Source organism: Thermoleptolyngbya sp. PKUAC-SCTB121 (assembly GCF_016919485.1).
Lineage (GTDB): Bacteria > Cyanobacteriota > Cyanobacteriia > Elainellales > Elainellaceae > Thermoleptolyngbya > Thermoleptolyngbya sichuanensis.
Map to the genome: position 1 here is coordinate 690,006 of NZ_CP070366.1, position 461,373 is coordinate 1,151,378.

Genomic DNA, 461,373 nt, shown 5'->3' on the forward strand with positions numbered 1-461,373 from the left:
GTCTGAGAGAGCGGTTGAAAGGGAGAAGAGGATGCCATGTTCAAAAATCCCCCTTTGTGCGGGGGCCATGATGCCAGAGTGGAGTCGAAGGAACGGTCGGGTTTGGGCCTGATTTCAGCCTAAATCAGGCCAGTTGTGATTAGAATTTAGGGGTCGGGTGCGTCGGAGGGGGCTTGATGGGAGGTCTGAATCCAGCAAGCGTCTAGCGATTAACGGGCAGTAAACTGGCAATAGGCTGTCGTATAGGCTGGCGATTTGTTGACGATTTATTCAGTTTATTCAAGCTATTCAAGACAAGAGTGGACGCGGATTTGAGTGAGGGAAGCCCAAAACCATGCTGATGGCGGTGGTGGTGCTTAATTTTAGCCTGGCCCTGTTTGGGTTGTATGCGGCCGGGTGGGTGTGGCGACTGGGGCGGGGGCTGCGACAGGTGGCTGATACGCTGACTCGTGCCGAGCGCCAGACCTATCGGACGTTGCAGGGCGCACCCGTAGCGATCGCCCAGGGACAGACCCACATTGAACAACTGCGGCAGCAACTTCAGCAGGTTGGCCCCCAGGTGCAGCGGCTGCGACAGGCGATCGCCCTGGTCAGCTTAGCGCAATCCCGCTGGTTTGGCGGCTGGGGGTTTGGGACCCGGAGACGCGCGAAAGCAAAGGCAGCGCCTAAACAGGCGCGACAATCCCAGTCCTATCGGGGACGCGGCAAATCCAGGGATTGAATGGGCGTTGCCCGTTGTGCGGTTGGGTCAGATGTCATTCTGGATTGAGCGGTCAGACTTGGAGTAGAGTAGCGAACTGAACCGCTCAACAGGGCGACGGCAAGGCTTTGGTACAGCAGAGCTTCAGCGCAGGGCTTGAGCTAGGTTTTCTAGGAGAACAGGCAGGAGTAAAGAGACATGGCAGACAATCGGTCGGGTTCGGCAGGAACCTTCTTGGCAGGGGCGATCGTGGGTGTGGCAATCGGCGCGGTGACGGGGCTGCTGCTGGCTCCGCGCACTGGACGTGAGACGCGCCGCCTACTGAAAAAATCCGCCGATGCGCTGCCCGAAATTGCCGAAGACATTTCCAGCAGTGTGCAAATTCAGGCCGATCGCCTGTCGGGGTCGGCGCTGAAAAATTGGGACGGTACGCTGTCTCGACTGAAGGAGGCGATCGCCGTCGGCATCGAGGCCAGCCAGCGCGATCGTCAGGCTACGGCTCAAAAAGACCCGCGTCCCGCCCCCGACCCGCGCCCCCCGGCCCGCGATTCTAGCTTGACGTGAGCAGAGGTTAGTACAAATCTGCCGTGTCTGATCCCCTGTTTTGGCTGGCATTGTCCCTGCTGCTGGTGGCCGTCTCGCTGACGGCTGTGCTGGTGGCGCTGCTGCCTGCGGTTCGAGAACTGTCGCGGGCCGCCCGCAGTGCTGAGAAGCTGTTCGACACGCTGAACCGAGATTTACCGCCTACGCTGGACGCGATTCGCCGGACGGGGCTGGAGCTAACTGATCTGACCGATGACGTGAGCGAAGGCCTGCAGAGTGCGGGTCGCATGGTCAAGCAGGTCGATCAGAGCCTTTTGGGGGTGCAGCAGCAGGCAAAAAAAGCCCAGCGCGTGACGCGCAGCCTAGCCGTGGGGTTTCGTGCGGCCTGGCAAACCCTGTTGAAGCCTGCGCCACCGCCTGCTAGACCCACCCGCCGCGCCGTGCCGCCGGACTGGGAGGGCGATCGCCCCGATCGATACCCCGACGCATTGCCGAAGCGGTACGATGCCCAAGACGATTGGGAGGATTCGGGCGGCCCGCCTCGCGCCTATGGGGCTGAGAAGTATACCGAGGAGTATGCTGCCCACAGCCCAGAGACCCACAACCCAGAGACCGACTTTGACAGCGCCCGCGATCCCGATAGCTATGTGCCCAGGGTCTATAGCTCGGAGCAGTATGACGAGCCGAACTGTTGGGAGGATGCCCCTGCGTCTGAGCCTGCTAGACCCGATGCAGCAGCGCCATTGCTGAGTCGGCGATCGCCCACGTCCACTCGACCTCTGGAAGGCGAAGCCCGCGACGGTTTTGAACAGGATCTTTGGGAAGAAGACCTCCCACCGCTGGAAAATCGACCCTAAAGCCCCCCTCTCATCCCTCTCAGTAAACGCCACAGCGCTCGTTGACAGGCGTTTACTCCCTGCCTCGTGCTTGCTCGCGATCCCCGCAATCGTCCGCGCCACTTCTCGACCGTCGGCGCGGACGTTTCCGTGTCTACACTTGTTTACACCTGCGGAATGCAGCGCTTCACGAAAAGCTGACGACCATCAGGAAGCCTATTGGTGGGGTTGAGCGAACGTTCAGTCCTTATCCCTGCTATATTAGACTAAGGTAAAGAATCGTAAACAATTGCGGCTATCGCTTAAGCTTTGCCACAAGTTGGGATTCTAGTCATCTCTACACGCTGATAAAGCTGATAAGTTTGCCCATGCTGCGGTCATTGTTTTCTCGGTTGAGTCTTGGTTTGTGGGTCACGCTGCTGATGCTTTCGACTTGGGCGATCGCCCCGACCGCCTATGCCTACGACAACCCAGACCTGCTGCCCGATCGGCCGACCAACATCATCGATCTGGCAAACGCCCTCACCGACACCCAGCAAGACCAGCTGGATCAGCATTTGCAAGATTTTGAAGCCGAAACGGGCTGGAAACTGCGCGTCCTCACCCAGTTCGACCGCACCCCCGGTCGCGCCGTCAAAGACTTCTGGGGACTCGACGACAAGAGCGTTATGCTCGTCGCTGACCCGCGCGGCGGCAATCTGCTCAACTTCAGCGTCGGCGACGCGCTATACGATCTTCTCCCCCGCACCTTCTGGATCGAGCTACAGACCCGCTATGGAAACCAGTTCTTCGTTCGCGACAACGGTGAGGATAGCTCGATCATCCAGGCGCTCCAGTCGATTGAAACCTGCCTGCGCCAGGGCGGCTGTAACGTTGTGCCTGGTCTGCCCCGAGAACAGTGGATTTTGACGTTAATTACCTCGGTGCTGGGGGGCATCATTTGCGGTTTTGCGGCTCATCCGCGCAAGCCCGGTCAGGTGATTGCATGGCAGTGGGCGCTCATCTTCTCGCCGCTCTGGGGCATTTTGTTCATTGCGTTTGGCATTGCCCCAGTGATTACCCGCACCGCCGACTGGCTGCCCCTGCTGCGGAACGTGGCGGGCTTTGCAATGGGCGCTCTGGTAGCGTTCTTGTCGCCCATGTTCAATGGCTCCACGCCCTCTGAAACTTGAGGCTTGGTCGGTTGGGGGCACTTCTGCGGGCGGCGGAATGAGCCTTCCCGACGCGAACCGAATCTGGTCAGAACCTTCCCTCTTTGCTCTATGAAAATCTCCCTGAAATGGTGAGGCAGCTTCGTGAAGGCGGCTTTTTCCCACAAGTTCTGCGAAGTGCAGGGCAATGGCGGGATGGAAATGTGCCACTATTGAATGTCAGTTAGCACCCTGAGGAACTGGGCGCATGGAGTGGCATATTACCGATGCTCAAAGCCTGAGAATCATCGATCGGGAAATAGGCAATCACGCCTTTTCGCCTGCGGAATATGAAATTGTGCGGCGAGTTATTTACGCAACGGCCGACTTTGAGTATCGGGATCTGATTCGCTTTTCGGAGCAGGCGTTGCAAGCGGGAGCCGCAGCCCTCGCAGCCCGCAGCACGATTATTGTAGATGTGCCAATGGTGCAGGTCGGCATTGTGCCGATTATTCAGGCGACATTTGCCAATCCGGTCTATTGCAGCATGGACGCTCTGACTCGCCCGCAGCGCGAGAAAACCCGCGTGTCCTGGGGTATCGAAACGCTGGCTCGTCGCTATCCAGAGGGCATTTTTGTCGTTGGGCAGGCCCAAACCGCCCTCTCTGGATTAGTCGATCTGATTGAAAAAGAAGAAATTAAGCCTGCGCTGGTGATTGGCACGCCAGCCGGATTCATTGGCATGGAGTCGGCGGTGGAGCGGCTGAAAGATTCTCTAGTCCCCCATATCCGTATTGAAGGGCGCAAGGGCAATGCGGTGGTTGCAGCGGCAATTGTCAGCGGGCTGGTGGATCTGTCGTGGCAGGCCTACGGAAAGGAAAACGAGTGAAGCTAGAGAGCCACAGAGCCACGAGATAGGCGGCAGGGAACTTGGGGCAAACCGTGAGAGACTGGTTTACTTGGGCTGACCAGCTTTGGGATGGTTCCAACCCATGCTTCTCTGACTGGATCGAGTGCCCGATCGGTTACTATCGGGGTTGCAAGGTTTCGGATTTTGCACGGTTTCTCAATCTCTTCTAAGGCCTATGCTACAAAAGTCCTTCATCAGCCGTCTCCGCTGGAAGTCGCTGATTTATCCCTGGCAGGATGTGGATTGGACGCTGCTGCTGCTGACGGTGGCGCTGACTTTGTTGGGGGGGCTGGCGATTCGGAGTGCAGAGCTAACGCTGCAACTGACGGATTGGATTCAGCATTGGATTACAGGCGGGGTGGGGCTGGTGCTGGCGCTGGCGATCGCCCGCTGGCGCTACGACAACCTGGTGAACTGGCACTGGCTGATTTATGCCATTACCAACGTATCGCTGATCATTGTGATTCTGATTGGCACAACGGCAAACGGGGCCCAGAGCTGGGTGACGATTGGCAACTTCAACGTGCAGCCGTCAGAGTTTGCCAAGGTCGGCGTGATTATCTCCCTGGCGGCGATTTTGCACGAGCGGACGGCTTCGACGATTCCAGCCATGCTCCAGGCGATCGCCATCACGGGGCTGCCCTGGCTGCTCATCATGCTGCAACCCGACCTGGGCACGGGTCTGGTGTTTGGCGCAATTACCCTAGGGATGCTGTATTGGGCGAACGCCAACCCCGGCTGGCTGCTGCTGCTGCTGTCGCCGCTGGTGTCGGCTATTTTGTTTAGCGTCTATTTGCCGGCCTGGTTGGCCTGGACGGCGCTGATGATTTTTTTGGGATGGCGCACCCTGCCTTGGCCGCTGCCGGGGGCAATTGGCGCAGCAACCATCAACCTGGTGGCCGGCGGCATGGGCAAAATTCTCTGGGGAATGCTGAAGCAATATCAGCGCGATCGCTTGACGCTGTTCCTCGATCCTGATAAAGACCCCCTCAACGGTGGCTATCACCTGATTCAGTCGCGCATTGCCATCGGTGCTGGGGGACTGTTTGGTCGGGGGCTGAATCAGGGCACTCAGACGCAGTTGAATTTCATTCCTGAGCAGCACACCGATTTTATTTTTTCTGCGATCGGTGAAGAGTTGGGCTTTGTCGGCTGTGTGGCAGTGCTGATTTGCTTTTGGCTGGTTTGCTTCCGGCTAGTCATCATCGCGCAAAACGCCAAAGACAACTTTGGTTCGCTACTGGCGATTGGCGTGCTGGCGATGATTGTGTTTCAGGTATTGGTCAACATCGGCATGACAATCGGCCTGGCACCGATTACTGGCATTCCGCTGCCTTGGCTGAGTTATGGACGATCGGCTCTGCTCACCAATTTCGTCGCGATTGGGCTGGTGGAGTCAGTCCACAATTTCCGGCAGCGATTGCGCTTTTAGCCTGGGTAGACCGAGCCTTTTGTCAGGCTTCGAGGGCAGGCACTTCGAGGGCAGGCATAAGATTAAGCGGGCTGGATTAAGCGGGTTGATGGCAAACCGCCTCGATGCGATACCCATCGGGGTCTAGCACGAAGGCGGCGTAGTAGTTGGGATGATAGTGGGGACGGAGTCCGGGTGGGCCGTCGTCGGTGGCTCCGTGGGCGATCGCCGCTTTGTAGAATTCATCTACGGCCTGACGGCTTTCGGCTTGGAAGGCAAGATGGAAGCCAATGGCGGGCTGGGGCGGGGTTGAGAATTCTGCTTTGTGCGCGATCCAAAACATTGGGCGCTGGCCCGGGCCGTAGGCAGCCATGTGCGGCAGGGCAAAGCATCGAGTAAAGCTCAGCGGCGCGAGGATGGCATCGTAGAAGGCAAGGCTGCGCGACAGGTCAGCAACACCCAGCGAAAGATGGTCGAACATGGTTGGGGCAGGTGCAAGTATCCAGCCCTAACGTACCACAGACAACTCATCGACAACGTGGACATGGCCGCGGCACACCGCACGGAGAACCCGGTTGATGGCGTAGCGTTCCTCTTCGCTCAATGAATCTTCTAGGATTGCGGCGAGAAGACCGTAGCGATCTGCCAGCGTCAGCACGCCCGTTACACTGGCTTGGGCAAAGAGTTCAGCGATCGCACCGGGAAGTAGGCTCATAGACGGAAGCATGGTTAGTGAGAGTCTCTAAGGAAAAGTGACGTTTTCAGGAACGTAAAGCGATTCAGGATGTCTTAAATATCGGGGATTTCTCGGATTTGGGAAGTGATAGAGCGGGGGGCGATCGCGTGATTCTACCCGTAAGATGAAGTGACCCATCCGGTCGCCAAACGTGACCAAACTGGGGCGATCGCGTGATGGAGATCACAGGAGGAACGGCGAAATGGCGCGCACCCTTGTCCAAAAACTCGGCATCAAACCCAGCACTCGCTTTCGCCCCATAGAAGAGGTGGGGACGTGAGGGAGGCAGGCTGACTTGCGGCGGGAGTAGAGGTTACGAAACGTCCCCATTCCCCCGATCCGTCGCCTGCCTAAATCGAATTGGCCCCCTAGCGGTCTGTGGGTCAACGGGGATGCCCTTCTGAGTGACGACAATCGCCCCAGATTTCGCCAAGTCTGCTCCGACCTCGCGCACCAGCGGCATCAGCGATCGCCAGGTTTCGCCACCGAGCGATCGCGCCACTTCCGACGGGCAAATGCTCTTGTCGAGCCCGCGCTGTTGTACTTGTTTCAGGATGCACTCGCGAATCATGTCAGAATTCATGCCATCCCTCGTAATTACTAAACTAACCCTCTATGGAAATTGACCCTGAGCTGCTGGAACCGTCGCTGCGCTATAAGCTGCTAATCGGCAGCGTCGTGCCCCGCCCGATCGCCTTTGTTTCCAGCCTATCGCCCCAGGGCGTGGCCAATCTTGCGCCGTTTTCCTATTTCAACGCGGTGGGACACATTCCCCTGGCGCTGATGTTTAGCGTTAGCCTGAAGCCCGACGGCAGCGAGAAGGATACCCTGCGGAACGTGCGCCCGCCCAGCGAAGGCGGCACCGGAGAATACGTCATCAACTTGGCGATCGAATCCTACGCGCATCAGGTGGCGGAATGCGCCGAGCCGCTGCCCTATGGCGAGTCGGAGTTTGACTATGTGAATCTGTCGCCTGCACCCAGCAAAGTGGTGAAGCCGCCCCGCGTGGCGGAGTCGCCCGTGGCGTTTGAATGCCGCACGCTGCAAATCGTTCCGGTGGGCCAGTTTCATGTGGTGATCGGGCAGGTGGTGCATCTGTTTGTGCGAGACGACGTGCTGGGGGATCGCAACCGGATTGACTCCGATAAGCTGGGCGCGATCGGGCGGATGGCGGGCTACGAGTATTGCCGTACGGGCGATCGCTTCGAGATTCCCAACGGCTTTCCCAAACCAGCCGAAAGCTAGCAAAAGGGTGGGATGATGGGGGACGTATCGATTCGGTGTGATCAGGAGTGACCGAAATGAGTGCTGTCAGTGAGCAGGATTTGGTGCTATTGCGGCGGGCGATCGCCCTGTCCCATAGCGCCCGCGAGCATGGCAACCGTCCCTTTGGCGCAGTGCTGGCGGATGCGTCGGGTCACATCCTGGCGGAGGGCGAAAACACCCAGGTCACCGACCAAGACTGCACCGGGCACGCTGAAACCAACCTGCTGCGGCAAATGGACAAAAGCCTCAGCCTAGACATGCTGGCACAATGCACCCTCTATGCCAGCACCGAACCCTGCCCGATGTGCGCCGGAGCCGTGTTTTGGAGCGGTGTAGGGCGGCTGGTGTATGCTCTCAGCAGCGATCGCCTCTACAAAACCCAGGGCGAGTCGCCCTACCAACTACCGCTCAGCGCCGAAGCAGTGCTGAGGCATGGCAAGCGCCCGGTCGAAGTGATTGGCCCGGTGCTGGAAGAGGAAGCTCTGAAAGCGTTCTCGGACTTTTTCTTAGTTGGCAAATCGGCTCAGAGCTAAATGCTGGCTTATGGGCTTCAGGCGCTCGACGGCTTTTGCTTGATGCATTAGTCGTCAAAAAATCGTCAAAAGTCAAAGATCGCCAAAAGTCAAAGGTCACCAAAATATTCGGGAGTGAAGCTGCCGTGTAGCCCGTAGGGAACGTGATGCCCTAGCCGCAGCGTGGCGATCGCCCCCCGGCCCAAATCCCGCCCATCCAGAATCACCAGTTCCGACTTTTGCCGCTCGGCATTGTAGATCAGCACCAGCACCCAGCCGTCATCCTCTGCGGTGGCCCCAGGCCGCGGCACAAAGATGGGTTCGCTGCCATAGCCGTAGGGCGCAGCGCTCCAAAGCTGGCGATCGCCCGTCTGCAAATCCACCTTCAGCACCCCTTGCAGCGGCGCATTGCCCGTCGGTTCGTGAGCTGCCCCGACAAACAAATAGCGATAGTCGCGTCCCACCCGGTCGGGATGCACCACCGGAAACTCGACACAGCGTTCGTCGAGCTTTTGCTGAGCCACAGAACCCGATGCCAGGTCGAAGCGAAAGCGCCAGAGTTGCCCCGGAGCCAGCGCGTCAAAATCCACCTCGCGATAGTCCTGTCCCGGTTCTAGCGTCGGCAGCGAATCGTAGCTGATGGAGTCCACCACCAGGGTTTTGCCCGCTTCAAAGGCATTCACATGGTGAAACACAAATCCTGAATTGACCGAAATCACCCGCTTCTCATGGTCGCCCCGGCGGGAAATGATCACTGCCTGCGTCGGCTTTTCGGGATGAAACTGGACGCACTCGCCCGCCCCCTTCTGCCCCAGCACAAACGGCAGCGGGTTAAACGACACGGCATTCTGGAAGAAGATGCAGTAGTGGGGCGTAATCACAAAATCGTGGATAAACGCGAAACCGGGGACTGAGTGGCTATAGCGGCGCACCACGTCGCCTGCCGGGTTGAGTTCGTAGACCGTGATTCGCGTCGAGAGTCCGGGGCTAATGGAAAAATTCACCAGGCAGGGTTCGCCGCCGTCCAGTTCGCTAGCGGGGTCAACCCAGGGATGCGCCGCGAACGCTTCACCAGGCTTTAGCCCGCCCTTCAGGTCGTCGGGGCCCAGCGTTTCCAGGGTGCGCGGGTCGAGGCGATAGGGTTCGGCTGCTTCCCACAATGCCAGCAGCTTGCCGCCCCAGTAAATCACGTTGGTATTGGCAATATTTTTGCGGCGCAGATCGAAGGCGTTTGACAGCACGCCGCCCGGTTTCTGTGTGCCAAATACGCCGCGATAGAGAATCTTCTGCGCCTGCTGCTCTGCGACAAATCCCTCGGTGCGGACAAAGCGATTGCGAAAATGGGCGCGACCGTTGCGGAGGGCGATCGCACACACCATCCCGTCTCCATCAAACGGATGCCGATAGCGCTGCCCCCCCAGTTCCAGCCGTCCTGGCCCATTGCGAAACAGCGTCCCCTCTAGCTCTGGCGGAATTTCACCTGCAACATCCTCGATGGCGTAATCAAGCTCTTGCTCCAAGGAGCGATAGCCTGTCTGCCAATCTTTGCGGCTATAGGGGCGAGTGGTAGAGAGCGGTTGGGTTTGCATGTCAGATTTTGAGGGTTTGGCGATTGGAGCGGGTGTTGGGCGACTGAGTGCTGAGCAGAAGCAATGAGCGATTTTGGAGGTTGATTTGGAGGTCGAAACTTTTCGAGTTTCCAGCAGTGTTTTAAGTGTCCATTGCAAGGGTCAATTTCGAGGGTTCATTGCGAGGGTCATTTGTCAATCCGCTGTCAATCCGCCTGTCAATTCGTCTGCCAATCTGTCTGTCAATCTGTCACTCCGCTACGCCGACCCCTTCGCCAATCTCTACGACGGGCTGCGTTGCTCGCGGAGTGGGGGTGTAGATTTCCAGTGTTTCATCCTCTTTGCCAGGGAGCCAGCCCAGGAAAGGCAGCGGTAGCAGGGTGCTGAGATTGGTGATGATGACCAATAGCCACAGGTTTGAGAAGTTGTCTTCGGTTACGCCGAGCCAGTGCATCAGCCCTGCGCCCAGTTCGTAGGACACCAGCGCAGCCAGGTTGGTGATGGACATCAGCAGGGCGAAGAGCGTCGCTTCTACACCGGGCGGGCAGAGGCGGGCGGCCAAAATCAGCACGGGCATATAGGCGATCTGTCCCATGACGGTCAGGATCAGGCTGTCGCCCAGGCTAAACCAGTGGTCATCAATGCCGATCGCCCGGTTTGCGTGGGTTACCAGCAGCAGCATGGTCATGCCCAGCAGCGTAGAAATCACAATCGTCCAGCCAAAGAAGGTGCGGAAGGGGACGGTGCGAAAGAACCGCTGGAAGAGCCAGATGCCCAGCAGCGAGGCCAGGCTGGTGACCAGACGGACGCGGCCCAGAAACTCTGGGGTAAAGCCGAGGTCGTTGGTGGTGAAAAAGAAAAAGGCGGATTCGGCGGTGGGTGTGGCCTGCCAGAGGAAGAGGAAGGCCGTGGGGAGCCAGATGGACTTTTGCGAAATAGCAGCCCACAAATCCTTCACCTGCGACCGAATGGCTGACCAGTCGGCAGGCTGCATGACGGGGGATTCGTCGATTAGCCCTGCCACCAGCGACACGATCAGCGGGAAGGTGGCTGTAATGGCAAACACGGTCTGCACCGAAAACCGCTCCAGCAAGAAGCCGCTGAGGTAGGCCGTTATCAGCCCGCCCAGGGCCGACGCGCCCCAGCAAATCGATTGCAGCGAACCAGACGTTTTGCTGGATTCCAGGCGGGCCCGCTCAACGACTAGCGAGTCCACAATCACATCGCTGACGGCGATCGCCAATGAACTCAGCGCGATCGCCAGCGTTGCAGCCCAGGCACTATGGACGACTGTAGACATAGCCACCCAGGCGATCGCCCCCAGTACGCCCGACAAGATCAGGTACGGACGGCGACGATAGCCAAAAATCGGCAGCCCGTCAGACATAAAGCCAAACAGCGGCTTAATCATCCAGGGAATGGCAGCCACGCCCAGCAGCGCCGACACCTGCGCCGGACTCAGCGCCAGGTCATCCTTCAGGAAAAAGCTGACCGCCAGCCGTGCCAGACCCAAAATGCCCTGCACAAAGTAGACCAGCAGAATCGCAACCAGTTCAGGCGTTGGGCGATTGCCAAATAGCACCTTCTCAGTGATGAATTCCGTGAGGTTTGCCTTGGCCTGCCCCAAGCCAGCGGAGGACTCAACCATCCAGTGTTAAGAAATATCAACAATGCCTTCTATCATAACCCCAATCTCTAGGCAGAGGTTGTCAGCTGGAGGGTAGATAGCAGACCAAGAGGGTTTACTCGGCAGGTCTAAACAATCAAGAAGCTGAGGGCGCTGAGGTTGGTGGGGCTGCTGAACGTGATGAATGCACCGCTGCTGCCAGAGGAGCCAAAGCCGCTGCTGCTGCCGTTGGTGTTGAGAAACAGCGTGCGCGACCCGGTGCTGTAGACAATGCGGGCGCTGCTGCTGGCGGCCAGGCGATTGTTGGCTACGACGGCAAATTCGCTGTCTTGGCTAAACCCAAAGCCTCGACTGCTGCGGAGTCCGAAGGTGCGCCGCGATAAGACGATGTTGTCTGTGCCTCGGAAATCGGTAATGGTGTCGCGCCCAAAGTCGCTGGTTCTAAAGCTGCGATCGCTCCGGTAGTAGAACAAATCGCGCCCCTCGCCCCCGGTCAGCGTGTCGTTGCCGCGACCGCCTGTGAGGTCGTCGTCGCCCTGGCCGCCGCTGAGGGTGTCGTTGCCGTCGTTGCCCAGCAGTCGATCTGCGCCCGCGCCGCCGACGAGGGTGTTGTCGTTGCGGTTGCCCGTCAGCGCGTTGTTGAGCCGATTGCCCACGCAGAGCCGCGCCTCGCCCCGTAGGTTGCAGTTCTCCAGCCCCCGCACCAGGAAATAGTCCACCGAAGACTCGACCGTATCAATGCCGCGTCCTGCGCCCAAAATGCGATCGCCCGGACTGTCGATTACAAAGGTGTTGTTGCCTGCGTTGCCCACCAGGATATCGTTGCCCGTACCACCATCCAGCAGGTCGTTTCCGCCTGGCCCACCAGAGATGCGGTCGTCTCCTGCCAGCCCCCGCAGCACGTTGCTGCCGCGATTGCCCACCAGGACGTTATCCCCGTTGTTGCCTGTGCCGTTGATGTCGGCATTGCCCAACAACACGAGGTTTTGAAAACCCGCCGACAGCCCCAGAGAACCAAGGTTAAAGGTAATGAAAGAGCGGATGGTTGTGGTGGTTTGGTTGTTGCTTTGAACGATGCGATCGCCCGGTGCGTCAATGACGTAAGTGTTGTTCCCGGCTCCCCCGGTGAGCGTGTCGCTGCCTGCGCCGCCATCAAGCGTATCGTCACCGGCACCGCCATCAAGCTGGTCATTTCCCTCGCCGCCGCTCAAAAAGTCACTGCCAATTCCACCGTCTAAGCGATCGTCTCCTGCTTCGCCAAACAGCCGATCATCGCCGCCTAAACCCAACAGCGTATCGTTCCCAGCACCGCCAAAAATGATGTCATTACCAGAAGTGCCTTCTAAACGGTTGTTTTGAGAATCGCCTGTAATCGGAGTTGCCATTCAAACATCCTTGGGGTGCGTGAAAACGGGCCGTAACGCCTTAACAAAGTGCTGATTAACGCTGATTAACAAAGTGCTGACCTGAGCAGCCAGGTAGATGCTGGGCGCATCCCAGCTATGCAAGCCTGCTCTCATCCCCCAGCCCCTTCTCCCCAAAAGGGAGAAAGGGAGCCGAATTGGAAGTCCCTCTCCTAAAGCAGGAGAGGGATTTAGGGTGAGGGTTACAAAAGTGGGATACACCCTAGATGCTGATTAAAAGCCCATTGATTGATGGTCAAAAAATGAGGCAGAAATTTGCTTGAGAGCGTTTTCGCCTATTGACTATAGCGCCATTTTCCCAGGGCGGATCAACTTTCATTCAGCTTGACCTGGCGTACTTAGATGGCACTTTTTCTAGCAGTTTGAAGGGGGGCGATCGCCCTTTTCAAAACCTTTGGACTTTTGGCAACTGGGGGCTGAGAAAGTTTGGCGCTGAGACATCCTAGTGCTAAAAAAATTGATCAGATCTGCGGCTGTGACTTTGCGAAAAGTGTCTAGGGCTGGGATTTTCCTGCTGCTGGGAGCGAACAAAATTAAAATATCGAAAGCGATAGCAACCGCTTGGATCGCTTGTGCTTGTATAGCTTGTATGGATTCCTGGATAGAACGCGCTATGACACAATCTCTGCGATCGCCCTTCCCGCACAACCGTTCTGCAAGCCGCCCCTGGCAGCGTGTGGCGCTCCTGCTGGCCAGCCTGCCCATTCTGGCAATTAGCGGCTGCGAAACGCCCACTTCCACCCAGTATCAGGCCACCGCCACGACAACCTACACCTGGCTGGTGGAATACGAGGGCGCAAACCGACCAGGCGAACGGCCGCCCCGAATCGAAGAATTTGCCTCCACCTCGCTAGAAAATCGCAACGGTCAGAAACCAGAGGGCGCAGTCACCGGCCCCGACGACAAGGGACTCTGGTGGCCCGCCCTGCCCCCCAAGCCGACGATTGATGACATTGAAGCCCGCCAGCAGCGCCAAGAGCGACCTGGCACACCGCGACTCAACAAAACCGTTAACTACACCATCACGTTCCGTCGTCCCGGCGAAGACAACCGCACGCTGCCCACGCGCTACGAGGTCTATCGCCAGGTCGTCAAAGCCTACGAAGACCGCATTCCGCTAGAATTTACCCTCGACCCTGCCGAGCGCACGGTGCTTAAGGCAACGCCTTAGTTAATTAGGACTTACACAGTTGGACAATTTCTCGCTGGCTGCGCCCGCGAGAAATTGTCCAAAATCTAGAAAGCTTATCGCAAGTGCGTGAGTTTTGGTCAATTTTGGATTTTTAGATTGGCAATTTTGGATAGCTAGGCCAGGAATGTGTAGGGAGTCTAGCAGTTTCCTCTGTGGCTCTATTTCTGTGGCTCTATTTTAAGAGGGCAGGAAAGACGGATATTAGGGCACAGACATTACAAAATCTCGATGCCGTCCAGTCGGCGCAGGTCGCGATCGACCTCAAACCAGAGGGCGCGATTGCGCGGGTCGGTGCGGAGGGCCTTGTTGAGATAGGTGCGGGCTTTTTCGGGCTGCTTCAGGTCAACCAGGTGGCGGCCCCAGCGCTGATAGGCGATCGCCAGCCATTGGCGCACCTCTAGGTCGTTGGGCAACCGCTGGGCCAGCCCTTCAACCAGCGCAACGGCGCGGGGATAGCGCTGCTGCCGCAACAACTGCTGGAGGCGGCTATAGACATGCTCTTTGAGCTGATGATCCGTCGGCGAGGCATCCGGGTTGCGCTGGATCGGCGGGCGCTTGCGAATGCCAGAGCTGGACTGTGCGGTGGGACTCCGCTGGGTTTGGGCTTTTTGGGCGGAGGAGGGCGATGTGGCTTTTGGCGAGGCGGCTGATGGGGAAGCATCGGCTGCGCTTGGTGCGGGTCGCGGCGGGGCAGGGGAAGGCAGAGGGCGATCGCCCATGCTCGCTGGTCGCACCAACTCCATCAGCCGCCGATAGGCCGCATTCACCTGGATAAACTGCTCTGCCTGCTGAGCGCTGCCCGGATTCAGGTCGGGATGATATCGCCGCGCCAGCCGCCGATAGGAAGATTTGATCTCCTCGTAGGTGGCGCTGCTTCTCAGTCCCAAAATCCGATAGCACTCAGCAAGGTTCATCAACAAGGCTCATCAACCGGGCGATCGCCTCAAGCGTTCCACGTTAGCGTTCCACACTCAGGGTTTCACACTGGGCGTTTCACACTTAGCGTTCCAAGTGTAATCGTTCGCTCCTAGAAATTTCAATTTGAATAATTGAAAGAATGATTGAAATCTCAACTTTGGGCGTTCGCATCCGTAATCACTCGGTCAATCAAGCCGTATTCCACCGCCTCCTGCGCTGACATGAAATAGTCGCGATCGGTGTCTTTCTCAATCTGCTCCACCGTCTTGCCCGTGTGCAGCGCCATCATCTCATTGAGTTCCTGGCGCACCCGCAAGATTTGCCGCGCTTCGATGTCGATGTCGGTGGCCTGGCGACGACCCGTTCCGCCTAGCGGCTGGTGAATCATGATCCGCGCATGGGGCAGCGCCAGTCGCTTTCCTTTTGCGCCCGCCGTCAGCAAAAATGCGCCCATCGAGGCCGCCAGCCCCACGCAGATCGTCACCACTTCCGACTTGATGTGCTGCATGGTGTCGTAGATTGCCATGCCTGCTGTCACCGAGCCGCCCGGCGAATTGATATAAAGATAAATTGGCTTCGTGTTGTCGTCCGAATCGAGATAAAGCATATAGGCGACAATTGCATTCGCAATGCCGTCATCTACTTCTTCTGCTAGAAAAATAATCCGCTCCCGAAACAGCCGCTCGTAGATGCTGATCCACTGCTCAAAGGAACTGCCAGGGAGGCGATAGGGGACGCTAGGAATTCCAATCGGCATAGGTCTTTGAAGGGGTGAAAGGGTATGTAATGGGGATTTGGAGGAGGGGGGTGTTGGAACTGGGGAAGGATTCGGTAGAGAGCCTTATGAAACCCCTAGCGCCCAACTCCTGCTCCTGCCAGCTTCGGGCTTTCTAGTACCAAGTCAATCAGCCCATACTCTTTTGCCTGAGTCGGCGTGAGATAAAACATCCGATCCATATCTTGATGGATGCGCTCAGCGGGCTGTCCGGTGGTTTCCGAGAGTAGCTCTATAATCGTGCGCTGCTTGCTCAACACTTCTTTTGCATTAATCTCGATGTCAGTTGCCTGACCGCGAGAGCCGCTCTGGGGATGGGCCAGAGCAATCATGGTATGCGGCAGGCTGGCTCGTTTGCCCTTCGTGCCCGCCGACAGCAGCACCGTCGCCATTCCAAAACACTGGCCCATACAAATCGTCAGAATCGGCGACTTGATGTGCTGCATCGTGTCGTAGATGGCCAGGCCAGCATTGATCGACATCATGCCAATCGCCATCGACCCCATGCCCGCCATCAGCGGATCGCCCAGCGAGTTGATGTAAAAGTAAATCGGTTTGCTCTGATCCTGCGAGTCCAGATACAGCAGTGCTGAGATGATGGAATTGGCAAACCCGTCGGTAATGGGCTGGTTGAGAAAAATAATCCGCTCCTGGCTCATGCGGGTGTAGATGTTGATCCACTGCCAGTAAGGACTACCGGGAATGTTGTAGGGAACGCGGAGGACGGGATCTACAGACATGGGCAAGACTGTGAGTGGGAGGGGTGCGAGAATGGCAGACGGAGCGATGGGAGTAGGGAAGTCCTGGAATATCAGCAATTCCCATCCTCACCGCATCGCCTGATCATCTTGTTAATGCAGCTAGCGAATGCAGCTAGGTCAGTGCCGGAACTTGCTTTGGCAATTCCTTGGCGCTTTCGAGGACGCGATCGATTAGCCCGTATTCCTTGGCTTCGTAGGGATTCATATAGAAGATGCGATCGGTGTCCTTGGCGATTTTCTCGATGGGCTGACCTGTGTTGCGAGAAAGAATTTCCAGAGTGGACTGCTTGTTGATTAGCACTTCGCGGGCGCGAATCTGGATGTCGGTTGCCTGGGCCTGGCCCATGCCCGTGCGGGGCTGGTTTAGCACGATGGTGGCGTGGGGCAGGCTGGCGCGGAAGCCCTTCGTGCCTGCTGAGAGAATCATGGCAGCCGTGCCCATTGCCTGGCCAATGCAGATGGTGTGGACAGGGGGTTTAACGTAGGCAATGGTGTCGCAGATGGCGAAGGCTTCGGTTTCGTAGCCGATCGCATCGTTGGTATACCAGGAGGTGCCTGTGGAGTTGATGTAAAAGTAAATGGGCTTTTCGGGATCGTCGAACTGGAGGTAGAGGAGTTGCGCGATGATTAGCTTGGTCACATCGACCCCTAACTGGCGCTTGAGGTCGTCTGACGAAACCAGCGGCAGCCCCAGGTAAATGATGCGCTCTTTGAGCAGCAGCGAGGGCAGATCGGGCGGGGGTGTGCGATAGGCAGCATCCCCGTAGTAATAATTGGACTGAACGGCCTTAATCGATGAACTCATAGGATCAAACTCGCCTGGACGCTTGCCGAAACAGTTGGCGTGTGAACTTGCGGGAGGACTTACGCCTGAATTAGCGTATGAACTGCGCTGTTTCTACGAACGCCGCTTTTAACATAGTAGCGTGCGGGGCATCGCAGCGGTCGAGAAGACTGGCCCATCAGGGATTTGGGAAAAGCGTGAGAAGATTGGAGCAGTTTGCGGAATTGGGAACTGGGGCCTTGGAGTATTGAAGAGGCAGAAAATCGAAATATAGCGTTTTTGAAGTGAGTGAGGTTTGCGGGAGATTCCGATCCCTTCGTCTGGTTCGGGCAGTGTGGACTTCACTCCGTCAGGAAATGCCGCCTGTTTTCAACATATTACATTCTCTTTAGACTGGAGCCTGGGGCTATGAAAGTGGGTCTGCAAGCGTCGCTGAGTGATGCCAATTTGGATGTAGCGCAGGTGAGCAGTCAGCGGCAGTTGGCAATTTCGATGTCGGCGATCGCCGCTTCAGCAGGTCGCACGGCACCCCTCAACCTGTGCCTGATTTTGGATCACAGCGGCTCGATGAACGGTCGCCCAATGGAAACCGTCAAACAGGCGGCGCTGAAAATCGTGGATAGCCTGTCGCCGGGCGATCGCCTCTCGGTGGTGGTGTTTGACCACAAGGCCAAAGTGCTGGTGCCCAACCAGGTGATTGACAATCCCGCCGGACTCAAGAACGAGATCAGTCGCCTCAAAACCAGCGGCGGCACCTGCATCGACGAAGGGATGCGGTTGGGCATTGAAGAACTGGCCAAGGCAAAAAAAGACACGATTTCCCAGGCGTTTTTGCTGACGGATGGCGAAAACGAGCATGGCGACAACGATCGCTGCCTGAAGCTGGCCCATCTGGCGGCGGAATATAACCTGACGCTGAATACGCTGGGCTTTGGCGACCACTGGAACCAGGACATTTTGGAACAGATTGCCGATGCAGGCGGCGGTGCATTGACCTATATCCAAACGCCGGAAGATGCGCTGCTGGAGTTTACGCGCTTGTTTAGCCGGGTGCAGTCTGTCGGACTGACGAATGCCTATCTGCTGCTGAGAATGATGCCCGGTGTACGGCTGGCGGAACTCAAGCCCGTGGCGCAAGTCGTGCCCGAAACGGTGGAATTGCAGCCGATTCAGGAGGCGGGGCAGGTGTCGGTGCGCCTGGGCGACTTGATGGTGGACTCGCCACGGGTGGTGTTGGCAAACCTCTATGCCTCTCAGCTTCCGGTGGGGCGGCATCCGCTGGTGCAGGTGCAGGTGCGCTATGACGACCCGGCGCAGAATTTGGAGAGCGTGCTGAGTGACCCGGTGATTGTTGAAGCGAACGTTGTGACCACGTTCCAGCCAGCGCCCGACCCGCAGGTGCAGCAGCATGTGCTGGCGCTGGGCAAATATCGCCAAACCCAAATTGCCGAGCAAAAGCTGCAACAGGGCGATCGCGCTGGGGCGGCTACCATGCTGCAATCTGCTGCCAAGACTGCGCTGCAAATGGGCGACCAGACGGCTGCCACCGTGCTGCAAGAAAACGCCACCCGCCTGCAAGAGGGTGAGGAACTGTCGGAGAGCGATCGCAAAAAGACCCGCATCGTCTCCAAAACGACGTTGCAGTAGCGATAATGGGAGGCAACCTGGGGATACCCAGTGGGCTGCTTCTAGTGAATTACGAACTTTGCTGCATGATGGAAAATCTGGCGGGCGATCGCCCTACGGCTGAACCCAACCCCGCCGCTGGCGCAACAGCAGTCGTGGCACCCTCGCCAAGCGCCACGGTTCAGATTCGCAACCTCAATTATTTCTTTGGTCAGGGCGAACTCCAGAAGCAGGTGCTTTACAACATCAACCTCGACCTGCTGCCGGGGCAAATTGTCATCATGACCGGCCCATCCGGCTCCGGCAAAACCACGCTGCTGACGCTGATTGGCGCACTGCGAACTGTGCAAGACGGCAGCCTCAGGGTGCTGGGGCGCGAGCTGGTGGGCATGGGCCGGGGGCAGCTTGTGGAGGTGCGGCGCAACATCGGCTTTATCTTTCAGGCCCACAACCTGTTTGACTCGCTCACTGCGTCCCAAAACGTGGAAATGGCCGTGGAGCTAATGCCCAACTGGCGCACCAAGCGAGAGCAATCCGTTGCCATGCTAACCCAACTGGGATTGGGGGAACGGGTCGATTACAAGCCCCGCGCCCTCTCTGGCGGGCAAAAACAGCGCGTGGCGATCGCCCGTGCCCTAGTCAACCAGCCAACCCTGATCCTGGCGGACGAACCCACCGCCGCCCTCGACAAAAAAAGCGGACGAGAAGTTGTAGAACTGATGCAGCGGTTGGCCAAGGAACAGAACTGCACAATATTGATGGTGACCCACGACAACCGCATCCTCGACATTGCCGATCGCATTGTCAGCCTGGTCGATGGGCGGCTCGAAAGCGACGAAGACCTGACGCACTTCATGGAAAGTCATGATCCCCGGACGCTCGATCGACGGATGTTCATGACGCTTTAGCGACTGGGGTTCAGGAGTTTGGGATAGAAATCGTCCAACTGCGTCAGTCCTAACGCAAGATTGGGCACAAAAAAGCCCCCCAGCAGGAGGGCGCAGGTGATCTGGCTCAAATCGTGCGTTGCAACGAAACTCAGAGGCGTGGGTAGGCGTGTCAGAGAGCGATCGCTCCATTCGACCTTGGCGGCACAGTGAGGAGAGACACTGCAACCAGCGGCAAGCCCGATCAGCCTCCCAAACCCTTATCTAACCTCTGATCCCCAGGTAACCGGGAACTCGCGTGCTGTAGTCCACTTCCGTCGCAGTAATGGAGGCGGCAAGCTGCTCGAAGGACTCAGAATTCCAGTTGCGCTCGTGAATTGGCTTGGACTGTTCGCCCCGGAAGTAGGCCTGAGTTCCAATGACTGAAGCGGCGACCCAGGCGATTACAAACAGTGCAATGAGAAGCGTCATAACAGCCTCCTGTCTTGGTTTGTTTCAATATGTAAATAAATATAACAAAATGTTTCAAAACATTGCAATTTCTCCGCGAGTGCGGATAGCCGTACTCTAAGAGCTAATTTATGAAGCAAATCTTAAGAAGCCTGAAACTCTTGGCATGTGTGGCTTTGAGGTCATGTTTGCCCAGGAAAAGCGGTTTCTCGGAAATCCTTGATTAACAAGGCTTTCAGGCTCCTTTACAAATTAGCTCTAAGGGCCGTCATTGAAATCCGTCATTGGAACCCGGCCCCAGCGGGTAAACCCAAAAACTTTCGGGTGTAAACCCGATTGGTATACCGCTTTGCAGTAAAATGACCTTCGGTCTGTGGAAAACTTTGTTCTGCTCCGGCGCACTGCGAACCGGCCCGGCTTTTTCCCGTCCAAAGATTCTGGGGTTCTTGGGGCGATCGCCCATGACGGGTTCAATACCAGAGCAACTTGCCTGTTGAGGAGCGTGAACCTGCGTCTAAACTGCGCCTGGGCTTCGTCTGAACGCCTCATTCGGTTGCCTTCACACCTCAGCGCTTCATACCCTTAGTGCGGGTTTCGGTTTCGCGTTTGCTTTTGACTCGTCTTTCAAACTGTCCAACTGTCTAAGCTGTCTGTCTAAACTGTTCTCTCAACCTGTCAGCCCATCATCATGTCTAAGGTTCTTGTTTCCGACCCAATTGACCAAATCGGAATTGACATCCTCTCGCAGGTTGCTCAGGTCGATGTGAAAACCGGGCTGTCTCCTGACCAACTGGTACAGATTATTCCCGACTACGACGCGCTGATGATTCGTTCCGGTACGCGCGTTACTCAGGAAATCATCGAAGCAGGCACTCAGCTCAAAATCATTGGCCGTGCGGGCGTGGGTGTGGATAATGTCGATGTGCCTGCGGCGACCCGTCGCGGCATCCTCGTGGTCAACTCGCCCGAAGGCAACACCATCGCCGCAGCAGAACACGCCCTGGCGATGATGCTGGCCCTGTCGCGTCATATCCCCGCTGCCAATCAATCGGTGAAGGCGGGCGAGTGGGATCGCAAGAGCTTCACAGGGGTCGAGGTCTACAAGAAGACGCTGGGGATCGTTGGGCTGGGCAAGATCGGCTCCCATGTGGCGAAAGTGGCGCGGGCAATGGAGATGCGCCTGCTTGCCTACGACCCATTCCTTTCCAGCGAACGCGCCGAGCAGATGGGCTGCCACTTGGTGGATCTGGATCTGCTGCTGCGCGAGTCGGACTATATTACGCTGCACCTGCCCAAAACGCCAGAAACGCAGCACATGATCAATGCTGAGTCGCTAGCCAAGATGAAGCCCACGGCTCGTATTATCAACTGTGCGCGGGGTGGAATCATTGACGAAGAAGCCTTGGCGATCGCCCTCAAGGAAGGTAAAATCGCCGGAGCCGCCCTAGATGTATACGAATCAGAGCCGTTGGGTGAGTCACCCCTGCGGGCCCTAGGCAAAGAAGCCATCCTCACGCCCCACCTCGGCGCATCCACCGAAGAAGCCCAGGTCAACGTGGCGATCGATGTAGCCGAGCAGATCCGCGATGTGCTGCTGGGGCTGCCTGCCCGCTCGGCGGTCAATATTCCTGGTCTGCGGCCCGACCTGCTGGAAAAACTGCGCCCCTACCTGCAACTGGCAGAAATTTTGGGCAACCTGATTAGCCAGCTCACGGGTGGCCGCGTCGAGTCGCTGAATGTGCGGCTCCAGGGCGAACTTGCTAGCAACGAGAGCCAGCCCGTCGTGGTGGCGGCGCTGAAGGGTCTGCTGTCTACTGCCTTGCAAGAGCGGGTTAACTACGTCAACGCCAGCATCGAAGCCAAGGAGCGAGGCATTCGCGTGGTGGAAACCCGCGACGCGGCGGTGATTGACTACACGGGTTCTCTGCGCCTGTCGGCCAGCGGCCCCAACGGCGAACACACCGTCACAGGTGCGCTCTTGGGCGACAACGAAATCCGCATCACCAATATCGACGACTTCCCCATTAACGTGCCGCCCAGTCGCCACATGCTGTTCACCCTGCACCGCGACATGCCGGGGATCATTGGTAAACTGGGTTCCCTGCTAGGCAGCTTGAATGTCAACATTGCCAGTATGCAGGTCGGCCGCAAGATTGTGCGGGGCGACGCGGTAATGGTGCTAAGCCTGGACGATCCCCTGCCAGACGGCATTCTCAACGAAATCACCCAGGTTCCCGGCATCCGCGATGCCTATACGGTGACGCTGCCCACCTCTTAGTGCTGGTTTGCAGGGTTGATTGGTTTGTGCGCGTCGCGTAAAAGGTGACCGTTCAGCTATTGGCGATGCTTTGATCCCCTCTAACCCCCCTTAGACAAGGGGGGAACTGAACCCGGAGTGACCCGAAGCAGGGGAAACTGGATCGAAAGTCTGCTTATTGGCGATGCTTTGATCCCCCCTTAACCCCCCTTAGACAAGGGGGGAACTGAACCCGGAGTGGCCCGAAGCAGGGAAAACTGGATCGAAAGTCTGCTTATTGGCGATGCTTTGATCCCCCCTAACCCCCCTTAGACAAGGGGGGAACTGAACCCGGAGTGACCCGAAGCAGGGAAAACTGGATCGAAAATCCCCCTTATTAAGGGGGATTTTAGGGGGATCTTTCAGAGCCTGACGCAAAAAACCGAGATGTGTGCACTGGACTGGAGTCCTTCAAGTTCTTAAGTGCGTAACGTGCGTCATTCCTGCCAGCTTTAACAACACACCCCAACCTCTTATGTCCACCTGGTGGGAAATACAGGCGTTGTGCGATCCGGCGGCAGAAGACTTGGTGTCTTGGCGGCTGGAGGAGTTTGGCTGTAAAGGCACGGCGAGCGAACGCAAGGAGTTTGGCGTGCTGGTGCGCGGTTACTTGCCACAGACTCAAGCTGAGCTGCTGGATCTGTCGGCGCTGGCGCTGCGGCTCAAGCAGGATGCCCTGTGCGCGGGGGTGGCGGTGCCCGGGGTGCAGTGGCAGATGATTGACGAAGAAGACTGGTCGAGTAGCTGGAAGCAGTATTGGCATCCGCAGGAAGTAGGCGATCGCCTCTTGATTAACCCTGCTTGGCTGCCTGTCCCCGCACAGGGCGATCGCATTGTGCTGCAACTCGACCCTGGGGTTGCTTTTGGCACAGGGGCCCACGCCACAACGCAGCTTTGTCTGGAGGCGCTGGAAATGCGGATTGAGGGGCCGTCGGATATCACCATTGCCGATATTGGCTGTGGTTCTGGCATTCTCTCTATCGCGGCGCTGCTGCTGGGGGCAAAGCAAGCCTACGCGGTGGATACGGACCCGTTGACGATTGACTCCACCAATGCCAGCCGAGAGCTAAACGGCCTTGCGCCAGAGCGCCTGATCGTCAAACTGGGCAGCCTGGATCATCTAACCCAAATATTGCCTGCGCCCGTCGATGGGTTTGTGTGCAATATCCTGGCAGAGGTGATTCTTGACTTGATCCCTGGCTTTGGGGCGATCGCCAAGCCCAGCACCTGGGGCGTTCTCAGCGGCATCTTGCTGGATCAGGTGAAGCCCATTGCCGACTCGCTCGAAGCCAATGGCTGGGTTGTTGCTACGCTCTGGCGCAGGCAGGACTGGTGCTGCTTGAATATTCGGCGATCGTGAGGGCTGCGGGCGTTGGGCAATGGGGGATGGGGGGATCACAGGGTGCGAACCAGATAGGCACGGCGGGTATCAGGCTTCCTGTAGGGCGCTACGAATGGGATGGCTGGAAGCCTCGCGGATGCTCGACCGGCCAAAATCGCAAATCCAAAATCGAGAATCAATCTGAGTCGATATGTCGATATGGCTGAGCGAATTCAGAAAATTTTGTCTCAATATGGCATTGCTTCGCGCCGTCAGGCAGAGCAGATGATTCGAGCGGGGCGGGTGCGGCTGAATGGGCAGGTGGCGACGCTGGGGCAGGTGGCGGATTTGGCGGGCGATCGCCTCGAAGTAGACGGCAACCTGCTAAATGCCCAGGCGCGTCCAGACTTGCTCTACCTGCTGCTGCACAAGCCGACCGGCGTGGTTTCCACCTGCCACGATCCGCAGCAACGGCGCACCGTGCTAGACCTGTTGCCAGCGCATCTGCGCCAGAGCAGTGGGCTACATCCGGTTGGCCGCCTAGATACCAACTCCACCGGGGCGCTGCTGCTGACCAACGACGGTTCCCTGACCTTTCCCCTCACCCATCCGTCTCACCACATTCCCAAGGTGTACGAAGTGTGGGTTGCTGGCTGCCCCAGCGCAGAGACCCTACGGCAGTGGCAAGGCGGCGTGCTGTTAGACGATCGCCCAACCCTGCCTGCCGAAGTCACGCTCCTCGATGATCGAGCGAACAAAACCCTGCTGAAAATTGTCTTGTATGAAGGGCGAAATCGACAGATCCGCCGCGTCGCTGAGCAGTTGGGGCATCCCGTAATGTCGCTCCATCGAGTAGCGATCGGGCCGATTTTGCTGGGAGATTTGTCTCCCGGACGCTATCGAAACCTGACCTCCAAGGAGCTGGATTTTCTCCGAGCGCAGGCTGGTAACTTCGCCAAAACCCCTTCAGACCCGTAGGATTTTGAAGTAATATGCTCTTATCCGTGTCGCCCTCTTTTGGGGGTTTAGAGTCTGGCTTTTTGAGGATGATGCCGAGCTTGTGCGGCCGACCGAATCATCAGAATCATGTCTCACCAAGTCATGTCGTCTCAACAGGTCACGTCACAGTGAGGAGCATAAGGTGCTGGATGCTATGAGTAAGGGTCTTTCTCCACTAGAGCAAGAGCAAATCCTGAAGCTAGAAGAGTTGGGCTATGAACTGCACCAGCTTCGGGAGCAGCAGATGCTCTCGATTGACCAGGTTTCTGCCCGGACGATGATTCAGCCGCGAGTGATTCGGGCGATCGAGTCTGGAAATTTCAAAGAGCTTCCCGAAGGAGTCTATATTCGGGGCTTTTTGCGCCGCTATGCGGATGCGCTTGGGCTAGACGGACACGCCCTGGCAAATGAGTTTCCACTGGAGCCGCAAAACGCGGAAATTCAACCCTCCTGGCAAGAAACCCCGGAGGCGCAACTGCGCCCGCTGCATTTGTACTTTGCCTATTTGGGGCTGATTGCAGCGGCGATCGCCGGGCTGTCTTACGTCTGGAGCCGTTCTACCACGCCGATTACGGCGAACCAGCCCTCTCCTGTCCCCTCGCTCATCGCCTCGCCCTCGCCGACTGCCGCCAGCCCCGCCGCCCAGCCTGGACAATCGCCCACCACACAGGCGATCGCCGCCAGTCCCTCTCCCAGCCCGTCGCCTGCTGTACCTGCCAAGCCCGTGCGTGTAGAAATCACGCTGCGGGAACAATCCTGGCTGCGGGTGACGGTGGACGGACGTACCGATTTTGAAGGCATGATGCAGGCAGGTACGCAGCGCAGTTGGGCAGCCGACCGCGAAGTTCGTATTCGCGCTGGCAACGCGGGTGGCGTGCTGGTGTCCTACAACGAGCAGGAAGCAAAGCCCATCGGTCAACCTGGAGCCGTGCAGTCTGTCGTGTTTCCGCCGCCGCCAGAGCAGGACAGTACTCAAGCCTCTGCGAATGCTCAGACCAACTGAGAGTTCTGCGTTCCAAATCGCCCTTATCCCCCAGCCGCTTCTCCCGACCTGAGAGAAGGGGCGCCAGAGAGGCTTGAAGTTCCTCTCCCGCGCTGGAAGAGGGCTCAAATAAAGCCTTCGGCACACTAGAAAAGGTTGATGGGGATCGGCAAAGTTGCATATCCCGTTTTAACTAGCTCAGGACTTACGCACTTGCGATAAGCTTTTTGGATTTTGTCCAATTTCTCGCGGCGCAGCCCGCGAGAAATTGGACAGATGCGTAAGTCCTACAGCTAGTGATGGTCGTGATGGCCAGGCTCGATGTCGGGCAGGGGTTCTCGTTCCTGCTTGGAGGGAGGCTTGGGAGCGCGGCCGTAGAGTTCCACGAGTGCTAGGAGGCGATCGCCCAGTTCCTCCGTTAAAACTTCGGCCCCATAGCGCCAGCCCCAGTTGCCATCGGGCTTGCCGGGATAGTTCATGCGGGACTCGGTGCCCAGTCCTAGCAGGTCTTGCAGCGGGAAAATGGCCTGGTTAGCCACCGAGGCCATGCCCAGCCGAATTAGATCCCAGTGGATACCCGCTTCGGACGTGCAGCCCAAGTAGCGAATCAGGCGATCGCGCTCGTATTCGGGCAGTTCGCTAAACCAGCCCTGGGTAGTGTCGTTGTCATGAGTGCCTGTGTAAACGACGCAGTTACGCTCAAAATTGAACGGCAGAAACGGATTATCCGCGCCGCCGCCAAAGGCAAATTGCAGGATTTTCATGCCGGGAAACTCGAAGCGATCGCGCAGGTCTTCTACATCCGGCGTAATCACGCCCAGGTCTTCTGCCAAAATCGGCAAATGCCCCAGTTCCGTTTCCAGGGTTTCAAAGAATGCAGTGCCCGGTGCATCAATCCATTCCCCATTCATTGCAGTTTCTTCGCCCTGGGGCACGGCCCAGTAGGCGCAAAAGCCCCGAAAATGGTCGATGCGGACGATATCTACATAGTCCAGCGTGGCGCGAAACCGCTGGAGCCACCAGCCAAAGCCTGCTTTTTCTAGCGCTTCCCAGTGATAAATCGGGTTGCCCCAGAGTTGCCCTGTTTCACTGAAGTAATCGGGCGGCACGCCGGCCATCAGCGAGGGTTCACCCGTTTCTGGGTCGAGATGGAAGAATTCGGGAAATGCCCACACGTCCACGCTATCGTGTGCCACGTAGATGGGGATGTCGCCAATGATGCGGATGCCCAGATCATTGGCGTAGTTGCGCAGCGTAGACCACTGGCGGAAAAACTCGAACTGCAAATACTTGTGCTGAAAGATTTCTTCGCTGAGCTTGAGCCGCCACTCGGCCAGGGCTTCTGAGTCTCGACTGGCGATCGCCTCATCCCACTGGTGCCAGCTCATACCGCCCTGGGCTTGCTTCAGCGCAATGAACAGCGCATAGTCATTCAGCCAGAAGGCGCGGCTGGCGCAAAACGCATCGAACTCCATGCGCTGCTCCACCGTGGCGTGTTCCTTGAAGCGCTGGGCTGCCTTCAGCAACAGCGGCATCTTGGTTTCAATCACCCGGTCATACTCGACTCGCTCGGCGGGAAAATCGGGCAAACTTGCCAGGTCTTCATCCGTCAGCCAGCCCTCGTGATAGAGGCGATCGGGGCTGATCAGCAGCGGATTGCCCGCCATCGACGAAAAGCACATATAGGGCGAGTTGCCATGCCCCGTCGGCCCCAGCGGCAACACCTGCCAAAACTGCTGCCCGCTGCGCTGCAAAAATTCGACAAACCGATAGGCGCTGTCTCCCAAATCCCCAATTCCATAGCGGCTGGGAAACGACGTGGGGTGCAGCAAAATACCACTAGAACGGGGAAACGGCATGGTTGACCAAAAGCTCCCAAACCCAAGGGCTTCAAACCGCGCATTGTCAGCGCTTGTGATGCTTAGACTGTAGCACGGGCGATCGCCCAGAACTGTTCTCAATGCTCTGTCTCAGGGCTAAATTTTGGCGCTTTGCAAGACGGATTGAGGCCAGAGACTATATCAATTCTCGATTTTGGATTGCCCGTCAATCAAGTCGTTCAATCAAGTCCAGGACTTAGGCACTTGCGATAAGCTCTTTGGGTTTTGGACAATTTCTCGCAGGCGCAGCCCGCGAGAAATTGTCCAACTGATAAGTCCTACAAGTCGTTAAATCAAGCTAAAAATCCGTCACCAGGGCTAGTGTTTTACTCCAATCCGGTTTAGTATATTTGTACTAAATTTTGTGAGGCGACATGGCACGACGACCCCAATACCCGCCCGATTTTGCTCAGATGGACTTGCTGTGGAATTTGACAGCTGATTCGGAACGGGCTGACTCGAACCAATGGATCGAAACAGAAATCGACATGCCCGAAGACCCGGTACTGCTACAAAACCTGGAGCTAGAAGCGATGAAACTGGAAGAGATGGAGCTAGACCTGATGGAAGAATGGACGACCGAAACGGCCGATGCTTGGGTCGAAGAAACGCGCCAGTTGTTTGAGCATGAAGGGTCTGATGAGGCACTGTACGAGCGCGTGGTGCAGGCGATTTACGTGCTGTGCGATCGCATTCGGAGAGAAGATGCTGATCTTTAGTAGACCTCTTGCACAAATGCTTTTCTAAGAGCGTGAATCGCTGGGCAGCACCGCCGCCCAACGATTCACACAAAGGAATCGGCAAAGCTGCACATTGTGTTAATCAGGAAGTGTTAATCAGGAAACGCAAAGCCCTGCCTGGGGTCGCGGATAAACAACCCCAGCGTCAGTGTATTCATGACCACGTCCCAAACGGGCGTGAGCCGCTCGGCATCGTCTACCCAATAGTCGAAGGTGATTAGGCACTGCACCCCTGACCCCAGCCCAATGCAGGTACGCGAGTAGGCTTCGCGATTTTCCTGCGAATCGAGAAACTTGAACTCTGTCCAGACGATCCGGGCGGTTTGTCGTTTGAGGCTGACAATCTCGCCCTTTTCTAAAATGTTGCGTTCGTCTTTTTCGACTAGTTCCTTCATCACGCTGACCAGCGGAAACAGCGTCCAGTCGCCCTCTGGCAGCAGGTTATAGGACACCTCCAGGCGGCAGTTGTCGTTGGGCGGCTTGCCGTCAAAAAACTTGAAGGATTTTTCATCTGGCTCGAAGATCCAATCTTCGGGAACGTCGAATCGAACCGCACCGCGTCCAGCTACGAAAATGTTGTAGCCATCTTGCGATTTCCAGTTGTGGTTTTCGGGCAGGCTGAGGGTTTCTTTCACCCATTTCAGATCATGCTTTGGTTTCTTTGCCATGAAGACCTTTGGGAGCGTTTTTCTGAAGAGCGATATTTTCTAGGCATTTTCTAGGCACTGTCTAGGCTACTTCTTGGGCTGCGTTTGCAAGACGCGCCAGCAAACCAGCAGCGCCAGGGAGATATAGCCAAGGACGGCGAACCAATCTAGCCAGGTCGAGTCAAGCAAGGTCGAGGGGGGTAGGGGATGGAAAATGTGAGAATTTGGGAATGTGAGAATTTGGGGCGATCGCAGGATAGCGCAAAAAGCTCGAAAATATCACTAAAAAATATCACTAAGTTTTGCGATAGGTTTTGCTATTTAGGGCGATTGGGTTGAGAATGGAGGTTTAAGGATGGAGGGCGATCGTCCGATTCCAGGCTTCCTCTATGCCCATCTCAACCCTTTGCAGCCTAGCCCCCAACCCCTTTTACGCCCCGCATGGTCATATAGACTGCCAGGGCAATCAAGAAGGATTTGAACAGCCGATTCACGGTTTGATCGGACAGCTTGGGCAGAAGGCGCGTGCCGACCTGAGCGCCGACAATGCCGCCCAGCCCCAGACAAACCCCCGCAATCCACAGCACGTTGCTGTTATAGGCGTGCTGCGCTAGTCCTGAAATGGCAATTGGTACGATCGCCCCCAGGCTGGTTCGCACCGCAGACTTGATTGTTTCGCCCAGAAACAGCGTTTGCAGCGGCACCATGACTACGCCACCCCCCACCCCAAAGAGGCCAGAGAGAATTCCGGCGAGGAGGCCGATTCCAGCGATGGGCGGGAGCGCATTGGCAGGGGGCGAAACGGGTGCTGAAACTGTTTCGGGGGCTGGAATTTGCAGTTGGCGCTCTTTTTGGGCGAGCTTGCGGCGGAGATCCATGAGGTAGATCGTGACCAGCAGCAGCACGGCGAAGGCAAGCGATAGGGAGGCATCGGGAAGGCGATCGCCCAGCCACGCCCCAACCTGCGCCGTCGCCATGCCAAACACCGCCAGCAGCAGAGAAACGTGCCAGTTCAGCGCACCCGTCCGCAGGTTTTGGTAGCTCCCTGACAAAGCACTCAGCAGCACACCAACCAGACTCGTCGCTGTTGCTTGCACCAGCGGCAGCCCAAAAAACGTGAGAATCGGCACCATAATCAGCCCGCCGCCAATGCCCAGTAGCCCCGACAGGGTGCCCGTCATTGTGCCCACTAAAAACAAAACCAACCAGCCGACGGGAGTATCTAACATAGCGCTCGATGGATTGCAGCGGCGAATCAGCTCCAAGTAGCCGCAAATTGACAACTGATTCTGCGCCATTCTCCTATTTCGCGCTGCTAGACGCAAACGTTTTGGTTCAATGTTCAATCTTGGTTCTATCGCCCCCTTGGTTCCCCAAAACAAAAACGGCGACACTTTCTGCCGCCGTCTTTCTTGAGCGATGCAAGGTAGGTTCGATTTAGCGTTCAGAGAAGGGCGATCGCCAGTTCCCCGCTTTTCTCAAAATGCCTTAGGACTTATGCAGTCGGATAACTTCTCACTGGCGCAGCCCGCGAGAAATTATCCAAAATCCAGAAAGCCTATCGCAAGTACGTAAGTCCTGTGCCTACAGCCTCAAAATGCCTGAACGATGTGCTGAACTAGGCGCTGCTGAACTAGGCGCTGATGGTTGCCGCAGGCTTATAGGACATTTCCTCGCGCACCGCCACCATTGCAGCCACCAGGCGATCCATTTCCTCGCGGGTGTGCAGCGCGTTGGCCGTGATCCGCAGTCGGGGCTTGGCAATGTACCAGATGGGCGAAACCCAGATGCCGTGATTGGCCACGAGCAATCGCGCAAAGTCCTTCGGATTCAGATCCGGCGGCAGCAGGACGGGCAGCACGTTGGTTTCACCAATTGCCAGGAAATCATTCTCTGCCAGACGATTCCGCAGATAGCGCGTATTGTCGTGCAGACGTTGCACCAGTTCGGGATGCTGGCGCACCTGGCGCACGGCTTCCAGCGCGGCTGCCGTCAGCGGGGGAGCCAAAGAGCAGGTGCCAATCGAAGAGGGCGACACGTTGAGAAGCGGCTTCAGTTCTGCCACGGGGCTACTGATGGCGGCACCCACCGACGCGCCAAACTTCGAGAAGGTGGTCATGATCAGCGGCGTTACGCCCTTATCCAGCGCATCTTGCGGCAAAATTCCAAAGTGTTCGTAGATGCCGCGACCCGTCGCGCCGATCGACCCGCTAGCGTGGGCTTCGTCCATGACCAGGGTGGTGTCTTCATACTTCGACATAATATCGATCATGTCGGGCAGGGGCGCGATGTCGCCATCCATCGAGAACACCGCGTCGGAGACGACCAAAATGCGATCGCCCGGCTTGGCATAGCGCTTCAGCTTGCGGGCAAAGTCTTCCATGTCGCAGTGGCGATAGGCTCGCACGCGCACCGCAGGGCTGTGGCCAAACAGCTTGCCTGACCGAGTGCCCGCATTGGCGATCGCCGACACGATGCAGCCGTGATTCAGCACATCGGTCATGATCAGCGTCTCGCGGGTGTTCTGGAACCCTGGCACCGGAATTGCCTGATGGCAAAACGCATCCATCAGCGCTTGCATGGCCATCCACGCATTTAAAAACAGTTGCGTATGACCCAGATGCTTAAAGGCAGAGATTTCATCTTCAAGCTGGCGGTGCAGGTCGATTCGTCCGCTCAGCACCGAGGTCGAACTGTTCGACGTGCCAAATTGCAGAATCGCGTCGATGGCTGCCTGCTTGACTGCGGGGCTTTGCACCAGACCCAGCACATCGTTTGTGCAGAAGGTCAGCACCATGCGGCGGCGGCCCGTATCGGCCTCTTCAATTTCTACCAGGTTGCCCTGCTTGCGATGGCAGATATATTCATCCGGGTCTAGCCCGCTCTCATACCAGCGCTGAACGTATTCCTTGATAACTTGCACAGTAAACTCCCCTCACCTAACTTAATTGAGTAGCGTATCTCCTCTAGCCCCTCGGATGATTAGACTTGGCTTAACTCATTGCTGCTGAATACATGCTGCTAAGTTCATGCTGCTAAGTCCATTGGCGCTATATCGACACTCGTGAAACCTGGTTGAGCTTTTGGGTGAATTCTCGACCTCTGGCGCTGCTCCGGCGGCGCTTTTTGATAATTACAATAAGAGTTTTCCTTTACTCTGCCAGAAGGAGATTAATCTATGTCTTGAGATTGTTACAGTTCACCCCTCCCATTGGAAGTGTCCACCGAACGCCTTGCCGAGTCTGCCAAAACAGGCTCAGGCTGCGGTATTTCTCCTTCACTACTGGTTGCTACATCTGCTTGGGCGATCGCTCCAGAAAACGACTCAGAGAATCCCTGAGACTGTTGCAGAAACTGCTCATACTGCCGCAAAAAGACGCGCTGGAGCGCAATGATCGCTGGATTGATTTCCACGTAGCGTCGCTTGGGATCTGACGTGAAAACCCGCTGCTCGCTCTCCATCATCTCCACATCTTGCAGGAGAAATTTCATAAACACAAACCGCCGCACGAACAGCATCAGCGGCTTGCGGATGGGACGCACCAACCACTGCGGCAGGGGCAGCTTGAGGAACAGGATCGAGAAGGAGCGAGTTTCCTTAGGCCCCACGGGCAACCGATTGAGGTAGAGCGAGGACACGCCCTCCAGCGAACTGGTGTAGTGCGGATATTGGTAATGAACCGAGACGATGCGAGTGGTTTTGCCGCCGTCTTCGCTCAGCCCCAGTGCTTTGGTCATCCAGCCGTCATAGTTCACCTCATACTCTGCCAGAACGGAATTGGGCGACTCCTTTAGCTTGAGCAATTTCGGGTCGTACCAGCCCTGGAGGTTTTCGTGCAGATAGCCGTGAAACACATCCATCGTGTTCTCGTTGCAAATCGAGAAATGGGCGTGGAAATGTCCCGGAATGGGGATTTGAAAATAGGCAGGGTCGTCGTATTCCGGCATATGGGGCATGGCGACCTGTTCCGCTAGGGACGGAGCACCCGGAAACACCCAGAGAATGCCATAGCGCTCTCGCGTTGGGTAGCTGCGGGCTTGGGCGCAGGGCAGTTTTTGATTGGGCGGCAGATAGGGAATATGGGCACATTGCCCGTCTGAGTTGAATTCCCAGCCGTGATAGGGGCACACCAGGCGATCGCCCTTGACCTTGCCCTTGTGTAGCTCTACCCCTTTGTGAGGGCAGGCATCCTCCATCGCGTAGACCTGTCCATCGGGGGTGCGGTAGAGGGCGATCGCCTGCTGCCAGACCACCACTTGCGCCACCTGACCCGGCTGCAAATCTTCAGCCCAGTAAACGGGATACCAGTAGTTGGGGTTGATGCCGACCTCACGCACCGCGTTGTGGACGGTATGCCCCCTCAGTGTTGTTGCTAATTCCATCGAGCTTTCTGATACGTGAATCGAACTCGAACGCGCTTCCAAAGAGGTCGTTGTTTCTAGTGATCCAGCCATTGCTGCTGGAATTTCGGAAAGCCTCAGAACCCTGCGCCAGACTCTACGCACCGGAACTGTGAAACCCGCCACGCCGCCCAAAAAGATCTGAGCAGATCGTGGAATGTAAACATACTTACCTAAATGTAAACATACTTATTTATCCTTGGTTGGAATGTGTAAGTCAATCCATTTGTACAAGATTGACCCAAACGGGTGAACCGCCGACCAAGAAATCGACTAAGAAATCGACCAAGAAAACGCTGAGCGACGCTGAACCGGGATGCATCAGGTGAAGATAGCCCTTATGACGCGATCGCCCTAGATCAGGTTCCATCCAGCCTCCACAATAAGTCCCTTGCTGCTCTGCAAAGAAACGAATCGCGAGAGCATATTAAAGTGGCTCGAAACCCTTGTCTCGAGCCGCAGAGATGAATAAAACGAGCGGAAACCAAGTGAAAACTGTACTAGCCATGTAGCGTGTGGTGCTATGGCAGGTTGTGCAATGTGTCCCGCTCGGACCACTATCGGTCAACCGAACCCATAATCACGTCGATGCTGCCCAAAATGGCCACCACGTCTGCCACCTTCACGCCCTTCAGCAGGTGAGGCAGGATTTGCAGATTGTTGAAGTCGGCGGCGCGAATCTTGAACCGCCAGGGAAACACATTGTCATCGCCGATCACGTAGATGCCGATTTCGCCTTTGCCGCTTTCAATGCGGACGTAGTTTTCACCCCTGGGAATCTTGAACGTTGGCGCAACTTTTTTGCCGATGAACTGATAGTCAAAGCTGTTCCACTCCGACTTTGGGCCAGCATTCATCCGCTGGGCTTCCAGGTTTTCGTAGGGGCCACCCGGCAAGCCTGCCAGGGCCTGGCGAATGATCTTGACCGACTCGCGCATTTCGCGAATCCGCACCAGGTAACGCGCCAGACAGTCTCCCGCGGTTTCCCAATGAATTTCCCAGTCAAAGTCGTCGTAGGACTCGTAGTGATCGACCTTGCGGAGATCCCACTTGACCCCCGAAGCTCGCAGCATTGGGCCAGACAACCCCCAGTTAATCGCATCTTCGCGGGTGATGGTGCCAATACCCTCGACGCGGCGGCGGAAGATCGGGTTATTGGTAATCAGCTTCTCGTATTCATCGACCTTTGGCAGGAAGTAGTCGCAAAAGTCGGCGCACTTGTCCACCCAGCCGTAGGGCAGGTCAGCCGCAATGCCGCCAATTCGCCAGTAGTTGTTGTTCACCATGCGGTAGCCGGTCGCAGCTTCCCACAGGTCATAGATCATTTCCCGTTCGCGGAAAATATAGAAGAAGGGCGTTTGGGCCCCCACGTCTGCCAGGAAGGGGCCAAGCCACAGCAGGTGGTTGGCGATGCGGTTTAGCTCCAGCATGATGACGCGGATGTAGCTGGCTCGCTTGGGCACGGGCACGTCAGCCAGCTTTTCGATGGCATTGACGACAACCGCTTCGTTGAACATGCCCGCTGCGTAGTCCCATCGGCTGACGTAGGGCACGTACATCACAGGCGTGCGGCTTTCGGCAATTTTTTCCATGCCGCGATGCAGATAGCCAATCACAGGTTCACAGTCCACCACGTCTTCCCCGTCCAGAGTGACGATGAGCCGCAACACCCCGTGCATCGAGGGGTGATGGGGACCCATGTTGAGCACCATGGGTTCGGTTTTGGTTTCGATCATGGCCATAGGCGAACCGTCTCCTGAACTCGGTTAGGGGCTAATCGCGGCGATCGCCGCACTTGTACAAACACCAGACTGTTGCGTTCTCTTAAGATTATGCGGGATTTTCTAGATTTCTGCGATACGGGTTTTTGATGGAAGGTTAAGCCAGAGGTAATCGAACCAGATCTCGGGCCAGATCAGCTAGAAATTCCGCCGTTAGAGCTTAATTGTCGCACCTTGAAGCGTGTGGCATGGTTTGAGAGGAGCTTTGCCAGATCAGTTCGGATGGGTTTCAGCCTCATACTTCAGGATGTCTTTGTCACACTTAGCACTTCAGGATGTTCTCAGCACACTCAGATTGTTCTCAGCTATTTGTGGGAATGTACGGTTTGAGTAGTTCGCCTGAGCAATTCGCTTGAGCAATTCGCTTGAGTAATTTGCTTGAGCGATCGGTTTGGGTTCTCGGTTTCAGTAGATTATGGGCAATCATAAGGGGTGCTTCGTCAAGAACGCTGCGGGAACTCGGCGTTATCTGTACGGCGTTACCCATGCAACAGTTAGCGAGACAACAGTTAGCGAAAGGGCTGGCTGATATACCTATGGCTTACCTATAGGGTTTACCGATATCGCTTACCTGGGCGATCGCGCTGGATTAGGCATTGGGATAGACCGAGAACGTGGGAGAAGACTGACGGCCTGGAGATTTCTGAGCCATTCTCAAATCCTTTTTGGTCTTGGATTCGTATCTAATGGGGACAGTGTACTGCTTTACACTTGGCTGAGCAAAGCTTGTAACGCTTGGCACGTTAGGACATTGGGTTTGGAATAGCGGTTTTGCTTAATCGCCGATGTCAGATTGAGGACTCATCTTCTATGACTACTTCTGAAATTCGTCGTCAGCAGGTGTCCCGATCCAGACCTGCGCCGATGCGTCCGCAGTTGACGACGCTGATTTTGCTGAGCGTGGTGGCGATCGCCTTTGTGATTGTGGCGCTCTGGTTTGCGGGCCAGGGCACGATTAGCAAAATCTTCGCCCAGATCAACGCGATTCAGCAGAATCCCCCGCTGTGGCTAGAAGTGCCGATGGTGACGGGGCAATACCTGCTAGTGCCCACCGTGGCGCTGTTTCTGCTGGTGATGGGGGTGATGGCGCTGTCCCCCCGTCCGCGTCCCTGGTCGCGAACCGTGGTGGTGACGATTTTGCTGGTGCTGACGGTGCGCTATGTGCTGTGGCGAGTGGCCAGCACGCTAAACCTGAATACGCCGCTAAATGGGGTGTTTAGCCTGGGGCTGCTGTTTTTGGAACTATTGATGCTGAGCAGCGCGATTATCCAACTGACGCTGATGCTGAAGGTGCGCGATCGCCGTTCCGAAGCCGATGCCCTTTCCCAAGCCGTGCAAACCGGCCAGTACACGCCAACCGTCGATATTTTCATCCCCACCTACAACGAACCCGCCTTTATCCTCAAGCGCACGGTCATCGGCTGTCAGGCGATCGACTATCCGGCTAAAACGGTTTATTTGCTAGACGACACGCGCCGTCCCGAAATCCAGGCGCTAGCGGCGGATCTGGGCTGCGAATATATCACCCGCCCCGACAATCGCCACGCCAAAGCAGGCAACCTAAACAACGCCCTGCCCCGCACCACTGGGGAACTGATTGTGGTCTTCGATGCGGACTTTGTGCCCACGCGCAATTTCCTGATCCGCACGGTCGGTTTTTTCCAAGATCCGCAGGTGGCACTAGTGCAAACACCGCAGACCTTTTACAACACCGACCCGATTGCCTACAACCTGGGGCTGGAAGACGTACTCACGCCTGAAGAAGAGGTGTTTTATCGCCAGATTCAGCCAATTCGCGACGGGGCGGGTAGCGTTATCTGTTCGGGTACATCCTTCGTGGTGCGGCGCAGCGTGCTGGATGAAATCGGCGGCTTTGTCACCGATTCCCTCAGTGAAGATTATTTCACGGGCATTCGCATTTCGGCTCAGGGCTATCGTCTGGTGTATCTGGACGAAAAGCTGAGTGCTGGTCTGGCAGCAGAAAATATAGCCTCCCACGCGCTCCAACGGCTGCGCTGGGCCCAGGGCACGCTGCAAGCCTTTTTCATTCAGGCGAATCCGCTGACGATTCGGGGGCTGCGGCCGTTGCAGCGGCTGGCGCACTTGGAGGGGCTGCTGCACTGGTTTACCAGCATTTCCCGCGTTGGCTATTTGCTGATGCCGCTGGCCTATTCGTTTTTGGGCGTGATTCCGCTACGGGCGACGGCGGCGGAGCTGATGTATTTCTTTTTGCCCTACTATCTGGTGCAGCTTGCGGTGTTTTCCTGGCTGAACTATCGATCGCGCTCGGCAGTGCTGTCGGACATTTACTCGCTGGCGCTGGCTGTGCCCCTGGCAGCGACGGTTGTAAAGGTGATGCTGAATCCGTTTTCCAAGGGGTTCAAGGTCACGCCAAAGGGCACTGCGAGCGATCGCTTTACGTTTAACTGGAACCTGGCCGCGCCGATTCTGATTTTCTTTGTGCTGACGGCCATTAGCCTATGGGTGAATCTGGGCATGTGCATGATCAAGGGCGCATGGCAACAGACTGTTACGCCAGAAGAGGCGATGGTGGTGAAAGGCATCGGGCTGGGCTGGCTGTGGAGCCTGTATAACCTGATGATGCTGGGGATTGCGCTGCTGATTTTGCTGGATGCGCCGCGCCCCAGTCCCTATGAATGGTTTGACCTGCGCCGGACGGTGCGCCTGCAAGTGGGCGATCGCTCGTTTTACGGCATTACCACCATGATTTCTGAAGTGGGCGCAGAGGTCGCCCTTACACAAGCAGGCTTTCCGCCCCCGTCGCCGGATTTGCCGCCCGTGCAGATCGAGCTATTGGAAGAAAGCCTGACGCTCTGGGGATTGGTGGAACGGACGGGCACAAGCGACGAATTTCCCACCGTGCGGATTCTGTTTGAAGAAATGAGCCTGGAACAGCAGCGCCGCTTGGTGGAAGTCTTGTTCTGCCGTCCGGGGCAGTGGAAAACGCGGCAGTCGCCTGGCGAGTTTCAGTCGCTCTGGCTGCTGCTGCGTGCGTTGCTGAAGCCGAGGGTGTTGTTTGGGCGAAATGCAGACGTGAGTCCGGTGCCTGTGGCAAAAGTCTGAGGGATTAACGACCCAAGGCGGATAGCGCAAACCCTGCACACAGCAGCAGGCTACTCCAAAAATGCAGCGAGACGGCGATGAACTTGCAGTTGCTGACGCGGGCGGGTTTGTCGTGGTTGGCGAGGACGTGACGGCAGAGATGGAGCGCGGGCGGCAGGCTGGCAAAGATGAGCAGCGTCCAGATGGGAAATAGCCCTGTGATGACAAATAGCACCGTTAGCCCGTAGAGGCTGCCGCAGAGCCACGGGAGCAACTGCGCCGAACGACGAGTGCCCAGGCGCACGATGGGCGATCGCTTTCCGGCGGCGGCATCGTCTGCGACCTGGTGAAAGTGGGAGCAGAACAAAATCAGGCTGGTGCTGATGCCCAAAATGATGGATGCGGCCAGGCTTGTCCATGACCCCGACTGGCTCTGGCTATAGTAGGCGGCGGACACGCCCAGCGGCCCAAAGGCGAAGAAGCAGAGGATTTCGCCCAGCCCTTGATAGCCCAGGCGGAAGGGTGGACCCTGATAGACATAACCCAGTCCGCAGCAGAGCAAGACGAGACCCAGAACCGTAGGATCTTGCTGAATCCAGGAAATAGAAATGATGCCTGAAATTCCCAGGATTAAACAAACATTGGCGATCGCAAAAATCAGAGACTTATTTTTCGTTAGATTCACCAAAGAATGATGCTTGTTCTGATCGATTCCGGTTTCCGAATCAAACACATCGTTGCTTAGATTTTCCCAGATCAAAATTAAAATTGCGGCCGCTAAAAATGTGATCAAAATATCCCATTGAAGCGATCGCTTTTCAAAATAGGCGATCGCCGTTCCCAGCGCAATCGGCATAATCGCAACGCTATACATGGGTGGCTTCAGGGCTGCCATCCAGAGCTTTTTGGCAGGCGGCTTGGCGAGCTGCTCTGGGTGGGGGCCGACCGCAGACCCAGCGCTGAGTGTCGGTTCTAGGGAGTGAAGGTTTGTGGAGGGAGTGTGTCGGGTCGGTTTGGTCGTCATTGCCGGCGGGTAACTGCTGGAAGCCTCATTATTCTACGATTTTCCGCCTCTCCGATTGGTCGTGGCGACCTGTTGGAACTGTAAAGAGTTGTGACTGATGTTGCGGGCGATCGCCCCTTGCCCAAACGCTTGATGGGCCTTGGCTTTGTCGGAGACAATCGTCGGCTTCATTAGATCTTATGGGCCGGTGGCTAGACTTTGCCCAAGTATGTTACCTGTAGTAGACAGGCTGCGCCCGCCATTGCTGTTTTACTGCTCACCTTTATCGAACCGTTTTACCATTGACTCATGCCAGTCGCACCCCGACCGATTGAACCTGTTCAAGATTGCAAAAGTTTATATAAACTCCTTTTCCAATGCCAGAAGCATATCAAACAAGTCCTAGATTCTGAGCATCAATCTGGTTGCAATTGGGTCAGCATTTCTCAGGAGATTGAGGCGGTTGATCCACTGCTGGCTCTACATCAATTTAATCTCTCTGATCAGCCCCATTTCTACTTTGAAAAACCCTACGAAGGCGAGGCCGTAGCGGCTTTCGGGAAAACTTTGTCGCTCAGCACGGGGGGCGATCGCCGCTTTTTAAGAACTCAGCAATTTCTCAAGCACAGCTTAATTGGGATGCCTCGTTTCATGGCAACTCATGGGGTGGAAACTGCGCCAATGGGCATCACTTCCCCAGCGGATCTTCGCTGTTTTTGTAGTTACACCTTTTTTGATGAGCCTAGATCACTTCATTCACCATTTGCCTCTGCCATGATCTTGCTGCCAGAGTGGCAGATTTTGCGCCAGCCAGATCGCTGTTTGGCAACCGCAAATATAGCGCTGGATGCTGATACTAATGTGACCATGCTAACCGATGCACTCTGGCGCAAGTTTCAAAAAATTCAGCAGGCAAACTATTCCTTATTAAACTTTGCGGGCAGTGAGGCGATCGCCCCCCCATCCTGGGAATTTTTAGAAATTAATGATTTCCAAAAAACGGTTGAAAAAGCACTCCGCTCGATTCATCAAAATCGCCTGCAAAAACTGGTGCTGTCTCACGCGGTTGACGTGATTTCTCGCCGTCCATTCGACTGGCTTTTTTCCCTGCATCATCTGCGGCAGCTTTATCCCGATTGCTATATCTTTTCGGTGAACCAGGGCGGCAGCAAGACCTTTATCGGAGCCAGCCCCGAACGACTGGTCAGTGTGCGGAATCAGCGCCTCACGACTGATGCGCTGGCGGGGTCTGCGCCGCGAGGCCGCACAGCAGACGAAGATGCGAGGCTGGGATACACCCTGCTGAACACGCCCAAAGAGCGGCACGAACATCAGGTGGTGGTGGACTTTTTGCGCGATCGCCTGCTCTGTCTTGGGCTATCCCCCCAGATGCCCGCCGCCCCCGACCTGCTGCGCTTGTCGAATATTCAGCATTTGCACACGCCCATTCATGCCCACCTGCCTGCCCGACTGCACCCGCTGGAACTGGTGGACGCGCTGCACCCCACGCCCGCCGTGGCTGGGCTGCCCCGCGATATCGCCTGTGAGGAAATTCGCCGTTCTGAGGGCTTTGGGCGATCGCTCTACGCCGCACCCCTGGGCTGGGTCGATGCGGCGGGCAATGCGGAATTTATCGTCGGCATCCGTTCGGCCTTGCTAGAGGGCGATCGCGCTCGGCTGTATGCAGGTGCAGGCATCGTCGCCGGATCGGACCCTGCCCGCGAACTGGCTGAAGTTAAGCTAAAGCTGCAAGCGCTGCTCAAGGCACTGGTCTAGATGTTCTGTTCTAAAGCGCGATGTGCAACTTTCAATCTGCCCTCATCCCCCAACCCCTTCTCCCAAGTCGGGAGAAGGGGAGCAAGAAAGACGCTTTGGGAAATATATTGCCGTATTGCTCACTAGCCTTCTCCCAAGTCGGGAGAAGGGGAGCAAGAAAGGCTTGAAGTCTCTCTCCCGCTCTGGGAGAAGGATTTAGGGTGAGGGGGATCGGCAAAGTTGCACATCCCTTGGTTTAAAGTTGGATATAAGCGTTGCCCTAGTTTCTGCTGCAAGCCCCCAACTCGCCTTGAGAGAGCCTTTTATGGTGACAGTGCCAGTTGCCAAGCCAATTAGCCAAATGCACCTGGCACCGGGCAGTGTAGTCAGCATTTCTGGCCTGTCCTGGGAAGAGTTTGAATGTCTTTTGGAAGAGCTAGGCACACGGCGGGCTGCCCGAATTGCCTACAGCAATGGCACGCTGGAGATTATGGTTCCTTTGCCCGAACATGAACGACCAACCGAGCTAATCTCAGATCTGGTCAAGCAACTGCTGAGCGCGACTGGGCAGGATTACGAACCCTTTGGGTCAACGACATTCAAACGAGAAGGCATCGCTGGGGTTGAGCCAGATGCTTGTTTTTACATTCAGCACGCGCCGCAAATGCGGGGTCGGCGGCGGCTGCAACCGGGCGATCCGCCGCCCGATTTGGCAATTGAATATGTGCATTACGTGACAGATATAACTTCCGTGATGACGCTAGCGGCTTATGAGGCGATCGCCGTTCCAGAACTGTGGGTTTATGCCAATGGAAACCTGACCTTTTACATCCTGCATGATGGGCATTATGTGGAATCTGAATATAGCCCAACGTTTCCTGAGCTTCCAGTTAAGCAGATGATTCTAGAGGCTGTGGCGCAGGTGTGGACAGTCGGCACGCCTGCGGCGCTCCAGGCGTTTCAGATGGCGCTGAGAGCGTGGCTGCAAAAAAGCGACCGATCAGAAGTCTAGCTCCTCAAACAGTTCCGCGACCGCGAGGGAAAACCCCGGCACAACCGATTCGCCCTCCAGCGAGTCTTGGAGCCGCAGCAGGCGATCGGGGCTGGGGCTGTGGTAGACCAGCACGTACTGCTCATCCGGGTGAATCACCCATACTAGGCGAGTTTCGTTTTCAAAATATTCGACGATTTTTTCGTGAATTTCTTCGACCGTGTTGCTGGGCGACAAGACTTCCACTGCCAGATCTGGCGCACCCTGAAAGAAGCCCTTGGGCAGCCGCCGCAGCCCTTGCAGCCGATCTTTAGCCACGAAGGACACATCGGGCGATCGCCGATTGCCGTTTTTCATCGCAAAGGCGGTGCTAGAGTCACAAACTCGGCCCAATTTGTGCGTGCGAACATACAGCGATAGGCTACCTCCCAAAAAGCTGCCAATTTCGCCATGTTCCATTCCTGAGTTGCCCATATCAATGAGTTCTCCGTTCACCAGTTCGTAGCGGTGGCCGTCCTGCGGCAGCGCCATAAATTCTGCATCGGTCCAGACCTTGGGTTCAGAGGCGGGCTGGATCGATAGACCGGATTCCGCTTTGGGTTCGTTTTTGGGTTCGTTTTTGGGTTCGTTGGATGCGAGGGTCATCGGGGAGGCCTCCATTCACGGTTGGGATGGCGCTAGACTTCCTGGGGCGTTTCGCTCCAAAGCTGTGTGGTTTGGCGCAGGCTGATGAAGTCGCCATTGCCTAAGATTAGATGATCCAGCAGCGGGATGCCCAAGACCTGTGCGCCTTGCAGCAGTTGGCGGGTGAGGGCGATGTCTTCTGGGCTGGGTTCCAGGTTTCCCGATGGATGGTTGTGGGCGATGATGGCGCGGGTTGCGCCCCGGCGAATCACTTCGCGGAAGATTTCGCGGGGATGGGCGAGGGTTTCTGTGGCCGTGCCAATGCTGATCAGTTGGGTTCCCAGCAGGCGGTGCTTGATATCCAGCAGCACGACGGCAAAGCGCTCTTGGGGTTGCCACATGAGGTCCTGGCTGAGGACGGCGGCCGCCACGGCGGGGTCGTCTACGATGGTGCGATCGCCCGGTCGGGACTGAAACACCCGCTTGCCCAGTTCGATCGCCGCCAAAATGGTCGTTGCCTTTGCTTCGCCGACTCCGTTGATCTGCATCAACTCCTGAGGCGCAACATGCTGCAAGGCGGCCAGTCCGTTGCCGTGGCTCTCTTCCAGGGTTTTTAGAATCAGATTGCCCAGGCCCACGGCCGACAGTTTGCCCGGCCCCTGGCCGGTTCCCAGCAGGATGGCAAGTAGCTCCGGGGCGGAAAGTTGCTTCGCTCCATAGGCTAGCAGCCGCTCGCGGGGACGTTCGCTTTGCGGCAGGTCGGCGATCCGTAGGCTGTAGGTCATGCACTTTAGTTTGGACTAATGGTGAAGAGGAAGGCAGTCAATGAGAAGCACCGACTGCCGTAAGGTCAATGAAGTACAACCAACATTGACCCCATGATTTTCAACGAACTTCAGCAATTTCGCCAAACGTTGTATGCCAGCTTGGGAAACGCCAGAGATGCCCTGTTTGATCTGATGGATGCCGTGTTAGTGAGTGCGTGCATCGTGTCGTTTGTGAGGCTATCGCAGAGTCCTGTCTTTCGTCGCCAGTGGTCGAGCCCCTATGAAGCGTTGCGCGATAGCCGCCTACCCCGATCAAAGGTGCTGAAGCTGTTGGTGCAGCAGATACCGACTCAGCAGCAACCGTTGTTGGCAGGTGATGCGAGTCGGTGGAACCGTCCTGCTGCCAGGCGTTTGAAAGACCGCACCTTATCAGGCAGAACAGGACATGCCCCGATAGCCGGACAAAACTACAGTACCTTAGCCTGGATTGCTGAAGACAGGGGCAGTTGGGCATTACCATTGCGGCATGAGCGCATCACCAGCTTTGAAACACCCGCCAGTAAAGCGGCATTCCAACTCAAACAAGTGACTCGGCAGTTAGCGGTGCGTCCGTTGGCGATCTACGACCGAGGGTACGGCAATGCCAGTTTTGTCAACCAAACGGCAGGGATTGAGGCAGACTTGCTGCTGCGGGTTACATCCAATCGATGTGTCTATGGCGCGCCCCCAGCGTATCGAGGGCGAGGCGCACCTGCCAAGCATGGACATAAGATGAAACTCAATGACCCTGACACTTGGAGTGTCCCGGTCGAAACCGTTGAAGTCGATGATCCCAACTGGGGACGAGTGCGGGTCAGTCGTTGGAGTGCATACCATTTCCGCAAATCCCCTAAACGGGCAATGGAAGTGTTGCGCGTGGAGGTGCTGGAGACACAGAGCAGCACGCGACGCTTGGCTCCTTTGTGGTTAGTTTGGCTGGGTGAGCAGATGCCTCCGTTAGAAACCCTGTGGTTGCACTACCTCCGTCGCTTTGCCATTGAACACTGGTATCGCTTTGCCAAGCAGAGGCTATATTGGACACATCCCCAGTTCAGTTCTGTATCGGCAACCGAACAGTGGAGCAGCCTGATGCCGTTGCTCAGTTGGCAGTTGTGGTTAGCGCGAAAGGACTGTACTGACCACCCCTTGCCCTGGCAGGCACCGCAAGAAACGTTGACTCCGGGTCGGGTCGCACAAGCGTTTGCAGGCATTTTGGCAGCGATTGGCACCCCTGCTCCTGCGCCTAAACCTCGTGGTAAATCGCCAGGACGAGGCAAGGGGCACAAGCCAACTCCTCGTCCCTGCTATCCGATGGTCAAAAAACGAGCCTCGAAACGCAAGACATCCGAACAATCCCTGAACAGTCCGGTTGCAACAGCAGCTTAACTGCGAGCAGGATTGTATCCAATTCCTTAAGTTCAACTGTTATGAACGGTTGAGCAGATTCTTTATGGCATCCTGTTGAGCATTATTGTGATGCCAGTTAGTCCAAACTAAAGTCATGCAGGTGGGTGCGGGTAGATGCAGAGAGCGGAGGGGCGATCGCCTGCAGCAGTTGCGGGTCTTCTCCGCAGGCGACCGATTTTCCTGATTCTCCTAGTCTTCCCTTAATTTCCTCGTCCTAGTCAAAGGGACGATGGCTTTAATTCAGGGGGCGATCGCGCTGGAGATAGCGCAACACATCCCCCGCATCGGAATGCAGGACAATGCCGCCCTCAGAAATCTGCACCACGCGGCTCCATTCAAAGCGCTCGGCATAGTGCAGGAGATGCAGGCGGTCGATCTCGTGCTGGGTGTCGGCGGGAGACCCGACCAGGTAAAGGCGCAGACGGCGGCGGCTCGGCTGTGGGGGCAGCAGCGGCGGCAGCGAAGCAGGGAGCGAAACCGAGGCCGCCTCCGGGTTGGAAGCCGCCGAAAAGTATTGAATTTGAAGCATTTGGGGTTTCCTCTTGAAATGGGAATGAAGGAAACCCCGAAAAACTGCCGCCCGAAAGACATAGAGCGAATTTCAAGGCGGCTAAAATAAGCAAAGCCCTGAGACAGCGTACTCTGTCAATGGGTCAGGTGCTGGTTGGTGCGGCTAACACCTGCCAGCGCCGTAAACGACTAGCGGCAAATTTTTCGGGGACGCTGCGTCGATAGGGTATCTTTCACAGCTTGATGGACGATTGTAGTAGATGCGATCTCCGATGGCAAGGAAATTTTAGATTTTGAGCTTGGGGATTGATCGACCATTTTGCGGCGGCAAAGGCTCCAAGCTAAACCCCAAAATCCAAAATCCAAAACCCAAAACCCACAGGACTTATGCACTTGCGATAAGCTCTTTGGGCTTTGGACAATTTCTCGCAGGCGCAGCCTGCGAGAAATTGTCCAACTGCGTAAGTCCCAACCCAAAATCCAAAATCTCACAATAGCTCTAGCTCATCCGGACGGAAGGCATAGATGGCCTGTAGCCCAGCCGAATCGACGTAAATCTGCTGCGTATCGAGATCGTACAGGTAAAGCACAATTTCTGCGGGGGACGACGGGGGCGATGCATCCTCCGACCAAACAATCCCGGCAATGATCCCATAGCTGTAGGTACGTTCGCTGTTTGGCTCGGGGCTAAACGGTTGCCGCAGGCGCACGAGGTCGCCTATATCCATCGCAATCTTGAGAAATCTGCCTTAAATGATCATTAACCTTACCTTAACCTGAACATCGAACACAATCTTGACTTTTATAGCGCGATCGCCCTTATCCAGTTAAACGTTAAGATGAGAATTATTAAGAAATGTAATGCAGATATCACAGGGCTGGCGATCGCTAGCCGGAGTAAGGCGTATGGCTCCTCGTGTGGTGGTAGTTGGGGCGGGCATTGGCGGGCTGACGGCGGCGGCGCTGCTGGCGCGGCGGGGCTATGCGGTGCGGGTGTTTGAGCAGGCGATCGCGCCAGGGGGCTGTGCCTCTACGTTTCGGCGGCGCGGCTTTACCTTCGACGTGGGCGCGACCCAGGTGGCCGGGCTAGAACCGGGCGGCATTCACCACCGCATTTTCTCAGAATTGGGCATCGAGCCACCCGCTGCCACGCCCTGCGACCCTGCCTGCGCCGTCTATCTGCCAGGAGAAGCGGAGCCGATCCGCGTGTGGCGCGATCCGCAGCGCTGGCAGCAAGAGCGGCAGCGCCAGTTTCCGGGAAGCGAACCCTTCTGGCAATTGCTCAAGGACTTGTTTCAGGCAAGCTGGGCGTTTCAGAGCCGAGATCCGGTGCTGCCGCCGCGCAATGGGTGGGATGTTTGGCAACTGGTGCAGGCGGTGCGGCCGGGAACGCTGACCACGCTGCCGCATACGTTTTCTACGGTAGGGCAGGTGTTGCGCTGGTATGGGCTGGGGCAGGATCATCGGCTGCGGCGGTTTCTAGACTTGCAGCTGAAGCTCTATTCCCAGGTGGACGCGGAGGAAACGGCGCTGCTCTACGCGGCCACGGCGCTGGCGGTGCCGCAATCGCCCCAGGGCTTGTTTCACCTCCAGGGCAGTATGCAGGCCCTGAGCGATCGCCTGGTGGAAGCCCTGGAACGCGACGGCGGGACGCTGCACCTGCGCCACTCGGTAGACGGCATCCTCACGGAACAGGGTTGCGCCGTCGGCGTGCGTGTTTGCAACTCCAAAACGGGCGAAACCTGGACAGAACCCGCCGATCACGTCGTCGCCAACGTAACGGTGCAAAATCTGGTGAAACTGTTGGGCGAGGCCGCGCCCAGGGGTTATCGCCAGCGCGTAGACAAGCTGCCCGACGGCTCCGGCGCGTTTGTGGTGTATCTGGGGGTCAAGCAGGACGCGATTCCGGCTGACTGCCCGCCGCACCTGCAATTTCTCTACGACTTTGACGGGCCCATCGCCGAGAATAATTCCCTGTTTGTTTCCGTCAGCCATCCCGACGACGGCCGCGCCCCAGACGGCTGCGCCACGGTGATTGCGTCGTCTTTTACTGACCCGCGCATCTGGCAAGGCGACGACGACCGCTACGCTGCGCTGAAGCAGCACTACACCGAAATGGCGATCGCTCGCCTGGGGCAATTCTTCCACCTGACACCTGAGACGATAGTGCATACCGAAGCCGCCACGCCCCGCACCTTTGCCTACTACACCGCGCGCGATCGCGGCATCGTTGGCGGCATCGGCCAGCGCGTCTCCACCTTCGGCCCCTTCGGCTTTGCCAACCGCACGCCGATTCCTCGCCTGTGGCTGGTGGGCGACTCGACTCATCCCGGCGAGGGCACAGCGGGCGTAAGCTATAGCGCGTGGACCGTGGCGCGGCAGATCGAGGCAGCGGGGGAGGGACGGAAGAAATGAAGAACGAAAAATGAAAAATGAAGAACGAAAAACGAACCCTCTTCGCTCTTCGTTCTTCGCTCTTCGTTCTTCCCTTTTCCCTCTTCCCTACGAGGTCAGGTATGTATACCGACTGAGCGATCGCTCGTAGTTTTGCAATAGCAGTTGCGCTTCTTGCAGGGTGATGCGTCGCTCTTGCAGGGCGGCTTCGCTCTGGCGGCGGATGCTCTCGATCAGGTCTTCCGAGTCGTATTGCACATAGCCTAGCACCTCGGTCATGGTGTCGCCCTTGACGACGTGTTCGATTTGGTAGCCCTTGGGCGTGAGCTGGATATGTACTGTATTTGTGTCGCCAAACAGGTTGTGCAGGTTGCCCATGATTTCCTGATACGCGCCCCCCAGAAATAGCCCCAAGTAATACGGCTCCGTTGTCTGGGGTTCAGAATTCGTGTCTGATCCCTGCCCCCTGACTAGGGGATGCAGTTCCAGCACCGACTTGACATCACGCAGGTCGATGAATTGGTCAATTTTGCCGTCGCTGTCGCAGGTGAGGTCGGCCAGGGTGCCCCGGCAGGTGGGTTCCTCGTCGAGGCGGTGGATCGGCATGATGGGGAACAACTGGTCGATGGCCCAGCTATCGGGGGCGGATTGGAAGACGGACAGGTTGACGTAGTAGATCGATGCCATGATCTTTTCTAGGTCTTCCAGATCGTCGGGCACATAGTCCTGCTGGCGGGCGATTTCCAGAATCTTGGCGCAGCAGGCCCAGTAGAGCCGCTCGGCCCGCGATCGCTCTACCAGGCTGAGATAGCCAAACCCAAACAGGCTGATGGCTTCGTCTTTGAACTGGGTCGCGTCGTGATAGGCCTCTTGATACGTGTCGGCGCTGATGGACTGCCAGGTTTCGTAGAGGTTTCGCAGAATCAGATGGTCGTCGTCGGTGGTGGGTTCGGGTTCCTCGGCGATGACATCGCTGGTGCCCAGCACGTCGAACACGAGAACGGACTGATGGGAGGCGATCGCCCGGCCGCTTTCGCTAATCAGCGTGGGCATGGGTACGTCGCGTTCTTCGCAGGCTTCCTTCACCTCTGCTACCACGTCGTAGGCGTAGTTCTGCATGTTGTAGTTTTTGGAGGCGTAGAAGTTGGTCTTGGAGCCGTCGTAGTCTACGCCCAGTCCGCCGCCCACGTCCAGATAGCGCATATTCGCGCCCAGTTGCGCCAGTTCTACAAAAATCTGGCTGGCTTCCCGAATTGCGTCTTTGATTACATTGATGGCAGGAATTTGGGAGCCGATGTGATAGTGCAATAGCTGCAAGCAACTCAGCATGTCGGCGGCGCGGAGCTTTTCTACGGCTTGGATGATTTCAGGCACGGTGAGGCCGAACTTAGCGCGATCGCCCGCCGATCCGCCCCAGCGCCCGATGCCCTTGGCGCTCAGCTTGGCCCGCACGCCCACAATCGGCATGATTCCCAGCTTGCGGCTCTCGGCAATCACCAGGTCTACTTCTTCCACCTGCTCCAGCACGACGATTACCGTCTTGCCCAACTGCTTTGCCAGGATTGCCGTTTCGATATATTCCTGATCTTTATAGCCGTTGCAGATCAGCAGCGACCCCGGCGTGTCGAGCAGCGCCAGGGCAATCATCAGTTCTGGCTTTGACCCCGCCTCTAGCCCAAACTGGTAGGGCTTGCCGAAACGCACCAGGTCTTCGATCAGATGCCGCTGTTGGTTGCATTTCACCGGAAACACGCCGCGATAAACGCCTTGGTAGTTGTAGCGGGCGATCGCCTTGGCAAAGGCAGCATTGAGCCGCTGAATCCGGTCTTCCAAAATATCTGAAAAGCGAATCAGCAGCGGCAGTCCCAAATTTCGCTGCTTCAGCGCTCGCACTAATTCGTATAGATCTAGCGAACCGCCGCGATCGCCCTGCGGAGAGACGGTGACGTGTCCTGCCGCGTTGATCGAAAAATACGGATCGCCCCAGCCCTTGATGCGGTACAGTTCCTCGCTGTCTTCAATCGTCCAGCCCGACTTCACACGTCCCGTCTCTGGAGTCGGCAACTTGGTGATGCGTCGGTCTCGCGGCGTTTCTGCGAGCTTTCCCCCTCCGGGTTCTTCCACATCGCTGGCAAAGAGTTTGGGTTTTACTTCCATCAAGTTTTTCCTCTAGAACATGAGCTAAATCACAAGCGGTGAGCCGCAAAAGCAGTGTCCCAGGTTTTTCCAGTTTTTTCCAACAGTTTGGGGTGTCGCACGACGCACGACACCCCATCCAGGTCGGCATTTCTTAAGCTCAGCTTAAGTCTAGCGTATTTCCCTAAGAAAGCTCTGTATCCTTTGTCGCGCAAGGCTTTAGTTAAGCTTCGATTAAGCTTTGAGAGGAAGCCCCGATGACCATTGCCCCCGACTCTTTACAAAAGGCCATCTTTTTCTGAGCATAGAGAAGGCTTGCAAGGGTTCTGCCTGGAATTCCCTACCTGGAATTCCCTGCTTGGAATTTCCCAGTTGGAATGTCCTGATTGGAACCCCCCGCTCGGAATGCAGTTAGGAGTTATTTGGAGTATTTGGAGTAACTATTGTGGAACGCACCTTTATCGCAATTAAACCCGACGGCGTGCAGCGCGGGCTGGCCGGCGAAATCATCCGCCGCTTTGAGACGAAAGGCTTTACCCTGGTGGGGCTGAAGTTTTTGCAGCCCAGCCGCGAACTGGCGGAGCAGCACTACGCGGTTCACAAGGAGCGCCCCTTTTTCGCAGGTCTGGTGGACTTTATCACTTCGGGCCCGGTGGTGGCGATGGTGTGGGAAGGTGACGGCGTGATTGCCTCGGCCCGCAAGCTGATCGGCGCAACCAACCCGCTGAATGCCGAACCGGGCACGATTCGCGGCGATCTGGGTGCAAACATTGGCCGCAATATCATCCACGGTTCCGACGCACCAGAAACGGCGGAGTATGAAATCGGCCTCTGGTTTAAGCCGGAGGAATTGGTGAACTGGACTCCGACAATCATACCCTGGGTGCATGAGTAGGGCGATCGCCCGTTTTTGCCCGTTTGGTTAATGGTTGGATGGGTTGAAGCGACTGGCGAACCAGCAATCCTTGGGGGAAGCCTTCCCCCAAACCCCCTGCTTGGGGGACGAAGCGCGTCCCCCAAACCCCCTCCGACCTCGGTATCGGCGGTGTCCGGTAACATTCTGTCCGTCTGCAATTCGGTCGGCATATTGCCAGGCGGCTCTGGGCGGATGTGTACTGGAAAAGCCTACGAAAAGAACGCTGCGTGATTCTCTCAGGAAGACGCTGCGCGATCGCCCTTATCACCCCTGCAATGCGAAGCGACCTTTCACTCTCACCGACAAGCCCTTAGGAGGGGGTGCGGGGGACGCTTCGTCCCATGCAAAAGGGGGTTTGGGGGATATCCCCCAAGGCTGTTTGGCTCGCCAGTCGCCTCAATCACACACCTGCGTCCAAAGGATCGCAGATCCTAACGTCGCCAGAGCTTAATCGTGCGATCGCGGCTTCCCGAAATCAAAATCTGGCTATCGGTCGTAAAGGCGATCGCATTCACTTCGCGGGTATGCCCCGCCAGCGTGTGGCAGAGTTTGCCGTCGGGCAGGCTCCACAGCTTTACCGTGTGGTCGCTGCTGCCGCTGGCGAGGAGGGTTCCGTCGGGGCTGAGGGCGATCGCCTTGATCCAGTCGTGGTGTCCGTTGAGCATCTGCACCTTGCGCGTCTCAAAGTTCCACAGGCGGATGCTGTGGTCGCTGCTGGCGCTGACCAAGATCGACCCATCTGCACTAAAGGCGATCGCATTCACATCGCGGCTGTGTCCTTCCAGCGTTTTCAGAAGTTCCCCCGTGTACAGGTTCCACAGGCGAATCGTATTGCCGCTGCTGCCGCTGGCCAGCAGGCGACCGTCGGGGCTGATGGCGACACAGGTGACTGCACGGGGTTCTTCTAGCGTGCGGACGAGCCGCCCCGTCGCCAAGTGCCACAGCCGAATGGTGTGTTGGTCGCTGCCGCTGACTACCGTTTGCCCATCGGGACTGACCGCTACCGCCAGCGACACGATCGAATCCGACGGGTCGTTTAGCGTCCGCAGCAGTTCGCCGTTCTCCGGATTCCACACCCGCAGCGTATCATCCAGGCTGCCGCTGATGAGCCGCTGCCCGTCGGGGCTAAACGCTAGCGACACCACAGGTTCCGTATGCCCCAGCAGAATGCCGGTAGATTTGTCGGTTTTCACGTCCCACAGCCGAATCGAGCCGTCAAAGCTGGCGCTGGCAAACTGCTGATTGCGCGGGTTGAGGGCGATCGCCGCCACGGCCTGTTTATGCTCACACAGCGTCCGCATACAGCGCCAGGGCGATCGCTGGGGCGGAACCGTAGCGGCGGGGTTCATCGGCGCAGACGGACGATAGGGCAGGGCGAAAGACACCTGCGCGGGTTCCAGATCGTGCAAAACGGCGCTGGCGGCGGCGTATCGGCGGCTGATGGTCGGCTCGATCATCCGGTCGATCACCAGAGCCAGGTCATCGCTGACGGATTGCATCAGGTGGTCGCGCCACAGCCAGCGCCCTTCGACAAAACAGTACAAGTCGATGGGCGGCACCTCGGTCATCAGGTGAATGCAGGTAACTCCGAGGCTATAGAGGTCGCTGGCGAAGGTGGCTTTGCCTGCGACTTGTTCCGGTGCAGAATAGCCCGCACTGCCGATGACTGTCCCCGTTTTGCTGAGGCTGGAAGCCGTTGTCATTTTCGATGCGCCAAAGTCCACTAGGGTCAGCGTTTCCGTGTGGCGATCGCGAATAATATTGTCGGGTTTAATGTCGCGGTGGATCACCTGATGATCGTGGACAAACTGCACCACGGGCAGCAGACCCCGCAGCAGATGCCGGATCTGGTCTTCGTCAAACGCGCCCGCTTGCAGCAGTTCTCGCGTCAGGGGATGCCCGTCTACATAGGTCTGGATCAGATACGGGTAGCCGTTATGAATAAAGTGCGCCAGCAGTTTGGGAATTTGCGGGTGCTGCCCCAGTTCGTCGAGCCGCTCGGCCTCCCGCTGAAACAATTCCTCCGCTTTGGCGGTGTGGCGGGTTCCCGGCTTGGGTGGAAAGAGCTGCTTGATGACGCAGCGTGGCCGCGAGGGCAGGTATTCATCCACTGCCAAAAACGTCCGCCCAAACCCGCCCGCCCCCAGCGGTTCCAGCGCCCGATAGCGATCGCCCAGCACCAGTTCCATCCCGCAACTCTGGCAAAAGGGGCGATCGCCCACATTGCGGGGATTGGCACAGTTCGGGTTGAGGCAATAGCTCACGGAGAGTTGCAGGGAGAGGTGAATGGGGTTAGGGAGGGGGGTTTGGATTTTGGATTTTGGGGTGGGGCGGAGGGGCTGCGGGGGCCCCATGCAGAATGGGCTAGTGAGACTAGAAAGGGGACTGGACAGTAATCAGCAAATTGTGAATGTTCTACGACAATTTTCCATCGCGTGGGATTAGAATCGCCACATCTCGCTATTGAATGTCACGTCACGTCTGTCCTATCCCACCCCAACTCGCTGCCGATGCTGGAATTCACTGACTGCGTTGTGCTGCATGGCCCAGAGCTAGAGCCGCACTGGTGCGATCGCCTCACCGTCTCCGCCGACACCATCACCCGCCTGAAACTGCGCCCCCCCTGCCTTAGCCTGGATCGGGGGACGCAGGTCATCGTGCCCGCGTTTTACAATAGCCACACCCACATGGGCGACTCCTGCCTGCCCGACGGCGCAACGGGCATGACGCTGGAGCAGGGCTTCTTTCGTCCCCACGGCTATAAATATCGCGAGCTGGCGAAACAGACCCCAGCCGAACACCTGGGTCACATCACTGCCCATCTGCGCTACATGGCCCGCACGGGCACAATTGGCCACATCGACTTTCGGGAGCAGGGCGTGTATGGCAGCGAGCTATTGCGTCGTGCCTCGGCAGAAACGGGGGTTCGCTCGGTGGTGTTGGGTCAGTTTAACGAGTTGCCCTTCACCGCCGCCCAACTTCAGGAAAATCAGGCGGCGTTGCCAGAGGAGTCCTTGGCGGAACTGGCGGCCGTGCTGGCGATCGCCGACGGCTTTTCCGAAAGCACCATGAACGACCTCACCGATGCCGCCTGGGTGCAGATTCGCGACATCACCGAGGCCCAGGGCAAGCTGAGGGCGATCCACTGTCTGGAAAACGACGGCTATCGGGAGGTGAGCCTGGCCGTCACGGGGCGCGGCGACCTGGAGCGGGCGCTGGATCTGTATCAGCCGCATCTGGTGATCCACGCCACCGTCGCCAACGATGCCGAAATCGCCCTGATGAGCCAGCACCGTGTCAACATTGCCCTGAATCCCCGCGCCAATGCCAACCTGGGGCTGCCGCTGCCGCCCATCGCTAAATTGTTGGAAAGCAACGCCAATCTGCTGCTGGGCACGGACAACGGCCTGCTCAACAGCCCCAATCTGTTTGCCGAACTGGATTTCACCTATAAAGTCGCCAAGAGCCAGTATGGGGATGCCATCCGCCCTGATCCCAGAGCGATTCTAAAAATGGTGACGACCAACGTGCGATCGCTCCTCGGCGGCGACACCTACGGCTATCTAGAACAGGGGCTTCCTGCGGATTTCGTCGTGCTGGACTTTACCCAACCGCATCTCCGCGCTAGTCGCCACATTCCTGCCAGTATCGTTACTCGCGTCACGCCGGCCGACGTGTTGGCTACGGTTCGTCAGGGTAAGGTGTTGTTTGGAGAGTGAAGAGGGAAGAGGGAAGAGGGAAGAGGGAAGAGGGAAGAGGGGTTGGATTTTGGAGAAGTTTGCATGATGGGAGATGGGTATGGCGGAGTTTCCAGCGAAAGCTACGCTCTATGACCAAGATTTTTGCCTCTGGATAGACGAAACTGCGGCTCATCTGCGGGCAGGCGAGTTTGGCACTGTGGACTGGGAGCATTTGATTGAGGAGGTTGAGGCCTTGGCCAAGCGCGATCGCCGCGAGCTAGAAAGCCGCCTGCGAGTGCTGTTGAGTCATTTGCTGAAGCGGGTTTATGTTAAATCTCCAGAGGATTATCGGGGTTGGGAAAACCCGATCAAAGAACAGCGCAGCGAAATCCAACTGCTGCTCAAAGATTCGCCTAGCCTCAAGGGGTATCTCACCGAGATTTTTGAAGCGTCTTGGCGCTATGCTGCTGGACAGGTGAAGGACGACTATCCTGATGTTGCCCTGCCTGCCCATTGTCCGTTTCCCCCAGAGCTTGAACCCCTTCTGATGCAAAAGTTCTGGCTGGCTAATCCGCCTGGGCAAAACGCGGGAGACTAAAGATAAACCCTAGATAAACCAGATAAACCCTAGATAAACCCTGCATCTCTCCTTGCAAAATGCTTTCTCCCGACCTGCTGCATGTTTTTGTCTACGGTACGCTGAAACCCGGCGAATATTTCTATCCGCGCTACTGTGAGGGCAAAGTGGTGGCCAGCGTAGAGGCGATCGCCCTGGGCACGCTCTATGACTTGCCGATGGGATATCCGGCGCTCACGCCTGGGGAAGATCCCGTTTATGGCTATGTGCTGTCCTTTGCGGATTTTGGCGTGCTGGCGGCGCTGGATGAACTGGAAGGCTATGATCCCGACGGCTCGCCGCTGCTAAACGAATACGAGCGATCGCTGGCAACGGTGTATGACCTGAACCGGGAACCGCTGGGCCAGGCCTGGCTCTACTGGATGGCGACGAAACAGGCAGAACAGCTTGGCGGCTCGCGCCTAGCCCACGGCCGCTGGACGGGACGGAATCTGCCGCAAGAAGTTTCGCAATAGCTGTTTGCCTTGGTCGGTCAAAATGCTTTCGGGATGAAACTGCACGCCCTGGAGGTGCGGAAACTCTCGATGGCGCACGCCCATAATCGTGCCGTCTTCCACCCAGGCGGTGACTTCTAGCACGTCGGGGCAGGTTTCCCGATCCACCACTAGGCTGTGGTAGCGCGTCGCCGTCATGGGGCTGGGGATGCCCTCAAACACGCCCACGCCCGTATGCTCGATGGCGGATGTTTTGCCGTGCATTAGCTCTGCTGCCGAAGTCACCTGGCCACCAAACACCTGCCCAATCCCCTGATGCCCCAGGCACACGCCCAGCAGCGGCAGTTCCGGCCCCAGTTCTGCAATCACCTGCGGCGAGATGCCCGCATCCTCCGGCCGACCGGGCCCTGGCGAGATGACGATGCCGTCGGGCTGCAATTGCCGAATCTCTTCGACCGTAATCTCGTCGTTGCGATAGACCCGGATATCGGCCGCGACGGGCAGTTCTTCCCCCAGTTCCCCCAGATATTGCACTAGGTTATAGGTAAAGCTGTCGTAGTTGTCGATGACCAAGATCATGAGGAATGAAGGGTTGGAAAGTGGGGATCGTGTGCAGTTAAACCAGCCCTAGCACCGCTAGCAGCGGGGGCAGCAGCAGTGAACCAGCGACTAACAGAGCGGCGATCGCCGAAATCAGCACGGCCCCAGCGGCGCAGTCTTTGGCGGTTTTGGCGAGTTCGTGATAAGTCTGCTTGACGGTGAGATCAACGACGGACTCTAACGCGGTGTTCAGCAGTTCCATCGTCAGCACCAGCCCGCTCGTGAGACCGATAATCGCAATTTCAACCCGGCTCAGTTGGAGCCAGAGGCTCAGACCAATGGCAATTGTGCCCACCAAGAGATGAATCCGAAAGTTTCGCTGCGTAAAAAAGGCGTAGGTCAGCCCCGCCCAGGCGTATCGAAAGCTAACAAACAGGCTGGATGCCACTTTCCAGGACAACTCCCGATTGGGCTTGCTAGGAAAGGGAATCGGGGGGGACGGTGGAACAACCTGAAAGTTTTCGGTGGAGAGTGGCTGAGGCATAGGAACCGTTGCGACTTGAATAGGGATAAGACAGAAATCTAGGCATTGACTAGTAGGCGATCGCTGAGTAACGTCAGATAAAAAATCGGACTAGTGTCGAGACAAGCGCTCAAGCGGCGGCAGAGGCTAGATCGGCGACGATAGCCCTGCGGGTCGCTCATCGTCTCGCTCCGTCAATCGTTCAGAAATCATTCAACAGCGATCATTCAGACTTCGCCAATCATCAGGATGCCCAGTTCCAAATGGCAATGGACATGTTGGCAAGAGACACCTCTCCCTGGTTAATCATACTGAACCTCTAGTGCAACAGTTTGTAGCAGATTAACTTGTTGCTGCAACATTTTTTGGAGGTGGGCCTCGTCGGGATGATCCCATCCCAGCAGGTGCAGCAGTCCGTGGGTCGCCAGCCAAGCTAGTTCTTCGGTCAGCGTGTGGTGGCGCTGTTGGGCCTGGGCAGCGGCGGTATCCAGCGAGATGATGATGTCGCCCAGAGGGAAGGGTTCTTCGGCAAGCAGTCCGGCAGGCAGCGTCACGCCAGACTCCGTTGCGGAAAACGACAGCACATCTGTTGGGCGATCGATCTGGCGGTATTGAGCATTGAGCTGGTGAATCTCGGCATCGGTGGTCAGCCGCAGACTCAGCTCATACGCGCCAATGGGAGAGAGATCGGGCGCGAGTGCCGTAAGCCAGGTTTGGAACCAGGTGATCCAGGTATCTTGGGGAACGGGAGAGGCGATCGCCCCCTCCTCCTGCACGTCCACCTCAACTGAGATTTCCCGTAAGATTTCCCCTGAGGTTTCCTGAACAGACTGGGCTTCAGGGACTCCAGTCCATACTTCAGCAGCCGAACGCGCCACTCCGGAGGCTTCTGGGATATCGGCTCGACCCGGAAATTCTGGAATCATCGCCTCTTCACCGCGTTAGGTAGGCCAGCCCCACCAGCAGCCCCAACAGTCCCACAGTGGTCAAAGCAAAATGCTTGAGCGACGTGCCCCGCTTGCGAACCATGTTCCGCATGGCCAGTTTCACATAGCTGGGCGGCGGCTCCGATGGCGCAGCCTGTGCAGGATTGGGAGCATCGGCAACACCAGCAAGCGCTTCCTCCGACGAGGCGGGTTGCGAACGTTCACTCATAAACTAAAGCCCCTGGCTCAACGCATAGAATTCGCGTACCAGAATAACTCTAAACCATCCCCTAATGTGACGAACTGTGGACTTAATGTTAAATCTCTGTTAAACCTTTCAACGCTGAAGCCTTTCAGAAGCTTCCCATCATTTGCCACCTTCAGCGTTGACTCTCGCGGTTCCAGCTTTCTCGTCTTGGCGAACCGCGCACACGCTTTGGCCCTTTGTTCGCCCAGCCACTTGCTCGCCCAGCGACACAGGAACCCGGTCGGCTGCTCGATGCTGTTTTTAATCGCGCACCGGATCTTCAACATTCAAAATCGCCGAACGCTGAATAGGCTTAGGCGCTTCTTCGATCGTCAGCACGCGGCACTGATCTGGCGGGAAGCTCAACTGCACCAGTTGCCCAGCGGCAAACGCTTCTGCCTGACCTGTCGGCACATCCACATTCAAATAAAACTCGCCCACCAGCACCGACAGTCGCACCGCTGAGCCAAGGAAGGTTCGACCTGTAATCAACCCGCTCAGCAGATTGGTATTGGGCGGGGCGGTTTGCTCTGGCGGCTGGGCGGCGATGCTCTCTGGACGCACCAGCACCACCACTCGGCTGCCATCGGGCAGGTTTGTCGGCTGCGTCTGCAAAAACTCGTCGGGCAGGCTGGTGTTGGGGTGGGTGTCGATGCGGACTTTGCCGTCTACCCAAAAGCCAGGGATCTGGTTCATTGCGCCAATGAAGGAGGCGGTAAACGCAGTGCTAGGGGTAAGGTAAATCTCCTCTGGTGTGCCCAGTTGCTCAATTTTCCCTTGGGACATGACCACGACGCGATCGCTCACACACAGCGCCTCTTCTTGGTCATGGGTGACAAACAGCGTGGTGATGCCCAACTGCTGCTGAATCCGGCGAATTTCGTTGCGGAGCTGCACGCGCACCTTGGCATCCAGCGCCGACAGGGGTTCGTCGAGCAGCAACACCTGCGGCGAGATGGCCAGCGCCCGCGCCAGGGCCACCCGCTGCTGCTGTCCGCCCGAAAGCTGATGGGGAAAGCGATCGCCCATACTGCCCAGCCCCACCAGTTCCAGCATTTCCTCCACGCGCCGCTGCTGCTCTCCCCGGTTCATTTTCCGCAGGCCCAGCCCAAAGGCAACATTCTGCGCCGCCGTCATGTGGGGAAACAGGCTGTAGGACTGAAACACCATGCCCATGTCTCGCCGATTTGCCGGAATCCGCGTGATATCCTGCCCGTTTAGCAGGATTGTGCCGCTGGTTGGTTTCTCAAACCCCGCAATCATCCGCAAAATCGTCGTCTTGCCGCAGCCCGACGGCCCCAGCAGCGACACAAACTCGCCCGACTGAACCTGCAAATCGACCCCGCGAACTGCCAGAGTGGTGCCGCCGTAGGACTTGGAGAGTTGGTTGAGGGAGAGGTGCATGGGAAAAGGGAAAGATGAAGAACGAAGAACGAAGAGGGAAGAACGAAAAATGAACAGGGGGATGGGGGGCGATCGCGCTCTTTTTGGGACTCGGTTTTCAATGCTGCTTTCAATACTGCAATTATCACGGCTGCAACTATCGCGGCCCGCCTAATTGGCCGCTGCTGCCGCGGCCCAGCAGTTGCACGATGCCGATCGCGCCCCAAGTTAGGGCAAAGCTAACGACGGCAAGGGCAGAGGGTTCGTAGACTTTGCTGCTGGCGAGCAGGTTCATGTAGGGGCCGAAGGCGGGCTGGGCCAGCAGAGCGGCGATGGTGAACTCGCCCATCACGATGGCAAAGGTGATGAAGGCTCCGTTCAGCAGGGCGACGCGCAGGTTAGGGAAGATGACGCGCAGGATGACCGCAGGCCAGCTTGCGCCGAGGCTTTGGGCGGCTTCGGTGAGGGTCTGGACATTGATGGCTCGCATCCCGGTGTCTACGGCGCGATACATATAGGGAAAAGAGAGGACGACGTAGGCGACGGTGAGCAAGATCCAGCCGCCCGTGCGCGTGTTGAGCAGCGTGGTGCTGTAGGTGCGGATCAGACCAAAGACCAGCACCACGGCGGGAACGACAAAAGGCAGCAGCGTGATTAGCTCCATGACCGGGCGCATCCGGGGGAGTCGAAGCTGCACCCAGTAGGCCGTGGGAACGATCAGCAGCCAACTGAGGGCGATCGCCGCCAGCGCCGTCAGCGCTGAAAAGGTAAAGCTTTCAAAAAACTTGGGATCATTAAAGATGTTGCTGTAGGCGGCGAGGCTGAGGGTGTCTCGCTGGGCCCGCAGCGAAAAGTCAATGGTGGCGATCAGCGGGATAGCAAAATACAGCGTGCCAATCGCCATCCATAGCCACGCCCAAAAATTGCCCCGCTTGGTCGAATCCATCATCCCCTCCTCATCATCGCACCCACCTCGACGTGCGCCGCTGTAGCCAGGAATAGAGGGCGATCGACACAGCCATAATAAACACCATGCCCAGCGCCAGAGCATTGCCCAGACCCGGATTTTGCAGCGCGTCGCCCCGAATCTGCGCGTCGATTAGGATGGTGACCAGATTGATCTGTCCACCCGTCAGCGCGTAAGCCGTGGCGTGGGCCCCAAAGGCATTGCCAAATAGCAGAATCATTGTGCCCAGCAGCGACGGCATGAGAATTGGCAGCGCCACCTGCCGCCAATAGTCCCAGGAACTCGCGCCCAGGTTTTCCGCTGCCTCCCGCCATTCCCGCCGCAGCCCGTCGAAGGCTGGCACCAGGATCAGCACCGTTAGCGGAATCTGGAAATACAGATAGGTGAGCATCAATCCCCAAAACGTGTACAGATTGAAGCCCTGGGCGTAGAGATCTAGCCCAAGATTTTTCAGCCAGCCAGTCATCAGGCCCAGCCGCCCCAGCGTTGCGATGAAGGCAAAGGCCAGGGGAACCCCTGCAAAGTTGGATGCTACACCGGAGAAGGTGACCAGGGGCGATCGCACTTTTTCGGGCAAGCCACCCGCCGTCACCGCGTAGGCCATCAGCGCCCCCAGCAGACCGCCAATTAGCGCCGTCACAATGCTGAGGCGAATGCTCACGGCATAAGCGGACATAATGCTTGGCTGGCGCAAGTCCAGAATGTTTTGCAGCGTAAACTGTCCTGTATTGTCCTGAAAGCTGCGAACGGCGATCGACAGAGCTGGCAAGATCAAAAAGGCAAAGGCGAATGCGAAGAAGGGCACTAGACCGAGCCAGTCCCAGCGGCGATCGCCCTTTGCAGCCGATTGAATTGATTCCAGCGGTTGAACAAGCGTCATGGTTTATGCAACAAAAGCCGCTATCTGACGACACAGCTTGGCGAACGGTCTAACCCAGTGCTTTGATCGAAATAGCCTGACCGAGCCAACCTCATCAAACAGGCAGCCAGATAGCGGCAGAACCCTACTTCACATCCGCGCCGACCACGCTATCCCAGTTCTTGGTGATTTTGTCGTTGGCGGGAGTGATTTGCGCTGCCGTCGGGAATGCAGCCTTTTCGTAAATCGCAGCATCGGGCAGCTTCGCCTTCAGGTCTGCCGGAATCACGTCGCGCTTGTTCAGGTCGTCGAAGCGTACTGGACGAGAATAGCCCTTTAGCCAAATTAACTGCCCTTCGTCGGAATAGAGATGCTCCATCCACAGGCGAGCCGCGTAGGGGCGGGGCGCAAAGGCATTAATCGCCTGCACATAAACACCCGCCAGCAGTCCTGTTTTCGGCAGAATCACCGCAATTTCAGGGTTGCCGCCCGTCGCGTCGCGGTTGGCCAGTGCGTTATAGTCCCACCGCAGGGCGATCGGGGTTTCACCCTTGGCAATCGTTGCAGGCTTGGCGATTACAGGCAGGAAGTTGCCCGCGGCATTCATCTTTTTGAAATACTCCAGACCCGGGCCTGGATCTTCCAGAGACCCCCCGTTGCCCAGTGCGGCCGCCCATACAGCGTTGATGGCTTGACCCGACTTGCGCGGATCGCCCGCCAGCGCCACCTTCCCCCGATATTCCGGCTTCAGCAGGTCGCTCCAGTCTTCTGGCAGCGTCTTCACTACGTCGGTATTCACCTCGAAGGACATCACGCCGTAATAATCCCCAAACCAGAAGCCTTCGGGATCTTTCAGTGCCGCTGGGATCGTATCCCAGGTTGCCACTTTATAGGGCTGGAGGAGTCCTTCTTGCTTTGCCTCTTCGCCAAACTTGAAGGCCACGTCAATCACATCAGGGTTCTGGGGACCGCTGTTGCCTCGGTTGGCCTTGATGGCTTCAATTTCATCAGCAGAGCTTGCATCTGGGTTCAGGTCATTTAGCTTGATGAAGGGATACTTCTGCAAAAAGCTAGACTTCATTTCCTTGTAGTTTGCCCAGTCGTCGGGTAGGGCGATTACGGAAAGCTCACCCTCGGCCTTGGCCCGCTCAATGATGGCCTCTAGCCCACCCGCTTCGGCCGCAGTCAACGGTAGTCCACCTGCCGCAGGGCTGGCTGCTGGAGAAGCACCCGCAGGGCTGGCAGCCGGAGAAGCCGCCGGAGTAGTGGTCGATTGGGTGCAGGATGCCAGAATCGCGCTACCAAACCCGGCGGCGCTCCAGCCCAGAAACGAGCGGCGGGAAACGCGCAGGGGAGATCTGGAGTGGGGGTCTTGACTCATGGGAAAGTTCTCTCAGTGCCGAAAGGTTCAAAATCATGCTCATGCTAAGTACATCATCAGGAGTTAAAGCAGCGATTACTGTCAGGCTAAGAACTGGTTAAAGCTGGCGTGTAGAATTATCAATGTCTGACAGATACTCCGTTACAATCCGCTAATTTCCAGTCTGTGGCTAATCTATGACCCACCTCTGCCCCACCTGTGACTATCCTGCGGCCTCTGCTATAGCATGGGGAGGTTCTCGTTTCAGGTTCTATGGTGATGACCGAAAACCTTGCCCTCACGCCCCAGGCTGACCAAGAAGCCGAGCAGCTTGACCAGGAGGCGACTGCGCCCGGCCTCAGTGATGAGCAGTATCGCCGCAAGATGCAGCGCCGGAAGGAGGTTCAGGAACAGCGGCTAGCAGAGCGATCGCTCACAAAAGGCCTCATCATCGTCCACACGGGCAATGGCAAGGGCAAGACGACTGCGGCCCTGGGTATGGTGCTGCGATCGCTCGGTCACGGGCATCGGGTCGCCATTGTGCAGTTCATCAAAGGCGCATGGGAACCTGCTGAAAAGACCGTGCTGCATCCCTGGACAGCGGGCGATCCGCCGCAGTTGGTCTTTCACGCAATGGGCGAGGGCTTTACCTGGGAAACGCAAGACCGCGATCGCGACATTCAAAAAGCGCACGAAGCCTGGGAGACTGCCTTGACCTATATTCAAGATCCCGATGTCAAGCTGGTGCTGCTTGATGAAGTCAACGTTGCGCTAAAACTGGGCTATCTGGCTGTGGATAGCGTGCTGGCCGGGCTAGCGCAAAAGCCAGAGGAGTCTCATGTCATCCTCACCGGGCGCGGCGCACCGCAGGCGCTGATTGACCGGGCGGATTTGGTGACAGAGATGACGCTGGTGAAGCATCCGTTTCGGGAGCAGGGCGTGAAGGCACAGCCGGGAATTGAGTTTTAGGGCGATCGCCCACCAGTGCCCATGAATTCCTAATTTTTGTAGCAAAAGCTACCGTTTGTTGTGGGCGATGCTATTCTGAAGAAAGTATTTCTCTATTACCTTCATCAGAATTGCAAATGTTGGGACTTAACAGAAAAAATCGGGTTTCTCGCGAACAGGTTGCTCAGATGCACCACGACAACCTGCGCCAAAATATTCAGCGTCGTCTGGAAGCTGCTCGCGCCAAGGGCGATGAGGCGCTAGTGCGTCAGCTTGAAGCTGAAGCCGACTATATTGGCTAAGTCTGAGTGGGGCTAAGCCTAGGTAGGGCTAAGGCTGAGTAGGGCTAGGTCTCAGTAGCGTACAAGCTGGATCGGGGCCAGGTAAAAGGATTCACAGGATTTGCGCGGCTAGTTCCGGCTGCTGGTTTCGACAGATCCAACCGACCTCTGATCAACGTTTTCCTATTTGGCAGATTACATAAATGGCGATCGCCTCTATCCCCAGGGCGATCGCCATTTTTTGTGTCTTATCTCACTGATCGCATCGCCCCAGTGTTACAAACGCTCTCATAATTGCCCCAAAACTCTATTCAGGCTTTCTTTAAGCTTTTTTTGCGTATTCCACCAAAGCCATACTGATGAATCTTTATAAGAAGTTCAGAGCGATGTGATTTTTGTCAAGTCCTCAAGATGTTCAATCCGAACTTTTTTACATTTCTTCACTTGCTAAAAGTAACTCCAACTTGGCTGCACTTCGGCCGCCAGGAATGATCCATCAACCGGAGGATGGCGATCGCCCGACACACTGCACACACCTTGATGGACAAGCCAGCAGGAACCTTGACCAAGAATCGATTCAAAGATCTTGCCTAAGATTTCAAAGACTTACCCACGGGGGGACTGTGCATTTTGTCAAACGATTGTTATCTTTTTTAATAGAAAGGTGGAGGCATGGAGCCTGTTTTAGGGAACCCTACGAGGAACCTATCCAGCTAGCTTCCCAAGGAAGCTCGAATCCAACCATGTTCGACTTCTGACGTTGTTTACCTCAGTCAAGGAGAATTCCAATGAACGAACGAATTGAACTCTCTCTGGAACAGCAGTTCAGCCTGCGGTCTTTTGAAACCCAGGTCGAAAACATGAGCCGAGAACAGGCCCAGCACTTCCTGGTCAAGCTCTACGAGCAGATGATGCTGAAGGATGCCACCTACAAGAGCCTGCTAAAGCATCAGTGGGGCATCGAAGGCGGGGCGCAGTTCTAGTCTGCTAGAGTCGCAGTAGGCGACCTCCCTCTCTTGCTCGATTCCTGGCCTGTTGGGAAAGGAGCTGGGGATGCTGGGGCGTCCGCTCGATCTCAAGCAATCTCAAAAGCCTGATTGCCTTCTCCCGTCTCTGCTGATTAGCACTAAGTCGTTGCAAATCCTCTAAACATTCCAGACGTTTTCTTGGCCCTGGCTCCTGTCAATCTTTTCAGGTTTTGCGTTTAAGCGGCGTACCGACAGTGACCCTGTGCCAGTCCTTTGATGATTTTGCTGAGTAGCTGACCAGGAACCTACAGTCCAGTGGCGTTTCACCCTGGTTTCCCCTGCCTAACGAAAGCCCTGATGCCTGTCTAACGTTTCGATAGAGTAGTTTCAGGGGAAAAGGGTTCGAGTTTTTCGCGTTGAGATGGTAGGGTTGGGTAGAGTTTTGCCGCGCCAATCGGCAGCCGTAACTTGCTAGGCAACTCTCACCATGCAGTTAATAGCGCCCCCTTCATCGCGTATGTTCAAGCGTGCTTTGATTTGCACCGACTTTAAGGACGGTCTCTATCGCTTCGCCCGCTTTGTCCCCAGCCTCTCGGCATCCGGGCTACAGCAGATTACGTTTTTACACACGGTTCCAGTTCTGGAGGGGCAAATCCCTCGCGAATCTGACAAGCCATTTGTGGAGGCGCGAGAGCGTTTTGCAAAGCTGCTGGGTGATGTACCTGCTGGGGTTGATGTGCAAGTTGAGGTGGCTTGGGGCAAGCCCGTCGAGCATATTCTTTCAGCCCGCAAGAAATATCAAAGCGATGTCGTCTTTATTGGAACTGCGGGAGATGGACTGCTGAAGGAAAAGCTGTTTGGCAGCACGCCTGTCTCTCTCTGTCAGCAGGGAAACGTAGCACTCTTGATTCTACGTCCCCAGTTGGTTTCTGCCTTCACCGAAGAGGAGCTAGACCTGCGGGCCCGTCACCTTTTCCGCTACTTGCTCTTGCCCTATGATGGCAGCGAAGCCGGACAGGCGATGCTCCGCCAGGTGAAGCAACTGGCCGCCGATCGCCCCTCTGGCACTTTAGAGAAAGCCTTGCTGTTCACGTCTATTGAAGAGGTGGCTCGTAGCTCTGTGCTGCGGGATGCAAAGCGCGAAGAGGCAGCGAAGAACTTGGAAGCGGCAAAGCGAGAGCTAGAGGCGCTAGGCGTGAAAACGGATACGATGGTGGCGCATGGCAATGCGGTGACGCAAGCGCTGGAAACGGCAATTGATATCGACATTACGGCGATCGCCACGTCGTCCAAAAGCATTGGGCGATTGGTAGAACTGTCGGTTCCCAGCTTTACGGGCGATCTGCTGCGCCGAAGCTGGCACCCGATTCTGTTTTTCCCGCCGTCCTAGTGATTTGCCCCGATTCATTCACCCCTTCCTAACGCCTCGGCCCAGGCCTTTATTCAGCCCCCGCTCGCTCCGCTATGCCGGACTTTTATCCGCCCAAGCTGTCGCCGCCGCTGGTGTGGGCGGTTCAGCGTGCGTCGCCGCTCGTAGCTCGCTACTATCACAAAATGCGGCTAGAGGTGCAGCCAAGTTGCCTAGAGACGCTCCGCACGCTCCAGCCCCATCGTCTGCTGCTGCTGCCCAACCACCCCACCCACCATGACTGGATTGCGCTGTTTCTGCTGTCGGCGCGGTGGGGACAGCCGTTTCACTATCTGGCGGCGCACGAGCGGTTTGGCGGCGCAACGGACTGGTTTCTTCAGCGGATGGGGGCGTATTCGCTGCGGCGGGGACTGGGCGATCGCCCCAGCATTGCAAAAACGATGGAGTTACTCTCCCAGCCCCGCTGTCGGCTGGTGGTGTTTCCGGAGGGCGGCTTCTCTTTTCAAAATGACACGGTGATGCCGTTTCGGGTGGGCGCAGTGCAACTGGCGATGCAGACAATGCAGCGACAGGTGAGGCAGGGCACACCCGTTGAGGCACTGGAGGATTTGTATGCTGTGCCGATTGCGCTGAAATATCGCTATCACGGCGATATGGCTCCGGTTATTGAACAAACCCTAAACCAGTTAGAAAAAGCGCTATGGGTGTTTCCCAGCAGCACCGACTGGTATGAGCGGCTGCTGGTGATTGGCGAGCAGGTGTTGCTGGGGTTCGAGCGCGACTATGGGCTGCCGATTGTAGAAACCGTGTGGCGATCGCGCCCTGACCGCATTCAGCGGGTCAAAGACCACATTTTGAACTATTGCGAACGCACGCTGAAGATTGCGCCGAATCTCCACGAACCGCTGCGGGAGCGGGTCTATCGCATCCAGCGCAGCCTAGAGGCACAGGCAGAAACCCTGGATCTGCGAACCCAAGAGGCGATCGCCCGCGCTGCTGCCCAGTTGCTCAATTTCAACGCCATCTCCGACGGCTATGTGGCCGCCAACCCCACCCCAGAGCGATTTCTCGATACGCTCATTCGCCTAGAGCGGGCCGTGTTTGGCATCGACCAGCCGCCCCCCAAGGGCGATCGCACGGTCATTCTCCGCGTCGGCGAACCCGTAAACCTGACGCAACACCTAGACGACTATACCCAAGACCGAACTCAGACCGTCGAGCAGCTAACCGAAAAGCTCCGCAGCACCGTCCAGACCAACTTGGATCTCATGTAGGTCAAGCAACTAGATCCAGCAATCCTAATCGCTCCAAGCCCTTAGTCTTCCTAAAGAGGGACTGACCCCCAAACCCACCCTGCGATAGCATTGCGAAACGCGCCCTGATAGGACTTACCAACCTGAAGCCTCTGGGACTCCTCGCCCCCCCTAACAAGGGGGGAACCGAGCCTGATCCCCCCTCGCCCCCCTTGTTAAGGGGGGAACCGAGCCTGATCCCCCCTCGCCCCCCTTGTTAAGGGGGGAACCGAGCCTGATCCCCCCTCCCCCCCTTAACAAGGGGGGGAACCGAGCCAGTTCAGAAGGGCCCTTATTTTCAGGGAAGCGGCCCGTCAGCACAGAGACTCCGAAGGATCTAACCGCAGCCCCCCCATTCCTTGCCCAATTCCCTCTTCGTTCTTCGTTCTTCGTTCTTCCCCATGCCTCGCTACCCCCTCATCCTCCAGCACAGCCGCGAAGACTGTGGCGTAGCATGTCTGGCCTCGATCGCCAAGCACTATGGACGCACCGTATCCTTTACCCGCATCCGCGAAGCCATCGGCACGGGGCAGCTGGGCACGACGATGCTGGGGTTGCGACGGGGAGCCGAGTCGCTGGGGTTTCGGGCCCAGTCGGTGGTCGCGTCGGACGAGGTGCTGGAGGCGCTTGACCGGATGCCACTGCCTGCGATTTTGCACTGGCAGGGCAATCACTGGGTGGTGCTATATGGACAGAGGGGCGATGCGCGAAACGATCCCTACGGGAATCGCCCCCAGGATGGCTTTGTGATTGCCGATCCGGCGGTGGGGCTGCGCTTCTTGTCGGGGGCGGAACTGCTGGCAGGCTGGGCAAACGGCGTGATTCTGCTGCTGGAACCTGATCCAGAGCGCTTTTTTAGCCAGCCCAATGATCCGACAGTAACACTCGCCCAGCTTTGGCAGCGAATTCGCCCCTACCGCTGGGTGCTGCTGCAAGTGATGATCTGCGCCAGCCTAATCGGGCTACTGTCGCTGGCATCGCCTATGTTTCTGCAAATTTTGACGGACGAGGTGCTGCTGCCTGCTGAGGAAACGGGAGCCTTGCCCGAACAGCGGCGGATGCTTTTGGGCATTGTGGCGGCGGTGATGCTGCTCTACCTATTGCGGAGCGGACTGTCGCTGGCAGCGGATTTGCTGATTGCGCGGTTTGCCCAGCGGCTAGAGTTGGGCTTTGTGCTGGAGTTTGGGCAGCAGGTGCTGCGGCTGCCGCTGACCTACTACGAAACGCGGCGCAGTGGCGAGGTGGTCAGCCGTCTGCGCGACATCGAGGAGATTAACCGCCTGGTGTCGGATGCGGTGGTGAGCCTGCCCAGTACGCTGCTAGTGGCGGTGGTGTCCTTTGGACTGATGCTGTTTTATAGCTGGCGGCTGACGCTGGTGGCGGTGCTGGTGGCGATCGCCATGACCCTTTCCACCATCTGGTTTCAGCCTGTGCTGCGGCAAAAGACGCGGGCGGCGATGGTGTTGGAAACCGAAAACCAGGGCGTGCTGGTGGAAACCTTTAAGGGAGCGCTGACGCTGAAGGTGCTGGATGCGCGATCGCCCTTTTGGGAAGAACTTCAGCAGCGGTTTCGCAGGCTGGCGGCACTGCTGCTGGAGACCATGCAAATCGGCATTATCAACAGCAACTTCAGTGCGCTGATGTCAGATCTGGGCAATGCGCTGCTGCTGGGCATCGGCGGGCTGCTGGTGTTTAGCCAGGATTTATCGGTGGGGCAATTGCTGGCGTTTACCACGCTAAACCGCAACGGAGTGGCGCTGGTGGACTTGCTGGTGAACTATGTAGACGACGGGGCGCGGGTGCAAACGGCAAACGCCCGCCTGCATGAGGTGATCGCCGCCACGCCCGAAGCCGAGCGCCTAGACAAACCCTGGAAGACGCTGGCCGACGATGCGGCGATCGCCTGTGATGGAGTCAGCTTCTTCTATCCCGGTCGGGTCGAGTTGCTGAAGGACTTCTCCCTGACGATTCCCGGCGGCCAGGCGATCGCCCTGATCGGCCGCACGGGCTGTGGCAAAAGCACCCTAGCTAAGGTCATCGCCGGACTGCACTCACCCCAGTCGGGCACGGTTCGCATTGGCAACGATGCGCTACAAGACCTATCCCTCGCCTGCGTGCGACGGCAGGTTATCCTCGTGCCCCAGGATTCATTTTTCTGGAGCCGCTCGATTGTGGAAAACTTTCGCCTCGCCCAGCCCCAGGTTACACAGTCAGACATTCAAACCGCCTGCCAGATGACGGGCGCAGACGACTTTATTCAAAAGCTGCCAGACCGCTACCAGACGATTTTGGGCGAATTTGGCTCCACCCTCTCCGGCGGCCAGCGCCAGCGGCTGGCGATCGCCCGCGCCCTGCTTGCCGACCCGCCGATTTTGATCCTGGATGAATCGACCAGCGGTCTCGATCCGGTCAGCGAATCTGAACTATTGGACAAACTGCTGTGGCAGCGTCGGGGCAAGACGACAATCCTGATCAGCCATCGCCCCAACGTCATTGCGCTGGCGGATTGGGTCGTGTTTCTGGAAGAGGGACGCTTGAAGCTTGCAGGGACGATGGAGGACGTGCGATCGCAGGCAGGCGACCACCTCAACTTCCTGACCGTTTAATTGCAACGGACCTACGCACTTACAACAAGCTCTCTGGGTTTTGGACGATTTCGTCGCCAGCGCCGCAGCCAGTGCGCGTCACCCACGGGTCAAAATGCACAGCAAAAGCGCTACAGCACCTTCTCCAAAAACTGCTGCGCCCGGGCGCTCTTGGGCGTAGAGAAAAACACGTCCGGCGGCGCGTCTTCTGCAATCTTGCCGCCTTCCAAAAACAGCACCCGATCCGCCACGTCTCGCGCAAAGCCCATTTCGTGCGTCACAATCGCCATCGTGATGCCCGTCTGCGCCAGAGACTTCATCACGTCCAGCACTTCTTTCACCATTTCTGGGTCGAGCGCCGAGGTCGGCTCGTCAAACAGCATATACTCCGGCTCCATCGCTAGCGCCCGCACGATTGCCACCCGCTGTTTTTGCCCGCCAGATAGCCGGGAGGGATAAACGCTGGCCTTTTCTGCCAGCCCCACGCGCTCCAGCAATTCCATTCCTTTCTCCTCTGCCTGTGCTTTGGATACGCCTTTCACCTTGCGTGGCGCGTAGGTGAGATTTTCCAGCACCGTCATGTGGGGAAACAGATTGAAATGCTGAAATACCATGCCCACATTCTGCCGCACTTTTTGAATGTCACATTTTGGATCAGTGACTTCGACATTGTTGATGTAAATGCGGCCGCGAGTTGGCGTTTCCAGCAAATTCAAGCATCTTAAAAAAGTCGATTTTCCAGAACCGGAGGGGCCAATGACGGCCACCACTTCGCCATCTTTAATCTCAGTGGAAATGTCTTTCAACACATCCAGCTTGCCAAAGGATTTTGTCAAAAACTCAACTCTAATCACTTCTCCGCATCCTCCGTTCAAATCGTCGTGCAAACAGTGTCAGCCCCATCACCAAAACATAGTAAATAACACCCGCCAATAGCAATGGCTCAAAGTAGATAAACTTTTCTGCGGCCACTATCTGCGCTCGCCGCATCACGTCCAACGCCCCTACTGTAGACACCAGCGCCGAGTCCTTCAAAAGCGCAATACTGTCGTTTACTAGCGCAGGCAAAATATTCTTAAACGCCTGAGGCAAGATGATGTCTTTCATCATCATGGGATAGCCCACGCCCAGGGTTTGTGCTGCTTCTCGCTGCCCCTTGTCCACGGCCAAAATGCCGCCCCGAATGGTTTCCGAACTATAAGCAGCCGAATTTAGCGCAAAGGTAATCACGCCGGCCTGTAGACCCGAAATTGGATACCCCGTCAGCTGCGGCGTTGCGAAGTAGATTAAAGCCAACTGCAAAATCAGCGGCGTGCCGCGAAAGACTGAAGTATAAACATCGGCAAACCAGCGCAGCGGCTTAAACGTGGAAACCTTGAAAAAAGAAAGGACAATGGCTAATGCAAAGCCAAACAAAGCAGATAGGAGTGTAAATAGAAGTGTGACCTGAATGCCTCCCAGGATATAGGGAATATTGGGCGCAATCTTGCCAAAGTCAAGGTTGAGTTGTCCCAGCAAGGGTGGGGATAATTCTAATATGAACGTACTGCAATCCATGCCGTTTGAATTCCTCAGGTTTTCTGATCGCGCCAGATCATGACAAGAACCTCAATCGTCTCGCAGATATCTGACAAAGCCACTGGGGCAGCTTGAGTTGGGCTTAACGACCTATCCCAATGGGGGGGGTAACGCTAACACCAACTGCTGAAAAGAATGCTCTTTTCTAAAGTCTCAAAGAACTCTAAGAAACACAAGTTTCAGCTTTGCGATGCCACAGGTGGTCAAGCTCCTGTGTAGGTTATACAGTTTGATGCTCGGAGCGCCAAAACTCAAAGCAACAGCATACTATGGCTTTTGCGCTGAAATAGTACGGAGGGAGACAGTCAAAAAAAGTTTGAAATGCTTATTTTGCGGTGATCTCTAACTTTCTCGTCGAAACGGCAAAATTCTGGCAGGGCTGGCCCTGTCGGGGTGATTTGGGCGGATCGCCCTGCAAATTTCACAGCCCAAAGCATGGTCTTGCTGAAGCGTTTGGTGCGCTTCAGACCGTTCCAAAACTCATCTTTGTGTTCAGCATGACTTAAGATTTTGCAACCCGATTGAGCCATGAGATTGAGCGATTCAATCGGGATGCCGAATTTTGCAAGCCGATTCATTGGCAAGAGTTTGCCTATGGATGTCCTAGCTGCAATGGGCTATTGGCCTGCTTGACTGACAAAACAGGTTAAAGCTGGAACGAAAGCCATGCGGGAAGCAGAGCATGATTTAGGCTGAGAAGTAACCACACAAACCAGTCAAATCAATGTCACCGACTTCCCGTCTTTATGATGCGTTGAATGATTTTCTGCGTCAATGCGACATTCAGTGGCAGGATGCTCGCCATCTGCAAACACTGTGCTGGATGATCATTGGCATGATTGGAAGCCAAAACGTTCATCTCAATGGATTTGGGGTGTATGTGAGGAGTCGCGCTCAAATGGCTCAATCCCACCAACGCCGGTTTCGCCGCTGGTTGTCGAATCGGCGGATCAATGTCGCGTCCGCTCATCATGCGCTGATTGGGCAGGCTCTGTCCAACTGGCAGACCCAACGACTCTACTTAAGCCTCGATACAACGGTCGTATGGAATTGTTTCTGCATCGTCTGGGTCGCAGTGGTGTACCGAGGAAGAACGGTTCCGGTCGCTTGGAAAGTGGTGGCGCAATCAAGCAGCACCGTCAGGTTGTGGACGATTCAACGGGTACTGCGGCAAGCGCAACGGCTGATGCCCGAAGGTGTCGCGATTGTCCTTTTGGCAGACCGAGGGTTTGCCGATGGCAAGTTGATGAAATACCTCCGGGAGAATCTGGGTTGGCATTTCCGCATCCGCATCAAACGCTCCTTCCAATTTCAGCACCAAGGGCAGTGGCGCCAGGTATCGTCGGTTCAATTGCAACCAGGACAAGCTTACTTTACGCCTGCAGTGTCGGTGGGTAGAACAAAGCCCTACGACAATGTTTACCTTGCCTTTGCCCACGACAAACTCAGCAGCGAGAATTGGACAATTGTGAGTGATGAGCCGACGAACTTGCAGACGTTTGCCCAATATCGACTGAGATTTCAGGTGGAGGAGTCGTTTTTGGATTTGAAGTCCAACGGGTTTAATCTCGAAGCCTCCAGACTCAGAGACAAGGTTGCCCTTTCCCAGTTGTGTGGGGTAATCGCCTTGACGATGCTGTTCTTAGTTCTCCAAGGGGTGCAAGTGGTCGCATCCGGCAAGCGTCGCCAAGTCGATGCTCACTGGAAGCGCGGCATGAGTTATCTCAAGCTGGGCTGGAATTGGATTCGGCTGGCTATCACTCACCAGTGGAAGATTCACGTTTATCAGTTCCTCTCCTGTTCACCTGACCCTCAACCTGCCATCGCATCAAGGCGACAACACGATGACTCCCTAAAGCGTGAATTCACTGTCCTCAGCCGTATTCCAGCTTCTTAGTTTTGTCAGTCAAGCAGGGCTATTGGCTAAAAGCGTCGGATGTGCGTTATCCCCAGTAGCCTGTTGGCCCATCCGCAGGCAGATCCGCCAGCAGATCCCAAAGGTCGTTCTGGTGCTGGAGTTGCCACCATTCGGCATCTAGCAGGCTCAGTTCTTCTGCGTCGATCCAAGGATCAAACAGGGGCATAGATGCTTCTAACCCGATGGGTTCCTCGAACAGGGGTTCTGGCGGGGCGATTCCCGCACGGATCGCTTCACGAATCGCTACACAGGGCGCAGATGGCGGTTGCCATCGCAGAAGATCCTGGGTCGCTAGGGGCGCTAGGGGGGCGATCGCCCGGTCGAGGACTTCGGGTGGCGCGATTCCCGCAGGGATCGCTTCGCGATTCGCGGCGAGCGGCTGGGGCAGAGGGGCGATTTCCGCACGGATCACTTCGCGAATCGCCAGAGGATCAGCAAATTCCACTGGCGCGACGGGTGCCGCCATCACTGCTCCTGCCGAGTCTGCCCATTCTTCCAGACCCATCGCCGCAACCTCTGGCGGGGCAATCGTGGCGTAGACGGAGACCATCGCCTGCAAGAGATCCTGGGGTGCGGCCAGCCCAACCAGCATCGGCGGCGCGTCGATTTGCAGCGATTGGGCGATCGCCGCCTGGGGTGCATCTTGGGCGGCCAGCGCCGCTAACGTGTAAACCGCAACATGGGAAAGCGCCTTAGCCATGAGTCTCAGGGAGGGGGTGAGGAGAGAAACAGCAACCGGGTCGCCTGCCTACATCGTTGCCGCATTGCCTAAGCTGGTCTGCGCCAAAAGAATCCAAACGAGGGCAGCGTCCCTCACTTAATACATACGTGCCAACGGTGACGAATCAGGACAGGCAATCTGCTGACTGAGCAATTTTCTCAGGCGGTTGCGTGTCTTGATGTTTTGAGACTTCAGTAAACCTATTGCATCAATGCTTTTCTGGAAACGTGCATCGTTGGGCAGCACCGTCGCCCAACGATTCACGCAAGAGGTCTAGTGTGAAACCTCAGAGAGTGGGACGTGACGTTGAGATAGGTAATAGGGACGCTATTTCCCGTACCAAGCTTTGCGCCAGGCCTGCATTTGCTCAATTTCCTGCTTTTGGGAAGCGTAGATTTCTTCTGCCATCTGGCGGAGTTCAGGGCGATCGCTCTTTTCCAGCGCCTCCTGCGCCATCACCAATGCCCCTTCGTGATGCGGAATCATCGCCTCGATAAACCGCAGATCGAACTGGTCATCCGCCGCGCCAAGGTCGCCCGCCATCCTCATCGCGTCGCGCATTTCTGGGGTCATAGGCATCATGTGGTTCATGCTGTCGTGCCACATCACGGGCTGATCGCCTGCATTGGGATACCACGCCTTGCGCCAGGCCTGAAGCTGGCTGATTTCCTGTTCCTGGACACGGAGAATGGCTTCGGCGAGGGTGCGAATTTCAGGACGGCTGGACTTTTCCAGCGCTTCTTGCGCCATCAGCACTGCGCCTTCGTGGTGGGGGATCATGCCGTCGATAAACCGCAGGTCGAAGGAGTCGTCCTTGGGCCCCAAGCTCATGCTGCTGTGATCCATGCCGCCCATATTGTGACCCATTGTTGCGGGAGCGGTGGACTGGCTGTTCTGGTGGCCAGAGTCGTGGCTACAGGCAGCTAAGCCCAGGCTTCCAGCAAAAACGACCGCGAGGAGGGTCTTTTGGATATTTGCTTTGACGTTCGCTTTTTTGAGGTTCATCGGTCAATGTGAATCTAAAGTCTACAAGTTGAGATCAGAGACGTTATTCCACTCTAGATTCTCCAGTTTGCTGGAGAGTCAAGCCCGGTGTGGAAGGCGGGACGGAAACATGGGGTGGGCGATCGCTCAAATCCCACACCACACAGCTCTTGGTCCTCCCAGGAAGAGGACTTCGAGCGGTCAAACCTCATCTGGGTCAACGCCCATAGCCCGCAGTCGCTCCGCCAGTCTGTCTGCCCGCTGGCGTTCGGCTTCTGCCCGCTGGCGTTCGGCTTCTGCCCGCTGGCGTTCGGCTTCTGCCCGCTGGCGTTCGGCGTTTTGTCCCTCTGCTCCAGTCCAAATCACTTGCCCTTGAGCATCGCACCAGCGCAACCACAGTCCGCTTACTCCTTCAAATTCGCCCTCCCAGAGCGTCAACCCCAACCCCACCGCTTCTAACCAGATGGGCGGCTGCAAGAGGTGATATCGTCCCTCCCTCAAAGCCCAAGCTTGCAGCAGCGATCCATCCATCTCTTCTGGAGCCTGAAGCTGTTCCAGAGGATCAAACACAGCGTAGTAGGGCACCCCAATGCGGGCATAGAGGTCTTTCTTGCTCAGGGTTTTGCCCTTTTGCTGAGATTTACGGCTCAGCGCTAGCTCATCTCCTTCTCGGTTGGAGACAATTTCAATGCACACATCCGGCACTTTGCCAAACTCCCAGACAAAGTAGGAGCGGTTTTGCTTCTGGCTCCAATCTGTTGGCATTTCCAGCCCCAAGCTCAGCATCGCATCGGGAACAATCGGATCTTGCTTGAGGGCATAGAACACCCCCACATTGGCGGCGGCAATAAATGGGATTCCTGGTGACCAGGAGCTATACAGCGGTTCCACCAGGAGTCGTTGCTGTTTTTCGGATTGAAAATTGTCCACTGGTGTGTCGTCCTCGGTAACCAGATGGCTGATGTCCAGTTCCGTCACGATTGCGTCGTCGCTGAGCAGGTTGTGTGCCATAGGGATGATCCAACCCGATACTGCAATACCGTTTATTCTAGTCAAGCGAGTCTGGTCAAGCGAGTCTAGTCAAGTGAGTCGGAACTTCCTTCTGCTCACGTCCTTGAGCGACTGCTGATTCCTGGCAGTTTGCTAAACCCCGCTTTACCGGCGATCGCCCAGACTGAGATCGCACATTGAAGCCTTTCGCCGGGGCTGCCTGTAATTGGCGATCGCCAGCGTGTAGTCTTGAAACATAGCGGCTGGCCTGCTCCCAAATCCTCCTCCTTTCCCGGTCTGCCGTCTTCCATGCGCGGGAGCTTTCTACCATGATGCAGTCCGTCTTCAATCAGCCTGCCTACCTGCTTTGGCTGGTGGGAGGAATGTGTTGCCTTTTTTTGAATTTGCTGGTGTTTGAGCCAACCATCACAGCGCTGGGCATTGCGGCCATTATTACCTCAATCGCCGCCCTCAGCCTGCCCAGCGTCGGCCTTCAGATGATGCTGTGGGGCATTTTGTCGGTGGCGCTGGCGATTGTCATGCGCGGGCTAGTGCCCCAATCGTCCAAAGATCTGGCGGCTCCGAGCGAGGCACAGGTTTCTGTGACGATTCCACGCGGCGGGGTTGGGGAGGTGACCTATGAAGGCACGATTTGGTCAGCCCGCAGCCAGGTTTCGGACGTGGCGATCGCCGTTGGGCAGACGGTTCACGTCGTCGGTCGCCAGGGGAACACGCTAATCGTTCTCCCCGCAGGGTTTGTGCAAGATCGCCCAGTTTGAGGATTCGCCCAGTTTGAGGATTCATTGAGTATTAATTTGAATATTTGGGCGAACTCCCCCATCGTCCCACCGCCCCAATTCCCTGTCACCGCAAACCCTCCCCTAACCCGTGATTCGGATATAGCATAGAGTCAGTGCAATTATTCAAACCCTGATGGCCTCATCTCCTGCGGAAACTCCTGAGTTGCAAATTCGACCGCTGCTTCGCCGCGACCTGGAAGTCGTGGAGCGGTTGATGCTGGATGCACTAGAAACGGACACTGAGAGCAACCGTCTGGAGGTGACGCAGCGAGTGCAGCAGCTCCGACGCTGGTACGGGCTGCTCAAGGGGTTGAGTTTGTTCCCCAATCCGCTGCAACATCTGCTTTCAACCTACGTTGCTGAGCAAGACGATCAGGTGCGCGGGGTGATTCAGGTTTCACCGTTCAACCGCACACGCAGCACTTGGCGGATTGAGCAAATTGCGGTCGGGCAATATTCTCCCGGCGAATTCAGACAAACCTCGCTGATGGACGTGGGTTCCCAACTCCTGCGCTACTGCCTGCAAGCCATTTGGGAAGCCCGTACCTGGCTGATTGAAGTGGATGTCAACGACAACTCAGTGATTGGGCTATGTCGCAAAACAGGCTTTCAACCGCTGGCGCAGATGACCTACTGGGCGATCGCCCCTGATCTGTGGCAAGCCCTAGCCGAGCGACAGCCCGATTTGCCCAACCTGCTGCCTGTGGGCAACGCCGACGCAGGGCTGCTGTGCCAACTGGACACGGCCTCGATGCCGCCCCACGTCCGTCAAGTGTTCGATCGCCACATCACCGATTTCAAGACTGGTCTGCTGGGCAGCGTCACGGACGGGGTGGGAAGTTGGCTAACTCCGGTGCAGGTGGTTAGCGGCTACGTGTTCGAGCCGCAGCGCAAAGCAGCGATTGGCTATTTTCGGCTGCAACTTTGTAAAGACGGCAGCCACCCCCACGAAGCCAAGCTAACGGTTCACCCGGCCTACACTTGGCTCTATCCAGAGCTATTTTGCCAGATGGCGCAGGTGGTGCGGGGCTATCCGGAGCAGGCGCTCATTGTTGATTCGGCCGACTATCAGCCGGAGCGGGAAGACTTTTTGCAACAACTGGGTGCAGAGCAAACCCACCATACGCTGATGATGTCGCGCTCGGTGTGGCACAAGCTGCGGGAAGCCAAGCCGCTAGAGGGGCTGCAACTAACCGACGTGCTGCAAAATCTCCAGCCCGTGCGAAAGCCAGTGCCCAGTCGCTTCTCGCTGGAGTCGGGCAACGGCAACGGTAAGTCCGACACCAAGCCGCCGGGGCTGTCTAAAGATTCCAACTAAAGCTCCCAACTGAATCTCAACCAAGATTCGCACTGAATCTCAACCAGATCTCAACTAGCTCTCAACTCACTGATCTCAACTAAGTTTTACAGCATGACGCGGATCTCGGCGCTGGGGCTGGATGTGGGCAGGAAGCGCATCGGCGTAGCGGGCTGCGACGGCACGGGGCTGATTGCCACGGGTCTAGAGACGATCGAGCGGCGATCCTTTGCCGAAGATGTGGCGCGGCTGCGGAAGCTGGTCGAGGCGCGGCGGGCAACGGTGCTGGTGGTGGGAATGCCCTACAAGCTGGATGGCGAAGTGGGGGCGCAGGCGCGGCAGGTGCAGCGGTTTGCTGAGCGGCTGGGAGCGGCGCTGAATCTACCTGTGGAATATGTAGACGAGCGATTGACCTCCTATGCCGCTGAGGAATTAATCCATGCGGAGGGGCGATCGCCCTCCCACAACAAGGCGCTGATCGACCGCAAAGCCGCCGCCATTATCTTGCAACAGTGGCTAGACGGGCGATCGCCCACTCAGACCTAGCCTGCGACCCGATCCGAGGGGCTACAAATCCAAGACTCAGAATCCAAAATCCAAAACCCAAAACCCAAAATCCAAAGCTGCTCCTGTTTTCTATCCGCCGAAGAGTCCACCAGAATCCACCTTTTCATCAATTGCGGCGCAGCGATGCGGTAAAGTTTTCAGTAGCAATGCGCTTGTGAACTCTTGCTGGAGAAGTTTTTTTAAGGATATTGGCATGGCAAAGGTCGGGAAAAATAATGATGACTTTGAGACAAACCAGGGCGATTTGGAAGAGGAGTTGCCTACCGTCAGCCTGACAGACGAGGCCGGGCGATCGCTCGTTTGTTATGTGGAGCATTCGGTTGAAGTAGACGGACAAGCCTACCTGCTGCTGCTGCCAGTCGATTCGCCGATTGAAATCTTTGCCTGGGAAGACGACGAAGACGAAGATGCAGAGACGCTTGTTGACCTGGCCGATACTCAGATTGAAGAGATTTTTGAAACCGCTCGGGCTGTGCTAGCAGAACAAGATTTGACCCTCAAGCGCACGGCCTATACGCTGACGGCGGTGGGCGACCTGCCCGATGTTTCCGAAGAAGACGTAATCACGATTGACGTGGGCGAAGAAGGCGGCCTGGTGGATTCTGAGCAGTTTCAGCGGCTGACCTCCTTCTATCACGAAGAGCAGGAATACGACGTTTGCACGCCCCTTGATCCGCTCATGTTCTTTGCCCGCGTCAACGCTAGCGGTGAACCTGAATTGCTCTCTCCAGAAGAGTTTCAGGCAATCCGCCCGCAGCTAGAGGAGCAGTTGTTTGACTCGTTTGAGTAATTTGGGGTGCGTAATCCTTGGATGAGTTCTTTGTTCTTTGGAGAGGCGTTAGCTGATTTGGTGAACTGATTTGGTTAATCCGTTAACGTGTGCGATCGCCCCACAAAAAGCCTAGCGGTGGAACCCGCCGGCCGTCTTATCAGTCAGCTCGTTATCAGTTCGTTAATCGATCGGGAGGCGGATCGTAGGGCTGCCGCCGTTAGACTCGTAGACTCTCGCTAGACTAGGGTTTAGACTGCGTTCCGGTGCTTAATGTAGAAACCCGCAGGGCGATCGCCCCAACACTCTGGGTTCAGCAGCTCTGGGTTTGGAGAAAACAACAATGTCGGTCAAACAATTTTCTGGATGGTCTAAGGGGGTAATCCTGCTGGCGCTGGTGCTGGTGGCGCTGCTGCTGGGCGGCTGGCAGGGCTGGCGCTGGTGGCTGGGGGCGATCGCCCCGGCAACTCAGGCGACCCATAGTGGCAACCCTCCAGAAGACGCAGCCGTGCAGGTCGAAATTCCCGAAGGCAGCACCGCCCAGCAAATTGGCGAAACCCTAAAAGACAAAGGCATCATCCGTTCAACTGAGGCATGGAACCTGTGGACGCGCTGGCAAACGTTGCAAAACCGGCCGGGTAGCTTTCAAGCAGGAACCTACGCCCTCTCGCCCGCTGAGCCGTTGCCCGCGATTGCCGATCAGATCTGGCGGGGCGAAGTCGTGCAAAACAGCTTCACCATTCCCGAAGGCTGGACGATTCGCCAAATGGCGGAGTATTTCGAGGAGCAGGGCTACTTCCCCGCTGAGGAATTCATGGCCGCCACACAAGACATCCCACGCGATCGCTTTCCGTGGCTACCCGAAAATCTGCCCATGCTGGAGGGCTTTCTGTTTCCCGATACCTACCAGTTTGCGGGAGAGCTTACGCCTGAGTTGGCAATTGACCAAATGCTTCGCCGATTTGAGCAAGTCGCCCTGCCGATTTATGACGAAGGGCGATCGCCCTATAGCTTCATGGAATGGGTGACGCTGGCTAGCATTGTTGAAAAAGAAGCCGTCGTCCAGGACGAGCGTCCCACCATCGCCAGCGTGTTTGCGCGGCGGCTGCGCGAGGGTATTCCTCTGGCTGCGGACCCCACGGTAGAATATGGGCTGGGCATCCGGCAAACCGTTGAGCAGCCGCTGACCTACGCCCAGGTGCGCCAGCCCTCGCCCTACAACACCTACATCAACCCTGGCCTCACGCCAACGCCCATCGCCGCACCGGGTTTGGCCAGTCTGGAAGCCTCGCTGAATCCTGGCGATACGGAATATCTGTTTTTCATGGCGCGATACGACGGTACGCATATCTTTAGCCGGACGCTCGCCGAACACGAAGCCGCCAAGCGAGCAGTCGATGCGGAACTAACTCGGCAAAACTAACTTGGCAAAACTAATTCGGCAAAACTAACTCGGAAAAACTAAAGTTCCAACGTCACGGAAAATCATCCAACGGCACCAGATCTACCAGGTAGAATTTAGGCTGGGTTGTTAGCCAAGCAATCGCAATATCAATTCTCCTGAGCGGAGCGACGAGTGAAACTGCTAGAAGCTTTGCAACTGCTTGACTAGCCATCCCAAATCGCGAATCCAAAATTGAGAATCGGTATCGCGCCCCAATTCGCCCTTACGCAAAAACAATGTCCTGGGGAAAACTCTTACAACCTGACCTGGTGTTGGGCAGCAGCATCTTGGCGCTGACCCCAGCGTTATTGCAGCAATACAACCTGCGGGGGCTAGTGCTGGATGTGGACGAAACGCTGGTGCCGATTCGGGTGGCTCAAACCTCTGGAGAACTGCGCGAGTGGGTGGCGCAACTGCGTCCCACAACTGCGATCTGGCTGGTGAGCAACAATATCAGCAAATCGCGCATCAGCAGCATTGCCAACTCGCTTGATCTGCCCTACTTGCTGGGCGCAGGCAAACCCTCGCGGCGCAAACTGCGGCAGGCCGTGGAGGCAATGGGCATTCCAATTGAACAGGTGGCGATGGTGGGCGATCGCCTGTTTACCGATGTGCTAGCGGGCAATCGCCTGGGCATGTTCACCATCCTAGTGGAGCCAATGGCAGACCCCGCCGTAGAGATACGCCGCAGCCCCGTTCGCAACTTTGAAGTGTGGGTGTCGCAGGCCTTGGGGGCATCGCTCACGCCCCGGCAGTAGAACGGCGGTGTGGATTTTGGATTGGTGATTTTGGATTGCCGCCCCCTGGATTGACGATTTTGGATTGGCAAATCTAGCAGGCGGCAAATTTATTGCGAAATGTTGCGCTGTCGGGGTGATAGTGTTACATTACTTTACAGAGATTTCTGCAAAGCGATCGCACTGACGACTTCGGCTGTTCATTCAGGCAGTCTGCCAGTGACTTCGTTCTCCTAGCATCACATCTCTTTCCAACACAGCGAACCCGGCCAGCCTGCTTTAGGGCTGGCTATTTTTTGTTTTTTATGCACGTTTGACGGCTTATGTAGCAATTGTCGATGCTGCCAGTGCGATCGCCAGCAGCCCTGCAAACGCTCATCTGGCCAAAAATCGTAAATCCAAAGAAAACCCAAAATCGGCAATCCAAAATCGGATCACCAACCGTCAGGGCGATCGCCCCCCTGCCAGATTTCCAAATCTAGATCGTTCAGGTCGATCAGGGCGCTTTGAATGTTCTGGGCGGGGCCGCGCAGCTCTAGGTCAAACCAGCCGTCATCGCGGGCATTTGCCCCCAGCAGCGCCGCCAAAATATTCACCGTCAGCCCGTGCTTGGAAACTAGCCGGGAAATGACGGGTTCTTCATGATATTGCTTGGGAATGCGGACGCGGATGCGGGTCTGGGTGGGGCGATCGCCTCCGTCGGCAAGGCTATCCCCATCAAAATGGGCGATCGAGGTCGTGGGTACAGTCATGGCTAAATCTCCTATAGTTCGATGAGGTCTGACGAGCAGCGGATTCAAAACCACAGAGCGAGACTGTTCAGCGCTATTCGGCAGCACAGGTGCTACTCCTCAACGTCTTTAATGCGCGTCTTGCGCTCCACAATTTCCTTTAACACCAGCGTGATCACGGCCAAAAACGCCAGCAAGACGGCTGCGGAATAGGCTTCAGGCGTTTTGTACTGCTTATAGGCCTCTTCCACATAGAGCGGCAGGGTTTGGGTTTTGCCGATGATATTCCCCGACACCACCGACACCGCGCCAAACTCGCCCATCGCCCGCGCATTGGTGAGGATCAAGCCATACAGCAAGCCCCAGCGGATATTAGGCAGCGTTACCCGCCAAAAGGTCTGCCAGTTGCTTGCGCCCAGGGTTTTCGCTGCCTCTTCCTGATCGGTGCCCGCTTCCTCCAGCACCGGAATCACCTCCCGCGCCACAAACGGCATCGTTACAAACATCGTCGCCAGCACCATCCCCGGCACGGCGAAGATAATCCGCAGATCGTTGGCTTGCAGCCACGGGCCAAACCAGCCGTTTCGCCCATACAGCAGCACAATCATCAGACCCGCCACCACAGGCGAGATGGCAAAGGGAATGTCGATGATGCTGAGCAGCAGCGTGCGGCCGGGAAACTGATGACGGGCGATCGCCCAGGCCGCGCAAAGTCCAAAAATTGTGTTGATGGGGAGGGCGATCGCCGCGATCAGCAGCGTCAGCTTCACCGCATTCAAAAACGGCTGCGACACTAGGTTGGAAAAGAACGGCCCCAGTCCATTGCGAAACGCCTGCACAAACACATTCAGCGCCGGAATAAACAAAATCAGCGTCAGATACAGCACCGCAATGCCGATCAGCACCCACTTCACCCACGCCCCCTGGCTGCGAGGGGCAACCCTGCGGCCCGATGAAGCGTCCGGCGTGTTAAACAGTTCCGCATCAGTCCGCATAGCGCCTCCCCCAGGCTTGCAGCAAATTGATCACCAGTAGCATCAGCAGTGAAATCAGCAGCAGCACCGTGCCAATCACCGTTGCTCCGGCATAGTCATACTGTTCTAGCCGCTGAAACACCAGCACGGGCGCAATCAAGTCCTGAAACGGCACGTTGCCCGCCACAATGACCGTGGAACCGTATTCGCCCACCGCCCGCGAAAAGCCCAGCGCCACCCCCGTCAGAATGGCCGGCAGCAGCGGCGGCAGCAGCACGCGCCAAAAGGTCTGCCAAGACGACGCGCCTAAACACCAGGCCGCCTCTTCGACTTCTTTTTCCATTTCTTGCAGCACGGGCTGGAGCGTCCGCACCACAAACGGCAGCGAGATGAACACCATCGCCACAAACACGCCCAGACGTGTAAAGGCAATTTTGATGCCGAAGGGTTCAAAGAAGGAGCCGATCCAGCCGTTATTGCTATAGACCGTGGCCAGCGTCAGACCTGCCACTGAGGTCGGCAGGGCAAAAGGCAAGTCCACTGCCGCATCAATCATTCGCTTACCGGGAAATTCATAGCGCACAAACACCCAGGCAATAAGCGTGCCAAAGACGCCGTTGAGCAGGGCGGCGGCCAGGGACGTGCCAAAGGTGACGCTGTAGGTGGAAAGGGCGATATCAGTGGTAGCAATGCGCCAAAACTCTGCCGGGCCGACCGTGCTGGCGCTGAGCAGCATGGCAGTCACGGGCAAAAACAGCATGAATGATAGATAAACCCACGTGACGCGCCAGGGCCAGGACAAATGGGTGAGGCGATACCAAAAAGAGCGATCGCCCTTAACGGGTCTAGGATTTGTAGGAGAGGCAGTCATGATACAGCGTTGATTTAAGAAAAGCCGGAGATCCCAGGGGCAAACAGACGGTCAGTGGCAATTACACGGCGGGAGCAGCTTAAGCCAGTCGCGCAGCAAATGAATGTAATTAACTTTGCTAAAAGTGCCTGTATCACTCGAAAGAATCTCCGGCGCATACAGGCACCTGACAACGCTACACCTATTTGCCCAGCTTGGCCTGAATCTGGTCAAACACTGCTCCATCCGCGAAGAACTTGGCCTGAATATCGTCCCAGCCGCCAAAATCAGCTACGGTAAATAGATTATCGACTTTGCCAAACTGGTCAGCAAACTTCTCTGCAACTGCTGGATCAGATGGACGGAACCCGACCTTGGCAAACTCTTCCTGCGCCTCAGGCGTAAACAAGAACTGCGTAAAGGCTTCTGCCACTTCCCGCGTGCCGCGCTTATCGACAATGGCGTCTACAACGGTAACGGGATTGTCAATCGAAATGTTGGTTGTAGGCACTACGTAAGGCAGTTCTTCTCCCTTAATCTTGGCCAGCAGCACTTCGTTTTCGTAGTTAATCAGCACATCACCCTGGCCTTGGTTGAAGAAGATGTCGGTCGATTCGCGAGCATCCTTCGCCAAAATCGGCGTGTTTTGGAAGAGCTTGGTGGTCAACTCCAGCGCTTGCTCATCCGTACCGCCGTTCTGCGTTACGGAACCCCACGCGCCGAGGAAATTCCAGCGGGCACCGCCAGAAGTTTTGGGGTTGGCAGTCACAATTTGAATGCCGTCTTTGGCCAAGTCGCTCCAGTCCTGGATGTTTTTGGGGTTGCCTTCACGAGTCACTAGCACTGCGACCGATTTGTGAACAATAGAGTCATTGGGCAGCTCTTTTTCCCAGCCTTCGTTGATCAGACCAGCTTCTTCAATTTTCTGGATGTCGAGGGCGAGAGCGAGGGCAACCACGTCTGCTTCCAGACCGTCAATCACGGCGCGAGCTTGGGTTCCAGAGCCAGCATAGCTTTGGTTAATTACGAGATCTTGCCCCTTTTCCGCTTTCCATTTGGCGACGAATTGAGGAATGATGTTTTCGTAGGCAGCCTGGGTAACGGCGTAGCTGACCAGCGTGATCTCAACTTTTGCAGGGGCGGCGGCGGCGGGGGTGCTTTCCCCTGCGGCGGGGCTGCTGGCGGTGTCTGTGCTGCTGGGGGTGCAAGCGGCGATCGCCATGCTGAGGCTAAGTCCTGTTGCGGCTAGGGCCAGAAGTTTCTTGGGCGATCGCAGTTTAAAGTTTGCAACCATTAGGTTCTCCTTAGAAGTAATGACGGTCTTGTGAAGGGATGAATAGCGCCTTGGCAATTAATCCACGGTTCATCGCTCGGGATACTGACTTATCCTTATGAAAAGTCATCATACAACAGAATCCAAGTTTTAATCTACGGTTTTCCAGTCAAGATACGAGGTTTTTCGGAAGCCTGGAAATCTAACGGAGGCTGCCTAAAAAACACAAAACCAGCAGTTGAATGGCCGTCTGGCCGCTGCTGGTTTCGCGCTGGATTCGTCGATTTTTTGATTGGGAAATGAGTTTGCTAGAAAGTTTGGCTTACTTGCCAAAGCCGCGGCCGCGAGCAACCGTCGGCAGGCAGACACAGGCTTTGATCTGCTCTAGCAGCGTTTCGCGATCCAGACCTTGCCCAATCAGCACGATCTGGTTTTTGGGTGTGCCTTTCCACTCGCTGTCGTCGAGGGTAAAGCGCTTGCCGCTGAGGTGGAAGATATGGCGCTTGGGGCTTTCGTCAAACCAGAGGATGCCCTTGGCGCGGAAGACGTTGGCGGGCATTTGGTTGTCGAGGAAATGTTGGAACCGCTTGATGGCGAAAGGGCGATCGCTCTGGAAAGACACCGAGGTAAATCCATCAACCTCCAGATGATTGGAATGGTGGTGATGATGGTCATGATCATGATCGTGGACACAGTGGCCGTGATCATGGTCGCAAGCGGAATGGTCGTGATCATGCCCGTGATCGGAATGCGCGTGATCATGATGATCGTGATGATGCGTGTGGTCATGCGCGTGATCATGACTGGAGGCGTGGGAATGCTCGTCATTCTCCGGCTTGAAATATTGGGACGACTCGAACAGGCCCACGCTAAGGATCAGCGGCAGCGGCACCTGCGAATTGGTCGTCCGGAGAATCCGTGCGCCTTCCTTGACATCACGAATTTTAATCTCTAGTGCGTCCAAATCGGCTTCGTCCACTAGATCACATTTGTTGAGCAAGATGATATCGCCGTAGGCAATTTGGTTATGGGCGGCATCGCTGTTGAACAGATCCAGGCTGTAGTTGGCCGCGTCTACCACGGTCACAATCGAGTCGAGGCGGGTCAGGTCGCGCAGTTCTGTTCCCAAAAAGGTGAGGGCGACGGGCAGCGGGTCAGCCAGTCCAGTGGTTTCCACGACTAGATAGTCTACTTTTTCGGGGCGTTCCAGGATTTTATAAACGGCTTCTAGCAGGTCGTTGTTAATCGTGCAGCAGATGCAGCCGTTGCTCAGTTCCACCATGCTGTCGTCACCGTCGGTGGCAACAATCAGCTCGTTGTCGATGCCAATTTCGCCAAATTCGTTGACCAGCACGGCGGTTTTTAGCCCCTGCTGATTGGTCAGAATGTGGTTCAGGAGGGTGGTTTTGCCGCTACCCAAAAAGCCCGTGATGATAGTGACTGGAAGACCCTGCTTGGTGTCGTCCATGTGGGCGATCGCTTGCGGCGTGTCAACAGTTTGCATAGCGTGATGGGGAGAGGGGGAACGAGGATGGGTCAGAAATGGAGAAATGTCGCTCGAAAAATGTCGCTCGAAAGGAATATCGCTCTAACCCTAGAGCCTGCCGTATGCTGCTAGATTGAGCAGGGTCTCAGCGAGAGACAATTTCCCGTCTCACATATTCCAATTGTGGAAGCTGTTGCGCGGTGTTTTAGGGCGCATTGCAAACTATATTATTGCCGATTTCTCCACAATTCGACTGCGCCATGGATAGGGAGGGTGGGACTGCCGTGAATCGGGACGATCAGCCAATGCAGACGCTGTGGTCGCAGTTGAACAATGCTAAGCTGCTGCGCTATTTGCTGCTGCTGTTGCTGGGTTGGGCGATCGCCCAGGTGCTTGCCTATTTTTCCTCGGTAATTGTCATCTTCACCTTTGCGGCAATCCTGGCATTTTTGCTTAGCTATCCCATGCGGTGGCTCCAGCGCTGGCTGCCTCGTCCAGCGGCAGCGGTGGCCGTGTTTTTGCTGAGTCTCTTGCTGCTGGCGGGGTTTGTGTTTACGATTGGCTCGGCCATGCTGTCGCAGGGGCAGGCGCTTCTGGCTCAGGCTCCCGGCATTGCGGCAGTGCTGCTGAACTCGTTGGAGCAGGTGGAAGAGTTTTTGCAGCGGTTCAATCTCCAGGCAGATTTTTCAGCCCTGGAGAATTTGCTGCAATCCCAAACAATCGAGGCAGCGAAAACGTCCCTCATTGGGCTGCAAGTGCTGCTGCAACGATTGCTGGATTTGTTGCTGATTGGCATTGTCAGCTTTTTTATGCTGCTGGATGGCGATCGCCTCTGGCGCTGGATTGTGTGTCGGTTTCCGGCCTCGCTCCAGCCCCGCCTGACGGATGCCGTGCAGCAAAACCTGCTGGGCTTTTTTTGGGGACGGTTTTTGCTGTCGCTGTTTTTTGCGCTGTCGTGTCTGGTGATTTTTCTGCTAGTGAATGCGCCCTATGCGCTGCTGCTGGCGGCGATCGCCGGCTTTTTTGACCTGATCCCCGGCATCGGCGCAACCCTGGGCATTAGCCTCATCTGCCTCATCCTTTTGCCCCAAGGCATCTGGCTCAGCCTGCTGATCCTAGTCTGCTGCGTGCTGCTGCAACAGGTGGAGGAAAATGTGCTGATGCCCAAAATCATGCAGGGGTCGATCAATATGAACCCGGTGGTGATGTTTCTGGCACTGCTGGTGGGGGTGCGAGTGGCGGGGCTGTTGGGGCTATTTCTGGCGATTCCGGTGGCGGGCGTGCTGATCAGCCTGTTCGACGTGGAGGCTCTGCGGGCCAAGCACTAGAGAACTCTGAACAACTAAGCAGGCACTTCCACGCGCTCTGTACCCGCCAGTCCGAAGGCCGCGTGAACGGCTTGCAGAGCGCGGATGCCATCTTCTTCTGGCACTACGCAGCTAATCTTGATCTCCGATGTGGCGATCATCTGGATGTTGATCTGCTCCTGAGCCAGTGCCTCAAACATGCGAGCCGCGATGCCGGGGCGGCCGACCATGCCCATACCAACGATGCTAACTTTGGCGATCGCCTGATTCACCACTATCTCCCCACAGCCCAAGTCGGGGGCGGCTGCTTCTAGGGCCGCTTTGGCTGCATCTACGTCGCCCTTCGCCACAGTAAAGGCGATATCCCGCGTCACCATGCCGTTGACCAGGCGGCAGCGCTGGGACTGAATGATCATATCTACGCTGATGTTGTGATCGGCCAGCAGGCGAAACAGACGAGCGGCCATGCCGGGGCGATCGGGCACATGGCGGATGGCAAGCTGGGCCTGGTTGCGGTCGAGGGCGGCCCCGCGCACGGGCGGCGCATCGGCATAGGCGAGGGATTTTTGGGCCTGGTTGACGGGCGAAGAGGTGACCTCGAAGGCGCTGCACAGGGCGGCCAGAGCGCGATCGCAGTCTTCGGCACGAATGGCGCAGCTCACCTGCACCTCGGAGGTGGAAATCATTTCAATATTCACACCCGCCGTCGCCAGCGTTTCAAACATCTGTGCTGCCACGCCGGGGCGACCGATCATGCCTGCGCCAGAGATGCTGACCTTGGCCATGTCCCGTTCCACCATCACTTCTGCTTCGCCGGAGGTGGGCGATGGGTCGTAGCGCAGGGCCGGGGCGATCGCCGCTGCAACGGCCTCTGCCCGATTTAGCGAGTTGCGGGTGACGGTGAAGGCAATGTCGTTGCTGTTGCCCTCGTGGATGGACTGGATAATCAAGTCTACATCCAGCGCTTGGGAGGCGATTTCGCCAAACAAACGAGCAGCAATGCCGGGGCGATCGGGCACGCGCAAGAGGGCGACCTTGGCCTGATCCGTGTCAAACTCGACCGCATCAACGGGATGGGCGATTTCTAACCCATCGAGCGATCGCGGCTGGGGCAGAGGCGACATCACGCGAGTACCCGGATCATCCGTCCAGCTAGAGCGCACCACCAGCATCACGCCGTAGTTGCGAGCAATCTCCACCGAGCGGGGATGCAGCACCTTTGCGCCCAGGCTGGCCAGTTCCAGCATTTCGTCGCTGGTGATTTCGTCCATTAACTGGGCATCGGGTACAAGCCGTGGGTCAGCAGTCAAAATCCCTGGCACGTCGGTATAAATTTCACAGGCATCGGCCCGCAGCGCTGCCGCTAGGGCCACGGCCGAAGTGTCGGAGCCGCCGCGCCCCAGCGTGGTGATTTCCAAATCTACCGAATCAGTGATGCCCTGAAAACCCGCTACGACGACGACCTCGCCCTTTTGCAAATGCCGCTCTAGGCGATCGGTTTCGATTCGCAAAATGCGGGCGCGGGAGTGAATCGACTCGGTAACGATGCCGACCTGTGCGCCTGTGAGGGAGATGGCAGGTTGGCCGAGTTCCTGAAGCGCCATGCTCAGGAGGGCGATGGATACTTGTTCACCTGTGGATAGCAGCATGTCCATTTCGCGGCGGTTGGGGTTGCTGGAGATTTCCGATGCCAGCTTGACCAGTCCGTCGGTGGTTTTGCCCATTGCAGACACCACTACTGCGACCGAGTTCCCCGCTTGGACAGTCTGCATGACGCGCTGGGCGACTGCCTGAATCCGCTCAACCGTGCCGACCGATGTCCCGCCGTATTTCTGAACAATTAACGCCATAGCCCTCGCTGCACCGCCCGCTTCGTGATCTCCGGCGCGGATGAAGCTGATCGTCCAGAAATCACAAATGGCGCAAAATCATTTACCCCATCAAGGTATCAGACCAGAGGGACAACGGGTAAGGGGAAACTGGGATTGAGGGGCGGGCTTGTTATCAAACTTTGGAATTTCTCTCAGGAATAGCGCTGGTTTTGCGGGGGTTCTGAGTTCCGAGCTAACAGCCTTGGGGGATTAGGCTGGTTTTGCGGGGTTCTGAGTTCCGAGCTAACAGCCTTGGGGGATTAGGCTGGTTTTGCGGGGGTTCTGAGTTCCGAGCCAACAGCCTTGGGGGATATCTCCCAAACCCCCTTTTGCAGGGGACGAAGCGTCCCCCACACCCCCTCCTAAGGACGTTTTGGTGAGTCCGAAGGCCGCTTCGCATGGCATGGGCTTCAGTTGGCGATTGCGTTGAGCGACGGTGCGGAAAGATCCTCTTGGCGCTGCTAGTTAACGCTATGTACAACTTTGCCGATCCCCCTTCACCTTTTTTGGTATGCCGAGAGCGTTGAGCTCTCTCCCAGTCTGGTAGAGGGACTTCAAGCCTCTCCTCCTCCCCTTCTACCAGTTCGGGAGAAGGGGTTGGGGGATGGGGGCAGATTGTAAAGTTACACATCCCGTCTAGTTAGGGAACGGGAATGCTGGCAGCTTGGTCGAGGAGCCACCAGAGTTCGCCTGCGGGCTGAATCAGGCGGGCGGGGTAGGTGTCTGCATCGCCTTCGGGGGCGAAGATTTGGGTCAGGGCGGGGCGCTTGTTGGCTCCGGCGACGAGGAAGATGACGCAGCGAGCGTGGTTGATCAGCGGCGCGGTGAAGGTGATGCGGGGCTGGTCGTCTTTGTTGCCGACGGTGATCAGGCGATCGCCCACGGTCAGCGCCTTCGTGTGGGGAAATAGGGAGGCGGTGTGCCCATCGTCGCCAATGCCCAGCAGCACCACGTCCAGCGATGGAAAGTCCCCAGGTGCAAGCTGAAAGACCTGCTGCAAATGCTGCTCATACAAATCAGCCGCAACTGTCGGGTCGGCAGGGGTCGTGTCCATTGGATGGATATTGGCAGCGGGAATAGGCACATGGTCGAGCCACGCGCGGCGGGCCATGCCTTCGTTGCTGTCGGGATGATCGGGCGGGACGTAGCGCTCGTCACCCCAAAAGACCTGGATTTTGTCCCAGGGAAGGGGCTGCTGGGCGATCGCCTCGTATAGCGGCTTGGGCGTGCTGCCTCCCGACAGCGCAATCGAGAAGGTTCCCCGCTGGGCGATCGCCGCTTCGGCCCGCTCCAAAATTAGCGCCAGCGCCCGATTCACAATGCCTGCCACATCCGGCAATACTTCAACCTGTCGAGTCATGCGTTCCCTCGCTTACACCACAATGTCACCACTCCGACAAGCGTATCGGTACAAGCTGAAAAGCACGATAGAACCGCTATTTTTTTTCAGACTTGCATCCTGTTTGGTGTTTAATTGACCGATGGGCACCTGTGCAAAAGCATCTCATTTTTCCCAAGGCTTCGCTTTCCCAAGCTTTGACAAAGCTCGCTCCTCAAGCGCGATCGCGCTCGTCCAACGCCGTCTCTGTAAATAACTGCAAATAACTGCCGTTTCCAACGGGTCGCTGTCTCTGAGCAACGCAATCAACCTTGTCTCTGAAAGTCGCTGAATATCGCTATCCCTAAAGATTCCGAGAATGACCAGTCTGAGAATGGCAAACGCGAAATTGCAACGGCTGATTTACCTGTGTCTTGTATGAACCGACCTGTATGAACCGACCCGTAAAATTCACCTGTGAGACTCACCTGTAAAACCGACCAATGAAACCGACCTGTGAACCCTCACGATAGGCTGATGCGGGCAGGTTGGTTTTTGTTCACCCCTAATCTTGTGAATCCCAACAAATCGAAATTACCGTTATGACATCGATTAAACCTGCTGGCCGCATTACTGCTCCACTGGCTTCCCGCATTCTGAAAACAGTCGGAATCATCATCACGCTCTCTGCGCTGATTGACTTCTTTATTCTGCCGATTCCCTATCGACTGCTCGATCGCCAATGGCAGCTTGCCTTTACGACCCAGTTTGTCGATCGGGGCATCGTGCCGTTGGTGGGGCTGGCGCTGCTGTTTGCAGGGTACTGGATTGACCATGCCACCGGGGCGATCGAGGAGCGACGATCAGGGCGGAATCGGGATCTGCGATTTTGGGCGCTGCTGTTGGCCAGCCTGCTGGGGCTGATCTATGTGCTGCTGTTCCCGCTGCATCTCAACAATCTGCGGCTCAACAATGCAGCCGCCCAAGAGCAGATCAACCAGGAAGCCGAGCAGGCCGAAGGACGACTCGATCAAAGTCTGGCGACGGCATTACAGCAGCAGCGGGCCCAGATTGCTCAACTGCTCAATGCTAGCGACGAGCAAATCAATCAGGCGGTGCAGGCAAACCAGATCAACCAGGAGCAGGCAAATCAAATTCGGGAGTTTAAGCAAAATCCAGAGCGGCTGGAGCCGTTTTTGCAGGAGCGGGTGCAGGAACTCCGCTCGCGGGGACAGACTGAAATCCGCACTCGCAAGGAAGATGCCCAGGCGACGGCTCGCACCGAATCCATCAAGTCGGGTCTGCGAATTGGGCTGGGTAGTTTGGTGCTGGCAGTAGGCTACATCATTATTGGCTGGACAGGGCTAAAATCGCTGGATTAGCGGTTTGGCAGCAAAGCGTCTCGATGTTTTCGATTTATATCCTCACCTACAACGAAGAGATCGACATCGCGGACTGCCTGGAGTCGGCGCTGCTGTCGGACGACGTGGTGGTGGTGGATTCCTGTAGTGGCGATCGCACGCTGGAAATCGCCGCCCAGTTTGCCGAGCGCCATCCGGTTCGGATTGTCCAGCACGCCTTCGAGAGCCACGGCAAGCAGCGCACCTGGATGCTGGAGTCCATTCCGCCCAAGCACCCCTGGATTTATATCCTAGAGGCGGACGAGCGGATGACTCCGGCGCTGTTTCAAGAGTGCTGCCGTGTGATCCAGTCTGAGGAGCGGGTGGGCTACTATGTCGCCGAGCGGGTGATGTTTATGAACCGCTGGATTCGTCGCAGCACGCAGTATCCCCGCTATCAGCTCCGGCTGCTGCGCCACGGCAAGGTCTGGTTTGAGGACTACGGTCACGCCGAGCGTGAGGTCTGCAACGGGCCCACCGGCTTTTTGCAGGAAACCTATCCGCATTACACTTGTAGCAAGGGTTTTAGCCGCTGGATCGACAAGCACAATCGCTATTCCTCCGATGAAGCGGCGGAAACCCTGCGGCAGTTACAGCAGGGAACCGTGAACTGGCGATCGCTCTTTTGGGGAGCTTCGGAGGTGGAGCGTCGCCGCGCCCTAAAAGACCTATCCCACCGCCTGCCCGGTCGGCCGCTGCTGCGGTTTCTCTACATGTACTTTGGGCTAGGGGGATGGCGGGATGGCGGGCCGGGGTTTACCTGGTGCGTTCTGCAAGCCTTTTACGAATACCTGATTTTGCTCAAGGTCTGGGAGTTGCAGCAGGCGACGACCCACCCGCAGGTTGCCTCTCCACCAGTAGAGTCGGGATTCGCCAAATCTGGCCTGGATACGACCGTGCAACAGGCAGAGGCCGCTGAGTCGGGCGATCGCCCTTCGCCAACCGCATAAGCTGAAAACATTCTCAAAAGCATCTCCTGAGAAGCGGAGAATGTATCCCCGAAACTTGAAATAATTCTTTACAAACCGTACAAATAAAGTAACGTGCTAGCTGAGAACGGCAGTCCTCGCATAACAGGCTTCTCTAAAGCAGCACTGATAACCCTGCCTTAACCTGCTAGATTGTAGATTCAGATACTTTTTTACAAACGCTTTTTACGGCCGCTTCCTACAACTGCTTTTCACAGCCGCTTTTTCACTCGCTTTGTTCACCTTCGGCTTATCTATCTCGGTTTGTTTATCCTCGGCTTGTTTATTAGGGAGATACTGGGTTGTCCGTTCTTCAACGCTTCAAGCAGGATTTGAAAAACGACCTGATCGCAGGTCTGCTGGTGGTGATTCCGCTGGCTACGACGATCTGGCTGTCGTTTACGATCGCAAGCTGGGCGATCGCCTTTTTGACGCGCATCCCCAAGCAGATCAACCCGTTTAACGATTTTCCGCCGATTTTGGGTGATTTTCTCAACCTGGTAGTTGGCTTCACCGTGCCGCTGGCGCTAATCCTGCTCATTGGGCTGATGGCTCGCAACATTGCCGGACGCTGGCTGCTGGATGTGGGGGAGCGTCTGCTGCAAGCCATTCCGCTGGCAGGATCGGTCTACAAAACCCTGAAGCAACTGCTGGAAACGCTGCTGCGCGACACGAACGACCGTTTTCGGCGAGTCGTGCTGGTGGAATATCCCCGACGCGGCGTGTGGGCGATCGCCTTCGTCACCAGTGCATTCACCGCCGATATCGCCGGCCCCTTGTCGGGCAAGATGCTGAGCCTGTTTATTCCCACTACCCCCAACCCCACGACGGGCTGGTATGCCGTCGTACCCGAAACCGAAGTCATCAACCTGGCAATGTCGGTAGAAGATGCGTTTAAGGTGGTCGTCTCTGGCGGCATTGTCGGCCCCAACCTGGCCAGTGCGCTGCCCGCAGGCGGACTGCCGCCCGGAAACCCGCCTGCGGGAACCCTTGCGACGGGCGGGCTGAACCCTGCTAACGTAGGAACGAGCAGCTATGGCGATCGCCCTGCGGCGGCCAAGGACACCCGTCCCCTCGATCTGGTTTTGGATGAACCACTGATGGAGTCGCCGTTTGAAAACGCCTCCCCCGAAGCCAAGCGTCAGTCCGTGCCGCTGCCATCCGACCTAGTTTGAGCGTTTCCGCCAGCCTGCCCTCTGTTTCCACTTGAATTTTTTAAGGATTGAGAACCCGACATGCAAGCTCGACGCATTGCGCGAGAACTGGCGTTGCTGAGCGTGAGCCAGCTTCCATCCAAGCCCGAAAAACTGGAGGCTCAACAGCTTCAGTCCGTCGCCCTAGCCGCCGTGCGGACGCTGACGGGCGAAGTTCACGACATGCTGGAAACCGCCGCCGCCGAGGTGGAGCGGGGGAGCGATCGCCTATTGGCCAGTGAAACCAAAGCCCAGGATCTCGACAGCGCCCGCGTTATGGTGAAAGAAGCGCTGGAACTGGCTCAAGCAGCCATCAACCGGATTGGCACCGCCGTCGAACTGCCGGAAATACTGCAACTCGCCAATCATCAGGAAGTGCGCGACTACACTCTGGCGCTGCTGCAAACCGTCAGCATCCGCCGCGCCGAAATCGATCAGATTATTTCCGCCGCAATGGTAGACTGGCAGCTTCATCGGCTTCCCCAGATCGACCGCGATATTCTGCGGCTGGCTGTGGCGGAGTTTCAATACATGGGCATTCCTGACAAAGTGGCGATTAACGAAGCCGTTGAGCTAGCCAAACGCTATAGCGACGACGATGGGCATCGCTTTATCAACGGCGTGCTGCGGCGGGTGGTCGAGAAGCCCGAAGACAGGCCCGAAGACAGGCCCGAAGATAAGCTCGAAAAAGCCTGAAGACCCCTTAGATGACCCGCAGCCCAAGCGTTCTAATTCTAAACCAAGGCTTTATCAGACTTTCCCCGGCCGCCGTTCCGATGGGCCGCACTTCCAGCCTTGCCCTGTTCCGGGTTGGCGGAAATCTCTTCACTAGGAAAAACGCAAGCACTATAAGCTAGCTTATAGATGAAGCGGAAATCTGGATGCAGCGGCTCCAGGCGCTCTTGGGCGTTTGCTCCTGATCCAGAGCAATGTCCCTAACCCCTGACCCTCCCTATGTCGTCGTTTAATTGGTTCAACCGTCAATACGAAAACCAGCCCGCTGAGGCAGAGCCAGATCCACAGAAAGGCGCTGCCCCAGCGCCAAAGTCGAAAGCGCCTGCCGATGCTGCTGCGGGTGAAGCGGCGATCGCCCAAGACTATCTCGCCTGGGCAAAGTCTGCCTACAAAAATATTCAAAAGCGCCAGCAGGAAACCGCTGAGTCCACCACGCCCGAAACCGTTACAGAACTCGCTACGACGGACGAAGCCGCGTCAGGGGCGATCGCCGATTCATCTGCGGCTGAAAAAACCGCATCGAACCCCTCTGAAGCAGTAGCGCCCAGCGAACTATCAACGGCTGCCGCGCCAGAAACCGCGCCAGAAACTGCACCAGAAACTGCGCCAGAGACGGCTGCGGCTCCGCTCCCCTTTTGGGCCCAGGCCGAGGCCGAGCGGCAGGCCCGCCTGGAGCAACTCAAAGCAGAAGCGGCCCAAGAAGCAGCAGCGGAAGCTGAAAAACTGGCTACTGAATCAGCCAGCCCAACGGACTCCGCCCCAGAACCGGATCTTCCCCTGGATGAGAGCTTCCTTTGGTCGGCGCAGGTGCTAGCCTCCCAGGGCCGCCGGGCCGACCAAGTAGATCTGGAGGAAATTACCTGGCTCAAGCGCCTGCGCCAGGGACTCGACAAGACGCGACGCAGCCTGGTGAACCAACTGCGGGCGATCGTCGGTCAGGGGCCGCTCAACCAAGATGCGGTGATGGAGATCGAGTCGCTGCTGCTCCAGGCAGACGTGGGCGTGGAGGCGACGGATCGGATCATCGAGCGCTTGCAGGACAAACTGCGCCAGGAATCTCTGCCCCCCGAAGCGGCGATCGCCTATCTTAAAGAAATCCTGCGAGACATGCTCGACAACCCCGGCGGCAAGCCTGTTAGTCCCACCTTTGCTCCCGAAAAGGACACCCTCAACATCTGGCTGATGACGGGGGTTAATGGCGCGGGCAAAACCACGACCATCGGTAAAATTGCCCACATCGCCCAAAAATCGGGCTACAAAACCCTGATTGGCGCAGCCGACACCTTCCGAGCCGCTGCCGTGCAGCAGGTGAAAGTGTGGGGCGATCGCAGCAACGTAGAAGTCATCGCCAACCCTGGCAAAAACACCGACCCCGCCGCCGTCGTATTCGACGCAATCACAGCGGCCCAGGCGCGGGGAACCGAACTGCTGCTCATCGACACGGCAGGCCGGCTGCAAAACAAGAAAAACCTAATGGATGAACTCGCCAAAGTTCGCCGCATCATCGACAAAAAAGCACCAGATGCCCGTATCGAGTCGCTGCTGGTGTTAGACTCCACTCTGGGGCAAAATGGCTTGCGCCAAGCTGAGGTGTTCTCCGAAGCCGCCCAGCTAAGCGGAGTTGTGCTAACCAAGCTAGATGGCACAGCCAAAGGCGGCATCGCGCTGGCCGTCGTGCAGCAGTTGGGGTTGCCCATCCGCTTCATCGGCGCAGGGGAAGGAATTGAAGATTTGCGCCCCTTCTCTAGCTATGAGTTTGTGGAAGCGCTGTTGAGCGGCTAGGCTGGACTGTATGCTCTGGACGGTATGCTTTGGCCTCATGCTTTAGCCTCGGCTATGGGCTAGTCTAATCTCCCCCCAATCCTGACTCATGCCCCCTCAACCCTCAACCTCCGAGGAAGCGCACCTGCTGGCCCGCATCGCCCAGCAGGATCAATCTGCCCTATCCCTCCTGTACGACCGCTATGCGCGAGTGCTGTATTCCCTGGCATTTCGGATTTTGGGGTCGGTCGAAGAGGCAGAAGAAATTGTGCTGGACGTGTTTAGCCAGGTGTGGAAGCTGGCAGGGCGCTATGATCCCCAGCGTGGACGGGTAGACGCATGGCTATTCATGCTCACCCGCAGCCGCTCGCTCGACCGACTGCGATCGCTCCAGCGCGTCAGCAAAGCTGTCGAGTCTTCTACCGAAGCCGCAAAAACAGTCCCCCAAGCACAGATCTCAGATCCGACAGAAGACGTATTAATAAATGAACGGCGCGATCGCCTGTTGGCAGCAATGCAGCGACTGCCCGTAGAACAGCGCGAGGTGCTTGAGCTAGCTTACTACGAAGGATTGACCCATGTAGAAATCGCAACCAAGACCGGAAAATCTCTGGGAACGGTGAAAACGCGCATCCGTCTGGGTTTGAACAAACTCCGACAGGTGCTTGATGCACTCGACTTGTTAGATTGAGGACTTGTTAGAGTAAGGAGTCTTTTGGGCCCCCCGAAACTCGGAAGAACGCTGAAAAGATTGGACGCTGCATACATTAGAGCTAATTTATGAAGCAAATCTTAAGAAGCCTGAAACTCTTGGCATGTGTGGCTTTGAGGTCATGCTTGCCCAGGAAAAGCGGTTTCTCGGAAATCCTTGATTAACAAGGCTTTCAGGCTCCTTTACAAATTAGCTCTAAGGAGCCTTTTGGTCCCCCCGAAACTCGGAAGAACGCTGAAAAGATTGGACGCTGCATACATTAGATAGATGCTGCATACACTTACACTTGCATACACTATAGAGTGCGGATGCAACACAAGTAGATAGAAACACAGAATCCAAAAAGCAGAACCCAAAAATATGATGATGCAACTATCGTGCAGCTATTTCACAGCCATAGCGCAACGGCAATGCTGCTGAACGGTGCTATTAGCCCAACACGGCTTGCACTAGTCAACAGGGTCGCAGCATAGCAGCATAGCCGTCCTACGTTGTGAGGTGGTATTCCGGCCCGACATGGCTTGCACCTGCAACAAGCGGCGACAGATGCATCATAGCCAGCAGCGCAGCTATAGGCATCAGCACGAAGCATAGACGCAGAGCATAGATGCAAAGCGCAGAGATCCAAAGATATTGAGATGTATTGAGATAAACATGGGTCAGTATAGAAAAACGCTTGGTCAATCGTTTAGCACCGTCAGAACGCTTACCAAATCCACAAGCTAGGATGAAGAAATAATGACAGCAGTAACTATGGATCACGCCCCCTGCTTGTGTGACTTGGCTGCACTGTACGCCCTTGGGCTGCTAGACGATGCAGGGCTTCAGCAGATTAACGACTATCTAGAGGAATGTCCAGAATTGGCCACTGAAATGGCCGAACTGGAAGAAACCGTGGCGATGCTGCCCTATAGTTTGGAGTTGGTGTCGCCTGCTGCCGATCTGAAGGATCGACTGTTTCAGCGGATTTATCAAGACACGGTTCAGCCCGCTGGCTCAGTCCCGTCCGAATCCGCCTCTCCGCCGGTCGCAGAACCGCTCGCCTCCTTTTCATTCCGCCAGGTACGCGAGGCTGTTGCTGCCGCACGGGTATTGATGCGCCAGTTTTCTAGCGGCAACCGACTGACCGTGCGCGGTCGCGACCTTGACTGGCAGCCCTATCGGGTTCCTGGTGTTTCCGTCGCTCCGCTCTACGTAGATCTGGCAAAGCGAGAAGTAACCGCGCTGCTCAAGGCGGAGCCGGGTGCAGTCTATCCGATTCATCGTCATGCGGCTCCCGAAGAGATTTACATGCTCGATGGTGATCTGAGAATTGACGGTGAGGTGTATGGCGCAGGGGACTACATTCGCTCTCGCCAGGGAACGGTGCATGAGCCATCTGAAACGGTGGGCGGCTGCATGTTCTTGGTGCGAACTTCGCTAGACGATGAGTATTTTCAGCTTCAAGCGCACTAGGTGATTAATTAGGTGATTAATATTCAAGCACGGTTAATATTCGAGCACGAGCGCTAATCCTGCTAACCCCAACTCCTGCTGCATCCTCTGTGTCCCAGTTTCAGCGGCTTACCATTGCGCCTGACCAGATCAGTGGGTCGTATATCCGACTGACACCAGAGCAGCAGCACTACTTGTGGCGAGTGTTGCGGCTTCAGGCGGGCGATCGCCTATTGGCAATGGATGGTCTGGGGCAGTGCTGGCTGGTTGCCGTCGAGCCGCCCGACCAGATGCAAATTCTAGAGGAACAGATCCCAATTGCACCCACAGAACTGCCGCGCCCTGTTGTGCTGCTGATTGCCATGCCCAAGGGGCAGGGCATGGACGACATTGTTCGCCAGGCAACGGAACTGGGCGCAGCGCAGATTATGCCGATTTTGAGCGATCGCACGCTACTCAACCCCAGTCCCCAAAAGCTCGATCGCTGGCGGCGCATTGCCCAAGAGGCTGCGGAACAATCCGAACGGCAGTTCGTGCCCACGATCGGTGAGCCCCAGTCCTGGAGCGACGCGCTCACGGTCTGGAATGCGGAGACTTGCGATGCTTATCTGTGCGAGGCGCGGGGCGATCGCCCTCATCTGCTCCAAAAACTCTTGCCAACTCGTGGAGCCTCCCCATCGACCAAACCAGTGGCAATCGCCATTGGCCCCGAAGGCGGCTGGACCGATGCCGAAATCGACGGGGCGATCGCCGCAGGCTATCGAGTTGTCTCGCTGGGGCGGCGCGTGCTGCGAGCCATCACCGCACCTGCGGCCGCGCTGTCAATCCTTGCAGCCGCCTTGGAGCAAGACATGCCTTCCAGCTAATTTTATTGGCAAGTTGATACAAGTAGAACTTACGCATCTGCGTGATTGCTCAGGAGGTGTGCCCGCTAGAACCCCAAAAACTTGCTACAAGACCAAATTTCAAATCCAAATCCAAAAAGCTGCCGTTGAACCCTTCAACAGCAGCTCTCAAGCTAGCCAAATTTCAATCTAGCCAAGAACCTAAATCTAGCCAAAAAATCAGCCAAGACCAAAGGCAAAAGGGGAACTAGGCCAAACCGCTCCGGCAGCTCCCCTTTTTAAGGGAGATTTAGGAGGATCGACTCAGGGCAATCAACGACCTGGAAAGCTTTAAAGCACTGACTTAGCCCTGGGATCTGACCTGACGCGCCATGTCTAGAAACGGATTGAGGCTGGGGCCAGGGCGACGACGACCGCTCCGGCTGCTGCTCAACACCACAAAATTCGGCGCAAAGGTTTGATCAGCCGCAGGCGAAGCCTCAGGTGTAGGCTTGGCAGCCGGAGCCGGGGACGGAGCCGCAGCCGCAGGAGCCTTGCCATTCGACGTAACATCCGTTGCAGGAGGCGCAACCGTAGCCACAGCCGCCGCAGGGGCAGGGGCAGCCACGGGCGCTTCAGTCGTCGCAGGGGCAGCCTCAGCAACCGGAGCCGCAGGCGCAGCACTACTAGAAGGCTCAGCCTCTAGAAAATATTCTGAAGACTTGCCCAAGCCCAGCAGCTTGCCCAGCCCACCCAAAAACGAGAACAGTCCCCCAATTAGTTTCTTAATTAAACCCATTGTTGCGATCGCTCCAAGAAATGCGTCTGTGTGTTCAATGCGTCTATGTGGTCGCAAAAGCTTTTTTCGTCAAGAAAACGCAGGAGAATCCCTAAATTTTCTCGCTCGTCATCTAATCTTTTGGCTGAACGTGCTGCTCCGGTCGCTTAGCATATCAGCTTTGGGTAAAAATACTTAGAGCCTTCTCTGGAAGCCAGACTGAGCAAGATTTCAGCTACCCCTATTATCCCTGTCAATGGACATTCAGAGATGCGTTGTTGACCAAGTTGATCAAAAAATTTTAGACACCGTGGATCAGTGGTAACGCCCCAGTTCCTCTCTAGGCCTGGAGTTGATCTGCCAGACTCACTCGCTGCCACCAGCGATTCAGTGGGTAATAAAGCGCTGGTGCCCAGAGGCTACTGAGAATGGCAGAGCAGAGGGCAATTTGCTGGTGATAGTTCCAAATCTCTGAAAGCGTGCGGGAGGAAAGGCGATCGGGTACTCGTAGATCTTGAAGCATGAATTGAAACGCCGTCACGGTTTCCGCAATCACCGCCATGCCAAACACAATCAGCGCCACCGAAATAAAGTCTTCTTGGATATAGCGCTGCTTTTGAATCAATGCTGTAAGCAACCCCACCAGCGCGAGACTCAGTGTATGAGTTGGGTTGGCCGCCGTCATGCCGTCTTGCAGCAGCCCCAGCACAACTCCGGCGATCGCACCCTGCCAGGGCGATCGCTTGACACTCCAGGCCACAACCCAGATCAGCAGCCAGTTTGGCCCCACCCCCAACAGTTCCATCCCTACAAACCGGGTTGGCAAAACCAGCAAACAGGCCAAGACTGAGCCAGCCGTTACCAGTGCATTTAGCGCCTGCCTCAAATAAGGACTCAGAAGCAGCAAATCATTCATAGCACTTAGGCAGGATCATCAGGGCAAGGTCGAGTCTGGTGGCGGCGGGGGCGGCGGGGGCGGTTCAGTAGCAGCAGGTTTTGGATTGGGCGCAACCAGCACCCAGTCCAATGTGCTAATCGGGGCCGATAGCTCGACAATGGCCTCTGGGGCAGGGCTTTTGCTAAAGTCTACTGACTCAATGCGCCCCACAGGCAGCCCTGGCGGAAACAGCTGGCTAAACGACGACGTAGACACGACATCCCCCGGTTTCACATCCGGCACCTTTTCAAAAAACTCCATCACTGCCCGATTGCCCGACTGCCCCCGCATGTAGCCCATAAAGCGAGAGCGGCTAACCGTCACGCCGATACGACTGGTGGGATCACTCACCAACAGCACACGGCTTGTATTCGCCGTCACTTGTACCACTCGCCCCACCAGTCCGCCCGTTCCCGAGACAATAGAACCAACTTCTACCCCGTCTCTCCTTCCCCGTCCCAAGGTCACCTGCTGCCACCAGTGGTCAGCGCTGCGCCCAATAATCGGAGCCGCAATCCCCGGTTGTGGCTGCGTCGTATTGTAGTTCAACAATTCTTGGAGTCGGCGGTTTTGGCTTTCTAGCTCAATTAAGCGCTGCTGCAACTCTTGAACCTGGGCGTTATTCAGGATTTCGGCGCGAGTCGGGCCTTTAGCCTGAAACGGGGCGCTGATCGCTCGATATAGCTCTAGCACAAATGCACCCTGGGTTTGCCTGAGCATCCACGCAGTGCTAAGAGCCAGCACTGCTAGCCCCAGCCGCAACCCATTCTTCCCCCACCATCGACGCAGTACGTACATTAGCCGCGCTCAATCCTCATCGCCAGCGCTTCACACAAGTCCTGAAATGCTTGATACGAATCCTGAGAGGAATCCCCACGAAAACTGGAAATACTTGCTCAGAACACCAATTCAGAATACCGGTAAGCTATACAGCCTTACGCTACATATTGCGAGAGTGTCCGCTAAAGACCCGCTCAAGCTGCTTGAAGTTTTCTAGCACACGCCCAGTGCCCAGCACTACGCAACTCAGTGGGTCGGCTGCAACGTGAACCACAATTCCTGTCTCATGGCTGATCAGGGTATCTAGCCCACGCAGCAAGGCTCCGCCCCCTGCCAGCATGATCCCCCGATCGATGATGTCTGCCGCCAGTTCAGGAGGGGTGCGCTCCAGCGTGCGCTTAACAGCTTCGATGATGACCGACAGAGGTTCTGCCATCGCTTCACGGATCTCTGGCGCTTTCACCGAAACGGTGCGGGGCAGCCCCGACAGTAGGTGCAGCCCTCGAACATCCATAATGATGTCGTCATGGTTGTCCGTTGGATAGGCGGAGCCGACCGTGATTTTGATTTCCTCTGCTGTACGTTCCCCAATCACCAGGTTGTGAACCTTTTTCATATATTGGGAAATGGCCTCGCTTAGCTCGTCGCCAGCAACCCGCACCGATTCGCTCAGCACAGTGCCCTGCAAGCTTAGCACTGCGACCTCGGTGGTGCCACCGCCGATGTCGATAATCATGTTTCCAGTCGGCTCTGCCACAGGCAAGCCAGCCCCAATGGCTGCGGCCACAGGTTCATCAATCAAATAAACATCTCGGGCTCCCGCCTGGGATGCAGCTTCCATCACAGCCCGACGCTCAACGCCCGTCACGCCACTGGGAATGCCAATCACGATACGAGGGGAAACGAGCGTCCGACCTTCATGGACGCGGCGGATGAAGTGCTTGAGCATTAGCTCAGCCGTGTCAAAATCTGCAATCACCCCATCACGCAGGGGGCGCAGTGCCATCACGTTTCCGGGAGTCCGTCCCAGCATCTTCTTGGCATCTTCGCCAACGGCTAGGGGTACTTTCTCGTTTTGGTCGATGGCTACCACTGATGGTTCTTGAAGCACAATGCCCCGACCCGAAACGTAGACCAGGGTGTTTGCTGTGCCCAGGTCGATACCCATGTCGCGTGACAACGAGAAGCGGTTAAAAAGTCCCACTAGCCTAACAAGCTCCTAGTTACAAAAACACTACTGCGATCGCTCTAAACGCCCCGATAACTCAGGTAAAATCCTTGGCTGGCACCTGGTTAACGATTCTGAGGTGATGACGATGCTCAGGGGTAAACTTGCAGATGCTGCCCGATGAACCGGACTTCCCTTTTCAGAGAGCCGCCTTGCTTTTGAAAAGCAGCTTTGCTGCTGATGCTGCACAGATTCGTCATGCCTTGAACTCAACTCTACCTGCACAACGCTGCTAAGCCAATGCCTTCAAAATTTAGTGTTTCCAGATTTAGTGTTTCCAGAATTAGTGTCTCCAAACAATACCTCAGGGTTCCAACCCAGCTCCAAGAATTTAACGCATGAGTATGGAAGAGATTCAAGTACAACAGTCTAACTCCGTCGATGGGATTGTATTACGATTTTTGTCAACCGTCTAGTCGGAATATGCCTAAGAGCTAATTTATGAAGCAAATCTTAAGAAGCCTGAAACTCTTGGCATGTGTGGCTTTGAGGTCATGTTTGCCCAGGAAAAGCGGTTTCTCGGAAATCCTTGATTAACAAGGCTTTCAGGCTCCTTTACAAATTAGCTCTAAGATGCTGATCGGGTTTGGGCTGACTGAGTGAATGAGGACGATTGCCCACACTTGAAGGCCAGCCGCCAACATCTTGTTGCTAGTTCCCGGCTCGATCTGGTCATTAGATCCTGACGGATTGCACCCCGCTCACGATACCGCAAAACTGATCCCTGTGGCGCAAGATACCAGGAAGATTATGGAAGGTGGATGGATGGGGGCGATCGCGCAGTTGGCGATCGCCAACCGATGCCAATTTGACGATGTTTCCGGCGCTTGCTAAAGCGAAAAAATTTGGACAAAACAGTCTGGCAATCATCCGGCAATCAAGGGAGCAACCGCTTCAAAATCCGGCTAGATCCTGTTAAAATAGGACAGGCATACTACACAAGGCGATATGCAATTCTAATCATTCCTCTGATTTTTTTAGGAATTAATTTTGAAAGGATTGATCGACTCAGATTTTCTTCGTCTTTGGCTTTAGTTGCTGTTTCCAAAGTTTTGATTTTAGGTTTGGGGAATATCCTATGAGCTTGAACGTCGTTACCTTGGTGGGTCGGGCGGGTCGTGATCCGGATGTAAAGTATTTCGAGTCGGGTAGCGTGGTCTGCAAGTTTACGCTGGCAGTGAACCGCCGCACGCGCAACAGCGACGAGCCAGACTGGTTCAACCTGGAGATGTGGGGCAAGACGGCTGAAGTAGCTGCAAACTATGTCCGAAAAGGCAGCCTGATTGGAGTCAGCGGCTCTCTCAAGTTTGAATACTGGAAAGATCGAGCCACTGGAGCCGATCGCTCTGCGCCTGTGATTCGGGTTGACCGAATGGAATTGCTGGGATCTAAGCGTGACAATGAGGCGGCGGCAGCCTCTGGTGGCTATGCCGATGATGAGTTCTAGACAGTGCGGCCTGAGTTTTAGCAAGGGGCGATCGCCCATCGGACAAAAGCTCGCCTAAGGTTCGGCATATTCTCACGGTTGCTTCAGTTTCCTCACAAAAGGGTTCTGGGGCACTCAGTGCTGTTTCAGGTTCCCCTCAGCCAGAGCCGCCAAGATGTGAGTTATCTCGGAAAGGACTCCCAAGCCTTGCCAATAGCAGGCCGGAACCTTCTACGGATTGACTAACATCAAGGAGGTTTGCGATGAAACGAATTGTTCTCGTGGCGCTGTTTGCGCTGGTGCTGTCTACAGCCGTTGCTCCAGTGGCGCTTGCTCGAAGAGGAACTAGTACCTGTCCTCTGGACGGAACCCGCTGCGTTGGATCGGGGGGCGGCGGCGATTAGGATTGGGCGATCGCACTATGAAATCGCCCTGTAAGATTGCCCAGTCAAATCGCGCTGTGAAATCGCGCTGTGAGATTACACTGCGAAATCGCCCTGTGATGTAGACGATAAAAGACCCTGGCAGAAGATGGGAATCTTGCCAGGGTTTCTGATGAAGCTACCAGGTCTTTTCAACTTTTATGCCTGAAGAATGCTGCGGGTAGCGATTTCAGCCGTCTCTACTGCGCCATTCATATAGCCCTGGGATTCTAGAGAGCAGTGTTCCCCTGCGAACCAGAGATTGCCCACCCGCTCGATTTCGGCTCCGGCGATCGCCGTCCACTGCCCGGGCCGATAGCAGGAATAAGACCCCAGCGCGTGGGGTTCGGCCGCCCAAATTGCGCGGAGCGATCGCCCTTTTTGCACTTCAGCAATGCCTGGAAAGATCTGGTCTAGATCAGCGGCGAGCGCCTTGGCGTGGGTGGCGGGGCTATCGGCCGCCAGCAATACGCCCTGTCGTCCCGCCCGTAGGTCTGTCACCCAGGCGCTCGGCCCCGGCGAGTAGCGGGCGCTTTCCCAGGTATTTTGAAAATCCAGGTCAGTGTAGACGCTGATGGTGGAGCCGTAGCGGGTGCGCCAGATACGCTCCTGGAAGGGGACGGCCAGCTTGCTGCTGGTGCCATAGCCCAACTCGGCGATCGCCTTTTGCTTGACGGGCGGCAGGTCTATCGCGAGTTCCACCTGTCGCAGCACCGAAAACGGAATGGTCAGCAGCACCTTTTCGTAGCTGCGCTCGATGCTCTTGCCGTCTTGTCGCAGGCTGACGCGATAGCGCCCATCGGGGGCGAGGCGAATCGATTCCAGAGCGGTGTTGAGGGCGATCGCCCCCGCAACCCGTTGTGCCAGCGCTTCAGGAATCGACTGGTTGCCGCCGACCACATGCCAACGCTCGTCGCTGTCGCCGTAGGTGCTCCACTGCCCCACCTCTGTCCCAATCAGATAGAGCATGTTCAAGCAGGACATATCTTCTGCGTCTCGTCCAAATTCGGTGATGTAGGCTACCCGCACCAGTTGGTGAATCACCGGGTCAATCTCTGCCGCATCCAGATATTCTGCCAGCGACAGCCGATCGAGCTGGGCGGCGTGGTCATTATGCTGGCGATAGGTGATGCCTCGCCCCATCGCCAGCAAGTCCTGCGTGATTCGCTTGGCGAGGGGGGCAAACCGCTCCACCACTGCCTCATGGCTCACCTTTTGTCCCTGGAAATACAGCACCTCCGGCTCTAGCCCCGCATCAGCCGCCCGCAGGTCAGACAATTCCAGTCCCAATTCTGCGGCCAGAGCGCGGACGTGGGTATGGCGCGTGTCGATAAATTCGCCACCCAGTTCCACTGTCCCCGGCAGTCCATCCGGGTTTCGCACAGTCCGCAGCCGACCGCCGATGCGGGCACTGGCTTCGACTAGCTCAAACGGCATACCTGCCTGCTGGAGCCGATAGGCAGCCGTTAATCCTGCCACACCCGCTCCCACAATCAGCACGGGCGATGAGTTTTCGCCAGAGCGAGTGGGCTGCCCCGATGGATAAGAGCGATCGTCCCCCACCGAGTCTTTCATTCCCAAACTGCCCATCCCCAGCGTGCCACCCAGCACTGCGCCTGCCTGCAACACGCGCCGCCGCGACAGGTTTGCATCCAGCCACCCCGACGCTTCGGGCAGGGACATTTGTGTTTGCTCAGACCATTGCGAAATTCGATAAGCTCGGCGAAAAAGCGTAATTAATCGACTTCTAGACATACAAAACGAAAAACTAAGAAAGACTGGGAATAGATCCCCGGCTCAAAAGCCAGCCGTTATCTAACGTGACATCTCAAGGTGACATCTCAAGGTGATGACATCTAAGGTGACAGTAGCGGCTTCTCACGGGCGCTACGCTTTGCCATCCTGTATCCCCAATCGCCACGCTAGCGCTTTTTTTAGCGAACGGGTGTAAACCTGATGGGCGATCGCCCATCCACAGCGCCCCTGCACAGAAGCGCCCACCATCCCAAAAAGACCAGCCTAAAAGTCCCAGCCTAATCAGACACGACCCCACCCTGGGGCGCAGCCTGGCTATCGGGCTGGGTTTTATTGAAATACGTTTCCAGCACTTGCTTCACCATCGGCGCAGCCACCTTGCCGCCGCCTCCCTCAGGGGAATTCTCGATAAACGCTACCACGACAATTTCTGGATTATCCAGCGGAGCATAGCCGCCATACCAGGCGTGGGATTTGCGCGGTGGATCTTCGGCAGTACCCGTTTTGCCCGCGTTGGGCGGCAGGCTGGGCGTATTCATCACTGTGCCCGTGCCGCTGCTGACCACCCGACGTAGCCCATCTTGCAAAATTCTCAGTGTCGTAGGACTCAGACCAATAGGAGTGCGCCACGAGCGGGCTGCCTCCTGGTCTTTTAGCAAATGGGGACGCACCAAATCACCGCCATTCGCGGGCACTGCAAACATCACCGCCACCTGGAGCGGCGAGGCCTGCATATAGCCCTGACCGATGGACATATTGATGGTGTCGCCGATAAACCATTCCTCATCCAGGTTTTCGCGCTTCCAGACCGGATCGGGCACCAGCCCCGCCGATTCTTCAGCCGCCAGTTCAATGCCCGTTTTCCGTCCAAAGCCGTAGCGCCGCGTCCACTCAATCAGCGGTTCATGGCCCATGCCCATCGCGGTTTGGTAGAAAAACGTATCGCTGCTCCAGGCCATGGCTCCGCGAAAATCCAGCGGCCCAAAGCCTGCATTGTTCCAGTCCCAAAACTTGATACCGCCGACTTCGATGTAGGGTCGAGTCCGAAGAACGGTGCTGGGGGAATAGCGCCCCGACTCAATCGCCGCTGTCGTGGTGACAATCTTAAAGGTGCTGGCCGGCGGATAGCCCTGGAGGGCCCGGTTGACAAACGGATAGGACTTGCTTTGCAACTCCTGCCACTGGGCATCCGTAATGTGGGTAGAAAAAAGATTGGGGTCAAAGGCTGGACGGCTGACGAGCGCCAGTACGGCTCCGTTGCGCGGATCGAGGGCAACGATCGCCCCTTTGCGATCGCCCAACACCGTTTCCGCCGCCTTTTGCAAATCTAGATCCAGCGTCAGCGTCACGGTATTGCCCGCCCGTGCCGACTTTTCGCCCAGCACTCGCAGCACATGGCCCATGCCGTCCACCTCGACCTGCTGCCCGCCCCACTGCCCCCGGAGTTGCCGTTCAAACGCCGCCTCCACGCCCATCTGCCCGACCACATCCCCCAAGCGATAGCCTTCAGACTGCCGCCGTTCCAAGTCTTCGTCTGACATTTCGCCCGTATAGCCCAGCACATGGGCCGCCAGATCCCCGTGGGGATAGTAGCGCACCGCCTCTGCCTGCACCTGCACCCCCGGCATCTGCTGGCTAAACTCGGCCAGCGCTGTTACCTGGGCGGGGCTGATGCCACGAGCGATGCGGAGTAGTTCTGGAGAGCTATAGCCAGCCTGATCTAGCCGCTTCTGGATAGTCTCTTCAGGAATATTGAGGATCGTGGATAGCCGCTTGACAATGGGCCGCCAGTTGGCCTGGCGATTGGCAATCGGCCAGAGAAACACCGCATAGGAAAGGCGGCTCCCTGCCAGCGTCCGCCCTTTGCGGTCGAGGATTCGCCCCCGCTCTGGCGGTCGAGGAATCAGCCGCACCCGGTTGTCGTCTGCCAATTGCCGATTGTATTGCCCTTCGACCAGTTGCAGGTAGGCCAGGCGAGTGCCGATGCCTCCTAGCAGAGCGACGGTGACGGTGAGCATCACCACCAGCGATTGGTAGGACTTGCCCACGGTGCGGCCCGTTTGTTGCCGCACGGTTGGCGGATTTTGCGTCAGCGTCATAAATAAAAACGCGCCCTCTGACAGAACCTCTGAAACCCAGTGCGGGTTGGAGAAACGTTAAATGTTTAGTAAATCATTAAGGTAAATCAATTCACATAGTTTACCGCCATTGATCCCAGTGTTGATCCCCGGTAGTGTCGGATTCAGCTACCTGTATTTTGGACTGTATCTTGGACTGTATCTTGGTATATGGCGATCGCCCCTACATCCCAAACTCGCCATAGCTAGTGCCGAAATCACTCAGCCCAGATTGCCAAACGGTATACCAAACAACCGTTGATTACCCTGGCTTCTTTGAAGATGAAGGGAAAGTTAGCCGGATGGAATGTTTGTTATGCAACATCTGTCCTGCAATGTTTGTTATGGCGTGTCGGCGGCCGTCTGCGTAGATCCAGCTTGAAAAGCGCATAGCGATAGTCGTGACCCCGTCGCGGGCAAACTGACTTACAAGCTGAGTCGCTGTCCCGGAATTGCGAAATGTCCCGGCATTCGAGCATTTCCATCTTGCGAATTTCAAATCCAGCAATTTCAAATCCAAACAGTTTCAAATCCAGCAATTTCACGAGTCTACAGGCTTCATCCCTTAGGATATTTACAAGTCATCAAAGTACGAGTCATAAAATCACATAGGATCAGGCGTTTGTCTGCCCCCTCGTCGCCCATAGGGACTCACATACTCAGCACAAAGACTTAACTGCTAAAATCTCAGACCTAAGCCTTGACCACTGCCCCGTTCTAGCAGAATCTCTACAGGGAATTTGCCACATGGCACAGACCATCACCCCAAATCAGTCCACGGTAGAAACCGAAACCCAATATGATGTCGAACTCCGCAGAGTATTCAAGGTCTTCGATGGCTATACAGCGGTTCGCGGTATCGACTTGAACGTGCGGCAAGGGGAGTTCTTCAGCATTCTTGGCCCTTCCGGCTGCGGCAAAACCACAACGCTGCGCCTGGTGGCGGGGTTCGACGAGCCAACGGCAGGTGAGGTGTTACTCCAAGGCAGGTCAATGGTGGGCGTGCCGCCCTATCGCCGCCCGGTGAATACAGTGTTTCAGAGCTACGCGCTGTTCGGACACATGACCGTGTGGGACAATGTGGCGTTTGGGCTGCGGCTAAAAAATAAGAGCAAGGCAGAGGTTCAAAAAGCAGTTGGAGAAGCGCTGCAACTGGTCAAGATGGAGTCTTTTTCCCGACGCTATCCGGCTCAGCTCTCTGGCGGACAGCAGCAGCGGGTCGCGCTGGCGCGGGCGCTGGCAAACCAGCCAACCGTCGTGCTGCTTGACGAGCCATTGGGAGCGCTAGATCTGAAGCTGCGGAAAGAAATGCAGGTGGAGCTTTCAACGCTGCATCGAGAACTGGGTGTCACATTCATCATGGTGACCCATGATCAGGAAGAAGCCCTCAGCCTGTCCGATCGGATTGCCGTGATGAATGAGGGGCGGGTAGAGCAAATTGGCACGCCCAGCGAGATTTACGAGTTTCCAGCTACGCCCTTTGTGGCCGACTTCATTGGCGAGACGAATCTATTCCAAGGGTATATGGCTGCCGCAGACCCGATGTTGATAAAAGTGGAAACCGAGCGCGGACTCCAGATGGTGGTGAAGCCGACGGAGGCTTGCCCCGGCGCGGCAGCGGAGCCTGTTGTGGTCAGCATTCGCCCCGAAAAGGTGCGGCTGTCGCTAGAGCCTCCTGGTAGCGAAACGAACTGTTTTGAAGGACGACTCCGGCACACTATGTACCTGGGCACCCATGTCCACTATGTGGTCGATTTGCCGACGGGGGATATGGTGACGGTGATGCGCCCAAATCGCCCAGAGTCGATGCTCCAGGTTGATATGCCTGTGTACGTATCCTGGTCGGCGGCAGATGCACTTCCCCTTGCAATTCAGCCTGGAGCCTAGAGCCTGGAAGCTAGAGCTTGGAGCCTAGAGCCTGGAACCCAGGGCCAAGGACGAAGGCGTTGGGAGTCAAGATTGGATGCACTCCTTGGAATTACTGCCCTCAAAGGGGGCGGTTATTCTTCGCATGGACACCGCAGTTTTAGGAGATTTGCTATGCCTCCCTATCGATTTTCTGGTCGTTCCAATTCTGAATCCTCGCTGAGGCGGAATCCTGGCGGTGGGCGATCGCCCTATTCCTCCGCCTCCCGCGCCAGCCGTCGCCGCTTTTTGCAGTTGTCGAGTGCAGCTTTCTCTGGCGTGCTGTTGAGCAATTGCGCCCGAAACATTGGTACAACGGGCAGTTCTGCCGCCACAGACACTTCCGCCGCCTCACCGCCCAGCAGCGGAGATAATACCCTCCACGTCTACACTTGGTCAGCCTACATCGATGAAGACCTGCTGAAGGGCTTTGAGCAAGACACCGGGATTAAGGTCATTGCCGATGTCTATGACTCCAACGAAACCATGCTGGCTCGAATGCAGGCCGGTGGCGGCAGCCAGTACAGCATCGTCTATCCTTCCGACTACATGGTAGAACTCATGATCGAGGAAGAGATGCTGCTCGAAATCGACCAAGACCGCGTTCCTGGCTATGCCGATCTTCTGGAGCAGTGGCAAGATCCTCCCTACGACCCTGGCAATCGACACAGCGTGCCCTATACCTGGGGCACAACAGGGCTGGTCTACAACAAAGAATTGGTGAAGAAGCCCATTACCGACTGGTCTGACCTGTGGGAACGAAAGTCTGAGCTATCTCGAAGAATGACCTTGCTCAACGACGTGCGTGAGGTTATGGGCATGGCCCTAAAGATGCTGGGCTTTTCCAACAGCACCCAAGATCCCAAAGAAATTGAAGCTGCCTACAAAAAGCTGCAAGAACTCAAGCCCGCGATCAATGCCTTTACAACTGACGGTTGGCGAGATCAGATGGCGGTGGGCGACCTGGCCGTGGCCCATGCCTACTCGGTGGATGGCATCGATATGGTGCTGGAAAATCCCCAGCTAGAATACGTAGTGCCGTCCAGTGGCGCAACGGTTTGGACGGACACCATCGCCATTCCTAAAACGGCTCCCAACGTGGATGCCGCCTATAAATGGATTGAGTATTCGGTAGAACCGCAGACGGCAGCAAAGAATCTAGGACGGCTCAAACTGCCCACGCCCAACCAGAAAACGCTGACGCTATTGCCGAAGGAGCTGGTCGAAAACCCAGATCTCTTCCCCCCCGAAGAAATTCTGGCAAAGTGTGAGGTTCTTGCCAATGTAGGCGAAGCGGTCGATATTTATGATCGGTACTGGACGCAGTTGACTAGCGCCTAACCCTGTTTTTGAGCGATCGCTCTCAATATTTTTTCCACTATGGCAACCTCCGCTCCGCTCTCCCCGACTCCAGAAGTCGAACCCCAGCGCCCTGCCAGCAAGGGACTCAAGCAGCAGCTGATGGGTTTGATTCAGCCCTTTGTCTTGCTGGGGCCGCCAGGGCTTTGGCTGCTGTTGCTGCTGGTCGTGCCGACGCTGATGATCCTGGAGCTGAGCCTGATTCCAGGATTCCGTCCTGGCAGCCAGCCCGCACCCTACGGTCTGGGCAACTATGCCAAAATCTTTGAGCTAATTGACGGTCAGGCGATTTATCTGTGGGTGATTGGGCGATCAGTGTTTTTTGCGATCGCCAGTACGCTCCTTTGCCTCTTGCTGGGGTTTCCCGTCGCCTACTGGATTGCGGTGATGGCTCCTGCCCGCTGGCGCAACCTGCTGTTGGTCAGCTTTGTGCTGCCCCTGTGGACATCCTCTCTGCTGCGCTCCTACGCCTGGATCACCATTCTGCGGCCGACGGGCGTGCTGAACTTGCTGCTGAGTACCCTCCGCTTGCCAACGCTGGATATTCTGAACACCCAGACTGCCGTGATGATCGGGTTGGCCTATAACTTTTTGCCCTATATGGTGCTGATCCTCTACGCTTCGCTGGAGCGGCTTGATAAGCGGCTGCTAGAGGCGGCGGCTGATCTGGGGGCAACTCCCCAGCAGGGCTTTTGGAAAGTCACCGTGCCCCAGACGCTCCCTGGCATCGCTGCCGCCTGCCTGCTGGTATTTATTACCAGCCTGGGGGATTTTGTGGTGCCTGAACTGCTGGGCGGAGCATCCAGTATGACTATGGCCCGCCTCATTTACAACCAGTTCCTTGGCGCGACTCGCAACTGGGGCTTTGGCTCTGCCCTCAGCATGGTGCTGATTGGCGCGATGGGGCTGGGCATTGTGCTGCTGCTGAAGTATGGCGATCGCAAGCTAGAGAATTATTAATATTCCCCCGTTTTCCCCGGTTTCCCACTATGACCGCAACCCTCGATCTGCCCAAAACCGTTGCCGCCAAACGCCGCCTCTCCTGGCAGTTTCTCTTTACGCTGGTGATGTTTGCGTTCATGTACATCCCGGTGCTGGTGCTGGCGTTTTTTAGCTTCAACGCATCGCCCTTTAGTGCAGGCTGGAGCGGCTTTTCGTTGCAGTGGTATCAGCGCATGTTCAACGACACGCGGATTCTATCAGCACTGGCGGATAGCTTGTCGGTGGCGCTGCTGGCCGTGGGCATTGCGGCCGTGCTGGGCACGCTGATGGCGGTGGGGCTAGCCCGCTACACCTTTCCCGGCAAGCAGTTGTATCAGGGCATTTCCTACCTGCCGCTGATTATTCCTGATATTGCGATCGCCGTTGCAACACTCGTATTTCTGGCTTCGCTGGCAATTCCCCTGAGCCTGTGGACAGTCGTGGCGGCACACATTGTCTTTTGCCTCGCCTATATTGCGGTCGTCGTCTCGACGCGGCTCACGGGCATGAATCCTCACCTAGAAGAAGCGGCGCTGGATCTGGGCGCAACTCCGTTCCAAGCATTTATTAAGGTGCTGCTGCCCCAGCTTATGCCTGCAATTCTCTCCGGCTGTCTGTTGGCGTTTGTGCTAAGCATGGATGATCTGCTGATTTCCAGCTTCACCGCAGGCGGCGGCACCACGACGTTGCCAATGGAGATTTTTAGCCGCGTCCGCACAGGCGTAAAGCCCGACATTAACGCACTGAGCGTCGTGCTAATTCTGGCATCCGGCACCCTGGCCTTTGCGGCGGAGCTCATTCGCTATCGCAGCGAACAACAGCGGCTAGATGGGTAAGCCTAAGAAGACTGTTCTAAAACATATTCTAAAACATAAAGGTTCATTAAAAGAAAGTCCATAATATCCAAATATCCACAATAAAAGTCCTATGCAAAGCCCAGCCAAGAGCGAATCGAGGCTGGGCTTTGGAAATGGTTTAGCAAAGCAACGGCTTAGCCAAGTAGCGCCTTAGCACGGCTCAGCACATTGTCTACCGTGAAGCCAAACTTCTCCATGCAAACGCCGCCAGGAGCCGACGCGCCAAAGGTGTCAATACCGAGAATATCTCCTTCGCTACCTGCATACTTATGCCAGCCGAAGGTCGTCCCTGCTTCCACGACCAAGCGCTTGGTCACCGCTTTGGGCAACATCGACTCTTTGTAAGCAGCGTCCTGCGCTTCAAACAATTCGGTAGACGGCATAGAAACCACGCGAACTTTCTTACCTTCTGCGGCCAGTTGTTCTGCGGCCTTGACACAGAGATTCACTTCCGAACCCGTGCCAATCAAGATTAGATCCGGCGTGCCGTCGCACCCGATCACCGTGTAGCCGCCTTTGCCCACGCCTTCGATCGAGCTACCTGCCAGATTGGGCAGACCTTGGCGCGACAGGGCCAACAGCGTCGGGCGGTTCTTCCGAGCGTTTTCGATCGCCACTTTATAAGCACCAGAGGTTTCCGTACCGTCCGCAGGGCGAATCACCGTCAGGTCAGGGATAGCCCGCAGCGAGGCGATGGTTTCCACAGGCTGGTGGGTCGGGCCGTCTTCGCCCAGGGCCACGGAATCGTGCGTCATCACCCAGATCACGCCGCACTCCGCCAGCGCCGACAGGCGAATTGCGCCACGCATGTAGTCGGTAAACACCAGGAAGGTTGCGCCGTAGGGAATTAGCCCGGAACCATGCAGCGCAATGCCGTTGCAAATTGCGCCCATGCCGTGTTCGCGCACGCCAAAGTGGATATTGCGGTTTTCGTAAGCGCCTTTCTGGAAATTGCCGCTGATTTCTAGCTCCGTCAGGTTGGAGTGGGTCAGGTCGGCCGAGCCGCCAATGAGTTCTGGCAATACCGGAGCCAGCGCGTTAAGGCAGATTTCCGAGTGCTTGCGGCTGGCTAGCGCCTTATCTTCAGGCTTGTAGGTGGGCAGCACTTTGTCCCAACCCTCAGGCAGCTTGCCGCTCAGCAGGCGATCAAACTCCGCCGCTTCCTGAGGATACTTGGTCTTGTATTGTGCCCAGGTTTCCTGCCACTCGGCTTCGTAGCTAGCACCGCGCTCGATGGCTTTGCGAGTGTGGGCCAGGGCTTCGTCAGGAACGACAAAAGGATCGTAGGTCCAGCCCAGGTTTTCGCGAGTCAGCTTGATTTCGGCTTCGCCCAGTGCTGCGCCGTGAACGCCAGCGGTGTTGGCTTTGTTGGGAGAGCCATAGCCGATGGTGGTGGTGACTTTAATAAGCGTTGGCTTGTCGGTAACGGACTTGGCTTCGGCGATCGCCCTGGCAATTCCCTCCAAATCCGTGTTGCCGTCCTGCACATGCAGCACATGCCAGCCGTAGGCTTCAAAGCGCTTAGACACGTCTTCCGTGAAAGCAATGTCCGTGGAGCCGTCAATCGAAATGTGGTTGTCGTCGTAGAGCGCGATCAGCTTGCCCAGCCCCAGGTGACCCGCCAGCGAGCAGGCTTCGCCGGAAATCCCTTCCATGTTGCAGCCGTCGCCCAGGATGACGTAGGTGTAGTGATCTACCAGGGTCAGGTCGGGCTTGTTGAACTTGGCAGCGAGGTGCGCTTCGGCGATCGCCAGACCAACCGCATTGGCAATGCCCTGGCCGAGCGGCCCGGTCGTGACCTCAATGCCAGGAGTCTCAAAGTTTTCGGGGTGGCCAGGCGTTTTTGAACCCCACTGACGGAAGTTCTTGATTTCGTCCAGCGTGACGCTATCGTAGCCTGCCAGATACATCAGGGCGTACTGCAACATACAGCCGTGCCCAGCCGACAGCACAAAGCGATCGCGGTTAAACCACTTGGGGTTTTTGGGATTAAACCGCATGAACTGATCCCACAGCACAAACGCCATCGGCGCAGCACCCATCGGCAAGCCAGGGTGTCCAGACTTTGCCTTTTCAACAGCATCGATCGCCAAAAACCGGATGGAATTAATACAGAGTTGTTCGAGGGTTAGGGTCGCAACAGCCATTGTCTTCTTTCTACTCAACGACGGGTGACAGGCGCTCACAAACACGCCAAAACAGGCAAGCAGGGCGGATAGGCAAACAGAAGAATCCTGAATCACCAAAGGCATCTTCCCCATCATCCCACTACAGGGGATCACAGGTGAAAGATTTCTTGGGCGATCGCACTAGGCAAATATACTCAATAAAATTAGCTTAACGGTTTATGGAAAACTGGACAAGGGTTAATCACAGCTTTCTGTAAAGCCGAATACTGTATAGGCTACAGGCAACTTGATAGGCAACTGGGCAGCTTAGAGGTTAGTTTCGCTACTTTGGTTAGCTTCGCTACTTTGGGGCACTGCTTCAGAGTCTTGACTCTCAGAGTTTTGACTGACCGACTTCCCATCGGATGCAGGAAAAATCGCAAGAAATCCAGACTTTAACCCTGATATTTGCGGAAAGCCAGCGTCACGTTGTGGCCGCCAAAGCCAAAAGAGTTAGACAGCGCTGCATCGACCGTCTGGCTACGGCTCTCGTTTGCCACGTAGTCCAGGTCGCAGGCGGGGTCTGGGTTTTCTAGATTAATCGTGGGAGGTACACGGTTGTTAGCCACGGCCATCACAGTCGCCACAGCCTCAATGCCGCCCGATCCGCCCAACAGGTGGCCTGTCATGGACTTAGTGGAACTGACAGTGAGCTTGTACGCTTGATCGCCCAAGGCAGTTTTAATGGCCGCCGTCTCAGTAGAGTCATTAGCAGGCGTGCTAGTGCCGTGGGCATTGATGTAGTGAATCTCTTCAGGACGCAAGCCTGCGTCTTTCATTGCAAGCTGCATTGCACGGGCAGCCCCTGCGCCACCGGGAACAGGCGAGGTAATGTGATAGGCATCGCAGGTCATGCCATAGCCGACAATCTCGGCATAGATCCGCGCCCCCCGGCTGAGGGCATGTTCCAGTTCTTCCAGAATGAGAATGCCAGCGCCCTCGCCCATCACAAATCCATCGCGATCCTTGTCGAACGGGCGGCAGGCATGTAGCGGATCATCATTGCGGGTGGATAGGGCTTTGGCCGAAGCAAAGCCCGCTACAGACAAAGGCGTGACGGCCGCCTCTGTGCCGCCGCAAATCATTGCCTGAGCAAATCCCCGCTGCAAAATGCGAAACGCATCGCCAATGGCATTTGACCCAGCCGCACAGGCTGTCACTGTGCAGTTGTTGGGCCCCTTTGCCCCCACTTGAATCGCCGTCAGCCCGGCCGCCATGTTGGCAATCATCATCGGCACAGTGAACGGGCTACAGCGATCGGGGCCGCGCGTTAGAAACACTTCCTGCTGGTCTTCCATGACCTTAAGTCCGCCAATGCCTGTGCCGATGAGCGTGCCGACCTGTTCAGCATTCAGATCGTTAATGACAAAATTGGCATCGGCGAGGGCTTGCTTGCTGGCAGACACCGCAAATTGGGCAAAGCGATCCATGCGCTTCGCTTCTTTACGATCCATGTAAAGCTGTGGGTCAAAGTTTTTGACCTCGCCCGCAATGCGGCAGTCGTGGCGAGACGCATCGAACAGCGTAATCGGGCCAATGCCGTTACGACCGCTCATTAAACCGTCCCAGTATTCCGCCAGGGTGTTGCCAATGGGCGTAATGGCACCCAGACCCGTAACCACGACGCGCTTTAATCCAGAATCCAAAGTTGTCATGACAGCAAATTCGTGGGCTTTTGCCCAAACCACAGGATAGCCGAGACCTATAGATAGCCAGGGCAGAGAACAGCAGGAGGTTGGAGAAGGCGTGGAAGCTTGCGTCCAGTCCTACGCAGCGACCTTTTGCTTGATGTAGTCCACAGCAGCTTGAACCGTTGCGATGCCTTCGGCGGCTTCGTCAGGAATTTCGATGTCGAATTCTTCCTCTAGCGCCATCACCAGTTCAACCGTGTCTAGAGAGTCTGCGCCCAAGTCGTTGGCAAAGTTAGACTCAGGGTTGACTTCACTCTCTTCGACGCTCAGTTGCTCGGATACGATCTTTTTGACCTTTGTGAGAATCTCGTCGCTCATAGCTTTTATGTTCCTACCCAACGCGGATGCAAGTTGAGAAATTCAAAGAAATTCAATCTGTTGTGCAAGTCTAGCCGAATCCAAACTTGAAACTCGACAGAACTGGACACTGCCTGTCTCTGTCCGCAAGGCTTGCGATGTGCCGGGAACCGACGATGCGCTTGACCTAGTGAGAAATTAGGCATTCCTTCATATTATCTGAAAGCGTGACGAGCTAAAACGGAGGGTAGAAAAACTAGAAAACTAGGGATTAGGAGTGATTGCTCCGCAACGCTAGCGCTGGGGAACTGGACAAAGATATGAAAAGAGCAAAAAAAAGGGGGCGATCGCCCCTCCATTCACAAAACTTGGTTTTTCTCAGAATTTCGGTCGAAATTAAACCAGGATAAAACCCTAGACCGACGTAGACGACAGTGCAGCTTCTACCGCAGGGGTGGCGCTCCGAACCGCTTCGATCGCCCTCAACGTGGCTTCTGGCGTAGCGGGTGCGGCCAGTTCCACCACGGCGGCATTGCCAAAGGCGGCCACGGCTGCTCGAATTGCCTCGCGGACGGACATCGCCAGCATAAACGGCGGCTCACCCACCGCTTTGCTGCCGTAGATCGTGCCGTCCTGGCTGCCTCGCTCGATCAGATGCACCTGGAAATGTTCTGGGATTTCGCTGATGGTGGGAATTTTATAAGTGCTGGGGGCAAAGGTGCGGAGGCGGCCCTGCTCATCCCAGACCAGTTCTTCCATCGTCAGCCAGCCCATGCCCTGCACAAAGCCGCCCTCAATCTGCCCTTGATCCACCAGCGGATTCAGCGACTCGCCCACGTCATGCACAATATCCACCTGGCGTAATTTGAACGTGCCCGTGAAGCCGTCTACTTCCACCTCGCTCACCGCTGCGCCATAGGCAAAGTAATAGAAGGGGCGACCCGTCGCGGTCACCGGGTCCCAGTGGATCATCGGCGTGCGGTAGTATCCCGTGGCAGAGAGACTGATGCGATCGCCATAGGCCTGCTGCACTACCGCATCAAAGGACACCCGCGCTGTCGGGTAGGTGCGGCAATAGACCTCGTTATTTTCAAACACCATCTCCTCGGCCGCGTCAAAATCCAGCAGCCTGGCCGCCACCGGGGCCAGCCGCGACTTCAGGATTTCGCAGGCGTTTTTCACCGCTTGCCCGTTCAGGTCGGCTCCGCTAGAGGCGGCCGTGGCCGAGGTGTTGGGCACTTTGTCGGTGCTGGTGGGCATCATGCGGATGCGGTCGAGCGTCACCCCTAGCGCCCGCGTCGCCACCTGCTGCATCTTGGTGTGTAGGCCCTGCCCCATCTCCGTGCCGCCGTGGTTCAGTTGGATGCTGCCGTCAGTGTAGATATGCACCAGCGCTCCCGCCTGGTTATATTGCACCTTATTGAAGGAAATGCCAAACTTTACCGAGGTAATCGCCAGCCCCCGCTTTTTGTAGCGGTTTTGCTGATTAAACTCTGTAACAGCGGCGGCCCGTTCGGCAAAGTGGGCCCGCTCCTTCGCTTCATGCCAGACCCGGGCGATGCGGTTATCGACGATCACCTGGCCATAGTGGGTGGTGGTGCTGTCGCCTTCGCCGTGGTAGAAATTTCGCTCGCGCACCACATCCGGCGGCAGGTTCAAATGCCGCGCCACTCGATCTACCACGTCTTCGATCACCAGCATTCCCTGGGGCCCGCCAAAGCCGCGATAGGCAGTATTAGACACGCGATGAGTCTTCACGATCAGCCCGCGCACGAGCATATTGGGGATGTAGTAAGCGTTATCGACGTGCAGCATGGCCCGCATCAGCACCGGGGGCGACAGATCCAGGCTCCAGCCGCCCTCGGCATAGAGCGCCACATCCAGCGCCAGGATCTTGCCGTCGGGATCAAAACCGACCCTGTATTGCCCCAAAAAACCGTGGCGCTTGCCCGTCAGGATCATGTCATGGTGGCGCTCCAACTTCACGCGCACCGGGCGACCCGTCTTGTGCGCTGCGACGGCCGCTGCGGCCGCCATCGGGTTTGCCTGGGACTCCTTGCCGCCAAAGCCGCCGCCCATTCGTAGACAGGTACAGACGACGCGATTCACAGGAATCCCCAACACCCGCGCCACAATGGTTTGGGTTTCGCTGGGGTGCTGGGTGGACGAGTAAACTTGGTAGTTACCTTCAGGATCAGGAATGACCCAGCTTGTGTGGGTCTCCAGGTAGAAGTGATCCTGCCCGTTCATCTCCAGTTCGCCTTCGAGGGTGTGGGCGGCTGTGGCCATGGCCTGATCCACTTCGCCCCGGCGGATGAACTGCGGATCGTTGTGGTAGCTATGGGCGGCGACCGCCCCTTTAATCGTCAGCACCGCCTCCAGAGGTTCGTATTCCGCCGTGACCTGGGCCGCTCCCCGCCGCGCTGCGTCTTCCGTTTCGCCTACCACCCAGGCGATCGCCTGCCCCCAGTAGCTCACTTCATCGGTGGGAAACAGTGGCTCATCTTGACGAATCACGCCCGTATCGTTGGTTCCGGGCACATCCGCTGCCGTTAGCACTGTCACCACGCCCTCCACCTCCAGCGCCGGAGCCGTGTCGATGCTGAGAATCCTGGCATGGGCGTGGGGCGATAGAACCGGATAAATCGACAACATCCCACTCGGCATCCGCTGGTCATCGGTATACACCGCCTTGCCGCTAACGTGACCTTCGGCGCTCTCATGGCTCTTGCGTTGACCGACCATGCTCATACTTCTACCCCCGCCGCTGCTGCAAACTCCACAAAGAACTTTTCAAACAAATTGGCCACCAGCATCTTGCGATAGTCGGCGCTGCCCCGCAGATCCGTCAACGGGGTAAAAGCGCTGTAGAGCATAGGTTTGGCTTGTTGCACCGTGTCCATGCTCCAGGGTTTGCCTACCAGAAACTCTTCCACCGCCGTCGCCCGAATCGGGGTCGCCGCCACGCCGCCATAGCCCAGCCTCGCATGAACCACTCGCTTCTCACTGTCCAAATCCACCACGTAGGCCGCCGCCACAATGCTGATGTCGTCCGTACCGCGCTTACCGATCTTGTAAGATTGGCTGAGGCGCTGCGCTGCGCCCGGTGTAATGCCCTTAGGAATCCACACCGATTGAATCACTTCACCAGGTTGCAAGTCGGTTTGGCGATAGCCCTGGAAAAATCGCGACAGGGACATGACCCGCTCCCCCTCCAGACTCGCCAGCTTCAGCTCCGCATCCAGCGCCAGCAGCACGGGTGGCAAATCGCCAATGGGTGAGGCCGTACCAATATTTCCCCCCAGCGTGGCGCGGTTCCGCACCTGCCGTGCCGCAAACCAGTGAATCATCTCATCCATGCAGGGAAACACGCCGTGAAGCTGTGTCTCGATGTGGCTTAGGGGAATCGCCGCGCCAATTTCTACAAACTCGTCGGTTTGCACCAGCGTCTTCAGTTCCGCCACCGCTTCTAGGGAAATCAGCACCGGAAACTCGCGCCGCTGAAGCTCTAGCCCCAGGTCGGTCGCGCCTGCCACCAGCGTTGCATCGGGATGGTCGCGCAGCAGTTCCAGCACCTCCTGAAGCCTCGTCGGGCGATAGAACTGTCCGTGTTCCGTGAAGCAGTAGGGCATCAGCTCGGCATCTGCCTCGGCCAGATGCTCGCTGAAATGGTCGCAGGGCGTTTCGGCAGCCGCAGCCTGGGCCGCCCGGCGAATCGGCAGATAGCCTGTGCAGCGACAGAGATTGCCCTCCACCGCCACATCGTCCAGCTTGCCGTCGTAGTAGGCGGCGAACATGCTCATGATGAAACCCGGCGTGCAATAGCCACACTGGGAGCCACCCAGCTTCACCATTGCGTCTTGAACAGGATGCAGCTTGCCGTTGGCCACGCCTTCTACCGTGATCACTTCGCGCCCCACCACCGAACCCAGCGGAATCAGGCAGCTATTTACCGCCTGGTAATGGGGCTTGCCATCTGCGCCCACGCCGACCACGGCCACGGTGCAGGCTCCGCAATCCCCATCGCCGCAGCCTTCCTTCGTGCCCACACGCCCAATAAGCCGGAGAAAATCCAGCAGCGTGGTGGTGAGGGGAACGTCTTTGATACGAACGCGATCGCCATTGATAGTAATCGCTAGTTGGGTTTCGAGTTGCTGTGTCACAGGAGCGTCAGGAGTAGCGTCTGAGGGATGGCGTTTGATGGATATCTAGATGGATATCTCTAGATGGATATCTCTAGATGGATATCTAACGGTTTATTGAATAAGTAGATGAATCCGGATCTCGCTTAGGGACAAAAGATTAGGGTGATTCTATGACGGGAACCTGGGCGATCGCCCAAAGCTTCCAAAATTTTGCAGAATGCGCCTCTTCAAAGATCTGCTTAAAAAGAGCGGCTTAAAAAGCTACTTAACACCCTAGTCAGGGCTTTGTGCCGACTAACGTAAAATCATCTAGCCTAGAACTAACGCAAATCCAGCAGCGAGATTGTGCAACCCGATACATCCCCGGTTCTACTGCTTGTTTCACCGTCCTTTCCCCGCCACGACACTGTTCACGACATTGTTTTAGGACTTATGCAGTTGGACAATTTCTCACAGGCGCAGCCCACGAGAAATTGTCCAAAATCCAGAAAGCTTATCGCAAGTGCGTAAGTTTTGTGTTTATGGCGTTTATGGCAAAGGATTCGGCTCTCTCCCTCTAGGAGTTGGGTTTTCCTCTATCGGCAGATAGAGTATCCGCGATCTCACAACGCAGTATGCTTTCCTTTGCTGGAAACTAGACCTGGAAACTAGAAGCAGTCGAAACTGGAACTGATCATTTCAGTGGATTGATCAATCAACTGAATCAATCGACTGAATCAATCGTTAAGATTCAGCTCCTCAAAACGACTGATTTTCTACCCCCAATTCCCTGCGCTCTATCCCTCAATCCCAAACTCATGTTTAATCTGCAAACCGAGCAGCCCGTCCATGCCAGCTTGGTTGTTGAACATACTGTGCCACGCGGCAAAGGCATTGCTTTTCGCCGATGGCACGCCAAACTCACCCGCACGGCCTGGCGTTTCAAGGGCTATATCCGCACCGACCTGCTGCCGCCTGTCAAAGGCAAAAGCCAGCTCAAGTGGTATTCCATCGTTCACTTTGACTCGCCAGAGAATCTCAACGCCTGGCTGAAGTCGAAAGACCGGGAAGCCGTGATCAATGCCGAAGATCATCCCGTTGAGTCCTACCAGTTCAAGTCCTTCACCACCGGGCTAGAGGGCTGGTTTTCGCCCAAAATCGGCGGTGAGCAACTGGGATTGGGGCCGCCCGCCTGGAAGCAAAACCTAGCAGTCGTGCTGGGGCTATATCCGACGCTAATGATTCAGTCGGTGCTGCTGGGCGCATTGGGCTTTATGAAAAACCTGCCCCACCCCAGCGCCATGCTGCTCGACAATTTCATTTCCTGCTCCATCCTGACCTGGCTGGTGATGCCGTGGGTCACACGCACGCTGTCCTTTTGGTTGCAACCCGCCGCCCAGCCGCTACCCCAAAAACTCAACGCGCTGGGAACGATTGCGGTGATCGGGGTGCTGGGTGGGCTGCTGATGCTGTTTAGCGAGTTGCGGATATGACCCACAAACGCTTCATCATCGAAATGGGCATGGGCATTGACCAGCATGGACAAGACCCTACGGTTGCCGCAGCGCGGGCTGTGCGAAATGCGATCGCCCACAATGCCCTTCCCGGCATCTGGGAAGTCGCCGGCCTCAACCACCCCGATGAAATGCTCGTCGAAGTGCAAGTCGGCGTGCCCTATCCAGAGCTAGTGCGGCAGGCAGAAGTGCTGGCAGTGCTTCCCTTCGGGCAAAAACGCCTGATCGTGGAATCTGGCGGCATGGTGGTTCAGGGACGAGCCATCCCGGAACTAGACGACAAAAACGACGAAATGCTAATTGCCGTGGCCGCCGTCACCGTTTGGGTATAGCTCCTGAAGACCCAGCCGAAGCAATCCAAAGTCGGGCTGACACGCTTTATCTCATCCCCAAACCTTAAAGCGTCGTCGCCTCAAACGTATTGCACTGATTCACGTCGCCCGTCTTGATTCCCTGGGTAAACCAGCGGACGCGCTGTGCTGAGGTGCCATGGGTGACAGGAATCGGGAACAGCATAGCCCTGGGCTTGCTTCTGGAGGCGATCGTCACCAATGGCAGCAGCAGCATTGAGCGCTTCTTCCACATCGCCCTTCTCCAAGATCTGCTGAGCCTGGTGGGTGCGATTTGCCCATACGCCTGCGAAACAATCCGCCTGAAGCTCCAGCCGAACCGAAAGCTGATTGGCCTGGGTTTTGCTGACGCGACGCTGCATCGACTGCACCTGGTCGGAAATCCCCAGCAGGTTTTGTACATGGTGCCCGACCTCATGGGCAATCACATAGGCGTAGGCAAAGTCGCCCCCTGCCCCCAGCCGACGCTGCATGTCGTTATAAAAGCTCATGTCCAAGTAGACTTTTTGATCCAGCGGGCAGTAGAAGGGGCCCATTGAGGCTTGTGCCGTGCCGCAGCCCGAATTTACAACACCCGAAAACAGCACCAGCTTTGGCTCAACGTACTTTGAGCCTTTTTCGCGGAAGATCTGCGACCAGGTATCTTCGGTATAGCCCAAAACCGTCGAAACGAAGGCAGCCGCCTGGTCGTCTTGGGGAGGGGCCGGAGCGACTTGGGCGGGGCTGTCGTATACGGGAGACTGGTTCAGCACCATTGACGGGTCGCCCCCCAGCAGCGCCACCAGCAGCGCCAACAGCAAAGCCCCCAGCCCGCCGCCAACCACGCCGCGAGAGGGTCTCATTCCACGCCGATCTTCTATATTGGTGCTTCGCCGACCAAACTCCCAGCGCATAGTGGGCCTCCTGCTCTCCAGTTTGTCTTGGAAATACTAATGCCTTATGTAGTTAGGACCTACGCACTTGCGATTAATTTTTCTGAGTTTTGTACGGTTTCTCACGGGTGCAGCCCGCGAGAAATCGTACAACTGCGTAAGCCCTAGTAGTTTTACTTAGAGTAGCATCCAGGGCTAGGATTTTCCGGTTTGCCACGGTACAAGAGTTGCGAAATCTTTTCCGAGAGGTTTTGCTGCTTTATCCACGCTTTTGCTGATTTATTCGGCTTTAAGCATTTTTATGCGCTCTTAATGATCGGCAGGGCGATCGCCCCCAGCATCAACCAGCCCCGGCCCAAAGATCGGCGCGGGGTCCAGTCCGGTAATGTGGTGAAACTGCTGGGGCGTGAGGGTGCTGAGTAGTGGCTCTGTCTCGCGTTGGGCTTCCCACTGGCGGAGGCGATCGCGCACTTGGCTGATAAATGGCAGTCCTTTGGGTAGGGGCACAGCGGCCCAGCAATCCACCAGCGTTTCCACTAGCGCCAGTTCGATCAGCGGCGGCGGATAGCGGCGAAACAAAGCGTCCAGGCTAGTATAAACGTCTTGAGCCTCTTCGCTATCGAGCGCGTAGAGCTTGATGATGTGTTTCACACGCTGCTGGTTGACCTGTTCCAGAAGTTGTTCCAAAGGTTGCATGGGAGATGGATTCAATGGGCGAGGGTAGCAAATCAGCACGAAGGGGCAAGGAACCGGGGCACGGCATTTTCAGCGAGGTTCAGATTCAGAGAGATTCACAAAGATTCAGAGAGGCTTCGATGCAGCCCCCAACCTGGAAGTAGGCAGATCTGGAAAGTTCTAGCGCGTTTTGGGGCAGTTGGCACAGGTTCTTGGCAACTTCTTTTTAGATGTTCATGAAATAAAACAGTTGGCGCAGCGGGCGGACGGAAGTTGTCGTAGAATTGGGGCGTTTGACGCATTCTCCACGGTCTCTTTCACGGGTTTTGTTATGCCACATTCTGCACTGCGATCGCCCCTTGCTCGTGTGTCTGCCCTGGTGCTGACGACGGCGGGATTACTTGTCCTGGGGTTGCCCACATCATCCGCGCTGGCCAGCTATCGCTATCGTCGCGTCAGAACGTCCGACTATGACGAATGTACTGCGGATTTGATCGGTCGGGGAGCAGCGGAGGCAGTTGCAGCGACGGCCTGCGCCAGCGCGTTTCACCCGCGAGAAGTGTCGCGCTGCGTGGCGGGCATTGGCGGTGGCGAGACGTTGGTGGTCAGCGATGTGCTAAGTGCTTGCCGCAGCGTGCGTCGTCCCGAAGACCTGGCACAATGTTTCAACCAAATCGTGGGAGATGATGAGACAGCCAACCTGTCGAGCGTGTTGAGCCACTGTCGCCGCAGCCTGCTGCCTAACGAGTTTGCTAACTGCGTGGTGGGCATCAAAAACGGCAGCACCCTGACTACCGACCGGGCCCTGGCCACCTGCATCGACGCAGTAGACACGCCGGGGCGTGTGGTGCAGTGAGTCATTGGATGGAGGGTGAATAGATGGCTACTGGCCCACCGCCAGATGAGGCGGACGGGGAGGGTTTGCACAGCGATTCCCTAGCGGCAGACCGTTTAGCCCCAGACCCGACTAGCGGGGCGATCGCCCCTACACACATCACGTCTGAACCCGCCTTTCACCACATTCCCGTGCTGGGCGCGGAGGTGCTGGCGGGGTTGGCAGTCAAACCTGGCGGACGCTATCTGGACGCAACGGCCGGCGGCGGCGGCCACAGTCGGCTGATCCTTGAAGCAGCGCCGGACACGCAGCTTGTGGCCCTGGATCAAGACGAGCAGGCGATCGCCGCGATTCGGGCTAACCTGGCAGAATTTGGCGATCGCGTCTCGGTTTGTCACACCAACTTTGCGGCTTACAATCCGGGCGCGATCAGATTCGACGGCATTCTGGCGGATCTGGGCGTGAGTTCGGTACAGTTTGACCAGGGCGATCGCGGCTTTAGCTTTCGCCATGCGGCCCCGTTGGACATGCGGATGAACCGCCATCAGCCCCTCACCGCCGCCGACATCATTAACACCTGGGATGAAGTTGAGCTAGCCAACCTGTTTTACCGCTACGGCGAGGAGCGGCTGTCGCGCCGGATTGCCTGCCGTATTGTGGAACAGCGACCGTTTGAGACGACGACAGAACTGGCAGAGGCGATCGCCCGCAGCGTTCCCCCCGCCTATCGACACGGGCGCATTCATCCTGCCACTCGCGTCTTCCAGTCCCTCCGCATCGCCGTCAACGACGAACTCAACGTTTTAGAAGCATTTCTCAATAGGTCACCCGCCTGGCTAATGCCGACTGGAAGATTAGTCGTCATCAGTTTCCACAGTCTGGAAGATCGGCTAGTCAAACACACTTTTAGAGCCGTACCCGCCCTGCGCGTCATCACCAAAAAGCCAGTCCAGCCGACCGATGCAGAGCTATCCGCCAATCCCCGCGCCCGCTCAGCCAAACTGCGGGTGGCAGAGCGAATTGCAGAAACAGCGCCAGAATTGCCGCCAAAACTCAACCGCTAAAACACCCAGAAAGCAGCTTTTAGGGGGCGCAAGCTCCACAACCTTGAATTTAAGTGGCACAATAGCTAACTGGCCAGCCTAATTGCAGGCAAGGCAATTCGGTTTGGTATTTCGAGATACCGACCCAACTCGGAAAATGCCACTATACCTGAATCGTCGTAAAAACAGTTTATCTCTCAAGCTCAAAAACGGTTGTGTAGCAGGCATTACGCGAGCAGTGAAAAGATTACGAGTTTTAGACTGCAACTTTTAGACTGCAACGTTTGCACGGGTTGGTTTTAGTTCTTCTAGAGACTTTGATTATGAAGCGACTCAAGTTCTTGTTCACGGCCTTTTTGACGGCCCTGTTGACGATTACACTGGTGACTGCTTGTAACTCCAGCGCCCCCACAGCGGGCGGCGACGCTGGCAGAACATTGACCATGGCTACCTCTGCCGACTATCCCCCCTATGAGTTTATCGACACGTCGAGCGGCAGCCAGGAAATCGTTGGCTTTGATGTCGATATCGCCAAATACATCACCAGCAAGCTGGGTTATGGACTCAAGATTGACAACATTGACTTCAATGCGCTGATTCCAACTCTGCAATCTAAGCGGGCTGATTTTGTGATGGCGGGCATGACCCCGACGGAAGAGCGGAAGCAAAACGTCGATTTTTCCCAGATTTATTATGAAGCCAAGAATGCGATTGTGTCGAAATCTGGCTCAGGTCTGACGAGTGCTGCAAGTCTGAGCGGCAAGACCCTGGGCGTGCAGTTGGGTTCGATTCAAGAGCAAGCCGCCAAGGAGTTTCAGGGCGCAAACGTCAAGGCGTTGAACCGAATCAATGAGATGATTCAGGAGCTAAAGGCTGGACGGATTGATGCCATTTTGATGGAAGACACGGTTGCCAAAGGCTACATGGCCGCCAACCCCGACCTGGAAATGAATGTCCTCCCCAACGAGGGAGAAGCGGGTTCGGCGATCGCCTTCCCCAAAGGGTCTGAACTGCTTGGCCAGTTTGACCCCGTCATTTCCGAGATGAAATCCAACGGCGAGTTGGAAAAGCTGATTGTGAAGTGGTTTGGGAGCGACACGCCTGCTTCCTAATCGCCTTGGGTAATACTCCGTTAAGGCATACCCCATGCTGAATTCCTCCATCTTGGGTGTTCGCAGATGGGCTGAAATTCAAAAAGCCAGAGAGAATCAAGTCTCTCTGGCTCTTTTGATCTGGCTCTTTTGGTGTAGATAAAGTCGAATAGCGGATAGGCTTACAACGCTTACGCCTTCTCTAATAGACCTCTTGCATAAATGCTTTTCTGAGAGCGTGAATCGTTGGGCGGCACCGCTGCCCAACGATTCACGCAAGAGGTCTAATATAAGAACATAAGAAGCGGAGGAATTGGCTTGGAGGTTCTGCCCTGCACTGGAAAGAGCTTGAAGCCTTCGGCGCACCCCAAAAGGCAAAGGGCAGATTGCAAGTTGCACATTGCATTTAGTGCCCAAAAAAGGGCGCTCCAATGGAACACCCTTGTAGCTATCAACCTGTGATGAACACAGCCTTTAGAAGGTCATTTCAGCAGCCTGGACGCGCTCGACCTGCTTCTTCTTCAGCACCAGCAGGATTTGAGTCAGCGTAATGGCCGCTAGGAATGCAATCAGACCTTTAATGCGGTTCGGGCTTTGCAACACGATTTCGGTGTCCTTCTGACCAAAACCGCCGACGTTGGGGTTGTTGGTCAGTGCAGCACCACTGGCGACTTCTTCGCCTTCAGAAACGATTAGCTCTGGGCCAGCAGGAATCTTGTCCACCACGGTCGTACCGTCTTGGGTGCGAATCTTGACTTCGGCGCTGCCGTCGTCCGCTTTGGCGATCGCCGTAATCACGCCCGCCGCTGAGGCATTATAAACGGCGTTGTTGCTCTTTTCACCCGTGGGATAGACTTGTCCCCGCCCCCGGTTTGCGCCCAGGTGAACCGAGTATTTGCCAAAGGCAACGCTCTTGTTCGTGGCGGGGTCAGGCGACAGCACCGGGAAAACGATTTCCTCATACTGGTCGCCCGGTAGCGGCCCCACCAGCACGATATTTTGTTTGTCATCGGCGTAGGGCTGGAACAGGTAGCTAGAGCCGACCTCTTCCTTCATTTCTTCAGGAATACGGTCTTCCGGCGCAATGGTGAAGCCCTCCGGCAGTATTAGCACTGCCCCCACATTCAGCGGCCCCTTAGAACCGTCCGCCTGTACCTGCTGCACCGAATGGTCGTAGGGAATTTTCACCACGGCCTTAAACACAGAATCCGGCAGCACAGCCTGGGGCACCTCGATTTCGGCGGGTTTGGCGGCCAGGTGGCAGTTGGCACAGACGATGCGACCCGTGGCTTCGCGAGGATTGGTGTAGTTTTGCTGTGCCCAGAAGGGGTAGGCAGCAGCGGACTGAGGCAGCAGGGCATCGCTCGACACCAGCGCCGCTAGCGTCAGCACCGCCACCATCAGCCCCCGAACCAGAGCGGTTATACTCCGGCGACGAGAGGGAAATGAGCAAACCTTGAAGTTCATTTTTAGAGTGCGTGTTCGGTTTAGAAAAAGGTTCGGCAGAAATGGGCGATCGCCCAACGTTAAACCCAAAAATGGGGCAGGTCAGAACTAGGCAGGGCAACTCCCTAAGTCCACCAAGGCGCATCGCCCGTGCGGAAGTCGGTTTCCGTCCAGGGGGTCATGGCAATCTTGCCGTCTTCGGTGATCTCGGTATGCACCAGCGCTAGCGACAGCGGAGCCGGCCCGCGCACCACCTTACCCGTCGCGTCATATTGAGAGCCGTGGCAGGGGCAAATAAATTTATTTTCGCTGGCATTCCAGGGAACAACGCAGCCCAGGTGGGTACAAACCGCGTTGATGCCGTAGCTGGCGATCGCCCCAGCGTCTTCTACCACCAAATAGGTCGGGTCGCCCTTTAGCCCTTGCGCCAGCACGCGCTCGCCCACAGCATGGGTAGCCAAAAAGTCTTTCAACACCACATCGTTGCCCAGGGCATCTTTGGCCGTCACGCCGCCGCCTGCACCGCCACTGGAGGGGGGAATAAAGTACCGCACGACGGGATACAACATGCCCAGCACCGTGCCCGTGGCTGCCCCAAAAGTAAGAAGATTCATAAACTGCCGCCGGCCCAAATCGGGCACATCAGGCGTTCCAGAAGCTTGAGTCATGATTATGAACGGTGAGTTTAGAGAAGTAACGTTGGGTAAAACCCTGTCCGGTGCAAGGCCTCCATCCTTGGCAGCAGTCCTTGTTCGGCAATGGTTTACAGTTTTCTATGAAGTATTCTATAGCGCTGACCGCACCAGAAACCGCAGATAGCCCCTCTGAACAGCGGTATCGTAACGAAACGTAAAACTTCAGATCTCCTAAAATAAATCGAGCAGCCCAACCTGATAGCCCAACCCGACAGCCCAACCTGATAGCCCAACCTGATAGCCCAGCCTGATAGCCCAACCTGATAGCCCAACCTGAGCTGACCCCTGACTTCTTAAACCCTAATCCCTTAGCCCCTATGACTGGCGAGGAACTGCATCAGCTATTACTGACCAAATGGAGCCGCTCCTTCGACGTGCAGCTACGGAAGGTGCAGGGAAAGGTGTTGTTTCAAGTGATGTGGAAATATTTGGAGCAGGTGTCGTTTCCCATGACGGAAGACGAATACCTGGAGCATCTCAACGATGTCGCCAGTTATCTCACCGCGCTGGGCAGCGCTGAGCGAGTCCAGCAGTTCATTGAGCAGACCACAGAGAAGCCGCGCCTGGGAAAGGCAGTCAGCTATCCCATCGACCTGGGCGATCGCGCTTCGGAGTGGATGGTCTGACGGTCAAAAACTATCTTTGGAGCATGAACCCGGCCGCTATCGGCCCAGCAGCTTCACCATGCCCGTGCCGCCAAAGTAAAGCCCTAGCACTGCGCCCGCCAGTAAGCTCTGCGTCACCGGATCGGTAGAAGGCGTGAGGACTGCGCCCAGCACCGCGCCGCCCAGCACCACATACCGCCAGCCCGACAGCATTTGCCCAGAGGTGACGAGTCCCAAAAGCCCCAGGAGGACTTGAATGACTGGAATCTGGAATGCCAGCCCAGTGCTAAACAAGAGCAGCAGCACGAACTCAAAGTAGCGGTCGATGGACCAAAGCTGTTCCACAACGTCCGCGCCATAGCTAATAAAAAAGTTTAGGGCTGCGGGAATCAGCGCCACATAGGCAAACACCAGCCCGCCGACGAATAGGAAACTGGAGCCAAGAACGATGGGGCCAATGATACGTCGCTCTTTGCGAGTCAGCCCCGGCAGCACGAATTGAATAATCTGGTACAGCACAAACGGGCTGGCAACCAGCAAGCCGCTGTAGCCTGCGACTTTCAGCGACACGAAGAAGTATTCCCCTGGCGAAAGCTGAAGAAACTTCACCCCCTGCGCGGGCACTTCCAAAAGCTGCACGATGGGATTGACAAAGAAGAAGCAGATGATGACACCCACCACGGTTGCGATGAGGGCATAGAAAATCCGCATCCGCAGTTCTTCCAAATGGTCGAACAGGGACATTTCTACATCCAGATCAGCAACGTCATCCGTCTGCACATCCACAGCGGGCGATCGCCCAGGGTTAGCGGCGGTGTTCAGTCCATTCTGGGTGGCTCCGTTCTGGGTGGCGAGGTCGGTTTCCGTCGGGGCAGTCATGGGCAAGCTTTGCGGCAACGGGATAGAGCAGTCGTGTAGTCAATACTAGCCTAGCGCCTGTTTAAGCTGCGTTGCGGAATTGTCTGTCGGGAAATTTCTCCGGAAAATTTCTCTGGAAAATTTCTCTGGGAAATTTCCCAGAAGGGTAGTCTGTAGACAAGAGTCGGGTCAGCGGGATCGGGCAAGTGCTTTAAGGAATATTCACCTTTAGGTAGCAGATCCGCCACAGACGATGCCTCAGCCAGGAAAATTGACCCGCGGGGTTCTCAAAAATCAACATTTTTGAGTCTCTTTTTATACCAAAAAATATTCATCTGGTTGTAAACACGCACTCTGTGCTTGGCGGCGATCGCCCCCCTCCGGCAACACACCCCAGAATTCCACGCACATCCCGATTCACGCGAACTGGGCTGAACGCGCTCTCAAAAAAGCAAATCCGTTGATTTATGGAAAAAGGACAAACGCGCTCTGCCGTAGTCTAGCGGAATGTGCGATCGCCCGGGGGCAAAAACATAGTTTCCGTAAAAAGCCTGGACGATGTGATGACTTATACCCAGGCTTGAGCCACACTGAATCTAGGTTCACTGACTGGTCACAACAACAGAACGGCAACGGGGCTGGCAAGCGCGAGAATAAGAATCGCCTGCTGGCCCCGTTCCGCTTCGAGTTTAGCCCGCGTTTCAGAAGTCATAGGGGCGATCGCCCGCAAAACCCCGCCCCAAGTTATTCAGCGGCTTCGTCTGTGGCTGAGTCGTCCGATGCAGCAGGTTCGTCCAGGGCTTCTGGGGCTTCTGGGGCCTCTACATCTCCTACCGCTTCTTCAGCCAGCTCGACGCTGCTTTCTGCATCTGTCTCTGCATTTCTCTCCACATCTTTAGGGGCGATCGCGCTGGCTGCCGACTGCTGAAGCTTTTGGGCACGAGCCTCGGCCTCGGCCATCACCGCCGCCATGTTTTCCAGCATCTCACCGGGATAGTTTTCCAGCGGCTTGGTAGACAGCGAAATCCGCCGCTTGACTTCATCCACCTCATTCACGAGCGCCCGGACGGGCTGCCCTAGCTGAAACAGGTCGCCAAGGGACGAGATGTAGTTCTTGCTGATCTGATTGATGTGGAGCAGCCCCGTCGCGCCGTCAAAATCCACAAACACGCCAAAGGGCTTGATACCCGACACCTTACCGCTGATCAGTTGACCTTCCACGATTTGGCTAAAGCTGGCAGCTTGCGCGGCTAGCCGCTGCGACAGCACCAGTTTCTTGGTGGTGGGATTCACCTCGATAAAGGCCACCGTCATAGACTTGCCAATCAGAGACTCCAGGTTCTCTCGCTCGCTCAGGTGCGATCGCGGAATAAAGCCCCGCAGCCCCATTGCATCCACCGTCACGCCGCCTTTGTTAAACCCGTTCACCCGCACCTGGATCGTTTTGTTTTCCTCCTGCATTTCGGCGAACTGGCTCCAGATCTGGCGCAGTTCAAGTTGACGCAGCGATAGCGTCACCTGGCCATCAGCATCCTGCTCCCGCACAATGAGAAACTCGCGCTCCTCTTGCAGCGGCAGCACTTCTGACACGTTGCTGATGCGCCGCAAAGACGCTTCCTCTAGCGGCAAAAACGCAGCGGACTTGCCGCCAATATCGACATAGGCTCCGTCCGATTCATAGCTGTAGGCCTTGCCCCGCACGATTTGTCCCTTCTGAAACGCATAGTCGTGCTGTTCTAGGGCTTTGGCAAAGTCATCACTGGAAAACGACAAACGACTGACCTCCTCAAGCAGGTATCTAGAGAACCCGCCGCTCTTGGGCTGCCCTGAGCGTAGCTTGGCTCAGGTCTGGCGGATTTTTGAAGTAGGCAATTGGCTTCAATTGAGCTTTTTTAATATAAGCGATTCTTTGGTTAATCAGCATCGTTAGCCAGGGGTGAAACGGTTGGGCGACGAGTTTGGGCTGCTACCGAGGCAGAACATTTCCAGAAATAGGCGGGAAATGCACCAGTGCGCTTGTAGAGTCATTAATGGGGCAAGCTATTTGTAGGCTGATTGCAGGCTGAAATGACACGCTGAAATTGCACGCTGAAATTGCAGGCCGAACCGTGCTAGGTTAAGCCTCTTCCTGGCTCAGACGTGCCCAGCCTGCCTCGCGCAGATGCCCTGTTCATTCACTGGAGCTAAGACCCACGGTAAGGGGAGCGGTCTATTTATGATTGTTTGTCCGAATTGCAACCATCAAAATCCCGATGGCGCAGTGCAGTGTGAAGCCTGCTACACGCCGCTGCCCACCATGATGAGCTGTCCCAACTGTGGGGCTTCGGTTCAGTCCGATGCCAGCTTTTGTGGACAGTGTGGGTTTAACCTGCGGGCGGCGGCGGCAGAGGGGACAGAGGTGTCCACACCAACGGTCGCGCCTGATTTTGCAATTCCCGATTTGCCAGCAGTAGAACCCTTGGTTCCACCCGATCCATTGCCAATTACGCCGCCGATTGCAGCAACACCGGACTCGTTTGCAACTTCGGGCGTTTCACCCGTTTCTGAACTTCCGCCACCGCCGCCACCACCTGTCACGCCGCCCGTTGCGCCGCCATCGCCTGTCACGCCGCCCGTCGCAGTGCCGCCAGTAGCTAGTCCGACCGCTTCCTTGGGGCCGACCCAACTCCAGACGCAGCGAGCCAGCTTGCTGCACGTGCAGACCAATCAGGTTGTAGAGCTACCCCAAGCGCTACCTGTCGTTCACATTGGCAAGCCCAACGACCGAATTCCGCCGGATATTGACGTGTCTGGTTTTCCCAGTTCAGAAATTGTGTCGCGGGTTCACGCTGATATCCGGGTGGAGGGCGATGCCTATTACCTGGAAGATGTGGGCAGTTCCAATGGAACCTACGTGAACAACATGCCGCTGCCGATGGGCAACCGCCACCGCCTGCGGCCGGGCGATCGCATCTCGCTGGGCAAGGGCGATCGCATGACGTTCCTGTTCCAGCTTTCCTGAGCGGGCAATGACTTTGCTCATGCATTTGCTGCCCATGCATTTGCTGCCCATGAATCTGCTTAGGGTTCAGCGCTAGACCTGACGCTGGATCGAGCGCCAGTCTAGTGCAACTCCTGAAGCAATTGCTGAAGCTGCTGCTTCAGGCTGTCCTGCGTTTGCTCTTGGGCGATGATGCTGGCTTGGAGGCGATCGCGCTCGTCTTCTAGGTGGCTCATTTTGGCTGCCAGCTTCTCGCGCAGGTCATTTTCGCTGCCGCTGTTATTCAAGGGCTGCAATTTTTTGGCAATGCCTTCCTGCTCGTCAGAGAGGCGATCGCGCTTTTTGGCAAGCTTCTGGATTTCCTGCTGCGTTTGGGCAATCTGCTGATGCAGGTCTAGAATGCCGCGCAACTCCTGAAACAGGCTGGCGTTGATAAATTTGTTGTGCAGGTACGCCTGGAGAGTCTGGTAATCCAGGTTGAGGATTTGTTCGTCTCGAGAAATTTTTCGGCGCTGCTGCACGCGAAACTCGCTCTGCTGCCGGGGGGCGATCGCCAGCTTCCAGCGCTGAAACTCAGCCGTCTGCTCCATCGGCTCCACCGTCTCAAACAACTCGTAGCCGCTGAGAATGCGCTGCTCAATCACCAAAGCAATGGGATAGGTGTTGCGGTTGTCGATGCGGTAGACGGTCTGGCGGGTTTCCCACTGGTCATGAACGAGGTAGTCACCTTTCCCAAGGGCGATCGCCGCCGTTTCCAGGCGTGACTCGTCTTCCCGCAAAATCTGCACGCCCAAATCCACAGCGTAGGGCACAAAAAACTCGCCCTCAGCAGGCGTAAAGCTCAGCACTGCTTCCCCCACGTAGTTCTCTGCCTCCAGCACCGTCGCCGGGCCGCGCTCTAGGGTCAGCCCAGTCGTGTTGGTCGCGACGATGGTCACCACTGGATGGTCTGGCATTTTTTCAGCGTTGAACCAGTGCTGTTTGCGGCTGGCCAGCGTTGCGCCCAAAATCGGCACCATCGCGCTCTGTCCCCGCTTGATCGTGACCGGAATGCCCACGTCGTACTGAAACAACTCGCCCCGCGCCACGCCCGTTGCCTGAACCTGAGTTGCCTGGGCCAGGTCGCGGCGGGCAGATTTGAACCGACTGCTGCCCATGCCTGGAGCCGCTAGCTCTGCATCTAAATCAGACTCGTAGAAGTTGGAATCCCTATCGAGTAAGCTGTGCGACACAGATGCCACATCGATATGTGAATATAGGCGACCTTCTTCAAAGCTGACGGGGCCCGCCACCGTTCGCGCTTCGTCCTCGACAGTGGGGCGATCGACAAAGCGGGGCGTGTAGAGGTCGTAGATAAAGCTGATGGGCTGTCCCGCGATCAGCGTTAGGGAGACATCTTCGAGATCTTCATCGAGCTGGTTGTCCACAATGCCCCAGCCCTGGATGAATAGCTGACCGCTGTCGCTGTTGTCGGCAACACCACTGCCCTCGGCAGGTGCATCGGGCGTGTAGCCGAGGCGATAGCTGACGCGCCAAGTGGGGCTGGGAGCAACATAGCTAACTAGCAGATCTTGATTGGGGCGATCGAGAAAAATGGTGACGCTGCGCTGTTCCTCGCGGGATTGGCTCAAGTCCAGCACATAGCGCAGATCATCGCCGCTGCGAGCATCCAAAATATCCAGACCCCGCACCTGAGACAGCAGAAACGTCCGCAGGCTAGGCGTGCTGTCGGCTTCGCTGCCTGTGGTCATGATGGCGACTAGAGTTTGCTCTGGCTTTTCGGCAATCTGGTTTAGCCCCACCATGCAGCCGCTGACCACAAACTCGGAGCCAGACGCGCTGATGATCCGCTCCTGCGCCCCGTCGGTTTCGCCGCCAGCGATATGGAGCCGCACCTGACAACCCCGCAGCGATCGCACCAAATCTAGCCAGGCCTGGCGATCGCTCAACACCAGCGGCGCTTTGCTCAGCGCGTCTTGCTTCTCTTCCGGCGTTTCATAGGACACGTTCACCACCTGCCCATCGCCCTGGGGGAAGGCCGCCAAGCTTTTGAGGATATCGTTCATTTCCTCTTTTTTGAACGTCAAGGTGACGGAGGACTCTGGCCCCAAAGCCCCCAAGCGCTCAAAGAAACCGACCCCGTGCTTGTATAGCACCATGCGCTTTACCGGTAAGTTGGGCATGACAGACGTTTTCCTCCAGCATCAACAATGACCGAAATGACCGATCTATCAAGAATGCAGATCTATCAAGAATGCAGAAGAACACAGGACAGACCGGAAATCGCCTCAAATACCCCAGCAGCCTCACACAGACCCTCAAAACATTGGCACACATTGGCACTTCCTAGAGTTCCCAGCCTATTCTAGATTGAGGCAGTCTTGTCCAGATTTGCCCCCTACGCGAAAGTCAAGTTGACCAGACCTGGCCATAAAGTTTGCATTTGCTTTTAAGAAAGCGACATAGGATTGCAGCGTAGGATTTAGGATGAGTGGATGATGGATGCCAGCCGTTGTTTCACCCTACGGCCAGCAGCCTGTCGGATCAGTCACAATACTTGATCAGCCCCAAGATTCAGTTTCAAATTTCAGCCATAAAATTCAGTCGCCCTGCCATCAGGCATCTCTTCCTGAAAATTTGCCACTCTGTTCTTTCGCCGTAGGTTTTGCGTCACGAGTGTGATTACTTTATCCCTTCTGCATCCGGTCAAGCAGATTCCAGCCCAGGTTTGGAAGTTTGAAAATGAGTCGGTGATTCGCATTGGGCGAGCGACCGATAATAATGTGATTCTCTACAGCGCTGTCGTGTCTCGCCATCATGTAGAGCTGCGTCGGGTTGGCGCAAATTGGGAAATTGTTAACTTGGGCACAAACGGTACCTACCTGGACGGCAAGCGAATTACGCAAGTCCCACTGACGGATGGCGCAGTGATTCGGCTGGCCCGCTCTGGGCCGAATATTAAGATTCGCCTGGGCAGCGAAAACGGTGATGACCCACCCACGACCGGATTGGTGAGCGATCGCACGGTTGGGCAGCCTGCCTCCGATTTGCCCCAAGCCCCAACCGAAATCACCCGCGGTCGGCAGGAGGGCGATCCAGACTCTCCCGACGCAGCGACCAAAATCCATCGCCCACCGACTCCCGGCGGGGCAATTCCAGTGCCGCCCCATTTGCAGTTGCCTGATCCACCAACTTGAGTAGGAGGCGCTGCCGCTAGTGGCCTTCTAGGGCGTCCCTCTCTCTCTGTCTCTCTAGGGATTTCAGGTGTTGTGAACTGCTGACTAAACCGTGACCTGGCAAGTTTTGACCTGGCAAGTTTTGACCTGGCAAGGTTTCGAGTAGGCTATGCCCAGTGCCCCAGAGTTACGCCTGGAATCATGCCTGGAGTGGCACAGGGGGCGATCCACGGAGGCAAGCGCTAGAGTTGAGTCATGGTTCTGCAAGACTCCTCCTTCAAGCCCTGCCATGACGAATCGCTGGAACAAAGACAATCCGTTTGATGACCCGCAACGGTGGGATGGCTCCGACTCCAAGTCTGACCGGGTGGGGTTGACCTGGCTGGTCGCAGCGGCGATCGCCACCAGTCTGCTCTGGCAATTGCCCATTGGCAACTACATCCTGTATCCCTTCAGCATTTTGGCGACCTGGTTTCATGAAATGGGGCATGGACTCATGGCCATGCTGCTGGGCGGCAACTTCCAGCAGTTGCAGATGTTTCCCAACGGCTCTGGCTTTGCGGTTCACAGCGGCAGTTTGTTTTTGGGGCCCGTGGGTTGGGCGCTGGTGGCGGCGGCGGGGCCGATGGGGCCGCCGATCGCTGGGGCGCTGTTTATTCTGGCATCGCGCAGCCGCCAGATGGCCCGCTATGCGCTGCTGTTTTTGGGGGCAATGCTGATTGGGTCGGCGCTCATCTGGGTGCGATCGCTCTTTGGGCTGGTGGCCGTGCCGTTTCTGGGGGCTGCGGTGCTGGCGATCGCCCTCTCCGGCTATCCCTGGCTCCAGGTCTTCGCGATCCAATTTCTGGGTGTGCAGGCGTGCGTCAGCACCTATCACCAGATGGATTATCTGTTCACCCGCCAAGCCAATATCGGCGGGCAAGTCCTCCTGTCGGACTCTGGGCAAATCGCTCAAAACCTGCTGTTGCCCTACTGGTTTTGGGGCGGGCTAATGGCGATCGCCTCGCTGCTGTTGCTGGTCAAGAGCCTCCAGATCGCCTATCGAAATTAAGGGATAGGACTTACGCAATTGGACAATGTCTCGCGGGCGCAGCCCAGGAGATATTGTCCAAAATCCAAAGAGCTTATCGCAAGTGCGTAAGTCCTGAAGGGATTTGGATTCGGAGGTGAGGCAGCAAACAGAGTTTTGCCAATCGCTTGCCTAAGATAAAATTTTGCAGCAGCTCATGCAGGGTGCTGAAACCAATAGGCACTTTGGCCTGTGCAGGTGAAACTCGCCGTCAAACCTGATTCTCAACCCCAATCCCAACGCTTTACCCCTTGAACATGGCTCGAGGCGACCAAATCTACGTTATGCGACCGCTCGCTGGCATGGACGGTGTGTATGAACACCACGGCATCGACTGCGGCGATGGCAGCGTCATTCACTACAGCAAAGCCACCGAGCCGCCGACGATTCGCCAGACAGAGTTTTCGGCGTTTTCCTGGGGCAACCGGGTGTTCGTCAAGCAATACACCGTTTGCTATTTGCCCGATATCGTGATCGAACGGGCCGAGAGTCGGCTGGGTGAACAGCGCTATAGCTTGCTCGAAAACAATTGCGAACACTTTGCGACCTGGTGCAAAACGGGCCGCAGCGTCAGCGAACAGCTTGCAACCTTTGGACTCGATGCCGCCATGCTCAACCCCCGCAGTTCTCGCCGCATGATGGAAGACGCAGTGCTGGCGAACGACCCTGCAATGGCGCTGCAACAGTTCGACCAGGCGCGACGGAATATGGCGATCGCCTGCGACCAACTCCAGCGACAAATGCAGGTAGCCCAGAAAGACATGGACACCTGGCATCGGATCGCAGAACTGGCCCTCAAGCAAGGCAAAGAACCCGCCGCCCGCGCTGCGTTGGAGCGAAAAGTCGCCGCCAAACGCGAACTCACCGACTATCAATCCCAACTCGACCAGCTCGACATCCTCGCAGCCGACCTAGAGCGTAACGCGGCAGCCCTACACCAGCGAATTGCGCTCTCTACTTCGCCAGAGCATCAGGATTGGGGCTGAACCTGAGTTTTGCGCCGGTTTTGGACTTTGGATTTTAGATTGACAATTTTGGATGAGAGCTTTTGGCACCGCCCAAAATCCCAACTCTACAATCCAAAATTGCCGAGATCTTTCAGAGGGGTTGCCGAAAGCCTCCACACAGCTTCCACAAAGCCCCCACTAAGCCCCCACTAAGCCCTAATTGGCGCTGACCACCGTCGGGCGACTGCCGACCGAATGCTTATCGATCACCTGATCAATCAAGCCGTAGTCCATCGCTTCCTTAGCAGACATGAAAAAGTCGCGCTCAGTATCGCGCTCAATGCGCTCTAGGGGCTGCCCTGTGTGCTTTGCCAGCCAGCGGTTGAGATTTTGTTTGTGGTAGAGAATTTCTTTTGCCTGAATCTCGATGTCTGTTGCCTGACCCTGGGCACCGCCGAGGGGTTGGTGAATCATAATCCGCGAGTGGGGCAGGCTCATCCGCTTGCCCTTAGCGCCAGCGCTCAGAAGAAATGCGCCCATGCTGGCGGCTAGCCCGACACAAATCGTGCAAACATCCGGGCGCACATGGTTCATGGTGTCAAAAATGCCCATGCCAGCAGTCACAGAGCCGCCTGGAGAGTTGATATAGAGATAGATGTCCTTTTCGGGATCTTCGGCTTCTAGAAACAGCATTTGCGCCACGATCAGATTCGCAACGTCAGAATCGACAGGCTGTCCTAGAAAAATGATGCGCTCCCGCAGCAGACGCGAATAGATGTCAAAGGCGCGTTCGCCGCGACCCGATTGTTCAATAACGGTAGGAATCATGGAGCCTTTCCCAAGTAGAACCTTTCTACTTATTTTAAGCCGTGTTTTGTTAAGCCGTGTTTTGAAAGTCGTCGCTGAGGGTTTAAAGCGGGTGGCTCCGACCCAGGAAGCACACCCCTAATGCTCTCTCGTCTATCGGCGCGGAAAGTCTTCTGGGTCAGCGATGGGGTTCAGGGGGTTGGGCGATTCAGCAGGAGGCTCATCTAGCAGGTGGCGCAAGAGCGATCGCAGCTTCATGCGACTAATGTAGGGCCAGCCACCTTCGGCCTCCATATCGCGCAGCAGGGCGTAGAGCGAATGGCGATTTTTGGGCAGCGTTTCTTGAAACATCGTGTCGCGGATTTCTTGATGCAGCTTTTCTAGCAGGCGCAATAGCCGCAACAGCGCAACGCCATCGCCTTCAGACGCTTTGGCGGTTTCCTGTACCTGTTGGGCGATCGCCTCTAGATGGCGCTGAAGTGTCTTCTGAGGCTGGAGCGCTTGCTCCAAACTTGCCAGATCTGGATGAGATGGGCGATCGCCTCCATTATCCTGCTCGTTCATGCCGCTCCACGCTCCACACAACTGAGAAACAACTGCTGAGAAACAACTGCAAAAGAATTTGCGAAAGAATCACGAAAGAACTCTGCAACACCTATGAAACACTTGTTCCATGCAATTTTCTATACATTTCTACACAATTCACGTCCCTTATCATCTACGCCAAAGCCAGGATTTACTCTAAAGTCTCGCCCTGAAGTCTTACGAAGTCGGTCTGTTCCAGAAACAAGCGCACAAGGTCTTGTAAAATTCAACATTAGAGTATCAGACACAATCTGTTAGATTTGTTCGACTAATCTTGTTCGATCAAACATTCGACCCAACAGACCTACGAATTCATCCACTAGAATTCATCCACCACCAAGCCATATCAAGATTGAGATATCGAGGTTGACCATGAGGTATCGCGCTCTAATTGTCGCGCTGATTGCGCTCTGTATGGGGTTTCTCACTGCCTGTAGCAGCGGCACCCCTACCGCCGCCAGCGGCCCGCTCACCTATGAGCAAATCCGAGGCACTGGTCTAGCTAACAAATGCCCTACTCTTGACACCATCAAGCGGGGTTCCATTCCGATTGACCCCAGTGAGACTTACAAAATCGTCGATCTGTGCCTGGAACCGACCAACTACGCTGTGAAGACAGAGCCAGCAAACAAACGCCAAGAGGCAGAATTTGTGGCTGGCAGACCGTTGACACGCTATACCTCCAGCCTCGACCAGGTGCGAGGCACGCTAAAGGTCAACCCCGATCGTAGCCTCACCTTCATCGAAGAAGAAGGCTTTGATTTCCAGGCCATCACTGTGCTGCTGCCCGGTGGAGAGGAAGTCCCTTTCCTGTTCACCATCAAGGACTTGGTTGCTACAACTCAGCCTGGATTGGACAGCATCTCTGCCTCCACGGACTTCGAGGGTGAGTTTAAGGTGCCCTCCTACCGCACGTCTAACTTCCTTGATCCCAAAGGTCGCGGTCTGACGGCGGGCTACGATAATGCAGTTGCGCTGCCTGCCCAGGCCGACAGCGATGAACTTCAGCGCGAAAATAAAAAGGCGTTTAAGACGGGTCGTGGCAATATCTCCTTCCAGATTGCCAAGATCAATGCCGCAACGGGCGAGATCGCTGGAACTTTCCTGAGTGAGCAGCCTTCAGATACTGACATGGGTGGCAAGGAACCTCTGGATGTTCGTATTCAGGGGCTATTCTACGCTCGGATTGAACCCGCTGCGTAGTCCCTCAAGACTCTATGAGAGTGACTGGCTACAGATTTTGATCTTTTAGCCCTTCTAGATTTTGAAACGAAAAGACCTGCTGGCAAGGCGCTGGCGGGTCTTTTCATGTTTGGGCTCAGTTTTTGGGCTAAATTTTTGGGCTAAATTATGAGGTTTCCATAAAGCTGAACTTTACTAAAACTTTAAAAAGTGCGGTTTGGAATCACGCTTTTATAAAGTCTGGAGCCAGAGAGAATCACAGTTTTCACACCATGTAATCCTCAAAGTTAGGAGCTAAAAGGTCTACTGGAAACTACCTGTCAGCTCTGTCTAGGGCCAGTTAAACGCTGTTTCTAAAGGGCGATCGCCCTCCTTGTCTTAAAGGCGATGTCCAGTTCACTGCTCCGCCGAGGGGCGATCGCGCTTAACGCTTTCTCATGATATTGCTCCATAATATTGCAAGCTTTCATCTTAAAATGTAAACTGCTCATCAGTGAATTCCACAGACTCGCGTCTGATTCTCTCCTCCTAATTCATTCATCAATCCGTCTCAAACTTTTAGAGGATCTATCCCGATCTTCATCTAATGAGGCGATTCAGGTTTTTCGACGCTTCTTTCAGGTTCCGTAAAAATGCAGTTGTAGGCGTTGCCCTAAACCAAATACCTTGAGTTCAGAAATTTTCTGGGGCCTCGTCAAGCGGCAGATTTATTACTATCAAGCAACGTTACTGGAGCTTTAGTGATTAGAGTTCGTTGTCAGAAATTTAGGATAGCTGAAACCTCTGACTTCATACGTTAGCTCACTGCTCCAAATTCGCTGCTCCAAATGCTTGCAAGTAGTAACCAGGCTCTAAGCAGCAAATAGGCTCCAGTTAACAAGCAAGAGCGTTTCTGCGCTCACTAGCCTGGTTTCACAACCTGCAAGCGGCTGTTTAAGCCTCTGCTAACCTGCCAAATTTAAGTAAGCCATTGAGTCAAGTAAGCCAGGTAACTTGAGTTTCAACTTCTCAGTTTGATACCCTTGTGCCTTTCATAGGGATGCATCTAGGTTACGGTCTCTCGGCTAACCCCATCTACCTGAATCTCGTCATGTCTACACCCATTTCTACAGAACTTAAGACTGAAAGTTTACAACTCCTGCGAGATTATCAAACCTCTCCAACTGCCGAAATCCGCAATCAATTGGTGCAACTCAATTTTGGTTTGGTTCGCAAAGAAGCGCATCACTGGGTCAATCAATGCACCGAAAGCTATGATGACCTGCTCCAAGTGGGAAGCCTAGGACTGATCCGTGCTATCGAGCGGTTTGACATGAGCAAGGGTCATGCCTTTAGCTCCTTCGCCATTCCCTACATTCGTGGCGAAATTCAGCACTATCTGCGCGATAAGGGGTCTTCTGTTCGGATTCCTCGTCGCTGGCAGGCGCTTCAGCATCAAGCTGCAACCGTTACGCGCACCCTCCAGGCAGAGCTTCATCGTTCTCCAACCGATGCTGAACTTGCCTCTGCTTTGGGAGTCTCGCTCGACGAGTGGCAAGAAATCAAACTCGCCTACCGCAATCGGCTGCCCCTCAGCCTCGATGCGCCCATGCGAGAAGAAGAGGAAGGCGCAACGCTAGGTGAAATGCTGCCCGATTCGCAATACCGCAGTTTCCAGCTTGCTCAGGAAGACCAGATCCGGCTTCAACAAGCCCTGTATCAGCTTGAAAAGCGAACCCGCGAGGTTCTGGAAGCCGTTTTTCTCTATGACTTGACGCAAAAGGAGACAGCCGAGCGCTTGGGCATTAGCGCGGTTACTGTATCCCGCCGCGTTAAGAAAGGACTGAAACTCCTGAAAGAGTCGATGCTGGGCGCAGAGCCAGCTAGTCCATCGCGAGAGATTGGACGCTCTGCTTAGGGTTCAGCGTTGCTCGCTGAATTGCTCAGCTTGCCTTTCGAGTTCATGGCTTTGTCAGTCCCCGATGCTGCTTCTCAGAATTAAGCAGTGTCGGGGTTTTTGCATTTTTGTTAGTGTCCTTGGTTTTTCGCCACCTCAATCTGGCAACTGCTGAAACCCTTACAGCATGGTTGTTCTTGATTGGTCATTGTGAGGGTGGCGAATAAATCGGGACCCTGACGCATTTTTCGATCACATCCTCAGCCAACTTCTTGCTTTCTGTAGAGCAGAAAGCGTGTAAACCGGCCCCTTAGGCACAGGCGGTGATCAACGCAAGTCTTGTAAATTAAGGTATCTCAGTCGGAAGCGTTGTCTAAATGACTGGCTTATGCAGGCGGGAGAGGCTGATGCGGGTGCATAGCATGATACCTAGAGTCGATAGATTGCTGTGTGTGCCGCATATCCAGTTGTCTAAGCCAGCTTTCTACAGTTCGCATTTCTACAGTTCGCATTCTGTCAGCGATTAGGACTTGGGCTGAATTATTAAAAAAACATTACGAACGAGCTGCTTGCGGAGGTGACCGATGCTGACTCTGATCACACTGGTTTTGTTGTACAGGATGCATTCATATCGGGAAAATCTCGGTAAGGTTGGGTCTAATGTTTCTGGATATGCTCCCAATTCGCTGATCTAGGGACGTGACAGCATCTCTCATAAGTGTTACATTTTTTAATATTCAGATTGAGCAAAGGGTTTCTGGGTGGTGAGTATCGGAGTGTATGAGGTGCTTCGTGTTGGCTGTCTCCCAGGCGTGTCTTCCAAAAGTTATTCACCTGATGAGTCTGTGATTAGGTTTCGGGTTCGATGCTGGGTCTGAGGTGCTTTTCTGAGAGGCGATCGCTCTGGTCGGGAGGCGGCATCTGTTGCCAAAGGGTAGCAGCCAAAGCTTGGCCATTGAGTGGTAGCTGAGGGTTCGCAATCAAATAGCAACTGAATAGCAATTGAATAGAGTCGTATCCAGCCCTCAGCGCTCTGGTCTTTAAGGTTTTTATTTTTCTCGGTTGGGTAGTTGCCCGGTAGCTGCCCCGTTTTGTGTTTTTCCAACTCCTCACGTGTCTTGTCATGAAAACGAGTCAAGCCTCCACCGATCTGGTTCGCACTTACCTTCGAGAAATTGGACGGGTTCCTCTGCTGACGCACGAGCAGGAAATTCTGTATGGAAAGCAGGTTCAGCGTCTGAGCCTGTTGCAGGACGTGAAGGCGGCGCTGTCGGAGCAGCTTGGGCGATCGCCCAGCCTGAAAGAATGGGCAGACCAGGCCGGCCTGTCGGTCGATGAGCTAGAGCAGGTGGTGGCCGAGGGCGAAAACGCCAAGCGCCGCATGGTAGAGGCCAATTTGCGCCTAGTGGTGTCTGTAGCCAAAAAATATATCAAGCGCAATGTGGATTTGCTGGATCTGATCCAGGAGGGCACAATTGGGATGCAGCGAGGCGTAGAGAAGTTTGACCCAACCAAAGGCTATCGCTTTAGTACCTACGCCTATTGGTGGATTCGGCAGGCAATTACGCGGGCGATCGCCGAGAAAGGGCGCACCATTCGCCTCCCAATTCACATCACCGAAAAGCTAAACAAAATTAAGAAAGCGCAGCGGCAGCTTGCTCAGCAGCTTGGTCGAGCAGCAACCGTTTCGGAACTGGCGACGGAGCTAGATATGTCGGTGAAACAGGTGCGCGAATATTTGGAGCGGGCACGCCAGCCCCTATCGCTGGATTTGCGAGTGGGCGATAACCAGGACACGGAACTGGGTGAGCTGTTGGAAGACACGGGGCCGTCTCCGGAGGACTATGCTGCCAATTCTTCGCTGCGAAACGAGCTTGAGCAATTGATGGCAGAGCTAACGCCGCAACAGCGCGAAGTCTTGTCGCTGCGCTTTGGGCTAGAGGATGGGCGATCGCTCACGCTGGCCAAAATTGGCGATCGCCTGAACATCAGCCGCGAGCGGGTGCGCCAGATCGAGCGGGAAGCCTTGACCAAACTGCGGAAGCGCCGGGCCGACATTCGCGAATACCTGGCCAGCTAGCACAAACGAGCTTTGGGGTTCGGACTCTGAGGGGGAGTGGCGATTCTCCGCTTCCCCTTTTATTTATATTTATGCATTTTTCTTATGCTCTCTAGCCATTCTTGGCATCTCGCAATGCACCCATTGTGGCAGCGGCGATCGCCTGGTCGGTGGCCTTGGGCAGGTGATAATACTTGCCACCTGCCTGTTTCGCTAGTTCTTTAGCAAAGCCCGTAGACACAAACTTATTCTCCGTGTCAATCACTAAAAGCTGAATATTTTGCGCCCGAATCTTGGTGGCAATGTCCAGCAGTTCCGCCTTAATGTCCGGCTTCTCTTCGCTGAGGATGGGTTCCCCCAGGGATTTGGCCAGCGGCACGTTGCCTCGTCCATCGGTAATAGCCACAATCACCACCTGTCCAATGTCACCGGAAGAGCGGGCATTCACCCCCACGCGCACCGCCTGCGTGAGTCCATGCGCCAGGGGAGAGCCGCCCCCACAGGGCATCCGCTCCAGTCGTCGCCGTGCCGAGGTGATGGAGCGAGTCGGGGGTAGCAGCACTTCTGCCTGGTCACCCCGAAAGGGAATCAGCGCCACTTGGTCACGGTTCTGGTAGGCCTCTGTCAGTAGCCGCAGAACTGCGCCCTTGGCAGAGTTCATCCGGTTCAGCGCCATTGATCCAGAGGCATCGACCACAAACACAATCAGCGCCCCCGCCTTGCGGGCCAGCCGCTTGGCGCGAAGGTCCGACTCTTCCACAAACACCCGCTTGCGAGGCGGCTGAGTTGCCGCTGCTCCCTGCTCGTAGCGCGATCGCCGGGCCTTTTGATAGGGCGCTGCCGAGCGCAACGTCGCGTCTACAGCAATCCGCCGCACCTTGCCCCTGGGCAGCATCGGCTTGATGTAGCGTCCCCGATCTTCCGAAAAGATCAGACTGCGCGACCCCGACTTGCCGCGTCGATTGGCCATCTGAGCAAAGTACAGCACCGACGGGTCGAGCAGCACGCCCTCTGGGTCAAAGATAAACTCCTCCGGGAGTTCCGGCGGATCTTGGGACTGGTCTTCTTCGTTCTCGTCTTCGTCGTCTTGCTCGTCTTCGTCCTGATCCTGGTCAGACGGCTGCTGATCCTGGGGCGGCGGGGGTGGCGGGGGCGATTCATCTTCGGGCGGCGGCTGGAGATCCAGCGCCCGGGGCACAATCACCAGCTTCACAGCCACGCGCAGATCGTCGGCGCTGACCTCGGTACGCCCTTCCAGCGCTGCGTTTGCCTTGGCCACCCGCACAGCAAACAGTTCCGCCCGATGCCCCTGCACGCCGCCGCGCAGCGCTTCCTGAACCAGATACTCAATCTGGGTGCAGGAAATGGTGACATCCTGGAGCCACTCGCGGGCGAGGATGATCTGGGTTTTGAGATTGTCCAGTTCTTCGCGATAGAGCTTGAGAAAATCTTCCGGCGACTGGGCATAGTCTGTAGCCCGCTCTACGGCTGCCACACGCTGGTCTAGCCCCAGGATTTCGTCCGCCGAAAGGGCGATCGCAATTCGGTCGAGCAAATGATTTCGCAGGTCGCCCTCTTCGGGGTTATAAGTGGCAATCAGCAGCGGCTTGCAGGGATGCTGAAAGCTAATGCCTTCGCGCTCAATCTGGTTGCGTCCCTCCGTCAGCGTCGTCAGCAGCAGATTCGCAATCTGGTCATCCAGCAGATTGATTTCGTCCACATACAGCACGCCTCGGTGCGCCTCTGCCAGCAGCCCCGGCTGGAATACGGTTTCCCCCGCCTTGATGGACTGAGCCACATCCACCGAGCCGAGCAGCCGATCTTCCGTTACGCCCAGCGGAATTTGGATAAAGGGAGCCGGGATGACGTGCGTGGGCAAAGCAGAATCCGCTTCGGGATCTGCTTTGAAATCCGCTGCTGCTTTGACCTCTGCGTATTTTTTCAGCGTGTCATCATCCCAGGCTTCGGGCAGGAGCGGATCGGCATTGCAGCAGGAGCCTTCGATGACTTCGATGGGGGGCAACAGCGCATGAATAGCGCGGGCCATGACGGATTTGGCCGTGCCGCGACGACCCGCAATCACCACGCCACCTAGCCCCGGGTCAACGGCGCAGAGCAGCAGGGCCAGCTTAATCGCCTCCTGTCCGACAACGGCGGTAAGGGGAAAACTGAGGGGTTGATCGGTCAACGTGGCGGCAGGCATGGCGAAAATCCAGGCGGGTTCAGGCTTCCAGCATATTCAGCATATCAGGAAGCGGGGCAGGGGGTTGGGGCTAGAGGGCGGAAAAGCGATCGCTCGCGTCCAGCAGCGCCGTCCGAATTCCTGGTTCGTTCATCGAGTGGCCTGCATCTGGCACGAGAATTAGCTCCGCCTCGGGCCAGGCGCGGTGAAGCTCCCAGGCAGACACCGCTGGACACACTACGTCGTAGCGCCCCTGCACAATTACGCCGGGAATGTGGCGAATGCGATCGACGTTTCGCAAGAGCTGGTCGTCTGGTTCAAAAAAGCCCTTGTTCACAAAATAATGGCATTCAATCCGGGCAAAGGCATCGGCAAACTCCGCCTCTGCAAAGCGCTCCTTTAGGTTGGCATCGGGCAGGAGCTTGCTGGTACTGGCTTCCCAGACCGACCAAGCGCGGGCCGCCTCCAGCCGAATTGCCGGGTCATCGCTGGTCAGCCGTCTGTAGTAGGCGCTGATTAAATCGTGCCGCTCCTCCGCAGGAATCGGCTTCAGGTAGTCTTCCCAGGCATCGGGATAGATGTAGCTGCATCCCTCCTGGTAGAACCACAGCAATTCCTTGCGCCGCAGCATGAAAATGCCCCGCAAAATTAGCCCCTTGCAGCGGTCGGGATGGGTCTGGCTGTAGGCGAGAGAGAGCGTGCTGCCCCAACTGCCGCCAAAGACCACCCAGCGATCGATGCCCAGGTGCGTCCGAATTGTCTCAATGTCATTCACCAAGTCCCAGGTGGTGTTTTCGCGTAGTTCGGCGTGGGGCGTGCTGCGACCACAGCCCCGCTGGTCAAATAGAACCACGCGCCACTTTTCCGGGTCAAAAAACTGGCGATAGCTGGGCGTAATGCCGCCGCCGGGGCCGCCGTGCAAAAAGACGACGGGTTTGCCTTGGGGGTTGCCCGCTTCTTCGTAGTAAATGGTGTGTAGGTCGGAAACCTGGAGGGTGCCAGAGGCGTAGGGTTCGATGGGGGGGTAGAGATCCCGCATGGGAGGAGAGAGAAAAAAGAGGGAAGAAAGAAGAGGGAAAAAGGAAGAGAGAAGAACGAAGAGGGAAGAAGGAAGAACGAAGAGGTGGGGGGAGGGGTGGTGGTGCTGGTCTGTATCCTTATTCGGGAGTGTGTGGGGCGATGACGGTGGTGACTTGGGATGTGCGATCGCACACGATCCAGCCCAGGTCTGGGGTTACATCGGCAGGGTTTTCGGTGACGCGAAAGAAGACTTTGCCGTCGGTTCGAGACTCGATGGCAAAATCGGCGCGATCGGCGTAGAGGACTTTGTAGCCCCGATCTTGCAGGCAATACTTGGCCCAGGCTTTGAGGGAGTGCTTTTGCGGCTCGTAGGGAATCGGAGGCTGGCGAAACACCTCCTGCATTGCGGCGATGAGTTGCATAGGGGCGTAGCAGCAGGATCTCAGTAAAGACAACAGATCCACCATACAAGCTTTTTCCTGTCCGGATGGTGACCGCTTGCAATGACGGCTTATATGCGGTGTGAAATTATTGAAACTACTGAAATTACGCTGAAATTGCTATCGAAGCCACAACGAGATTACAACTCGTGGGGAATTTTGAGTGGCAAGGTTTCGGGTACGGTGTCGGGGACGTGAACCGCGTGGGTTGCGGGCTGTGGAGGCTGATGCAGCAGGATGAGTTGGGCCAGGGTTTTTTTCAACTCAGTGCGCGGCACGATGGTATCTACAAAGCCGTGGTTGAGCAAATATTCCGAGGTTTGAAAGTCGTCGGGGAGCTTTTCGCGGAGGGTCTGCTCGACGACACGCCGCCCTGCAAAGCCGATAGTGGCCTGGGGTTCCGCCAGGATCAGGTCGCCCAGCATAGCAAAGCTAGCCGTTACGCCGCCCGTTGTGGGATGGGTTAGCACGGGGATGTAGAGCAGACAGGCTTCTCGGTGTCGCTCTAGGGCCCCGGAGATTTTCGCCATTTGCATGAGGCTGAGCATTCCCTCCTGCATTCGTGCGCCGCCAGAAGCACAGACGATAATCACTGGGAGGCGATCGCGCGTGCCTCGTTCAATCATGCGGGTCAGCTTTTCGCCCACGACAGACCCCATGCTGCCGCCCATAAAGCGAAAGTCCATCACGCCCAGCGCCACGGGCAAATCGTTCAGCCGTCCAACGCCTGTGGCAACAGCATCCCTGAGGCGTGTTTTTTCCTGAGTGTCGCGGATGCGATCGCTGTAGGATTTGCGATCGCGAAAACCCAGCGGATCGGTGGGCGATAGGTGTTCGTCCAGCGGGGTCCAGGTGCCTGGATCGATCAGTTGCTGAATGCGCTCGTCGCTAAAGATGCGGTTGTGATGCTTGCACTCTGGACAGACCATGAGGTTTGCCCGCAGGTCTTTGGTATAGGTCAACACGCCGCAGTTGGGGCACTTGCTCCAGAGTCCGTCGGCGATTTCTCGCTCCTGCTGATTCTGGCTGATGGCACCAGCTTTGCGTCGATTTGCAAACCAGTCAAACAGAGACATGAAAAAAACAGGGGATAAAGGGTGGTGTTAAATTTTGCTGAGGCGGCGCTCTATGGCAAAGGCTCTATGGCAAAAGAGAATGGAAAGAGTGGATTGGGGAAGATTCTGTGAAAACGGGAGACTTTACGTAGAAGACTTTACTAAAGGGATAAGTGGGGAGGCGTTTCTAGTGTGCTAAGAGAGGGCGATCGCCCCTCTGCGCTACTCCGGTTTTACGTCCTCTGCGTCATCGATAGGACTCAGCAGCAGCAGCGCCGTCCACCAGTCTCGCGGGTCAACCTGCACCGCCGCAGGCGTGCCCCCGCCGAAATGCGCCTGAACGCCCTGTGCCACCACCCGCGCCGGAATCTCATGAGCCGCCAGCATTTGCTGCATGAGTTCTGCTTCCAAATAAGTATTGGTGGTTCTCAACGTTGTCCAAGCCACATCCGTAGCGTATGTGATTCAAACTACGATGTTGATTCTATCAGAGGCGGGGGGAGATCAGGGGTTGGGGGTTGGGGGCCGGAGCGGTTCTGCGTCCTGTTGCTTTGCTCTGAGATCTTGATTCTGGCTTTTAGATTAGCGATTTTAGATTGCCAGTTTTAGATTCCCAGTTTGAGGGGCTGCAAGGCTTCCAGCCATTTCCTCTGGGGCGCTGTTTGGGGAATTTAGGGAATTAGGGAATTTATTGAACAATGCCCCAAAAGAGCCCCAGGTAGCCGCGAATCAGGCTCTCTCCAAAGAAGACGGCGAGAATCGCGCCAAGTGCCAGAAACGGGCCGAAAGGGATGGGCTGGCGACGGCTGAGCAAGCCAAGGGCGATCGCCCCCCCGCCCACAAACGCCCCCAACACGCACGCCAGAAACCCCGCCAGCAGCAGCAATTTCCAGCCCAGCCACGCCCCCATCATCGCCGCCAGCTTTGCATCACCGCCGCCCATTGCGGTTTGCCCCAAAGCTACAGAGCCAACAAACGTCATCAGATCCAGCCCCCAGATGCCCAGCACTGCGCCCACTACGCCGCCCATCACCGCTGCGGCGCTGCCCATCAGGCCGCCCGGCCCAGTGGCGACTCCCTGCGACCAGCCCATCGCCGCCTGAAAGACCAACCCCGCCACCAGTCCCGATTGGGTCAGCACGTTGGGCAGGGTGAGCGTATCCAGGTCGATCAGCGCCAGCGCCATCAGCCAGCTCACCAGCGCCCAGTAGCCCACCGCAGGCAGCGGTAGCGCAAAAGACTGAGCCACGGCGACAAACAGCAAGCCTGTAATCAGTTCCACCAGTGGATATCGGGGGGAAATCGACGCTTTGCACGTTCGACACTGGCCACCCAACCACAGCCAGCCCAGCACGGGCACGTTGTCGTAGGGCCGGATGGGGGTGAGGCAAGAGGGACAGCGAGACGGCGGATGCAGCAGCGACAGCCCCGCCGGAATCCGATACACCACCACGTTGAGAAAGCTGCCGACCGATGCGCCGATGAGAAACACGATCAGTGCCCTCAGTCCTTCAAGAATTAGCTCCATAGACCAAAAATTAGACAAAAATTAGACCAAAGTGACCGAAAGCCCTTGAATCCTAGTCTCTGTAAGCGCTGCAATGTCAAGCTATGGCCAAAAGTCAGGGCGCTTTCCAGCAGTTTGCAATTCTTATCTTTCGGGGCGATTTTCCCCACAGTCTCCACAAGCTTTCCACAGCGATATCGAAGTTTTCCACAGGGGATCGGGCAGTTTTCCACAGGCTTCTACGGTGGCATTGGGGCTAGAGGAATTTTCTGGGGAATTCGCCAAAGGGCGATCGCCCCCTCAGAATCATCGGGCTTTAATGAAGTTTCGTAACAAAAAACGACCTCAAATCCGCATTGCACCGTAAAACTTTTTTAAATCTAAAGCCCTCTGCAACAGTTCTTAAGGTTGACAACCCCACCCCCTCCTGGCGCAAAATGATGCGACCTGCTCAATTAAAGCGCTCCTTGGCAGAGGGGACCGACTATCACCAGAGTTCGATTTTTCGGTCTGGCGTGTCGCTATCCGTCCTCTGGCGAGAGTTTGCGCTGCTTTTGTGTGCCTGAGCGTCGGGACAAAGCGGCAACTTGCTGCCTCCCCTCACCTCCACCATCAGGTGCGTGCCTTTTCAAAACCTGACCTCATTCTGGCTGGCCCAGTCAAACGAGAGGGTTTATCGAGTTTGGTTCCTGCGTCCGAGCTTCTGTTTCACCATCCAAAACTTCATCACTGAGGTTTCCCACATGAACGCAACTGTCAGCATCCTGGCCGAAATTCCTGAAGATTTGCACCTATCCCTCAAGGGCTACCTGGAAACCCATCCCGATTGGGATCAAGACCGGGTGTTCTGCGCCGCGCTGTCGCTGTTCTTGCTGCAACACGTCAGCAGCAACAGCCCAACCACTGCCCACTGCTATCGGCAGGCAGCACGGGTCTACCTCGACACGCTGTTCAAACATGCCGTTTAAGCCGTTTAACAGGTTTAGGACTTGCACACTGGCGATGGGTTTTCTGGATTTTGGACGATTTTTCGTAGACTGCGCCTGCGAGAAATCCTACAACTGCGTCAGTCCTAAAGTTGTTTAACGGGTTTGGGGGATGCCGTCTTAGCGATGCAGAGCGATACAGGCAGCCCCCCAAACGGCTGGATGCGATCGCGCAACATCCGACAGAATCTAGCCGTTTACTTCAAAAGCTCCCCGCCCAAACTGCAAACCTTGAGCGGGGAGTTTTTAGAATCAGCAGATGCACCCGTTCCACAGACAATTGCGCTAGGCAATTGCGCTGAACGGCTGCTTACCTCTCAGACAGCTAAAAGCGAATGTCACAGGTCAACACTGCGTCAGCGCTGCGTTAAATAGTAATCAGAGTTTTATGCGGCAAATTTCAAGAAATCTAAAGCCAGTCCGCCCTGGCCCCAAGGTGGCTTGATATGATCGGGCTTGCACGACTTTGACGCTGTGGAAAGAGACTTTAGATGAACTATTTTTGGTTTAAGGCCTTTCATATTGTGGGCATTGTGGCGTGGTTTGCAGGATTGTTTTACCTGCCGCGCCTATTTGTGTATCATGCTGAGGCGTATGAACAGCCCGAACCCGCCCAGAGCATTCTGAAAAACCAGTATCAGATCATGGAGAAGCGGCTCTACAGCATCATCATGACCCCGGCGATGTTGTTGACCGTCGCGATGGCGATCGCCCTTATCACCACAGAACCCGAAGTCCTCAGGGAACCCTGGCTGCACGCCAAACTCGCCCTTGTGGTTTTGCTCATCGGCTATCACCACTACTGCAAGCGGCTGATGAAAAAACTGGCAGCCGACGAGTGCAAAATGACCAGCCAGCAGTTCCGCTGGTTCAACGAATTTCCCACGATTCTGTTTATTTTGGTAGTAATGCTGGCGGTGTTTAAGAACAACTTGCCGACGGATATCGCTGCCTATGGCGTGGTGGGGCTGCTGATTGCCTTTGCCGCCGCAATCCAGCTTTACGCCCGCAAGCGACGGCTCGACCGCGAACGCGCCCTCAGTGCAGACCTGTCCGATGCTGGCGTGGGCAGTTCGACCTAGCGCGAGACACAGGCTTCGGGGCCTTGCTCTAAGACATTTTGCTCTAAGAGCTAATTTATGAAGCAAATCTTAAGAAGCCTGAAACTCTTGGCATGTGTGGCTTTGAGGTCATGTTTGCCCAGGAAAAGCGGTTTCTCGGAAATCCTTGATTAACAAGGCTTTCAGGCTCCTTTACAAATTAGCTCTAAGACGTTTTGCTATAAGACATCTTGCTTTAGGACATTTTGTTTTAAGACAACATGCTCTAGGACATAAAGCGGCTGAGAGGTACTGGAGCGACAGCCCCGCCTAATTTGCAGCGTGCTACTCGCTCAACAGCGCCAGACTTTCGGAGAAATCAGCGTCTAGCACCTCTTCCCACTCTGAGAGCATGACGGCAAAATCGACCTTCTCTGGCGGTGAGAGATCAGAAGTGGCAATCGCCCCGACCTAGACCTTGCTCAGCAATTGATCAATCTCAAACACATCGGCCCCATAGTCCGATAGCTCCTCCCACTCGTTCGCCCAGGCAGCCGTAATTGTCTCTAAGATGGCGATCGCATTGTTGCCGTTGCCTGCCTCCACAAAGTCTTGCGCCTGTTGCAGTAGGTTTGAAATTTCTTCCGTAAATGGGTCATCCTCATGCCCCTCCTGCAAATACACCAGCCCATTCCGCAAAATTTCTCTCATTTCTTGCCGAATGGGTTTAATGTCAACCGTCGGGCGATAGCAACGTCTGGTGTCGCGGGGCGGCGCAGGATTTAAAAGCCTGAGAACATGGCGCTCGATCTCGTCCAGCAGTTGAGGATTGTCTTCTGCAAGCGCCTGGATTAGTCCCTGCGTTTGCACCAGGTTTAACCAATCGAGCAACTGCGCCAGAGTCGGGCGAGACTCGATTGGCTGCTTTTCCCGCACCACGCTCAGCCCCACCGCCACCAGATGCTTTAGTTTGGACTAATGGTGAAGAGGAAGGCAGTCAATGAGAAGCACCGACTGCCGTAAGGTCAATGAAGTACAACCAACATTGACCCCATGATTTTCAACTTTAGTTTGGACTAATGGTGAAGAGGAAGGCAGTCAATGAGAAGCACCGACTGCCGTAAGGTCAATGAAGTACAACCAACATTGACCCCATGATTTTCAACGAACTTCAGCAATTTCGCCAAACGTTGTATGCCAGCTTGGGAAACGCCAGAGATGCCCTGTTTGATCTGATGGATGCCGTGTTAGTGAGTGCGTGCATCGTGTCGTTTGTGAGGCTATCGCAGAGTCCTGTCTTTCGTCGCCAGTGGTCGAGCCCCTATGAAGCGTTGCGCGATAGCCGCCTACCCCGCTCAAAGGTGCTGAAGCTGTTGGTGCAGCAGATACCGACTCAGCAGCAACCGTTGTTGGCAGGTGATGCGAGTCGGTGGAACCGTCCTGCTGCCAGGCGTTTGAAAGACCGCACCTTATCAGGCAGAACAGGACATGCCCCGATAGCCGGACAAAACTACAGTACCTTAGCCTGGATTGCTGAAGACAGGGGCAGTTGGGCATTACCATTGCGGCATGAGCGCATCACCAGCTTTGAAACACCCGCCAGTAAAGCGGCATTCCAACTCAAACAAGTGACTCGGCAGTTAGCGGTGCGTCCGTTGGCGATCTACGACCGAGGGTACGGCAATGCCAGTTTTGTCAACCAAACGGCAGGGATTGAGGCAGACTTGCTGCTGCGGGTTACATCCAATCGATGTGTCTATGGCGCGCCCCCAGCGTATCGAGGGCGAGGCGCACCTGCCAAGCATGGACATAAGATGAAACTCAATGACCCTGACACTTGGAGTGTCCCGGTCGAAACCGTTGAAGTCGATGATCCCAACTGGGGACGAGTGCGGGTCAGTCGTTGGAGTGCATACCATTTCCGCAAATCCCCTAAACGGGCAATGGAAGTGTTGCGCGTGGAGGTGCTGGAGACACAGAGCAGCACGCGACGCTTGGCTCCTTTGTGGTTAGTTTGGCTGGGTGAGCAGATGCCTCCGTTAGAAACCCTGTGGTTGCACTACCTCCGTCGCTTTGCCATTGAACACTGGTATCGCTTTGCCAAGCAGAGGCTATATTGGACACATCCCCAGTTCAGTTCTGTATCGGCAACCGAACAGTGGAGCAGCCTGATGCCGTTGCTCAGTTGGCAGTTGTGGTTAGCGCGAAAGGACTGTACTGACCACCCCTTGCCCTGGCAGGCACCGCAAGAAACGTTGACTCCGGGTCGGGTCGCACAAGCGTTTGCAGGCATTTTGGCAGCGATTGGCACCCCTGCTCCTGCGCCTAAACCTCGTGGTAAATCGCCAGGACGAGGCAAGGGGCACAAGCCAACTCCTCGTCCCTGCTATCCGATGGTCAAAAAACGAGCCTCGAAACGCAAGACATCCGAACAATCCCTGAACAGTCCGGTTGCAACAGCAGCTTAACTGCGAGCAGGATTGTATCCAATTCCTTAAGTTCAACTGTTATGAACGGTTGAGCAGATTCTTTATGGCATCCTGTTGAGCATTATTGTGATGCCAGTTAGTCCAAACTAAAGAAGTTTGGAGCCTTGTCCCAAACCGGGGCTGATTCAGGCACTTTTTCTGAGGCGGCCCGTCCAGGGTTTGTATAGAACTGGGCCTAACAGGTGACTGAATCGATGAAATCAGTCTGGCACTGGGTTGCTGGGTAATGGGCGATCGCCCCTCTTCCAGTCCCACTTCTTCTATTACCAATAGGACTTACGCAGTTGGAGGATTTCTTGTGGGCGCAGCCCGCAAGAAATCCTCCAAAAACCAGAAAACTTATCGCAAGTGCGTAAGTCCTGACCAATTCATTCGCAGGCACATCAGGAAAGGGAGAGCCTCACATGCGTCAACAATTTAACCTCTGGCAACGATTGGCAAGCACAGCAGGTGTCGCGGTGGTGGTCGGCATGGGAGCCATGACGATGCCCAAACCTGCCGACGCGCAGACCGTGCCCAGCGGCACCCGCTTTAGCTGCCAGCTCGAAAATGGCGAGTATCAGGTGATGTATTCGCCCGCAAGCCAGCCAGGGCAGCTTTATCCCTGGGCGCGTCCCACGACGCTGGGCGGCGGCTGGACGGCCGATCGCCGCTGTGCCGAGATTGCGCGGAGGCTGGAATCTTATCGACCGGATGGGCTGACGGAACTGAAAACCGGGACGCTGAACGGCTATAACGTCGTCTGCGCCACGACCCAGCAGGTTCCCGACTGTCGTCTGGTGTTGACGGTGCCGCCCGGACAAGACCCGATCATCGTGCGCGATCGCGTGTTTGAAAACCTGACCGTAGCCGACAGCGGCCAACGCACCGAGGGCGTGACGACCTTCCAGGGGCGCGACGGTCGGCTGATCGAGCAAATTGGCGATGCGCTGAATCTCCGCCTGCCCCGCAGCCGCCGTTCCTCCCCTGCACCCGCCAGCAGCATCAACCTGCGGCCGTTCCTCGACCCGGCAGATGGGGGCACGGGCGATCGCCTGCGTTCTGCGGTTCCCGCCCGCTCAAGCTCTGGCAGCTATCGGCTGAATCCAGATCTCTTTCGATAGGAGGAGTTTGGCAGGCAGGAGACAGGGTTGAACCAATGGGGTGGCGAAAGCTTGCATAAAAAGCCTGCATAATAGGCTGAAGCCTGTATGACTCGTTGCCAGCGGGCGAACCCGTCACCCTTTATTTCAGACCTTCCTCATGCCCGCCAAGACCCGTGGTGCGATCGCCGCCGGACACCCCAAAACCGCCGAAGCTGGAGCCGAGATGCTGCGGCTGGGGGGCAATGCATTTGATGCTGCGGCGGCGGCGATGCTGGCATCCTGCGTTACAGAGCCAACCCTCACGTCGCTGGGAGGCGGGGGGTTTTTGCTGGCGCACACGGCGGAGCGGCAAAATATTCTGTTCGATTTTTTTACCCAGACCCCGCGCCAGCGGCGACCCGTCGAGGCGGTCGAGTTTTATCCAGTGCTGGTGGACTTTGGAACGGCGGTGCAGGAGTTTCATATTGGGCTGGGGGCGATCGCCGTTCCGGGCACCGTGGCGGGTCTATTTCAGATGCACCGTCGGCTGGGGCGGCTGCCCATGTCGGCTGTGGCAGAACCCGCGCTGCACTACGCCACAGCGGGCGTAGAAATCGGCGACTTCCAGGCTTACTGCTTTCAAATCTTGCGGCCGATTTTGCTGACCTGTCCAGAGATGGGGCAACTCTGCACGCGAGAGGGGGAACTGCTGCAACCGGGCGATCGCTTCTACAATCCCGACCTGGCAGAGACGATCCGGCTGCTGGTGCAGGAGGGGCCGCAGGCGTTTTATGAAGGCGAGATTGCCCATGCGCTGGTGAAAGATTCCCAAACGCGGGGCGGCTATTTGTCGCTGGAGGATTTGCGCCAGTATCGCGTCATCGAGCGATCGCCCCTGATGACCCGCTATCGGGGCACCACGCTCGTTACCAACCCGCCCCCCAGTTCCGGCGGCTGCCTGATTGCCTTTGCGCTGGCGCTGCTGTCTCAAGTCGAGGTTGCAGGGTACGAATTTGGCTCAGAGGCGCACCTGACGCTTTTGGCAGACGCGATGCGGCTCACCAACTTGGCCCGTGCCGATGGCTACGACTCCCGGATCAACCAGCCCGATGTGGCAGAGCGCTTTCTGGCAGAGGCACACCTGCATCGCTATGCCCAGCAGCTTTTGCAGACGGCAGGGGTGAACAAATGGGGCAGCACAACCCACTTTAGCGTCATCGATGGCGAGGGCAATGCGGCTAGCATTACTGCCTCCAACGGCGAAGGGTCAGGCTATACGATTCCGGGAACGGGCATCATGCTGAACAATATGCTGGGCGAGGCAGATCTGCATCCTGGCGGGTTTCATCAGTGGCCGCTTGATGCGCGAATTTCCTCCATGATGGCTCCGACGATGGTGCTGGCGGCGGGAATGCCAGAACTGGTGCTGGGGTCTGGAGGCTCGAACCGGATTCGCACAGCGATTTTGCAGGTGATTTCCAACGTCATCGACTTTCAGATGCCGATTGAGCAGGCTGTAAACTCACCTCGCATCCACTGGGAAGCAGACGTGATGAACCTAGAGCCAGGGTTTGAGATTCCCAAAGTCCACACTCAATTTCCCTGGAACAGTGAGATCGTGCCGTGGGAACATCTGAATATGTTTTTTGGTGGGGTTCATACGGTGCTGGCGAACCCGGATGGCAGGCTGACGGGTGCGGGCGATCGCCGTCGCAGCGGCTTTGTCGCGCTGGTCGAATAGAGATCTTCGGATTCCTTTAGATTCTCAAGTTTCTTAGATTTTCAATATAGATTCTCAAACTTCAGCCCCTCAGACCTCAGCTTTTCCAAAAACGCCCCAGGCAGGACTCGAACCTGCGACCGACTGCTTAGAAGGCAGTTGCTCTATCCGGCTGAGCTACTGGAGCCAGCAAACCTTACGCGATACGTGTAGCTGTGTAGCTGACCTACAACACAACCCATAGGCTTGAGATGAACTTGATTCTATCAGTTACACCCGCTTGCTTGAAGTGTGATTGCTTAAAGCGTCAGCCGTTGCGGACAGGATTCTGAAGTGCGGATTTCCAGGATTTCCAGGATTTCCAGGTTTAAGCACACCCTATGCCAACTCATGCCAACTCATATTTTTAATCAGACGACCAAGCGGCGTTAGGGAACCCAGACAAGATGGGAAAACTAAACCAGCCCAACTTAACACACGAACGAGTCTATATGAACCGATCAGCAAGTTTAGAATAAACCCCCAAAGGGCTTGGACTCGCCCAATATCTGAGTCCTGCGCTCCGGCAAGCTGTTCAGCAGAGACCATTGCTCCCAAGCGTGCCCTAAGAGCTAATTTGTAAAGGAGCCTGAAAGCCTTGTTAATCAAGGATTTCCGAGAAACCGCTTTTCCTGGGCAAACATGACCTCAAAGCCACACATGCCAAGAGTTTCAGGCTTCTTAAGATTTGCTTCATAAATTAGCTCTAAGGCAGATTTCATATTTTGCAATCGCTCCTCCAGCGTCCGCGTTTCATCCCATCAAAATTACTATACGCTTACTATACAATCTGACGCTTGCGGGGTCTTGACCTTGCAAACGGTCTGTCCACCGTCTAAGCGCTCTGTCCAGAACCAAGTTCGTCCCAGTGCCCAGCGCTAAACGAATCCGGTATCAGGTGTACACTTAGACCAATCCAGTGTGTATCGCCCATCGAACGGCGGTTTTCCAACACCCCCGCCCTGACAGGAGTCAACCGACCAAATCATGTTTATCTTAAAGCGGCAGGATGTTGAAATTACGAGCGTTCAACACCCCAAAAAAGATCAACAGATTCCTGTTCTGCATTACCAGGGACAGTCCTTTCGGCTGATCAGCGTGTTTAACGCGGCTCAGGAGGAAGACGCAAAAGCCTTTTGGCGCGATTTGACGGATAATCGGGGCAAAGCCTGCGTGTTGCTGGAGGAGCCAGAGCGCTATAGCGTGTGGGGCAAGGTGCGGCTGGATCAGCTTGCTGCGGACAGTGGCGACCAGGTGGCAACGGATAGCACGTCTCCAGCCCTGATTCAGGCGGCGCTGCTGCTGCTCCAGGCGGTCTACATCGATATTGAAGATCTGCTGGGGGGACGGCAGGCTGGCATGTTTCAGAAAGAAATTTCCAGCGTATTTCAGCAGTGGCGGTTTCCTCAAACCGAGTCGCCGGATGCGATTAACCAGCTTCTGACGGTTGATCCGCTGGCATCGCTCCAGGTGCCCCCCTGGCAAGAGCATCATCTGAACACGCTGCTGCTGGAGTTGCTGCGCTTAGGCAAAGAGCATTTTGGGAATACTAGCTTCACGGGGCGGGTGCTGGATGCGCTTCAGGATATGTCTGAGGGCGATCGCACGCAGTTCCTAAACTGGCTCAAGCAGTCCCCCTCTGGAAAAGACTGGCAATAGCTGGCAGGTATTCGCAAGCATTCTTCGCGATCCCTCTTCGCGATTATTCCGCGATTATTCATTGAGGGCGATCGCTCAATCAGTCAGACTTGTCGCCTTGCATTGTGGTCTAGTGCAGCTTTTTACCCTGCGGCTTCTTAATAAAGTTGCCATTGAGCGTCCAAACTATGAAAAATTCTGTTTTAATTTGGCTATTCTCAACCCGCATCTTCCTGTGCCCTCCAGTTAAGGAGTGATTCTGTGGCTAAGAAAACCTCTGGCTCTTCCTCGTCCATCCCAGTGCAGACCATTGTCATCATCGCTATCCTGTGGGCGGTGTTTTCCCTGCTGTTCTTCCTGCTGTTTAGCGTGCCGCTGCCGGGGCAGGGTCGTCCAGAGTGGTATGGCATTACGACCTATTTTTTGGAAAATATTGCCTTTTTGGGAGCGTCCATCCTCTGCTTTCGCAACTGGCGCAGTCCGCTGATCGTGAGCGGGCGCACGGTTTGGCTGCTGATTGGGCTGGGAATGCTGTCTTTCTTTATTGGCAATTTGATTCTTGGACAGTGGGAAATTGGCTGGGGCAAGGAACCGGATGCGTCTCCTGCCGACCTGTTTTTCCTGCTGATGTATTTGCTGGTGGGCGCGGGTATGTTTTTGGCGGTGTCTTCGCGCAAGCTGAACCTGGCAATCTGGCAGTGGCTAGCGGTGATAGGCGTAGGGGTTTTGGGGGTTGTGATTGCCTGGTTTATCTACAACGGGGCAAGTGGGGCTGCCTCGGCGGCGGTCTGGATTGATCCTCCGGCGATCGCCCAAACTGCGCCCGACGCGGCCCCAGCGGCTCCGGCGACTGCCCCGGTGCCCGCCGAGCCTGCCCCAGCCGCCGCAGCTACAACCTCCAGAGTCCCTGGTTGGGCGGTGGCGCTAGAAGACACCCTGTCCCCGTTCTCAGGTACCTTTGCGATCGCCTATGTGGCTGGAGATATCATTCTGCTGATGGCTGCGATGGCACTGCTGCTGGCGTTTTGGGGCGGGCGATTCTCGCTGTCCTGGCGCTTCATTGCCGCCGCTGCAATCTGCTTTTACGTTGCAGATATGTGGTTCCTCTACGCTACCCGCTACGTCGAGGGCTATCAAACGGGCGGCTTGCTCGAAGTGTTCTGGATTTTTAGCGCCTGCCTGTTTGCCATTGGTGCTGCGCTGGAGTATGACCTGTCGAGCCGCTCTCGTCGGGGCAGCCGTCGCCGCGCCTGAGTGTTTTGGAACCCGCTTAGAGCTAAGTAAATCTAGAGGCAGATAAACTTAGAGGCAGATAAACTCCCCTTGTGTGCAGCTTGCATAAGGCGTAGTTGAGGCGCGTAGTTGAGTCCTAGTTGCTAGGCAGTGTCTTAAAACTTTCTAGGTCGTTGATTGCCTTGAGTCGATCCCCCTTAGATCCCCCTTATTAAGTAAATCCCCCTTATTAAGGGGGACTTCTGGAGTGGTTCGGCTCGGTTCCCCCCTTTCTAAGGGGGGCTAGGGGGGATCGAAGGGCTTTAAAATATGCCCTAGGGTGTGGCCGCTTTTGTGAGGGTTTGACCGCAGACATTGAATTTTAGTTACCCTTGTACTGTTACGTGCAAGGGTCAGACAATTCTGAGTTACGATCAATCAGGTTTTTCTTCATCAGTGCTCCCCGATGGGGCGAATGGTTAACGCGGCATGCCTCCTACGAAACTGACCGATTCTGACAAGCAAAAAATTCTGGCACTGTATCGCCAGTCAGACGAAACCACCACCTCCCTGGCTCAGCAATTCAGCGTCAGTACCTCTACAATTAGCCGCATTCTGAAGCAAAGCCTGTCGGAAGCCGAATATGACGCGCTGATTCAGAAAAAGCGAGCCGCAGGCAGCAGCAAGTCTGAAGCTGAGAACGCCACCGACGTATCCACTGCCGCTTCTACGGCGGTGGCCCTGGAATCAGAAGAAGATCCGCAGCCTCCCCAGCCAGACGTGTTTAGCGCTGTGCCCCAAGCCGTGCCCGAAGCCGTGGAGCCGGATGCGGACGAGATGGACGCAGCCGAACCAGACTCCGCACGCCGGGATGGTCGCCGCCAGCGCCGCCGTTCTGGGAGCGTTCCCCCCGAACCCAGCAAGCCATCCACAGTTGCGCCGCCCAAACTGGCTAAAAAGAAGCGGATTGATGAAGATGGGGCGATCGCCTCTGTTGAATCGGCCTTCGCTGCGGATGCTGAGCTTGTGGAGGAGGATTCGGCGGAACCTGTCGTCGCTGAGCTAGAGGCAGTTGAGCGCGACATTCTGAAGCATGAAGGCGTTTTCACGGATATTGACGAAGAAGATGACGACGACCTGGATGATGAAGACCTGACAGACGACCTCGACGACGACCTGGATGACGATCTGGACGATGAAGATGACGGCGAAGATGACGGCTCCTTGCTCGACGCAGCCGTTGAGCTGGACGACCTGACGGGCGGACTGCACAGCAATATACCGCTGCATATTGCGCCGCTCTCGGAAGCCAAACTGCCCAAGTCCTGCTATCTAGTGGTCGATCGCACGTCGGATTTAGTGACTCGGCCGCTCAAGGACTTTGCGGGGCTGGGGCTAATTCCCGACGACCAAGAAGAGGAGCGGACGCTGCCTGTGTTTGATAATCATCGGGTGGCCAAGCGCTATGTGCGGAGGATGCAGCGCGTGGTCAAGATTCCCGACGGTCAGGTGTTTTTGAAGGCGAGTCCCTATTTGCAGGCGAAGGGCATCACGCGTCTGCTGATCGATGGGCGGGTATATTCACTCTAGGCAGAGGTCTAGCTGAGGGGATGTCTGGCTAAGCAGTCTGGCTAGGCGGTCTGGCTAGGCGGATACTTGGGCGATCGCCCGGTGTTCTGCTACCAGGCGAGGCTATTCGTCCTCAAACGGATCGCCCTCGTCCAAGCTGCGGGCACTGGAAGCGCGATCGCCCGGTAGCACCAGCGCCGCGCCCAGCATCCCTGCCGACGCGCTAAACCCCAGCAGCAGCCCGATGGGAATCGGCACCGTCCTGCCTGTCAAAAAGCGGAGTTCGACAGGGGTCGCGTTTTGCACCGAAAGCAGGGCGATCGCACTCACCCACAGCGCAACAATCGAGGAAACCAGGACGTTTAGCATGGCGGCAAGCAGGCAAAAGACCGAAGGCTGAAATCCAAAACCCAAAATCCAAAATCTAAAACCCCAAAGCTGGCTCAGGGTGAAGCAGGCGTGCAGGCCTCATTCAAGCAGATGACCAGTACCGACTGGATGGTCGCATCTTCTCGAAACTGCTGCGTTTCGTTGTATTCCGCTATGGGCGAGGGATAAATGCCCGCTGTTTCGCTGTTGCCATTGCCCGTGCCAAAGGACAGGTTGGTGGCGGGATGCTGGGCAAACCGGACGTATTCCCGCGATTCGTTCTGCGTATTATACGACAGGGTGGCATCGCCATAGATCTGCTCTGCTTGAGCGATCGCCGTACCGGGGCCCACGCCGCGATCGGTGCGGTAGCTGGGGTTATCGGTCAGCACGCCCTGCACCACGTCATCATCGCCAAAGCTCTCGCCCGCCAGGTACAGCACATAAAACAGTGGCTTGCCATTCTGGGACACGGCGATCGCATCGAAATCGACGATAAAAGGCGACTGAACTTCAAACGTGGCATTGGGCAGCGCTTGCTTGAGTTCTCCCAGCGTTATGCCCAGCTTCGCCGGGCCGATACCCTCGGCTGAAATCACAAACAGCGACGGATCGGTTGGCGCTGGGGCAGAAGCCGTGGGGCTGGGCGCGGGAGCAGAAGGCGCAGGCGAGCCTGGGCCAGCCGTTGGCGACGCGCTAGGATAGGACGAAGGCGGCTGGGCATCGTTGCATCCGACCAGCCCCGCCAATCCGCCCAGCAGCAAGCTCCCCAGCAGCAGTTGTCTTGTGGATTGTTTCATCAACCGACTTATCAACCGACCCATTGCTTTCTCCTTCTGAATCCCACGCCGACTCCGTGACGACCTCAGCATAGCGTTTGTACCAGAGCGTCGGCTTCCGGTTGTGCCGGAAGACGCAATCACCGGACAAAGATTGCTACACCTGTTTTAGCAAGCTGTCCTGATTTTGCCCTGACTTTGCTTGATCTGGCGGTACGGGCTATTTAGGCAAATTGAAGGCGGCAACCGGATTAAGCCATCGCGTGATGGTGCGCTTGAGCTGAATGAAATCTCGGTTTAGCCCCTGCTGCATAAACTGTCCGAGGGCATCCAGCGGCGTAAAGGTTGCACCGGGCTGCCATTTCAAATCTTGACCCATTGGTGTTAGGTGGTTGCCGCCCAGCGTATGCAGCGTGGTCATGCCTGGAAAACGGCGAGTGAGAACGTCCGAGAGCGATCGCGTCTGGTCGATATCATCCATTGCAAAGCGAATCAGCAGATTGCGCCGCACCTGATACTGCCGCTCGATCAGCGTGTAGGTTTCTGTCGGCGATGGCGTAAATTCTACATTCAGCAGCGGCGCAAACTGGGGCGGAATCTGGGAAGAAAACTGGGTCGAAAACTGCGACATTTGATCCAGAAACGGAATCGATCGCCGCGCTGGATAATTGTTAAACGACAGAAAAACGTTGCCTGCTCGCTCTTGCGACGAGCGGCTGCCGATCAGCAGATGCAGCTTGCAGCCCATGCTGTGGCCCAAACCATAGAGCGGCACGTAGCTGCGACGAAACACACGCTCCAGCAAATATTCCTCAGCCCGGAGGAACGATCGCAACACCTGGCGGGCGATCGCCTCATGGTCAAACGTGTTGACAAAGGGCGTGGCAACAACGGCATAGCCCTGCTCTGCTAGATGCTCTAGTAGCGAGCGATAGGTGACCTGCGGAGCCGCCGCCACAAACGCCCCGCCCAAAAAATGAATCATCGCTGTCGGGCTTTCTGGCACCACCAGCCAATTTCCGCCCAGTTCTCGCCATTCCATAGGTAAAGAAGGGTGAAGCTCTCTCTCATGGTAGACGATGTGGCAGCGGGTGGGGGGATAGGAAAGGGATCAGTAACTTTATCTCTCGATCCCCTGCTTGCTCTCTATCCCCCGCTTGGCTTAAATAGCCTGCAACAAAAACACCAGCCCCACGCCTGCGATCGCCAGTCCAGGCAGGGTCAGCGCTCTAGCCCGTTCGGATGTGCGGCGCAGCAAGCGATCGCCCAGCCATCCTGCTCCCAAGGCGATCGCCGCCTGGATCAGCGTGAAACCCAGCAGATAGGCGGATAGGGGCGACGGCGTTGCACCAATGATTGACTCGCCGTAGGCATAGCCGTGGAATACACCTGCCAAAACTCCAAAGGCGATCGCCCCACCCAGAGGTAGTGTCTTTTGCAGCCCCAGCCCCAGCCCGATCAGGAACACCGACAGCGCAATGGCAATTTCAACGGCGGGCAAATCCACTGAATTCAGGTGTAGGGTCGTGCCGCCCAGCGCTGCTAGCAAGAAGCTGATAGGAAACAGCAGTCCCCAGCCTTGCTTTGCCGCCAGTAGCCCAATCGCCACCACAAACGCAAAGTGATCTAGCCCAATGACGGGATGGGCCAAGCCAGACAAAAACCCTTCCAAAAAGGTTTTGGGCGTTTCGCCTCCCAAGGCGTGGTGCGCTAGGGCTGGTTCAGCACAGAGCGCCATTCCTGCTAGCAAGAGCAGTGCGCCGCTGCGCCAGCCCGCGCCAGGTTTGCTGGCCAGGACGGTTCGCCGATCGCGCGCTCTGGGCGATTTCGGGAATTTCCGGGTTCTGGTGATGCTTGCCTTCATGTCTGTACCTCGCAGAGTCTAAATTGGCAAAATGGCGCATCGGCGGGCATCCTGACTGGTCGGGCGGGGTGTCTTGCCCAACTTCACAGTTGCGGGACAGCGGCAGACTTGCACTGCACTTTCCCCAATCGGCGCGATCGCCAATCTCCAAAGGCTGTTCCCCTTTGAGAGCCGATGAGCGACTGAAATCATAGCACCGTTTGCAGGAGCAAACACGCAGAGTCACGAATGTTCAAGGAGCCAAACGCTTTGAGACACTCCAAAATCATCAATCCAAAATCATCAATCCAAAATCTAAAATTCAGTCTGCAACCGGGACGATCGCCCCCTGCTGTGCCATTGACCGAGACAACGCTTCGAGGATGGTGATTAGCTCCGTGCCAACTTCGCCCGACGACAGGCTGGAGGGGCGATCGCCCCGCACACAGTCCACAAAATGTTCGCAGGCGCGGCGCAGTGGCTCTTCGCGGGAAACGGCGATCGCCCGTCGCTCTTGGGTCGTGGGCAAGAATTGTCTGTCTTGCTGCATCAGCGCTCCAGTTTGCAGCACCAGCGAATCGGTCGCCATTTCGTCAAAAATTAGCGAGGCGCGATCGCCCACCATGCTCAGCCGCCGCTGTCGGTCGGGATTGAGCCAGCATACCTGCAGCGTCGCCTGAAATCCGCTGGGATAAAACAATCGCGCCCAGACTAGATCAGATACTCCCGATCCTCCCGATCCTCCCGATTGCACTGCCGTTTTTGCCTGGTTTGTTTCCTGGGCGATTGCCCCAAGCTGTGGGGTTAGCGCAGGCTGCAACCAAACCGTTCCCCAGGCTTGCCCCTGCACGGGTCGCTCTTCCAGCCAGTGGTTAAAAATGGCAATGTCGTGAATTGCCAGATCCCATAGCGCATCGACATCGGAGCGCACTGGGCCGAGGTGCGTCCGGCTGCTGCTGCCATAGCGCACCTGCCCAAGTAGCCCTCGCTGAACGAGCGATCGCCCCGCTTGCACGGCTGGGTGAAACAAGTAGGTGTGATCTACCACCAACCGCCGTCCTTGCGCTGCCGCCAGTTGGCACAGTTCTCGCCCCTCGGCAGCGCAGAGCGCCAGGGGCTTTTCTACAAATCCGTGTAGCCCCCAATTCAGCGCGGTTCGCAGGAGTGCTGCATGGGTGCTGGCGGGTGTGGCGATCGCCACGGCATCTACCCCATCCAGATCGAGCGCGGCTGCCCAATCTGTAAGGGCAAGAACAGCGGGCGTGCGATGTGCTAGCCCAAGCTGGTTCACCGCAGTTTGCAGGCGGGTGGTGCTGGGATCGGCGATCGCCACCACGCGCCCCCCCGGCAGCGCCAAAAAATTTCGCAGCAGATGCATTCCCCACCGCCCCAGCCCCAAAATCACAATGCCCACTGACGGTGAATCCTGGGCTGCGTCTACGTTGCTCACATTTTTCGCTCACATTATTTTGCTTACACTTTTTGCTTACACTTTTTGCTCAAACTTTTTGCTCGCATTTATCCTGAATTTTCGGGTCTGAATTTTCGGGACTGGCTAAGGCATTGATCCATCTCGCCTGCTATTTTCCGCCAATTTATTTGCTCATTGGCTAATGATTCACCTAATTTGCCAATTTAGCCTGCTCACTCTGAAAACTCGCATCCTCCGATCCGTCTTAGTTCCGTCTTAGTATCGTCCTCTGTCAATGTTGTGGAGCGATGACCCCCGCCAACCCACTTTTTTCGGCTTTGAGCCACAATAGGGAAGTTGGGATGAGCCGACGGGCTGTATCCTGATGAAATCTATTGCTGAGTTGACAGAAGTAGGTGCCATGAGCCGCCGTCGTCAAACCCCCTGGCTGCATCGCCAGTCTCGCAAGGTTATTGGAGCGATCGCCCTACTGGGTGCGCTAAACACTGCCTATCTCACCGCGACTCGGCTGTTTGGTGGAGAGGCAGCCTGCCCCACCAGCGGCTGTCAACAGGTGCTTTCTAGCCCCTACGCCACGCTGTTTGGGCAACCGTTGGCGCTGTTTGGGCTGCTGGCCTATCTAGGCATGGCGGCGTTTGCCTTTGCGCCGCTACTGGTCAATCCTGACCAAAACAAAACCCTGCGAACCAGTTTAGACAACACGACTTGGTTGCTGCTGTTTGCAGGCTCCACCGCCATGCTGGTGTTCAGCGGCTACCTGATGTACATCATGTTTTCCGAGTTCGTGGTGCCCTTCGGCGCAGCGGGCATCTGCGTCTATTGCATTGCATCGGCGCTGTTTGCCCTGGCTATGTTCTTGCTAACGATGTTTGGGCGAGCCTGGGAAGATGTCGGACAGCTTATTTTTTCCGGGATCTTGGTCGGCGCGGTGGTGCTAGTAGGTTCTCTAGGTTGGCACAACATCATTAAAACGCCGCCCAGTGAGGCTGTGAACGGGCCATCCGTGCCGCCTGTAACTACCGTTTCGGGGCAGGCAGAGGTTGAGTTGGCTCGCCACCTGAAGCGTATTGGCGCGAAGATGTTTGGTGCTTACTGGTGCCCGCATTGCCACGATCAGAAGCAGCTCTTCGGTCAGCCTGCCGCGGCTGAGATTCCTTACATCGAATGTGCGCCAGACGGAGCGAACTCCCAGACTGCCTTGTGTCGCGCCACGCCGCAGGTGACGGGCTATCCTACCTGGGAAATCAACGGACAGTTTTACTCTGGCACCCAAACGCTGGAGCAACTGGCCAAGGCTTCTGGCTATCAGGGCCCGACCAACTTCCAGATTTCTCCGTAGGGGCGCTGTCCTAATTTCGAATTTGGATTTTGGATTTGCGATTTTGGATTGCTAGCCGAGCCTGTCGGGGTTTTCTAGCAGTTTCATTCGTAGCACCACTCAGGAGAATTGATATTCAAGGGCCGGTTTGCAAGGGCTGATTTTAAGGCTGAGCATCTGCCCCCTTTAGTCCTCCTTAGGGGCGAAAGGGGGGAGTTTTTATCGTGTTCCTCTGGACGTGTTCCTCTGGAACTGTACCTCTGAAACCCTGTACTGTTAGTCCCCCACGCCTGCCCCTTTGCCCTGCCAGCGCGACAGTATTTTTTCTAGCTCAATCCAAACAAAGAGCAGCAGGCTGAATCCAAGACAAATCAGCAGTTCCAGGGGGCTGAGGATTTGGGTGCCAAAGAAGTTTCGCAGCGGCTCGACGTAGATCAGCGCTAGTTGCAGCAGGCTGGTAAAGACGACGGAGGTGAGGACGTAGGGATTGGAGAAGGGGTTGAGTTCTAGGGTTAGGCGGGTGTTGGATCGAATAGCTAGGGCATGACCCATCTGGGCCAGGCACAGCGTAGTGAAGACCATTGTCTTCCAGCGATCGGGGTCGCCGGGGATGGTTTGGGCAAGGTGATAGCCGACGACCATTTGGGCGATCGCAATGATAGACAGCACCACGCCGATGCGGATCATGTAGGTGCCCAATCCTCGTGCAAAAATGCTCTCTTTGGGATCGTGGGGCGGGCGACTCATGACGTTGGGTTCCGCAGGTTCTACTGCCAGCGCCAGGGCGGGCAGTCCATCGGTGACCAAGTTCATCCAAAGGATTTGCAGGGGCGTGAGGGGCACGCCGCCAAAGGCAAACAGCGGCGATGCGGCAATGGTAATCACTTCGCCGATATTGGAACCCAGGATGTATTTGATAAAGCGGCGAATGTTAGTGTACACCACGCGCCCTTCTTCCACCGCAGAGACGATGGTGGCGAAGTTATCGTCCAACAGCACCATGTCGCTGGCTTCTTTGCTGACATCGGTGCCCGTGATGCCCATTGCAATGCCGATATCGGCCCGCTTCAGCGCGGGGGCATCGTTCACGCCATCGCCCGTCATGGCGACGATGTGGTGCCGCCGCTGAAGCGCCTGCACGATTTTCAGCTTATGCTCTGGGGCCACGCGGGCATAGACGCTGACCCGCTCGACGTGGGCTTCCAGTTCTTCTGGGGTGCAGTGTTCCAGATCGGGCCCGGTCAGCACTTCATCGCCGGGTTGGGCAATGCCCAGGTCTTCGGCGATCGCCCGTGCAGTGAGCTGGTGGTCGCCTGTAATCATGACAGGGCGAATTCCGGCGGAGCGACAGCGGGCCACGGCCTCGCGTGCTTCGGGGCGGGGCGCGTCTAGCATGTCCACCAGTCCCAGCCAGATCAGCCCTTGCTCGGTTTCCTCGGCGCTGTCTTCGGCGGGCAGTGCTTCTAGGGGACGGGCGGCAAACCCCAGCACCCGTAGTCCTTTGCTTGCCAGGTGATTGTTTTGCTGCAAGATTTGCTGACGGCGATCGCCGCTGAGTGGCTCCACGGTGCCTTTGACATACACAAACTGGCAGCGCTCCAGCACCAGTTCTGGAGAGCCTTTGCAAAACAGGAGTAGGGAGGAGGATGGTAGGAGCAGCGGGGCGATCGCACCCATTGCATCCGTGATCCTTCCACCCCCTTCCTGTTTGACCATGACGCTCATGCGCTTGCGCTCGGAGGTGAAGGGAAACTCACCCAGGCGCGTCCAGGCATAGCTCAACTGATGGCGATCGAGGCCAGCTTTGGTGGCAGCCACTAGCAGTGCGCCCTCGGTGGGGTCGCCTAGGATGCACCAGTCGCCGTTTTCCTTTTGCAGCGCAGCGTCGTTGCAGAGAAGGCCGGCCGTCAGCAGGGCGATCGCCTCTGGGTGGTGCCGAGTGTCAATCGGCTGCCCGTTTAGCAAAAACTCGCCCTCCGGCGTATAGGCGTGGCCGGTGACGCTGAGGGAGCAGGAGTGTTGGTGAATTCCCTGAACCACCATCTTGTTTTGGGTCAGGGTCCCCGTTTTGTCGGAGCAGATCGTGGTGACAGAGCCAAGGGTTTCTACCGCAGGCAGCTTGCGGATCAGGGCATGGCGGCGCACCATCCGCTGGGTTCCTAGCGCCAGCGTTACCGTAATCACGGCGGGCAAGCCCTCTGGCACAACGGCCACTGCCATGCTCAGCGACACCTCCACCAGTTCCCGCAGCTTGCCCCATCCGGCCACCAGCAGCCCTAAGACAACGACCACCGCCACCAGCGACAGGGACCCCGTGACCAACGCCTGACTGAGCTGATCCATCCGCTGCTGCAAGGGCGTTGGCTCTGCCTCGACAGATTGCAGCAGGGTGGCAATTTTGCCGAGTTCGGTGCCCATGCCGGTTTGGGTGACGATGGCCACGCCGCGCCCCTGCACAACGTCGGTTCCCTGATACACGCAATTGAGGCGATCGCCCAAGGGAGTATCTTCTGACAGGTCTGCGGCGACCCGCTTGCTGACGGCCTGCGCCTCGCCCGTCAGCGCTGCCTCCCGCACTTGCAGGCTGGCTTCCTCCAACAAGCGACCGTCCGCCGCCACCTGCACGCCTGCCTCCAGCAGCATGATGTCCCCTGGCACCAGTTCCCCAGCGCTCACCTCCTGCACGCGCCCATCGCGCACTACGCGCACCCGCGGCGAGGCCATATTTTTCAGGGCGGCTAGCGCTTTTTCAGCACGACTTTCTTGCACATAGCCCAGCAAGCCATTCAGAAACACGATCGCCAAAATCGCCACGGTGTCTTTGAACGGAATGTCGTTGGACTTGACCCGTCCTGCCTGCATGTCCATTAGATCCATCACGCCGGAAATGATCGCCACCGCAATCAGCATGATCAGCATGATGTTTTTGAACTGATCCAGCAAGATTGCCCAGTTGCTCCGGCCGCCTGTGTCTTCCAATTCGTTTGGGCCAAATTGGCGCTGGCGTTCGGCGACTTGCTCCGACGTGAGGCCCAACTGGCGATCGCTCTGCAACTGCTCCAAAACCTTTTCAGCAGGCAGCAGATGCCAGCGGGTGGCAGGAGAGACAGAGCCAGTGTCAGAAATAGTCATTTAGGTTTAGAGTTTGATAAAACCGAACTTTTAAGGCAGGGTAAACGCTGCGAACCTGCCTCGAATGAGGTTGCAATCTGCCAGCCAATCTGTTAGGGATTTCAGGCAAAGATTTCAGCCAAAGATTTTAGAAACTGAACACCGCTCGCAGCATTTGTGCAAGCGGTGTATCAACATCCAGGGTAGGTCTCTGGAGCGGGAATTGAGTATGGGAAAGGCGTTAAGTTTTCAAACAAAAAGGATGCCAAAAATCAAGTTTTGCTACGCAATCGAAACCTTCCAGACGGAATCCAAGCGGAACGTCATCAGGAACGCCTCAAAGTAACTTCTCAGCGGAGTTATGGTTGAGGGACAGAACGGGGCGATCGCCCTCCTGTGGAAAGATATAGTAGCGCTTCGTAGGCCCAGTGGTCGGGTGGCACATCGGAAAAGGGCAGCACAGGACGCTGAGTGTCGATCTGTCCAATGGAGTCTTGTCCAATGGCATCCGAATGAGCATCGCTGGACGGAGCGGGCACGGGGGTCAGCGGTTGCAATGCTGGAAAGCCCTGCGGGTCAGAAATTGCTGGAGACGCTGGGCTAAGCTCAATCTGGACGGGAATCGAAGCAGACGGCTGGCGATTTTGGGCCTGCTCTTGGGCCTGGGCAAGCGGGACAAAACTAGCCCATGCAGCTAGGCTAGAAGCGATTGATACACCCGCCCAGGTTGCCGCCGCAGCAAAACGGAAATGTTTTGGAAACGGGCGATCGCCAGCAAGCGGGTTCATAGCAGCTTGATCTACCAACTGATTTACCATTGGCTTCACCATACGCTGTCCTTTCTGTCTCAATTTCTTCTGTCTCAGCTTCAGACACGGAATCCTCTTAATCGTATCTTGTCCAACTTATGACTGTGGGATCTATTGCCATGTCAACGCCTCCCAAAACCCTCCTCATTACGGGCATCAGCGGTTTTTTGGGATGGCATATCTACCAGGCGACCCGCGCCAGTTGGACGGTCTACGGCACGTACCAAACCCGGCCCGTGTCCTTTGCCGATGCGAACACGCTGGCGCTGGATCTCACGGACTGTGCTGCCCTCCAGCAGGCATTCCAGGAGATTCGCCCGGATGCAGTGATCCACACAGCCGCCCTGTCTCAGCCCAACGCCTGCCAAACCCAGCCCGAATTGTCCCGCCAGATTAACGTCCTCGCCAGCCTAAACCTGGCTAGCCTCTGCGCCGATGCGGGCATTCCCTTTGCCTTCACCTCCACCGATCTGGTGTTCGACGGACACCACGCGCCCTACCGCGAGGCCGATCCGGTCTGTCCCATCAGCCTTTATGGGGAGCAAAAGGCAGAAGCCGAAGCCGGAATCCTGAGCCGCTATCCAAAGGCTGCCGTTTGCCGGATGCCGCTGATGTTTGGCGCTGCGCCCACGGCCCCTAGCTTCTTGCAGCCGTTTTTGCAGAAGCTGCGCGATGGTGAGGCGCTGCGCCTGTTTACCGACGAGTTTCGCACGCCCATCAGCGGCCGCGATGCAGCAAAGGGACTGCTGATGGCGCTCGACAAGGTTCAAGGTCTGGTTCACCTGGGCGGGCCAGAGCGGCTGTCTCGCTATGAATTTGGGCTACGGATGGCGGCGGCGTTTGGTCTTTCCCCTGACTTGATCAGCCCTTGCAAGCAGGCGGATGTGCCCATGCCCGCCCCGCGCCCGCCGGATGTGTCGATGGATAGCAGCTACGCCTTTAGCCTGGGCTATGCGCCGGGGGGCGTGCTGGAGGAGTTGCGGGCGTTGGCTTAGGGTGGTTCTACTACTCCATGACTCGAATTGCGGCGGCGCTCATGCCGGATAGGGTGAAGGTCGCCTGGCCGTCGGGCTGAACGGTGATGGGCATGGCGCAGGTGGCGGGGTTGGACGCACTGGGCTGGAGCAGGTCGCAGTAGCGGCCGGGGGGCAGGCTGGTTTGAAAGGTGTGGGTGAGGGGCTGGGATTCTCGGTTGATCACCACAAAGGCGCGATCGCCCCGCCCAAAGGCAATCTGGTTTTGCCCGTTGCTCCACCAGTCCACCAGGGGCGCATCGCCGGCCGCGTTGCGAAACTGCACCATTTGCACCAGGGGCGATCGCCGATGTTCGCAGATCCAGCCGTCGGCGCAGGTTGCAGCGTTGGGGCTGAGGGGCGATCGCGTGTTGCCTTTGGCATCGGCGGGGGGCCCTTGGTCGCCATCTGAAAAGTCGTAGCTCGACATCACCAGCGGCTTGCCGTAGGGATGGGCCAACATGAACACATTGGCCAGGTCGTAGAGCGGGCCGTCCTTGTAAGTGAGGTAGTTGCCGCCGCCCCCGTGACCCCGCTGCTTGTCGTGGTTGTCGATGAAGACCACAGCCTTTTCGCTAGGGACAAATCCCCAGCCCTCGCCCAATGTTTCTAGCTGCGCCAGGGTTTGCCCGTCGAGTCCGGCAAACTTTTCGCTCACGACTCGTCCATACTCAAACTCGAACACGTCGCCAGAGGCATAGTATTCGCCCTTTTTCACGGCTTCGGTGCCGGGGTCGATCACTTCCTGATAAATGAAGAGATCAGCCAGGGTCTTGCCCGCTTTCTGTTCTGCCAAGACCTGCTCAAGCTGGGTCAGAATGCCATCCAGGTCGCGGGCATTGATGTGTTTAGCAGCGTCGATCCGAAAGCCGTCGATGCCCAAACTGACCAAATCGGCGAGGTATTCTGCGAGCCGCCGCTGCACGTAGGGCGTGCTGGTTTTCAAATCAGCCAACCCCACCAATTCGCAGCCCGTCACCTCGTCGTGGTTCTGGTAGCTCTCGATGTTGCGGCGACAGTCGTTGAAGTCTTGTGGCTGGTAGATGCCGGGATAGTCGTATTTGGTAAAGACTGACCCGGCGCTGCCGATGCCCTGCTCGACCCCGGCCATGTGGTTGATCACCGCATCGGCGTAGACCTTGACCCCGGCCGCATGGCAGCGGCGAATCATGGATGCAAGCTGAGCGCGATCGCCACTGCGACTTTCCAGCCGATAGCTGACGGGCTGATAGCGCTGCCACCAGGGAAAGCCCCGCTCAGGTAAGACGACGTGTTCCTGGGGGGGCGAAATTTGCACGGCGGCGTAGCCGTTTGGGCCCAAAACCGTTTCGCATTCCTGGGCAATATCGTCCCAGCGCCACTCAAACAAATGCACCATCACCGCCTGGGACGGGCGTGATTTGATCATCTCTGCATCTTCGACCGCAGCGGCTCGGCCTGTGGGGCGGGCGCAACCCGTCATTAACAGTGCAGTCAGCGCGAGTAGAGAGGCACTAAGGGTAAACGGATGTCGCATTTTGAAATGAGCGTGTGCAAAACAAACGAATTTAGTAAAAAGGTCGAGATGCTTGATGGATATGCCCTCAGAGTGCCCAAAAAGCGGGCATTTTTCCCGCAATAAGAATCTCAGCAAGAATTCCAGCAAAAATTCCAGCTTCATGTTCAATCTGCCCTAGCCATCCCCATTCTGCCCTGTTGGCCAGTGGGCTGTCTGTTTCATAGATTCGGTCAGGGGGTTACTCAGAAAGCAGAAAAAGCCACACGCTGGAGGGCGGCGGCCTGGGGTTGGATAGTGCTGAATATTGACTGCTAGATATTTACAGATGTGGGGATAGGCGCTGGATCTCTGCTGGATCTCTACTTGATCTTTACTGGATCTCAGTGCTACCTCAATCTACATATATCCAAGTATTCTACACCCAAATATTTTTGAGGCTCTGGCTAAACTGAATCAGCCGCTTGGTCGTCCATTCTTCGTCGCTGGTTTTGGGCGGAACGGTGCGCGGTTCGACCGCATCCATCGACAGACCTTGGGATAAATTTTGCCCTAAATTGAGCAGTTGCTCTGCGGTGGGCAGAGATGTACGGCGCTTGCGGCGAAACCCTCGAATTGTCATCGTAAACCTTCCTCTGTGGCAGCACCCTTGACGGCACTTTTGGTGGCACTTTTATTCAGTGATGAATAAGTGAGAAGCAGCGGCGATCGCCCAAATCCCTTTCCCTAGCCTTTTAACCAAGGCGCGGAACTAACCAAGACGCGGAACAATGGGCAAAACCCACTAGGGCGATCGCTCAGGTTTGGGTCAAGGTGCCTCGAACGAAGCCTGTGCGCTGCGATTCCTTAGCACTTCATTGTAAAGTGTGCTACAAAACATAGTGCCGATATTTTCAAAAGTATTAAGGATTACCAGCAGCAGGCGTTTCTGTGGGTGTTTCTGGTGTTTCTTTGGGTGTTTCTCTCGGTGTTTCTCTAACTCTTGGGTTCAGCCATTGCTATCGCTGCTGTTGCGCGGGTCGAGGGCATCGCGCAGCCCGTCGCCCAGCAGGTTAAACGCCAGCACCGTCAGCACGATGAGACATGCCGGAGCCCAAACCAGCCAGGGTTGCAGCACCAAAATCGACGCATTGCTGGCCAGGGACAGCATATTTCCCCAGGAGGGGTCGGGCTGCTGAATGCCAAGTCCCAGATAGCTCAGCACGGCTTCTGCCAGGATGAAGCTGGGAATCGCTAGGGTGGCCGTGATAATCACATAGGTTGCGGTCTGCGGCAGGACGTGGCGCAGGATGATGTAGAGCGATCGCCCGCCCATCGCCCGCGCCGCCTGCACAAAAGAGCGTTCTTTAATTGACAAGACCTGCCCGCGAATTACCCGCGCCAGCCCCGCCCAACTGACAAACGAGGTGATCAGGGTAATCAGCAGAAACCGCTGGGCATTGGTCAATCCTGGTGGCAGCACCCCTGCCAGCGTAATCAGCAGGTAAATGCCGGGGATAGTCATCAGCACTTCGGCAAAGCGCATCAGGATGGAATCTGTCCAGCCGCCAAAGTAGCCAGAGATGCCGCCAATCAGCAGCCCCAATGGGAAGGAAATGAGAATCCCCACCAGCCCGATCGACAGGCTAATGCGGCTGCCGTGAATGAGCCGACTGAGTTGGTCGCGGGCTGCTTCGTCAGTGCCCAGCAGGTTCAGCCGACCGGGACCAACCGTGCCAAATAGGTGGCGATCGCCCGGAATTCCCGGCAAAATTTCCTTCTCCTGGAACTGCGGATCGGTCAGCGAAAACCGCGTCGGCAGCGGCAGCTTTAGGTTGAGGAATCGGTAGGGGTCGCCTTTGACAAATAGACGAATCGGCGATGGCTGGCTAAAGTCCCGCGAAAGCTGGCGATCGCCCGTCTCTAGATCTACCGCGCCCTGGGTGGTGGGATAGACGTGCGGCCCAAGAAACTGTCCTTGGGGCGATCGCCAAAACACCTGCGTCGGCGGCAGCAGCGAGCCATCCGTCTGCGACACGTAGGGATCATAGGGTGCAAAAAACTCTGCCCCAATCGCCACCAGATACAGCAACAGCAGCACCAGCGCCCCATAGCGGGCCAGCGAGTTTCTCTTGAGCTTTTGCCACCAATTCATGCGTCTTGCCCTTCGGACAACCTTTGAATCCCCATGATATAGCAAGCCTAGAGAGGTTAGGGGTTAGAAAATCGGGATGATTCTGCCCAGTCCACTGGCTCGATTGGATTTTCCAACTTGTTACAACAAGTGGCGACAACCTGCTATAGTAAGGGCGTAATGACTTGTTGTGACAAGTCTTGTGACTAGTCTTGTGACAAGTCTTATGACAAGTCAGGTTCGTGTCTAGACGCTATCTTCTAATCAAGAATTATCAAGATAGGACTTCCGCACTTGCGATTAAACTCTCTGAGTTTTGGACGATTTCTTGAAGACTGCGCCTGCGAGCAATCGTCCAACTGCGTAAGTCCTACAAGAATTTCACTGAGTTGTTCATTGAATTGTTCATCTGAGCCATTCATTAAAAGGGCAGGGATCATGGGGTTTTCACAAGAAACGCTGGAATTGGGCAAGGTCGAGGGTGCGATCGCCCCTTGCCGCGAGGTTGCGTCAAATGCCCGACAGGTCTTGTCTATCGAAGAACTCGCGGCGCTGAACCAGCGCTCGACGTGGCAAGGGCTGTGGCAATTGGGCAAGCATCTGGCCGTGATGGCAGTCAGCGGCACACTCTGGGCCACGCAGATGCAAAATCTGCAAAATTTGCAAAATTTGCAAAATTTAAATTTGTGGGTGGCGCTGCCAGCGCTAGTGGTCTACGGTTTCAGCCTGGCCTCAATGTTTGCAGCGATGCACGAATCGGTTCATCGGACGGCCTTTGCCAACAATCGGCTCAACGATATCGTCGGCTGGTTGGCTGGGCTACTGTCGTTTTACAACGGCACGTTCTATCGCCGCTATCACAAATGGCACCACCGCTACACGCAAATTCCTGGCAAAGACCCCGAACTCAGCGACCCAAAGCCGCAGACCCGGCGCGACTATTGGCTAGAAGTGAGCGCGATTCCCTGGTGGATTGGCAAGGTGAAAACGCACCTGAAAATTGCCGCCGGAAAGGTGCAGGACTATCCCTTTTTGCCAGAGAGCGCCTATACCGACGTAATTCGCTCGACACGGGTGCAGTTGGGTGTATACGCAGGGGCGATCGCCCTCTCCATTCTCCTCGGACATCCCGCCGCCGTTTTCCTTTACTGGGTGCTGCCTCTGGCGGTGGGTCAGCCGATTCTCCGCGCCATTTTGCTGGCAGAACACACCGGCTGCACGAACGACGACAACCCGTTTACTAACACGCGAACAACGCTGACCACGTTCCCCATTAAGCTCTTGATGTGGAATATGCCCTTTCATGCAGAGCATCATCTCTATCCCTCGATTCCGTTTCATGCGCTGCCGGCTGCCTATGAACGTTTGTCAGAACGCTGGAGATACGTTGAGAAGGGCTACATTCGAGTCAACCAAAACATTATCGCGGCTCTAAAAACTGCTGCTGAATAGCTAAATCAGTGACCCGATCGAGAATTCTGCCATGAATGCTGCTGCGAACGGCGATGCACAAATCTTTGTGATAAAAGATTACACGCTTCAGTGTGGCGCAACGCTGCCGGAAGCGAAGGTCGTATATCAAACCTATGGAACGCTGGCGGGCGATCGCCGTAATGTCATCCTCTATCCCACGTCCTACGGCGCACAGCACCCCGACATTGAGTGGCTGATCGGGCGCGATCGCATCCTCGATCCAGAGCGCTGGTTCATTGTCATTCCCAATATGTTCGGCAATGGGCTATCCAGTTCCCCCAGCAATGATCCCCATTGCAAACTCAGCGAGTCGGGCTTCTGGTTTACGCACTGGGACAACGTTCGGGCGCAGGAACAGTTGCTCCGCGAGGTGTTTGGCGTGGAAACCCTGGCACTGGTCTACGGCTGGTCGATGGGAGCGCAGCAGGCCTATCACTGGGGCGCGCTCTATCCTGAACGGGTGCAGCGAATTGTGGCGCTCTGCGGCACAGCCCGCACAACGGAACACAACCAGATTTTCTTGCACAGCCTGCGAACAGCGCTGACGGCTGATCCCACCTGGACGGGCGATCGCTTTGAGGGGGTTCCCGATCGCGGCTTTCGCGCCTTTGCCCGCATCTACGCCAGTTGGGCCGCGTCGCAAGCTTTCTACCGCGAAGGGTTGTATTACCCACTGGGTTACACCTCGCTGGAGGATTACTTGCTGCGCGGCTGGGAGGCGGGCTATCGCAAGCGCGACCCGCACAATTTGCTGAGCATGATTGACACTTGGCTGCGCTGCGACGTGGGCAACAATCCGGTCTATCAGGGCGATTATGAGAGGGCGCTGGGTTCGATTCGAGCAAAAACCTGGGTAATGCCTGCCACCACCGACCTGTATTTCACGCCAGAAGACTGCGAAGCCGAGGTACGGCTGATTCCAAGTGCAGAATTCCGCCCGATTCCTTCAATTTGGGGACATCGGGCGGGGAATCCGTATCAAAATCCGGCAGACGAGGCGTTTATCCGTCAGGCAGTTTCGGACGCGCTAGCAGATGCGCTGACAGATGGCTGATGCCAGCGGAAGCCGCTATCCGCGCATCATCCGCAGTTTGCCAAGCTCCCAGCGGGTCTGGGGCAGCGGCGCGGCCCATTGCAGCACTTTTTCCATCAGCCACGGCGCAAATCGCTGTCCCCAAAGGGCGAGATGGCTCTGCCAGCCGACGAGAATCTCGCTGCGGCCCCGCGATAGTCCGCGAGTGAGTGCTTGAGCGACCTGCTCTGGGGTCATGGGCAAAATCCAGCGAAACCAGCGGAGGTTTCGCACCATGTCGGTATCGGTCAGGGATGGCAGCAGAGACACAACCCGGACATTGTGCCCCGCCAGCTCACCCCGCAGCGCCTGCGTAAAGCCGAGAATGGCGAACTTAGTTGCCGAGTAAGTTGCCATCGTGGGCGCGGCCAGCTTACCCATGAGGCTAGAGACGTTGACAATCGTACCTTCATGCTGGGCCACCATGCGACGAGCCATCAGGCGCGTAATCGTGTACATACCGACCAAGTTGATGGCGATTTCTTCTTGCACCTGGGGCAGGCGGGATTGCAGGAATGGGGCCTGATGCGCCACGCCCGCACAGTTTACCAGGCAGTGAATCGGGCCGTGGTCGCGCCACGCTTTGGCCACGGCGATGCTGACTTCCGCAGGCTGGCTCAAGTCCAGCGGCAGGGCGATCGCCTCTACGCCCAGTTCTTGCAATTCGTCGGCTAATTCGGCCAATCGCTGGCGATCGCGGGCCACCAGCAGCAGCCGCTTTGCACCCTGATGGGCAAATTCCAGGGCGATCGCCCGTCCAATGCCGCGAGAGGCTCCGGTAATTAGAGCAGTCTTTCCGTAAATCGTCGTCATTACAAAGCCTCCAGTCTTGAAGACTCGCCGCCGAGCAAACGCCACCCATCGCGCCGGGTCTGCTTGCGGCGAGTGAGTGATCCAAATCGGTTTAGCCAGAAGTTTGGGCTTAGTCAGGAGCTTGAAGGAGTCCGAAACTGAGAAGTTATCTTACTCAGTTAAGCAATCGAGTGAAGCAGGGAATCCTGAATGTCCTGGAATGAAGTTCAGGTGAATGGCGCGGCCGCGCCCAGCGTTTGCAGATTTCACAAAGTTCGCAAATAGAAGTTCGCAAACACAGGTTCGCAAATACAAGTTCACAAAGAATAGTTCAAGAATTTGCCAGAGAAACCAAGAGAGATGGCTAAGCGACCTGAACCTCATCAATTGATTTTGGAATCGATCTGGATACGCGAGACAGACCATAAACCGGATGAGAATCGGATGCTACCGAATCCATCACTTGAGTCCAGCGTTGAAGGGAACTGTCCATCTCATCAATCCAGCAGAGAACGCGATGACGCGGCTGCAAAGCATTGATGAGAGCATTGCCCTGCAAAGCTGACGAACCAGCTAGAGTCATGACGTTCCAAAGCATACGCACAGAGTTTGTCAAGAAAAATACACACAGCCTGGTCGATTCTGAGAACTGGACGAAGATGGATTCATGCCAGTTCCAGCACTTTCCTGATCCTTCGGCAGGAATGATGGGACGAATCTCGAACCAACTCTAGACAGATGTGACTGATCGAGCGATGCAAATTTATTGAGAACGGAAAAGTATCAACATTTGGAATAGCGCTATCCATCAGTCGATATGCACACGTTAGCAGCGGGATCAAGCGGCTGCAACATTTATTAGGGAAAATCCGCAATCTTTACATTTTGAAATACTAGCGCTCAGGAAGGGCGATCGCCCCTCAGTGCTGCCGATGTGCCGATGGCTCGACTTCTTCTCCAGCGCACCGCTGCAACGGGTGTCCCTCAGTTTCTGAGAATAAGCCAGGTTGGGGTTCGCTTCCTGATGGGCAATCTTTATAGTTTGTAGTCGCAGAAATTTTTGATGGGCTGTTCTTCCACAAACAAAAAATTAGTCGCAAAAAAACGCACCTGGTTTCCCAGATGCGCCCCAATGAATTGCCAATGAATTGCCTAAGTGAATTTAGGTGGTTGGTTGCGGTTTAAAGATTAGGCAATCGCTCCTTCTGGCGCTTTCACCTGACTCAACAGGTCTTTCAGGGTTTCGCCCTCGATCACCTCCGTTTCCAGCAACTTCGTGGCGATGGTTTCCAACAGATCCCGATTGTGCTGGAGGATGTCAAGCGCTTTTTGGTGTGCGGTTTCGACGATATCCTTGACTTCTTTGTCAATGGCTTCGGCGGTTTGTTCGCTGACCATGCGGCGGGGGTTCATCTCGCCCCCCAGGAAGCTGTTTTGCTGCCCCTGCTGATAGGCTAGCGGCCCCAGCACTTTGCTCATGCCGTAGGTCGTCACCATGCGCTCGGCCAGGTCGGTGGCCCGCTGGAGGTCATTCGATGCGCCAGTGGTAATGCTGCCAAAGACGATTTCTTCGGCAGAGCGTCCGCCCAGCAGCGTGGCGATTTGTCCCAATAGCTCGGCTTCGCTCAGCAAGAAGCGGTCTTCCGTCGGCAGTTGCAGCGTGTAGCCCAGCGCCGCCATGCCGCGGGGCACGATGGAGATTTTTTCCACTTTGTTGCTGCCGGGCATCACTGCGCCCACCAGCGCATGGCCGACTTCGTGGTACGCCACAATCTTCTTTTCCTGGTCATTGAGGACGCGGCTCTTTTTCTCCAGACCCGCCACCACGCGCTCAATGGCTTCGGCGATGTCTTCCTGGGCAACGGCTTCGCGGCCGTTGCGGGCGGCCAGCAGTGCCGCCTCGTTGATCAGGTTGGCCAGGTCGGCTCCGGCAAATCCGGGTGTGCGCGTGGCGATCGCCTTCAAATCCACATCTGGGCCCAGCTTCACGTCCTTGGCGTGAACCTCCAGGATGGCCAGCCGCCCTTGCAAATCTGGGCGATCGACCAGCACCTGACGGTCAAACCGGCCGGGTCGCAGCAGTGCCGGGTCGAGGGTTTCGGGGCGGTTCGTCGCAGCCAGCACAATCACTGTCTGATCCCCCGCGTTAAAGCCATCCATTTCCGTCAGCAATTGGTTTAGCGTTTGTTCACGCTCGTCGTTGCCGCCGTAGAAGCCGCCCGTGGCGCGAGATTTGCCAATCGCGTCTAGCTCGTCAATGAAGATGATGCAGGGAGCCTGCTTCTTTGCCTGCTCGAATAGGTCACGCACACGGGAGGAACCCACGCCGACAAAGAGTTCAACAAACTCCGACCCGGAAATGCTGAAGAAAGGCACACTTGCTTCGCCTGCCACCGCTTTGGCCAGCAGCGTTTTTCCAGTTCCCGGTGGGCCAACCAGCAGCACACCCTTGGGAATCCGTGCGCCGATTTGAGTGAACTTGCGGGGATTTTTCAGAAATTCAACAATTTCCTGTAGCTCGGTTTTGGCTTCTTCTACACCCGCTACGTCGGCAAAAGTGACCTTGTTTTCGTCCCCTTCTACGTAGACCTTGGCGCGGCTCTTGCCGATGGACAGCACGCCCTGGCTGCCGCCGCCCGCCCCTCGCGACAAGAAAAACTGCCAGATGGCCACGAAAATCAGCGGCGGAATCACCCACCCCAAAATGTTAGACAGCCAGCCGTTGCGCGGCGGTGGGATAGCGGCAAACTCGACACCGTTTTCTTCTAGCAGCGAAGGCAGCTTTAGGTCAAAAATGGGCGTAGTTGCCAGGATCTGTCCCTCTTCTGCGGGAGGAACGGGCTTGAGCTGGTAGCGGATCTGCTCTTGGCCGATGTAGGCGCGGGCGACTTCGCCTTCGCTGACCTGATGAATAAACAGGCTGTAGGGAACCTGAGGAATTTGAGGCCCTAGCAGCCCAGGGAGGAGAATATTTGCTAGTAAAAATAAACTAGACACCAGCAGCAAAATGTTGCCGATGACGCGCGATCGCGGGGCTTTGGGCTGGTCTTTAATCGGCATTTGATAATGCTCCTTATTGACGGACAGAACGGACAACCAGAGAAAAACCTTTGAATTGAAGAGCACTCAGAACATGGAGCGGATAGTACAAAAATTCTCTAGCTTTCTTCATTTTAAAGGTTTATGAAGAAGCTGAGAGATAGAAACTGGAAAGGGGCACACCGGAATGTGCCCCCCAAAATGGCGAAATACCCGAACTTGTCAAACGGAAATCTTTAAACTCAGGCGGTAAACTCAGGCGGTTTCCAGCCAGTCGAAAATGCGGTCGAGCTGTTCTAGCGTGATTAGCCCGTATTGCCACAAAATCATCGGCAGCAGGTTCGAGTCTTGCTCTGGCTGTTTGAGGGCGATCGCAATTGACTCGGTTGGAATGGAGAGTTCTTCCCGCAGAAACTTAATCAGCCTGGCTTGAGTTGTGGATTCGTTCGTCATAGTATTCGCCATATTATTTGCCATTTAGGGTGTGTGACACGAAGAAACGTAGTCTTTTTGTTAACTTTTGCAACAATCTTTCAGGATTGATGTTGAAGATTATAGCGATAATCTCACCTTGCGTCCCCACCAAAAGGATTACTTCACTTAACTTTGTCGATATTTCATGGGGCGGATTCTTGTTTCTGGGGCTGTCCAGGCATTCTCAGATTGTGGCGGACTGTAGCGGATTGTGGCGGACTGTAGCGGATAGGCTGCCTCAAAAATGAGAATGGCCCTGACGCTGGTTCAGGAATCACTGTGAAATGCCTCTGTTGGGCGACGAGCGTGTGGCTCATCCGGCCCAACAATGCTGTAAGAGGATGTTTGAAAAGTCCTACTGTTTGTAGCAAAGCGTGCAAGATCCCCCTAAATCCCCCTAAAAAGGGGGATTTTAAGGCGGTTTCCCCCCTTTTTAAGGGGGGCTAGGGGGGATCTCTGGGTGCTTAACATTACAGGCGATACCTTTTCAAACACCCTCTAAGACACGTTGGATGATTGATGCAATGAATCTGTCAGGATACGCACTGGTTCACGATGGAGGAACTGAGCCACTCTCCAAGGCTCCTTGATTGCTGGCAAAGCGGCGCGTTCGTGTGGAGATCTGGGAATGATTTGACCGTGTAAGCCCTGTCTGTCGTAATTCCACAATCAATTAGGACTGACGCAGTTGGACGATTTTTCGCGGGCGCAGCCCGCGAAAAATCGTCCAAAACCCAGAAAACTTACGCAAGTGCGTAAGTCCTGACTGAAATCAATACTGAGCAATGGTGCTTGAGGACTGCCCAGCCTTATGAAATGGATTGATAATCTGCCTCGGTGGGTGACCTGGGGACTGGCGCTGCCGCTGGTCGTGCTAAACGGCTGGGCGCTGCTGGTGGTGATGGACTATTTTCGGCAGCTTCTGACAATTTTTGTGGGGGCGAACCTGCTGGCATTTGTGCTGAGCTATGCGGTGCGCTGGCTTCAGCGGCGGGGGCTATCGCGCGATCGCGCGATTTTGCTGGTGCTGCTGGCGACCCTGTTTCTGCTGCTGGTGCTGGCGGTCACGCTGATTCCGATTCTCCTTGACCAAATTAATGGGCTGGTCACCAAACTGCCTGCCTGGATCGAATCGGGCAACCAGCAGTTTCAGGATATGCAGCGCTGGGCCACAGCGAGACGACTTCCGGTAGACCTGATCGATTTTGTGGCGCGGCTCCAGGAGGCGCTGGTGGCCCAGCTTCAGCCGCTCAGCAGCGGTATGTTGGGGTTGGGCATTGGGCTGGCGGGCAGTGCGCTGGATTTTGTAATCACGATCGCCCTCACGTTTTATCTCTTGCTGCACGGTGAGACGCTGTGGGCCGGCATTCTCCGCTGGCTGCCGGGTTCTCAGGGAGAACCATTGAGGCGATCGCTCCGCCAGAGTTTCCACAACTATTTCAGCGGTCAGGCGATGCTGGCGCTGGTCATGGGGCTGTCGATGATTACGGTTTTCCTGCTGCTGCAAGTGCCGTTTGGGCTGCTGTTTGGTCTGGCGGTGGGCGTGATGACGCTGATTCCGCTGGGCGCACCGCTGAGCATTTGCCTGATCAGCTTTTTGGTCGGGCTGGGCAGTTTTTGGGTGGGTGTAAAGATGCTAGCGGTAGGGATTGTGGTGGATCAGGCGATTGAAAATGCGATCGCCCCCCGTCTCCTTGGCCGCTTTACGGGTCTAAATCCTGCCTGGGTCATCGTGGCGCTGCTGATTGGGGCCAGGGTGGCGGGCGTGCTGGGAATTTTAATGGCCGTGCCCACCGCAGGGTTTGTGAAGTCGCTCCTGGACCTGTCTCAGACGGAGAAACCCAAGGAGCTTTATTGACTGAACGATTCCACTAAACGCCCAATCCAGCGCGGGGATTGAACGTTTCAATTTGCCGCAGTTTGTCGTAGAGTTCGCGCTCCTGGGGACTGAGGTCTTTGGGAACCTGGATGGTGATTTCCACGATCTGATCGCCGCGCTTGCCGTCAATGGGATAGCCCTTGCCTGCCAGCCGCAGCTTTTGCCCTGCTTTCACGCCGGGAGGAATCACCATTTTCACCAGCCCATCCAGCGTTGGTACTTCGATCGCTCCCCCCAGCACTGCTTCGCTGGGCGTTAGGGGCAGCAGACAGTAGATATCTGCCCCGTCCAACTGATAGAAGGGGTGGGGCGCGATTTCGATGCGGAGAAACAGGTCGCCGCCAGACACGCCTTGCCCCTTCAGGCGAATCTTTTGCCCAGTGAGCATGGCGGCGGGCATATTTACTTCGAGTGATCGCCCATCTTCCAGGCGAATCCGCTCGCGCCCGCCCGCAAAGGCCTTTTCCAGCGGCACAGTCAGCCGGGCTTCGGCGTTGCGCGGTGTGGCGCGGGGAACCGTGTAGGTGGTTTTGGTAGTGCCGGGGCGGTAGGGATCGCGATCGCGCGGTGGGGTTCGCGGGGCGGCGGGTTCCTCATTGCGGCGGTTCAGCAGTTGGTCTACAAAGCTGTTAAAGTCGCGAAACTGGCTGAAGTCTACTTCGTCGGGGCTGCGGCTGGCGGTGCGGCTATTCCAACTGCGGGACTTGGGCGTTGCGCCACTCTGAAAGCCACCCTGCTTCCAGAAGCGGCTGAACTGGTCATACTGCGCCCGCTTGCTGGCATCCGACAGAACTTCGTAGGCCTCGCCAACGTCCTTGAACTTTTCCTCTGCTTCCTTGTCGCCAGGGTTCAAGTCGGGGTGATATTGCCGCGCCATCCGCCGATAGGCCTTTTTGATCTCCTCAGCCGTGGCGGTTTTGGGAATTCCGAGAATTTGATAGTAATTCCGAAAATTCTGCATCCGGTCTCCTACAGCCATTCGTCTTCTTCCTCATCCCAAATGCCCCGGCTGCGGGGAATCTCGCCAGTTTGCGGGCGGCGACGGGGAGTGTCGTCGCTGGGGCGACCCGTGGGACGGTTATATTCTGGCTTGTCTAGCGATTCGTCTTCGTCGGTTGGTGCTTCAGCGGGCGGGTCCTCCCAGTCTCCTGCTGGTTCGCGACGGGGGCGCTTGGGCGCGTCGTCCCACGGATCGAGACTGATGGAGTCGCGGCTGTCTGAGTCAAAACTGCCAGAGTCTGAAGTCCGCAGGTTCAGTCCTTGTCGCTCCGAGCGGCTGCGATTTTCTGGGCTGCGGTTTTCTAAGCTGCGGGTTTCTGGGCTGCGATTTTCTGGGCTGCGGGCTTCTGGGCTGCGATTCTCGGAGAAATCATTCTGCGAAGCGTCCATTTCGCGTCCAGATTCTCGTCCCATCTCGCGGGTTCCAGGTTCGCGGCCGCGGCTGGGCCTGTCGTCCCAGCGATCGCCATTGCTGCGGGGACGGCTTTCGAGGGGGTCTGGGTCGCGGCTGCGGTCGGCGGCCTCTTCCCAGCGATCGCGGGCGGGCGGGCGGCCAGAACGCGGCTCGTCCCAGGAATCACGGCTGGCAGGACGGCTAGAGCGCGACGGCTCATCCCAGGAGTCGCGGGCGGGTCGGCCAGGGCGCTGGGGTTCGTCCCAGGAATCGCGGCTGGCCGGCCGGGCAGAACGCGGCGGCTCATCCCAGCGATCGCGGGCGGCGGGTCGCTGAGGTTCGTCCCAAGAATCGCTGGCCGGGCGGCGCGGTGGCTCGTCCCAGGAGTCGCGGCTGGCAGGACGAGCGGGGCGGCTGCTGTAGGGATTGGGGCGATCGCCGCCTCGATCATTCCAGTTTTCTCGTGCCGCAGGACGGCTGCCATACGGATCACGGGGTTCGTCCCAGGAGTCGCGGGCGGCGGGGCGGCTGCTATAGGGATCGCGGGCCGCAGGGCGGCTGCTGTAGGGATCAGGGCGATCGCTCCAGGAATCGCGACGAACGGGCGGCCGGTCATCCCACGGGTCGCGGCGGGCCGCAGGGCGATCGTCCCACGGGTCGCGGCCGCCTCGATAGGAGGGAATTTCGTCAAACTCGTCGTCGTCGCCCAGCAGCGTCCGCTTCAGCGAGCTAAAGAAGCCCTCGTCTTCGTCGCCTCGATCAAACTGATAAACCTCCTGCTGGAGCTGATACAGCCCATCGCGCAGGTCGGCTTCGAGCGTGTCGATGCGGCGCTCATCGTTGTTGGCTAGGGCATCGCGCAGGTCTTTGATCAGCGCCTCGATCTTGCGGCGATAGGGGCTGGCAAACTGCATTCCAAAGTCTAGCGCCACCTCGCGCAACTGCCGCTCCGCCTGGTACGTTAGCGCCTCTGCCTTGGTGCGCTTTTCCACCCGTTCGCGCCGCTCCCGGTCTTGCTGGGCGTTGCGCTCTGCATCCTGGATCATCTTCTGAATTTCGGCTTCGCTGAGGGTGGATGCGCCCTGGATGGTAATGCCCTGTTCGCGGCCGGTGGTTTTGTCTACGGCGGTGACTTGCAAAATGCCGTTGGCATCGATGTCGAAGGATACCGAAATCTGGGGCACGCCGCGCGGTGCGGGGGGAATGCCCAGCAGTTTGAAGCGGCCGAGGGACTTGTTATCCGCGGCCATTTCGCGTTCGCCCTGGACGACGTGGACTTCCACCATCGTCTGGTTATTTTCAGAGGTAGAGAAGATGTCGGAGCGGCGGACGGGGATCGTGGTGTTGCGGGGGATTAGCTTTTTGGTCAGGCCGCCGATGGTTTCTAGACCGAGGGAAATCGGGGTCACGTCTAGCAGCAGGATATCGCGCATCCCCACTTCCTGCGTCAGAATACCCGCCTGGATCGCTGCGCCGACGGCCACGGCTTCGTCGGGGTTGACGTGTTCGCTGGGTTCCCGGTCGATGAGCGATCGCACTAGATTTTTCACCATCGGCATCCGCGTGCCGCCGCCCACCAGCACAACTTCATCAATGTCGTCTGGCGCAAGCCCCGCATCGCGCATTGCCTGCTTCAGCGGGCCGCGCATCCGGCTCAGCAGGTCGGTACACATGCCCTCGAACTGGGAGCGAGTCAGGCGCGTTTCCAGGTGCTTGGGGCCGTCTTCTGGCGTGGCGGTGATGAAGGGCAGGTTGATTTCTGTGACGCTGACCCCGGAGAGTTCAATTTTGGCTTTTTCAGCAGCTTCGGTGAGGCGCTGGAGAGACTGGCGATCGCGCCGCAGGTCGATGCCCTCCTTTTCTAAGAATTGCTCCGCCAGCCAGTCCACAATTTTTTTATCGAAATCATTGCCGCCAAGCTGGGTATCGCCGCTGGTGGCGCGGACTTCAAACACGCCATCGCCCACTTCTAGAATCGATACGTCAAACGTGCCGCCACCCAGGTCAAACACCAGAATCACCTGACTATCGCGCCGCTCTAGCCCATAGGCCAGAGAAGCCGCCGTCGGCTCATTCAGAATTCGCAGCACCTCTAGCCCTGCAATCCGGCCTGCATCTCGCGTTGCCTGCCGCTGCGAGTCGTTGAAATAGGCGGGAACCGTGATCACCGCGCCTGTCACCTGCTGCCCCAGATAGCGACTGGCCTCGTCCGCCAGCTTTCGCAGCACCATTGCCGAAATTTCCTCCGGCGCAAAGTCGCGCTCCAGTCGGGGGCATTTGATCTTAATATTGCCGTTCTCGTCTTTGCGGATAGTGTAAGGCACGCGCCGGGAGTCGGGGCTGACCTCGCTATAGCGTCGCCCGATAAATCGCTTCACGCCGTAGAAGGTGTTCTGGGGATTTAGCACCGCCTGCCGCCGCGCCATCTGCCCCACCAACTGTTCGCCTTCTTTGCTAAAGCCCACGACCGATGGGGTCGTCCGCATTCCCTCAGCGTTGGCAATTACGACGGGCTTGCCCCCTTCCATCACGGCGACGACTGAGTTTGTAGTGCCCAGGTCTATGCCTACGACTTTGCCCATGCGCTGCAACGCTCCTCGCGGATTTCACCAAATGTTGAGAACTGATAACTCATTCTATCTTGCCAACGCAAGGCCCGCTGCACAGTTGATCAGCGACTGCCCAGCGGTATCCGCGACCCGCAGGTGACGGTTTTTCCACCATTCGGATTACGGGCAGTCGGCTGTTCGCATCGCAATTCCCCCTGCAAGATAGAGGGGTTGCCAGATTTTCGCTGTTACAATGCTTAACAGAGGCGAATCTTCCCTTCATTCTGCTCTGGAACCCATGCCAACTGCTGAGACTTCCGCGACCGTCCGCCCTGATGCGGTGCTTGCTCGTCCGCTGTCGATCGAAGACCACCTCAAGTCTGCTTACGATTCGTCGGAGATGCCAGCGGTGCGCTATGACCCAATGGCGATCGCCGAATACTACAGCGCCCGTCCGCTGCAAGTGATGGGCCGAATGATTGGCATTGTGCTGCCCTTCCTTCTGCTTGCGCTGGGCTTGTGGTGGGATAAACAGTTGGGACAGATCGAGAAGAACCAGCAGCGCCGCGCCGAGCAACTGCGCGACATTTTGACCCAGCTTGGCCCTGCTTATATCAAGATTGGGCAGGCGCTTTCTACTCGCCCAGACTTGGTGCCGCCCGCGTACCTGGAAGAACTGACGCGCCTGCAAGACCAGCTACCGCCCTTCCCCAACGAAGTGGCGTTTCAATTTATTGAAGAGGAATTGGGCGATCGCCCTGAGAATATCTATGCCGAACTCAGCCCAGAGCCAATCGCCGCTGCCTCGCTAGGGCAGGTTTACAAAGGCAAGCTCAAGACGGGTGAGGTTGTGGCAGTGAAGGTGCAGCGTCCCGGACTGGCGGAGCGCATCACGCTCGACCTGTATATTCTGCGCCGGGCCGCGCAATGGGCAGCGAGTACGTTTAAGCAAATCCGCAGCGACCTCGTCGGCATCATGGACGAGTTTGGGGCCCGCATCTTTGAAGAGATGGACTATACCCAGGAGGGGCGCAACGCCGAGCGGTTTGCCCAGCTTTATGGCGCAATCCCTGACATCTATGTGCCGCGTATTTACTGGGAATATACCCATCAGCGCGTGCTGACGATGGAGTGGATTAACGGCACCAAGCTCACCAAGCCGCAAGAACTGGCCGCCCAGGGCATCGATGCAGCCTATCTGGTGGAAGTGGGTGTGCAGTGTTCGCTGCGGCAGTTGCTAGAGCATGGCTTCTTTCATGCCGACCCACACCCCGGCAACCTGCTGGCCACGCCTGACGGCAAGCTGGCCTATCTAGACTTTGGCATGATGAGCCAGGTGCAGGCTCCCCAGCGCTACGGGCTGATCGAGGCGGTGGTTCACATGGTCAACCGCGACTTTGAAGGTCTGGCGAAAGACTACGTAAAGCTGGAATTTTTGACCCCGGACACCGATCTAACCCCAATTATTCCGGCGCTGGCTGCGGTCTTTAGCAACGCACTGGGGTCGAGCGTTGCCGAACTGAACTTCAAAAGCATCACCGATCAGCTTTCCCAGGTGATGTACGACTATCCGTTCCGCGTGCCCGCCTATTACGCGCTGATCATCCGTTCGCTGGTGACGCTGGAGGGCATCGCCATCAACGTTGACCCAAATTTCAAGGTGCTGAGCAAGGCCTACCCTTATATTGCCAAGCGCCTGCTGACCGATCCGTCGCCCGAACTCCGCTCCTCGCTTAAGGATCTGCTGTTCAAAGACGGCAGCTTCCGCTGGAACCGTCTGGAAAACCTGCTGAAGAACGCCAAGGACAGCCCAGATTATGACCTGAACTATGCGGTAGATCAGGCGTTGAACTTCCTGTTTTCCGAGCGGGGCGAGTTTATTCGCGAGTATCTGGTGGAGGAGATTGTCAAAGGGATTGACGGCTACGGGCAGATGACGATGCAGCGGCTGACCGCTACCCTGCGCGATCGCATCGGTCTGGGCAATGGTTCTGCGCCGCCACCTGCTGATTCGCAAAACCTGGAAAACTTGAGCCGCATCCTCAACATTCTGCGCGATACGCCCGGATTTGACCCGATGCAACTCCTCCCCGTCGTGCCCAACCTGCTGCTGCGTCCCGAAACCCAGCGTATGGGCCAGCAGATTGCAGGCGGGCTGGCCCAGCGGGCCGCAGCCCGGTTTATCCGCGAGTTTTTGCTGCCTGAAGAGCCGCCTCAGCCGAATTCTTCTGCCAGCGGCCGCCTGAATCGCAACGGTAAGGTGCTAAGCAGCACAATGGGCAGCAACGGAAGCAGTAACCTGGCGCTGCCCGCCCGCCGCTCGGCATAGGCGATCGCCCGCTGATGCAGCGACCAACCTTGTAAGACGAACTTGTAAAGCTAACTTGTAGGACGAACTTGTAAGACGAACCGGAGCAATCCGGTTTGTTCCCTCCGGTTCGTCTTACGGGGTTACGCAAGGCTCAGAACGTTGCGGGATGCCCCGACTCGTGCAAGATGAGGCGGTTGCCATCGGGATCGTAGGCATAGGCTTCGCGGCCGTGGAAGTCAGTGATGATGGGGCTGGCGGGGCGCGGGGGAGCAGCGGCGATCGCGCTGTGGGCAGCCTCTACAGCGGCGATCGCCTGCTCTAGGTTATCCACCTCCAGGCACAGGCTCATAGCACCGCCTGGGGAGGCTGCAAACTCTCCGGCGTGTTCCTGTCTAGGCTGAAAGATGCCAAACCGAAACAGACCGATCTGGAATTCGACATAGGTGTTGGGAAACTCGAACGATGGAGCGATGTCGAGGAGCGTCCGGTAGAACTGCCGCAGCCGTGCCAGATTGGGCGAGGACAGGGTGAGCGTGGCGTAGTCGGTATAGAGCATAATTCTCCTGAAAAAGCATTAAAAAACAGCTACTAAAGGGTGGAACTTTAGCAGAGATTGGGTCGGATTGATCAACTCAGATTCAAAATTTAAAAACCGTCTGAAATTGTCTGGAAAATCTCTAAGAGGGTGTTTGAAAAGGTATCGCCTGTAGTGTTAAGCACTCAGAGATCCCCCCTAGCCCCCCTTAAAAAGGGGGGAAACCGCCTTAAAGTCCCCCTTTTTAAGGGGGATTTAGGGGGATCTTGCACGCTTTGCTACAAACAGTAGAACTTCTCAAACATCCTCTAAAACACGTCGTCCGGAAGCTGCCACAAACGCACGGTGCTAAATCCTTTGCCCGTAGCAATGGTTCTCCAGTCGGGGCTGACGACCGCATGGTCAAGGGGCGCTCCTTCGCCTGCGAAGATGTGGGTGGGTTTTCCAGTCACCAAATCCCACAGCGTCAGTTGCCCTTCGGCATCGCTGCTAAGCAGGGTTCTGCCATCGCCGCGCACCGCCAGCGTGTTAATAAACCCAGCCGATCCCGTCAGCGGTTTGCCCTGTTCGCCTGTCTCCAGGTTCCAGCGATAGATAGTTCGATCTGTGCCGCCTGCCAACACCTCAACACCATCCGGCGTAAAGGCGATCGCATTGATGACTCCGGTAAATCCGCTGAGCGTTCGTCGCTGCGTTCCAGATCTGAGATCCCAGACCATCAGAGTTATATCTGTGCCCCCGCTGACGATCGTGCGGGCATCGGGGCTAACGGCGATCGCATTGATGAACCCGTCATGTTCCTCTAGGGTGTGGATCGGCTGCCCCGTTGTCAGGTTCCAGGTTCGCACCGTGCCATCCGCGCTGCCGCTGATCAGCGTTCCATCCGAGGCGATCGTCAGCGCGTTGACCGCGTTCGTGTGCCCGACCAGCGTATGTCGGATTGTGCCGCTGGGCAGATCCCAGATCAAAATTTGATTATCTGCGCCGCCGCTCGCCAGCGTTTGTCCATTGCCGCTTAGCACCACCGCATTCACGTAGCTGCTGTGTCCCTTGAGGGTGCGGAGGGGCTGCCCGGTGGCCACGTCCCACAGGATAATCTGATGGTCTGCGCCACAGGTGATTAACCGCTGCCCGTCTGGTGTGAACACGGCATGGTTGATGAATCCGGTGTGTCCTGTGAGGGTGGCGCTGGAGACGAGCGGCTGTACCGCAACGATTCCACCACTGAACTGCTGATAAGCCCGCCAGCCGCCCCAGCCCGCCAGCCCAATCAGCAGCGCTGTGGCACTGCTCCAAAGCCAGGGATACTTCCAGCGAAACGGGGTGTGCTGGGTCTGGGTCTGCGCGGGCTGAAGCTGGGTCGTTCTGGGCGATGAGGGACTTTCGGCGGGCCGTGCAGCAAGAGCCTGGATGCGGGGCAGGTTGCTGGGTGGGGCGATCGCCGCCAGGTCTTCCAGAATCTCGCGGGTGCTACTGGGGCGATCGCTCGCTTTGGGCGCGATCAGACGGTCAATAAAATCGGCAAACGGCTCCGACACCTGCGGCGCAAACTGCCGCCAGCGGAAGCTATTGTCGTGGGGATTGTAGATGTCAGGATCGGTCGGTTGCTTACCCGTCAGCAGGTAAATAAACGTCCACCCCAGCGCGTAAAAGTCGGACTGGGGAACTGCTTGCCCCCTTTCCTGCTCTGGCGGCGTGTAGCCTGCGGAGCTAATGCGGGTCACGCCTTCGGAGCCGCCTAGCTGTGCTAGATAAGTTGCGGTCATCTCGCGCACCGCGCCAAAGTCCACCAGCACCAACTGCCCATTCGACCGCAGCATGATATTTTCGGGCTTGATATCCCGGTGAAAATAGTTACGCTCATGCACCAGATGCAGCACCTCCGTCAGTTGCCGCATCCACCTTCGCGCCTGCGCCTCGCTGATGCCGTGGTTACCCTGCTGCCGCATCCATTCCCGCAGGTTGGGCCCGTCGATTTTTTCCATAATGATGCAGTGCAGCGGCGACTCGCTGCCGCGCGGCAAAAACTGGAAGTAGCCATCTGGCTCAATCGCAGGCACACCGGGATGGCGCAACTGGCTCAGCACCACGGCCTCTCGCTGAAACAGGGCGACGGCCTTGCTGTGGCCGCTGTGGATTTCCTTCAGCACCTTGAGGATTTTGGGCACGTTGCGTTCGTAGGCTTCGTACACCTGCCCAAAGCCGCTTTTGTCGCTAATTAGCCGCATGACGCGATAGCGCTCCCGCAGCACCAGATCCGACCCGCAGCTTTGGCAAAAGCGGCTGCCGTCGTTGCCGGGGTGATTGGGTTCAGTGCACTGGGGATTGATGCAGAGGCTCATAGCGTCGGGCGGTGATGCATCCTGGGAGGGGTTGGGGCTTAAAGGGATTGTCTGGGGGTGTCTGAAGCAAAACGGTTTTTCCCCAATCAACCTCAGACGCGGTGTTTTCCGGTGTCCACGATCCAGCACTTACCAGAATACTGTACTGCTTCGCGGGTGGCTCCTGACCCTGAACCCCTAACCCTTGACCCCGTGCTATAGCATGAAGAGGAGGTTGTTTAGATTGGCGATCGCTATGTCTGCTTTGTCTCCGCGGCTTCCTTGGCACACGCAGCTTGGCTCTCAGCGAGACTGGGCATGGCGCGGCTGGCAGATTCGCTATACCTATCTAAGGGCGCAAACCCCCGCACCGGATGCTGTGCCGATTGTGTTCCTGCATGGGTTTGGGGCGGCGCTGACCCAGTGGCGGCTGAATCTGGAGCCGCTGAGCCAGCATCACACGGTCTATGCGCTGGATTTGCTGGGGTTTGGTGCGTCGGAAAAGGGGGCGGCAAACTACAAGGTAGACCTGTGGATGGCGCAGGTGCGGGACTTTTGCCGCGAGATTGTGGGGCGGCCGGTGGTGCTGGTGGGGCATTCGCTGGGGGCGCTGGTGGCGCTGGCGATCGCCGCCACTGATCCCGCTCTGGTTCAGGGATTAATCCTGCTCACCTTGCCCGCGTCTCGCCAGGAGTTGCTGCCGGGTAAGCTACAAAGCTTCGTGGGCGAAATTGAATCTTTCTTCTCGTCGCCGCTGCTGCTGAAGCCGCTGTTCAGCGTGATTCGGCGGCCAGGCGTGATTCGCTCGGTGCTGCGGGCAGTCTATGCCAATCCCGAAACCATTACCGACGAACTGGTGCAGAGCTTTACGATTCCGGCGGGCGATCGCGGCGCGGCGAAGGTTCTCTGTCGGCTGGTGCAGGCCCGCACCCAAACGGACTTTAGCCCCAGCACCCAATCCCTTCTGCAAGCCGTCGATTTGCCCATCCTGCTGCTGTGGGGAGAAAAAGACCGGGTGATTCCTCTGGTATGGGGTCGTCAGCTTCCGGCCATGAATCCCAAACTAAAGCTGATTGAACTGCCTGGAGCAGGCCACTGTCCCTACGACGAGTGCGCTGACCGGGTGAATCGAGAAATCCTAGCGTGGGTCGATCATTGCGTTAGCAAGGTAAATGCTGGAGTGGCGAATGCTGGGATGGCGAATGCTGGCGGAGTAAATGCTGGAATGGCGAACGCTGGCGCGGTGAACGCTGGCGGAACCAACCAGCCGCCAAGCCCCAAAGCCTGACCCCAGATCCCAGCCTGGTTTACATTTTTTCAAATTTTCTCAAACTTTTTTAGAGTGCGTCTGTACTGCTAGGGCGCTGGCTTTGGCGTGTTTGGCGATGCTGGGCAGGGTCGATGGGGGCGATCGCCCGATCCAAAATTTGGAAGGGAATGATATAGTACACTTGTATCAAACACCAAATGGGTACAGATGGGGACAAACGGAACCTCTGGATGGCTGATCTTCAAGTCTCAGATCCAATCCCAGAGACAATCCCAGGGTCAATCCCAGAGCCAATTCCAGCACCCTGATGCCCCACGTACCACCTCAGCAAACTCAACGGGTGAAAACAAACGCTCTATGACTACAGGTACCAGAGCAAGGCGGGCAAGTAAACCCCCTGCAATCTCCCCAAGCGGCACGCGCACCCTGGCGCTGGATGCAGGCAACTACGACCTCAAATTTTTTGATGGCAACGGTCATCCCAAGGCGATTCGCTCGGTGCGCTATCACCTACCGTCGGGGCGCGATGCCGTCAGCTATTCCGACGCTTCGCCGCTGATCGAGCTGCCCGACGGAACCCGCGTCCACTTTGGCGCACAGGCCTACAAATACCGCCGCCAGCAGCAGACGGTCGTGGAAAACAAGGTAGAACTGTCGCGCCTACATCTCTACGCCTGTCTAGAGCCGTTTAATGGCAGTACCGAGTTCACCTTGCAGGTTTATGCTTCCACCCCGGAACCCGCCAAAAATCGGGACGCGATTCGGGAGCAACTCATCGGGATGCACGAATTCAAGCGCAACGGGCTAGACTACCGCGTCATGGTGGAAAGCGTGGACGTGGAGCGCGAAGGCATGGGTGCATACCACTATGCACGGCAACTGGGCATGATTCCCGATGCGGGCTTTACCATCGTCGTCGATATTGGCGGCGGCACCTGGCTAACGCGGCTGGTGGACGCTGAGGGCGAAGTAATTGACGAAAACGTGATGGATCGTGGTGGCGCGTATGAACTGGCGGCCTCCATCAGCTTCGACAAACGGCTGACCACAGCACTGGGGACAAGCGCTGACCCCAGTATCGTGATGGACGGCTTTCGCGCTGGGCACACCTATGCCGACACGGAGCTAACTTGGGCCCCCTGGCTGGAAGAGCATCTCGACCCCTGGTTTAAGGGCATTTTCCAAACCGTGCGATCGCAATACAACCCCTATATGCCCCGCGTGACGCGCTTTCTGGTGACGGGCGGCAGCACCCACCTGATTGCTGAACGGCTGCAAGGGCGCAAGCTCTTTGCCGTCATGGGCGATCCGCAATTCGCCAATGTCCGCGGTTTGTACTCGATGTCGATGGACCAACAGCTATGCATGACAACAAAGTAAGACTGAGTGCGGATGTGCTGGAAAAGGCGCAGCAAATCGCCGCCGAGTGGGGGCTGAAGAATACCCGTGCGGCGGTGGAGGCAGTATTCCGGCGCTATGCCGATGACTATCTGCATGGTCGGGAGCCATTTCCAGGCGCGGCGATTGCCCAGACCCACCTCCCTACCTGGACTCCACCCCGACGGCTCGATCCGCTGGGGCTGGCAAACGGCGGCAGTTGCGAAGCGCTGGATGCCTTGGATGAACTGCTTGGAGCCTGACGGGGCCGCCGCTCTGGGGTCTAAAATAGGAGGCTGACCTGGGAGGATTGTCCTGCATGGCTGAGTCGGCAATTTGGCAGCTTCCACCCGACGAGTCGCCGCCCGCCGAGTTTGTGCAGGCAGCGGCCGAGTATGCACCCGCTGGCATGGCGACCTATGCTGCTCAGTTGCTCTGGCAGCGCGGCATTCGCGATCCAGCGGCGCTGGCGGGCTGGCTCAACCCCGATTGCTACTCGCCGACCAGCCCCTTTGCGTTTGGCGAAGAAGTGCAGAGGGCGATCGCCCGTCTGAAGCTGGCCTACGAACGGCAGGAGGCGATCGCCATCTGGGGAGATTTTGATGCCGATGGGATTACGGCGACGGCAGTGCTGTGGGACGGGCTGGGACAGTTTTTTTCCCAAGGCGATCGCCTCTCCTACGTCATCCCCAATCGCCTCACGGAATCCCACGGGCTGACTCAGCGTGGCATCGAGCGTCTGGCGGCGGCGGGCGTTCGCCTGATCATCACCTGCGACACGGGCAGCACTAGTCTGGCGGAGATCGACCATGCGAATCGCTTGGGGCTGGACGTGATTGTGACGGATCACCACACGCTGCTGGCCCAGCGTCCGCCTGTGGTCGCCATTGTCAATCCCCGCAGCCTGCCTGCGGATCATCCCCTCGCCACCCTGTCGGGCGTTGCCGTTGCCTATAAACTGGTGGAGGCGCTGTACGAAACCCTGCCCGACGTGCCGACGCGCCCGCTGGATACTCTGCTGGATCTGGTGGCGATCGGGCTAATTGCTGACCTGGTGGAACTGCGGGGCGACTGCCGCTATCTGGCGCAGCGGGGCATTGCTCAGCTTCAGAAAAATCAGGACGTGGCGACGGCCCCGCGCCCTGGGGTGGCGATGCTGCTGGAATTTTGCAAACGGGCGGGCGATCGCCCTACCGATATTTCCTTCGGGCTGGGGCCGCGCATCAACGCCATCAGCCGCATCCAGGGCGATGCCCGCGATGGCGTAGAGCTACTGACCAGCCGCGACGAGAGCCGCTGTCGTCAGCTTGCCGAAGCAGCAGAACTGGCAAACACTCGCCGCCGCGCCCTCCAGCAAGATCTGTTCAAACAAGTCTCGGCGCGGCTAAGCCAGATGGATTTGTCTACGACTGGCGTGATTGTGCTGGAAGATCCGCAGTGGCCAGTGGGCATTTTGGGACTGGTGGCTGGGCAAGTCGCTCAGGAATATGGCCGTCCGACCATTTTGCTCAGCAGCGCCGCACTGCTGGCGGCTTCCAAGCCCGCTGCATCGGATGCTGCCAGTTCTTTGCCCGATCACGTCAAGCTGGCGCGAGGTTCTGCCCGTTCTGTGAACTCGATTGATCTCTACGAACTGATGGGCAGTCAGCAGCACTTGCTCAGCGGGTTTGGTGGGCATCCCTTGGCGGCAGGGCTGAGTCTGCCTTTGGAAAACATTCCGCTGTTTGCGGATGGCATTAATCGGCAACTCCGGCAGCAGGTGGGGATATCGGGGGCGATTGCTCCGCTGTTGCTCCCGGTCGATTTGATCGTGACCGTGGGCCAGTTGGGAAAAGACTTGTTCCAAACGCTGAAACTGCTGGAACCCTGCGGCATGGGCAACCCCACGCCCAACCTGCTGATTCGTCAGGGTCGCTTTGAAAATGTCCGCAATGAAAATATCCGCGATTTCAAGCAGCGCAAGGTGCGCTACATCAAAACCGAGTTTGACCTTGTGGATGAAACCGGGCAATTTCACGGCGTGTGGTGGGGCCACTATCGCGACGAGATGCCGCCGGGGCCGTGCGATGCGGTGGTGCAGCTGGATTTCAATCCGTTTCGCAAGCGCTACGAGGTGCGGCTGGTGGCTGTTCGTCCGGCAGCGGACGAGTGGGCTGCGATGGTGCCTGCTGAACCGGACTGGCTGCTGGACTGGCGCGGGCAGACCGAACTTCCGGCAGGCGCGGCCGACGCAGAAAAGGTGTTGGTGATGACCGACTGCCCGACCCAGTGGGACGATTTGCGCGTGTGGGGGCGACAGGCCCGGCACGACGGCAAACGGCTGGCGATCGCCTATCAAACTCCACCCGCTGTCGATCCGCTAGAATCCTGGCAAACCCTGGTGGGACTGGCAAAGTATCTCAGCCGCACAGGGCAAGTCGCAACACGATCGCAGCTTTTACGAAAACTGGGGCTGGGCGATCGCCCGCTGAGAGCCGGAATTCAGGCATTGCAGGCGCTGGGAATGACGGTCTCAGCCCTACCCGATGGGTTGCGATTTCAGTGGCATCCAGCCGATTTGTCTACCCAGTCGCCAACAGCGGCCCAAGTGAATCAGACCATTGAGGCGTTTCTCTCGGCGGTTGAAGAAGAGCAATTTCGGCGACAGTACTTTGCGACTGTGCCTGCTGAAACGATTCGGGCGATCGCCTCTTAAGGCGACACTTTAATGCCACACCAGGGTCAAGTTTTGAACGCTAGGAACCAGAGCCGGTAAAACGTCTGACGTTTTTTTCAAAGCAGCAAAAAAGACAAGAAAAAGAGTGCAGACAGCATGACGACTCAGGATCAACGTCTATCTGCACCCTCTCAGCTAACCATGAACGTTGTGCAAGCAAGCACCCTGAAAGCCCTTCAGCAAGCTCAAAAGCCAGGTTCACAACCCAACGCATCCTAAGTACCCTAAATCCTAAAAAGGAAATATCCTAAAAAGGATTCAGCTTAAGCGACTCGACTTAAGTGATTTTATCGGAGCAACTGGAAAGGAAATTCAGTGGATTTGCGTAGGCAACACCGTCGATAGCTTTATCCTACGGCGATCGCCTAGGCTGTTTCATAAAGGAACTGTAGAGTTTGGGTGTAACCCCATAAGACTCGTGTGAAGATAAACAAGGCTCATTCGCCTGTGCCGAAATGACTCCCTGAAAATAACTCCCTGAAAATAACCTCCTGAAACGGTTTTCCAAAGACCCGCAGACAGATTCCCATGACCCAGCCCAAATTTGCCAGTCGCGCCGCCTGGGAGCAGGCAAATCTGCTAATGCAGCCTGTGTTTATTCGGGTGCTGGATAATTTGCGAAAAGCCCTGGAACAGTCGCCCTGGAAAAGCACCTACCGCAACGACCCCATCTGGCCCGATGGCGTATCCAAGGAGACACAGCAGCAGGTGCTAGCGCTTCAGCATCGGCTGGCATCCGCTACTCCAGAAGAAGCCCCAGACCTCCAGGAAGCGCTGTCTCGTCTGCCCCAGCCCCATCCGGGCTACGTGCTGTGTCTCCAGCATCAGGCCCATCAGGTCAATATCGACCTCTGGCAGTTGTGCTATCAGATCTGCTTTCGCAACTACAGTCCTGTGCTGAGCCTAGCCGACACCGTAGTAGTCGAAGTGGATACAAGCTTGCTCGACGACACAGGCGATGTAGACTGGCAAAAGCTCGATGCGAAAACGGCTCAGCTTGTAGAGCAGATGTTTGCCAGCTTGCCCGACATTTCGTAGGTGTCCTGCGCGATCTATGTCCCGACTGTCCAGCACAATTGAAGCCATTTTGTATCTGAAAGGGCAGCCGCTGACGCTGGCCAAAATTGCGGAATATGCCGGATGCGATCGCCCCAGTGCCGAGGAAGGGCTGATTGAGCTAATGACCGACTACGCCCAGCGCGACGGAGCGCTAGAAGTGGTGGAAACGCCAGAGGGCTATTGTTTGCAGCTTCGAGAAGCCTATCAACCGCTGCTGCAAAAGCTGGTACCTGTGGATTTGGGTGTGGGTGCGCTGCGGACACTGGCGGCGATCGCCCTGCGCGGCCCGCTGACGCTTTCGGATCTGGTTGAACTGCGCGGATCAGGGGCTTACCAGCACGTTCAGGAGTTGGTGGAGCTAGGGTTTGTCCGCAAGCGCCGCAAAGCCGATAGCCGCTCGTCTTGGCTACAAATCACCGACAAGTTTTATCAATATTTTCAGCTAGAGTCGCTGCCACAACCCTTCAGCAACGCCTCCAGCGCTTCATCTGGGGCTGCGACTCCCGAAGCCTGACCCTACGCCTGATGTCTTCGCCACTTCTGCCCTGAGAACGACAGAGCTTCCCGGCCTGCGGTAGAGCCGCTTTATACAACCAGGCGGCTACCTTAATGTGTAATGTTTCGGAACTTTTACCAGATGGTTTTGAGATTGGTTTTGGAATAGAAGCGTTCAGCGATGAACAGGCTTCTGTCATAAGCCGACTCATGGCGGGTAAGCAAGGTTCGGAACGGTTTGAAATCCCAGGAAAAACCCATTTGATGAGCTGAGGTGATAAACCATGAGTAACCCTGATTATAGTCGGCAGAACGAGACCCGCATTCGGGACATGCAAAACGCTGAATTGCAGAATCGTGAATTGCGCGATCGCGGACTTCACGCTTACGAAGCTCGCCGTCAAGCCGAGATTGCGCGAGACAATGCCAATACCTCTGGGGGGCTGTTTCTCGGCCTGATGCTGGCTGCGATCGCAGGCTTTACCACCTTATTTATCGCGCTGGCCCAGCGCAGCGATACCCAGCCCCAGGTCGAACCCGCTGCTCCCCCCGAAGTGAACGCGCAGCCCCCTGAGGTGAACGTTCAACCCCCCGATGTAAACATCCAGCAGGCTCCGCCCCCGGATGTCAACGTGACGATTCCTGAAACTGCCCCCCAAACAGCCCCTCCCCAGAGCGCTGACCCGTCTCTTGATCCGATGATGGGCGCACCCGAAAGCTCGACGGATTCTATGAACCCAGATTCTATGAACCCAGATTCTATGAACCCAGATTCTATGAACACTGATCCGATGGCGAATCCCAATGGCACGGTTCAGCCAGGACAACCGTAATCTCTGGGTCGGCATTATTCCTGCCCTTGGAATATGTGATTCATCTTCTAATCGATTGACCATCGGCTGTGGGCGTAGTGATTATGCCCGCGGCCGATTTTAGGGCAGAGGGGAGCAAGCAAGTGCCTATTCAGGAATAACTGCCAGGAATAACTGCCAGGAATAACTGCGTGAAGGATATACCGCAAATCTCAGGGTCTGAACCCGACCGTTATTTACTGTAGATTAGTTGAGGACGGGCTGTCTTAGGGCGTGTTTTGAAACCCTTCGATCCCCCCTCAGCCCCCCTTAAAAAAGGGGGGAGCCGAGCCGAACCACTCTGCAAGTCCCCCTTATTAAGGGGGATTTAGGGGGATCGACCTGCTTGACTGACAAAACTAAGAAGCTGGAATACGGCTGAGGACAGTGAATTCACGCTTTAGGGAGTCATCGTGTTGTCGCCTTGATGCGATGGCAGGTTGAGGGTCAGGTGAACAGGAGAGGAACTGATAAACGTGAATCTTCCACTGGTGAGTGATAGCCAGCCGAATCCAATTCCAGCCCAGCTTGAGATAACTCATGCCGCGCTTCCAGTGAGCATCGACTTGGCGACGCTTGCCGGATGCGACCACTTGCACCCCTTGGAGAACTAAGAACAGCATCGTCAAGGCGATTACCCCACACAACTGGGAAAGGGCAACCTTGTCTCTGAGTCTGGAGGCTTCGAGATTAAACCCGTTGGACTTCAAATCCAAAAACGACTCCTCCACCTGAAATCTCAGTCGATATTGGGCAAACGTCTGCAAGTTCGTCGGCTCATCACTCACAATTGTCCAATTCTCGCTGCTGAGTTTGTCGTGGGCAAAGGCAAGGTAAACATTGTCGTAGGGCTTTGTTCTACCCACCGACACTGCAGGCGTAAAGTAAGCTTGTCCTGGTTGCAATTGAACCGACGATACCTGGCGCCACTGCCCTTGGTGCTGAAATTGGAAGGAGCGTTTGATGCGGATGCGGAAATGCCAACCCAGATTCTCCCGGAGGTATTTCATCAACTTGCCATCGGCAAACCCTCGGTCTGCCAAAAGGACAATCGCGACACCTTCGGGCATCAGCCGTTGCGCTTGCCGCAGTACCCGTTGAATCGTCCACAACCTGACGGTGCTGCTTGATTGCGCCACCACTTTCCAAGCGACCGGAACCGTTCTTCCTCGGTACACCACTGCGACCCAGACGATGCAGAAACAATTCCATACGACCGTTGTATCGAGGCTTAAGTAGAGTCGTTGGGTCTGCCAGTTGGACAGAGCCTGCCCAATCAGCGCATGATGAGCGGACGCGACATTGATCCGCCGATTCGACAACCAGCGGCGAAACCGGCGTTGGTGGGATTGAGCCATTTGAGCGCGACTCCTCACATACACCCCAAATCCATTGAGATGAACGTTTTGGCTTCCAATCATGCCAATGATCATCCAGCACAGTGTTTGCAGATGGCGAGCATCCTGCCACTGAATGTCGCATTGACGCAGAAAATCATTCAACGCATCATAAAGACGGGAAGTCGGTGACATTGATTTGACTGGTTTGTGTGGTTACTTCTCAGCCTAAATCATGCTCTGCTTCCCGCATGGCTTTCGTTCCAGCTTTAACCTGTTTTGTCAGTCAAGCAGGGGGATCGACTCAAGGCAATCAACGACCTAGAAAGTTTTAAGACACCGCCTAGCGGTTTAGTTCTCTCAACTTTTTCAACTCCAATTTCTCGATTCCAATTCTCAACTCCAAGGCTCATCTATGACCAAGATTGCGTATCTAGACTGCCCGACGGGTATTGCCGGAGATATGTGCCTAGGGGCGCTGATTCACGCAGGGTTGCCGCTGGAGTATTTGGAAACGCAGCTTCGGCGATTGGGCATTTCCCATGAATATATGCTAAGAGTCGAAACCGTGCAGCGAAACGGGCAATCGGCAACAAAACTGCATGTGGATCTGAATGCCTTGCCTGATCCAGAGGCGCTGGCTCATCGAGAGCCAGGCGTTGATGTTCATTCAACCTTTCAGCGTGCCTATGCTCAACCTCACTCTAATGATTTATCTGATGATTTAACTAATCAAAGTATTAATCAAAATACGGTCGAGCGGTATTCAGGAAAGTATTCGGATTCACATTCTCATCTACATCCTCACCAGAGTCACAGTCACACGCATGAGTCTGATTTTTCCGATGATTCTGCAAGTCATTTTCATCCGCATCCACACAAGCATCCGGCTGCTTATCCCCATTCTTTAGACAATGCCACAGACGCGATTCGTGATTCTGAGCATCCGTCTCATGATCTTGCCTCACACCATCACGCAGGCACGCGGCATCTGGCAGACATCGAGCAGTTGATCTCGGCAGCAGGATTGTCGCCTCGGGCGGAAGCGTCGAGTTTGGCGGTGTTTCGGCAGTTGGCGATCGCCGAAAGCGCGGTTCACGGCATTCCCATCGAGGCGGTTCACTTCCACGAAGTCGGAGCGACAGATGCCATTGTGGATATCGTGGGAACCTGTTTGGGGTTGGACTGGCTGGGCATTGAGCAGCTTTATTGCTCGGCGATGCCAACGGGCGGGGGCACGATTTGGGCCGCCCATGGACGGCTCCCGGTTCCTTCGCCTGCGGTGCTGAAGCTGTGGGAACTGCGGCAGGTGCCAGTCTACAGCAACGGCATCGAGCGAGAACTGGTGACCCCGACCGGGGCGGCGATCGCCACGACCCTGGCAGCCAGCTTTGGCCCGCCGCCCCCGATGACGCTGACCCGCGTGGGGCTGGGCGCGGGCGGGCGCGAGCTGCCGATTCCCAATATTCTGCGGCTGTGGATTGGAGAATCCTCCAAACTGGGGGCAGGTAGCTGGGCCTATCGACAGACGACTCACACCGCTCCATCGGGGATTCCCTTACCCCAGTCTGCTAGAGCCGTAGCGTCCACTGCTGAGCCAGGAGCCAATTCCCAGGTGACGGTTCTGGAGACGCAGATTGACGATGCAAACCCGCAGGCGATCGCCTACACGCTAGAATCTCTGCTGGCAGCCGGAGCGCTGGACGTGTTTACGCAGCCTGTGACCATGAAAAAATCGCGCCTGGGCACGCTGATTACGGTGATTTGCCCAATTGACCTGGCCGAAATTTGCAAAGCCGTCCTGTTTCGCGAAACTACGACGCTGGGTATTCGTGAGTCAGTGCAGCAGCGAACCACCCTCGATCGAGAATTTCAGACGGTCGAGACGGAATTCGGAGAAGTCCCAATGAAGCTGGGGAAACATCCCGTTAGCGGAGAACTGCTCAACGTCCAGCCAGAGTATGAAGATTGTGCCAAAATTGCCCGCGATCGCCAAGTTTCTTGGAGCGACGTGCATCGAGCCGCCTTACGCGCCTGGGAGAATCGGAATCCAAAGACCCAACTTCGGGCAGAGAGCGCCCACTAGTGTCTACTAAGAGAGGAGTGGCAAACGCCCCCGGCTCCGAACCTGCTTGCAAAGGCGAAGCTCTGTGCCGTCCGTATTCCAGTGTACCTGGTCAAAAATCTGGTGGAGAATATAGAGTCCGCGCCCGCAGTCTCGCTGCTCTTGGGGCGATCGACCGACACAATCCTCTCGGCATGGGCCCGCAGGGTCAAACCCGCAGCCTTGGTCGGAAATGATCCACCAGTGTTCGTTATTGACAATGTAGAACTCAACCAGAATGGTTTTGTTTGGGTCGAGATTATTGCCGTGCTTTGCTGCGTTAACCAGCGCTTCCTGAAGTCCCAGACGCACCTCTGCTCTCCAGCGCGGCGGAATGTCAGCCAGCAGCAAGTCCAAGACTGGACCCAGATGCAAAGTAGACGCAAAGCTTACAGTACCCCACTTTCGCCCATTGGGACGAGGTGTGATTGCGATCACTCGATGATCCTCACTGGCGTACAAAGGGACAGCGGATGAACCTTGCTCGGCTCAGTTCAAAAGTAGGACTTTAAAAAAGTGAAACTTATCTTTAGAAGCTGAGGCTAAATGAATGAGTCTGAAAACCCCCTACTAGAGGAAGATTGTGAGTAAAGCGCAATAGCTTGAATGCAACCTAAATTAAAAAAATCCTAAGTCAAAAAAACTGCAACTAAAAAGCAGCAACGCAAATGGGTAGCGCACTTATGTTTTACACTGCAATTTTAGCACAGCTAGTCGGTAATCCCTGCTTTTTGGGCGGCAATTACCCACTGGGGCGGGGTTTCCCTCATCTTGGATGTAGTGTTGCAACCGGGTTTAGACGGACTTCTGTGAGCTAAGCTACAAAATCTTTGGGCAGAACAATAGTCAACAGCGCGATCGCCCCAAGTTCTTAGAGCTAATTTGTAAAGGAGCCTGAAAGCCTTGTTAATCAAGGATTTCCGAGAAACCGCTTTTCCTGGGCAAACATGACCTCAAAGCCACACATGCCAAGAGTTTCAGGTTTCTTAAGATTTGCTTCATAAATTAGCTCTTAGTCTGAAAGAGATGCTTCTGAAGCCCGCCTATGAGTCGCCTACCGGAAATCGCCAATCCCAAGCGCAAAGCCTATCCCAGTGATATGAGAGATGCAGAATGGAGCGTTTTGCAACCGCTGATACCTGCCGGTAAAGGCTTTGGTCGTCCCCGTGAAGTGGACTTTCGAGAAATCCTCAACGCAATCTTCTACGTGCAGCGTACTGGATGCCAGTGGGAAATGCTACCGCATGACCTTCCCCCGTATACAACGGTGTACTTCTACTTTTGCAAATGGCATCGCAAGGGGATTTGGCAGCAGATGCACGACCAACGCCGAGCAGACCTGCGGCAGAAAATGGGCAGAACCATAGACTCCAGTGTGGCAATTGCTGATTCCCAATCGGTCAAGACCACCGAAAAAAGGGGGGCATCTACGGTTTCGACGGTGGCAAAAAGGTTAAGGGGCGTAAGCGCCACCTCGTTGTAGACTCCCAAGGGCTTTTAATTGGGGTATTAGTCACCGAAGCGAATGCCTCAGAACGGCTTGGAGCCGTGGTCACGCTCGATGAAGCCAGCGATAAACTCTCCCGGCTTGAGGTGGTGTGGGTAGACCAGGGGTATAGCGGCAAGAAGTTTGCCCATGCAGTCCAACAGGTCTGTGGAGAACCTGTCCGCGTAGAAGTCATCAAACGAACCTCCAAGTCGTTTGAAATTCTGCCTAAGCGCTGGATTGTGGAGCGAACTTTTGGCTGGTTGAATCGCTATCGACGCTTGAGCAAAGACTACGAATTGTATTGCGAAATGAGTGAAGCCATGATCTACGGTGCCATGATTCAATTGATGCTCAAGCGCTTGGCAGCTTAGCTACTTTATAAATCAGCTCTGATGAGAAGATATCAAACTGACTTCACCTGTGAGCTTAGCAAAATAAAGCTCTACGTCTAAGTCAGGGTAGCGCTGCCGAATTTGCTCATAGGCTTGAGTCAGATATTGAGTATGAAGGTTTTGCTCAGATATCAGATCAGAGAATGGCTGTTTGTATACACTGGCGTAGGCTCCACAGTCTTGGTGGTCGATAATGACTACTTTGCTGATGTTATGCAATTGTCTAGACAACGCCAACTGATCCCAAAATGCTTCTGCCTCTGCGGGGTGGGGAAACCCAGTGAGAGCTAGGGATGCTCCGGCTAAGGTGACCCAATCATAGGCTTGATCTAAATGCTGACCGGACAAAAAGGATTGTTCCAAGTCCACAAAGCGAAAGTCGATACAGGTCAGCACCAATGCCTCGGCTTGATGTTCACTGGCCCGGGCGCTTTGGGGAAACATCAGATTTACACTAGAGACTAGTCCAGTAGTCAATACCCCCTTTAGAAAGTGTCGGCGAGTCACTCTAGCTGCTTGGTGACAACAGCAACAAGAATTATTGAACTCAGCCTGAAAAGGTTTAGCCATAGATTCGGTTGGAGCATTATGCCAGAGGTATGAGGGTAGGCTTGACCGCCTCCCCCTGAGCTTTTCAATTTAGACCGTGTAAATTTAGACCGTGATTTTCTCAGAATTTTTCTGACGGGAGGGCGACGGCAACTCACAAAATAACTGAGAGGTGAGGGATCTGACGGCAGCATCAGTACTGTCAAAACAGTTCTCCACACCAATGCGCTCAAGCAAGCCTGTGCGTTCGAGGAGTTGCTTGACCTCTGGCTGTAAGCCACTAAGCAATAGTTGACAGCCCCGTCGCTTCAGATCGTGGTATATGTCTTCAAGGGCGACTAACCCTGTAGTGTCCATATTAGGAACAAACCGCATCCGCAGAATCAGGTAGCGTACTTCAGGTTCATCACGGAGGAAGGTGACAAAGCGTTCGGCGGCACCAAAAAACATGGGGCCATCCACCCGATATACTGCGATTTGTTTGCCCAACTCTAGGGGAATGCCGGGGGGGAAGGCTTCTGTTTCAGGAATTTTGCCCATGCTCAATTCACTCATCCGCTTGATAAAGAGTGCTCCGGCAGCAATCAACCCGACTTCCACGGCTAGAACTAGGTCAAAGCAAATGGTCACTGCCCAGGTCAATACCATAACGGCGAAGTCGGCATAGGTTGCCCGCATTAGTAAGCCGATCGCCTCCCATTCCAGCATCCGCAAACTGGTAACCATCAAAATTCCAGCGAGGGCTGCTAGGGGAATTCGAGCCGCTAAGGGCGCTAGCAGTAGCACGATCAGCAGTAGCACCAGACTGTGAATGATGCCAGAGAGTCGGGTTTTGCCCCCAGAGCGAATGTTGACCGCAGTGCGGGCGATCGCGCCTGTCGCGGGGATGCCCCCAAAGAAGGGCACAACCATGTTGGCAATGCCTTGACCGATCAATTCGCGATCGCTATCGTGTTTTTCGCTGACAGTCATGCCATCCGCCACCACCGCTGATAGCAGCGATTCAATGCTCCCCAGAGCCGCTAGGGCTAAAGCTGGTTTGATCAATTCCTGAATTAGGCCAAAGTCTTGCCAGTGGGGAATACCGTGGGGCATCGGCAATGCCTGGGGAATCGAGCCAATAGTGGGGACATCGAGGTGTAATCCCGATACCAATAGCGCTGCCAACACTAACCCCACCAATGAGCCGGGAATAGGAGTTCGCAGTTTAGCCCACAGAAGCTTGGTGACAATCACCACAGTCGCGATCGCGATCGACGACCAGTGCCCCTCGGATAGATGATGCAAGGTTTGCCATAAACCAGGCAAAAAGTGTTCTGTACGAGGCAATGTTAATCCCAGGAAATTATTCAACTGCCCACAAAAGATGATGATGGCGATGCCATTGGTGAACCCAGCTGTGACGGGGTAGGGAATAAACTTGACCAAACGTCCTAATTTAGCCACGCCTAAGGCAATCTGAATCAGCCCCGCCATGACTCCAGCCAGCCAGACCTTCTCGATACCGTACTTAGCAACAATGCCCAACAAAATCACAGCCATTGCCCCAGTGGGACCAGTAATTTGTACCGGGGAGCCGCCGAAGAGGGCAGCAACGCCACCGGCCACAATCGCCGTGTAGAGTCCGGCTTTGGGATCAACGCCACTGGCGATCGCGAAGGCAAGCGCCAAAGGCAGGGCCACCACCGCTGCCGTCAAGCCTCCCATCAAATCGCCCCGCCAGTGTACTAATAGGTTTCGCCAGCGGAAACGATTACTGTCTGTCGCAGTTACAGCCTGATCGATCATTAGATACGTAAAACTCCTTACTTAAATTTGAAATGCCCTAGTTGTCTGGAGGTGCATCACTCATGGGAGCGATCTGAAGCGAAATACCGCCAAAACGAGCAGAGCTACATCTTTTATGCCCTCAAGCAGCTTTCCAGCCTCATGGCTCAGGAAACATTGCCCCAGCAATTGTCCAGAGCGACCTAGCGCCACAATTGAAATCGACCTCCATTAGTTTTGCATCCTAGCATGTATCTATCTTCAAAGTCTTGCATATGCTAATGTTGCTGCATATACTCAAGTTATAGTCTCTGTCAGCTCTTAGTTGTGCAATGGCTACCTGCCCATAGGCACTGCTCGGGGAGCGGTGCAGAGTTTCTATGTCCGAATTTTTGGCAAGCTTCTCAATGAATTATTTTGTTCGCAAGTTTGAAAATCAGCTTTCTGCATCGACGACTCAAGGGTTGGATTGGTGTGTTATTCGTCAATTACCATCGATGCAAAGTCTAATAGTCAGTCGATTTTCATCACGCATAGAAGCTGAGCGCCATTGCAGTTTTATGCAGCGAATATATCCCAATTCCTTTTTTGAGGTCATGTTTGATGCACCTCTAGAGTAATTCCTTTTTAGCTCGATGAAATACAGGAAATAAACTAGATAACACAATGCTTGACGTTAAAATTTTCGATGTCGATCATGGTTTCAGCGCAGTCATTGACCCACATAATCATCACGCAATTGTTTGAGCGACATAACCCGTTAGCTGGCGCAGTTCAGGGTACCCCTTGCCAGGGTAAATGATAAGCTATCTAGCAAAACTTGAAGCTATAGAGATAAGCGTACAATGACATTCAAGCCCAGCTACTTCAAAGCCGACCTGTTCAAAGTCTTGTCAAACCCTGTGCGAATTCAAATTTTAGATGCGCTACGACTGGGAGAACAAAGCGTCGGCTATATCGCAGAATGGCTTGAAATTGAAGCTTCGGCTGTTTCTCAGCAGTTAGCTGTGCTGCGGAGTCGCAATTTAGTCACCAGCCGCAAGCAAGGGAACTATGTGTTCTACTCTGTACGTGATCCCGCTTTGTTTAAAGTTCTCGATGCGGCACTTGAAGTGTTCAACAATCACCTAGTGGATGTCCGTGATGCCCTTGAACAGTTGGAGTAAGAAGCATCGCCATCCCCACTGAAGCCATATAACGGCAAGGGTCAGCAGTTGCAGACTGGCTTTGTCGCTCTACGAGCAAGAACGGTCGATCCGCTGCAACAGCGTTGTCAGTGGGAGCATGCACTGGCCGGTTTGGCTGACCCTTACTCTGCTACTCCCAAGCTATCCCAAACCTAACTGCCCCTACCCACCGTACTCTGAGTGCGTTTCGTCGCCGCGAACAATCCCAGATAACGGTCTCAACCCACCTGCTGCGTGACGCTTTGCTGCTTGATGAATGACGTTGCAAACAAACTGAGCGATCGCCCTCATCTGGCAGCACCGACACCTTTGGGCGATCGCCCCCCGGATACCTTTTGGGACGTTGCACACTGATATCAAATCTCCAAAGATCTGCTACATATAAGAAGACGTTAGAGCGAGCCGCCATGAGTGGAGTCCTCAAAATCGATATCGCTGAAACAGCAGAAGAACTAAAAGCCGTCTTGGAACAACAGCAACGGTCATCACAGCGCCGTAAAGTACAGGTGTTGTGGTGGTTAAAAACCGGACAAGCGAAGAGCGTTGAGCAGTTAGCCCAACTGAGCGGTTGCCATCGCACGACCGTGTCTCGTTGGCTGAGCCAGTATCGACAGAGTGGACTCGAAGCGTTGGTGAAGGTGGCATCTCGCAGTGGACGACCGCGAGCGATTAGCGGTGAAGTCCTGGCATCTTTGGAACGGGAACTGCAAGATCCAGAAGGCTTTAGCAGTTATGGAGCAGTGCAGCAGTGGCTCGCAGCGGTGCATGGTCAACCCGTCCCCTACAAGACGGTGCATAAGACGGTGCGCTATCGGCTCAAAGCGAAGCTCAAAGTGCCCCGTCCGGTGTCAAAGAAGCAGACTCCTGGGGCGTGCGAGTCCGTTCAGCAAACCTTGCAGCCCAGATAAGCCAGTCGATTCCGCCAGCCTTGAGACAACGCTACGGGGGGCGAATCCGCTATTGGTGCAGCGATGAGAGCCGCGTCGGACTGCTGACGGTTCAACATCGCAAGTTGACGGGCTTTGGGGTGCAGCCGATTGGTTCAGTTCAATGGGACTTTGTGTATCGGTGGCTGTACGGTCTAGTGGAACCGCTGAGCGGTGCATCGTGGATAGTCGAGTTTTCTCATCTCGACAGTTCCTGTTTTGAGGCGTTTTTGCACAGCTTTGCGGCTCAGTTCCCCGATGATTTACATCTGATTCAGGTGGATAATGCCGCAGCCCATACGGCTCAGACCCTGACGATACCGGACAATGTCATCTTGGTGTTTCAGCCGCCTTATTGCCCTGAGGTCAATCCCATTGAGCGGGTCTGGCGGGAACTCAAGCGGGAGCTAGCTTGGGTTCACTTTGATGATGTTTGCCAACTCCAGCACGCCATCAGCCAGTGGGTTTGTCGCCTTTCGGCGGAGTCGCTGCGATCGCTGACTCAGTGGGATTGGATTGTCGATGCTCTATGTGTAGCGGGTATTTAGAGAATTGATATTATCAATGCAGCGATTGAGTGGGATTTACGAGCGCATTGAATTGCCCCGATTGACCCCTCACATCACCCGAGTTGAACGCTACGGTGGGACTTGTCAGTGTTGCCAAAAGGCGTATGAGGCTCCGGTTCCAGTCGGATTAGAGCCAGGGTCTCCCTTTGGTACGAGTGTTGCGAGTCTAGTCACCTATCTACGCTACAGCCATGCGATCAGCTACCAACGGTTGAGCCACTTGATGGGCGACCTTTACGGTCTAAAGCTGTCGGAAGGAGCCATTGCCAATCTCTTGCAACGGGTGCAGGGGCAGCTAGAAACTCCAATTGCCAAGATCGTGGAACGTTTACGCAGTGCTCGGCTAGTTGGTAGGGATGAAACCGGGGCGCGGGTGAATGGGAAAAACCAGTGGGAATGGGTGTTTCAAAACGACCAGGTGTGTCTGCATGGGATTCGTCCCACTCGTGGCAAAACGGTCATTGATACCGTGATGGCTGGGCATCAACCGCAGATTTGGGTGTCTGACTTATTCAGTGCTCAGGCAGCCCATCCGGCCCAAGACTGGCAAGTATGTCTAGCGCATCAACTGCGTGATTGTCAGTATGCGATTGATGCAGGGGATGATTTGTTTGCGCCCCGGATGAAACGGCTGTTGCTCAAAGCCATCGCCTTGCAACGGCGACGACAGATCCTTGCCACCTCGACCGTCGAACAGTATTGCGCTCGATTGCGTGGGTCACTCCGAGAGCTTCTCAACTTGCAGCCCAAATCAGTCGAGGGACAAAGGTTGCTCAAACGCTATCAGAAGATTCGCGCTCATCTGTTACTGTTTCTGACCGATGAGGCAATCCCGCCGACTAATAATGCTTTAGTTTGGACTAACTTTAGTTTGGACTAACTGGCATCACAATAATGCTCAACAGGATGCCATAAAGAATCTGCTCAACCGTTCATAACAGTTGAACTTAAGGAATTGGATACAATCCTGCTCGCAGTTAAGCTGCTGTTGCAACCGGACTGTTCAGGGATTGTTCGGATGTCTTGCGTTTCGAGGCTCGTTTTTTGACCATCGGATAGCAGGGACGAGGAGTTGGCTTGTGCCCCTTGCCTCGTCCTGGCGATTTACCACGAGGTTTAGGCGCAGGAGCAGGGGTGCCAATCGCTGCCAAAATGCCTGCAAACGCTTGTGCGACCCGACCCGGAGTCAACGTTTCTTGCGGTGCCTGCCAGGGCAAGGGGTGGTCAGTACAGTCCTTTCGCGCTAACCACAACTGCCAACTGAGCAACGGCATCAGGCTGCTCCACTGTTCGGTTGCCGATACAGAACTGAACTGGGGATGTGTCCAATATAGCCTCTGCTTGGCAAAGCGATACCAGTGTTCAATGGCAAAGCGACGGAGGTAGTGCAACCACAGGGTTTCTAACGGAGGCATCTGCTCACCCAGCCAAACTAACCACAAAGGAGCCAAGCGTCGCGTGCTGCTCTGTGTCTCCAGCACCTCCACGCGCAACACTTCCATTGCCCGTTTGGGGATTTGCGGAAATGGTATGCACTCCAACGACTGACCCGCACTCGTCCCCAGTTGGGATCATCGACTTCAACGGTTTCGACCGGGACACTCCAAGTGTCAGGGTCATTGAGTTTCATCTTATGTCCATGCTTGGCAGGTGCGCCTCGCCCTCGATACGCTGGGGGCGCGCCATAGACACATCGATTGGATGTAACCCGCAGCAGCAAGTCTGCCTCAATCCCTGCCGTTTGGTTGACAAAACTGGCATTGCCGTACCCTCGGTCGTAGATCGCCAACGGACGCACCGCTAACTGCCGAGTCACTTGTTTGAGTTGGAATGCCGCTTTACTGGCGGGTGTTTCAAAGCTGGTGATGCGCTCATGCCGCAATGGTAATGCCCAACTGCCCCTGTCTTCAGCAATCCAGGCTAAGGTACTGTAGTTTTGTCCGGCTATCGGGGCATGTCCTGTTCTGCCTGATAAGGTGCGGTCTTTCAAACGCCTGGCAGCAGGACGGTTCCACCGACTCGCATCACCTGCCAACAACGGTTGCTGCTGAGTCGGTATCTGCTGCACCAACAGCTTCAGCACCTTTGAGCGGGGTAGGCGGCTATCGCGCAACGCTTCATAGGGGCTCGACCACTGGCGACGAAAGACAGGACTCTGCGATAGCCTCACAAACGACACGATGCACGCACTCACTAACACGGCATCCATCAGATCAAACAGGGCATCTCTGGCGTTTCCCAAGCTGGCATACAACGTTTGGCGAAATTGCTGAAGTTCGTTGAAAATCATGGGGTCAATGTTGGTTGTACTTCATTGACCTTACGGCAGTCGGTGCTTCTCATTGACTGCCTTCCTCTTCACCATTAGTCCAAACTAAAGTGAGAAATTTTCATTGAGAAATTCGAGAAATTTGCCGCTCGCCGCTTACCCAGCCTTGGATTCTGGCAGACGCTTCTGAATAAAGCCTTATAAAGCCCTGAAACCAGCCCTGGAAAAGCTAGAGGCTAGCTCTTGCACATGACACAGTCTTGGGATGCAGTCGCCCTTGGAACGGGGTGCAGTCCTTCGGTTGGCGGCACGGGCGAATCTGCCAGGACGGTGTAGATTTCCCACGGTGCGCCGTCGGGGTCGTGAACCCAAGCCTTATCTTGCAGCGCATAGCAACAGTTGGTTTGCGGTTCGGGCACAGTGGCCAGGTCGAGTTGCGCGAGGCGATCGCCCGCCATCTTCACATCCTCCGACGTTTCCACCTGCACACCCAGATGGTTGAGCCGCTCCGTCGCGTTGGGATTTTCAATCAGCACCAGCTTCAGCGGCGGCTGGGCGATCGCAAAGTTGGCATAGCCGGGCCGCCGCTTGGCAGGTTCGGTGCCAAACAGCTTGCTATAGAACACAACGGCTTCATCAATGTTGCTCACATTCAGCGCCAGTTGTACGCGAGACATCGGGTTTCTCCTGAGTAGAAGTTGGCATCAGTCACTCAATCTTGGCAGTCATCGATATTGACAGCCGTTCATATTGACAACCATCAATATCGACTCCCATCAATATACTGGCACTCTATATCGATGAGTGTCAATATGAAAATATGAATTTCCCTAAATCTGCTCCACCAACTGCCGTGCCGACCTGCTGCACTCCGCTGCTGGCAGGCGCATTACCGCCCGAAGACGCGGCCCGGCTTGCTGCCCTGTTTCGCGTGTTGGGCGAACCGGCCCGCCTGCAACTGCTCAGCCTGATCGCGTCCCAGCCGGGTCAGGAAGCTTGCGTCTGCGAATTGACCGAGCCGCTGGGTCTGTCGCAGCCGACCATCAGCCACCACCTCAAGGTGATGTACGAAGCGGGACTGTTGCAAAAAGAGCGGCGCGGCAACTGGATATATTACCGACTGGTGGGCGATCGCCTGGAACAGTTGCGCGTTGCCCTGGCCAGCCCAGCCCGCTGAACCCACTGCCCGCAGGCCCCGTGCGATGACGCTGAGCGAACCCATTACCACGCTGACCGACTATGCGATCGCCCTGGAATGCCTGATCTTTGCGGTCTGCTTGCTGAAACAGGCAGCACCCCCCAAGCCTGCAAAGGGATGGATACTGGCCTTTGTCAGCACGGCGCTGGCTGCGGCCCTGGGCGGCACGCTGCACGGATGGAGCGCCGCGTTGTCGCCGGGTTGGGCATTGGGCCTGTGGCGAGCCATGCTGCTGGCGCTGGGGGTTGCCAGTTATGGGCTGGTGGCTGGCGTGAGTGCGGATTGGGGGCCGGGGGGCAAATTGGGCAAGGTGCGCCAGTTGGCGCTGGGCAAGCTGACGGTGTATGGGCTGTGGGCATGGCAGGCGGAATCCTTTTGGGGGGCGATCGCCGACTATCTGCTGTCCATGCTGCTGGTGGCGGGTCTGGTAGTGGGGCTGATATTGGGGCTGGTGGGGTCGGGGGCGGTTCTGGTCGGCCCAGCGCAGCGGGTCGCTGCAGGATGGCTATTGGGCGGGGTGGGTCTGTCGTTTGCCGCAGCCGGGGTGCAGGTGGTGCAGCTTGCCCTGCGGCCCTGGCTCATGCCCAATGACCTCTATCATCTGGTGCAGATGGTCGCGCTCTATGCGTTCTTTCGCGCAGCGCAGCCGCCTCCTTCTCACGCTGTTGGGTAAGTTCGTAGCGTTGTAAATGACCTGCTGGGCTGCTTTGCCGATGTCTTTGTTCAGCCACTTTGCGAGGCTGCCGCCCGATTCTTCCCTAGCGGTATCCTCTAGGGTGTCCAGCAGGAATGTGGAAAGTCCAGCCACGAGCGGCGCTTCAAATCCAGTCATGAGGAGGGCAAGAGAAATTTAGCTCTGAAATTTAGCTCTATTATGGCCGGTGAATGCGGGACTCTGGGATTTTAGGTTCTGGTATCGCCGCCGTCCGGAAGTCCCCCTTGCTCAAGGGGGATGTAGGGGGATCGGTTCGGGTACAGAAGCGATCGGAGATCCCCCCTAGCCCCCCTTATCAAGGGGGGAAAGCCGGAAGTCCCCCTTGCTTAAGGGGGATTTAGGGGGATCGGCTCGGGTACAGAAGTGATCGGAGATCCCCCCTAGCCCCCCTTATCAAGGGGGGGAAAGCCGGAAGTCCCCCTTGCTCAAGGGGGATTTAGGGGGATCGGCTCGGGTACAGAAGTGATCGGAGATCCCCCCTAGCCCCCCTTATCAAGGGGGGGAAAGCCGGAAGTCCCCCTTGCTCAAGGGGGATTTAGGGGGATCGGCTCGGAATTCGGACGATCGAAGATCCCCCCTAGCCCCCCTTGGTAAGGGGGGAACCGGAACCGGAGCCGGAACTGGAGCCGTTTTGGGTAAGGTGCCTGATGTCGCTGATGCAAGTTTGGGGCGTATTTCTAATCTTTGTGCTGTGCCCTGTGCTGGGGGCGCTGCCGCTGATTGAGTGGATCGTGCGGGGGCTGACGGGGAAGCGCCTGTCGAAGCTGGGCACGGGCAACGTTAGCGTGTCGGCAGCGTTTTATCACGGCGGGCGGGCGGCGGGCATTCTGGCGGTGCTGTCGGAGGCGGCGAAGGGAATTGCGGCGGTGCTGCTGGCGCGGCAGTTTTTTCCGGCGGAGTCGCTGTGGGAGGTGGTGGCGCTGATGGCGCTGGTGATGGGGCGCTATTGGGGCGGGCGCGGCGCGGGCACGACGAACGTGGTGTGGGGCTTTTTGCTGCATGACCCGGTGGCGGCGGGGCTGGTGGCGCTGATCGGCGGCATTGGGTTTACTGTGTTGCGCGATCGCACGCTTGGCAAGCTCAGCGTCCTCGTTTTGATGCCGATCCTGGTGGCGCTGCTGCATCCCTACAGCGGCAAGCGGGTCGCCATTACCGCATTGCTCAGCCTGCTGCTGGCGTGGATTTACCAAAAAATTCCCGACGATCTGGATCTATCGGCAGAGGAAGCTCAGGAGGAATCGAAGCGCGTGTTTCAGTTTTTTCGGGGCGATCGCGCCTTACTGTCCCTGGATCAGGCTCTCTCACCGGCAAAAGTCGGCTCCAAAGCCGCCACCCTGGCCACCCTCAAGCGCCTGGGCTATGCTGTGCCCGATGGGTGGGTGCTGCCACCGGGAGACGACCCCGCGCCGTTGCTGACTGCCCTCTCACCCAGCGCCGATGCGCCCTTGGTGGTGCGTTCTTCTGCCATTGGTGAAGATTCGGACACGGCTTCGGCGGCGGGGCAATACGAGTCGTTTCTGGAGATCACCAGTCCGCCCGCGCTAGAGCAGGCGATTCTGCGCTGTCAGGAGTCCTACAACCTGCCCAGGGCGGTGCAATATCGCCAGCGCCAGGGCAGCGCCGAGGGGGGCATGGCGGTGCTGGTGCAGCGGCAGGTGGCGGGGGCGTTTTCCGGGGTGGCCTTTAGCCGCGACCCGATCCAGCGGCAGGGCGAGGCGCTGGTAATCGAGGCGCTGCCGGGGCGGGCGGATCAGGTGGTGTCGGGTCGGGTCACGCCGGAATCCTACCGTGTGTGGCTGCCGGAATCGCCAGAGGACACCCCCGACCCTGAAGCCTTCCCGATAGAAGGAACGGGCGATGTGCCGCTGGCGGTGATCCGGCGGGTGGCGCTGCTGACGCGGCAGATCGAAGCCCAGTTTCACGGCGTTCCGCAGGATGTGGAATGGAGCTATGACGGGCAGCAGGTGTGGATCTTGCAGGCGCGGCCGATTACGACGCTGGTGCCCATCTGGACGCGCAAGATTGCCGCCGAGGTGATTCCTGGCTTTATCCGGCCGCTCACCTGGTCGATTAACCGACCCCTGACCTGCGGCGTGTGGGGCGAAATTTTTACCATTGTGCTGGGGAACCGCGCTCAGGGGCTGGACTTTGAGGAAACGGCGACGCTGCACCACTCTGCTGCATACTTTAATGCGACCCTGCTGGGCGATATTTTTCGGCGGATGGGGCTACCCGCCGAGAGCCTGGAATTTCTCACCAGGGGCGCAAAGTTCAGCAAGCCGCCGCTGGGGTCTACGCTGCAAAATCTGCCTGGACTGCTGCGGCTGGTGCAGCGCGAACGACGACTGCTGAAGGAGTTTACCCAGCGCGATCGCCAGCAGTTTGCCCCGGCGCTGGCCAACCTGGCCGCCCGGCCCGCCGACTCGCTGGCCACCGCCGATCTGCTCGATCGCATCGACCAGATTTTGGAACTGCTGCGCCCCGCCACCTATTTCAATATCCTTGCGCCGCTGGGATTTGCCGCCCGACGCGCCCTGGTCCGGGTGGATGAAGCGGCGCTCGATAACAGCGTGATGCCGGAGGTGGCGGCCGTGCGATCGCTCCAAACCCTGGCCCAACAAGTGCGATCGCACCTGCCCGCACCCCCTGCTGACCCCGACGTGCTGTTGATGCAGCTTGGGGAAACCCCGGCGGGACGGGACATTCTCCACCAGTTTGACCAGTTCCTCGACCGCTATGGCTACCTCAGCGAAGTAGGGACAGATATCGCCGTTCCGACCTGGCGCGAGGCTCCCCAGGCTGTGCAGCGCCAGCTTGCCCAATTTGCCCAGCTTGACCAGTTTGCGACCGTACCCGCTGCGCCGCAGTCTAGACCGCCTGCTGGCAAGGTGCGAACCGTCCAGCAGCGGCTCGACCTCAAGGGGCGCGTGGCTGAGGTTTACAATCGCCTGCTGGCAGACCTGCGCTGGAGCATTGTGGCGCTGGAGCAGCGCTGGCTGGCTGACGGCTTGCTGAACGCGGCTGGTGATATTTTTTTCTTGGAAATTTCGGAAATTCGGGCGGTGGTGACAGAACAGGATGCCGATTGGGGTTTGGTAAAACGGCGGGTACAGGAGCGGCGATCGCGCTTCGAGGAAGATTCCCAGCAGACGATGATTCCCCTGCTGGCCTACGGACACGAGCCGCCGCGCCCGGTGGCCCAGCCAGAACAGCCCGCCCTCAGCAGACTGATCGGCATCGGGGCCAGCCCTGGCGTGGCGGTGGGGACAGTCGTGGTGGTGCGATCGCCCCAGGACGCGCCGCCCCTCGACCGCTCCTATATCCTCGTTGTGCCCTACACTGATGCAGGCTGGGCCCCGCTGCTGGCGCAGGTGGGCGGGCTGATTGCCGAAGTTGGAGGGCGGCTCTCCCACGGGGCGATCGTCGCCCGCGAATATCAGGTTCCCGCCGTGATGAACCTGGCCAGCGCCACGCAGCGGCTTCGATCGGGCCAGCGGGTGCGGCTGGACGGAGAGACGGGCGTGGTGGAGGTGATGGAACCGGAATAGTCGAACGCTGGGGACACCCGCGAAACGATGGCAATTGCCTGGGCTATGGGATGTACTACGGGATATGCAACGCTGCAAAAATTCACGCTGCAAAAATTCACGCTGTAAAAATTCACACGGTCATCTCTAGTGCTGCGATCGCCCTGGGCATTCTGAGAACAGGCGCCCAACCTCACCCCATCCCCCGATCCGCTCATGGTGTCTTTTACTGCCGCACCTCCAAACTCTGCGCCGGCCTCGCCCCACCTGCTAACGGCGGCCATTTTGCAGTTGCCAATGCCCGACGCTGCCGATCGGGTGGCATCGGGGCAGGTGGTGCGGGCCCTGCAAACGCTGATGGCGCTGATAGACGAGGTGCGATCGCCCGAAAACGGCTGGGATGCAAACACGCTGCCGACCCCAGAGGCGATCGCCCCCTATGTAGCCGACGAAGCCTGTGACCTGTTAGAAGCGCTAGAAACGTCGGAAGCGCTGGCCGCCGAGACAAGCGACCGCACGTTTCCCTCCGAGGCGGCCGACTCGCCCAAACCGGCCCCCCTGTGGCCCCCCTACTGCACGCTCGACAGCCTCACCCCCCGGCTGCTGTGGGGGCTGGCCCGCAGCGCGGTAGAGGTGATGCGGCTATTGGAAAGTGTGTCTGCGACGGTGGCTCCGGCGGGGGCAGTGCGCCAGCGGGGGCGGCTGCGGCTGGCGGCGGTGCTAGAGCTACACACTGAGGACGGCAGCCAGCGCCATGACCTGGTGATGCATCAGCCAGGGCGATCGCCCCTGTCGCTCGATGCCCAGGTCTATGAACTCGACGGCACAGCAGTTTCCGGCACGCTCACGGCTGGGCAAATCCTGACGGCGATCGCCCAGCAGGTGGAACTGGTCACGCCGGCCCTGTCGCCGCTCTTGGTGGGTCTGCCGATTCAACTGCTGCTGCCGGAATATGACTGGCAGCCCGCAACGCTGCGCCTGCACCTAGAGCTAGAGTTTGTGCCCGGTGGACTGCCCGCCTCGTCAGAGTTGCCAAATGCTGTGGCTGCTGGGGCTGCTGAGGCTTCGGAACCGCACGATGCGATGCCGTCGAACGATGAGGAAACCCTACCGACCACCCTCCAGTTCACGCCGGGGGCCTGGCTCCAGCGCTATTGCACCCACCTGAGAGACTATGCACTCGCCCACCAAGCCCTGCATCTGAGCGGCTGTCGCATGGTGTCCGAAGCCGTCTTCCCGCTGCCTGCGGAAGAGGTGGTGCCGCGGTTGGTTGCGGATGCCTGCCTGCTGCTGGATTTACAGACTTACTCGCCGCTGTTTGCGCCGATCGACCGCTGGCAAGACCGGATGCCGGGCGATCGCCTGCGATCGCGCCTCCTGTGGAGCCTCAGCCGCAGCAGCCCAGCGATGATGCAGCTCCTCGGCGGCGTGAAGGTGCGAATGCTGCAACCGGAAGCACCGTGGGATGCAGGCACGCTGCGGCTGCTGGTGACGCTGAAACTGCAAACACCGGAAATGGACTGGTACATTGACCTAGCGACAGGGCAAATGCCAGAACCAACGGTGTTTCCGCTGGCGGCGGACGTGGTGCTACAAGCGGGCGACCTAGCGTTCGAGGCCCAGCCCGAGGCGGCCCTGCCGCCGCTGTCGCTACAACAGCCCACGCCCTTGGCGCAACTGACCGAGCATGTAATGCAGCAAATCGAAACCGCTGTGCCCGAAGTGCATCTGCTGCTGGAGGGCGCTGCGGTAGATCTGTGGAGCGAAGCCGACCCCGAACCCCATCCCGCAACGCTTCAAGTCTTGGTGGATTTTGACTTTGTACCGGACTGGCACCTGACACCCGATCCACATCGCGACTAGAATGAAGTGTCGATTTGGCAATCAGTCGATTTGGCACACTGGCATCGGATGAGAGGAGTTCGTCGCTACACGGCTCTGGCGCTGCTGAGCGCGTTGGCGATATTGGGAACGACGCTTCCTGGCTGGGCTGCAACCCAGATTTATCTGCGCTATGGCCCGCTCCGCCTTAATGTTCCGGTGCAGGCAATTGAGAACTTTGGCAAAACAGGCGACGACCCCCGCCTCAGGTTCTATCTCAAGCGGCTTGCGCCCCATCAGCGATCGCAGCTTCAAAACACCCTCAACGCCACCTACGACGTGGACTTGATGATGGTGTCGCAGTTTAGCTATACCCGGTCGGGAGAGCGGCTGCTGCAAGAGGTAGGGGGGCTACTGCGGACGGCATCTGGGCGCAACGGCGCGGGCAGCCTGCGGAGTGCGGGCATTTTGGCGGCGGCCGATCCAGACGGCTTCAGCGTGCTGAGCTTTCTGCGGAATTTGCCCGTAGATATGCAGATCGACCTGCGGCAGGCCCTCGCCTTTCAGCGGCGACTGGGGGCGCTGCTGCAACGGACGGCAGTTGTGACCAATCAGGTGATTGACGCGACGCAGGCGATCGCCCAGACTGAAGCCGACGTGCTGCGAACCCTGCCGCCCATCGACCCGCGCCAGCCTGGTTCTGTCGCGTTCCAATCCCAAACGCTGCGGCTGGTAGATGCTCAGCGCGATCGCCCCCTTGTGGTAGACCTCTATCTGCCAGCGGTGGATAGGCCCGCCCCGCTGATCGTCGTGTCGAACGGGCTGGGCGCACGGCGCGATCGCTTTACGCGGCTGGCCAGCCATCTGGCATCGCACGGCTTTGCGGTGGCCATTCCCGACCATCCAGGGAGCGATCGCGATCGCCTCCAGGATTTTTACGACGGGCTGCACCGAGAAAACTTCGACCCCGCCGAGTTTGCCAATCGCCCGCTGGATATCTCCTTCTTGCTAGACGCGCTGGCTGAAATGCCGCAGCAGGGACAGTTCCAACGCATCGACCTGGAGCGGGTGGGGGCGTTTGGCTATTCCTTTGGCGGCACGACCGCCTTTTCCCTGGCGGGCGCAGAGATACAGCTTTCGTCGCTGGAGCCAGCCTGCCAGTCCGATTCGTTCATTCTCAATATTTCGCTGCTGTATCAGTGTCAGGCGCTCGAAGCCCCGCCGCCGCCCAACCTGCGCGACCCTCGCATCAAGGCGGTCTATGCCTTTTTGCCCTTTGGCAAGAGCCTGTTTGGAACGGGTCTCTCGCAAATTAACGTGCCTCTGCTGTGGGAAGCGTCCGACGAAGACTTGCTAACGCCCATGCTCAAAGAACAGGTTCCCTCGTTTCAGCAGCTTACCCCCTCCGCGCCCCAGGCAGAGCGCTATTTCGTGCTGACCAAAGGACTGCCCCACGCCCGCATCAGCTACGAAATCGCCGGCCGCACGGCTGGCGGAGATTCTGGGTCAGACCGCCCCACGACTCGCCCCTCCTGGGAAGACATCAAAGCCATCTCCGAGCGCTATCACCACGCCCTGACGCTGGCATTTTTCCAGACCCACGTTGCCGGAAATGAGGACTATCGCCCGTTTCTCACGGCAGCCTACGCCACCCAGCTTGCGGAGCCGTCTTTCCCGATCGGCTTTGTGGCCTCCCTTGATGCCGTGGAGGATTAGCCCGTGGCAGAGTTGCCTGAATAGTGATTTTGCTCTATTCCAGATTTTCTAAGTCATTGAGATCCTTCAGCCTGCCGCTAGCTTGCTTATTGCGCTTTAGATCTTTCAGGCTAATAATCTTCACCTCAACACCATCCAGTACATCAACTGTCTTCTCTGCGTAGCATTCTTCAAAAGACACCCCAGAAATGGTAGTCAGAACTTCGATTCTAAATGGAGGAACCCCCATACGAGCGATTTTGTTGGGTTGTAAAAATAGCTCTGAGGTTAGCCCCTCTACATTGAATCCAAACTCTCGAATTGCATCCACTACTTTTTGAGCGTTTCCTGGATTGATTGCAATCCAGATGTCTATGTCGGCGGTTGCACGGGCATAGCCATAATATCCAACCGCATAGCCACCGATTAGTAAATACTCAACTTGTTTTGAATTCAGCAATCTCAAAAAATCTTTGAAATCTGACGGTAGAAGGCTTGTAGCCATAGATAACCTGTCGCATCTGCTCTATTGCTTGCAGCCGCTCATGGGGTGTTTTTGAGCGCCAATATTGCGTCTCATCGGAATCGTCAAACAGAGACACAACAGAAAAAGCAGTTTTATCTACGCTAAACATAAATGCAACTAACAGAGTAATTTTGGAAAGCATTACTCTAATTTTTAATCAGTTTAGAGTGCTGCACTAGTGCTAGTTTACTATACTCAAACCCTGCTGGATTCTCTCGCTGGCGATCGCCCCTCACTCATCCTGCGGCAGTTCCAGGCACTTTTTGGTAGAGGGTGGCGATCGCACACTCCAGCCCCACACTCTCAAAGCGCACCGTGTCACCCACGCCGTAGCGCTGCCCAACCCAGCCCTCTGCCGTCAGCCGATAGCATTCCAGCGCCATTTCAGCCTGATTCACTAGCACGTACTCGCGCAGGGTTGGCACGGTCTGATAATCGGCAAACTTGTCGCCCCGGTCAAACGCAGCCGTGGAGTCTGACAGAATCTCGATAACCAGCGTGGGAAAGCGGATGAAATCTTCGGTCGTGGACAGGTCGCGCTCGTCGCAAGTGACGACGACATCAGGATAGTAGTAGCAATCGGCCGCCTCTAGCCGCACCTTCATATCCGACGACATCACCAGGCAAGGCGAATCTTGCAAATAAACATTCAGCAGCGTGGTCAGGTTACTCGCCAAAATAACGTGGGACTTTTTCGCCCCCACCATTGCATATACATGCCCCTGCCGATACTCATGCTTAATCGGGCTGACTCGCTCGCCCGCCAAATAATCTTCTGGAGAGATGTAGAACCTGCTGTAGGGCGCTTTCATCGACTCAAGCCACACGCCAAGATTCTATTCAGTATGACATCACTCTAAAGGTAATGAAGGTAAAGGGCGATCGCCCTCTATCTTCCCCTTCCTATTCCGGTGCCCACGGCCCCACCACCGCCTCGCCGCGCTGCTCTTTGGCAGCAAGCTCCAGATTCAGCAGCAGCAGCCGCTCTAGCAGGTCGTCGTCTTGGGCAAAGCCGTAAGCCTTGAGCACCAGCGCATCAAGCTTGGCATGGAGCTTGGCAAGCTGGCTGCTGGGTTCATGAAAGTATTCGTTATAAAGCTGGGTACTGCCCTGACACAGACATGACACAGATCATGGCTCAGAATTCCCTGATCTCGTCTTCCTTTCTCTGCGGCACAAACTAACTGCGGCAGACACTAAGTAATGCACCGCGTAGTAATGCACCTCGTAATGCACTTCGTAGGTCGCCATATTCGCGATCTCCTGGCGCGACGAGCTAAAACGGGAAGTAGCGCACCGACAGGTAGAATCCGTTATCTTGCAGCGAGTCGCCCTGAGACTGCGCCTCGATCAGCGGCAGCCCATAGTCTAGCCCCACCACCAGATTGGGCAACGCCTCCCAGCGCAACCCTGCGCCAATGCCCAGCAGAAAGTCGTCTTCTGGATTATCGAGGTCGATGTTCCACGCATGGCCCGCGTCCAAAAATGAAATTAGCGTCAGGCGGTTGGAGTTTCGCAGCAGCGGAAAGCGGGCTTCGAGAGACCCCCAGATGGCGTTGTCGGCCACAATTTGGTTTTGGGCATAGCCGCGCACCGTGTCGAAGCCGCCCAGCCCAATCCGCTCAATCGACAGCAGCGAGTCGGGCGTGAGTTGGGCATTGAGCCGTGCCAGAAAGAGCGATCGCCCCGAAAAGCGCCGCACCCATTGAAACTGCCCCAGCCATTTGACAAACAATCCGTCTGTGCCGCTGTCGTTGACCGTTGCGCCAAAGGCATCCAGCCCAAAGCTAAACTCTGACCGGGCGGCTAACACGCTAAGGCGATCGCGCTCTACCCAGTCCTGAAAAAACCGCAGCGCCGTCACCCTGGATTCGCCGTTTTCTGCGCCGCGCGAAAAGCTGAAGGGGCGATCGCCCAAAATGAACGTCTGGCTGCGGCGCAGATCTAGCCCCACGCCAACGGCAAATTCCTGATTCACGCTGCGCGAGAGGGGCTGGCGAAACTGGAGCGACCAGGTTTCGGCCTCGCTGCGGATGTCAAAATCCTCAAACGCATCTTCGATAATGCGGCTATCGTTGGTGTTGTAGCTGAGGGTAATCGTGCCGTCGCGGGGATTGACCGGAAGGCTAACGCCGATGTTGTAAAGGTTTAGCCCGTCGGTGCGGCCGTAGCTGGCGAAGAGGCGATCGCCCGCGCTCAGCAGATTGCTGTAGCTGGCAGAGACGCTGAACTGCGCCGAGCCAATGCTAGAAGACTGATAGTTGTCTGCGCCGATATTTGCAGAAAACGGTGACGCTTCCTGCAAATTTACCGCCAGCAGGCTGCGGCCGGGAACGCTGCCCGCCGTCAGTTCTGCATCCACCGATTCAATCTGTGGATCAATTTGCAGCAGTTGCAGGGCCCGCTCCAGATCCCGCTGGTTTAATGGTTTTTTTCCGGCTAAGCGAAGGCGCGATCGCACGTAGCTCGGATTCAGACGCTGCAAGCCCGTAATTTGAATAGTGTCTTCTAGTTCTCCTTCCACAACTCGAATTTCGACCACGCCGCTGCGAACGTCTTGGTTATTCGGCAGGAACGCGCCCGACGTGATGTAGCCCCGCTCCACGTATAGCTGCGTGATGGCGCTGCGTAACCCGATTAGTTCTTCAAACGTCACGTCTCGATTCACGCAACACTGAACGGCTTCGGCAATCTCGTCGTGCAGGATAGAGTTCCCCGTCACGATAATTTCATTCACCCGAAAGCGCACCAGCGGCACTGCCGGATCTGAAGCTGGCCCTCCCAAACTGGGGTCTAGCACGGGCGGCGACGGCTCAGCAGGCACTTCGACGGGCAGCGGCGGCGTGTCTCGCGGCTGCTCGATGGGGAAAGGGCGCGATTCAACCTCTGGCGGCAACACCCCAGGTGGAGTGGCCCCGTCGGGAATTGCCTGGGCGATCGCCCGGTGCTGCCCTGGAAACACCAGCACGAGTCCGGCGGCGGCCCACAGCACCATTCCCGTAGCGCTCCCTTCAACCATTGCCCTGCCCACGCTTCGGACGGTTGCCATTGCCTGTCTCATGCATGACTCTCTCGACTCAACGCCAGCCCTTCGTCCATTTGTTTACCTACACCTCTGAGACAGATCTACCTGAGAAGAACGCCCTATCCATACTCAATCCTGCCAGCATAGTAAAAAACCATTTGCCCTGCCCACGCTTCGGACGGTTGCCATTGCCTGTCTCATGCATGACTCTCTCGACTCAACGCCAGCCCTTCGTCCATTTGTTTACCTACACCTCTGAGACAGATCTACCTGAGAAGAACGCCCTATCCATACTCAATCCTGCCAGCATAGTAAAAAACCATTGCCTGTAAATCTACCACCCCAGGTGGCTTCCTCATGCATCCACAGTCACGCCGGCTCAAAATTGATGAATTTTATGAACTTTTGGAATCACTCGCCAAGTTGACGGGTCAATGCCTGCACCGGACAGCGGGAAGCGCTGGAGATCCACAGCATCAGAGTGTCCAGCGCGGGTGATGGAGTGATTGTTAGCAATGTGGAGGCGGAACAGGCAGACGGCTCGGCAGACTAGCGACGGCTTGAGATGAAGCAGCAGCAGACTGCAACTTAAGCGACAGGGCGATCGCCATTTCCTGAACATGAAGCGCGATCGCCCTGTAAAGACACTATGAACTGGTGAGATAGTGTCGGAAACCGGATGAGTTACATAGGTATTTTGCAGGTGTAACGGTTCCGCTCAAATACCTCATACACTCCTCTTGCATTCACCTATGAAAATGTTTCACATTGCTGCGCTGGCCCTTGCCCCGGTGGTTTCGATTTTGGTGAGCAGTTCCGCTTTTGCTTTGGAAGGAAGAGACGATAGCCTCCGGTGCAACTTCCAGTTTGTGGATCAGACAATGGATTCGCTGATGAACATTCGTCAGCAAATGGACACCAATGGTGAGCTACGGTTTCAGATTCAACTGATCAATGCCTGTACTGGGCAGCGGGAAACGCTGGAGATCCGCAGCGTCAACGTATACAGCACGGGTGATGTGGTGATCAACGGCTATGTGGAACACGCAGACGGCTCCGGAGACTGGCGACGGATCGAGGTGAAGCAGTAGCACCCTGGCTGCAAACGGGCAAAGGATACAAACGAAAGGGCGATCGCCATTTCCGCATGGAAGCGCGATCGCCCTTTTGATTAGGTTTTTGCTCAGGTTTTTGATTAGACTTCCGGCGGGCAATCCAAAATCGCCAATCCAAACTCCAAACTCCACAAGGTTCCCTACTCCGGCGGATGCAGCCGATTGGCGATCGCCGCCACGCCAATCATCGGCACCCCAATCAGCAGACAAATGCCCCACTGCTCTGGGCTTAGCGGCGCAGTGGCAAACAGGCGATTCATCACGCTCCACTGGCTGAAGAGAACTTGCAGGGCGATCGCCCCGGCAATGCCCGCCAACACGGCCGGAGCGGGCGGAATCTGCTGCACCCGACCGCGCAGCTTATCCACCAGTCCCAGCCCCAATTCGCTGATGCTCAGCAGGTAAAAAATCCGACCCGCTACTAGCGCCTGGATCGCCATCGTCCGCGCCAGCGCAATGTTATCCGTAGTCTGATGAATCCACTCAAACACGCCAAAAATCACAATCCAGTTGAACAGCGACACGAGTAAAACGCGCATCAGCAGCTTGCGGTTGAGCAGTGGCTCGCGGGGGTTGCGCGGCGGACGCTGCATCACCCGCTCCGACTTGGGTTCAAAGGACAGGGGCACGGTCATGGCGATGGAGTTGATCATATTCATCCACAGCACTTGCAGCGATAAAATCGGCAGCGCCCGATTCAGCAGCACGCTGATCAAAATCGACATCGACTCGCCCCCATTCACAGGCAGCAAGAAGGCGATCGCCTTCAGCAGGTTCCGATAGACCGTCCGCCCTTCCTCCACCGCCGCCTCGATGGAGGCAAAGTTGTCATCCGTCAGGATCATGTCGGCGGCTTCCTTCGCCACTTCTGTCCCTGCCCGCCCCATTGCCGTACCAATATCCGCCTGCCGCAGCGCCGGGGCATCGTTCACGCCGTCGCCCGTCATCGCCACCACGTTGCCCTTAGCCTGCAATGCTTCCACCAGCCGCAGCTTTTGCTCTGGCGCAACGCGGGCAAACACCGAGCCGTCTTCCACCGCATTGGCAAGCTGCCGATCGTCCATCTCCGCCAGGGCTTGCCCCGTAAAGGCCTGCACCTGTCCATCCCGCTGTAGCCCAATCTGGCGGGCGATCGCCGTTGCCGTGCCAATGTGGTCGCCCGTGATCATCTTCACCTGAATACCCGCAGACTGGCAGGCCCGCACTGCTCGCACGGCCTCCTGGCGCGGCGGATCGATCATCCCTTGCAAGCCCAGAAACGTCAGGCCAGTGTCAATATCCGGCGGGTCAAGCGTGTCTTGCGCCAGAGATGTTGTGGCAAAGGCCAGCACCCGCATTCCCGCCTCAGTCATAGACTCGACCTGGCGCTGAATAGCAGCCACATCCAGCGGCTGGAGTGTCCCACTGGCAGACAAAGCGCGATCGCAGCGAGAGAGAATTGCCTCCACCGATCCCTTCGCATACACCAGGCGATATTGCTTCGCACCGCTGTCGCGATCGCCTTCACCCGTCGAATGCAGCGTCGCCATATACTGATGTTCCGACTCAAACGGAATGAAGTCGATGCGGGGCAATTCTGCCTTGAGGGTTGCCATCTCAAAGCCCGCCTTTTGCGCCGACACAATCAGCGCCCCCTCCGTCGGATCGCCAATCACCTGCCACTGGCCATCATCCTGCTCCAGATAAGACTCATTGCACAGCAGCCCCGCCTTCAGGCACTCTGTCAGCGCCGGATTCATTGGCTGACCAGACTCCACGGGCTGAATTGCGCCCACTGGACTGTAGCCTGTCCCCGTCACAAAAAACGCCGCCCCGCCCGCGTAGATTTCCTGCACAGTCATCTGGTTTTCCGTCAGCGTGCCCGTCTTGTCCGAACAGATGACGGTGGCGCTGCCCAAGGCCTCCACCGCAGGCAGCTTGCGGATAATCGCATGGCGACGAGCCATCCGCGACACGCCGATCGCCAGCGTAATCGTTACCACCGCAGGCAGCCCTTCGGGAATCGCGCTCACCGCCAGCGCCACCGCCGCCTCAAACATATCTGGCCAGGGATTTCCATAGCCCAGCCCCACCACAAAAGTCAGCGCTGCCACCGCCAGGATAAAATAAAGCAGCGTTTTGCTGAATTTTTCAAACTTCCGGGTGAGCGGCGTAGATAAGTTAGTCTGCCGCTGCATGAGTTGGGAAATGCGCCCGGTTTCGGTGTCGTTGGCGATCGCCACCACAACGCCGCGCCCGCGTCCAGAAGTCACAAAGCTGCCCGCATAGGCCATGTTCCGCCGATCCGCCAGCGGCGCATCTTCCGCCATCAGGTCAATGCACTTCTCTACCGCCACCGACTCGCCCGTCAGCGCCGACTCGCTAATCTGCAAATTTCGCGCCGTCACCAGCCGCAAATCTGCCGGAACCTTGTCGCCCGACACCAGCTTTACCACGTCCCCCGGCACCAGTTCCGCCGACGACACCTGCACCGTCTGCCCATCGCGCACCACCGTCGCCTCGGTTTGCACGGTCGCCGCCAGCGCAGCGATCGCGCTTTCTGCCTTCGCCTCCTGCACGTAGCCGATGATGGCGTTAATCAGCGTCACACCCCAGATCACCCAGGCATTTACCCACGATCCCAAAAACGCCTTGACCGTCCCTGCAATCAGCAAAATGTAGAGCAATGGCTGATGAAATTGCAGCAAAAACCGCACCAGTGGACTCTTCCCCGGCGCTGCCTTGAGTTCGTTGGGCCCATACCGTTCTCGCCGCCGGGCCACCTCATCAGCAGATAGGCCAAGCCGGGGATCAACGTCGAGCGATCGCGCTACGAGGTCGGCGGGTTGCGCGTGCCAAGATTGAGCTTGCGACTTTTCTAGAGTGCGAGTCATAGGCAGTTCCAAATCAAAATCTTAAGTTCACTAAATCGAAATCTTGAGTTAAATCGAGGCAATTGCTCCCACCGAAATTTACGCCTAAGAGCTAATTTATGAAGCAAATCTTAAGAAGCCTGAAACTCTTGACATGTGTGGCTTTGAGGTCATGTTTGCCCAGGAAAAGCGGTTTCTCGGAAATCCTTGATTAACAAGGCTTTCAGGCTCCTTTACAAATTGGCTCTAAAGCAGGGAAAAAAAATCTATCGCCAGCCAGAAATTTCAAACCCCAAACTCGTCTGGATCTAACAATCTGGATCTAACAAAAAGACTGGGCAGCATGAAAACTAAAATCAGTGTGTCAACCCGAAACCTCGAAACTCATGTATTAAAACCATGCATCAAAACTTATGTATCAAAACCATGTATCAAAACCATGAACTAAAACCGATGTATCAATTGACCATAGCGGATACTGCGGGCAAAAACTTTCATGACAGAAACTAGGGCTAGAAATCGCTGGGCCTGGATCATTGGGCTGGCTGGCGGCGTGTTGGGATTTTTAATTCAAGTCCTCATACGCAAGGCTTTTGAGGAGCAGCTTCTATCCAAAACCCTGCCGCTCATACCAGGAGTTTTCCATCTCACTTATCTGAAAAATCCTGGTGCTGCTTTCTCATTTTTTGATTCAAACTTGACTTCCTGGACACTCTGGCTACGACTGATTTCAATGGGAATCATTGCTGTCGTAACGCTGCTATTTAGCAGATTTAGAAAAGAGATGATTCTGCCCCTGCAAGTGGGATTAGGACTACTGCTAGCTGGGGGGATCAGCAACACGGTCGAGCAAATTTTATACGGCGACATTGCGATCTACTTAGATTGGCGATCGCCCCCGCTTCCTATTTTCAACTTAGCAGATATAGCCGTCAGGCTGGGAAGTTTTGTTACAAACATTTCCATCCTGTATTGGCTACTTTCAACCCTCATCCGACGATTCCGCTAGAGCAATTTCTTAACAATCGATATTGCTGGACGTTGCAAAAACGGAAACTTCTGGTGATCCCCAGAAAATTCCCTGTTATCGTTCAAAAGTGATAGGACTTACGCAGTTGGACGATTTCTCATGGGCGCAGCCCGCGAGAAATCGTCCAAGACTCAGAAAACTTATCGCAAGTGCGTAGGTTCTGAGTGAGTCAATCTTGGGTTGACTTTGGGCTGACCTGTTGATGAATGCCTGGTTACTGATGCACGGATGTTACAGATGTTAACGATGAAGAAGACTATATTTTCCCGATGGGCAGGTGTGGGATTGGGCGTGATGCTGCTCGGTCAGGGCGTTGCGGGGGCGCTGCCGAGGGCGACGCTGGCCCAGGCAGGCGAAGCGTGGTATAACTGCCTGACCCGCGAAGTGTTTACGCCAGAAAAACGGGCCTGGTGCGATCGCCTCAATATCGCCCTCAACGCCAGCTACAGCGTCCCCAGCCTGGGCGAACAGCCGCAGGTCGGCGTGATTACCTTTGAAAATGGGCGGTTTGAAGATCCGAATCGGCGGCTGAATGCGGTGCTGTCGCGGCAGCAGGGACAGATCGCATTTGGCGACCTGGATGGCAACGGCCAGCAAGATGCCGTGATGATCATGGCAGTGAATACGGGCGGCTCCGGCATTTTCGTTTACCTCGCGCCGCTGCTGAACCTGGACGGGGCGATCGAGTCGCCGATGCTGGCGGGGCTGGGCGATCGCATCCAGGTCAACCGTGTCCGCATTCTGGACGACGGGCTAATCAGCGTCAACATGATTATTCAAGGCCCCAACGATCCCCAGTGCTGTCCGACGCAGGAAGTCACGCAGTTTTATCGCGTCATCGACGGTTCTGTGGTGCAAGTGCCGCCCTCTGGTGAAACGCTGCCCGCCCTCCCAGGCGCATCGACACTCCCCGACGGCACCACGCTTTCCTTCTTCCAAACACCGGGTTACGCCGTGCGCCTGTTCAGCCGCAATGGCGCAATGCGGATGAACCTGTTCAATCGGCAAACGGGACGGCTAGAGCTAAACGGCGTTCCCGTCACGGCCACAACTGATGCAGACGGCACGACCTACGCCTACGAGGGAGCGCTTTCTGCACGGGTCTGTCGCGGCAATTCAGGAACCCAATCGCTTACGGTAAACGGTATGGTGCAACAGTCATCGCTCGTCACGGGTACGGTTACCTATCTGCCGCGAATTGCGCTGCCGCCCAACGCGCTGATCGAAGTGTCGCTGGCGGATGTCAGCCGCGCCGACGCACCCGCCCGCATCTTGGCCACGCAGACGATCGAGTCCAACGGTCGCCAAGTCCCCTTTGCCTTCGCGCTACCCTATGACCCAGCGCAGATCGACAGCCGCTACACCTACGCGGTGCAGGCCCGAATCACGATAGACGGGCAGTTGCGGTTTATCAACACCACGCACACCAGCGTTATTACCAACGGCAGCCCGACAGAGGGCATTGAAATCGTGGTCGATCCAGTGCAGCGTTAGCGCAGCCCATAGGTATTAGCCCGGCAGTGTTGGATCTAGCATTCTGAATCGCCCTCTTCCCCCAGCCCCTTCTGCCAAAGGAGAAGAGGAGCCGGATCGGAAGTCCCTCGCCCTCTGGGAGAGGGATTAGGGTGAGGGCAGATGCAGTGACAACAGTTACCGACCACTGCCGACCACTGCCGACCACTGCAGGGCTTCCCGCTATTTCAGTTAGAGCGTTATGGTTTGGGGCGTTATAGTTTGGGGCGCTACAGCAGGACGGGTTGCAGGATTGCGGGGCATCGGTTTCTCTATCCTCAATCCTGCGTTAAGGTTCTCAATGTCGAGATAAAGTTGCAAGATGGAGCAAGACCGTCTCGATCACATTCTGATGCAGTGGCAGCGAGAATCGCCCCAGCTTAACGCCGCGCCGCTGGCCGTGGTGGGGCGTGTGCTGCGAATTGCCCGTCTGCTGGAAAAACACCGAGAAACGGTGCTGGCTGCGTATGGGCTAAACGTGTGGTCGTTTGACGTGCTGGCCACGCTGCGCCGACAGGGCCCGCCCTATCAGCTCAAGCCGACCGATTTGTACAGTCTACTGATGCTGTCGTCGGGGGCAGTCACCAACCGCATTGATCGGCTAGAGCAAGACGGCATCGTGGCGCGGCTGCGCGATCCGGGCGATCGCCGGGGTGTGATTGTCCAGCTTACCGACAAGGGCATCCGGCTTTCCGATCAGGTCATGCCCGTGCTGTTTGAAAAAGAGCAGGCATTACTGGCGCAGTTTGCCACAGAGCAAGAGTGCGAGACGCTGGTTCGACTCTTGCGACAGTTTCTTGTATGTCTGGAGCGATCGCTCGATGGATGACCCCAATCCGCTGGTGGGCACTTGGATGCTCGTTGCGATTCGGGCGATCGCCCCGGACGGCAGCATTAACCCCGAAGCCTACGGCCCCTCTCCCGTCGGTCGCCTAACCTACACCGCCGATGGCCACATGACGGTTCTATTTGCCCAGGGCGATCGCCCGCCGTTGAGCCATACTCCCGCTTCCCCCTTCCAGCTAGAGGCCGTGCCCAGGCCAGAACGCGCCCAGGCGTTTTCTAGCTTCAGCGCCTACGCCGGAACCTACACGCTGGCAGGCAACACCGTCACGCATCATGTGGCGATCGCCTCCATTCCCAACCGCACTGGCACAGACTTGGTACGAATCCTTTCGCTGGAGGGCGATCGCCTCACGCTGAAAACGCCGCCCAGCGCAAACTCCACGCACGTTGAGCTAATCTGGCAGCGACTTTCATAGGGTCCCTCGCCCCAGCGCCCCCTCGCCCCAGCGCCCCAGCGCCCCAGCGCCCCAGCGCCCCCTTGGCCCCAGCGTCCCCTTGCCCCAGCCCCCTTACCCTTTCGCCGCATCTCCGTATGGAATTACTCTGCCATGAATGTAAACAATCGGTGAAATCCCCACAGAAAGCCGTCTCCAAGTCTTGACAGATTGCCTTGGAATTTGCCTGATCTGACCCACCGCGCAGTGTAAAAGATGACATGGAAATGCGCGATCGCCAAAGGGGGGCAATCATGCAGATACAAAATAATCTCGATATGACGGCATTCAATGATGATGATGTGTTGTCATTTCGAGACGGCACTGTTCGAGTCGCTACGTTACGCCATGTTCTAGATGTCGCACTCAGTTCCAAGCTGCCCGATGCGCTGGCAGATTCGCTAACGACGCAAAAAGCCCTATTCGGGGGCGATCGCCAGTTTCGCAGCAGCAAAGCCTGGATGCGTCAGGATCGCAACTGGTTTCAAGACGGCATTGATTGTGAAGTCTTGCAGCTTGGCTCGGCAGGCTGGCAGCAGGGCAAACTGCGGCTGCGGGTGACGGTCGAATTTGTGCCCAACGAACTCACGGCCCAGCCCGTCTACACCGACTACGCCGAAACGCCCGAATTCATTGACTTGCCGCTGCTGCCCGACGAGACAAAGGCCAGCCTTGGGAACGCCTATCGTCAGGGTCATCATGGTCATCGAAATGGTCATCAAAACGACTACGGGAACGGCCACCTGAACGGCAATGGTCATCAAAACGGCAATGCCTACACGAATGGAGCGGGTCTCTAACCCGGCATACCTCTCTACCCTCTGCCCCAAGCCCCTGCCATCGGTTTCGCGGTAGGATCGATAACAAAGATCAATGGTTCTCAGCAATTCTGCTTCTCAGCAATTTCGGCAAGTCATTGATCCATGCCGTAATTCCGACCCATGGTTATGAAACCACTCACCGACTGGGGATTTAGCCGCGAGGACTGGTGGCAAGGCAAAAAGGGCGAATATTGGGTCATCTTGCAGGCGGTGCTGCTGCTGGGGCTGCTGATTTTGCCAACCGTGCCTGTGCCAGGGCTGGTGATTGAGCCGCCCTTGCGTTATGGGCTGTGGGCGATCGCCGCTCTGTGTGCGCTCACTGCCGCTATATTTTTGGGCAAAGGGCTGCTGGACTTGGGCCAAAGCCTGACCCCGCTGCCCTACCCGCGAGAGGATGGGCAACTGGTGCAAACGGGTGTGTACCGCATTGTGCGCCATCCCATCTACAGCGGCGTGATTTTTGCTGTGCTGGCGATCGCTCTCTATCGGCTCAGTGGGACGCACCTGCTGGCGGCGCTGGTCTTCTTTATCTTTTTTAACGCCAAGGCCGCAAAAGAAGAGGCCTGGCTCCAGGAAAAGTATCCCGACTACGTTGAGTATAAAACCCGCGTCAAGCGCCTGATTCCCTGGCTCTACTAGCTCCTGCGACCAAACCCCGCAGTGCCCAAGCTCCAGCGCTATACTCAGAACTAGTGCCTAAGAGTCAAGGTTTAAGCGTGAGGTTTTCAAACATGGCGCGTGGGTTTTCGGAACAGGGATTTTGGCAATCGCTCCAACGAGCAGCAGTGTATGCGGGGCGCGAGGTCGTGGAAAAGGCGCTGACGCTCTACTTTGCAGCTCAGCGACCCGAAACCCCCGTCTGGGCAAAAACCGTGATTTACTCAGCGCTGGCTTATTTTATTCTGCCCGCAGACGCAATTCCCGATTTTGTGCTGCTGACAGGTTATGTAGACGACCTGGGCACGCTGGCGGCAGCGCTGGGCGCAGTGGCAATGGCGATCACACCCGAAGTTAAAGCAGCCGCGAAGCAAAAAGTGACCGACTGGTTTGGCGACGGCACCGAGGTAAGCAGCGGTAGCGCTCCAGAAGGCGACGCAATTCGTGAGATTGTAATTGAGTAGTGTGATTTGCAAAGGTATGTAGTACTGAGTGACTGCATACCTTTTCGCTTAGATACCCCCATGTCTCTAAACTCCGCCACGCCTTCTTCCTGGAAAGACCTGCCCCGCCAATACTTTCAGCGGGAGCTGCTGCCGCTGCTGGCGGACTTGCGACTGGCAATTGTGCTTTTGCTGGCGATCGCCCTCTTCAGCATCTCCGGCACGGTGATCGAGCAGGGGCAATCGCTGGCGTTTTATCAAGAAAACTATCCCGAAAGCCCGGCCCTGTTTGGCTTTTTGACCTGGAAGGTGATTTTGGCGGCAGGGCTGGATCACGTCTATCGCACCTGGTGGTTTCTGGCGCTGCTGATTCTCTTCGGCTCCAGCCTGATCGCCTGCACCTTTACCCGCCAGTTTCCCACCCTCAAGGCGGCGCAAAAGTGGAGCTACTATAGCCAACCGCGCCAGTTTGAGAAGCTGGCCATGAGCGCCGAAGTAGATGCCGCAACGCTCGACGGGCTAGAGCCACTGCTGCGACGCAAGGGCTATCGGCTGTTTCGCGAGGGCGATCGCCTCTATGCGCGGAAGGGCCTTGTCGGACGCATCGGGCCGATCATCGTCCATGCCAGCATGATTCTGGTGCTACTGGGGTCGATTTGGGGCGCAATGACGGGCTTTTTTGCCCAGGAGATGATTCCCAGCGGCGAAACCTTCACCATTCAAAATATCTTCGATGCGGGCCCCTGGGCAGCGCCGCAAATTCCCAAGGATTGGTCTGTGCGCGTGAATCGCTTTTGGATCGACTACACGCCAGAGGGCAACATTGACCAGTTTTATTCCGACCTGTCGGTGCTGGATGCTGCTGGGCAGGAAGTGAAGCGCAAGACCATCCACGTCAATGAGCCGCTGCGCTACAGGGGCGTGACGCTGTATCAAGCGGATTGGGCGATCGCCGCCGTGCGCGTGCAGATCAACAACAGCCCGATTTTGCAAATCCCAATGGGGCAACTCGATACGGGCGGCGCGGGTCGCCTCTGGGGAACCTGGCTTCCCACCAAGCCCGACCTCAGCGAAGGCGTATCGCTGATCGCTAAAGACCTGAAGGGAACGGTACTGGTATACGACCAGGACGGGCAACTGATTTCCACCGTGCGGGCGGGCATGGCGACCGAAGTCAACGGCGTGCGGCTGACCATTGCCGAACTGGTGGGCAGCACGGGGCTACAAATCAAAGCCGATCCAGGCATTCCCATCGTCTACACGGGCTTTGGGCTACTGATGATCAGCGTCCTGATGAGCTATGTATCGCACTCGCAGGTGTGGGCATTGCAGCAGGGCAAAACGCTCTATGTCGGCGGTCGCACCAACCGTGCCCAAGTTGCCTTCGAGCGGGAGGTTTTGGACATGCTGGATGCCCTCAGCGCCGCTCCCCACCCTGCAACAGCGGAGGCTTAGCCCAAACTCCTATGCAGCACTCTGAACTGCTCCCTCCTAGCCCAGGCAGCGCGATCGCCCTCCTGCCGCCTACCGTGTTGCTCGATCGGCTGCTGCAAGACTGGCTCCTAGAAGACATTGGGCGGGGCGATCGCACAACGCAATCCCTATTTCCCAAGGGCGCTCCCCAGGGCCAGGCGCAGTGGGTCGTCAAAGAGGCGGGCGTGGTGGCGGGGCTGCCGATGGCGGCGCGAGTATTTTACTTACTCAATCCAGCCGTGCAGTTCAAGGCGCTGGCGCAGGATGGCGAGTGGTGCGATCGCGGTCGCGTCATCGCCCAAATCATCGGCCCGCTGGATGCCCTGCTGACGGGGGAGCGCGTGGCGCTGAACCTGGCCATGCGGCTGAGCGGCATTGCCACCCTGACGAGCAAATACGTCGCTCAAATTGCCGACCTGCCCGCCCAACTGGTAGACACCCGCAAAACCACGCCCGGCCTGCGAGTATTGGAAAAATACGCAGTGCAGGCAGGCGGCGCGGTGAACCATCGCCTGGGGCTGGACGATGGCGTGATGATCAAAGATAACCACATTGCGGCAGCAGGGAGCATTGCAGCGGCGATCGCCCAGACGCGGGCCCGCATTCCTTATCCGCTGACGGTGGAAGTGGAAACCGAAACCCTGGAGCAGGTTGCCGAAGCCCTCGAACATGGCGCAGACATTATCATGCTAGACAACATGCCCGTAGAACAGATGAGGGAGGCAGTGCGGATGATTCGCCGCACGAACCCGCACATCAAAATCGAAGCATCGGGCAACATTACCTTGGAGACGATCCGGGCGATCGCCGAAACGGGCGTAGACTATCTTTCCAGCAGCGCCCCCATCACCCGCTCCTCCTGGCTGGACCTGAGTATGCGAATCCAGACCCCTGACCCGACCCGCTAGCCGACCCGCTAGCCACCTCCGCCATTCCGCAAACCAAGCGGCCCGTAAAACACCCCCTCCTGGTTACGGAAAACCTCCCCTCCGCCTGCATGATTCCTGCCAGCAAAAACGATAGGATGTAGCTGTCGCAAGGTAAAACGACATGCAAAGCTCAGATAATTCAGACAAGCGAAGAATTCTTTCGGCCCTGTGTCATGGGTCGATTTTTATCAACGCCCTAGTTGTTTCTATCGGTATTCCCATCGCCATCCTGCTCGTTTCAGACGATCCAGTGGTCAAAGAGAATGCGAAAGAAGCCATCAACTTCCACATCAATATGTGGCTATGGTGGCTAGTTGTGGGGGTGCTTTCTATCGTTTTGGTCGGCTTTCTCCTGTTCCCGATCCTGGGGCTGGTCAACCTGATTCTGCCCATTCTGGCAATTTTCGCCTGCCTTAGCAATCCCGAAACGCGCTACCGCTACCCGTTCATCCTCCGCCTAGTGTAAGCTTGGCCAGTCCAAGTTTGCAGACTTCCAGGATGCGGGATGCTGGTTAGCCACGGTCACCAATTTATCTACACGAAAACGCTGAAGACGGCGAGTACCTCTGTGGAGGCTTACTTTGAGCCGTTTTGTGTAGAAGAGGGTGCGGCAAACCTGGCCCGCGTGCGTGAGGAATCGGTATCGGCGGCGGGCATTGTGGGCTATCGCGGGCCGGGCAAGCCAGAAGGCTGCCGCTGGTGGAACCACATGCCCGCCGCCCAGATTCGGGAACAGTTGGGCGAAGACCTCTGGACGCGCTATTTCAAGTTTTGCGTCATTCGCAATCCTTACGAAAAGGCGATTTCAGCCTTTTACTTTGGGCGATCGCACGCGCCCTCTGCACCCGATTCGCCCAGCAGCGATGCCGCCGCCTTTGAGCATTGGCTGATGACGCACGGCCCGCCCATCGACCGCAACAAGTATTTGATCGACGGACAGTTTTGTCTGGATGAGGTGATTCGCTACGAGTCTCTGGCGGCAGACCTGGAGCGCATCTGCGCCAAGCTGGGAGTGCCGTGGAATCCGGAGGCGCTGCCCCAACTCAAAACGGGAACTCGACCCAAAGTGGCGATCGCCCACGCTCTCTATACCAACAAATCCCGGCAACTGGTGGAAGCCGCCTACGCCTTTGAGCTAGATTACTTCGGCTACCAGTTTCCAGACGCTTGAGCGCTGGCTGAAACCCTCTTAGAGCTAATTTGTAAAGGAGCCTGAAAGCCTTGTTAATCAAGGATTTCCGAGAAACCGCTTTTCCTGGGCAAACATGACCTCAAAGCCACACATGCCAAGAGTTTCAGGCTTCTTAAGATTTGCTTCATAAATTAGCTCTTAACATCCCATCGATTGATGTACGGGCACCATTCATGTTTCCAGACGCTTGAGCGCTGGCTGAAACCCTCGCCGAAGCCTCCCCCGAAAACCCGTTAGCTAAAACACGTCCGCCGGGTCAGCAGTAATCGCCTTATTCACCGACACCAGCCCAGACAGCGCACACATCATCACCGTTAGCCCCAGCACCAGCACCGCCCGCTCCAGATCCATGCGAACGGGCAGACCTCCTGCCGTTGCTCGGATGGTTAGCTCATACAGCATCAGAGAAATGATAAATCCTGGAATGTAGCCCAGCACGGCCAGAATCACCGATTCCTGAATGACCGTGGTAAACAAAAAACGATTGCTGTAGCCCATCGCCTTGAGCGTTGCGTATTGCTTCAGATGATCCGAAATTTCCGTGTAGAGGATCTGGTACACAATCACCGTACCCACAATGCAAGACACCGCCACGCCCATGCCAAAGATAAAGCCCGTCGAGGTTGCGCCAATCCAATAGTCGCGATCGCGCTCGATGATTTGCTGCTGAGTGAACACCATCACGTCCTTGGGCAAGATTTCCCGGAGGCGATCGCTCACTTGCAGCGGATCAGCACCCTCATCGACCTGAATCAAGCCCAGATTAATTCGGTTGAGCGGAAACGGATCGAAGTAACGCCGAAAGTTTTGGTCGCTCATGATCAGCGTCCCGTCTGCTGCAAAGCCGCCGCCCAGCGTAAACTGCCCGCCAATTGTCGCCCTGCGTCCATCCGCCTCGGTGACTGTCCCCACCGTCTGCGGGCCATACTCCGGCCGCGAGAGCGTGTCGATCAGCACCGTATCAAATCGCCGCAGCGCCGCCTGGTTTTCCGGCGTTTGCATCTCCGGCATCGTAAACACCGAATCATTCGGGTTAATTCCGTAGACAAACATGGCGCGACTCTGGCGCGTTTCCACATTGCGCCATTGCAGATAGCCCACATACAGCGGCATCACGCGCCGCACCCCCGGCACCCCCGCTGCTTGATAAATTCGCTGAATAGGAAAGGGCTTGGTCGAGGTAATCTCTAACGCTTGGGGCGACACTAAAAAAATGTCGGCATTGATGCGGCTGTAGATGATTGCAGCCGTCTCCGCTAGCGAACCCAAAAAACCCAGGTTCATGAACACCAAAATGACCGCAAACGCGACTCCGGCGATCGCCACCACAAATCGCGTCTTTTCAGCAGTCAGATTCAGCAGAGCGAGGGGGGTACGCATGGGGTTTCTCTGGCCAGCACTAGCGTAGCATCGCAACGCCACAACAGGCGCTCATCTCACATCAATCCGCACATCAACCTGTAAATTTGTCAGCGCTTCCACGGGGCGGCCGTCGTCCAGTTGCACCTTCACCTCCACCACGCGGGCATCGGCATTGGCGGCCGGGTCATCGTCCAGCACGTTGTTTTTGAAGACCTGCCAGCCGATTTCTGCCACCCTGCCCGACAGCGTTTCATCAAAGGCTCCATTGCGGCTGGTGATCATGGCGGGTTGCCCAACCCGAACCAGTCCCACGTCGGTTTCATAGACCTCTGCCACAACAAACATCTGGCTGGTGTCGCCCATATCCAGCACGCTGCCGTCTTGCCCAATCGCCTCACCAGCCAGCGTGAGAATTCGTAAAATGCGCCCGGCCTGGGGAGCGCGAATAATGGTGCGCTCTAGCTGCGCTTCGGCCAGGTTCAGGTTTTGGCGGGCCGATTCGACGGCGACCTGCACCTGGCTCAGGGGCAGGTTCGCTTCCTGGGCCTGCACAGTCGCCTGGGCGCTCCGCAGCGAGGCTTGTAGGTCAGCCTCTAGGCGCACCAGGTTGGCTCTGGCATTGTTGAGCTTTTCTTCGGACTGGCGGGCGGTGCTACGCTGGCGATCGCGCTCCTGCTGAGAAATCGCTCCCTGCGCGTACAGATCTTCAAATCGGCGCAAATCCTGGTTTTTCTGCGCCAAATCTGCCTCTAGCTCCCGCACCAGCGCCTGCTGTGCCTGGAGTTCAAACTGGGCCGGGCTTTGAATCCGCTCTGCCTGGGATTGAGCCTCGCGCACCTGGGCCTGGGCAAAAGTGGTCGTCGCCCGCAGGCGCTGTTCGGCTTCGGCAAGCTGGGCCGCCGCCACATCCCGCTGGGCCCGCCGCTCGTCATAGCTTTCCAGATAGGCTAGCACCGTGCCCGTTTGCACAATATCCCCCTGGCGCACCTCCAGCCGCTGAATCCGTTCGCCCGTGGGCCCGCCCACACGCACCACTTCACCCCGTGGCTCCAGCCGTCCCAGCGCCACCACTTCGACTCGCGTAGGGGCGGGCACTTCGGTTAGCTCTGCCTCAAACGCGGCACGACGGGAAGCGACGATCTGGGCCACGCCTAACCCCAGCAGCCCCAAAGCCGCAACGCCAGCGGCGATCGCCCAGCCCCAGCCGCGCTGTCCTACCTTGCGCTTTTCACTCACCATAGATTTCCTCAGTCTGGGCGCAACTCCTGACCCATTGGGCATCCTATCGTATTTGCTTGGGCGACAGCAGATCCGGTCGGGTGAATTTGCGATCCGACGGTTGCCCAACGCCCAGCGCTACAGCCAGCGCCCCGTCACCACCCAGCGGCGGATGAGGGAACCGAGGGCGATCGCCCCCACGGACACTAACCAGAACGTGAAGGTGGAGGAGGCATCTACGCCGCTGTTCAGATTCATGCCAAACAGCGCGGCGATCGCCGTCAGCGGCAAAAACACCGCCGCCAAGATATTCAGCCGATGCCCCGCCACCAGCGCCTCCGTGGCCAGTCGATTTTGCTCCTCGGCCCGCTGGGCAATTTGGTAATCTAGCGCGTTTTTCGTGTTTTCATACAGCAGATCCAGGCTGCGATCGATTTCGTAGGCCCAGTCGCGCAGGTCGATCAGGTCGCGGTCGTCGGGAACGCCTTCGCGGGCAGCTTGCAGGGTTGCGTGCATGTTCTTGGCCGACAGGCGCAGAGGGGCGATCGCCTCCAGCAGGTGAAAGTAATCTTCAGCACTCTCGGCCTGCCGATAGGCAATTTGCAATTTTTCCTCGGCGGTGTTGTAATTTTCTAGATGTTTCAGCAGCGGTTGCAACCCAATGCCGCCGCCGCTGTGTTCCCAGATGCCGTTGGGCTGCCGCCAAAACAGCACGCCGACGCGGGTCTGCTCACCGGCCTCAGGGGCTTTGTGCAAAATCAGCAGCAGGTGTCCGTCTACCACCATTGCCCGCTGCTTGCCGACGCTGCGTTCGCCAAATCGGTTTTGAATCGCGGGAGGTAATCGCCACGTAGGAGGAATTTTCATAAGCCTTGTCCTGTCTCATATAGTTCACGTAGTTCACGCGATGTGCAACGTTCAAGCTGCCCTCATCCCCCAACCCCTTCTCCCGACTTGGGAGAAGGGGAGCAAGGGGCTTGAAGTCCCTCTCCCAGATTGGGAGAGGGATTTAGGGTGGGGGAGATCGGCAAAGTTGCACATTGCGTATAGTTCAGTTTCTTAGTCGATTTCTACCCAGCTTTTGCCCGCTTGCGGCAACCTTTTAGCCAGCAATGCACGTCATTACTCCGGAGGAGTCCCGTGTTATTAGAGTCACTGGTATCAAACGAACTGACTCAAACGAACTGACTCAAACGAACTGACATTGATCGCGACTCGCGCCAGTCCTCTGCTTGCCAATCCAGCAATGGGTCGGGCGATCGCCCGTCGCAGACTGCCTGTGCGGGGAACTGCTCCATGAATGGAAAGAGAGCCAAAAGAAAGCCGAAAAAGAACCAGTGACTTGCGTGATAACACACATTCCAGAAAACAGACTTACTATATAGGTAACTTGGTCAGGTAACTTGATAGGTAACCTGCGTGTCTGCCAGGAAAACCATTCCCGCCACCTGTATCAATCCATACGGTCAGCATTTACCAGAAGCAGGGGTTTTGCACGGTTTATTGACGGGCAGTTCTAAACGGGCAGTTCTAAACGGGCAGTTCTAAACGGGCAATTTCTCTAAACCGCGAACAGATACCGCAGCCCGTTTTGCGTTAACCGCTGCTTCTAGCACTCTCTACTTCTAGGGGTTCCCCAGTTTTCGCTCCAGGTTTCAGCCCTGTTTGTTGGCTCCGGTTTTTAGCTTTAATATACGGGTTGCAATATCCTGACTTTGAACGCTTCGCTTCCGATGATTAACTTCTTCAGGCGATTGATTTCAAAGATCTCAGCCAGAACTTCTTTTGCTGCCATCGGCCCAGCGTTTAGCCCAGGCTTATCCCCCCCCGCATGGGCAACACCATTCAACCAACCAGCCTAACCCGTGGGACATACATGGTGCTACCCATTGAATTGATCGTGATCGGCAAGCCGATTTCGCACCAAACCAAAGACAAGGCTCGTCTGCGCGACTGGAGAGAAAAAGTGCGGCAGAGGGCGATCGCCTGCTGGAATGGCAAAGCACCGCTGGGCGATTACCTCAAGGTGATCATTACGCACTACTACGACGCGCCTCTCGGCGACGAGTCTGGTGTTCCCGACAGTGATAATATAGTGAAACCAGTGCGAGACGCGCTGAACGGGGTGATTTACGTAGACGATTATCAGATCACGGATTTCATCAGCCGCCGCCGAAACTTGAACGCTTCTTTTCGCGTTAAAGGAATGTCTACGGCGCTGGCAGAAGGATTTTGCCAGGGTGAGGAGTTTTTGCATATCCGGATAGAGGCGGCTCCCGATCCGTCTGAGCTAAGCTAGAAGACTAGGTTAGGATTTATTTGCAGTGGCGTTTTCGCGCTACCGTTTTTGCGTTATTCTTTCTGCGTTATTTAGAGTTGCCGTATATGACCCGTCCACCGAATCGGAGTCCGTTAGAGCATCAGCGCCTGCTGAAGCTTGCGCGGGAATACCGCAAGCAGGGATATCAGGTGACTCTTTATCCTGCTCCAGAAGATTTGCCGTCTCCGCTGGCTCACTGTTCCCTAGATCTGGTAGCCCGGCGCGACGAAAAGGCGATCGCCGCCGAAGTCCGCACCCGCGAAAGCCTGACGCTCAACGGCCCTGACGACCTCCGCAAGCTCAGCGAGTCTGTCAAGAAAATTCCCGGCTGGGAGTTCGAGCTAGTCATTACCAATCCCCGTAAGAAGGCAGAGGGGTAGGGAGCAATCCTTCGCTACTCTATTCCTCGATTACTCCACGACTCCAACCACCTCCCCCTTCTCCGCCGAAATCCTTGCCGCCTCTGCCACCGCCAGGGCATAGAGGCTGTCCGCCACCGACACATACAGCGGCTTGCCTTCGGTGAGAAAGTCCAGCACGGCGGCCGTGTCGCGAGCAAACAGGCCCCGGCGACTGCCCAACTCAAGAGGCTGCGTCTGGTCGGGCAAGATGAGTTCGCCGCTGTCGCCATTGAGGGCGATCGCCCCCGTTTCCCCCTGGATCGTCAGCGTCCGCTCCGCCGCCCACAGCGCCTCCCCCTTGCCGTAAATCACATCGCCCAATAGCCCACTGGCAAACCGCAGTTGAGCCGTACAAACGCAGGTGGTAAACCGGGAATTGGCGGCATCGGGCTGCCAGTAGCGGGTCTGGCAACTGACCGTTTTCACCGGGCCAAACAGGTTCGTGAGCCGATGCACCCGCGACAGCGCCCCCACCAGCGGAAAGCCAAACTCCGCCATGTCATAGGTCCACTTTTCGGGAGCGGGCTGCTTGGGCGTGAGGTCGCTATAGCGCAGATAGAACGGCGTGCCAATGGTGGGCAGGGCGGTTTGGATGGCTTCGTGGATGCCGCTCAGCAGTTCGATATGTTCCACATGCAGCAGGCAGTTTTGGGATGTCGCCAGCGCAGCGAGATCCTTGGCAGTCGCCAAATCCAGCGCCAGCGGATATTCCACCACGACGTGCTTGCCTGCTTGCAGCGCGGCTCTCACAACGGTCGCATGTTGCGCGTTGCCAGTAGACACGATCACCAGGTCAATATCCGTCCGCTGCACCAGAGTGCCCCAATCGTCAGTCGCTTCTGCATCGAGGGGTTCTGCCAAAGACTGAGCGCGGGAGAGGTCACGGCTGGCGATCGCCACCAGTTGCGTCCGAGCATCTGCCTGCACCAGTTCGGCGCGGGTCTTAGCCGCGTAGCCCGTGCCCACAATCCCCACCCGAATCATCTGCTCCATAAATTGAGATTTCCTGTGAGATTTCCTGAGACTTCCTGTGCAACCTTCCTCTGCATCATGCCAGATTTTCCAGACCTCCAGATCTTTATTTAGATTTTAAGTAGGGCATCATAGGCCATAAAAAACTGAAAAACACCTTCAAAAACTCGATTGAGTCAACCGACAAAAGCGTTAGATGATTAAATAACGCGCGTCAAATAAGCTATCAAAGAGGCAAGCAGCCTGCTAAATCTAAACCATAACCTACAAGGATTTCAACTTCGTTCCTCTCTTCATCATTCCATGATAAAAACAAGCTAATATCAAGATTTTACTAGGACAAAAATCCTCAAACATAAGCACAGATTCAGTCAATTGGCCGAAAGTGCGTCTCTTGTGGCCGATCCTAAATCGAGACGTGTAAATTTTCCGCACAGGCTGTCAATAATAAGTGTATTAATGCAGAGTGTAAGGTTTCCCCAGCAGGATCTAAATGGGCTTATCCACAACGCATAGTTGGAAGAGCAAAGTAGATCTGGAAATTCGCATAGTTGCATAGAGTCAAGTAGCAAGGTTATATCATGATTTTTCCAGCCTCAAGCAGGTTCAAATTTGGGCTTTCAACAGGTTCAGTAATTGTGACTGCCCTAGCCTTTGCAGTTATAAGCAGTTCTGCAATCTATGGATTAGATCGGATGGCAGAGCGCAGTAACAACGCCCGGCTCCTGTTGACGCAGATTAAGGAACAGGTGAGTCGTCTCAATGCTTTAGAGTGGGAGGGATTTTCTAAGCAGAAAATTGATGAAGATCTTGCCGAAGAGATTGCCGAGAACCGAGAAAATACTGATGAAATCCTTGAAGGGCTTGAGCAGCTTAAACAGGGAAAATACCAAGCTGATCTAGAGCGTATCCTGGCTCTACACACCGTCTATCAACAGAAGATGGCAGCAGTTTTTAGTCTGATTGAGGCTGGACAAGTTGAGCAGGCCTCTGAGGCTGAGGCAGACGAAATTGATGAAATCTATGACGATCTCTATGCCGAGATTATGGCGCTAGAGAAGGTGTATATTGAGCAGCATCAAAGAACACGCTTCCTAGTAAACCTAGGAACTACCCTCTCTCTCGTATTCTCTGCCTCAGCCATTAGCCTAGTTTTTCATGAATTTAGTAAAAAATTGTGGCAGAAAAATCTTGCTCTGGAGTCAGCATTCACCGAACTCAAAAACACTCAGGAGCATCTAGTTCAGCAGGAGAAAATGGCTGCCTTGGGACAGCTAATTGCTGGAGTGGCTCATGAGATCAATAATCCATTGGGAGCCATCCAAGCCGCTGCAAGCAATACAAACCACGCGCTCAAAGAGGCGATCGCCGGCTTGCCCAAATTACACCATCGTCTCACGCCTGAGCAGCAAGAGAGCTTCTTTGAGCTGATTTCTAAGGCACTGACTCCTCCGCTGTCTCATCAAGAGCAGCGTTCTATCAAGCGAGAACTTACGGCTCAACTAAAGTCTCAGGGTGTTGATGATCCTAGATACTTGGCAGATTTACTGATTGATATTGGAGTTCGCAAGGATCTTGAATTTCTGTCGCCGATTCTCAAAAGTGAACATCAAGATTGGGCGATTTGTTTAGCTCACAACCTCGCCAGTTCTTTTCTCAATAACCAAACGATTCTAAGAGCAGTTGAGCGTTCCTCTAAGATCGTTTTCGCTCTCAAGAGCTATGCTCGATTCGACCAAACTGGAGAACAAAAGCAGCTCCAAATTACTGACGGCATTGAAAATGTGCTGGAAATCTATCACAACCAGATTAAGCGAAATATTCAGCTAGTTCGCAGCTATCAGCAGGTTCCTGATATTTGGGGATACCCTGACGAGTTGATTCAAGTCTGGACAAATCTGATTCATAATGCAATTCAGGCAATGGAATCCGGTGGAACATTAACCATTTCAGTCATCGAGAAGAATGGAGGACTTGAAGTAAGAATTGCCGACACTGGCAGCGGCATTCCACAGGAAGTTCAAACGCGGATGTTTGACGCATTTTTCACCACTAAGGCTGCTGGAGAGGGTAGTGGTTTAGGGCTGTACATTAGTAAAAAAATCATTGACAAACATCGTGGATCTATAGAAGTAGAAAGCCATCCTGGAAACACTGAATTTAGGGTTTGGCTACCTGCCAATAAAGTGTCCAGCAAAAACACTGATCCCATTGAGAACACTACTGAGGAATTGGCTCATGTCTGACGCGGCAATCTTGTGTGTTGATGATGAAGCAGTTGTTATCGCTGCGCTGAAATCTCAGCTACAGCGGCTATTTGGTCGTCGGTATTTGTATGAATTTGCTCAAAGTGCCGAAGAAGCTTGGGAAATTATTAGTGAATTGGAGGAAGAATCCATCAAAATTTTGATAATCGTGTCTGACTGGCTCATGCCTAACGTAAAGGGGGATGAGTTTTTGCGCCAAGTTCATCAGCAATTTCCGCAAATTGTAACGGTTATGCTGACGGGGCAGGCCGATGAAGCGGCTATTGAGCGAGCGAGACAGCAGGCCAATCTCTATACTTGCCTTCGCAAACCCTGGAAAGAGTCAGATTTGGAGCGGGTGATTACCTCAGCGCTAAGCCATTAAGCTTGGCATAATTTCTTGCCATTCGCTCTTTCCATCCTCTATTCAAGGTTTCTTACTAAAGGCGAATCTATTCTAGGCAAGCTGGTTCTGGTTGCCCACGACTTTGCGCTATCCCAACTTCTGGCGCACTAGGGCGACGACCTGCGCCATCTGCTTTTTCAGGGTTTCTACTTCCGTTCGCAGGCGGGCATTTTGGTTGCGGAGTTGCTGCACTTCGGCCTTGAGTTGCTGGAGTTCGGTGGCTCCGTTGGTCCCAACGGCGGGAGCGTCTTCCACCTCTGCTGGAGAGCGCATCGGAATCGCTGCCACCTCTTGGCGATCCTTTGCCTTAGCCGTGGCAGAGCGAATTGCGTTGAACAGATGCGACTGACCAAACGGCTTGCCGACAAATTCAAAATAGTCAAACAGTTCCGGCACGGTTTTTTCCACATCTTCGCGGCGACCCGACATCATCACGATCGGGATCGACTTGAGCCGGGGATCGGCCTGGATTGTCTGCACTACTTCCCAGCCGTTCATGCGCGGCATAAAGAAATCCAGCAGCACTAAATTGGGGCGCTCCTGGCGAATCACATGTAGCCCTTCCACCCCGTCTCGCGCCTCGATCACCTCATAGCTGCCGCGCGGAAGCATGTCTCGTACCTGCATCCGAATCGTCTTGCTGTCGTCCACAATCAGGATCTTGAGGCTCGCCATAGGGGTTATCGCGTTGCACGCCGTTGTGCAGATGAGGAGGAAGATGCAGGGCGATCGCCCCAACAGCGATCGCTCTATTCCCAAGTGTATGCATAAGTGAGGATTCCCTCACGCTTGCGTTTCATTTCGCTTTTTTTCTCTGAACTTCACCGTTGGCCGCACCCAGATTGTCTGGTGAATCCTGAGACTTGCAGGGGCGATCGCTTGGGTCACACCAGCGAGTGAGATACGCTAGACAATACCGACAAAAGACAATACTGACAAAAGACAACACCGACAAACCCTAGAACGACTGTGCCAGCCCTCACCCTAAATCCCTCTCCCACCGGGAGAGGGACTTTGCTCCCCTTTTCCTGCAGGAGAAGCAGCCGGGAGATGAGGGCAAACCCTGCCTCCACACCAAGCTCAACTTGCACCTATGAACAGCGCCTTTCTCAATCGTCTCCATAGCCCCGATCGCCCGGTGATTGTCTTCGATGGCGCGATGGGCACCAACCTTCAGGTGCAAAACCTGACGGCAGAAGACTTTGGTGGCGCAGAGTATGAGGGCTGCAACGAGTATCTGGTCGTCACCCAGCCAGAAGCCGTTGCCAAAGTGCATCGGGACTTTCTCGCCGCTGGGGCCGATGTGATCGAAACCGACACCTTCGGTGCAGCCTCCATTGTGCTGGCGGAATATAACTTGGGCGATCGCGCTTATGAACTCAACAAGCTGGCAGCGGAACTGGCAAAACGCTGCGCCGAAGAATTTTCCACCCCCGAAAAGCCCCGCTTTGTGGCCGGGTCGATGGGCCCCACCACCAAGCTGCCCACCCTCGGCCACATCGACTACGACACCATGAAGGCGGCTTTTGAGGAACAAGCAGAGGGACTGTTTGACGGCGGCGTGGATTTGTTCATTGTGGAAACCTGTCAGGACGTGCTGCAAATCAAGGCGGCGCTGAACGCAATCGAGGCGGTGTTTGCGCGGAAGGGCAAACGTCGTCCGCTGATGGTCTCTGTGACGATGGAAATTCAGGGCACGATGCTGGTTGGCTCCGACGTGGCCGCCATGCTTACCATTCTGGAACCCTACCCCATCGACATCCTGGGGCTAAACTGCGCCACCGGCCCAGACCGCATGGCCGACCACATCCGCTATCTGTCGCAGCATTCTCCCTTTGTCATTTCCTGCATCCCCAATGCGGGCATCCCCGAAAACGTTGGCGGCCATGCCCACTACAAGCTCACGCCAATGGAACTCCGCATGGCCCTGATGCACTTTGTCGAAGACTTGGGTGTGCAGGTGATCGGCGGCTGCTGCGGCACGCGCCCAGAACATATCCAACAGCTAGCCGAAATCGCCCCCACCCTCAAGCCCAAAGCTCGGGCCGTCAGGAGTCAGCACCCACCCACCACAAACCATCCCCCCAAAAATCCAAAATCCGAAACCCAAACCCCCTCCCCCCGCCCCGCCCTCTCCTACATCCCCGCCGCCGCCTCTATCTACAGTGCCCAGCCCTACGACCAGGACAACTCCTTCCTGATCATTGGCGAACGCCTGAATGCTAGCGGCTCCAAAAAGGTGCGGGAGTTGCTGAATGCGGAAGATTGGGACGGGCTAGTGGCCGTAGCGCGATCGCAGGTCAAAGAAGGGGCCCATGTCCTGGATGTGAACGTAGACTACGTGGGACGCGACGGCGAACGAGACATGCGGGAACTGGTGTCGCGCTTGGTGACAAACGTAAACCTACCGCTGATGCTGGACTCCACCGAATGGCAAAAGATGGAAGCGGGTCTAAAAGTCGCAGGCGGCAAGTGCATCCTCAACTCAACAAACTACGAAGATGGCGACGAGCGCTTCTTCAAGGTGCTGGGACTAGCCAAGACCTACGGTGCGGGGATTGTGGTGGGCACGATCGATGAAGAGGGCATGGCTCGGACGGCGGAAAAGAAATTTGCGATCGCCCAACGGGCCTACCGCGATGCACTAGAATACGGCATTCCGCCCTACGAAATCTTCTACGACCCGCTGGCACTGCCCATTTCCACAGGCATCGAGGAAGACCGGGAAAACGGCAAGGCCACTATCGAAGCGATTCGCCAGATCCGCCAAAACCTGCCAGGGGTTCACATCCTGCTGGGCGTGTCGAATATCTCCTTTGGCCTCAGCCCCGCAGCGCGGATCGTGCTGAACTCGATGTTTCTGCATGAGGCAACGGCGGCGGGCATGGACGGGGCGATCGTCAGCGCCGCCAAAATCCTGCCCCTGGCCAAGATCGATCCGCAGCATCAGGAAGTCTGCCGCCAGCTCATCTACGACCAGCGGCGGTTTGAAGGCGAGGTCTGCGTCTACGATCCGCTGACAGAACTCACCAAACTATTCGAGGGCGTTTCGGCCAAAGACACCCGCTCCGGCGGCTCCCTCGCCGATCTGCCCATCGAGGAGCGCCTGAAGCAGCACATCATCGACGGCGAACGTATCGGGCTGGAAGAAGCCCTCACCGAAGCGCTGAAGACCTACAAGCCGCTGGACATCATCAACACCTTCTTGCTGGATGGCATGAAGGTCGTCGGCGACCTGTTTGGTTCTGGACAAATGCAACTTCCCTTCGTGCTGCAATCGGCGGAGACGATGAAAGCCGCCGTCGCGCACCTGGAACCGTTTATGGACAAGGAAGAATCCGGCGGCAATGCCAAAGGCACGTTTCTAATTGCCACGGTGAAGGGCGATGTGCATGACATTGGCAAAAATCTGGTGGACATCATCCTCACCAACAACGGCTATCGCGTGATTAACCTGGGCATCAAACAGCCTGTGGATAACATCATTGATGCCTACTTTGAACACCAGGCCGACTGCATTGCCATGAGCGGGCTGCTGGTGAAGTCCACCGCCTTTATGAAAGAGAACCTGGAAGTGTTTAACGAGCGCGGCATCACTGTGCCCGTTATCCTGGGCGGCGCAGCGCTCACGCCCAAGTTTGTCTACGAAGATTGCCAAAACACCTATAAAGGGAAGGTGATTTACGGCAAAGATGCCTTCTCTGATCTGCACTTTATGGACAAGCTGATGCCCGCGAAGGCAGCAGGCCGGTGGGATGATGTGCAGGGCTTTTTGGATGAGCAGGGTCAGGATTCAGCGTTGTCTGAAGCACCGGAGGCAGAAACAGAAACAGAGGCGATCGCCCCTCCAACTGCCCTTCCTGCCAACGCTCCCACTGCTCCTGCCATCGCAGACACCCTGCGCTCCGAAGCCGTAGCCCTCGACATTCCCCGCCCCACGCCGCCCTTCTGGGGCACGCAGATCCTAAACCCAGAGGACATTTCGCTAGAGGACGTGTTCTGGTACTTGGACTTGCAGGCGCTGATTGCCGGACAATGGCAGTTCCGCAAACCCAAAGATCAGACCCGCGAAGCCTACGATGCTTTCCTGAAGGAAAAGGCCTATCCCATCCTGGCGCAGTGGAAACAGCGCGTGCTGGCAGAAAACCTGCTGCGGCCGCAGGTGGTCTATGGCTATTTCCCCTGCCTAGCCGAGGGCAACTCGCTGCATCTCTTCGACCCCGCCGCTGCCCAGAATGGCAAGAAACCAAGCGACTTGCAGCCCGCCGCCACCTTCAACTTCCCCCGGCAAAAGTCCCTCCGACGACTCTGCATTGCCGATTTCTTCCTGCCCAAGGATCAGGCAACCACCTTCGATGTCTTCTCCATGCAGGCGGTGACGGTCGGCGACATTGCTACGGAGTTTGCTCAGCAGCTATTCGCCGCCAACCAATACACCGACTATCTCTACTTCCACGGGCTGGCAGTGCAGACGGCAGAAGCGCTGGCAGAGTGGGTTCACGCCCGCATTCGGCGCGAACTGGGCTTTGGCGCAGCGGAACCCGACACCATTCGCGACGTGCTGGCACAGCGCTATCAGGGGTCGCGCTATAGCTTTGGCTATCCGGCCTGTCCAAACATTCAGGATCAGTATACGCAGCTTGACCTGCTGGGAGCCGAGCGCATCGGGCTGCACATGGATGAAAGCGAACAGCTTTATCCGGAGCAATCGACGACGGCGATCGTGGTGTATCACCCGACTGCGAAGTATTTCAGCACCTAGTGGAGATTGACGAGGTGTTGGGGTGTTGGGGTGACGGGGAGAGAGCGTTCCTCTCGAACGTTTGCACTGTAAAGAAGAGAGTTAAAAAAACAAGAAAGAAGAGAGTTTCGTTCTTCGCTTATCGTTCTTCGTTTTTTCACGGTTTCTCATGAAACGAGATGAGGTGATCGTATTGGTGCAAGCCCATCGCTCTCAGCTTCAAGCGCTGGGTGTGAAGTCGCTCGATTTGTTTGGCTCCGTGGCGCGGGATGAGGCGCGGGATGATAGCGATGTCGATTTTTTGGTAGGGTTCGATCGCCTAGGCGGATTGTTTCAACTGTTTCGGGTGCGCCACTATTTAGAGGATCTGCTGGACTGCAAGGTGGATTTGGGCACTGCAAAGGCGCTGAGAGAGCATGTTCGTGAACCCGTGATGAAAGATTTGCGGCATGTCATCTAGATCGTGGGATTTAAGAATTCAAGACATTTTGGGGGCGATCGCCCGCGGGTTTTGGCACAGAGCCATAATGCCTCTGCGGCGGGGTGCTGGACTGGCTGCCAGACTTCCCGCCGCAGGGGCATTGGTTTGCGTTCAGATTCACGCTTCAGATTTACGCTTCAGATTCATGCTTCAGCAAGCATCACCTCAGCGCTGCGACACTCGGTTTGCACCGGGTAAATCCTGCGTGTCGAGGATGGAGATAAAGAACTCGCCGCGATCGCCCGGTTCCACACCGCCCACAATCAGCCGATACCAGCCGTCGGCAGGCAGTTCAAACCGCACGCTGCCCTGGCGCTCTGCCTTGCCTTCCACCACGCGATCGCCATTGGGGTCGCGCACAATCAGGTACGGATTAAACGCCGAGTTCACAATCAGCGCAACGGTCTGTCCGGCGCGTCCCTGGAAGTTGTAGGCACGGCAAAGGGAGCCATCGTCGAAACAGGGTGCAGTGCTGGCATCCAGCATTCCCCGCTCCACCAAAATTGGCTGCGAGATTTGCAGGTCATACTGCCCAGACTGATTTTCGCCAGCCGCCATTGCCAGCACGGTGTATTGCCCGCTCTGGGTCAGCTTTTGCACCACCAGCGCATCTCGATTCGCCCCATTACTCTGATCCAGGGCGATCGCCCGTCCATCGGGCCCGACCAGCACCAGTCGCGATCCGGCCTGACGGCTCGACATTCTCAGCATCACCGCCTGCCCCGCCTCTGCCTCGAAGGTGTAAATATCCGTAGGACTGTAATCGGCGCAAAAGCGGCTGTCACCGGGCTGCAAGTTGCCCTGCACGTTGCCACGGGCCAGGGAGATGGGCTGGCTGATGGATTGGCTGGATGAGGCCACGGCGGGAATCACATACTGCCCAACGGGGAACCGTAGCCCCTGCCGATGGGCCTCTACAAACAGCCGCACCTGCCCCACCGACACGGCGAAATTCACGTTTTGGGCATCGCGAGCGCCCGACTTGGTAATGCCCACGATCCGCAACTGGCTATCAATCACCGGCCCACCGGAATTGCCCGGATTCACCGGTGCATTAAACACGACCACACCCTGAGGAATGTGAATGTTGTTGACCGTCCCTTCTACAATCGATGGGGAGCGCGGGGTACTACCAACGGGAAAACCCAATGCCCAAATGTTCTGCGCTTTTGTGATGGAACTGGCATCGGCAAGGCGCAGGGTGGGGAGGTTGCGCTGATTGGGCAGTTGCAGCAGCGCCAGATCCAGGCAGTCCGCATCGCCCATTGCCACAACCTCTGCCCGCACTTCGCGACCCTGCACAGTCACAATTACTTCCCGCGCTCCGGCAACCACATGGGCATTGGTGACGATTAATCCACTGGGGTCGATGATCACGCCGCTGCCTGTGCCGCTGCCATTGCGACCGTTGGCGCGGATGTGAACCACAGCAGCTTCGGCATCTTGAATATTACTCCGCGACTGGGCGGCGGCCGATTGGGTGAGGGAAGTGCCGGGGGTGGTCAGGGCAAATTCGCTGACGAGCGTGGTGGCGATCGCCGTTTGCAGCAGCAGCAGGCTAGAGGCAGCCAGATGAGCAAAACGAACGGGCTGGGGACGTGCAAAGGAGCGTACCATAGAGCATGACCTCCGTAGGGGTGTTAGGTAGTTCAGTGCAATGGTCGGAGCGTGATCAGAGGGCGATCGCAGGGATGTATGCCATCGTGCGAACTTGTCAACCAGCTAGTGAAATTTGACTGAAATTTGATATGTATAAAAGCTTACGGTTTCGATTCTCGATTTCCTTCCGAAACACAATCCAGAACAAAAACCAAAGCGGTATGTTAAAGTTCTTTTTGGACTGCCAACTGGGTTCCAAAAAGAAGTATTTCTCCGGTCAGTAAGCTTATGCAGTATGCTGCTTCGAGCCGTTGCTGCTTAACCGTTGCGGCTTAATTGCAGGGGTTGCTTGAAGCTGTTGTTAGTACAATAGGGCGATCGCCCCAGCCGTAGCACTCCCCTTTCCCGCACGTTTCATTGCGCTCACAGGAAAAGGGGGTTGCATAAAAGTGCAAGCAGACAGGAAAAGGGGCAGGAAAAGGGAGTATTGCTCCTGCCTTCTAGCGTTTGTTTTTTATATCTTCTGTGCCCTAAGCCCGGCCAAGCTTAGCTCGCAGCCGCGCCACCAGGCGAATCAGGTGGGTACGCGGACTGAGGTAGCGCCGCACTAGGCTGGAAACATCGAGAGAGTCGGGCGATCGCCACACGTCGATCACCGCCAGACTGCCCTCCAAAAACTGCTGCCGACAGCGACTCCGCTGAATTTTGCCGCTGGAGGTGCGGGGCAAGCCGCCGGGTTTCACCAGGGCGATCGCCCCCACGTCTACAAAATGTTCCCGAAACGCCACCCACCGCACGGTTTCCACCACGTCTGGCAAACACAACCGCTGGCGGGCGCTGCGTTCTACTTCCTGCACAATCACCAGCCGCTCTTCGCCCGCTGCGTCGCCCCCCAGTTCACCATCGATCGGCGCGGCAAAAACCGCACAACCGCCCGCACGAAACGCCGGATAGCACGATTCCACCGTCTGCTCAATGTGCTGCGGATAGTGGTTGAAACCCCACAACACCAGCACATCGTGTAGCCGTCCGGTGATGAACAGTTCCCCCGCTTGCACAAAGCCCAAGTCACCCGTCCGCAAAAAGCCGCCCTCGCCCGTGGCCAGCGTCACCCCAAACGGATTCTCTTGCTCCGGCGGATGCTGCCAATAGCCCTTGCCGATGCCGCTCCCCGCCACCCAGATTTCGCCAATTTCCCCATCGGCGCAGGGCATCCGCGTGTCTCGATTGACGATTTCTACTCGCGTGTCTAGCCAGGGGTGTCCGCAACTGATTAAGGTCTGCGTCCGCCGTGCGCCAGGGCGGGCAAGGCCGGGACGGGCCGGTTCGCAAATCTCCACGCGGTTTTGCTCCAAGCTTTGCGTGTCCACATGCAGCATTTTGGGAGGCAAATGCTTAGCGCCGCCCGTGATGAACAGCGTCGCCTCGGCCATGCCGTAGCACGGGTAAAATGCCTCCGGGCGAAATCCACAGGGGCGAAATTTTTCGGCAAACTGGTCAAGCGTGGTCTGCCGCACGGGTTCTGCGCCGCAAAAGGCAATGTCCCAGGTGGACAGGTCGAGGCGATCGCGCTGGTTTTCGGTAACGTATCGACCCAGCAGGCCATAGGCAAAGTTGGGGCCGCCGCTGGTGGTTGCGCCGTAGCGTGCGATCGCCTCCAGCCAGCGCACGGGCTTCTGCACAAAGGCAATCGGCGACATCAGCACGCACAGCGACCCGGCATAGAGCGAGTACAAAATATTGCCAATCAGCCCCATGTCGTGAAACAGCGGTAGCCAGCCCACGCCCACCGACGCTTCGGTATGCTGAAACGCGCCGTGGAGCATCTGCTGATTGGCCCAGAGGCAGCCGTGGGTCACCATTACGCCCTTGGGTGTGCCCGTGGAGCCAGACGTATATTGCAAAAAGGCCAGGCTGTCGGGCGATAGGTCGGGCCTGCTCCAGCCCGCTGCTGAGGCGCGACCCGTTTCATGGGTCAGCCAGCAGATCGGGTGTGCCGGGGGCAAGGCAGGGACGAGCTGGCGCTGGAGCTTGGGCAAGAGCGATCGCCCCGTCAGCACGCCCGCCGACCCCGACCCCACCAACCGCGCCGCTACGTCGGCCACCCCCTGCTGATTGCGGGGCGGATGGCAGGGGACGGGAACCACCTGCGCCGCCAGACAGCCCAAAAACGCCACGATAAATTCCAGCGCCGCCTCGTAGGAATAGACCAGCGTCAGGCGATCGCCCGGTGCAAACTGCTGCTGGAGCCAGGCCGCCATTGCGGTCGCCTGCTGGTATAACCCGGCGTAGGTCAGGTGTCCCGCTTCGGTTTCGCCATCCTGCAAAAAGATGAACGCCTGTCGGTCTGGATGAACGTGCGATCGCCGCTCCAACAACTCGACCAGGTTAGACGGTTCCGGTGTCAAATGAATAAAATCGCTCATCTTTGGACTAGGCAGCTTTTGGACACCCTCTGAAAGGTAGTCTGACTGGGCCAGATACTCAAGTTCTGCAGGCAGACCTGATAGAATCCAAGACTGGATGCTAGACAGAATGCAAAACGTCGTCCATCAGAGCTAATTTGTAAAGGAACCTGAAAGCCTTGTTAATCAAGGATTTCCGAGAAACCGCTTTTCCTGGGCAAACATGACCTCAAAGCCACACATGCCAAAAGTTTCAGGCTTCTTAAGATTTGCTTCATAAATTAGCTCTCAAGACAGCACAAGACAGAGTTTTACATAAGCCATTAACCTGATGATGACCTCCTTCAAACGCCGCTCATTGTTGTTGGGCACTTTGGCAGTGCTTTTGGTGAATGCCTGCGCGGGTAGCCCGACCGCCCAAAACCCTGAAACTGGTTCACCTGCCGGAACTGCCGCCCCCTTGGTAGTTGGCTCGATTCCCGACCAAGACCCCGAAAAGGTGCAGCGACAGGCCGAGAAGCTGGCCGCCTATCTAGAATCAAAGCTGGGCGTGCCCGTGAAGTATCAGCCCGTTACGGACTATGCGGCTGCGGTCACGGCCTTCAAGGTGGGTGATCTAGATCTGGTGTGGTTTGGTGGGCTGACGGGTGTGCAGGCGCGGCTGCAAGTGCCGGGGGCCCAGGCGATCGCCCAGCGCGACATCGACGAACAATTCACCAGCGTCTTCATTGCCAACACCCAGAGCGGCATTGCGCCCTTTACTGACCTCAAAGACCTTAACACGCTCAAAGGGCGCACCCTCACCTTTGGCAGCGAATCTTCTACCTCTGGTCGGCTGATGCCGCAATATTTCATTCAGCAGGCAGGCATGACGTTGTCAGATTTCAAAGGGGAAGTGGGCTTTTCGGGCAATCACGATGCCACCATCAAGCTGGTGGAAGCAGGAACCTACGAAGTCGGCGCACTGAATTCTCAAGTCTGGGAATCGCGAGTGGCGGAGGGTGCAGTAGACACCAATAAGGTGCAGGTGATTTGGACCACGCCGCCCTACTACGACTATCACTGGGTGATTAGCCCAGAGGTGGAAGAGCGCTATGGCCAGGGCTTCATCCAAAAGGTACAGGCGGCATTTACGGAGCTAGACCCGGCGAACCCAGACCAGAAAGAGGTGCTGGAGTTGTTTGGCGCGGCAAAGTTTATTCCCACAAAAAACGAGAACTACTCGCAGATTGAGTCTGTCGGTCGCCAGATTGGCAAGATTCAGTGATGGGCCCGCCCATTTTTTACCTCAGCCAGGTGACGCGCCAGTTTCAGGGGCTCACGGCTCTGGCCGAGGTGAACCTGAGCATTGCTGCTGGGGAAAGGGTCGCGCTGATTGGCCCCAGCGGCGCGGGCAAGAGTACCCTGCTGAGTCTGCTGAACGGGACGCTGCTGCCATCGGCGGGGCAGGTGACGGTGCTGGGGCAAGACCTGCGGCGGCTGTCGCCTCGGCAGCGACGGCGGGTGCAGCGGCAAATTGGGACGGTCTATCAGCAGCATCACCTCGTCACCAATCTGTCGGTGATTCACAACGTCAATGCCGGACACCTAGGGCGCTGGTCGCTGGCCAAGGCCGCTTGGTCGCTGCTGTGGCCCCAGTCGGTAGAGATCGCTGCACGGGCGCTGGCTCAGGTTGGCATTGCCGAGAAGCTGTATGTTCGCACCGATCGGCTATCGGGCGGCGAGCAGCAGCGAGTGGCGATCGCCCGTGTGCTGGTGCAAGATCCGGTGGCCATCCTGGCAGATGAGCCGATCGCCAGCCTCGACCCGGCCCGCGCCCACGACCTGATGGCGCTGCTGTGCCGCCTGACAGAGCAGAGTGGCAAAACGCTGGTGATCAGCTTGCACGATATCGAATATGCGTTTCAGTACTGCACGCGGCTGGTGGGGCTGCGGCAGGGGCAGATTCAGTTCGACGCGCCGCCTGCCCAAGTGACGGACGCGATGATCCACGAGTTATACCGCCTAGAGCAGCCTGTCCTTTAACCGTTTCTGCACCCCGATGCCCGCTGCACCCACTGCCCTCCCACCGCCTCCCCCCTGGCTGAACCGCCGCAACGGGTGGGGATTGGTAATGCTGGGGGCGATCGCCCTTTCGCTCTACGCCACGGGCATCGGACGACCAGACGCGACCCTGGTCAACCCCGGCGGCTGGGGCCAGTTTGTGGAGTTTTGGGCCAGCAGCCTGCGGCCCGACCTCAGCCGCGACTTTCTAGAGGTAATTGCCAGGGCAACTTTTGTCACCTTTGCCTATGCAGTCTGCGGCACGACCCTGAGCGTGGCGCTAGGGCTGGTGGGCGGCGTGCTGTCGTCGGAAACTTGGTGGCGGACGGTGTTGCCGAGGGCGGCGGCGGGCGGCGCGTGGGCGGCTCCCCTTTGGCTGCTGATTCGCGGGCTGCTGGCGGTTCCCAGGGCGATTCATGAACTCCTCTGGGGCCTGTTTTTTTTGAATATTCTGGGGCTAAATCCGCTGGTGGCGGTGCTGGCGATCGCCCTGCCCTTTGGGGCGATCGTGTCTAAGGTATTTGCCGAAATTTTTGACGAAACGCCCCAGGAACCGCTGGAATCCCTCCTGGGCAGCGGAGTGTCGCCGCTGGCAGCGTGGCTCTACGGACTGTTGCCCCAGGCGTTTCCAGATTTGCTGTCCTACACGACCTATCGGTTCGAGTGTTCGCTGCGGTCGGCGGCGGTGCTGGGGGTGATCGGCGCGGGTGGGCTGGGCTATGAAATTTTGCTGAGCCTGCAATCGCTCCGCTATGGGCAACTCTGGACGGGGTTCTATGCGCTGGTGCTGCTGAATGGCGGGGTCGATTGGTGGAGCAGCTGGGTGCGGCGCAGGTTGGGCTTCACCAGTCGGCTAGATCTCAACGTGGCCCAAAGATCCCAAAATTCCCACGCCCCAAAGCCCAATCTGCAAACTGCCAATCCCTGGCCGCTGCGGCTATCCTGGGGGGCGATCGCCCTGTCGATTCCGCTCTGCTTTTGGGGATTGGGCATCGACTGGACGCGGCTCTGGTCGGCCCGCACGCGACGACTCTTGGGCGACATTGCAGCGGCCGCCACGCCCCAGTGGCCCAGCCCGGCCGAATGGGCAACGCTGCTCCACCTGTCGGGCTTGACGCTGGTGATGTCCATTCTGGCGATCGCCCTGGCCGGATTGGGCGGGGTGCTGCTGTCTTTTCCTGCGGCCCAGACCTTTCTCCTGCCCGGCGGCTGGCTGCGGCCGCTAGACGACCCCACAACGACCCAAGCCCCCCTGGCCTGGCTGCTGCTGGTGGCAACCCGTTTGCTGCTATTGCTCAGCCGCGCTGTGCCTGCCCCCATCTGGGCGCTGGTGTGTCTGTTTGTGCTATTTCCAGGCATTTTGCCGGGGGCGATCGCCCTGGGTCTGCACAATTTGGGCATCCTGGGCCGCCTCATGGCCGAGGTCAACGAAAACTTGGACGAGCGCCCCGTGCGATCGCTCCACGCCCTGGGCGCATCCGGTGGGCAGGCAATTCTCTACGGCGTGTTGCCCCAAAACCTGGGGCGATTTCTGGCGTATACCCTCTACCGCTGGGAGGTCTGTATGCGCGAAACCGTAATCGTTGGACTGGTGGGCGCAGGGGGGCTGGGCCGCCTCCTGACCGAGCAACTCAGCAGCTTTGACTACGGCAGGCTGGTGCTAACGCTGGGGTGCTTTGTGGCGCTCACTTTTCTGGTGGATTTGATTAGCCAGCAGATGCGATCGGTCGTCAGCGGCAAAGGGGAGGCGTGATAGCTGCCGGAGTGAAGAGAGCCTTTTGTCATTCCAGGCTGCTCGCGCCCTATCTCTCCATCATCCCGCTTTCCATCTCTCCGTTCGAGGCGAGCAGCAGTTGCATGACGCGGCTGGCATCTTCGAGCCGCCCAGTGACACGACGGACTGGCTCTGGCCAAACCCTGACGAGGGTGGGGGTAGCAGCCACCTGGTCTTGCTCGGCCAGCTCAGGGAACTTGTATACGTCGATGATTTTCAGCGTGTAGGGCTGCTGAATCAGGTCTTCGAGCAGGCGATGCAGGTTCGTTAAAATCGCCTCCGTCACGTCGCTGTTGCTCGACACATAGAGGCGCAGCACATAGCCCTGTTTGGAGAAATCCGGCGACTGGGCTTGCCACGATAGCCGACTCCAAGACGATGGCTGAGCCTCTGGCTGGCTGACCTGCTGAATTGTCGGAGATTCGTAGCAAATCACCAAATCGTGCGATCGCCACAGTTCGGGAAAGCGGCTCTGATAGGTCAGCAGCATCAGCGACTCGTCCAGGTTGTCGGGCGGCTGCACGGTTTGCCAGAGCAAGTCCCCAGTGCCAAAGACGGCATTCAGCACGGCCTGATGCCGCGCCACCAGGGGATACACCTCAGCGGATGTGAGGACAGACTGGTTTTCGGGCGATCGCCAGCGGTCGATGGACGCGGTGTACCACGGCACAAGGAACAGCGGCGGCTCCGACAGATCGAGCCACTCCTGAAGCGCCGCGCACAGGTGCAAATGCCAATGGCTCTGCTTGTCTGGATCGATGCAGTACACCAGGTCGCCCCCCGGCGTAAACAGGGCAATTCCCTTGTATAGCTCTGGTAACGGGGCTTTCATGGAAAATCAACCGCCAGGCACAGGGGTGCAGGAATGTGCAAAAACAGGAATGTGCAAAAAAGCGAGAAGGGTAGATCTTTCGCACCCGATACAGTCCGAAAAATCCACCCCAGGAACCGTTGAGCTTTGCAACTTAGACGCGCCCGCGCAGAATCTGCGCCATTTCGTTGGGCTTGGGCGACATTTCCAGCGCCGTTTCTTCGGTGATCCGTCCCGCCTCATACAGCTTATAGAGGGACTGGTTCATCGTACACATGCCGTCAAAGTTGCATCGCGGAATCAGCGCTTCCACTTCGTCCAGATCGCCCTTGCGGATATAGTCGCGAATTGCGTCTGTGTTGATCAGAATATCGTGGAAGGCGGCCCGCTTGCCGTCGGTGGTGCGGCAGAGGCCCTGCGCGATGACGGCCACCAGCGATTCGGCGATCGCCACCCGCATGGGTCCCTGCTGATCCGGCGGATACAGCCCCAAAATCCGCTCGATGGTCTTCACAGCGCTGTTGGTATGCAGCGTTCCCATCACCAAGTGACCTGTTTGCGCAGCTTTCAGGGCGGTGTTCACGGTTTCAATGTCCCGCATTTCCCCCACCAGAATCACATCCGGGTCTTCCCGCAGCGAAGCCTTCAGCGCCGCGTCAAACTTCATCGTGTGAATGCCCACTTCCCGCTGGCGGATCAGGCACTTGCGGCTCGTGTGGACAAATTCAATCGGGTCTTCAATGGTGACGATATGCTTTGGCATTTCGCTGTTCATATAGTCCACCATTGCCGCCATCGTGGTCGATTTACCCGACCCGGTTGGCCCTGTCACCAGGATTAGCCCCTTGTGATAGTGGCAGATTTCCTTAAACACAGGCGGCAAGTTCAACTGCTCAATGGTCAAAATCTTCAGCGGAATCAGACGCATCACCATCGCCGGTCCGCGCAGCGAGTCAAGGATATTGATCCGGACGCGGGCAAAATCGTATTGCGTTGCACCGTCAAAGTCGAGCGTGTCCTTAAACCGCTGAATCTCGGCATCCGAGAGAATTTCTTGCAGCCAGCTAAAGAAGGTATCGAGATCGGTGACTGGATACTCGGTCATGTCGATCTCGCCCCGGTTGCGGAAGCGCGGCGTTTCGCCCACGCCCAAGTGAATATCGGAATAGCCCTTGTCGTAGGCTTCGCGAACGATTTGCGCCAGCGTCGGCTGACCGGGTGCAGCCTTGCTGCGGGAAGTCTGCATCGGCGGCGGCGCAGCGGGACGATGCCCCATCATGGGCGGCGGCGCGGGGGTGGGCGGTGGCTTCACCGCTGGAGCGCCCATTCCGGGCCTTGCGCCCGCCGGAGCAGGATTGACGCGAGTGCCAGGGGCTGTATTGGACTGGGTCGATGCAAAGGTTTGCGAGGGCATTTGCTGGCTGGTTTGCCCCAGATCGCCCATCGGTGGAGCGCTGGCAGGCGGACGACCCGGCGGTGGCGGCGTGCGGGGAACGGAGTTGGGCGGAATGCTTGGGCGTTGTGCGTCTGTCATAAGTCCACGTCTCGCAAACGATGGGGAAGCGTGTTCACTGGCGGCGTTTCTGAGCGGACACTGTTAAGCCAGATTTAAGCCAGATTTCGGTTCATCCAGAGTTTGGTTAAGCCAGATTTCAATCCCTAACCAGTAGAGGATCGTCTAGATGATTGCCAAATTAGCTCAATCTCCATAATCTACATTGATTATGGACAGGACTTACGCACTTGCGATAGGCTCTCTGGGTTTTGAACAATTTCTCACGGGCTGCGCTCGCGAGAAATTGTCTAACTGCGTAAGTCCTAATGGATAACAGCATACTCAAGAAATTACGAATCCCGTAGGATACCCCCTTGAGAATTCCCAAGATGGGGAAGTGAAACATCATTTTAGATAGGTGATTAGATGGGTGATTGGGTAGATGGGTGATTGAGTCGGTGATCGAAATTGGGATTTTGGGTTTTGGATTTTAGATTTTGGGTTTTGAGTTTTGGGACTATCTCGGTTCTCTAGAACGGCACGACCGATGAAACCGATGGAAGCCCTGCGTGCGCCTAGTTTACCAATCTAAAATCGCCAATCTAAAATCCAAAATCACCATCGGGCTGGAGGGCGGCGCGGGCCAGGCGTGCAGTTCCATAGGCGGCTTCGGTGTGGGGAGAGGGCAGGACGGGCACTTGCAACAGGCGCGATCGCACGTTTGTCCAAACCTCATTCTGCGCCCCACCGCCCGCAGTCAGCACTTCTCGTAATGGCGTTGCGCCCAAGTCTGCCAGCCGCCGATAGCCCAGGGCTTCGATGCGGGCGATGCCTTCTAGCAGCCCGTGCAGAAATTCCACGGGATTGTCGGGGCGCGGCTCCAGGCAGGGCGGCAGGTTGGGGTCGTTGATGGGAAAGCGATCGCCCGGTTTGGGCAGGGGGTAATAGTCCTGCGGGCTGGGGCGAGACGGGTCGATCTGGGCGCTGAGGGCAGCAAGTTCGGCATCGCTAAAAAATTGCCGCAGCACCGCGCCGCCCGTGTTCGATGCGCCGCCCACCAGCCACAGATTGCCCAGCCGATGGCTGTAGATGCCGCTGGCAGCGTCTTCTACTCGCACGGTGCTGAGCAGCTTGAGAACCAGCGTAGACCCCAGCGAGGTGACGGCTTGCCCCGGCGTGCTGGCTCCACTGGCCAGGAAGGCGGCGATGCTGTCTGTCGTGCCCGCGCAGATCTGGCAGGTGGCGGGAATGCCCAGGCGATCGCCCAGGTCAGGCAAAATGGGGGCGATCGCCGTACCGGGCGCGTTTATCTGGGGCAACTGCACGGGCAGGTTGGCCGCCAGCAGCCAGTCGGGATAGCGCAGTGCGCCCACGTCATAGCCCAGCTTGAGGGCGTTGTGATAGTCGCTGAGGCCGAGGCGACCGTGCAGCAGGAAGGCCAGCCAGTCGGCCTGGTGGAGGAGGTGCGGGGGGGGAGCGTTTTGGGCCAGAGGCAGCGTGCTAAGGAGCCAGAGGAGCTTGGCAAGGCTGGAGGTGGCGCTGAGGACGGTGTGCTGGGGCGGGGCGATCGCCGTCACCTGATCTAGCATTGCCGCACCGCGTGCATCGTTGTAGAGCAGGGGTTCGGCCAGGGGAATTCCGGCATCGTCGCACAGGAGGACGGTAGAAGAGGTGCCGTCGAGGGCGATCGCCGCCAGGGTTTGGCGAATCTCAGCCGGAATTTGGGCAATCAGCGCCAGGAGGGTGTCTCGCCAGATTTCGGCGAGGGCGCTGGACGGAACGCTTGGGAAAGGTAGGCTGGCCTGCGCCACGATTTCGCCGCTAGCACTGATGGCGATCGCCCGTGCGCCGGAGGTGCCAAAGTCAATGCCGAGAAAGGTGTGGAGAGAGGTGGCGGCTGGCATGGTGGAGGATAAATTCGGCGATCGCCTGACTGATTTGCGTGTTTCCGGCGGGGCTGGGGTGGATGCCGTCGCGATAGAGGGCTTCGGGGTTTCGCAGCGCGTTCCACCGAGGCAGCAGGTCAAGAAACGGCACATTGCCCGCTGCCAGCAAGGTGCTGAGTCGCTGGCGAGCGACCTGTTCATAGTCTCGTGGGCCAGGCTGTTTTAATTCTCGCCGCAGGGGAGACAGCGCCACCAGCAGTTGCGCTTGGGGCTGCACAAACTGACGCATCTGTTCAATCGTCAGCAGGTTATCGGCAACGGGGTCGCCGCTGGGCGGACGGGTCGCAGGGCGCTGGGTAGGGTAGGGCAGCAGCAGCGACAGGGCTTCCCATAGGGCCAGGGGCGGCCGACGACGGGGATATTGGCGATCGCGCCCCACGGGCCAGTCCGTCGGCGGCGGCGCAAACAGGTCGTCTGTATTCAGCAGCAGCACCACCACCTGCGCCCCAAAGGTGCCAAACTGCCGCAAATAGCCCCACTGGTTTTGCGGCCCCCAGGAGGGCGCGGCCGCATTCAGCACAATGCCCGGTCTGCCCAGCCGGAGCACGAGAAATTGCCGCACCTGTTCGGAAATCGTGTGCGCTTGGTCTGTCCAGATGCCGCCGTGAACAATAGAGTCGCCCAGCAGCAGCACCCGCCAGCCTGCTGGAGGCATCTCACCAGTATTCCGCAGGCTGTGCTGGTTGATCACCATACGCTTGCCCCAGCGCCGGAGCCGCTGATGGGGGCGCAGCCGATAGCCCGCTTCTGGGTCGGCAACGTAGAGCGGGGGGTTGCCCAGGCCCAGCGCCCGCAGCCCCAGTTCCAGCAAGAGCAGCCCCATCAGCAGCAGCCCGGCCGCCCCCCCCTGGGCGATCGCCCGCATCAGCCTCTCCCAATCCATCCCATTCGTGAGTCTTTGAAGAATTCTGTTCTAAATCTTAAAAACTTTACAGAGGTGAGCCACATAACCCTCAAGTGAAAAAAGTGTGGTTAAAATCAAGTCGGCTTGGCGCAGTTTGTCTGGCATTCGAGTCGATCTATCTACATATTCTTGATGCATTCTCAACTGCTTTCAGCTAGCCTAATGAGAGCTAATTTGTAAAGGAGCCTGAAAGCCTTGTTAATCAAGGATTTCCGAGAAACCGCTTTTCCTGGGCAAACATGACCTCAAAGCCACACATGCCAAGAGTTTCAGGCTTCTTAAGATTTGCTTCATAAATTAGCTCTGACTCTGCCGCAACCTATCTCGCTGTCCTGAATCTCGCCAGACTGCATCCAGCCAATGGGGATTCGGTTCGTTGCAGGATCAAGCCGGCCAGGGCGCTGCCCAAACCGCGTTTTCAGAGTCACTTCAGCGGTTGATCAATTCTGAGTTGATCAATTCTGAAACGTTTAGGAGTTACGCAATTGGACGACTTCTCGCGGGCTGCGCCTGCGAGAAGTCGTCCAAAACCCAGAAAACTTAATCGCAGTGCGTAAGTCCTAACGTTTCTAAACTTTCTAAACTCTACTTATTTAGCAAGGATTGGTACTTATGACGGACTGGAATCGAGGCATTATGAAATTCCCCGGCGCAGATAGTCCGATTGCGCTGACGCTCTCGGCGGTGCTGATTTTGGGCAGCATTGCGGCGCTGATTCTGTGGGCGCTCCAGTCTGCCTACGCGCTGCCGTAGCCCGCGGGGTTTGCGATACGCAAATATAAGCCAAAAGGTCTGCTCTTGGGCAGACCTTTTCAATTTCAAGTGTATTTAATTGTTTGCGTTGAATACGCCTAGTTCCCAATGCCAGGGACAAAAGGCGTGAATGCTGAATTTTAATTCAGTGTAGGCTGAACCCGCAGCACTCGCTCTTGAGCCTGCACGCCGATGCCTCTTTCGGAGGCAGAGGAGCTTGGGCGATGCAGCCGAGCATCTAGACGAAACAGAAGGTTCTAGACCATTGCTAGGCTGATATGCCCCAATCAAAGCAGCGTTACAAGCCGTAAGCGATCGCCGCGTCCGGTAGCGAGGCAGGAGGCACAGGCCCCGTCCGGGAAGATTGATTGAGAAACGTGCCTGTAGTCTAAGCTACCACTGGCAATTCGGCAGGCGATCGCCCTGTGACTAAACTTAATTTCTTACCCGCTGCCAAACCGGACTGGAACTCGGCAAAGCGGCTGTCGGCCGTGATCCCCGCAGACGGGCGATCGCCATGCTTGCTCGATTTCCCACCCGTACCCATGCTGGAATTAGGGCTGGCATTGGGCAGATGCACCGTGCCGAGTAAGGCGATATGATGAGGAGTGAAATTAAGAAATGTAAAGAAGCGGGGCGAGTTATGCAGGGCAAGGTGGTTGTCATTGTAGGCGCAACGGGGGGCATTGGGTCGGCACTGGCGCAAAAGCTAGCTCCCTTGGGTGCAGCGCTGGTGCTGGCGGCGCGAGATACAGCGACGCTGAACCCGCTGGCCCATTCGCTGGCTGGTGCGCCCGGTGGTGTGCTGGCCGTGCCAACAGACATCACCGATCCGCAGCAGGCCGAAGCGCTGATGCAAAAGGCGATCGCCCAATTCGGCAAGGTAGACGTATTGGTAAACGCAGCGGGCGCAGGCATTCTCAAGCAGTACAACAAGATCGAACCCGCCGACCTGGATGCCATGTTGGATTTGAACCTGAAGGGCAGCTTCTACACCTGTCAGTCCGCCGCCAACATCATGAAGGAACACAAGTCGGGGCACATCTGCAACGTGATCGGAATTTTGGGACAGCACCCGATGGCGATGGCGGCGGCCTACTGCGCTTCCAAGTTTGGTGTGGTGGGCTTCAGCAAGTGCATGGCAGACGAGCTAAAGCGCTTTGGCGTAAAGTTCACCCTGTTTTATTTCGGTGGCGTGGATACGCCCTTCTGGGATCAGGTCAGCCTCAAGGTCGATCGCACGAAGATGCTGCGCCCGGAGACGGCGGCCGACGCTATTCTGTTTGCTCTCACGGCAGAACCCCAGGCAGTGCCGTTGGAGATCAACATCCAGCCTGAGAGCCACTTGTTTTTTGGCTAACCTTATTTTTTGGCTAAATTTTTTGGCTAATATTGACTGATGCTCCGAGTGGGGATCAAATGAACCCTCCTCAAGCGGCAAATCTCGGAAAAATGCCCGTTGACGGCCCGCTTTGTTACAGTTTGCAACATATAATGAGAGCTAGTGTAAACAGGTATCTCAGAGGATAGCGCGTACATGCGGGTGGCGATCGCAGGGGGAGGATTGGCCGGGTTAGCCTGCGCCAAGTATTTAGTAGACGCAGGGCACACGCCCATCGTGCTGGAAAGCCAGGACGTGCTGGGCGGGCTTGTGGCGGCCTGGAAGGATGCCGATGGCGACTGGTATGAAACCGGGCTGCACGTCTTTTTTGGGGCATACCCCAACATGCTCCAGCTGTTTAAGGAACTGGACATCGAAGATCGGCTCCAGTGGAAAGAACACACGCTGATCTTCAACCAGCCGGAGAAACCCGGCGTGCTGTCGCGCTTCGACGTGCCCGATATTCCCGCACCGTTCAACGTCATCCTGTCGATTCTTCGCAACAACGACATGCTGACCTGGAATCAGAAAATTCGCTTTGCTATCGGGCTATTGCCAGCGGTGGTGCGCGGTCAGCAGTATGTGGAAAACATGGATAAGTACTCGCTGCTGGAGTGGCTGCGGCTGCAAGGCGTAGACGAGCGGGTCAACAGCGACATTTTTGTGGCCGCTTCCAAGGCGCTCACCTTTATCAATCCTGAAGACGTGTCGGCAACGGTTCCTCTGACGGCGCTGAACCGCTTTTTGCAAGAGCGCTACGGCTCGAAGGTGGCGTTTCTGGATGGGTCGCCGACGGAGCGCCTGTGTCAGCCCATTGTGGACTATGTGACCGAGCGCGGCGGCGAGGTGCTGCTGAAGAAGCCGCTGAAGCAGATTTTGCTAAACGAAGACGGTACAGTATGCGGGTTTGCGGTGCGCGGGCTGGACGGTGCGCCGGATGAGGTGGTGACGGCGGATGTGTACGTCTCGGCGATGCCCGTGGATGTGATGAAAGCGCTGATGCCGGAACCGTGGACGAAGCTGGAATTCTTCCAGAAGATGGAGGCGCTGGAAGGCGTGCCCGTGATCAACATTCATTTGTGGTTTGACCGCAAGCTAACGGATGTGGATCAACTGCTCTTTTCGCGATCGCCCCTGCTCAGCGTCTATGCCGACATGAGCAACACCTGCCGCGAATACGCCAACCCTGACCGCTCAATGCTAGAACTCGTCCTGGCTCCGGCAAAGGACTGGATTGACAAGTCCGAGGCGGAAATTCTGGCGGCGACGATGGCAGAACTGAAGAAGCTTTTCCCAGATGACCTGGCGGGCGACCATCCGGCCACGCTGCTGAAATACAAAATCGTGAAAACGCCGCGCTCGGTCTATACGGCCGCACCGGGAATGCAGGCGTGTCGCCCTGACCAGGCAACGCCAATCGACAACTTCTTCCTTGCCGGAAGCTACACCATGCAGCGCTACCTGGGCAGCATGGAGGGTGCAGTGCTGTCGGGTAAGCAGGCGGCCGAGGCGATCGCCCAGCGATTCCCTGCCTCTCCGGTCGATTCTGCGCCGCCTGACCTGGTGGCCACTTCAGCCCGATAAATCACTCCAGCGGTTTCATTTCTGGAATGCTAATCGTTTCAAATGAACCGCAGGTGACGGATTACTGATAGGTTTAACTGTATTCCTCCAGCCCTGCGATGTAATGCTGCAACTGCCGAAGCCTTCCTGCAAAACCGTCCTGGTATCTCTGGACGATTCCTATGAGCGCTGTCGCCAGATCACTCAGGAATATGCCAAGACGTTTTATCTTGGGACGCTGCTCATGCCGGAAGAAAAGCGTCGGGCGATTTGGGCGATTTATGTCTGGTGTCGGCGCACGGATGAACTGGTGGACGGAGCAGAGGCAGCCTACACCACGGATGAAACGCTCGATCAGTGGGAAGAAAACCTAGAAACGATTTTTGCGGGGCATCCGCTGGAGGATGTGGACGTGGCGCTGGTGGATACGCTGGAGCGCTTTCCGCTGGACATCCAGCCCTTCCGCGACATGATCGAAGGGCAGCGGATGGATCTGTATCGCAACCGCTACGAAACCTTTGAGGAGCTAAAGCTGTATTGCTATCGCGTGGCAGGTACGGTGGGGCTGATGTCGGCGGCCGTGATGGGCGTAGATGAGAGCCGCCGCACGGCTCCCTGGAGCAAAGGGGGTGCGGTTGATCCAACGCAGGAGGCGATCGCCCTCGGCATTGCCAACCAGCTCACCAACATTCTCCGCGACGTAGGCGAAGATGCGCGGCGGGGTCGAATTTACCTGCCCCTAGAAGACCTGGCCCTGTTCAACTACACCGAGGCAGACCTGTTTAACGGCGTGGTGGACGAGCGCTGGCGAGAGTTGATGAAGTTCCAGATTCAGCGGGCGCGAAAGTTCTTTGTCCAGGCCGAGAGCGGCGTTGGCCTGCTCAGTCGGGATGCGCGATTCCCAGTGTGGTCGGCGCTGATGCTCTATCGCCAGATTTTGGACGCGATCGAGCGCAATCGTTACGACGTGTTTCGCAAGCGAGCCTATGTATCGGGCCCGCGCAAACTGCTGAGCCTGCCGCTGGCGCGTCTGCGGGCCGAGGTGCTGTAGGGCTGCCTTTGGCACGGATCAAGCCTGAAAAGCCCCGGTTGAATAGCCGTTTTGCCTGACCCGTGATCCCTGAAATGAAGCCTCCTGTTCTATGCTGCTACCCGACTCTAGCCGCCTTCAGTTCACCCCAGATTTGACCATTTGCCGCCTGCTGAATGGAATGTGGCAGGTGTCGGGGGCGCACGGCCGAATCGATCCAAAGGGGGCGATCGCCAGCATGGTGGACTATCTCGATGCGGGCTACACCACCTGGGATCTGGCCGATCACTACGGCCCAGCAGAGGATTTCATCGGCGCGTTTCGGCAGCAGCTGGCGGCCACGCGGGGCGAGGCGGCGCTGTCTCAGGTTCAAGCCTTTACCAAATGGGTGCCCCGGCCGGGCCCGATGCCCCGTGCTGTCGTAGAGCGCAGCATCGACGTGTCGCGCCAGCGCATGGCCACGCCCTGCCTAGATTTGCTCCAGTTTCACTGGTGGGACTATGGCGACCCGGCCTATCTGGACGCGCTAAAACACATGACCGACTTGCAGCGCGACGGCAAACTCCGCCATCTGGCGCTTACCAACTTTGACACCGAGCATCTGCAAATCATCCTCGATAGCGGCATCCCGATCGTGTCGAACCAGGTGCAGTATTCCCTGGTCGATCGCCGCCCGGAGGTCTACATGGCGAAGCTGTGTCAGGAGCGGGGCGTACATCTGCTGACCTACGGTACGCTCTGCGGCGGCTTTCTGTCGGATCGCTACCTGGGCAAACCAGAGCCGCGTCGGGGCGAGCTGGCCACCGTGTCTCAGCAAAAATACAAACGCATGATCGATGCCTGGGGCGGCTGGGACTTGTTTCAGGACTTGCTGAAGACCCTGGCGGCGATCGCCCGCAGGCACGGGGTGAGTCTGTCCAACGTGGCAGTGCGGGCAATTCTCGATCGCCCTGCCGTAGCGGGGGTCATCGTGGGCACGCGCCTCAGCATTGCCGAACACCGCGCCGACAATGCCCGCGTGTTTGACTTCCAGTTGGATGCCAACGACTGGCAGCAAATTGAGCAGGTTTCGGGGCGATCGCGCAACTTGCTCAACCAAATTGGCGACTGCGGCGACGAGTATCGGGGCTAGGCTGGCGCAATCTGTCCCGCCACCACAGTTAGCACCTGCGACGACCGGAGCCACTGCGAATCGAAAGAATCCAGATGCGTCGTGGTGATCAGGGTTTGGAACCGATCTTGAATTGTGTCCAGCAGCTTGTGCTGGCGCTTGGGGTCTAGTTCGGCCAGCACGTCGTCCAGCAGCAGCAGCGGCGGCTCTCCCACGACGGATTCGATCAGCTTCAGTTCGGCCAGCTTCAGCGCCAGCACCAGGGTCCGCTGCTGCCCCTGGGAGCCATATTGACGCGCAGGCGTGTGGTTGATGGTGAACTCGATTTCGTCGCGGTGGGGGCCGACGAGGGTGGTGTGCTGCACCTGTTCGGCGATCGCCCGCTGCCGAATTTTCTCCAAAAACGCCTGCTGAATCAGCGTCGGGTCATCTTTTTCCATCGGCACGCTGGGCGCATAGCGGATCTCCAGGCTTTCTCGGCTGCCGCTGATGTCTCTGTGCCAGAATTCTGCAAAGGGGGCAATGCGGGCGATCGCCCGGGCCCGGCGACGGATGACCCGCGTGCCCAGGGTCGCTAGCTGGGCATCCCACACCGCAAGCTGGGCGCGATCCAGCGGGATGGCGGCCTCGGTACGGCTGGAAGATTGCTTGAGCAGGGCATTGCGCTGGCGCAGCGCCAGGGTATATTGCTGCAACAGGTGCGCGTAGACGGGTTCAAGCTGGGTCAGCAGGGTATCAATCCACTGGCGACGATGCCCCGGCCCGCCTCGCACCAGTTCCAGATCCAGGCTGGAAAATTCCACGGCGCTCATCGTGCCCAAAAATTCCACCTGGCGCTTCAGGGTTTGCCCGTTTAGCGACACGGTGCGTCGCCCGCTGCTCCGCAACACCAACCCCAAATCCACAGAGCCACTGTCTCGATCCAGCCGTGCAGCAATGCTGCCTTCTTCGGCTCCCTGCTGCACCAGATCGCGATCGCGGTTACTACGGTGCGATCGCAGCGTGGCCAGCAGTTCCACCGCCTCCAGCAGGTTTGATTTGCCCTGAGCATTGTCGCCCACCAAAATCGTCTTCGGCGCAGCGAAACTCACCGCCTGATCCCGGTAGTTGCGAAACTGGCGCAGATGCAGCGATCGGAGGAACATGAGCAGGCGGGAATCGGGGGCAGATTGCGGTAATCCCTAGCCTAGCAGTCTAGCGTCGTCTCTCGTTCCCAGGTGGAAATGTGAGCGCTGTATTCGTTCCAGGCTTGTCGCTGGAGCTTGAGATAAGCCTGGGTGAAAGATTCGCCCAGCGCCTGGGGCAGCACAGGGCTGGCTTCAAATCGGCGCAGTGCATCTAGCAAATAGAGCGGCAGTTGCGGAACGGTGCCAGGGGGTAGCGGATCGGTGTAGCTGTTGTTGTCGTAGCGGGGGCCGGGGTCGCGCTTGTGGGCGATGCCGTCGAGTCCGGCGGCGATCAGGGCAGCGGGCAGCAGGTAGGGATTTGCCGCGCCATCGGCCAGACGCAGCTCAAACCGACCGGGTTCGGGAATGCGGACCATGTGGGTGCGGTTGTTGCCGCTGTAGCTGACGGTGTTGGGCGACCAGGTGGCCCCAGAGTTGGTGACGGGCGCGTTGATGCGCTTGTAGGAGTTGACCGTGGGATTGGCGATCGCGCATAGCGCCTCAGCAGAATGCAGCACGCCGCCCAAAAACTGGTACGCCAGCGGCGATAGCCCCAGTTCGCCCTCTGGGTCTGCAAACAGATTGGTGTCTCCAGCGCTGTCCCAGACTGAAAAATGGACATGGCAGCCGTTGCCCGTCAGGTGGGCAAAGGGCTTGGGCATAAAGGTGGCCCGCAGGCCGTGCTTTTCGGCGATGGACTTGACCATGTATTTGAAAAACGCCTGCCGATCGGCCGTCACCAGCGCATCGTCATAGGTCCAGTTCATTTCAAACTGACCGTTTGCGTCTTCGTGGTCGTTTTGATAGGGCCCCCAGCCGAGGGCGATCATGCTGTCGCAGATCTCGCGGATCACGTCGTAGCGGCGCATCAGGGCTTGCTGGTCATAGCAGGGCTTGCTCTGGCGATCGCCCGCGTCGGAAATCTCCTCCCCGCTAGGCGATAGCAAAAAATACTCGCACTCCACGCCTGTTTTCACCCGTAGCCCCATCTCTGCCGCCTGCTGGATCACTCGCTTTAGCACCAGGCGCGGCGCTTGCTCTAGGGGCTGGCCATCGACATGATGCAAGTCAGCGGGCAGCCACGCCACATCCGGCCGCCAGGAAAGCTGAAATAGCCGCTCTGCATCGGGAAAGGCCAGAATATCGGGGTCGGCGGGCGACTGATCCAACCAGGCCGCAAACCCCGCAAAGCCCGCCCCATTCGCTGCGATCGCATCAATACTCTCAGCAGGCACCAGCTTAGCCCGCTGCACCCCAAACAGATCCGTAAAGGAAATCATGAAATAGCGAATATTTCGCGCACGGGCGATCGCAGACAACGAGTTGGGCGAAGAATTGGACATGGCAGCTCAGTCACCGAAACACTAGACCTGGAAGTTATACACCAACTCCGGCCCTCCAGTCGGTACATAGCTGACACCGCCGCAGGTGGTGCTTCTGAGGCAGGCGCAAATTCATCGAGCGATCGCCCTCCCACAGGATGCATTTGCGCCATCGGAACGCATCAAAGCCTGACAACAGCACCCTAGGCAGTGTCTTAAAACTTTCTAGGTCGTTGATTGCCTTGAGTCGATCCCCCTAAATCCCCCTTATTAATGGGGACTTCCGGAGTGGTTCGGCTCGGTTCCCCCCTTTTTAAGGGGGGCTAGGGGGATTTAAGGGGGGCTAGGGGGGATCGAAGGGTTTTAGAACACGCCCTAGCTTCCAAAACCTATGAAGCGCTGTTACGCTTTTGCAGCATGGTCGATTCGGCTGGAATTGCGATCAGATTATCGCCGTAGGTGCGAATCAGCCCGCGCTGGCGCAGCTTGCCCATCAGCCGGGTCACCGTGACGCGAGTAGAGCCGATGGCGCTGCCGATTTGGGCGTGGGTCAGCGACCAGGGCAAATAGTACGTATCATCGCTGGGTTCGCCAAACTCTTCTACCAGCAGCGTGATGAAGCCCAGCAGGCGGTCGATGGTGCGGCGCTGGCCCAACGTACTCAGCCACAGCAGCTTGCGCTGGTGCTGCAATCGGAAGGCATCCAACACTTCCCGACGAAAGTGGGGCCAGTTGTCCAGATCGTGCCAGTAAAGCCAAATCACCGAGGTCTGTTCGACATGGGCAAAGGCCTGGAGCGTAAAGGGCGATTGCGCCACGATTTCAAAGGGTTGACCCGCGCCGACAAAGCCCAGAAATGCCTCTTCGGAGTTGATTCGGGGCAGGCGGGAGGAACTGCCGTTGGCGCTGACCTGCGCCTCGCCCACCAGACGCACTGCGCCCCGCTGCACCAGATACAGCAGTCCAGGACGCGCCGGAATCTTTTCATCCTTGGCAAAGGTGCGGGTGCGGTAATGCTCCTGGGCCCAGTCCAAAATCCGCTGCCACGTCAGAAATGGTCTAGAAGAGTCAGCCTGAGAAGACACAGAATACATGAGGCAAGTCCTGGGAATTCAGTAAGTCGTACCGAAGTGTGCTGTTGCGTTGAACCAAGTGCAAACCCCGAAGTAGATCATGTGACGGCTCAGCCCAACCGGCAGAGTGCTGCTCAGGCAGAAACCTTAAGTTATAGGTGGTTTAGATATTTCCACTTACGTAATCTAGCGTACCGACCTCGTTCAGCCTTTCCGCATTTAGGACTACCAACTTTAGACCGTCAACAGGGGGAACCGACAGCAGTGAACCGCAAAATCTAAGAATAGAAAGTTAATGATTCTTGTGATTCTAGCGCACGCTTTCAGAATAGCTTCACACTTTATCAATCATAGTAGGGAATTTTACGGAGTCTAGGTTACTCACAATACGTAAATCTCCTTTGAAAGTGTGCGGGAAAGTGGACAGCACCGCCGTAAACTCCCGCAGTTTTTTACGAGACTTTTACAAAAGCTTTGACTGTTTAAGGATTAGCCCTCCAGAATGAGGATTGGGCCAGAATGAGGGTGGGGGGCGATCGCCCGTTTGCTTCTATTCGCGCCTGATCGCTCCTGAGCGGTTCGCAGCGCCCCAGTCTGCGATCTGGCTCTGGTACAACCTGGTTTTTGGAGCCTGTCGAGTGTGTCTGACCCAACGGTGACCGTGACCATCAAGCTATTTGCCGCCTATCAGGAAGCCTACGGTATGCCAGAGCTAGTGCTGGCGCTGCCGCAGGGGGCAACCGTCGCTGAGGTGTGCGATCGCCTGTTGCAGGAGCATCCCGAACTGGAGCAGTGGCGATCGCTCACTCGCTTTGGCGTGAACTATCAGTTTGTAGAGCCGGACTGGGTGCTGCAAGACGGCGACGAGGTCGTGCTAATTCCCCCCGTCAGCGGCGGCTGATGCAGGCGGCCGACGCACAGAGCCGCTAGATTGCGCCACCGTTCACAAGATTCCGAAACATTCCGAAACGGAGAGGGTGGGATTCGAACCCACGGTCCTTTTGGGACACTCGATTTCAAGTCGAGCGCATTCGACCACTCTGCCACCTCTCCGAGCCTTTTCAATCTTATACCGACTTATACCGAAAGGACTTACGCAGTTGGGCGATTTCTCGTGGGCGCAGCTCGTGAGAAATCGCCCAACACCTAGAAAACTTCGCAAGTGCGTAAGGCCTAACCTATTCGAGATTTTGGAGATTAGATGGGCGATTGGCAGAGTTGGCGGGAGGGGGTAATTCGCGAAGCGACCCCTACGGGAAACGTTCTTAAGCAGAAGTTCACCCGCTCAGGTGAGACGCTCGGATGAGGTGTGGGCCGGGTCTGCCGCCCTATTCTAAAAGCATGGAATTCAAAAGGAAACCAGCTATGAACCTCTCCTATCGCGGTATCAAATACCAAGCCAACGTTCCCGCCGTCGCCACAGTTTCGGGGAAAGTGATTGGTAAGTACCGTGGGGTTGAGCTACACGCTCAGGTCAAGCAAGAGCAATAGTTCATCCGCCATGCGACGTTTTTGGTAGTTTTTGGTAGAAAAAATCGGATTTCCGAAGCGACATAACACCTGGCAGGGGGCTGCTGGGTGTTTTTCTTTTGGAACTTACGCAGTTGGACGATAGAACCCTTATCGCAAGTGTGTAAGTCCTGCCTTTGTTGGGGTTTGGGCGCTGGGGTTTGAGCGTTGGGCTTTGGGCGGTCAGGGTAGGCGATCGCACGCCCGCTGCCCGCCAAACTTTTGGATAATCAAGTCGTCGTAGGTATCGGCAATGGTCACCACAGACAAAATGCAGGTTTGCAGTTCCATCAAGTCCATGTTCTCCCCGCCCAAGACGCTGTGCGAAAAAATCACGCCGCCCGTCTCTGCCAGATGAAACGCGCCAAACCGCATCCGGTGGTTTTCCATCAGCAGATATCGCATCAGCGGCTCATCCGTTCGGCTGCCCAGGGTAACGCAGCTACTCGCCTTGACAATTGCCAGTTCTCGCTCGTCCCAGGGATGCACCTCCCAATCCAGCACCTCTACCTCAACCTTGGCTGAACCGTAGGACAGGTTAAACCGGGGAGCATAGGACAAAACTTGCAGCGAGTCCTTGAATAGCGCAGAGGTCGTGAGGTAGTCCGACACCTTGCGATAGGTCAGTTCTTGAACTGCGTTGGTAAACGTCAAAGGCATAGCGTGCGATAAGGAAAAACGTAGGAGCGAGACGCGATCGATTCTGTGCCATCAATCCAATGCCATAGTAAGCTTTCGGATGACTGGATGGCTGTCTTCTAGCGGCTGTCTTCTAGCGGCTGTCTTCTGTGTCTTTTGGTGGAGTCTTCTCGCCGTTTTTCTGCGGTCGTCTTGCTATGCTTCAATCGCGCCAGTCGGATGAATTGCGCCAGTCGGATGCCCGTGGAGCCTATGCGGTAGATGATTTGCCCAGTGGAGCGATTCCCGTAGAGGTCGCTTCGCAAATCGCCCCTCATTCTCTGCAAGGCACAAGCGACCTGGAAACCTGGGCAGCGCGGAGCTATCGGCGGTTGCTGGACATCCTGGGCGATTCCCGTAGGGATTGCTTTGCGAATCACCAACCCACTCAGCCCGCCGACCACGCCCACGCTCGGATGCTGCTGCTGGCGCTGCTGTGCATCCCGCTCTATCAGCAGCGCAAACTGCTGGCAGTACATTGGCTATCCCTCAAACCCGATGAGTTTGCGCTAGATCAACTTTTGACCGCTGCCAATCATCAGCACGGGCTGGCGTTTCCGGTGGCGGCCCTGCCTTCCTTGTCGACCGAGGCGAATGCGGCCCTGCTTGCGCTGTTGCGATCGCTCTTTCTCTGCGCTCCCTACCCGGTGGCGCGGCTGGGGCAACTGTATGAGCAGTGCCTCGCCTGGGCCCCGTCATTCGGACAATGTGCGCCGAGGGCTGCCCCAAAAGCAGACGGCCGCAAAGCACGGGGAATTTACTACACGCCGGAGCCGCTGGTGAACTACTGCGTTTCGCAAACCCTGGAGCAGTTGTTGAGCGACCCTACCCAAAAGCTGCTGAGGGTTCCGCGCATCCTTGATCCGGCGGCGGGGGGAGGGGCATTTTTGCTGGCAAGCTATGATGCGCTGCTGCGGTGGGTGGCGGGTTGGCCTGCGAATTCGGCGAGTGTGGACGGGGCAACTGTCCCCCCCTGTACCCAGCGGACCCCAATCGCCCCAATAGATTGTCCAGATCGCCCAGATCGCCCAGATTACCCAGTGGATTGCCCAGTAAATCGCCCAGTAGATTGGCACACTCGTCAGCAAGTGCTGCTCGACTGTATTTATGGGGTGGATGTGGATGAAACGGCGATCGCCCTCACCCGTCTCTCGCTCCAGCTCAAGCTGTTGGAGGGCCAGCCGCCACCGGGATTTGTGCTACCCGACCTGACGCAAAATCTAGTTTGTGCCGACGCGCTGCTGGGTCTGGACTGGGCCACCGCCTTTCCATCAGCCGCACAGGCAGGCGGGTTTGACGGGGTATTGGGCAACCCGCCCTATATCGACGCTGCCCAGATGAGTCTGGAAACCCCCGACTGGCGACGTGCCTGCACCGAGCGCTATGGCTGCGCCAGGGGCAACTGGGACTTGTTTTGCGTATTTATCGAGCGATCGCTGGAGTTGTGTCGTCCAGGTGGAATGACGAGTCTGGTGGTGCCTAACAAGCTGCGCTCGGCGGGGTATGCTGCCACAGCGCGATCGCTCTTAGCAGAGAACTGTCAGCTTGTGGCGCTGCGGGACTATGCCCAGGTGGCGGTGTTTCGGGCGGCGGTCTATCCGCTGGTGTATGTGGCGCGGCGGGGAAAGCCGGAAAAGCCAGGTTTGGGTTCTCCAGGACAGGACTCGATTTTTGCAAGTGCGCCAGTGCCCTATGAGCCAGTGCCCTATGAGCCAGTGACCCAAGAGCTAGTGACCCAAAAGCCAGTGACCCAAGAGCCAGTGCCCTATGAACCAGTGCCTTATGAGGTGATGGAAACATTGACAGAGGTGGGACGGCGGCAATGGCTACACGCCAAGGGCGAAGCATGGTGGCTGGGCGATTCGCAGCAGGCAGGCAGCCTAATGGCGCGGTTGCAGCAGTTTCCGACGCTGGGGCAAATTGCCAGCGTGCGGGGAGCGGCGACGGTAGCCGAAGCCTATGACCTCCAGCGCTGGATTTGCAATCATCCCACGCCTGCCCCCAGCGACCTGCGCCTGGTCAACAGCGGCACGATCGATCCCTATCGCCTGCGGTGGGGCGATCGCCCGTTGCGCTATTTGGGCGATCGCTACCTGCACCCCATCCTGCCTGCACAACACTTGTGCCAACTTTCGCCCCAGCGCCAGCGACAGGCTACCCAACCCAAGCTAATCGTCGCGGGCATGACCCGACGGCTAGAGTGTGCGCTAGATGAGTCTGGGGGCGTGCTGGCGGGAAAATCGACCTCGATTATTCAAGCGCCCAACCCATCCTCCCCTCTAGCCAACCCTCTGGCGACCTGCCCTGATCTGCTGTGGCTGCTGCTGGCGATTCTGAACAGTTCGCTAATCCACTGGTACTTCGTGCAGCGGCATGGCGGCAACGCGCTCCAGGGCGGCTATTTGCGCGTGGGGCCGCCCCAGTTGCACCAGATTCCCATAGCGCTGGGTGAAAAGAGCGATCGCCCTGGGCTACAGCAAGTCCTAATTGACTTGGCGAAACAGCGGCATCACTGCGGAACAAGTCAAGACCTGAGGGCGATTCGCGAAGCGGTTCCTGCGGAAATCGCCCAGCTTGATGCCCAAATCGACGCAGCCGTTTACGCACTCTACGACCTGAGCGCACCTGAGATAGCAGAAATCCACGCAGAAGCTCGCCCGCAGACAAGCGGTTTAGCGGATTAAGCGGGTTAAGGATTAACCTGTCTAGCCTAGAACGGAATATCGTCATAGTCGGCCGTTTCCACGGGAGCCTTGGCGGCGGGGGCAGCTTTGGCCGTGGAGGCTGCATAGGCCGGCGGAGCAGCGGGAGTAGTCGCAGCGGGACGGGATGCGGCTGTCCCTGGTACGTCGGCAGTAGAGGACCTCAGGCTGGCATCAGCTTCGATGCGGTGAATGCGGGATACCGTTAGCTCTGCTCGCTTTTCCTTGAAGCCCTCTGGGCGGTCGATCATGTTCATACCCAGCCGACCTTCGAGAATGACGCGATCGCCCACATGAAACCCTGCCTGGATCTCTTGCGCCAGATTGCCCCAGCCCACTACCTTGATCTGTCCTGGCGGCTCGTTATCGCGCAGCGCCGCAAACTGCACCGTCATTTCAGCAATTGGCGTTTGACTATCGGAGGTATAGCGAAGCTGCGGCTCTTGAATCACCTCAGCCATCAAAATACAGTTGTTCATAAATGCTCCTGGCGGTGTGGTTGGCTCAACCCAAGCAGAGTACAGGTGTATTTCTTAAACTCATATTCTAACATCTGTCCCAGGCAGGGGATCCGGGTCGATTATACGGTGATGACCCTAAAAAAGCTGTCTGGCAAAAAATAGCGGTGAATAGGGCGCATCCCAGTTCTGCAAGTTTGCCCTCATCGGGTGCATGTCACTTTTGCAGATGCAGAACTTGAGTGATATCGCAACAGGGTAGCTGAAAGCCCTTAGATAGAGCATTACAGCCTATGCGTATAAGTACCTCCTTACAAAGATGACATGCTCCCGCCCTCATCCCCCAGTCCCTTCTCCCAAAAAGGGAGAAGGGGAGCCGGATTGGAAGTCCCTCTCCCGCTTTGGGAGAGAGATTGAGGGTGAGGGCTACAAAAGTGGGATACGCTCGGTGTAGACTTCGCTAGCCACGAAACGAATTGCCAAAAGAACTGCAAAACGAACATCAAAAAGAACCCAGACAAAACACGCTGGGTTATTCTTGGATTAATGGAAATTTTGGATAAAATCGCCGTCAGGAAGTTGCAGTCAGCGTCGGCAGCTTTAGGATGACGTTTCGTATGGCGCTAAGTTTCGCATGGCGCTAAATCCCCTCGATCCCAGCGCAGGGCTAGCTCTGGACGTGCGTTCCCAAGATTTGCGCCAGTCCAGGCACGGCTGCTTCTACGTCGCCCTTGACCGAGGTTCGCAGCTTGCCGTAGGAAGCCCGCACTACGCTGTTTTTGGCTTTTTCAATCTTGTGGTCGGTGACGCTGAGCAGGGTGTCTGCCGTGCGATCGCGGTTTTGAATTAGGTGCTGCACCGGGTCACCCGACTGGATGCCCTCGTTCCACATAGGGTCTAGCGCAGCGAGGGCTTCGGGCAATAGCCGCCGAATTGCGCCGGAAATGTAGCTTGGCTCTATGCCTTTCACAACTCCGTAAGCTGCTTTCAGCGCCAGCCCCGAAATGCCTCCTTTGCCGGCAACCTGTTCGTCGATGAGCTTGACGCAATCTGCTACGAGGTTTTGAGTGGTGGTTTGATCGCTGAGTGTGTCGCTAAGCGCCATGATGCTGTGCCTCTTTGCTGTGCCTCAATGGGTCGGTGAATGCGTCGGGTGAATGCGTTGGACAGAACTGCGTTGGACAGAAAAACTAGGTGGATGCATGGATCCGTTCGCGTTCACAGCGTTACTCTGCCCACTTCTTCTTGATCTAAGCCAGGTCATCTGGAATCTTAAGATTTCCATAGCGATCTTTGGACAGTCTTAACAAGTATGTAAATCTTTTTTTGACTGGAGCTTATTTTACAGCAGGATTTCGGTTCTTAGGCTCCAGTTCAGCTGTCTCATTTTTTCCAGGGCAGTTTGGTGCCCATTTCGGTCAGGGCTGAAATCACCAGATACACAATCACCAATCCGGCAGTGATTAGAAAAATTGGCAAGTCGTCTGGCATGAGAGAAGGGGCAAGGAGGGGGTTAAAACTCGAATCAAAGCCTCTCAGGGTTGGATGGATCTTTGGGCTTAGTTGGGCTGGTTATGAATCTCTGCTTTTGTCTGAGCATTCGATTTCCAGCTTGGATTTACTTGTTCAGTTTAGGACTTACGCACTTGCAATAAGCTAGCGGGATTTCAGACAATTTCTCGCGGGCTGCGCCCGCGAGAAATTGTCCAACTGCGTAAGTCCTACAGTTCATAGAAGTTCAGTTTATAGAAGTTTAGCGTTCCCTATGCTGGTTCATCTCCCGGCAACTGATTCACTGTCTGCAAGTAGCTCGCTGATCCACAGAGCAGAGTTTTTGCTTCAGGAGATGGCGCTGCTGCTGAAGATTATTCTGGAGTTCATTGCGATTTTGATTGTGGCGATCGCCCTCGTCAAAACAATCCGCAAGTGTGTTCGTATGTTTCGCTATCAGGGCTACATTGTGCAGCCGCCGATCCGGCTGGATTTGGGGCTTTCTCTAGCGCTGGCGCTGGAGTTTTTGCTGGCAGCCGACATTGTGGGCACGGCGGTTTCTCCCCACTGGAACGAAATCGCTAAACTGGCAGCGATCACGGGCATTCGCACCTTTCTCAACTACTTTTTGCACCGAGAAGTGCGGGAGCTTCAGGAGTCGCACAACGTGGTGCGCTCCTCCGAGGTCGAGTGAGGCGCAACAGAAAGCAGAAAAAATGCCCCCTGGGCCAGAACTTCCACCATCGGCAGAAAGCTGACTCAAGGGGCGATCGCCATTCGCCACAGAAGACAGTTATTGAGGTTCAGGACTTACGCACTTGCGATAGGCTTTCTGGGCTTTGGACGATTTCTCGCGGGCGCAGCCCGCGAGAAATCGTCCAACTGCGTAAGTCCTAGAGGCTATTGAGGCAGTTGCAGACAGTCGAGGGTTCGCAGCGTTGCCGCAGCCGCATAGTTGCGCTGGGAGGCGGCGTTAGGCGCAAAGTTGTTGCCCTGCTCATTCAGCGGAGACGCAACGCCGCAGAAGCCCGATAGCTCGGTAATAGTCGCCGAGGCCCAGTGGTTTGTGGTGTCGGCAAAGGTGCGGGTGGGCTGATTTAGCAGCAGGGTAGGCGACGAGCCACGCGCCGTCAGCGCAAACTCAGCGGCTCGCTTCAGCACCGACACCAGTTCAGCACGGGTCACGGGCTGTGCCGGACGGAAGGTGCCGTCTTCGTAGCCGCGCACAATGTTGTTATCGCGGGCAAATTGGATCTTGGCGGCGCTCCAGCGGGATGCATTGACATCTCGATAGGGGTCACCGCTGGCGGCGGCAGGAATCTGCAGATTGACGTTAGGCGCTTTGGTGAGCGCATCCAGCACCATCGACACCAACTGCTCGCGGGTTAGCGTATCCAGCGGGCGGAAAGTGTTGTCGGGGAAGCCCGAAATGAATCCAGCAGCAACCGCGTTGCGAATTTGCGTGGCGTAGATGTCTCTGGAAATGTCCGTGAAGGTGACCGGGACGGGCGTGGGGGTTGGGGTCGGCGTAGGCGTGGGGGTTGGGGTTGGCGTGGGCGTGGGCTGTGTGGCGACATCTCCGGGCGGGAAGACCCCTTCGTAGGTGAGATAGACGTGGCCCAGCGTGCGATCGCCAAAGGTGCGCTTGGTAAATCGCCAGCCCGGTTGCAGCGTAATTTTGGCAAAGTCTTCCGTTAAGCCATTCGCCCGTCCGATAAGCAGTTGCGGGCGAGAGCGGTCGTTGGGCACGCCCAGCATCACTAGGTCGCCGTTTTGCGGCAAAATCCGGATGCTGTAATCCAGCCCCATATCTTGGCCATTGACCCGGATCGAGTAGCCGTTGCGGTCGGTGGCGCGGTTGCAAATACCCGTGAAATCAAACTGGAGCAGCAGCGGTGTAACGATGGTTGGATTTGCCCCAGACTCGCTCCAGCAGGGGCGTGCATCAGACACTTGCTCCAAAATCAGCAGTCGGCGGGTGGTCACGCCAGAAGACGACACAGCGATAAATCGACCCTGGTCTACCTCTTGCTGACCAAAGGTGGTGGCAGAGGTGGGAGCGGAAATAGACAGAGCACCCAGCGCGATCGCGCTAAGGGCTACGAGACGATGACGCAAACGTTTCATAGCTGAGATGTGAAATGAAGTAGGACTGCAAAATTGAGTACCGCGGCCGGGCCGGATCGAGCAGCAACAAGACGCTGAGACTCAGATCTCCAGCACGATCGCCACCCGCTACCCACAGCGTAGGCATCAGAAGGTTTCCAAGCTTGTGGATTGACCGTTCGGGGCATCCAACCATTTGCAGTCGGTCTGCACCTGACATCTGCTAGTGTTCCCAAAGACGGCCCGCCGATCAAACGAAGTCGAGGAGCGGGGCGAGTAAAATGGGCTGATGTGGCTTGAGGCTTGGCTAGCTGGACGTTCCGGCTCATCCAAATCCTCGAAAGCAGCCTATTCCACTGGGCTAAAACTAACGACATCAGTACCAGACAACACTACAAACAGTTCGCGATTGGTGCGCCCAAACTGGCAGACAACGCTGACTACAGACTCGCCATTGGGCCTGCCGTCAGAAAGAACCGTAGAGCGAATGATTTGCCGAAATGGCCCACTCTCAGCCACAATATCATTCCAATAGGTCTGGATTGAGCGGGCGCTGATATCGTTTACATCTTGTAGGCTGGCTTCGTAGTCTGCAACGGCCGACTCGAACTGCTGGTCTCCAAGACGGGTGATAAAGCTTTCGGCGATCGCCGTTAGGGAAACTTGCGAAATTTGACGAGCTTCTGGAGCAGTCTGTGCCTGCGCTTGGGGTAGGGCAACGCCGACCAGCATTACGGCAGGAACGAGGACAAACAGAAACGCTGATTTCATAACGAATTCCATGGGGTAGATTCGAGCACCGATTCCATATTCCATGACTGTGGCTCAGTTCAATTTGTGCCCAGCGTTGAAAAGAAGTTTGGAAGCAACCAGGACACGAGAAATCGGAACTCGGTGTGGGTCATTCAATCCTATTTCCACCTTTCAAAGCACCCATGCGGTTCACAGCCCTGAAACCGCTTTTCTGTAATAAATCGTTAGACCAGAGCGTCTCCCTGGCGGTTCTCGTCCGCCGCTGGTGGGCGTTCTTTGGGGCTTGGGAAGTCAACGGCTTCGTAAAAGTCGGCGATCGCCCCTTCCCAGCCCACGCTGGTCAGCAACACGCGATCGCCCTCGCCATAGGGATGCAGCACCCACAGGCCCTCCTCGTTGCGACGAAACACGTCTACCTGGAGCCGGGTTTGAGAAATCAGGACATATTCTTGCAAGCTCTCGATTTGGCGATAGTCGGCAAATTTGTCGCCCCGGTCAAAGGCTTCCGTCGCTTCGGACAGGACTTCGACAATCAGGCAAGGATAGCGCTTGAAAGTATTCGTCGTGCGATCGCGCTCATCGCAAGTCACCATCACATCTGGATAGTAGTAGCAGTTCAGTTCCTCAATGCGGGCCTTCATGTCTAAGGCGTAGGCCCGACAGCTTTGGTTGCGGAGATGTCCTCGCAGGAATGCCCAACAATTGAGTGCAATTGTGACATGGGCATCGGTGCCGCCTGCCATCGCGTAGATATAGCCATCGCGATACTCATGCTTCGTAGGGCGGGCGGCTTCCTCCGCCAGATACTCTTCTGGAGAAACGTAGTGATCAACGGAGACTGCAACCATCGGGGCTGAGGTAGGCCAGAACAGCCATAGAGTCACTGCATAGGTTTATTGTATCGGCTTGGGGCGATCGCCCTTCCAAGACAGCGGTTTCGGCTTTTGCAATCGCTGTTTAGCAATCGCTGCTTAGCATTCGCTGTTTAGCATTCACCACCCTGCTTAGCGTTCCCATTGAATAGCTCATAGACCTGGGTACAAAACGACCGCAGCCGGGTCTGGATTTCTTCGACGGGCTGCTGCGTTCCCAGCACGCGCCACTCGCCAACAGTAGACAAGCGCCACTGCTCGCCCTGGTGCGTCAGCCCGACGGCTTCTAGACCAATGACGCGGCGGGTTTGGGCGATCGCCCCCTCGCCCGATTCTGCCGCTGCTTCATCCTCAAACAAGCGGATCTGCACCAAAATACTGCGGGCCTGAAACCGAGGACTCCAACCCGGCAAGTGAAAGCCAATGTCGATGGAGTCAGGATCTACCAGTTCGCGGGTGCCGGGGTCATTGGCCCAGGGCTTCAGGTCTGCCTGCGCGTCGGGAAAGTAAGACTTGAATAAATTAACAGCGGCGGCAATCTTGGCGGCTAGCTCTAGCCCCTTTGCCTGTTCTGCTGCATTCACGCTGCTTGCTCCTGCGATGAATCCCCGTTCGGGGTTTTGGAATTTTAGATTTTGGATTTTGGGTTTTGGACTTGGGTTTATGAACTGAGTTGGGCGTGATGGAGAATGCTTTGGCGAATGACTTGGCTAATAACTTGAGGAATGACTTGAGTGTAAATCTTACAGTTCAGCATGAATCACGGTAAAGGTACGAAAGAGCGGCGTTCTGGCAATGTCGCTCGACATAAACACTAGCCCGCAGGTGCAACTGCAATCTATAGTGCGATACGACCCTGCTGACCGCAGTCACGATCAACACTATTTCTCAGAATTCTCCAGTTTTGCTAATCCTCGCTGCATCAAAGATAGAAAAGTGCCCAGGAGACAAGAAAGTGCCCAACCGCCTGACTAATCTGCCAGGATGCTGGGCACTTGTGCCATGCTTTGGTGTGGAGCGGGGTCGCTGCTCAGCGCAGAGGCGATGCAATGACCCCACTTAGAGAGAGTAGAAATAGAGAACAGAACACCTTTAGCCCACTATTGCAGGTCGAGTCCGGGAGGAATCAGCACCTGATCGATTACGTGGATCACGCCGTTGCTAGCTACGATGTCGGCCTGGATGACGCGAGCGCCGGAGACAGTGACGGTTTCGCCATCCTGGGCGATCGCCACTGAGTTGCCCTCGACCGTTGCCACTTCACCGGGCTGAATCGCGTCTGAGGTGACGCTACCGGAAACCACATGGTACGCCAGGATTTGCTGCAACACACGCTGGTTTTCGGGCTGTAGCAACGCCTGCAACGTCTCTTCGGGCAGTGCCGCAAAGGCTTCGTTAGTCGGGGCAAACACGGTGAACGGGCCAGCTTCGTTTAGCGCACCGTCCAAACCTGCTGCTTTGAGGGCGGCTTCCAGCGTACTAAAGGATTCCCCTTGGGACACAATCTGGGTCAACGTGCCCGCTGCCATCGCAGTTGCCCCGTCGGTTCTTGGAGCAACATCCGCCGTCGGCATATCAGCAGGCGCTCCTACACCCGTGACCGTTGCATCAATGACCGTTTCGCCCATCGTCGTCTCGCCAGCTACGGTTTCAGACACAGCATCGGTCGTTGCGGCAGAGGGCATGACTTCATCCATCGAGGCCATGCCGGGGTAAGTGTAGGCTACAGTCGCCGTTACAACGCCCAGACCCAGCAGCTTGATCCACTGATTGCGAGTGCTCGTTTGCTTGATGTTCATGGTTACCTCTTTGCGACTAAACGCCTTGCTGAATGGTTAATCAACAACCCCGCATATTGCGAAATGTTGCGAATACTTGCAGACTCGTAGCAGTCTAAAATCAGCAGGCTGGAGAAACCGTCAACCAGAGGTAGGAGATTCGCCTATGGCAAAGATCTATCTCAGGACAGAGGAAAAACTCAGATAAACGGCGTTTTGCGGGAAACACTGCCCTAAAGCCTTGAAAAAGTTTCAAGAACGCGATGTGCAACTTTCAATCAATCTGCCCTCATCCCCCAACCCCTTCTCCCAAGTCGGCAGAAGCGGAGCAAGGGAGGCTTGAAGTCCCTCTCCCAGAGCGGGAGAGGGATTGAGGGTGAGGGGGATCGGCAACGTTGCACATTGCGTTTCAAGACTAAGCAAGACTAAAGATCTCAAAGAGGATTATGAGTTTTCTTTAGACAGCGAGATGAGACGCTCTTTTCCACCGAGATGCTCTAAAAAGTAGTGGCAGCCGCGAGACGAGTCGAATAAGTGCAGCCCAAATTCTTGCGAGATGGCTTCGCACACGCGCACGCCGCGCACGCTGTTGCCTCGGCCATCCAGCGGCGGCGAAAAGACGGCAATGCCAAGCTGGTCGGGCACGACGGCAATAATGCCGCCACAAACGCCGCTCTTGGCGGGCAGCCCCACGCGATAGGCCCACTCGCCCGCAAAGTTGTACATACCGCAGGTATACATAACGCTGAGCATGTCGCGCACATAGCCCGCCTCGACCGCGCGATCGCCCGTCATTGGGTTCACGCCCTGGTTGGCCAGCGTCGCCGCCATCACTGCCAGATCCCGACAGGACACCATCACCGAACACTGCTGAAAGTACAGATCCAGCGCTTCTTCGATATCCCAGTCCACCATTTTGAAATGGCGCATCAGGTAGGCCATCGCCCGGTTGCGATCGCCCGTGGCCCGCTCCGACACGTAGGTTGCCACATCTACCACAATGTCGTGCCCGACGTAGCGGCGAAACATATTTAGCAGGCGATTGAGCCGTTCCGTCGGGCCGTCGCCAGCAATGAGGCTGGTGGTGGCGATCGCCCCCGCATTGACCATTGGGTTATAGGGCCGCTTCGACGCTTCATCCAAAATAATCGCGTTAAAGGCATCGCCCGTAGGTTCTACGCCCACCCGCGCCAGCACATAGTCGCGCCCGTGGTCTTCCAGCGCCAACCCCTGCACAAACACCTTGGAAATGGACTGGATCGTAAACAGATGCGCCGTATCACCCACCTCAAACACCTGTCCATCCGCCGTTACCAGGCAAATGCCAAACAAATTGGGATCTACCTTGGCCAGTTCGGGAATGTAGTCCGCCACTTTGCCCCCGCGCAGCTCGCGGCAAGATTGGTAAAGACCTTCCAAAAAAGACTGCACTGCATCAGGTGTTCGACATAGGCTGGCATCGTCGGGCATGGCAACGTTTGGGGAATGGGGTGGAGAAGACAGGCGAGAAAAGCGGGGCTTGCCGCATCTGGAAAAACCCAGAAAATTCTAATAAATTCTGGGGTTTGTGCCAGAGCAGTCCATGATTAGAGGTGTCGTTATTTCCCCAAAGCCGTGTTTGAGGTTTCCCAGCACCCATCCCAATATCTCACCTATGCGCTGACCGATTCGGCCACCGATGCCCGCCTAGAGGTCGTGCCTGAGCGCGGCGGCATCATCACTCGCTGGAGCGTGCAGGGGCGCGACATTCTCTATCTCGACGAAGCCCGCTTTGCAGACCCCAGCCTCAGCGTGCGCGGCGGCATTCCCATCTTGTTTCCCATTTGCGGCAACCTGCCCAACAATGCCTACACCTACAACGGCCAGACCTATCTGCTGAAGCAGCACGGCTTTGCCCGCGACCTGCCCTGGCTAGTCACCCATACCGAAGCGCTGGATCGAGCCAGCATCACGCTCAACCTGAGCAGCAGCGACCAGACCCGTGCGCTCTATCCGTTTGAGTTTTCGCTGGACTTTACCTACATCCTGGAGGGCAATCGCCTGGTGTTGCAGCAGCAGGTCACCAATTCAGGAAATACCATCATGCCCTTTTCGCTGGGGCTACATCCCTATTTCTCGGTGTCGGACAAGGCGCGGCTAGATTTCGACATTCCCTCAACGCAATACGTAGACCAGCGCACGCAGGAAACCCACGCCTATATGGATGGGTTCGATTTCAGCCAGGACGAAATCGACGTGCTGTTTCGCAAGCTGTCGTTTCAGTCCGCAACGGTGGAAGATTTTCGAGAAAACCTGAAGCTGCGGCTGGATTTTGACGATCCCTACACGATGCTGGTGTTTTGGACGCTAAAGGGCAAGGACTTTTACTGTCTGGAACCCTGGACGGGGCCGCGCAACGCGCTGAACACGGGCGATCATTTGATCGAACTGGCTCCGGGCGGCACGGTGCGGACGAGTTTCCGCATCACGGCCCAGTTGTCGTAAAGCAAAGCCTAGCCTGGGGTGGCGTGGCTTTTCCAGCGGCTTTTCCAGTGGCTTTTCTAAAAGACGGTCGCGAATTTGCAGGACACGCGAATTTGCGGGACACGCGAACTTTCGGGACACGCAACCTCACAGGATATGGGAAGGGGCGATCGCCCTCGCTGCTACCCTCTAGTAAAGTCATCCAGACTTTCTTAGAAAAGCTTAGAAAAGATAGTCACACCTCACAGACAGGTGATATATTGATTAATCGGTGCGCTTGGCACTGACGGGTCGCTAGCTCAGCGGTAGAGCACTCGGCTTTTAACCGATTGGTCCTGGGTTCGAATCCCAGGCGACCCATTTTTTCTCAGAATTTTTGCTTTACGACTGCTGTTTTCAGGCTTGTGCAGCAGGCGATCGCAGGAATTCGCTGACCTGAATCACGCAGTCTGGGAAAGACAGCGGGGCGATCGCCTCCTGTTCCGACAAAATTTGTTCTGCACCATAGCCCGCCCCACCAGGGTCTCGAAATACGTATAGGCGACGCTCCTGCACGTCCAGAATCCAACATTCCTGAATGCCCGATCGCCCGTAAACCGGAACCTTCAGGTCGCGATCGCGGCGTAGCGTACTGTCTGCCACTTCAATCAGCAAGAAGATTTCCGCTGGCGTGGGGTGGTGATCTTCATAGTCCAGCGGGTCGGGGTGAACCATAGCGACATCTGGCTCTGGCTGCGAAAAATCGCTCAACTGCACCGGGTCTTGGAACCGCAGCAGCGCTCGACCCGCCAGCCGTTGTGACAATACGCGATCAATTCGAGTCACCGCTGCGCTATGGGCCGTTCCCTTGGCTGCCATTGTATAAAGCTGTCCCTCAATCAGTTCTACGCGCTCGTCGGCAGCCAGGATGCCCGCTTCCACCATGCGGCGATAGTCCTGCACGCTGAGCGATCGCAATTCAGGGGCGATCGTCATCGGTTCAACGCTCCTTGTAAATTCGTAAAATAAATTCGTAAATTCGGTGCCGTAAGCTCAGTGTAAATTTGGGTAAATTTTGGTCGATCCACAGCCAGATTAATCTGCCGTCGATATCTCTGTGCAAAAGACGGGATGAGCATTTATACTTAGAATAAATTAAGACAGGCTGCAACCAGACGATCCGCAGCCGACTTACTGGACGATCTCGCGTCCGGTGATAAAAGTGTCTTAAGATTATCGTAAGCTTTTCTTGTTCAACGCCGAAATTAGCTGAACACACCGACTAGGAGGAATTTCTATGGCGCTCGTGCCTATGCGACTGCTGCTGGATCACGCGGCCGAAAACGGCTACGGTATCCCTGCGTTCAACGTCAACAACATGGAGCAGATCCAGGCCATCATGCAGGCTGCTCACGAGACCGATAGCCCGGTGATTCTGCAAGCTTCTCGTGGCGCTCGGAAATATGCAGGTGAAAACTTCCTGCGCCACCTGATTCTGGCGGCGGTGGAAACCTATCCCCACATTCCCATCGTGATGCACCAGGATCATGGCAACGAGCCTGCGACCTGCTATTCCGCCATCAAGAACGGCTTTACCAGCGTGATGATGGACGGTTCGCTGGAAGCAGATGCCAAAACGCCCGCCAGCTACGACTACAATGTGGCCGTCACTAGCGAAGTGGTGAAAGTGGCTCATGCCATCGGCGCTTCGGTGGAAGGCGAACTGGGCTGCCTCGGCTCTTTGGAAACAGGCAAGGGCGAAGCAGAAGACGGGCATGGCTTTGAGGGCGAGTTGGATCACTCCATGCTGCTGACTGACCCTGACGAAGCCGTAGACTTTGTGGAGCGGACTCAGGTAGACGCGCTGGCCGTTGCCATCGGCACCAGCCACGGAGCCTACAAGTTCACCCGCAAGCCGACGGGCGAAATCCTCGCCATCAGCCGCATTGAAGAGATCCACAGCCGCCTGCCCAACACCCACCTGGTGATGCACGGTTCTTCCTCGGTGCCCGAAGACCTGATTGCGCTGATTAACCAGTATGGTGGCGCGATCCCCGAAACCTACGGCGTGCCCGTGGAAGAAATCCAGAAGGGCATCAAGAGCGGCGTGCGGAAGGTGAATATCGACACCGACAACCGTCTGGCAATTACGGCTGCGGTGCGCGAGGCGCTGGCTGCCAATCCCAAAGAGTTTGACCCCCGCCACTTCCTGAAGCCGTCGATCAAGTACATGCAGAAGGTCTGCGCCGACCGCTATCAGCAGTTCTGGGCAGCGGGCAACGCCAGCAAGATCAAGCAGGTTTCGCTGGAAGAGTATGCCGCCAAGTATGCCAAGGGCGAACTGACTCAGGTGGCTAAGAAAGCCGTCTCTGTCTAGTTTTGTTTGAATTTCAACTTGAACTTCAAGGCGATCGCCCCTTCAGGGAGTTGACCCATTTGGGCGATCGCTCTCCAATCAGCCACTCCTTCGCATTGCAGGGGCGGCTTTTTGATATCTGCAAAGACATTTCGAGAAAACATTCCGACCTGCCCCACTGACCTGCTTTGGGGGAATTTCGCTATAAGAAGGGAATGATTCGCAATCCTGCCCCCCAAAATCGCACGCTGCGGCTGACGGATGCCGAGCGATCGCACTTTCGCACCCGTCTGCTGCGGCTAGATCGTCCCATGACAGTGGATGAATTGCTAAACCGCACAATTTGCCAGGATATGTTTGAAGCGGCGGCGTGGCTACCCGGTGAATTTGTAGATCTGCTGGTGCTAGACCCACCCTACAATCTGAGCAAGCAGTTTAACGGGCAAACCGTCCGGCGGCGATCGCTCTCAGACTATGCCGCCTGGGTGCAGTCATGGCTGGTGCTGCTGCTGCCCACGCTCAAGCCGACGGCCTCGGTCTATCTCTGCGGCGACTGGCAATCGTCTCCAGCGCTATATGAGGTGGCCGCGCAGCACCTAATCGTCCGCAACCGCATTACCTGGGAGCGGGAAAAGGGTCGCGCCGCCCGCGCCAACTGGAAAAACTGCTCGGAAGACATCTGGTTTTGCACCGTGTCGCCCGACTATTACTTCAACGCCGAAGCCGTGCGGATCAAGCGGCGAGTCCTCGCACCCTACACCCAAAACGGCAGCCCCAAAGACTGGCAGCGCCAGCCCAACGGCAACTTTCGCCTTACTGCCGCCTCCAACCTGTGGACCGATTTGACCATTCCTTTTTGGTCGATGCCCGAAAACACCGACCACCCAACCCAAAAGCCCGAAAAGCTGCTGGCAAAAATTATTCTCGCCAGTTCCCCGCCCGGAGCCGTGGTGTTGGACCCGTTTCTGGGTTCCGGCACGACTTCTGTCGTTGCCAAAAAGCTAGATCGGCAGTTTGTCGGGATTGAACTCGACGAGACTTACGCTTGTCTAGCGGAAAAACGGCTGGCGCTGGCCGAGGGCGATCGCCGCATCCAGGGCTACACCGACGGCATATTTTGGGAACGGAATAGTAGGGGTTAGGGGTTATTGCTCCGCAACGCTAACGCGAGGGGGTTTGGGATTAGGCAAAATCAGATTATCCGTGCCAAAACCGCCAATTCAAAATCCAAAATCGCCAATCTAAAATCAAGATCGCGGGTTAGGAAGCGGACAGAAACTACTCGAATGTGGTGCGGATAATGCGTTCGCCGGGGAGCCGATCGACGGCGGAAAGTCCTAAGTCGCGCACGACGAAAGACCGTTGCAGCCAGCGATCGCGCCCGTCGTAGCGGGGCACAAAGGACGAGCGGCCGTGAACCGTGCGGCGATTGTCGATGCAGAGCAGGTCGCCCGTGTCGAGCTTGATGCCGCGATAGACCTGGGCGATCGCCTCTCGCAGCGCTGTCAACGCCTCTTCTGCCTCCGGCGTGGTAGCGGTCATCAGGTCTTCATCATAGTTCAAAAACGGATCGTTGCGGCGGCCGTAGAGGACGGGCAAAATGCGGTCACTCTGCTGCGTGCGATCGCGATTGCCAAAGGAATAGTCGATCCCGGTGCGATAGAGCGGCTGGAACAGGAGGTCTTGATGCGCCTCCGACAGCAGTGGCAGAGCATGGGCGACGCTGGCGTAGGTGGTTTCGGCCATGTGGTCGTGGTCGGGCCGCAAACAAAACAGCAGCAAAAACTCTGGCGGGTAGGGATGAAACACGGTTTCTCGGTGAAACTGGAGCCGGGTTTGTGACCCTGTAGACACCTGCACATGCTCAGTTCCCTTGACGGGAGCCAGGTTTTGAAACAGGTCGCCGTTTTTCTCTTGAATATAAGACACCAGATGCCCAAGACGGCTGCCGATCATTGCCAGACAGCGCTCGCTAACGAAGGTGGTTTTTTGGGGCGATCGCTCGGCGTTGGGCGGTGTGGGAATGCGGTACAGCCCTGGATCAATCGGCAGCCCGCGAATCAGCAGGATGCCGTCGCTGTTCGAGCGCACCTGAAACTCTAGGAGCGATCGCCGCACAAAGCGGGGCATCTCGTCTGCCCGCATTTCACAATCAAACAAAAACTCTTCGGTGTCCTGGTAGGGATTGGGCCCCGGTGCCAGAAACAGGTTCATCGTCGCTTCGTCAAACTCGCCGCAGTCTACTATTTCTGGTGTTTCTGGTGTTTCTGGTGTTTCTGGAATTGACGGCAAAGTCGCCGGGGGTTGCAAAGGGGGTTGTAGGGATGCTTGGTGTGTGGATGCCTGCGTCAACATCTCGATTCCTCCTCAGACCTGGAACGACTATAGCCGCCAGATTGGGACGATGGCGGTTCAGTCACAACAGTTCTGCACTAATGCACTGCTAGTGCGCTTTCTCCAGCTTAGCCTTCGCGATGCTTAAGTTCCCAGACTGTAAAAAAGCGCGAAAAAAGCGCAAAAAAGGCGTACCCGATGCCCAGGTACGCCCCTTGCCAAGACTTCTCGAAGTCGATAATGATGCTGATGATTACGCTTCGGTCTGCTTGGCTTGCTTGCGCTTTACCGAATAGCCTGCACCCAGCGCTGCCAGGCTACCCAGAATCGTCATCGGCTCCGGAACCGCAGTGCCCGTAGGCGGAACCACTGTGGGCGGCTTCTCAGGATCAAATGCCGTCGGAGCAACCCCATACTGCTTGGCGCTGCCACTACCGCCGTTGGGGCCAGAACCGACTGCTTGAAGACGAACCGCAAAGGTCTGGTTGAGGAACTCCTGAACCGTCAGACCAGCCTGGGCAATCTTGAAGGTAGTAGAAGTCAGCAGCCCGCCTGCGGCCCCCACGGTGCCAAACTGAACCGCCATTTCAAACCGCTGACCAATATTGCCACCGACGATGTTGTTGGTGTTGAAGGCAACTTTTGTTACGTCTTGCCCGGTGACATTGCTCGCCTTCAGCGTGTTGTGGTTGAACGTGCCGCCAAAGTTGAAGTAAACCGCCAGCAGGTCGCCAATATTGTTGGAATCGTTGACCTTGAGCGTTACTTCAACGCCATCTTCCACATCTTTTGCAAAAATATCGACGTTAACCGGAGTGCCGCTGCGAGTGCCATCAGAGGCCGAGAAGCTAAGGCTAGCGGCGTTGGCAGGGTTGACCGCTGCCATCAGAACCACGATGCCCGTAGAGGCAAGTGCCGTAGACCAAGTAGTGAGTGCGTTTTTCACGAATCCAAACCTCTTGATGTAGTGATCAAAGGGCGCGGCTGAGAGAAAACTCAGAACGCGCTGTGTTAATGCCCCCTTATTCCATGCGCCTTATTCCATGCGCCTTATTTCATGCGCTCCATTCACTGCGCTGTGTCTGATTCAACACAGGATGCTGTACACAATGCGGAGAGAATATTTCGCGCAAAACATTGTATTCCTGACTACATTTAAGATACCCACTCTATTGAGTTAAGTACTCTTTTATACACCATTCTTGATACGATCTTTAAACTTTGCCTTCTGGGGATGAATTCCTGTAAAACGACCTGGAGAATTGAGGAGTCTGAGTAAAACAACTCCATCACAGAGCCATCTGCCACGGCAGGAGCAGACTCGCGTTGTATAAAAGATGATCAGATATACCGTAATAGTACGAGTTTCACAAATCTTTCTGTGGCGCTGATGAATCGTCGCCGGGTCAGGACACACTGGAGACAACGGGCTGATACAGGGTGTCTCGCTGCTGGGCAGGGCGATCGCACTGGAGAATCGCCGCCCGCAACTCTTCGACCGTCTTGCACGTACCGCCCTGGGCACCCGCCATGCTGGTGATGTGTTCTTCCATCAGCGTGCCGCCGAGGTCGTTGCAGCCCCATTGGAGGGCTTCTGTTGCGCCCGCTAGCCCCAGCTTTACCCAGCTTGGCTGATGGTTGGCGATCCAATTGCCCAAAAAGAGCCGGGCTACTGCCGTCAGCTTTAGCGCGTCGGCCAGCACGGGCTGATCGCGCCCCACCCGACGGCGCAGGGGCTTGGGCGCGTCTTGTCCCACAAACGGCAGCAGGATGAATTCGGTGATGCCCGTCGCGCCTTGAGAAAGAGAGGCCTGCTGGAGCGATCGCACTTGACCGAGATGCCGCATCTGCTGCTCTGGCGTTTCGATGTGCCCAGAGAGCATCGTGCTGGTGCTGGGCATTCCCAGGCGGTGGGCAGTGGCGACGATTTCTAGCCACTCAGCAGCACTAATTTTTTCAGGACACAGGATTTTTCGCACCTCGTCGTCCAGCACCTCGGCCGCCGTTCCAGGCATGGAGCCAACGCCCGCGTCTTGCAGAGCCACAATTACCTCGGCATAGCTCAACCCATCCTGACGGGCGATAAACTGCACCTCTTGGGGCGAAAAGGCGTGCAGGTGGAGTTGGGGGAATTCGCGTTTAATCAGGCGCACCAAGTGGACATAGTAGGAGAGCGATCGCCCCCCGATCCGTGCCTCTGGATTTAGCCCGCCCTGCATACAGATTTCTGTCGCGCCCTGCTGCACGGCTTCGGCAGCCTTTTCTAGAATTGCGCCTTCGTTTAGCCAATAGGCTCCGGCCGCGTCGGCATCGCGGCGAAAGGCGCAAAAGCTGCAATGCTGTTCGCAAATATTGGTGTAGTTGATGTTGCGGTTGATGACATAGGTGACGGCCTCACCCACCTGTCGTCGTCGCAGTTCATCAGCGGCCTGGCGGAGCGCGGCGATCGCCCCTGGGTCGGTTTGCCGCAACAGCGTCACGCCCTCCGCCTCGGTCAGGTCTGCCCCCGACAGCGCCCGCTCTAGGATGTGGCTCACGGTTCCTGGATGCGTCGCTACCATAGGTGCCTTAGCTTGCCTAGTCGATATAGCTGATTACTTCCTCTAGAGGATAGCGAACCTTGGGACGGGCGGCCGACTTGTCATCCTCGGCGCGATAGCCCGCAGGACACATCACCACCGACGCATACTCACCGCCCGCCAGCCCCAGCAGTTCGTCTACTTTAGCAGGTGCAAAGCCTTCCATCGGGCAGGTGTCTACGCCCAGCAGCGCCGCCGCCGTCATGAACTGACCCAGGGCAATGTAGGTCTGGCGCTTGGCCCATTCGTGCAAATCCAGCGGGTAGGGCGGCTTGTCCAAAAAGCCCTTGACCACATTGGCAAAGCCCTGCAAATTTTCAACACTGGTCTGCTGCACGTCCGCCATGCGAGCGATGTAGTGATCGACATCGGCCGCGTCGGTCTTGACTTTGGCAGCAAACACGACCAAATGCGACGCATCCACCACCTGCGTTTGTCCCCAAGACAGGTCTACAATTTGGCGGCGCAGTTCTGGATTTCGCACCACCAGAAATTTCCACGGCTGAAGCCCAAAGGACGAGGGCGCAAGCACCAGGCTCTGTTCCAAAACCTGCCAAGTGGGTTCGGGAATCGTCTTAGACGGGTCAAATTTTTTGGTGGCATAGCGCCATTGAAGCTGCTGAAGCACTGTGTCGGCAGCAACCGGATTCGGAGCAATCGGATCGGCAGAAAGTGTCATAAGAAATGGCCTGGTGTGAAGTGGCTTGTAGCAGAAACGCATCCAATAGGGTCAGGACTGGCGCAGTTAAGTTCCCTGAAACTCTCTTAAAGAAGGGAGACTTGCCGGAGAAGGCATTCCCACTAGAAGGCTAAGTTAATATTTGCTTAATAGTTCAACCGTGTAAAGGTTTAGTGCGAAAACATTCTGCAAAATATTTGCTGAGCTTGCAAACTGTTACGCGCCAAACTCATCAGGCAACCCGGCCGAGCGCCCGCAGGGCTGCCCAGGCGCGAGCAGAGCAGTCCTCCTGGCGCAGATTGGCGATCGCCCGCCACTGAATGCCCTCTGGGCCCACCTCAGTCGGGTCGCCTTGCAGCATTGCAGGACGTACAGGCAGCGTGCATTGGTGAATCAGGTGAATGGTGTGCGAGATGGGCGCGTCGGCGTTGGGGAAAAACTGCTCGAACACGGTCAACAGGCGATCGCACTGGAAGTCTTGAATCCCTGTCTCTTCCCAAACCTCGCGGCGTAGCCCCGTCAAGATGGGTTCCATCGGCTCTAGCCCGCCCCCTGGCAAGTCCCAGCAGTCGGGTTCTGGCGGCGATACCTGGTGCAGCATCAGCACCTCATCTCCGTCCACAAACAGCGCGACGACGGCGACGCGCAGCGGGGGCCCTGGGATGCTGGATATCGGCTGGGTGTCCGACATTATTCAATCCTCAGGTTAAAGAGCAGGCGCATATAGAGGTTGGCGGGATCGTCCAGTAGCTCGAAGATTTCCAGGTCAGATTGCAGCGCATCGAGGCGATCGCCCAGCAGGGTACGGCTCCGAGAATCTTCCGGCAGACGGCTCTGCAAATCAGACAAAAACTGTTCGCCGAAGCTGAGGCGCTTGGGATATTCCTCCACCGACCAAGTTTCCAACTTCGCCTCGGCGGCGGCTTCTTTGAGCGCGGCTTGCAGCCCGCCCAGTTCGTCCACCAGCCCCACCTCTTTGGCCGCTACGCCCGACCAGACGCGCCCCTGCCCCACCTGGTTAACCTGCTCCCGCGAGAGGGGCCGTGCCGATGCTACGGTGTCTAGAAATGTACCGTAGGCTTGCTCGGCCATCCGTTGCAGCAGCGCCATTTCTGCTTCGGTGCGGGGGCGGGAGGTGGTTTCGATGTCGGCATAGCGCCCCGTTTTGATGATGTCCCAGGTAACGCCGTTGCGGTTTGCAAGGGTCTGGAAATTGGGCACGAGTCCAAACACGCCGATGGAGCCTGTGACGGTGTTGGGCGAGGCAAAGACCTTGCTTCCCTGGGCAGCAATGTAGTAGCCGCCGGAAGCCGCAACATTGCCCATCGAGGCGATCACGGGCTTTTCCTTTCGCATCAGCGTCACTTCGCGGGCGATCAGATCAGAGGCGACTGCGCTGCCGCCGGGACTGTTGATCCGCAACACCACGGCTTTGATCTCCTTATCTAGCCGCAGATCTCGCAGCAGCTTCACGAAGCGATCGCTCCCGATCTGCCCCGTGCTGCCCGTGCCGCCCACGATGTCGCCGTTGAGATAGACCAGCGCAATTCGATCGCCCCGCTTTTTCTCCGCCGCCACCGCCTGGGCGTAAGTGCCCAAACCAACACTGCGAAAGGTCTTGTCGTCTTCCTTGCGGTCGGTCAATTTTTTTAGGTCAGCGAGTACCTCATCGGGATAGGCGACCCGATCGATCAGTCCTGTGGTCTTCGCCTCGGTAGCCATGAGCAGACCGCCACTGTCGGCGATCGCCTGGATCTGGGTGGGCGACAGGTCGCGGTGCTGGCTGGCGGTTGTAATCACTTCAGTCCACAGATCTCGCAGCAGCGCTTCGGTTTGCTGACGCGCTTCGGGGCTATTGTTCTGGCGGGTAAAGGGTTCCACCGCCGACTTGTAGCGCCCCACCTGAAGCACCTGCACACCCACACCGAATCGCTCCAGCGCCCCTGCAAAAAAGGTCATCTCCGAGCGCAGGCCGTTCATCTCCAGCACGCCCGCTGGGTTCATGGCCAAATCGGTTGCCGCCGAAGCCAGGTAATAGTCCCGCTCGCTCCAGTTCACGTCGTAGGCGTAGATGGGTTTGCCGCTGTCGCGGAAGGTGTCGAGCGCCTGCCGCACTTCCCGAAGCGTGGCATAGCCTGTGGTGGCAGGCAGATTCCCCTCCAGCAATAGCCCCACGATTTTTTTGTCTGCTGCGGCCGCTTCGATCGCGTCTATGGCGGTTCGCAGCGAGACGGGCTGGCGGGTCGTGCGCCCAGAGAGCGCCTCTTGAAAGACCTGGCCAGGGTTCACCGAAACGGGCGCGTCGGCAATGCCCCGATCCAGATTCAGCGTCAGCACGGATTTATCTTCGACCCTGGGCCCGCTGTCGCGTCCAGAAAGGGCGATCGCCACCAGCAGCATCACCATCCCGCCTGCGCTCAGCACGCCAAATAGCGCCAGCCCAGTCAGCGTTGCCAATACATTCTTCAGAAAATCGCGCATGGGAGTGAGGAATTGTGTGGATTTTGGATTTTAGATTGGCGATTTTAGATTGCCACATTATTGCCAATTTCAAGAGTCTGTGGGGCTTCCAGCGATTTTATCAGTCCGCTAAATTCAGTCTGCTAGATTCAGGGCGCTAGATTCAGGGCGCTAGATTCAGGGCGCTAGATTCAGGGCGCTAGATTGCCCCTGATCCGACGACGCGAGACAGCAGGGTGAACACGCCGAAGCCAATGAGCAGCACCCCACTCGCAGGCGTAATCCAGCCTGACCAGCGGCGCAGTTCCAGAATTTTTTTGAGAGAGGCAGTAAACGTGCCCGCCAGGATCAGCGGTGCAACGTAGCCCAGCGTGTAGGACAGCAGCAGCAGACTGCCCAGTAGCGGATCGCGGGTTGTCGAAACCCAGGCCAGCAGCGTCGCCAGCACCGGCGTGCTGCACGGCGAGGCCACCAGCCCAAAGGTCAGCCCCAGCAGGTAGGAGCGCACGCTTTCGGGCCAGTCTTTGGAAATCCACTCCATGCCCGTGAAAGAGGGCAACCGCAGCGGCAGGGCTTCCAGCAGGTTCAGGCCCATGAGAATGGCGATCAGGCTGACAATAATCGGCAGCCCGATGCCGACCTGGCCGTAGATGCGGCCGGCGATCGCCGCCAAAATTCCCAGCGCCGCCAGCGTCGTCGCCAGCCCCAGCGCAAACCAGGTCGATTGGGCCGCAGCCTGCCAGCGGCTCTTGGCTTCGTAGCCGCCGATATAGCCGATGGTAATGGGCAGCATGGACAACATACAGGGCGTAAGGCTGGTCAACAGGCCGGCGACAAAAATAATGCCCACGCTGGCGGGCGAGAGGTGGGTCAGTTGTCCCGACACCAGCACATCTGCTGCGTGCTGGAGTTGATAGAGCGAGGTTTTCAGAGTCTCAAGCATGGCAGCAGGCAGGGTTGCGACGCATGATAGGCAGGACAGAGCCATTTATTTCTTCCCCTCAATTGTAGAGTGTGCCCGGAAACGCCACAGATTCTCAGAGTATTGGTATGGTAAAGCTGGATTTGGCGGGTCTAAGTGCCGACCCTTACGCCAACTCCTGCACCGACTCCTGTACCGACTCCTGCACCGATCTGCGGGGCGTAAATCTGGACTTCTAGAACCTGACGCTCCCGGAAGATTACGGAATTTTCACAGGCGCTTAATCAAAACATCGATCCAGTTCCGAAAAATCCGATCCATCCTGGTAAGCAAGTGTAAAGGATTGCAACTACCATGCCCGGACTCGATTCTTTAACCTGGCACGATGTTGAAAACGGGATGCGGCAACTCGCTATCCCAATGGCCCTGATGCTCGCTGCGACCCTGGCGATTGGGCTACGGCTGATGCCCCCGTCTGCCCGCCGCGTTGCCCGAAATGTCATCCTGTTTCTGGTCTGCTTTGGGCTGGTGGTGGTTTCCCCAACTGGGGTGGCTGCGCTAGAGCGGGGTATGGCGGTTTTTGCCGCTCCAGACACAGGGGAATCGGTGGATGCCATTGTGGTGCTGGGGCGCGGGCGGCGGCTCAACCCGTCGCGGGTGGCCACGGTGGCTGAACTGTGGAATGCGGGGCGATCGCCCCAGATTTTTGCTAGCGGCGCGAGTGATGCGCCCCTGATTGTAGAGTCGCTGCGGGCGGCAGGCATTCCGGCTGAGGCGCTGGGCGGCGAAGAATGCTCTCGCACAACGGAGGAGAACGCCTGGTTTTCTCGCGCTACCCTGTTTCCCCAAGGCGTGCGGCGGATTTTGTTGGTCACCGATTATCCGCATCTCTGGCGATCGCAGATGACTTATGAAAGCGTCGGTTTTTCCGTTATCACCCACCCCAGCCCCCTGCGCGACACGCTCTCTCGCAAGCGCCGCCTCTCGCTCATGACCCGTGAATCGCTAGCCCTCATTGCCTACCGCCTGAAGGGCAGGCTGGGCGATCGCACTACTTTTGACACGCCTGCTTATGTAGAAAAGCGGCTAAGCAAGCAGCAGTGTTTGGTTGGTAGAGCAGCGGGGCAGGCTTAATCGGCGCGATTAGGGATTATTCATCACCCTTCTACTGCTCGTTACTCTTCTACTGGTAACCCCAGCCGCCGCTTCAGCCTAAACCAGCGATCGCGCAATTGCCAGAATTTGCTGGTTTCCATTGCGGCGATGCGGCCACGGGCGCGGCCGAGTTCTGCCTCAAGGTGCTGGATTGCTTCGGGCTGGCTGGCTTGCCGTTTGCGATCGCGCAATTCTTGTAGGCTGAGGAGGGTTTGTCCGGGTGCAAACTCCTGCTTCCAAAACATCAGACGGAGGCGGCGCATCGCATCGCGCCAGGCGGGTTTGCCGCTGTAGCTGGCGTTGTCTTGGGTGTCGCTGCGCCAATAGACCTCGGCCGTGGCCTCGTAGCTAAAGCAAAACTCGGCCCGCTGGCAGAGCATCAGCACCAGGCAAAAGTCTTCGCCCAGATCCAGCAGCGGGTCGCGGTCGAGAATGTCTTGAAGCAACTGACGGCGAACGACGTAGGAATTGGGCGGCATGAAGTTTCTTAGCTCCAGCAAATCTTGCAGCCGAAAGGGTTGAAAGTAGGGCAGGGTAATGGTGTCCATTTGGTGCAATGTTTCAGGGCTGCCGGATTCTAGAACCTTGAGCGTGCCGGAGTAGGCAACCCCAATATTGGACTGCTGTTCGAGGATCTTTACCAGAGTTTGCAGATGGTTGGGATGGATCGCGTCGTCGTCGTCCAGGATGGCAAAGTAGGGCGCATCGACGGCACGGAGGCCCGTCCAGAGGGTGGTGCTGCGGCAGGGAGCAGGGCTGGCAAGGCGGCGAAACTGGAGGCGATCGCCATAGTGCCCCAAAAACGCCTCATCCAGCCCCAGCACAGGCTGATATTCCACCAAAATCACGCCGATATTTGGATAGGTCTGGGCAGCGAGGCTGTCGAGGGCGCGACGAATATAGGACAGAGGACGGCCCCCCACCCGCACAATGACCTGCACCTGGGCAGGCGGTTGGGCACTCATGGGCGCAGGCACAAAGCCTTTGAAGCCTTTGTCTGTCAGCAGGGCCTCGTGGTGTGGCAGCAAATCGAGCAAATGCTTTTCTAGCGTGTAGTGCTGGATAAAAATTTCGTGAGCGGCGGCGGCCAAGGCTTCGGCCTGCTGGGGGTGCTGGGCGATCCAAGCCATGTGCTGCGAAATTTGCTCGACCTGTTCTGCGGGGTCGGCATCGGCATCGATATACAGCACCGTGTCGCCAAAGGCTTCGCGGATAAAAGCGTGGTCGCTGCAAATGGCGACGGCTCCGGCAGCGGCGATCTCAAAGATCCGCATGGAGGGCATTTCGGCCTGGCGGTGTTCTTCCCGGTGCAAACATAGCCCCACCCCCGCGCTGTGAATCGCCTCAAACACGCTGTTGCCGTCGTAGGGCAGTGCGCCGCGATGGGTCTGGTTCAGATAGGTCCAGCCGTCGGGGTTGCCGTATACGTCCATGTAGGGCTGCTGGTCTAGCCCTTCAAAGAGTTGCTTGAAGCGGGGCCCGTCCCAGTTTGACCCCAGATAGACCAGGCGCGGCTGGCTCAGGTCGGGCGGGCGATAGGCCGTTTTGGGGGCACTGGTGTAGAAGGGCGATTTGAAATAGCGCTTGGGGGTGTGGCAGAGCAGGTGATGCAGCCAGCGATCGACGACGCGGGAGCCTATCAGGTAGCCGTCGTAGGACAGGGTGTTGGTAATCAGTCGATCGGTGCCTTCAAAAAATTCGGGCGGACTCCACATGCAGAGATAGGTAGGCACGGGCGCAACCTTGGGGGTCCAGTGGTGCAGCACGATGACGCAATCGGGCTGGGCGGCACGAATTTCCGCTCCGGTTTGCACTTCGACTGCCTGCCAGCCAATGTTTTCTGCAGCCAGCACCAGCCGCCGAGACATTTCGACTTCGGCAATGTAGGGCTTGTCGAAAAAGGGATTTTGGATGGCAAGTTTCATGAGGGCGATCGCAGACAGCAGGCAAAAACCGAGCGCAGGGGACGCAACGCGCTAGAGTTTATCTTAGGGCATCCCGCTAACCCCCTGCTTGACTGACAAAACTAAGAAGCTGGAATACGGCTGAGGACAGTGAATTCACGCTTTAGGGAGTCATCGTGTTGTCGCCTTGATGCGATGGCAGGTTGAGGGTCAGGTGAACAGGAGAGGAACTGATAAACGTGAATCTTCCACTGGTGAGTGATAGCCAGCCGAATCCAATTCCAGCCCAGCTTGAGATAACTCATGCCGCGCTTCCAGTGAGCATCGACTTGGCGACGCTTGCCGGATGCGACCACTTGCACCCCTTGGAGAACTAAGAACAGCATCGTCAAGGCGATTACCCCACACAACTGGGAAAGGGCAACCTTGTCTCTGAGTCTGGAGGCTTCGAGATTAAACCCGTTGGACTTCAAATCCAAAAACGACTCCTCCACCTGAAATCTCAGTCGATATTGGGCAAACGTCTGCAAGTTCGTCGGCTCATCACTCACAATTGTCCAATTCTCGCTGCTGAGTTTGTCGTGGGCAAAGGCAAGGTAAACATTGTCGTAGGGCTTTGTTCTACCCACCGACACTGCAGGCGTAAAGTAAGCTTGTCCTGGTTGCAATTGAACCGACGATACCTGGCGCCACTGCCCTTGGTGCTGAAATTGGAAGGAGCGTTTGATGCGGATGCGGAAATGCCAACCCAGATTCTCCCGGAGGTATTTCATCAACTTGCCATCGGCAAACCCTCGGTCTGCCAAATGGACAATCGCGACACCTTCGGGCATCAGCCGTTGCGCTTGCCGCAGTACCCGTTGAATCGTCCACAACCTGACGGTGCTGCTTGATTGCGCCACCACTTTCCAAGCGACCGGAACCGTTCTTCCTCGGTACACCACTGCGACCCAGACGATGCAGAAACAATTCCATACGACCGTTGTATCGAGGCTTAAGTAGAGTCGTTGGGTCTGCCAGTTGGACAGAGCCTGCCCAATCAGCGCATGATGAGCGGACGCGACATTGATCCGCCGATTCGACAACCAGCGGCGAAACCGGCGTTGGTGGGATTGAGCCATTTGAGCGCGACTCCTCACATACACCCCAAATCCATTGAGATGAACGTTTTGGCTTCCAATCATGCCAATGATCATCCAGCACAGTGTTTGCAGATGGCGAGCATCCTGCCACTGAATGTCGCATTGACGCAGAAAATCATTCAACGCATCATAAAGACGGGAAGTCGGTGACATTGATTTGACTGGTTTGTGTGGTTACTTCTCAGCCTAAATCATGCTCTGCTTCCCGCATGGCTTTCGTTCCAGCTTTAACCTGTTTTGTCAGTCAAGCAGGGCGATCGCCACATCATCTTCCGCATCCAGCACAAAGTCTCGCAACTCCTGCCTTAAGGACTCGGCTTTTGCTTCTGCTTCAGATTTAGAAGATTTAGATTGCTGAAGGAATTCGCTCATTAGTAGGTCGGTTGACATAGCTCAAGAAGAAGGGTGAAAACTATCGATATACCTAAAAAAAATATCTGTTCCAAAATATCTACTGCTGAAAAAGAGCAGCTTGTATTAGCCTGTCTCAGTGGCGCTGCCAATGAAATAGGTAAAGGCACTTAATATAATTGACGGGCAATAAAATCAAAATCTCAACACTCAAAATCGACGGCTATAAAAGTGGTGTCTAAAAACCAATTTCAGAAAATGACGTAGGGCAACCATCCTGACTGCCTGACACATCTCTGGAAACCCCTGATTTCTCGTAGGGGACGCTGGCCCAAAAGCTCCTCTGACCAAGCCCTCCGGCTCCAACTCAGGAGCTATGGGCTTCGATCCCAAGACAACGAATTTTCTGGGCTTTCGGGACTTGTGTCAGGCAACCAGATATTTCTCTATTAACAACAAGGCGGCGGGCTATCAAGAAGTGAAGGAATTGTCCTGGAATGGGTTCATCCAAAAATATCTGAGTCAGGCAGAAAAACGAGCTTGCTTCGGCCCAATTCGCTCGCTCGAAGCGATGCCTTCTATTCCCGAAGGAATAGAAGATTTTTCGGTAATTCTGCATCTACGAGATCCGCGAGACGTGCTGGTTTCTTCGTTCTTTTCCAATGCCTTTAGTCACCCGGTTAATCCGGTGATTTTCAATCCAGATGAAGCAGCCCGACGGGAATGGATTGAGCGGGGTATTGATGCGTTTGTAATCGAGCGATCGCCCGTTGTGATCGATCGCTATAACTGCCTGATTGCCAACCTGCTGGGACGAGAAAGTGTCCTCTTTTTGAAGTATGAGGATATGGTACTCAACTATCAGGAATGGCTAGCAAAGTTCCTATCAGTTTTTATTGCACCAGAGCCAAATATCCCAACTGAAACACAGCCCAAAGGACTGCTGGCGCTGCTAGAAAAGCTGCCGCTGGTTCAACGAGAAGGGCGATCGCCCAGCCCCACTTTCTCTGCACTCTATCAGGAGCTTTTTGAAGCCCACAAAGCTGATTTCCAGGTAGAAGATGAAGACGTTTATCGCCACAAGCGACAGGTGCTTCCCGGAGATCACACGCGCAAGCTGCAACCGGAAACGATTGCGGTTCTAAACGAGAAATTCGCAGAGGTTCTCAACGCCTTGAGATACGAACCAGTTGCGAATTCACAAATCCGTTAGGAGCGCCGTATCAGCTACGAACTTAGGACTGACGCAGTGGGACAATTTCTCGCGGGCTGCGCCTGAGAGAAATTGTCCAAAACCCAGAAAACCGATCGCAGTGCATCAGCCCTGGAACTATTCCAACTCTACCGACACAGGCGGGGCTGCAGAATCGGCGGGCTGGGCCGGGCTGCTGGAGTCGCGCATGAGTTGGGCGATCGCCCCGATGAGTTGACTCAGCTTGCCTTCGTCCAGCAGCGTGTTAATCAGCGACAGCCCGCTGGTAGACAGCAAGAGTTGGCTCACGTCGGGGCTTTTGCCGTTGCCGTTGCTGCCTGCGCCAGGGAAGGCGTAGATGCGGGCATCGCCCAAAACACCCGGCTGCGGAGCCAGCGCTTTGACAATTTCTGGCAGCTTTTCGGAGAGTTCTGGCCAGAGCGTGACCAGCGTTTGCGCCGTCAGGTTGGGCGTGCTGATCAGGTTGCGGGCGGTGAGTTCTGCTTGCAAGCCTTCGGCTTCGGCCAGCAGCTTGTCGCGCTGGGCGGCGGCCAGGGTGCGGATGGATTCGGCCTCTAGCTCTGCCGCCTGACGAGCGATTTCTGCCTGACGACGACGGCGGAACACGTCGATTTCCACCACGTTTTGTTCTGAAATGCGCTTTTCTTGGGCGGCGCGTTCAGCCGCGATGACGGCCAACTGGCGCTGCCGTTCGGCGACTTCCAGTTCGGTTGCAGTGGTTACGCCTGCTTCGGCACGGGCCCGCTCTGCGTCGGCCTCTAGGCTTTCCTTGCGCTTGGTGGCAATGGCGATCGCCGCATCCTCCTGGGCAATCCGCGCCAGCCGCTCGGACTCTGCCACCTGCACCTGCGCCTCCAGCCGCTGCGATTCCACCGTTTTTTGGCGGGTGATTTCTGCCAGGGCTGCCTCCTGCTGCTGCAACGCCTGAGCCACTTTCAGCTTTTTCTGCTGTTCCTCCAGAGCAATGTCCGCCTGGATTTGGCTCTGCTGCACGCCCAACTGCTTGCGGATTTGCTCCTCTTCCACCGTTTTTTCCTGGAGGATCTTGGCCCGCTGGGTGGCAGCCAGTTCTTTCACCTTGGCTTCTTCAATTTCTCGCTCCCGCTGTGCCTTCAGGCTTTCTACCTGCAACTGCTGCTCCAGCCGAGCAGTTTCTTTTTCTTGCAAAATTTGGAGCGATCGCTTCTCAGCATCCAGTTCTTTTTGCTCGATGGCGACCTGCGTAGCCAGTTCCACTTCCCGCTTTTGCTGAATGGATTTTTGAATCGTCTCCGTCCGCAGCCGCACGCCCTGCGCGTCAAAGAAGTTGTTGGTGTCGTAAGTGTCGCTTTCCTGAATTTCTGATACGGCAATGTTGTTCAGCGTTAGCCCAACTTTCGCCAGGTCGGGCTGCATCAGGTTTAACACTTCCTGGGCAAAGCCCAGCTTGTCGGAGTCGATTTCTGCCAGACTCTTTGTTTTTGCAGCGGCCCGAATCGCGTCATCTGCCCGCTTTTCCAGCGCGTTTTTGATGTCCTCTGGCGTAATCTTGTTGCCCTGAGATAGCCGCGCAGCAGCCGTTAGCACGTCCTCCTCAGAGGCCGTGATGCAGACATAGAAAGTAGCCCGCATGTCGGCACGCAGGTAATCTTTCGTGCGAACGGCAAGTTTACCAGCCCGCTCCACATCGATGGAGATTTCGCGCAAGGGTACGCGAGTCAGTTCATGAAAGCCGGGAAGAACGACACAGCCCCCATTCAAAATCACGGTTTTGCGCTTAAAAAAGACCCCGCCCGTTCGCACAAATGCCTCGTTGTTGGGCGTGATTTTGTAAACACGGGTGTACGCAAAAACTGCCACCAGGAGCAACAGAACCAGACTGCCGATTAACGCTGGGAATACGAGCAGTCCGCTTACGGGAAACTGGGCCAGCCTAGTGGGAACAAGCGCAGTGTCGAGCGGGGCGATCGCCACAATTTCGGAATACTCAGCATCACGCGCCTGAAACTCGTCCAGTTCATAAACCGGAACCGTGGGCAAAGACTGAATGAACGTTAGCCAGAACAGCATTGGAATATCCCTAAGATGAATTAAAGTAGCTCAACGAGAATCTTTGAGAGTATGAGAACCGTTCAGCCAGCGATCCTGGTCAGGACTGTCCTTTGCAATGACCAGATAGCCCGCCCCCGATCGCTCGATCACCAGCACTGCGTCTCCCCGCCGGGGCAACACGCTGGCCCAGTCTGGCAGCATAGCGTTCACCGTTACCCGATTGCGGGCTGCATCCAGCACGTCTACCTGGCCGATGCGCCCTTCTGCCACGCTGGGAATGTGTCCCGTGCTGACAATCCCCAGACAACCCACGAGGCGATCGCCACTGGCATCTTCTCCAAACGAGGCAAAAATTCGCCCCAGCGGCCGCGCAATCTGTCCACCTAGCACCAGCGCCAGCCCAAACGACCCCAGCAGTACAGAGCCACTTGCCAAACTCCCCAGCAGCGTTTCCAGGGTTCCCCCCAGAAACACATTGCCCATCCAGCCCAGCAGCCCCCATAGGCTGAAGTCTGTCGCCAGCAACAGCATTAGCGGCGCACGACCCAACCCAAACCACCGCAGCACGTCTAGCGGACTGAATTCGCTGCCAGAATCTACATCAGTATCCAGGTCGAGCGGCGCAGCAACCTCGAAGTCTACGTCCAACTCTGCGTCCAGATCCACATCCAGATCGGCATCCAAGTCCAGATCAGCGTCTAAATCTGCATCATCGCCGCCGCCAGAAAAAATGACTACCAGAAACAGCGCCACTCCAATTCCAAGCAGCACCCAATAAGGTAAGTTAGCAGCGGCAAAGACAGGCATGATGACGGCAGACTGAAGAAGGGGCTGAAACCTGCTGCGATCGCCCCGTCGTGCTGGCTTAGCAGCAGGGGGCAAATGTGCCAGCGAAAAAATCGTCTACTCAGAATCCACTACAGCAAAGTCAGGCAGCATTCCCGAAACCGGAGTTCTATGCGCCCATCCTAGCGGCCCTAGAATAGAAGTACGGCAAACGTGACTGTTTCTTAACGTCTAAAGGCTATGAAACTAAAGCGCATTGGGCATGTGGCGATCCGCGTCGAGGATTTGGATCGAGCGGCGCAGTTCTATCAGAACTTGGGCATGGATCTGGTTTGGAAAGACCCAGACTGGGCATATCTGAAAGCGGGGGACGACGGGCTGGCGCTGCTGAGTGCCGCCTACGAGCAGGCGGAGCCCCACTTTGGCTTTGTGTTTGGCGATCGCGCTGAGGTGGATGCTGCCTATGAGCAACTTAAAGCCGAAGGGGTTCACGTCACGCCCGTCCACGAACACCGCGACGGCACGGCTTCGTTCTATGGCCGCGACCCCGACGGCAACTGGTTTGAGTACCTTTACGAGCCAGTCGCTGTGCCTGCCTAGTGGTTTGTCAACTTTCGTTTTGTCAACTTTAGTTTTAGGGTCAGCCCCCCAGTTTGTAGTGAGCGCTTTGGCGCTAAAGCACTCGCTACAAGCCGCAGTTTCTGCGGATTCTGAAATGTTTACGCTGCATTGGTCTGGCGACATAGGCGAGCAGGTGCGCGCAATAGCTTACGGAGTAAGCGCAGAGGTTGGCTGACTGCGCGTCCATCCCTGTCGATTTTCCCCAGAGCCTGTCGCCATGACAAAAACAAAAAGTAAAGATTTGACGGTTTTGATCATTTCGCTGCTGGTTACCGTTGGCTCGATCGGTCTGCTGTCTGCCTGGATTTTTCCTCGCCTTCAGCCAGGACGAATGTCGCCTACGGTTGTGGGCACGCCCTCCCCAACCGTAGGTGAGACGCCGCCAGACCTAAGCAGCCTGCCAGACCGAATCAGCCTTGGCAATCGGCAGTTAATCACGTCAGTCACTACGCCTGCCAAGCGGGAGGGCATTGCCGCGTTTGACGCGCAAGACTACGACAAGGCTGTGGAGTGGTTTGAGCTGTCGCTGAAGGCACTGCCCAACGACCCGGAGACGCTGATTTATCTGAACAATGCGCGGCTGTCGCGGCAGCAGACCCCTTACAAAATTGCCACCAGCGTTCCCATTGGCAAAAATCTCAACGTGGCGCAGGAGATTTTGCGGGGCGTGGCCCAGTCACAGGATGAGGTCAACCGCAACGGCGGCATCAACGGTGCGGGGCTAGAAGTCACCATCATCAACGACGACAACGACCCAGCGATCACACGAGAAATGGCGAAGCTGCTGGTGGAAAACGAGAGCCTGCTGGCAATAGTGGGACATAACACCTCGGATGCGTCGATGGCCGCAGCGCCGATCTATCAGCAGCATGGGCTGGTGATGATTTCCCCCACGACCTTTGATGCCGATGTCGCGAAGGTGGGCGACTATATTTTTCGCGCAGTCCCCACGGCGCAGTCGATGGTATTGCCGCTGGTGGAATACATTATGGCGCGATCGCCCCGTCCTGCCAGAATCCTTGTCTGCTACGATTCCCAAGCGCCCGACAACAACCGGTTTAGAAATGCGTTTATCGATGCGCTGACCGGGCGGGGCGGCGAGATTGTGAAACTACTGAATGAGCAGGGTGAGGATCTGTGTGATTTTGGCTCCCAGAGCTTTGATGCAGCGAGGGCGATCGCCCAGGCCGAGGAGCAGTCTGCCACAGGACTGTACCTCGGCCCCAGCATTAACTATCTCGATCCGGCAATTGAGGTCGCCCGTGCCAACGCCGGAAAGCTGCCGCTCTACAGCAGCCCGTCGCTCTATACCCAAAAGATTCTGCAAGACGGTCAGGCTGCCGTAGAAGGCCTGATCTTGCCCACGCCCTGGAGTCCCGATGCCTATCCCCGTTTTGCCCGCAGCGCCCAGCAGCTTTGGGGCGCAACGGTAAACTGGCGCACGGCGACGGCCTATGACGCAACCCAGGCTGCTATTGCGGGACTGCGCCGAGAGGCGACCCGTAGCGGTTTACAAAAAGCATTGCAAGCGCCAGATTTCGCGACCACGGGTGCAGAAGACGAAATGGTGCGGTTTCTCGACACGGGCGATCGCCGCCTCACGCCCGTCCTGGTGCAAGTTCAACGAATCGAGTCAGGCAGCTACCGATTCAGAGCCATTGATTAATTCAGAGCCATTGATTAGCGGCCAGCAAAGGTTGGACGATCCATTTCATTGAGCGCCAAAGTTACTATTGGATTACGCCCAGGCAGGCAAGAAGCAGCCTCACCCAGTTTTCCATTACGCTAAAGCCAGGACTTACGCACCTGAAATCGTTTCCTGGATTTTGAATGATTTCTCGTGGGCTGCGCCCGCAAGAAGTCGTCCAACTGCGTAAGCCCTATTTATAACTCCTGGAAATCAAGCGCAACGATCCGCAAAAGTGGGAACGCATCGTAGATTGGCTCAGCGTTTTGTTTGCAGGCGGCACTGAAGCCGTCAAAGCGTTCTATCCGCTGGCAGGTATCCCAATTGAAGTGGCTCGAAAGCTGTACGAGATTTACACCAAAAATCGTAAACCACTGCCAGAGGGATAGATTGCGCTGTCATTGATGCAGCGAAGTTGGTTTGGTTGGTTGCATAGAGGGCGATCGCCCCTTTTCGGTCACTCTGTCTGCATCCTGCCGATGGCGCTGGGTTTCCGCATTGAACACAATCACAAACTGCGCCTGGGGCAATAGCCGCCGCACGGCTTGCAAATAGCCCTCGGCATCAGCACGTTTGCAGAAGGCGGCCACCGTGATCCGCTGCATTTTGGGCAGCAGGCGCACGACAAGCCACCGATTCAAAGAGTCTCGGTAAGGCATAATGGTTCTGTTCCGTTGAGTGTGGATGATTCCGCAGCAAGGGAAGCTAAGCCAGTGCAGAAAGGTTGGTCGCCGGGATGCACTGGCTTATTGCGCTGCTGAAACTGTTCTCATCCTACATATTCGGGTTGGTTAAGTCAAATTGGTAAATTTGGTTTGAGAGATTTGGATGGAAAGCTTTGGAAAAAGGCTGAAACAATATCGTGAGGCAGCGTCTTTAACTCAGCGTGAACTAGCAGCCAGATTAGATGTGACAATCACTACTGTGCAAAACTGGGAAGCAGATCGCTACCTTCCCAGGCTGACCCCTCAGCAAACGCAGCTACTTTGCCAAACTTTGGGCATCAGTCTAGATGATCTGGCAGGCGAAAGTTAGGCGTATATATTGTCCAGGATGTTGTCCAATCGACTGTGATCAACTGGGAGAGCGATCGCTACAAACCGAAGCTTTACGCGACCCAGATGAAAGCAGGCTGCGACCTGACTGCCTGACACAAGTGGTTGAAAGAGTTGAGACCTCGTCAACAGAGGGAAAAGGTGAGCTGACATGAGACGCTGAAATTTGCGTCATCTCAGGGTCTGTATCATGCCAGCCACCACCTGCCTCTATGATCAAGTGCTGTCGTTATTGCGTCAATCCAGTAATGCCCGCGACCTGCGCCACCTCAAAGCGCTGGCGTGGATGGTGACGGCCCTGGTGTGCAGCGGTCGGTTGAGCCTGCCGCAGTGGGAAGCCTATGTGCCCAGTCGGGCCCGTCAGGCGCAAAGCACCGAACGCCGGTGGCAGCGCTTCCTAGGCAATCGCCGGGTGCGGGTCAAAAGTCTGTACGTGCCGCTGGTGCTAGCCGCCATCCATCGCTGGCAAGGTCGGCGGCTTTACCTGGCGCTCGATACGACGGTGTTGTGGAATCGCTACTGCAGGATTCACCTGACGGTTACCTGTTGCGGACGAGCGGTGCCGCTGCTGTGGCGGGTTTTGGAGCATCCCAGTGCCACCGTCAGCACGAAGCGATACCTCCCCATGCTGCGGTTAGCCCATCGGCTGTTGCAGTCGTACCCCGATGTGATGGTGTTAGCCGACCGCGGGTTTGCTAACCATGACCTGCTGGAGTGGCTAAGCCAAAGTCGCTGGCACTATTGTTTACGCTTGCCCAGTGACGTAGTGGTGCAGGGTCCGCGCCGTCATCCTGTTAACTTTAGTTTGGACTAATGGTGAAGAGGAAGGCAGTCAATGAGAAGCACCGACTGCCGTAAGGTCAATGAAGTACAACCAACATTGACCCCATGATTTTCAACGAACTTCAGCAATTTCGCCAAACGTTGTATGCCAGCTTGGGAAACGCCAGAGATGCCCTGTTTGATCTGATGGATGCCGTGTTAGTGAGTGCGTGCATCGTGTCGTTTGTGAGGCTATCGCAGAGTCCTGTCTTTCGTCGCCAGTGGTCGAGCCCCTATGAAGCGTTGCGCGATAGCCGCCTACCCCGATCAAAGGTGCTGAAGCTGTTGGTGCAGCAGATACCGACTCAGCAGCAACCGTTGTTGGCAGGTGATGCGAGTCGGTGGAACCGTCCTGCTGCCAGGCGTTTGAAAGACCGCACCTTATCAGGCAGAACAGGACATGCCCCGATAGCCGGACAAAACTACAGTACCTTAGCCTGGATTGCTGAAGACAGGGGCAGTTGGGCATTACCATTGCGGCATGAGCGCATCACCAGCTTTGAAACACCCGCCAGTAAAGCGGCATTCCAACTCAAACAAGTGACTCGGCAGTTAGCGGTGCGTCCGTTGGCGATCTACGACCGAGGGTACGGCAATGCCAGTTTTGTCAACCAAACGGCAGGGATTGAGGCAGACTTGCTGCTGCGGGTTACATCCAATCGATGTGTCTATGGCGCGCCCCCAGCGTATCGAGGGCGAGGCGCACCTGCCAAGCATGGACATAAGATGAAACTCAATGACCCTGACACTTGGAGTGTCCCGGTCGAAACCGTTGAAGTCGATGATCCCAACTGGGGACGAGTGCGGGTCAGTCGTTGGAGTGCATACCATTTCCGCAAATCCCCCAAACGGGCAATGGAAGTGTTGCGCGTGGAGGTGCTGGAGACACAGAGCAGCACGCGACGCTTGGCTCCTTTGTGGTTAGTTTGGCTGGGTGAGCAGATGCCTCCGTTAGAAACCCTGTGGTTGCACTACCTCCGTCGCTTTGCCATTGAACACTGGTATCGCTTTGCCAAGCAGAGGCTATATTGGACACATCCCCAGTTCAGTTCTGTATCGGCAACCGAACAGTGGAGCAGCCTGATGCCGTTGCTCAGTTGGCAGTTGTGGTTAGCGCGAAAGGACTGTACTGACCACCCCTTGCCCTGGCAGGCACCGCAAGAAACGTTGACTCCGGGTCGGGTCGCACAAGCGTTTGCAGGCATTTTGGCAGCGATCGCCCGCCTGCCGCGCCGCCTGACTGGTGAGGAACTGGTTCACCGTGTTGCGCCAGGTGGAGTCGGTGGCAGGCAGCAGCATTCCGTAGGGGTCGCAAGACAGCGGCTCTGGCGGCAGCAGCGTGTAGCCTGCCCTAGCCAAGGAACTGCTGGTTTGCAGTGCTTCGCCCAGCAGCAGCACGCCGTCGCCCGCAAACAGATCAATCGCGCCACTCCGCAGCGCCTGGAACCCTGCTGTACGAGCCGTATCGCCGCGCAACGTCACAATTTGCGCCGCTGGATAGCGCTGCCGAATCACCTGCTCGGTCACCGTGTCGCGCAGAACCCCGATCCTGGCTCCGGTCAGCGTACCCAGCGCGTTGAACTGTTCGGCGGTGTCGGCCGCGGCCAAAAGCTGTACCCCCGTCAGGAAAAAGGGTGCAGAAAACAGCACTCCCTCAATATCGGATCGCAGCGTGTTGGGCCCACACTCGATTTGTACAGTGCCTGCTTGCACCAGGCTAAAGCGGTTCGACACCTCGGCGGCGATGAGGTCGAGGCGGATCGGGCGGCCCAGTTGCGCCTGGAGTTGCTGGGTGAGGCCGTTGAGTAAATCGACGCAATAGCCCGACAGGTTCCCTGCGGCGTTGACCGTGCCGAAGGGCGGCGAGCCAGGTTGTACGGCGGCCCGCAGCACGCCCGATTCGGCGATCGCCCCCAGCACCGACCCGGGGCGATCGCCCGGTAAGCGGGTCGTCACCTCTGGCACAAAGGGAATCGGCGGCGGCCCGCCAAAGGCTTGTTCCAGTTGCTCCTGGGAGAGCGATCGCACCAGTCGCAAGTCCAGCGGCTCCTCGCTGATCGACTCGGCATAGGCGGCGCTCAGAAACATCTCATAGGCGGGCTGATTGTTCAAATGCCGCTGCAAGAAGGCCAGGCTCATCTCGCGCACATACTCCTGCCCCAGGCGCGGCGACGGCCCAGAGAGCAGCAGGCTCACGGTGTCTAGCGTCGCCCCAGAGGAGGGCGTGTTGTCGGCAAAGGTGTGGCTACTGGGAACCATGATGGCCAGATACTTTGCAGGCGTATTGAGCCAGAGAAAGGGATGAATCTGCTGCTGCACCGCTGAGGCGATGAAATCATTGCTGCCGCTCATCATCATCACGGGCACCTGGATTTGCCCCAGCCCTTCGGGCCCAAAGACGGGATGGGTCAGCGGACTGACGGCGATCGCCGCCTGGACTCGCGGGTCGCGCAGCATGTAGGTATAGGGCGGCAGGCGGCTGGCCGCACATTGCAGCACGAGCGACACATCCAGTCGCGCCTGCGGACGGGCACATTCCTGCTGAAACAGGTCGCCCGTGTTCAAGCTTGCACCCGCCAACGCCAGCGCCGTGTAGCCGCCAAAGGAATGCCCCAGCACGGCGACTCGCTGCAAGTCCATACGTCCAGCCAGCCCTGGGTCGGTGTCTGCCATCTCGCCCAGGGTATCCAGCACATAGCTGACATCCAGCGGGCGATCGACAAATTCCACGGGTGTCACGGGGCTGGTCAGCACACCTGCCAGGGCGCTGGTGCGGCGGCTCTCGTCGCTGCCGATATGCTGCGGCAGAATAGCGACAAAGCCGTGGGACGCGAAGTGGTCGCCCAGGTAGGCAAAGGCTTCGGGCGTAGACCCCAGCCCGTGGGAAATGACGACGACGGGCGCGGGCTGGGGCAACCCGTCGGGCAGCCGCAGCAGTACGCGAAACGGACGAGGGATGCGATCGCCCAAGAGGGTGCGGCGATCGCGGCTAAACTCCAGCGTGCGCGAAATGACGCGGTAGGGGCCCAACTCCCCCGGATCGGGCAATCCGGTGATTGCGGGCAGGGGCGACGCAGCCGCCTCTTTTTCTGCTGCTTCGTTAATTGCCCGCACCACGGCATCTCGATAGTCGATCTGGGTGGAAAACTGCTGCCGCAGTTCAAGCAACTGCTGGGCACTCAGGCGGATACTGTAGGACGGATATTGCCGCAGCCAGCCGATGATAGACAGTCCCTCCGGCTCACTCGCCGCCAAAATCGCCGCTGCCCGAATCGCGGAAAAACCGTTTTGTCGCGTGTCGGTTCGCACGACTGCCCCCAGTCGCCGCAGGGTTTCCTCGCCCAAAGAGGAATAGAGCAACTGGGAAATCACCACCGGATTGACCTCAAACCGCCGCTGGAGAAACTGGCGCAGTTCCGCCATACCCGTTTCGCCCAAAAACCGCGAATAGAGCTTCAGCCCGCCCCGCACCTCGCCCGTGGTAGCGTAGGTTTCCAGGTCGTCCACCGCCAGGGAAATTTCAAAATTACCCAGGTTGACGATGACGCGCTCGGCGCTGTGGGCGGGGCGGGCAAACCAGGTCGATAGGCCCAGCGTCAGCCCGCAGGCCAGGGGCAATAGCTTGGTCTGGAGAAGGTTTCGGGGTCGCCATCTCCGCTGCCCCATGCTGAACTGTGCCGCCTGCCCCAGACTGGTGTGGTGTGCCATAGCCCTGCTGCTAAACCCTTGAGAAGCTGAGATGCCGCTGAAATGCTGCTGGTGAGATTCCGCACGATTCATCCGCACGCTGCCGAGAGCGTTTTCGTAGAATTTTTTGCGAAATTCTGTGCAATCCAGAGCGTATCACACCCGGTTTCCTGCCTTTCCCTGCAAAGAAGAATGCAAAGAAAAATCGCCCGCCGCAAACCCCAGAGATTTACAAAACCTAACCAAGCGTTCGGAATAGATACAGAGAAAGGGGAACCACAAACGTTATGCTATGTCCTGAACGCTGCAAAAAGCCTCAGAACAGGGTGTTTTAGACGAGTTGTGGCTTGACCAGACGGCTCCTTTCTGGATTCTGGTTTACCCCACGCTAGACAAGGTTCACAACCTGTCTACCTCGCACCCCGGCGGCGATCGCCTGTAAGACCCAGCCACCTTCAACCGTGTTGCAAAGGAGAGTAGGATGATCCGTTTTAATTGGCGTAAGGCACTGGCTGCTTTATTGCTATCTGTTCTGCTGTTGTCTGGCGCTACGGCCTGTAGCAAAGTAGACAACTCGCCCTATGCCCAAGCGCAAAAAGAGTCTACCCAGCGCGGAGCCAGAGCCGTTGCCAAAGATGCCGAACAAGGCAGCAGCTTTAACAAGTTCTTCCCAAGTTCTGGTCAGGGCTATACCGTTGTCTTTTCTCAAGAGAAAAAAGGGTTTTCAGAAGCCAAGCTGAAGAAAGACGCAAAGGATATGGCGCTGCTGTCGATTTCTGACACCATTAGCCTGCCGACTGCCGCCAAAAAGTATGACAGCGCCACCGAAAAGTTGGCGGGCTATCCCGTCCTGGAAATTGGCAACACCCAGACTGGCATCCTCGTGGCAGATCGCTATCAGGTCAAGGCCCTCAGCCGCGATCCAGAATTCACCAAAGAAAATCGCCGCGCCTGGATTCAAAAATTTGACCTGATTGGCCTATCCAAGCTGAAGTAATGGAGCGCTGACCATGAGTAAACCGATTTATGAAATCGTGGATGATCTGCCCACTACCGGGTTGACCGTCCGCGCCCTCAAATCTCTAGACTTTGTGGTGCCGGGTCACTGGGAAAACCTGGTCGGCTTTGATAACACGATCAAAGCAGTGACAATGGAAACCGATCCCGCTATGATTCAGGCGATTGGCGAACGGGCTGTCCAGCTTTATAACGACAAGTCGCAGGGCTATCAAAAGGCGCTGTGGCTTTACAACACGGTGGACAGTGCCTCCAGTGCGCTGGGGGCGGCGGCGCTGGCGAATCGCGTTGGGCAGGATATTTCCTTTTTGGGACTGCTCAAGCACCTCGCGCCCAAGCCAGAACAGGCACAGAGCGTTGACCTGGCCGTGAAGCTGGTGACGGAGGTGGTCGCCTTTTGCCAGATCAACGGCATTCCGGGCGACAGCCTAGGCGACTTTTTGGCGGCGCTGGGTGACTATGGTGGCGAGGCGCTGCTGCGGATGGCGGCGCTGGTGTCGTTTGATGGGTTAGTGCCCTTGGGGCCCAACTTTATCCAGAAGGTGGGAACCTATCTCAACGGACTCTCACCGAAGGATTTGGAGCAAAACCAGACCTTTAAGGGTGTGAATGAACTGATTCCGGGTGGAAGCTCAGAAGAGAAACTAAATTTTATTGGCCAGAGCTTTGAGTCGGTGAAGGGCTGGATGGGTAATTTGGTGACTCAAAACGGCCTGACCCAGGAAGGGATTGTGGATCGGCTGGTGCAGGTGGCGGATGTGTCGAAGGATAAGCTCGACTATCTGGGCGCGTTTTTGGATATTGCGGTGAAATACTATTCCCACACGGGCACGCAAACGCTGGCTCGTCGCCTGATTGAGCGGGCCGTGGCGGAGGTTTAGTGGCGGAGATTTAACCAGAAAGGTTTGGGGCGGCGGGCGATCGCCCTCTATCTCTGAATGCCCTCTATCTCCCACATACAGAAACCCATCGGCGCTGTTTCGAGTTTGCTCGCAGCAGCGCTTTTTTATGCTCAGTGCCTTTAATCTTTTCAGCAGTCTTTTCAGCGTCTCTTTTCCCTTTCAAAGATTGCGGGGGCTTGCCAAGCCAACAGCCTTGGGGGATAATCCCCCAAACCCTTTTGCAGGGGACGAAGCGTCCCCCACACCCCCTCCTAAGGGTGTTCTGGTCGTGCTGAGGGATCGCTTCGTATTGCAGGGGCGGCAGGGGGCGATCGCGCATTTCGCCCCATCTCCACCGGCCCATCGCTTCTATCCTTTGTCAACCCCTCTCTTTGGTTCCATCCATCCCTTCCCTCCTGCTAGCCTAAAGACTTGTCGATTTTCCATTTGTGGTGTGAGTAAAGGGCTAAGAGATTGGTTTGCAGGCCGCCCTTGGGCGATGCTGCTCTTGTGGATGGCGCTGGCGGCGTTGGTGCGGTTTGCGTATTTGAGCAGCAAGCCGCCTTGGACGGATGAGTTTTCGACGCTGGTGTTTAGCCTGGGGCACAGTTTTCGCACGGTGCCGCTGGATCAGGTGATTTCGTCAGAGGATCTGCTGTCGCCGCTGCGCCCGGAGCCAGAGGGCACGCCGCAGGACGTGGTGCGCTATCTCATGAGCGAGAGTACGCACCCGCCGGTGTATTTTTTGCTGTCGCATTTCTGGCTGAAGCTGTTTCCGGCGCTGCCGCAGGGGATTGTCAGTGTGTGGGCGGGGCGATCGCTCTCGGTGGTGTTTGCCATCCTCACGGTTCCTGCCATCTACGGGCTGGGTTGGCTGGCAGGGCGATCGCGCTTAGCGGCAAATCTATCTGCCATTCTGTATGCGGTGTCGCCCTATGCAGTATTTCTGGCGCAGGATGCCCGCCACTACACGCTGGCACTGCTGCTGATTACGCTGTCTTTCTGCTGTCTGGTGGTTGCTGTCCGCAAGATGCAGGCAAGACAGCCGATTCCGCTCTGGCTGTGTGCTGGGTGGGTGGCGGTGAATGCGCTGGGTGTAGCGGTTCACTACTTTGTCATGCTGAGTTTGCTGAGCGAGGCGATCGCCCTCCTCTTTTTCTGGCGCTTCCAGGCTCCTGCCCACCGCCACGCTCACCCCAGCTCATCCTTTCTCAATCCCCAACTCCTTGCGGTTGCCTTCCTTTCTCTTGCGGCCTGCCTCGTCTGGCTGCCCGAACTGGCTAGCTCGCAAACCAGCCCCCTCACCGAGTGGATCTTTTACGACCGCAGCGACCTGTTAATGTGGCTAAACCCTATTTTTCAGTTCCTTGCGGCCTGGGTCGTGATGGTAATCTTGCTGCCGCTGGAGGCAGACTTTTTGCCGCTGGCGGCCGTAGCGGCCGTGGTTATGATTGCTTTTCTCCTATGGGTTGTGCCGCTGCTGGTTCGCAGTTTCAAAATGCTGCTCGCCGATCCCCAAACGCGCTGGGCGGTGGTGCTACTGGGTGGGCTGGTGCTGGGCGGCATCGCCGTGATGACGCTGATTACCTACGGACTGGGGCGCGACGTGACGCGGGGCGCACGTTATAACTTCATCTACTTTCCGGCAGCGCTGGCGCTGCTGGGCGCGGCATTGGCGACGCTGTGGAACCGGGGCGGCCTGGCCGATGAGGCAACAACACCGCCTCCCTGGACTTCGCGCCGCTGGTATGCCCCCCGCCACCAGTTTCCTAAAACAGGGAAAACAGCGGTTTTGGGCATCCTATTTCTGGGTTTTCTCAGCGCCCTCTCGGTGGCAGTGAACCTGGGCTATGAAAAGTATTACCGACCCGAGCAACTGGCGGCCCAGATGCGGCAATATACCGAAGCCCCCATCCTCGTCGCCACCGACCACCAAACCCATGTGCAAACGGGCGAAATGATGGGCCTTGCCCGCGAGTTCTTGCTTGCGCCCGATGCCAGCCCCTACACGCTGCCCCGGTTTATCCTGGCGCACGGCGAAAAGAACTCGTTAACCCCCGCTGCCACGCTGAACCAGGCGCTAAGCCAAGTGCCGCGCCCGTTCGACCTGTGGCTCGTCAACTGGCACGCTTCTGAAAACGTGAACCAGCCGGACTGCGCCGCGCAGGAGATTCGCAAAATCTGGATCAATGGCTATAGCTACGACCTGTATCGCTGTCGCTGAGCGCGATGGCGGAATGGCATGATGGCGTTTTGGTGGGGTGTATCCATCCCCCTCCCCTGCTCCCCAATTCAACCCCGCCACGCGGCCCGCGCTATGGCAAAATCAGACAGGAAGCCGATTCCTGTTGTTGCTCTTGCAGAACCATGATTCAACTGCCCAAGCGTTCCTTCACCCGCTGGCTAAAGGCCGGAGCCGTTTCTCTGCTCATGACGCTGCTGCTGGTGGGATGGGGAGCCGCCCATAGCAACTTAGCGGCGATCGCCCTCCCCCAGGGCAACGCCATCACCGACGGCCGCGCCATTTTGCGCTACGCCCTGCCGATTAGCAACAAGCCCGTGCGCCAGTTGCAAACGCTGCTCGAAGACTTGTCTACGCCCCTCCGCATCAGCCGCACCAGCCTCAACGCCATCAACCCCAAGCTGTCGCAGATGGAGCGAATTCTAAACACGAAGCAAAAGGAACTGCTGGCTAGCGTGCCAGCCGATCGCCAAGCGGCGGCTGGGCTGCTGATTACCCAGCTAGAAATGGGCATCAACGCCATGCGGAGTGCCGTTGAAGAAAACAACAAAGCTGCCCTGTGGGAAAAGCGCTCTGAACTGCTCGACATGGTGGGGCAGCTCGAAGAACTCATGGTCGCCCAGTTCCCCTACGAAGTGCCGGAAGAATACAGCAACCTGCCCCAGCTCAAGGGACGCGCCACCATCAGCATCAAAACCGACAAGGGCGATATGGTGGCCGTGGTGGATGGCTACAATGCTCCGGTTACAGCAGGCAACTTTGTCGATCTCGTTCAGCGTGGTTTCTATGACGGGCTAAAGTTCACCCGCGCTGAAGACTTCTATGTGCTGCAAATTGGCGATCCGCCAGGTCCCGAAGACGGCTTCATCGACCCCAAAACCAAGCAAGAGCGCAAGATTCCCCTGGAAGTGATGGTGCAGGGCGACAAAGCCCCCACCTACGGCATTACGCTGGAGGACGCGGGGCGCTATCTGGATCAGCCTGTGCTGCCCTTTTCTGCCTTTGGTGCCCTCGGCATGGCCCACCCCGACAGCGACCCCAACGGCGGCTCCTCTCAGTTCTTTTTCTTCCTATTTGAACCCGAACTCACCCCTGCTGGGCTAAACCTGCTAGACGGCCGCTACTCCATCTTCGGCTACGTCGTCGAAGGCAAAGAAGTGCTGGAAAAACTGAAGGCAGGTGACGCGATCCAGTCGATGAAAGTGATTTCGGGCTTAGAGAATTTGGTAGAACCATAATCCCCCAGCCCGCCGGGCCAAAACCTCCCCTTGCGCCGCCTCGCCCACCTCCCCATTCCGCTCCGCATCGGCAGTCTGCTGTTGGTGCTGTTGGGCCTATGGCTGCCCTACGTTGCGCTGGTCTACGCCCTTGTAGACGACGCAAATACCGTCAGCATTTTGGTAATGCCCGTGCTGTTTGGGTTGTTTTTTGGGCTGCTGTGGGCGTGGGGGCGCTGGGTCTATGGGCGGCGGGGCGGGTTCGCGCACTATGGTCTAGTGGGGACGCGGGCAATGGGTCGAGAACTGCTGCAAGGGCTGGGCATGGGTTTTTGCAGCCTCCTGTTTTTATTTGTCCTCATGAACGGGTTGGGCTGGGCAACCTGGCGATCGCCCGCCGTTCCCATTCCGCGCCTTTTGCTGGAGGGGCTGGGGGTGGGTCTAGGCTATGGGCTGGCGGAGGAAACCGTCTTTCGCGGCTGGCTGCTGGATGAACTGGAGCGCGACTATGCCCCCCGTACAGCGCTTTGGGTCAACGCACTGACCTTTGCCGTGTTGCACTTTATCCGCCCGCTAAATGAGGTGGTGGCTACCGCGCCCCAGTTTTTTGGGCTGGTGTTGCTGGGGCTGCTGCTGGTGTGGGCGAAGCGGCAGACCGGGCGACTGGGCCTGTCGATTGGGCTACACGGCGGCATGGTCTGGGGCTATTATCTGGTGAATGTCGGCGCGTTGATTCGCTACACCGGGCAAGCACCCGAATGGATGACGGGCATTAACCAAAATCCTCTGGCCGGCGTACTGGGGTTTCTCTGTCTGGGCGGGCTGGCGCTCAGCGTGCGATCGCGCGTTTTCCATCAATCTTCTAATCAATCTTCTAAATAATCCTCCCCGCTACCGCATCTCCTCATCGCCCCACCCACCCGATACAATAGATGAAACCCCAGGGACACCCTTACCCCCGCCCAGACATGCCAGAAAGCTATAGCGATCGCCCCATCTCCAGCCGATCCAGCCGACCAAGCCAGTCTAGCCGCATCGAGTCTTCCTATAGCTTGCCGCCTGCGGTGCAACGAGTGGCGCTAGCGTTTCGGCGCACGGGCTGGATTAGCTTTTGGGCGCAGCTTGTGCCGGGGGTAATCTCGGCTGGGTCGCTAATTTTTGCAAGTTTCGGACTGGCTGCTGCAACCACAACCCCCGGCGTGCCCTCGCCCACCTCGACCGAAACGGGTACGGGTGCATTTTTCTCGATGCTGGGGCTGATTGCTCTGGCCGCCAGCGTCTTCTGGGCCTTTCGCTATGCCCGACTGGGTCGCCGCCTCCAGACTGCCGATACGCGGGTGCGCCCCAAGCGCGGCGAGGCATTTCAGCTTTTGCGCGTGGGGCTGATGATCAATCTGGCAGGAATGCTGCTCACGTTTCTGGGCGCACAGGCCATCATCGGGTCGCTGGTGATCAAGGCATCGGCCCAGGGGTTTGCTATTTTTTCGGGCAGCGCCGCCCGTTTTGTGAATCCGCTGGATATGCTGCTGGTGCTGGCGACGACCAACATCAACATGGCGCACTTTATCGGCATCGTCGCCTCGCTCTGGCTGCTGCGCGTGATGAGCCGCAGCTAGAAGCGTTTGGTGTCGAGCCTTGGTGTTAAGCCGATGACTTGGCAGGGTTTGGGCGATCGCCCAAATTCCAGACTCCCGTCATCGCCCAAGCTGAGCTAAGCAAACCCCACTGCACAAACATCACCAGCTAAAATCGAGCGGCATGGGCAGCGGCCAGGGCTTGCCCTTGTAGAACAGCAGTTGATACACATGTAGACTGCCGTAGCGAAACGAGGCCTCAAAGGATTGCAGGTAGAGATACCACATCCGCAGAAATTTCTCGTCGTAGGTGTCGCCCAGGGCGGCGATAGTGTCTCGGTTGCAGACGAGGTTTTCGGCCCAGCGCTTCATCGTTTCGGCATAGTGGGGCTTGAGGTTTTCACAATGGGCAACCGCAAGCTTGGCAGCCCATAGCTCCTGGGTCAGCTCATGCAGTTGGGGCGCATAGCCGCCAGGAAAGATATACTTGTCCACCCAGGCTCCGTTGCGCTCGTTGCTCTGGGTAACGATGGTGTGCAGCAGCCCAGCACCCCCCGGCTTCAGCAGCGCGTTAGCCTGCTGCATAAAGGTGGCAAAGCTGCCCTTGCCGACATGCTCAAACATACCAATGCTGACGAACTTGTCGAATTGTCCGTGAAACTCCCGATAGTCGGCAATTTTAATCGTGAGGCGATCGCCCAATCCGCGCTGCTCGATTCGCTCCTGCGCCAGTTTCGCCTGCTCCACGCTGAGGGTAATGCCCGTTCCCGACACGCCGTAGCGCTCCGCCGCGTAGATCAACATGCCACCCCAGCCGCAACCGATATCCACCAGAGCTTCGCCAGATTTTAACCCCAGCTTTTTGCAAATCAGCTCATATTTTTGCAACTGCATGGTTTCCAACGAGTCGCTCTCGTGGCGGCGATAGCCACAGGAATAGGTGAGCGTCGGATCGAGAAACTGCTGATAAAAGTCGTTGCCCAGGTCGTAGTGATGCTGCACGTTTTTGCGGCTGTTTTGAATCAACACGGGCACGGTTTTCAAGCGCTGGGTTAGCACCTTGAACAGCAGCGGCAGCGTCACCTTGCGGCTGGCTTTGGAATAGACATTGTTGCGATAAAACAGCCCAATGAGTTCTACCAGGTTGTGGTTCGCTTCATCCCACCAGCCATCCATGTAGGCTTCGCAAAAGCCCAGCGTGCCAAAAGATAGGACGCGATCGTAAGTGCCGGGATGGTGGATGATCAGCCGCAGCGGCTCTGACGCGCCCACCCGTCCAAAGCGAAACTCCTGCCCCGCTGGGTTGACCACCGTAAAGTCGGCAGCATCGATCAAGCTAAAAAGCTGGTAGAGATAGCGCTCTCCGCTGGGCAGCTTGCTCCAGTCGGCGATCGCCCCTGTCGCGTCTGAACGAGTCGCTGCATCTGGCTGCGAGGTCTGCCGTTCGACCGAAGAAACGGGTTTTGTCATACAAATACCTGCAAGAAACAGTTTTGTGAGAATTTGTGAGAGTTTGTGAGAGTTTGTGAGAATTTGCGAAAAAATTACCGACTAGGACGTTCGCAGGGGAGGCATAAAACGCCGATACCCCTAGCCCCCTTCTTCCAGGGGAGAATGCTAGAAGCTCCCTTATTAAGGGGGTTTGGGGGATCTCGCTGCGTCAGTTCTGTTCTATTGATTCGCTTTAAAGGCGGGCATGGTTTTCACCTGCGTCGCCAGCCCCACCGCTTGCAGGGCGCGAATCACCAGCCAGGCCACGTCAATCTCCCACCAGCGCTGCCCAAACTGAGCCGAGGCCTGGAACGCATGGTGGTTATTGTGCCAGCCTTCGCCAAAGGTGAGCAGCGCCACCCACCAGCAGTTTGTCGCGCGATCGCCCGTCTGATACGTCCGATAGCCCACCATGTGGCAGGCGCTGTTGACAAAGAAGGTGCTGTGGAAGCCCACAAACAGTCGCACAAAAATCCCCCACACCAGGAACGGCATCCCGCCCAGCACGTAGAGCAGCACCGCCAACGCCACCTGCATCCAGATGTAGTTGCGATGGCAAAAGCGATAAACCGGGTCTTTGGCAATATCCTTAGTGTAGCGGGCAAGCTGAGACTGGCTCGGCACTTGATGCATCAGCCAGCCGATGTGGCACCACCAAAAGCCCAGGCTAGAGTCATGGGGGTCGCCGGCCTCGTCCGAGTGCAGGTGGTGCATCCGGTGATAGCCGACCCAGCCCTTGACTGCGCCCTGACCCGCCAGCGTACCGCAGATAATCAAAAAGTACTCTAGCCATTGCGGCACCTTCAGGCTGCGATGGGTGGCGAGCCGATGGAAGCCGAGAGAAATGCCCAGCCCAATGGTGACAAAGTGCAAGAAGACCGCCAGCGCTACGGCCGACCAGCTAAAAAAGGCCGGCACAAAAGCTAGCAAAGCAGCCAGATGCAAAAACAGAGTGAAGCTAATCACGTCCCAGCGGAGACGCGGCACATTGAAATGGGCATCGGTCATGCAGAATAAACTCCTGGCTTGCGCCGGTAGGAAAAATGTAGAGAAATCAGGTGTGGAGAATCGGGTACTAATCGATCCAATGGAACGCGGTCAGATAGGGCTGAAACTCGTCCCAGCGCTGCTCGACCTGGCGATGGCAGTCTGCCGGGGAAATCGCCAAGTGCTGAAGCAGGTTGATATCGACCGTGCCGTTGTTCTCGATCAGCAGCACGATGGATTGGGTCGGGTCATGCTGGGCGATCGCCTCCATCAGCAGGGCGATCGCCGCTTCGTCCAGAAAGTCTGGCTGGGTTGACCGACCTTCCGTTGCCAGCGATCGCAGAAACTCTGGCACCGCTGCCTGAGCAATAAACTGCGCCGAAAAGGGAACCGTTGTGATACTCCAATCCACCGTGTGGGGCTGGGCGATCGCCACCCGACAGGCCAGCAGCCCGCGCCCCTGGCTGATATAGCCATGCCAGGCCCGATAGCCCAGCGCCAGCATATTTTGGTGAATAAACAAGTTTTGCCAGTAGCCCAAAAGGCCCTGCCAAACACAATCCTTTGCATTCATGCCGCCTCTCATCAAACACTCAAAAAGGTCAAACAATTGATTACATCTGATCACGCCAATGCAGTTTTCAGAGGGTGCATCCCAGTTATGCAAATTCGCCCTCATCCCCCAACCCCTTCTCCCAAAACGGGAGAAGGGGGGCTGGATTCAAAGTCCCTCTCCCGCTCTGGGAGAGGGATTTAGGGTGAGGGTTACAAAAGTGGGATGCACTCGTTTTCAGATGCAATCTCCGCGCGAGTTTGCAAGGTTATTTTGAGGACTTTTCACACCTGGCTCGGCTAATAACACTCGGCTAATAACATTCGATTAATAAGTAGATAGACCAGATTAAAAAACAGATCCTGAACCCTGCGCCGCCCGCTGCGCGGGCGGCGCAGGGTCTTTGGGTTTTACGTTTATTAGTGTTCACCTACTTGACAGAGGACTAATCAACTGCAAAGAATCCTCAAGATCGGAGATTTCATAACAGCGATAAAACCTCAAATTAGCCAATCAGAAACCTATCCGATAGGTGTGCAAATTCGCAAAATTTCGCTGCAAAGCCTCACTGCTGCGGTCGCACCAGACAGAGCATTGCTTGAAGCCTTCTTTTCCCACAGCTCATCAACTAGACGAGATTTTAGAAAAGAAGTTTCGAGCGTCTTTCTGAGGCAATTTTGAATCGCTAGATCATCAAGAAAAAGCTCAGCCAATTGGGTCAGCAGTCGAGGGATCTAGCCACCCTATTTGGTGAAGATTTGCTGAAGACGCAAATCCCAACGATGCGAAAACATTGACATGCAAATCATGCCCATGCCGAAGCTTTAATCGGTGAAATGCTGAGATGACCGCCGAACTAAAGGAGTCTGGCAGTTTTCTTTGATCCCCATGGTCAAACATCTGGAGAAAATTCCAGCGAATCTGCCGCGTTTGGTTCAAACATTTCAAAGGATCGAGCAGCCTGAAAGGAGTAGTACGAAGTGGGCGATCGCCCCGGATCGCGTCCCAAAAAAATTAAACTTGAAACCATCTATGCCTCGCAGATGAATCATCAGGTGGTGCTATCGGCGGGCATCCTGACTCAGAGGCGACGCGCTCAGGCTAAAGAACTGACAAATCTGCCCTGCCCAAGAATCTGGCAAACAGAGGGTCAAGCGTCCCGTGCGGTTGCGCTCATCACAGTTGCGGGACAGCGTCGGATTTGCACCGAACTTTCCCCCTTGCGTCTGGTGGCTGATCCCCACCAGAACCGAAGCAGAGCGGCGGACAGCACATGATTCCTTGAAACAGAGCGATGGCATCCATCTGACAGGCAATCCATCCAGAATGCATCGGGGAAACACGGCTTTACGCCAACTCCATCCCTGAGCATAGCATGGCTCAGCCCCAACGGAACGCTAGGGATAGTGCTTCGAGGGCATTCTAAAGGTGTTCTAAAGGCGTTCTAAAGGTGTTCAAAGACGTTCCAAAAGGAGGCGTTTTACAGTAAGCATCTTGAGGCGTTTTACAGTAAGCATCTTACAGTAGGCGTTCCTTAAAAACGTCCTAAGCGTCAATCAGTTCGGCTAGCTCCAGCCAGCGCTCTGTGGCGGTGTCGATTTCGGTCGTCAGGCTGGCCAGCTTTTCTGTCAACCGCTGCATTTCCGTAAAGTCAGCAGGCGGCTGGTCATAAAGCTGCTGTTCTAGCGCATCCCGTTCCGCTTCTAGGGCGGGAATTTTCGCCTCCAGAGTTTCATATTCGCGCTTTTCTTTGAAAGACAGCTTGCGCGGCCTGGTGGCGCTGCTAGAGGAATTGACCGTGCTTGCAGACTCAGAAGTTGTAGGCTTCGCGGCTACTTTGGGAGCAGATTTGGGGGCTTCGGTGGCGGCTTCCTGCTTTTGCCGCTCCAGATGTTCCAGATAGGTGGTGTAGTTGCCGGGATATTGGCGAATCGTGCCGCCCGGTTCTAGCGCGAAAATTACGTCCACCACGCGATCGAGAAAGTAGCGATCGTGCGAAACGGCGATCGCACATCCGTTGAAATCCTCCAGGTACTCCTCCAGCACTGCCAGCGTTTGCACGTCCAGGTCGTTGGTCGGCTCGTCCAAAATCAGCACATTGGGCGCACCCATCAGCACCTTCAGCAAAAATAGCCTGCGCTTTTCGCCACCGGAGAGCTTGTTAATGGGTGCATACTGCTGGTTGGGTGAAAACAAGAAGCGCTCCAGCATTTGCGACGCAGTGATGACGCTGCCATCCGCTGTTTTCACCAGTTCTGCCACGCCTTTCAGGTAATCTATCACCCGCTGATTTTCGTTGATTTCCAGGTCTTCGGAGTGCTGATCGAAATAGCCGATATGGATTGTGGAGCCAATGTCCACCGTGCCACTATCCGGCGACACGCGCCCGGTGATGATATTCATCAGGGTAGATTTGCCCGCGCCGTTGCCGCCAATGATGCCGATGCGATCTTCCGGGTTGAAACTGTGGGTAAAGTCTTTGATCAGCACCCGGTCGCCGTAGGCCTTGGAAATATTCGTGAGTTCGATGACCTTTTTGCCAATCCGACGGCCGGCGGTGGTGATATCGACCTTACCCTGGGCCTGTTTGAATTCCTGCGCCTGCATGTCCTGAATCCGCTGGATGCGGGCTTTTTGCTTGGTGCTGCGGGCTTTGGGGCCGCGCTTCAGCCACTCCAGCTCGCGCCGCAAGACTCCGGCATGTTTGCGCTGGCTGCTGGCGGCCGATTCTTCGGCTTCGGCCTTTTGGGTCAGGTAGTAGCTGTAGTTGCCCGCGTAGGCGTAGAGGTCGCCCCGATCGATTTCCAAGATGCGATTGGTGACGCGATCGAGAAAGTAGCGATCGTGCGTAATCAGCAAAATCGCGCCGCGAAAGCGCTGGAGATAATCCTGGAGCCATTCCACCGAGAGCGCGTCGAGATGGTTGGTGGGTTCGTCGATCAGCAGCGCGTCGGGGTCGGAGAGCAGGGCAGTGGCGATCGCAATTCTGCGGCGATATCCACCCGACAGGTCGCCCACCCGCGCCTCAAAGTCCTGAATGCCCAGCTTACTGAGGATCACCTTGGCCTGGGTTTCTAGCTCCCAGGCGTTGGCCATTTCGATTTTCTGCGACACGCTGGATAGTTTCGCCATTAGCACGTCGGGGTCGCCGTGTCCGTGCGCCAGCTTGTCCGACAAATCTTCATACTCGCGCACCAGCGCCATCTGTTCGCCACAGTCTGCAAACACCTGCTCCAGCACCGTGCGATTCTCATCTACGGCGGGCTGCTGCGGTAGGTATACCACCTTTGCGCCGGAGTTGCGCCAGATCTCGCCGCCGTCTGCTGGTTCCAGCCCCGCCAGCATTTTCAGCAGAGTAGACTTGCCCGACCCGTTGGTGCCGATCAGCCCCACCTTATCGCCTTCCTCCAGGCTAAAGCTGGCATCCCGGAGAATTTCCTTGATGCCGAAGTCTTTGCGGAGCGATCGCACATTGAAGATAGCCATCTTGGGAATCCGAGAGTGGGGTCAGCAGGGATTTTGTTTTAACGCACCGGGAAAGTTGCGCTAGGGTTAGAGGCAGTCTGGTTTATGATAGCTGTTTGCTTGCTCCGTCTGGATTCGTGAGCCTGGATTTGTGAGTCTGCGTCTGTGAATCGTTATTTGTGAATTGTTATTTGTGAATCGTTTTACGAGTCGCCGCGATATGAGCCGCCGCGTGAGAAGTATTGGGAAAAGTCGCCGTCCGGTGCAGTCTGCGCCGATGCCCTCGGCTGTGCAGCCAATCATCGAGCCGCCCCAAAAATCGCCGGAGTCGGGCGATCGCCCTTCTGGGTCATCTGCGCTGCCCTGGGAAAGTACGCCAGTCGATACCTGGGCGATGGAGGCGCGGATGTTGCGCTGGCTGACGTTTTTGTGGCTGGGCCTAGGGCTGGCGGTGCTGTTTTCTGCCTCTTATGCGATCGCCGATACCGAGCATGGCAACGGGCTTTATTATATTCAGCGCCAGGTTTTGTATGGGTGCATTGGGCTGCTGGGCTTTAGCCTGTTGGTCAGTACGCCGCTGCGGTTTGTGCTGGGCATGGCGGATCTGCTGATGCTGATCTGCCTGGGGCTGATTCTTCTAACCCTGGTTCCCGGATTTGGCACAACGGTCAACGGCGCGAGTCGCTGGCTGGCGATCGGGCCATTGCCGATTTTGCAGCCGTCGGAATTGATCAAGCCATTTCTGGTGCTGCAAGGGGCGCGGATTTTTGGGCGGTGGGATCGGCTATCGTGGCGGGTGCGGTTTACCTGGCTGGGCATTTTTGTGGTGCTGCTGGCCAGCATCTTGCTCCAGCCCAACCTGAGTACGACGGCGCTGTGCGGAATGCTGCTATGGCTGATGGCGCTGGCGGCTGGGCTGCCCTGGCGATACCTGGGTGGTACGGCGATCGCCGGGCTGAGTGCCGCCGTTCTCAGCGTCAGCCTGCGCGACTATCAGCGCGATCGCATCGTGTCGTTTCTCAATCCCTGGGCAGACCCCGCCCAAAACGGCTACCAGTTGATTCAGAGCTTGCTGGCCGTTGGCTCTGGCGGCCTCACGGGCACGGGCTTTGGGCTGTCGCAGCAAAAGCTGTTTTACCTGCCGATTCACTATACCGACTTTATTTTTGCGGTCTATGCCGAAGAATTTGGTTTTTTGGGCGGGCTATTGCTGCTGCTGCTGCTGGGTTCCTTCGCGGCGCTGGGGCTGCGGGTGGCGCTAAAGGCCAAAAGCCCAATTCATCAACTAGTGGCGATCGGCGTGGTGGTGCTGCTGGTGGGGCAATCGCTGCTGAATATTGGCGTGGCCACAGGAGCGCTGCCCACCACCGGGCTACCGTTTCCCTTCTTTAGCTACGGCGGCAGTTCCGTCATCGCCAGCCTAGTGTCGGCAGCGCTGCTGGTGCGGGTGGCACGGGAAAGCAGCAGCGCTGCGGTGGTGTCGCTGGGCCAGGGGCGCAGGTTTGGGGGCGATCGCTCTGTGTCATCACTACAACCCATCCCAAAGCGCAAACGAAAACCGCTCTGACGCTTTATCAACAGAAATTGCCTGTCTCTCTAAATATCTGTGTGAGATACCTGTGTGAGATACCTATGGTGTGAGGCTATCCTACGATTACCTGTTGCCCATAGGCATTATAACCTCCTGCGTGAATGGGAGGTTTATTATCTTGGAAGAAGGTAGACACACAGGACTCGTGCAAATTCACTGCCTTGTAATCGTGCCATTCACTCGGTTGTCCTTGGGGTGTTCGCAATCGCACTTTACCGCCGTCTACACTCATCTCCTCAACCGTTCCTTCCACTTGCGGCAACTCAAAGGTTTGACAATGCACGAGCCGTTGTTGAGTACTAAGTAGATAGACCAGATTAAAAAACAGATCCTGAACCCTGCGCCGCCCGGTGCGCGGGCAGCGCAGGGTCTTTGGGTTTTATATTTTTAATGTCTACCTACTTGGTTGTTCCTAATACAAAATCTCTATGGTTAAACACTGAAACACCTTACTTGAATGCGTGTAGCGCTTGCATCAGGGATAGACCTCTAAAATCATGATTGATCTTCTCAGTACGTTTATTTGTCGATCAATTTATCTCTTTATCTCTTGCGAAAAGGCTCCGTCTGTACCCTATCCCCCCTGAGGGCATTGAAATCTGGGACACAATCAGATTAACTATGAGTGTTAAAAAGCACGGTTGAAAGACTCGCAAAACCTGATTTAAATCTGTTTATATTTCAAGGCCGTATAGCCTAATTGCATCACCCGATTTAGATAGACAGAGTTTCAGCAATCCGTCGAGGATCTGAAGTGAATCTGAAGACTTATTTCTCCAGGTCTTATCTAAGATGCTGTATGGAGGTCGCCATGTTCGACAAAAAACTCAAGATTAATTCAAGATTTGTCAGGTATTGTTAGGCATGGTTAGGCATGGTTTTAATGGCGCGTTAAATCATCGTTAAATCATCATAAAAAGACACGCGAAGAAGCATGTGGAGTATGTGGAAGAGTTACTTAAAACAATCATTCAAATCATCCGTCAAAAGTTCTGGATTTGCGCTGCTGGCAGTTGGTTTACTTTCCGCCTGTTCTGGTAACGACGTGCCTCAGAGTAATGCTCCCCAGGGGCAAACGCAGCCCCAGGCGCAAGGTCAGGGGACTTTGCAGATTCGGGCCAACGGCGAAGATTTTGTGCGTCAGGGGTTTGTGTCCAAGGATGGATGGGAGGTGTCTTTCGACCATATGTATGTCAATCTAGCGGATATTACCGCTTATCAGACTGATCCCCCTTTTAATCCTGAAGGTGCAGACCCCATCCGGGCGCAACAGCAGGTGACGCTGCCGGGAGAAAAGACGGTTGACCTGGCGGCAGGCGATGAAAATGCAGACCCGATTCTGGTGGGAGAGGTGGCGGCTCCGGCGGGTCGCTATAATGCGCTGTCGTGGCGAATGGCGAATGCCAAGGACGGCCCCGCCAAGGGCTATGCGCTGGTGATTGTGGGAACGGGCGTGAAAGATGGGCAGACGGTGAACTTTACGCTCAACCTGGATCGCGAAATGACGTTTACCTGTGGGGATTTTGTGGGCGATGCGCGTAAGGGCATCTTGGAGGCAAACGGCAGCGCCGACCTAGAGGCAACGTTCCACTTTGACCATTTGTTTGGGGATGGCGATGCTCCAGCAGACGACGAACTCAACACGGGCGCGCTGGGCTTTGGGCCGATCGCCGCGCTGGCTCAGAATGGGCGGGTGAGTGCCGACTTGAAAACCCTGGACACAAGCTTGTCTAAGGAAAACCGCGACTTGCTAAACAGCATCCTGCCCTCACTGGGGCATGTGGGCGAGGGTCACTGTCGCCGGTCTTAGCTCTTAGTTTGCACTGAGTCCGCTTGGTTTTCGCTTGTGCATCCTGAGGTTTGGAGCGATTTGGGAACGGTTCAGGAACATCCTGATTAGATCTGACCGGGTGAACTCTGGTTCCTTAAGCCTGATTTGGGTATTGCTCGTTGAGTGTTTTGTTGAGCGTCCTATTGAGTGAGCTAAAGTTGGACATTTTACGGCGAGGTTTGAGTATGGATTACCAGGGAGCGCAGGGGGTGGGGCGCTTTTTGAAACGCTGTTTAAGCTGTTTAAGACGGTTTAGGACGCGGCTTGTTCTGCGGTTTGGGGCGCTGCGATTTGGGCTGCTGGCGATCGCCACAGGGATAACCATCGCCAACCTGTCTGCACCGGCCCACGCCCACGGGGTTGATATTACCTATCAGGAGACGCGGGCGATCGCCCTGGAAGCTCGCTACGACGGTGGACAGCCCATGTCTGGGGCCCAGGTTGCGGTCTTCTCGCCCGCCGATCCGCAAACCCCCTGGCTGCGGGGCACGGCCGATGAATCCGGTCGCTTTCTCTTTGCGCCTGACCCGGCCCAACCCGGCAACTGGGAGGTGCAGGTGCGGCAGGCAGGGCATGGCGAAATTTTGGTGATTCCGGTAGGGGGCGGTGCGGCGGCGGGCGCTGGTGAACCTGCGTCCGCTGCCACCAGTTCCCCTGCCACTAGTTCCCCTGCCACTAGTTCCCCTGCCACCAGTTCCTCTGCAATCAGTCCCCCAGGATCGCGCTCCGGCGGCGGGCTAAATCCAATTCAGAGGTTCGTCATGGCGGCTTCGGTGATTTGGGGCTGCGTAGGAACGGCGCTGTTTTTCTCTCGACGACCCAAGGCTCACAATGCACATACCTGATGGCATCCTCCCCGCGCCCGTCTGCATTGGTGGCTATGCATTGGCGGCCCCGCTGCTGGGTTATGCGCTGCGGAAAATTAACCGAATGCCAGACGTGACGGAGCAAATCCCCAAGGCATCACTGCTGACGGCGGCCTTTTTCATCGCGTCGTCCATCCACATTCCGATCCCGCCAGCAAGTGTGCATCTGGTGCTGAACGGGCTGCTGGGCGCGGTGTTGGGCTATTTTGCAGTGCCTGCGATCGCCATTGGGCTATTTTTGCAAGCGGTCATGTTTGGGCACGGCGGCCTGACGACGCTGGGCGTTAACACCGTGCTAATGGGCTTTCCAGCGCTGGTGGCAGCGTGGGTGTTTCGGCTGCGCCATCGGTTTGGGCGGCTGGGGGCGAGGCGAGCAGATCTCCTGTTTGCGTTTTTGGCAGGGGCGATTGGGCTAGGGCTGGCAGCGCTGATTTTCTTTGGGCTGATTTTGGCGACGATTCCCGGTGGGCTGGATGCTCAGGCAGAGCGGGTCGCCGTCTACGGACTCGTCGCATCGCATATTCCGCTGGCGCTGATTGAGGGCGTGTTTACGGCAATGCTGGTGGGCTTTTTGCGGCGGGTCAAGCCAGAATTGTTACAAGACCCGACTCGATCTGACCCGTCGGCGTTGCAGCCAGCCGGTCAGCCCTCAAAAAAATCGACGGGCGGGAGGGCTGCATGAGGCTGGTGATGGATGAGTTTGCCCATCTCGACTCGCCGATCCACCGCTGGGAGCCGCGCTGCAAGCTGCTGGGGCTGGTGACGCTGATGTTTGCCTTTGCGTTTGTGGAGCGGGGCTGGCTGGTGCCCGTGGTTCTGGCGATCGCCCTCTCGCTCTACGGGCTGTCTCGGCTGCCCCTCTCGTTTCTGCGATCGCGCCTGCGCTATCCGGGCTATTTTCTGCTGGGCGTGGTGGCGCTGCTGCCGTTCTGTTCGGGGCAGACCGTCCTGTGGCAACTGGGGCCTGTGGTGCTGCGTCAGGAGGGGCTGTCTGCCATGCTGCTGATTGCGGGGCGATTTTTGGCCATCGTCACGACGGGCTTTATTTTGCTCGGCACAACGCCGTTTCTGACGCTGGTGGCTGCGCTGCGATCGCTCGGGCTGCCGCCGGTGCTGGCCGATATGACCCTGCTAACCTATCGCTACTTATTTGACCTAGCCGAAACCCTGGCTACCATGAAACTGGCCATGCGGCTGCGCGGCTTTGGGCAAGTTCCATCGGGCGATCGCCATCGGGGTTTCTCCATCCCCTTTTTGCCACGGCGAACCGATCTGGGTAATTTATCCGCTCTGGCGGGAACCTTACTCATCCGCAGCTATGAACAGTCTGAGCGCGTCTACAAAGCCATGCGGCTGCGCGGCTACGGCTATACGCCCCGATCCGGCGCTGCACCTGTTGCCCAACCCAAAACGCCGTTTTCCACCCTTGATCTGGCTAGCATGATGGGGCTGGCGGGCGCGGTTGCTCTGGCGATCGCCCTTCTGGGGCTGGGATTTGTCCCTGTCTCCTTTGGCGTTCCGCAACTCACCCATCTCCTATCGTTTCGCTAGTTCGCTGCTTCATATCTCACGCGCTAATCCTGACTCAATGACCCAAACCGACCTCCGCCCAACCTGCTCTGACCCTGTTTGCGCCCCGATTCCCGATGCGCTGACCGTGGCAAATCTCACCTTTGCTTATCCCGGACAGCCCTGCACGCTGCAAGACGTATCGCTGCAAATTGCAGACGGCGAACGGGTCGGCATCATCGGCCACAACGGCTGTGGCAAGACGACGCTGTTCACCCTGATGTGTGGGGTGCTGCGCCCCGATGCAGGCGAGATTTTCCTGTTTGGAGAACCCGTGCGGGCCGGACATTTTCATCCAGGCGTGGGGCTGCTGTTTCAATCGCCTAACGATCAGCTTTTCTCGGCATCGGTGTGGGATGATGTCGCCTTTGGCCCGCAGAACATGGGCCTGTCGCCCGGAGAGGTGGCCCAGCGAGTGCAAGAGGCGCTGATGCTGACGGGCACGGCCGACCTCGCAGCGCGACCGCCGCACCACCTGTCGGGCGGGCAAAAGCAGATGGTGGCGATCGCCGGAATTTTGGCCATGCGTCCCCGCGTGGTGCTGTATGACGAACCCTCTGCCAGCCTGGATCTCCGCACCCGTCGCCGCCTGATCCAGTTTTTGCAGCGTGCGCCCCAGACGTTACTGATCGCGTCCCACGATCTGGAACTGGTGCTGGAAGTGTGCGATCGCGTGATTTTGCTAGACGAAGGGCGCATCATTGCCGATGGCGACCCACGCCAGATCATGGGCAATCAGGAACTCATGGAAGCGCATGGTCTCGAAAAACCCCACTCCTTGATGCCCCACCTCCTGCCGCACCACGACTAGTCTTGCAGCTCTCATTTCCCAGATTACTTGCAGCGAAGTCGCACATAAACGCACATCAAATCGCTGAAAATTGTTGAAAGCCCTGCAACCTCCCGAGCCGGCAAGCCAAAGACAGGCATCCAGGGACAGGCAATCCAAAACCAGGCAACCCAAAATCGCCAATCTAAAATCCCCAATCTAAGTGGATAGACCAGATTAAAAAACAGATCCTGAACCCTGCGCCGCCCGCCGCGCGGGCGGCGCAGGGTCTTTGGGTTTTATACTTATTAATGTCCACATACTTACAAACTCCCATTGAATTGAACCAATCGGCTGCACCCCAAAGCCCGTCAACTTGCGATGTTGAACTGTCAGCAGTCCAACGCGACTCTCATCGCTGCACCAATCGCGGATTCGCCCCCCGTTAGGTCGATTCTCGATTTTGGATTTGCGGTTTTGGATTTGCGGTTTTGGATTTGCGATTTCAGATCATAGGTCAACCGTCTTCACAACTGCCAGCACTTTCATCCACAGCAGTACTTCAGAGACTGGATCTGAGGAGGCTGTAAACCCCAATCCAAAATCCAAAATCCCCCAAATCCGCACCCCTACAGCCGCCCCGTCACCGACAGCCCACCCACCATCACCGACGGTGTGTAGCAAGAACCATTCCATTCGGCATCGCCGCCCAATTCAATCAGGTTTCGCAGCGCCGTATAAACATTCCCCGCAACCATCGTGTCTTTGACGCGGCCCACCACCTCACCGCGCCGCACTCGATAGCCCAGATCGACATTGATCGAAAATTCGCCCGAAATGCCCGCGCCGCCGCCCAGCATTTGATCCACGATAATGCCGTCTTGCATGAGCGCCAGCAGGCTTTCCAGCGGCTTAAAGCCCGGTTCGACAATCAGGTTAAACAGGCCCGGCGTGGGATAACTGCCCAAACCCGGCCGAAAGCCGTTGCCCGTGGTGCCGCTGCTGAGGGCGCGGCCGATGGTGCGGTCGGTATAGAACAACTGCAACGCGCCCTCTTTGACAAAGGTGATGGGCTGGGTCGGGCTGCCTTCATCGTCGAAGGGGCAGCTAAAGGGGCCGATGTCGGGATGCTGCGACAGGGTGAGGCGGGAATCCATCACGGGTTCCCCTAGGCGATCGCTCCAGGGCGAGGCCCGCTCGATCACCTGCTTGCCGTTCATGGCAGATTGCACCGTGCCCCACAGCATATCCGCCGCTTTGGAAGTAAACAGCACAGGCACTTTGCCCACGGGCGGCGCGGTGTTGCGTTGCGCCCAGTCGAGCCGCTGCACAATCTGCTGCGCCAGCGAAACCGGGTCGAGAATGCCGCGCTCGGTCTGGCCGTCGGCCACGCTGAGAAAATCTTCGCCGCGAATCCATTCCGCTGCCATGTAGCAACTGAGGGTGGTGTCGGTATAGCCGCAGTCCAGCCCGTTGGAGTTGATCAGCCGCGTGGTTTCCACGTCGCACTCCCAGTCCGCCGTGCAGAGCGCTTCGGGATATTGTTCGCGCACCAGGGCGATCGCCTCTCGTCCCCATTCCACCAACTGTTCGACGGGCACGCCCACCCCCAAATCGGGGTAGTGCTTGGGATGGGCGGGAGCCAGCTCAATCGTCTCTGGCTCGCTGAGCTGACTGAGGGCGATCGCCCGTTCCACTAGCGCCCCTGGCTCCACCGGCCCATAGGCCACCGCCAGCCCCGGCCGCCCATCTCGCCATAGCCGCAGCGCAATTCCCTCTGCCTGCGAGGTTTCCAATTGTTTCAGCCGATTCGCCTCAAAAAACACCGGCCGCGACAGCGATTGCGACTCATAAACCTCCGCCGCCTCGGCCCCAGACCGCAGCGCCAATTCCAGCAGTTGCTCTGCCAGGGATAGGGATGATGGCGGACGAGGGACCATAGGCGGGGGTGGAGAAAGTGCTGATGGAGCGATTAAAGCGATCAGGGAGGAGAGTCCGGGAGATGGGGAGAGGAGATTGTCAGCCCTCCCTCAGCCCAGCACCAGCTCCGCCAGCAGCCAGAATCCTTTGAATTCCTCTGCCTGCGGATCGGTTTGCACGGCGATGAAATGAATGCCGCCAGCTTTGGCTTTGGCCATTTCAAACTGGGCGGCTTCTTGCTGGAGGGCGGCCGTCGTCAGGGTTGCCAAAATCCAGGAGTCGCTGCCACCCGTTTCCAAGAGCAGTTGTGGCGGCTTGGATTCAGAGAGATATTTCACGTAGGCGAGTTCCAGCCCTGACATCCAGGCAGCAAGGGGCAGGGCGCGGCTGGAAAACAGCAGCAGACCCGGAACGGGTGTGTCAGGGGCGAGTCCCGCCAGCGCCAGCGGAAACGATTCCCCAAAGTCGATCGCCCATTCGCTCAGGTCGTCAAAGGCTGTCGCCTCCAGCGTGACAAAGGCCCACTTTTCCCCAATCAGGGCATCCGGGAGGGGCTGGGGCGTGGGGTTGGGCAGCAGCACCGAGGGATTGCCGCCGGCCTGGTAGTTGGGCATTTCTGGATAGACACTGGCCAGGCGCTCGTCAAGCCAACGGCTGAGGGCGAGGGTGCGGCGGCTGGCGTAGGCGGGAATGCCGACCTCCTCGCAGGCTTTGGTGATCATGTTCGACATTTGCCGCCGAAAGAAGCGGATTTTGTCGGGCGGGGCGGGGGCCCGGGCGATCGCCGCTTCGACCGATTCCCGCAGCTTGACCGAGTTGACCTCAGTGTTGTTCAAAAAGGTGGAATAGCGAAATAGCCCGTCCACTGGCTGCTTCACGTCCAGCGGGCTTTCGCAGATCAAAACTTCCCAAAGCTTTTTGCCCTTCTCGTCCAAAACCGGTCGAGAATAGAAATCTAGCTCCCAGATGGTTGGCATTCCCGGTCTTCTAACGTGCGTCTCTGCCCTTGATCATACGGGACGGTGGATCATTAAAGGTTTTGGATTTGGGATTGAGAATTTCTGGGGTTTGGATTGGGAATCTCTGGGGTTTGGATTGAGAACCGTCGTGAAACAACGTCGTGAAACGATGAGGAAGAAAATGCTGGGGATTAGGCGAATGCTAGGGTGGATGCTGGCGTTGGAGCTGGGGTTGGGTTTTGGGGCGCTAGCGCCAGCTTTGCAGAGCAGCAGCCTCGCTGCGCCCGTGTTTTGTCGGGTGGTAGACGGGCATTCGGTATGCGTGCTAAGCCTCCAGCGTAGCGCCAAAAACTTTTGGGAATATCGGGCGGCGGTGAGCGTAGACGGTGTGGTGCGCCCGGTGGAGGTGTATGACTGTCGCGATCGCCTCCGGCACAAGGCAGACGGCACGACGGTTTCTTTTTCCAGAGACCTCGCAGGGGCGATCGTTTGTCGCCTTTACAAACGCTGATACGAACGCTAAGAGGGTGTTTGAAAAGGTATCGCCTGTAATGTTAAGCACTCAGAGATCCCCCCTAGCCCCCCTTAAACCCCCCTAGCCCCCCTTAAAAAGGGGGGAAACCGCCTTAAAGTCCCCCTTTTTAAGGGGGATTTAGGGGGATCTTGTACGCTTTGCTACAAACAGTAGGACTTTTCAAACATCCTCTAAGACGAACGCTGATACAAACCGCTAATAGCAAACGCTAATATCAATTCTCTAAATACCCGCTACACATAGAGCATCGACAATCCAATCCCACTGAGTCAGCGATCGCAGCGACTCCGCCGAAAGGCGACAAACCCACTGGCTGATGGCGTGCTGGAGTTGGCAAACATCATCAAAGTGAACCCAAGCTAGCTCCCGCTTGAGTTCCCGCCAGACCCGCTCAATGGGATTGACCTCAGGGCAATAAGGCGGCTGAAACACCAAGATGACATTGTCCGGTATCGTCAGGGTCTGAGCCGTATGGGCTGCGGCATTATCCACCTGAATCAGATGTAAATCATCGGGGAACTGAGCCGCAAAGCTGTGCAAAAACGCCTCAAAACAGGAACTGTCGAGATGAGAAAACTCGACTATCCACGATGCACCGCTCAGCGGTTCCACTAGACCGTACAGCCACCGATACACAAAGTCCCATTGAACTGAACCAATCGGCTGCACCCCAAAGCCCGTCAACTTGCGATGTTGAACCGTCAGCAGTCCGACGCGGCTCTCATCGCTGCACCAATAGCGGATTCGCCCCCCGTAGCGTTGTCTCAAGGCTGGCGGAATCGACTGGCTTATCTGGGCTGCAAGGTTTGCTGAACGGACTCGCACGCCCCAGGAGTCTGCTTCTTTGACACCGGACGGGGCACTTTGAGCTTCGCTTTGAGCCGATAGCGCACCGTCTTATGCACCGTCTTGTAGGGGACGGGTTGACCATGCACCGCTGCGAGCCACTGCTGCACTGCTCCATAACTGCTAAAGCCTTCTGGATCTTGCAGTTCCCGCTCCAAAGATGCCAGGACTTCACCGCTAATCGCTCGCGGTCGTCCACTGCGAGATGCCACCTTCACCAACGCTTCGAGTCCACTCTGTCGATACTGGCTCAGCCAACGAGACACGGTCGTGCGATGGCAACCGCTCAGTTGGGCTAACTGCTCAACGCTCTTCGCTTGTCCGGTTTTTAACCACCACAACACCTGTACTTTACGGCGCTGTGATGACCGTTGCTGTTGTTCCAAGACGGCTTTTAGTTCTTCTGCTGTTTCAGCGATATCGATTTTGAGGACTCCACTCGTGGCGGCTCGCTCTAACGTCTTCTTACATGTAGCAGATCTTTGGAGATTTGATATAAGAGGGTGTTTCAAAAGATATCGCCTGTAATATTAAGCACTCAGAGATCCCCCCTTAGCCCCCCTTAAAAGGGGGAAACCGCCTTAAAGTCCCCCTTTTTAAGGGGGATTTAGGGGGAGCTTGCACGCTTTGCTACAAACAGTAGGACTTTTCACTTTAGTTTGGACTAATGGTGAAGAGGAAGGCAGTCAATGAGAAGCACCGACTGCCGTAAGGTCAATGAAGTACAACCAACATTGACCCCATGATTTTCAACGAACTTCAGCAATTTCGCCAAACGTTGTATGCCAGCTTGGGAAACGCCAGAGATGCCCTGTTTGATCTGATGGATGCCGTGTTAGTGAGTGCGTGCATCGTGTCGTTTGTGAGGCTATCGCAGAGTCCTGTCTTTCGTCGCCAGTGGTCGAGCCCCTATGAAGCGTTGCGCGATAGCCGCCTACCCCGATCAAAGGTGCTGAAGCTGTTGGTGCAGCAGATACCGACTCAGCAGCAACCGTTGTTGGCAGGTGATGCGAGTCGGTGGAACCGTCCTGCTGCCAGGCGTTTGAAAGACCGCACCTTATCAGGCAGAACAGGACATGCCCCGATAGCCGGACAAAACTACAGTACCTTAGCCTGGATTGCTGAAGACAGGGGCAGTTGGGCATTACCATTGCGGCATGAGCGCATCACCAGCTTTGAAACACCCGCCAGTAAAGCGGCATTCCAACTCAAACAAGTGACTCGGCAGTTAGCGGTGCGTCCGTTGGCGATCTACGACCGAGGGTACGGCAATGCCAGTTTTGTCAACCAAACGGCAGGGATTGAGGCAGACTTGCTGCTGCGGGTTACATCCAATCGATGTGTCTATGGCGCGCCCCCAGCGTATCGAGGGCGAGGCGCACCTGCCAAGCATGGACATAAGATGAAACTCAATGACCCTGACACTTGGAGTGTCCCGGTCGAAACCGTTGAAGTCGATGATCCCAACTGGGGACGAGTGCGGGTCAGTCGTTGGAGTGCATACCATTTCCGCAAATCCCCCAAACGGGCAATGGAAGTGTTGCGCGTGGAGGTGCTGGAGACACAGAGCAGCACGCGACGCTTGGCTCCTTTGTGGTTAGTTTGGCTGGGTGAGCAGATGCCTCCGTTAGAAACCCTGTGGTTGCACTACCTCCGTCGCTTTGCCATTGAACACTGGTATCGCTTTGCCAAGCAGAGGCTATATTGGACACATCCCCAGTTCAGTTCTGTATCGGCAACCGAACAGTGGAGCAGCCTGATGCCGTTGCTCAGTTGGCAGTTGTGGTTAGCGCGAAAGGACTGTACTGACCACCCCTTGCCCTGGCAGGCACCGCAAGAAACGTTGACTCCGGGTCGGGTCGCACAAGCGTTTGCAGGCATTTTGGCAGCGATTGGCACCCCTGCTCCTGCGCCTAAACCTCGTGGTAAATCGCCAGGACGAGGCAAGGGGCACAAGCCAACTCCTCGTCCCTGCTATCCGATGGTCAAAAAACGAGCCTCGAAACGCAAGACATCCGAACAATCCCTGAACAGTCCGGTTGCAACAGCAGCTTAACTGCGAGCAGGATTGTATCCAATTCCTTAAGTTCAACTGTTATGAACGGTTGAGCAGATTCTTTATGGCATCCTGTTGAGCATTATTGTGATGCCAGTTAGTCCAAACTAAAGTTTTCAAACATCCTCTAAAAAGTGCTGTTTAGTAGGTGACGTTCGGCTATTTGAGGCGATCGCCTATGGGCAAGCCGTTCCAGGGACAAGGTCGAACGGGTTAGCTGGGTTATCGACTAACGTCGTGAGAACGCGAGTCGTTAAATCTTTGCGATCGCCCCGTGCGTCAAAGCTAATCGTTTTGCCAGGAAAGATACTGCTGGGGGATTGTGCGGTTGCTAGCCCCTGGCGAATTTCATCAGACGTAATGCCGGGGCGAAGCTTGGGCAGCAGCACCTCGATCGCCTCATAGGAGACTGCCGTGACCCGATTCACGCCGCCCAGCCAGTAGCGATTGGCAGACTGCACAAAATCTGGGGCGCAAGCGGCAAACCAGTCCGTTGCCACAATCAGCCGATTGCTGAGGGCGCGACGCTCCTCCGAACTGCTGCCGCGATCGCTCCAGTCGGCAGTGTAAACTGGGGCAGAGGCCAGAATCAGCCGCTTGCCGCCGTCCGCCTTGATCACCGCCAGTGCCCGATTAAAGGACTCGCTGTTGCCCGTGCGACCGTCCGGCAGCACCACCAGTGCGTCTACGTCCTCGACCTGACGCAGCGCATGGGTTGCATCAAACTGCGGATCGGAAAGGTCAAACGTGCGAACAATCGTGCCCCGCAGTTCGCTCTCAAACTGATAGCGCAGGTCGTCACTGTAGAACTCTTTAGAATTGGCAAATAGCGCGACTCTGGGCTGGTTCTTTTGCTGATGCAGATAGTCTGCTAGGGTTCTCGCTTCGATCTGTGTGGAAGACGTGGTGCGGAAAAACACGTCAGCACCATTGCACCGCGCCCGCAGATTCATCACCGTGCTGAGTGGAGAAATAACCACCTGCTTGGCTGCGGCATACACAGGCAAAGAATCGCAAGTGCCCCGACTGGTGTAGTTGCCGATGACCGCTAGGAGCGTCTGTCCGTCGAGCGCGAGAAGGTTAGGTTGAACTAGCGCTTCGGCAATCGCCCTGCTTTGCGCGGGCACGTTCAAATCATTGGCAATGATGACTTCCAAATAAGTGGGCGCATTGATCCGATTGACGGCTTTATCCTGTGCTTGGGCAATGCCAAACAGCATTTGCTCACCAATGTTAATCAGCGTTCCTTCTGGCGTGCTGAGAGGAATCACCGCTGCAATCGTATAGGTGGGTTGCCCTGCCTGTCGCCGCAGCCGCACTTCGGCATTGTTGCGGAAAATCAGCACTTCGGGATCTCTCAAGGCTGCGGTTGCGTTTTTATAGTCTGGGCTATTGGAATCGTTGGAAAACTGCTGTCGTTGGGCTTGGGCCAGCTGCCGTAGCTCATCAAATTTTGCTTTAGCGGTATTGTAGTCGCCCGTGGCAAACGCATTGATGCCCGCTTGCTTGAGCGCTGCGTAGGGTGCTTCCAGCTTGAGGCTACCCAGCAGGTTTCCATTGTCGCCAGCAGTAATCAACCGTTCAATCGGGAGCAGCGTAGGGCTGGGATTGCCTGATCCCGCAGGGCCGACTAGCCCCTGACTAAGGCCGCTCCCCGGTGCATCACACTGCACAAACAGACAGCGGACTGGCCGAAGCGATACAAGGGCGATCGCCCCCAGCAATACCGCCGCCGTCCCCGCGCCCACCAGCCACTTGCGCCGATTCATAGCTGGACTCGGCAGGGGGGGCAGTGTGCCTTGCGGCGGGCTTATCTGGGGCGGGCGAGGTTCGGGCGGATGGGGCGGGGCGATCGCAGGCTCCTGCTGCAACTGATCTAACAACAGTTGCCAGGTCAGCGGCTCCGTATTTTGCTTGACGCACACCGTCGGCAGCCAAGTCACTTCGGAATAGCGCAGGTTGAAATGCTCCAATCCCTGTCGCGCCGAGCGCATGGCCATCAGCAGGGAGCGCTTTTTGGTAGCGAATTCATGGAAAAAGCGCTGCAAAAACTCCACCGCCACCGGATCGGGCACGGGTTCCTTCATCACAATGCAGCGGGGTACGTCAATCTGGGCAAGCTGCTGCGCCAGCCCCAATCCGTCGCATGAGTTAAAGATTGCCAGTTGCAAGCCCTTGCGAACTAGCTTACTCAGCGCAAACTTAAAGTTGCGAATGCTAATTTCATCGGTTTGGTTCAGCAGCAGCCAGCCCACGTTGCCGTCGTCATCGCTGCGGCTATGGCCGACATACACCAAAATATGAAAGCCTTGCGGATCTTCGAGCGCAGCCTGGAGGGTTGCTGGAGACGGCTGGAGCAGCGAGATAACTTCCACTGTGTCAGGATGATCGTATTCAAGCTGCTGGATCGCGGCCAGGTCTTGGTCGGTGCTGATGTCGTCGCTTTCTCCCACAATAACCAGAATTCTGATTTTGGCAGCCTGGGGATAGCTGGGGCGTGACCCCAGGGCCGTGGCGGGGTTCAGCACCCGAATGGCAGCATCGCTGTAGTAGTAGTGCTGCCTCAACAGCTTCCAGTCTTGCCAGGGCAGTCGTTTGAGCGTGTCATCCTTGCCAAGGTCAATGATCAGCAGTGGGCGATCGCCATTTCCGTTGCTATTCCCATTTCCATTCACTCCCCCATTCCCGTTCCCATTGCCATAGCCATTTCGCCGCAACAGCGGAATCAGCGCCTCTCGTAGTTCACGCCAATGCTTGTTGCTGTCGTTCAGCCATTCGTTAAACTCTTCTTGCAGCCTTTCCGAAAGCCGAATCACGTCCTGCGCCGTGTGGTGAGTAATTTTGACACCGCTGATGCGAAAGTGCGATCGCACGCCCTCCTGCACCGCATAGGCCGCTTTCCAGTCAGCCAAGGCTGCGACCAAGCTATTGGGCATCGCTGGCAGCGCGGCCTCCAGTTCACCCAGATCGCGGCTATCTAGCCGAACTCGGTATCCAGCAGCGGGATTGTCCTCATCACGGGGGCGGAGTGTCAGCTTAATCGTTTCCATAGGGGGCTTAGTTCATGACCTAATTGAAGATATCGCACGATCGAATAAACCTATGCAACTCTAGTTTTCTAGAATTTTCCAGAATTTTCTAGATGCAGAATTCCTCTATTTTGCTATCTTCGCCAAGCGCAATGCGAACGCTAAATCGGTCGCCCGGCTGACAGTCGCATAATTCGACCTCGGTCCAGCCGCTGCCGCTTTTGGGGCGAGAATCCAGAATTGCTGCGCCTGTCTCGTCCAGTACGGTGATTTGCAGATTGCGCGGCAGTTGGTCAGACGAAGCATCAGGATACAGCCGTAGCCGCACGTTGAGCATGTTGTCTTCAGTGGTAATGGAAATCACCTGAACCACCAGCACCACCTGCTTTTCGAGCGACTGAAACTCGATTGCCTTGGCGCGACTGACGGAATTAATCTGGGCATCTATATCTGGAGGGACTGAAAAGCTGCCGCCCGTGGTGTTGCGAGATCCCGACCGCATGGTTCGATGGCTAGCGACGAAGGCTTCGGGCGATCGCCACTCAGGATGCCGAAACTGCCCCATCAGCCACTCGCGCAGGTTTACGATCGCCAGCTCAGGATGCAGCACATCCAGCAGCGAATCGAGCGGCAGCAGTTCACTCAGCGCTACGGTCATCGGCTCAACGGGGGCATTGTCTTCTGCAAACGGCACACCCCGCACAAACCCGAGCAGATCAACCGCATCCAACTGTTCATGAAACTGGACGGCAACGTAGCCCAGTCGGTCTTGTGCAGTTTCCAGGGGGAGGGTCATTGTGGTTTCTCCGGGCAAGATCGGGCGACATTCCAGTCTGCCCATTCCCGGCAACACCAGATCCGCCACATCCAACACTGCCCTCAGTCCTGGCTGCCAGCAGTCGCCCTCAGCAAGGCTGGTATTCAGTTCCAGCCAGTTCAGATAGGTCTGCACTGCGTAGACCGCCAGCGTGTTCAGATAGACCCGTTTGCCTTTCCCCGGCGTGGCCTGCTCGGCTGCAAACTGGGCGGCAGATTCAAACGCATCTTGACTGAGGAGAATAGGTAGGCCGATGAGTTCTACAGTGTTCATTGTTGCGTTCCAGAAGATTAGGGTGCAGTTGAGCAGATAACATTTAGAGAAGATTCGCGTTGCAATTCGCTGAAACATTCCGATCCAGTGCGGAGGGGAAATCAGAGGCGATGCTTTTTGAGTCTGGGCAGGCAGTCACTCTGCCAGTGTTTGGCTACGGTAGATTCTTTGATCTTGAGGTCGCGGGCGATCGCCCCCATCGACTCTGGCGGCTGAGACAGCAGCAGCCGTTTGGCCACATCCAGACAGTTGCAGAATTCTTGCGCGGGCGGGTGGCAGTCGCCTAGACACTGCGCCTCGTCCGACTGGAGAAACTCGATCACCTGAGGATCGAACCGCAGCGCGACGATTTGCAGCAGGGGTAAGCACTTTTCGCGCCAGTGAGTGTAGAGCGTTTGCTCCGGAATGCCAAAATCCTGGGCGATCGCTCGTCGAGTTTCGGGCGGTTCGCTCAGGTGTAGCCGCTGAATCAGCGCTTGACAGTGGCATTCCAAGAATTTATTGGGATGGCAGCCCTGCAATATCGCATCGGGGTCTGCTGCCAGATAGCGATGAATTTCTAGCCCAATTCGCTGCTTTTGCGCCTGCTGGAGTGCCTGAATCCACGACTCTAGCAGCGTCATGTCCTGGCGCGGATCGGACGTGAGGTCGCCCAGAGGGGTCTGATTGCCGTCTTCCCCAATCGACTGATCCAGCAGCACCACGTTGCCAAATTCTCGCTTGATCTCGCGTTCTCCGCGTTCTGGTCGATGCAAATCCTTGATTTTTGTATCGGGGTTTCGCAAGTCCCGAATGCGTCCCTCTAAATAGCCGTTCACCCAGTTCATCAAATCCGTAGAAACTGAGGCGCTGCGGGGGCTAAACTCGTCGATTGCCCGACACACCCGCTCCATCGTCAGGCTGAGGGCGTGGCCATAGTCGGGATGGCGAGAGCGGCGCAGCTTGGGCGATCGCTGAATGCACAACAGCAGCCGAGACAGGGCTTTGCGACGCAGCAGGGGCGCAGCATCGGGACTGCGAATCTCGTCTAAAAGAGCTTGAATTTGAGCGTCATCACACATGGTTTGGCAACAGGCGTAGGGAAAACACAGAAGACAGATTGAAACCGTTCATGGCACAAACAACACCAAACCGTTTGCTGAAACTCTGTCAGCCCGACCCGGAGGTGTTATGAAAAATTACAGGACTCAGCGGCGATTTTGCTTTGCGGCTGAGAGCCGATCGGAAACTGTATCTGGAGGATAGGGCGCATCTCAGTTATGCAAGTTTGCCCTCATCCCCCAGCCCCTTCTCCCTTTTTGGGAGAAGGGGAGCCGGATTGGAAGTCCCTCTCCCGCTTTGGGAGAAGGATTTAGGATGAGGGTTACAAAAGTGGGTACACCCTGGAGCATAGAGGGTTGGGCGTTCAGGTTGTGGCAAAAAGTTCAGCAAAAAATTCAATTTTCTCAGCCATTGCCAGAATCTATCGCCAGCCCCACCGCACCTATGCAGGCTGCGACCCGCCAGCCAAGCTGTGCAAGCTATGTAGCCTTTTAGCAGCTTGTTGAGATAATTTTTCTCTAAGCCTTAAGAAATTTCAACACGACCGCAATTTAGGCATGAGCAAGAGGGCGATCGCCTGGGTACTCTAGACTATAGTTCGGACTATATATAGTTCTGAACTATGGTCCCTGGGAAACCGTGGTCTTTTGAGTTTGCGATCGCCCCTTATCCCTGACCACACCCTCCCTGAGAGGATCGATCTACTCATGCCCAACTGGAGTACCCTCAGCAGAGTGAGATTATCGGGCGATCGCGGCTTAAAGTTCCGCCTCAAAACCCCGTCCTATCCGCTTCAAGCTGTCTCCCTTTTGTCACGCCTATGATGAGGGTTGATGGTTATTCTCTGGTGATGAGGAGCATTAGATAATTGGGGACTCTCTTCTCTAAAAATCCAGGCTAGAAAGCTGTGTCTAAAACCCGTCCGCATGTGCCTCGAAGGACATCCCACCGAGAGCATGTCCTTCACCAGATCACCAATCGCATTCGCCAGTCTTTGGAACTGCCGGAGATTCTCTCCACCGCAGCCCGTGAAATTCGGCGGTTCCTCGGCGTAGATCGCGTTAAGATTTATCGCTTTGCGCCGGATGGCAGCGGCGAGGTGATTGCCGAAGCGATTCACAACAACCAGCTTCCATCACTGCTGCATCTCCACTTTCCGGCCAGTGATATCCCCCAATCCTCACGGGATTTGTTTGTGCGGGCCCGCCAGCGGGTCATTACCGACGTATCGGCCCAGCACCAAATGGCCCATCGGCTGGATCATCCCGACACGGGCGAAAGCCTGATTAACCATGACATTCGCCACACACCCGCCGATCCCTGCCATGTGCAATACCTGAACACAATGGGGGTGCAGGCCTCTCTGGTCGTGCCAGTGCTGCACCAGCGCCAACTGTGGGGGCTATTGGTCGCCCACCACAGCAAGCCACGCCACTTTTCTGAACGAGAGCTTCAGGTAGTGCAGCTTTCGGTCGATCAGCTTTCGATCGCGATCGCCCAGGCAAACCTGCTGGCCCAAACCCGCGCTCAGGTGCTTTACGAAGCGACCCTCAACCAGGTCAGTCAACTCCTCCACAGCCCCCTCAGCCAGCCCGAAATTCGGCAGCAGGTCTTGGAAGCGATGGTGGCAGCGCTAAAGGCGGTAGGCGGACGGCTCTATATTGCAGCAGAACCAAGCGGCGAAGTGGCTCAACTCTACGTTACGGGCGAACAGCCCAACAGCCCAAATCTGGAGCAAGACCCGGTGTGGCAAGAACTGCTGGGGCGGCGCACAGACGGACTTTCCGCGCTCACCAGCACCCACACCCCCAGCCCAGAGGCGATCGCCCAGTTTGCCAGCAGTTTAGACACATCTCTAGAGTCCGAAAAGTCGGAAACTCTCCGCTTTCACACCTTCGACAGCCTGCAAGCCGATCCGCGCTGGCAGCCCATCGTTGCCCTGCTAGAGCCGACCTCTATCCGGGCGATCGCCCTGATTCCGCTCCAATTCCAGCACCAGTTTGTCGGCTACCTGGGTATCTTTCGCAGTGGCTATGACCAGGAAATCTTGTGGGCGGGCCAGCACCAGGAAGATGCCCGTAATATCATGCCCCGTGCCTCCTTTGCGGCCTGGCGCGAGATCAAGCTCAACCAGGCCCCAGAGTGGACACCCCAAGACATTCGGCTGGCCAACTCGGTGGCGATTCACCTCTACCTGGCTGTGACCCAGCGGCGGGTCGAGGCGATGATGCGCTACCAGGCATCCCACGATGCCCTCACTAGTCTGCCCAATCGGCTGCTGTTTAACGATCAGCTTTCGCTGGCCCTGGCCAGCGCCCAGCAAGATGATGAAATGCTGGGGGTTGCGTTTCTCGATCTGGATCGATTCAAGCTGATTAACGATTCGCTGGGCCACGCGGTGGGCGACGAACTGCTGCAAGAGGTGGCCCGGCGGCTGCGGGCCTGCCTGCGGCCCTGCGATGCGATCGCTCGGTGGGGTGGCGACGAGTTTACCCTAGTGCTGCCGCACCTCCACTCTGCCGAAGACATCAGCCACATCGCCCAGCGCATTCTAGACCGACTCACCAGTTCCTTTTACCTGGGCGAACAAGAGATATACATCACTGCCAGCCTAGGCATTGCTCTCTTTCCCTACGATGGGGCAGATGTGGAAACCCTGCTGAAAAATGCCGATCTGGCCATGTACCAGGCCAAGCAACAGGGCAAAAACAATTACCAGATCTATCACGAAGGCATGGCCGTGCAAACGCTGAACCACCTAGCGCTGGAGAGTGACCTGCGAAAGGCACTGTCTCGCAAGGAACTCCTGGTGCACTATCAGCCGCAGATTGACCTGATGACGGGGGCGATCGTCGGCGTAGAGGCGCTGCTGCGCTGGCAGCACCCGCTGCTGGGCTTTGTCTCGCCGGCCCAGTTCATTCCCCTGGCCGAAGAGTCGGGCATCATCTGCACGATTGGGGAATGGGTGCTGCGAACCGCTTGCCAGCAGCAGCGGGACTGGCAGGCTGCCGGATTGCCGCCGATGCGGATGGCGGTAAACCTGTCGGCACAGCAGTTTCAGCAGAGCAGTCTTGCCACCTCTATCCTGCAAACGCTGGAAGAGACGGGCATCGAGCCGCAGTATCTGGAGCTAGAGATTACTGAAAGCGCTGCCATGCGGGATGTGCAGTTTACCACCAGCACGCTGAGCCGACTGGTAGACCTGGGTGTGCAAATCGCGATGGACGATTTTGGCACGGGGTATTCATCCCTCAGCGTGATCAAGCACTTTCCCCTGCACACGCTGAAGATCGACCAGTCCTTTGTCCGCGATGCCCCCCATAATTCCAGCGACGTGGCGATCGCCAACACCGTCGTCGCTCTCGGACGCGGGCTGGGCCTCAAGGTTCTTGCCGAAGGGGTAGAAACCGCTGAACAAGTTGAGTTTCTTCGCTCCATCCAGTGCGACTTTGCCCAGGGCTATTACTTTAGCCGTCCCTTGCCACCAGAGGCGATCGCGCCGCTGCTGATAAGCAAGCAAGTAACAGGATAACCAGATGACTGGGATAGATAACGACTGACCAATGCGGATGAAAGGACTTGAACCTTCACACCTTGCGGTACTAGAACCTAAATCTAGCGCGTCTACCAATTCCGCCACATCCGCGTGTTGCCTAGCCTGTTGCCCAAGGCGATAACCTGAACAGTTCCGGTCGGGCTTGAACTTGGTTTAACTATCATAGCAAATGCAGGCGGGGCTGGCGCATCAGGAGTGACGCGGGCAGGTTAGTCAGAATTACTTGAGAAATATTTTTGATATTGTTGACATTTACTTTCAATAAGAGTACATTCTTTTTAGTGTTCTCCTCTCAAAGGATCGGCAGGTGGGGTTGGTCAACAGACCAGTCCCCCTTTTTTTGCCTTTTTATTCAGGGCTTACGCAGTTGGAGGATTTCTCGCGGGCGCAGCCCGCGAGAAATCCTCCAACTCCCAGAAAGTTTAATCGCAGGTGCGTAAGTCCGATTTATTTTTGCTTTTTTATCGACTAGCGACGTGTCTAGAAGCGGCAGCCAGTCCGATACACTGATAGATTGAGGACTGAAGAGGACTGAAATAGAGTGCGTAAAGTGCGATCGCCCCTACAGCGTCCTCTTCTAGGAACTACTGTGTCCACACATCTCGGTCGTTTGCGTCAGGCTCTGAAAGATCCCCCTCAATCCCCCTTAATAAAGGGGACTTCCGATCCAGTTCTTCCTGCTTCGGCTCCCCCCTTGCTCAAGAGGGGTTAGGGGGAGCGGCTCCCCCCTTGAGCAAGGGGGGTTAGGGGGGATCGGCTCCCCTATGAGCAAGGGGGGTTAGGGGGGATCGGTTCCCCCCTTGAGCAAGGGGGGTTAAGGGGGGATCAAAGCATCGCCGCTCAGCCCAGAAGACTGGTGTGACCACAGGAGTTTGTAAGACGGGATACGTCCTATCCCTAAGAAACGAGAGTTTCTAAACTAGCCGCACACCTAACTCGCCGCAAAAACTAGCTGCAAAAATACTCTATGCAGACCGATGCCTCCATTACCCAGCCCATGCCCCTTTCCCCCGTTCCCCCAGACGGCACAGCGTTCGATGCGATCGTGATTGGGTCAGGCATTGGCGGCCTGGTGACGGCCACCCAGCTTGCGGCAAAGGGGGCATCTGTGCTGGTGCTAGAGCGCTACCTGATTCCGGGGGGCAGCGCGGGCTACTTTGAGCGGGAGGGCTATCGGTTCGATGTGGGCGCGTCGATGATTTTTGGGTTTGGCAACCAGGGCACGACAAACCTGCTGACGCGGGCGCTGGCTGCCGTGGGCATGGAAATCGAGACGATTCCTGATCCGGTGCAGATTCACTACCATTTACCCGGCGGTCTGGATCTCAAAGTGCATCGCGAATATGAGAAATTTTTGCAAGAACTGATTGCCAAGTTTCCCCATGAGGCGAAGGGCATCCGCCAGTTTTATGACGAGTGCTGGGCGGTGTTTAACTGCCTCAACGCGATGGAACTGCTGTCTCTGGAGGAGCCACGCTACCTAACCCGTGTGTTTTTTCAGCATCCCTTTGCCTGTCTAGGGCTGGTGAAATATTTGCCGCAAAACGTGGGCGACATTGCCCGTCGCTATATCTCTGACCCAGACCTACTGCGCTTCATCGACATGGAATGCTACTGCTGGTCGGTGGTGCCCGCAGACCTGACCCCCATGATCAATGCGGGCATGGTGTTTAGCGATCGCCACTATGGCGGCATCAACTATCCCAGGGGCGGCGTGGGGCAGATTGCCCAGAAACTAGCAGAAGGGTTGGAAAAGGCAGGCGGCAAAATCCTTTACAAGTCCCGCGTCACGGAGATCCTGATGGAAAACGGTCGCGCGGTTGGCGTGCGGCTGGCCTCAGGCAAAACCTACCGCGCCCGCCGCGTCATTTCCAACGCCACTCGCTGGGATACGTTTGAAAAACTGCTGCCCGCTGCCGTGCTACCCAAGTCGGAGCAAAAATGGCAGCAGCGCTATCGCAAGTCGCCCAGCTTCTTCAGCCTGCATCTGGGGGTGAGGGCCGACGTGCTGCCGCCTGATACTGAGTGTCACCACATTCTGCTAGAAGACTGGAGCCGCATCGAAGCCGCCAGGGGCACGATTTTTGTCTCGATTCCCACGCTGCTCGATCCCAGCCTCGCGCCCGACGGCTACCACATCATCCACACCTTCACGCCCGATTGGGTAGACCACTGGCAACGCCTCTCGCCCAGCGAGTACGAAGCCCAGAAGGAAGACGTAGCCGCAGCATTGTGCGATCGCCTCGAAGCCATTTTTCCAGGTCTTGCCGCTGGGCTGGATTTTCAGGAAGCGGGCACGCCCCGCACCCATCGCCGCTTTCTCGGTCGCGTAGACGGTTCCTACGGCCCCATTCCCCGACGCAAGCTGCTGGGCCTGCTGGGAATGCCCTTCAACCGCACCGCTATCCCTGGACTCTACTGTGTCGGCGACAGCACCTTTCCGGGACAGGGGTTAAACGCAGTCGCTTTTTCGGGCTTTGCCTGCGCCCATCGCGTTGCGGCGGATTTGGGGCTGCGCGGCTAGGCAGAATTGCGGCTGGATGTTTCTCTGGATGTTCAGCTTAATGTTGGAAACTGTCCCTTATCCCTGCTTGTTTCCTTTCGCGTCGGCGTACCGCTGCTTGAACAGGGCCTGTCGCTTTTTGTGATCGACAATCGGCGCAGGATAGTTGCAAGAACGGCGATCGCCCGCATCAATGATCCCTGTCACCAGTTGTGCAGTTTCCAGCCCGCGCAATTCTGGCAGCCATTCGCGGATGTATTCCGCCTCTGGGTCAAACTTTTGCGCTTGACTGGCGGGGTTAAAAATCCGCAGCGGTTTTGGGTCCATGCCGCTGGAGGCGCTCCACTGCCAGCCGCCGTTGTTCGCCGCCAGGTCGCCATCGACCAGCCGCTGCATGAAATACTTTTCGCCCCAGCGCCAGTCGATGATCAAATCTTTCGTCAAAAAGCTGGCGACGATCATACGGCAGCGGTTGTGCATCCAGCCCGTTTCATTCAACTGGCGCATGGCTGCATCCACAATCGGATAGCCCGTGCGCCCCTCACACCACGCCTGGAAGTGTTTCTCGTTGTTTTCCCAGGGAAAGGCTTTGAACGGTTCGCGGTAGGGGCCGTCGGCCAGTTCGGGGAAGTGATATAGGACGTGTTGATAAAACTCGCGCCAGGCCAGCTCCTGCCGCCAGACGCGGATGCCCTCCTGGGCTTCGTCGCTGCGGGTCTGTTCCTGGGCGGTTTGCGTGGCAGCCCAGACGGTGCGGATGCCGATCGCCCCAAACTTGAGCGCGGCGCTCAGCCTGGAGGTACCGTCTTCATAGGGCAAATTGCGCTGTGCTTGATAGTCGGTCATGGCGCGATCGCAGAATTCCGTGAGCCGCTCTTGGGCAGCCGCTTCGCCCGGTTCCAGAATGAAGCCTCCATCCCACACCAGACCGAGATCTTTGAGCTTGGGCAGGGCGATCGCCCCCGCTTTGGTTGCCGCATCTTTTTCAGAATCCGTCAGCCCTTCGGCATTTTGCAAATCCGCTACGGGTTCAGCCTTGGGCTTGCTGCTCCAGTTTTTCCAAAAGGGCGTATAGACCGTGTAGGGCGTGCCGGAGCCGCTGAGGATTGATTTGGGGTCGTGCAACAGTTGGTCCCAAAACGCCTGATATTCTACGCCCGCTTCCTTGAGGGCAGCGGCAACCTGGCGATCGCGCTCTTGCCCGTAGGGTTCCACGTCGCAGTTCCAGTACACAGCCTGAGCGCCCAGGGCGTTGGCCAGTCGAGGCAGCGCCTTCACGGGGTCATCGTGCAAGATCAGCAGTTGGCTGCCTGCTTTGGCGTATCGCGTTTGCAAGTCTTGCAAGCAGCCCAGCAGATAAGCCACGCGCACCGGGGCCACATCGTCCCGCTGCAAAATACCCGGATCGAGACAAAACACGCCAATGACTTTTGCCGAGCGCGATCGCCCTTCTGCCAGCCCCACATTATCCGCAATTCGCAAATCGCGGCGATGCCAAAACAAAATCAACTCGCTCATACCCTGCCTGCTGGATTCTATTCATCACCTTACTGCATCCCGCCTAGAGAAGCGGGCCGCAAGTGAAAACGAGGGCTAAGACGAGCAGAACCGACTACGCTTTGTCGGGCGCTTTCAAGAAGTAGCTGCCTAGAAATAGCAGGAAATAGCAGCCTTAAAAGAGCCTTCTGGCAAGAACGTGGGTAATCTTGAAGATTTTCAGCGGAGTAAACTCTGCACGGTTCTGATTAGGATATGGTTTGAGGAAGGCGATCGCCTTCTTTAGAGAAAAATCAGAGAAAATTGTTTAAGCAGCATATCACGGCAGCGTCGATTAGCAGTCTCCATCAGCGGCATCCCCCCCCATCGCACTTCCTTACAAGCGCACCCCTTCATATTCAGACGAGCAGAGCTAAATGGCACGGATTGTTTCTATTCACTCTTTTCGAGGCGGCACGGGCAAATCGAACACCGCAGCCAACCTTTCGGCCCTGCTGTCCAAGCACGGACAGCGCGTCGGCGTGATTGACACCGATATCCAGTCGCCGGGGATTCACGTCCTATTTGGGCTGGAACCCAACAGCATGAAAAACACCCTCAACGACTACCTCTGGGGCGATTGTACGATTGCCGAAAGCGCCTACGATGTCACCGTGCCAGACTTCAAAACTGGGGAAGGCGCAGTCTATTTAGTGCCGTCCAAAAGCTCTGCCGAGGATATCGCTCGCGTGTTGCGTGAAGGATACGATGTGCGCCTGCTGCGGAGCGGGCTACAAGATCTGGTCAAAGCCTACAATCTCGACTACGTCCTGATCGACACGCACCCCGGACTGAACGAAGAGACGCTGCTGGCGCTGGCCATGTCAAACCTATTGCTGCTGGTGCTGCGGCCCGACCAGCAAGATTTTCAGGGAACGGCGGTGGTGCTAGATTTGGCGCGAAAGCTGCGCGTTCCCAAGATTCTCATGCTGATCAATCGCGTGCTGGCCAGCGTGGATGTGGAAGACCTGAAAAGGCAGGTCGAGTCGATCTATAGCAACGAAATCGGCGCAGTCTTGCCCAACTGTGAGGAGATGATGCAGCTTGGCAGCAGCGATCTGTTTGCGGTTCGCTATCCTGACCATCCCCTGTCGCAAGAAATGGATCGCCTGGTTCGCCAGATTGTGGCTATTGGGTAGGCTGCTGGATGGATAGCCATCTTGCGCTTCGAGATGAGTTGCTGCCCCAGAAGTTGCTGGAAGTAGGAGATCATCGTTGGCAAAGAAGTCTGCTCCGCTAGCGAGGCCATGCATACCGTAACGGCGATCGCCGATATCCCCAGCACGCTGCACTGGTTATCAGCAGCATCCCTCAACACCCTGCGCCAGCAAAATCCCCAACTTGCGCTGCGGCGGCTGGACTGGGTGGTGCGCCTGCTCAGCGACCAGGTGATCCACGCAAAAGCTGAAATTCAAGAACTGTTACAGTGAGGTCAACAATTTCCCAAAAACCTACAAAATATCTGGAGATTTGTCTGGAGATTTAGAGAAACAAGCGGTATGGTTTAGGGACATGCTCCACGACTCGCTTCGGACTTGAAATTCGGACTTGAAATTCGGACTTGAAATCATGCAGGAGCCTTGTTCTGCCCCGTCTTCAGACCCTGCCGTTGAGCAGTCTCTACGCCTGGAAATCGCCCAACTCCGTGCTGAACTGGAAACCCTCCGCCAAGAAAAATCTGACCTGGAAATCTTGCTAGAGATGACCACCGAACACTCCGACACGGTGGAGGCAGAGCTTCAGCGCGAGGCAGAGGAAACGCTGCGGGAAAGCGAACATCGACTGGCGCAGTTTCTCGAAGCAGTGCCCGTGGGCGTGTTTGTGGTAGATGGCGGCGGTCGCTCCTACTATGCCAACCGCATGGCACAGCAGATTTTGGGGTATATCCCCATAACGCAGGTGGCGACTGATCAATTGTCGGAAACCTACCAGGTTTATCAGGCGGGCGCAGAGCGGCTATATCTTACCGCAGATCTGCCGATTGTGCGGGCACTGACGGGCGAGAGCAGCACGGTAGACGATATGGTGCTGCGCCAGGGCGATCGCACGGTTCCCTTGGAGGTCTGGGCCAGCCCGATCTACAACGAAAAAGGGCAGGTGGTCTATGCGATCGCCGCTTTTCAAGACATCACCGAGCGCAAGCGGGCCGAAGATGCCTTGCGAATCGCCGAAGCCAACTACCGCAGCATCTTTGAAAACGCCACCGAGGGGATTTACCAAACCACGCCCGATGGTCAGTATCTCAGCGCCAATCCGGCGATCGCCCGCATGTATGGCTACGACAGTCCTGCCGAGCTCATGGCCAGCGTCGGCGACATCACCCAGCAGGTCTACGTAGACCCCCAAGAGCGCGATCGCTTTCGATCCCTGCTCACCCAGCACGGCGAAGTCAAAAATTTTGAATACCAGGTGTATCGCCGCGACGGCACCGTGATGTGGCTCCTAGAGTCGGCGCGGAGCGTGCGCGATGGCGCGGGCAGAGTCCTCTACTACGAAGGCATGTGCATTGACATCACCCAGCGAAAACAGCAGGAACAGTCCCTCCAGCAGCGAGTGCAGCAGCTTCAGATCGAAATCGACGAGGCCAAACGCCAGCGCCAGGTCGCCGAAATCACCCAAACTGACTATTTTCGCCAGATTCAGCAAGAAGCCGAACAATTCAAACGGCGATTGGCTGAATAGGGCTGGATGTAGGGCTGGAATAAGCCTGTATGGAAGCCTGGAATAAGCCTGGAATAAGCCTGGAATCGGTTCAGATGGACACCCGCCCGTCATCCTCTCCAACCCCTATCCGCTTCGCTCAAAATCCGCTTCGCTCAAAATCCGCAGAAATCCGCCTCGATTAGAAATCCGCTTTGATAAAAAAAGTTCACGCGAAAAGCTAAATTGTCCTCACGCGAAAAAATGAGAGAATAGTGGCCCAAATAGCACCCCGGTTTCAGATGAAATGCTACATAACCCATACACGCTACGGTGATCACAACCCGCCGTAGCCGCAAATCGGGGATGCAGCAGGTGCGAATCGCGCATCAATCAGGTGTGAATCCGGTCTTTGTCATCCAGTCGAGGTTTCTGTGGCCAAAATTGTTTCGATTCATTCCTACCGGGGTGGCACAGGCAAGTCCAACCTTACCGCAAACCTGGCCACGGCGATCGCCCTCCAGGGTAACCGAGTCGCCGTCATCGACACCGACATTCCCTCACCTGGCATCCACGTCATCTTCGGGCTAGACGACCAAAAAATCGACAAAACCCTCAACGACTACCTCTGGGGCCGCTGCACCATTGCCGATGCTGCCTATAATGTCACGCCCCCCTCCTCTAACCCCAGCGGCGGCCAGGTGTTTCTCGTCCCCTCCAGCGTCAACGCTGACGAAATCGCCCGCATTCTCAACCAGGGCTATGACTTTCGCCTGCTCAACGACGGACTGCGCCAGCTCGTCCGCCAGCTTGAAATCGACTATCTGCTAATCGACACCCACCCCGGCCTCAACAAAGAAACCCTCTTATCAATCGCCGTTTCCAACCTGGTGCTGCTGATCCTGCGGCCCGACCAGCAAGACTTTCAAGGCACCGCCGTCACGGTAGACGTGGCCCGCCAGCTCGATGCCCGCCAAATGCTGCTCATCGTCAACAAAGTCCTCAGCAGCATGGATCAAAACGCCCTCAGAGAACAGGTCACCCAGACCTACAAAGTGCCCGTTGCAGGCGTGTTCACCCTGTCCGAAGAAATGATTTACCTGGCCAGCAACGGCATCTTTTTCCTGCGGTATCCCGATCACCCGTTCAGTCAGGAACTCCGCCGCGTCGTTGCCCAGGTGATCGGTTAGTCATCGGTTAATCATTGGTTTAATGCTGCAAATCTTTGGCGATTTTCAAGACGACTATCCCCCCAGTCAGGAATTCCTGTCGCTGGCTTTTTCCCCCAGTTCTGCGCCCATCCGCCAGCGCTGGCGCGTGAACGGACTCTCGGCCGATTTCGTGGCCGACTACATGACGACCTTCTTTCCCGGCGAAGATGATTTATCATCTCCCTCTCAGCAAGATAAGGTTCGCGATGCCGTAAGCTTTATTGCAAATGAACTGCTGGAAAACGCGATGAAGTTTAGTGACGAAACCTCCGCTTTTCCGATTCAGATTCAGCTCCATTTGCACAGCGACGCGCTGGTTTTTTACGTCACAAACAGCATCAAATCCGACGACATCACCCGCTTCCAAACGCTGATTCAGGAAATTGTTTCCAGCGATCCCGACGAGCTTTACATCCAGCGGCTGGAAGCCAACGCCCTGGATGATGCCAATTCTGGGTCGGGGCTGGGGCTATTGATTATGCTGACCAGCTATGCCGCCCGCCTGGGATGGAAGTTTGAAACCCTGCCCGCAGAACCGCCCCTCACCGCCGTCACCACGATGGTTAAAATGCCCGTCTAGGCTGCAAGATGGATAAGCTACGACAGACGATAGATGCATTAGAATCAGCAAAGATTAAGTTGAGCGCTATGGAACTCCGGGACGACGACTATCAAATCTGGTATGACGCAGAGACGCAGACATTGACCTGCCAAGGGGCGCTGCGTCTGGGCGGGCCCGACGAATACGCGCCGATTGCTCAACTGCTGGATGAAGTGGTCAAGCAGGAACCCCAAAATTTGGAACTCGATTTGCGAAAGCTGGCGTTTCTCAATAGCTCTGGGATTAATACCCTGTCCAAATTTGTGATCAAGGTGCGACAAAATAGCCAGATCCAACTAGTGATTCAGGGATCAAATGAGATTCCCTGGCAAACCAAGTCGCTGCCCAATTTGCAGCGATTGCTACCCACGCTCAAGCTCCAGTTTGATTAGGGCGCTTCTATCTGTTCTCTCTGATCGACCGGGACTTATCCTGGGAATTCTGGCAAATTCTGGCTCTCGATTTTCGACTCACGCTTTCGGTCAATCACTATGGGCACGTCCGTATCGCTTTCTGAGCAGGCCCCCGACCCGCTGCTTTCGGAGGTGATTGCCCTACAACAGCAAGTCGAGCAGCTACGTCAGCAGCTCTTGCAAACTCAGCAGGAAAAGGCTGACCTAGAAGTTTTGCTGAACATGGTGACGGGCCATTCTGACCAGATTTTGTCGGAAGTGGAGCAGGAAAAGACGGATCTGGAGATCTTGTTGGAAACCGCAACGGAGCATTCGATGCTAGTGGAAACCGACTTGCAGCAGCAGGTCGAGGAAGAGCGACGGCAGCGAGAGGAGCAGTTTCAATCCATTACGGCGGCAACGCCTGTGGGGCTGCTGATCGCCGAGGTGGAAACGGGGCGAATTTTGTATGCCAATGAGCGGCTGGGGGATTTGCTGGGGCTGTCGCCAGCGGCCCTGCTGGCCCAGTCTACGGTCGATTTTTACGCTCAGCCGGAGGAGCGGGTTTCGGTGCTGGAGGCGATCGCCCAAAACCAGACCTACCGCGGAGAACTGCTGTTTCGGCGGGCCGATGGCAGCGTGTTTTGGGGGCTGCTGTCGATGCGGCCGTTTGGGTTTAACGGGCAGCACACCCTGTTGACGGCAATTCAAGATATCAGCGATCGCAAGCAGGCCGAAGATGCCCTGCGAATTGCCGAAGCCAAATATCGCGGCATCTTTGAAAACGCAGTGGAGGGCATTTTTCGGATGGCGCTGGATGGCGACTATCTAGAAGTCAACCGGGCAATGGCGGGCCTGTTTGGCTATACCTCCCCCGGCGAAATGCTAGAGTCCGTTCGCGGCGCAACGGCCCAGCTCTATGTTGACCCTGCCCAGCAGCAAGACCTGCGGCAGCGCCTCGAATCTCAGGACGAAATCAAAGATTTTGAATACGCAGCCCGCCGCCAGGATGGCAGCCGCTTTTGGGCATCGGCCTGGGCGCGGGCCATTCGCAGCGAATCGGGCGACCTGCTCTACTACGAAGGAAGCTGCATCGACATTACCCAGCGCAAGCAGCAGGAAGAAGCCCTGAAGCGGGAAATTCGCAAATTACGAATCGAAGTGGATCAAACCAAGCGCCAAAAAGAAGTCGCGCAAATCGAGCAAACCGACTATTTTCAATGGCTGGTGTCCCAGGCCGATGATCTGCGCCTGTTCAAAGACGCGCCACGGCGAGACGAGGGATAATCCGGCGCTGGCAGCTTCCGGCGTTGGGGCTGCCTAGCCGCAGCGATACTCGGCGCTATGCTATGGCTATGGTTTCTTCTTTCCAGCCTGCTTTGAATGCCGAAGACCAGCGCGTGCTGCTGTCGGGCGTAACCTGGCAACAGTACGATAGCCTGCTGGCAACCCTGGGCGACTATCCCGGCTTGCGGCTGATCTACCTGGAAGGAACCTTAGAGATCTTCATGCCCTCCGCCGAACATGAGCTAGTCAAGAAAGTGCTGGCGCGGCTGATCGAGCGCTATGCCGAAGCGGTGGATATTCCCCTGCACGGCTACGGTTCCACCACCTTTCGTCAGGAAGCTGCTGCCCGTGGGCTAGAGCCAGACGAGTGCTGCTGCATCAACACGCTCAAGCCGTTGCCCGACTTTGCCATCGAAGTGAACCTGAGCAGTGGCGGCATCAACTGGCTGCCGCTAACGGAAGGGTTGACCCCGGAAGAAGGGGCAGCACTGCTCCGGCAAAAGGGCGTGTTGGGCGGGGATGAAGAACTGCAATCGGTTTCGCGGCGCGTGGGGGGCTATCCGCTGTCGCTGGTGCTGATTGCGGGGTGGCTGCTGGCGGAGGAGGCTGCTGACCCCCAGGTGCGCTATTTGCCCGGTGATTTGTGGGCGCTGGAGGGGCCCTATCAGGGGGAACGGCAGCTCAGCGTGGAGCAGGTGTTTGGCTGGAGCGCGGGGCGGCTAGAGGAGCGCCTGCGGCAGATGCTTTGGCCACTCAGCATTTTGCGGCAGCCCTTTGATGCCACCACGGCCGCCGTCGTGGCTGGGGTAGACCCTCCCCAAGCCGAGGCAGACCTGGGCCAGCTTGAGCGCCGATCGCTGCTGCAACGGCTGCCTGCTGCTGGCCGCGAAGGACCGCGACTCTTTCGCTGGCAGCCCCAGGTGCGAGAACTGGCCCAGCGCCGGGCCGGCGACCAGTCCACTGCTCATGGGCGAGCCGTGAGCCACTTTGTCGAGCGGGTGCAACCTTTGCAGCAGATGAGGGGCCAAGAGAATCTGCGGCAGGCAGAAACCGATCTGCTGCAAGACTATTTGGAGGTGTTTCATCATCTCTGCGAACTGGGGCAGTATGGCATGGCGCTGGACTGGCTGACGAGAGAAACGCAGCCAGGGGAGCGGTATAGCCGATGTGATTTTTGGATGCAGCTTTCGGGCTATAACGACCTGCGAGAGGCCTTGTATCGCCGTCTGGTGGAGGAGTGGCGGCCCCAGGAAGAAGAGCGCGGGAGCTATGGCTATGTTCAGGAAAAGCTGGCCGATGTGCTGCAATTTCTCAAACAATGTGATGCGGCGATCGCCTTGTATGACGAAGCGATCGCCACCTATCAGCAGGTGGGCGATCGCTTGGGCTATGCCAATGCGCTACAAGCCAAAGCCGATGTGCTGCAATTTCTCAAACAATGTGATGCGGCGATCGCCTTGTATGACGAAGCGATCGCCACCTATCAGCAGGTGGGCGATCGATTGGGCTATGCCAATGCGCTAAAAGCCAAAGCCGATGTGCTGCAATTTCTCAAACAATGTGATGCGGCGATCGCCTTGTATGACGAAGCGATCGCCACCTATCAGCAAGTGGGCGATCGCTTGGGCTATGCCAATGCGCTACAAGCCAAAGCCGATGTGCTGCAATTTCTCAAACAATGTGATGCGGCGATCGCCTTGTATGACGAAGCGATCGCCACCTATCAGCAGGTGGGCGATCGCTTGGGCTATGCCAATGCGCTACAAGCCAAAGCCGATGTGCTGCAATTTCTCGACCAACGGGAAGCGGCGATCGCCTTGTATGACGAAGCGATCGCCACCTATCAGCAGGTGGGCGATCGATTGGGCTATGCCAATGCGCTAAAAGCCAAAGCCGATGTGCTGCAATTTCTCAAACAATGTGATGCGGCGATCGCCTTGTATGACGAAGCGATCGCCACCTATCAGCAAGTGGGCGATCGCTTGGGCTATGCCAATGCGCTAAAAGCCAAAGCCGATGTGCTGCAATTTCTCAAACAATGTGATGCGGCGATCGCCTTGTATGACGAAGCCATTGCCACCTATCAGCAAGTGGGCGATCGCTTGGGCTATGCCAATGCGCTAAAAGCCAAAGCCGATGTGCTGCAATTTCTCGACCAACGGGAAGCGGCGATCGCCTTGTATGACGAAGCGATCGCCACCTATCAGCAGGTGGGCGCTCGATTGGGCTATGCCAATGCGCTAAAAGCCAAAGCCGATGTGCTGCAATTTCTCAAACAATGTGATGCGGCGATCGCCTTGTATGACGAAGCCATCGCCACCTATGAGCAAGTGGGCGATCGCTTGGGCTATGCCAATGCGCTAAAAGCCAAAGCCGATGTGCTGCAATTTCTCGACCAACGGGAAGCGGCGATCGCCTTGTATGACGAAGCGATCGCCACCTATCAGCAGGTGGGCGATCGATTGGGCTATGCCAATGCGCTAAAAGCCAAAGCCGATGTGCTGCAATTTCTCAAACAATGTGATGCGGCGATCGCCTTGTATGACGAAGCGATCGCCACCTATCAGCAGGTGGGCGATCGATTGGGCTATGCCAATGCGCTAAAAGCCAAAGCCGATGTGCTGCAATTTCTCAAACAATGTGATGCGGCGATCGCCTTGTATGACGAAGCGATCGCCACCTATCAGCAAGTGGGCGATCGCTTGGGCTATGCCAATGCGCTAAGAGCCAAAGCCGATGTGCTGCAATTTCTCGACCAACGGGAAGCGGCGATCGCCTTGTATGACGAAGCGATCGCCACCTATCAGCAGGTGGGCGATCGATTGGGCTATGCCAATGCGCTACAAGCCAAAGCCGATGTGCTGCAATTTCTCGACCAACGGGAAGCGGCGATCGCCCTCTATGACGAAGCCATTGCCACCTATCAGCAAGTGGGCGATCGCTTGGGCTATGCCAATGCGCTAAGAGCCAAAGCCGATGTGCTGCAATTTCTCAAACAATGTGATGCGGCGATCGCCCTCTATGACGAAGCCATTGCCACCTATCAGCAGGTGGGCGCTCGATTGGGCTATGCCAATGCGCTAAGAGCCAAAGCCGATGTGCTGCAATTTCTCAAACAATGTGATGCGGCGATCGCCTTGTATGACGAAGCGATCGCCACCTATGAGCAAGTGGGCGCTCGATTGGGCTATGCCAATGCGCTAAAAGCCAAAGCCGATGTGCTGCAATTTCTCAAACAATGTGATGCGGCGATCGCCTTGTATGACGAAGCGATCGCCACCTATGAGCAAGTGGGCGCTCGATTGGGCTATGCCAATGCGCTAAAAGCCAAAGCCGATGTGCTGCAATTTCTCAAACAATGTGATGCGGCGATCGCCCTCTATGACGAAGCCATTGCCACCTATCAGCAGGTGGGCGCTCGATTGGGCTATGCCAATGCGCTGTGCAGTCGCGCTGGTCTGCTGGAGGATACATCGGCTGCGCTGGAGGCATTTTTGCAGGCACAGCAAATTTATATTGATATTAATCATCCCTACAGCCAGGCCCGCAACTTGATTTTGTACATTTCGTCGGCCCAGGCGGCGCTAGGCCAAGTAGATGCGGCCCTGGAGTCGCTCCAGCAGGCCGCAGAGATTGGCCAGGCGATTGGCGTAGACATCCTTGTGCAATTTGCACAACAGCGAATGGCGGAGTTGCGGGGTTGAGATTTTGGATTTTGGATTTTGGAATTGGCGCGAGATGCCCCAGCAAACCTGGACGGCCGATGCTCTCACTGATTCCGAAACTGCCACGCGGCCTCTAGCACCTGCACCCAGCGCTTTTGCACCTGCTTGGGCGTGCAGCGGAGGGACTGGGCGATGGCCGGGTCGGATTCCCGCTGCATTTTTAGCCGCAAGAGCTGGCGCTGGTCGGCGGTGAGCTGGGCCTGAAACGCCTCCCACTGGTGCTGGGGCATTCCCAGGTTTTGATCCAGATCGGCACCGAGCCACTGGTGGACGAGTTGCCAGCGGTGAGAGCGCGAGAACTTTTCGACGTGATACTTAAACCGCTGCTGCAAATAGTCTCGCTGGCGGGGCGACAGGCCCAGGATTTCGTCGATTTCGGGGGCGGTGAGATCCTGCATTTTTAGGATGAGGTAGTCGATGCAGTCCTGCTGCTTTTGGGATTCTAGGTATTGCACCAGTTCTGCCACGACGCGATCGCGCAGGACGGAATCTGATGGGTCGAGCGCTTCGGACACCATCTGTTCTCGCACCTGCTGCACCACGGGCGATCGGCTGTGGATGTCGGCTTCGTCGCCCCGCGCCGATTCTACTGCCAGATCCAGGTCCACAGAGGTTTCGGCGGGCTGGCGACGGGCAAACCCCTGGGCCCGCAGCACGATTAGCTGCTGGTTTCGGCGGCCGGGCAGGTTGATGCGGCGCTTGGCATATTGCTCCATAAAGGCCATGTATTCCGCCAGTTCTAGCCGGGTCTGGGGGCTATAGTCTTCGGGCAAAAAGTTCTCTTTGCGGAAGGCCTTTAGCACTTCGATGTAGAAGATTTGCATGAAGTCTTCGATCATCTCGTAGCGGGCCTGGAAGCCAAGCTGGGCGCGGCTGCGCGTGATGTGGCGATAGACGATGGCGCTGAGGTGGCTATGCAGTTCCACACGACCGCGCCGCGACCCCAGCCGATAGTAGGTGAGGCACTTTTGCAGGCGGTGTTGGGCCAGCGTCCACTGCCAGGTTTCGACCTGTCCTGAAGACTGGATGCGATCGCTCTTGGAGCAGATCCGCTCGACCTCGGCCACGATCCGCCGGATCACCGCGTCGGCGCTGGTGGGCCGCTTGTCCAGTGCGGATTCCAATTCGTGCAACAGCCGCTCCACAAGCTGGAGGTTCTGAATTTCGGGCGGCTGGGCGGGTGGGAGGGCTGCGTCGTCTGCGTCTGTCGAGGCGAGGGAATGGGCGGGGGAATGGGCGGGGGAATGGGCGGGGGCGATCGCCAACGATTCTGTATCCACCTCCGCCATCAGATCGACGGAATCCAGCATCGGAGCGGAATCCAGCCCAGCCGCAAACAAAGAATCCACAGAATCCGTCGCTTCCGAACGATCTGGCGAAAATGCCGCAGACGGTGACGCAGTGTGCGTATCGTGGGGACTGGGTTGATTGAAGTCGGCAGAGGCGACCGGAGCATGAAAACCAGAAGCCGTAGACGCAGGCGTAGCACAAGTGGGGAAGTTGGCGGGTTCGAGATTCATGACGGTGTTGGTGATGCACGGGTTGGTAGAGCAACTGCTGGAGGGCGCGGAGAACACTGCAAGCCAGTTTTGGCCGCTTTATTCCACCCAACTCAGCAGTCATAATCAGGTCTACACGCTCCCCCGGAGGGAGTACGGCTTCGTCCGGATGGGGCTATGTCACTTTTTATGCTGGTCTCTTGGGGCAAGACCCAGAGCGGGGTTCACCCGTGTTCACCAAACCGCTGAATTTTGCAGGAACTCCAGACGAATCGGGCAGACGACGGGCGGGTAGCTGTCCCTGAGGGAATCGAAGAAAAGGGGGTGCCAGTTGACCGGGTGGCTAAATTTTGGTTTAGTCCTGATCGGGCAAATGAATCGGGCGAATGAATCGGGCGTGTGATCGGGGTCGGGGTCTTTGCAAAAAGCGGGCTTTCCGAAAGCGCCTGCGCTGCAAAGGGGGCGGCGCGACTCTCAGACCTATGGCAAGGGGCCCAAGCGAGCGTGGCTCAGGCGGGGGGCTATTCCGATTCTGGTTCTCCCACCAGCCCGGCAACCGCCTCTACTCCTAGACCCTTTCGCAAGAGAATAGGTTCCTCCCCTGTTAGATCCAGCATGGTAGACACCTGATATCCCACGCGAGAATCGTCGTCGATGATGAGATCCACCAGCTTATCAAAGCGGTCGAACAGTTCAGGTTTAGAAATGTGACCGGGGGACGTGCGCGATTGCGAATCAAACGCTGTGGTTGCAGAGGTAGAAATAATCGGGTTGCCCAGCGTCGTCAGCACTGCCTGACAGACCGTGTGATCGGGGACGCGGATGCCCGTTGTCTTGCGCTTGGGGTCCATCACCAGCCGAGGCACAAGCTTGGTGGCGGGCAGCAAAAAGGTGTAGGGGCCGGGAATCAGCCGCTTGATCAGCCGATAGGCCGCATCGCTGACGTAGGCGTAGCTGGCGATGTTCGACAGGGACGAGCAAAGAAAGGTTAAGGGTTTGTCGCTCGAAAGCTGCTTGATTTTGCGGACGCGCTCGATGGCCGATTTGGAGTTGAGGTCGCAGCCGATTGCGTAGACTGTATCGGTGGGATAGAGCAGCACAGCCCCGTCCTGAAGCGCATCACAGACCTGATCGACCTTGCGCTTTTGGGGAGTTTCAGGATGGATGCTGTAGACGATTGCCATGCAGGTGTTTTGTAAAGGGTTGCAGCGTGCGGATTGAGCCTGGATTGAGCCTAACCCACCTACCTCCGTGGAACTACGGACGCGGCTGCTTCATCCGCCAGCCAGGGCATCAAACTATCGTACTCTTGCGGACGGTGAATCGTGGGATGGGGGTTTTTAATTCAGTACGAGATGAATTTCTCCTGATTTTTGGGTAACTGGGCGATCGCCCGCCAAAGTTTGGAGTATCCTGGTAAATCCTGCACTCTTTTTGAGCAACACGGCACAACCGGGGGCGTTTGGCTTGGGTGGCTCGATTGAGGTTTGCCTCAAAAAGGTTGTAGAGGATGTTTGAAAAGTCCTACTGTTTGTAGCAAAGCGTGCAAGATCCCCCTAAATCCCCCTTAAAAAGGGGGACTTTAAGGCGGTTTCCCCCCTTTTTAAGGGGGGGCGGGGGGATCTCTGAGTGCTTAACATTACAGGCGATACCTTTTCAAACACCCTCTTACAGACAAAGGTTTTACGCAAATCAGGTTTTATGCACCAAAGTTTTACGCAAAACCCCCTGGGGAACCTACCGACTCCAAATTTCATCTGAGTCACTCAACCTGCAAGCATCGAGCCGCAAGCTTCGAGCTGCAAGCATCGAGCCGACTAGATCCAAGGGCTGATTTCATCGCGTCGGATTCAAGAGGTTTGATGGGTGTATCCCACTTTTGTAACCCTCACCCTAAATCCCTCTCCTAAAGCGGGAGAGGGACTTCCAAATCCGGCCCCCCTTCTCCCCAAAAGGGAGAGGGGGATGGGGGATGAGGGCAAACTTGTAGAACTGGGATGCGCCCGGTTTGATGAAGAAAAGCTAAAGCCTTTGCAGCGGATCGTAATCCCGTCGGCGAGTGCTGATAACAGTAGTAAGCTGGCAGGCTGATGGCTGTGGCAGGGCTGGGCAGGTGAAAAGACGAAGGGAAGATTGCCGGGATCTGCATTGATTCAGTCCTCTACCCGACCTACCATTCTCGTTAAATCAACGAATTCTTCAAATCCGCAAGCCACAAATCTGCAAACCGCAAATCTGCAAATCTACAAACCACAAAAAACCACAAATCTGTAAACAAACCCAAACAACCCCAAGGAGGTGAACCCACGATGACCCCGCTGACCTATGCAAGGCTAATCAAGTTCTTGCGCGAAGAGCTATCGGTGCCAGATGCGTCGATTGCGATCGCCCAGAAACACCTGGAGCATGACCCGGGCCCGCTGCCGATGATCCTGTGGCAATACGGCCTGGTGACGCTGGAACAGCTTGACCGCATTTATGACTGGCTCGAAACCGCCTGACTGCTGCCTGCGGCGCTTGGAGCGGCCACTGGAAGCGGTCACTTGAAGTGACCACTAGAAGCGACCACTGGAAGCGACCACTGGAAGCGACCAAACTTAGGGCTGCTGCAAGATTTGCCGACATTCCTCCAGGGTCGTTGGGCGGTTGATCGTACTGCCAATCCACGATCCAAAAAACAGCATTAGCAGGATGACTAGCACGATTGGGCTGGGATCGCCCCATCCATCAGGATTGCCGGGTGGCTCAATTTTGCTCATGGCGATCGCCTCAAAGAACTTTTCACACTGAAATTTTCACACTGAACCGTTAACGCGGCATGAGGTGTACCGGAGTCCGTGAATCCCCCATCCCCTCGTTCCCCCACTAGAATATCTTCTCCAACGCTCCGTCACCCCTGCACTCGCGGATCAAGCCAGCCGTATAGCAAATCTGCAACCAGGTTTAGCAGCACCACCAGGACGGAGAAAATAAAGGCGATCGCCATCACCACGGGCGTATCGCTGCGGGAAATCGACTCCACTAGCAGCGCCCCCATGCCCGGAACCCGAAAGACCTGTTCTACCACCAGCGATCCGGTAAACAGGCTAGGCAAATCCAGCGCCACCAGCGTCACTACAGGGATCAGCGCATTTCGCAGGGCGTGGGCTAAAACAATGCGCCGTTTGGATAGACCTTTGGCGTGGGCCGTGCGGATGTAGTGCTGCGGCAGTTCGTCGAGCAGGGCGGCCCGCACAAACCGCATCAGCACCGCCGTTTGAAACAATACCAGGGTCGCGACTGGCATCAGCGATTGCTTCAGTTGCAGCAGGAAGCTGTTCCAATCCCGCACGACCAGCGTGCTGTCGTAGATAAAGGGCAGCCACCGCCGCTGCACGCTGAACACGATAATCATCAGCAGGCTGGTGACAAAGGTGGGCAGCGAAAAGCCCATTAGCACCGCCGAAGTTAAGACCTGATCGGCGACGGAACCGCGCCGCAGGGCAGAGAAGACCCCCAGCGGCAGGGCGATCGCCACGGAAATGAGATACGACAATCCCGCGATCCACAGGGTCGTCGGCAGCCGCTGCAAAATTAGCCCGCTGACGGGGCTACGGCTGGTGAAGGAATAGCCCAGGTCGCCGCGCAGCAGTGCCCCTAGCCATTTCACGTAGCGGACGGGCAGGGGTTGGTCGAGACCGAGCGATCGCCGGATGTTTTCCCGTACCTCTGCGGTGATGGCCGGATTGCTGGCAAATTCCGACATCGGATCGCCCGGAGCCACCGCCAAAATGGTGAAAATGACCAGGCTAATCGCCAGCAGCGTCAGCCCTAGCCCCAGCAGCCGCATCGCCACATAGCGAATCATCGCCTACTCTCCCAGCAGCGAAAGCTGAGCCGGGTTAGCCGCCTCTAGCGCTGCCGCCTGCGCCAGTTCTCCCACCGCCCGCTCTACGTCGCCCCGACGATAAAGCAGCGTGCTGCTGCGGCCCCGCGCCACCAATTTTCCCTCAATGCCCAAAGACATCAGCAGTTTGGCGGCTTTCTTTTGCCGCTGCCCCAGCAGTTGCGCCGCATATTTCAAGGGCATCACCTGACGCGCAAACCGGGCCAGCAGCACCGTATCCTCTTCATTGCAGAGTTCTGTCAGCAATCGTTCGGCTAGCAGCCAGCAGGCCAGGGTATCCGCCGCTGCCCGGTGCGACGTATCGATGGGAAATTGAAAATGCTGCACTAGTTTGGGCAGACTGCGCGAGGGCAGATCGGGCAGCATCAGCCGCGATAGCTCTACGGTGCAAAGCTGCATTCGCTCAGGGCGCATAAACTCCACGCCCAGCCGTCGATATTCCGCCTGCAAAAAGCCGTAGTCAAATTCCAGATTGTGGGCCGTCAGCACACCCGTTTGCAGCAGTGGCAAAAAGTCGGTCAGCGCTTCGGCTGCTGTGGGAGCCGTTGCCACCATTTCTGGCGTAATGCCTGTAATCCGCACAATCTTAGCAGGAATCAGCGCTTCCGGATTCAGCAGCGTAGACTGCTGCCGCTGCACTCCTTCCTTCAGGCTGGCGTGCAGCACCGATAGTTCTGTCATGCGATGCTTAAACGCCAGTCCGCCTGTTGTCTCCACATCCACCACCGTCAGCGGCTGTTGGCTTAGTTGGCGATAGTGCTGTAGCAGTTGGGGAGAGAGCATGGGTGGGGTGGGAGAGGGAGAGCAGAAACGACGCTTCCAAAAGCCTTCTGACTATCCTAATCCTTTCTCCAGCGGCTGCCGTCTAGAATCCCACACTCTACGACTTTCCCACTCATCAGACCGTCCTTCCTATTAGCCCTCCTGTGCGGCTTGTCGCAGCATGGCCAAGTCGCCGCCGCAGATAGCAGGCAGGTGGCGGGTAATTTTCTGGATGTCCCAGTCCCACCAGCGGATTTGCAGGAGTTCCTGGATCACTGCGTCGTCAAAGCGCTTGCGAATCAGGGCTGCGGGGTTGCCGCCAACGATGGCGTAGGGTTCCACGTTGCGCGTGACGACCGCACCCGTGGCGATAATGGCTCCGTCGCCCACCTGCACTCCCGGCATCAGCATCGCGCCGTAGCCGATCCACACGTCGTTGCCGATGATGGTGTCGCCTTTGTTGGGCCAGGAATCGGGCATGGCGTGTTCCCAGCCGTTGCCAAACACGGGAAAGGGATAGTTGGTGAACCAGTCGGTGCGGTGGTTGCCGCCGTTCATAATGAATTTGACATCCGAGGCGATGGAGCAAAACTTGCCGATGATGAGGCGATCGCCCTCAAAGTCGAAGTGATACAGCACATTGCGCTCAAAGTTCTCCGGTGTCTCAAAGTCGTCGTAGTAGGTGTAGTCGCCGACGATAATGTTGGGATTTTTGACGATATTTTTCAGAAACGCCAGCCGGGTCTGGCCGGGGATCGGGTAGCGGGTGTCGGGGGAAGGGCCGGAGGTCATTTTATCGCCTCAAACAATTGCGTCAAATTATCGCCTCAAATTATCGCCTCAAAAATCGCTGGCTTAACCGACTCACAAACGCATCCACCTCCGGCAGCCGTAGCCGCGTGGCAAACCACCCAAATACCAGCAGCCCTACGCCGCCTGCAAGACACAGATTCACTAGCAGCACGCCAAAGCCCTGGTTGCCGAGCCATTCCTCGCAGCCCTGAAGCACCGCCCACGCTACCCCGCCTGCCAGCCCGCTGCCCAGGGCCAGCAGCGCCGTCAGTCCGCCCCACTGACGCAGCGGCAGCCCTTGCAGGCGACGGTGCAAAATAGCCAGCATAATCAGCATCGAAATCAGGTTCACGCCGACAGTCGCCAGCACCAGCCCCACCGCGCCGTAGGGACGCACCAGCAAAAAGTCCAGCAGCGCATTTAGGAAGATATTGGCAATGCTAATGCGGAACGGCGTGAGGCTGTCTTCCAGGGCATAAAACACGCGCACCAGCACGTCGCGCCCCAGATACACAAACATGCCGACGGAATAGGCCATCAGCACGGTAGCGGTGAGCAGCGAGTCTTCGGGGCGGAAGGCATAGCGCTCGTAGACCACCCGCGAAATGGGGACAGCCAACACGATCATCAGGGCGCTGATGGGCAGCATGGTCAGAGCCGTGGTGATCAGTCCTTGACGGATGCGGAGCTTGAGGTCGGGCCAGTCTTGCGGTGCGGTGAGGCGAGAAAACACAGGCAGCAGCGGCACCAGGATGACGTTTGACAAAATGCCCAGCGGGGTCAGCGCCAGCAGCCCTGCATAGCCCATTGCCGAAACAGCCGCCGCCGCGTTGGGAATAAAGGACGCGAAAAACAAATCCGTCCATACGTTAATCTGCATCATGCCTGAAGAAAACGTCGCCGGGCCCATGACGTGGATCACCTCGCGCACGGCGGGATCGTTGAAGTTGAACCGGGGTCGCAGCGTGCCCAAGCCGGATTTCCACTGGGCGGGTAGCTGCACCAGCCATTGCAGCAGCGCCCCCGCTAGGGTAGACCAGGCCAGCACCGCGCCGCCCAGCATGGCGTATTGCGGATCGGTGATGCGATCGCCCAGATACCACGCCAGTCCCCCCAACCCCAGCAGCACCGTGACGCTGCTAAACAGCGGGCTGATGGACGGCAGCCAGTATTGATTGGCCGCATTCAACGCGCCAAAGCCGATGCCCACCAGCCCCGCCAGCACCGCCATCGGAGCCATAATCTTGAACTGCTGAATGGCAATGTCTCGCGTCTGCTGGAGCGTGGCATAGGTTTCCGGCGACATCCCCTCCCGCGCCGCATCGGCCGCCGAGAGAAACAGACCCGGAGCCACCAGGCTCATCATTGGCTCTGCAAACGCAATCAAGCCCACCGTCACCAGCAGCAAAATGCTGACCACCAGCGTCGTGATTCCTTCCACAATCGGCGCGACTTCTTCTTGCTTGCGCTTCGACAAGACGCTGACAATCGCACTGTGAAAGGGCCCGTTGATCCCGCCCAGCAAAATCAGCAAAAAGCCCGGAATTACATAGGCAAAGTTGAACGCGCCAAACACGGGGCCCGTGCCAAAAGCGGCGGCGATCGCCTGCTGGCGAAACAAGCCAAACACCTTGCTCAGCAGCGTAGCAATGGCAACAATTCCAGCGATTCCGGCAAGTGAGCGGGCTTTGGACACAGGTTTAGAGGGATTGGGGGTATTGGTTTACTTAAGAAAGCGAGGCAGAAAAAGGCTTGAACAGAAGAAGGTCAAGCCGCTCTTGCGCCTCTTCTCCCAAGTCAGGAGAAGCGATTGGGGAATGAGGGCAGATTGAAAGTTGCACATCGCGTAGAGAAGACAATCAAGACCTGGCTCCCGTCCCTCGCGCCGCGCTCTCTCCTTGTATCTTAAGAGGCAAGCGGTAACCCAATTCGCCTCATCCCCCAGTCTGCGGGTTCAAACGATTCCCACCCTCCCACACCCCCAACCCCCTATAATTCGGATTGCCCTTCCTATCCAATTCCTCTTCTATGTCCGATTCTCAGGCTGTGAGCGCGGCGGTTGCGCGGCTATATGACACCTATCCGTTTCCCCCAGAGCCGCTGCTGGATGAACCGCCACCGGGTTATAACTGGCGCTGGAACTGGCTAGCAGCCTACAGCTTTTGCACCGGACGCAGACCCGCACGGCAGGATATTCGGATTTTGGATGCAGGCTGTGGAACGGGCGTGGGGACGGAATATCTGGTGCATCTGAATCCGCAAGCGCAGGTGACGGGGATTGACCTGAGCGCGGGGGCGCTGTCGGTGGCGCAGGAGCGGTGTCGGCGATCTGGGGCCGATCGCGCTACCTTTCACCACCTGAGTTTGTACGATGCGGATCAGCTACCGGGTGAGTTTGACCTGATTAACTGCGTCGGCGTGCTGCACCACCTGCCTGACCCGATTCGCGGGATTCAGGCGTTGGCGAAAAAGCTGGCTCCGGGTGGCATAATGCATATCTTTGTCTATGGGGAATTGGGACGCTGGGAAATTAAGCTGATGCAGCAGGCGATCGCCCTCCTTCAGCAAGATCGCCGGGGCGACTATACCGACGGCGTGCAGCTAGGGCGGGCCATCTTTGCCAGCCTGCCCAAAAACAACCGCCTAGTGCGGCGCGAACAGGAGCGCTGGTCGCTGGAAAACCAAAAAGACGAGTGCTTTGCCGATATGTACGTGCATCCGCAGGAAATCGACTACAACATCGACACCTTGTTTGAACTCATTGATGCATCGGGGCTGGAATTCTTGGGCTTCTCAAACCCTCGCGTGTGGGATCTGGAGCGACTGCTGGGCAAGTCGCCGGAGTTGATGCAGCGGGCCGAAGGTCTGGGCGATCGCCAGCGTTACCGCCTGATCGAACTGCTCGATCCCGACACCATCACCCACTACGAGTTCTTTTTGGGTCGGCCGCCGCTAGAGCGTTACAACTGGTCATCGGATGCCAGCCTGCTCAGCGCCATTCCCACCCTCAGCCCCTGCATCGACGGCTGGGATAGTCGCTGCGTGTTTAACTACGACTACCAGATCATCAACCTCAGCGAGGCCGAGTGGGGCTTTCTCAAGGCTTGTGAGAAGAATGACGGAAGGGCGATCGCCCAAATCCTGCAAGACCAGCCGTTGCCCCTAGACAGCGTTCGCAACCTCCAGCGCCAACAACTGCTGCTGCTAACCCCAGCAACTTAGACCCCAGGCTGCACCCCAGAATCTCAGTTGCAAAAGCCTTCTAAATTCTTTTCAAAGAATCCTGTTTAGAAAGTCCGTAGGAATTGAATGATTTTGAATCACCGTCATTAAGTATTGTTACCCTGCGATGATATGATTAGAGACGGTTCATCACTGCGTTGGCAATGATGCACTGATGACTCCAAAAGACCTATCTGGACTCGGTTCTCAATCGTGACCACGCCAGATCTCCCACCCGAAACCAATACGAACGCTCCGGCTGATCCTGCTGCTCCAGAGAGCAGCGACTCCTCTGCCGCCCTGTCAGCCCAGCCCGATGCATCCATGCAGGAATACTACAAGCTTCAGAACCATCTGCTGCTAACAACGCTTGTCATGGCTGCGGTCATTTTTAGTTCTGTGTGGGCAGTCTACTCTCTGAATATTGCTCTCAATTACCTGATTGGAGCGTGCACAGGTGTGGTTTACTTGAGAATGTTGGCTAGAAACGTTGAGCAGCTAGGCCGAGAAAAGGGACGAATTGGAAACACTCGTCTCGTTCTCTTGGTGGGTTTGATTCTGATTGCTTCTCGCTGGAATCAGCTTCAAATTATGCCTATTTTTTTAGGCTTCCTGACCTATAAAGCTGCGGTCATTCTCTATATGTTGCGGACATCTATCCTCCCCTCACAGGGATAGGTTTAGATATCCTAGCATCCCTCCAGTTAATTCGGGCAAGCCATTTTCATGGAAACGTTGCTTTCTCTTAACGTCTTCAATGCCTTTCCGCTTGCTGAGCTAGAAGTCGGCAAACACTTCTATTGGCAGTTAGGAAATCTAAAGCTGCATGGGCAGGTGTTCCTCACCTCGTGGTTTGTAATCGGCCTTTTGGTGCTGGTCACGTTCCTGGCAAGCCGTAATATTCAGCGCGTTCCCTCTGGGCTACAAAACCTAATGGAATACGGGCTAGAGTTCATTCGCGATCTGGCGAAAAACCAGATTGGTGAAAAGGAATATCGCCCCTGGGTTCCGTTTGTGGGCACGCTGTTTCTGTTCATCTTCGTGAGCAACTGGTCGGGTGCGCTGGTTCCCTGGAAGCTCTTTAAGCTGCCAGAGGGTGAACTGGGTGCGCCGACTGCCGATATCAACACCACGGTTGCGCTGGCGCTGCTGACCTCGCTGGCCTATTTCTACGCAGGGTTTAGCCGCAAGGGATTAGGCTATTTCGGCAACTACGTGCAGCCTGTGCCGTTTATGCTGCCGTTCAAGATTATTGAAGATTTCACCAAGCCGCTCTCCCTCAGCTTCCGACTTTTCGGAAACATCTTGGCGGATGAGCTGGTGGTGGGTGTGTTGGTTCTCCTGGTGCCGCTGTTTGTGCCGCTGCCCGTGATGGCGCTTGGCCTCTTTACGAGTGCAATTCAGGCGCTCATCTTTGCGACGCTGGCGGCAGCCTACATCGGCGAGGCAATGGAGGATCACCACGGTGAAGGGCATGAGGAGCACTAGCATCCTCAGTTGGGGTGTGTGAATTCCCCGTTCATGCGACTCGATTGCAGCAGTCGTCAGTGCAATCGACGGTCGTTGTGTGAGGTGTGCGATCGCCTTTACATGGGCTGATTTTGCAAGCCGGATCACGCATTTGCTGACGTGTTTCTCGTTCTGTAATATTTAGGGAAGGAAAACATCATGGATCCGATTATTTCTGCTGCTTCGGTTGTGGCTGCTGCGCTGGCTGTAGGTCTGGCGGCGATTGGCCCTGGCATTGGTCAAGGGAATGCCGCTGGTCAGGCAGTTGAAGGGATTGCTCGTCAGCCCGAAGCAGAGGGCAAGATTCGCGGTACGCTGCTGCTGAGCTTGGCGTTCATGGAAGCGCTGACGATCTACGGTCTGGTGGTGGCGCTGGTGCTGCTGTTTGCTAACCCCTTTGCCTAAGAGATGGGCTGTGTGGCTGGGGTGCAGAGCATTTCAGCCACAGGCTTGCTTAGACTTGAGTGTTTTGGACTTGAGTGTATTGTTGTCGGGCGATCGCGCTCGAGTCAGGTATCCAACTTTGGGCAACGCTCCTCGACAGTGCTTTCGACGTTAGCGCAAATGGTTTGGTTAGTAGAACCCCAAAAAGTTAGTCGGGGCGAATGAATATGGTTTATTGGACATTCTTACTGGCTGAAGAGGGCGGCGGTGGTCTGTTTGACCTGGATGCCACACTGCCGCTGATGGCGCTTCAGTTTATGCTGCTGGTTGCAGTGCTCAACGTCACTTTTTACAAGCCGTTGGGAAAGGCACTGGATGACCGCGAGGGCTACATCCGCGCCAATCAGTCAGAGGCGAAGGAGCGTCTAGCAAAAGCAGAGGCGCTGGCTAAGCAGTATGAGACTGAGGCAGCCGAGGTTCGCCGTCAGTCGATCGCAATTGTCTCAGCGGCTGAGGCAGATGCTCAGAAGATCGCAGCTCAAAAGATTGCCGAAGCCCAGCAGATTGCTCAGGCTCAGCGAGAGCAAGCGCAAAAGGACTTAGACGCTCAAAAGGCTGCGGCATTGCAGTCTTTAGAGCAGCAGGTGGATGAATTGAGCCGTCAGATTTTGGAAAAGGTGACGGGTGGTGTTGCGCTTGGCTAGCGCTGACGGGGCAAGCCGCTAGGTCGCAGCGTTTTCTGGTGTTGTGCTAGTTGACGTTGCTCTTCGGTTGGCTTTCCAGAGACCTGTTTTGAACTCGTGAATCAATCAAAGACGCAGATTCGGGCATTCACAGATGGAGATACTAGGGAGTTTGTTGGCGATCGCCGCAACAGCGGGAGAAGCGGCTGAAGCGGCCGAAGAAGGCGGCTTCGGGCTGAATTTTGACCTGCTAGACACAAACCTGATTAACCTCGCCATCATCATTGGTGTCTTGGTATATTTTGGTCGCGGCTTTTTAGGGAAAACGCTGAGCGATCGGCGGGCGAAAATCGAAGCTTCGATCAAGGAAGCGGAGCAGCGCAAGCAGGAAGCCGCCGCTCTCCTGGCAGAGCAGCAGCAAAAGCTGGCACAGGCTCAAGAAGAAGCGGCTCGTATTCGCTCAGAAGCAGAAGCTCAGGCAGCCGCAGCGAGTGCCGCAATTCTAGAGCAGGCGACGCAGGATGTGGCTCGAATGCAGGCGGCGGCGGATCAGGATGTCGCCGCAGAAGAGCAGCGCGTTGTGAACGAACTGCGTCAGCGAGTGGCAGCGCTTGCGCTCCAGCAGGTCGAGGCAAGGTTGAAAGGCGGACTGAGCGAAAATGCCCAGCAGCAATTAATCGATCGCGGCATTGCGGCATTGGGAGGTTAGCGAAATGAGAGATTCAATTACAGCATCCGAAGTATCGGAGCCTTACGCACAGGCTTTGATGTCGCTTGCCAAATCCAGTGATTTGATTGACCGCTTTGGTGAAGATGTCGCATTCTTGCGATCGCTCCTGGCCGAATCAGAAGAACTTCAGCAAGTCTTGGCGAACCCGCTGATTAAGCCTGAGGCCAAGAAAGGCATTTTGCGCCAGCTTGCATCAGAGCAGGTTCATCCCTATACGCTCAACTTTCTGTTTCTGCTGGTGGATCGGGGTCGAATTCTGTTTCTAGACAACATTTGCAAGCAGTATCAGGCGCTCCTGCGCGAACTGAAGCAGGCCGTTCTGGCGGAGGTCAGTGCGCCTGTTGAATTGACCGAAGCCCAGCAAGAAGCGGTTCGCAACAAGGTCAAAGAGCTGACGGGTGCCCAGCAAGTTGATTTGGAAACTCGCATCAATCCTGATCTGATTGGTGGAGTCGTGATCAAGGTGGGTTCTCAAGTGTATGACACAAGCCTGCGGGGCCAACTGCGACGCATCGGACTGAAGCTAATGGGTTCTAGCTAGGAAGCACCCCCGGACAACTGGCTGCCTTTACTGGTTCCCCTTGATCCATAAAGAATCTATTACTTTCATCCCGACGGGTATTACAACCTGATCCCCCACCGTTCAACTGGAGAAAAACGCAATGGTAGCAATTAGACCAGACGAAATTAGCAGCATTATTCGCCAGCAAATCGAGCAATATGACCAGCAAGTTAAGGTTTCCAACGTGGGAACCGTGCTGCAGGTCGGCGACGGAATTGCCCGTGTCTATGGATTAGAGAACGTTATGGCCAGCGAACTGCTGGAATTTGAAGACGGCACGATTGGTCTGGCGCTGAACCTGGAAGAAGACAGTGTGGGTGCTGTGCTGATGGGCGAAGGTCTGAATATTCAGGAGGGCAGCACTGTACGCTCGACGGGTCGAGTCGCCTCGATTCCTGTTGGGGAAGCCTATCTGGGTCGTGTGGTCGATGCGCTGGCACGTCCGATTGACGGTAAGGGGGAGATTGCCGCGACTGATTCTCGCCTGCTGGAATCTCCTGCACCCGGTATTGTGCAACGGAAATCGGTGTACGAGCCGATGCAGACCGGGATTACGGCGATCGATGCTATGATTCCAATTGGTCGTGGTCAGCGTGAGCTAATCATTGGTGACCGTCAGACGGGCAAGACCGCTGTTGCGCTGGACACCATCCTGAACCAGAAAGGCGGGGATGTGATCTGCGTTTACGTTGCGGTGGGACAGAAAGCCTCGACGGTGGCTCAGGTAGTGGATGCACTCCAGTCTCGTGGCGCATTGGAATACACCATCGTTGTCGCAGCAAACGCCAGTGATCCTGCGCCGCTGCAATACCTGGCTCCCTACACGGGCGCAACCCTGGCAGAGTATTTCATGTACAAAGGCAAGCATACGCTGGTGGTGTATGACGACCTTTCCAAGCAAGCTCAGGCATACCGCCAGATGTCGCTGCTGTTGCGTCGTCCGCCCGGACGGGAAGCCTACCCTGGCGATGTGTTTTATCTCCACTCACGCCTGCTAGAGCGGGCTGCAAAGCTCAGCCCTGAACTGGGTGAGGGCAGCATGACGGCGCTGCCAATCGTGGAAACCCAGGCGGGCGACGTGTCGGCCTATATTCCAACGAACGTCATTTCGATTACGGACGGACAAATCTTCCTGTCTTCTGATCTGTTCAACTCAGGTCTGCGTCCGGCGGTGAACGCAGGTATTTCGGTGTCTCGCGTGGGATCTGCGGCACAGACCAAGGCGATGAAGAAAGTCGCAGGTAAGGTGAAGCTGGAACTGGCTCAGTTTGCTGAACTGGAAGCCTTTACTCAGTTTGCGTCTGACCTAGACAAGGCGACCCAGGATCAGCTAGCGCGGGGTCAGCGCCTGCGGGAGCTGCTGAAGCAGCCACAGTATTCGCCGCTGTCGGTGGCGGAGCAGGTGGCTGTGATTTACTCCGGGATTAACGGCTATTTGGATGATATTCCGGTGGAAAAGGTAACTGCGTTCACCAAGGGACTGCGCGACTATTTAAAGACCAGCAAGGCCAAGTACATCGAAATCGTCCAGGGGCAAAAGGTGCTGACAGATGAGGCAGAAGGACTGCTGAAAGAGGCGATCGCCGAATACAAGCAAACCTTCCTGGCAGGACTGAAGTAGGGATAGGGTGTCAGGGGCCAGGTCTTAGGAATCAGCATGGGTTTGTATTTCTAATGCCTGCCTCTTCCCTCTAACCGCTTCGACCCCTAACCCTTAATTCCTAACTCCTAACTATGGCAAACCTGAAGGCAATTCGCGATCGCATCCAGTCGGTCAAGAATACCAAGAAAATTACAGAGGCAATGCGCCTAGTGGCTTCTGCAAAAGTCCGCCGCGCCCAGGAGCAGGTGATTGCGACTCGCCCTTTTGCCGATCGTCTGGCGCAGGTGCTATACGGCTTGCAAGCGCGGATGCAGTTTGAAGATGTCGATCTGCCGCTGCTGAAGTCGCGGGAGGTGCAGACCGTTGGGCTGCTGGTGATTTCGGGCGATCGCGGTTTGTGTGGCGGCTACAACAGCAACATCATCAAACGGGCAGAAGCGCGATCCCGCGAGCTACAGGCCGAGGGTCTAAACTATCGCTTTGTATTGGTTGGACGGAAAGCGCTGCAATACTTCCAGCGCCGCAACCAGCCCATCGATGCCAGCTTTTCCGGGCTAGAGCAAATCCCAACGGCTGCGGAAGCGGCAAAGATTTCTGATGAGGTGCTGTCGCTGTTCCTGTCGGAAACCGTGGATCGGGTCGAGCTAATCTATACCAAGTTTGTGTCGTTGGTCAGTTCTCGCCCGGTGATTCAAACGCTACTGCCGCTTGACCCGCAGGGACTGGAAACACCAGATGACGAAATCTTCCGGCTGACGACTCGAGGCGGCGAGTTTGCGGTGGAGCGGGAAAAAGTCGCTACGCCAGATGTACGGTCTTTCCCCCAAGACATGATCTTTGAGCAAGATCCAGTGCAGATTTTGAACGCGCTGCTGCCGCTCTATCTCAATAACCAGCTTTTGCGAGCGCTGCAAGAGTCCGCCGCCAGCGAACTGGCCGCCCGGATGACTGCTATGAACAACGCCAGTGACAACGCCAGCGAACTGATGAAGACACTGACACTGACTTATAACAAGGCGCGTCAGGCCGCGATCACCCAGGAAATTCTTGAGGTGGTGGCAGGTGCAAACGCCTTGCAGTAGCTGTGAGCAGTAGTTGCAAGTAGTAAGCCAAAAAATAACAGCAGTTTTCCGTGAGCGCACACCTTTACACGCTCACGGAAAGCTTTTTTATTTAGCGCTTGCCCAGGTTTTTATTTAGCGCTTGCCCAGTTTACAAAATTGGGTGGGCAACACGATCGCCGAGAGGTACGAGCGTTGGGAGATGAAGGGCGATCGCCCAGAGGCACGGGTGCTGCAAGATGAAGGGCGATCGCTCTGCGTAAGTCCCAACGGTTGATATTTCTGCTAGTATTTCCGCTCTTGGGGCTGGAACTGAGTGATAGTCACCGGGCGATAGCGTAGCTCAATGCCCGCAGGCGAGTAGTAAGCCATTGTGTGCTGAAGGAAGTTCACATCGTCGCGATCGGGGCAGTCTTCGCGGCAGTGCGACCCCCGGCTTTCTTTGCGGTTCAGTGCGCCCGTGAGGATGATTTCGCCCACAGTGAGCAGGCTTTGTAGCTCCAGAGCTTCGATTAGCTCGGTGTTCCACAGTTTGCCTTTGTCGTCTAGGAAGATATTGCCCGCCTGCTGGCGAATCGTTTGCAGCTTTTGCAGCCCTGCTTGCATTACCTCTTCAGTGCGAAACACGCCGCAGTGATCGGTCATGCAGTCCTGAAAGGCTTGCCGCACCGTGTTGATTCGGTGTTCGCCGCGCTGGTCGAGCAGGGTTTGGATACGCTGACGGGCTTCGCTGAGGTAGGGTGTCTCGTTCAGGTCGGGTAGCTTGCGGTTTTGCACATAGCGGGCGATCGCCGCCCCCGTCCGCCGCCCATACACCACGCACTCTAGCAGCGAGTTGCTGCCCAGGCGGTTTGCGCCATGCACCGACACGCAGGCCGTTTCCCCGGCGGCAAAAAAGCCTTCCACTAGCGTCTCGTCGCCGCTCCGCACCTGTCCGTCAGTGTTGGTGGGAATGCCGCCCATCGAATAATGCACCGTCGGGCGCACAGGGATCGGCTCATGCACCGCGTCTACGCCCAGCAGCCGATGAGCTTCCTCCCAGGCAAAGGGAATGCGGCTCATAATCTTTTCGCGACCGAGGTGGCGCACGTCGAGATGGACGAAGGGGCCGCCCGCGCTGCCGTCTCGGTGAATGCCGCGTCCGGCTCGAATCTCTTTCACGATCGCCCGTGAGGTAATGTCTCGCGGAGCCAGTTCCATGCGGCTGGGGGCGTAGGTCTTCATGAAGCGATCGCCTTCCGAGTTCACCAGGTAGGCCCCTTCGCCGCGCACCGCCTCCGAAATCAGCACCCCCACGCCATACACGCCTGTTGGGTGAAACTGCACAAACTCCATGTCTTCCAGGGGTAATCCGGCGGCTGCCGTCATGGCCAGCCCGTCGCCTGTCGAGGCAAAGTCATTGGACGTGGTGTTATACACGCGCCCATAGCCCCCCGTAGCAAACATCACCGCCTTTGCCCGCACCACTTCCAGATGCCCATCGCGAATGCGGAACATCACCAGTCCTTTCGCCTGCTCCTCTTCCAAAATCAGGCGCATGACGTACCACTCGTCGTAGATGTGAACGCCGTAACGCCGCAGGTTGTTCACCAGTTCGTGCAGGATGGCGTGCCCGGTTTTGTCGGCGGCGTAGCAGGTGCGGTTGTGGGAATGGCCGCCAAAGGCTCGCTGGGCGATGCGTCCGTCAGGCAGGCGCGAAAATAGCACGCCCATGTGTTCCAAGTCGATCACCACGTCGGGCGCTTCGCGGGTGAGGATTTCCACTGCGTCCTGGTCGGCGAGATAGTCAGATCCCTTCACGGTGTCGAAGGCGTGGGCTTCCCAAGAATCTTCGCTATCGACATTTTTGAGCGAGGCCGCCATGCCGCCCTGGGCAGCGACCGAGTGGGAGCGAATCGGGTGCGTTTTGGCAATCACCGCCACGCTGAGGGATGGATTCATGCGGGCAATTTCGACAGCGGCGCGGCATCCGGCCAGTCCGCCGCCCACAATCACAACGTCGTGATCAATCATGCTAGTGTGCTGGGTCGGTGTTCTCCTGTTCTCTATGGTGGCGTAAAACAAAAGCTCCCCGCCGATTGGCAGGGAACTTCTTTAGAAAGTAGCGATAGAAAGTAGCGACTTTCTGAGGCGGAGAAGGGGGGCTAGCTGAGGCTCTGGGCGGGGCGCTGGCCCGAAACGGTCACTTTTTTGCTGGTGGTTTCTGTAGCAGGATCGACCGACGAAAACTCGATGTGGTTGAGCAGCGTCGTGACGAAGGCAAACAGCAGGAACGGCAGCGATAGCACCAGGATCAGCCCTACCGTCACCAGGGCAAACAGCGGGCGACTCGTGCCCATCAGCGCCAGCGCACTGGCCAGGCTGAGGAAAATGACCACCAGCCAGACCACCACCTGACCGTAAATATCTCCAAAGGACAGCGTGCAAGTGACGCGATATTTTTCCATATTCATGACCGTTAACCCATTTAGCCTTGAGTGGTTGGCAAACCTGCATTGCGGCGGCTTTGGCGATCGCCCAGTGAGGCGCATCTCGCTTACCCCAAAAGGCAACGCAAGTTGAAGCGCATAAAACTAATGGACTAAGCGTAAAGCGTGAGTTGAGCGATCGCCCGAAGTCCTCAATCTCTCTTAAGGTTTCTGCAACATCTGTTTAATCACAACATCTGTTTAATCAAATTAATCATTAATCAAATTAATCAAATGAAGTTAATCAAATGAAGTATCGCAGCCAACACACCACTGCTCGACCATGCCTGCATCGGCTGCCAGCAAGCTCACTCACCGAATCAGGCTTTCCATCGCCGTTTGCAGGTCTTGGGTCAACTGTGTGACGGCTTCGCGGCGGTTGGCGCGATATTGCTCAGCGCGATCGCTCACCGAGAGGGGCGTGCCAACCGTCATCACCACGCGGCGCGGCCCCAGACGCAGGGGCGGTTTGGGTGCTTCGCCCTTGAGGCGGTTCACCATGTTTCGCAGCAGCAGCAGCGTTTCGGCAAAGCGCTCGGCGGTGGGCTTTTCCATGACATAGCGGCCGGTGACGCTGACGAAATTTTCCACTAGGCGCATGTGCCAGATCCGCAGGTCAGCCTCTTCGGCGATGCGGTCTGCCAGACCGCGCTCGGCGGGCGACAGCGCCTCCAGATTCAGGTCTTCGCGAAAGATGCGCTCCCACCCGGCTTGCTCCAAACGGCGACAGCGATCGGTGAGGCTGCCTTTGGGGGCGATCGCAAAAAATTCTTCTGCCACCCTCAGCGCCGTGTCCAGCAGCGACTTCAGGCGGGCGGCCAGGCGGGCGTTGGGGTCGGCATCGGCCGGCAAGTCGGGCAACACGAGCGATCGCCCGTAATATTTGCTGTAATAATTCTCCATCTGCGTTAACAACGTTTCGCCCAGGTTTAATAGCCGCTGATAAAGCTGGGTCTGCTGCTCTAGCGTGGGTTCTGTGCCGTCTTGCAGGCCCAGATAGGCCGTCGGCGAAACGCTGGCCCGAATACCCGTGTCATATTCCAAATCCAGAAGGAGCTGTTCGAGCGATCGCCAGGGCGGCGTGATGTAGTGATACTGGATGCCCACGGGCAGCAGCGCCACGGTTTCTGTCCGCTTGGCTTTTTGCAAATCCTCCACACACCAAAAGCCAAATTGAGCAATTCCCGGCTCCAGCGGGCTAACGATTTCGTTGTGTCCATTCGTGCCGCCCTCTGGCGAGGCGGCCATCGGAAATTGACCATTCGCAAACAGATCGCGCACCGCCTTCAGGCTCACCAGATCTGCCTTGCCCCGCTTCACAGGCACACAGCCCATCTTGGGCAATAGCCAGCCGACAAACTTTCCTGCCCACAGCGGAATCCCCCGGTCATAGATAAAGTGGGCGTGAACTGGCTTTTGCAGCGACACGCCCAACTCTCGCGCCGTCTGGGGCACCGACCGCGACAGCAACCACAGCAGCGAAAACGGGTCATCCGGCGTGGGATGCCGAAACGCCAGCAAAAATCGCGTCTTCCCCGCCTGAAACTGCTGAAACAACTCAACCAATTGCTTGGTGTTTTCCACCTCCACATCGGCGATCGCCACTCGCAGCTTCATCCAGGACGGCAGCACCGCACACATCCCCCGATAAACCAGCGGGTCAAAATCGGGCGGAATAAACTCCAGCGGGGGTTGGACTTGGGTGATAGGGGAGGGCATTTGGGGAAGAGGGAAGAGGGAAGAACGAAGAAGGAAGAACGAAGAGAGAAGAGAGAAGAGGGAAGAGAGAAAACTTCTGCTTTTCGTTTTTCGTTCTTCGTTCTTCGTTTTTTCTTTTTTCCCTTTATACCCCACGCAGGCGCATCGCTTCGACGGGTCGCCCCAACTGGAGATGCTGATGGGCGATCGCCCCCACTTCTTCTGGCAGCACGCGCCAGTACCACACCTCGTCTGGCAACACCAGCACCATCGGCCCGTTGCCGCACTGCCCCAAACAGCCGCTCGCCACAACTTCTACCCCCTCCACCCCCTCTAAACTTGCCGCTCGAAATGCCGCCAGCACTTGCTGCGCTTTTGCCTTGCGACAGGCGTTGCTCTGGCAGACGAGGACTTGGTAGGACATGGGAATCGGGGATAGAGAAATTAAGGGGTGGAATTGCTAGATTGCGTCCGAGACTCCCTCCATTATCCCAACCTGCCTATCCCAACCCGTCAACTCTCCACCCCCCTTAGCACGCCTTTTTCCCCTCTTCGTTCTTCCCTCTTCCCTCTTCCCTCTTCGTTCTTCGCTCTTCGTTTTTTCTCTACGACCTCTCAGCGGGCTGCATCGCCTCCAAATCCACCACTTCGGGCGCTGCGCCGCGACTGCGCTGGGTCATCAGCGACACGATCACAAAGGCGGCTAGCCCCAGCAGCGGGCTGATCAGCGTCGGGAATCCGTCAAAGTCGGCGGTGAAGATAGGGTTGGGAATGTAGAGCAACGTGTTGTCTGCGCCAAACATGGTAGGCATCAGCACAAAAAACAGCAGCCGCGCTACCGTGCCCACCAAAATGCAGGCCATTGCGCCGTAGCGAGTCGCTTTGGGCCAATATAGCCCGCCCGCCAGCGGCACCAGCAGCCCCGCAAAGCCCAGGTCAAACGCCAGCAGCAGCAAGATACCTGTTTGGGGCACCAGCAGGGCAAAGATTACGCCCAGGATGGTGATGACCAGTGCCATCGTGCGGGTGAGCGCTAGCAGGCGATCGCCCCCGGCGTTATGGTCGGTGTGGCGAACGCCGAGAATGTTGTGGGCAATCACCGACGAGGTTCCCAAAATTGCGCCATCGGCGGTGGAGAGAGACGCAGACAGAATCGCAGCGATCACCAGCAGGCTGAGCAGCGGCGGCGCCACGTTTTTGAGGAGCGACAGCAGGATGGGGCCGTCAGATTGGATGCCCAGCCCAGACAGGATGCCCGGTGTGCCCAACGCCATCATGGCAAAGGGAACGCCGATAATCACGGTTCCCAGAGAGCCGATGAGACAGGCCCGCTGAGCGGTTTCGGGGCTTTCGGCGGCAAAGACCCGCGCCATAAAGTCGATCGCCACAATGTCGCCCAGCCCCAGTGCCAGCAGGGTGGCCCAGTTCACTGCGGCTCCCTGGCCGGGGTCTACCAACTGTCCCAGGGCCAGCGGCCCCATGCCTTCGGGTACATTCAGCCCAAAGCTGCTGCTCATGAAGCCCAGCAGCGCCAGGGTTCCCAAGAAGGCGATCGCCACCTGAATTGCGTCCGTGTAGGCTACGGCAAACAGCCCGCCGCTAGCCGTGTAGGCAAAGACGATGGTGGCAATCAGCAGCACGCCTGCTGTGTAGCTCGTACCCAAAAAGCCCTGAAACAGGAAGCCGCCCGCCACCAGGTTACCTGCCAGCAAAAAGGCAAAGCTCAGCACCATGATCACCGAGGCGACGACCTCAACGCGCCGACCATACTTGACTCGATAGAAATCGGGCAGCGTGATCAGCTTCATGCGGTTCATCGGCTTGGCAAAAAACAGCGCCGTGAGCAACAGGCAGAGCGCCAGCCCCAGCGGTAGGGACGCGCCCGCCCAAAAGCCAAACTGAGACGAGAGATCCATATTGCCCATCGTGGCGTTTGAGTCCACAGACTGGGCCATGAGGGTCGCCGCCGCTAGGGGCAAGACGAGGCCTCGCCCTGCGACAAGGTAATTCACGCTGTCGCCTTTGATCTGCTTGGAAGCCCAAACGCCAACGCCCAAGGTTCCCAGGAGGAATACAATAATCCCCCAGAAAAAGATATGTTCTGCCATAATGAGTTGTTCCTGGTCGATAAGAGTGAACGGTTGACAGTGGATTAAGCTGTCATCGATTTGGTTTCGGTCGGTCTGGGAGCCAGTTGGGGTGGGGTCGTGTCTCTGGCCGGAGGTGACCCCTGCCCCAACTGCTGACTGTGCGTTGTTGCACGCCTGATGCAAAGCCCTGATTGCAAACCCTGCTAGGGGGCGATCGCCATTGAGGAGGAGTCCGCAGGATGGGGCGAATGGTTTTGTGAAGGGTCTTGCGAAGGGTTTTGCGAAGGGTCTGATGAATGGTTTTGTGATGGATTGGGTGAATGAAGCTGCGATCGCACCCAATCAAACCACGCCTCCAGTCCTGCCCCAGTTTTGGCGGAAACGGGTAAGATAGCCACTCGCGGATTGACCTGGCGCACGTTTGCCACCAGCTTTTCCAGATCCACTTCTAGATGCGGAGCCAAATCCATCTTGGTAATCAGCAGACAATCGGCTTCGCGGAACATGATGGGATATTTCAGCGGCTTGTCTTCGCCCTCGGTTATGCTGAGCAGCGCGACCTTAGCGTGTTCTCCCACTTCAAATTCTGCTGGACACACTAGGTTGCCCACATTTTCCACCAGCACTAGGTCGAGCGTTGCCGGGTTGCACTGGTGTTCTAGCAGGTGAATGCCGCCTGCCACCATGCGCGAATCCAGGTGGCACGATCGCCCAGTATTGATCGCAACCACCGGAACCCTGTGCTGGCGCAGGCGGTCAGCATCGAGTTCTGTGATCATGTCGCCTTCAATCACAGCAATGTTGATTTGGGGCGCAAGTTGCTCCAGGGTGCGCTCCAGCAGGGCCGTCTTGCCCGCGCCGGGACTGCTCATCAGGTTCAGACAGGTGATGCCCCATTCGTCAAAATGGGCGCGGTTGTGGTCGGCTCCGGCTTGGTTGGCGTGGAGCAGGTTCATTTCGATCGCAGCGTCGTGGGTCAGGTGCATGGTGGTTCAACGGTGGGTATCGAGAGTATGTCGAGTCAGTCAGTCGAGCGTTTTAGCCGAGTCATCCGCCGAGTGAGTAAAAGGCAAAATGCCGAGTTACTTACCGGAGGGTGGCCAGGTCAGTGCTGTGGGCGGCGGCGTATTCAATCCGGTCAATTTTGAGTTCTCGCCCAGAGCGGATGTCATCCATAGGCGCGTGGCAGGTGGGGCAGGCATATTGCAGCCCAATCTCCGGCGCATACTCCTGCTGGCAGGTGTGGCAAAAGGCAATCAGGGGCGTTTCCTGAATCGCTAGCTCTGCACCGTGCAGGAAGGTGTTTTGGGTCTGCACGTCAAAGGCGAACCGCAGGCTAGCGGGTTCGACGCAGGTAAATCGCCCAACAATCAGATGGATGCACTGAATGGTGGGGCGATCGGGCTGCGATTCCCACCAGTCTTTGACCGTCAGGATGAGCGCTTTGGTCATGTCGGTTTCATGCATATCAGATTAACGGAGGAGTAAAGCGAGAACGCTGGGTGGAACTAGAAACGGATAGCAATTGGGGATGAGGGCGATCGCCCCAACACGCATCACGACAATATAAGTAGACGTTAGAAATAGACGTTAAGCGCATCATTAAGCGCATCATTTCATGCACAGATTCTCCATCGCTACGACCACGCCTGATCCACCGCCATATTTGCTTCGGCGTGAATGTAAGCGGGCTTTTCCCGGCGCGGCAGTTGCCCCGAAATAACCAGATGCGCCATCGTGTCGCAAATTACGCGAGTCGCCATCAGCGCCGTCATATCGCTGACATCGTAGGGGGGCGAAACTTCCACCACCTCCAGTCCGCAAATGGGCGCACGCTGGACGATCTTGCCCAGCAGGGCCAGCGCTTCTCGCGGCAGCAGCCCGCCCGGTTCTGGCCAGCCTGTGCCAGGGACAAAGCCCGCGTCGATGCAGTCGATGTCGAAGCTGATCCAGACGCAATCAGTGCCATCGAGGGCCCGCTCTAGAGCAAATTCTGCGGCAGCGTCGATTCCCATTTCCGTAATGTCAGTCACCGTGAGGATGTTTGTCGCGCGATCGCGGCATACTTTCACCCCCTGGCGCGGCACCTGCCAGCCGCCGATGCCCAGTTGCACCAGGTTTTTGGCGGGGGCGTTTGCCATATTGGTCGCGTGAAACCAGGGGCAGGTGTGCATCCGCTCATCCAGGTCGGTTTCCTGCGTGTCCACATGGCGATCAAAGTGGATAATGCCGACTTTCTTATCTCCCAAATGCCGACACACGCCGCGCACCGTGGGAAAGCCAATGGAGTGGTCGCCACCCAGCAGGATCGGGAAGGCTCCCGACGCAAACACATGGGCAACCCCTTTGGAAATTTGGTCAAACGACTTTTCGTTGTTGGCGGGGATGGTAAACACATCGCCCACATCGCACAGCGTAATTTGCTCCCGCAGGTCTACGCCCAGTTCAAAGTTATATGGCGTGTAGAGGGCAGAGATGCGGCGGATACCCTGGGGGCCAAACCGCGTGCCAGGACGGTAGGTGGTGCCAGAGTCGTGGGGAATGCCGACGATCGCCACGTCATACTCTCCCACCTTCCGCACGTCTTCTAAGTAGGGCGCTTTCAAAAAGGTATTGATGCCTGCATAGTGGGGCAGTTCGCCGCGAGAGAAGGTGGGAATAGAGCGATCGCGGATGCTGTCCGCCGCCTCCAGCCCATACTCCAACCCCTTAGACACCTCCTGCTGCCAGCCCGTCAGCGGTAGCCTCGCCTCGCGCTCCAGCGCCCGCTGCGCCTCGAAGCTGAAAGAATTGGGAGCCTGAAAATTGGGTTCGTTCGTCATAACGCCTGTTCAACTCGTTCAATCTGGATGCAACAACAAAATGCAACAATCAAATGCAAAAATCAGATGCAACAACAAAGCCCAGGAAACAGGCCGCACAAGGCAACCGTCTCCCGGGCTTTTATCCCGCCGTGGAACTGGCAGAGACCTCAGTGGTGAAATGCTCTGAAACCAGCCTGCCCCTCTTGGACCAGTCGCTTACGCAGAACGTCTAAATCAACACTCTGAAAGCCGGAACCCTAGAAGCTAAATTCTTTTGTTGAATTAGACGGAGATTAGCAAGCGCAATGGATAAGATTTGTAGTTTCAGATACGATCCAGCTCGGACTTGTCATCGTTTGCTGATATTTAAAGGGTTTAAGGTGCTGATACTTAAAGGGTTTAAGGACAGGGTTTAAGGGGATGGGGGAAGTCGCAAAGCGCTACAGGCGGCCCTGAATGAACGTGTGAGCTTGCAGTCTGCTGATCTTGAAACGCAGAGGGCGATCGAGATAGGATGCGTCGCAAATGCTAAGATGCTCAGTTTGGTAACACCCAGTACACTATGAAACGTATCCCAAAGGCTCTGTTTGCTCTATTACTCTCCACAACGCTCCTCGTTGCAGCACCGGCCGAAGCCTGTACGCGGGCCGTCTATCAGGGCCCCGCAGGGCGTGTCCTCACTGGGCGCACTATGGACTGGAAGCTCGAAATTCTCAGCAATTTGTGGATTTTTCCACGGGGAATGGAGCGCAACGGCGCGGCGGCCGGCCCCAACTCAATGCGGTGGACTTCTAAGTACGGCAGCCTGATCGTCAGTGGCTACAACATTGCTACCGTAGACGGCATGAACGAGCCAGGACTAGTGGTGAATGCCCAGTGGCTCGCTACGTCGAAATACCCAGAAAACGACGGCAGAACGCCGCGCCTTTCGCTATCCATCTGGGCGCAATATTTTCTAGATAACTTTGCAACCGTGTCGGAAGCAATCGAGCATATCCGCGCCAACCCGTTTCATGTGGGGGCGGGCGAAGTGCCCGGCCAGCCGGGGCGACTGGCAACGATTCACCTTTCACTCTCGGATGCCACGGGCGACAGCGCTATTTTGGAATGGGTAGATGGGGAACTGCAAATTCACCACAGCCGCGACTATCAGGTCATGACCAACGAGCCAGTGTTTGAGCAGCAGCTTGCTATCACATCCTATTGGCAACAGATAGACGGACTCAGCTTTTTGCCCGGAACCAGCCGCGCCACCGACCGCTTTGCCCGTGCCAGCTTTTATATCAACGCCATTCCCCAAACCGACGATCCGCGCATTGCCGCCGCGTCCGTATTCAGCGTCATGCGAAATGTGTCGGTTCCCTATGGTATCAGCATATCTGACCAGCCCAACCTATCGACCACGCGCTGGCGTGTTGTGGCGGATCACAAGGACAAGCTGTATTACTTCGAGTCGGCAATTTCGCCCAATGTGTTTTGGGTAGATTCGAAAAAGGTGGACTTTTCGCCCGCTTCTGGGGTCAGAACGCTGGATCTGGGCGACAGACAGCAGGTGATCTTCTCTGGCGAAGTCTCCAGTCAGTTTGTGTCCGCAGCACCGTTTGTGTTTCAACCGTCCGACTGATGGATAGATAAGTTAGTTGGAGGCTACAAATGGATGACGTGTGGTATGGCGTTTCTACACCGCACGTCGAAGCCTTTCTCTGTCGAACTTCTTACCTGCTTCTTATCTGCTTCTTATCTATCGAGTGCTGACCGTTTCGGTGGTAGCTACTGGGTAGACCTCCAGGTTTTCGACGGGTGGCCCGTGTAGCACCTCGCCCTGGCAGCTAAAGCGGCCGCCGTGGCAGGGGCAGTCCCAGCTTTTCTCAGCAGCGTTCCAGTTCACGATGCAGCCCAGGTGAGTGCAGACGGGCGATACGGCGTGGACTTGTCCGGTTTCATCTCGATAGGCGGCAAGCTGTTTGCCTTCGATGGTGATGAGCTTGCCCTCGCCCATGGCCACTTCGTCAAAGGAGTGGTGCTGGAGCGCTTTGAGGCGATCGCCCACCCAGTGTATCCCCGTCTCCAGGTTGTTCTTGAGCGAGTCGGCGGTGACAAACGGCGTGGCCCGCAGCGAGTCGTAGAGATCTGCCCAGGGATTTTCGATGCCCAAAATCGTGTTGGCTAGCACTAGCCCAGCCGCCGTGCCGTTGGTCATCCCCCACAGGCTAAAGCCTGTTGCCACGTAGAGGTGATGGGTCATGGGCGTGAGCTTGCCAACGTAGGGCACTTTGTCAAAGGAGACGAAATCCTGACTCGACCAGCGATAGGCGATGTCTCGCACCCCAAAGCGCGATCGCGCGTATTCCTCCAGCCGCTCGAAGCGTTCCTCGGTGGCCTCATCGCTGCCCGTTTTGTGCCCCTCGCCGCCAATCAGCAGCAGTTGCCGATCCTGGTAGGGTGTGGTGCGGATAGAACGATAGCCCTCGCCCGTGCCGATGAACATGCCCTGGGGAGCGCGATCGCCCTCAATTGGCGCAGCGATGATATACGACCGCTTGGCATAGGACTTGGCGAAGAACAGTCCCTGATCCAAAAACGGCAGGTTCGTCGTCACCAGCACGTCCTTGGCGTGAACCGTGCCCTGTGCGGTCACAATCTGGCAGGGTTCGCCCTCGTTGATTTCCAGAACGCGAGAATGCTCAAAGATGTAGTTGCTGGGATCAGCGGCGATCGCCCTTGCCAGGTGCGCCAGATAGCGGCGCGGATGGAACTGAGCCTGGTTGCTAAAGGCAACGGCCCCGGCAATGGGGAAAGGCAGCGGCGTTTCGGTGACGAAACTGGCGGGTAGCCCTAGCGTTTGCGCCGCCTGAGCCTCATCGCGGATGGACTGAAGCTGATCGGCGGACTCGGCAAAGGTGTATGCGGTCTGGCGGCTGAAGTCACAGTCAATCTGCTCTCGCTCTACGAGTTGCGCCACAAATTCCACGGCTGTCTGATTGGCTTCGGCATAGAGCCGCGCCTTCTCTTCGCCCAAATCTTTGAGCAACTGCGCGTAGATCAGTTGGTGTAGCGAGGTCACTTTGGCAGTCGTATGCCCGCTCACCCCAGCGGCGATCGCCCCCGCCTCGATCACGGCAACGGTTTTGCCCGACTTGGCAAGCTGGTAGGCGGCGGTGAGTCCAGCCATGCCCGCGCCAACAATAGCGACATCGATCGTAACGTCGTTAAAGGTTTCGCTGATCAGGTTGGGATAGGTAGAAACATCCTGGGTGGAGTCTATCCAGAAAGATTGGGTGGAACTCGGATTTTGTGCCATTGGGAGTCGTGTCATAGGGAAGTGCTTGATGGGGCGTTCTCAACGGTTAGCCAGGAAGGTCAGTCAAGATAAGATCAAGGAAATCAATCCAAACACGGTTTCAGAAAATTTGGAAAACCGCAGCTTTGCCCAAAGCCTATCGCCTAATGCCTGCGAGCGAGATCTCTCAGCAGATTGAGTCAGTGCGCTCCGAAAGGCAGACCTTTTCTGCAATGGGGGTCTATCTTCGGAAAACCCCACTTAAGTATGGTAAGAACCGCCATGATTGCATTTCTAGAGCGTGAGTCCTTCGGGAAACCCGCCTGATTGAGTGAGGTTTTCGGCTCTCTGAGTTAGGGCGATCGCCCTGAAAATCAAGAATGTGAGAAGTGCGATGTGAATTGAGCGATCGCCTTTTTCATGCTTGTTGCATTCAGGACTTACTGCCGATGAAACCGGATTCTCGTTCCCTTTCGACCTACAGCACCTTTCTCGATCAGGTGAAATCATCCCAGGTGCAGCGGGTTGTGATTAAGCGCGATCGCATTGATTACTCGCTGAAACCAGAATTGGGTGGAGAGCAGTTCTACACCCTTCCCAACGGCCCGACCGACACGCTGCCGGGTCTGCTGCGTCGCCACGGCGTACCCTTTACCAAGCTCGATGACAACGGCGACACCTCTGGGCTAGTGGCAGGTATCTTACTTTCCACCGGGATGCTGGTGGGGATGTTTGCTTGGCTGGCAAGGCTGAATCAGGCGGGGGGTGGCTCCAACAACAGCACCCCTGGCAGCAGTTTTGGGAGTGGCTTGGGCAATAACTTTGGCGGCGGCTTTGGCGGGCTGGGCGTAGGCATGGGCATGGGCAGAAGCAACGCCCGCGTCTATAACCAGGCGGGTAAAGGGAAGGTCACCTTTGCTGATGTGGCCGGCGTAGACGAGTCTAAACAAGAACTGCAAGAAATTGTGGACTTTTTGGCGAATGGCGAGAAGTATCGCCGCATTGGGGCGAAGATTCCCAAGGGTGTGCTTCTAGTGGGCCCGCCGGGGACGGGCAAGACGCTGCTGGCCAAGGCGATCGCCGGAGAAGCAGGCGTGCCCTTCATCAGCATGTCTGGCTCGGAGTTTGTGGAAGTGTTTGTTGGCGTGGGCGCGTCTCGCGTGCGGGATCTGTTCAACCGCGCCAAGCGTCAGGCTCCCTGTATCGTGTTCATCGATGAGCTAGATGCCATCGGCAAAACCCGCAGCGCCAACCCCGTCGGCGGCAACGACGAGCGCGACCAGACGCTAAACCAACTGCTGACGGAAATGGACGGCTTCGACGGCAACGACGGCGTGATCGTGATCGCCGCCACCAACCGCCCAGAAATCCTTGACCCGGCGCTGCGCCGCCCTGGCCGCTTCGATCGGCAAGTGCTGGTGGATCGCCCAGACAAGAGCGGCCGTCTGCAAATCCTCAAGGTTCATGCCCGCCCAGTGAAGCTGGGAGAGGATGTGGATCTGGAGGCGATCGCCGCTCAAACGGCAGGCTTTTCCGGGGCTGACCTGGCCAACTTGGTCAACGAAGCGGCGCTGATGGCCGCCCGCAACAATCGCCAGGCCGTGCTGATGGCGGATGTCAACGAAGCCATCGAGCGGGTGATTGCGGGGTTGGAGAAGCGCTCTCGCGTGCTGACCCCGCTGGAGCGGCAGACCGTTGCCTATCATGAAGTGGGCCATGCGCTGGTGGGGGCGCTGATGCCTGGAAATACTAAGGTGTCGAAGATCTCCATCGTGCCCCGCGGACTGGGGGCGCTGGGCTATACGGTGCAAACGCCGGAGAGCGATCGCTTCTTGCTGCTTGAAGATGAACTGCGCGGCCAGTTGGCAACGCTGCTGGGCGGGTGCTCTGCGGAAGAAATCGTCTTTGGCAAGGTGTCTACCGGAGCCAGCGACGACATCCAGCGGGCCACCGACCTAGCGGAACGCGCCATCACGCAATACGGCATGAGCGAAACCCTCGGCCCCATCGCCTTCGACAAAAACCAGGCGCAGTTCCTCGATGGGGGCAGCACTCGCCGCGCCATCAGCCCAGAGGTGGCCGCCGAAATCGATCGCCAGGTCAAGCAAGCGCTGGACAAGGCCCACGACATGGCGCTGGACATCCTCCGCCTCAACCGCGACCTGCTGGAGTCTGCCACCCAAACCCTGCTCAAAGAGGAGGTGCTGGAAGGCAGCACGCTGGCGGCAATTCTCGCCCAGGTGAAGGCCCCCGAAGGTCTTCAACCCTGGCTGACCCAGAGCTAAGCCTCGTTCAGGTTCCGATTCAACAGGAAAGGCGCAAAGGTATCCAGTAGATATCTCTGCGCCTTTTGTCTTAACTAGTCCTGCGGCTCTATTCAGCCTATGGCAAGGCTTGAGGAAGGGTGGCCCGCGCAGCAGTTAAGAAAAAGCGGAGCAGGCAAGGCCTATCCCGCTTGAGGAGCTAATGAACTTGGTTTGATAGTGCCGCCAGTCTGGTGTTGACCAGGAAAGGAGGCGATCGCCACACCCGCCAGCATTGACGCAGGAGCCGGAAATCCAACTAAACGGCTTTGCTAGAATCCGGAGCGTCCTGAGCAACCCAGACCGCCGCCAGAGTTGGGCGGGCGATGCGCTCACTAACTTTTGGAGACGCTGCCCTTAGACTGCCGCCTCCAACTGAGAACCAGCTTATTGAACTTGAACGCTGAGGAAAGGCAAGAAAAACGCGATGTGCAACTTTCGATTTGCCCTCATCCCCCAACCCTTTCTCCCAATTTGGGAGAAAGGGAGCAAGAGAGGCTTGAAGTCCCTAGTGAAGCGCCAAAGGGATCTGATTTGACGGGCTGTCTTTTGACAATGCGGCTAGACTTCGAGACGATAAGCCTCCAGAAGGTTGATATCTGGAGACACAACGATGAAACGGATTTTGCAGGCGCTTTCGATTGTGCTGTCGCTGGTGATTGGGCTGGGGGCGATCGCCCTGCCTGCCCGTGCTGATGCGGATTTGGCGACGGGTGCAAAGGTATTTAGCGCCAACTGTGCCGCTTGCCACGCGGGGGGTATTAACCTGGTGAATGCCGAAAAAACCTTGAAGAAAGAAGCGCTGGAAAAATTTGGCATGAATTCCGTCGCCGCCATCACGACTCAGGTAACCAACGGCAAAGCCGGGATGCCTGCGTTTAAGGGACGGCTGACCGATGAGCAAATTGCCGCCGTCGCTGCCTATGTCCTCGATCAAGCCGAGAAGGGCTGGTAGGTGGCCCATGCAGGAGCCAGACCCTCGGCGGGTTTCGCAGCGTATGGTTTTGGGGCTGGTGGCGCTGGGGCTGATGTTGACCCTTTGGTGGAGTAGAGGTTCCAGCGCGATCGCCGCCGAGGTTGCGTCCCAGCAGCCCGATCGAGCAGCCCTGACCGCTGGGGTGGCGGCGTTTCGGCAGGGCGATTATCCAGCGGCGATCGCGGCCTTCAGCGAGGCCCTCCGCGCCAACCCAAATTTGGCAGCGGCCTATGGCGATCGCTGTCTGGCGCGAATTTATCAGCGCGAGTATGCCGAGGCGATCGACGACTGCACCCAAGCGCTGCGGCTCGATCCGCGCAATACCGAAGCGTATCTCAATCGTGGGCTGGCGCACTATCGTCAGGGCAGCCTAGACGAGGCGATCGCCGACTTTACGCAATTGCTGAGCCTCACGCCCCACGACCCCCGCGCCCGATACAATCGCGGACTGGCAAAGGCGGCGCAGGCAGCGTATCGGGAGGCTATTGTGGATTATGGTGAGGCGCTGCGACAGGCTCCGCCCCAAGACCGCAAGATGCTGGCCCAAATTTACACCGATCGGGGGCTGGCGGAATTGCTGGTGTCCGATTTGCGAGGGGCGATCGCCGACCTGACGCAGGCCATCCAACTGGATAGTGGCAATGCCCGCGCCTACCTCAACCGCGCCTGCGCCTATCACCGTGATGGAAACTTGGTGGCGGCTCTGAGCGATTTTGACCAGGCCATTGCCATTGATCCAACCTATGCAGAGGCGTATTTTGGGCGGGCAATGGTGCGACAGCAGCGCGGTGAGTCTGGCAGCGCGATCGCCGATCTGCGAGAGTCGGTGCGCTATTTTGGCGAACACCCGGAGCTTGCGCCAGATACCTATCGGCAGGCGGTGCAGTTGCTCAAACAATGGCGATCGCACACCTCGATTGGCTAGCGTCAGTTGTTCATTTTACGTATGCATTTCACGCCTTCACGATGCAGATGAGTAAGAAAAGATTAGATAATATGGGAAAGGGGTTCAAGCTGGGTTGGGCGATTCGCGAAGCGATCCTTGCAGGAATCGCCATTGGTTGTGGGGCGATCGCAGTTCCCACAGGTCTGATTCACGCTTCTACCTCCATGCCCCTGCGCTATGCCCACGAAGGACACTCGCATAGCCAACCGCACGACGCAGGCTCAACCCATGCCCACCCGCCCCATTCCCCGCATCAGGGCGCACATGACCACGAACACGGGATGCTGGAAATTCCTGCCGGACAGCCCATTCCCACGGTCGAACTGGTGATTCATCCAGATGCTCGTCGGGGCTGGAATTTGGAAATTCAGGTGACAAACTTTGCCTTTGCGCCAGAGCGGGTCAATCAAACCAGCAGTTTCCAGGAAGGGCACGGTCATTTGTACATTGACGGGGTGAAGATAACCCGCCTGTATGGAAACTGGTATTACCTGGAAAGCCTCGCCCCTGGAACCCACGAAATTACCGTCAGCTTGAACGCAAACGGGCACGAAGCGCTGATGCACAACGGACAGCCAATTCAAGCGACTAGACGAATTACTGTGCAGCCCTAGCGAAACGCTTTAGATTAAGGTAAGGACACCTCGAAAAATTCAGATCTTCTTGAGAATGGCTACAAGAAAACAAGGGTTTCATGCTCCTAAAATTCTCAATAAGTCAATTAATTCTCAATAAGTCAATTAATCGAGGTGACCGTAAATCCAGAAGAAGGTAACGATTCAATGAAACAATTAGGTGTATTGCCCTGAAACAATACGATATCCATGAAATCGGTTATAAGCAGCTTGTCTAGAAGCAACTTTGTGCTTGAAAATCCTAGGCACAAACTCTGCTGCGTGTATGATTTGACTGCTCCGTTTCCATCGCTTGTAGTTTTCCGCTATAGGTTCTGCAAGTGCCTGACACCATTGCTTAATAATGTTGTCTACTGAAAACTCCTGAACTCGCCGGAAACCATTTAAGACCATCTTCTGGTACGTTTCAGGTTGAGCTTTCAATCTTTGAATTGCCTCTAGTACGGCTTTGGGTGTTTTTACTTCAATGTAATCTAGTTCCGATTGCCTGAGGTCACGAAAAGCAGGTTCAGGACCAAGTAGAGCAGGAACTCCTGCGCTCCAAGCATTCACTAACTTACTTGCTGGTTTCCCCAAAGCATCTTTTTCGGTTAGATCACGGACTGCTAAAACCAAATCATTAGTGCTGTAATCATGCCACATGACAGGGCCACTCTCAGGACTGCCGTTAATAATGAGTTTTACCCCAAGATTCTCTAGTTCTTGCTGAAATTCTGAAGAGCAGAAGGGCGCGTACAGATTAATCTCGTAGCCATTAAATACAATATTTTCGATGGTGTTGCCTCGCTCCTTCAGCCTTGGTATCAAGCCCGGCTGCGGCCAGAGGGGAATGAATATGTCGGTTGCTGATTCCACGTTGGCTCTGTTTTGCACTATTGCCATATTACAAAGTGCAGGCTTAGAGCCATCACCACGACAACCAACCATAAATGAATTAAAAGTCAGATCTCGAATACCCAGATCAGGAGAACTAACAACACAAATTTCTCCAGGGACAAAGCGATCAGAAATAAATACGTTGAGATTTCTGCGCTTTAAATGCAAATAGGTGAGAACGATCCAAGAGTCTTCATTAGTCCGAATACGAGTACATAAGGCGTTGGGGTCAGGGATTGAGGATTCGGGAGAGCAAAACAGATCAGCCCACTTCTGAGTGTACTTAACTACAAAATTCACTGGATATGGGAGAGAAGAAAAAGTCATATGCAGCCCTTTAACTTGTGGATGCTGTCAATCTAGCAGTCCCAAGCCATTTGTCTTTAGTTTGGACTAACTGGCATCACAATAATGCTCAACAGGATGCCATAAAGAATCTGCTCAACCGTTCATAACAGTTGAACTTAAGGAATTGGATACAATCCTGCTCGCAGTTAAGCTGCTGTTGCAACCGGACTGTTCAGGGATTGTTCGGATGTCTTGCGTTTCGAGGCTCGTTTTTTGACCATCGGATAGCAGGGACGAGGAGTTGGCTTGTGCCCCTTGCCTCGTCCTGGCGATTTACCACGAGGTTTAGGCGCAGGAGCAGGGGTGCCAATCGCTGCCAAAATGCCTGCAAACGCTTGTGCGACCCGACCCGGAGTCAACGTTTCTTGCGGTGCCTGCCAGGGCAAGGGGTGGTCAGTACAGTCCTTTCGCGCTAACCACAACTGCCAACTGAGCAACGGCATCAGGCTGCTCCACTGTTCGGTTGCCGATACAGAACTGAACTGGGGATGTGTCCAATATAGCCTCTGCTTGGCAAAGCGATACCAGTGTTCAATGGCAAAGCGACGGAGGTAGTGCAACCACAGGGTTTCTAACGGAGGCATCTGCTCACCCAGCCAAACTAACCACAAAGGAGCCAAGCGTCGCGTGCTGCTCTGTGTCTCCAGCACCTCCACGCGCAACACTTCCATTGCCCGTTTGGGGGATTTGCGGAAATGGTATGCACTCCAACGACTGACCCGCACTCGTCCCCAGTTGGGATCATCGACTTCAACGGTTTCGACCGGGACACTCCAAGTGTCAGGGTCATTGAGTTTCATCTTATGTCCATGCTTGGCAGGTGCGCCTCGCCCTCGATACGCTGGGGGCGCGCCATAGACACATCGATTGGATGTAACCCGCAGCAGCAAGTCTGCCTCAATCCCTGCCGTTTGGTTGACAAAACTGGCATTGCCGTACCCTCGGTCGTAGATCGCCAACGGACGCACCGCTAACTGCCGAGTCACTTGTTTGAGTTGGAATGCCGCTTTACTGGCGGGTGTTTCAAAGCTGGTGATGCGCTCATGCCGCAATGGTAATGCCCAACTGCCCCTGTCTTCAGCAATCCAGGCTAAGGTACTGTAGTTTTGTCCGGCTATCGGGGCATGTCCTGTTCTGCCTGATAAGGTGCGGTCTTTCAAACGCCTGGCAGCAGGACGGTTCCACCGACTCGCATCACCTGCCAACAACGGTTGCTGCTGAGTCGGTATCTGCTGCACCAACAGCTTCAGCACCTTTGAGCGGGGTAGGCGGCTATCGCGCAACGCTTCATAGGGGCTCGACCACTGGCGACGAAAGACAGGACTCTGCGATAGCCTCACAAACGACACGATGCACGCACTCACTAACACGGCATCCATCAGATCAAACAGGGCATCTCTGGCGTTTCCCAAGCTGGCATACAACGTTTGGCGAAATTGCTGAAGTTCGTTGAAAATCATGGGGTCAATGTTGGTTGTACTTCATTGACCTTACGGCAGTCGGTGCTTCTCATTGACTGCCTTCCTCTTCACCATTAGTCCAAACTAAAGATTTGTAGAAGTTCGTGAAAGTTCAAGGAGGCATTAGAAGACGATGCCTAAGGTTCAGCGCGATCGCAATGTTACTCAGCAACGCTGAAAAATCTCCAGTTCGCAGATCAAAGCGCTGAGTGAAGGGTTCAGACTACGATGCAAATCCTACTCCTCGTCCGAAGCCTGGCCGTCGCGCCGCCCCAGTTCGTACACTGCCGCGCCAATGACAGACAAAATACCCATGCTGACCGACCAACTGCGCCCCAGGCTTACGTCACTTAGATAGTTCAGTCCCGCACCAGCAATCACAAAGGGAATCACGCTGAGCAGCGAGGCATAGAAGCTGTTTTGGGCTTCGCGGGCGGCGCGGGTGCGCTCAAACTCGGCTTGTGAGGTGTAGAGCGATCGCTCGGCGAAGTTCAGCCAGCGGCTAATCTGATCCATCACCCAGTCGCTTAGGGGCGAAAAGCCGAGGTATAGCGCCAGCGCCCACAGCCCAACGCCTGCAACGGTGGTCGAGTCAATCGCCAGTCGGAACGGCAGCAGTTCGCTCAGCATGGGGAGTTCTAGAGGCAAGGGGCAATACATTAACAAGTATTAATGATTGTAAACTCCTTTGCAATTCTCTGCGAACGCTCTGATGGACGCGCTATCGAAGAATTTCATTGAAGAATTTCTTCCAGCTTTTGCTGTTCCCAGAGCGTCTGATATAGACCCGGTTGCGATAGGAGTTCGGCATGGTGTCCCGCTTGCACAATGCGCCCGCCATCCATGACCAAGATGCGATCGCTTAGGGCGGCAGCCGAGAGCTGGTGCGTGATGAACAGCACCGTCTTCCGCTGAGTTCCTTCTCGCAGGTTGGTGAGGATTTCCGTCGCGGTCTGGTTGTCCACGCTGGAGAGCGCATCGTCCAAAATCAGTACGGGCGCATCGATCAGCAGAGCGCGGGCTAGGGCTGTGCGCTGTCGCTGTCCGCCAGAGAGCGTGATGCCGCGTTCGCCAACGATGGTTTTATACTGCTGCGGAAAGTTGAGAATTTCTGGATGAATCTGCGACTGCTTGGCGGAGGCCTCTACCTCGTCCTGCTCGGCTTTGGGGTCGCCATAGCGAATATTGTTTTTAATCGTCGTGCTGAACAGGAAGCTCTCCTGGGGCACGTAGGCGATCGCCCCCCGCAGGTCTCGCAGTCGAATTTGCGTAATGTCGTAGCCGTCGAGATACACCTGTCCTGGCGCAATGTCCAGCAGGCGGGGCAGGGCGTTTGCCAGGGTGGATTTGCCAGAGCCGATGGGGCCGACGATTGCCACCGTTTCACCCGGCTGAATCTTGAAGCTCACCCCATCCAGCGCGGGCCGAACTGCACCCGGATAGGTATAGCTGAGATGGTCGGCACAAAGCCAGCCCTGCACCTCCGACCGGGGCAGATGAATCGCGTCGGGCGCATCGTCGATTTTGGGCTGCTCCGCCAGAATGTATTCCACCCGGTCGATGCTGACCTCGCCGCGCTGGTAGGCCGTGATTGTGAAGCCCAGCAGCGCCGTGGGAAACACCAGCCGCTCGACATACAGCAGCATCGCCAAAAAATCGCCAATGCTGATGCGCCCACTGGCAATTTCGCCCGCCCCCAGCGCCAGCAGCACCAAGAGGCTAATACTCGCCAAGCCGCCCAGCAGGGGAAACAGCGTCGTGCGGGTGCGGGCCAGGGCCAGGTTTGCCTTCAGCAAGTTTTGGTTGCGCTCGGCAAAAGCCTGGCGCTCGTTTTCTTCTTGGGCATAGATTTTGATCAGGGCAATGCCGCTGATGTCTTCTTGGATTAGATCGCTGAGGTCAGAGGTGCGCTGCTGCACCTGAAGCTGCTGGTTTCGCAGGCGATCGCTAAACAGATGCACCAGGAAAAACATCAGCGGGTAAATGGCGATCGCCACCACCGTCAGCCGCACGTCAATGCTCAGCATCACAGGCAGCGTCAGCGTGTAGGCAAAGATGGTATTCGCTAAGCTCAGCACGGCAAACCCCAGCAGCCGCCGAATATTGTCCACGTCGCTAGTGGCCCGGCTGATCAAATCGCCGACTGTATTTTCAGCAAAATAGGCCGGCTCCATCATCAGCAGGTGGCTAAAAATCCGCTGCTTTAGGTCAAATTCCACCAGCCGCCCCACGCCAAATAGCCAGATGCGCGACAAAATCCGCATTCCCCACATCACTGATGCCAGGGCAAAAATCCACCCTGCGTAGAACGTCACCCGGCCAAAGCTGAAGGTTTGCTGAAGCTCGTCAATGCCCGACCGCAGCAGCAGCGGAATATAGACCCCGATGCCATTCACCAGGAGCAGCGCCAGAATGCCGCCTGCGGCCAGTCGCCAGTGGGGGCGGAGGTATTGGCGCAGTCGTTGGAAACGGGAGATGACCATGTTGGGGGAAGAGGGTGGGCGATTTTGGATTTTGGAGATTTTGGATTTTGGATTGCTAATCAAGCGTCTACAAGCTTCCGGCAGCTTCCTTCGTCGCTACCTGGGAGAATCGTTGATACTGAGGATGAAGCGCGTAGCTCCTTCCCTCAATTGCGTTTCTGTTTGTTGAGGGGGGTGCAAGGGAATCGACTCGAGGCAATCAACGACCCAGAAAGCTTTAAAGCACTGTCTAAAACACTGTCTAGAAACTCTCTGCCCCTCGCAAGCGTCCCTATGGTCATTGCCCAATTGTAATTGCCCGGTGGGGGCATCAGCGCGATCGCCCTGTGGGATTGAAATCCTTGGAATGGGGACGACAGGCATCAGTCGGGGATCTACGCTAGGCTAGCGAAATAGGTCTGGAATGCATTGGCACGCATGGGTAACGGAGCGTATGAAGCGCGGATCGATTGGAATTTGGATCGGGCTGGCGATCGCTGCTGCGGGCATTGGCATGGCGGCGACGAATCCGGGTGAGGCGGCCTACGATGAATATGCCACCGCTCGTCTATCCGAGTATTTGAATCAGGAAGTATGTCCCGATGCGCCCGATGTGTTGGGCATCGACCTGGAAGACCTTTGTGCGGATCTGGTAGAAGACAACCAGGGCGATTTGCGGGAAATCATTTCCGACAATACGCAGCGCTCTAACTATGGCGTGCTGAGCCTCTATCAAACGAACCTGTCTGCCCATCGGCTGCTGCCTGCGGAGATTCGCTCCTTTTTGCCGCCGCAACTGCTGCCGGCCTATCGCTTCAAGACGGTGGGGGTTTTGGGGAATTTCGTGACCTACGAAGCCAAGAAGCAATAAGAGGAATTCCCGTAGGGATCGCTTCACGAATCACGCTCAGCCCTGCCAACAGCACCAGCAGCCAGTCGCCCCAGCGGACGTAGGGCGTTTTGCTCCGGCGGCGATAGATCGAGGCAGCGTGGGTTTCCAGCGTTTGATCCCCCGACAGCCAGACCGTTTCTCCGTGCGGGTTGACGATGCCAGACAGGCCCGTGTTGGTGACGCGCACAGCCCAGCGATCGCTCTCAATCGCCCGCATCACGTCCTGGGCCTGGTGTTGCAGCATCATGCGGCGGGGGTAGGGGTCGTTGTTGGAGGCAGTCAGGATAAACTCGCCGCCCGCCGCCGCCTGCTGCCGAAATAAGTAGCTGAAGGCAGATTCATAGCAAATGGCGGCGATCGCCCGTCCCACTGGTGTATCAAACCGCTGCTCCAAGTGCCCTGGATGCATCGAACCCTGGATGAGCGACAGCCGCCCCACTACGCGCCCCAGCACCTCCTCAAAGGGAATGTATTCGCCCAGGGGCACTAGCTTCACTTTGTCGTAGTGTCCGGCAATCTCGCCATTGGGAGCGAGGGCAAACAGGCTTTGAGTCATGCGGCGTTCTTGCCAGCCGACCGTGCCGACAATCGCCGGAACGCCCCGCGCCAGCACTGCCTGGTAGAGGGGATGTCGCGCCTGCTGCGCCGTGCCCACCCACACCCAGGGAAACGCCCCCTCCGGCATCACCACCAGATCTACGCCTGCATCCGCCAGCGCGTTGTAGCCCTGGGTATAGCGTTCTAGCGCCAGCCGTTCGCCCGTTTCAAACAGCTTGATCCGCGTTGGCACATTGCCCTGCACCAGCCCCACCGTCAGCGCTTGGTTGTCCTGATCTGCCAGCGGTTGCCGCAGCAGCACCCAGCCGCCCAGATGCGTCGTCGCCAGCAGCGCCAGCGCCAGCGCTAGATACCGACTCGCGCTTGATGGGGAACCTGGAAGCGGCGGGTGATTCCCGTTGGGGGCGCTTTGCGAATTGCGCTCCGGTTCTGCCGACACACGCTGCGGACGAGTGCGCCACGCCAAAAAGCTTTCTGCCAGCAGCCCGTTCACCGCCACGATCGCCGCCGTCACCGCTGTCGGGCCAGACAGTTGCCCCAGATGCAAAATTGGCAGGTTGTGGGGGCTTTGGGTCAGCGCTAGGGAGGTCCAGTAGAGCGGGCTATGGCTCCAGAGGGTTTCGGTGGCGCACCAGAGGGCAGTTCCAGTCAGAATCAGGAAAAGTGGGCGGGTAGGCGGGTGGGCGGATGGGAGCGTGGGGCGAAACAAGCGAGCGGCAAGGGAAAAACCCAAACTCCAGACTAGGGGGATGGCTGCGCCCCAGAGGGTAATGAACACCCAGGCGAAGAGGGCGATCGCCACGCTGCCCAGCCAGGGAATCCCCATCCAGGTCAGCGGGTGCAGATCCACGATCCAGGAGAGGGCTAGACCGTGGTAGCCCATGCCCCAGAGGATCGGGAGCAACGCGCAATTCGCGAAGAAATCTTGACGGGAATCGCCCCACCGAAACGTCCTCGTTATCAAGGGGGATTGCGGGGAATCGGATGAAGAAGCGCGATCGCCCCACCCAGAATTTCTCCTCACTATGACCCACAGCGGAGCCAGCGCCACCCACGCCAGCCACCAGGCGTTCGCAGGCGCAACCGTGCAGCCCATCGTCAGTCCGCCAAGCAGAGCGACCAGCCCCCAGATGCGACGGGGACGAGGCTGGGTTAGAGGCTGGGTTAGAGCCTGGGTGAGTGGTTTGCGGATGTTGCCAAACAGCTTCAAAAGGGTCGGCATGGGCAAAAACAGGCGAAATTCAGCCAAGATACTGCCCCGCGAGGGGGATTTTTGGAATGCTTTACTGAACCAACTGACGCTGACGAGGGCAATGAGCCTGCTGACCTGTCTCGATTTTAGATTTGCGATGCTAGATTTGCGATGTTGGCGTGCTCGGTCAGCGTTTACCGCGCTTGTGGCACGTTCATTCGTAGCGCCCTGCCGGAGGATTAACTGGGGCACCAACTTTTCAAAGTTCCTTAAATCCGCCGCCTTAGCCCGCAAACAGCCTCTATAGTTTGCTCATAAGGATTAACAGGCGACATGACAACCACAACACCCCCTCTTCATACCCTGGCAGTAGACATCGGCGGCAGCGGCATCAAGGTGATGGTGCTGGACGAAGCAGGCAACCCTGTGACAGAGCGCGATCGCATTCCCACCCCCGACCCCGCCAAGCCAGGGCCGATGATTCAGGGAATTTTGGGACTGGCCAGCGGCAAAGCCTTTGACCGGGTTTCGGTCGGGTTTCCGGGCGTGGTGCGAAATGGCATCACAGAAACCGCCGCGAACCTGCATCCCGACTGGATTGGGGTAGATCTGGCGACGGTGCTGATCGAAAAGCTGCAAGCGCCTGTGCGCGTGATCAACGATGCCGATATGCAGGGGCTAGGGGCGATCGCCGGAACGGGCGTAGAAATGGTGATCACCCTGGGCACGGGCGTTGGCTCGGCGATGTTCCTGAACGGGCGACTCGTGCCCAACCTGGAACTGGGACACCACGAGTTTCGCAAAGGGCAGACCTACGAACAGCAGTTGGGCCGCGCTGCCTTCGACGAGGGCGGCAAGAAAAAGTGGAACGAACGGCTAGAAAAGGCGATCGCCCAATGGCAGCGCGTGTTTAACTACGACTATCTCTACCTCGGCGGCGGCAACGCCAAGGAAATCAACTTCACCCTGCCCCCCCGCGCCAAGGCCGTGCCCAATATTGCAGGACTACTGGGCGGCATCGCCCTCTGGCGCGATTAGGACGCATTGCCCAATCGACCTTATGAACTAACCTTAATGCGCTCTGGGGTGTCTGCCTTAGTGTCGGGATCGAAGGTTGAGGTTTGGGAATCATCCACCACAGGCAAGGTAATTTCGACGGTCGTGCCTTTGTCCAGTCCCTCACTGTAGAGGTCGATCGTGCCGCCCATGCGCTCCACCAAGTTGCGCGAGATTGCCAGCCCCAGCCCCGTGCCCTCAAACTTGCGGGTAGTAGAGCCGTCCGCCATCACAAACGGGCGAAATAGCTTGTCCTGCTGCTCTGGGTCTACGCCGATGCCCGTGTCTTTGACCGAAACCACAATCCAGTCTTGGGGGCGGGTGTTGGGGTTTGTCAAATCCCCACCGTCTCCATTGAGGGAAACCCCGTCGCTGACCAGCTTGCTAAACTCAGACTTTTGGTGGCGGCGAATGTCGATCGTAATGCTGCCTTCGTCGGTAAATTTCACGGCGTTGGATACGACGTTCAGCAGCACTTGCTTCAGCCGCGCCGGATCGGCCCGCACCAAAATTTGCTCATCGAGATCAGGAGCCGTCAGCCGGAGCTGCTTTCGCTGAATTTCAACCGCCTGTAGCTCCAGCACTTCCTTCAAGATTTGCCGCAGATCCACCACTTCTAGAAAGAGCCGCAGCTTACCCTGCTCGATGCCGCGAATGTCTAGCAGGTCGTTGATGATTTTGAGCAGGTGAATTGCTGCCTTATCGGCCTGCTCCAGCAAATCCAGTTCCTCTTCGCGGGTGTCGCAGTAGCCGTCTTGCACCAGCCGAATGCAGCCGATGATGGCGTTGAGCGGCGTTCGCAGTTCGTGGGAGGTCGTCGCCAAAAACTCGCTCTTGAGCTGGTTGGCGGCTTCGGCCTCTTGCCAGGCCGACTCTAGCTCGTTGGCGCGATCTTCCAAGCGGCTGACCATGCTGTTTAGCACTTCTGCGAGTTGGTTTAGCTCGCGCACCTGAAAGTTTTTGGGCATTCGAGCTTTAACATCGCGCCGATCCAGATGGCGGGCGTATTTGCCGAGCTTTTCGATGGGCAGAGAGATATCGCGGGCAATGTAGAGCATCGCCAGCATGTGTGCCGTGAGCAGCCCACCCGTCAGCAGCGCCAGGATTTGGCTGATGGACTTTAGACCCTCTAGCGCGTAGTCAAGCCGGGTAACGGCCAGCACCGTCCAGATGCGTTTTTCAGCGGGGCTGATGCTGACTTCGATGGGCGTAAAGCCTGCCAGCCATTCGGTGCTGTCGCCTGAAAAGTTGAACAGGTGACGCACTGCCCCATCGCCCCTAGCGGTATTTTCCAGGATGTTTTCAAAGCGATCGCGATCGCCCTCTTCGGCAATATTGCGTCCTACCTTTTCGGGAAATGGGTGCGACAGGAATGTCCCGTCCTGGTCGATCACCGTCGTATAGCCCAGCAACGACCAGGGCTGCGCCACCTCAATCTGTCGCAGCACCGTTTGCACCGTCAGCCCATAGCGGGGTCTGCCATCGTTGGTGTAAACAGGAGTGCTGATCACCAGATCAAGCTGGCTATTCATTGGTTCTTGCCGCACCCGCCGTCGCGGCTGGGTATCTAGGACAGACCTCTGGAAAGGATTAATAGCGCTGGAGTCGGGCTGGTAGCGCCAGGGATGGTCGTCGAGCGACTTGATTGGCTCACTGCCGCAGGTGCTTGCAACGATTTGATCGGTGTACAAATCCGTCAACTGCAAGCACTGGGCCCCCGGCAGTTGGGGCAGCAATTTTTCCAGAAAAAGCTGGCTTCGAGCCATGTCCCCGGCTTGCAAGCTTTCGGTCTGGCTGGCGATCGCCAGACTGGTTTGAAGCGAGTCGATGCTGCTCTGAATCAGGTTGCCCTTACGAATCGCGCTCTCGGTCAGGTTTTGCCGTGCTGTTTCGAGGAGGCTGGTGCGGGCCTTACGAAACGTCACTGCCACCCCCAACAGCAAGATGGGAATGCTAAGCAGCAAAATTCGCATCAGCAGCAAGCGGCGGAAGGAGGGCTGACCACCAGGCATAGCGATTCCCGACCTAAAGGGCATACTCCACTTTAAAACACTAAGATTTGATTGCTTCTGACCGAGCCACAGATTTGTTCAGACCAGGCAAACTTCTTGAAGTCTTCATAAAGTTGGAAAGCTTTCGCGGAAATACTCAGAGGCGCAATTAGCCGTAATCTGCTGTCTAACTTACCGTCTTCATCTCCTGTGCCAGTCTGCTTCTGTGCCAGTCTGCTGATATGCCAGCCTGCTCATGTGCCAGTTTGCCAAACGCTGAAAAATGGATAGAAACTCCGCAATTAGACGATAATTAGACGATTTTTCTCGATTGCAGCCCGTGAAAAATCGTCCAAAATCCAGAAAATCGCTCACAAGTGCGTAGAACCTAGCTGATTTTATAGACTAATTTTCTGATTTCTTAGGTTTTTAGAGCGCTCCTTTATGATTTTAGGCAAGCTGCCAGAACCGACACCACGCCCGTCTCTCTCGTTTCGCCCGATGCCCTCCATCACGGTTGTACTGGCGATGAGCCTGGATGGCAAGATCGCAGACGTGGGGCGATCGCCTGCTCGGTTTGGCTCTGCCCGCGATAAAGCCCATCTGGAAGCCCGCTTGGCTGAGGCAGACGGCTTTTTGTTTGGTGCAACGACGCTGCGGGCCTACGGTACAACGCTGCCCATCACCCATCCCGATCTGCTCCAGCAGCGGCAGGCAACAGGGCGATCGCCCCAGCCTGTCCACATCGTCTGTTCCCGCACTGCCGAGTTCAAGGCGGATCTCAAGTTCTTCAAGCAGCCCGTTCCCCGCTGGCTGCTGACCACTGCCGCCGGGGCCGACCGCTGGCGGGCGGGGTCTGAATTTGCCCAGGTGTTTGCTCTGCCGGAAACTCCGACGGGGCTGGATTGGGCGATTGCCCTGCCGCTGCTGTTCCAGTTGGGCATTCACCGTCTGGTGTTAGGCGGTGGGGGCGAACTAGTGGCGGCGCTGATTGCCGCCGATGCCGTAGAGGATCTCTGGATTACCGTCTGTCCTCTGCTGCTGGGCGGATACACGGCCCCGACCCCCGTCGGCGGCCCTGGCTGGCTAGAAGCTGCCGCACCCCGTTTGGAACTGCTCTCCGTAGAGGCGATCGCCCAAGAAGTTTTTCTGCACTATCGCCTGCATCGAGCGAAAGATTGATCTACGTTGTAAAGAGATGTTTCGTATCGGCATGGCGGGCGCTGGCATGATCAAGCGCCAGGGATGAACCCCGTCCCCGTCCCCCACCCTGAACGCCCCAAATCCAAAATCCCAAATCCAAAATCCCAAAATGCCCGAACAGACTCGCCCCCGCCTTACTGTGAACTGGATTCAGGCGATCGCCGAAGTGCCCCAATCTGCCTGGGACGACCTGGCACTGCCGCTTAAAACGCCGTTTTTGGAATGGGACTGGCTGCACAATCTGGAAAGCTCCGGCAGCGCCACGGCCAAGGCGGGCTGGCTGCCCAATCACCTCACCCTCTGGCGCGAACGCACGCTGATTGCCGCCGCGCCGATGTATCTCAAGGGCCACAGCTACGGCGAGTTTGTATTTGACCAACAGTGGGCAGAACTGGCGCAGCGGCTGCGAATTGCCTACTATCCCAAGCTGCTGGGCATGTCGCCCTTTACCCCAGCGGAGGGCTACCGCTTTCTGATCGCCCCCGGAGAAGACGAAGCGGAACTGACGGCGCTGATGGTGGGGGCGATCGACCAGTTTTGCATCAGCAACAATATTTCGGGATGCCACTTTCTCTATGCCGACCCGACCTGGCGACCGATGATCGAGCCGCACGGATTTCGGCCCTGGCTGCACCACAGCTATATCTGGCAAAACCACGGCTTCCAGACCTTCGACGACTATCTCGGCAGCTTCAACGCCAATCAGCGCCGCAACATCAAGCGCGAGCGCAAAGCTGTCGCCGCAGCAGGGCTGACGATGCGGGTTCACGCCGGAGATGAAATCCCCAAGGCTTTATACAGCCTGATGTATCGCTTCTATAGCGACACCTGCGACAAGTTTGGCTGGTGGGGCAGCAAATATCTGACGCGGCAATTTTTTGAGCAGCTTCATCCCACCTATCGCCACCGCACGGTGATAGTTGCGGCCTATGCCGAGCAAGATCCGCAGCACCCCATTGGCATGTCGCTTTGCTTTACCAAGGGAGATCAGCTATACGGGCGCTATTGGGGGTCGCTGCAAGAGATTGAGAATCTGCACTTCGACACCTGCTACTACACGCCGATCGAATGGGCGATCGCCCACAATATCCAGACCTTCGACCCCGGCGCAGGCGGCCGCCACAAAAAGCGTCGCGGCTTCCCCGCCACGCCCAATCATTCTCTGCACCGTTTCTATGAACCGCGCCTGTCGCAAATCCTGAATCACTACATCCAGGAGGTCAACGAGCTAGAGCAGCAGGAGATTGAGGCGATCAACGCCGATTTACCGTTCCGGCAGGGCTGAGGAGAAGGGCGTTGGAGTATGATTCACTCCGTCCCCTCGGTTACCCCGCTTGCCCCAATGCGCCTTTTTGCTCTGCTCCTCACCAGTCTCCTATTGCTCACGGGCTGCCAGCCTGCGGCGGCGACCGATGGCATCACGCATCTGACGCTCTGGCATGGGGTCAATCCACCGTCCAATCGGGCGGTGTTGCAGCGGCTGGTGGATCGGTTTAACGAAGCGCATCCGCAGATCCAGGTAGAGGCGCTATATGTAGGACAGGGCGACCAGCAAATTCCCAAGATTTTGGCAGCGGTGGTGGGCGATGCAGCTCCGGATATGCTGTGGTATGCGCCGATGATTACGGGGCAACTGGTGGAACTGGGGGCACTGCGATCGCTCGATGACTGGCTTTCCACCTGCTCCGTCGCCGCCGAGATTGACCCAGCGCTGCGCGAGTCGATGCAGTGGGAAGGGCGAACTTGGTCGATTCCCTTTGGCACCAACAATGTCGGTGTGTTTTATCGACCCAGCTTGTTTGCGGCGGCGGGCATTCGCGAGCTACCCCAGACCTGGGATGCGTTTCGCCAGGTGGCCAAGGCGCTGACGATTCCCGAAAAAAATCAGCATGGCCTCTTGCTGCCGCTGGGCAAGGGCGAATGGACGGTGTTTATGTGGCTGCCGTTTCTCTGGGGCGGCGGTGGAGAAATCGTGGCAGAACAGGGCGCGGTGCGGGTGGCTTCGCCGGGGGCGATCGCCGCGTTGCAGTTGTGGCAAGACCTGGTAAACGATGGCTCCGCGATTCTTTCGCAGCCAGAGCGGGGCTATGAGCTAGACACATTTCTGGCCGGCAGGGTGGCCATGCAGCTAACCGGGCCGTGGACCCTGGGGCAGCTTCGGCAGGCGGGTGCAGAGTTTGGCGTGATGCCGATTCCGGCTGGCCTGCGGCCCGCCACCAGCACGGGCGGCGAAAATCTGTTTTTCTTCCACTCCACCCCGGCGCGAGAGCAGGCCGCCCAGGTGTTTGGTGAATATGTGCTGAGTGAGGCGTTTCAGACCGAGTGGGCGATCGCCACTGGATATCTACCCGTCAACCTGCGATCGCGCCAGAGCCAGGACTATCAGACCTTCCTCACCCAACAGCCCGCTGTGCAGGTGTTTCTAGACCAGACGCAATACGAGCGATCGCGCCCCATAGTTCCGGGCTATAACCGCATTTCCGATGCGCTAGGCCGGGCCGTAGAATCCGTCTTGCTGAACCAGAATACGCCTACAGCGGCCATCGACGCAGCGCAGCGACGACTGGATCGGGTGTTTGGGCAGGCGGAGTGAGGGGGGCATCAGGTCAGCCCAGCGCCTCATGGCTCCAGCGCTGTTTGGCATTTATTGCGCCAGTGCCCTCCGGCAAAAGTCCAGGGCGATCGCCCGGTCACTTGTCACCTGGGGATAGGCCAGCGCAGGTCGCGCCAGGGTGACGAGTTTAATGCCGAGGTCGGCGGCAACTTGGCGCTTGATGTCTTCGCCGCCGGGACTGCCAGACGCTTTGGCCACCACAAGGGAAATTTGCCACTGTTGCCAGAGCGCTTTTTCTAGGGGTGCAGCAATGGGCGGACGCAGCGCAATTAGCCGATCGGGGGTAAACCCAGCGGCGATCGCCCCTCCTAGCGCCTCGTGCGATGGCAAAATGCGGGCAAACAGGATGGCCCGATCCTGCCACGGCTGAAACAGCGGCAAATAGCGATAGCCAATGGTCAACAAGACCCGCTCGTTGATCAGCAAATCGGTTGCCAACAGCGCCTCGACACTGGGAAAGACCCATTCCCCCGGCGCAACGCCTTCCACGGGCGATCGCTCGAAGCGCAGGTAGGGCAGGTGTAGCTCAACAGCAGTGGCGATCGCCAGTTCAGACACCGCCGCCGCAAACGGGTGAGACGCATCCAGAATGGCGCGAACTGAGTACGTCTGCAAAAACTCGCTCACCGCTTCTGGGGTCAGCTTACCAACCCATACGCGACAGCACTCGGTGTCTGGATATAGCCGCCGCGCCCCCGCCGTCGTCACCGTCACCACGCAGTCTATCCCCTGTGCTACCAGATCTCGCGCCAGCACCGCGCTTTCCTGCGTACCGCCGATGAGCCAGAGCATGATCCTAACTCTCTTTGTGAGCTGCTAACTTGCACTACAAGCTTGCGCTAAAAACCTGCACGACAAACTTGCGCTAAAAAGAGCAAAAAAGAGCCAGATCGGAACCTGACTCTTTCGCAGTTATTGAGCGACGGGTGTTTGCAGCTTAGCGCAGTTGCAAGTGTTTGGTATTATCGCCCATGTGGATGGTGTCAACGAAGCGGGCGGTTTTGGATTGGGTAGAGATGACTAGGCTCTGAGTGCGGGCCCCCCCTTTGAAGAAACGAACCCCTTCCATCAGCGTGCCGGAGGTGATACCACAGGCGGCGAACAGAACTGTTTCACCCGATGCCAGCTCCTCGCATTCATACACCCGATCCGGATCGGTGATGTTCATTTCCTTGAGGCGGGCAATGTTCTCTTCTTTGGTTTTGTTAGCCCACTCTTTGGTCATCACGACGGCGGGGTCGGCCACAAGCTGCCCTTGGAAGTGGCCACCCAGCGCCCGCATCGCCGCCGCAGAAATCACGCCTTCGGGCGCAGCGCCAATGCCCATCAGCGCGTGGATATTCGTCCCTGCAAAGGCGCAGGAAATCGCAGCAGACACGTCGCCATCGGTAATCAGGCGGACGCGGGCCCCAGCTTCGCGGATTTCCTTGATCAGCGCATCATGGCGATCGCGCTTCATCACCACCACCACCAGTTCGTCGATAGCCCGATCCAGGCATTCCGACAGGATCTTCAGGTTTTCCGTGGCAGACTTGCGGATATCGACCTTACCTTTGGCTGCGGGGGGCGCGGCCAGCTTGTTCATATAAAAGTCGGGCGCGTTGAACAGGCCACCCTTTTCGGAAATCGCCAGCACTGCCATCGAACCGGGCTGACCGTAGGCGCAGAGGTTGGTGCCCTCGCAGGGGTCCACAGCGATGTCGATTTCCAGCAGTTCGTCAGGGTTGCAGAAGGCTGCCGCATCTTCTCGGGTGCAGATGCCCACTTCTTCGCCGATGTAGAGCATGGGCGCTTCGTCGCGCTCCCCCTCACCGATCACAATCCGTCCGCGCATGTGGATTTTGTTCATCCGTTCGCGCATGGCTTCTACAGCGACCCGGTCGGCTTCGTTCTTATCCCCTTTGCCCATCAACCGAGCAGAGGCGATTGCCGCTTGCTCTACCACTTCGATAATTTCCAAACCGAGTGTACTTTCCACCGGATACCCTCCAAACTGCTTGATTTTTCGTCGTTTGAGCGACGTGTACCTCTTGTCAAAAGTGTATCAGACAAGGGGATCGGGATCAGGACTTACGCACTCGCGATAGGCTCTATTGAGTTTTAGAGGATTTCTCGCGCAGCCCCTAAGAAATCGTCCAGATGCGTCAGTCCTAGGGCGTGTTTTAAAACCCTTTGATCCCCCTAGCCCACCTTAAGAAGAGGGGAAACGGGCAAAACTGCTCTGGAAGTCCCCCTTTTCAAGGGGGATTTAGGGGGATCGACTCAAGGCAATCAATGACCTAGAAAGTTTTAAGACACTGCCTAAGGATTTAGGGATCAAGATGCAGGGATCGGATGACCCCGCAAATCTCCCAACCAATGCGCCTAAACTAGAAGGGCAGAACAATGCAGGTGGAACCCATTTCTATGAGTAGCGCGATCGCCTGGACTCCCGAAGCCGAAGCCCGTTTGAAAGAAATTCCCTTTTTTGTGCGTCCGGCCGCCCGCAAAAAGATCGAGAAATTTGCTGAAGAGGCCGGCATAACGCAGATTACTGAAGAGGTCTATGAACAGGCCAAAGCAAAGTTTGGCTCGAAGTAGCGTCTTGGGCACTGGACTGTTAGTGGAGGATAAGCCTCGCAAAGCCCTTGCGGACAAACTTTTGCAGTCTGTAGTCAAAATCGGCTGAGGTCTTTGCATAGTCAGCACTTCAAGTGCTACATCTTCCTTTTATGAACCAGTGCCGCGTCTTGAAGGTGCAATATCGTCTGAACTCGGTCTGAACTCGGTCTGAACTGGCGGAGGTCTGCAAGTTTCAGTTTTGGTAACTCCACGACTCCAAAGCAAGCAGGAACTTAAAGTAGCAGTATTGAGTTTCTGTGAGGGCTTCGGGATGAAAACTTGGCCATTGACGGTTGGGGTTGTGGGACTGTGTTTGGCGATCGCCAGCGCCGCGATCGCCGCTCCACCCAACCGCTTATCCATTGCTCAAAATGGGCCTGCTCCGACCCAGCCAGTCAGCCAGGGCGGAACTCCTCTGGTCACGGTTCGCCGCGAGGGTGGCTTTTGCTATCCGCCAGGCTGCTTTTCAGAAGTGACAATATATCCGGACGGCAGCTACCGCTATGCCAACAGCGTCGGCGATCGCGCCACCGGACGCATCCGCCGAGGAACCCTGCAACAACTGCGATCGCGCATTGCCCGCGCCGATTTTGACCAGATCCGCAGCGAGACAAATGTCCGCAATCCAATCCCAAATCTCTGCCTGCTGGCTGCCGATGGGCCAGAAGCCGTCTATCGGTTTTACCCGAACGGGAAGACCGAAGAGATTCGCGGCTGCGAAACCGACATCGACCGCAGCAGCCGTCTATTTCAGCAGCTTGAACGGCTCTATGAGCGTGTCTCTGAGCAGGCCGCTCAGGCAGCCCAGAATCAGAGACGGGGCGATCGCGCTCTTTAAGGTCTTGAAGGAAGGATCACCAAGGAAGGATCATGCCAGGCCCTAGTAAGGCTGATCCATCGCCTCGTCCTTTGTACTAGTGCGGCGTTCTGGCGTTTCTCGATTAAACCGCATATGGACCGCGCGGGTCTGAACGCCGTCCGCCGCCACCGCCAAAATCGGGAAGTCCAACGTGCCATCCTGGAAGGACATCTGGAAGCGGAATGTGCCATCGGGATTCAGTGTCACAGGCCGTCCAGCAATGGTCACCGAGGCATCTGGCTCCGTTGCGCCGTAAATAATCAGTTCTGCATCTGCCACTAGCCAGAATTTCCGCGCCCGAATCGGCGGCATAGAACCAAAGAAGCCAACACCCGACATGCCAATGCCAGAGAAGTTCGGTATCCCTACACCCGACTGGCTGTAGATCCCAGCCCCCGACATCGTATACAGACCTGCGCCCGACTCGGTGTACATCCCTACGCCCGACATCCGCGCATAGCTCATCGGCCCCGGATAGCCCATGCCCACGCCGGACATGCCCACGCCGGACATACTGTACATGCCCACACCGGACATGCCCACGCCGGACATGCCCACACCGGACATACTGTACATACCCACGCCAGACATGCCCACACCGGACATACTGTACATACCCACGCCAGACATGCCCACACCGGATATGCCCACACCGGACATACTGTACATACCCACGCCGGACATGCCCACACCGGACATACTGTACATACCCACGCCGGACATGCCCATGCCCGACTCGGTATATCGACCCACACCCGACTCGGTGTACAGGCCCACACCCGACATCGTGTAAAGCGCTCCGCCAGACTCGGTATAAAGTCTTGCGCCCGACATGGTGTACATGCCCACGCCCGACATCCCCACGCCGGACTCGGTGTATCGACCTACGCCGGACATGCCCACGCCAGACATGCCCACGCCGGACATGCCCACGCCGGACATGCCTACGCCAGACATGCCCACGCCGGACATGCCCACGCCCGATTCGGTATATCGACCCACACCCGACTCAGTGTATAGGCCCACGCCAGACTCGGTTTTCCCCGACCATTGGCCCATTTCAGCCGAGAAAACAAACGAGCTAATGGCTGCACCAGAGGCCTGCATGGAACTCAGCGCTGCCCCAGATTCTGAGTGAACGTAGCTGCTAATGGCTGCCCCAGAGGCCTGCATGGAACTCAGCGCTGCGCCCGATTCCATCTGATGGGAACCCTGCACCGAGGCCGGAACCTGCTGCATAGAACCATAGAGCGAACCCGCCAGACGCATTGCCTCGGCAGACTCGGCCATGTCAAAAATCTCGTCGTAGATGGGGTTGCCCGTGTCTGCCACTCGTCGCCCTGGCGGAATCAATCGCAGGAAGGTCTTGCCGCGCCGGTCTTCATCCCAACCCAGCGTAATAAACTGATCCTCAAACCAGTCGGACGGGTAGATTGGCGGAATGCGAACCGCATTAGATCTTGCCAGAACCAGCCACATACCATCTGGTGTGAGATAGCCAATTTCAACCAAATAATCGCGATCGCTCACCGGAATGGGCAAATACCAGTCGCGGGCTAGCTCGTCACAGTCGTACTGCTGCACGCTATGGGGACGCTGGCTATGGGCATCAATATCGGTCACGTCGTATAGCCGCAGCGCCAGCCGCTGTCCGCCCTGACCGCGCAGTAGTGCCTTGTGTTGGTCGGGCACATCCCAATAAGTGTAGGCCCACTGCGGATCGCGAGGCATCAGCACAATTCGGCTCTCGCCGTAGCCATCAGGCAAGTCGGGTAGATTCGTGTCTACATCGGCCAGTCGCTCAGCCGACAGATCCGTTTGCCCTACATCAAACTTTGCCGCTTCAACAGCAGACTGGTCATCTTCCTTGGCCAGCGCTGCCATCGCAGCCGCGCCTGCTGCCAGCGTTGCCCCCGTGCCCAAAGCCGCAGCAATCGGCGGCACAGTGGGGGTTTCTGGCTCTGGCGTTGCTACAACAGGTTCATCAACATCAGGCTCATCAACAGCAGATTCATCCATACCGGGTTCCACTGGGGTAGGTGCTGGAGCGGGCACTGTCGGAGAAACGGATACCGCTGGAGGCGGCACAACTGGAGCGACCACAGGCGGCACGACAGGCGGCACACCGGGCGGCACGACTGGAGCAGGAGCCGCTTCAGCCGCAGACAGGATCGTGGGCACGCGCACCGAGTTGGATCGGGCCAGCTTCAGCCAGCGTCCGTCGCTGGTGGTGTAGCCAATTTCTGCGAGATAGTCGCGATCGCCCGCCATGATAGGCACATGCCGATCCTGGTCGGTTTCAGCCACATCGTATTCTTGGACGCTGTGGGCGGGCTGCCGATCAAGGTCAATATCCGTCACGTCGTAGATCCGCAGCTTCAAATCGCGTCCGCCCTGGCGCTTCAGATCTGCTTTATGAGCCTCTGGCGCTTCCCAATAGGCGTAGGCATCTTCGGCATTGCGCGGGGTTAACACAATCCGGCTGGCGGGAACTTGGCGGGGCGGTGCGACAGTGGCCACTGGGCGCAGCGGCGGCGCAACCGGAGCCACGGCCTCTCGCCGCCGAAATAGCCCCAGCAAGAAGGGCAACGCTCCGAGCAGCAACAGCGCCAGCCAGGGCAGCCAGCCTTCGGGTTGATTACTCGATGGCGGTGGAGTGACGACTGTGGGCGCGGCATCCAGCACGGGACTGGGGGTGGCGGGTACTGGCGCGACCGGAGCCGCTGGCGCAACTGCGGTGGCTTCTTGTTCACGCGCCTCTTCTACCACTTCTTGACCGGGTTCCGAGGTCGCAAATCCTAAAAATGCCTGCACAGGCGGAGTTGGTGTGCCGCGATAGACATAGCCCCTTGGCTGCGAAAAGGGATAGCGAGGATCGGTAGGCAAGGTCTGGTGCATGGGCACGATCTTCACGTCACCCCGGTTCAACACCTGATTGGCGATAGCATAGCTAATCCCATCTGCCCCAAGCGCCTGCACCGCTGCTGCCGTGTCGTCTGTCGCAATCTGCTCGGCGTTGGGCCCAGTTTGAAAGGGCGCTGCCTGAAACACTGAATAGTTGCTGAGTGACTGGCGTGTATCGCTAAAAGCAGGGCGATCGACAAAGCGAATCGGCCCAGGTGGCCCACCAACCTGCGACCAGTCCGTAATTTCACCCCGGAAAATCTGAGCAAACTGCTCAAACGTCAGATCGCCTGCAAAGGGGTTGTCTGCGCCTACAATGATGGCAATTTTTTCTCGGCTGAGGGGAACCTCTACCAATCCCTGATCCCGCTCTGCCTGGGTCAGGTCGCGCCCCACTGCCACCAGATCCAGGTCTCCAGCCAGTAAGGCTTGTAGCGCCGCATCTGTGCCGCCTGCGGCAAGGTTGACCCGGGTGCCAGGGTAGCGTTCCTCAAAGCGGGCCTTCAGACTTTCATTAATCAGCGTCATACTGGCAGAGCCGTCTATAGTAACGGAAGTGTCTGCCGGAACGCTGGCAGGCAGCGGGAATTCTGGCGGCGTAGATTGTGCCAGAGTTGGAACTACCCACCGCAGTCCAAGTAAACCAGGAGCGCCGCCGAGGGCAACTAGCAGGGCTAGTAGGGTGAAAGATGTTTCTGGGTTTCGCAGCATTGTTGAGGGCAGCCTAGACGTGAGCAGGGATTTTTTAGGTTAATTTTTGCAAAAGACGTGTCAATTATATAGCCCTCTTTCTTATCAGAAGTTAATAAAGAAGACAATTTGAAGTAAAAATACTCATCAGGGGGGCGATCGCCCAGTTCCTTCCTATGAAAGCGTTTCAGCTTTTAAGTCAGGAGAAAGCAAGGAATTCTCGCGCTGCCTCTGTTTCGCGGGGTACTAGACGAGCCGACAAGTTTCCCCTAGTTTGTCGTATTTCTTTTGAGATGCATAGTCCACGCTGATTTTTGATAAGAATTGCCTATACAAGCACCATCGCTGGATAAGCGGCAAGGCTGAGCCTGGAAAGCGCTGGGAGCCAGACTAAGAACGGTCGAGAAAAACGTTGCAGTAACAGCAAAAGCGCCACGCTGAACATCTAACCGCGTGGCGCTTGCATAATGGCTTGCTGCAACAGGACTTGCTGCAACTCGTGTTGAAAACTGGCAGGTGACTGAAAACTGGCAGTTGCGAATGGCTGTTAGCCAGAATCAGTTACAGGCAAATCGGTCACAGGTGAACTAATCACGGGCTAAACCTTAGCTCGCCTAGCTTTATCCAACCTGTTTATATCCAACCTGCTTTGTCTAGCCTGCTTCCAGGATGCTACCAGAGGCCTCGAACCGGGCCGGCCGGACGCGGCGCAGGCTGAGGATCTCCTGGAACACCCTGGCTGAAGGGCGGAAACTGAGGACCCGCAGGAAGTGGGCGGAGGGGTTGAGAGGGAGGCAGCAGCAGCAGTGAGGTATCGAAGGGATTATTCAGATCGGCAGTGCGGATGATGGGGCCGTCCAGATTTTGCTGGTTTGAAGCGTCTACGTAGAGTCGATGCACCTGCCGCGCATCGGTGATGATGTTGTTTTCGGGGAAGGGGCCAAGGAACCAGGTGAAGGAGTTCACAATGCCTCGGTTGCCAAAGAAAGTGCCGCTGGCACCATAGTAAGCGTCCTCAAACGCTTGCTGGAGTGTCTGAATGTCGTCTGCGCTGCGGGTTGAAGTGACAGTCTGGGCGATCGCCCCTGACCCCAGCGCCCCACCCGACGTTGCCAGGGTGAGCAGTCCAGCCAATATCTTAAACTTGAAGCCCATGGCAAATTCCCTCAAATTTTGTCCAACATCTTAGCTCATTTCAGAGTACAAAGGTCAATTTTTTTCCAAAGCTCGATGAATGACGACCTAGACTGAGGAGGGATCGGGAGAATCTTTTCTACCTGGTAGTTACAGCGTTTCTCATCAGACTTTCTAGTAAGACTCTTTGCCCCGCCATCTTGGCGATCGCCCCTTAACATTTCACCCCAAAATTGGAATTTTTAGCCGTGATTCTTGCCAATCATCTAATTCTGTTTTCGCGCTATCCCCAGCCAGGAACCACGAAAACGCGCCTCATTCCGCATTTGGGAGAAACCGGATCCGCCCAGCTTCAGCGACAGATGACCGCGCAGGTGCTGCGGCAAATCCGTCCCCTCCTGTCTCCGACGGCGGAGAATTCGACCCGCCCTATTTCGGCAGAAATCTGGTTTGCGGGGGGCGAATTGTCCCAAATGGCAGACTGGCTGGGAACCTCCTGGGCGCTGCATCCGCAGCCGTCAGGAGACTTGGGCGATCGCCTGTTGAGTGCGGTGGAACGGGCGATCGCCGCTGGAGCCGAGCGGGTCGTGGTGATTGGTGCAGACTGCCCCAGCGTGGATTCCGTAATTTTGCAGCAGGCCTTTACCGCGTTGCAGAGCCATGACCTGGTGCTGGGGCCGGCCACCGATGGCGGCTATTATCTCATCGGCCTGCGGCAGCCCCTTGCAGATCTGTTCAGCGGCATTGATTGGGGCACAGAGCGTGTGTTTGCCCAGACTAGGGCGATCGCCCAAGCTCTCCATCTCTCGGTAGCAACGCTTGACCCACTGACGGACATTGACACTGCTGCCGACTTGCCCGTGTGGGAGGCGCTGCGGAAGCAGGTGATTTCCGTGATCATTCCAACGCTGAATGAAGCCGCAGAATTGCCGAGCCTGCTGGAAACCCTATCGCCCTCTGGCACATTGGAAGTGATTGTGGCAGACGGAGGCAGCCAGGACGACACGCGGGCGATCGCTCAGCAGTATGGCGCAACGGTCGTCCACTCCGCTCCCGGTCGCGCCCGCCAGATGAATGCCGGAGCCGCCGCCGCGATGGGGAAAACTCTGCTTTTCCTCCACGCCGACACTCGCCTGCCCCAGAAGTTTCCCCATCTGGTGCAGCAAACCCTGGCCCAACCGGGCGTGGTGCTGGGGGCGTTTGACCTGTTGATTGACGGAACCTTGCCGGGATTGCGCTGGGTGGAGCGGGGGGTGCGCTGGCGATCGCGCTGGTTCAGCCTGCCCTACGGCGATCAGGCGCTATTTCTGCGAACAGACACTTTCTGGCAACTGGGCGGCTTTCCAGAGGTGCCGATTCTGGAAGATCTGAAGCTGGTACGAAAGGCTCAGACCTTGGGCAAAGTGGCGATCGCCCCAGCAGTGGTATCGACTTCGGCGCGGCGGTGGGAAGCGCTGGGGGTGTGGCAGACGACGCTGATCAATCAGAGCGTGCTAATCGCCGCTGGGTTGGGCGTGCCTCTAGAGAGAATTACTCAGTTCTATCGGCGATCGCGGTCAAAAAATTTGCCGCCAGACCCCTTCAAAATTCGTAAAAAAAATAGGGATTGAAGGCTCAATCCCTAACGTATCCCATTATCTACAGGCTAGCTAGACCAATCTCAAATCAGCATACTCAGCGACTAGCTCATCTGACGAGAGGGTCTGACCCTCCACCTGGGGGGTCCAGAGAATTTCTAGCGCCAAGAGGCGATCGCTCGACACCGATCCCATCTGCGACAGCGCCCGACGCAGGTCTTCCGTCGAATTCACCACGGGCAAATCCAGCTTGCCCAGCGTTGCCGCCAGCAGCGTCACCACGATATATTCACCCTGCGACTGGATTTCTGTCGGCTGTTCTGCCGCTACCAGCTCACCCGTACCCGTCGTGGCCAGGGCGGCCGAAGTCGTTCCCGCCTGCCGCAACTGGCGGTTGACATTCGACAGCGTTTCTTCGCTAAATTTGCTGCGCTCTGCCAGCGCCAGTCGGTTAAACTGTGCCTCAGCCGCCTCCAGGCGATACTGTGCCGACTGCGTGCCGCCATAGACCCAATATTCGGGATGCCGCAGCAGTGCCAACGTCGTTTCTTGCAGCGCCTCCGTCAGCCCCTCTTTGGAACCCGTATCCGCCGTTTTCGCCAGCCGATCCAGGTCTGCCTGCAAGCCGCGAGCGCCAGACAGCAGCCCCACTTGAACTTTGGCCACCGAAACCGTGGGCGACGCTGCGCCATAGCCCAGGTCGTCATAGCCATTCGCATCAGACTGCGCGGCTCGGACGCTCCGTACGATAAATGATGCAAGTGAGAGAAAAATCAGAATGGTGAACAGGCTGCCCGCACCGCCGCCAAAGAAAATCGGCCCCCACACCAGCGGAAACCCAATGCCGCCGCCAGGATAACCACCGGGATAATAGCCGCCACCGCCATAGGATGGAGCCGGACGGCTGGTATAGGTGCGGCTGGGCACGCTAAACCCGCCGCCGCCGATGCGGCCGCCGCCCCGACTCAGGGCCAGAGCGCTACCTGCATTGCCAAACACCAATGTTGCAATTAGAGAGAAAACCACCAGCGGCCGAAGCAGGGGCCGCCATACTTGAGAAAAGAACTTTCCCATTGCCTCAAGCCCTCATATAAACGTTTCGGGCAATGCCCGTGGGGCAGGCTGTGCAGTTTGCCGAGCTAAGCAGTTTGCCGAGCTAAGCAGTTTGCCGAGCTAAAATTTGCAGAGCTTTAGCAACAAAGCTTTAGAAAACGTTACACAGCCATTCAATACTTCTAATGTAACGCGCTCCGTTTTGCGCTGAGGGCGGCTAGCAGTGGGTTTCAGGAGGGATGACCGTACTTGAAAACCCCAGGTTAGATTGCCCTAATTAGATTGCCCTAAATTGAGCAATAGTCTTTGCAACAAGTCTTTGCATTAGCCGCCGCCGACAATGGTGACAATTTCCAGGCGATCGCCCGCCTGCATGAGGGTCTTTTCCCAAAACTGGCGGTGCAAAATCTCGCCGTTATATTCCACCGCCACTAGGCGCGGATTCATACCCAGTTGCTCCAAAAACTGCGGCAGCGAGGTATCCGGCTCGCAGGTGCGGGGTTCGCCATTGACCTGAAGCGTAATCGACATAGCAGAGATCACCCAGAAGACGGCTTAGATTTATGCTACGGCAAGGGCTTAAGAGCGATCGCCCGTTTGATACCGCTACTTAGAACTACCGCTACCCTAGAGCTACCGCTACTCTAAGGTACATCTATGATATGTCTGAGAGGTATACCTGAGAGGTATATCTGAGGGACAGCCACGCTAACTGCCGCTACTCCATCGTATCCAGGTCTACCAAGTCTGCTAAGTCTGCCAAGTCTGCCAAGTCTGCCAGATCCGCATCTTCCTCTTCAGACTGTCTAGCGATTAGCACCGGGTGCTGATGGAGGGGCACAGTAAAGGTAACCGTAGACCCCAGACCTTCGCCCAGGCTGTAGAAATTCACCTCGCCCTTCATCGCTTCTACAAGCTTCTGGGAAATGGCCAGGCCCAGCCCCGTGCCACCATATTGCCGAGTCCGGGAACCGTCTACCTGGCTAAAGGACTGAAACAGGCGGTCTTGCTTCTCTAGCGAAACGCCAATGCCCGTATCGACCACGCTGATCTTGGCATAGCCCTTGTCCTGATCGGACTGGCGGGGCAGGATGTCGGTGGTAACGGTGATGCCGCCTTCGTGGGTGAACTTGATGGCGTTGCCCAACAGGTTCAGCAGCACTTGGCGGAGGCGCTGATAGTTGCCGTTCAGGATGATTGGATCTCGCGTTTCAGGTTTGCAAATTTTGAAGCTCAGATGCTTGTGTTCGGCCTGGGGACGGATAAAGCGTTCCACATCGTCCATCAGGTCATCGAGCTTGACCGGGTTAATCTCGATTTCGAGCTTGCCTGCTTCGATTTTGGCAATGTCCAGGATGTCATTGATGATGTCGTTTAGGTTTACCGCTGAGCGGTAGGCTTCTTCGATGAACTCGCCCTGTTCTTCGGGATCGTCCGCCATGCCGTCTACGATGAGCTTGAGGAAGCCAATCATGCCGTTGAGCGGGGTGCGTAGCTCGTGGGACGTGTTGGCCAAAAACTCGCTCTTGAGGCGGGAGGCTTCTTCGGCCTGGCGACGGCTCTCCTCGAGGTCGTGATACTGCTGCATCAGTCGCTCGGCCTGGCGACGGCTCGTTGCGTACAAACTGGCATGGGCCAGCCCCGTTCCAATCTGCTCTGCAAATTCCTGAACTAGCTCGATTTCGGACTGTCTCCACACCTGAGCTTCATCGTCTTGGTACAGCACAAGGAGTCCGTTGGGCTGGCCATCGTGGCAGGTGGCGATCGCCAAAATTGCCATCTCCCTACCGCTTTCTTCATCAATCTGCGTGGTGCTAACGGGCTGGAGCGTGGAAACGGCCTGCTGCAAGTAGGGAAAGTGCGGTAAATCCAGCGTTTGCCCGACGCACTCCGCCGCCCCATCTTGTCGATAGTCTGCCATGATCTGCGCTTTTCCCTCTTCAGCGGGGTAAGCACACACCCAACAGCGACTCAGGTTGAGCGTTTCACCCAGTCCTGTGGCGGTTTGCTGCCAGATGGCATCGAGGTCAAGCGTATGGCGGATGTTCCAGGCAACGCGAGTCAGTGCCTTTTGATAAAAGATGGAGCCGCTGCCCCGGAGCGTGCTGAAGCGAGGGGGCGATTCTAGCAGCAGGTGGGCCTGGTCATCGGTGCAGGCATAGAGCAGATGCCCCGTGACGATGACTGCTGAAGGCAGCGCGTTGACTTGCAGAATGGGGCTGAGCGCGAGGTCAAAAACGAGATACTGCCCGCCACAGCGAAACAAGTAGGAAAACCCATCGGGGCTGCCCAAATCAAGCACCATGCGAATCCGCTGTAAGTAGGGCGCAAGGGCGGCTGGCGCAAACTCGACTTCCTCAATCGGCCGACCGACCAAGTCCGTAGAACCCAGTCCATAGCGATCTGCGTCTTTCCAGGAGAAGGAAAGGTAGGTTCCCGCAGCGTCTTGTATGAAGATGAGATCACCAATGGAGGGCGGTTTCTGGAGTGGGCCGCCGGGTCGCCTAGCAATCGCTACATCTGCCGGGCCAACGACAGAACTAGAAGAATCTTCAGACAAGGTCATCAGCGTGCATCGGAGACAGTGAGTTAAAACGCGCAAAATGTTCTTGGAATCAGGTTCAGCAAGTATCTTCGCCTAACGTAGCCTGTCGCAGAGGCTATCTGCAACGGCTTTTAAAGCAAATCCGTGATTCCTACAGCAATCAGCTAGTCGTTCCATTCTCCACGGGGGGGAACAGGCGGATTGCGCTGGAGCGATCGCGTCAGGTCGTCGTCCCGCGAGGCTCCCCCCCGCAGCCATTGACGCACGGCGACTTCGATCACTTTGCTCGGATCGCTGGTGAGATGCCCAATCTGATTCAATAGCTCAGCGTCGATCTGGATTGACAAATCGACCTTATTTCCAGCCGTTGCTCTGGGCCTGGCGGCGGGTGGCGGGTCTGTGGGGGCGATCGCCTCCTGAGTTGAACCCTGAACACCGGCCTGAGCGTTCATGCCATCAGTCTTCACACCATCAGTCTTCGCAGCATTAGATTCCACAACAGGGTCGCTCATAGAATTGTCTTACTCTCTCACCGTTCCGCATTTGTTCCGTCGCTGATATTGCCTGGCTAGCCTATACAGACACGCTTCCAGGATGAGAATCTAACGACTTACAGTAAATTCTGCCCTAAATCGTTTTGTACAGGGAATCTAATGTTGTGAGTTGTGAACTTAATGGCTTGAATTGTAAATCTTGATTTGTAGAGCTTGGTGTTGAGCTTGGTTTAGATCTCGGTTTAGATTTTGAGTCTTAGCGGTGGCAGGCCGCAGAGGAAGCAGCGTTTCGTCTGGATTCCAGCAGGAGCCTTTCGCGGGCGAGAGCGTTTGTATCCAGAAAAGCCTTCTGTGTCCAAACCCCCTTGGCGGCACTGGAACAACCATCCACTCGGCTTAAGACCTGTCTACTGCACCTCTACTGCATCTCTATTGCACCCTACTCCAGAAAGCTGTACCCACTTTTGTGCGTGATGCTGGCTCTTAAAGATTCTGGTTCTTAAACGAAGGGGCGATCGCCCTTCTTCCCAAGCACCCCTGAATTGAATTGCCCACAAGGCCTAATATCCCTATAGGCCGCCTTGCAGCGTAAAACAATACGCTACAACTTGATCTATCTTGATTTGATCTATCTCGATCTATTTAGAAATCATAGGTCATCTGGTTCCTCTCAACTGCGGCGAAACCCAAGACGACTCAAGGGACTGCCGATGCGTCCGGCAGAGAGAAGCATTACAATATCTTAAGCGGTATGCCTTAAGGACGATTCACTGCCTGGTTTCTCTTGCGGTTCTTCTAAGCATTGCCGCCCCTTTTACCCCTTGATGCTTTGCGTCTATGACCGACGTTCCCGTCTCAAACATCCGCAACTTTTCCATCATTGCCCACATCGACCACGGCAAGTCCACGCTGGCCGACCGCTTGCTGCAAACGACGGGCACTGTCAGCAATCGAGAAATGAAGGAGCAATTTCTCGACAATATGGAGCTGGAGCGAGAGCGCGGCATCACGATCAAGCTCCAGGCAGCCCGCATGAACTATCGCGGCGAAGACGGGCAGGATTACGTGCTGAACCTGATCGACACGCCGGGGCACGTAGACTTTTCCTACGAGGTGTCGCGCTCTCTGGCCGCCTGCGAAGGTGCGCTGCTAGTGGTAGATGCTTCCCAAGGCGTGGAGGCGCAAACTCTGGCAAACGTGTACCTGGCGCTGGAGCATAATCTGGAAATCATTCCGGTGCTAAATAAAATCGACCTGCCGGGGGCAGAGCCAGATCGGGTCAAGGGAGAAATCGAAGAAATTATCGGGCTGGATTGCAGCAGCGCCATTCTTGCCTCGGCGAAAGAGGGCATTGGCATCAGCGAGATTTTGGAATCCATCGTGCATCTGGTGCCGCCGCCCCGCGACACGGTGCAGGAGCCGCTGCGGGCGCTGATTTTCGACAGCTACTACGATTCTTATCGCGGCGTGATTGTCTACTTCCGGGTGATGGATGGGACGCTGAAGAAGGGCGATCGCATCCGGCTGATGGCTTCCCGCAAAGAGTATCAAATCGACGAACTGGGGGTGCTGTCGCCCAACCAAATCCAGGTAGACGAACTGCACGCAGGCGAAGTGGGCTATCTGTCGGCTGCCATCAAAGCAGTGGCCGATGCGCGAGTGGGCGACACCATTACCCTGGCGACGGCTCCAGCCAAGGAACCGCTCCCTGGCTATACCGAAGCCAAGCCGATGGTGTTTTGCGGACTGTTCCCTACCGATGCCGATGAGTTTGAAGACCTGCGAGAGGCGCTCGAAAAACTGCGGCTGAACGACGCGGCACTGCAATACGAACCCGAAACCTCCAGCGCGATGGGCTTTGGGTTCCGCTGCGGCTTTTTGGGGCTACTGCACATGGAAATTGTGCAGGAACGACTGGAGCGCGAATACGACCTGGATCTGATTACCACGGCTCCATCGGTGATTTACAAGGTTCGTCTGCTAGATGGCAGCGAGGTCTATATCGACAACCCCAGCCACCTGCCCGATCCTCAAAAGCGCGAGGCGATTGAGGAACCCTATGTGCAGGTGGACATGATTACGCCGGAGGAGTTTGTCGGCCCGCTGATGGAGCTGAGCCAGTCTCGCCGGGGCGTGTTCAAAGATATGAAGTATTTGACCCAGGGGCGCACGACGCTGACCTATGAACTGCCGCTGGCGGAGGTGGTGACGGACTTTTTTGACCAGATGAAGTCGCGATCGCGCGGCTATGCCAGCATGGAATACCACCTCATCGGCTATCGCGAGAATCCCCTGGTGAAGCTGGATATCCTGATCAACGGCGACCCGGTTGACCCGCTGGCGACCATTGTTCACCGCGACAAAGCCTATTATGTGGGCAAGGCGCTGGTCGAAAAGCTAAAGGAACTCATTCCGCGCCACCAGTTCAAAATCCCGCTGCAAGCCGCTATCGGTAGCCGCGTGGTGGCCAGCGAACACATTCCGGCCTTGCGAAAAGACGTGTTGGCCAAGTGCTATGGCGGCGACATCAGCCGCAAGAAAAAGCTGCTGCAAAAGCAGGCCAAGGGTAAGAAACGTCTGAAGGCGATCGGGACGGTGGACGTGCCGCAGGAAGCCTTTATGGCAGTGCTGAAGCTGCAATAACCTTGGAAGCGCCCACGCCTGTTACACAAGACCTCGTGCTGATCGGGGGCGGACACAGCCACGCGATCGCCCTCCGAATGTGGGGCATGAACCCGATTCCTGGCGCGCGGCTGACGCTGATTACCGACGTGATGCACACGCCCTATTCGGGAATGCTGCCCGGATACGTGGCAGGGCTGTACGAATTTGACGAGTGCCACATTGACCTGCGGCCACTGGCGAGGTTTGCTGGGGTGCGGCTGATCGGCGATCGCGCGGTTGGTCTGGATCTGGCGCAAAATCGGGTGCTGTGTGCCCACCATCCGGCGATCGCCTTCGACTGGCTCTCGATCGATATTGGCAGCACACCCGCAGTCTCCACGGTTCCCGGCGCGGCGGAGTACGCCATTCCCGTGAAGCCGATTTCGCAGTTTTTGACCCAATGGGAGGCGATCGTTCAGCAGGTGTCTGAACAGCCCCAGCGTCCTCTGCGACTGGGCATTGTGGGCGGTGGCGCGGGCGGCGTAGAGCTAGCGCTGAATATACGGGCGCGGCTGCGGCAGGTGTTGCAACAGGCAGGCCATCTCGACACGCCGCTGGAAATTCATCTGGTGCATCGCGGTCGCGAAATCTTGCCAGAGCGCAGCCCCGGAATGCGACGCAAGATGCAGCATATCCTTGCCCAGCGGGGCATTCAGCTTCATCTGGGGGAAACGGTGGCAGCCGTGGAACCCGACGGATTGCGCTGCGAGTCTGGGCGCTGGATCGAGTGCGATCGCCCCTTTTGGGTGACGCAAGCCTCGGCCGCATCCTGGCTCAAGGAATCCGGCTTAGCAACCGACGATCGCGGCTTTATCCAGGTGAATGACTGCCTGCAATCTATCTCGCATCCCTACGTTTTTGCAGCGGGCGACGTGGCCACGATGGTTCGCCATCCGCGCCCTAAGGCAGGCGTGTTTGCTGTGCGCCAGGGCAAGCCCTTGGTGGAGAATCTGCGCCGCGCTCTGCTGGGCCAGCCGCCGAAGCCCTTCGTGCCGCAAAAGGAGTTTTTGATCCTGGTTGGATTGGGCGATTGCACGGCTGTTGCCTCTCGCGGCCCTCTGCACGTTGGCCCCACCCCCTGGTTCTGGCAGTGGAAAGACCGCATCGATCGCCGCTTTATGGAAAAGTTCTCGAACTTGCCAGAGATGAGGAGCCAGCGGGTCGAACGCAGGACGTTCGCCCCATCCCGCCGCGCTTCCAACTCTCTCCCCTGCGCGGGCTGTGGCTCCAAAATCGGTAGCCAGCCGCTCGATCGCGCCTTGCAACGAGTGCAGGCAGAGTATCCCGCACTTCAGCGTGACGATATCCTGATCGGGCTAGACACGCCGGATGACGCGGCGGCGGTAGAGGTTCCAGCAGGGTGGGTGCTGCTGCAAACGGTGGATTACTTTCGGGCGCTGGTGGATGATCCGTTTGTGTTTGGGCAGATTGCGGCAAACCACGCGCTGAGCGACCTATTTGCAATGGGGGCAAGTCCGCAGAGTGCGCTGGCGATCGCCACGCTGCCCTACGCCACGCCTGCCAAACAAGAGGAGATGCTAGTTCACCTGCTGGCGGGGGCGACCAAAGTTCTACACGCTGCCGGGGCAGTGCTGATGGGCGGGCATACGGTGGAGGGAGCGGAACTGGCGCTGGGCTTTGCCTGCAATGGTCTGGCGGAATCGTCCCAACTGCTGCCCAAGGGTGGACTGCGACCGGGTGATGTGCTGATTCTGACAAAGCCACTGGGCACGGGCACGCTGTTTGCCGCAGAGATGCAGCGACGAGCCAAGGGCCGCTGGATCGAAGGGGCGATCACCACGATGCTGCAATCAAACCAGACGGCGGCGAAAATCTTTCAGGGGCATGGCGCTCATGCCTGCACAGATGTTACAGGCTTTGGGCTGTTGGGGCATTTAGTGGAAATGCTGCGAGCATCGGAGCCTGTGGGCGTGCAGCTAGATTTGTCGGCACTGCCGCTGTTGCCCGGTGCAGCAGAAACGTTGCAGCAGGGGTTCCGCAGTTCTCTGCATCCGCAAAACCTGGCTGCGGCCTGCTGGGTGCGGGATTGGGAGCAAAGGTCTCCGTCGCGCTCTTCCGAAATTCCAGCCGATATCCTGTTTGACCCGCAAACCGCTGGCGGGCTGTTGGGCTGTGTGCCAGCAGAAACGGCTCCGGACTGTTTGTCCGCACTTCACCAGGCTGGGTATCTCGAATCGAGGGCGGTCGCCCAGGTTATTCCTTCAGAGGGCGATGTTGCTCCGCAAGGCTGGAGCCAACGCTCTGTTCGGCTAGTCTAGGCAAACCAGTTTAGACAAACGAGCTAATCCATAGGCCAAATTTCCCAAAGCAGTCCCAAAGCAGGAATCATGTCTGGCGTAATCTGGCCTATGTCTGGCGTAATCAGGCGTATATCTGGCGGCAGCGCTAGGAGTGCGACTCGGTGAAATTGGCGGATTCTGGCTCCATTGCCTGGGGCCCGGGTTCGCTAGGCGGCGACACGGGGACGGATTCCATCGCGGCGGGGCGTTCCCGACGAACCGGAGCAGCTTCGGGCGGAGCCTCCCGCACGGGCGCTGCCTGGGGACGCTCAAATCGCGGTGGCGGCTCTACCACACGCGGCGGCGGCTCTACCACACGCGGCGGCGCAACGTTCACAGGCGGCGCAGGCGGCGCAGGCGGCATAACCTGAGGCGCTTCGGGTTCCGCCAGTCCAGAAATATCCTTGGGCGTGGATTCAGGCTGGGGCGTAGCGCTAGATTCAGGCGCGATGGGCGCTGGCACAGATGGGCGGGGGAGGGTGCCCGATGGCGCAGGCTGACCCGGAGTGCTGCGGGTGGGGGCCTGCGGCAAGCGATATTTCGGCTCTTTTGTCTCGTCAGACGAAGCGTCTGCTCCAGGGGCGATCGCGCCCGATCGGCTGCTTCCGAAGGGGGGTTCCAAGGCTGGGCTAGGACTAGGGGTGGGTCGCTCAGGCAGCATGGGCGAGGAGTTGAACCGATTTAGCTCTGCCTGCCAATCGCGAATCGCAGCCCGCGCCTGGGGGTAGAGCGCCCGGTTGGGACGCACCAGCGCCGCAGCGGCGATCGCCTCTCGCAGCCGGCCCCGCCGTGCCAGCGTCCGAGACAGGTTTAGGTAGGGCTGGTCTTCGATCACCTGGATCTGGCGCGTCCAGTCGCGCACCAAGGACTGCGCTTCGCCCCGCAGCGCCCGACCTTCGGAAATTTGCCCGGCCTGGGCGATCGCCGATTGCAGCGAGGCCACTGTCCCCTCGGTAGCCAGCCGTCGCGCCCGTGCTAGCAGCGGCCGGTCTTCGAGCCGCTCGATTTCGCGATGCCAGTGAGCGATCATGGTCTGGGCTTGCAGGCGGCGGGGATTTCCGGGCTGGACCTTGCTGGCCTGGGCGATCGCCGTCTTCAGCGTCTCCACGGTTCCCACGCCCGCCGTCATCTGGGCCAGTTGCAACTGCCGCAGCCCATCTAGCTGAATCTGCCAGCTTGCTAGACTGCTTTGCGCCTGGGCATAGTAGGCGCTGGTGGGCTTGATCTGCTTTGCGGCAGCGATCGCCTCCATCAGGCTGATCACGTGCTGCGGCGTGGCGACCCAGTTTGTCCAGGTGGAAACGGCTAGCTTCCGCGCTTCGCTAAGCTGGATTAAATCCTTCGCCATTTCAGCCCGACCGGGATTGACCTCGACCTGCTTGGTGAGGGCGATCGCCTGGTCAAACTTTTGCTCCTGCCAAAGCTGGAATGCTGCGCCCAGCAGCCGATCGCTCCACTGGTTCAGCACGGGCTGGGCATCGCTCCAGGCATAGCTGCCCTTGTCGATTCGTCCTGCCTGGGCGATCGCCTTTGCCAAATCGGGCAGCTTACCCGCCTGGGCGATCTTCTGAGCCTCGGCAAACTGCTGGCGTGCCTTACGTTCCACAAGCAGTTGCTCCGACAGCGCCCGGGCCCGCTGGTTGCCCCAGTAGGGATGGCTCATCTCGCCTAGGTCGCGGATCACCTCCGAGGCATTGCCCCAGGCCTGTTCCTTCATCGCAGTTTGAGCAGCCGCCACCAGCGCCTCGCCCTGCCGCCAGATGCCCTGCCAAGTGGCGATCGCCGCCTCTGCATCGGCCCGCACCGAGCTAGATTTGGGAATGCGCTGGGCAATTTCCACCGCGCCTTGCAGGTCGCTGGCGTTCATCTTCTGGCGGGCGATGATTAGCAGCCCCTTCGACCACTCTTCAACCGACCGCTGGGCTTCCTTATAAAGCGGATGCTCCGGAGTCCAGGTTTCAATCAGCGCCAGGCCAGACAGCAGTTCGGTCAGTTCGCCCGACCGAGCCGCCTGCTGAGCGCAAAATAGCCGCTCCATATCGGGAGCCAGCGGAGATCCCGTTTTGCAATCGGGCGCGGGCGGCAGCATCAGCATCCACAGCAGCGCCGATGCCGCCACGCCGCCCAAGGCCGCGCAACTAGTCAACCCCACAATCAGCCATCGCCAGGATTTTGACCGGGGGCGGGTTAGCGCTTCTGGCGCGAGGCCGCTGGCTGCGCCCGACTGTCCCGCTCCGCCCAAATACATGCCAAACCCATCCGCGCCCCCTTCGGGCGATCGCAACTCAAAACGTCTTACTGGCATAGCGAACCCTCACCCCAGTCAAAATCACCTAAAGCATACCGCCCCGTGAGTCAACAGCCCCGCGAAGCATCCGTATTACTTCTGATTCTCTAGAATATATTCTCTAATAACGGATGGACGTGGCCCCCGAAACAAAAAACCACGGTTTTGGGGCGATCGCCTTCTAAAATTTACAGAATTCGGTAGGCTAATTCAGGATTGGCAGCATTGCGCTTCGTAACAATGCGCTTCGTAGCAACACGCTTCGTAACAATACGCTTTGTCACAATCACCCGGCGTAACAACAGGCCCAGTGCGAATCTCCAGCCAGTGCGAACCTCCAGGGCGACCTATCGCTAAAAGGCTGTCGCCAAAACAACGGCCCCCTGCGTGAGCCGTTGGCAATCCGTCTCGCTTAGGAAGCCTGTGGACTGTGGAGTATATTGGCTAGGCGTTGCTGCCCCCCAGCAGATGCCGATTAATTTCCAAAATGGGGCAAAACAGGCTGGCCTGTACAGGGGTCAGATGTTGCTGCACCACATGCTGCATGGCTTCATAGGTTGCGTTGCAGCTTTGCTGTGCTCCAAAGGCCCGCATGATGGTTTGAAACCACAGCAAAAAGCGCTCTTGCAGTGTTTCGGGATCGTTCAGCAGCATCGCCACCGCAGAATAGCGCAGCACCCGCACGGTATCCCGCTTCCACTTTGTCGTCAGGTCATTGTCGCCGTTCTGAAACAGAGTTGGGTCTTTGCTCATCATGTATTGCTGAACCTGGCTCACTAGCAGCGCCTCGGCGTTCTGGATGCGCCGATAGGTTTCGACTCGCAGCCCGTAGGATTTTGCGTAATCTCGCAAGAATTGCAGGTCTGCATCGGTCGCATACTGGCCTTCGGTCTCCAGGCTGAGGCGTTTCATCTGGCTAAGCATAGAGGGTTCTTCGCAGGATGGATGGATGGGATAAGGGATAAACGCGAAAGAATTGATGAGTCAGCAGTCGCAATTGACTATTGAAGGGATGCTAGGCGCAGTTCTACTAGACGCAGTTCTAGAGGACTGACTGTATTTAATCTGCCCAGGGTGCATAAAAAAGTAACGTTTTGTAAACCCAATGATGGGCAGGTGTTTGAGGAATTGCAGCGCGATCGCCCCATAATCTCCCCAGCAATTCTCTATAAAAGACCTGCAAATCCCGACAACAAGGCACTGTCGGGCGGCTCTCCCGCTCCCAAACCCGACTCGTTCCTGCACAAGACTCGGACGGTAAGCTGTGACCCAGATCACCAGGCTATTCCCTAAGATAGATGCGATCGTGCTACAGGACACCCAAGAAATCGGCACAGCGACCGAGTTCATGAGGGCGATCGCCCTCCACACTATAAGTAGCGTTTAACTGTCCTTGCCTTGCAGCGACCGGATTCCTGGCCTGTGAGGCAATTTTTGTGGCCATTCTTCAAACGTCTCACGGTCTACACCCCCAAATCTGTGATTCAGAAAACATCCTTAAACCAAACAGCAAGGCTAGGCTTTTGGTCACAAACTAGGGATGAATTGAGGGGCCGCTCTGTCAACCTGTCAACGAGTGCGCCGTATCGAGTCTTCGGGCAGTGCTGAAGTCTGGCTCTGCTGGATCTGACCGTCCTAAGATCCGCCCGATTCTGCCATCTAGCGCCACGCAATCGAGGTTAGGCCTGTGAAGATCGTTTGGGAACAAAGCATTTATTTTGGCAACGTTCCAGTATTCTGCTCGATTTGCGGCCGTGAGTCTCGCCCCATCCGCAGCGGCTCAAACCAACTCCTGCTGGCGGTGATCTACAACGACCAGGGCGTAATTTGTGGAGAAGCCTGTAGCGATTGCGTCAGCGCCGGGCCGCAGGTAATTCGCGCCCGCCTCCAGGATCGGGTCGAGATTTTGCGAGAAAAACTGGCTGATGTGGAGGCGATCGCCCAGCTTGCCCAGGACACCATTGAGCTACCTACGCTAGAGCAAGAATTTCGGGTACATCGCCGCGATGGATAGCGGCCGCAATCTTTCTATCGCTTGGTGGTAAACACCGTCGTAAACATCATCAGCATTCCGCCGATCAAAATTGCCACGGCTAGCCCGCCCATCACCCAGTTCAGAGAATCCATTGACTCCATTGGCTTCCTCGTGCAACGTCGATGCGTTTCATCATACGGTTCTTCATCATACGGTTTCATCAAGCCTTACATGACCAGAGAAATAGATCTGGAGCAAGGCAGGTATCTCTTAGAGGATTAAGAATTTCCTTCGCTTGATTGTCTGTGAATATACCTCTTGATAGAACAAACTCGTGTGCCCGTATCGGTAGCCTATGAGCAGTTTATTGACTGTAAAACATAGGAGTTTTGCATGAAAGGCTTATCTTTAATCCGGTTTTCTGGCAGCGGCATTGTCTCTTTGCTATTGATATCGGCAGGAATGCTGACCTCCCAGGCGGCCCGGGCTGATATCGATCGAGATGCAACTCCCCAAGAGCGGGCGAGAGTCGTCGAAGTGCTTCAGTCTCAGGGATGCCCGGTGGTTGGCGATGTGGATTATATCCAGGGCGTTGGCTTTGAAGCCGAAGACGTGCGCTGCAACGACGGCAAAGAATACGACGTTTTTTTAGACGAGAATTTCAACGTCATTTCTAAGCGAGAAGATCGAGACTAAGCTTCCCGCAGAGTGTGAAATTCGTATTTGACATATTTGCGTTTGACATATTTGCGTTCAGCAACATCTGGCAGCGTCTTGGGAGTTTGGGGCTTCGTAGTTCTGCTCTGATAAGGCGCTGCTTCATGGCGATCGCCCTCCAAACGCGATAAGGCCAAAGCTAGGTCGAGTGCTGCCTCACTGCGCTAGTCGAGTTCGACGTTAAAGTAACGTTACAATCGTATTTGAGATTGGGATTCGACGCGCTCACCGCTCTACTCAAACGCTCTACTCAAACGATTTACATCAAACTCGGACACGCGACATAAAGCATGGGTTCTCTCTTGGCGATCGCCCTCATCCTGCTGCTGGCAATGTTGCTCATCGGCACGATCCTTTACCTGCTCACCGCCCGCCGCTATCAGTCCGGCGAGTCTGTCGCCCGTTCTTACGACGAATGGACACAGGACGGCATCCTGGAATTTTATTGGGGCGAACATATTCATCTGGGGCACTACGGCTCCCCGCCCCGCCGCAAAGATTTTCTCAAAGCCAAAGCCGACTTTGTGCATGAAATGGTGCGCTGGGGCGGACTCGATCGCTTGCCGCGCGGTTCTACCCTGCTAGACGTGGGCTGTGGCATCGGCGGCAGCAGCCTCATCCTGGCGCAAGACTACGGCTTCAACGTTACGGGCATCACCATCAGCCCCCAGCAGGTAAAGCGGGCGCAGGATCTTACGCCGCCCGGAGTCAGCGCCAAGTTTCTGGTAGACGACGCGATGGCGCTGTCTTTTCCCGATGCCAGCTTCGACGTGGTGTGGTCGGTGGAAGCCGGGCCGCACATGCCCGACAAAGCAATCTTTGCCAAGGAACTGATGCGCGTGCTGAAACCCGGCGGCGTGCTGGTGGTGGCCGACTGGAACCAGCGGGATGATCGCCAAATTCCTCTGAATCTCTGGGAACGCACCGTCATGCGGCAATTGCTGGATCAATGGTCGCATCCGGAGTTCGCCAGCATCGAAGGGTTTTCGGAACTGCTAGAAGCCACAGGACTTACCGAGGGCCCCGTCACCACTGCGGACTGGTCAAAGGAAACGCTGCCCTCCTGGCCCGACTCGATTTGGCAGGGCATCGCGCGACCAGCGGGCCTGGTGAAATTTGGCGTTCCCGGTTTGATTAAGTCGCTGCGAGAAGTGCCGACCATTCTACTCATGTGGCTGGCCTTTAGCGTGGGGCTGTGCCGCTTCGGAATGTTTCGCGCCGTCCGTAAAGAAAGGCTTTAGTCCAATACTTAATCACGTTGCATAGCCAATCACCCGATAGACCTCCACAAGCTGCTGCTTGCCGCTGAGCGCCAGTGGCCCCCAGGATTCCACCTGAAACTTTCCTTTAACGTGCATCAAGGTTTCCTCGGCAATTAGCACGCGGCAGAGATCCACCTGGCGATCCTTGAGGCAGCTTTCCAGCCGCGATGCCGTGTTCACGCTGTCGCCAATCACGCCGTATTCCATCCGCTCCTTGCCGCCGAGGCTGCCCACCACCACAGGCCCGGTGAAAATGCCCACCCGCATTTGAATCGGCGGAAGGCTGCGCTGTTGCCAGATCTGGTTCAGTTGCTCCAGCCGTTTGCCCATCGACAACGCGCAGGCGATCGCCTGATAGGCATCTTCATCCACCTCGCGCTCCTCCAGGCGGGGCATGGGTACACCAAAAATCGCCAGCAGCCCGTCGCCCGTGAACTTGTTGATAATGCCGTGGTGCTGCTGAATTTCGTGGGTCATGGCTTCCAGGTATTCGTTGAGCCATTCCAGCAGTGCTTCCGGCGGCATTTGTTCAGAAATAGTGCTGAAGCCCTTGATATCGGTAAACAGCATCGTGGCGACGAGCCGCTGACCTGGCAATTTTCCTGAGGCCAGCAGGCGATCGCGGGCATTCCACAGCGCGTCGGCAATTTCGGGCGAGGTGTTTTGCCCCAAGAGCGTCATCACCATCTGCTGCTGGCGGTGCGACTGTTGCGCTCGGTAGGCGACGACCGTCCCCAGTGACATCATCGAGGCGATCGCCGGAGCCACCGTTGGAACCCAGCCCTGCTGCAAAAACAGCCCAAAGCCCGCGCCCCCAATCAATCCCAGCAGTCCTACGCTGCTTAGCCCCAGCGCAATCGGATGGCGCACCGCCCAGGCCACTGCCCCGCTGACCGTTGCCCAGCCCCAAATCCACAGCCACTCCTGCCACTCTTGCCAAAACCAGAAGGGCGATCGCGCTCCCGTGGCAGCATCGAGAAACTGGCTCACCATCTGGGCATGAACCACCACACCGGGCATCTGGTGCGACACCTGCTCGCCCGCGCTAAAGGGCGTGTAGAACAGATCCTTGCCGCTGGGAGCCGTCATCCCAATCAGCACAATTTTGTCCTGCACCCACTCTGGCGAAATGTCCTGCGACAAGACCTGACTCAAGCTGATGCGGCGAGCCGGATTTTGGCGGGCGCGATAGTTCAGCAGGGTTTGGTAGCCGCTGCTGTCGAGGCGCTGATAGGCCCCGGAGTGGGCTTGTAGCGGCACAAAGGCGGATGCGCCAAGCTGCAAATCTTCGGGATTGGCGGCGCTGGGGCGCGGGCGGATGTCGTCTGGCTTGAGATACGCCAGCGCCAGCCGCAGCGACAGGGACGTATGGGTTTCGGTGTCGGTGTGGGCATATAGCAGGCTGCGGCGAATTACGCCGTCCCGGTCAATCACAAAATCGTTGAAGCCCACTCGCTCTGGAGGGAATCCTGGCGGTGGCGGAATGCGATTCCGGGACGGATCGCTTCGCGAATCGCCCGCTGATTCGCCCAGCTTGGCGATGGCAATTAGATTATCGGCTTGAAGCTGGGCCTGGAGTTGAGCATGACCCGGCTCTTGGGGCACGTCGCGGTGCAGGTCTAGCCCGATGACGCGGGGCTGGTATTGCTGAAGCTGGGCGATCGCCCTGGCCAGGGTTTCATCCGACGGTGTAGCCCGCTGGAGTGTTTGAATATCCGCTTCGGTGATTTCCACCACCAGCAGGCGTGGGTCGGGCGAATCGGGCGAATCGCCAAGCAATCCGTCCCGGAAGCGCAGCCGCACCATCCGGTCATAAATCCGCAGTTCCAGCGGCTCCAGCCCGCCCACTTGCCGCAGCCCCAGCACCAGCCCAGTGATAGCAAGCCCAGTCACGGTTGCTGCTTTTAGCCCCGCCAGCAGGTTTGGCTGAAGCGTTTGCCAGGTTTTTGCAAAGCTGGAGAAGGGTGGAGTGTTCACGGGTGGTTTAGGGCAAGACGGCTGAATCAACGTCAGGCTGAGTGAGCCTGGAGAATACCTAGGCTGCCGTGAAGCTGCTTTAACTGACCCTCAGGTTGTGTAAAGTCTTGCTACCCAGCTAATCGACTGGCTGCCTAGCTTCCTAATTGTTGCAATTGTTGCACCCGTATCTGCTGCTGCCTGTTCAAGCGTCGTGATGGCGATTCATGATGACGATTAGTAACGGCTATTTTAGTCATCTTCAATCATGGAGCTTGAGTGGTTGGGCAAAGCCTCCCTGCTCAAAGGGCTGGTCAGTGGCCAAGGCTTCTGGAATGCCCAATCGCTGCCTGATGACACAGTATGACAAAAGACGTGCAAGCTACTTGCAGGCTACTTGCAGTCCCTTTGCAGTTTACTCGTGACCATTCATGACCACGCCTGATCAGGTCTATCTATTACAGAGTTCCCAGGCGATCGCATCTGTAATCGCGTCAAGGCGGATCATCTCAATCATAAATGGGGAAATAAATGGGGCTGAAAATGGGATGAATGGGGTTGAAAATGGGGCTGTCTAGTCGGACAGCGGTGTTAGGACTCGTCTGGGGCGATCGCCGCTCTGACCAAAATCACGGTGCAATCGCTGCTGCGGGCGATCGCCTCAGGGATGTTGCCTGTGAGTGCCTGTTGCAGCAGACTTTCGCGGCTTGCCCCCAGCACAATCACATCGCAGGGTTCCTGCCAGGCCAGCCGCAAAATCGCCCCCGGTACGGAATGTCCCCGAATCGGGCGGGTGGTAATGGAACAGTTGACCCGCTGGCGCAGTTCGTCCATTGCCACCGCCATCACGGACAGATCCGCCAGCGGCTCGTCTACAGGCAACACCTGACAGAGCTTAATGCTGGGGTCGGGGCTGAGGCGGGTCAGCGCAGGTAGCAGCGTCAGGGCATATTGCGCGTTGGGCCCGCCCGACAGCGGCAGCAGCCAATGATTGAATCGAGTCTCTTCGCCCAGCTTGACCAGCACCACGTCGCAGGGGGCCTGGCGAATCAGGGTGTCTACCGTTGTGCCAAATACGCGCCCTGGCGTGCTGGTGCTGCCTTTCCAGCCCATTAGCACCAGGTTAATATGCCGCGCCTTGATGGCCTCTAGCATGGCCTGGGCTGCGTCGTGGGCTACCCGAATCTGCGTATGCACAGGAACCTGCCAGTCTTGCCCCAAATGCTCAATCTGCCGCAGCAAGCGCCGCCCCTGGGTGGTGCGGACGGCGGTTTCTGAGGGTGGATGGGCCCGCGACACCAGGATGACGTGCAGCACCTCTAGCTCATAGCCCCGCTCCTGGGCGATCGCCCCCGCCAGTTTCACCAAAATCGGAGCCGTCTGGGGATTGCTGACGGGCAGCAGCAGCCGACCCCGACCCGTGGCGGGCGATCGCGTCCGATAAACTTCATAGGAAGGTGCGGGACGGGGTCCCAGTTGCAGCGACTCGCCCGTGAGCTGATCCGACTCGGCGCGAATAATGTCGGCGCGGGTGATAATGCCCACCAGCTTTGATCCATCCGTGACGGGTAAGCGGCTGACCTTAAACCGATTCAGCAAAAACAGCACATGGGTCAGCGAGTCGGACGGGCGGACGGTTACGGGCTGGGCCGTCATCATGTCCGACAGGGTGGCGGCCGCAGGATTGGCGGGCTGCCGCTCTGGAGCCGACAAATCGCTCTGGGTGACGATGCCCACCAGCCGTCCGTTGTCTACAACCGGAAACCCGCGATGGTGCGATCGCGCAAAGGCCTGCTTCGCCTCATCCAGCGACAAACTGCTCGACAGCGTTTCCACCCGCCGCTGCATCACCGCTGCCGCCGTTAGCTTTTGCCAGGGCGCGGGCTGGGTTCCTGGCGACTGAATCTGGATGCCGTTCCACTCCAGCAGTCGAGTATAAAACGAGCTGCCCACCAGCCGCTGCGCCACCAGATAGGCAATGCCTGAGCCAATCATCAGCGGCAGCACCAGGTTGAAATTGGCTGTAATCTCAAACACGATGACGATCGCCGTTACCGGGCCCCGCGTCACCGCGCTGAAAAATGCGCCCATCCCTGCCAGCGCATAGGTACTGGCCGGACTGACATGCGGCGCAAGCCCCAGCAGCGACTCCAGCCCGCTGCCCGTAATGCCCACCAGCGCTCCCAGCGCCGACCCCAAAATCAGCGACGGCGCAAAAATTCCCCCCGGCGCACCCGACCCGTAGGCCACCAGCGTCAGCAAAAACTTTGCGCCAAAGGCCAGCAGCAGCAAGTACCAGGCAGCATTGCCGCCGCTGAGCAGATCTTGCAGACCCGTGTTGTCCCGAAAGCTGTCGGGCAGTTGCGACACCACCAGCCCAGACAGCAGCCCCGCCAGCCCAATCCGCCCCGGCAGCCCCAGCGGAAGCCGACGGTTGAGGGCCAGGCTGACGAAAATGCCCCGGCTAAACAGCGACCCCAGCAGCCCCGCCAGTAGCCCCAAAATCAGGAAGAGCGGCACATCGTAGAGCGAAAACGTGGCCTCGTAGGCGGTCATGCCCAGATCCAGGCTGAGGCTGCGGCCGCCCAGCACCCGCGACACGACTGCGCCTATGAAGGAAGCCAGAATCGCTGTGCCCAGCGTGATGCCAGAGAAATCTTGCAAAAACTCTTCCACCACGAACAAAACGCCCGCGATGGGGGCATTGAAGCCGGCCGCCAGTCCTGCCGCTGCGCCTGAAGCGATGAGCTGGCGACGATATTCTGGCGAGGTGGGAATCCACTGGCTGAGTTGGGCGGCCAAAGCCGCGCCAATTTGCACCGTCGGCCCCTGACGACCCAGGTTCAGGCCTGCGCCCAGAGTGAGAATAACGCTGACCAGTTTTACCAGGGCAACCCGCATATTGAGGGCGATCGCCACATTGGCCAGCGCCGCCTTCACCTGGGGAATGCCGCTGCCCGCCGCCTCCGGAGCTAGCCGCTCCACCAGGAACCCTGCCAGCCCGCCGCCCAGCAGCCCCAACAGCGGCAGCACCAGCCAGTCTGTAAACTGGTGCGACCATTGCACCCGCCACCCGCCCAGCCAGCCCACGCTCTGTTTGAGCATGACTGCTGCCAGCCCCGAAACCAGACCAATGACGCAGGCTTCCGCGATCGCAAACTGTTTGGAGCCATTGATCCAGCGCATTTGAAGGATTGGGAATGAGGAGAGCGCAGAATAGCGGTGATAGCCGCCGGGCTACCCGTCCAACTGCTTCACCAAAAGCTGATTCGTCAGCTTCGGGTCGGCGCGGCCACCCGTTTGCTTCATAACCTGACCCACAAAAAAGCCCAGCATGTTCTTCTTGCCGCTGCGATATTTTTCTAGTTCGGCGGGATGAGCTTCTAGCACTTTGGCGATCGCCGCTTCGATTGCAGCCGGGTCGGAAATCTGAATCAGCCCCTTCTTTTCGACCAGTTCCTTGGCGGAGCCGCCCTGGGTCAGCAGCTCTGGCAGAATATCTTTGGCAATTTTGGTGCTGATGGTGTTGGACTCGATCAGCCTGATCATTTCCGCCAGAGTCTCGGGAGTCAGGGGCAGGTCAGCCAGGGTTTTCTTTTCGGTGTTGAGATAGCCGCTGATATCGCCCATTAGCCAGTTGGCGGCCTGTTTGGCGGGTGCGCCTGCGGCCAGGGTCGCCTCAAAGTATTCCGCCATCGCGCGATCGTCCGTCAGCACGCGGGCATCGTAGGACGACAGCCCTAGGTCTTCTTCGTAGCGATGGCGCTTGGCAGCGGGCAGTTCCGGCAGTTCGCGTTTCCACGCAGCAAGCTGTTCGGCAGAGACTTCGATGGGGCCGAGGTCGGGTTCGGGGAAATAGCGATAGTCGCTGGAGCCTTCCTTGACCCGCATACTGATGGTGCGCTGGCTGCCTTCTTCCCAGAGGCGCGTTTCTTGAACGAGGCGATCGCCCGCCTCCAGCACCTCAATCTGCCGCTCAATTTCGTAGTTAATTGCCCGCTCGATGGCATTGAAGGAATTCATGTTTTTGATTTCCACCTTCGTGCCAAATTTTTCTGATCCCACAGGACGGATGGAAATGTTCACATCGCAGCGCAGAGAACCCTCCTGCATGTTGCCATCCGACACCCCCAGATAGCGCATGATCCGGCGCAGTTCGCGGGCATATTCCGCTGCCTCTGCCCCAGAGCGCAGATCGGGTTCCGACACGATTTCAATCAGCGGCACGCCCGCCCGGTTATAGTCCACCAGCGAAAAGGTAGACCCAGAGAGGCGATCGCTCCCGCCATGCACCAGCTTGCCTGCATCTTCTTCCATGTGCAGCCGCGTAATGCCAATGCGCTTGCGAACGGGTTGCCCGTCTTCTTCTAGCTCGATTTCCAGCCAGCCATGCTCGGCGATTGGCAGGTCGTACTGCGAGATCTGATAGTTTTTCGGTAAATCGGGATAGAAATACTGCTTTCGGTCAAACTTGCTATAGGGTGCAATTTGACAGTTCAGCGCCAGCCCCGCCTTCACTGCGTATTCCAGCACCTTTTGATTTAACACAGGCAGCGTCCCCGGCAGCCCCATACACACCGGGTCAATATTCGTGTTGGGGTCAGCACCAAAAGCCGTCGAACTGCTGGAAAAAATCTTGGTTTTGGTGCTGAGCTGACAGTGTGTTTCCAGCCCGATGACGGCTTCGTATTGGGTCTTGGTGGCGGTGGTGGTCATAGAAAACTCTGGAAAGTCCAGTTCCAATCCTCTGATGCTTTATTGTATCGCTGTGCCTCGCTCTCTCAGGCCATTTCAGAAATCGGCACTCTGCGTGGACAGGGAATCAGATAAGACATTTAGGATAGCTATACTTCCAGGGCTTACGCACTTGCAATAAGCTCTTTGGGTTTTGGAGGATTTCTCGCGGGCTGTGCCCGCGAGAAATCCTCCAACTGCGTGAGTCCTAACTTCATCAGGCTCGAGGTTTGAGCCAAGGGTCTGGTTGTATCCCTTGCAAAAGCGAGAAAAGGCGGTGCAGAATGCGGAATAGGAGGTGGGGGAGGCTATAAGGATGGTATATATTGTTGTCCAAGCTGATTTTGTCCAAAGCTAATTTTATCCAAGCTGATTAGGCAAGGGGCTGGTCGTCTAAGCTGATTGTCCAAGCTTCAGCATTGTCCAAGCTTCAGGTTCAAGCTTCAGCAGCAAGTCAAATGGTCTTGGCAAATGGTTTTGGGTTTGTGGCGTGTGTTTGGAGAGGGGCGTGAGTACTGAATCGTCATCATTGGAATCGCTGGTGCGGGAAATTGGAGAAGCCGTCCTGGCAACGACGGAAACGGTTGATCAGCTAACGGGACACATGGATGCGTTGTCCAAGCAGGTGCAGCAGCAGGGCTACCAAATTTTCGCCCTGAGCGACACCGTACAGACTTTGGCAGAAAATCAGGATGCTACGCTAGAGCGCCTCGCTCAGTTGACGGACACGCTGCAACGGCTGGTGGCGGCAATTGAAGCCGATCCCGAATCTGCTTAAGAGGCTTTGCAGAATTGCGCTGGAATGCCAAAGGTGTGTCAGGGATATGTCATAGGGATGTCAGAAACCCAGCAGAAATCCTGGAGGGCGATCGCCCAGGGTGAGTCCAGAGTACCTAGTTGGGTGATGACACTAACCCGATAAATATGAAATGGTTGCGGAAAGGTTGAATCGTCACACACCCGGTCGGCTGAGCCGATCGACCTACCCGGCAATCAGCAAGGGAGCGCAAGATATATGGTCAAAGCTAGTAGCATGGAAGCCAGCACCGAAGCTTGCACGAGAGCCAGCACTGAGGACTACATCGCTATGACGAGGGCTGAGTCGAGGTCGGAGGAACTAAAACGCGAGTGGCAGGCGCGGCTCCAGCAAGACCATCCCGGCCAGCCCGCAACGCTCCAGGAGGCAATCTTGCGCTGGCTGTTGGGCGACGAGCCGCAGCGCTTCGATGAGATGACCCCAGTGCAAGTTATGGTGGCACAGCAGGCGATGGATTATCGCTATCGCATTTTGCAGCAGCGCTATTTAGGAGTCCGTCCAGACCAGGCTTACAAAAACCTGCTACAGCGCCTCAGCAGCCTGTTCCTGATTCGCAGCAAAGTCCGAACCTGGGTGGCGCTATCGCGCGATCGCCATCGCAGCGTCATGGATGTGTTGCAAGAAGTGATTCAGGAACTCATCCAAAACGACTCCTATATTCGCCAGCAGGTGCAGTGGATCGCCTGCTGCACCAATCAGCCCCGCCTGCGGGACGGGCTAATGCTGGCCAGCATTGAGGAATACTGCCTGCGCCCCATCCGCAATCAGCCGCTGCTGGTCTATCGGTTTGTCAACTATCTGCGGCGCACCCAGCGTGGCGGCATGACCCAGGTTCCGACGGGCGAACTGATTCGGCTAGTATCGGAAGAAATTTCTCCCGACGATAGCGACAGCGCCATGAGCCTGCTCGATTCTCAGGCGCTGAGTCAGTACGAGCAGCAGCGCGATTGGGAGGAACAGCAGGCCCTGCGCGACGAGGTAAAGCAAACGTTTCTGGACTATCTCGCTCAGGAAGTAGACCCGCTGGCGGCGCAATGGCTCCGGCTGCATCTCCAAGGCAAGTCGCAGGAGGCGATCGCCACGGCGCTGGGGGTTCCGGTCAAGCAGGTTTATCGACTGCGGGAAAAAATTAGCTATCACGCCCTGCGTGTGTTTGCCATTAAGGCCGAGTCCGAATTGGTCATGACCTGGCTGGGCACCTCAGTAGACAATAACCTGGGGCTTGCGCCTGATCAGTGGGATGAGTTCTATAACGCCCTTAGTCCAGAACAGCAGCAGTTAGTGCAGGATTTCAAAACCTGGAAAACCGCCGAGGCGATCGCCCAGCATCGCAATGTCAAGGTGAACCAAATTACTGGAGAATGGGTCAAGGTCTACCTGTCTGCCCATAGCCTGCGAAACTCGTCCCAGTCTGACGACTCCGACAACTCAGAATCGGCCTGAGCCATCCGCCGCAAACGCAGGCAGGGCAGGCTGGCGGCTTGCGGATGGCGATTTGCAGCAAGACTGGGTATGCTTGAGTGAACAAACCGCCAAGGGTGCTGGAAGCGGCTTGCTTTCATCATGGTCAATCATGGTCAACCCCAAAGATTGAGAACGGTGCGATTTTATGACCTCCCCGCTCAACAAAAAAGTCGGGGCAACATCTGCCGACGCTCAGTATCGGTCGGTTTTGTCTCATTTTTCAGACAGCCTCGCGCAGTCGCTAGACCTCCAGCAGATGTTTGTCCTGATTGACGGCATCTTGCCCTTTGAAGCGTGTTTGTATTATCAAGTGCTGCCGCTAAAGCTGGAAGACAACTGCCTGCTGCTGGGCATGGTCAACCCCGAAGACAGCCCGGCCGCAGACTATGTGCGCCGCATTATCGCCTACCACAACTACTATCCCAAGCCCCAGCCGATTTCGTCTGATGCGCTCCAGGCATCCCTTTCTGCCTATTTGCACTATACGGGCAGCCGCGCCGCCCAGCCCAGTCCACCCGCTGGCGCAGAAGAGACAGATCGTTCGGGCGATCGCGCCAACGCCAGGGATGAGGCGGAAGTCGATCGTCGTTCACGAGTTGCCCCCCGCATCCGCACCGAGCAAAAGCTAGACCGCAATACCCAGCCAACGCTGGTGGTCGATAGCCCAGAAGATCTGAGCCAGGAGCTGGCGCCGCCCCGGTTTCGGCCGATTTATGCGCCCTCGGATACGCCACCCGCCGCACCAGAGCCAGCGCCGGAACCTGTTCAGCCGGAACCCGTTCAGCCTGCTCTGGTAGCAGAGCCAGAAGGGCGATCGCCCGAAAATCCCTTCGAGCCATTTCCAGATCTGGACTCGCTTTCCGATGTAGCCAGTGCATCACGGGTTGAAGCAAGACCAGAGCCAATTCACGGTGAACCCAAGGTGGCGCTGAGCCGCGATTCTGCGGAAGAGAATCCGGTTTCGTCCCCGCCCACGGCAAAGCGGAGTGCCGAAGCCCCACCCTCGGAGGCAGTGTTTTTGGATGAAGACGAGCTAGCAGAATCCATCTCTGCGATTCAAAGGCAGGAAGAGCCGTTGCCCACCCCAGCGATCGCCCCGGATATTCCCCTGGACACTCTGCAAGATTACCTCGCGACCTTCATCAACGTCGAGCAGCCGCCCCAAGTGCCGACGCAGTTAATGACACCGATTCCGCCGCTCGTCGTGCAGCTAAATCATCTCAGCCGCCCAGCAGAAACCCTGGCCACCCTGCCACCCCCAGAATTGCTGCAAGAACTGCTGGGACGAGTCCTGATCGGCGGCATTGGGCGGCTCTATTTCGAGCATCAGCCCCGCTATGGACGCATTCTCTGGAGCCAAAACGGGGTGCTGCAATCTGTCATCGATCGCCTGGATTTGCGCCATTTTCGAGGCATCATCGCCGAACTGAAGCAGCTTGCTGGGCTGCCGCTGGTGCCAGTCGAACAGCCCCGCCAGGTTGAAATCGAGCGATTGCACGAGCGGACAAGACTCCTGCTGCGCTTCCGCTTTATCCCTACCGAACAGGGCGAAGAGGCGACGCTACAAATTTTACGCGGAGCCGCGCTGAAGTTTTATCAGCAGCAGCAAATCGCTACGTTAGAGCGAGATGCCCTGCGAATTGCCCGACAGCTCCAGACCAAGCTAAACGAAATCCGCGATCGCGCTCGCCTAGAGTCGGGCATGGTCGCTGCGAAGCTGGAGGTGTTGCCCGCCCTCAGCCAAATTATCAAAACCATTGAGGAACAGGTAGACAGCCTGAAACCGGAACCTGTTGATTCTCTGGAAGATGCGCCCCCTTGAGTGGACGCAGGCATCAGCGAATGAAGCTAGGGCGTGCTTTAAAACCCTTTGATCCCCCCTTAGCCCCCCCTTAAAAAAGGGGGGAACCGAGCCGAACCGCTCCGGAAGTCCCCCTTATTAAGGGGGATTTAGGGAGATCGACTCAAGGCAACTCAAGGCAATTAACGACCTAGAAAGTTTTAAGACACTGCCTAGGGCGTAGATGCACCAGAGCAAGAGGGCAAACGTTTGTGTTCTTTTTTCTTCTGTGTCTTCTTCTGTGACCTCTTATTCAAAGAGTCGCAATTACATCGCAATTATCCAGAAAGCAAATACATGAAAGCAAAATGGGGCGAGTTGCTTTAACTCACCCCACTCTCTGACGGGCCAGGAGGGATTCGAACCCCCGACACCGTGGTCCGTAGCCACGTGCTCTAGTCCACTGAGCTACAGGCCCCTGCCAGAAACTCTATACTATCACACGACATCAACATAGTTAGGCGCATGAACCAAAATTCTGCTGAAAAATCTCTGCCCAACCTGACCCATCTGGAGGCAACCGGGCAGGCACACATGGTGGATGTGTCAGCTAAGGCAGCCACCGTGCGGACGGCGATCGCCCTGGGGCAAATCCAGATGCAGCCCGAAACCCTGGCGGCCATTGAAGCGGGCAATGCACCCAAGGGCGACGTGCTGGGCACAGCCAGATTGGCGGGCATCATGGCAGCCAAGCAAACCGCTCACCTGATTCCCCTCTGTCACCCGCTCCCCCTGCAAAAAGTAGACGTTCAAATTACGCCAAATCCAGACCTGCCCGGTTACGACATCCGCGCTGAGGTGCGCCTCAAAGCCGAAACAGGAGTGGAAATGGAAGCGTTAACCGCCGTTTCGGTCGCAGCACTGACGCTCTACGACATGGCCAAAGCCCTGGAAAAATCGATGAAAATTACGAACATTCGCCTGCTCAGCAAAACGGGCGGCAAGTCGGGCGATTATCTGGCCGCGCAATAGCGAATCCTGTGAAAAGTCAGCATGTTCTTGTGCTTGCTTCTTGTTCTTTCAGGGTGTGTACGCTGTGCTGAAAAGACAAGAATTTCGCCCCCCTCGCCTTGCTCACTTGCTTCAACAGACGGTTACGCTGTACGGTCGCGCTGTGCGGTTATTGGGCGGACACGCTGTGGAGTTACGCTGTGCGGTCACGGTGTACAGCCACACTGTGCGGTCACGTTGTGGAGTCATGGTGTATAACCGCACTGTAGGGTCACGCTATGAGGCCACGCTGTACGATGTCACTCACACCGTACAATGAAAGCTGAATGGTCATCCCGACAGTTTATCTCGACAGTTCATCCCGACAGTTCATCCCGGATAACAGTATGCCTCCCCGCTGGCCCCGCGAACCCGACCGCAACGACCCCGCCTTTCGCAAGCTAGACGACCGCATGACCTTTGCCACCCACGTTGCAGCGTTCATTGCGGTCAACTCTGGCGTGTGGTTCTTTCGACTTGTGCAAGCGCAGACCTGGCCCTGGACCGTGTGGTTTAGTGGGCTATGGCTGGCGGCCTTGGTGGCGCATGGGGTCTATATCTTTGCGATCGCCGACTATTCTGGCCCGGTTACCAAGCCCAACGCAAAATCCCCTTGAGGTGCGTCCTGAAACGGCAATTCTCGATAGATTGCAGCCCTGACCTGACTGTTCATTCCACCCATTAATACGGCTCATTAACACGGCGTAACTATGGCATATTCCAATTCTTCCGAAGCCATCGAGGCCCTGGCCGCAGAACTGGGCAAAGAGGTGTATATCGACGTAGCCAAGTGGCATCTGTATCTCCGCGATGCTCACCTCAACACCCCCCTGGCAGAGCAGATCTATCCCTTGCTTGAAAAAGGCGTGCCGACCGAGGACGAGGTGCTGGGGATTCTGCGCGGCATTCCCGTCAAGCTAGGTGGCGGCAAGCACGAAGTCTCTCTGCTGGATCTGCTGCCCGTGCAGTCCCAAATCCAATTGATGGACATTGTGGAAGCGTTTCAGCAAAAGCTCTGAATTATCTGAATAAACAGGCTGTAGGCTCTGCACCTTGCCCGTCCAGCACCTTACCTATCTTATCTAAGTAGGTGGACATTAATAAATATAAAACTCAAAGATCCTGCGCCGCCCGCGCAGCGGGCGGCGCAGGGTTCAAGATCTGTTTCTTAGAGCTAATTTATGAAGCAAATCTTAAGAAGCCTGAAACTCTTGGCATGTGTGGCTTTGAGGTCATGTTTGCCCAGGAAAAGCGGTTTCTCGGAAATCCTTGATTAACAAGGCTTTCAGGCTCCTTTACAAATTAGCTCTTAATCTGGTCTATCTACTTATATACCTATCTACTGGTCTACCTATCTAACAAGTCTTGCCCCGGTTCTATATCTGCCCGGCTCGTAGAAAAATATCCCAGCAGACGGTTTTGGGCAGGGTCGGGTCGCCCCAGGCAGCCGAAAGGCGATCGCCCCACTCTTTCAATCCCGCCCAGCCCTCTGCGTCGGCATAGCGCTGTACCGCAGACCAGGTAGAAACGCAGCCCAAAATGATTTCCGGAGTCCACTGCACGGTCTGGCGAAAGGTGGGCGCAGGCAGTTCCTCAAACGGAAATGGAACAGTCTGATAGTGGTCATGCACCAGTTGCACTTCGGGCAGCTGCATGGGCAGGATGAGCGCATAGAGTTCGTCGATTAGTGCGGACACGGCGGGTGTGGCCTCGGCGACCCGGAATAAATCGCTGCACCAGGCCGCAATCACGCCGCCCGGACGGCCCACGCGATTCACCTCAGCATAGAACCCGTCTAGCGGCAGCCAGTGCAGCGCCAGCCCGACCGTAATCAGGTCTACGCAGTGGTCGGGCAGACCGCTGGCCTCTGCGGGCGCAACCGAATACTGAATTCGCTCGTGGGGAAAGGCGTTGGCGATTTGGCTGGCGCTGGCATCCGTCGCGTAGATGGTTGCAAAATGAGGCACTAGCCCGACCGCAACTTGCCCGTTGCCCGTGGCGCAATCCCAGGCTGCGTCGTGTTTTGTTGCCGTTTTGACTAGGTAGGCGTATAGCTCGTCGGGATAGCCCGGACGATACTTGGCGTAGCGGCTTGCCTGACGCGAGAAATAGTCTTTGAAAATAAGAGCCACGGAATAGGAGCCACGGAATAAGGACCACGGGTAAATGGCAAAGGATCAGGAATTAGACCGACGGCGTTTAGGCAGATCTAGAAGATCTGGTGGACGGACGATCGCCCTAAGCCACGAACCAGCCCAATCTTAACTCCAAACCCCGCCTAGCGACGACGCAGCAGCGGGTTGCAGCGCTGACGGCTCACACCATCTCGCAACCCTTCGACTACGCTCTCAGCACGACAGGCCTCCCAGGCGATTTGGTTAGCGTGGCGTTGGGGAAGCTGGTCTTCTTTTTCCAGCGCCCGCTGAAAGAACTCCAAGCTTTCACGATACTTCTCCTGGCGCACTAGAATCTGTGCCTTGAGATAGTAAAGATCGGGATTGTCAGGCGTTTCTGCGAGGGCCTGGTCAACCGCCGCCATCGCGGGTTCAAACTGTTCCAGATCCCGATAGCCGATGGCGATTCCCCGCTGCGCCAGGTATTCGGGCCCGGCGAAATTTTGCAGCTTTTCCAAAGCCTGTTCTGGGCTGCTAAAGGGCAGGTTTGTGGCCAGGAACAGTTCGATGTATCCCTTCACCAAATTTAGCTCTGGATCGTCGGGGGCGATGCGTTCGGCCTCGCCCAAGGCGCTGAAGGCTCGCTGAAGTTCACGGAGGACGGTGGGCGTGGCGGCAACGGTGCTTTGGGTGGAGACGGCATACCCGCCTTCCAGGAAGTGTCCCACCGCTCGGTAAATGTTGCCCCGCAGCGGATCGCTTTGCATCAGCCGTTCTGCCGATCGCCGAGTCTGGGTTGCGCGATCGCGCAGGGTATCCCAATCCCGGTTCAGGTAGGCCAGCGACGCGGCCAGGGCGTGGGCCAGCGGCTCATTGCGCGAGGCGTTCTCTAACAAGGCTGCCGCTTGAGCGTAGTTGCCTTCGGCAAACATGGCGATGAAGGCGGCTTCGGTGGTGCGGTCGATGTTGCGGGGGTTGGCGCTGCGAAACGGATCGGCTAGGGCGGGCAGTGCCAAACTGTGAAGCGCGATCGCCAGCCCTCCGGCCACCGAACCGAGCGATCGCCAGAGTTGCTGGGCGGGCGATCGCCCCGTTTGGCGACCGGGCTGGGAATTGCGGACACCGCCACTCCGGCGCGAGACGAGAACCGCTGCAATCGACATAGCTCACCTATCTCCAGAAATTGTGAAAACCACTAAGTGCAAGAGCTACTTGCGAAGATTACTAAAGTGTTAAAACCACTACAGTTGAACCCTGCTCTAGTGTACGAACTGTTTTGGGTAGATGCCAGAGCGTTCCCTACTGTCCTACTCGCATGTCCTGAAAATAGAGGCTTGGATCTTGCGCGACCCAGCCCAGGTCAGAATTTGAGCGGACTTCAAACCGCAGCAGGGGTTCCTGATCAGGGGCGCTGCGACCAACCGTGCCGAGGCGATCGCCCGCCTGCACCCGCTGCCCCACCTGCACCTGAATCGTCCCCAACTGGGCGTATCGCGTTTGCAACCCTTCGGGATGATTGACGACGACTAGGTTGCCGTAGTTTCCTTGATTGGCCGCAAAGGCGACTGTGCCCTCGCCCGCTGACACCACCGGGTTTCCTTCACTGGCTGCCAGGTCTACGCCGCTGTTAAACACGACCTGCCCCGATCGCGGATCGATTTGCCAGCCATAGCCCTTGATCACCAGC

At 56.8% G+C, this 461,373-nt stretch carries 384 protein-coding genes, 5 tRNA genes, 11 pseudogenes and 3 riboswitches (2 of these 403 running past the window's edge); of the genes and pseudogenes, 199 read left to right on the forward strand and 201 right to left on the reverse strand.

Annotation, left to right across the window (positions count from 1 at the left end; translation table 11 throughout):
- A protein-coding gene (locus tag JTM80_RS02840; RefSeq protein ID WP_205370561.1) for an S-layer homology domain-containing protein crosses the window boundary here: on the reverse strand, positions 1-38 show its start. The gene continues 2,800 nt to the left of window position 1, outside the view; only the first 38 of its 2,838 coding nucleotides appear in the window; it begins with the start codon at positions 36-38; its stop codon lies off the left edge, out of view.
- Positions 39-334: 296 nt separating this feature from the next.
- On the opposite strand from JTM80_RS02840, the gene JTM80_RS02845 reads away from it, so the two are divergent.
- The 6 genes from JTM80_RS02845 (at position 335) to rodA (ending at position 5,551) form a co-directional block, all read left to right on the forward strand.
- Positions 335-721, forward strand: a complete 387-nt coding sequence (locus JTM80_RS02845; RefSeq protein ID WP_172354073.1) for a hypothetical protein — start codon at positions 335-337, stop codon at positions 719-721.
- 177 nt (positions 722-898) lie between these two features.
- Entirely contained in the window at positions 899-1,264 is a 366-nt protein-coding gene (locus JTM80_RS02850) for a YtxH domain-containing protein (RefSeq protein WP_172354074.1), read from the forward strand.
- Positions 1,265-1,287: 23 nt separating this feature from the next.
- Positions 1,288-2,100 (forward strand): hypothetical protein, encoded by an 813-nt coding sequence (locus JTM80_RS23565; RefSeq protein WP_205370562.1) that lies wholly within the window; start codon positions 1,288-1,290, stop codon positions 2,098-2,100.
- A 347-nt stretch (positions 2,101-2,447) separates the two neighbouring features.
- Positions 2,448-3,251: a TPM domain-containing protein gene (locus JTM80_RS02860; protein ID WP_172354075.1), complete on the forward strand. Its 804-nt coding sequence runs from the start codon at positions 2,448-2,450 to the stop codon at positions 3,249-3,251.
- 226 nt (positions 3,252-3,477) lie between these two features.
- A complete protein-coding gene (locus JTM80_RS02865; protein ID WP_205370563.1) occupies positions 3,478-4,098 on the forward strand; it encodes a precorrin-8X methylmutase in 621 nt (206 codons plus the stop codon).
- Between the two features lie 196 nt (positions 4,099-4,294).
- Complete coding sequence (gene rodA, locus JTM80_RS02870) at positions 4,295-5,551, forward strand: rod shape-determining protein RodA (RefSeq protein ID WP_172354077.1); 1,257 nt, start codon at positions 4,295-4,297, stop codon at positions 5,549-5,551.
- Positions 5,552-5,627: 76 nt separating this feature from the next.
- Here the strand turns inward: rodA and JTM80_RS02875 are convergent, their stop codons facing one another.
- The 3 genes from JTM80_RS02875 to JTM80_RS02885 form a co-directional block, all read right to left on the reverse strand.
- A complete protein-coding gene (locus JTM80_RS02875; protein ID WP_172354078.1) occupies positions 5,628-6,011 on the reverse strand; it encodes a VOC family protein in 384 nt (127 codons plus the stop codon).
- 27 nt (positions 6,012-6,038) lie between these two features.
- Positions 6,039-6,245, reverse strand: coding sequence for a hypothetical protein (locus JTM80_RS02880; protein ID WP_225906743.1), 207 nt, complete (start codon positions 6,243-6,245; stop codon positions 6,039-6,041).
- A gap of 334 nt (positions 6,246-6,579) precedes the next feature.
- On the reverse strand, positions 6,580-6,849 hold the full coding sequence (locus JTM80_RS02885; protein WP_172354080.1) for a DUF3253 domain-containing protein: 270 nt from the start codon (positions 6,847-6,849) through the stop codon (positions 6,580-6,582).
- A 32-nt stretch (positions 6,850-6,881) separates the two neighbouring features.
- On the opposite strand from JTM80_RS02885, the gene JTM80_RS02890 reads away from it, so the two are divergent.
- Together JTM80_RS02890 and JTM80_RS02895 are read left to right on the forward strand one after the other, a co-directional pair.
- Entirely contained in the window at positions 6,882-7,511 is a 630-nt protein-coding gene (locus JTM80_RS02890) for a flavin reductase family protein (RefSeq protein WP_172354081.1), read from the forward strand.
- A 56-nt stretch (positions 7,512-7,567) separates the two neighbouring features.
- Positions 7,568-8,065 (forward strand): nucleoside deaminase, encoded by a 498-nt coding sequence (locus JTM80_RS02895; RefSeq protein ID WP_172354082.1) that lies wholly within the window; start codon positions 7,568-7,570, stop codon positions 8,063-8,065.
- A gap of 89 nt (positions 8,066-8,154) precedes the next feature.
- Here JTM80_RS02895 and JTM80_RS02900 read toward each other — a convergent pair whose 3' ends face one another.
- The 3 genes from JTM80_RS02900 to JTM80_RS02910 form a co-directional block, all read right to left on the reverse strand.
- Positions 8,155-9,633, reverse strand: coding sequence for a carotenoid oxygenase family protein (locus JTM80_RS02900; RefSeq protein ID WP_205370564.1), 1,479 nt, complete (start codon positions 9,631-9,633; stop codon positions 8,155-8,157).
- Positions 9,634-9,862: 229 nt separating this feature from the next.
- Positions 9,863-11,260, reverse strand: a complete 1,398-nt coding sequence (locus JTM80_RS02905; protein ID WP_205370565.1) for a folate/biopterin family MFS transporter — start codon at positions 11,258-11,260, stop codon at positions 9,863-9,865.
- Positions 11,261-11,367: 107 nt separating this feature from the next.
- Positions 11,368-12,624, reverse strand: a complete 1,257-nt coding sequence (locus JTM80_RS02910) for a calcium-binding protein (RefSeq protein ID WP_205370566.1) — start codon at positions 12,622-12,624, stop codon at positions 11,368-11,370.
- Between the two features lie 652 nt (positions 12,625-13,276).
- On the opposite strand from JTM80_RS02910, the gene JTM80_RS02915 reads away from it, so the two are divergent.
- Positions 13,277-13,834 carry a hypothetical protein gene (locus JTM80_RS02915; RefSeq protein WP_205370567.1) on the forward strand — a complete coding sequence of 186 codons (558 nt, stop codon included), beginning with the start codon at positions 13,277-13,279 and terminating at the stop codon, positions 13,832-13,834.
- Between the two features lie 236 nt (positions 13,835-14,070).
- Here JTM80_RS02915 and JTM80_RS02920 read toward each other — a convergent pair whose 3' ends face one another.
- The 4 genes from JTM80_RS02920 to JTM80_RS02935 form a co-directional block, all read right to left on the reverse strand.
- Positions 14,071-14,769: a J domain-containing protein gene (locus JTM80_RS02920; RefSeq protein WP_172354086.1), complete on the reverse strand. Its 699-nt coding sequence runs from the start codon at positions 14,767-14,769 to the stop codon at positions 14,071-14,073.
- Positions 14,770-14,924: 155 nt separating this feature from the next.
- Positions 14,925-15,530, reverse strand: a complete 606-nt coding sequence (locus JTM80_RS02925) for an ATP-dependent Clp protease proteolytic subunit (protein ID WP_205370568.1) — start codon at positions 15,528-15,530, stop codon at positions 14,925-14,927.
- 95 nt (positions 15,531-15,625) lie between these two features.
- On the reverse strand, positions 15,626-16,288 hold the full coding sequence (locus JTM80_RS02930; protein ID WP_172354088.1) for an ATP-dependent Clp protease proteolytic subunit: 663 nt from the start codon (positions 16,286-16,288) through the stop codon (positions 15,626-15,628).
- A 133-nt stretch (positions 16,289-16,421) separates the two neighbouring features.
- Positions 16,422-17,114, reverse strand: coding sequence for an ATP-dependent Clp protease proteolytic subunit (locus JTM80_RS02935; RefSeq protein WP_172354089.1), 693 nt, complete (start codon positions 17,112-17,114; stop codon positions 16,422-16,424).
- Positions 17,115-17,501: 387 nt separating this feature from the next.
- Here JTM80_RS02935 and JTM80_RS02940 point away from each other — a divergent pair, with 387 nt between their 5' ends.
- Together JTM80_RS02940 and JTM80_RS02945 are read left to right on the forward strand one after the other, a co-directional pair.
- On the forward strand, positions 17,502-18,740 hold the full coding sequence (locus JTM80_RS02940) for a VWA domain-containing protein (protein ID WP_172354090.1): 1,239 nt from the start codon (positions 17,502-17,504) through the stop codon (positions 18,738-18,740).
- Between the two features lie 44 nt (positions 18,741-18,784).
- On the forward strand, positions 18,785-19,627 hold the full coding sequence (locus tag JTM80_RS02945) for a DevA family ABC transporter ATP-binding protein (protein ID WP_225906744.1): 843 nt from the start codon (positions 18,785-18,787) through the stop codon (positions 19,625-19,627).
- A gap of 243 nt (positions 19,628-19,870) precedes the next feature.
- Here the strand turns inward: JTM80_RS02945 and JTM80_RS02950 are convergent, their stop codons facing one another.
- Complete coding sequence (locus JTM80_RS02950; protein WP_172354091.1) at positions 19,871-20,077, reverse strand: photosystem II protein, Psb35-related; 207 nt, start codon at positions 20,075-20,077, stop codon at positions 19,871-19,873.
- Between the two features lie 667 nt (positions 20,078-20,744).
- On the opposite strand from JTM80_RS02950, the gene serA reads away from it, so the two are divergent.
- From serA to JTM80_RS02970, 4 genes are all read left to right on the forward strand, one after another.
- Positions 20,745-22,334 (forward strand): phosphoglycerate dehydrogenase, encoded by a 1,590-nt coding sequence (serA, locus tag JTM80_RS02955; RefSeq protein ID WP_172354092.1) that lies wholly within the window; start codon positions 20,745-20,747, stop codon positions 22,332-22,334.
- Positions 22,335-22,827: 493 nt separating this feature from the next.
- On the forward strand, positions 22,828-23,712 hold the full coding sequence (gene prmA / locus JTM80_RS02960) for a 50S ribosomal protein L11 methyltransferase (RefSeq protein ID WP_172354093.1): 885 nt from the start codon (positions 22,828-22,830) through the stop codon (positions 23,710-23,712).
- A gap of 180 nt (positions 23,713-23,892) precedes the next feature.
- Entirely contained in the window at positions 23,893-24,651 is a 759-nt protein-coding gene (locus tag JTM80_RS02965) for a pseudouridine synthase (protein ID WP_172354094.1), read from the forward strand.
- Between the two features lie 175 nt (positions 24,652-24,826).
- Positions 24,827-25,675: a RodZ domain-containing protein gene (locus tag JTM80_RS02970; RefSeq protein WP_172354095.1), complete on the forward strand. Its 849-nt coding sequence runs from the start codon at positions 24,827-24,829 to the stop codon at positions 25,673-25,675.
- 272 nt (positions 25,676-25,947) lie between these two features.
- Here JTM80_RS02970 and malQ read toward each other — a convergent pair whose 3' ends face one another.
- Entirely contained in the window at positions 25,948-27,513 is a 1,566-nt protein-coding gene (gene malQ / locus JTM80_RS02975) for a 4-alpha-glucanotransferase (RefSeq protein WP_172358792.1), read from the reverse strand.
- Between the two features lie 395 nt (positions 27,514-27,908).
- Here malQ and JTM80_RS02980 point away from each other — a divergent pair, with 395 nt between their 5' ends.
- On the forward strand, positions 27,909-28,253 hold the full coding sequence (locus JTM80_RS02980; protein ID WP_172354096.1) for a hypothetical protein: 345 nt from the start codon (positions 27,909-27,911) through the stop codon (positions 28,251-28,253).
- 113 nt (positions 28,254-28,366) lie between these two features.
- Here the strand turns inward: JTM80_RS02980 and JTM80_RS02985 are convergent, their stop codons facing one another.
- The 6 genes from JTM80_RS02985 to JTM80_RS03010 form a co-directional block, all read right to left on the reverse strand.
- On the reverse strand, positions 28,367-28,942 hold the full coding sequence (locus JTM80_RS02985) for a hypothetical protein (protein ID WP_068512842.1): 576 nt from the start codon (positions 28,940-28,942) through the stop codon (positions 28,367-28,369).
- Positions 28,943-29,334: 392 nt separating this feature from the next.
- Positions 29,335-30,150 (reverse strand): sulfite exporter TauE/SafE family protein, encoded by an 816-nt coding sequence (locus JTM80_RS02990; RefSeq protein WP_172354097.1) that lies wholly within the window; start codon positions 30,148-30,150, stop codon positions 29,335-29,337.
- Positions 30,151-30,554: 404 nt separating this feature from the next.
- Positions 30,555-31,844 carry an aminotransferase class I/II-fold pyridoxal phosphate-dependent enzyme gene (locus JTM80_RS02995; RefSeq protein WP_172354098.1) on the reverse strand — a complete coding sequence of 430 codons (1,290 nt, stop codon included), beginning with the start codon at positions 31,842-31,844 and terminating at the stop codon, positions 30,555-30,557.
- Between the two features lie 269 nt (positions 31,845-32,113).
- Positions 32,114-33,304 carry an aromatic ring-hydroxylating dioxygenase subunit alpha gene (locus JTM80_RS03000; protein WP_172354099.1) on the reverse strand — a complete coding sequence of 397 codons (1,191 nt, stop codon included), beginning with the start codon at positions 33,302-33,304 and terminating at the stop codon, positions 32,114-32,116.
- 235 nt (positions 33,305-33,539) lie between these two features.
- Positions 33,540-33,692 carry a hypothetical protein gene (locus tag JTM80_RS03005; RefSeq protein ID WP_172354100.1) on the reverse strand — a complete coding sequence of 51 codons (153 nt, stop codon included), beginning with the start codon at positions 33,690-33,692 and terminating at the stop codon, positions 33,540-33,542.
- A gap of 187 nt (positions 33,693-33,879) precedes the next feature.
- Entirely contained in the window at positions 33,880-35,064 is a 1,185-nt protein-coding gene (locus JTM80_RS03010) for an NAD(P)H-quinone oxidoreductase subunit H (protein ID WP_172354101.1), read from the reverse strand.
- Between the two features lie 849 nt (positions 35,065-35,913).
- On the opposite strand from JTM80_RS03010, the gene JTM80_RS03015 reads away from it, so the two are divergent.
- On the forward strand, positions 35,914-38,187 hold the full coding sequence (locus tag JTM80_RS03015) for a glycosyltransferase (RefSeq protein ID WP_172354102.1): 2,274 nt from the start codon (positions 35,914-35,916) through the stop codon (positions 38,185-38,187).
- Positions 38,188-38,191: 4 nt separating this feature from the next.
- On the opposite strand, the gene menA is transcribed toward JTM80_RS03015, so the two are convergent.
- Both menA and JTM80_RS03025 read right to left on the reverse strand, forming a co-directional pair.
- Positions 38,192-39,061 (reverse strand): 2-carboxy-1,4-naphthoquinone phytyltransferase, encoded by an 870-nt coding sequence (gene menA / locus JTM80_RS03020; protein WP_225906922.1) that lies wholly within the window; start codon positions 39,059-39,061, stop codon positions 38,192-38,194.
- A 162-nt stretch (positions 39,062-39,223) separates the two neighbouring features.
- Positions 39,224-39,361 carry a hypothetical protein gene (locus tag JTM80_RS03025; protein WP_172354104.1) on the reverse strand — a complete coding sequence of 46 codons (138 nt, stop codon included), beginning with the start codon at positions 39,359-39,361 and terminating at the stop codon, positions 39,224-39,226.
- 489 nt (positions 39,362-39,850) lie between these two features.
- Between JTM80_RS03025 and JTM80_RS03030 the strand changes: the two genes are divergently transcribed.
- Positions 39,851-40,945: an isochorismate synthase MenF gene (locus JTM80_RS03030; RefSeq protein WP_225906923.1), complete on the forward strand. Its 1,095-nt coding sequence runs from the start codon at positions 39,851-39,853 to the stop codon at positions 40,943-40,945.
- Positions 40,946-41,249: 304 nt separating this feature from the next.
- Entirely contained in the window at positions 41,250-41,936 is a 687-nt protein-coding gene (locus tag JTM80_RS03035) for a Uma2 family endonuclease (protein WP_172354106.1), read from the forward strand.
- Here JTM80_RS03035 and JTM80_RS03040 read toward each other — a convergent pair.
- Together JTM80_RS03040 and radC are read right to left on the reverse strand one after the other, a co-directional pair.
- The gene (locus tag JTM80_RS03040) at positions 41,925-42,446 is read right to left on the reverse strand and encodes a Uma2 family endonuclease (protein WP_225906924.1); all 522 of its coding nucleotides are present in this window, start codon (positions 42,444-42,446) and stop codon (positions 41,925-41,927) included. The two genes, JTM80_RS03035 and JTM80_RS03040, sit on opposite strands and share 12 nt — an antisense overlap.
- Positions 42,447-42,592: 146 nt before the next feature.
- Positions 42,593-43,324 (reverse strand): DNA repair protein RadC, encoded by a 732-nt coding sequence (radC, locus tag JTM80_RS03045; RefSeq protein ID WP_172354108.1) that lies wholly within the window; start codon positions 43,322-43,324, stop codon positions 42,593-42,595.
- A gap of 93 nt (positions 43,325-43,417) precedes the next feature.
- On the opposite strand from radC, the gene JTM80_RS03050 reads away from it, so the two are divergent.
- The gene (locus JTM80_RS03050; RefSeq protein ID WP_205369514.1) at positions 43,418-44,731 is read left to right on the forward strand and encodes an NF041680 family putative transposase; all 1,314 of its coding nucleotides are present in this window, start codon (positions 43,418-43,420) and stop codon (positions 44,729-44,731) included.
- 256 nt (positions 44,732-44,987) lie between these two features.
- Here the strand turns inward: JTM80_RS03050 and JTM80_RS03055 are convergent, their stop codons facing one another.
- On the reverse strand, positions 44,988-45,281 hold the full coding sequence (locus JTM80_RS03055) for a hypothetical protein (protein ID WP_225906745.1): 294 nt from the start codon (positions 45,279-45,281) through the stop codon (positions 44,988-44,990).
- Positions 45,282-45,750: 469 nt separating this feature from the next.
- Positions 45,751-45,990, reverse strand: a complete 240-nt coding sequence (locus JTM80_RS03060) for a hypothetical protein (protein WP_172354109.1) — start codon at positions 45,988-45,990, stop codon at positions 45,751-45,753.
- A 133-nt stretch (positions 45,991-46,123) separates the two neighbouring features.
- Between JTM80_RS03060 and crtD the strand changes: the two genes are divergently transcribed.
- Positions 46,124-47,677 carry a C-3',4' desaturase CrtD gene (gene crtD / locus JTM80_RS03065; RefSeq protein ID WP_225906746.1) on the forward strand — a complete coding sequence of 518 codons (1,554 nt, stop codon included), beginning with the start codon at positions 46,124-46,126 and terminating at the stop codon, positions 47,675-47,677.
- An 87-nt stretch (positions 47,678-47,764) separates the two neighbouring features.
- Here the strand turns inward: crtD and speA are convergent, their stop codons facing one another.
- Complete coding sequence (speA, locus tag JTM80_RS03070; protein WP_172354110.1) at positions 47,765-49,813, reverse strand: biosynthetic arginine decarboxylase; 2,049 nt, start codon at positions 49,811-49,813, stop codon at positions 47,765-47,767.
- A gap of 424 nt (positions 49,814-50,237) precedes the next feature.
- Between speA and ndk the strand changes: the two genes are divergently transcribed.
- Positions 50,238-50,687, forward strand: coding sequence for a nucleoside-diphosphate kinase (gene ndk / locus JTM80_RS03075; protein ID WP_225906747.1), 450 nt, complete (start codon positions 50,238-50,240; stop codon positions 50,685-50,687).
- A 452-nt stretch (positions 50,688-51,139) separates the two neighbouring features.
- Here the strand turns inward: ndk and JTM80_RS03080 are convergent, their stop codons facing one another.
- Entirely contained in the window at positions 51,140-52,972 is a 1,833-nt protein-coding gene (locus JTM80_RS03080; protein ID WP_205370571.1) for a serine/threonine-protein kinase, read from the reverse strand.
- 171 nt (positions 52,973-53,143) lie between these two features.
- Between JTM80_RS03080 and JTM80_RS03085 the strand changes: the two genes are divergently transcribed.
- The 3 genes from JTM80_RS03085 to JTM80_RS03095 all read left to right on the forward strand — a co-directional run bounded on the left by JTM80_RS03085 (position 53,144) and on the right by JTM80_RS03095 (position 55,480).
- Positions 53,144-54,427, forward strand: coding sequence for an amidohydrolase family protein (locus JTM80_RS03085; RefSeq protein ID WP_205370573.1), 1,284 nt, complete (start codon positions 53,144-53,146; stop codon positions 54,425-54,427).
- 79 nt (positions 54,428-54,506) lie between these two features.
- Complete coding sequence (locus tag JTM80_RS03090) at positions 54,507-54,986, forward strand: DUF29 domain-containing protein (protein ID WP_172354114.1); 480 nt, start codon at positions 54,507-54,509, stop codon at positions 54,984-54,986.
- 59 nt (positions 54,987-55,045) lie between these two features.
- Positions 55,046-55,480: a gamma-glutamylcyclotransferase gene (locus tag JTM80_RS03095; RefSeq protein WP_172354115.1), complete on the forward strand. Its 435-nt coding sequence runs from the start codon at positions 55,046-55,048 to the stop codon at positions 55,478-55,480.
- On the opposite strand, the gene JTM80_RS03100 is transcribed toward JTM80_RS03095, so the two are convergent.
- From JTM80_RS03100 to JTM80_RS03135, 9 genes are all read right to left on the reverse strand, one after another.
- On the reverse strand, positions 55,427-56,038 hold the full coding sequence (locus tag JTM80_RS03100) for an aminodeoxychorismate/anthranilate synthase component II (RefSeq protein ID WP_172354116.1): 612 nt from the start codon (positions 56,036-56,038) through the stop codon (positions 55,427-55,429). The genes JTM80_RS03095 and JTM80_RS03100 overlap by 54 nt on opposite strands.
- A 37-nt stretch (positions 56,039-56,075) precedes the next feature.
- A complete protein-coding gene (locus tag JTM80_RS03105) occupies positions 56,076-56,543 on the reverse strand; it encodes a diacylglycerol kinase family protein (protein ID WP_172354117.1) in 468 nt (155 codons plus the stop codon).
- Positions 56,544-56,581: 38 nt separating this feature from the next.
- A complete protein-coding gene (locus tag JTM80_RS22925; RefSeq protein ID WP_255548865.1) occupies positions 56,582-56,704 on the reverse strand; it encodes a hypothetical protein in 123 nt (40 codons plus the stop codon).
- 120 nt (positions 56,705-56,824) lie between these two features.
- A complete protein-coding gene (gene ybeY / locus JTM80_RS03110) occupies positions 56,825-57,448 on the reverse strand; it encodes an rRNA maturation RNase YbeY (RefSeq protein WP_172354118.1) in 624 nt (207 codons plus the stop codon).
- A gap of 7 nt (positions 57,449-57,455) precedes the next feature.
- Complete coding sequence (locus JTM80_RS03115) at positions 57,456-57,677, reverse strand: DUF3285 domain-containing protein (protein WP_172354119.1); 222 nt, start codon at positions 57,675-57,677, stop codon at positions 57,456-57,458.
- Positions 57,678-57,956: 279 nt separating this feature from the next.
- Entirely contained in the window at positions 57,957-59,099 is a 1,143-nt protein-coding gene (locus JTM80_RS03120) for an ABC transporter ATP-binding protein (RefSeq protein WP_172354120.1), read from the reverse strand.
- A 136-nt stretch (positions 59,100-59,235) separates the two neighbouring features.
- The gene (locus JTM80_RS03125; RefSeq protein WP_205370576.1) at positions 59,236-60,027 is read right to left on the reverse strand and encodes an ABC transporter permease; all 792 of its coding nucleotides are present in this window, start codon (positions 60,025-60,027) and stop codon (positions 59,236-59,238) included.
- Positions 60,028-60,037: 10 nt separating this feature from the next.
- Complete coding sequence (locus tag JTM80_RS03130) at positions 60,038-60,925, reverse strand: ABC transporter permease subunit (RefSeq protein WP_172354121.1); 888 nt, start codon at positions 60,923-60,925, stop codon at positions 60,038-60,040.
- A gap of 124 nt (positions 60,926-61,049) precedes the next feature.
- On the reverse strand, positions 61,050-62,285 hold the full coding sequence (locus JTM80_RS03135) for an ABC transporter substrate-binding protein (protein WP_172354122.1): 1,236 nt from the start codon (positions 62,283-62,285) through the stop codon (positions 61,050-61,052).
- A 252-nt stretch (positions 62,286-62,537) separates the two neighbouring features.
- On the opposite strand from JTM80_RS03135, the gene cobO reads away from it, so the two are divergent.
- The 6 genes from cobO (at position 62,538) to JTM80_RS03165 (ending at position 69,728) form a co-directional block, all read left to right on the forward strand.
- Positions 62,538-63,233: a cob(I)yrinic acid a,c-diamide adenosyltransferase gene (gene cobO, locus JTM80_RS03140; protein WP_172354123.1), complete on the forward strand. Its 696-nt coding sequence runs from the start codon at positions 62,538-62,540 to the stop codon at positions 63,231-63,233.
- A 116-nt stretch (positions 63,234-63,349) separates the two neighbouring features.
- On the forward strand, positions 63,350-63,514 hold the full coding sequence (locus JTM80_RS03145; protein ID WP_205371511.1) for a hypothetical protein: 165 nt from the start codon (positions 63,350-63,352) through the stop codon (positions 63,512-63,514).
- A 767-nt stretch (positions 63,515-64,281) separates the two neighbouring features.
- Positions 64,282-64,476: an NblA/ycf18 family protein gene (locus tag JTM80_RS03150; protein ID WP_068512792.1), complete on the forward strand. Its 195-nt coding sequence runs from the start codon at positions 64,282-64,284 to the stop codon at positions 64,474-64,476.
- 502 nt (positions 64,477-64,978) lie between these two features.
- The gene (locus tag JTM80_RS03155; RefSeq protein ID WP_172354124.1) at positions 64,979-65,851 is read left to right on the forward strand and encodes a universal stress protein; all 873 of its coding nucleotides are present in this window, start codon (positions 64,979-64,981) and stop codon (positions 65,849-65,851) included.
- A 74-nt stretch (positions 65,852-65,925) separates the two neighbouring features.
- A complete protein-coding gene (locus JTM80_RS03160) occupies positions 65,926-67,104 on the forward strand; it encodes a 1-acyl-sn-glycerol-3-phosphate acyltransferase (RefSeq protein WP_172354125.1) in 1,179 nt (392 codons plus the stop codon).
- A 419-nt stretch (positions 67,105-67,523) separates the two neighbouring features.
- On the forward strand, positions 67,524-69,728 hold the full coding sequence (locus JTM80_RS03165; RefSeq protein ID WP_172354126.1) for a peptidase domain-containing ABC transporter: 2,205 nt from the start codon (positions 67,524-67,526) through the stop codon (positions 69,726-69,728).
- Between the two features lie 110 nt (positions 69,729-69,838).
- On the opposite strand, the gene JTM80_RS03170 is transcribed toward JTM80_RS03165, so the two are convergent.
- The 3 genes from JTM80_RS03170 to JTM80_RS03180 all read right to left on the reverse strand — a co-directional run bounded on the left by JTM80_RS03170 (position 69,839) and on the right by JTM80_RS03180 (position 71,863).
- Positions 69,839-70,561, reverse strand: a complete 723-nt coding sequence (locus JTM80_RS03170; protein ID WP_172354127.1) for an amino acid ABC transporter ATP-binding protein — start codon at positions 70,559-70,561, stop codon at positions 69,839-69,841.
- Positions 70,554-71,225 carry an amino acid ABC transporter permease gene (locus JTM80_RS03175; RefSeq protein ID WP_225906748.1) on the reverse strand — a complete coding sequence of 224 codons (672 nt, stop codon included), beginning with the start codon at positions 71,223-71,225 and terminating at the stop codon, positions 70,554-70,556. Before JTM80_RS03175 ends, JTM80_RS03170 begins: the two co-directional genes overlap by 8 nt.
- Positions 71,226-71,590: 365 nt before the next feature.
- Entirely contained in the window at positions 71,591-71,863 is a 273-nt protein-coding gene (locus tag JTM80_RS03180) for a hypothetical protein (RefSeq protein WP_172354129.1), read from the reverse strand.
- 146 nt (positions 71,864-72,009) lie between these two features.
- On the opposite strand from JTM80_RS03180, the gene JTM80_RS03185 reads away from it, so the two are divergent.
- Positions 72,010-73,182: a transposase gene (locus tag JTM80_RS03185; protein WP_172353422.1), complete on the forward strand. Its 1,173-nt coding sequence runs from the start codon at positions 72,010-72,012 to the stop codon at positions 73,180-73,182.
- Positions 73,183-73,228: 46 nt separating this feature from the next.
- Here JTM80_RS03185 and JTM80_RS03190 read toward each other — a convergent pair whose 3' ends face one another.
- The 3 genes from JTM80_RS03190 to JTM80_RS03200 all read right to left on the reverse strand — a co-directional run bounded on the left by JTM80_RS03190 (position 73,229) and on the right by JTM80_RS03200 (position 75,919).
- Positions 73,229-73,903, reverse strand: a complete 675-nt coding sequence (locus JTM80_RS03190; protein WP_205370577.1) for a hypothetical protein — start codon at positions 73,901-73,903, stop codon at positions 73,229-73,231.
- Between the two features lie 348 nt (positions 73,904-74,251).
- Positions 74,252-74,929 (reverse strand): DUF305 domain-containing protein, encoded by a 678-nt coding sequence (locus tag JTM80_RS03195; protein ID WP_172354131.1) that lies wholly within the window; start codon positions 74,927-74,929, stop codon positions 74,252-74,254.
- Between the two features lie 180 nt (positions 74,930-75,109).
- On the reverse strand, positions 75,110-75,919 hold the full coding sequence (locus JTM80_RS03200) for a Uma2 family endonuclease (RefSeq protein WP_205370578.1): 810 nt from the start codon (positions 75,917-75,919) through the stop codon (positions 75,110-75,112).
- 308 nt (positions 75,920-76,227) lie between these two features.
- On the opposite strand from JTM80_RS03200, the gene JTM80_RS03205 reads away from it, so the two are divergent.
- The 6 genes from JTM80_RS03205 to JTM80_RS03230 all read left to right on the forward strand — a co-directional run bounded on the left by JTM80_RS03205 (position 76,228) and on the right by JTM80_RS03230 (position 81,533).
- Positions 76,228-76,677: an NfeD family protein gene (locus JTM80_RS03205; protein ID WP_172354133.1), complete on the forward strand. Its 450-nt coding sequence runs from the start codon at positions 76,228-76,230 to the stop codon at positions 76,675-76,677.
- Between the two features lie 154 nt (positions 76,678-76,831).
- Entirely contained in the window at positions 76,832-78,016 is a 1,185-nt protein-coding gene (locus JTM80_RS03210; protein WP_172354134.1) for a GNAT family N-acetyltransferase, read from the forward strand.
- A 93-nt stretch (positions 78,017-78,109) separates the two neighbouring features.
- Positions 78,110-78,541 carry a Holliday junction resolvase RuvX gene (gene ruvX / locus JTM80_RS03215; protein ID WP_172354135.1) on the forward strand — a complete coding sequence of 144 codons (432 nt, stop codon included), beginning with the start codon at positions 78,110-78,112 and terminating at the stop codon, positions 78,539-78,541.
- A gap of 214 nt (positions 78,542-78,755) precedes the next feature.
- Positions 78,756-79,352: a DUF3727 domain-containing protein gene (locus JTM80_RS03220; RefSeq protein ID WP_172354136.1), complete on the forward strand. Its 597-nt coding sequence runs from the start codon at positions 78,756-78,758 to the stop codon at positions 79,350-79,352.
- Between the two features lie 322 nt (positions 79,353-79,674).
- Positions 79,675-80,754: an endolytic transglycosylase MltG gene (gene mltG / locus JTM80_RS03225; RefSeq protein ID WP_172354137.1), complete on the forward strand. Its 1,080-nt coding sequence runs from the start codon at positions 79,675-79,677 to the stop codon at positions 80,752-80,754.
- A gap of 257 nt (positions 80,755-81,011) precedes the next feature.
- On the forward strand, positions 81,012-81,533 hold the full coding sequence (locus JTM80_RS03230) for a YqeG family HAD IIIA-type phosphatase (RefSeq protein WP_172354138.1): 522 nt from the start codon (positions 81,012-81,014) through the stop codon (positions 81,531-81,533).
- A gap of 413 nt (positions 81,534-81,946) precedes the next feature.
- Here JTM80_RS03230 and JTM80_RS03235 read toward each other — a convergent pair whose 3' ends face one another.
- The 5 genes from JTM80_RS03235 to JTM80_RS03255 all read right to left on the reverse strand — a co-directional run bounded on the left by JTM80_RS03235 (position 81,947) and on the right by JTM80_RS03255 (position 86,844).
- On the reverse strand, positions 81,947-82,264 hold the full coding sequence (locus JTM80_RS03235; RefSeq protein ID WP_172354139.1) for an NIL domain-containing protein: 318 nt from the start codon (positions 82,262-82,264) through the stop codon (positions 81,947-81,949).
- Between the two features lie 92 nt (positions 82,265-82,356).
- Positions 82,357-83,238, reverse strand: coding sequence for a sulfate ABC transporter permease subunit CysW (cysW, locus tag JTM80_RS03240; protein WP_172354140.1), 882 nt, complete (start codon positions 83,236-83,238; stop codon positions 82,357-82,359).
- Positions 83,228-84,088 (reverse strand): sulfate ABC transporter permease subunit CysT, encoded by an 861-nt coding sequence (gene cysT / locus JTM80_RS03245; RefSeq protein ID WP_205370579.1) that lies wholly within the window; start codon positions 84,086-84,088, stop codon positions 83,228-83,230. Before cysT ends, cysW begins: the two co-directional genes overlap by 11 nt.
- 181 nt (positions 84,089-84,269) lie before the next feature.
- A complete protein-coding gene (locus JTM80_RS03250) occupies positions 84,270-85,361 on the reverse strand; it encodes a sulfate ABC transporter substrate-binding protein (RefSeq protein WP_172354142.1) in 1,092 nt (363 codons plus the stop codon).
- Between the two features lie 301 nt (positions 85,362-85,662).
- Positions 85,663-86,844, reverse strand: coding sequence for a GTP-binding protein (locus tag JTM80_RS03255; RefSeq protein WP_228721711.1), 1,182 nt, complete (start codon positions 86,842-86,844; stop codon positions 85,663-85,665).
- A 287-nt stretch (positions 86,845-87,131) separates the two neighbouring features.
- Between JTM80_RS03255 and JTM80_RS03260 the strand changes: the two genes are divergently transcribed.
- The gene (locus JTM80_RS03260) at positions 87,132-88,154 is read left to right on the forward strand and encodes an AI-2E family transporter (RefSeq protein ID WP_172358797.1); all 1,023 of its coding nucleotides are present in this window, start codon (positions 87,132-87,134) and stop codon (positions 88,152-88,154) included.
- A gap of 14 nt (positions 88,155-88,168) precedes the next feature.
- Here JTM80_RS03260 and JTM80_RS03265 read toward each other — a convergent pair whose 3' ends face one another.
- Together JTM80_RS03265 and pgl are read right to left on the reverse strand one after the other, a co-directional pair.
- A complete protein-coding gene (locus JTM80_RS03265; protein ID WP_172354143.1) occupies positions 88,169-89,983 on the reverse strand; it encodes an aspartate kinase in 1,815 nt (604 codons plus the stop codon).
- A gap of 661 nt (positions 89,984-90,644) precedes the next feature.
- Positions 90,645-91,364: a 6-phosphogluconolactonase gene (pgl, locus tag JTM80_RS03270; protein WP_172354144.1), complete on the reverse strand. Its 720-nt coding sequence runs from the start codon at positions 91,362-91,364 to the stop codon at positions 90,645-90,647.
- A gap of 560 nt (positions 91,365-91,924) precedes the next feature.
- Here pgl and JTM80_RS03275 point away from each other — a divergent pair.
- The 8 genes and pseudogenes from JTM80_RS03275 to JTM80_RS03310 all read left to right on the forward strand — a co-directional run bounded on the left by JTM80_RS03275 (position 91,925) and on the right by JTM80_RS03310 (position 100,391).
- Positions 91,925-92,704, forward strand: coding sequence for an HpsJ family protein (locus tag JTM80_RS03275; RefSeq protein ID WP_172354145.1), 780 nt, complete (start codon positions 91,925-91,927; stop codon positions 92,702-92,704).
- A gap of 23 nt (positions 92,705-92,727) precedes the next feature.
- Positions 92,728-93,672 (forward strand): glycosyltransferase family 2 protein, encoded by a 945-nt coding sequence (locus JTM80_RS03280; protein WP_172354146.1) that lies wholly within the window; start codon positions 92,728-92,730, stop codon positions 93,670-93,672.
- Between the two features lie 320 nt (positions 93,673-93,992).
- A pseudogene (locus JTM80_RS03285) lies at positions 93,993-94,640 on the forward strand (DUF502 domain-containing protein); the annotation flags it as partial.
- A 285-nt stretch (positions 94,641-94,925) separates the two neighbouring features.
- Positions 94,926-95,579, forward strand: a complete 654-nt coding sequence (gene nusB, locus JTM80_RS03290) for a transcription antitermination factor NusB (protein WP_205370581.1) — start codon at positions 94,926-94,928, stop codon at positions 95,577-95,579.
- Between the two features lie 258 nt (positions 95,580-95,837).
- The gene (gene ftsY, locus JTM80_RS03295; protein WP_172354149.1) at positions 95,838-97,400 is read left to right on the forward strand and encodes a signal recognition particle-docking protein FtsY; all 1,563 of its coding nucleotides are present in this window, start codon (positions 95,838-95,840) and stop codon (positions 97,398-97,400) included.
- Between the two features lie 88 nt (positions 97,401-97,488).
- The gene (locus JTM80_RS03300; protein WP_172354150.1) at positions 97,489-98,070 is read left to right on the forward strand and encodes a sigma-70 family RNA polymerase sigma factor; all 582 of its coding nucleotides are present in this window, start codon (positions 97,489-97,491) and stop codon (positions 98,068-98,070) included.
- Between the two features lie 759 nt (positions 98,071-98,829).
- Positions 98,830-99,546, forward strand: a complete 717-nt coding sequence (locus tag JTM80_RS03305) for a cupin domain-containing protein (RefSeq protein WP_205370582.1) — start codon at positions 98,830-98,832, stop codon at positions 99,544-99,546.
- An 89-nt stretch (positions 99,547-99,635) separates the two neighbouring features.
- A complete protein-coding gene (locus JTM80_RS03310; RefSeq protein WP_172354151.1) occupies positions 99,636-100,391 on the forward strand; it encodes a 16S rRNA (uracil(1498)-N(3))-methyltransferase in 756 nt (251 codons plus the stop codon).
- 322 nt (positions 100,392-100,713) lie between these two features.
- On the opposite strand, the gene JTM80_RS03315 is transcribed toward JTM80_RS03310, so the two are convergent.
- The 4 genes from JTM80_RS03315 to JTM80_RS03330 all read right to left on the reverse strand — a co-directional run bounded on the left by JTM80_RS03315 (position 100,714) and on the right by JTM80_RS03330 (position 104,012).
- The gene (locus JTM80_RS03315) at positions 100,714-101,148 is read right to left on the reverse strand and encodes a hypothetical protein (protein ID WP_172354152.1); all 435 of its coding nucleotides are present in this window, start codon (positions 101,146-101,148) and stop codon (positions 100,714-100,716) included.
- A gap of 319 nt (positions 101,149-101,467) precedes the next feature.
- On the reverse strand, positions 101,468-102,043 hold the full coding sequence (gene mreD / locus JTM80_RS03320; RefSeq protein WP_172354153.1) for a rod shape-determining protein MreD: 576 nt from the start codon (positions 102,041-102,043) through the stop codon (positions 101,468-101,470).
- A gap of 18 nt (positions 102,044-102,061) precedes the next feature.
- Entirely contained in the window at positions 102,062-102,862 is an 801-nt protein-coding gene (mreC, locus tag JTM80_RS03325; protein WP_172354154.1) for a rod shape-determining protein MreC, read from the reverse strand.
- 142 nt (positions 102,863-103,004) lie between these two features.
- Positions 103,005-104,012 (reverse strand): rod shape-determining protein, encoded by a 1,008-nt coding sequence (locus JTM80_RS03330; protein ID WP_172358799.1) that lies wholly within the window; start codon positions 104,010-104,012, stop codon positions 103,005-103,007.
- 1,138 nt (positions 104,013-105,150) lie between these two features.
- Here JTM80_RS03330 and JTM80_RS03335 point away from each other — a divergent pair.
- Together JTM80_RS03335 and JTM80_RS03340 are read left to right on the forward strand one after the other, a co-directional pair.
- The gene (locus JTM80_RS03335) at positions 105,151-105,519 is read left to right on the forward strand and encodes a single-stranded DNA-binding protein (RefSeq protein ID WP_172354155.1); all 369 of its coding nucleotides are present in this window, start codon (positions 105,151-105,153) and stop codon (positions 105,517-105,519) included.
- A 242-nt stretch (positions 105,520-105,761) separates the two neighbouring features.
- On the forward strand, positions 105,762-105,902 hold the full coding sequence (locus tag JTM80_RS03340; RefSeq protein ID WP_205370583.1) for a hypothetical protein: 141 nt from the start codon (positions 105,762-105,764) through the stop codon (positions 105,900-105,902).
- Between the two features lie 177 nt (positions 105,903-106,079).
- Here the strand turns inward: JTM80_RS03340 and JTM80_RS03345 are convergent, their stop codons facing one another.
- Together JTM80_RS03345 and mrdA are read right to left on the reverse strand one after the other, a co-directional pair.
- Complete coding sequence (locus tag JTM80_RS03345) at positions 106,080-107,603, reverse strand: NAD(P)/FAD-dependent oxidoreductase (protein ID WP_172354157.1); 1,524 nt, start codon at positions 107,601-107,603, stop codon at positions 106,080-106,082.
- A gap of 350 nt (positions 107,604-107,953) precedes the next feature.
- A complete protein-coding gene (mrdA, locus tag JTM80_RS03350; protein ID WP_205370585.1) occupies positions 107,954-109,774 on the reverse strand; it encodes a penicillin-binding protein 2 in 1,821 nt (606 codons plus the stop codon).
- A gap of 765 nt (positions 109,775-110,539) precedes the next feature.
- Here mrdA and JTM80_RS03355 point away from each other — a divergent pair.
- From JTM80_RS03355 to JTM80_RS03370, 4 genes are all read left to right on the forward strand, one after another.
- The gene (locus JTM80_RS03355) at positions 110,540-111,679 is read left to right on the forward strand and encodes an ABC transporter ATP-binding protein (RefSeq protein ID WP_172354159.1); all 1,140 of its coding nucleotides are present in this window, start codon (positions 110,540-110,542) and stop codon (positions 111,677-111,679) included.
- 153 nt (positions 111,680-111,832) lie between these two features.
- On the forward strand, positions 111,833-113,038 hold the full coding sequence (locus JTM80_RS03360; protein WP_172354160.1) for a PotD/PotF family extracellular solute-binding protein: 1,206 nt from the start codon (positions 111,833-111,835) through the stop codon (positions 113,036-113,038).
- 120 nt (positions 113,039-113,158) lie between these two features.
- Positions 113,159-114,016 carry an ABC transporter permease gene (locus tag JTM80_RS03365; protein ID WP_225906925.1) on the forward strand — a complete coding sequence of 286 codons (858 nt, stop codon included), beginning with the start codon at positions 113,159-113,161 and terminating at the stop codon, positions 114,014-114,016.
- 29 nt (positions 114,017-114,045) lie between these two features.
- Positions 114,046-114,873 (forward strand): ABC transporter permease, encoded by an 828-nt coding sequence (locus tag JTM80_RS03370; protein WP_225906749.1) that lies wholly within the window; start codon positions 114,046-114,048, stop codon positions 114,871-114,873.
- 155 nt (positions 114,874-115,028) lie between these two features.
- Here the strand turns inward: JTM80_RS03370 and tkt are convergent, their stop codons facing one another.
- The 5 genes from tkt to xdhA form a co-directional block, all read right to left on the reverse strand.
- On the reverse strand, positions 115,029-117,041 hold the full coding sequence (gene tkt / locus JTM80_RS03375; protein ID WP_172354163.1) for a transketolase: 2,013 nt from the start codon (positions 117,039-117,041) through the stop codon (positions 115,029-115,031).
- A 416-nt stretch (positions 117,042-117,457) separates the two neighbouring features.
- Positions 117,458-118,717, reverse strand: coding sequence for a beta-ketoacyl-ACP synthase II (fabF, locus tag JTM80_RS03380; RefSeq protein WP_172354164.1), 1,260 nt, complete (start codon positions 118,715-118,717; stop codon positions 117,458-117,460).
- A 111-nt stretch (positions 118,718-118,828) separates the two neighbouring features.
- Entirely contained in the window at positions 118,829-119,071 is a 243-nt protein-coding gene (gene acpP / locus JTM80_RS03385) for an acyl carrier protein (RefSeq protein WP_068512699.1), read from the reverse strand.
- Between the two features lie 393 nt (positions 119,072-119,464).
- Positions 119,465-121,801, reverse strand: a complete 2,337-nt coding sequence (xdhB, locus tag JTM80_RS03390) for a xanthine dehydrogenase molybdopterin binding subunit (RefSeq protein WP_172354165.1) — start codon at positions 121,799-121,801, stop codon at positions 119,465-119,467.
- Positions 121,798-123,213 (reverse strand): xanthine dehydrogenase small subunit, encoded by a 1,416-nt coding sequence (gene xdhA / locus JTM80_RS03395; RefSeq protein WP_205370589.1) that lies wholly within the window; start codon positions 123,211-123,213, stop codon positions 121,798-121,800. Before xdhA ends, xdhB begins: the two co-directional genes overlap by 4 nt.
- A 779-nt stretch (positions 123,214-123,992) precedes the next feature.
- Between xdhA and JTM80_RS03400 the strand changes: the two genes are divergently transcribed.
- Positions 123,993-124,667: a hypothetical protein gene (locus JTM80_RS03400; RefSeq protein ID WP_172354167.1), complete on the forward strand. Its 675-nt coding sequence runs from the start codon at positions 123,993-123,995 to the stop codon at positions 124,665-124,667.
- Positions 124,664-125,020, forward strand: coding sequence for a Lin0512 family protein (locus JTM80_RS03405; RefSeq protein ID WP_172354168.1), 357 nt, complete (start codon positions 124,664-124,666; stop codon positions 125,018-125,020). The genes JTM80_RS03400 and JTM80_RS03405 overlap by 4 nt, the downstream gene beginning before the upstream one ends.
- Before the next feature lie 64 nt (positions 125,021-125,084).
- Here JTM80_RS03405 and JTM80_RS03410 read toward each other — a convergent pair.
- Together JTM80_RS03410 and JTM80_RS03415 are read right to left on the reverse strand one after the other, a co-directional pair.
- Positions 125,085-125,931, reverse strand: a pseudogene (locus tag JTM80_RS03410) (neutral zinc metallopeptidase).
- Between the two features lie 288 nt (positions 125,932-126,219).
- Positions 126,220-126,606 (reverse strand): hypothetical protein, encoded by a 387-nt coding sequence (locus JTM80_RS03415; protein WP_172354170.1) that lies wholly within the window; start codon positions 126,604-126,606, stop codon positions 126,220-126,222.
- Positions 126,607-126,916: 310 nt separating this feature from the next.
- Here JTM80_RS03415 and JTM80_RS03420 point away from each other — a divergent pair, with 310 nt between their 5' ends.
- The 3 genes from JTM80_RS03420 (at position 126,917) to JTM80_RS03430 (ending at position 129,575) form a co-directional block, all read left to right on the forward strand.
- Positions 126,917-127,441 (forward strand): hypothetical protein, encoded by a 525-nt coding sequence (locus JTM80_RS03420; RefSeq protein ID WP_172354171.1) that lies wholly within the window; start codon positions 126,917-126,919, stop codon positions 127,439-127,441.
- A gap of 23 nt (positions 127,442-127,464) precedes the next feature.
- Entirely contained in the window at positions 127,465-128,484 is a 1,020-nt protein-coding gene (rsmH, locus tag JTM80_RS03425; RefSeq protein WP_172354172.1) for a 16S rRNA (cytosine(1402)-N(4))-methyltransferase RsmH, read from the forward strand.
- A gap of 302 nt (positions 128,485-128,786) precedes the next feature.
- Positions 128,787-129,575 (forward strand): transporter substrate-binding domain-containing protein, encoded by a 789-nt coding sequence (locus tag JTM80_RS03430; RefSeq protein WP_172354173.1) that lies wholly within the window; start codon positions 128,787-128,789, stop codon positions 129,573-129,575.
- Positions 129,576-130,028: 453 nt separating this feature from the next.
- On the opposite strand, the gene petA is transcribed toward JTM80_RS03430, so the two are convergent.
- A complete protein-coding gene (petA, locus tag JTM80_RS03435; protein WP_205370591.1) occupies positions 130,029-131,021 on the reverse strand; it encodes a cytochrome f in 993 nt (330 codons plus the stop codon).
- Between the two features lie 104 nt (positions 131,022-131,125).
- Positions 131,126-131,668 carry a cytochrome b6-f complex iron-sulfur subunit gene (gene petC, locus JTM80_RS03440; protein ID WP_172354175.1) on the reverse strand — a complete coding sequence of 181 codons (543 nt, stop codon included), beginning with the start codon at positions 131,666-131,668 and terminating at the stop codon, positions 131,126-131,128.
- Between the two features lie 344 nt (positions 131,669-132,012).
- Between petC and JTM80_RS03445 the strand changes: the two genes are divergently transcribed.
- Positions 132,013-132,321: a DUF3067 family protein gene (locus tag JTM80_RS03445; RefSeq protein WP_172354176.1), complete on the forward strand. Its 309-nt coding sequence runs from the start codon at positions 132,013-132,015 to the stop codon at positions 132,319-132,321.
- Between the two features lie 36 nt (positions 132,322-132,357).
- Here JTM80_RS03445 and tatC read toward each other — a convergent pair whose 3' ends face one another.
- Both tatC and JTM80_RS03455 read right to left on the reverse strand, forming a co-directional pair.
- Positions 132,358-133,179 carry a twin-arginine translocase subunit TatC gene (tatC, locus tag JTM80_RS03450; RefSeq protein WP_172354177.1) on the reverse strand — a complete coding sequence of 274 codons (822 nt, stop codon included), beginning with the start codon at positions 133,177-133,179 and terminating at the stop codon, positions 132,358-132,360.
- Positions 133,180-134,079: 900 nt separating this feature from the next.
- Positions 134,080-134,952 (reverse strand): annotated as a pseudogene (locus tag JTM80_RS03455) (S1 RNA-binding domain-containing protein); the annotation flags it as partial.
- 421 nt (positions 134,953-135,373) lie between these two features.
- Between JTM80_RS03455 and JTM80_RS03460 the strand changes: the two are divergent.
- Positions 135,374-136,159 (forward strand): FHA domain-containing protein, encoded by a 786-nt coding sequence (locus JTM80_RS03460; protein ID WP_205370595.1) that lies wholly within the window; start codon positions 135,374-135,376, stop codon positions 136,157-136,159.
- A gap of 101 nt (positions 136,160-136,260) precedes the next feature.
- Here JTM80_RS03460 and JTM80_RS03465 read toward each other — a convergent pair whose 3' ends face one another.
- A complete protein-coding gene (locus JTM80_RS03465; protein WP_205370597.1) occupies positions 136,261-138,321 on the reverse strand; it encodes a hypothetical protein in 2,061 nt (686 codons plus the stop codon).
- 495 nt (positions 138,322-138,816) lie between these two features.
- On the opposite strand from JTM80_RS03465, the gene JTM80_RS03470 reads away from it, so the two are divergent.
- The 3 genes from JTM80_RS03470 to JTM80_RS03480 all read left to right on the forward strand — a co-directional run bounded on the left by JTM80_RS03470 (position 138,817) and on the right by JTM80_RS03480 (position 141,369).
- Positions 138,817-139,335 carry an FHA domain-containing protein gene (locus tag JTM80_RS03470; protein ID WP_205370599.1) on the forward strand — a complete coding sequence of 173 codons (519 nt, stop codon included), beginning with the start codon at positions 138,817-138,819 and terminating at the stop codon, positions 139,333-139,335.
- Between the two features lie 268 nt (positions 139,336-139,603).
- Positions 139,604-140,365, forward strand: a complete 762-nt coding sequence (locus JTM80_RS03475) for a M50 family metallopeptidase (RefSeq protein ID WP_172354181.1) — start codon at positions 139,604-139,606, stop codon at positions 140,363-140,365.
- Between the two features lie 302 nt (positions 140,366-140,667).
- Positions 140,668-141,369, forward strand: a complete 702-nt coding sequence (locus JTM80_RS03480; RefSeq protein ID WP_255548867.1) for a lecithin retinol acyltransferase family protein — start codon at positions 140,668-140,670, stop codon at positions 141,367-141,369.
- Positions 141,370-141,546: 177 nt separating this feature from the next.
- Here JTM80_RS03480 and clpP read toward each other — a convergent pair whose 3' ends face one another.
- Together clpP and JTM80_RS03490 are read right to left on the reverse strand one after the other, a co-directional pair.
- Positions 141,547-142,158: an ATP-dependent Clp endopeptidase proteolytic subunit ClpP gene (gene clpP / locus JTM80_RS03485; RefSeq protein ID WP_172354183.1), complete on the reverse strand. Its 612-nt coding sequence runs from the start codon at positions 142,156-142,158 to the stop codon at positions 141,547-141,549.
- A gap of 132 nt (positions 142,159-142,290) precedes the next feature.
- The gene (locus tag JTM80_RS03490) at positions 142,291-142,701 is read right to left on the reverse strand and encodes a hypothetical protein (RefSeq protein ID WP_225906750.1); all 411 of its coding nucleotides are present in this window, start codon (positions 142,699-142,701) and stop codon (positions 142,291-142,293) included.
- Between the two features lie 393 nt (positions 142,702-143,094).
- On the opposite strand from JTM80_RS03490, the gene JTM80_RS03495 reads away from it, so the two are divergent.
- From JTM80_RS03495 to JTM80_RS03505, 3 genes are all read left to right on the forward strand, one after another.
- Positions 143,095-143,925, forward strand: a complete 831-nt coding sequence (locus JTM80_RS03495) for a photosystem II manganese-stabilizing polypeptide (protein ID WP_172354184.1) — start codon at positions 143,095-143,097, stop codon at positions 143,923-143,925.
- Positions 143,926-144,994: 1,069 nt separating this feature from the next.
- Positions 144,995-145,801, forward strand: a complete 807-nt coding sequence (locus tag JTM80_RS03500; protein WP_172354186.1) for an RNA polymerase sigma factor SigF — start codon at positions 144,995-144,997, stop codon at positions 145,799-145,801.
- Between the two features lie 1,102 nt (positions 145,802-146,903).
- Positions 146,904-147,860 carry an RNA polymerase sigma factor, RpoD/SigA family gene (locus JTM80_RS03505; RefSeq protein ID WP_172354187.1) on the forward strand — a complete coding sequence of 319 codons (957 nt, stop codon included), beginning with the start codon at positions 146,904-146,906 and terminating at the stop codon, positions 147,858-147,860.
- A gap of 91 nt (positions 147,861-147,951) precedes the next feature.
- On the opposite strand, the gene bchD is transcribed toward JTM80_RS03505, so the two are convergent.
- From bchD to JTM80_RS03535, 6 genes are all read right to left on the reverse strand, one after another.
- Positions 147,952-150,042, reverse strand: coding sequence for a magnesium chelatase ATPase subunit D (gene bchD / locus JTM80_RS03510; protein WP_205370604.1), 2,091 nt, complete (start codon positions 150,040-150,042; stop codon positions 147,952-147,954).
- Between the two features lie 70 nt (positions 150,043-150,112).
- The gene (pip, locus tag JTM80_RS03515; RefSeq protein WP_172354189.1) at positions 150,113-151,060 is read right to left on the reverse strand and encodes a prolyl aminopeptidase; all 948 of its coding nucleotides are present in this window, start codon (positions 151,058-151,060) and stop codon (positions 150,113-150,115) included.
- Between the two features lie 118 nt (positions 151,061-151,178).
- The gene (locus JTM80_RS03520) at positions 151,179-151,463 is read right to left on the reverse strand and encodes a hypothetical protein (protein ID WP_172354190.1); all 285 of its coding nucleotides are present in this window, start codon (positions 151,461-151,463) and stop codon (positions 151,179-151,181) included.
- A 158-nt stretch (positions 151,464-151,621) separates the two neighbouring features.
- A complete protein-coding gene (accD, locus tag JTM80_RS03525; RefSeq protein WP_172354191.1) occupies positions 151,622-152,557 on the reverse strand; it encodes an acetyl-CoA carboxylase, carboxyltransferase subunit beta in 936 nt (311 codons plus the stop codon).
- Positions 152,558-152,758: 201 nt separating this feature from the next.
- On the reverse strand, positions 152,759-152,983 hold the full coding sequence (locus JTM80_RS03530) for a hypothetical protein (protein WP_156435370.1): 225 nt from the start codon (positions 152,981-152,983) through the stop codon (positions 152,759-152,761).
- A 241-nt stretch (positions 152,984-153,224) separates the two neighbouring features.
- Complete coding sequence (locus JTM80_RS03535; protein WP_205370606.1) at positions 153,225-154,064, reverse strand: A24 family peptidase; 840 nt, start codon at positions 154,062-154,064, stop codon at positions 153,225-153,227.
- Positions 154,065-154,786: 722 nt separating this feature from the next.
- Between JTM80_RS03535 and JTM80_RS03540 the strand changes: the two genes are divergently transcribed.
- A complete protein-coding gene (locus JTM80_RS03540; RefSeq protein WP_172354193.1) occupies positions 154,787-155,011 on the forward strand; it encodes a DUF2811 domain-containing protein in 225 nt (74 codons plus the stop codon).
- Positions 155,012-155,520: 509 nt separating this feature from the next.
- Positions 155,521-156,111 carry a protoporphyrinogen oxidase HemJ gene (gene hemJ / locus JTM80_RS03545; protein ID WP_172354194.1) on the forward strand — a complete coding sequence of 197 codons (591 nt, stop codon included), beginning with the start codon at positions 155,521-155,523 and terminating at the stop codon, positions 156,109-156,111.
- Positions 156,112-156,540: 429 nt separating this feature from the next.
- Here the strand turns inward: hemJ and JTM80_RS03550 are convergent, their stop codons facing one another.
- On the reverse strand, positions 156,541-157,026 hold the full coding sequence (locus tag JTM80_RS03550) for a hypothetical protein (protein ID WP_172354195.1): 486 nt from the start codon (positions 157,024-157,026) through the stop codon (positions 156,541-156,543).
- 197 nt (positions 157,027-157,223) lie between these two features.
- On the opposite strand from JTM80_RS03550, the gene JTM80_RS03555 reads away from it, so the two are divergent.
- From JTM80_RS03555 to ggt, 3 genes are all read left to right on the forward strand, one after another.
- Positions 157,224-158,537, forward strand: coding sequence for an NF041680 family putative transposase (locus JTM80_RS03555; RefSeq protein WP_205369514.1), 1,314 nt, complete (start codon positions 157,224-157,226; stop codon positions 158,535-158,537).
- Between the two features lie 425 nt (positions 158,538-158,962).
- Positions 158,963-159,661 carry a COP23 domain-containing protein gene (locus JTM80_RS03560; RefSeq protein ID WP_205370608.1) on the forward strand — a complete coding sequence of 233 codons (699 nt, stop codon included), beginning with the start codon at positions 158,963-158,965 and terminating at the stop codon, positions 159,659-159,661.
- Between the two features lie 139 nt (positions 159,662-159,800).
- Positions 159,801-161,363 (forward strand): gamma-glutamyltransferase, encoded by a 1,563-nt coding sequence (gene ggt, locus JTM80_RS03565; RefSeq protein WP_172354198.1) that lies wholly within the window; start codon positions 159,801-159,803, stop codon positions 161,361-161,363.
- A gap of 92 nt (positions 161,364-161,455) precedes the next feature.
- Here the strand turns inward: ggt and JTM80_RS03570 are convergent.
- A tRNA-Arg gene (locus JTM80_RS03570) sits at positions 161,456-161,529 on the reverse strand.
- An 839-nt stretch (positions 161,530-162,368) separates the two neighbouring features.
- Here JTM80_RS03570 and JTM80_RS03575 point away from each other — a divergent pair.
- From JTM80_RS03575 to JTM80_RS03585, 3 genes are all read left to right on the forward strand, one after another.
- A complete protein-coding gene (locus JTM80_RS03575) occupies positions 162,369-163,040 on the forward strand; it encodes an Npun_F0813 family protein (RefSeq protein ID WP_172354199.1) in 672 nt (223 codons plus the stop codon).
- Between the two features lie 240 nt (positions 163,041-163,280).
- The gene (locus JTM80_RS03580) at positions 163,281-164,273 is read left to right on the forward strand and encodes a hypothetical protein (protein ID WP_172354200.1); all 993 of its coding nucleotides are present in this window, start codon (positions 163,281-163,283) and stop codon (positions 164,271-164,273) included.
- 447 nt (positions 164,274-164,720) lie between these two features.
- Positions 164,721-165,821 (forward strand): hypothetical protein, encoded by a 1,101-nt coding sequence (locus JTM80_RS03585; protein ID WP_205370610.1) that lies wholly within the window; start codon positions 164,721-164,723, stop codon positions 165,819-165,821.
- A gap of 102 nt (positions 165,822-165,923) precedes the next feature.
- On the opposite strand, the gene JTM80_RS03590 is transcribed toward JTM80_RS03585, so the two are convergent.
- The 5 genes from JTM80_RS03590 to JTM80_RS03610 form a co-directional block, all read right to left on the reverse strand.
- Entirely contained in the window at positions 165,924-166,169 is a 246-nt protein-coding gene (locus tag JTM80_RS03590) for a DUF1049 domain-containing protein (RefSeq protein ID WP_172354202.1), read from the reverse strand.
- Positions 166,170-166,243: 74 nt separating this feature from the next.
- Positions 166,244-166,969: a hypothetical protein gene (locus JTM80_RS03595; protein ID WP_205370612.1), complete on the reverse strand. Its 726-nt coding sequence runs from the start codon at positions 166,967-166,969 to the stop codon at positions 166,244-166,246.
- 199 nt (positions 166,970-167,168) lie between these two features.
- Positions 167,169-167,990, reverse strand: a complete 822-nt coding sequence (locus JTM80_RS03600; protein WP_172354203.1) for a DUF1350 family protein — start codon at positions 167,988-167,990, stop codon at positions 167,169-167,171.
- A 120-nt stretch (positions 167,991-168,110) separates the two neighbouring features.
- Positions 168,111-168,812, reverse strand: a complete 702-nt coding sequence (locus tag JTM80_RS03605; RefSeq protein WP_172354204.1) for a HupE/UreJ family protein — start codon at positions 168,810-168,812, stop codon at positions 168,111-168,113.
- 23 nt (positions 168,813-168,835) lie between these two features.
- Positions 168,836-168,972: riboswitch (cobalamin riboswitch) on the reverse strand.
- 141 nt (positions 168,973-169,113) lie between these two features.
- A complete protein-coding gene (locus JTM80_RS03610; protein WP_225906751.1) occupies positions 169,114-170,241 on the reverse strand; it encodes a Gfo/Idh/MocA family protein in 1,128 nt (375 codons plus the stop codon).
- Positions 170,242-170,623: 382 nt separating this feature from the next.
- Here JTM80_RS03610 and JTM80_RS03615 point away from each other — a divergent pair, with 382 nt between their 5' ends.
- Entirely contained in the window at positions 170,624-171,562 is a 939-nt protein-coding gene (locus tag JTM80_RS03615; protein ID WP_172354205.1) for a vitamin K epoxide reductase family protein, read from the forward strand.
- A 255-nt stretch (positions 171,563-171,817) separates the two neighbouring features.
- On the opposite strand, the gene JTM80_RS03620 is transcribed toward JTM80_RS03615, so the two are convergent.
- Positions 171,818-174,673, reverse strand: a complete 2,856-nt coding sequence (locus JTM80_RS03620) for a cation-translocating P-type ATPase (RefSeq protein ID WP_172354206.1) — start codon at positions 174,671-174,673, stop codon at positions 171,818-171,820.
- Between the two features lie 338 nt (positions 174,674-175,011).
- Entirely contained in the window at positions 175,012-175,440 is a 429-nt protein-coding gene (locus tag JTM80_RS03625; protein WP_172354207.1) for a hypothetical protein, read from the reverse strand.
- A gap of 140 nt (positions 175,441-175,580) precedes the next feature.
- On the opposite strand from JTM80_RS03625, the gene JTM80_RS03630 reads away from it, so the two are divergent.
- A complete protein-coding gene (locus tag JTM80_RS03630) occupies positions 175,581-176,456 on the forward strand; it encodes an NAD(P)-dependent oxidoreductase (protein WP_172354208.1) in 876 nt (291 codons plus the stop codon).
- 10 nt (positions 176,457-176,466) lie between these two features.
- Here the strand turns inward: JTM80_RS03630 and JTM80_RS03635 are convergent, their stop codons facing one another.
- The 3 genes from JTM80_RS03635 to JTM80_RS03645 all read right to left on the reverse strand — a co-directional run bounded on the left by JTM80_RS03635 (position 176,467) and on the right by JTM80_RS03645 (position 180,103).
- The gene (locus JTM80_RS03635; RefSeq protein WP_225906752.1) at positions 176,467-177,936 is read right to left on the reverse strand and encodes an alpha-amylase family protein; all 1,470 of its coding nucleotides are present in this window, start codon (positions 177,934-177,936) and stop codon (positions 176,467-176,469) included.
- A gap of 451 nt (positions 177,937-178,387) precedes the next feature.
- A complete protein-coding gene (locus JTM80_RS03640; protein ID WP_172354210.1) occupies positions 178,388-178,591 on the reverse strand; it encodes a hypothetical protein in 204 nt (67 codons plus the stop codon).
- A gap of 366 nt (positions 178,592-178,957) precedes the next feature.
- The gene (locus JTM80_RS03645; RefSeq protein WP_205370614.1) at positions 178,958-180,103 is read right to left on the reverse strand and encodes an ABC transporter permease; all 1,146 of its coding nucleotides are present in this window, start codon (positions 180,101-180,103) and stop codon (positions 178,958-178,960) included.
- Positions 180,104-180,520: 417 nt separating this feature from the next.
- Here JTM80_RS03645 and JTM80_RS03650 point away from each other — a divergent pair, with 417 nt between their 5' ends.
- Together JTM80_RS03650 and JTM80_RS03655 are read left to right on the forward strand one after the other, a co-directional pair.
- The gene (locus JTM80_RS03650; protein WP_172354212.1) at positions 180,521-181,534 is read left to right on the forward strand and encodes a fatty acid desaturase family protein; all 1,014 of its coding nucleotides are present in this window, start codon (positions 180,521-180,523) and stop codon (positions 181,532-181,534) included.
- Positions 181,535-181,565: 31 nt separating this feature from the next.
- Complete coding sequence (locus JTM80_RS03655) at positions 181,566-182,609, forward strand: alpha/beta fold hydrolase (protein ID WP_205370616.1); 1,044 nt, start codon at positions 181,566-181,568, stop codon at positions 182,607-182,609.
- Between the two features lie 15 nt (positions 182,610-182,624).
- Here JTM80_RS03655 and JTM80_RS03660 read toward each other — a convergent pair whose 3' ends face one another.
- The 3 genes from JTM80_RS03660 to JTM80_RS03670 form a co-directional block, all read right to left on the reverse strand.
- Positions 182,625-183,440: an SDR family oxidoreductase gene (locus JTM80_RS03660; protein ID WP_172354214.1), complete on the reverse strand. Its 816-nt coding sequence runs from the start codon at positions 183,438-183,440 to the stop codon at positions 182,625-182,627.
- Between the two features lie 1,167 nt (positions 183,441-184,607).
- The gene (gene ftsH4, locus JTM80_RS03665; protein ID WP_205370622.1) at positions 184,608-186,479 is read right to left on the reverse strand and encodes an ATP-dependent zinc metalloprotease FtsH4; all 1,872 of its coding nucleotides are present in this window, start codon (positions 186,477-186,479) and stop codon (positions 184,608-184,610) included.
- A gap of 234 nt (positions 186,480-186,713) precedes the next feature.
- Entirely contained in the window at positions 186,714-186,911 is a 198-nt protein-coding gene (locus JTM80_RS03670) for a DUF2949 domain-containing protein (protein WP_172354216.1), read from the reverse strand.
- Positions 186,912-187,743: 832 nt separating this feature from the next.
- Between JTM80_RS03670 and JTM80_RS03675 the strand changes: the two genes are divergently transcribed.
- Entirely contained in the window at positions 187,744-188,790 is a 1,047-nt protein-coding gene (locus JTM80_RS03675; RefSeq protein WP_205370623.1) for an AI-2E family transporter, read from the forward strand.
- Positions 188,791-188,803: 13 nt separating this feature from the next.
- On the opposite strand, the gene JTM80_RS03680 is transcribed toward JTM80_RS03675, so the two are convergent.
- Together JTM80_RS03680 and dnaK are read right to left on the reverse strand one after the other, a co-directional pair.
- Positions 188,804-189,772, reverse strand: a complete 969-nt coding sequence (locus JTM80_RS03680; RefSeq protein ID WP_205371251.1) for a DnaJ C-terminal domain-containing protein — start codon at positions 189,770-189,772, stop codon at positions 188,804-188,806.
- Positions 189,773-190,692: 920 nt separating this feature from the next.
- Positions 190,693-192,786, reverse strand: a pseudogene (dnaK, locus tag JTM80_RS03685) (molecular chaperone DnaK); the annotation flags it as partial.
- A 265-nt stretch (positions 192,787-193,051) separates the two neighbouring features.
- Between dnaK and JTM80_RS03690 the strand changes: the two are divergent.
- Positions 193,052-195,082 (forward strand): AarF/ABC1/UbiB kinase family protein, encoded by a 2,031-nt coding sequence (locus JTM80_RS03690; RefSeq protein ID WP_205370625.1) that lies wholly within the window; start codon positions 193,052-193,054, stop codon positions 195,080-195,082.
- Positions 195,083-195,215: 133 nt separating this feature from the next.
- Here JTM80_RS03690 and JTM80_RS03695 read toward each other — a convergent pair whose 3' ends face one another.
- Together JTM80_RS03695 and JTM80_RS03700 are read right to left on the reverse strand one after the other, a co-directional pair.
- Complete coding sequence (locus tag JTM80_RS03695) at positions 195,216-195,620, reverse strand: VOC family protein (protein ID WP_205370626.1); 405 nt, start codon at positions 195,618-195,620, stop codon at positions 195,216-195,218.
- A 287-nt stretch (positions 195,621-195,907) separates the two neighbouring features.
- Positions 195,908-197,941: a WD40 repeat domain-containing serine/threonine-protein kinase gene (locus JTM80_RS03700; protein ID WP_205370627.1), complete on the reverse strand. Its 2,034-nt coding sequence runs from the start codon at positions 197,939-197,941 to the stop codon at positions 195,908-195,910.
- Between the two features lie 235 nt (positions 197,942-198,176).
- On the opposite strand from JTM80_RS03700, the gene JTM80_RS03705 reads away from it, so the two are divergent.
- The 7 genes from JTM80_RS03705 (at position 198,177) to JTM80_RS03735 (ending at position 205,670) form a co-directional block, all read left to right on the forward strand.
- The gene (locus JTM80_RS03705) at positions 198,177-199,208 is read left to right on the forward strand and encodes an alpha/beta fold hydrolase (protein WP_172354221.1); all 1,032 of its coding nucleotides are present in this window, start codon (positions 198,177-198,179) and stop codon (positions 199,206-199,208) included.
- 339 nt (positions 199,209-199,547) lie between these two features.
- Entirely contained in the window at positions 199,548-200,570 is a 1,023-nt protein-coding gene (locus JTM80_RS03710; protein ID WP_172354222.1) for a ParM/StbA family protein, read from the forward strand.
- The gene (locus JTM80_RS03715; protein ID WP_172353189.1) at positions 200,552-200,830 is read left to right on the forward strand and encodes a hypothetical protein; all 279 of its coding nucleotides are present in this window, start codon (positions 200,552-200,554) and stop codon (positions 200,828-200,830) included. Before JTM80_RS03710 ends, JTM80_RS03715 begins: the two co-directional genes overlap by 19 nt.
- A 56-nt stretch (positions 200,831-200,886) precedes the next feature.
- Positions 200,887-203,262 (forward strand): single-stranded-DNA-specific exonuclease RecJ, encoded by a 2,376-nt coding sequence (gene recJ / locus JTM80_RS03720; RefSeq protein ID WP_205370628.1) that lies wholly within the window; start codon positions 200,887-200,889, stop codon positions 203,260-203,262.
- 549 nt (positions 203,263-203,811) lie between these two features.
- Positions 203,812-204,321 carry a hypothetical protein gene (locus JTM80_RS03725; protein WP_172354224.1) on the forward strand — a complete coding sequence of 170 codons (510 nt, stop codon included), beginning with the start codon at positions 203,812-203,814 and terminating at the stop codon, positions 204,319-204,321.
- Positions 204,322-204,337: 16 nt separating this feature from the next.
- On the forward strand, positions 204,338-204,856 hold the full coding sequence (gene scpB, locus JTM80_RS03730) for an SMC-Scp complex subunit ScpB (protein WP_172354225.1): 519 nt from the start codon (positions 204,338-204,340) through the stop codon (positions 204,854-204,856).
- Positions 204,857-205,121: 265 nt separating this feature from the next.
- Positions 205,122-205,670 (forward strand): hypothetical protein, encoded by a 549-nt coding sequence (locus JTM80_RS03735; protein WP_205370629.1) that lies wholly within the window; start codon positions 205,122-205,124, stop codon positions 205,668-205,670.
- A 377-nt stretch (positions 205,671-206,047) separates the two neighbouring features.
- On the opposite strand, the gene JTM80_RS03740 is transcribed toward JTM80_RS03735, so the two are convergent.
- Positions 206,048-207,220, reverse strand: a complete 1,173-nt coding sequence (locus JTM80_RS03740; protein WP_172353422.1) for a transposase — start codon at positions 207,218-207,220, stop codon at positions 206,048-206,050.
- Positions 207,221-207,440: 220 nt separating this feature from the next.
- On the opposite strand from JTM80_RS03740, the gene larC reads away from it, so the two are divergent.
- Complete coding sequence (larC, locus tag JTM80_RS03745; protein WP_205370631.1) at positions 207,441-209,111, forward strand: nickel pincer cofactor biosynthesis protein LarC; 1,671 nt, start codon at positions 207,441-207,443, stop codon at positions 209,109-209,111.
- A 6-nt stretch (positions 209,112-209,117) separates the two neighbouring features.
- Here the strand turns inward: larC and JTM80_RS03750 are convergent, their stop codons facing one another.
- Positions 209,118-209,567 carry an anti-sigma regulatory factor gene (locus tag JTM80_RS03750; RefSeq protein WP_172354228.1) on the reverse strand — a complete coding sequence of 150 codons (450 nt, stop codon included), beginning with the start codon at positions 209,565-209,567 and terminating at the stop codon, positions 209,118-209,120.
- Between the two features lie 607 nt (positions 209,568-210,174).
- Between JTM80_RS03750 and JTM80_RS03755 the strand changes: the two genes are divergently transcribed.
- Positions 210,175-210,989, forward strand: a protein-coding gene (locus JTM80_RS03755) for an IS5 family transposase (protein ID WP_172353899.1) whose coding sequence is annotated in 2 segments (ribosomal slippage) — positions 210,175-210,553 and positions 210,553-210,989 — 816 coding nt in all. Because the reading frame shifts where the segments join, the coding sequence is not laid out codon by codon here.
- 12 nt (positions 210,990-211,001) lie between these two features.
- Here the strand turns inward: JTM80_RS03755 and JTM80_RS03760 are convergent.
- Together JTM80_RS03760 and JTM80_RS03765 are read right to left on the reverse strand one after the other, a co-directional pair.
- Complete coding sequence (locus JTM80_RS03760) at positions 211,002-211,580, reverse strand: carbonic anhydrase (RefSeq protein WP_172354230.1); 579 nt, start codon at positions 211,578-211,580, stop codon at positions 211,002-211,004.
- 84 nt (positions 211,581-211,664) lie between these two features.
- Entirely contained in the window at positions 211,665-213,266 is a 1,602-nt protein-coding gene (locus tag JTM80_RS03765; protein WP_225906753.1) for a SulP family inorganic anion transporter, read from the reverse strand.
- A gap of 905 nt (positions 213,267-214,171) precedes the next feature.
- Here JTM80_RS03765 and JTM80_RS03770 point away from each other — a divergent pair.
- From JTM80_RS03770 to tnpC, 4 genes are all read left to right on the forward strand, one after another.
- Entirely contained in the window at positions 214,172-214,492 is a 321-nt protein-coding gene (locus tag JTM80_RS03770; protein ID WP_009555830.1) for a helix-turn-helix transcriptional regulator, read from the forward strand.
- Between the two features lie 428 nt (positions 214,493-214,920).
- Positions 214,921-215,421: a helix-turn-helix domain-containing protein gene (locus JTM80_RS03775; protein WP_172354232.1), complete on the forward strand. Its 501-nt coding sequence runs from the start codon at positions 214,921-214,923 to the stop codon at positions 215,419-215,421.
- Between the two features lie 20 nt (positions 215,422-215,441).
- Positions 215,442-215,987, forward strand: a complete 546-nt coding sequence (locus tag JTM80_RS03780; protein WP_172354233.1) for an IS630 family transposase — start codon at positions 215,442-215,444, stop codon at positions 215,985-215,987.
- A 16-nt stretch (positions 215,988-216,003) separates the two neighbouring features.
- Positions 216,004-216,888, forward strand: coding sequence for an IS66 family transposase (tnpC, locus tag JTM80_RS03785; protein WP_172354234.1), 885 nt, complete (start codon positions 216,004-216,006; stop codon positions 216,886-216,888).
- 97 nt (positions 216,889-216,985) lie between these two features.
- Here the strand turns inward: tnpC and JTM80_RS03790 are convergent.
- A pseudogene (locus JTM80_RS03790) lies at positions 216,986-218,298 on the reverse strand (NF041680 family putative transposase).
- Between the two features lie 215 nt (positions 218,299-218,513).
- Positions 218,514-218,954, reverse strand: a complete 441-nt coding sequence (locus tag JTM80_RS03795; RefSeq protein WP_172356810.1) for an ArsI/CadI family heavy metal resistance metalloenzyme — start codon at positions 218,952-218,954, stop codon at positions 218,514-218,516.
- Positions 218,955-219,097: 143 nt separating this feature from the next.
- Between JTM80_RS03795 and JTM80_RS03800 the strand changes: the two genes are divergently transcribed.
- From JTM80_RS03800 to JTM80_RS03820, 5 genes are all read left to right on the forward strand, one after another.
- Positions 219,098-219,454, forward strand: a complete 357-nt coding sequence (locus JTM80_RS03800) for a helix-turn-helix transcriptional regulator (RefSeq protein ID WP_172356812.1) — start codon at positions 219,098-219,100, stop codon at positions 219,452-219,454.
- Positions 219,429-220,148, forward strand: a complete 720-nt coding sequence (locus tag JTM80_RS03805) for a DUF6962 family protein (RefSeq protein WP_172356814.1) — start codon at positions 219,429-219,431, stop codon at positions 220,146-220,148. Before JTM80_RS03800 ends, JTM80_RS03805 begins: the two co-directional genes overlap by 26 nt.
- Before the next feature lie 689 nt (positions 220,149-220,837).
- On the forward strand, positions 220,838-223,738 hold the full coding sequence (locus tag JTM80_RS03810; RefSeq protein WP_205370634.1) for a glycerol-3-phosphate acyltransferase: 2,901 nt from the start codon (positions 220,838-220,840) through the stop codon (positions 223,736-223,738).
- Between the two features lie 195 nt (positions 223,739-223,933).
- The gene (locus JTM80_RS03815; protein WP_205370635.1) at positions 223,934-225,580 is read left to right on the forward strand and encodes a hypothetical protein; all 1,647 of its coding nucleotides are present in this window, start codon (positions 223,934-223,936) and stop codon (positions 225,578-225,580) included.
- 48 nt (positions 225,581-225,628) lie between these two features.
- Positions 225,629-227,254, forward strand: a complete 1,626-nt coding sequence (locus JTM80_RS03820) for an alpha/beta hydrolase (protein ID WP_172356818.1) — start codon at positions 225,629-225,631, stop codon at positions 227,252-227,254.
- Between the two features lie 34 nt (positions 227,255-227,288).
- Here the strand turns inward: JTM80_RS03820 and JTM80_RS03825 are convergent, their stop codons facing one another.
- The 4 genes and pseudogenes from JTM80_RS03825 to JTM80_RS03840 all read right to left on the reverse strand — a co-directional run bounded on the left by JTM80_RS03825 (position 227,289) and on the right by JTM80_RS03840 (position 230,808).
- On the reverse strand, positions 227,289-227,738 hold the full coding sequence (locus JTM80_RS03825) for a DUF6036 family nucleotidyltransferase (protein ID WP_172356820.1): 450 nt from the start codon (positions 227,736-227,738) through the stop codon (positions 227,289-227,291).
- 257 nt (positions 227,739-227,995) lie between these two features.
- The gene (locus JTM80_RS03830; protein ID WP_205370636.1) at positions 227,996-228,571 is read right to left on the reverse strand and encodes a Uma2 family endonuclease; all 576 of its coding nucleotides are present in this window, start codon (positions 228,569-228,571) and stop codon (positions 227,996-227,998) included.
- A 91-nt stretch (positions 228,572-228,662) separates the two neighbouring features.
- Positions 228,663-228,869: pseudogene (locus JTM80_RS03835) on the reverse strand (hypothetical protein); the annotation flags it as partial.
- 166 nt (positions 228,870-229,035) lie between these two features.
- Positions 229,036-230,808 carry a ShlB/FhaC/HecB family hemolysin secretion/activation protein gene (locus JTM80_RS03840; protein WP_205370637.1) on the reverse strand — a complete coding sequence of 591 codons (1,773 nt, stop codon included), beginning with the start codon at positions 230,806-230,808 and terminating at the stop codon, positions 229,036-229,038.
- Between the two features lie 728 nt (positions 230,809-231,536).
- Between JTM80_RS03840 and JTM80_RS03845 the strand changes: the two genes are divergently transcribed.
- Positions 231,537-231,875 carry a hypothetical protein gene (locus JTM80_RS03845; protein WP_172356826.1) on the forward strand — a complete coding sequence of 113 codons (339 nt, stop codon included), beginning with the start codon at positions 231,537-231,539 and terminating at the stop codon, positions 231,873-231,875.
- Between the two features lie 164 nt (positions 231,876-232,039).
- Here the strand turns inward: JTM80_RS03845 and JTM80_RS03850 are convergent, their stop codons facing one another.
- On the reverse strand, positions 232,040-234,772 hold the full coding sequence (locus JTM80_RS03850) for a cation-transporting P-type ATPase (protein WP_205370638.1): 2,733 nt from the start codon (positions 234,770-234,772) through the stop codon (positions 232,040-232,042).
- 475 nt (positions 234,773-235,247) lie between these two features.
- On the opposite strand from JTM80_RS03850, the gene JTM80_RS03855 reads away from it, so the two are divergent.
- From JTM80_RS03855 to JTM80_RS03905, 11 genes are all read left to right on the forward strand, one after another.
- Positions 235,248-235,760, forward strand: a complete 513-nt coding sequence (locus JTM80_RS03855; RefSeq protein ID WP_205370640.1) for a signal peptidase II — start codon at positions 235,248-235,250, stop codon at positions 235,758-235,760.
- Between the two features lie 267 nt (positions 235,761-236,027).
- On the forward strand, positions 236,028-237,275 hold the full coding sequence (locus tag JTM80_RS03860; RefSeq protein WP_205370642.1) for a YbaY family lipoprotein: 1,248 nt from the start codon (positions 236,028-236,030) through the stop codon (positions 237,273-237,275).
- A 340-nt stretch (positions 237,276-237,615) separates the two neighbouring features.
- A complete protein-coding gene (locus tag JTM80_RS03865; protein ID WP_172356832.1) occupies positions 237,616-238,122 on the forward strand; it encodes a MarR family winged helix-turn-helix transcriptional regulator in 507 nt (168 codons plus the stop codon).
- Positions 238,115-238,555 carry a lipocalin-like domain-containing protein gene (locus JTM80_RS03870; protein ID WP_172356834.1) on the forward strand — a complete coding sequence of 147 codons (441 nt, stop codon included), beginning with the start codon at positions 238,115-238,117 and terminating at the stop codon, positions 238,553-238,555. The genes JTM80_RS03865 and JTM80_RS03870 overlap by 8 nt, the downstream gene beginning before the upstream one ends.
- Before the next feature lie 296 nt (positions 238,556-238,851).
- A complete protein-coding gene (locus tag JTM80_RS03875) occupies positions 238,852-239,373 on the forward strand; it encodes a KGK domain-containing protein (protein ID WP_205370644.1) in 522 nt (173 codons plus the stop codon).
- 147 nt (positions 239,374-239,520) lie between these two features.
- Positions 239,521-240,033 (forward strand): isoprenylcysteine carboxylmethyltransferase family protein, encoded by a 513-nt coding sequence (locus tag JTM80_RS03880; RefSeq protein ID WP_205370645.1) that lies wholly within the window; start codon positions 239,521-239,523, stop codon positions 240,031-240,033.
- A 92-nt stretch (positions 240,034-240,125) separates the two neighbouring features.
- On the forward strand, positions 240,126-240,515 hold the full coding sequence (locus JTM80_RS03885) for a YkvA family protein (protein WP_172356840.1): 390 nt from the start codon (positions 240,126-240,128) through the stop codon (positions 240,513-240,515).
- Positions 240,516-240,575: 60 nt separating this feature from the next.
- Positions 240,576-241,949, forward strand: a complete 1,374-nt coding sequence (locus JTM80_RS03890) for a cytochrome c biogenesis protein (protein ID WP_205370646.1) — start codon at positions 240,576-240,578, stop codon at positions 241,947-241,949.
- 11 nt (positions 241,950-241,960) lie between these two features.
- Positions 241,961-242,875 (forward strand): carboxylating nicotinate-nucleotide diphosphorylase, encoded by a 915-nt coding sequence (nadC, locus tag JTM80_RS03895; protein ID WP_172356844.1) that lies wholly within the window; start codon positions 241,961-241,963, stop codon positions 242,873-242,875.
- 142 nt (positions 242,876-243,017) lie between these two features.
- Complete coding sequence (locus tag JTM80_RS03900; RefSeq protein ID WP_172356845.1) at positions 243,018-243,362, forward strand: DUF4870 domain-containing protein; 345 nt, start codon at positions 243,018-243,020, stop codon at positions 243,360-243,362.
- Positions 243,363-243,401: 39 nt separating this feature from the next.
- Positions 243,402-244,067 carry a sulfotransferase family 2 domain-containing protein gene (locus JTM80_RS03905; protein ID WP_172356847.1) on the forward strand — a complete coding sequence of 222 codons (666 nt, stop codon included), beginning with the start codon at positions 243,402-243,404 and terminating at the stop codon, positions 244,065-244,067.
- 258 nt (positions 244,068-244,325) lie between these two features.
- Here JTM80_RS03905 and devC read toward each other — a convergent pair whose 3' ends face one another.
- From devC to JTM80_RS03920, 3 genes are all read right to left on the reverse strand, one after another.
- Entirely contained in the window at positions 244,326-245,468 is a 1,143-nt protein-coding gene (gene devC / locus JTM80_RS03910) for an ABC transporter permease DevC (RefSeq protein ID WP_172356849.1), read from the reverse strand.
- A gap of 51 nt (positions 245,469-245,519) precedes the next feature.
- A complete protein-coding gene (locus JTM80_RS03915; protein WP_205370647.1) occupies positions 245,520-246,689 on the reverse strand; it encodes an efflux RND transporter periplasmic adaptor subunit in 1,170 nt (389 codons plus the stop codon).
- A gap of 117 nt (positions 246,690-246,806) precedes the next feature.
- The gene (locus JTM80_RS03920) at positions 246,807-247,535 is read right to left on the reverse strand and encodes a CorA family divalent cation transporter (protein WP_172356853.1); all 729 of its coding nucleotides are present in this window, start codon (positions 247,533-247,535) and stop codon (positions 246,807-246,809) included.
- A 1,009-nt stretch (positions 247,536-248,544) separates the two neighbouring features.
- Here JTM80_RS03920 and JTM80_RS03925 point away from each other — a divergent pair.
- Positions 248,545-248,967 carry a RusA family crossover junction endodeoxyribonuclease gene (locus JTM80_RS03925; RefSeq protein ID WP_205370648.1) on the forward strand — a complete coding sequence of 141 codons (423 nt, stop codon included), beginning with the start codon at positions 248,545-248,547 and terminating at the stop codon, positions 248,965-248,967.
- 86 nt (positions 248,968-249,053) lie between these two features.
- The gene (locus JTM80_RS03930; protein WP_172356855.1) at positions 249,054-249,368 is read left to right on the forward strand and encodes a hypothetical protein; all 315 of its coding nucleotides are present in this window, start codon (positions 249,054-249,056) and stop codon (positions 249,366-249,368) included.
- 30 nt (positions 249,369-249,398) lie between these two features.
- On the opposite strand, the gene JTM80_RS03935 is transcribed toward JTM80_RS03930, so the two are convergent.
- Positions 249,399-250,382 carry a Gfo/Idh/MocA family protein gene (locus JTM80_RS03935; protein ID WP_172356857.1) on the reverse strand — a complete coding sequence of 328 codons (984 nt, stop codon included), beginning with the start codon at positions 250,380-250,382 and terminating at the stop codon, positions 249,399-249,401.
- A 560-nt stretch (positions 250,383-250,942) separates the two neighbouring features.
- On the opposite strand from JTM80_RS03935, the gene JTM80_RS23315 reads away from it, so the two are divergent.
- Together JTM80_RS23315 and JTM80_RS03945 are read left to right on the forward strand one after the other, a co-directional pair.
- Positions 250,943-252,607, forward strand: coding sequence for an ATP-binding protein (locus JTM80_RS23315; protein WP_205370649.1), 1,665 nt, complete (start codon positions 250,943-250,945; stop codon positions 252,605-252,607).
- The gene (locus tag JTM80_RS03945) at positions 252,600-252,992 is read left to right on the forward strand and encodes a response regulator (RefSeq protein WP_172356859.1); all 393 of its coding nucleotides are present in this window, start codon (positions 252,600-252,602) and stop codon (positions 252,990-252,992) included. The genes JTM80_RS23315 and JTM80_RS03945 overlap by 8 nt, the downstream gene beginning before the upstream one ends.
- 108 nt (positions 252,993-253,100) lie before the next feature.
- Here JTM80_RS03945 and JTM80_RS03950 read toward each other — a convergent pair whose 3' ends face one another.
- Positions 253,101-253,688 (reverse strand): response regulator, encoded by a 588-nt coding sequence (locus tag JTM80_RS03950; RefSeq protein ID WP_205370650.1) that lies wholly within the window; start codon positions 253,686-253,688, stop codon positions 253,101-253,103.
- Between the two features lie 418 nt (positions 253,689-254,106).
- Here JTM80_RS03950 and metH point away from each other — a divergent pair, with 418 nt between their 5' ends.
- Positions 254,107-257,775 carry a methionine synthase gene (gene metH / locus JTM80_RS03955; RefSeq protein ID WP_205370651.1) on the forward strand — a complete coding sequence of 1,223 codons (3,669 nt, stop codon included), beginning with the start codon at positions 254,107-254,109 and terminating at the stop codon, positions 257,773-257,775.
- Positions 257,776-257,923: 148 nt separating this feature from the next.
- Positions 257,924-258,214, forward strand: coding sequence for a nucleotidyltransferase family protein (locus JTM80_RS03960; protein ID WP_172356866.1), 291 nt, complete (start codon positions 257,924-257,926; stop codon positions 258,212-258,214).
- Positions 258,215-258,400: 186 nt separating this feature from the next.
- Here JTM80_RS03960 and JTM80_RS03965 read toward each other — a convergent pair whose 3' ends face one another.
- Positions 258,401-259,852 (reverse strand): S1C family serine protease, encoded by a 1,452-nt coding sequence (locus tag JTM80_RS03965; RefSeq protein WP_172356868.1) that lies wholly within the window; start codon positions 259,850-259,852, stop codon positions 258,401-258,403.
- Between the two features lie 512 nt (positions 259,853-260,364).
- Entirely contained in the window at positions 260,365-262,260 is a 1,896-nt protein-coding gene (locus tag JTM80_RS03970) for a fatty acyl-AMP ligase (RefSeq protein ID WP_172356870.1), read from the reverse strand.
- Positions 262,261-262,570: 310 nt separating this feature from the next.
- Here JTM80_RS03970 and JTM80_RS03975 point away from each other — a divergent pair, with 310 nt between their 5' ends.
- The 3 genes from JTM80_RS03975 to JTM80_RS03985 are packed head-to-tail and all read left to right on the forward strand — an operon-like array spanning position 262,571 to position 266,035.
- Positions 262,571-263,506, forward strand: coding sequence for a putative selenate ABC transporter substrate-binding protein (locus JTM80_RS03975; RefSeq protein WP_399367071.1), 936 nt, complete (start codon positions 262,571-262,573; stop codon positions 263,504-263,506).
- The gene (locus JTM80_RS03980) at positions 263,506-264,264 is read left to right on the forward strand and encodes a phosphonate ABC transporter ATP-binding protein (protein ID WP_172356872.1); all 759 of its coding nucleotides are present in this window, start codon (positions 263,506-263,508) and stop codon (positions 264,262-264,264) included. The genes JTM80_RS03975 and JTM80_RS03980 overlap by 1 nt, the downstream gene beginning before the upstream one ends.
- Before the next feature lie 16 nt (positions 264,265-264,280).
- A complete protein-coding gene (locus JTM80_RS03985; RefSeq protein WP_172356874.1) occupies positions 264,281-266,035 on the forward strand; it encodes an ABC transporter permease in 1,755 nt (584 codons plus the stop codon).
- A 49-nt stretch (positions 266,036-266,084) separates the two neighbouring features.
- Here the strand turns inward: JTM80_RS03985 and JTM80_RS03990 are convergent, their stop codons facing one another.
- The 4 genes from JTM80_RS03990 to JTM80_RS04005 all read right to left on the reverse strand — a co-directional run bounded on the left by JTM80_RS03990 (position 266,085) and on the right by JTM80_RS04005 (position 271,191).
- Positions 266,085-266,888, reverse strand: coding sequence for a circadian clock KaiB family protein (locus tag JTM80_RS03990; RefSeq protein WP_172356876.1), 804 nt, complete (start codon positions 266,886-266,888; stop codon positions 266,085-266,087).
- A gap of 133 nt (positions 266,889-267,021) precedes the next feature.
- Positions 267,022-268,401, reverse strand: a complete 1,380-nt coding sequence (locus JTM80_RS03995; RefSeq protein WP_205370652.1) for a type IV pilus twitching motility protein PilT — start codon at positions 268,399-268,401, stop codon at positions 267,022-267,024.
- A gap of 563 nt (positions 268,402-268,964) precedes the next feature.
- Entirely contained in the window at positions 268,965-270,266 is a 1,302-nt protein-coding gene (locus JTM80_RS04000; protein WP_172356880.1) for an FGGY-family carbohydrate kinase, read from the reverse strand.
- Complete coding sequence (locus JTM80_RS04005) at positions 270,226-271,191, reverse strand: SGNH/GDSL hydrolase family protein (RefSeq protein WP_225906754.1); 966 nt, start codon at positions 271,189-271,191, stop codon at positions 270,226-270,228. Before JTM80_RS04005 ends, JTM80_RS04000 begins: the two co-directional genes overlap by 41 nt.
- 633 nt (positions 271,192-271,824) lie before the next feature.
- Here JTM80_RS04005 and JTM80_RS04010 point away from each other — a divergent pair.
- Positions 271,825-271,965: a hypothetical protein gene (locus JTM80_RS04010; RefSeq protein WP_172356882.1), complete on the forward strand. Its 141-nt coding sequence runs from the start codon at positions 271,825-271,827 to the stop codon at positions 271,963-271,965.
- Positions 271,966-272,353: 388 nt separating this feature from the next.
- Here the strand turns inward: JTM80_RS04010 and JTM80_RS04015 are convergent, their stop codons facing one another.
- Positions 272,354-272,512, reverse strand: coding sequence for a hypothetical protein (locus JTM80_RS04015; RefSeq protein WP_172356884.1), 159 nt, complete (start codon positions 272,510-272,512; stop codon positions 272,354-272,356).
- A 96-nt stretch (positions 272,513-272,608) separates the two neighbouring features.
- Between JTM80_RS04015 and JTM80_RS04020 the strand changes: the two genes are divergently transcribed.
- The 4 genes from JTM80_RS04020 (at position 272,609) to JTM80_RS04035 (ending at position 277,071) form a co-directional block, all read left to right on the forward strand.
- Positions 272,609-273,325 carry an SDR family oxidoreductase gene (locus JTM80_RS04020; protein ID WP_172358975.1) on the forward strand — a complete coding sequence of 239 codons (717 nt, stop codon included), beginning with the start codon at positions 272,609-272,611 and terminating at the stop codon, positions 273,323-273,325.
- A 177-nt stretch (positions 273,326-273,502) separates the two neighbouring features.
- Entirely contained in the window at positions 273,503-274,930 is a 1,428-nt protein-coding gene (gene pds, locus JTM80_RS04025) for a 15-cis-phytoene desaturase (protein ID WP_205370653.1), read from the forward strand.
- A gap of 103 nt (positions 274,931-275,033) precedes the next feature.
- A complete protein-coding gene (gene crtB / locus JTM80_RS04030) occupies positions 275,034-275,960 on the forward strand; it encodes a 15-cis-phytoene synthase CrtB (RefSeq protein ID WP_172356888.1) in 927 nt (308 codons plus the stop codon).
- Positions 275,961-276,051: 91 nt separating this feature from the next.
- Positions 276,052-277,071, forward strand: a complete 1,020-nt coding sequence (locus JTM80_RS04035) for an aldo/keto reductase (protein WP_205370655.1) — start codon at positions 276,052-276,054, stop codon at positions 277,069-277,071.
- On the opposite strand, the gene recF is transcribed toward JTM80_RS04035, so the two are convergent.
- The 3 genes from recF to JTM80_RS04050 all read right to left on the reverse strand — a co-directional run bounded on the left by recF (position 277,068) and on the right by JTM80_RS04050 (position 280,632).
- The gene (gene recF, locus JTM80_RS04040; protein WP_172356892.1) at positions 277,068-278,195 is read right to left on the reverse strand and encodes a DNA replication/repair protein RecF; all 1,128 of its coding nucleotides are present in this window, start codon (positions 278,193-278,195) and stop codon (positions 277,068-277,070) included. The two genes, JTM80_RS04035 and recF, sit on opposite strands and share 4 nt — an antisense overlap.
- A 41-nt stretch (positions 278,196-278,236) precedes the next feature.
- Entirely contained in the window at positions 278,237-279,559 is a 1,323-nt protein-coding gene (gene glnT / locus JTM80_RS04045; RefSeq protein WP_172356894.1) for a type III glutamate--ammonia ligase, read from the reverse strand.
- Positions 279,560-279,927: 368 nt separating this feature from the next.
- On the reverse strand, positions 279,928-280,632 hold the full coding sequence (locus tag JTM80_RS04050) for a Crp/Fnr family transcriptional regulator (protein WP_172356896.1): 705 nt from the start codon (positions 280,630-280,632) through the stop codon (positions 279,928-279,930).
- Between the two features lie 619 nt (positions 280,633-281,251).
- On the opposite strand from JTM80_RS04050, the gene JTM80_RS04055 reads away from it, so the two are divergent.
- Positions 281,252-281,512: a MoaD/ThiS family protein gene (locus JTM80_RS04055; RefSeq protein WP_172356898.1), complete on the forward strand. Its 261-nt coding sequence runs from the start codon at positions 281,252-281,254 to the stop codon at positions 281,510-281,512.
- Between the two features lie 68 nt (positions 281,513-281,580).
- Here the strand turns inward: JTM80_RS04055 and JTM80_RS04060 are convergent.
- Positions 281,581-281,664: transfer RNA gene (locus JTM80_RS04060), tRNA-Ser, on the reverse strand.
- A gap of 312 nt (positions 281,665-281,976) precedes the next feature.
- Here JTM80_RS04060 and JTM80_RS23570 point away from each other — a divergent pair.
- Entirely contained in the window at positions 281,977-282,102 is a 126-nt protein-coding gene (locus JTM80_RS23570; RefSeq protein WP_172356900.1) for a DUF4278 domain-containing protein, read from the forward strand.
- A 201-nt stretch (positions 282,103-282,303) separates the two neighbouring features.
- Here the strand turns inward: JTM80_RS23570 and JTM80_RS04070 are convergent, their stop codons facing one another.
- Positions 282,304-282,780: a T3SS (YopN, CesT) and YbjN peptide-binding chaperone 1 gene (locus tag JTM80_RS04070; protein WP_068507856.1), complete on the reverse strand. Its 477-nt coding sequence runs from the start codon at positions 282,778-282,780 to the stop codon at positions 282,304-282,306.
- A 176-nt stretch (positions 282,781-282,956) separates the two neighbouring features.
- On the opposite strand from JTM80_RS04070, the gene JTM80_RS04075 reads away from it, so the two are divergent.
- Positions 282,957-285,482, forward strand: a complete 2,526-nt coding sequence (locus tag JTM80_RS04075) for an Eco57I restriction-modification methylase domain-containing protein (RefSeq protein ID WP_205370657.1) — start codon at positions 282,957-282,959, stop codon at positions 285,480-285,482.
- A gap of 26 nt (positions 285,483-285,508) precedes the next feature.
- On the opposite strand, the gene JTM80_RS04080 is transcribed toward JTM80_RS04075, so the two are convergent.
- Together JTM80_RS04080 and JTM80_RS04085 are read right to left on the reverse strand one after the other, a co-directional pair.
- On the reverse strand, positions 285,509-285,979 hold the full coding sequence (locus tag JTM80_RS04080; protein WP_172356904.1) for a single-stranded DNA-binding protein: 471 nt from the start codon (positions 285,977-285,979) through the stop codon (positions 285,509-285,511).
- 646 nt (positions 285,980-286,625) lie between these two features.
- The gene (locus JTM80_RS04085; protein ID WP_205370659.1) at positions 286,626-287,063 is read right to left on the reverse strand and encodes a DUF6918 family protein; all 438 of its coding nucleotides are present in this window, start codon (positions 287,061-287,063) and stop codon (positions 286,626-286,628) included.
- Positions 287,064-287,723: 660 nt separating this feature from the next.
- Between JTM80_RS04085 and JTM80_RS04090 the strand changes: the two genes are divergently transcribed.
- A complete protein-coding gene (locus tag JTM80_RS04090; RefSeq protein WP_205370661.1) occupies positions 287,724-288,143 on the forward strand; it encodes a DUF1622 domain-containing protein in 420 nt (139 codons plus the stop codon).
- Positions 288,144-288,349: 206 nt separating this feature from the next.
- Here JTM80_RS04090 and JTM80_RS04095 read toward each other — a convergent pair whose 3' ends face one another.
- The 6 genes from JTM80_RS04095 to glsA all read right to left on the reverse strand — a co-directional run bounded on the left by JTM80_RS04095 (position 288,350) and on the right by glsA (position 294,428).
- Positions 288,350-289,576, reverse strand: coding sequence for a DUF3747 domain-containing protein (locus JTM80_RS04095; protein ID WP_172356908.1), 1,227 nt, complete (start codon positions 289,574-289,576; stop codon positions 288,350-288,352).
- A gap of 327 nt (positions 289,577-289,903) precedes the next feature.
- Positions 289,904-290,326, reverse strand: a complete 423-nt coding sequence (locus JTM80_RS04100) for a hypothetical protein (protein ID WP_172356910.1) — start codon at positions 290,324-290,326, stop codon at positions 289,904-289,906.
- Positions 290,327-290,532: 206 nt separating this feature from the next.
- Complete coding sequence (locus JTM80_RS04105) at positions 290,533-291,156, reverse strand: Uma2 family endonuclease (RefSeq protein WP_172356912.1); 624 nt, start codon at positions 291,154-291,156, stop codon at positions 290,533-290,535.
- 137 nt (positions 291,157-291,293) lie between these two features.
- Complete coding sequence (locus JTM80_RS04110; RefSeq protein ID WP_172356914.1) at positions 291,294-291,764, reverse strand: hypothetical protein; 471 nt, start codon at positions 291,762-291,764, stop codon at positions 291,294-291,296.
- 516 nt (positions 291,765-292,280) lie between these two features.
- Positions 292,281-292,979, reverse strand: coding sequence for a fasciclin domain-containing protein (locus tag JTM80_RS04115; protein ID WP_225906755.1), 699 nt, complete (start codon positions 292,977-292,979; stop codon positions 292,281-292,283).
- Positions 292,980-293,402: 423 nt separating this feature from the next.
- Positions 293,403-294,428: a glutaminase A gene (gene glsA / locus JTM80_RS04120; protein ID WP_172356916.1), complete on the reverse strand. Its 1,026-nt coding sequence runs from the start codon at positions 294,426-294,428 to the stop codon at positions 293,403-293,405.
- 144 nt (positions 294,429-294,572) lie between these two features.
- Here glsA and JTM80_RS04125 point away from each other — a divergent pair, with 144 nt between their 5' ends.
- Both JTM80_RS04125 and JTM80_RS04130 read left to right on the forward strand, forming a co-directional pair.
- Complete coding sequence (locus JTM80_RS04125) at positions 294,573-295,442, forward strand: aldose epimerase (RefSeq protein WP_172356919.1); 870 nt, start codon at positions 294,573-294,575, stop codon at positions 295,440-295,442.
- Between the two features lie 267 nt (positions 295,443-295,709).
- Positions 295,710-295,781, forward strand: a tRNA-Lys gene (locus JTM80_RS04130).
- Between the two features lie 36 nt (positions 295,782-295,817).
- Here JTM80_RS04130 and JTM80_RS04135 read toward each other — a convergent pair.
- A complete protein-coding gene (locus JTM80_RS04135) occupies positions 295,818-296,396 on the reverse strand; it encodes a Uma2 family endonuclease (protein WP_172356921.1) in 579 nt (192 codons plus the stop codon).
- A 301-nt stretch (positions 296,397-296,697) separates the two neighbouring features.
- On the opposite strand from JTM80_RS04135, the gene fba reads away from it, so the two are divergent.
- Entirely contained in the window at positions 296,698-297,777 is a 1,080-nt protein-coding gene (fba, locus tag JTM80_RS04140; RefSeq protein ID WP_172356923.1) for a class II fructose-bisphosphate aldolase, read from the forward strand.
- Here the strand turns inward: fba and JTM80_RS04145 are convergent.
- Positions 297,774-297,920: a hypothetical protein gene (locus tag JTM80_RS04145; protein ID WP_172356926.1), complete on the reverse strand. Its 147-nt coding sequence runs from the start codon at positions 297,918-297,920 to the stop codon at positions 297,774-297,776. The two genes, fba and JTM80_RS04145, sit on opposite strands and share 4 nt — an antisense overlap.
- Positions 297,921-297,971: 51 nt before the next feature.
- Here JTM80_RS04145 and JTM80_RS04150 point away from each other — a divergent pair, with 51 nt between their 5' ends.
- Entirely contained in the window at positions 297,972-298,898 is a 927-nt protein-coding gene (locus JTM80_RS04150) for a site-specific DNA-methyltransferase (RefSeq protein ID WP_172356928.1), read from the forward strand.
- Between the two features lie 136 nt (positions 298,899-299,034).
- On the opposite strand, the gene JTM80_RS04155 is transcribed toward JTM80_RS04150, so the two are convergent.
- From JTM80_RS04155 to JTM80_RS04185, 7 genes are all read right to left on the reverse strand, one after another.
- The gene (locus JTM80_RS04155; protein ID WP_172356930.1) at positions 299,035-300,048 is read right to left on the reverse strand and encodes a TauD/TfdA family dioxygenase; all 1,014 of its coding nucleotides are present in this window, start codon (positions 300,046-300,048) and stop codon (positions 299,035-299,037) included.
- Positions 300,049-300,343: 295 nt separating this feature from the next.
- Positions 300,344-301,036, reverse strand: coding sequence for a PEP-CTERM sorting domain-containing protein (locus JTM80_RS04160; RefSeq protein ID WP_172356932.1), 693 nt, complete (start codon positions 301,034-301,036; stop codon positions 300,344-300,346).
- 460 nt (positions 301,037-301,496) lie between these two features.
- Complete coding sequence (cofH, locus tag JTM80_RS04165; RefSeq protein ID WP_205370663.1) at positions 301,497-302,651, reverse strand: 7,8-didemethyl-8-hydroxy-5-deazariboflavin synthase subunit CofH; 1,155 nt, start codon at positions 302,649-302,651, stop codon at positions 301,497-301,499.
- A 16-nt stretch (positions 302,652-302,667) separates the two neighbouring features.
- Positions 302,668-303,348 (reverse strand): NAD(P)H-dependent oxidoreductase, encoded by a 681-nt coding sequence (locus JTM80_RS04170; RefSeq protein WP_172356936.1) that lies wholly within the window; start codon positions 303,346-303,348, stop codon positions 302,668-302,670.
- A 232-nt stretch (positions 303,349-303,580) separates the two neighbouring features.
- Positions 303,581-304,039, reverse strand: coding sequence for an NUDIX domain-containing protein (locus tag JTM80_RS04175; protein ID WP_172356938.1), 459 nt, complete (start codon positions 304,037-304,039; stop codon positions 303,581-303,583).
- Positions 304,039-305,805 (reverse strand): signal peptide peptidase SppA, encoded by a 1,767-nt coding sequence (gene sppA, locus JTM80_RS04180; RefSeq protein ID WP_255548870.1) that lies wholly within the window; start codon positions 305,803-305,805, stop codon positions 304,039-304,041. Before sppA ends, JTM80_RS04175 begins: the two co-directional genes overlap by 1 nt.
- 202 nt (positions 305,806-306,007) lie before the next feature.
- On the reverse strand, positions 306,008-306,751 hold the full coding sequence (locus tag JTM80_RS04185) for a cytochrome c biogenesis protein CcdA (RefSeq protein ID WP_172356942.1): 744 nt from the start codon (positions 306,749-306,751) through the stop codon (positions 306,008-306,010).
- A 333-nt stretch (positions 306,752-307,084) separates the two neighbouring features.
- Between JTM80_RS04185 and JTM80_RS04190 the strand changes: the two genes are divergently transcribed.
- Positions 307,085-307,864 carry a YdcF family protein gene (locus JTM80_RS04190; RefSeq protein WP_172356945.1) on the forward strand — a complete coding sequence of 260 codons (780 nt, stop codon included), beginning with the start codon at positions 307,085-307,087 and terminating at the stop codon, positions 307,862-307,864.
- Positions 307,865-307,905: 41 nt separating this feature from the next.
- Here JTM80_RS04190 and JTM80_RS04195 read toward each other — a convergent pair whose 3' ends face one another.
- From JTM80_RS04195 to JTM80_RS04205, 3 genes are all read right to left on the reverse strand, one after another.
- Positions 307,906-309,810 carry a glycosyltransferase gene (locus JTM80_RS04195; RefSeq protein ID WP_205370666.1) on the reverse strand — a complete coding sequence of 635 codons (1,905 nt, stop codon included), beginning with the start codon at positions 309,808-309,810 and terminating at the stop codon, positions 307,906-307,908.
- Between the two features lie 101 nt (positions 309,811-309,911).
- On the reverse strand, positions 309,912-311,084 hold the full coding sequence (locus JTM80_RS04200; RefSeq protein ID WP_205370669.1) for a transposase: 1,173 nt from the start codon (positions 311,082-311,084) through the stop codon (positions 309,912-309,914).
- A gap of 87 nt (positions 311,085-311,171) precedes the next feature.
- Positions 311,172-311,321, reverse strand: a complete 150-nt coding sequence (locus JTM80_RS04205) for a hypothetical protein (RefSeq protein WP_172356260.1) — start codon at positions 311,319-311,321, stop codon at positions 311,172-311,174.
- 337 nt (positions 311,322-311,658) lie between these two features.
- Between JTM80_RS04205 and JTM80_RS04210 the strand changes: the two genes are divergently transcribed.
- A complete protein-coding gene (locus JTM80_RS04210; protein ID WP_205370671.1) occupies positions 311,659-312,495 on the forward strand; it encodes a hypothetical protein in 837 nt (278 codons plus the stop codon).
- 117 nt (positions 312,496-312,612) lie between these two features.
- On the opposite strand, the gene JTM80_RS04215 is transcribed toward JTM80_RS04210, so the two are convergent.
- Both JTM80_RS04215 and JTM80_RS04220 read right to left on the reverse strand, forming a co-directional pair.
- A complete protein-coding gene (locus JTM80_RS04215) occupies positions 312,613-314,544 on the reverse strand; it encodes a flotillin domain-containing protein (RefSeq protein ID WP_172356954.1) in 1,932 nt (643 codons plus the stop codon).
- Positions 314,545-314,574: 30 nt separating this feature from the next.
- On the reverse strand, positions 314,575-315,408 hold the full coding sequence (locus tag JTM80_RS04220) for an OB-fold-containig protein (protein ID WP_225906756.1): 834 nt from the start codon (positions 315,406-315,408) through the stop codon (positions 314,575-314,577).
- Between the two features lie 144 nt (positions 315,409-315,552).
- Here JTM80_RS04220 and JTM80_RS04225 point away from each other — a divergent pair, with 144 nt between their 5' ends.
- Positions 315,553-315,912: a VOC family protein gene (locus JTM80_RS04225; RefSeq protein ID WP_172356957.1), complete on the forward strand. Its 360-nt coding sequence runs from the start codon at positions 315,553-315,555 to the stop codon at positions 315,910-315,912.
- A gap of 238 nt (positions 315,913-316,150) precedes the next feature.
- Positions 316,151-317,599 (forward strand): ABC transporter substrate-binding protein, encoded by a 1,449-nt coding sequence (locus JTM80_RS04230; RefSeq protein ID WP_172356959.1) that lies wholly within the window; start codon positions 316,151-316,153, stop codon positions 317,597-317,599.
- A 419-nt stretch (positions 317,600-318,018) separates the two neighbouring features.
- Here the strand turns inward: JTM80_RS04230 and JTM80_RS04235 are convergent, their stop codons facing one another.
- On the reverse strand, positions 318,019-318,279 hold the full coding sequence (locus JTM80_RS04235; RefSeq protein ID WP_172353194.1) for a hypothetical protein: 261 nt from the start codon (positions 318,277-318,279) through the stop codon (positions 318,019-318,021).
- Positions 318,280-318,448: 169 nt separating this feature from the next.
- Here JTM80_RS04235 and JTM80_RS23425 point away from each other — a divergent pair, with 169 nt between their 5' ends.
- The 3 genes and pseudogenes from JTM80_RS23425 to JTM80_RS23320 form a co-directional block, all read left to right on the forward strand.
- A complete protein-coding gene (locus tag JTM80_RS23425; RefSeq protein WP_172356962.1) occupies positions 318,449-318,655 on the forward strand; it encodes a helix-turn-helix transcriptional regulator in 207 nt (68 codons plus the stop codon).
- A gap of 210 nt (positions 318,656-318,865) precedes the next feature.
- Positions 318,866-319,489, forward strand: a complete 624-nt coding sequence (locus JTM80_RS04245; protein ID WP_205370673.1) for a transposase — start codon at positions 318,866-318,868, stop codon at positions 319,487-319,489.
- 74 nt (positions 319,490-319,563) lie between these two features.
- A pseudogene (locus JTM80_RS23320) lies at positions 319,564-320,661 on the forward strand (transposase); the annotation flags it as partial.
- Here JTM80_RS23320 and JTM80_RS04250 read toward each other — a convergent pair.
- A complete protein-coding gene (locus JTM80_RS04250; protein WP_205370674.1) occupies positions 320,608-323,277 on the reverse strand; it encodes an alpha/beta fold hydrolase in 2,670 nt (889 codons plus the stop codon). The pseudogene JTM80_RS23320 and the gene JTM80_RS04250 overlap by 54 nt on opposite strands.
- A 388-nt stretch (positions 323,278-323,665) precedes the next feature.
- Between JTM80_RS04250 and JTM80_RS04255 the strand changes: the two genes are divergently transcribed.
- The 6 genes from JTM80_RS04255 (at position 323,666) to JTM80_RS04280 (ending at position 330,157) form a co-directional block, all read left to right on the forward strand.
- On the forward strand, positions 323,666-324,181 hold the full coding sequence (locus JTM80_RS04255) for a hypothetical protein (protein ID WP_172356966.1): 516 nt from the start codon (positions 323,666-323,668) through the stop codon (positions 324,179-324,181).
- 13 nt (positions 324,182-324,194) lie between these two features.
- Positions 324,195-325,082 (forward strand): hypothetical protein, encoded by an 888-nt coding sequence (locus JTM80_RS04260; RefSeq protein ID WP_172356968.1) that lies wholly within the window; start codon positions 324,195-324,197, stop codon positions 325,080-325,082.
- Positions 325,083-325,581: 499 nt separating this feature from the next.
- Positions 325,582-327,306 carry a glycosyltransferase family 39 protein gene (locus JTM80_RS04265; RefSeq protein ID WP_172356970.1) on the forward strand — a complete coding sequence of 575 codons (1,725 nt, stop codon included), beginning with the start codon at positions 325,582-325,584 and terminating at the stop codon, positions 327,304-327,306.
- Between the two features lie 143 nt (positions 327,307-327,449).
- Positions 327,450-328,562 carry a peptidylprolyl isomerase gene (locus JTM80_RS04270; RefSeq protein WP_172356972.1) on the forward strand — a complete coding sequence of 371 codons (1,113 nt, stop codon included), beginning with the start codon at positions 327,450-327,452 and terminating at the stop codon, positions 328,560-328,562.
- A gap of 30 nt (positions 328,563-328,592) precedes the next feature.
- Complete coding sequence (locus JTM80_RS04275) at positions 328,593-329,423, forward strand: type II CAAX endopeptidase family protein (protein WP_172356974.1); 831 nt, start codon at positions 328,593-328,595, stop codon at positions 329,421-329,423.
- Between the two features lie 86 nt (positions 329,424-329,509).
- Complete coding sequence (locus JTM80_RS04280) at positions 329,510-330,157, forward strand: DUF3611 family protein (protein WP_172356976.1); 648 nt, start codon at positions 329,510-329,512, stop codon at positions 330,155-330,157.
- Positions 330,158-330,277: 120 nt separating this feature from the next.
- Here JTM80_RS04280 and JTM80_RS04285 read toward each other — a convergent pair whose 3' ends face one another.
- The 4 genes from JTM80_RS04285 to JTM80_RS04300 all read right to left on the reverse strand — a co-directional run bounded on the left by JTM80_RS04285 (position 330,278) and on the right by JTM80_RS04300 (position 336,632).
- Positions 330,278-331,585 carry a cyclopropane-fatty-acyl-phospholipid synthase family protein gene (locus tag JTM80_RS04285; RefSeq protein WP_172356978.1) on the reverse strand — a complete coding sequence of 436 codons (1,308 nt, stop codon included), beginning with the start codon at positions 331,583-331,585 and terminating at the stop codon, positions 330,278-330,280.
- Between the two features lie 201 nt (positions 331,586-331,786).
- Complete coding sequence (locus tag JTM80_RS04290) at positions 331,787-332,614, reverse strand: fatty acid desaturase (RefSeq protein WP_172356980.1); 828 nt, start codon at positions 332,612-332,614, stop codon at positions 331,787-331,789.
- 67 nt (positions 332,615-332,681) lie between these two features.
- Positions 332,682-333,167, reverse strand: coding sequence for a hypothetical protein (locus JTM80_RS04295; protein WP_172356982.1), 486 nt, complete (start codon positions 333,165-333,167; stop codon positions 332,682-332,684).
- 1,027 nt (positions 333,168-334,194) lie between these two features.
- Positions 334,195-334,415, reverse strand: a riboswitch (cobalamin riboswitch).
- A gap of 276 nt (positions 334,416-334,691) precedes the next feature.
- Entirely contained in the window at positions 334,692-336,632 is a 1,941-nt protein-coding gene (locus JTM80_RS04300; RefSeq protein ID WP_172356984.1) for an ABC-F family ATP-binding cassette domain-containing protein, read from the reverse strand.
- A 373-nt stretch (positions 336,633-337,005) separates the two neighbouring features.
- On the opposite strand from JTM80_RS04300, the gene JTM80_RS04305 reads away from it, so the two are divergent.
- Positions 337,006-338,178, forward strand: coding sequence for an FtsW/RodA/SpoVE family cell cycle protein (locus tag JTM80_RS04305; RefSeq protein WP_225906829.1), 1,173 nt, complete (start codon positions 337,006-337,008; stop codon positions 338,176-338,178).
- A gap of 136 nt (positions 338,179-338,314) precedes the next feature.
- Here JTM80_RS04305 and JTM80_RS22595 read toward each other — a convergent pair.
- Positions 338,315-338,503 (reverse strand): annotated as a pseudogene (locus tag JTM80_RS22595) (ISKra4 family transposase); the annotation flags it as partial.
- 744 nt (positions 338,504-339,247) lie between these two features.
- Here JTM80_RS22595 and JTM80_RS04310 point away from each other — a divergent pair.
- The 5 genes from JTM80_RS04310 to JTM80_RS04330 all read left to right on the forward strand — a co-directional run bounded on the left by JTM80_RS04310 (position 339,248) and on the right by JTM80_RS04330 (position 343,279).
- The gene (locus JTM80_RS04310; protein ID WP_225906757.1) at positions 339,248-340,012 is read left to right on the forward strand and encodes a DUF4382 domain-containing protein; all 765 of its coding nucleotides are present in this window, start codon (positions 339,248-339,250) and stop codon (positions 340,010-340,012) included.
- Positions 340,013-340,218: 206 nt separating this feature from the next.
- Entirely contained in the window at positions 340,219-340,878 is a 660-nt protein-coding gene (locus JTM80_RS04315) for a carboxypeptidase-like regulatory domain-containing protein (protein ID WP_225906758.1), read from the forward strand.
- A complete protein-coding gene (cbiM, locus tag JTM80_RS04320; protein WP_172356988.1) occupies positions 340,865-341,581 on the forward strand; it encodes a cobalt transporter CbiM in 717 nt (238 codons plus the stop codon). Before JTM80_RS04315 ends, cbiM begins: the two co-directional genes overlap by 14 nt.
- Positions 341,578-342,450 carry a cobalt ECF transporter T component CbiQ gene (cbiQ, locus tag JTM80_RS04325; protein ID WP_172356990.1) on the forward strand — a complete coding sequence of 291 codons (873 nt, stop codon included), beginning with the start codon at positions 341,578-341,580 and terminating at the stop codon, positions 342,448-342,450. The genes cbiM and cbiQ overlap by 4 nt, the downstream gene beginning before the upstream one ends.
- A gap of 37 nt (positions 342,451-342,487) precedes the next feature.
- Positions 342,488-343,279, forward strand: a complete 792-nt coding sequence (locus tag JTM80_RS04330) for an energy-coupling factor ABC transporter ATP-binding protein (protein ID WP_172356993.1) — start codon at positions 342,488-342,490, stop codon at positions 343,277-343,279.
- 587 nt (positions 343,280-343,866) lie between these two features.
- On the opposite strand, the gene JTM80_RS04335 is transcribed toward JTM80_RS04330, so the two are convergent.
- Positions 343,867-345,177 carry a TldD/PmbA family protein gene (locus JTM80_RS04335; protein WP_205370676.1) on the reverse strand — a complete coding sequence of 437 codons (1,311 nt, stop codon included), beginning with the start codon at positions 345,175-345,177 and terminating at the stop codon, positions 343,867-343,869.
- A gap of 90 nt (positions 345,178-345,267) precedes the next feature.
- Complete coding sequence (locus tag JTM80_RS04340) at positions 345,268-346,134, reverse strand: Tab2/Atab2 family RNA-binding protein (protein ID WP_172356997.1); 867 nt, start codon at positions 346,132-346,134, stop codon at positions 345,268-345,270.
- Positions 346,135-346,315: 181 nt separating this feature from the next.
- Here JTM80_RS04340 and JTM80_RS04345 point away from each other — a divergent pair, with 181 nt between their 5' ends.
- The gene (locus tag JTM80_RS04345; RefSeq protein ID WP_205370677.1) at positions 346,316-346,627 is read left to right on the forward strand and encodes a hypothetical protein; all 312 of its coding nucleotides are present in this window, start codon (positions 346,316-346,318) and stop codon (positions 346,625-346,627) included.
- 246 nt (positions 346,628-346,873) lie between these two features.
- Here the strand turns inward: JTM80_RS04345 and JTM80_RS04350 are convergent, their stop codons facing one another.
- Both JTM80_RS04350 and JTM80_RS04355 read right to left on the reverse strand, forming a co-directional pair.
- On the reverse strand, positions 346,874-347,419 hold the full coding sequence (locus JTM80_RS04350) for an IS630 family transposase (protein WP_172354233.1): 546 nt from the start codon (positions 347,417-347,419) through the stop codon (positions 346,874-346,876).
- A gap of 20 nt (positions 347,420-347,439) precedes the next feature.
- The gene (locus tag JTM80_RS04355; RefSeq protein WP_172354897.1) at positions 347,440-347,883 is read right to left on the reverse strand and encodes a helix-turn-helix domain-containing protein; all 444 of its coding nucleotides are present in this window, start codon (positions 347,881-347,883) and stop codon (positions 347,440-347,442) included.
- Between the two features lie 356 nt (positions 347,884-348,239).
- Here JTM80_RS04355 and JTM80_RS04360 point away from each other — a divergent pair, with 356 nt between their 5' ends.
- Entirely contained in the window at positions 348,240-349,553 is a 1,314-nt protein-coding gene (locus JTM80_RS04360) for an NF041680 family putative transposase (protein ID WP_205369514.1), read from the forward strand.
- 176 nt (positions 349,554-349,729) lie between these two features.
- Here JTM80_RS04360 and JTM80_RS04365 read toward each other — a convergent pair whose 3' ends face one another.
- The 3 genes from JTM80_RS04365 to JTM80_RS04375 form a co-directional block, all read right to left on the reverse strand.
- Positions 349,730-352,603 (reverse strand): CHAT domain-containing protein, encoded by a 2,874-nt coding sequence (locus JTM80_RS04365; RefSeq protein WP_172354895.1) that lies wholly within the window; start codon positions 352,601-352,603, stop codon positions 349,730-349,732.
- An 88-nt stretch (positions 352,604-352,691) separates the two neighbouring features.
- Positions 352,692-353,672, reverse strand: a complete 981-nt coding sequence (locus tag JTM80_RS04370; protein ID WP_172354893.1) for a DUF1822 family protein — start codon at positions 353,670-353,672, stop codon at positions 352,692-352,694.
- A gap of 101 nt (positions 353,673-353,773) precedes the next feature.
- On the reverse strand, positions 353,774-354,733 hold the full coding sequence (locus JTM80_RS04375) for a hypothetical protein (RefSeq protein ID WP_172354891.1): 960 nt from the start codon (positions 354,731-354,733) through the stop codon (positions 353,774-353,776).
- 887 nt (positions 354,734-355,620) lie between these two features.
- On the opposite strand from JTM80_RS04375, the gene JTM80_RS04380 reads away from it, so the two are divergent.
- Positions 355,621-358,245, forward strand: coding sequence for an EAL domain-containing protein (locus JTM80_RS04380; protein ID WP_172354889.1), 2,625 nt, complete (start codon positions 355,621-355,623; stop codon positions 358,243-358,245).
- A 32-nt stretch (positions 358,246-358,277) separates the two neighbouring features.
- Here JTM80_RS04380 and JTM80_RS04385 read toward each other — a convergent pair.
- Positions 358,278-358,359: transfer RNA gene (locus JTM80_RS04385), tRNA-Leu, on the reverse strand.
- A gap of 907 nt (positions 358,360-359,266) precedes the next feature.
- Between JTM80_RS04385 and crtH the strand changes: the two genes are divergently transcribed.
- A complete protein-coding gene (gene crtH, locus JTM80_RS04390) occupies positions 359,267-360,793 on the forward strand; it encodes a carotenoid isomerase (protein WP_205371265.1) in 1,527 nt (508 codons plus the stop codon).
- Positions 360,794-360,850: 57 nt separating this feature from the next.
- On the opposite strand, the gene JTM80_RS04395 is transcribed toward crtH, so the two are convergent.
- The gene (locus JTM80_RS04395; protein ID WP_172354887.1) at positions 360,851-362,290 is read right to left on the reverse strand and encodes an FAD-binding domain-containing protein; all 1,440 of its coding nucleotides are present in this window, start codon (positions 362,288-362,290) and stop codon (positions 360,851-360,853) included.
- Between the two features lie 395 nt (positions 362,291-362,685).
- On the opposite strand from JTM80_RS04395, the gene JTM80_RS04400 reads away from it, so the two are divergent.
- The 8 genes from JTM80_RS04400 to JTM80_RS04435 all read left to right on the forward strand — a co-directional run bounded on the left by JTM80_RS04400 (position 362,686) and on the right by JTM80_RS04435 (position 372,143).
- Entirely contained in the window at positions 362,686-363,447 is a 762-nt protein-coding gene (locus JTM80_RS04400) for a MinD/ParA family protein (RefSeq protein WP_172354885.1), read from the forward strand.
- Positions 363,448-363,555: 108 nt separating this feature from the next.
- The gene (locus tag JTM80_RS04405; RefSeq protein WP_172354883.1) at positions 363,556-363,738 is read left to right on the forward strand and encodes a hypothetical protein; all 183 of its coding nucleotides are present in this window, start codon (positions 363,556-363,558) and stop codon (positions 363,736-363,738) included.
- A 139-nt stretch (positions 363,739-363,877) separates the two neighbouring features.
- Positions 363,878-364,990 (forward strand): PAS domain-containing protein, encoded by a 1,113-nt coding sequence (locus JTM80_RS04410; RefSeq protein ID WP_172354881.1) that lies wholly within the window; start codon positions 363,878-363,880, stop codon positions 364,988-364,990.
- Positions 364,991-365,382: 392 nt separating this feature from the next.
- On the forward strand, positions 365,383-366,138 hold the full coding sequence (locus JTM80_RS04415; protein ID WP_172354879.1) for a MinD/ParA family protein: 756 nt from the start codon (positions 365,383-365,385) through the stop codon (positions 366,136-366,138).
- A 22-nt stretch (positions 366,139-366,160) separates the two neighbouring features.
- Entirely contained in the window at positions 366,161-366,739 is a 579-nt protein-coding gene (locus JTM80_RS04420; protein WP_172354877.1) for a DUF6272 family protein, read from the forward strand.
- Positions 366,740-366,807: 68 nt separating this feature from the next.
- Entirely contained in the window at positions 366,808-367,152 is a 345-nt protein-coding gene (locus JTM80_RS04425) for a slr1659 superfamily regulator (protein ID WP_172354875.1), read from the forward strand.
- 99 nt (positions 367,153-367,251) lie between these two features.
- On the forward strand, positions 367,252-368,439 hold the full coding sequence (locus tag JTM80_RS04430) for a PAS domain-containing protein (RefSeq protein ID WP_205370678.1): 1,188 nt from the start codon (positions 367,252-367,254) through the stop codon (positions 368,437-368,439).
- Positions 368,440-368,501: 62 nt separating this feature from the next.
- Positions 368,502-372,143, forward strand: a complete 3,642-nt coding sequence (locus tag JTM80_RS04435; RefSeq protein WP_205370679.1) for a tetratricopeptide repeat protein — start codon at positions 368,502-368,504, stop codon at positions 372,141-372,143.
- A gap of 65 nt (positions 372,144-372,208) precedes the next feature.
- Here the strand turns inward: JTM80_RS04435 and JTM80_RS04440 are convergent, their stop codons facing one another.
- Positions 372,209-373,684, reverse strand: coding sequence for a HetZ-related protein (locus JTM80_RS04440; RefSeq protein WP_225906759.1), 1,476 nt, complete (start codon positions 373,682-373,684; stop codon positions 372,209-372,211).
- Positions 373,685-374,184: 500 nt separating this feature from the next.
- Positions 374,185-374,847, reverse strand: coding sequence for an L-threonylcarbamoyladenylate synthase (locus JTM80_RS04445; RefSeq protein WP_172354867.1), 663 nt, complete (start codon positions 374,845-374,847; stop codon positions 374,185-374,187).
- 1,125 nt (positions 374,848-375,972) lie between these two features.
- Between JTM80_RS04445 and JTM80_RS04450 the strand changes: the two genes are divergently transcribed.
- Complete coding sequence (locus JTM80_RS04450) at positions 375,973-376,164, forward strand: DUF2949 domain-containing protein (protein ID WP_068516276.1); 192 nt, start codon at positions 375,973-375,975, stop codon at positions 376,162-376,164.
- A 96-nt stretch (positions 376,165-376,260) separates the two neighbouring features.
- Here JTM80_RS04450 and JTM80_RS04455 read toward each other — a convergent pair whose 3' ends face one another.
- The 5 genes from JTM80_RS04455 to murJ all read right to left on the reverse strand — a co-directional run bounded on the left by JTM80_RS04455 (position 376,261) and on the right by murJ (position 380,799).
- Entirely contained in the window at positions 376,261-376,422 is a 162-nt protein-coding gene (locus JTM80_RS04455) for a hypothetical protein (RefSeq protein WP_172354865.1), read from the reverse strand.
- 131 nt (positions 376,423-376,553) lie between these two features.
- The gene (locus tag JTM80_RS04460; protein WP_172354863.1) at positions 376,554-377,510 is read right to left on the reverse strand and encodes an ABC transporter permease; all 957 of its coding nucleotides are present in this window, start codon (positions 377,508-377,510) and stop codon (positions 376,554-376,556) included.
- Positions 377,511-377,513: 3 nt separating this feature from the next.
- A complete protein-coding gene (locus JTM80_RS04465) occupies positions 377,514-378,332 on the reverse strand; it encodes a PolC-type DNA polymerase III (RefSeq protein WP_172354861.1) in 819 nt (272 codons plus the stop codon).
- A gap of 132 nt (positions 378,333-378,464) precedes the next feature.
- Positions 378,465-379,103 carry a CatB-related O-acetyltransferase gene (locus tag JTM80_RS04470; protein ID WP_172354859.1) on the reverse strand — a complete coding sequence of 213 codons (639 nt, stop codon included), beginning with the start codon at positions 379,101-379,103 and terminating at the stop codon, positions 378,465-378,467.
- A gap of 40 nt (positions 379,104-379,143) precedes the next feature.
- Entirely contained in the window at positions 379,144-380,799 is a 1,656-nt protein-coding gene (murJ, locus tag JTM80_RS04475) for a murein biosynthesis integral membrane protein MurJ (RefSeq protein ID WP_172354857.1), read from the reverse strand.
- Between the two features lie 332 nt (positions 380,800-381,131).
- On the opposite strand from murJ, the gene JTM80_RS04480 reads away from it, so the two are divergent.
- The 10 genes from JTM80_RS04480 (at position 381,132) to JTM80_RS22935 (ending at position 389,134) form a co-directional block, all read left to right on the forward strand.
- Positions 381,132-382,325, forward strand: coding sequence for a bifunctional 2-polyprenyl-6-hydroxyphenol methylase/3-demethylubiquinol 3-O-methyltransferase UbiG (locus JTM80_RS04480; RefSeq protein ID WP_172354855.1), 1,194 nt, complete (start codon positions 381,132-381,134; stop codon positions 382,323-382,325).
- Positions 382,326-382,538: 213 nt separating this feature from the next.
- Positions 382,539-383,003, forward strand: coding sequence for an ATP synthase subunit I (locus JTM80_RS04485; protein ID WP_228721733.1), 465 nt, complete (start codon positions 382,539-382,541; stop codon positions 383,001-383,003).
- A gap of 48 nt (positions 383,004-383,051) precedes the next feature.
- Positions 383,052-383,813, forward strand: coding sequence for a F0F1 ATP synthase subunit A (atpB, locus tag JTM80_RS04490; RefSeq protein ID WP_197673316.1), 762 nt, complete (start codon positions 383,052-383,054; stop codon positions 383,811-383,813).
- A 180-nt stretch (positions 383,814-383,993) separates the two neighbouring features.
- Positions 383,994-384,239 (forward strand): ATP synthase F0 subunit C, encoded by a 246-nt coding sequence (atpE, locus tag JTM80_RS04495; RefSeq protein ID WP_172354853.1) that lies wholly within the window; start codon positions 383,994-383,996, stop codon positions 384,237-384,239.
- Between the two features lie 206 nt (positions 384,240-384,445).
- A complete protein-coding gene (locus JTM80_RS04500) occupies positions 384,446-384,922 on the forward strand; it encodes a F0F1 ATP synthase subunit B' (protein WP_172354851.1) in 477 nt (158 codons plus the stop codon).
- Positions 384,923-385,055: 133 nt separating this feature from the next.
- Positions 385,056-385,610, forward strand: coding sequence for a F0F1 ATP synthase subunit B (locus tag JTM80_RS04505; protein ID WP_172354849.1), 555 nt, complete (start codon positions 385,056-385,058; stop codon positions 385,608-385,610).
- A gap of 4 nt (positions 385,611-385,614) precedes the next feature.
- A complete protein-coding gene (gene atpH, locus JTM80_RS04510; RefSeq protein ID WP_172354847.1) occupies positions 385,615-386,172 on the forward strand; it encodes an ATP synthase F1 subunit delta in 558 nt (185 codons plus the stop codon).
- A gap of 121 nt (positions 386,173-386,293) precedes the next feature.
- Complete coding sequence (atpA, locus tag JTM80_RS04515; RefSeq protein WP_172354845.1) at positions 386,294-387,814, forward strand: F0F1 ATP synthase subunit alpha; 1,521 nt, start codon at positions 386,294-386,296, stop codon at positions 387,812-387,814.
- A gap of 113 nt (positions 387,815-387,927) precedes the next feature.
- On the forward strand, positions 387,928-388,878 hold the full coding sequence (locus JTM80_RS04520; protein WP_205370680.1) for a F0F1 ATP synthase subunit gamma: 951 nt from the start codon (positions 387,928-387,930) through the stop codon (positions 388,876-388,878).
- A gap of 121 nt (positions 388,879-388,999) precedes the next feature.
- Positions 389,000-389,134 (forward strand): hypothetical protein, encoded by a 135-nt coding sequence (locus JTM80_RS22935; RefSeq protein WP_255548873.1) that lies wholly within the window; start codon positions 389,000-389,002, stop codon positions 389,132-389,134.
- A gap of 8 nt (positions 389,135-389,142) precedes the next feature.
- Here JTM80_RS22935 and JTM80_RS04525 read toward each other — a convergent pair whose 3' ends face one another.
- From JTM80_RS04525 to JTM80_RS04560, 8 genes are all read right to left on the reverse strand, one after another.
- Entirely contained in the window at positions 389,143-390,870 is a 1,728-nt protein-coding gene (locus JTM80_RS04525) for a succinate dehydrogenase/fumarate reductase flavoprotein subunit (RefSeq protein WP_172354841.1), read from the reverse strand.
- 131 nt (positions 390,871-391,001) lie between these two features.
- Positions 391,002-391,310 (reverse strand): hypothetical protein, encoded by a 309-nt coding sequence (locus JTM80_RS04530; RefSeq protein WP_172358854.1) that lies wholly within the window; start codon positions 391,308-391,310, stop codon positions 391,002-391,004.
- Between the two features lie 327 nt (positions 391,311-391,637).
- On the reverse strand, positions 391,638-393,044 hold the full coding sequence (locus JTM80_RS04535) for a 1-acyl-sn-glycerol-3-phosphate acyltransferase (RefSeq protein ID WP_172354839.1): 1,407 nt from the start codon (positions 393,042-393,044) through the stop codon (positions 391,638-391,640).
- Positions 393,045-393,168: 124 nt separating this feature from the next.
- On the reverse strand, positions 393,169-393,447 hold the full coding sequence (locus JTM80_RS04540) for a ferredoxin (protein ID WP_172354837.1): 279 nt from the start codon (positions 393,445-393,447) through the stop codon (positions 393,169-393,171).
- Between the two features lie 181 nt (positions 393,448-393,628).
- Positions 393,629-395,131, reverse strand: coding sequence for a sodium:solute symporter family protein (locus JTM80_RS04545; protein ID WP_172354835.1), 1,503 nt, complete (start codon positions 395,129-395,131; stop codon positions 393,629-393,631).
- Between the two features lie 185 nt (positions 395,132-395,316).
- Positions 395,317-396,099, reverse strand: a complete 783-nt coding sequence (gene hypB / locus JTM80_RS04550; RefSeq protein WP_205370681.1) for a hydrogenase nickel incorporation protein HypB — start codon at positions 396,097-396,099, stop codon at positions 395,317-395,319.
- 100 nt (positions 396,100-396,199) lie between these two features.
- The gene (gene hypA, locus JTM80_RS04555) at positions 396,200-396,580 is read right to left on the reverse strand and encodes a hydrogenase maturation nickel metallochaperone HypA (RefSeq protein ID WP_172354831.1); all 381 of its coding nucleotides are present in this window, start codon (positions 396,578-396,580) and stop codon (positions 396,200-396,202) included.
- Positions 396,581-396,750: 170 nt separating this feature from the next.
- On the reverse strand, positions 396,751-397,935 hold the full coding sequence (locus tag JTM80_RS04560; RefSeq protein WP_172354829.1) for an agmatinase family protein: 1,185 nt from the start codon (positions 397,933-397,935) through the stop codon (positions 396,751-396,753).
- A 108-nt stretch (positions 397,936-398,043) separates the two neighbouring features.
- Positions 398,044-398,189: riboswitch (guanidine-I (ykkC/yxkD leader) on the reverse strand.
- Positions 398,190-398,479: 290 nt separating this feature from the next.
- On the opposite strand from JTM80_RS04560, the gene JTM80_RS04565 reads away from it, so the two are divergent.
- The gene (locus tag JTM80_RS04565; RefSeq protein WP_172354827.1) at positions 398,480-399,541 is read left to right on the forward strand and encodes a linear amide C-N hydrolase; all 1,062 of its coding nucleotides are present in this window, start codon (positions 398,480-398,482) and stop codon (positions 399,539-399,541) included.
- A 117-nt stretch (positions 399,542-399,658) separates the two neighbouring features.
- Here the strand turns inward: JTM80_RS04565 and JTM80_RS04570 are convergent, their stop codons facing one another.
- Positions 399,659-401,218: an FAD-dependent oxidoreductase gene (locus JTM80_RS04570; protein ID WP_172358853.1), complete on the reverse strand. Its 1,560-nt coding sequence runs from the start codon at positions 401,216-401,218 to the stop codon at positions 399,659-399,661.
- 428 nt (positions 401,219-401,646) lie between these two features.
- Here JTM80_RS04570 and ftsH point away from each other — a divergent pair, with 428 nt between their 5' ends.
- The 4 genes from ftsH (at position 401,647) to JTM80_RS04590 (ending at position 406,036) form a co-directional block, all read left to right on the forward strand.
- The gene (ftsH, locus tag JTM80_RS04575; protein ID WP_205370683.1) at positions 401,647-403,482 is read left to right on the forward strand and encodes an ATP-dependent zinc metalloprotease FtsH; all 1,836 of its coding nucleotides are present in this window, start codon (positions 401,647-401,649) and stop codon (positions 403,480-403,482) included.
- 631 nt (positions 403,483-404,113) lie between these two features.
- On the forward strand, positions 404,114-404,455 hold the full coding sequence (gene petJ / locus JTM80_RS04580) for a cytochrome c6 PetJ (protein ID WP_172354823.1): 342 nt from the start codon (positions 404,114-404,116) through the stop codon (positions 404,453-404,455).
- 7 nt (positions 404,456-404,462) lie between these two features.
- Complete coding sequence (locus JTM80_RS04585) at positions 404,463-405,401, forward strand: lipopolysaccharide assembly protein LapB (protein WP_205370684.1); 939 nt, start codon at positions 404,463-404,465, stop codon at positions 405,399-405,401.
- 71 nt (positions 405,402-405,472) lie between these two features.
- The gene (locus tag JTM80_RS04590; protein ID WP_205370686.1) at positions 405,473-406,036 is read left to right on the forward strand and encodes a hypothetical protein; all 564 of its coding nucleotides are present in this window, start codon (positions 405,473-405,475) and stop codon (positions 406,034-406,036) included.
- Positions 406,037-406,213: 177 nt separating this feature from the next.
- Here the strand turns inward: JTM80_RS04590 and JTM80_RS04595 are convergent, their stop codons facing one another.
- From JTM80_RS04595 to JTM80_RS04610, 4 genes are all read right to left on the reverse strand, one after another.
- The gene (locus JTM80_RS04595) at positions 406,214-407,260 is read right to left on the reverse strand and encodes a glycosyltransferase (RefSeq protein WP_205370688.1); all 1,047 of its coding nucleotides are present in this window, start codon (positions 407,258-407,260) and stop codon (positions 406,214-406,216) included.
- A 167-nt stretch (positions 407,261-407,427) separates the two neighbouring features.
- Positions 407,428-408,741 carry an NF041680 family putative transposase gene (locus JTM80_RS04600; RefSeq protein WP_205369514.1) on the reverse strand — a complete coding sequence of 438 codons (1,314 nt, stop codon included), beginning with the start codon at positions 408,739-408,741 and terminating at the stop codon, positions 407,428-407,430.
- A 237-nt stretch (positions 408,742-408,978) separates the two neighbouring features.
- Positions 408,979-409,371 carry a hypothetical protein gene (locus JTM80_RS04605; RefSeq protein WP_172358852.1) on the reverse strand — a complete coding sequence of 131 codons (393 nt, stop codon included), beginning with the start codon at positions 409,369-409,371 and terminating at the stop codon, positions 408,979-408,981.
- Between the two features lie 104 nt (positions 409,372-409,475).
- On the reverse strand, positions 409,476-411,224 hold the full coding sequence (locus JTM80_RS04610; protein WP_172354817.1) for an ABC transporter ATP-binding protein: 1,749 nt from the start codon (positions 411,222-411,224) through the stop codon (positions 409,476-409,478).
- A gap of 433 nt (positions 411,225-411,657) precedes the next feature.
- On the opposite strand from JTM80_RS04610, the gene JTM80_RS04615 reads away from it, so the two are divergent.
- Positions 411,658-412,074 carry a DUF4359 domain-containing protein gene (locus JTM80_RS04615; protein ID WP_172354815.1) on the forward strand — a complete coding sequence of 139 codons (417 nt, stop codon included), beginning with the start codon at positions 411,658-411,660 and terminating at the stop codon, positions 412,072-412,074.
- Here the strand turns inward: JTM80_RS04615 and lnt are convergent.
- Positions 412,019-413,902 (reverse strand): apolipoprotein N-acyltransferase, encoded by a 1,884-nt coding sequence (gene lnt / locus JTM80_RS04620; protein WP_205370690.1) that lies wholly within the window; start codon positions 413,900-413,902, stop codon positions 412,019-412,021. The genes JTM80_RS04615 and lnt overlap by 56 nt on opposite strands.
- A 276-nt stretch (positions 413,903-414,178) precedes the next feature.
- Between lnt and JTM80_RS04625 the strand changes: the two genes are divergently transcribed.
- Positions 414,179-414,883, forward strand: coding sequence for an ROK family protein (locus JTM80_RS04625; RefSeq protein WP_172354811.1), 705 nt, complete (start codon positions 414,179-414,181; stop codon positions 414,881-414,883).
- Positions 414,884-414,903: 20 nt separating this feature from the next.
- Here the strand turns inward: JTM80_RS04625 and JTM80_RS04630 are convergent, their stop codons facing one another.
- Positions 414,904-416,913, reverse strand: a complete 2,010-nt coding sequence (locus JTM80_RS04630; RefSeq protein WP_205370691.1) for a sensor histidine kinase — start codon at positions 416,911-416,913, stop codon at positions 414,904-414,906.
- Between the two features lie 423 nt (positions 416,914-417,336).
- Between JTM80_RS04630 and JTM80_RS04635 the strand changes: the two genes are divergently transcribed.
- The 3 genes from JTM80_RS04635 to JTM80_RS04645 all read left to right on the forward strand — a co-directional run bounded on the left by JTM80_RS04635 (position 417,337) and on the right by JTM80_RS04645 (position 420,688).
- Positions 417,337-418,074 (forward strand): RibD family protein, encoded by a 738-nt coding sequence (locus tag JTM80_RS04635; protein ID WP_255548874.1) that lies wholly within the window; start codon positions 417,337-417,339, stop codon positions 418,072-418,074.
- A gap of 130 nt (positions 418,075-418,204) precedes the next feature.
- Complete coding sequence (locus JTM80_RS04640) at positions 418,205-419,380, forward strand: GNAT family N-acetyltransferase (protein WP_205370692.1); 1,176 nt, start codon at positions 418,205-418,207, stop codon at positions 419,378-419,380.
- A gap of 57 nt (positions 419,381-419,437) precedes the next feature.
- Complete coding sequence (locus JTM80_RS04645) at positions 419,438-420,688, forward strand: ABC transporter substrate-binding protein (protein WP_172354805.1); 1,251 nt, start codon at positions 419,438-419,440, stop codon at positions 420,686-420,688.
- A 51-nt stretch (positions 420,689-420,739) separates the two neighbouring features.
- Here the strand turns inward: JTM80_RS04645 and JTM80_RS04650 are convergent, their stop codons facing one another.
- Together JTM80_RS04650 and glpX are read right to left on the reverse strand one after the other, a co-directional pair.
- Positions 420,740-421,501: a cobalt-precorrin-6A reductase gene (locus tag JTM80_RS04650; RefSeq protein ID WP_172354803.1), complete on the reverse strand. Its 762-nt coding sequence runs from the start codon at positions 421,499-421,501 to the stop codon at positions 420,740-420,742.
- 145 nt (positions 421,502-421,646) lie between these two features.
- Positions 421,647-422,687, reverse strand: a complete 1,041-nt coding sequence (glpX, locus tag JTM80_RS04655) for a class II fructose-bisphosphatase (RefSeq protein ID WP_172354801.1) — start codon at positions 422,685-422,687, stop codon at positions 421,647-421,649.
- A gap of 428 nt (positions 422,688-423,115) precedes the next feature.
- Here glpX and JTM80_RS04660 point away from each other — a divergent pair, with 428 nt between their 5' ends.
- Together JTM80_RS04660 and JTM80_RS04665 are read left to right on the forward strand one after the other, a co-directional pair.
- Positions 423,116-423,289, forward strand: a complete 174-nt coding sequence (locus tag JTM80_RS04660; RefSeq protein ID WP_172358850.1) for a PCP reductase family protein — start codon at positions 423,116-423,118, stop codon at positions 423,287-423,289.
- Positions 423,290-423,581: 292 nt separating this feature from the next.
- A complete protein-coding gene (locus JTM80_RS04665) occupies positions 423,582-424,148 on the forward strand; it encodes a hypothetical protein (RefSeq protein WP_172354799.1) in 567 nt (188 codons plus the stop codon).
- A 42-nt stretch (positions 424,149-424,190) separates the two neighbouring features.
- On the opposite strand, the pseudogene JTM80_RS04670 reads toward JTM80_RS04665, so the two are convergent.
- From JTM80_RS04670 to JTM80_RS04685, 4 genes and pseudogenes are all read right to left on the reverse strand, one after another.
- Positions 424,191-424,520: pseudogene (locus tag JTM80_RS04670) on the reverse strand (Rho termination protein); the annotation flags it as partial.
- A gap of 645 nt (positions 424,521-425,165) precedes the next feature.
- A pseudogene (locus tag JTM80_RS23430) lies at positions 425,166-426,053 on the reverse strand (DUF4912 domain-containing protein); the annotation flags it as partial.
- A 348-nt stretch (positions 426,054-426,401) separates the two neighbouring features.
- Positions 426,402-427,784: pseudogene (locus JTM80_RS23435) on the reverse strand (substrate-binding domain-containing protein); the annotation flags it as partial.
- Between the two features lie 651 nt (positions 427,785-428,435).
- Entirely contained in the window at positions 428,436-428,918 is a 483-nt protein-coding gene (locus JTM80_RS04685) for a hypothetical protein (protein WP_172354797.1), read from the reverse strand.
- A gap of 227 nt (positions 428,919-429,145) precedes the next feature.
- Here JTM80_RS04685 and JTM80_RS04690 point away from each other — a divergent pair, with 227 nt between their 5' ends.
- Positions 429,146-430,507 carry a TIGR04283 family arsenosugar biosynthesis glycosyltransferase gene (locus JTM80_RS04690; RefSeq protein ID WP_172354795.1) on the forward strand — a complete coding sequence of 454 codons (1,362 nt, stop codon included), beginning with the start codon at positions 429,146-429,148 and terminating at the stop codon, positions 430,505-430,507.
- 39 nt (positions 430,508-430,546) lie between these two features.
- Here the strand turns inward: JTM80_RS04690 and JTM80_RS04695 are convergent, their stop codons facing one another.
- The 4 genes from JTM80_RS04695 to JTM80_RS04710 all read right to left on the reverse strand — a co-directional run bounded on the left by JTM80_RS04695 (position 430,547) and on the right by JTM80_RS04710 (position 434,524).
- A complete protein-coding gene (locus tag JTM80_RS04695) occupies positions 430,547-431,500 on the reverse strand; it encodes a DUF1517 domain-containing protein (RefSeq protein WP_255548875.1) in 954 nt (317 codons plus the stop codon).
- A gap of 351 nt (positions 431,501-431,851) precedes the next feature.
- A complete protein-coding gene (thiS, locus tag JTM80_RS04700) occupies positions 431,852-432,058 on the reverse strand; it encodes a sulfur carrier protein ThiS (protein ID WP_172354790.1) in 207 nt (68 codons plus the stop codon).
- Positions 432,059-432,245: 187 nt separating this feature from the next.
- Positions 432,246-434,093, reverse strand: coding sequence for an ATP-binding protein (locus JTM80_RS04705; RefSeq protein ID WP_172354788.1), 1,848 nt, complete (start codon positions 434,091-434,093; stop codon positions 432,246-432,248).
- Between the two features lie 143 nt (positions 434,094-434,236).
- Positions 434,237-434,524 (reverse strand): hypothetical protein, encoded by a 288-nt coding sequence (locus tag JTM80_RS04710; RefSeq protein WP_390820350.1) that lies wholly within the window; start codon positions 434,522-434,524, stop codon positions 434,237-434,239.
- 879 nt (positions 434,525-435,403) lie between these two features.
- On the opposite strand from JTM80_RS04710, the gene lepA reads away from it, so the two are divergent.
- Positions 435,404-437,209, forward strand: coding sequence for a translation elongation factor 4 (gene lepA / locus JTM80_RS04715; RefSeq protein WP_172354786.1), 1,806 nt, complete (start codon positions 435,404-435,406; stop codon positions 437,207-437,209).
- 2 nt (positions 437,210-437,211) lie between these two features.
- A complete protein-coding gene (selD, locus tag JTM80_RS04720; protein ID WP_172354784.1) occupies positions 437,212-439,509 on the forward strand; it encodes a selenide, water dikinase SelD in 2,298 nt (765 codons plus the stop codon).
- A 127-nt stretch (positions 439,510-439,636) separates the two neighbouring features.
- Here the strand turns inward: selD and JTM80_RS04725 are convergent, their stop codons facing one another.
- A complete protein-coding gene (locus tag JTM80_RS04725; RefSeq protein WP_205370693.1) occupies positions 439,637-441,835 on the reverse strand; it encodes a hypothetical protein in 2,199 nt (732 codons plus the stop codon).
- 426 nt (positions 441,836-442,261) lie between these two features.
- Positions 442,262-442,741, reverse strand: coding sequence for a phycobilisome protein (locus tag JTM80_RS04730; RefSeq protein ID WP_172354780.1), 480 nt, complete (start codon positions 442,739-442,741; stop codon positions 442,262-442,264).
- A 150-nt stretch (positions 442,742-442,891) separates the two neighbouring features.
- Between JTM80_RS04730 and JTM80_RS04735 the strand changes: the two genes are divergently transcribed.
- The 4 genes from JTM80_RS04735 (at position 442,892) to JTM80_RS04750 (ending at position 445,750) form a co-directional block, all read left to right on the forward strand.
- Complete coding sequence (locus JTM80_RS04735) at positions 442,892-443,110, forward strand: hypothetical protein (RefSeq protein ID WP_205370694.1); 219 nt, start codon at positions 442,892-442,894, stop codon at positions 443,108-443,110.
- A 394-nt stretch (positions 443,111-443,504) separates the two neighbouring features.
- On the forward strand, positions 443,505-443,831 hold the full coding sequence (locus JTM80_RS04740) for a hypothetical protein (RefSeq protein WP_068513220.1): 327 nt from the start codon (positions 443,505-443,507) through the stop codon (positions 443,829-443,831).
- 354 nt (positions 443,832-444,185) lie between these two features.
- Positions 444,186-444,488 carry a PepSY domain-containing protein gene (locus JTM80_RS04745; RefSeq protein WP_172354778.1) on the forward strand — a complete coding sequence of 101 codons (303 nt, stop codon included), beginning with the start codon at positions 444,186-444,188 and terminating at the stop codon, positions 444,486-444,488.
- A 311-nt stretch (positions 444,489-444,799) separates the two neighbouring features.
- Positions 444,800-445,750, forward strand: a complete 951-nt coding sequence (locus tag JTM80_RS04750) for a methyltransferase domain-containing protein (protein ID WP_172354776.1) — start codon at positions 444,800-444,802, stop codon at positions 445,748-445,750.
- Between the two features lie 12 nt (positions 445,751-445,762).
- Here JTM80_RS04750 and JTM80_RS04755 read toward each other — a convergent pair whose 3' ends face one another.
- From JTM80_RS04755 to gatB, 3 genes are all read right to left on the reverse strand, one after another.
- Entirely contained in the window at positions 445,763-447,748 is a 1,986-nt protein-coding gene (locus JTM80_RS04755) for a CHASE2 domain-containing protein (RefSeq protein ID WP_205370695.1), read from the reverse strand.
- 570 nt (positions 447,749-448,318) lie between these two features.
- Positions 448,319-450,913: a chloride channel protein gene (locus JTM80_RS04760; RefSeq protein WP_172354774.1), complete on the reverse strand. Its 2,595-nt coding sequence runs from the start codon at positions 450,911-450,913 to the stop codon at positions 448,319-448,321.
- A 51-nt stretch (positions 450,914-450,964) separates the two neighbouring features.
- The gene (gene gatB, locus JTM80_RS04765) at positions 450,965-452,443 is read right to left on the reverse strand and encodes an Asp-tRNA(Asn)/Glu-tRNA(Gln) amidotransferase subunit GatB (protein WP_172354772.1); all 1,479 of its coding nucleotides are present in this window, start codon (positions 452,441-452,443) and stop codon (positions 450,965-450,967) included.
- A 526-nt stretch (positions 452,444-452,969) separates the two neighbouring features.
- Here gatB and JTM80_RS04770 point away from each other — a divergent pair.
- From JTM80_RS04770 to JTM80_RS04780, 3 genes are all read left to right on the forward strand, one after another.
- Positions 452,970-453,239, forward strand: coding sequence for a hypothetical protein (locus JTM80_RS04770; protein ID WP_205370696.1), 270 nt, complete (start codon positions 452,970-452,972; stop codon positions 453,237-453,239).
- Positions 453,240-453,476: 237 nt separating this feature from the next.
- The gene (locus tag JTM80_RS04775) at positions 453,477-454,721 is read left to right on the forward strand and encodes a HetZ-related protein 2 (protein WP_228721728.1); all 1,245 of its coding nucleotides are present in this window, start codon (positions 453,477-453,479) and stop codon (positions 454,719-454,721) included.
- A 166-nt stretch (positions 454,722-454,887) separates the two neighbouring features.
- Positions 454,888-456,564, forward strand: coding sequence for a hypothetical protein (locus tag JTM80_RS04780; RefSeq protein ID WP_205370698.1), 1,677 nt, complete (start codon positions 454,888-454,890; stop codon positions 456,562-456,564).
- Between the two features lie 362 nt (positions 456,565-456,926).
- On the opposite strand, the gene JTM80_RS04785 is transcribed toward JTM80_RS04780, so the two are convergent.
- Positions 456,927-457,000, reverse strand: a tRNA-Arg gene (locus JTM80_RS04785).
- 47 nt (positions 457,001-457,047) lie between these two features.
- Here JTM80_RS04785 and moaC point away from each other — a divergent pair.
- From moaC to JTM80_RS04800, 3 genes are all read left to right on the forward strand, one after another.
- Positions 457,048-457,554, forward strand: coding sequence for a cyclic pyranopterin monophosphate synthase MoaC (gene moaC, locus JTM80_RS04790; protein WP_172354770.1), 507 nt, complete (start codon positions 457,048-457,050; stop codon positions 457,552-457,554).
- Between the two features lie 365 nt (positions 457,555-457,919).
- Positions 457,920-458,189, forward strand: coding sequence for a 2TM domain-containing protein (locus JTM80_RS04795; protein WP_172358844.1), 270 nt, complete (start codon positions 457,920-457,922; stop codon positions 458,187-458,189).
- Between the two features lie 93 nt (positions 458,190-458,282).
- Positions 458,283-458,591 (forward strand): DUF3181 family protein, encoded by a 309-nt coding sequence (locus JTM80_RS04800; RefSeq protein ID WP_172354768.1) that lies wholly within the window; start codon positions 458,283-458,285, stop codon positions 458,589-458,591.
- Positions 458,592-458,948: 357 nt separating this feature from the next.
- Here the strand turns inward: JTM80_RS04800 and JTM80_RS04805 are convergent, their stop codons facing one another.
- From JTM80_RS04805 to JTM80_RS04815, 3 genes are all read right to left on the reverse strand, one after another.
- Positions 458,949-459,704, reverse strand: coding sequence for a class I SAM-dependent methyltransferase (locus JTM80_RS04805; RefSeq protein ID WP_205370699.1), 756 nt, complete (start codon positions 459,702-459,704; stop codon positions 458,949-458,951).
- Positions 459,705-459,850: 146 nt separating this feature from the next.
- Positions 459,851-460,849: a Sll0314/Alr1548 family TPR repeat-containing protein gene (locus tag JTM80_RS04810; protein ID WP_225906761.1), complete on the reverse strand. Its 999-nt coding sequence runs from the start codon at positions 460,847-460,849 to the stop codon at positions 459,851-459,853.
- Between the two features lie 136 nt (positions 460,850-460,985).
- Positions 460,986-461,373, reverse strand: the 3' portion of a protein-coding gene (locus JTM80_RS04815; protein WP_205370700.1) for a M23 family metallopeptidase. 629 nt of this gene lie beyond the right edge of the window; the window shows 388 of its 1,017 coding nt (coding positions 630-1,017); the start codon falls outside the window, past its right edge — the gene reads right to left on this strand; it ends in the stop codon at positions 460,986-460,988.

Bases quoted from the DNA above. Each gene is read 5' to 3' on its own strand.
- JTM80_RS02845 (WP_172354073.1), top strand. From the start codon at position 335: ATGCTGATGGCGGTGGTGGTGCTTAATTTTAGCCTGGCCCTGTTTGGG.
- JTM80_RS02850 (WP_172354074.1), top strand. From the start codon at position 899: ATGGCAGACAATCGGTCGGGTTCGGCAGGAACCTTCTTGGCAGGGGCG.
- JTM80_RS02860 (WP_172354075.1), top strand. From the start codon at position 2,448: ATGCTGCGGTCATTGTTTTCTCGGTTGAGTCTTGGTTTGTGGGTCACG.
- JTM80_RS02865 (WP_205370563.1), top strand. From the start codon at position 3,478: ATGGAGTGGCATATTACCGATGCTCAAAGCCTGAGAATCATCGATCGG.
- rodA (WP_172354077.1), top strand. From the start codon at position 4,295: ATGCTACAAAAGTCCTTCATCAGCCGTCTCCGCTGGAAGTCGCTGATT.
- JTM80_RS02875 (WP_172354078.1), bottom strand. From the start codon at position 6,011: ATGTTCGACCATCTTTCGCTGGGTGTTGCTGACCTGTCGCGCAGCCTT.
- JTM80_RS02880 (WP_225906743.1), bottom strand. From the start codon at position 6,245: ATGAGCCTACTTCCCGGTGCGATCGCTGAACTCTTTGCCCAAGCCAGT.
- JTM80_RS02885 (WP_172354080.1), bottom strand. From the start codon at position 6,849: ATGAATTCTGACATGATTCGCGAGTGCATCCTGAAACAAGTACAACAG.
- JTM80_RS02890 (WP_172354081.1), top strand. From the start codon at position 6,882: ATGGAAATTGACCCTGAGCTGCTGGAACCGTCGCTGCGCTATAAGCTG.
- JTM80_RS02895 (WP_172354082.1), top strand. From the start codon at position 7,568: ATGAGTGCTGTCAGTGAGCAGGATTTGGTGCTATTGCGGCGGGCGATC.
- JTM80_RS02900 (WP_205370564.1), bottom strand. From the start codon at position 9,633: ATGCAAACCCAACCGCTCTCTACCACTCGCCCCTATAGCCGCAAAGAT.
- JTM80_RS02905 (WP_205370565.1), bottom strand. From the start codon at position 11,260: ATGGTTGAGTCCTCCGCTGGCTTGGGGCAGGCCAAGGCAAACCTCACG.
- JTM80_RS02910 (WP_205370566.1), bottom strand. From the start codon at position 12,624: ATGGCAACTCCGATTACAGGCGATTCTCAAAACAACCGTTTAGAAGGC.
- JTM80_RS02915 (WP_205370567.1), top strand. From the start codon at position 13,277: ATGACACAATCTCTGCGATCGCCCTTCCCGCACAACCGTTCTGCAAGC.
- JTM80_RS02920 (WP_172354086.1), bottom strand. From the start codon at position 14,769: ATGAACCTTGCTGAGTGCTATCGGATTTTGGGACTGAGAAGCAGCGCC.
- JTM80_RS02925 (WP_205370568.1), bottom strand. From the start codon at position 15,530: ATGCCGATTGGAATTCCTAGCGTCCCCTATCGCCTCCCTGGCAGTTCC.
- JTM80_RS02930 (WP_172354088.1), bottom strand. From the start codon at position 16,288: ATGTCTGTAGATCCCGTCCTCCGCGTTCCCTACAACATTCCCGGTAGT.
- JTM80_RS02935 (WP_172354089.1), bottom strand. From the start codon at position 17,114: ATGAGTTCATCGATTAAGGCCGTTCAGTCCAATTATTACTACGGGGAT.
- JTM80_RS02940 (WP_172354090.1), top strand. From the start codon at position 17,502: ATGAAAGTGGGTCTGCAAGCGTCGCTGAGTGATGCCAATTTGGATGTA.
- JTM80_RS02950 (WP_172354091.1), bottom strand. From the start codon at position 20,077: ATGACGCTTCTCATTGCACTGTTTGTAATCGCCTGGGTCGCCGCTTCA.
- serA (WP_172354092.1), top strand. From the start codon at position 20,745: ATGTCTAAGGTTCTTGTTTCCGACCCAATTGACCAAATCGGAATTGAC.
- prmA (WP_172354093.1), top strand. From the start codon at position 22,828: ATGTCCACCTGGTGGGAAATACAGGCGTTGTGCGATCCGGCGGCAGAA.
- JTM80_RS02965 (WP_172354094.1), top strand. From the start codon at position 23,893: ATGGCTGAGCGAATTCAGAAAATTTTGTCTCAATATGGCATTGCTTCG.
- JTM80_RS02970 (WP_172354095.1), top strand. From the start codon at position 24,827: ATGAGTAAGGGTCTTTCTCCACTAGAGCAAGAGCAAATCCTGAAGCTA.
- malQ (WP_172358792.1), bottom strand. From the start codon at position 27,513: ATGCCGTTTCCCCGTTCTAGTGGTATTTTGCTGCACCCCACGTCGTTT.
- JTM80_RS02980 (WP_172354096.1), top strand. From the start codon at position 27,909: ATGGCACGACGACCCCAATACCCGCCCGATTTTGCTCAGATGGACTTG.
- JTM80_RS02985 (WP_068512842.1), bottom strand. From the start codon at position 28,942: ATGGCAAAGAAACCAAAGCATGATCTGAAATGGGTGAAAGAAACCCTC.
- JTM80_RS02990 (WP_172354097.1), bottom strand. From the start codon at position 30,150: ATGTTAGATACTCCCGTCGGCTGGTTGGTTTTGTTTTTAGTGGGCACA.
- JTM80_RS03000 (WP_172354099.1), bottom strand. From the start codon at position 33,304: ATGGAATTAGCAACAACACTGAGGGGGCATACCGTCCACAACGCGGTG.
- JTM80_RS03005 (WP_172354100.1), bottom strand. From the start codon at position 33,692: ATGGAACCTGATCTAGGGCGATCGCGTCATAAGGGCTATCTTCACCTG.
- JTM80_RS03010 (WP_172354101.1), bottom strand. From the start codon at position 35,064: ATGGCCATGATCGAAACCAAAACCGAACCCATGGTGCTCAACATGGGT.
- JTM80_RS03015 (WP_172354102.1), top strand. From the start codon at position 35,914: ATGACTACTTCTGAAATTCGTCGTCAGCAGGTGTCCCGATCCAGACCT.
- menA (WP_225906922.1), bottom strand. From the start codon at position 39,061: ATGGCAGCCCTGAAGCCACCCATGTATAGCGTTGCGATTATGCCGATT.
- JTM80_RS03025 (WP_172354104.1), bottom strand. From the start codon at position 39,361: ATGAAGCCGACGATTGTCTCCGACAAAGCCAAGGCCCATCAAGCGTTT.
- JTM80_RS03030 (WP_225906923.1), top strand. From the start codon at position 39,851: ATGGGCATCACTTCCCCAGCGGATCTTCGCTGTTTTTGTAGTTACACC.
- JTM80_RS03035 (WP_172354106.1), top strand. From the start codon at position 41,250: ATGGTGACAGTGCCAGTTGCCAAGCCAATTAGCCAAATGCACCTGGCA.
- JTM80_RS03040 (WP_225906924.1), bottom strand. From the start codon at position 42,446: ATGGCGCTGCCGCAGGACGGCCACCGCTACGAACTGGTGAACGGAGAA.
- radC (WP_172354108.1), bottom strand. From the start codon at position 43,324: ATGACCTACAGCCTACGGATCGCCGACCTGCCGCAAAGCGAACGTCCC.
- JTM80_RS03050 (WP_205369514.1), top strand. From the start codon at position 43,418: ATGATTTTCAACGAACTTCAGCAATTTCGCCAAACGTTGTATGCCAGC.
- JTM80_RS03055 (WP_225906745.1), bottom strand. From the start codon at position 45,281: ATGCTTCAAATTCAATACTTTTCGGCGGCTTCCAACCCGGAGGCGGCC.
- JTM80_RS03060 (WP_172354109.1), bottom strand. From the start codon at position 45,990: ATGGATATAGGCGACCTCGTGCGCCTGCGGCAACCGTTTAGCCCCGAG.
- crtD (WP_225906746.1), top strand. From the start codon at position 46,124: ATGCAGATATCACAGGGCTGGCGATCGCTAGCCGGAGTAAGGCGTATG.
- speA (WP_172354110.1), bottom strand. From the start codon at position 49,813: ATGGAAGTAAAACCCAAACTCTTTGCCAGCGATGTGGAAGAACCCGGA.
- JTM80_RS03090 (WP_172354114.1), top strand. From the start codon at position 54,507: ATGGCGGAGTTTCCAGCGAAAGCTACGCTCTATGACCAAGATTTTTGC.
- JTM80_RS03095 (WP_172354115.1), top strand. From the start codon at position 55,046: ATGCTTTCTCCCGACCTGCTGCATGTTTTTGTCTACGGTACGCTGAAA.
- JTM80_RS03100 (WP_172354116.1), bottom strand. From the start codon at position 56,038: ATGATCTTGGTCATCGACAACTACGACAGCTTTACCTATAACCTAGTG.
- JTM80_RS03105 (WP_172354117.1), bottom strand. From the start codon at position 56,543: ATGCCTCAGCCACTCTCCACCGAAAACTTTCAGGTTGTTCCACCGTCC.
- JTM80_RS22925 (WP_255548865.1), bottom strand. From the start codon at position 56,704: ATGAGCGACCCGCAGGGCTATCGTCGCCGATCTAGCCTCTGCCGCCGC.
- ybeY (WP_172354118.1), bottom strand. From the start codon at position 57,448: ATGATTCCAGAATTTCCGGGTCGAGCCGATATCCCAGAAGCCTCCGGA.
- JTM80_RS03115 (WP_172354119.1), bottom strand. From the start codon at position 57,677: ATGAGTGAACGTTCGCAACCCGCCTCGTCGGAGGAAGCGCTTGCTGGT.
- JTM80_RS03120 (WP_172354120.1), bottom strand. From the start codon at position 59,099: ATGCACCTCTCCCTCAACCAACTCTCCAAGTCCTACGGCGGCACCACT.
- JTM80_RS03125 (WP_205370576.1), bottom strand. From the start codon at position 60,027: ATGATGGATTCGACCAAGCGGGGCAATTTTTGGGCGTGGCTATGGATG.
- JTM80_RS03130 (WP_172354121.1), bottom strand. From the start codon at position 60,925: ATGACGCTTGTTCAACCGCTGGAATCAATTCAATCGGCTGCAAAGGGC.
- JTM80_RS03135 (WP_172354122.1), bottom strand. From the start codon at position 62,285: ATGAGTCAAGACCCCCACTCCAGATCTCCCCTGCGCGTTTCCCGCCGC.
- cobO (WP_172354123.1), top strand. From the start codon at position 62,538: ATGGTGATGACCGAAAACCTTGCCCTCACGCCCCAGGCTGACCAAGAA.
- JTM80_RS03145 (WP_205371511.1), top strand. From the start codon at position 63,350: ATGTTGGGACTTAACAGAAAAAATCGGGTTTCTCGCGAACAGGTTGCT.
- JTM80_RS03150 (WP_068512792.1), top strand. From the start codon at position 64,282: ATGAACGAACGAATTGAACTCTCTCTGGAACAGCAGTTCAGCCTGCGG.
- JTM80_RS03155 (WP_172354124.1), top strand. From the start codon at position 64,979: ATGTTCAAGCGTGCTTTGATTTGCACCGACTTTAAGGACGGTCTCTAT.
- JTM80_RS03160 (WP_172354125.1), top strand. From the start codon at position 65,926: ATGCCGGACTTTTATCCGCCCAAGCTGTCGCCGCCGCTGGTGTGGGCG.
- JTM80_RS03165 (WP_172354126.1), top strand. From the start codon at position 67,524: ATGCCTCGCTACCCCCTCATCCTCCAGCACAGCCGCGAAGACTGTGGC.
- JTM80_RS03180 (WP_172354129.1), bottom strand. From the start codon at position 71,863: ATGAATCGGCTTGCAAAATTCGGCATCCCGATTGAATCGCTCAATCTC.
- JTM80_RS03185 (WP_172353422.1), top strand. From the start codon at position 72,010: ATGTCACCGACTTCCCGTCTTTATGATGCGTTGAATGATTTTCTGCGT.
- JTM80_RS03190 (WP_205370577.1), bottom strand. From the start codon at position 73,903: ATGGCTAAGGCGCTTTCCCATGTTGCGGTTTACACGTTAGCGGCGCTG.
- JTM80_RS03195 (WP_172354131.1), bottom strand. From the start codon at position 74,929: ATGAACCTCAAAAAAGCGAACGTCAAAGCAAATATCCAAAAGACCCTC.
- JTM80_RS03200 (WP_205370578.1), bottom strand. From the start codon at position 75,919: ATGGCACACAACCTGCTCAGCGACGACGCAATCGTGACGGAACTGGAC.
- JTM80_RS03205 (WP_172354133.1), top strand. From the start codon at position 76,228: ATGATGCAGTCCGTCTTCAATCAGCCTGCCTACCTGCTTTGGCTGGTG.
- JTM80_RS03210 (WP_172354134.1), top strand. From the start codon at position 76,832: ATGGCCTCATCTCCTGCGGAAACTCCTGAGTTGCAAATTCGACCGCTG.
- ruvX (WP_172354135.1), top strand. From the start codon at position 78,110: ATGACGCGGATCTCGGCGCTGGGGCTGGATGTGGGCAGGAAGCGCATC.
- JTM80_RS03220 (WP_172354136.1), top strand. From the start codon at position 78,756: ATGGCAAAGGTCGGGAAAAATAATGATGACTTTGAGACAAACCAGGGC.
- mltG (WP_172354137.1), top strand. From the start codon at position 79,675: ATGTCGGTCAAACAATTTTCTGGATGGTCTAAGGGGGTAATCCTGCTG.
- JTM80_RS03230 (WP_172354138.1), top strand. From the start codon at position 81,012: ATGTCCTGGGGAAAACTCTTACAACCTGACCTGGTGTTGGGCAGCAGC.
- JTM80_RS03235 (WP_172354139.1), bottom strand. From the start codon at position 82,264: ATGACTGTACCCACGACCTCGATCGCCCATTTTGATGGGGATAGCCTT.
- cysW (WP_172354140.1), bottom strand. From the start codon at position 83,238: ATGCGGACTGATGCGGAACTGTTTAACACGCCGGACGCTTCATCGGGC.
- cysT (WP_205370579.1), bottom strand. From the start codon at position 84,088: ATGACTGCCTCTCCTACAAATCCTAGACCCGTTAAGGGCGATCGCTCT.
- JTM80_RS03250 (WP_172354142.1), bottom strand. From the start codon at position 85,361: ATGGTTGCAAACTTTAAACTGCGATCGCCCAAGAAACTTCTGGCCCTA.
- JTM80_RS03255 (WP_228721711.1), bottom strand. From the start codon at position 86,844: ATGCAAACTGTTGACACGCCGCAAGCGATCGCCCACATGGACGACACC.
- JTM80_RS03260 (WP_172358797.1), top strand. From the start codon at position 87,132: ATGCAGACGCTGTGGTCGCAGTTGAACAATGCTAAGCTGCTGCGCTAT.
- JTM80_RS03265 (WP_172354143.1), bottom strand. From the start codon at position 89,983: ATGGCGTTAATTGTTCAGAAATACGGCGGGACATCGGTCGGCACGGTT.
- pgl (WP_172354144.1), bottom strand. From the start codon at position 91,364: ATGACTCGACAGGTTGAAGTATTGCCGGATGTGGCAGGCATTGTGAAT.
- JTM80_RS03275 (WP_172354145.1), top strand. From the start codon at position 91,925: ATGACATCGATTAAACCTGCTGGCCGCATTACTGCTCCACTGGCTTCC.
- JTM80_RS03280 (WP_172354146.1), top strand. From the start codon at position 92,728: ATGTTTTCGATTTATATCCTCACCTACAACGAAGAGATCGACATCGCG.
- nusB (WP_205370581.1), top strand. From the start codon at position 94,926: ATGCAAGCTCGACGCATTGCGCGAGAACTGGCGTTGCTGAGCGTGAGC.
- ftsY (WP_172354149.1), top strand. From the start codon at position 95,838: ATGTCGTCGTTTAATTGGTTCAACCGTCAATACGAAAACCAGCCCGCT.
- JTM80_RS03300 (WP_172354150.1), top strand. From the start codon at position 97,489: ATGCCCCCTCAACCCTCAACCTCCGAGGAAGCGCACCTGCTGGCCCGC.
- JTM80_RS03305 (WP_205370582.1), top strand. From the start codon at position 98,830: ATGACAGCAGTAACTATGGATCACGCCCCCTGCTTGTGTGACTTGGCT.
- JTM80_RS03315 (WP_172354152.1), bottom strand. From the start codon at position 101,148: ATGGGTTTAATTAAGAAACTAATTGGGGGACTGTTCTCGTTTTTGGGT.
- mreD (WP_172354153.1), bottom strand. From the start codon at position 102,043: ATGAATGATTTGCTGCTTCTGAGTCCTTATTTGAGGCAGGCGCTAAAT.
- mreC (WP_172354154.1), bottom strand. From the start codon at position 102,862: ATGTACGTACTGCGTCGATGGTGGGGGAAGAATGGGTTGCGGCTGGGG.
- JTM80_RS03330 (WP_172358799.1), bottom strand. From the start codon at position 104,012: ATGGGTATCGACCTGGGCACAGCAAACACCCTGGTCTACGTTTCGGGT.
- JTM80_RS03335 (WP_172354155.1), top strand. From the start codon at position 105,151: ATGAGCTTGAACGTCGTTACCTTGGTGGGTCGGGCGGGTCGTGATCCG.
- JTM80_RS03340 (WP_205370583.1), top strand. From the start codon at position 105,762: ATGAAACGAATTGTTCTCGTGGCGCTGTTTGCGCTGGTGCTGTCTACA.
- JTM80_RS03345 (WP_172354157.1), bottom strand. From the start codon at position 107,603: ATGTCCCTGCCCGAAGCGTCGGGGTGGCTGGATGCAAACCTGTCGCGG.
- mrdA (WP_205370585.1), bottom strand. From the start codon at position 109,774: ATGACGCTGACGCAAAATCCGCCAACCGTGCGGCAACAAACGGGCCGC.
- JTM80_RS03355 (WP_172354159.1), top strand. From the start codon at position 110,540: ATGGCACAGACCATCACCCCAAATCAGTCCACGGTAGAAACCGAAACC.
- JTM80_RS03360 (WP_172354160.1), top strand. From the start codon at position 111,833: ATGCCTCCCTATCGATTTTCTGGTCGTTCCAATTCTGAATCCTCGCTG.
- JTM80_RS03365 (WP_225906925.1), top strand. From the start codon at position 113,159: ATGGGTTTGATTCAGCCCTTTGTCTTGCTGGGGCCGCCAGGGCTTTGG.
- JTM80_RS03370 (WP_225906749.1), top strand. From the start codon at position 114,046: ATGACCGCAACCCTCGATCTGCCCAAAACCGTTGCCGCCAAACGCCGC.
- tkt (WP_172354163.1), bottom strand. From the start codon at position 117,041: ATGGCTGTTGCGACCCTAACCCTCGAACAACTCTGTATTAATTCCATC.
- fabF (WP_172354164.1), bottom strand. From the start codon at position 118,717: ATGACAACTTTGGATTCTGGATTAAAGCGCGTCGTGGTTACGGGTCTG.
- acpP (WP_068512699.1), bottom strand. From the start codon at position 119,071: ATGAGCGACGAGATTCTCACAAAGGTCAAAAAGATCGTATCCGAGCAA.
- xdhB (WP_172354165.1), bottom strand. From the start codon at position 121,801: ATGAGCATGGTCGGTCAACGCAAGAGCCATGAGAGCGCCGAAGGTCAC.
- JTM80_RS03400 (WP_172354167.1), top strand. From the start codon at position 123,993: ATGTTTAATCTGCAAACCGAGCAGCCCGTCCATGCCAGCTTGGTTGTT.
- JTM80_RS03405 (WP_172354168.1), top strand. From the start codon at position 124,664: ATGACCCACAAACGCTTCATCATCGAAATGGGCATGGGCATTGACCAG.
- JTM80_RS03415 (WP_172354170.1), bottom strand. From the start codon at position 126,606: ATGCAACCTTTGGAACAACTTCTGGAACAGGTCAACCAGCAGCGTGTG.
- JTM80_RS03420 (WP_172354171.1), top strand. From the start codon at position 126,917: ATGCCACATTCTGCACTGCGATCGCCCCTTGCTCGTGTGTCTGCCCTG.
- rsmH (WP_172354172.1), top strand. From the start codon at position 127,465: ATGGCTACTGGCCCACCGCCAGATGAGGCGGACGGGGAGGGTTTGCAC.
- JTM80_RS03430 (WP_172354173.1), top strand. From the start codon at position 128,787: ATGAAGCGACTCAAGTTCTTGTTCACGGCCTTTTTGACGGCCCTGTTG.
- petA (WP_205370591.1), bottom strand. From the start codon at position 131,021: ATGAACTTCAAGGTTTGCTCATTTCCCTCTCGTCGCCGGAGTATAACC.
- petC (WP_172354175.1), bottom strand. From the start codon at position 131,668: ATGACTCAAGCTTCTGGAACGCCTGATGTGCCCGATTTGGGCCGGCGG.
- JTM80_RS03445 (WP_172354176.1), top strand. From the start codon at position 132,013: ATGACTGGCGAGGAACTGCATCAGCTATTACTGACCAAATGGAGCCGC.
- tatC (WP_172354177.1), bottom strand. From the start codon at position 133,179: ATGACTGCCCCGACGGAAACCGACCTCGCCACCCAGAACGGAGCCACC.
- JTM80_RS03460 (WP_205370595.1), top strand. From the start codon at position 135,374: ATGATTGTTTGTCCGAATTGCAACCATCAAAATCCCGATGGCGCAGTG.
- JTM80_RS03465 (WP_205370597.1), bottom strand. From the start codon at position 138,321: ATGCCCAACTTACCGGTAAAGCGCATGGTGCTATACAAGCACGGGGTC.
- JTM80_RS03475 (WP_172354181.1), top strand. From the start codon at position 139,604: ATGACGAATCGCTGGAACAAAGACAATCCGTTTGATGACCCGCAACGG.
- JTM80_RS03480 (WP_255548867.1), top strand. From the start codon at position 140,668: ATGCGACCGCTCGCTGGCATGGACGGTGTGTATGAACACCACGGCATC.
- clpP (WP_172354183.1), bottom strand. From the start codon at position 142,158: ATGATTCCTACCGTTATTGAACAATCGGGTCGCGGCGAACGCGCCTTT.
- JTM80_RS03490 (WP_225906750.1), bottom strand. From the start codon at position 142,701: ATGAACGAGCAGGATAATGGAGGCGATCGCCCATCTCATCCAGATCTG.
- JTM80_RS03495 (WP_172354184.1), top strand. From the start codon at position 143,095: ATGAGGTATCGCGCTCTAATTGTCGCGCTGATTGCGCTCTGTATGGGG.
- JTM80_RS03500 (WP_172354186.1), top strand. From the start codon at position 144,995: ATGTCTACACCCATTTCTACAGAACTTAAGACTGAAAGTTTACAACTC.
- JTM80_RS03505 (WP_172354187.1), top strand. From the start codon at position 146,904: ATGAAAACGAGTCAAGCCTCCACCGATCTGGTTCGCACTTACCTTCGA.
- bchD (WP_205370604.1), bottom strand. From the start codon at position 150,042: ATGCCTGCCGCCACGTTGACCGATCAACCCCTCAGTTTTCCCCTTACC.
- pip (WP_172354189.1), bottom strand. From the start codon at position 151,060: ATGCGGGATCTCTACCCCCCCATCGAACCCTACGCCTCTGGCACCCTC.
- JTM80_RS03520 (WP_172354190.1), bottom strand. From the start codon at position 151,463: ATGCAACTCATCGCCGCAATGCAGGAGGTGTTTCGCCAGCCTCCGATT.
- accD (WP_172354191.1), bottom strand. From the start codon at position 152,557: ATGTCTCTGTTTGACTGGTTTGCAAATCGACGCAAAGCTGGTGCCATC.
- JTM80_RS03535 (WP_205370606.1), bottom strand. From the start codon at position 154,064: ATGGAGCTAATTCTTGAAGGACTGAGGGCACTGATCGTGTTTCTCATC.
- JTM80_RS03540 (WP_172354193.1), top strand. From the start codon at position 154,787: ATGAACGCAACTGTCAGCATCCTGGCCGAAATTCCTGAAGATTTGCAC.
- hemJ (WP_172354194.1), top strand. From the start codon at position 155,521: ATGAACTATTTTTGGTTTAAGGCCTTTCATATTGTGGGCATTGTGGCG.
- JTM80_RS03555 (WP_205369514.1), top strand. From the start codon at position 157,224: ATGATTTTCAACGAACTTCAGCAATTTCGCCAAACGTTGTATGCCAGC.
- JTM80_RS03560 (WP_205370608.1), top strand. From the start codon at position 158,963: ATGCGTCAACAATTTAACCTCTGGCAACGATTGGCAAGCACAGCAGGT.
- ggt (WP_172354198.1), top strand. From the start codon at position 159,801: ATGCCCGCCAAGACCCGTGGTGCGATCGCCGCCGGACACCCCAAAACC.
- JTM80_RS03575 (WP_172354199.1), top strand. From the start codon at position 162,369: ATGTTTATCTTAAAGCGGCAGGATGTTGAAATTACGAGCGTTCAACAC.
- JTM80_RS03585 (WP_205370610.1), top strand. From the start codon at position 164,721: ATGCCTCCTACGAAACTGACCGATTCTGACAAGCAAAAAATTCTGGCA.
- JTM80_RS03590 (WP_172354202.1), bottom strand. From the start codon at position 166,169: ATGCTAAACGTCCTGGTTTCCTCGATTGTTGCGCTGTGGGTGAGTGCG.
- JTM80_RS03595 (WP_205370612.1), bottom strand. From the start codon at position 166,969: ATGAAACAATCCACAAGACAACTGCTGCTGGGGAGCTTGCTGCTGGGC.
- JTM80_RS03600 (WP_172354203.1), bottom strand. From the start codon at position 167,990: ATGGAATGGCGAGAACTGGGCGGAAATTGGCTGGTGGTGCCAGAAAGC.
- JTM80_RS03605 (WP_172354204.1), bottom strand. From the start codon at position 168,812: ATGAAGGCAAGCATCACCAGAACCCGGAAATTCCCGAAATCGCCCAGA.
- JTM80_RS03615 (WP_172354205.1), top strand. From the start codon at position 170,624: ATGAGCCGCCGTCGTCAAACCCCCTGGCTGCATCGCCAGTCTCGCAAG.
- JTM80_RS03620 (WP_172354206.1), bottom strand. From the start codon at position 174,673: ATGACTATTTCTGACACTGGCTCTGTCTCTCCTGCCACCCGCTGGCAT.
- JTM80_RS03625 (WP_172354207.1), bottom strand. From the start codon at position 175,440: ATGAACCCGCTTGCTGGCGATCGCCCGTTTCCAAAACATTTCCGTTTT.
- JTM80_RS03630 (WP_172354208.1), top strand. From the start codon at position 175,581: ATGTCAACGCCTCCCAAAACCCTCCTCATTACGGGCATCAGCGGTTTT.
- JTM80_RS03635 (WP_225906752.1), bottom strand. From the start codon at position 177,936: ATGACGGGTTGCGCCCGCCCCACAGGCCGAGCCGCTGCGGTCGAAGAT.
- JTM80_RS03640 (WP_172354210.1), bottom strand. From the start codon at position 178,591: ATGACAATTCGAGGGTTTCGCCGCAAGCGCCGTACATCTCTGCCCACC.
- JTM80_RS03645 (WP_205370614.1), bottom strand. From the start codon at position 180,103: ATGAATTGGTGGCAAAAGCTCAAGAGAAACTCGCTGGCCCGCTATGGG.
- JTM80_RS03650 (WP_172354212.1), top strand. From the start codon at position 180,521: ATGGGGTTTTCACAAGAAACGCTGGAATTGGGCAAGGTCGAGGGTGCG.
- JTM80_RS03655 (WP_205370616.1), top strand. From the start codon at position 181,566: ATGAATGCTGCTGCGAACGGCGATGCACAAATCTTTGTGATAAAAGAT.
- JTM80_RS03660 (WP_172354214.1), bottom strand. From the start codon at position 183,440: ATGACGACGATTTACGGAAAGACTGCTCTAATTACCGGAGCCTCTCGC.
- ftsH4 (WP_205370622.1), bottom strand. From the start codon at position 186,479: ATGCCGATTAAAGACCAGCCCAAAGCCCCGCGATCGCGCGTCATCGGC.
- JTM80_RS03670 (WP_172354216.1), bottom strand. From the start codon at position 186,911: ATGACGAACGAATCCACAACTCAAGCCAGGCTGATTAAGTTTCTGCGG.
- JTM80_RS03675 (WP_205370623.1), top strand. From the start codon at position 187,744: ATGAAATGGATTGATAATCTGCCTCGGTGGGTGACCTGGGGACTGGCG.
- JTM80_RS03680 (WP_205371251.1), bottom strand. From the start codon at position 189,772: ATGCAGAATTTTCGGAATTACTATCAAATTCTCGGAATTCCCAAAACC.
- JTM80_RS03690 (WP_205370625.1), top strand. From the start codon at position 193,052: ATGCCAACTGCTGAGACTTCCGCGACCGTCCGCCCTGATGCGGTGCTT.
- JTM80_RS03695 (WP_205370626.1), bottom strand. From the start codon at position 195,620: ATGCTCTATACCGACTACGCCACGCTCACCCTGTCCTCGCCCAATCTG.
- JTM80_RS03700 (WP_205370627.1), bottom strand. From the start codon at position 197,941: ATGAGCCTCTGCATCAATCCCCAGTGCACTGAACCCAATCACCCCGGC.
- JTM80_RS03705 (WP_172354221.1), top strand. From the start codon at position 198,177: ATGTCTGCTTTGTCTCCGCGGCTTCCTTGGCACACGCAGCTTGGCTCT.
- JTM80_RS03710 (WP_172354222.1), top strand. From the start codon at position 199,548: ATGACTACAGGTACCAGAGCAAGGCGGGCAAGTAAACCCCCTGCAATC.
- JTM80_RS03715 (WP_172353189.1), top strand. From the start codon at position 200,552: ATGCATGACAACAAAGTAAGACTGAGTGCGGATGTGCTGGAAAAGGCG.
- recJ (WP_205370628.1), top strand. From the start codon at position 200,887: ATGGCTGAGTCGGCAATTTGGCAGCTTCCACCCGACGAGTCGCCGCCC.
- JTM80_RS03725 (WP_172354224.1), top strand. From the start codon at position 203,812: ATGACCCAGCCCAAATTTGCCAGTCGCGCCGCCTGGGAGCAGGCAAAT.
- scpB (WP_172354225.1), top strand. From the start codon at position 204,338: ATGTCCCGACTGTCCAGCACAATTGAAGCCATTTTGTATCTGAAAGGG.
- JTM80_RS03735 (WP_205370629.1), top strand. From the start codon at position 205,122: ATGAGTAACCCTGATTATAGTCGGCAGAACGAGACCCGCATTCGGGAC.
- JTM80_RS03740 (WP_172353422.1), bottom strand. From the start codon at position 207,220: ATGTCACCGACTTCCCGTCTTTATGATGCGTTGAATGATTTTCTGCGT.
- larC (WP_205370631.1), top strand. From the start codon at position 207,441: ATGACCAAGATTGCGTATCTAGACTGCCCGACGGGTATTGCCGGAGAT.
- JTM80_RS03760 (WP_172354230.1), bottom strand. From the start codon at position 211,580: ATGGCTAAACCTTTTCAGGCTGAGTTCAATAATTCTTGTTGCTGTTGT.
- JTM80_RS03765 (WP_225906753.1), bottom strand. From the start codon at position 213,266: ATGGGAGGCTTGACGGCAGCGGTGGTGGCCCTGCCTTTGGCGCTTGCC.
- JTM80_RS03770 (WP_009555830.1), top strand. From the start codon at position 214,172: ATGACATTCAAGCCCAGCTACTTCAAAGCCGACCTGTTCAAAGTCTTG.
- JTM80_RS03775 (WP_172354232.1), top strand. From the start codon at position 214,921: ATGAGTGGAGTCCTCAAAATCGATATCGCTGAAACAGCAGAAGAACTA.
- tnpC (WP_172354234.1), top strand. From the start codon at position 216,004: ATGCAGCGATTGAGTGGGATTTACGAGCGCATTGAATTGCCCCGATTG.
- JTM80_RS03795 (WP_172356810.1), bottom strand. From the start codon at position 218,954: ATGTCTCGCGTACAACTGGCGCTGAATGTGAGCAACATTGATGAAGCC.
- JTM80_RS03800 (WP_172356812.1), top strand. From the start codon at position 219,098: ATGAATTTCCCTAAATCTGCTCCACCAACTGCCGTGCCGACCTGCTGC.
- JTM80_RS03810 (WP_205370634.1), top strand. From the start codon at position 220,838: ATGTCGCTGATGCAAGTTTGGGGCGTATTTCTAATCTTTGTGCTGTGC.
- JTM80_RS03815 (WP_205370635.1), top strand. From the start codon at position 223,934: ATGGTGTCTTTTACTGCCGCACCTCCAAACTCTGCGCCGGCCTCGCCC.
- JTM80_RS03820 (WP_172356818.1), top strand. From the start codon at position 225,629: ATGAGAGGAGTTCGTCGCTACACGGCTCTGGCGCTGCTGAGCGCGTTG.
- JTM80_RS03825 (WP_172356820.1), bottom strand. From the start codon at position 227,738: ATGGCTACAAGCCTTCTACCGTCAGATTTCAAAGATTTTTTGAGATTG.
- JTM80_RS03830 (WP_205370636.1), bottom strand. From the start codon at position 228,571: ATGAAAGCGCCCTACAGCAGGTTCTACATCTCTCCAGAAGATTATTTG.
- JTM80_RS03840 (WP_205370637.1), bottom strand. From the start codon at position 230,808: ATGGCAACCGTCCGAAGCGTGGGCAGGGCAATGGTTGAAGGGAGCGCT.
- JTM80_RS03845 (WP_172356826.1), top strand. From the start codon at position 231,537: ATGAAAATGTTTCACATTGCTGCGCTGGCCCTTGCCCCGGTGGTTTCG.
- JTM80_RS03850 (WP_205370638.1), bottom strand. From the start codon at position 234,772: ATGACTCGCACTCTAGAAAAGTCGCAAGCTCAATCTTGGCACGCGCAA.
- JTM80_RS03855 (WP_205370640.1), top strand. From the start codon at position 235,248: ATGACAGAAACTAGGGCTAGAAATCGCTGGGCCTGGATCATTGGGCTG.
- JTM80_RS03860 (WP_205370642.1), top strand. From the start codon at position 236,028: ATGAAGAAGACTATATTTTCCCGATGGGCAGGTGTGGGATTGGGCGTG.
- JTM80_RS03865 (WP_172356832.1), top strand. From the start codon at position 237,616: ATGGAGCAAGACCGTCTCGATCACATTCTGATGCAGTGGCAGCGAGAA.
- JTM80_RS03870 (WP_172356834.1), top strand. From the start codon at position 238,115: ATGGATGACCCCAATCCGCTGGTGGGCACTTGGATGCTCGTTGCGATT.
- JTM80_RS03875 (WP_205370644.1), top strand. From the start codon at position 238,852: ATGACGGCATTCAATGATGATGATGTGTTGTCATTTCGAGACGGCACT.
- JTM80_RS03880 (WP_205370645.1), top strand. From the start codon at position 239,521: ATGAAACCACTCACCGACTGGGGATTTAGCCGCGAGGACTGGTGGCAA.
- JTM80_RS03885 (WP_172356840.1), top strand. From the start codon at position 240,126: ATGGCGCGTGGGTTTTCGGAACAGGGATTTTGGCAATCGCTCCAACGA.
- JTM80_RS03890 (WP_205370646.1), top strand. From the start codon at position 240,576: ATGTCTCTAAACTCCGCCACGCCTTCTTCCTGGAAAGACCTGCCCCGC.
- nadC (WP_172356844.1), top strand. From the start codon at position 241,961: ATGCAGCACTCTGAACTGCTCCCTCCTAGCCCAGGCAGCGCGATCGCC.
- JTM80_RS03900 (WP_172356845.1), top strand. From the start codon at position 243,018: ATGCAAAGCTCAGATAATTCAGACAAGCGAAGAATTCTTTCGGCCCTG.
- JTM80_RS03905 (WP_172356847.1), top strand. From the start codon at position 243,402: ATGCTGGTTAGCCACGGTCACCAATTTATCTACACGAAAACGCTGAAG.
- devC (WP_172356849.1), bottom strand. From the start codon at position 245,468: ATGCGTACCCCCCTCGCTCTGCTGAATCTGACTGCTGAAAAGACGCGA.
- JTM80_RS03915 (WP_205370647.1), bottom strand. From the start codon at position 246,689: ATGGTGAGTGAAAAGCGCAAGGTAGGACAGCGCGGCTGGGGCTGGGCG.
- JTM80_RS03920 (WP_172356853.1), bottom strand. From the start codon at position 247,535: ATGAAAATTCCTCCTACGTGGCGATTACCTCCCGCGATTCAAAACCGA.
- JTM80_RS03925 (WP_205370648.1), top strand. From the start codon at position 248,545: ATGGTGCTACCCATTGAATTGATCGTGATCGGCAAGCCGATTTCGCAC.
- JTM80_RS03930 (WP_172356855.1), top strand. From the start codon at position 249,054: ATGACCCGTCCACCGAATCGGAGTCCGTTAGAGCATCAGCGCCTGCTG.
- JTM80_RS03935 (WP_172356857.1), bottom strand. From the start codon at position 250,382: ATGGAGCAGATGATTCGGGTGGGGATTGTGGGCACGGGCTACGCGGCT.
- JTM80_RS23315 (WP_205370649.1), top strand. From the start codon at position 250,943: ATGATTTTTCCAGCCTCAAGCAGGTTCAAATTTGGGCTTTCAACAGGT.
- JTM80_RS03945 (WP_172356859.1), top strand. From the start codon at position 252,600: ATGTCTGACGCGGCAATCTTGTGTGTTGATGATGAAGCAGTTGTTATC.
- JTM80_RS03950 (WP_205370650.1), bottom strand. From the start codon at position 253,688: ATGGCGAGCCTCAAGATCCTGATTGTGGACGACAGCAAGACGATTCGG.
- metH (WP_205370651.1), top strand. From the start codon at position 254,107: ATGAACAGCGCCTTTCTCAATCGTCTCCATAGCCCCGATCGCCCGGTG.
- JTM80_RS03960 (WP_172356866.1), top strand. From the start codon at position 257,924: ATGAAACGAGATGAGGTGATCGTATTGGTGCAAGCCCATCGCTCTCAG.
- JTM80_RS03965 (WP_172356868.1), bottom strand. From the start codon at position 259,852: ATGGTACGCTCCTTTGCACGTCCCCAGCCCGTTCGTTTTGCTCATCTG.
- JTM80_RS03970 (WP_172356870.1), bottom strand. From the start codon at position 262,260: ATGAGCGATTTTATTCATTTGACACCGGAACCGTCTAACCTGGTCGAG.
- JTM80_RS03975 (WP_399367071.1), top strand. From the start codon at position 262,571: ATGATGACCTCCTTCAAACGCCGCTCATTGTTGTTGGGCACTTTGGCA.
- JTM80_RS03980 (WP_172356872.1), top strand. From the start codon at position 263,506: ATGGGCCCGCCCATTTTTTACCTCAGCCAGGTGACGCGCCAGTTTCAG.
- JTM80_RS03985 (WP_172356874.1), top strand. From the start codon at position 264,281: ATGCCCGCTGCACCCACTGCCCTCCCACCGCCTCCCCCCTGGCTGAAC.
- JTM80_RS03990 (WP_172356876.1), bottom strand. From the start codon at position 266,888: ATGAAAGCCCCGTTACCAGAGCTATACAAGGGAATTGCCCTGTTTACG.
- JTM80_RS03995 (WP_205370652.1), bottom strand. From the start codon at position 268,401: ATGACAGACGCACAACGCCCAAGCATTCCGCCCAACTCCGTTCCCCGC.
- JTM80_RS04000 (WP_172356880.1), bottom strand. From the start codon at position 270,266: ATGCCAGCCGCCACCTCTCTCCACACCTTTCTCGGCATTGACTTTGGC.
- JTM80_RS04005 (WP_225906754.1), bottom strand. From the start codon at position 271,191: ATGGATTGGGAGAGGCTGATGCGGGCGATCGCCCAGGGGGGGGCGGCC.
- JTM80_RS04010 (WP_172356882.1), top strand. From the start codon at position 271,825: ATGACGGACTGGAATCGAGGCATTATGAAATTCCCCGGCGCAGATAGT.
- JTM80_RS04015 (WP_172356884.1), bottom strand. From the start codon at position 272,512: ATGGGTACGGGTGGGAAATCGAGCAAGCATGGCGATCGCCCGTCTGCG.
- JTM80_RS04020 (WP_172358975.1), top strand. From the start codon at position 272,609: ATGCAGGGCAAGGTGGTTGTCATTGTAGGCGCAACGGGGGGCATTGGG.
- pds (WP_205370653.1), top strand. From the start codon at position 273,503: ATGCGGGTGGCGATCGCAGGGGGAGGATTGGCCGGGTTAGCCTGCGCC.
- crtB (WP_172356888.1), top strand. From the start codon at position 275,034: ATGCTGCAACTGCCGAAGCCTTCCTGCAAAACCGTCCTGGTATCTCTG.
- JTM80_RS04035 (WP_205370655.1), top strand. From the start codon at position 276,052: ATGCTGCTACCCGACTCTAGCCGCCTTCAGTTCACCCCAGATTTGACC.
- recF (WP_172356892.1), bottom strand. From the start codon at position 278,195: ATGTTCCTCCGATCGCTGCATCTGCGCCAGTTTCGCAACTACCGGGAT.
- glnT (WP_172356894.1), bottom strand. From the start codon at position 279,559: ATGTCCAATTCTTCGCCCAACTCGTTGTCTGCGATCGCCCGTGCGCGA.
- JTM80_RS04050 (WP_172356896.1), bottom strand. From the start codon at position 280,632: ATGTATTCTGTGTCTTCTCAGGCTGACTCTTCTAGACCATTTCTGACG.
- JTM80_RS23570 (WP_172356900.1), top strand. From the start codon at position 281,977: ATGAACCTCTCCTATCGCGGTATCAAATACCAAGCCAACGTTCCCGCC.
- JTM80_RS04070 (WP_068507856.1), bottom strand. From the start codon at position 282,780: ATGCCTTTGACGTTTACCAACGCAGTTCAAGAACTGACCTATCGCAAG.
- JTM80_RS04075 (WP_205370657.1), top strand. From the start codon at position 282,957: ATGCTTCAATCGCGCCAGTCGGATGAATTGCGCCAGTCGGATGCCCGT.
- JTM80_RS04080 (WP_172356904.1), bottom strand. From the start codon at position 285,979: ATGAACAACTGTATTTTGATGGCTGAGGTGATTCAAGAGCCGCAGCTT.
- JTM80_RS04085 (WP_205370659.1), bottom strand. From the start codon at position 287,063: ATGGCGCTTAGCGACACACTCAGCGATCAAACCACCACTCAAAACCTC.
- JTM80_RS04090 (WP_205370661.1), top strand. From the start codon at position 287,724: ATGCTGGTTCATCTCCCGGCAACTGATTCACTGTCTGCAAGTAGCTCG.
- JTM80_RS04095 (WP_172356908.1), bottom strand. From the start codon at position 289,576: ATGAAACGTTTGCGTCATCGTCTCGTAGCCCTTAGCGCGATCGCGCTG.
- JTM80_RS04100 (WP_172356910.1), bottom strand. From the start codon at position 290,326: ATGAAATCAGCGTTTCTGTTTGTCCTCGTTCCTGCCGTAATGCTGGTC.
- JTM80_RS04105 (WP_172356912.1), bottom strand. From the start codon at position 291,156: ATGGTTGCAGTCTCCGTTGATCACTACGTTTCTCCAGAAGAGTATCTG.
- JTM80_RS04115 (WP_225906755.1), bottom strand. From the start codon at position 292,979: ATGAACATCAAGCAAACGAGCACTCGCAATCAGTGGATCAAGCTGCTG.
- glsA (WP_172356916.1), bottom strand. From the start codon at position 294,428: ATGCCCGACGATGCCAGCCTATGTCGAACACCTGATGCAGTGCAGTCT.
- JTM80_RS04135 (WP_172356921.1), bottom strand. From the start codon at position 296,396: ATGACGATCGCCCCTGAATTGCGATCGCTCAGCGTGCAGGACTATCGC.
- fba (WP_172356923.1), top strand. From the start codon at position 296,698: ATGGCGCTCGTGCCTATGCGACTGCTGCTGGATCACGCGGCCGAAAAC.
- JTM80_RS04145 (WP_172356926.1), bottom strand. From the start codon at position 297,920: ATGTTTTCTCGAAATGTCTTTGCAGATATCAAAAAGCCGCCCCTGCAA.
- JTM80_RS04150 (WP_172356928.1), top strand. From the start codon at position 297,972: ATGATTCGCAATCCTGCCCCCCAAAATCGCACGCTGCGGCTGACGGAT.
- cofH (WP_205370663.1), bottom strand. From the start codon at position 302,651: ATGGTAGCGACGCATCCAGGAACCGTGAGCCACATCCTAGAGCGGGCG.
- JTM80_RS04170 (WP_172356936.1), bottom strand. From the start codon at position 303,348: ATGACACTTTCTGCCGATCCGATTGCTCCGAATCCGGTTGCTGCCGAC.
- JTM80_RS04175 (WP_172356938.1), bottom strand. From the start codon at position 304,039: ATGTCGGACACCCAGCCGATATCCAGCATCCCAGGGCCCCCGCTGCGC.
- JTM80_RS04185 (WP_172356942.1), bottom strand. From the start codon at position 306,751: ATGCTTGAGACTCTGAAAACCTCGCTCTATCAACTCCAGCACGCAGCA.
- JTM80_RS04190 (WP_172356945.1), top strand. From the start codon at position 307,085: ATGCCCGGACTCGATTCTTTAACCTGGCACGATGTTGAAAACGGGATG.
- JTM80_RS04195 (WP_205370666.1), bottom strand. From the start codon at position 309,810: ATGAAACTTGCCATCCAAAATCCCTTTTTCGACAAGCCCTACATTGCC.
- JTM80_RS04200 (WP_205370669.1), bottom strand. From the start codon at position 311,084: ATGTCACCGACTTCCCGTCTTTATGATGCGTTGAATGATTTTCTGCGT.
- JTM80_RS04205 (WP_172356260.1), bottom strand. From the start codon at position 311,321: ATGTCAACCGACCTACTAATGAGCGAATTCCTTCAGCAATCTAAATCT.
- JTM80_RS04210 (WP_205370671.1), top strand. From the start codon at position 311,659: ATGGGCTTCGATCCCAAGACAACGAATTTTCTGGGCTTTCGGGACTTG.
- JTM80_RS04215 (WP_172356954.1), bottom strand. From the start codon at position 314,544: ATGCTGTTCTGGCTAACGTTCATTCAGTCTTTGCCCACGGTTCCGGTT.
- JTM80_RS04225 (WP_172356957.1), top strand. From the start codon at position 315,553: ATGAAACTAAAGCGCATTGGGCATGTGGCGATCCGCGTCGAGGATTTG.
- JTM80_RS04230 (WP_172356959.1), top strand. From the start codon at position 316,151: ATGACAAAAACAAAAAGTAAAGATTTGACGGTTTTGATCATTTCGCTG.
- JTM80_RS04235 (WP_172353194.1), bottom strand. From the start codon at position 318,279: ATGCCTTACCGAGACTCTTTGAATCGGTGGCTTGTCGTGCGCCTGCTG.
- JTM80_RS23425 (WP_172356962.1), top strand. From the start codon at position 318,449: ATGGAAAGCTTTGGAAAAAGGCTGAAACAATATCGTGAGGCAGCGTCT.
- JTM80_RS04245 (WP_205370673.1), top strand. From the start codon at position 318,866: ATGCCAGCCACCACCTGCCTCTATGATCAAGTGCTGTCGTTATTGCGT.
- JTM80_RS04250 (WP_205370674.1), bottom strand. From the start codon at position 323,277: ATGAATCGTGCGGAATCTCACCAGCAGCATTTCAGCGGCATCTCAGCT.
- JTM80_RS04255 (WP_172356966.1), top strand. From the start codon at position 323,666: ATGATCCGTTTTAATTGGCGTAAGGCACTGGCTGCTTTATTGCTATCT.
- JTM80_RS04260 (WP_172356968.1), top strand. From the start codon at position 324,195: ATGAGTAAACCGATTTATGAAATCGTGGATGATCTGCCCACTACCGGG.
- JTM80_RS04265 (WP_172356970.1), top strand. From the start codon at position 325,582: ATGCTGCTCTTGTGGATGGCGCTGGCGGCGTTGGTGCGGTTTGCGTAT.
- JTM80_RS04270 (WP_172356972.1), top strand. From the start codon at position 327,450: ATGATTCAACTGCCCAAGCGTTCCTTCACCCGCTGGCTAAAGGCCGGA.
- JTM80_RS04280 (WP_172356976.1), top strand. From the start codon at position 329,510: ATGCCAGAAAGCTATAGCGATCGCCCCATCTCCAGCCGATCCAGCCGA.
- JTM80_RS04285 (WP_172356978.1), bottom strand. From the start codon at position 331,585: ATGACAAAACCCGTTTCTTCGGTCGAACGGCAGACCTCGCAGCCAGAT.
- JTM80_RS04290 (WP_172356980.1), bottom strand. From the start codon at position 332,614: ATGACCGATGCCCATTTCAATGTGCCGCGTCTCCGCTGGGACGTGATT.
- JTM80_RS04295 (WP_172356982.1), bottom strand. From the start codon at position 333,167: ATGAATGCAAAGGATTGTGTTTGGCAGGGCCTTTTGGGCTACTGGCAA.
- JTM80_RS04300 (WP_172356984.1), bottom strand. From the start codon at position 336,632: ATGGCTATCTTCAATGTGCGATCGCTCCGCAAAGACTTCGGCATCAAG.
- JTM80_RS04305 (WP_225906829.1), top strand. From the start codon at position 337,006: ATGGAGGCGCGGATGTTGCGCTGGCTGACGTTTTTGTGGCTGGGCCTA.
- JTM80_RS04315 (WP_225906758.1), top strand. From the start codon at position 340,219: ATGGATTACCAGGGAGCGCAGGGGGTGGGGCGCTTTTTGAAACGCTGT.
- cbiM (WP_172356988.1), top strand. From the start codon at position 340,865: ATGCACATACCTGATGGCATCCTCCCCGCGCCCGTCTGCATTGGTGGC.
- cbiQ (WP_172356990.1), top strand. From the start codon at position 341,578: ATGAGGCTGGTGATGGATGAGTTTGCCCATCTCGACTCGCCGATCCAC.
- JTM80_RS04330 (WP_172356993.1), top strand. From the start codon at position 342,488: ATGACCCAAACCGACCTCCGCCCAACCTGCTCTGACCCTGTTTGCGCC.
- JTM80_RS04335 (WP_205370676.1), bottom strand. From the start codon at position 345,177: ATGGTCCCTCGTCCGCCATCATCCCTATCCCTGGCAGAGCAACTGCTG.
- JTM80_RS04340 (WP_172356997.1), bottom strand. From the start codon at position 346,134: ATGCCAACCATCTGGGAGCTAGATTTCTATTCTCGACCGGTTTTGGAC.
- JTM80_RS04345 (WP_205370677.1), top strand. From the start codon at position 346,316: ATGCTAGGGTGGATGCTGGCGTTGGAGCTGGGGTTGGGTTTTGGGGCG.
- JTM80_RS04360 (WP_205369514.1), top strand. From the start codon at position 348,240: ATGATTTTCAACGAACTTCAGCAATTTCGCCAAACGTTGTATGCCAGC.
- JTM80_RS04365 (WP_172354895.1), bottom strand. From the start codon at position 352,603: ATGGAAACGATTAAGCTGACACTCCGCCCCCGTGATGAGGACAATCCC.
- JTM80_RS04370 (WP_172354893.1), bottom strand. From the start codon at position 353,672: ATGAACACTGTAGAACTCATCGGCCTACCTATTCTCCTCAGTCAAGAT.
- JTM80_RS04375 (WP_172354891.1), bottom strand. From the start codon at position 354,733: ATGTGTGATGACGCTCAAATTCAAGCTCTTTTAGACGAGATTCGCAGT.
- crtH (WP_205371265.1), top strand. From the start codon at position 359,267: ATGCCCCTTTCCCCCGTTCCCCCAGACGGCACAGCGTTCGATGCGATC.
- JTM80_RS04395 (WP_172354887.1), bottom strand. From the start codon at position 362,290: ATGAGCGAGTTGATTTTGTTTTGGCATCGCCGCGATTTGCGAATTGCG.
- JTM80_RS04400 (WP_172354885.1), top strand. From the start codon at position 362,686: ATGGCACGGATTGTTTCTATTCACTCTTTTCGAGGCGGCACGGGCAAA.
- JTM80_RS04405 (WP_172354883.1), top strand. From the start codon at position 363,556: ATGCATACCGTAACGGCGATCGCCGATATCCCCAGCACGCTGCACTGG.
- JTM80_RS04410 (WP_172354881.1), top strand. From the start codon at position 363,878: ATGCAGGAGCCTTGTTCTGCCCCGTCTTCAGACCCTGCCGTTGAGCAG.
- JTM80_RS04420 (WP_172354877.1), top strand. From the start codon at position 366,161: ATGCTGCAAATCTTTGGCGATTTTCAAGACGACTATCCCCCCAGTCAG.
- JTM80_RS04425 (WP_172354875.1), top strand. From the start codon at position 366,808: ATGGAACTCCGGGACGACGACTATCAAATCTGGTATGACGCAGAGACG.
- JTM80_RS04430 (WP_205370678.1), top strand. From the start codon at position 367,252: ATGGGCACGTCCGTATCGCTTTCTGAGCAGGCCCCCGACCCGCTGCTT.
- JTM80_RS04435 (WP_205370679.1), top strand. From the start codon at position 368,502: ATGGCTATGGTTTCTTCTTTCCAGCCTGCTTTGAATGCCGAAGACCAG.
- JTM80_RS04440 (WP_225906759.1), bottom strand. From the start codon at position 373,684: ATGAATCTCGAACCCGCCAACTTCCCCACTTGTGCTACGCCTGCGTCT.
- JTM80_RS04445 (WP_172354867.1), bottom strand. From the start codon at position 374,847: ATGGCAATCGTCTACAGCATCCATCCTGAAACTCCCCAAAAGCGCAAG.
- JTM80_RS04450 (WP_068516276.1), top strand. From the start codon at position 375,973: ATGACCCCGCTGACCTATGCAAGGCTAATCAAGTTCTTGCGCGAAGAG.
- JTM80_RS04455 (WP_172354865.1), bottom strand. From the start codon at position 376,422: ATGAGCAAAATTGAGCCACCCGGCAATCCTGATGGATGGGGCGATCCC.
- JTM80_RS04460 (WP_172354863.1), bottom strand. From the start codon at position 377,510: ATGATTCGCTATGTGGCGATGCGGCTGCTGGGGCTAGGGCTGACGCTG.
- JTM80_RS04465 (WP_172354861.1), bottom strand. From the start codon at position 378,332: ATGCTCTCTCCCCAACTGCTACAGCACTATCGCCAACTAAGCCAACAG.
- JTM80_RS04470 (WP_172354859.1), bottom strand. From the start codon at position 379,103: ATGACCTCCGGCCCTTCCCCCGACACCCGCTACCCGATCCCCGGCCAG.
- JTM80_RS04480 (WP_172354855.1), top strand. From the start codon at position 381,132: ATGTCCGATTCTCAGGCTGTGAGCGCGGCGGTTGCGCGGCTATATGAC.
- atpB (WP_197673316.1), top strand. From the start codon at position 383,052: ATGGAAACGTTGCTTTCTCTTAACGTCTTCAATGCCTTTCCGCTTGCT.
- atpE (WP_172354853.1), top strand. From the start codon at position 383,994: ATGGATCCGATTATTTCTGCTGCTTCGGTTGTGGCTGCTGCGCTGGCT.
- JTM80_RS04500 (WP_172354851.1), top strand. From the start codon at position 384,446: ATGGTTTATTGGACATTCTTACTGGCTGAAGAGGGCGGCGGTGGTCTG.
- JTM80_RS04505 (WP_172354849.1), top strand. From the start codon at position 385,056: ATGGAGATACTAGGGAGTTTGTTGGCGATCGCCGCAACAGCGGGAGAA.
- atpH (WP_172354847.1), top strand. From the start codon at position 385,615: ATGAGAGATTCAATTACAGCATCCGAAGTATCGGAGCCTTACGCACAG.
- atpA (WP_172354845.1), top strand. From the start codon at position 386,294: ATGGTAGCAATTAGACCAGACGAAATTAGCAGCATTATTCGCCAGCAA.
- JTM80_RS04520 (WP_205370680.1), top strand. From the start codon at position 387,928: ATGGCAAACCTGAAGGCAATTCGCGATCGCATCCAGTCGGTCAAGAAT.
- JTM80_RS04525 (WP_172354841.1), bottom strand. From the start codon at position 390,870: ATGATTGATCACGACGTTGTGATTGTGGGCGGCGGACTGGCCGGATGC.
- JTM80_RS04530 (WP_172358854.1), bottom strand. From the start codon at position 391,310: ATGAATATGGAAAAATATCGCGTCACTTGCACGCTGTCCTTTGGAGAT.
- JTM80_RS04535 (WP_172354839.1), bottom strand. From the start codon at position 393,044: ATGCCCTCCCCTATCACCCAAGTCCAACCCCCGCTGGAGTTTATTCCG.
- JTM80_RS04540 (WP_172354837.1), bottom strand. From the start codon at position 393,447: ATGTCCTACCAAGTCCTCGTCTGCCAGAGCAACGCCTGTCGCAAGGCA.
- JTM80_RS04545 (WP_172354835.1), bottom strand. From the start codon at position 395,131: ATGGCAGAACATATCTTTTTCTGGGGGATTATTGTATTCCTCCTGGGA.
- hypB (WP_205370681.1), bottom strand. From the start codon at position 396,099: ATGCACCTGACCCACGACGCTGCGATCGAAATGAACCTGCTCCACGCC.
- hypA (WP_172354831.1), bottom strand. From the start codon at position 396,580: ATGCATGAAACCGACATGACCAAAGCGCTCATCCTGACGGTCAAAGAC.
- JTM80_RS04560 (WP_172354829.1), bottom strand. From the start codon at position 397,935: ATGACGAACGAACCCAATTTTCAGGCTCCCAATTCTTTCAGCTTCGAG.
- JTM80_RS04565 (WP_172354827.1), top strand. From the start codon at position 398,480: ATGAAACGTATCCCAAAGGCTCTGTTTGCTCTATTACTCTCCACAACG.
- JTM80_RS04570 (WP_172358853.1), bottom strand. From the start codon at position 401,218: ATGGCACAAAATCCGAGTTCCACCCAATCTTTCTGGATAGACTCCACC.
- ftsH (WP_205370683.1), top strand. From the start codon at position 401,647: ATGAAACCGGATTCTCGTTCCCTTTCGACCTACAGCACCTTTCTCGAT.
- petJ (WP_172354823.1), top strand. From the start codon at position 404,114: ATGAAACGGATTTTGCAGGCGCTTTCGATTGTGCTGTCGCTGGTGATT.
- JTM80_RS04585 (WP_205370684.1), top strand. From the start codon at position 404,463: ATGCAGGAGCCAGACCCTCGGCGGGTTTCGCAGCGTATGGTTTTGGGG.
- JTM80_RS04590 (WP_205370686.1), top strand. From the start codon at position 405,473: ATGGGAAAGGGGTTCAAGCTGGGTTGGGCGATTCGCGAAGCGATCCTT.
- JTM80_RS04595 (WP_205370688.1), bottom strand. From the start codon at position 407,260: ATGACTTTTTCTTCTCTCCCATATCCAGTGAATTTTGTAGTTAAGTAC.
- JTM80_RS04600 (WP_205369514.1), bottom strand. From the start codon at position 408,741: ATGATTTTCAACGAACTTCAGCAATTTCGCCAAACGTTGTATGCCAGC.
- JTM80_RS04605 (WP_172358852.1), bottom strand. From the start codon at position 409,371: ATGCTGAGCGAACTGCTGCCGTTCCGACTGGCGATTGACTCGACCACC.
- JTM80_RS04610 (WP_172354817.1), bottom strand. From the start codon at position 411,224: ATGGTCATCTCCCGTTTCCAACGACTGCGCCAATACCTCCGCCCCCAC.
- JTM80_RS04615 (WP_172354815.1), top strand. From the start codon at position 411,658: ATGAAGCGCGGATCGATTGGAATTTGGATCGGGCTGGCGATCGCTGCT.
- JTM80_RS04625 (WP_172354811.1), top strand. From the start codon at position 414,179: ATGACAACCACAACACCCCCTCTTCATACCCTGGCAGTAGACATCGGC.
- JTM80_RS04630 (WP_205370691.1), bottom strand. From the start codon at position 416,913: ATGCCTGGTGGTCAGCCCTCCTTCCGCCGCTTGCTGCTGATGCGAATT.
- JTM80_RS04635 (WP_255548874.1), top strand. From the start codon at position 417,337: ATGATTTTAGGCAAGCTGCCAGAACCGACACCACGCCCGTCTCTCTCG.
- JTM80_RS04640 (WP_205370692.1), top strand. From the start codon at position 418,205: ATGCCCGAACAGACTCGCCCCCGCCTTACTGTGAACTGGATTCAGGCG.
- JTM80_RS04645 (WP_172354805.1), top strand. From the start codon at position 419,438: ATGCGCCTTTTTGCTCTGCTCCTCACCAGTCTCCTATTGCTCACGGGC.
- JTM80_RS04650 (WP_172354803.1), bottom strand. From the start codon at position 421,501: ATGCTCTGGCTCATCGGCGGTACGCAGGAAAGCGCGGTGCTGGCGCGA.
- JTM80_RS04660 (WP_172358850.1), top strand. From the start codon at position 423,116: ATGAGTAGCGCGATCGCCTGGACTCCCGAAGCCGAAGCCCGTTTGAAA.
- JTM80_RS04665 (WP_172354799.1), top strand. From the start codon at position 423,582: ATGAAAACTTGGCCATTGACGGTTGGGGTTGTGGGACTGTGTTTGGCG.
- JTM80_RS04685 (WP_172354797.1), bottom strand. From the start codon at position 428,918: ATGGGCTTCAAGTTTAAGATATTGGCTGGACTGCTCACCCTGGCAACG.
- thiS (WP_172354790.1), bottom strand. From the start codon at position 432,058: ATGTCGATTACGCTTCAGGTCAATGGCGAACCCCGCACCTGCGAGCCG.
- JTM80_RS04705 (WP_172354788.1), bottom strand. From the start codon at position 434,093: ATGACCTTGTCTGAAGATTCTTCTAGTTCTGTCGTTGGCCCGGCAGAT.
- JTM80_RS04710 (WP_390820350.1), bottom strand. From the start codon at position 434,524: ATGAACGCTCAGGCCGGTGTTCAGGGTTCAACTCAGGAGGCGATCGCC.
- lepA (WP_172354786.1), top strand. From the start codon at position 435,404: ATGACCGACGTTCCCGTCTCAAACATCCGCAACTTTTCCATCATTGCC.
- JTM80_RS04725 (WP_205370693.1), bottom strand. From the start codon at position 441,835: ATGCCAGTAAGACGTTTTGAGTTGCGATCGCCCGAAGGGGGCGCGGAT.
- JTM80_RS04730 (WP_172354780.1), bottom strand. From the start codon at position 442,741: ATGCTTAGCCAGATGAAACGCCTCAGCCTGGAGACCGAAGGCCAGTAT.
- JTM80_RS04745 (WP_172354778.1), top strand. From the start codon at position 444,186: ATGAAAGGCTTATCTTTAATCCGGTTTTCTGGCAGCGGCATTGTCTCT.
- JTM80_RS04750 (WP_172354776.1), top strand. From the start codon at position 444,800: ATGGGTTCTCTCTTGGCGATCGCCCTCATCCTGCTGCTGGCAATGTTG.
- JTM80_RS04760 (WP_172354774.1), bottom strand. From the start codon at position 450,913: ATGCGCTGGATCAATGGCTCCAAACAGTTTGCGATCGCGGAAGCCTGC.
- gatB (WP_172354772.1), bottom strand. From the start codon at position 452,443: ATGACCACCACCGCCACCAAGACCCAATACGAAGCCGTCATCGGGCTG.
- JTM80_RS04775 (WP_228721728.1), top strand. From the start codon at position 453,477: ATGGTCAAAGCTAGTAGCATGGAAGCCAGCACCGAAGCTTGCACGAGA.
- JTM80_RS04780 (WP_205370698.1), top strand. From the start codon at position 454,888: ATGACCTCCCCGCTCAACAAAAAAGTCGGGGCAACATCTGCCGACGCT.
- moaC (WP_172354770.1), top strand. From the start codon at position 457,048: ATGAACCAAAATTCTGCTGAAAAATCTCTGCCCAACCTGACCCATCTG.
- JTM80_RS04795 (WP_172358844.1), top strand. From the start codon at position 457,920: ATGCCTCCCCGCTGGCCCCGCGAACCCGACCGCAACGACCCCGCCTTT.
- JTM80_RS04800 (WP_172354768.1), top strand. From the start codon at position 458,283: ATGGCATATTCCAATTCTTCCGAAGCCATCGAGGCCCTGGCCGCAGAA.
- JTM80_RS04810 (WP_225906761.1), bottom strand. From the start codon at position 460,849: ATGTCGATTGCAGCGGTTCTCGTCTCGCGCCGGAGTGGCGGTGTCCGC.